Source organism: Streptomyces sp. NBC_01465 (assembly GCF_036227325.1).
Taxonomy (GTDB): domain Bacteria; phylum Actinomycetota; class Actinomycetes; order Streptomycetales; family Streptomycetaceae; genus Streptomyces.
This window is the reverse complement of the sequence record NZ_CP109467.1, coordinates 3,122,364-3,566,425: the sequence shown is the minus strand read 5'-3', so window position 1 is coordinate 3,566,425 and position 444,062 is coordinate 3,122,364. Positions and strand designations below refer to the sequence as shown.

The following is a 444,062-nucleotide window of genomic DNA, read 5'->3' as shown; positions in this document are numbered from 1 at the left end:
TGATCCTTCCCGCCTTCGTACGGGAGGGAATCAGCGAGCCGACGCCGATCTCGGCGATGCCGGGCGTCGTCCAGCACACGCGGGACACCTTGCGGAAGGCGGCAGTCGAAGCTGTCTCGGCCGGTGTCGCGGGGATCATGCTCTTCGGGGTGCCGGAGGACGCGAAGAAGGACGCCGTCGGGTCGGCGGGGACCGATCCGGACGGGATTCTGCAGGTCGCGCTGCGGGACGTGCGGGCCGAGGTGGGCGACGATCTCGTGATCATGTCCGACCTGTGCCTGGACGAGTACACCGACCACGGGCACTGCGGAGTGCTGACGGAGGACGGGCGCGTCGACAACGACGCGACGCTGGAGCGGTACGCCGAGATGGCGCAGGTCCAGGCGGACGCGGGCGCCCATGTGGTGGGGCCGAGCGGGATGATGGACGGTCAAGTCGGTGTCGTGCGCGACGCGTTGGACCAGATCGGGAAGGAGGACGTCTCGATCCTGGCGTACACCGTCAAGTACTCGTCCGCCTTCTACGGTCCGTTCCGGGAGGCTGTTGGTTCGTCGCTGACCGGTGACCGCAAGACGTACCAGCAGGACCCGGCCAATGTGCGCGAGTCGATGCGGGAGCTGGCACTCGACCTGGAGGAGGGCGCGGACATGGTCATGGTGAAGCCGGCCGGGCCCTACCTGGACGTGCTGGCGCGGGTCGCGGACTCGGTGGACGTGCCGGTCGCCGCGTACCAGATCAGCGGGGAGTACTCGATGATCGAGGCCGCCGCCGAGCGCGGGTGGATCGACCGGGACAAGGCGATCATGGAGTCGCTGACGGGGATCAAGCGGGCGGGCGCGAACATGATCCTGACGTACTGGGCGACGGAGGTCGCGCGGCAGTTCTGAGTTCTGAGGTTGCTGATGAGCCCCGCTGTCCGATGGGCAGCGGGGCTCTGTGCTGTCTTCTGGCTGCTCAGGCGAAGGCTTTGAGCTGGTCGTCGACCGGGGCGCCGGTGAGGCGGTTGGCGAGGGTGGAGATCGTGTACGTACCGATGCCGAGGACGACTTCCAGGGCGTTCTGCTGGGTGTAGCCGTGGCTGAGGAAGGCGTCGAGGGCGTCGGGGGAGACGTCGCCGGCGGTGGCGAGGACTTCGAGGGTGAAGGCGCGTACGGCTTCCAACTCGGGGGTGGGCAGGGGCTTTTCGGTGCGGAGGGCTTCTATGAGGGCCGGGTCTGCTTCGAGGGTGGTGAGCGTGCGGGTGTGCATGGCGATGCAGATGTGGCAGTTGTTGCGGGTGGCCATGGTGAGGATGACGGTCTCGCGGGCGAGGGGCGCGAGGGTGGTCGTCTCGAAGAGGGCGCTGAGCTTGAGGAATCCGTCGAGGGTCTGGGGTGAGGTGGCCATGCGGGCGACCGGGGTGGGGAGGTAGCCGAGGTGGTTGACGGTGGCCTGCATGGGGCGGCGGGCGGCTTCGGGGGCGGAGTCGAGGGTGTGGTTGGGGAAGGGGTGGGTGTGCGGCATGGTGGTCCGTCCTTCGATAAACTCGACAACGTGATTGACCAAAAGGTAAACCAGGTTGTCGAGTTCTGCAATGGCTGAGGGCGCGGGAGCGGACGGGCGCGGCTTCGAGCTGCCGCTGTTGCTGTTCGCCGGATTCCGGTCGCTGCTCGACGAGTTGCACGCGGAGCTGGCCCGGGAGGGGCACGCGGGTGTCCGGCCCGCGTACGGGTTCGCGCTGCAGGCGGTCGGGATCGGCGGGGCCACGGCGAGCGAGATGGGGCGGCGGCTCGGGGTGTCGAAGCAGGCCGCGGGCAAGACCGTGGACCGGCTGGAGGCGCTCGGGTATGTGGAGCGGACCGACGACCCCGCCGACGGGCGCCGGAAGGTGGTGCGGCTGACCGGGCGCGGGATCGACGTGCTGGTGAGGTCGGCGGTGATCTTCGACCGGCTGCACGCGGAGTGGGCGCGGAAGCTGGGCGTGGGGCGGCTGGCGGAAGTGGAGGGGGCGCTGCGGGAGGCCGTGCCGGGGGACTTCTTCCGGCTGGACGCGGCGAGCTGGTTCTCGGGTGAGGGGAGGTAGGGGTGAGGGCTGTTCCGGTTCTGTGACGTGGTCGGCACGGGACCGCGAACCGGGCCGGGCTAGCGTCGGGACGCATGATCGTATGGCTGAACGGAACCCATGGGGCGGGCAAGACGACGACCAGTGCGCTGGTGCAGGAACTGATCCCGGATTCGCTGGTGTTCGACGCCGAGAAGGTCGGCGAGACGCTGATGGACATCAAGCCGGGGCTCCCCGCGACGAACAACTTCCAGCACTGGCCGCCGTGGCGGCCGCTGGTGGTCGAGACCGCGCGTCACGTACTGGAGTACACGGGCGGCACGCTGGTGATGCCGATGACGGTCCTGGTCGAGGAGTACTGGCGCGAGATCAGCGCGGGGCTGGCCAAGTACGGCATCCCCGTACGGCACTTCGTGCTCCACGCGGATCAGGAGACCCTGCGGGGGCGCATCGAGGGGGACAGTCCCGAGGGCACCTGGGGGTTCCGCCTCGAATACCTGGAGCCGTACGCGGAGGCGGCCCGCACCTGGCTGCACGAGGAGGCGGAGGTCGTCGACACGACGCACATCACGCCGGCTCAGGCTGCGCGGCAGATCGCGGAGGCGGTCACTGGATGAGCGAGTACTCCGTGCCCGATGACGGGGCCATGGTCGCTGCCAGAGCGCGGTCCGCCTGGGCCGCCACCTGCGAGGCCCTCCCGCCGGGGGTCGAGCACAACCACCAGGTGAAGATCACGCTCACCTAGCGGGTGCTGCCCCCTGTGGCCGCTTCCGCCGCATCCTCGCGGGGCGCCACGACGGTGGGGGACTCCTTTGCGCGGCGCGGCAGCAGCAGCGGGGTCGCGAGGAGCAGGGCACCCGCCGCCCCGATCGCGAAGCGCGGGGTCGTCATCGCGGCCAGTACGCCCCACAGCGCTGTCAGCGCCGCGATCGAGGCGCTCGTGCTGATCGACCAGGCGGAGAGCGTGCGGGCCACGCGGTCGGGGGCGGTGTGCTGCAGGCGGTGGGTGGCCTGCAGGGGGTTGAACACCCCGATGCACGTCACCAGGCCGAACTGCAGGACCCCGATCAGCACCATCCCCAGTACCCCCGACGGCACGAACGCCAGCCCCAGGGGCCAGCACGCCCGCAGCACACCGGAGGTGATGAGCACCCGGTGCTGCCCGAACCGCTCCACCAGCGGCCGCGCGATGCGGGAGCCGAGGAGGCCGCCGATGCAGGGGGCCGCGAAGACGAGTCCGTACTGCCAGGGTGCGTAGCCGAGGTGGCCCAGGAGGAGCACGGCGAGCAGGGGCTCCGTCGCCATGATCAGGCCGCTCACGGAGAGGGTGTTGAGGAAGAGGGCGCGCTGGGTGCGGTCCGCGAGGATGAAGCGCCAGCCGTCCAGCAGGTCGCTCGCGCGCAGCCGGGGCGTCTTCGGGCGCTCGGGGTGCGGCTCGCTGCCGCCGATCGCGCGGATGCCGAGCGCGGAGAGGAGATAGCTGACCGCGTCGGCGATCACGGTCGTCACCGGGCCGAAGAGCGCCATCGCGGCTCCGCCGAGCGGGGGTCCTACGACCGTCGAGGTCCAAGTCGTCGATTCGAAGCGGCTGTTGGCGACGAGCAGGTCCTCCGGGGGGAGGAGGGTCTTGAGGTACGCGCCGCTCGCCGATCTGAAGGCGATGTTGGCCGCGGCGACGAGGATCGAGACGAGGAGGAGTTGCGTGAAGGTGAGGATGCCGAGCGCGAAGGCGACGGGGATGCTCATCATCGCGGCGAAGCGGATCAGGTCCGTTGCGATCATGACGGGCCGCTTGCGGCGGAACTCCACCCACGGTCCGAGCGGCACCGCGACGACGGCCCCCACGGCCCGACCGGCGGCCGCCAGAGCTGCCACCTGGGTCGGCCCCGAGTGCAGGACGAGGATGGCGATCAGGGGGAAGGCGCCGAAGCCGAGCGCGGTGCCGTACGAACTGACCGCGAAGGCCCCCCACAGCCAGCGGAAGCGCCGCCCCAGGGCGCGCCGCTGCCCCCACCCACCTGCCACTTTCCCACCGCACCTCTCGCCCGTCCCGTCCCGACCTGAGGCATCAAAGCGGGGAGGGGGCGGCCGGATCAAACAACCGACACGTCAGGTCCGCACAACGATGGGTTGTGCGGGGTGCGCCGGCCTGCTTTCAGAGTCATCTGTTCCCTTGGTCCGTGCGCTGCAGGAACGCCTCGACGAGGCGGTCGGTGAAAGCCCGGTCGACGGGTTCCGCCGTCACCAGGACGCGGTGGTAGACCGGTCCCACGAGTTGGTCGATCTCCGCCGCCATGTCGAGTCCGGCGGCGAGCTCGCCGCGTTCCACCGCGCGTTCCAGGGGGGCGAGGTCGCGTCGGCGCTGCTCGTCGAGGTATCCGGACCGCAGGGCGGCGGCGAACGCGGGATCGTGCTGGGCGTGCCCGATGAGGGCCTTGAAGACGGCGCCCGCGTCGGACCGGGTGAGGAACAGGGCCAGTTGGTGCAGGTGGGCGCGGAGGTCCTGGGCCAGGTCGCCGTGGTCCGGCGGGGTCAGGGCTTCGGCCGCGTCCTGGAGGAAGGCGTCCAGGAGGACGTCGGTCTTGGTCTTCCACCAGCGGTAGACGGTCTGCTTGGCGACGCCCGCCCGGGCGGCGATGCCTTCGATGGTGACTCCGGTGAAGCCCTTCTCGACCAGGAGGTCGTCGGCCGCCTCGAGCACTGCTTGGCGGGCCTGTTCGCTGCGGCCGTGCCTGTTGCCGCGATGGCGCGCCGCCGCCGGTTCCTGCCCGGCCGCCGTAGCAGCGGCCGTACTTCCTCGCTCCATGTCTGCCTCCCGGGATCAGGGTAGGCCAGAATCTCTAGACGCAACGCAACGGTGCGTCTAGTCTAGATTTATGACAACCACCGGTACTCCCGTGAACACCCTCGAAGACCCCCGCGTCGCCGCCGCCCTCGCCCGGATGTTCCGGCACGCCGAGCAGGACGAGGAGACCAGCAGGCGGATCCGGGCGGCACTGCCCGAGGGCTCCGCGCCCCTCGGCCCGCAGGAGCAGGCCGATGCCAAAGCGGAGGTGTACATGCCGATCTCGGCCCAGGGCGGCCGCCTCCTCTACAACCTGATCCGGGCCGTCCGCCCCGCCACCGTCGTCGAGTTCGGCACGTCCTTCGGCATCTCCACCCTCCATCTCGCCGCCGCGGTGCGCGACAACGGAACAGGGCGGGTGATCAGCACGGAACTGAGCGCCGCCAAGGCCACGGCGGCCCGCCGGACATTCGCCGAGACGGGGCTCGACGACGTGATCACCGTGCTCGAAGGAGACGCCCGCGACACGCTCGCCGCCGTCGCCGGCTCCGCGGACTTCGTCCTCCTCGACGGCTGGAAGGACCTGTGTCTGCCCGTCCTGCGACTCCTCGAACCGCGCCTCGCGCCCGGCACCCTCGTCGTCGCCGACGACGTCGACCTGGAGGACCTCGCGCCCTACCTCGACTACGTCCGCGACCCGTCGAACGGCTACCAGAGCGTCACGTTCCCCGTGGAGGACGGCATGGAGATCAGCTGCCGCCTCTAGATCCGCGTGAGGCTCTAGCGTGGAGGGCGTGGATCTCAATGCTGTACGCACCTTCGTGACCGCTGCGGAAACGGGGCGGTTCCAGGACGCCGCCGCCGAACTGGGGGTCAGTCAGCAGGCCGTCTCCAAGCGCGTCGCGACGCTGGAGAAGGTTCTGGGCGTGAGCCTGTTCACGCGTACCGCGCGGGGCGCGAAGCTCACCGTGGACGGGCAGGCGTTTCTGCCCCACGCTCGTGATCTCCTGCGGGCGGCGGAGCGGGCGATGGCTTCCGTACGGCCCGGGCGTCGTGCGCTGCGGGTGGATGTGATCGGGCGGCGACTCGGTCCGGCCGCGCGGCTGGGGGACTTTCACCGGGCGCACCCGGAGGTCGAGCTCGACGTCGTGACGCTCTTCGACGCGGATGCCGCCGTGGAGGCGATCCGGGCCGGGACGATCGACGCGTCGTTCCGGGCGGTGACGATGCCGGGGCGGGAGCTGCCGGAGGGGATCGAGGCGGTACGGGCCTTCGACGAGCCCATCGAGCTGCTCGCGGGGCCGGCGCATGCGCTGGCCGACGCGGGGTCGGTCACGCCGGCGGAACTGGTCGGACACCGGATCTGGATGCCGGGGATCGTGGCGGGGACGGAGTGGGCCGCGTACTACGACGCCCTGGCCGCCGAGTTCGGGCTCACCATCGAGATCACGGGCCCGGACTTCGGGACCGAGCCCCTGCTGGACACGCTGGCGGCCTCCGGGGCGCTGGCGACGTTCGTGGGGGAGCGGACGCGGCTGGTCTGGCCGGTCGAGCAGGGGCTGCGGCGCATTGCCGTACGGGATCCGATGCCGGTCTATCCGCACTCGCTGGTGTGGCGCGGGGGGAATCCGCACCCGGGGCTCGCGGCGCTGCGGGAGGATCTGGGCGCGGGGCGGACGGGTGCGGGCGAGGCGGGGTTGTGGACGCCGGAGTGGGCGGACGGCGCCGCCTACCTCTCGGGCCAGGGGTAGCCGAGAGCCGCGGCGTACTCGCGGCTGCCGCCCCGGACGTCCGCGTACGTCTTCGGGTCCGTGGTGGCGAGGCGGTCCAGTGCGGCTGCGGCGCGGGTCTCGGGCGGGGTGTCGTCGTCGGGAACCGTCCAGACGAACTGGAGCCAGGGGCCGTCCTTGTCCTTCTGGTCGGCGGAAAGGCCCGGCCAGTACGTGAAGGACACCGCGACCGAGTCCGGATCTGCGAAGTCCGTTCCGGTCCAGCCGCGTTGGGCGTCCCACCTGGTCAGTAGGTCAGGGCGTGCGCGCAGGCCCGCGGAGATCAGACGGGCGGTGGTGCGGGCCGGCCAGGACCAGGAGTCGTCTCGCTCGGCGCGGGTGATCTCGGTGTCGTACGCCGTCGCGTCGAAGCGGTGGGTGGGGGGTGTGCGGTGCCGGGAGGCGGGAGTGTTCGAGAGGCGCCAGTCGCTCCAGACGACGTCGTCGCCGTCGCGGCGGATCGTGACGTACAGCGCGCCGCAGCAGCCCTCCGTGCAGTAGGCCTCGGCGAGTTGGACCTCGTGGGGCTCGGCCGTGGCGCGCAGGGAGCCGTTGTCGAGCAGGCGCTCGGGGGAGCCGGCGGGACCCAGCCCGAAGAACTCCGCGACCAGGGGGCGGCCGTCGATGAGAATGCGGGTTTCGACGGCGCTGGGGTCGATCGGGTCGCTCACGGCCACCTCGATGCGGAGGGTGGGGCCGCCGGGGGTGGGGGAGCGGAGCGGTTGATGGGCTGTCCGACGGATCCAGTGCTGTCGGCGGAGGGTGGCGGAGTCGGCCGGGTCGGCGGGAACGGCCTCGGCGACGGCCGACCATGCCGGGGTGCTCGGTACGGAGTTCAGGGTGTCCAGGAGGGCCTCGCGTCGGCCGGGTTCCCAGTCGAGGAGGGTGCTGGGGCCGCTGTGCAGGTCGACGGCGAGGGAGAGGAGGTTGGCGAAGTCGTCGAGTGACGGCGGGAGTTGGGAGAGGTGGGCGACGACGGTCGTGTAGGCGGTGACGGCGTCGGTGTAGTCGAGGATCTTCACCCGGTAGTCGTGCGGGCTCGTCATCCGGGCGAGGAGGCGGACCGCCTGGGAGAGGAGGCGGGGGTCGACCGGCTCCGCGCGGAGGAGATCGGTGAGGCGGACGGCTTCGGCGATACGGCAGGCGGGCTCGGGGCCTACGGTGCGAGGGTCGAGGGGGTGGGCGAGCAGCCAGTCGCGGATGGCCGGGGCGTCGCGCGCGGTGAGGGCGTCGATCAGGGGGCGCAGGCTTTCGGTGCGGGTGTACTGGCGCAGCCAGGCCAGGCCGGCTGCGGGACGGTCCACGGCGCTGAGCGCCTGAAGGGCCGGGCGGGTGAGGTCGCGGAAGCGGCTGAGGGTGTCCAGGTACGGGATGTCCTCGGGCCCGCCGAGCCGGTCGAGGAGAGCGAGGCCGACGGCGACGGCGGGTGCGCTGGTGCCGGTACGGGTGAGGTGGCGGGCGAGGGCGCGGGCCGCCACCTCGTCGCTCAGCGGAAGTGCGACGACGACGTTGCGTACGGAGCGGGCCTGCACGCCCAACGGGTCGAGGCGGCGGTGGAGTTCGTCGGCGGCTCGGGCCGGGTCCGGGTCCAGGTCCGGGCTCGTCAGGAGGGGGCCGACGATCTCCTGCACGGCTGCTTTGGCCTCGGGCCAGCGCAGGTCCGGGCGGGACGCGGGCTTCTCCGGGAGCGGGTAACCGCGCTGCGGGCGGCCGCCGTTGGGCTCCTCCTGGAGGAGGCGCAGGGCGTGCTCGTACAGGGAGGGCCGGGGAGTGAGCGGGCTGCGCTCTTCCGGGGCGCTCAACGGGCGGGGTGGGACTCGATTCGGTAGGTCATGGGCGGGATCCTGCCAGGGGTGTGGGGGCGGGCGCCAGGGGATATCGCGGTCACCCGGAGTTCAGGTTCTTGTACCGGTCCAGGGTGGCCTGGGCTTTCGCGCGATCTTCGGCAGGGAAGCAGTCGGGGTTCTGCTTGACGAGGTAGCCGTACGTGCGGATGCCGTCGAGCCATTCGTCCTGCTGGTCCTCGAGGCTGGAGAGAGCCTCCGCCTCCCGATGCTTGTCCGAGGCGAGCCGCTGAAGCTTGGAGCAGTCCTCCACGGCTTTGGCGTCTCCATCGGGCGCGGAGGCCCGGCCGGCGAGGAACCCTCCGGCGGCGAGAACGACCGCGGCCAGTACGAAACTGACGATCATCCAGGGATTCGGTCGCCGTCTCGCGGATGGGTCGGGTGTGCGCGCTGTGGTGTCTTCCATGATTCCCCCCAAGGTGATGTGGCGGGGATCCTACAGCGGGAGGGGTTGTTGTAAGGCCTAGTCGTCTTCCCAGGTCAGGGAGGCCATCCGCCAGCCGGAGGGAGTCCGTACGAACTGGGTCGTCTTGCGGCCCGTGCCCTCGAACCGCTCGCCGTTCTGGACGCCGGACTTGCGGTACTCGCTGGTGCGGTGCGCGATCGACTCGAAGATTTCCGTGTGTTCGGAGACCTCCCATTCGGAGAACTCCGTCAGCGATCCGTCGGTGAGCATCTTCTGGCGGGGATTGATGAACGCGTCGAGGTCGTAGACCACGGGGCCCGTCTTCGGGTTGCTGATGATCATGCCCTGCGGGATGAACACCTCGCGGATCACGTCGACTTGGGGCTCGGATCCGCCGGTGTTGTCGAATGCGCCGAGGAAGGCGGTCATCAGGCGGTCGAGTTCGGACTTGTCGGTGGATGCCGGGGTGTTGGATGTGGCCGGCCACTCGTCGGAGAGGACTGACCAGATCTCGATGTCGAGCCGTTCGCCCCGGTACATGGTGGAACTGCGCAGCACGCCGTCCCGCGTCATCCCGAGCCGCCGGGCCGCCTCGATGCTCCGGGTGTTGCGCGAGGAGGCGTGCCACTCGACGCGGCTCATCCCGCGCTCGACGAAGGCCCAGTCGATCAATGCCTGGCTCGCCTGCTTCACCAGGCCCAGCCCCTGTCCGGCCTCCTCGGTCCAGCAGCCGATCTCGCAGGTGCCCGAGGCGGCGTCGAAGTGCGGGAACATCACGCCGCCGACCAGGGTGCCGTCCAGCCAGATCCCGTAGATCCGGCCGGTGTCCGCGGCCTGCCGGTCGGCGTAGCGCTGGAGGGTGGCGGTGGCGGATTCGAGGTCGGGGCTGAAGGTCGCCCAGGGGATCCAGGGGTCGACGTTCGGGCGGGCGCGGTCGATGTGGTCGAGGAACTCTTGCGCGTGCGCGGGCTCCAGGGGGCGGAGTTGGGCGTTTTCGCGGAGCGGGAGTATGAACACGGATGCCTCGGTTCACTGGTGCGTGCGTGCGTACGTAACGAGTGTTCGGTACGTAAGATAACAGCATGCCGCCACCCGCACCCGGAGACCGTGAAGCCCGCCGCAAGGACGTGTCCGAGGCGGTGTGGAGTGTTCTCGCCGAGAAGGGGTTCGGTGGGCTGACGCTGCGCGCCGTCGCGGCCGAGATGGGTGTCTCGACGGGGATGCTCATGCACTACTTCCCGACCAAGCGGGCGCTGATCGCGCACGCGCTGGACCTGCTGGAGGTACGTACGGCGGAACGGCCCCGGCGTGCGCGGCCCGCCGAGGGGCTTCCGGCGGTGCGCGCGATGCTGCTCGACATCCTGCCGCTGACTCCGGACGACACCGCTCGCAACCGGATCTGGGTCAGCTCGTGGGATCTTGCTCTGGCTGATGAGGAGTTGGCTGCTGAGCAGGCCGGGCGTTATGAGCGGTTGCGGGGGGCGATCCGGCCGCACTTCGAGGCTGCGGGGCGGCTGGGGCAGTTGGCGGACTCGGCTGCGGAGGTGGATCAACTTGCCGCGGCTGCTGTGGCGTTCACGCATGGGCTGGTTGTGCAGGCGCTCTTCGATCCTGGTCGCTTTCCTGGTGACGTACAGACCGCGATGATCGATGGGTATCTGGGCTCGCTCGGGAGCGGGTGAGGCGGGCCCGGTTGTCAGTGGTCGCGTCTACCTTTGGCCGATGCGCGCACACCGGATTGATCGCCCAGCCGACCTCGACGCGGTCCGTGAGTCGTACGACCGCGTGGCCGACAACTACGCAGACATGGTGGTGAATACGGGTATCGGCGACATCCGTAAGCATCCCTGGCTCAAGGCGTCGATCGACGCCTTCGCGGAGAGCGTGGGCGGGCTCGGTCCTGTCCTCGACGCCGGCTGCGGGCCCGGGACTGTTACGGCTTACCTCGCCGAGCGGGGCCTTGATGTGTCCGGGGTCGATCTCTCCCCGCGCATGATCGAGAACGCCCGCCGGCTGCACCCTGAGTGCCGCTTCAGCGTCGGCTCGTCCACGGAGCTCGATCTCGCCGAGGAGTCTCTTGGCGGCGTGATGGGGTGGTGGTCGCTGTTCAACCTCCCGCGTGACGTCCTTCCACAGGTGCTCGGGCAGTTCGCCCGGGCCCTCAAGCCGGGCGGGTACTTCATCACCGCGACGCACGTCGGCGACGGGGACGCGCTGCGGACCGAGGCGTACGGGGGTGTGGCCGTGGAGTGGACCACGTACCGGTGGCGGCCGGAACCGCTCGTGGAGCTGGTGGAGGGGGCGGGGTTGCGGGTAGTCGCCGAACTGCGGATTCCTGCCGACGAGCACGTTGGTCCGGGGCTGGTTGTGATGGCGCAGCGGGCTGGGTAGGTGGTGGGCTTCGGGTGCGAGACCGTCTGCGAGTTTCGTCTCGCGCCCTCCGGGCGCACTGAATCTGGCTACGACGAACGGGTGGGGGGCGGGGGTCGGTTGCCGGTCGTGCGGGCCGGCGGGTTGTTGGTGTCGCGGGATGTACGACGCTGCGCGTCGTAGGCCTCGCCCTGGGGGCGAGTCCGTCTGGTTGCTGCCGCGTGGTGGTTGGGGTTTCGTGTGGACCGCGATGCTCGTGCGGGCCGGTTGGGGTGACGGGGTTTGTCTGCGGGGCACTTCGGCGGGGTGGTTGGGGTGAGAGCGTCCGGGGTGGAGCTCCGCTCCCCAGGGTGGGGTGGATGTCGCACCACTTGCATGGGGCTGCGGGTCTGGTCTCGGCGGCGAATGGGCCGTCGGTTGGCGGGTGTTCATGCCCCGCTGGTCGCCGTCCGGTGGGTGGTGGGGTCGGGGGCTGTTACCCCGGGTTACGGTCGGAAACGGACAGGCACAGCGGACACATGGGGCCGCCTGGTGTCCGTTTCCGGCCACAACGGGAAATCGGGGACCCGACAGGAGGGTGCGGGGAGCAAATGCGCGCCGGGGGTGATGTTTGGCTCCCCAGGGCGCGAGCCGGGTAGCGCATAGTGGGGCAAATGGGGTGCGTGAGGGGTGGCGGGCGGCGGCTCGGGCCGCTGCGAGGTGCGGAGGTCCGGTGGGGCCGGACCTCCGCACCTCGCAGTGGCGGCCGCGCCATCCAAGCGGGGCGAACGGGGGCGCGCTAGGGGGTTCGATGGCGTCCCACTGAGTGGTGTAGCCGGTCCCCGTTTCGGAATGCGCGGGTGTCTGCCCGGGGCGTGCGCCCGTTGCTGGTGACTGCTCCCTGACCAAGGGGCAGGCCATCGCGTAAGTCTCCCTGGTGAACGGCCAGTTCAACCGAGGAGGACGCGATGGCCTTGTCCCAGTCTGACCTGATGCGGCTACTGGAGTCACTACGTACGGCCGATGGAATCGAGTCGATCAGGGTGTTGTGCGAGCGGATCCTGCAAGAACTCATCGAAGCCGAAGCGACCGAAGCCATCGGGGCTGCCCCCGGTGAGCACTCGAGCGACCGTGTGGCCTGGCGCAATGGCCATCGCGACCGGCTGCTGACCTCGCAGGCCGGCGACTTGGACCTGAAGATTCCCAAGGTGCGGAGCGGGTCGTTCTTCCCCTCGTTGCTGGAACGCCGACGGCGTATCGACAGGGCTCTGTTCGCCGTGGTGATGGAGGCATACGTGCACGGTGTGTCCACCCGGTCGGTCGATGACCTGGTCAAAGCACTCGGTGCGGACAGCGGGATCTCGAAGTCCGAGGTGTCGCGGATCTGCGGCGAACTCGACGCGGAACTCACCGCGTTCAAGGAACGGCCTCTGGACCACACGGTCTTCCCCTACGTCTTCCTGGACGCGACGTACTGCAAGGCGCGGGTGAACCACCGGATCGTCTCGCAGGCGGTGGTCATCGCGACCGGGATCTCGGCGAGCGGGCACCGCGAGGTCCTTGGACTGATGGTCGGCGACAGCGAGTCAAAGCCGTTCTGGACCACGTTCCTTCGCAGCCTGCGCTCCCGCGGCCTGGACAACGTCCAGCTGGTGATTTCCGATTCGCACAGCGGTCTGGTGGCCGCGATCCGCACCGTGTTCCTCGGATCGGCCTGGCAAAGGTGCCGCGTCCACTTCGTGCGCGACGTCTTCTCGGTGATCGAGAAGGGCTCCGGGGAGATGGTCGCGGCAACGATCCGTACCATCTTCGCGCAGACGACCGCCGAGACCGTCCGCGCCCAGCTCAACGTGGTGGCCGACATGCTCGGACGCCAGTTTCCCAAGGTCAAGGCCATGTTGCTGGAAGCCGCACCGGACATCACCGCGTTCGCGGACTTCCCGCCCGCGCACTGGAAGAAGATCTGGTCCACGAACCCGCTGGAGCGGCTGAACCGAGAGATCAAACGCAGGACCGATGTCGTCCAAGTCTTCCCCAACCCCGCCGCCCTCGACCGCCTCGCCGCCGCGGTCCTGGCCGAACTCCACGACGAGTGGCAGGTCTTCGACCGCCGCTACCTCTCCGAAGGCTCCATGGCCGAACTCTTCACCGACAAGCCCACACCGCAACGAAAGATCCCCACACAACCGGAACCCAACAAGCTCGACTGACTACACCACTCGGCGGGACACGACCGGGGGTTCTGTGGCGCGGGTGTTCGGCGAGGCCGAACACCCGCGCCACACCACCCGGGGCACACCCCGCACACCCGTCGAGCCCCTCGCCCCCCGGCCCATCCCCCACCGGGCGGTGACCAGCGGGGAATGAAGTCCAGCCGAACGAACAGTGGTTGACGCCGAACCCAGACCGGCAGCCCCATGCAAAGGGTGCGCGAACCGGCCGCCCCGCACCCACCCCGCCCCGGACCGCATCCCGGCCGGGGTGCCGTTGCGGGCGCAGCCCGCACCCAGGCACCGGTCCGCCGCCCGCAGCCCCGGGCCCGCCCCGGCCCCCGCCGTTTCCGGTCCGGGCCGGCCCCACCCCAGGTCCCCTCCCCACTGTGGCCAGGCCTCCCTGCCGACCGATAGCCGCCAACCCCAGCGCCGGAAGGGGCGGGGTCAATGGTGGAGCGCAGCGGAATCGGCGCAGCCGACGCGACCGCAGGGAGCGCCCTTGACGCCGGCCCTGGAGGCGCGCACACTCGCGGCGTCGGTTGACAGGGAGACCCACCACACGAAGCCCCCGGCCAGGGGAAACGGGGTGCCTGTAAAGCTCGCTTGACATCGTGTGGGGTGTCAAGCACGCTTTACATATGAGGAACAGGGTCAGAGAGCTGCGGTCCGCGCAGGGGCTCTCTCAGGGGCAGTTGGGTGCTGTGCTGGGGGTCTCGCGTCAGACCGTCAATGCGATTGAGACCGAGCGGTACACGCCGTCCCTTCCGCTCGCCTTGGCCCTTGGGAAGTTTTTCGGGGTCAACGTTGAGGAGATGTTCCATGTCGATGAGGACTGAGCGCGCCGTGAGTCGCCGGTCGATTCCGCTGTTCTTCCTCGGAGTTGGCGCCGTGAGTCTCGTGGCCGCGGTTGTGGGCGGGCGGCTGGGAGTGGGGCTGGTCGTCTTTGGGGTCATGGCGCTCTGCAGCTTCGCGCTGGTGCTGATGGGGCGGCGTAGCGAGACCTATCAGGGACTCACCGAGGACCCCGATGAGCGCTTCGCCTCGATGGGGAAGTCGGCCTGGGCGGTTACGGGCGCCGTGCTGACCCTGGCCAACTTTGGTGGCCTGGTGGGCGAACTGGCCGGCGGGGGCAGCGGATCGCCGTTCTTCTGGCTGGTTGCGCTCGGGGGCGTTGCCTATGTGGGGTCCGTGGGGCTGCTGCGCAACCGGATGTGAGCCGGTCAGGTGCTGTACGGGTAGAGCTCGATCTCGGTGGGCTTGAGCCTGAAGTCGGTCCAGCCGGTGAGCGCCGGGTGGGGCAGTGGCTCGGTTACGTCGAGGTGCACCGAGGTGTCGCCCAGGTTCAGGTAGGCCGTTCCGTCGTTGTTGGGCTGCAGGCGGCCTCGTAGGAGTACGTGGTCCTGCTCGGTGAGGATCACCGGGCCCGGAGCGGGGGACGCGGTCGCGTTCTGGCCCCAGGTGAGTTCGACGTCGATCGTCCACTCGATGACGTAGACGCCCGGGGTGTCGGTCGGGCGTCCGCCCCACTGGGCCGTGAACTCGCCCAGTGCGCAACGGACTTCTGCCGTCCGGGGTTCTGGGAACGACCGGACCTCGATCTCCATGTGGTCAGGAGGCCCAGTTGGCGAAGGCGGACCAGGCGGCTGGGGGGACCGTGAGGGTCGGGCTCGACTGGAGCTTTGAGTCGCGGATGTGGACCGTGTGGGGGCAGGTGGCTACCTCTACGCAATCGCCGCCGTTGGGGCTGCTGTACGAGGACTTGTACCAGGCGTCGAAGGCTTCGAGGGCCTTGAGTCCGGCCACGACATCGCGCAGTGCGGTGTTGACCGTGTCCTTCTTCGTCTTGGTGCCCAGGAGGCGCATCGCGTCGGCCAGCGCTTCGTCGTCGAGATCGATCTGCGTCACGGACATCTGCTGCACACCACCTCTATTGGTTCTGTATGTCATCAGGATGCATCACATACATGCCGTGCGCCCCGGGCTCCTGGGGAGGAGCGCCGGGGCACGGTCCGGGTTGGTTACCAGGCGCTGATCGCGTCCACGTCCGACTGCCAGTACGTGACCGCCGACTGGGAGTCGACCACCGAGAGCGGCTTGGCGAGGTGGGCGTAGGCCGCCGCGCCCACCGAGCCGTTGTCGTTGCGGTTCTGGAAGTTCACGCGGATCTGAGTTGTGGAGTACGGCTTGTCGCCGTTGTCCTCGCCCGCCGTGCGGATCATCGCGTAGCCCGACTGGCCCGGGGAGAGCGTCACCACGGCCTGGGGCTGTGTGTCCTTGTCGACCTGGAGCGGGGACTGGGCGTCGTCGGAGAAGGCGATCGCCGGGGCGTAGTAGAGGTAGCACGTCTTGCTGCCCGTGTTGGTGGCGGTCAGCAGGACGTGGTTGATCGGGCGGGTGATAGGGGACGCCGTCAGCTTGATCGAGGTGGTGGTGCAGGCAGTCGGCTGCTGGGTCCCGGTGGACTTCTTGTTGTCCGCCGGCTTTGCGGTGGGCGTTGTGTCCGCGCTCTCGTTCGTCGGCTTCGACGTCGGCTGCTTCTTGGCCGCAGCGTCCGTCGCCTTGTTGTCCGTGGACGTGGGTACGGACGCGGTGTCGGAGACCTTTGCCGCCGTCGCGTCGTCCGACGAGCTTCCGCAGGCGGTCAGTGCGATCGAGGCGAGCAGGGCGGTGGCGGTGAGGGCGGCGGTACGGATGAGGCGCATGATGGGTGGTACTCCCCGTGTGGATTGCGGTGGTTGGGCGTTCAGTTCTGGCAGATCAACGTGGCAACGATCACGGTTGTCACGATCAGCACGCAGATCGCCAGTGCGTCGGTGACGCTGGGACGAAGGTGATTTCGCATTACTGCTTCCGGTGATGTCCGGCGGTGTGATCACAGCTTGTGGGGCGGGGAATTGCGGCGGCAAGAGATGCTGGGGCATGCGGGATGCTGGAACGCTTTCACCTAGGCTGACCTGCGGAAATGAGCCGTCCCTGGAACGCCTTCCTGGGACGGGTGAAGGGATGTGCACGGGTGGCTGGGCAGGAAATCGCGGAGTTCGCGGCGCTGGTGAAGGAGCTCAAGGAGCGGTCGGGGGCGAGCTACGGGACGCTGGCCGGGAAGCTCCACGTGAGTACGTCCACGCTTCATCGGTACTGCAACGGGGATGCGGTGCCTGCGGACTTCGCCCCCGTGGCGCGGCTTGCCCGGTTGTGCGGGGCGGGGAGTGAGGAGCAGGTCGAGCTGCATCGGCGGTGGATCCTTGCGGATGAGGCTCGGCGGCGGCCCGTTGGAGATGTGGTTGAGCCGGCCGCTGCTGTTGCTGCTCCTCCTGTTTCCGTTCCCGAGACGGTCGTTGAGGACGCTGCTGAGGTCCCGCGCCCCCGGGCAGGTCGGCGGAATCTGCGGATCGCTCTGGCCGCCGCGGCCGTTGTCGCGCTGGGTGTGCCCACCGCCTACGTTGCCGCGCGCAATGCCTCGTCGTCGTCCTCGGATGGCGGGGGTGGGGCTCAGGCCGGCCCTGCGGTGACGCCCTCGGTGAGCGTCACGGGTGGCAGGAGCGCCTCCCCTTCGGTCTCCGCGTCCGCTTCTCCGTCCGCTTCCGCCTCCCGTACGAAGTCGCCTTCCGCCACGGCGTCCCACGCCGGGGGCAAGATCGTGGGCGCGGGCGGTGTGCCGGTGAGCGCCGGGATCAGTTCGTACAACTGGGGCGGGCCCTGCGGTCAGTACTACGTGCTCGACCAGCCGCCGGGGGCCGTGCCCAAGCCGCCGAACAACCCGGAGGAGGACAGCCACAGTTGGGCGAAAGTCCTCGGCGGAGTCGAGGGCGACAAGAACATGCTGCAGCTCACCGTCACCAGCAAGAACACGGAGTCCGTCGTGCTGACCGGGCTGCGCGTGCGGACCGTGGCGCGCAGTGCGCCGCTGGCGTGGACCGCGTACTCCATGGGGGAGGGGTGCGGGAGCGGGATGACGCCCAGGAGTTTTGATGTGGATCTGGATGCCGCGCAGCCGGCGACGAAGCCCGTCGGGGGGATTCAGGGGGACGTGAAGATTCCGGCCGTGGACTTCCCGTACAAGGTCTCGGCGAACGATCCGCAGGTGCTCAACCTTGATGTGCACACCGAAGCGCACGACGTGAGCTGGTACTTGGAGCTCGACTGGAGCAGCGGCGCGCGGAAGGGGACGGTGCGTGTCGACGACGGCGGGCAGCCGTTCCGGACCAGCAGCCTCAAGGGGCGGCCGCTGTATCTGTACAACCTGCAGACGAACGTGTGGGAGCAGAAGTCGGGGGACTGAGTGTCCTGGTCCTGCGGCTTCTGCTCCCTGCGTCGTTGTCTCAGAGGCGCTCGGGGGTCCGGATTCCGAGGAGGGCCATGCCCTGGTGGAGCGTGCGGGCCGTCAGGTCGCACAGGAACAGGCGGTTCTCCATGACCTCCTGCGCCGGGCGCGGCCTGATCACCGGGCACTGGTCGAAGAACGTCGTGTACAGCGACGCCAGCTGGTACAGATACGCGGTCAGCTTGTGCGGCGCGTACTCCGCCGACGCCTCGTAGACCAGATCGCCGAAGCCGTCCAGGTGCAGGCCCAACGCCCGCTCCGCAGGCGCCAGTTCGAGCTCCGGGTGCGCGACCGGGGAGGCTCCCTCCGCCTTGCGCAGGATCGACCTGTTCCGCGCGTACGCGTACTGCAGGTACACGCTCGTGTCGCCGTTGAGCGAGACCATCTGGTCCAGGTCGAACTTGTAGTCCCGGTTCGCCGACGTCGACAGGTCCGCGTACTTCACGGCGCCGATGCCCACGTAACGGCCGTTCTCGAGGATCTCCTCCTCCGTCAGGCCCACCTTCTCGGCCTTCTCGCGCACGACCGCCGTCGCCCGCTCGACGGCCTCGTCGAGGAGGTCCTCGAGCTTCACCGTCTCGCCGTCGCGGGTCTTGAACGGCTTGCCGTCCGCGCCGAGCACCGTGCCGTAGCCCATGTTGTGCGCGGTGACCTCGTCGGTCAGCCAGCCGGCCCGCCGGGCCGTCTCGAAGACCATCTTGAAGTGCAGGGACTGCCGTACGTCCACGACATAGATCAGCGACGTGGCGTCCAGGTCGGTGACGCGGTTGCGGATCGCCGAGAGGTCGGACGCCGCGTAGCCGAAGCCGCCGTCCGCCTTCTGGACGATCAGCGGCACCGGCTTGTCGTCCTTGCCGCGGATCTCGTCGAAGAAGACGACCAGTGCGCCCTCGGAGCGCACGGCGACACCGGACTCCTCCAGGAGCCGAGCCGTCTCCGGCATCAGGTCGTTGTACGCGGACTCGCCGACGATCTCCTCGTCCCTGACCTCCATGTCCAGCTTCTCGAAGACCGAGTAGAAGTAGACCTTCGACTCGTCGACGAACTGCTGCCACAGCTCCAGGGTTTCCTTGTCGCCGGACTGCAGGGCGACGACCCGCTTTCGGGCCCGCTCCTTGAACGCCTCGTCGGAGTCGAAGACGGCGCGCGACGCCTTGTACACCCGGTTCAGGTTCGACATGGCCTGATCGCCGTCGACCTCGCCCGCCGGGGCGAGCTCGCCGGGGTTCTCGATCAGGTACTGGATGAGCATGCCGAACTGGGTGCCCCAGTCGCCGATGTGGTGGCGGCCGATCGTCTTCTCGCCGGTGAAGTCGAGCATGCCGCGCAGGGCGTCGCCGATGACCGCCGAGCGCAGGTGGCCGACGTGCATCTCCTTCGCCACGTTCGGCTGGGCGTAGTCGATGACCGTGACGCCCGGCTTCTCCTTCAGCGGTACGCCGAGCCGGTCACCGTCCGCCGCGCGCGCGGCCAGCGTCTCGGTGATCGCCTTGTCCGTGAGCGTGATGTTCAGGAAGCCGGGGCCCGAGACCTCGATGTCCTTGATCAGGTCGTTGGCCGGGAGCGCGGAGGTGACCTGGGCGGCCAGGTCGCGCGGGTTGGCCTTCGCCTTCTTCGCGAGCGCCAGGATGCCGTTGGCCTGGAAGTCGGCCCGGTCGCTTCGTCGCAGCAGCGGGTCCGCGGCGCCGGCATCCGGCAGGGCTGCCGTCAGGGCGTCCGCGAGGTGCTGCTGGAGCGAGGAAGCGAGGGACTGGACCGAGGCCATGGGCTGGCTGCCGTTTCCGTAGGGGGTCAGGGGGATCGCTTCAGTATCCCATGGGGCGTCTATCCGTTTTCGCTCTGTCGGTGGGACCTGGGAGGATGTGAGGTACGCCCGTACAAGAGAGAAGGACGTACCGACCGTGGCCGAGAGTCAGAGCAGCACCGAGACCGACTGGGTCTCCCGTTTCGCGGACGATGTGATCGCTGAATCGGAGCGTCGTGCGCCTGGCAAACCGGTCGTCGTCGCTTCGGGGCTTTCGCCGTCGGGACCCATTCACCTGGGGAACCTGCGCGAGGTCATGACCCCGCACCTTGTGGCCGATGAGATTCGGCGGCGGGGGTTCGAGGTTCGGCATCTGATTTCGTGGGACGACTACGACCGGTACCGGAAGGTGCCGAACGGTGTCCCCGGGGTCGACGCGTCGTGGGCCGAGCACATCGGGCGTCCGCTGACGGCCGTGCCCGCGCCGGCGGGGTCCGCGTATCCGAACTGGGCCGAGCACTTCAAGGCCGCCATGGTCGAGGCGCTGGGTGAGCTCGGCGTCGAGTACGACGGGATCAGCCAGACCGAGCAGTACCAGGCCGGGACCTATCGGGAGCAGATCCTGCTCGCGATGCGGCGGCGCGGTGACATCGACGCGATCCTGGACCAGTACCGGACCAAGAAGGTCGTCAAGAAGCAGTCGCAGAAGGCTGTGGACGAGGCCGAGCTGGAGGCTGCCGAGGGGTCCGGCGCGGCTGCGGAGGACGACGGCAGTACGGGTGCGGGCGGGTACTTCCCGTACAAGCCCTACTGCGGTGGGTGCAACAAGGACCTCACGACAGTTGTCGCGTACGACGACGAGAGCACGGAGCTCTCTTATCGGTGCGAGGCCTGTGGGTTCACCGAGACAGTGAAGCTGAGCGAGTTCAACCGCGGCAAGCTGGTCTGGAAGGTCGACTGGCCGATGCGGTGGGCTTTCGAGGGCGTCATGTTCGAGCCGAGCGGCGTCGACCACTCGTCGCCCGGGTCCTCGTTCCAGGTGGGCGAGGAGATCGTGCGGATCTTCGGGTTCGAGCGGCCCATTGGGCCCATGTACGCGTTTGTCGGCATCAGCGGGATGGCGAAGATGTCGTCCAGCAAGGGTGGCGTGCCGACGCCCGGCGACGCGCTGAAGATCATGGAGCCGCAGCTGCTGCGGTGGCTGTATGCGCGGCGGCGGCCGAATCAGTCGTTCAAGATCGCCTTCGATCAGGAGATCCAGCGGCTGTACGACGAGTGGGACAAGCTCGAGGGCAAGGTCGCGGACGGCAGCGTGCTGCCGGCGGATGCGGCCGCGCACTCGCGGGCGGTGCGGACCGCTGCGGGTGAACTGGTGCGGACCGAGCGGCCGTTGCCGTACCGGACGCTCGCGTCCGTGGTGGACGTGACGGCGGGGGACGAGGAGCAGACGCTCCGGATCCTGAACGATCTGGACCCGGCCAATCCGCTCGGCTCGCTGGACGAGGCGCGCCCGCGCCTCGACAAGGCGGAGGCCTGGATCACGACGCAGGTGCCGGTCGAGTCGCGGACCGTGGTGCGCGAGGTGGCGGATGCGGAGACGCTGGCCGCGCTCGGGGAGACCGAGCGGGAGTCGCTGCGGCTGCTGCTCGACGGGCTGGACTCGCACTGGTCGCTGGACGGGCTGACGACGCTGGTCTACGGGGTCCCGAAGGTGCAGGCCGGCTTCGAGCCGGACGCGAAGCCGACGGCGGAGATGAAGGTCGCGCAGCGGTCGTTCTTCGCGCTGCTCTACCAGCTGCTGGTCGGGCGGGACACGGGGCCGCGGCTGCCTACGTTGCTGCTGGCTGTGGGGGCTGATCGGGTGCGGAAGTTGCTCGGGGGCTGAGTGGTTGGGTTTGTGGTTGTGCGGAGGGTCGTTGCCCGGGTGGGGTAGCGGCCCTTCGGGCTTTACGCTGCCGTTCCGTATGCCACTCGCAGGTTCGTCGTGGGCTGCGCTGCGGGGGCGAAGACCGACAGTTTGAGGATCAGGAAGCGGGCGATGCCCACCAGGGCGCTTGCCGTGAGGTAGACGGCCTGGGTGAGCAGGGTGCCCGCGTTCGGGTGCAGGTCTTGCAGGGCGGTGACCGCGACTGTCGTGACCAGCCAGCCGCCCGCGATCGTCAGCGCGCTCTGCAGGTGCCTGCGCCAGTCGGGGCGGCCGTGCCGGAAGGTGACACGGCCGTGGAGCTCGGTGGCGGCCGCCGTGGAGGCCACCGTGATCAGGGCGTTGGCCAGGGCCCAGGGCATCCAGAGCGCGACCACCGGGATGACGGCGGAGGCGAGGAGCGTCATGCCGCCGCCGAGGGCGGTGAAGCGTACGAAAGCTGCGACGCTGCCGCCCTTGGCGGTCCTCGCGGTCTTCTCGGCTGCGATGGTGTGCGACATGTCGTCTCCTCGTCCAACTGTGCGGTGCGCGGTGTCTTGGGTATGACCCTCGCAACCGGTACCGACTGAGCGGTGACAGCGCCTACAAATTGGTGACAGCTCACCGACACGCCTCTGTGGGGCGGAGCTCAGAGGCTGCGGGCGGTGATGTCGCCGTAGGCGGTGGTGGCGTGGATCTGCAGGCGGGCGGCGGCGCCGTCGGTGTTCTGGAGTGCGTTGTCGATCCGGCCGTAGCCGGTGCCGGCGTCCAGCGACGCGGAGACGCCGCGGGCGGCGCCGACCGTGATCTCGCCGGACTCCGTGCGCAGGGTGACGGCGCCCTTCACGGCCTCGGTGATGCGGAGGTCGCCCTTCTGGGTGCTGATCTCGGCGGGGCCGCCGAGGCGGCCGACCGAGATGTCGCCGGCCATGACGGTGAGGCGGGCGCTCGCGGTCTCGTCGAGCTTGACCGTGGCCTGGGCGCCCTCGAAGGTGACGTCGCCGAGCCGTCCCACGCCGCGGAGGTCGGCGGCTGCCGCCTTCGCCTCGATGCGGGAGCCGGCGGGGAGCTGGACGGTCACTTCGATCCGGCCGGAGTTGCCGAGGATCTGGTTCTTCGCCTCGGGGCCGGCGATCCGCAGGGTGCCGTTGTCGTACGCGACCGTGGTCTGCTCGGCGGCCTTGATGTCGCGGCTCTTGGAGGCGTCGGCGGGGAGGATCTCGACGGTGGTGTCGGCCCGGTCGGCGGCGATGAAGCGGATGCTTCCGGCGGGGATGTCGAGGATGGCGGTGACGGGGGTGGTGGTGGCGAACTTCTGCATTGTTCTCTCCTTCGACCGGAGGGGGCGCTTTTGCGTCCCGCTGTTTCCGATGAAGGAAAAGCTACGTTGCATTCACGATGTGGGCAACAGTGTCGTTGCGCAGAAATGACATCCGTGCAGGTAGGAGCTTGGAAATCGTTGCAATGGTTTTGCGTTTAATGCAACAGTGGTTGAGTGTGCATTGCAATGGAGAGAGTGTGAACGCGACGGCGGGCTCCGGGGAAACCCCGGAGCCCGCCGTCGGATCGGTCTGCTTGCCCTGTCAGGCGATGTGCTCCTCGGCCAGCTGCATGTCGTAGCGGCGCTTGAAGTCCGGCAGCAGGCGGCGGACCATCGCCACGCTGTGCGGGTGGTTCATGCCGTGCTTGTCCGAGAGGTGTATGTCCAGCTGCTCCGCGCTGGGGTGGTTCGAGTACTCGTGCGTGTACGCGCGGAACGCCTCGTAGGCCGTTTCCGCGAACTCGCCGTCATCCATGAGCAGTTGCTGCGCCTCGGGCTCAGGATCCGGCTCCGGGTGACGCGGGCCCGGGACGCCGCCGTTGGCCAGGGGGCGCGTGCGGCCGGGGGCGCCCGAGGGGATCATCACCGCGGGGACCTGCTCGGGCACGGGGACCGTCGTGTAGTCCGGGTCCGGGCCGTACGGCGGCACGTAGGTGGGGGCGCTCTCGCTGTCGTACGCCGTCGGGTCGTACCCGCCGTTGTACCCGTTCTGCGAGACCTGCTCGGCCGCGAACCACTGGCTCTCATGGTGGGCGGCGGGCGCGGCGACCGGGCCGGAACCCGGGTCCTGCCACTGCTGCACGGGCTGCTGCTGCATCGGCACCTGCTGGACCGGAGCCTGCTGCACCTGGGTCTGCTGCGCCGGCAGCGCGGGCTGCTGCGACGCCGGGACGACCGGCGGCAGGAGCTGCGGGTCGATGCCCGCCGCCGCCAGGCCCGCGGGGGCGGTGTCCGCGAGCGGAACCCCGTACTTCGCCAGGCGCAGCGGCATCAGGGACTCGACCGGGGCCTTGCGGCGCCAGGCGCGGCCATAGCGCGCCTGGAGGCGGGCCTGGTAGATCAGGCGGTCCTGCTCCAGGCGGATGACCTCGTCGTAACGGCGCAGCTCCCACAGCTTCATACGGCGCCAGAGGCGGAACGTGGGGATCGGGGAGAGCAGCCAGCGCGTGAGGCGCACGCCCTCCATGTGCTTGTCCGCGGTGATGTCCGCGATCCGGCCCACCGCGTGGCGCGCGGCCTCGACGGAGACGACGAACAGGATCGGGATCACGGCGTGCATCCCGACGCCGAGCGGGTCGGGCCAGGCGGTCGCGCCGTTGAACGCGATCGTCGCCGCCGTCAGCAGCCACGCCGTCTGGCGCAGCAGCGGGAAGGGGATTCGGATCCAGGTCAGAAGCAGGTCCAGGGCGAGCAGGACACAGATGCCCGCGTCGATCCCGATGGGGAAGACCACCGAGAAGTTCCCGAAGCCCTTCTCCTGGGCGAGCTCGCGAACCGCCGCGTAACTCCCTGCGAAACCGATCCCGGCGATCACTACCGCACCGGCTACGACAACACCGACGAGTATCCGGTGTGTGCGTGTCAGCTGCATCGCGGCCACCCGCGACCCCTCCCGAAGCTTGGACATCTGGCGGGCACAGCCTGGCACATGCGTACGGGTGCTGGTGCGCGGGTACGGCCGGAGCCCGGTCTCCGGGGGAGGACCGGGCTCCGTAAATCGGCGTGTATGGGGGCTTGTTGGCCCCAAATCGCTGACGCGTTCGGCTGGTTGAGGGCCTTCGGCGGTCTACTTGTTCGCGGCGGCGACCGAGGCGACGGCCTCCTTGGCGGCCTTCTGGGCCCCCTTGGTGACGTCGTCCACGGACGGTGCCTTGGCGCCCTCGTAGCCCGCGCCGTTGTAGTCGACCGTCACGATGACGTTCTCCGTGCGCGTCACGACCGTCGCGTACGTGAAGTCCTCGCCGGTCTTGCGCAGGGTGTACGTGACCGTGGTCGCCTGGTTGCCAATACCGGTCGTGGGCGTCGACTTGACGCTCTTGGCGCCCTCCGTCTGCTGTGCCTTGGCGACTTCCTTCGCGTACTGCGCGGTGGCGCGCGCGGAGCCGCTGCCCAGGGACGTGTCGGAGTCGAACCGCACGTAGGAGACGCCCAGCCAGCGGTAGTCGGAACCCTTGGTGCCGTTGCTCTTCAGGCCGTTCCAGCTGCAGCCGCTGCGGACGGAGATGTCGGTCGACTTGTCCGCCGTGCCGGACTTCGTCTTCACGCTCGGGACCAGGTCCTCGACCGTCTTCTCCGAGATCGACTTGCAGGCGTCCGGCAGCTTGGCGAACGCGGCGGCCGCGACCGACGGGGACGCGGACGCGGTCGCGGAGGGCGTGGCCGACTTCGACTTCGTGCTGTCCGAGCCGGAGCCGGAGTCCGACGAGCAACCGGCGACGACGAGCATCACCGGTACGGCTGCGCAGACGAGGAGGCGGGTGGCGAGGCGGTGTCGCGGGGCTGATCGGTGCATGGTTCCTTCACTGGTCGTACGGTCCGGTGCGCCGCCACCGTATCGGCGGGCGGGCGCGCACCGGACTAATCGCTGAACTGCTCGGCGAGTTTGCTCGCCAGGGCCTGGGTGCGGTCCTGCAGTTCCTTGCTGTCGGGCACGACGCCGGCCGCGGTGGGCTGCTCGCTGTACTCGACGGTGACGATGACATTGGCGGTACGGAAGACGACGGTGATCGTGCGCTCCCTGCCCGTCGCGCCCGCCCTGGCGAGCGCGTCGTCCAGGAACGCGGCGTTGCCGAGGCTGGTGAGGGTACGGGGCTGGAGGTCGTCGGTGCCCTCCGACGTGGGGGGCGAGGGGGTGGAGAGGGTGGAGGCGGTGGCCGTGGGGGTGGGGGTCGCCGTGGCGGTCGGGGTGGGCGTCGAACTGTGGGCCGGGGGAAGGTCCGCCGCGGTCTCCTTGTCCCCGTACACCTGCTGGGCGCGGTCCTCGTCGCTCACCGCGGTGTCGTAACTGACGACCCGCTCGAAGTCGACGGAGAGCTGGTGCGCGGCGTCGGCGGAGTCGGCCTTCCAGCGGCAGCCGACGCGCCGGTCGGTGTCGTACGTCACGACCGCGCTGCCCGCGTAGACCTTCTCCTGCTGGTCCTTGGGGAGGGCCTCCACACCGGGGAACATCGCCTTGAGCGCGCTCCCGTCGGCGGCGGCGCAGGCCTCGGGGAGGGTGCGGTACTTGCCGGGGGCGGCGGCGGGGGTGGTTTCGCCGGGCTTGGAATCGCCTGCGGAACTGTCGGTTCCGGAGGCGCTCGAACAGCCTGCGACCAGTGCCGTGACCAGCGCCGAGAGCAGCGCCGCGGTGGGTACGAACGCCCTTCGCTGCACGGTCAGAGGCTCCCTTCGGGACGAAAAACGGTTACCGCCGGATGGTGGTGCCCGGACACAATGTCTATCGCACGCACTGGAGTACTTGCCGGTCCGCTGTCGCTTTCGCGGGCCTTGGCGCTTGATTTGCGTTCTGCGATCTTCACGGGGAATTGAGGGGTTATGTCGTATGTAGAGGTGCCGGGGACGGAGGCCCCGGTCCGGATGTGGGCCGATCCGGCGTCGGTTGACGCGGGCGCGATGCAGCAACTGCGCAACGTCGCCACGCTGCCCTGGGTCAAGGGGCTGGCCGTCATGCCGGACGTCCACTACGGCAGGGGCGCGACGGTCGGTTCGGTGATCGCGATGCAGGGCGCGGTCTGCCCGGCGGCGGTCGGGGTCGACATCGGCTGCGGCATGTCGGCGGTGAAGACGTCCCTCACGGCGAACGACCTGCCCGGCGACCTGTCCCGGCTCCGCACGAAGATCGAGCAGGCGATTCCGGTGGGGCGGGGGATGCACGGCGATCCGGTCGACCCGGGACGGATGTACGGGTTCGCTGCGTCGGGGTGGGACGACTTCTGGGGGCGGTTCGAGGGGGTCGCCGAAGCGGTCAAATTCCATCAAGGTCGGGCCTCAAAGCAGATGGGAACGCTCGGCGGAGGCAACCACTTTGTCGAAGTCTGCACGGATTTGACAGGTTCGGTGTGGCTCATGCTGCACTCCGGGTCCCGCAACATCGGCAAGGAGTTGGCGGAGCACCACATCGGGGTCGCGCAGAGCCTGCCGCACAACAAAGCCCTGGTGGACGGGGACTTGGCCGTCTTCGTCGCGGACACCCCGCAGATGGCGGCGTATCGCAATGACCTCTACTGGGCGCAGGAGTACGCGAAGTTCAACCGCGCCATCATGATGGGGCTCCTGAAGGGCGTGGTCCGCAGGGAGTTCAAGAAGGCGAAGGTCACCTTCGAGCCGGAGATCAGCTGTCACCACAACTATGTGAGCGAGGAGCGCTACGACGGGGTGGACCTGCTCGTCACGCGCAAGGGGGCGATCCGCGCCGGGTCCGGCGACTACGGGATCATCCCGGGTTCCATGGGGGCCGGTTCGTACATCGTGAAGGGACTCGGCAACGAGAAGGCCTTCAACTCGGCCTCGCACGGCGCCGGTCGGAGGATGAGCCGCAGCGAGGCGAAGCGGCGGTTCACGGTGCGGGATCTGGCGGATCAGACCCGTGGTGTGGAGTGCCGGAAGGACTCGGGCGTGGTGGACGAGGCCCCTGGCGCGTACAAGCCGATCGAGAAGGTCATGGAGCAGCAGCGGGACCTGGTGGAGGTCGTCGCGAAGCTGAAGCAGGTCGTCTGCGTGAAGGGCTGAAGCGCCGAATCCCCTGTGTTCCCGCGGCCCCCGGAACTCCTGGTTTCGGGGGCCGCCGTGCGTCACAGCTCGCGGTGGACCTTCGTGTTGGAGGCCTGGGCTCGGGGGCGGACCACCAGGAGGTCGATGTTGACGTGGCTGGGGCGGGTTACCGCCCAGGTGATCGTGTCCGCCACGTCGTCCGCCGTGAGGGGGGCCGCCACTCCTGCGTAGACCTTCGCCGCCTTCTCCTTGTCGCCGTTGAAGCGCGTCGTGGCGAACTCCTCCGTCTTGACCATGCCGGGGGCGATCTCGATCACGCGGACCGGGGTGCCGACGATCTCCAGGCGGAGGGTCTCGGCCAGGACGTGGGCGCCGTGCTTCGCCGCTACGTAGCCGCCGCCGTTCTCGTACGTACCGTGGCCCGCCGTCGAGGAGAGGATCACGACCGTGCCGTCCTCGCTGGCCGTGAGGGCGGGGAGCAGGGCCTGGGTGAGGTTGAGGGTGCCGATGACGTTCGTCTCGTACATCTGGCGCCAGTCCGCGGGGTCGCCCGTGGCGATGGGGTCCGCGCCCAGTGCGCCGCCCGCGTTGTTGATCAGGACGTGGATCGTGCGGAACGCCGTGGCGAACTCGTCCACCGCGGCGCGGTCCGTCACGTCCAAGGGGTGAGCCGTCGCCTGGTGGCCCGCCGTGGTCAGTTCCTCTGCCAGGGCCTCGATGCGGTCCTTGCGGCGGGCGGTGAGCACCACCCGGTAGCCGGCGGCCGCCAGTTGTCGGGCCGTTGCCGCGCCGATTCCGCTGCTGGCCCCGGTGACTACTGCGATGCGGTTGGTGGCTGCGGCGGTCATGGGGCTGCTCCTCGGGCGTCTCTGTATGTGGGTTCTGAATCAGGATAGGCGCGAGGTCAGCGGCCTCGTGGGGCGTACATGATCACTGCCATTCCGGCCAGGCAGATCAGGGCTCCTGTGATGTCCCAGCGGTCCGGGCGGTAGCCGTCGGCGATCGCTCCCCAGGCCAGGGAGCCGGCGACGAAGACACCCCCGTAGGCGGCGAGGATGCGGCCGAAGTCGCCGGTGGGCTGGAGGGTCGCCACGAAGCCGTAGAGCGAGAGGGACAAGGCTCCGGCGATGATCCACAGCCAGCCCTTGTGTTCGCGCACGCCCTGCCAGATCAGCCAGGCGCCGCCGATTTCCAGGAGTGCGGCGAGGAGGAAGAGGGCTGCTGAGCGGGTCGTGAGCATGGGGTTGATCGTGGCACGGGCGGGTGGGGTCAGAGGGGGAGGGCGGGCGACGCGGTGTAGCCGTCGGGGCGGACGAGGAGGGTGTCCTTGCGGGGGGACGACTGCTGCCAGTGGACCTGGAGTGCGGTGGGCATCTTCGGGGGTTCCGTGGAGGTGAGGGGCGTTACCTCTACGAACTTGCCTGCGCGCAGGGCCTCGTAGAGGCGGGTGTTGTTCGCGAGGGCGAGGTCGGGGACTCGGCGGGTGTCCTTGGCGTAGGCGATGCCCGTGCCGCTGATCTGGGCGGCCATCCTGCGGCGGGCCGGGGCGAGGTACTTCAGCGCGGTGGTGGCCAGCGTGCGCAGGGCCCTGCGGGGTGCGGTGTTGGCGGAGGCCAGGCGGACCAGGGCGCCGCTGGTGCGCAGGACCGCGGCGCCCACCGGGTGGCGCTCCGACTGGTAGGTGTCGAGGAGGGCTTCGGGGGACTGGCCGGTCAGGACGCGGGCCAGCTTCCAGGAGAGGTTCGCGGCGTCCTGGAGGCCCGTGTTGAGACCCTGGCCGCCGGCCGGGGAGTGGACGTGGGCGGCGTCTCCGGCGAGGAAGACGCGGCCTTCGCGGTAGCGGGGGGCCTGCCGTTCGTCGCTGTGGAAGCGGGAGAGCCAGCGGGCGTCGTGCGCACCGAGGTCGGTGCCGTGGGTGCGCTGCAGGAGCGTGCGGATCTCGGCGAAGTCGACCGGGTCGGTGTCGGGGACCACATGGTTGCGGTCCCAGCCGATCACTCGGTAGTAGCCGTCGCCGAAGGGGGCGATGAAGGTGAAGGAGTCGCCGTCGGGGGAGGTGGAGAGGAGGGGGACCTCCTTGGGCGGCTCGGTGAGGCGGAGGTCGGCCAGGACGATGGACTTGAGGACGGCCTTGCCCGGGAAGGGGATGCCGAGCGCCTCGCGCACCGCGCTGCGGTGGCCGTCGGCGCCGATCGCGTACCGGGCGGTGGTGGTCTCGGACGTGCCGTCCGGCGTGCGGAGTCGGGCCGTGACGGTGGTGGGCGTCTGGGTGAGGGCCGTCAGCTCCCGTTCGTAGCGGAAGTCGACTCCGGCCTCGACGGCCCGGCGCTCCAGGAGCCGCTCCACCTCGTACTGCGGGGTGGTGAGGAGGAAGGGGAAGCGGGAGCGGAGGGTGCCGAGGTCGACGCTGAGGCGGCCGAAGACGCGCAGCTCGGGGGTGGGGTGGCCCGTCTTGATCAGGTCGTCGGCGAGGCCGCGGGCGTCCAGGGCCTCCAGCGTGCGGGCGTGCACGGCGAACGCGCGGGTCAGATTGCTGATCCGGTGCGGCCGGCGCTCCACGAGCGTGACCTTGAGTCCTGCGGTGGCGAGGTCGCCCGCCAGGAGGAGGCCGGTGGGGCCTGCTCCTACGACGAGGACGTCGGTTTCGGTTGTCGTGGTTTCGGTGGTGCTGGGCTCTGTAGCCATGGCTGCCTCCTGATGCCAACGCTTGTTGGTCAACGCTTGTTGGCAACCGTAGGGCGGAGGAGTATGGATTGTCAACGGGTGTTGGCATACAGTTGTTGGCATGACGGATTCAGCGGCTCCCGCACGACGTTCCTCCGAGGTCACCAAAGGGGTGATCCTGGCCGCCGCCCGCGAGCGGTTCGCCGCGGACGGGTACGAGCGGGCGACGATCCGGGCCATCGCGCGCGACGCGGAGATCGATCCGTCGATGGTGATGCGGTACTTCGGGAACAAGGAGGGGCTTTTCGTCGCCGCCTCCGAATTCCAGCTGCGGCTGCCGGAGTTGGGGGCCCTGCCCGGCAAGCACGTGGGGGCCGTGCTCATCTCGCACTTCGTCGACCGGTGGGACGAGGACGAGGCGCTCACCGCGCTGCTGCGCGTGAGCGTCACCAATGAGGCGACCGCCGAGCGGATGCACGACATCATGAAGCAGCAGATCGTGCCGATCGCGGCAGGCATCTCCGCGGACCCCGAGGAGGCGCAGCGGCGGGCCGTGCTGGTCGCCACGCAGATCCTGGGGATGGCGCTGGCGCGGTACGTACTGAAGTTTCCGGCTGCCGTGGCGATGGGGCGCGAGGAGATCGTGGCCTGGCTCGCGCCGACGGTGCAGCGGTATCTGACCGACGAGGCGCCGTAGCAGGCGGGCTCTTGTCGGGGGTGCGAAAATTGCGGCGTGATTGTCGAACGTGCGTACGCACACGCGAGCTCCTACGACGAGGCCGAGTGGCCCTGGCGGGTGCCCTGCGTGCGCCAGCTGATGGCGGAGGGGCTGCGGTTCACGGCGCCCGTGACCTTCCTCGTGGGGGAGAACGGGTCGGGGAAGTCGACGCTGGTCGAGGCGTTCGCGGAGGGGTTCGGGCTCGACTCGTACGGCGGCTCGCACGACTGGAAGTACGCCTCGCACCGCGAGAAGTCCGTCCTCGGCGAGCGCATCCGGTTCGACGCGGCGGCAGGCGGGCGGCGGATGACGCGGAGCTTCGCGGCCCGCAAGGGGTTCTTCCTGCGGGCCGAGACCGCGCTCGACGCGCTGGGCAGGGAAGGGTTCGAGCCGGACGGGCGCAGCCACGGCGAGGGATTCCTCGAGGCGTTCCGCGGGAAGTTCCAGCAGACCGGGCTCTATGTGATGGACGAGCCCGAGGCCGCGCTCTCGTTCACCTCCTGCCTCGAACTGATCGGGCACATGGCCCGGTTGGCGGAGAACGGCGCCCAGGTCATCTGCGCCACGCACTCCCCGCTGCTGACCGCCCTGCCCGGCGCGGACATCGTGGAGGTCGGGGAGCACGGCATGGAGCGGGTCGAGTGGGGCGAGCTGGCGATCGTCGACCACTGGCGGCGGTATCTCGCCGATCCGCGGGCCTATCTCCGGCACGTACTGGACTGAATCTGCGCCGTACACTTGCTGCATGACGCAGAAGTCGGAGAAGTCGGAGAAGCGTGCGCGGCTGATGGCCGCCCTGGGGGCCGAATCCCGGCGCTACATGGCCTCGTACGCCCTCTTCAACCAGGCCCTCGCCGACCACCTCGGCCTCCATCCGACCGATCTGCAGTGCCTCAATCTCCTCGGTCTGGAGGACGCCCCGGTCACCACCGGGCGCGTCGCCGAGCTCACCGGGCTCACCACCGGCTCGGCCACGCGGCTCGTCGACCGTCTCGAGCGCGCCGGTTACGTCACCCGGCAGCGCGACACCGACGACCGCCGCAAGGTGCTGGTCGTGCTGGAGCCCGCGCGGATGGCCGAGTTCGGGGCGGTCTGGGGGAAGCTCAACGGCGCCTGGTTCGAGATGTTCGACGCGTACGGCGACGACGACCTCGTCCTCATCACCGAACACATGCGGCGGACCGTGGAGTTGAGCGTCGGGCAGATCAGGCGTCTGAGGAGCGGGGAACTGGACGCGTAGGGCCGAAGTCGCGCACCGCCTCCGCCACGATGGCCTCCAGCCGGGCGTGGTGCGCGCCCCGCCAGTAGGCGCGCCCGCAGGCCGTGCACTGCGCGAAGACGTCGTACGAGCGCTCCGTCCCGCCGTGCAGCCGGTCGCTGACCTCGGCCTTCGTGGCCTCCTTCAGCTCGCCGTTGCAGGCGGTGCAGCGCGTCCAGGGGGCGAGGGCCGGGGTGAACCGGCCCAGGATGTCGCGGAGTTGGTCGTCCGGCTGGTCGCTGTAGACGTACGCGCCCGCCCACAGCTCCCGGCGGTGCAGCAGCCCGCGGTCCCGGGAGAGCAGGACGCGCTGTTCGCGGGCGGAGTGCGCGGCCAGGGCGGGGTCGCCGATGTCCTCGCTGAAGTACGCCGCGTCCACGCCGAGGAGGCGCATGCGGCGGGCCAGCGTGCCGAGGTGGACGTCGAGGAGGAAGCGGAGCGGGGCGCCGGGGACGGTCTGGGGGCGCTCGATCGCGTACACGTCGACCGATTCGCCGGAGCGCGGGACGTGCGAGCGCGGGGTCGGGGCGCCGTCGACCGTGATGAGGCCCGCCTCGGTGAGCGGAACGCCCAGCGCCTCGATGACGTGGCCGAGGCTGGAGGAGCCGTCGGTGTCGACGGTCGTACGCCCCTGGCGGCGCTCCGAGGGGACGAAGAGGCGCAGCTCAGGGGCGAATTGGAGGTGGATCTGCGGGCGCGTGGTCACGTCGTCAGGGTGGCACGGGGGGTGTGGTGCGGGCCAGGGGATTGCTGGTGGGGGCTCAGGCGCGGAAGGCTTCCGCGTTCTCCTTGGCCCACTCGGTGAAGGTGCGCGCCGGGTGGCCGGTCAGGGCTTCGGCGTGGTGGGTGAGGGGTGCGGGGGTGCCGTCGGTGGCGGCCCAGTAGTCGAGCAGTGCGTCGGCGAAGTGGGCGGGCATGTAGTCGGCCATGGCGGCCTTCCAGGCCTCGGGGGTCACCTCGGCGACGGGGAAGGGGCGGCCCGTCGCGTCCTCCAGGACGGCGATCTGCTCGGTGAAGGTGAGCGATTCGGGGCCGGTGAGCTGGTACGCCGTGCCGCGCAGAGCCGGGTCGTCGAGAACCGCGAGGGCCGCCTCGGCGATGTCGCGCTCGTGGATCGGATCGCCGTAACTGCCGGGGTAGGGAAGGGAGATGGGGCCGCCGGACTTCAGGGCCCAGGCCCACTGCAGCGCGTTGCCGGCGAAGGCGCCCGGCTGCAGGACGGTCGAGGTGAGGGGGGAGGCGGCCAGGGCCTGCTCGACGGCGAGGTGGCTTGCGGCGATCGCGTTGTCGGCGGCGCCGGGAGCGAGGACGGAGCTGGAGGAGAGCAGCACGAGGTGCTGGACCCCGGCGGCTTCCGCCTGCTGGAGGAAGGCGTCGATGTGGGAGGGCTCGGCGTACAGGAAGACCGAGGTGACGCCGGTGAGGGCGGCCGGGAAGGTCGCCGGGTCCTTGAGGTCGAGCTTCACCGCCTCGACTCCTGCGGGGAGTTCGAGCTTCTCGGGGGCGGCGGACGCGGCCCGGACGGGGGCGCCGCGGTCGTGGAGAAGCTGGATGAGGGCGGCGCCGACTTTGCCGCGGCTGCCGGTGACGAGTGTGGTCATGGTGAGTTCCTTAAAGTGAAGTCAGTGTGATGCAGAATCTGTGTCACGCAGATAAATATCCGTGAAGAAGGCCCGCTCGTCAAGCGGGCCTTCGGATCAGACCGTACGGAAGTGCGTCGTGATGGTGTCGCTGCCGTCCTCGCCGAGTACGTGGAAGGCGATTCCGGGCGGCGCGGTCCGGCTGGCGAAGTGATCGCCCGGCTCCCAGGGGAGGCGGATAGTGGACGTCACGCCGGGCGCCACGAGGAGCGGGCGGCCCGCGAAGGTCGCCGCGGCGGGGGTGTGGGCGTGGCCGGTGAGGACTGCGGGGATGTTGGGGCGGCCCGCGAGGACCTCGGCCAGCCGGTCGGCGTTGGTGAGGCCGATCGAGTCGATGTACGGGTGGTGCAGCGTGGTCGGCGGGTGGTGGAAGACGGGCAGTGCGGGGGTGTCGCCGAGGTCGTCGAGGGTGCGGGTCAGCCAGTCGAGGGTCTCGTCGTCGAGGAGGCCGGGGTCCTCGCCGGGGATGCTGGAGTCGAGGAGCAGGAGTGCGTAACCGGCCGCGTGGTGCAGGTGGTTGATCGCGGCGGCGGTGGGATTCTCCTCGCCCAGCAGGACCTTGCGGTACGCCGTGCGCTCGTCGTGGTTGCCGGGGCAGGTGAAGACCGGGGCGTCGATACGGGCAAGGAGGTCGGCCGCCTCCGCGTACTCGGCGGGGGCGCCGTGGTCGGCGATGTCGCCGGTCACCAGTACGGCGTCGGGCTGCCGCGTCATGGAGCGCAGATAGTCCACGGCGCGGGTGGCGCGCTCGTTGGCGAGGGCGTCTCCGTCGAGGTGCAGATCGCTGATCTGGGCCAGCAGCATGGGGCCTCCCCTTAATGGCTTTAATGAACAAGCCCATTAAAGCCATTAGATGAGGTCGGGTTCAAGAGGCGACGGCCTGGGCGTCATGCTGGGCGCGGGCCGCGAGGACGTCGTCCATGTGCGTCTCCGCCCAGTCCTTCACCGCCGTCATCAGGCAGGCCAGGTTGTAGCCGAGCGGGGTGAGTTCGTAGTCGACGCGCACCGGCACGGAGGCGGTGACCGTGCGGCCGACCAGGCCGTCGCGCTCCAGCGAACGCAGCGTCTGCGTCAGCATCTTCTGGCTCACGCCGGGGATCTTGCGGGTCAGGTCGCTGTAGCGCATGGGGCCGGCGCGCTCGGCGAGAGCGGCGACGATCAGCGAGACCCACTTGTCGCTGATGCGGGCGAGGAGCTGGTTGGTCGGGCACTCCTTGAGGAACGCGTCGTAGGCCACGCGGGCCTCGGTGCGGCGCTGGGTGGCGGTCGTCGTGGGTGCCATGCTGCGGCTCCTACCCCTGGGTGAGTTACGCACTTTCAGGTGCCTACTTACCGAAAGAGAGTACCTCTCCGTAGGTTTCTGTCCAGCGGCAGACGCCGCTCAAGTTGGCTGGTGGAACTGGAGAGTTGTCATGCGTGCAGTCGTTCTTACGTCCTTCGGCGGGCCCGAGGTGCTGGAGACCGCAGAGGTGGAGATCCCGGAACCCGGTCCCGCGCAGGTGCGGATCAAGGTCCGTGCGGCGGCGGTCAATCCGGTCGACGCCGGTGAGCGCGCCGGGGCGTTCGGCGGGGAGGCCGGGGTGCGGGTCGGGCTCGGGTGGGATGTGGCGGGGACGGTCGACGCGGTGGGGGCGGGGGCCGGCTCGTGGAGTGTGGGCGATGAGGTCGTCGGGCTGTTGTACGGGCTGCTGAAGCCCTTTGGCACGCATGCGGAGTTCGTGGTCCTGGACGCCTCCGCGATCGCCGCGGCACCGCGGTCGGTGGATGCGGTGGGCGCGGCGACGCTGCCCCTGAACGGGCTGGCCGCTGCCCGGGCGCTCGCGCTGCTGAAGCTCGACGCCGGGCAGTCGCTGCTGGTCACGGGGGCGGCGGGCGCGGTCGGCGGGTTCGCGGTGCAGCTGGCTCGGCGGGCGGGGCTTGTCGTCAGCGCGCAGGGAGGCGCGGGGGACGAGGAGTTGGTACGGGCGCTGGGTGCGGATCACTTCGTACCGCGCACCGGGCCGCTCGGCAGTGGCTACGACGGGGTGCTGGACGCGGCCGTGCTGGGGGAGGCGGCGCTCGCGGCGGTACGGGACGGGGGTGCGCATGTGGGGGTCATCCCGGGGGCTTCTCCCGCGAGCGAGCGTGGGATCCGGGTCGAGACGCAGGAGGTCGCTGCGGACGGGGAGTTGCTGGCGGAGCTGGTGACGCTGGTCGACGAGGGTGTGCTGACGCTGCGGGTCGCGGAGACGTATGGGTTGGAGGAGGCGGCGAAGGCGCATGTGCGGCTGCAGGAGGGTGGGGTGCGGGGGCGGCTCGTGCTTGTGCCGTGAGTGGGTGCGGGTGGGTCCGGGGCGAGGAGCTGGGCCCGCGTCTCTGGGGGCTCTGCCCCCAGACCCCCGCTCCTCAATCTCCCCCAAGCTCTCGGCTTCGCTCGAGCAGGGGGGACCCCCTGAGGGGCTTGATTTTGCCTCGTACAGTGCACGCATGAAGCTGATCGATCTGGAGCCCGGTGACCCCCGGCTCGTCTCCGACCTCCTGCCCGTTCTGCGTGAGCTCCGGCCGCACCTCACCGAGGAGTTGTTGGGCGAGGTGTACGGCGAAGGGCACGGGCAGGGGCTGCGGTTCACCGTCGCCTACAGCGACGACGGGATAGGTGTGGGCGTTGCCGGGTGGCGCATCGTCGTCAACACCAGTGCCCTGCGCAAGCTCTACGTCGACGACCTCGTCACCGCCGCCACCGCGCGCTCCACCGGCGTCGGGCGGGCGCTGCTCGCGTACCTCGACGGGTGCGCCCGGGAGGCCGGCTGCCATCGGGTCAGCCTGGACTCCGGTACGCAGCGGGTCGACGCGCACCGCTTCTACTTCCGTGAGCGGATGGCCGTCACCGCCTTTCACTTCGACCGGCACCTGGACTGAGGTCCAGGCGCCAGTCGTTCGTCCGGATCCTGTGGCCCGGCGGGTACTCGAAGTCGCACTCCGCCAGCAGCTCGAACCCCGCCCTGCGGCACACCCCGTTGGACCCCGGGTGGTCCGTCTTGGGGAATGCGTGCAGGTAGCGGTTGTGGCCGTGGCGTGCCGCCTCCTCCGCCACCGCCCTCGCCGCGGCGGAGGCGACGCCCTGGCCCTGGAAGGCGGGCAGCACCGCCCACCCCGCCTCGTACACGGTCTCGCCCTCCCACTGGCGCTCCCAGTAACCGATCGTCCCGGCCTCCTCGCCGGGACCCTCGCCGTCCCGGTCCACCACGATCCGGTACATCCGGCCCGCCGCGGCGTCCGTCATCCCCACGTACCGCGCATGCCGGACGGCGAGCTGCTCCTCCGTCTCGGGGCCGCCCAAGTGATCCATCATCTCCGGCGCGTTGGCGCGCCGGAGCAGGTCGAGGTCGCCGCCCGACCACCGTTCGATCCGCACTCTGCTTCCCATGGATCCGACGATAGGCGCAGGGTCTGACAATGGACCTCAGTGCGCCGCGTACGCCGTCGGCGGTACGCCGATCGTGGACGTGAAGTCCCTGGTCAGATGCGCCTGGTCCGCGTACCCCAACTCCGCCGCCAGCCCCGCCCAGTCGATCGCCGCCTCCGTCTCGGCCCGCTCCAGGGCCTCATGGATGCGGTAGCGCAGGATGACCCACTTGGGGCTGACGCCGACGTACGTGGAGAAGAGCCGCTGCAGCGAACGGGCCGACACCCCTTCCTCCGCGGCCAGTTCCTCGACCCGGCGGATCGTCCGGTCCCTGCGGATCCGGTCCGCCAGAGCCATCGCGCGCGTCGCCTGCGGGTCGGGTTCCGGGGCGAGCGCGAGGAGATGGGCGTCCAGGGCGGCGACCCGTTCGTCCTCGTCGGCCGGCGCGAGGACCGGCGTGCAGTCCACCTCCGGGAGGCGGACGCGCTGCCCCGTCCAGTACGAGACCGGGTGCTCCGGCGCGAAGGGACGGAAGCCGCCCGGGCGGAACTGGATGCCGCAGACCCGCCCCGCCCCCTCCAGCTTCTGCGCGAAGAGCCCGAGGCCGATGCCGGAGATCTCGGAGAAGTCCGCCTCGCCGGTGAAGCGCTGGAAGACGATGTTCACCGAGGGGTGCGGGACGAGCTGGGAGACGTACGGCTCGGGGAGGTCCCAGTCGATCAGCCAGTAGTGCTCCAGATACGGCCGCAGCGCGGGCGCCGGCTCGCGGCGCCGGAAGTGGACGCGTCGCATCAGTGAGTGGGCGTCGACGATGCCACGGGTGTCGCGGCGGGGACCTGACATGGGAGCAAGGCTAGAACAGCGCCTGAGCCCGGACCCGTTGGGCAGGGCCCGGGCGTACGGGAAGAGTTACGGCCAGACCAGGCAGTACGCCTGATGCCCCGCATCATGCAGCCGGTGGCTGAAATCCTGCCATTCGTGCAGGAGTTGGTACACATTGAACGCGTCCCGGGGCCCGCCCCGGTCCGGCACCGTCGACCAGATGAAGGCCGCGGCCCCCACCGACTCCTCGCCGACGCCCCGCAGCGGATCCACGACCGTCATCGGAAGCTTGACCACCGCATAGTCGGGGTGGAGCACCACCAGCTCCAGCGGCGGGACCTTGTGCAGGGGTATGCCCTGGATGCCGGTCAGGACCATCGCCGCCATCGTCTCCGGCTTGATCTTGGTGAACATCCCGCCCATGCCGAGCTCGTCACCGCCCAGCTCCTCGGGTCGCATGGTGACGGGCACACGGGCAGCCGTGGCCCCGTCGGGCGCACCGAAGTACTTGTACGTCACCCCCATGGAGCCCGCCCTGCTTCCCGTGTGCGCGGAAGGCTTCGAGGCAGCCTTCTCCCGCGCCCGCCGGTGTTTCCCCCTGGGCGCACGCTCGGGATCGAGGTCGTCGGTCCCCTCGCCCAGTCCGCCACCGCGATGCATATCTCCACCCGACCACTCACGGCCCCCGCCGCGCAACCCGATCATCGTGTCAGTGACCTCCCCCACGTGCGTCCGGTGAAACACCGGTCCGCAAGAGTGCTCGGGGCTCTGACACCATGGCTTGTGTGAGCTATCCGTACGAATACGACGCCCCAGTTTCGCAGACGCTCTTCGACCGTGCGTCCCTCGTGACACCCGGCGGGGTGAACTCGCCCGTCCGCGCCTTCCGCGCGGTGGGTGGTACGCCCCGTTTCATGGTGTCCGGTACCGGTCCGTACCTGACCGATGCCGACGGACGCGAGTACGTCGACCTCGTGTGCTCCTGGGGGCCGATGATCCTCGGCCATTCCCACCCCGAAGTGATCGCCGCCGTCCAGGCCGCGGTCGCCCGCGGCACCTCCTTCGGCACGCCCGGCGAGGGCGAGGTCGCGCTCGCCGAGGAGATCGTCGCGCGCATCGAGCCCGTCGAGCAGGTCCGCCTGGTCTCCTCCGGCACCGAGGCGACCATGTCCGCGATCCGCCTCGCCCGCGGATTCACCGGCCGCGCGAAGGTGGTGAAGTTCGCCGGCTGCTACCACGGCCACGTGGACGCGCTGCTCGCCGCCGCCGGCTCCGGAGTCGCGACCTTCGGCCTCCCGGACACCCCCGGGGTCACGGGCGCGCAGGCGGGGGACACGATCGTCCTTCCGTACAACGACATCGAAGCGGTCCGCGCCGCCTTCGCCGCCCACCCCGGCGAGATCGCCTGCGTCATCACCGAGGCCTCGCCCGGCAACATGGGCGTGGTCCCGCCCGGCGAAGGCTTCAACGCAGGCCTCGCCGAGCTCTGCCGGACGAACGGCGCCCTGTACATCTCCGACGAGGTGATGACCGGCTTCCGTACCTCCAAGGCCGGCTGGTACGGGATCGACGGCGTCAGGCCCGACCTGATGACCTTCGGCAAGGTCATGGGCGGCGGCTTCCCGGCCGCTGCCTTCGGCGGCCGCAAGGACGTCATGGCGCACCTCGCCCCCGCCGGCCCCGTCTACCAGGCGGGCACCCTCTCCGGGAACCCGGTCGCCACGGCCGCCGGTCTCGCGCAGCTGCGGCTCCTCGACGACGCCGCGTACGCGAAGATCGACGCGGTCTCCAAGGAGATCCAGTCCCTGGTCACCTCCGCCCTCTCCAAGGAGGGTGTGGCGCACCGGCTGCAGACCGCGTCCAACATGTTCTCGGTCTTCTTCACCGACAGCGACGTCCGTGACTACGACGGAGCCAAGGCGCAGGAGTCCTTCCGCTTCACCCCGTTCTTCCACTCGATGCTGGCGCAGGGCGTCTACCTCCCGCCGTCCGCCTTCGAGTCCTGGTTCGTCTCGACCGCCCACGACGAGCGCGCGGTCGAGCGCATCGCGGCCGCACTTCCCGCCGCCGCCCGAGCCGCCGCGGAGGCGACCGCATGAGCAGTGACAGCAGCAAGGACATCACCGTCGTCCACCTGATGCGCCACGGCGAGGTGCACAACCCGGACGGCGTGCTCTACGGCCGCCGCCCCGGCTACCACCTCTCCGAGCTCGGCCGGCAGATGGCCGACCGGGTCGCCGAGCACCTGGAGGGCCGCGACATCACGCATGTCGTCGCCTCCCCGCTGGAGCGCGCCCAGGAGACGGCGACGCCGGTCGCCAAGTCGCACGGCCTGGACCTGGCCACGGACGACCAGCTCATCGAGGCGGCCAACGTCTTCGAGGGCAAGACCTTCGGTGTCGGCGACGGGGCCCTGCGCAAGCCCGCCAACTGGAAGTACCTGACCAACCCGTTCCAGCCGTCCTGGGGCGAGCCGTACATCGAGCAGGTCGTACGGATGATGGGCGCCCTCGGTGCGGCGCGCGACGCCGCCCGCGGTCACGAGGCGGTCTGCGTCAGCCACCAGCTGCCGATCTGGATCGTACGGAGCTTCGCCGAGCGGCGGCGGCTGTGGCACGACCCGCGCAAGCGGCAGTGCACGCTCGCATCGCTCACATCCTTCACATACCAGGGCGACAAAATCGTCTCCGTCGGTTACTCGGAACCGGCGAGGGACCTGGTGCCGTCCCATCTGTTGGCAGGCGCGAAGCCTGTGAAGGGTAAAGCAAAAGCCTTTGGTGCATAACGCCAAAATTTGTACTGATTCCCCGGAACCCTCGTGTTCCTCCCCGCATCTCACTCGTTGTCAGCTGTGAATAGGCTGTCAATGAATCGAGCTGGGATGGGTGGCGCAATGCGCAACATGAGCCGAAGGGGTCTGCTGGGACTGGGAGTTGGGGCTGCGGCCGCGGCGGGACTCGCGGGCTGCAGCTCCGGCTCCGGGTCGTCCGACACGACGGACACGTCGGGTCCCGGCCAGGTCGGCAAGAGCAAGGGCAAGGGCTCGACGACGACCAAGACGCCCGCGGGCCGTCCGATCGGTGACGGGTCGACTGCGGACACGGGCAAGCAGCCGCATCAGCCGGCCAGGCCCGTACCGCTGCAGCCGGGCGAGACCCCGCCGCAGTTCGTGATCTTCTCCTGGGACGGGGCGGGCGAGGTCGGCAACGGCCTGTACCCCCGCTTCCTCGAACTCGCCAAGCAGCACGACGCGAAGATGACCTTCTTCCTCTCCGGGCTCTATCTGCTCCCGGAGTCGAAGAAGTCCCTCTACCGTCCGCCGAACAACCCGGTCGGCGCGTCCGACATCGGTTACCTCACCGACGAGCACGTCAAGATGACGCTGACCAACACGCGGCAGGCGTGGCTCGACGGGCACGAGATCGGCACGCACTTCAACGGCCACTTCTGCGGCACCTCCTCCGGCTCGGTGGCGCACTGGACGCCCGGGCAGTGGCAGAGCGAGATCGACCAGGCGGTGTCCTTCGTCACCGAGTGGCGCACCAACACCGGCTGGCACGACGAGGACCCGCTGCCCTTCGACTACCGCAAGGAACTGGTCGGCGGCCGCACCCCGTGCCTGCTCGGCCAGGACAACCTCCTGCCGACGGCGAAGAAGCTGGGCTGGCGGTACGACGCGAGCTCGCCCGGCGGCCGCCAGACCTGGCCTGTCAAGCGCATGGGGCTGTGGGACCTGCCGCTGCAGGGGATGCCGTTCCCGGGCCATTCCTTCGAGGTCCTCTCGATGGACTACAACATCCTCGCCAATCAGTCGGGGAATTCGACCAAGGGCATGACCTCGCGTTACGACGGCTGGCGCAAGCAGGCGGCCGACTCGTATTTCGCGGGATTCAAGAGGGCGTACGAGTCCAATCGCGCCCCCATGTACATCGGCAACCACTTCGAGCAGTGGAACGGCGGCATCTATATGGACGCCGTCGAGGATGTGCTCAAGAGGATCGCCGGCCGTCCCGGTGTGCGTCTCGTCTCCTTCAAGCAGTTCGTGGACTGGCTCGATGTGCAGGACCCGACGGTGCTTGCCAAGCTGCGTACGCTCGATGTCGGCCAGCGCCCCGAGGGCGGCTGGAAGACATTCTTTAAGACGGCCTGACAAGGGGCGTTCCGGGCACCGAGGGGGGCGCCCAAGATCCCCGATTGGGCCATGCGAAACTTTTCACATGGCACTTACGTATGCCCTGCCCCGCCGCGCCGCCCTCCTGGGCGCCGCGGCGGCAGTTGGTGCACTGACGCTGACGGCTTGCAGCTCCGCCACCAACGTGAGCAGCTCCTCGGGCTCGCGGTACGTGACGAGCACCAGCGGGATCGCCACGGTCGCCCTGAGCAAGCGGGAAGCGGCCCCCGACCTGTCGGGCGAGACCCTCGACGGTGCGAAGCTCGACGTCGCGTCCGACTACAAGGGCAAGATCGTCGTGCTGAATGTCTGGGGTTCCTGGTGCCCGCCCTGCCGGGCCGAGGCGCCGAATATGCAGAGGGTCTCCGAGGAGCTCAAGTCCAAGGGCGTGGAGTTCGTCGGGATCAACACCCGTGATGCGTCGAAGAGTCCGGCCAGGGCTTTCGAGAAGGATTTCGGTGTCGAGTACCCGAGTCTGTACGACCCGGCCGGAAAGCTGCTCCTCCGCTTCCCCAAGGGCAGCCTGAACCCGCAGTCCGTGCCGACCACGATCGTTCTCGACAAGAACGGGAAGATCGCGGCGCGAAAGGCGGGCGGCATGGATGTCGAAAACCTGCACAAGATGATCGACCCGCTGATCGCGGAGAAGTGATCGCGTGATCGCCCTCGCTGCCGCGGCAGCATCCGACGGCATTAACCACACGGTCCTCAACGGCGCCTTGCTGGTTGCGCTTCCGATCGCGGTGCTCGGCGGTCTCGTCTCCTTCTTCTCGCCGTGCGTGCTTCCCCTGGTCCCCGGATATCTGAGTTACGTCACCGGGGTCTCCGGGACGGACCTGGCGGATGCCAAGCGGGGGCGGATGGCGGCCGGAGCCTCCCTCTTCGTCCTCGGCTTCACCGCTGTCTTCGTCTCCACCGGGGCGCTCTTCGGCTACTTCGGCAACACGCTCCAGGAGTACAGCTCCACCGTCACCAAGGTGCTCGGCGCCGTGATGATCGTGCTCGGCTTCTTCTTCATGGGGATGATGCCGTGGCTGACCCAGCGCGAATTCCGCATCCACAAGCGGCCGGTGACCGGACTGGCAGGGGCACCGCTGCTCGGAGCGCTCTTCGGGGTCGGCTGGACGCCCTGCCTGGGGCCCACCCTCACCTCCGTGAACAGCCTCGCCCTCGACCAGGCGACGGCAGGGCGCGGGGCCATACTGTCGGTCGCGTACTGCCTCGGTCTCGGGGTGCCGTTCGTGCTGGCGGCCATCGCCTTCCGCAAGGCGCTCGGCGCCTTCGGCTGGGTCAAGCAGCACTACGCGTGGGTGATGCGGATCGGCGGGATCATGATGATCGCGACCGGTCTGCTGCTGGTCACCGGCGTCTGGGACCGCATCATCCAGCAGATGCAGGTCTGGTCCGGCGGCTTCACGGTAGGGATCTAGATTCATGAGCGACACCGAGACCAAGACGACAGAGGACGACCTCGGCGCAGCCGGGTCGCAGCTGTCGACCGCCCCCAAGGAGGAGTCGCCCTCCTCGCTGCCCGCGATGGGCGTCATCGGCTGGATCCGCTGGTTCTGGCGCCAGCTGACCTCGATGCGCGTCGCGCTGCTCCTGCTCCTGCTGCTCTCGCTCGGTGCGATCCCCGGCTCGCTCATCCCGCAGACCAGCATCAACGCGGCCAAGGTCGACACCTTCAAGGCCGATCACACGTTCCTCACGCCGATCTACGAGAAGCTCGGCATGTTCCACGTGTACAGCTCGGTGTGGTTCTCCGCGATCTACATCCTGCTGTTCGTCTCGCTCATCGGCTGCATCGTGCCGCGCACCTGGACCTTCGTCGGCCAGCTCCGCAGCCGCCCGCCGGGCGCCCCCCGCAACCTCAAGCGCCTCCCCGCGTACACGACCTGGCGCACCGAGTCCTCGCCGGAGGACGTCCGTGCGGCCGCGCTCTCGCTGCTGAAGAAGCGGCGCTTCCGGGCGCACGTGGCCGGGGACGCGGTGGCCTCCGAGAAGGGTTTCCTCCGGGAGACCGGGAACCTCATCTTCCACATCGCGCTGATCGTGATGCTGGTCGCCTTCGCCAGCGGCCAGCTGTGGAAGTCCGAGGGCGGCAAGCTGATGGTGGAGGACACTGGTGACGGGTTCTCCAACACGCTCTCGCAGTACGACGACTTCACGCCCGGGAACCTCTTCGACGCCGACGACCTGAAGCCGTTCAGCTTCACGCTGGACCAGTTCGTCGGTACGTACGAGAGGACCGGCCCGAACCGCGGCACCCCGCGCAAGTACGAAGCCCATGTGACGTACTCCAAGGGCGTCGACGGCAAGGACCAGAAGGGTGTCATCAAGGTCAACGAGCCGCTGGTCATCGACGGCACCAAGGTCTATCTGATCTCGCACGGCTACGCGCCCGTCGTCTCCGTCAAGGACGGCAAGGGCAACGAGATCTACCGGGAAGCCGTACCGCTGCTGCCGCTCGACTCCAACGTCACCTCGTCCGGTGCGATCAAGGTGATGGACGGCTACAAGAACCCCCAGGGCAAGAAGGAGCAGCTCGGCTTCAACGCGATGTTCGTGCCGACCTTCAAGGGGCACGGCACGATGATGTCGCAGTACCCGGGCCTGGACTTCCCCGTCCTCGCACTCTCCGGGTACCACGGCAGCCTGGGCGTCGACTCCGGGCTTCCGCAGAGCGTGTACCAGCTCGACTCGTCGAAGATGAAGAAGTTCACGGACAGCAAGGGGCAGCTGTACAAGAAGCTGCTGCTGCCCGGCGAGACGATGAAGCTGCCGAACGGCGCGGGCTCGATCCAGTTCGTGGGCGTCAAGCAGTGGGCCAGCTTCCAGATCTCCCAGCAGCCCGGCAACAACTTCGCGCTGATCGGCGCGATCGCGGCCATCCTGGGCCTCGCCGGTTCGCTGTTCATCCAGCGCCGCCGGGTGTGGGTGCGGGCCGTACGGGGCGAGGACGGGACCACCGTCGTCGAGATGGCGGGGCTGGGGCGGAGCGAGTCCGCGAAGCTCCCCGAGGAGCTGGGCCTGCTGGCCGACAAGCTCCATTCAGTGGCGCCCTCGGCGCCAGAACCTGCAGAGACGACAGTCGAAGGGGCCGGGAAGAAGTGAATCTCGCCGCGGGAACCAATGAGAACCTCGCGCACATGAGCAATGTGCTCATCTACTCCGCGATGGCCGTGTACATGCTGGCCTTCTTCGCGCACATCGCGGAGTGGACCTTCGGGGCGCGCTCCAAGGTGGGCCGTACGGCCGCCGCGCTGACCTCCACCCCTGCTGCCGCCGCTTCTGCCCCGAAGGTGCAGGTCAAGAAGGCGGGCGGCGGGACCGCCGTACTGGAGCGCCCGAAGATCGTCACGCGCTCGGCGGCCGGGTCGCGCGACGTCCCCGACGGCCCGGGTGCGGCCGGCGGCACGGAACAGGGCGACCTGTACGGCCGGATCGCGATCTCGCTGACCGTCGTCGGCTTCCTCTGCGCGGTGGGCGGCGTGGTGGCCCGCGCGGCCTCCGTGGAGCGGGCGCCGTGGGGCAACATGTACGAGTTCTCGATCACCTTCTCCACGGTGGTCGTCGCCGTGTACCTGGTGCTCCTGGCCTTCAAGGTGAAGGTCCGCTGGCTGGGCCTGCCGCTGGTGACCGCGGTCCTCCTCGACCTCGGTATCGCCACCACGGTCCTCTACACCTCCAGCGACCAGCTGGTCCCGGCCCTGCACTCGTACTGGCTGTGGATCCACGTCTCCTGCGCGATCATCTGCGGCGCGACGTTCTTCATCGGGGGCGCGGGCACGCTGCTGTACCTCTTCCGTGACTCGTACGAGGCGAAGGTCGCGGCCGGCAAGGAGCCCAGCCCCTTCATGGCCTCGGTCATGGAGCGGCTCCCCTCGGCGGCCTCGCTCGACAAGTTCTCGTACCGCATCAACGCCGCCGTCTTCCCGCTCTGGACGTTCACGATCATCGCGGGCGCGATCTGGGCCGGCGACGCCTGGGGCCGGTACTGGGGCTGGGACCCCAAGGAGACCTGGTCGTTCATCACCTGGGTCGTCTACGCCTGCTACCTGCACGCCCGCGCCACCGCAGGCTGGAAGGGCCGCAAGGCCGCGTACCTCGCGCTCTTCGCCTTCGGCTGCTGGATCTGGAACTACTACGGCGTGAACATCTTCATCAGCGGCAAGCACTCCTACGCCGGGGTCTGAGTTCCGTATTCTGATCGGCCGAGGCCGGTTCCTGTGACTCAGGTCACGGGAACCGGCCTTTGCCGTACGGACAGTTGGAGTGTGTGGACACACAACTCAGGGCCCGCATCAGAGCCGGCGACCACGACGCCTTCGGCGTGCTCTTCGACGCCTGCTCCCGCTCCGTCTACAACCACGCCTACCGGCTGACGGGCGACTGGGCGCTCGCCGAGGACATCGTCTCGCTGACCTTTCTGGAGGCGTGGCGGCTGCGCGCGAAGGTCGAGGAGGACGGGGGTTCGCTGCGCCCCTGGCTGCTCGGCGTCGCCACCAACGTCACCCGCAACGTCCGCCGCGCCGCGCGCCGCCATGCTGCCGCCGTGGCCCGGCTGCCGCGCGACGAGGGCGTACGGGACTTCGCCGACGCCGTCGCCTCGCGGGTCGACGACACCCGGCAGCTCGCCCTCGTCACCGCCGCGCTGGCCGGTCTGCGCAGGCCGGAGCGCGAGGTGCTGTCCCTGTGCGTGTGGTCCGGGCTCGACTACGCGGCCGCCGCGCTGGCGCTCGGGGTGCCGGTCGGGACGGTCAGGTCCCGGCTCTCCAGGGCCCGTTCAAAACTCGCGCGCGCTCTGGAACCCGAAGGCGGACGCGGACAGATGAGAGGTGACCGCACTGCTGCGGTCGGGCCCATCCAGGAGGGAAACCGATGAACGACGACCTTCCCGAACTCCCCGAGCGGGAGCTCCCGTTGGGCCGCCACCGCGTCCTCAAGGAGCATCTGATGCGTGAGATCCGTACCGAAGGTTCCGATCCCGTACGTGTACGGAAGGGCTGGCTCCGTCCGTCCTTCACCGTCCCCGCGATCGCCGCCGTGGCCGCCGCCGCGACCGTCGTGGGGCTCACGGTGGTGAACCAGGGCGGGGGCGGCGTGCAGGCAGCGCCCCCGCAGGCCGTGGCGCTGCTCGACGACATCGCGCTGGCGGCCGGGAAGACGGGGGTTCCCACGGGGATCCGCGACGACCAGTACGTGTACGTCGACAGCAAGGTGTCGTACATGAGCTCCCCGGCGGACGGCAGCGGACCGCCGTCGTTCCCGCCGGTCCACCGGCGCGAGGTGTGGAAGTCGGTGGACGGCACGCGGCAGGGCCTGCTGAAGGAGCCCGACGTGAACCCGGGATCGAACCAGTCCAAGCTCGAGACCGAGACGCCCGGCGTCGCGAGCAACACCAACTACCGCCACCTCCAGACCCTCCCCACCGACCCCGCCAAGATGCTCGACTGGCTCCACAAGTCGAGTCACGGCGGCAAGAGCGAGAACCAGAACACCTTCGTCCTCGTCGGTGACCTCTCCTACGAGTCCCTCATGCCGCCCGAGGTGGCCGCAGCCCTCTACCGGGCCGCCGCGAAGATCCCCGGTGTGGTCGTCGTCGAGGACGCGGTGGACGCGGCGGGGCGGCACGGGATCGCGGTCGGTCGCGAGGACTCCGGGGTCATGGAGCAGCTCATCTTCGACAAGAAGACGAAGGCGTTCCTGGGGGAGCGGGAGGTCGCGGTGCGCGACGTCGAGAACCTGAAGAAGGGTGATGTGATCGGTGTCAGCGCGATCATGAACCGCACCGTGGTCGACAGGCCCGGCCAGCAGCCGTAACAGCGCCAGGGGTGCGGAACCGCCCCGCCCGGGTGAGGCTGGTGCCATGACGTCCGACGCGATCGCCCATGGCACCAGCACCACCCGCGGCACCACCCACGTGCTCCGTTTCGCCCTGCACCTGCCCCACTCCCTGGAGCAGGTCTGGTCGGCCGTGGCCACCCCGCGCGGGCTGCCCGGCTGGCTGGCGGCGGCCGACGTACTGGAGCCGCGGCTGGGCGGGGCGGTCAGGCTGCGGTGGCTGAACGGCGAGAGCGACAACATCCACGGCGGCACCGTCACCGCCTGGGAGGTCCAGCGCGTCGCCGAGTACACGATCGATCTCCACGGCCGGATCCGCTTCCACCTGGAGCCGGTCGGCTCGCAGGCGGCGGTCGTCCGCTTCACCAATGAGTTCCAGGGCGACGACAGCCTGCGCCTGGACTGCCTGGCCGGGTGGCACAACCACTTCGAGTTCCTCTACGACGCCCTCGAAGGCAGCCCCAAGGACTGGTCCACCTGGAGTCCGGACCGCTGGCAGGCTCTCCGTACCGCCTACGAGACGGCCGGCGGCAAGCACGCCTGAGTCGGCGGCTTCCCCTCCGGCCAGGCGATCTTCACGAAGCGCTGGGTGCCCTGCGGGGTGAGCTCCACGATCGGGACGGCCTTGTTGTACGGGTTGCCGTGGTTGTCCAGGCAGATCCAGCCGCTCGCCCCGAAGACCCGCAGCTGCCCCTTGACCAGCGTCCACTGGGTCCCGACGTCGGCCAGTTCGGGGAGCGTCTTCCCCTTCACCGTGGCCTTGCGGATGCCGTGCACGGCGAGCGTCATCGCGTCGTACGCGACGATCGCCTGGCCGTCCGCGAGCTGCGAAGGGCCGATCGGGCCGACGTCGTCGCCCGCCGCCTTCGCCAGCAGCGCCGCGAACGTCTTGTAGTCCGCCGCGCTGCCACCCGTCTTCGGCGGGGTCCCCGTGGTCCACGCGTCGGGGTGCGCGAGCGAGGCGTACCGGACGGTGATCTTCTTGGCGAGGGCGCTCTTGTCGAGCTTCGTGTCCCGGCCGAGGTACGAGGCCTCGTCGCCGGTGAGGATCGTGAACGCCCGCTCCTGGCAGCCGCGCGCACCCAGCGCGTTGATGAACTGCCGCAGCTGGGTGTGGCGTCCGGCGAAGAAGATCGTGTCGGCCCGGGTGTCGCAGATCAGGAACTTCATCTGGTCGAAGGTGTTCGCGGTGGTGCCGTCCTCGGTCGAGTCGGGCGGCGAGGTGAAGAGGTTCGGTGCGTACGGGGCGCCCTTGAGCAGCGTCGTGAACGCCGCCTTGAGGGTCGAGGTGTAGTAGTCGGTCGTCACGGTGTCCTGGACGAGCAGCGCCCGCTTGGCGTCGACCTTGCCGAACTGGGCCAGCGCGCGCGCCTCGTCGAGGTTGGTCGGCGAGACGCGGGCCAGGCCCGGATAGGGGTCGCCGGAGGGGCTGTTGGCGATGTCGTCGGCGGTGATCGTCGTACCGATGACCGGGATGTGGGATGCGGTCAGCTCCTTCACCGCGGCCTTGGTGCTGGGGCTGCTGATGGCGATCCCCGAGACCGCGCGGAGGTTGTCGGGGGCGTCGGTCATCGACTTGAGCCGGTCGACCGCGTGACTCCACTGCTCGCTGCCGCGGCCCGAGTTGGCGAGGACGAGGCGGATCTTGGGGACCTGGCCGTTGTCGTTGTGGTTGGCCCGGTACTGCTCCAGGAACGCGCCCTGCACCTCGTTGAGGACCTTCGTCGCGGTGCCGCTGTCGGTGGAGGTGAGGGGGAGGAGCAGGGCGACGGTCGCGTACGTACCGCTCTTGAGGGTCTTGTTCTCGCGGGCGACGGCCTGGGCGACGGCGTGCAGCCCGGGGACCCCGAAGTCGTAGCCGTCCCCCGAGACGCCTATGCACTCGGCGCCCTTCTCGGGGCGGTCGACGCCCTTCGCGCAGTGCAGATCGGGCGTGTAGACGACGTACGCGCCGATGCCCGCGGCCGCGAGCAGCACCAGGGCGAGGGCGGAGGTGAGGATGCGCTTGAGCGGGGTGAACCAGAAGATCTCGCGGAATCGGTTCATCACGGCGGTTCAGTCTCCCGTCGTCGGCAGGGTCCGCCACTCGCGGACGGCCTGCGGCCAGCTCCGGGAGGCCTGCCAGAGCTCTTCGTTGCCGGTGGGGTGGAGGGCGGAGAGCTGCTGGAGTTCGTCGCCCATCTTGTCGGTGACGTCGTCGTCGGGGAGCGCGAGCAGATCGGTCAACTGCCATACGGAGTAGAGGAGTCGGCGGATCCGGAGATGGAAGACGCGGTCCGTCCCGTCGGGCACCGACTGCTCGGCGTCGGTCCGCCCGAGCGCGACGGCACGCCGCTCGTCGGCGGTGTCGAAGAGCGGTGCGGAGGCGATGAACCGCAGCTCGCGCAGCCAGGCCCCGGCGTCGGAGGTGCGGAAGGTGTCGCGCAGTCGGGAGACGGCGAACGCCGTCTGGCCCAGGGCGAGTTCATGGTGGATCCGGCGCGGATGGCCGTCCGGGTAGTGGTCGGACATCGCCTGCTGCACGTCGCGCCAGCGCACCCGGTCGGTGTGCAGCCGGTGCAGGAGGAGGGTCCGCAGGAAGGGGTCGGCGATGAAGTGGTCGGCCGAGGTGCCCCAGTACTCGGCGGCGAGCAGATCGCGCATGGGCAGCACCCCGGACGCCCCGCCGTCGTGGTCGAGGCGCTCGGCGGCCAGGAACTCGGCGTCGGCGGTGTCGTGCGCGGCGGCCAGCACAGTGAGCCGCTCCAGGCGGGCCGGGTGGACGAACTGCCCGAGCAGCTCGGTGGCCGTCTCGCGCCCCGGGGTGTCCTCGCGTACGACGACGGGCAGTCCGAGGAGGGAGCGGGGGGTGAGCTCAACAGGCGTCTGCCGTACGGGAATCGAGGGCGCCGCTTGCGGTGTCACGGCCTGCCCCGCGGCCCGGGTCAGCAGAGCGACACCGAGAGGACGCCCGCAGGTCAGCCGGTGGATGGAGCGGGCGAGCTGCGGCGGGGTGTGCAGGGCCGGGTCCTGCTGGTCGAGCATCCGCCGTACGTGCTCGGGCTCCAGCGCGGTCATCTCCACGGCCAGCGCACCGGAGGCGACCTCGGTGGAACGGGTCCAGGGGGTGGAGTTGGTGACCTGGGGGAGGAGACAGCGGACGGCGGCACGCAGCGCCGGGTGGTCGTACCCGCGCAGCGTCCCCATGAAGACGGCCTGGTCGTAAAGGCCGGCGGCCCGGTCCCTGAGGACGGGCTCCAACAGGCGCCGCCCGAGCGGTGCTTGAACGTTGTCGAGGAGTACGAGCGGCCGCCCGACGTGCCGCAGATTGCCCATCCCCGTGTAGGCGGCCTTCAGGTCGGCGCGCAGCGCCCCGACGAGATGGCGCTCGGCGAGGGTGCGGGCGTCGGTGTCGCGCTGGCGGCGGAACTGCAGGGCGAGGAGATTGAGCCCGCGTTTGGCGTTGCCGCCGGCGCCGGGGTAGTTCCCGTACCAGGTGACGGCCTTGCGCTGGCCGCGGTCGAAGAGGTCCTCCAGGAGCGACTCGACGGTCGACTCGATGACGACGTCGAGACCGGGCGGGGCCCCCGCCCACAGTGCGGCGAACTTGGCCGCGACCTTGACGACCCAGCCGCGCCCGGTGTTCCTGAGCCGCGACCCGGACTCCACGAGCATCCCGAGGCGCATGGCCTCGTCGCGTACGCGCTGACCGTTGTTCGGGTCCCAGCCCGTGGAGGCGATGGCGACCAACCCGGCGGCCAGGCGCGGGAATTCGATGTGGCGGGCGCCGCTCACGGCCGGCCCGAGCTGCTGGCCGAGCACGGAGAGCGCCTCGGTCACGGGGGACCAGTAGGGCGCGCGCGGGTCCCCGGAGGGCAGTCCGGCGAAGTCGGGGTGCTCGCAGTCGATCAGGGCGACGGGGGTGCGCTCGCGGTAGTTGTTGCGGAGCTGTTTGAGCAGGACGGTCTTGCCCGTACCGCGGCCGCCGGTGATGACGACGACCGGCAGGTCCTCCGCATGCTCGGGTTTCACCTGCTGGAACCCGCCGGCCGGCAGCCCGACGAGCCGGGGCGCGAGTCCGTCGAGAACGGCCTCGCGGCCGAACAGCTCTCTGTCCAAGCCGCACCTCCCGAGCCGGGTGTAGGCAGCCGTCGCTGCAGGAACACCAGTTTATCGGGGGCGAGTTGGAATCAGTACACGCTTTCGGATCATCCGAATTCGGTGGACAGGGGATGCATGATCAGCAGACTGACCGGATGACCGGAACTGATCCCAAGGCCGACCTGCACCTCTACCTTCAGGACGCACGCGACGTGCTGGTGATGAAGCTGGAGGGCCTGTCCGAGTACGACGTCCGCCGCCCCATGACGCCGACCGGCACCAATCTGCTGGGGCTGGTCAAGCATGTGACGGGCGCGGAGGCGATGTACTTCGGCGCGACGTACGGCCGCCCGGTCGAGGCGCCCCCGCTCTGGATCGCGGGGGCCGCCGAGCCGAACGCGGATCTGTGGGCGCGGGCGGACGAGACGCGCGAGGAGATCGTGGCGGCGTACCGCCGGGTGTGCACGCACTCGGACGAGACGATCGCGTCGCTGCCGCTGGACGCCACGGGCCGGATCGGCTGGGGGGACGGGGTGGAGACGACGCTCCACCGGAGCCTCGTCCACATGATCGCGGAGACGGACCGGCACGCCGGGCACGCCGACATCGTGCGCGAACTCATCGACGGGGCAACGGGGTTGCGGGCCGGGAGCGACAACATGGCGAGCGGGGACGCGGCGTGGTGGGCGGAGCACCGGGCGCGGGTGGAGCGGGCGGCGAAGGAGGCGCAGGGGGCGCAGGGGGCGCAGGGGGCGTAGCTCAGCGGGCGTCGCGCGGGCTTTCGTAGCGGATGACGTGCAGTGGCGCGAAACGGGGGTCGCGGGTGCGGCGGAGGATTTCGGCGCGCCGGTCGTTGTGCTGGCTCATGGCCCACCGCACGGGGTGATCGGGGCGGATCCACTCCACGACCCGCTCCCGGTTGCCCCCGAAGACGCGCTCGCGCAACAGGGTCCGCCGGAGGGAGCGCCGCAGGACCCGCCACAGGACGACGGACCGCCGGTAGTCGAGCCAGACGACGGTGTCGGCGCGCTCCCAGAGCAGATCGCGTACGACGGGCTGACCGATGGAGTCGAAGACCCATCCGTCGGGCCCGTCGACGATCCGGGTGACCTGCGCGAGGAGATCGGGGTTCGCCTGCCAGCCGGGCCCGATGAAGTGGAGGGCGTCCATCTCATGGAATTCCAGGCCGAGTCGGCGGGAGAGCTCGCGGGCGAGGGTGGACTTGCCGGCCCCGGTGCTGCCGACGACGAGGACACGCTTCACCGGAGGTCTCCCAGGTCGCGTACGTACCGGAGCCCGGGCCGGTCGTTGAGGGTGCAGTCGCCGACGGGCGTGAATCCCGTACGGGCCAGGACGGCGCGCGAGGCCGGGTTGTCGAGGGTCGTCCTGGCGCGGAGGGTGGTCAGGCCGTACTCCTGGGCGGCGCGTGCGCACATGTCCCGTACGGCAGCCGAGGCGATCCCCTTTCCGGCGGCGCGTTCGGCCACGCGATAGCCGAGCTCGGCCGAACCGTCCGCCACATCGAAGAGGTTGAACCGCCCGAGGACCTCGCCGTCGTCCGCCACCAGGAGATGGAAGAGGACCGTCCCGGTCTCCTGCTCGGCCAGGAGGTCGCTGTGGCGTGCGTCGAAGTGGGCGAAGTAGTCGTCGCCCCGGTCGGGGATCAGCGCGGCGAAGTAGGCCCGATTCTCCTGCTCGAAGGCGAGAAGGGGTGAGGCGTGGTCGAGGCGGAGGAGTTCGAGGCGGGGCATGCGGGCAGGTTACGCATCCTGGTGCGGGAGGGGTCCGCCATTTTCCGGGAACCGCTCGGGGCGGAAGTCCGCGAGCAGTTCGTGGCGGGTCCCGCTGAGGATCTCGGCGGCGAGCAGCCGGCCGATGACGGGCCCGAGCGTGATGCCGCTGTGGGAGACGGCCTCGTAGTAGCCGGGCACGGCGGAAACGGCGCCCACCGAGGGGAATCCGTCGGCGGGGATGGGCCGGTTGGAGATCCGTGTGCGTGCGATGTGGGAGTTGGCGAATGCGGGGACGACGCGCTCGGCCAATGCGTGGAGCAGCTGGGCGAGTTGGGCTGGATCCGTGTCCGTGTTGATGAGGGCGTCGGTCTCGCGGCTGTGGAGGACTACGGAGGTGTCTCCGTCGGGGCGGATCTCGATGTGGGGTGTGTGCATGGCGCGGTGGATCGGGACCCGGTCGCAGTCGAGGCGGGTGACGGCGCCGGGCTCGTGGCGCATCGGGAGGTGCCGGGCGACGAGGGCGGCGATGTGGGAGGCGCTGGGGCCTGCCGCGTTCACGACGGCGTTGACGTCGAGGCGGCTCCCGTCGGAGAGGGTGACGGACTGGACGCTTCCGTCGGAGCGGGTGCCGATGGCACGGACGGAGGTGCCGGAGCGGAGCTCGGCGCCGCGGCCGACGGCCTCGTCGACGAGGCGCCCGACGAGGTGACGCCCGTGCACCCAGGCTTCGTCGGGGTAGAAGACGACGGGGGTCTCGTCGGGCACGGCGAGGGCGGGTTCAAGGCGGCGGCGCACGTCGGCGCCCGTGGTGACCTCGACGGCGTAGTCCCAACTGCTCAGCAGGTCAGCGGTCTTGAGGAGATCTGCCTCGGCTGCGGGATCGTCGGCCCACCGCAGGTGGCCGGTGGGGTGCCACCACGCGTCGGGCCCGATGGTCCTGGCGAGCTCGCGGTGGGCTTCCATGCCCGCGAGGTTCAGGTCGAAGTAGGACCTGAGCGCGGTCTTGTTGCTGGCGTTGACCCAGGAGAAGGACCAGTCGGTGACGCCTTCGCCGGGTTGCCCCGAGTCGACGAGGATCACGTCGGCGCCGCTCCGGGCGAGGTTCCAGCCGACGCAGGCTCCGAGGATTCCTGCTCCGACGACAGCAATGCGTTCAGGCCGCTTCATGGCGCCGATTCTCACGAACAGTAGCCTCGGGCGCCATGGGGATACAGATCGATGTGGTGGCGGGATACCCGGTCAACGACGAGATGGAGAGGGTGCTCGGCCTGGCCGAGGCGGTGGGCGAGCCCGTCACCGTCACGATCATGTGGGAGGGGGACCGGGAGACGGAGCAGGCCGTGCTCGTGCCCGCGGCGACGCTGGCGCTCAGGGAGCACTGGGCTCCTGCCGCGTATCCGATGCGCGAGGCCGTGGACGGGGAAGAGCAGCCGGAGCTTGCCCACCCGGAGGAGTTCGGGGCGTTCACGTTGTTCCGCCGTCGCGTGGGCGGGCGTACGGCGGTCGTCCGGGGAGGCGTGGTGGTCGCCGAACTGGTGGACCCCGGCGAGGCGCACTGGCTCGAGGAACAGGCCCGCAATGTCCGCCAGGGCTTCATGGATCCGCAGCAGAAGGCGGCGTTCGAGGAGTTCCTCGCCCGGCAGCCGCCCGTCGGTCGCGGACCCGAGGCGTGAAAAACGGCAGGCGTTCGGCGGAGCCGGTGTCGTAGCCTCCCGCCCCATGGAGCCGGAGCAGCCTCTCGTCCGTGATGTCTACCCGGACCTCATCGCCGAACTGGTCGTCGCCCTCGAAGAGGAGGGGGAACGGGACCTGTCCATCGTCGTGCGGGACGTCCGGCTCGTCGGTGAGTGCGGCTGCGGGGACGACTTCTGTCAGAGCATCCGGACCTCGGACCATCCGCAGGGGCAGCCGTATGGCCCGGGCCATCGATGCGTGCCGCTCCTGCCCTCGAACGGGATGCTGATCCTGGACGTCGTGGACGGACGGATCATGTACATCGAAATCCTCGATCGCGCACCCATGGAACGGGCCGTGCCCCCTGCCGCTACGGGGTGAAGGGTTCCACCACCGTCACCCCGGGCCCCGGCGCCGACCCCATGGCTGCCAGCGCCGCACCCGCCTCTCCCAGGCCGATCGTCGACGTCACCAGGAGGTCGGGGCGCAGCACCCCGCTCCGTACCAGGGCCAGCATTCCCGGGTACGTGTGCGCCGCCATGCCCCGGCTGCCGATCAGCTGCAGTTCGTACGCGATCGCCCGGCCCATCGGCATCACGGGGTCGTCGTGCAGCAGCCCCACCTGCACGTGCCGTCCGCGCCGCCGCAGGGAGCCGATCGAGGCCGCGCACGTCACCTGGGCGCCGAGCGCGTCCAGCGACAGGTGCGCGCCTCCGCCCGTCAACTCCCGTACCACTTCCGCCGTGTCGGACACCCCCGTCGCGTCCACGCACTCAACAGCCCCGAATTTACGGGCCAGTTCCAGCGCCCCCGGCGCCACATCCACCGCCACCACCCGCGCCCCGGACGCCGCCGCGATCATCACCGCCGACAGTCCGACCCCGCCGCACCCGTGCACCGCCACCCACTCGCCCGCCGCCACGCGGCCCTGCTGGACCACGGCCCGGAACGCCGTCGCGAAACGGCAGCCGAGGCCCGCCGCCGCGGTGAAGGCCATGTCGTCCGGGAGCGCCACCAGGTTCACGTCGGCGTGGTCGAGCGCGATGTACTCCGCGAACGATCCCCAGTGTGTGAACCCGGGCGTCGCGCCCCGCTCGCACACCTGGTGATTCCCCGACGCACACGTCGGACAGCTCCCGCAGCCGCACGAGAACGGCACGGTCACCCTGTCGCCGACCCGCCAGCCGCGTACCTCCGCGCCCACCTCGGCGACGACCCCCGCGAATTCGTGTCCTGGCACGTGCGGCAGCACGATCTCGGGCTCGTGGCCCATCCACCCGTGCCAGTCGCTGCGGCACACCCCCGTCGCCTCGACCCGCACCACGACCCCGCGCGGCGCCGCAACGGGGTCGGGCACGTCCCGTACCCCGGCCGGCTCGCCGAACCGCTCGAAGACCACCGCACGCATGCGGGTCACCCCACCTTCTTCTGACTTCTGATCGAACTGCCCGTTCCGGGCCACAGGCTCGCACCACCCAAGTGGTCTTCACAATCGGCCAGTTGCGCAGCAGGCTGCCTCCATGGCAGACACTGCACTCCTCGTGATGGACGTCCAGCGGGACGTCGTGGACATCGTCGGCGCCGATTCCGGATATCTGGGACGGCTGCGGGCGGCGATCGATGGGGCCCGCGCTGCCGGCATCCCCGTCATCTACGTGACCATGGGTCTACGGGCAGGGCAGCCTGAAGTCAGCTCCCGCAGCCGGGCGATGGCCACCGTTCTGGAGGCGGGGCTGTTCACCGAGGGCGCTCCCGGCAGTGAGATCCATCCCGACATCACGCCCAGGCCGGACGACATCGTGGTCACCAAGCGGCGGGGCAGTGCCTTCTCGGGCAGCGACCTGGACCTGGTCCTCAGGGCCCGTGGCATCAACCACCTGGTCCTCGCCGGGATCGCCACCAGTGCGGTGGTACTGACCACGCTGGCCCGGGGCGTCGACCTGGACTTCGGGCTCACGGTCCTGGTGGACGGGTGCCTCGACACCGACCAGGAGCTGCACCGGGTCCTCACAGAGCGGCTCTTTCCGTTGTGGGCGGACGTCGTACCGGTCGACGAGTGGCTCAAAGCCCTTACCGCTTCGGCTGGTTGAGCCTCAGGTGCGAAGGGCCGCGTCCAGCTCACGGATCAGTTCTCCCGCGCGGCCGCCTCCGGGCGGGGCCGCGGGCATTCGGGCCAGCACCGCGGTGACCGCCGGGGGAGCGTGGTGGCGCGCCCAGTCCAGAGTCCCCGCAGCGACGCCCGCCAGCTCCTCCGCCCGTGCCGCGTGCGCCGCGGCGCCGAGGATGTGCTTCACCTGGTGGGCGTCCGCCAGGGGGTGGAGATACGCGGCCGCCGCCGCGTGGCTCGCTGCCCGGGCCGCGTCCTCCGCAGCCGGGGCGGTCGTTTCCTGCGCCGCCTTGTACGCCGCCCACGCGATCTGCCGCAGGGCCGCCGTGCGCCGGCCGCCTCCGGCGAAAGCGTCGGCTGCATCGACGGCGTCGCGGGGGCGGGTGTCCGTCGGGCACTGGCGCTCGAAAAGGGGCAGCGCCCTGCGGGCACACGCCGCCGCGTAGCCCGTGATCGCACGGAGTTCTTGCTCGCTCAGCTCGATCTTGGTCGGCACGGGGGCATTCTGCCGTACGGCGCCACGATATTTCGTTGCACCGTACGCCCCGCCTTCGCGATGATCCCCGGATGGTTTCGACTCCCCCCGACGGCCGCGCCGGTATCGACGCCGCCCTCGTGAAGCGTTTGCTCGCCGCGCAGTTCCCGCAGTGGAGCGGGCTGGACGTGACCCCCGTGGAGGTCGACGGCTGGGACAACCGGACCTATCGGCTCGGCGACGACATGACCGTACGGCTGCCCACGGGACCCGGCTACGTACCCGCCGTCGACAAGGAGAACCACTGGCTCCCGCGCCTCGCCCCGCAGTTGCCGGTCGCGGTTCCACCCGTGCTGGCGATGGGTGCGCCGGGCGAGGGGTATCCGTATCCGTGGTCCGTACGCGGCTGGCTCGACGGCGAGACGGCCGCGTGGGAGCGGATCGGGGACCGGGTCCAATTCGCCGTCTCCGTCGCGGAGTTCATCCGCGCGCTCCAGCGTGCCGACGCCACCGGTGGTCCGGTCGGCGGGGAGCACAGCTGGTACCGGGGTGCGTCGCCCGCGTTCTACGACGAGGAGACCCGCTGCTACTTGGCCGCGCTGAAGGGCCGCGTGGACACCGAGAAGGCCGCCGCAGTCTGGGAAGCGGCCCTCGGCGCGGAGTGGCGCGGGGCGCCGGTGTGGTTCCACGGGGACATCGCGCAGGGCAACCTGCTGGTCGCCGACGGAAAGCTGACCGCCGTCATCGACTTCGGTACGTCGGGCATCGGCGACCCCGCCTGCGATCTGGTGATCGCCTGGGGCATGTTCGAGGGCGCGGAACGCGAGGCGTTCCGCGAAGCGGTCGGGCAGGACGCGGGCATGTGGGCGCGGGCCAGGGGCTGGTCGCTGTGGAAGTCGCTGCTCGTGCTGAGCGAGTGCATCGACAGGGACGAGGAGAAGGCCGCGCTCAACCGGCGCGTGATCGACGCGGTGCTGGCCGACCACGAGCAGTTCGGGGGCTAAGCGCAGGCTGTCGTACGCGCCTGGCACGATCGTAATACGCGTCATACGCTGGTGGCGTGGCCAAGACCAGGATCAGCATCAGCCTTGAGCAGGAGCAGGCCGAGCGCATCAGGCTGCACGCGGAACGGGCGGGGATGGACGTCTCCGCGTACCTCGTGCATGCCGCGACGCGGCAGATGGCCGAGACGGACGCCATAGAGGAGCAGTTCGCCAAGGTGGACGCGCTGATCGACGCCGCGGAGAGTGGCGCGCGCGAGCTTGCGGGGGAGCCGGGCGCGGTCGACGGGGAGCTGACGGAGCAGGAGCGCCGCGACGTCGAGGCGGCGCTCGGGCTCGTCTACGGCGCGGACCGGCATGACGTCAGCCCGGAGCGGGTCGCGTGAGCGCACGGGTTCCGGTGTACGACACCGGGATGCTGATCGCGCTCGCCGACCGCAAGGCGAAGGCCGTTCATCTGCATGAGGGGATGAAGGAGAGCCCGCATCGCGCGCTCGTGCTCGGCCCCGTCCTTGCCCAGGTCTGGCGGCCGAGGCCGGCGCTGGTGCATTCGCTGGCAGGGGTGCTCAAGGACTGCACGGTGCCCCAGGCGCGGGCCTCCGCGCCTCCGATGCGTGCGACGAAGGCGGGGCAGCCCGCGTGCATCGCCTGCGCGACGGGTCCCGACGTCATCGACTGGCGACGGTTCGGCACGGCGCTGGGCGGGGCGAAACTGCCGCCCAAGAAGCGGCCCGATGCGGTCGACGCCTGGGTGGCGCTGGCTGCGGTCCGGCACGGCAGCGCAGTGATCTTCACCAGCGACCCGGAGGACGTGAAGGCCTGTCTCGCCGTGCTGGAACCGCCTGACGTGCGTGTCGTTGCTGTGTGAGTGGCCGGCGGCGGTCAGTACGCGCGCCCGTCGAAGCGTTCCGCCACCGCCTCCTCCAGGGTGAGGCCGGTCGCGTCCTCCTCCGGTTCCAGGAAGGCGTGGATCACCGCCAGGGCCACCGTGCCCATCAGGGAGCGGCGGTTGGCGTGGTCCATGACCGTGGCGGTCGGGTCGCCGATCGTGCGCAGGATCGTGCCGTCCGTCGTGGCGGAGAGCGCGTTGGCCAGGTCGTCGAGCGTGAGGCCGGGGCGCAGGCGCAGGTGGCGGTCGTGGAGTACGGCCGCGTAGAGCTCCTTCCAGGAGCCCAAGTAGGCGGCGTACAGGGATGAGATCGCGTCCGTGACCTCGCTGTCGCCCTCCGCCCCCGCCATCAGGGCCAGGCTCAGGCGGACCGACGCGGTGTCGACACCCTCCGCCGTGTGCTCGTACGCCGTCTCGTGGACCGCCGCCACGAAGTCCGGGCCGCTGGTGAGCTGCTGGGCGCGGGCGGTGCGCTGTTCGCGGTGGCCGGGGCGGTAGTTGTCGTGCCAGACCGCGAAGTGGATCAGGTCGGAGACGTAGTCCGCCTGGGCGCTCCAGCGGTCGCGGAGCTGGGCGACGTTGCCCCTGCGGGCGAAGGGGGTGGGGTTGTTGCCCAGCTCCGCCGCCACCGCGCGCTGGGAGAGGAAGCGGAGCAACGGGCGGTCTGTTGGGGGGTGTTCGGCCGGACGGGGGCCCATGTGCCGGCTCAGCAGGCGCATGCCCGCCGCCAGGTAGGAGGCCGTCACCGGGTCGTTGGACAGGCGGGTGCGGAAGGGGCGCGTGCGGCGGTTGAGGTGGCGCAGCACCCCGGACAGGTCCTGGTCGTAGGGGAAAGGGAGGTCCCGTTTCCAGCTCTTGCCGCGGGCGGGTTTTGTGGCGGGCATTTCCGCATGGTTCACCGGTCCCGTGGATCGCGAAAGGGACGCGGCTGCGCGGAAGTTGGGGGAGGGGAGGCACTTCCGCGCGGGTGCGGGGAAGCGGGAGGCCGCGAGCGGGCGGTAGATCTGGGGCTCTCCCGCGAAAGGTGTGGTCGAAGATGATCGGTCATCAACTGGGCGGCGCGGCCTGGGCGTTCGCCGCCGTAGGCATCAGCAGTGCGCTGGTGCGGCTGATCGTCGGCGTGCTCGCCGCGCATGCCGCCCGCAAGGCGCTCAGCCCGTCCGCGGGGGCCGAGGTGGCCGCCCAGCGCCTCGCCGTACTGCGCGTCCTCATGGACGGCCTCGGGCGGCGGCGCCGGCGGCCCCGGTGACGGAGAAGTCAGAACATTCCGTTGGGGTTCGCCGACTCGGCCGGGACCTCCTGGATGACGTCCCAGTGCTCGACGACCTTGCCGTCCTCCAGGCGGAAGAAGTCCGCCAGCGCACGGCCCGGCTCGCCCGGCCTGAGGATCAGGTGGGAGTGCGTGACCACCATGTCGCCCTCGGCGACGACGCGCTTGATGTCCAGGCGCAGCTCCGGGTACGTACCCCGGAGCCACTCCACGAAGCCGATGAACGCCTCGGGGCCGTCCGCCGCATCCGGGTTGTGCTGGATGTAGCGGTCGCCGAAGTGGTCCGCGATGGCCTTCTCCGGGTCGCCGCCGAAGGCCGTCCGGTAGTAGTCGACGACGATCTGCTTGTTGCGTTCGAGCTGCTGCTGAGACATGCGTGTGGTCCGTTCCGGAGGGGGTCCCCGGGGACGTGACGTCGAAGAGCGATTGCGCAGCACCGGGAACCCAGGATTTCTCTACTGGGTCCGCCCTCGCGTCGCATAGGGGCTGCCCGGGCAAGGGCGCCGACGCTGGTACTACTTTCTCTTGCCGCCTCGCAGAGGGAGGCGTACGGAAGGATCTGCCGCCATCCGGCGGTGATGTCCTCTCGCACCGACAACGCTAACGCCGGGCCGGCCGCTCCTCGTACGGCAGAGGGCCCGAGGCCGGAGGGCGAAGGTCCCGGCGGGCTTACGCGTTCACGACACGGTGATCGCGTCCAGCTTCCCCCGCAGATACACATGGCTGTCCACCGGCTCGTACGCCACCCGGCCCGTCGGCGCCGGAACCGGGGCGACCGTCGTACGCGGGTCGCACTCGTAGAAGTAGACCAGCGACATCAGCTCCTCGGCAGGCACGTCCGCCGGCGGCGGCAGCACCCGGTGGCGGCCCGAGCGCCAGCGGTCGCCCGTCCAACGGGCCATCAGATCACCGATGTTGATGGTGAACGCGTCCGGGTCGTACGGCGCGTCCTCCCACCCGCCCTCGTCCGTGAAGACCTGCAGCCCGCCCTTGCCCGCCTGCCGGTCGAGGACCGTCACCGTGCCGAAGTCCGTGTGCGGGCCGATACGGAACTGGCCGGGCTCCGGAGGGCCCGTCACCTCCGTGCCGGGATACCAGTTGATGTTGAAACCCCAGGTCGGGTGGGCCGTGTGCCGCGTGAAGAAGTCGGGCTCCTGGCCGAGCGCCGTGCCGAGGAGTTCGAGGAGCCGGTCGGAGAGCTGCTGCATCTGCGAGAGGTACGCGGTCACCAGCGCCTTCAGCTCCGGGGCCTCCGCCGGCCAGGTGTTGGGGGCGAACCACTCCGCGTCGACCTCCGCGTCGCCCGTCTCCTCCTCCGCCGCGAAGGAGATCGACTCCTTCAGGTCGGGGGGCGTCGGGGTCCCCTCCGAGTAGCCGTTCGCCTCCGCGCCCGGGCCGAGCCAGCCCCGGCCGCCGACCTTGACCGCGTACGGCTCCTTCGTCACGGCCGGGAGGCGGAAGAACTCCCGTGCGGCCTCGCGGATCCGGCCGCGCAGAGCCGGGTCGACCCCGTGCCCCGTCACCAGCAGGAAGCCCGCCGTCTTCAGCGCTTCGTCCACGGTCGCGGCGATCTCGGCCCGCGCCTTCTCGTCGCCGGAGAGCCACGGCTTCAGGTCGATCGTGGGGATACGGGGTGCTGTGGTGTGGATGGCCATGGCTCTCACTCTCCTGGCGGGGAAACACCGGGGCAACGTGCGGAAAGTACTCTCCGGGCAGCCGGAAGCCGGACGAACTGTCGGGAGGCCCTCCATGCCTGCGCTCACCCTCCGCGAGATTCTGTCCCTCGACGCGGTCCGCGACGCCTCGCCGCACCTGCTCGCCGGGGCCGACGCGCTCGACCGGCCCGTCCGGTGGGTGCACTCCAGCGAGGTGTACGAGGGCGCGAACTTCCTCGACGGCGGCGAGCTCCTGCTCACCAACGGCTTCGGGCTCGCGGAGGTCGGCGAGGAGTTCCGGCGGCGGTACGTGCGCGAGCTCGCCGCCCGGGGCGCGGTCGGGCTCGTCGTCGAGGTGGGGCGGGCGCTCGCCGTCATGCCGGAGGAAGTCGTCGACGAGGCAGGGAAGTTGGGGCTGCCGCTCGTCGCGCTGCGGCGCGTCGTCCCCTTTGTGCGGATCACCGAGGCCGCCAACCGGGCCATCGTCGCGCAGGGGCTGACCGGGCCCGCCGTACGGCCCTGGGGCGGTGATCACGGTGCCGCGCTGCTGGCCGATCTGGCGGACGGGCGGGCGCTCAACCAGCCGGAGGTCTCGGCGCGTTCGGCGCTCGCCGGATTCCGTCCGGGGGCCGGTGCGCGGCTCGTCGGGGTGTCCGCGCAGGGCGTCGACGCGGGGCTCGGGGGTGCGGTGCGGCGGCTCGGGGGGCATGCGGCGCTGTGCGCGGCCTTCCCCGGGGACACGCTTGCGCTGATTGCCGTGGACGGTGGGCGGCGCGATCCGGTGCGGGCCGTGCAGGACGCGCTGGGGGGCTGCGGGGCGGGCGTGGTCGCCGCCGTCGGGCACGCGGTGGCGGGGGACGCGGGCTGGCTGCGGTGGAGCGAGACGCTGCGGGCCGCGCGGACCGCGCTGGAACTGGCGCTCACGGTCGCCTCTGCCGAACCCGGCCTCGTACAGGGGGCGTTGATCACCTCGTCGCGGGCCCTCGCACTGGAGCGGGAGCTGACGCGGGGCGGCATCGAGGCCAACCGCGACCGGCTCTCGCATCTGGTGGAGCACACGCTGGGGCCGCTGCTCGCGTGGGAGGCGGCGCACGGTTCGGATCTCGTACGGACGCTGGAAGTGCATCTGCGGCACGGGTGCTCGCCGACGCGCACCGCCGCCCTCCTGCACATCGGGCGGCAGTCGCTCTACCAGCGGCTGGAGCGCATCGAGTCGCTCCTCGGTCTGGAGGTCGGCGACCCCGAGCTGCTGGGGGAGCTCCTGTCGGCGGCGTGTGCCCGGCGGATCGTGCAGGGGGCGGGGCCCGCGGTGGTGCAGGTGAGCGGGGTCAGGTCAGTCGCGTAGGCGGCGCCGGGACAGCGCCGTCAGGCCCGCGTAGACGAGGGCGCTGACCACGAAGCCGACCGCGCAGGTGATGTCGCCCAGCGACGGCCACTGCTCGGCCGCCCAGCCGACGTACTTCTCCTGGTTCGAGAAGAGCGGGACGGAGACGGCGACGCCCGCCAACAGGGCTGCCACACCTGACCAGTTGGCGTACGTGCGGTCCAGAAGGCGGAGAGTCAGCTCCTCGTCGGGCGTCGTGCGCGCCGACAGCCACCGGTCGAGGAGTACGACACCGAGCCACGGGCCGACCCAGTACGCGATGACCAGCAGGAACGCCTCGTACGCATGACCCGCGTCCGACAGCGACGCCCAGGCCGCCGCCGTGCCGGCCACACCGGAGATCGCGACCAGCGTCGAACGGCCCAGCCAGCGCGGGAGGTTGAGGCCCAGCGAGGTGAGCGACATGGAGGACGAGTAGATGTTGAGGGCGTTCGCCGAGATGCCGCCCAGGATGATCGCCAGCAGTGTGAGGTTGCCGAGCCAGTCCGGGAGATGGCCGGTGAAGGCGGCCGTCGGGGTGGCGTCCTTCGGGGCGACGATCGTGGCGGAGGCCGCGCCGATCAGGGCGACGACGGTGATCGAGACGAAGAGGCCGAGCGCCGGGTAGAGGGCGGTCTTCAGGCGCGAGGCGGTGTGCGGGAGGTAGCGGGTGTAGTCGGAGGCGTAGGTGTTCCAGCCGGCTGCGTAGCCGAAGGCGGTGCTGGTCGCGAGGAGGAAGCCGCCGAGGGAGCCGCCGCCGGACGCGGGGGCGGAGAGGTGCGCGTGGTCGAAGGTCCAGATGCCGGCCAGGACGAAGACGACGGCGAGGAGCGGGAGTGCGTACCGCTCGAAGACGTGCACGAAGTTGTGGCCGATGAAACCGATGGCGATCTCGGCGGCGACCACGAGGAGGAGGCTCGGGAGGGGGCGGAGGCCGGTGAGGGTGTTGAGCGCGAAGGCGGCGCTGACGCTGTTCACGGCGAACCAGCCGACGCCCGCGACAAGGGCGTTGACCCCGGCGGGGAGCGCGTTGCCGCGGTGGCCGAAGGAGAGGCGGCCGATCACCATCTGCGGGACGCCGAAGCGGGGGCCGTCCGTGGAGAGGAGGCCCTGGGTGAGCGAGCCGAGCGCCGTACCGAGGACGAGCGCGGCGGCGGCCAGCCAGAAGCTGAGGCCGAAGAAGAGGACCGAGATGACGCCGATGTAGACGGTCGCGAACTCGATGTTGGGCGAGGCCCAGGTCCACAGCAGCTGGCGCGGACGCCCGTGCCGCTCGGAGAGCGGGATGGGGTCGGAGCCCGCCGTCTCGACGGCGATGACCTTGTCGCCGTAGTCGGTGGCGGGGGCGTCGGTGGGCGCCGGGGCGCTGGTGGGAAGGGTCGTCATGCCCCGTAAGTGTCCGGCGGTTGCGCGGGCGCGGGCAGGGGCGCGGTGTCCGCTTCCGGGGGCGCGAGGGCGTACAGGGTGTACGGGGGTACGCCCTCGCGGCGCACGGTCAGCTCTTGTCGTCCTCTTCGCGCCGCCGGAGCTCCTCCTCGCGGCGGCGCAGGTCCGCCTCCCAGTCCTTGAGGAGCGACTCGTCCTTGCGGTTCTCCGCCTTGAGGGACTGCAGGAACTCGGGGTCGTCGTCGGGGGCGGTCATGGTGGGCCGCTGATTGCGGTGCCACTCGGACGGGGTCGAGCCATTGGCGGGGGCGCGGCGGTGACGGCCGGCGACGAGCCAGGCGATGGGGCCGATCAGGACCTCGCCGAAGAGCAGGATGATGATGACCCAGACGACCTTGGGGAGGCCGCGGACCTCTTCCTCCGGGGTGTTCAGACAGTCGATGAAGGCGTAGATCCAGAGCGCGAGGACCAGCAGAAACGGGATGTACCTGAGCATGGCCGAGCGATCCCCCCGGGGACGGTGGCGGGGCACGTACGGACCCCGTTGACGCGGCCAGGGTAGCGGGCGGGGGCGCGGCCCCCGCATCTGCTGGCATCCCGGCCGGGATGACAGACTGGACCCCATGGCTTACGACGATCTCCGCTCGCTGCTCCGCGCCCTGGAGCGCGAGGGCGACCTCAAGCGCATCAAGGCCGAAGTCGACCCGCACCTGGAGGTCGGGGAGATCGTCGACCGCGTGAACAAGGCTGGCGGACCGGCCCTCCTCTTCGAGAACGTCAAGGGCGCCTCGATGCCCCTGGCGATGAACGTCTTCGGCACCGACCGCCGCCTCCTCAAGGCGCTCGGCCTCAAGTCGTACGACGAGATCAGCGGCAAGATCGGCGGCCTCCTCCGCCCCGAGCTGCCCCAGGGCTTCGTCGGCGTCCGCGAAGCCTTCGGCAAGCTCGGCACCATGGCGCACGTGCCGCCGAAGAAGGTGAAGCAGGACAGCGCCCCCGTCCAGGAAGTCGTCCTCACCGGCGACGACGTCGACCTCGACAAGCTCCCCGCGCTCTTCACCTGGCCCGAGGACGGCGGCTCCTTCTTCAACCTCGGCCTCACCCACACCAAGCACCCCGAGACCGGCATCCGCAATCTCGGCCTGTACCGCCTCCAGCGCCACGACAAGCGCACCATCGGCATGCACTGGCAGATCCACAAGGACAGCCGCAACCACTACGCCGTCGCCGCCAAGCGCGGCGAGCGCCTGCCCGTGGCGATCGCCTTCGGGGCCCCGCCCGCCGTGACGTACGCGTCGACCGCGCCGCTCCCCGAGGACATCGACGAGTACCTCTTCGCCGGCTTCGTGCAGGGCAAGCGGATCGAGATGGTCGACTGCAAGACCGTCCCGCTCCAGGTCCCGGCCAACGCCGAAGTCGTCATCGAGGGCTGGCTGGAGCCGGGCGAGACGCTCCCCGAAGGCCCCTTCGGCGACCACACCGGTTTCTACACGCCGCAGGAGCCGTTCCCCGCGCTCACCATCGACTGCATCACGATGCGCAAGCGCCCGCTGATCCAGTCGATCGTCGTAGGCCGGCCGCCCACCGAGGACGGACCCCTCGGCCGCGCGACCGAGCGGTTCTTCCTCCCGCTCCTCAAGATCATCGTCCCGGACATCGTGGACTACCACCTCCCCGAGTCGGGCGGTTTCCACAACTGCGCGATCGTCTCGATCAACAAGAAGTACCCCAAGCACGCCCAGAAGGTGATGCACGCGATCTGGGGTGCCCACATGATGTCCCTGACGAAGCTGATCGTCATCGTGGACGCCGACTGCGACGTCCACAATCTCCACGAGGTCTCCTGGCGGGCCCTCGGCAATACGGACTACTCGCGCGACCTCACCGTCGTCGAAGGTCCGGTCGACCACCTCGACCACGCCTCCTACCAGCAGTTCTGGGGCGGCAAGGCAGGAATCGACGCAACGAAGAAGTGGCCCGAGGAGGGCTACACGCGGGACGGCGGCTGGCCGAACATGGTCGAGTCCGACCCGCAGACGGCGGCGAAGGTCGACCGCCGCTGGAAGGAGTACGGACTCTCGTGAGCAGCGCCGCAGCAGCAGTGCCGCAGCCCGGTCGGACCAAGGCGTTCCTGCGCCTGGTGATGATCGAGCACTCGGTCTTCGCGCTCCCCTTCGCGTACACCGCCACCCTCACCGCGATGTTCCAGCAGGACGGCAACATCCAGTGGGGCACCCTGCTCCTGGTCACCATCGCCATGGTGGGCCTGCGGACCTTCGCGATGGCGTGCAACCGCATCATCGACCGCGAGATCGACGCCCGTAACCCCCGTACCGCCAACCGCGAGATGGTCACCGGCGCCGTCTCCGTACGGTCCGCGTGGACCGGTGCCGCCATCGCGCTGGTGATCTTCCTGGGCGCGGCCGCCGCGCTCAACCCGCTCTGCCTGGCCCTCGCGCCGATCGCCGTCGTCCCGATGGTCGTCTACCCGTACGGCAAGCGGTTCACGAACTTCCCGCAGGCCATCCTCGGCATCGCCCAGGCCATGGGCCCCATCGGCGCCTGGCTCGCGGTCACCGGCACCTGGAACTGGGACGCGGTGCTCCTCGGTCTCGCCGTCGGCATCTGGATCGGCGGCTTCGACCTGATCTACGCCTGCCAGGACGTCGAGGCCGACCGAGGCGAAGGCGTGAAGTCGGTCCCGGCGCGCTTCGGCATCCCGGCCGCGATCTACGGCGCCCGCACCTGCCACGCGATCACCATGACCCTGCTGGTCTGGTACGCCCTGGCCACGGACGGCGGCTTCTTCCTCTGGCTCGGCCTGCTCATCGTCGCGGCGGCTTTCCTGTACGAGCACCAGATCGTCAAGCCCCACGACCTGTCCCGCCTCAACCGGGCGTTCTTCCAGGTCAACGGCTTCATCGGCATCGCGCTCTTCGTGTGCGCGCTGCTGGACCTGCTGGTGCGTGGACTGACGCTCTGACGCCGTTACGGAAACGGAGAAGGGCCCCCACCGGTCGAACCGGTGGGGGCCCTTTCCTCTGCTGCTTACGCCTGCGCCTGGCCCATCGCCAGGAACATCATCGCGCTCATCAGGTCCTGCGGCTTCAGCTCGGTCGCGCCGGACGGGGCCGAGACCGGGTCCGCCTTGCCGTCGATCGCGATCGACAGCGGGAGCTTGCCCTTGGCCTGCTTGTCGAGCTGGGCGACATCCAGGGAGATGCCCGAGAGCATGCCGTCCTTGATCGCGACATCGATCGCGAACTTCTTGTCCGGCACGTCGGACGCCTTGAAGTCCTTCATGGCGTCCTTGAACTGCGGGAAGCCCTTCAGCGCGGACACCAGGTCCGTCGCCGCGTCGCGCCCGGCCACGGTGACCGTCACGTGGTCGACGCCGTCCTTGCTCGGGGCGTCCTTGAACGTGGCGTCCTTGGCGAGCGCCTTCTTGACCGCCGCGATCAGCTTCTTCTGCTCCTTGGCGTCGAGCGTCGCGGAGGCGTCGGGCAGCCCGGCCTCCTTGTCGAGGCCGCTCTCCTTGACGAACTCGGTGAACGACTTCGGGTCGAACTCGATCCACTTGCCCTTGAGGACGTTCTTCACGGAGGCCAGCGAGGACGGCAGCTGGTCCGCCTGCTTCAGCATGTCGTCGAGCTCCTTGGTACCGGAGCCCTTGCTGCTGGTGTCCAGGGCCGTGATGGCCTTGAGGTCCGCGCGGATGTACAGCTTCTTGTCCACGGAACGGAGCTCGAAGAGGTCCGCCTTGCCGTTGCTCAGGGCGAGGCTCATCGAGCCGCCGTCCTTCGTGTCCTTCAGCGGCTTGTCGGACGCGGCGCCGACCTTCACCGTCAGACCCGCCAGCATCTCGGCGTCCGAGCGCTTGAAGTCGTCCTCGTTCTTCATGGCGGCGTAGATGTCGTCGGCGCTGCCGTCGAAGCCCAGTTCGGCGCTGAACGACTTCTGCTCGCTCAGCTTGTCGAAGGCGTTCTGCACCTTCATGCCCGCGCTGATGTTCTCGGCAGTGCCGCAGGCGGCGGACAGAGCGGTGATCAGGGCTATGCAGCCGGCGGCGGCAAGACCCCTGCGCTTCGTGTTGATGACTGGACTCCTTGGCAGACGAAAGACGAAATAAGACTCAAGTGAAAAGTACCTGTGAAGGAACCGCTCAAGAAATGGATAAAAGCGTTAAGGAGCAGTGCCGTTGGTCACGGCCGTTCGACGGGCCGGACTGCGGAACGCGAAGGCCGCGACCACACCTCCGGCCAGGCCGAACAGATGCCCCTGCCAGCTGATGCCGGAGTCGGTCGGCAGCACGCCCCACAGGATCGATCCGTACACCGCGGCCACGACCACGCCCACCACCACGTCCACCGGCGAGCGGTTCACGAAGCCGCGCACCAGGAGGTAGCCGAAGAGGCCGAAGACGACGCCGGATGCGCCCACGGTGACGGAGTTCGCGGGCGAGGTGAGCCAGACGCCCAGGCCGCCGATCACGATCACGGTCAGGACGACGGAGGCGAACCGGCGTATTCCGGAGAGGGCGGCGACGAAGCCGAGTATCAGCAGCGGCAGCGAATTTCCCGCGACATGGCTGAAACTGCCGTGCAGGAACGGCGCCGAGAAGATGTCCGGCAGCTCGGAGAACTCGCGCGGGGTGATGCCACCCGAGTCCAGCGCGTGCCCGCTCGCCACGTCGATCACTTCGAGCAGCCAGAGCAGCGCGACCCAGCCGCCCATGAGCAGGGCGGCGGCTTTCGCCCGGCCGTCCCACCGCTCGTTCAACCCGCTGTTCTCCATCACAGGCCCCCCTACGTTCCCGCTTGTGCCGTAGAACGTACGGCGCACCGTGGTCGGTTCCCGCTCTGGGGTGCCGGATAGGCTCGGGTCATGAGCGACGGTAAGCGCATCCCCTGGGTCGTCGGGGTCTCCGGGGCGTCGGGGACCCCCTATGCGGCGGCCGTCGTACGCGCGTTGCTCGACGCCGGTGAGGCGGTGGACCTGGTGGTGAGCCGGGCCTCGCGGCTGACGCTGCTCGACGAGACCGGGATCGCCTTCCGGGACGCGCACTGGCAGGAGGATCTGCGCCAGTGGCTGGCCCGTGGCGCGGACGGGAAGCCCGGCACCTTCGACGTGGACATCACGGATGTACGGCACTGGGCTGCGGGCGATCTCGCCGCGGGCCCGTCCTCCGGCTCGTACCCCGTCAAGGGGATGATCGTCGCGCCCGCGTCGACGGCCGCCGTGGCCGGGATCGCGCTCGGGCTCTCGAAGGACCTGCTGCAGCGGGCGGCGAGCGTGACGCTCAAGGAGCGGCGGAAGCTGGTCGTCGTCGTGCGCGAGACCCCGCTCAGCGGCCAGACGCTGAAGCAGATGGTGGCGCTGGACGAGGCGGGCGCGGTGGTACTGCCGGCCTCCCCGGCGTTCTACGCGGGCGCGACGCACATCCAGGACCTGGTGGACTTCGTCGCCGGACGCGTACTGGACGCGGCGGGCGTGACGCACACGCTGTACCGCCGCTGGGAGGGCGAGCTGGGCGGGGGCTCCCGGAGGAGCTGACAGCGCGGGCTCCGGATAAGTTACGTAAGCGCTTTACGGGTGGACTTAAGGAAGGCTTCAGGTACATGGACGCGGTGGACAGGCAGCTCATCCAGGCCCTCAGAGAGAACGGCAGGGCCTCCTACGCCGAGCTCGGCCGGCTCGTCGGGCTCTCGGGCCCCAGCGTCACCGACCGCATCAACCGCCTGGAGAGCGCGGGCGTCATCACCGGCTACCGCGCCACCGTCGACGCCAAGTCGCTCGGGCTCGGCGTGACCGCGCTGATCGGCATCTCGCTCTCGGACGCGGCCGACCACGAGGACGTCGCGCACCGGCTGAAGGACCTGGCGGAGATCGAGGACTGCTGGTTCATCGCGGGCGACGACTCGTACATGCTGAAGATCCGCGCCAGTGACGTGGACGGCCTGGAGAAGACGATCCGCCGCCTCAGCGGCACGCGCGGCGTCTCGCGGACCCGTACCACCATCGTTCTCTCCACGAAGTGGGAGAACCGGGTCGGGGAACTGCCCGAAGAGGCTTAGACGTACTGTGGACGAGGCTTGTTTTACGGAGACATAAAGGAAGGCGGCCGACACGTGACTGCATCTATTCAGGATGTGGGCCTCAAGCGCGAGCTGGAGCAGAAGGTCCGTGACGGCGAGCGGCTGTCCCGCGAGGACGGCATCGCCCTCTACGAGTCCGACGACCTGGCCTGGCTGGGCGGCCTCGCCCACGAGGTGCGTACGCGCAAGAACGGCGACGTCGTCCACTTCAACGTCAACCGTCACCTCAACATGACGAACGTGTGCACCGCGTCCTGCGCGTACTGCTCGTTCCAGCGCAAGCCGGGCGAGAAGGACGCGTACACGATGCGCATCGAGGAGGCCGTCCGCCTCGCGAAGGCGATGGAGGGCGAGAACCTCACCGAGCTGCACATCGTCAACGGCCTGCACCCCACGCTGCCCTGGCGCTACTACCCGCGCTCGCTCTCCGCCCTCAAGGAAGCCCTCCCGCAGGTCTCCCTGAAGGCCTTCACCGCCACCGAGATCCACCACTTCGAGACGATCTCCGGGCTCTCCGCCTCCGAGATCCTCGACGAACTGATCGAGGCCGGTCTGGAGTCGCTCACCGGCGGCGGCGCGGAGATCTTCGACTGGGAGGTCCGCGAGCACATCGTCGACCACAACACCCACTGGGAAGACTGGTCGCGCATCCACCGCCTCGCGCACGAGAAGGGTCTCAAGACCCCGGCGACGATGCTGTACGGGCACATCGAGGAGCCCCGTCACCGCGTCGACCACGTGCTGCGCCTGCGCGAGCTGCAGGACGAGACCAACGGCTTCCAGGTCTTCATCCCGCTGCGCTACCAGCACGACTTCGTGGACATGAAGGACGGCAAGGTCCGCAACAAGCTCCAGGCGCGCACCACGATGGCGACGGGCGCCGAGGCGCTGAAGACCTTCGCGGTCTCGCGTCTGCTCTTCGACAACGTCCCGCACGTCAAGGTCTTCTGGGTCATGCACGGCGTCCAGACCGCGCAGCTCGCGCTGCAGCACGGCGCCGACGACATGGACGGCTCGGTCGTCGAGTACAAGATCACGCACGACGCGGACAACTACGGCACGCCCAACAAGCTGACCCGTGACGACATCCTCGAGCTGATCCGCGACGCCGGCTTCCGCCCGGTCGAGCGCAACACCCGCTACGAGATCATCCGCGAGTACGAGGGCCCGGACACGGCCCGGCGCGAGACGCCGCAGCTCATGCGGTTCTGATCGCGGCAGAAGTCGCTTTTCCTACGGGGGCCCGGGCACATCCGGGCCCCCGTAATGGTTACTCTTGCTGTATGAGCCTTACGTTCGAGCTGGACCCGTCCGTCGACCCCGAGCTCCGCGACGGGATCCTCGCGCTCTGGGCCGATGTCTCCAACGCGGGCGGCGCCGTCGGTTTCGTCCCCCCGGTCACGCCCGACGCGATACGCCCCGAGCTCGTCAAGCACTTCGCGGCGATGGCCGAAGGACGCACCCGGCTGCTGGTCGGCCGCGACGAGGACGGGGCCGTGGCGGCCACCGCCTTCCTCACGTACAACACCCACCGCCTCATGGTCCACTGGCTCTGGCTCTACACGGTGATGGTCCATCCCTCCCACCAGGGCAAGGGCTACGGCCGCGACCTGATGGCGGCGGCCGCCGACGCGGCCCGCTCCTTCGACGGCATCGAGGCGGTCCGCCTCACCTGCCGCGGCGGCACCGGCGTCGACAGCTTCTACGCCTCCTGCGGCTACAAGGAGTACGGACGGGTGCCCGCGGCGATCCGGGTCGCCCCCGGTGACGACCGCGACGACATCACCATGCTGCTGCCCCTCTGAACTGATCAATAGCGGGGCGTGCTTCACTAGTCGGGCAGCTTCCGCAGTCGTACGAAGAGAGAGGCCTCAGCCGTGTCTGCAGCCAAGCCGGGCGCCACGATCCAGTACACGATGGCGCGCATCGGCATCTTCATGGGATGCCTCGTCCTCGTCGCGGTCCTCGTCCACTTCGGCATCGTCCCCAAGGGCCTCGGCGGCTCCGACGCGATCTGGACGATCCTGCTGGCGCTCGTCATCTCCGCGCCGCTCAGCTTCGTACTGCTGCGCAAGCAGCGTGACCAGATGTCCGAGCAGATCGTCGCCAAGGTCGACCGCACCAAGGCCAAGCTCGAGGCCAACCGGTCCCAGGAGGACGGCGTCACGCAGTAAGCGCGCCGTAAGGTACGTCACAGGCCGGAGCCCCTGACCAGGGGCTTCGGCTTTTCTGCATCTCAGCCCCCAAGACAACCTTTGAGCTTCTCAAAGTACAAGTGTTAACGTGTTCGACATGAAGACAGCAGCTGCGCACACCCACGCCATGAGCCCCGCGCTCGTGCTCGTGGCGCGCCTGCATGTCGATCTCTGCCGCTGCCTTTCCGCGGTCTGTTGCCGCCGCGTCTGAACCCGGCCCCGTCCCCTCTTTCTTCCCGCTGTCCCCACCGGAGTGCTTACGTGTCGTCCGCGACGTCTTCTTCCCGCGTCCGAATACCCAAGATCCCGTTCTGGGCCCAGATCCTCACCGGTCTCGTCCTGGGTGTTCTCCTCGGCTGGGTCGCCCGCAGCCAGGACATCAGCTGGCTGCACACCACGCTCGGCCAGATCGGCGACATCTTCGTCCAGCTGCTGAAGCTGGCCGTCGCCCCGCTCGTCTTCTTCGCCATCCTGGTGTCGATCACCAACCTGCGTAAGGTCAACAACGCCGCCAGGCTGGCATCCCGCACGCTGCTCTGGTTCATGATCACGTCGCTGATCGCGGTCTCCATCGGCCTCGCGATCGGCCTGATCACCAACCCGGGCGCCGGCACAGGTCTCACCCCCAAGGACGGCAAGCTCCCCGAGCACGCCGGTTCCTGGATCGACTTCCTGACCGGCATCATCCCGACCGACATCATCACGCCGTTCACCGAACTGAACGTGCTGCAGATCGTCTTCATGGCCGCCGTCGCCGGTATCGCCGCCCTTCAGCTCGGCGAAAAGGCCCAGCCGATCCTCACCCTCTCCGAGTCGATCCTGGAGCTGCTGCAGAAGGCCCTGTGGTGGGTCATCCGCCTCGCCCCGCTCGGCACGCTCGGCCTCATCGGCTTCGCCATCGCGGACTACGGCTGGGACCTGATCGGCAAGTACGCGACCTTCACGGCCGACGTCTACATCGGTTGCGCCCTGGTCATGTTCGGCGTCTACCCGCTGCTGCTCGCCACGGTCGCCAAGGTCAACCCGCTCCAGTTCTACAAGGGCGCCTGGCCCGCCATCCAGCTGGCGTTCGTCTCCCGCTCCTCGGTCGGCACGATGCCCGTCACCCAGAAGGTCACCGAGCGCCTCGGCGTCCCGAAGGAGTACGCCTCCTTCGCCGTACCGTTCGGCGCGACGACCAAGATGGACGGCTGCGCCGCGATCTACCCGGCGCTCGCCGCGATCTTCATCGCGCAGATCTTCGACGTGCAGCTCTCCATCGGTGACTACCTGCTGATCGCCTTCGTCTCGGTCATCGGCTCGGCCGCCACCGCCGGTCTGACCGGCGCCACGGTCATGCTGACGCTGACCCTCTCGACGCTGGGTCTGCCGCTCGAGGGCGTGGGTCTGCTGATGGCGATCGACCCGGTCCTCGACATGATGCGTACGGCCACGAACGTCGCGGGCCAGTCGCTGGTCCCGGTGATCGTCTCCGCCCGCGAGAAGATCCTCGACCACGACGCGTACAACTCCGCCTCGTCGTCGCCGATCGACTCCATCGGGTCGACGCCGGTCGAGGACAAGCAGCCGGTCGCGGTCGCCGCGTAACACCTCCTTCGCTCCACCCGCAGTGCCCCCGGTCCCAGGCCGGGGGCACTGCTGTGTTTCCGGCAGCTGGGGAGAAACCCGGACCGGGAGCGGGTGCCGACCCTAAGATCGGCCCCATGGCTGTCATGTTGCGCCCTCTGTCGCGCCGCTGTTGTTGTCGCTGACGCCTGCACTCCCGCGCTTCCACTGAGTTCTTCTCTCGTTCTCTCCCCCTGCCTTCCCTCTGAGGAGTCATGCGATGACCCCTGCCCGTCGTGCTGTCCTGAAGCTGCTGGCGGCCGCTCCCGTCGCCGCCCAACTCGCCTCCGCCGCCCCCGCCCTGGCCGCCGAGGGCCCCGGCATCGTGAAGCCGCTGCCGCCCGAGCTGTTCACGATCCGCGGAACCAACGCCGAGACCAACTTCGCCGCCCTGCGCGGCACGGGGCCGCTCACCCCCGTCGACCGCTTCTTCGTCCGCAACCACACCTCGACCCCCGTCCTCGACGCGAAGACCTGGCGCCTCACCGTCTGGGGCAGCGGACTGCGCGGCGGATCGCCGGTCAGCTTCAGCTACGACCAGCTGCGCGGACTCCCGTCCGTCACGCGCACCGCGGCCATCGAGTGCGCGGGCAACGGCCGCAGCTTCTACACCTCCCAGCAGGGCGACACCGTCTCCGGCACCGCCTGGACGCTGGGCGCCATTGGCGTCGCCCAGTGGCGCGGGGTCCGGCTCTCCGACGTGCTCCGCCGGGCGGGGATCAGCCGACACGCGGTGGACGTCATGCCGCGCGGCCTCGACGCGGAGTACGTCACCGGGGGTGTGAATCTGGGCCGGGTGCGCCGCCCGCTGCCCGTCGACAAGGCGCTGGACGACGTGATCCTCGCGTACGAGATGAACGGCGCGCCCCTGCCGTACGACCACGGCTTCCCGGTCCGTGTGGTCGTGCCCTCCTGGGTCGGGATCGCCTCCACCAAGTGGGTCGGCGACATCGAGGTCAGCACCGAGCCGCTGCACTCGCCGTGGAACACCGACTTCTACCGGCTCTTCGGGCCCGGGTACCCGGCGGAGGGCTCCGCCCCGCTGACCCGGCAGACCGTCAAGTCCGCCTTCGAGCTGGCGCAGGGCGCCGTGCTCGCGGCCGGCGAGACGCACGAGCTGACGGGGAGGTCGTGGTCGGGGGCGGCTCCGGTGCGGCGGGTCGAGGTGAGTACGGACGGGGGTGCGCGGTGGCGGCGGGTGGTGCTGCGGGACGCGCCGCGGCGCGACAGCTGGGTGCGGTGGACGGTGCCGTGGCGGCCGCGTACGGAGGGCGCGACGGAGCTGCTGGCGCGGGCCACCGACGCGGCGGGGCGCACCCAGCCGGAGCGGTCCGTGCCCAACACCCAGGGGTATCTCTTCGACGCGGTGGTGAGGCACCCGGTGACGGTCCGTACCCTTACCGGGGGGTAAGCGGTCGGAAGGGACTGTCACGTGAGCACTGCCAAGGGGAAGCGGATGCCTCGGGCCGTACGGGAGCAGCAGATGATGGACGCTGCCGTGCAGACCTTCGGGCAACGCGGGTACCGGGCCGCGTCGATGGACGAGATCGCCGAGCTGGCGGGGGTTTCGAAGCCGCTGGTGTACCTGTACCTGAACTCCAAGGAAGAGCTCTTCACGGCGTGCATCCGGCGTGAGGCGCAGGCTCTGGTGGCGGCTGTGCAGGCCGGGGTCGAGACGGGGGCGGCCGCGGACCGGCAGCTGTGGTCGGGGCTGGGGGCTTTTTTTGCGCATACGGCGTCGAACCCGGACGGGTGGTCCGTGCTCCACCGGCAGGCCCGTACGCACGGGGAGCCCTTCGCGTCGGAGGTCGCCGTGATGCGGGGCGAGATCGTCGCCTTCGTGACGGGGCTCATCGGGGCCGCCGCGCGTGAGGCCCACGGCGACTCGGACCTGCTGGACCGGGACGTGGCGGGTCTCGCGGAGGCGCTGGTGGGCGCGGCGGAGTCACTGGCGGGCTGGGCGAACGACACGGACGGGGTCTCCGCGAAGGACGCCGCCGCGACGCTGATGAACTTCGCGTGGGCGGGGCTCGGGAACCTTATGCGGGGGGAGCGGTGGGTGCCGTCTCCCCGGTGAGGTGGATGCGGGTGGTTGTGCCGCTCGTGCTCTGCAGTTGGAAGTGGGGCCCCTTCGCCGCGTAGGTGATGGTGGAGGGGAGCAGGACCGGGGACCTGAAGTCCGCCCGTACGTGGGTGGGTTGAGGGTCCTCTTCTGATTCCGCGAGGCAGCGGGCGAAGGTCCACATGCCGTGGGCGATCGCGCGGGGGAAGCCGAAGAGGCGGGCCGTGAGGGGGTGGAGGTGGATCGGGTTGCGGTCGCCGGAGGCGGAGGCGTAGCGGCGGCCGAGGTCGGCGGGGAGCTCCCAGGTGGTGGTGGCGGGGAGGGGCTTCGGGGGGTCTGTGGGGGCGGTTTGTGTGGTGGTCGCGGTGGTGCGGTGGCGGGCGAGGTAGCCGCTGCGGGACTCCCAGACGAGGTCGCCCGCGAGGCGGGCCTCGGTGACCATGGTGACTTCCGTGCCGCGGTGGTGGGGGGTCAACTCGGATGCGTAGACGGTGAGTTCGAGTTCGTGGGTGGGGTGGAGCGGCTGGTGGGCGGTGATCTCGATGCGGGTGTGCACGAGGCCGAGGAGGGGGAGCGGGAAGCCGGGGGAGGCCATCAGCTGCATGGCGAGGGGGAAGGCGAGGACGTGGGGGTACGGGAGGGGGAGCGGGTCGGTGCGGGTGTGGCCGCAGAGGCGGGCGTAGGCGGCGAGGCGGCCGGGGTGGGGGGTGGTCGTGAAGGTGAGGCGGGTGTCGGGGAGTTGGCTGTCGGGGCCGAAGGGGCGGCGTCGGCGGAGGGGCGAGACGAGGGCTGCGCGGATGAGGGTGGCGGGGAGGGGGTGGGGGTTGGGCATGCGGGGCTCCTGGGTGGCGGGGGCATTTCAAGCCCGTCCGGCGATTGAGGACACGCGGCCGAAGGTCGCGTACGGGGCGCAGGGGGCGAAGCCCCCGCAAAGGCGGGGCTCAGGGGGTCAGGGGCGGAGCCCCCCCCACGCGGCGGAGCCGCAAAATGTCACAGCCGGGAAGGGGCGGGGTGGGGGAGTAACCCCTACGCCCCCAGCAAGCTCTGCCCGCACACCCGGACCACCTGACCCGTCACCCCACCCGACCCCGGGTTCGCGAACCACGCCGTCGTCTCCGCCACGTCCACCGGAAGCCCGCCCTGCGCAAGGGAGTTCATCCGGCGCCCCGCCTCCCGGATGAACAGCGGTACCGCCGCCGTCATCTTCGTCTCGATGAAGCCCGGAGCCACCGCGTTCACCGTGATCCCCCGCTCCACCAACTGCGGGGCCAGGCCCCTGACCAGCCCGATGATCCCCGCCTTGCTCGCCGCATAGTTGGTCTGGCCGACATTCCCCGCGATCCCCGCGATCGACGCCGTCGCCACGATCCGCGCGCCGTCCCGCAACGTCCCCGCCTTCAGGAGCGCGTCCGTCGTCCGTACGACGCTGTCCAGGTTGACCTCGATCACCGACGCCCACCGCTCGGCCGGCATGTTCGCCAGCTTCCGGTCGCGCGTGATCCCCGCGTTGTGGATCAGGATGTCCAGGCCGCCCCCGTCCCCCAGCGCCTCCGCGATCCGCTCCGCCGCGTCGGGCGCCGTGATGTCGAGAGGGAGCGCGGTCGCGCCGAGACGGGTGGCCGTAGCCGTCAACTCCTCCTCGGACTGCGGGATGTCGAGGAGGATCACCTCGGCTCCGTCCCGTACGAGCGTCTCCGCGACCGCCGCCCCGATGCCCCGCGCCGAGCCGGTGACCAGTGCCGTACGGCCGGCGAGCGGGCGGTCCCAGGACTCGGGCGCGGACACCTCCGCGTCCGTGATCTCGATGACCTGGCCGCTCACGTACGCCGACTTGGGCGAGAGCAGGAAGCGCAGCGTCGACTCAGCGGCAGCGGCCGACGTCAGTCGGACCAGCTGCGCCGTGCGGCCCCCGCCGAGCTCCTTCCCCAGTGACCGGACGAAACCCTCCAACGCCTGCTGGGCCGCCGCCTGGTGGTGGTCGTCCCCGGCCAGGGGCGCGCCCAGCACCACCACCCGGCCGCACTCGGCCAGCGAGCGGACCACCGGGTGCAGCGCCGCGTGGACCTCCGCGAGCGCGCCCGCCGTCGCGACGCCCGTCGCGTCGACGACCACCGCGGCCGGGCGGGCGGACTCGGCGACCACCTTCAGGCCCGTACGGGAGAGCACGTCCGCGAGGCCGGGGAGCGCCGGATCCGAAGCCGTCAGGTGCAGCAGATCCCCTTCCAGGGAGGGGTGTTCGGGGGTCCATCGCCGCAGCTCCGCCGGGCGCGGCAGCCCCACGCGCTTGGTCAGGAAACGGCCGGGTGCTGTGCGCGCGAAGTGCAGATAGCGATCGGCCATTGTCCGGGCTCCCTGGGTCGTCGTAGATTTACTCTGGAGTAAGGTTACTCAAGGGTCAGGAGCTGGTCGAGATGATCCCCCTCAAAGTTGCGGTGATCGGCGGGAACCGCATCCCGTTCGCGCGTTCCGACGGTCCGTACGCCACCGCCTCGAACCAGGACATGCTCACCGCGGCCCTGGACGGACTCGTCGAGCGGTACGGGCTCGGGGGCGAGCGGGTCGGGGAGTTCGTGGCCGGCGCCGTCCTCAAGCACAGCCGCGACTTCAACCTCGCGCGCGAGGTCGTCCTCGGGTCGAAGCTCGATCCGCGGACTCCGGCGTACGACGTCCAACAGGCCTGCGGGACAGGGCTGCAGGCCGTCATCGCCGCCGCCAACAAGATTGCGGTGGGCGCGATCGACTGCGCGATCGCGGGCGGCGCCGACACCACCAGCGACGCGCCCCTCGGCGTCAACGACCGGCTCCGGAAGATCCTTCTGGAGGCGCGTCGCGCCAAGTCCGCCGGGGCGAGGGTGAAGGCGCTGGCGAAGATCCGGCCCGGCCACCTCGTGCCGGACATTCCGCGCAACTCCGAGCCCCGCACCGGACTTTCGATGGGTGAGCACGCCGCGATCACGGCACGCGAGTGGGGCGTGCGGCGCGAGGACCAGGACGCGCTCGCCGCCGCCAGCCATCAGCGGCTGGCCGCCGCGTACGAGCGCGGGTTCCTCGACGACCTGGTCACCCCCTACCTGGGTCTCGAGCGCGACCAGAACCTCCGGCCCGGCTCGACCGTGGAGAAACTCGCCACGCTGAAGCCGGTGTTCGGCACCGATCACCCCGCCGACGCCACCATGACCGCGGGCAACTCCACCCCGCTGACCGACGGCGCCGCGACCGTCCTGCTCGCGAGCGAGGAGTGGGCGCGCGAACGCGGGCTCGAACCGCTCGCGTATCTGACCGTGTACGAGACCGCTGCAGTCGATTTTGCCGGAGGCGAATCAAACAAACACAGCGTGGGCGGAGAGGACGGGCTGTTGATGGCCCCCGCGTACGCCGTCCCGCGCATGCTGGAGCGCGCCGGCCTCACCGTCGACGACTTCGATCTCTTCGAGATCCACGAGGCCTTCGCCTCCCAGGTCCTGGCCACCCTCGCCGCCTGGGAGAAGCAGGGGCTCGCCCCCGTCGACCGGGCGAAGCTCAACGTCGCGGGGTCGTCGCTCGCGACGGGGCACCCCTTCGCGGCGACCGGTGCCCGCATCGTCGCCACCCTCGCCAAGCTGCTCTCGGAGCGGGACGCTCCGGGACGCGGGCTCATTTCCGTCTGCGCCGCGGGCGGTCAGGGCGTGACGGCGATCCTCGAACGGCCCTGACCCCCCACCCACTGAGGAGCCGCACGTGACCATGTCCCTCTCGCAGGTCGAGCCGCGGAAGCTGACGGTCGACGGCACGGTACGGGAGGTCTCCGTGGCCGCGCTCGTGCCGCCCGTCGCCCACGGCTCGCTCGCCGAGATCCCGTACGACAACGCGCGCGAGGCGCCCGGCGACCCCGTCCTCAGCCGCAAGCAGGTGGACGGGAGCTGGCGCGACATCACCTCCACGGACTTCGCCTCGGAGGTCCAGGCGGTGGCCAAGGGGCTGATCGCGGAGGGGCTGCAGGCCGGCGACCGGATCGCGATCATGGCCCGTACGACGTACGAGTGGACGCTCCTCGACTTCGCCGCCTGGGCCGCGGGCCTGGTCACCGTCCCCATCTACCCGACCTCGTCCGCCTTCCAGGCCCGCTGGATCCTGCAGGACTCGGGCGCGGTCGCCTGCGCCGTCGAGAACAAGGAGCAGGCGCGGATCGTCAGCACCGAGCGGCGGCAGATACCGGGGCTCACGCACCTGTGGGAGTTCGACACGGGCGCGATCGGCCAGCTCAAGCAGGCGGGGCGCGACGTCCCCGACGCGGCCGTGAGCGCACGGCGGGCCGCGCTCACGCCGTCGTCCGTCGCCACCCTCATCTACACCTCGGGGACGACAGGCCGCCCCAAGGGATGCGTCCTCACGCACGCCAACTTCTTTGCCGAAGTGGACAATGCGATCGAGCTGCTGCACCCGGTCTTCAAGTCGGTGAGCAAGGAACCCGCCTCCACCCTCCTCTTCCTGCCGCTGTCGCACGTCTTCGGGCGGATGGTCGCGATCGGCTGTCTGCGGGCGCGGGTGCGGCTCGGTCATGCGCCGAGCATCCAGACGGAGGACCTCCTCACCGACCTGGCGGGATTCAGGCCGACGTTCCTGCTGGCCATCCCGTACGTACTGGAGAAGGTCTACAACACGGGGCGGGCGACGGCCGAGAAGATGGGGCGGGCCTCGTCCTTCGACCGTGCGGCGCGGATCGCGCAGCGGTACGGGGAGGCCGTCGAGGCGCACGAACACGGCACGGGGGAGGGCCCCGGCTTCGGGTTGCGCGCGGCCCGCGCGCTCTACGACCCGCTGGTCTACCGGCGGATCAGGGCGGCGCTCGGCGGCAAGGTCAAGTACGCGATCTGCGGCGGATCCCCGCTCGGCCACCGGCTCGCGGCGTTCTACGCGGGCGCGGGCATCGAGATCTTCGAGGGGTACGGGCTGACGGAGACGACCGCGGCCGCGACCGTCACCCCGCCTCTCAAACCCCGTCTGGGGACGGTCGGTTGGCCGCTTCCCGGCACGGCGGTACGGATCGCGTACGACGGCGAGGTGCTGCTCAGCGGCGGTCAGGTCTTCAGCGGGTACTGGGCGCCGGAGCTCGGCGAGGCGGTGCCGGTGACGGCGGACGAGTGGTTCGCGACGGGGGACGTCGGGGAGCTCGACCAGGACGGCTATCTCACGATCACCGGGCGCAAGAAGGACATCATCATCACCTCGGGCGGCAAGAACGTGGCGCCCGCGCCGCTGGAGGACTGGCTGCGGGCGCATCCGCTGGTCGGGCAGTGCATGGTCGTCGGCGACAACCGCTCGTACATCACCGCGCTGATCACGCTGGAGCCGGACGGGCTCGCGCACTGGCGGCGGATGCGGAAGAAGACGGACGTACCGCTGCGGGAACTGGTGCGGGACGAGGAGCTGCTGTCCGCGCTGCAGCGGGCGGTGGACGAGGCGAACCGGCTTGTGTCCCGGCCGGAGTCGATCCGTAAATTCACGGTGCTGGCAGCCGACTTCACGGAGGAGAGCGGGCATCTGACGCCGTCGCTGAAGCTGAAGCGGGCGGCGATCGCGAAGGACTTCGGGACGGAGATCGAGGCGCTGTACGCGCGCTGAGGGTGGGGAGTCGAGCGCTGAAGGCGGGGCCCGTGCCCGGGTTCGGGTCGTGGGGCTCCGCCGCCAGTGCCGGTCAGGACTGCAACTCCCTGGTCCTGGTCGGGTCGTCGATGGTCGGGACGCCGCCGGTCCGGTGGACGTGGCGCAGGTCCTGGAGGTACGCGCGGGAGAACATCGCCGACAGGAGCGCGATGCCGCCGCGGTGGACGCGGATCTCGCTGTTCGTCGCGGAGCCGGAGAGCCGGATGCGGCGGCCGGCCTTGTCACCGGTGGAAGCGGCCCCGGAGTCCTTGATCCTTCCGCGGGCGGTCCAGCTCAGGTTCCAGTGGTCGATCGCGGTGTTGTCGGCGACGAGCAGCTTCACCATGGCGCGGTCGAGGTCCAGGTGGATGTCGATGTCGTCGGGGAGGTCGGGGGAGCGGAGGTCGAGAACGGTGGAGCCGTGCCGTGCCTTGATCTCGAAGTGGCCGGCGTCGGTCCAGTTACCGAGGTGCTTGATGAGGGTGTGGTCCGAGTGGATGCGCTCTGTGGAGGTCATGGATAAATAGTTGCACTGAAACTAGTTGCTCGTCAACTAGTTTGGATGAGGCTAGTATCAGTTCCATGAACGCGACCCCTCCCCGCAGCTCCCCGCTCGCCCTCACCGTCCTGGCCCTGCTGCACTACAAGCCGCTGCACCCGTACGGGATCCAGCGGCTGATCAAGGACTGGGGCAAGGAGCAGGTCGTCAATGTGAGCCAGCGCGCGAGCCTCTACCGCACGATCGAGCGGCTGCACGGGGCCGGGCTGATCGAGGTCCTGGAGACCGGGCGCGACCAGCTGTACCCCGAGCGCACCGTGTACGAGCTGACGGACGGGGGGCGCGAGACCGCACGCACCTGGCTGGAGGAGATGCTCGCGACGCCCAAGGCGGAGTTCCCGGAGTTCCCGGCCGCCCTGTCGAACCTGCTGCTGCTCTCGCCGGAGGAGATGGCCGACCGGTTGCAGCTCCGGGCGGACGCGCTCGCCCAGAAGCTGGAAGGCATCGAGTCGGGCCTGCTCGCCGAGAAGGCGCAGGGCCTGCCGCGCGTCACCCGCCTGGAGACGGAGTATCTGCGGGCGGTCACCGACGCGGAGCTGGAGTGGGTGCGCGGGGTGGTCAAGGACCTGCGGGCGGGCCGGATCACCTGGACGCCGGAAGTGCTGGACGCGTTCGCCGAAGGGGCGGGGGAGCCCGGACAGCAGTGAGCCCGCCCCGGCGCGATGCCGGGACGGGCCGATGCAGGCTGATACGGGCAGGTCGGGGCGGGTGCTTCAGCGCCCCGCCCGCCACTCCTCGACCGCGGCCTCCACGTCGAACCTCTTCAGGTTCAGCGGCGGCCCCGGCGGCGGCATCCGCGTCGCCGCGTCGATCTTGACGTTCACCTCGGTCAGGATCCGCCGCACCTGGGCCTCGGTCCGCGCCTCCGCGACCGCCTCCACCGCGTCCTCGGCCTCCTTGCGCAGGGCGAGCGCGGGCGGCAGGACCGAGACGCCCTCGCGGTGCATCTTGCCCTTGATCCACCAGAGTTCGTCGTACGGGGCCTTCTCGTCCGGGAGCGGCTTGCCGAAGCCGGGCAGGTCCTTGAAGTCGCCGCGGTCCGACGCATCCCTGACCTGCTTGTCGACCCACGACTCGAAGTTGACGCCCGGGGGCTTGCGGTCGGTCACCTGAAGGCCTTCCGTCGAGAGGAACGGGGCGGGCCGGGTCCCGCCACGGCCGCCCCTTCACCGTACCTCCGTGCGCATCGGCCTTCCGTGGGCAGCCCGCCGTCCCTACCTTCGGGTACATGACCCCCACCGAGAGCCGACGGCCAGAGACCCTTGCGGTGTTCACCGAGTGGACGGGAGAGAGGTACGGCGGCGTCCCCGCGCTCAGCGGCGGCAGGGGCGGGACGTTCCGGATGTCGTATACGGAACTGCGCGACGCGGTACGGGAGATGGGCCGCCGACTGGTCGCCCGCGGCATCGCCCCCGGCGACCGCATCGGCATCCTCTCCGAGACCCGCCCCGAGTGGACACTCCTCCACTTCGCCGTCTTCGCGGCGGGCGCGGTCGTCGTCCCCGTCTATCCGACGGCGGGCGAGGAGGAGGTCGCCTGGGTGCTCGGGGACTCCGGTGCGGTGGCGGTGGTCTGCGAGGACGCGGCGCAGGCGGCGCGGGTGGAGGGCGTACGCGACCGACTGCCCGCCCTGCGCGACGTCCTGCTGATGGCGGACCTCCCGGCGCTCCCCGACGCGGCGCCGCTGCCCGAACTCCTGGGCCGGGCAGCGGCGGTCAAACCCTCCGACCTGTGCTCGATCGTGTACACCTCGGGGACCACGGGCCCGCCCAAGGGCTGCCGGCTCACCCACGCCAACCTCGGCGCGATCCTCGAAGCGAACCTCGACGTGGTCGACGGGGGCCCGGGAGACCGCACCTACCTCTACCTCCCGCTGGCCCATCTCCTCGCCCAGCTCATCGAGTTCACGACGCTGATGTACGGCGGTGAGCTCGCGATCTTCGGGGGCCGCATCGAGGACGTGGTGCAGGAGCTGGCGCAGGTGCAGCCGACGCATCTGCCGTCCGTGCCGCGCCTCTTCGAGAAGATCCACTCGGTGGTGCGGTCGCTCGCGGAGGCCGAGGAGGGCGGGGGAGCGCGCTTCGACGAGGCGGTGCGGGTGGGGGTACTGGCTGCGGACGGTGCCCTTCCGCCCGAACTCGCTGACGCCCACGCCGCGTTCGACCAGTCCCTCTACTCCCTGGTCCGCGCGGCCTTCGGCGGCCGGCTCCGCTCGGCGGTGACGGGGGCGGCGCCCATCGCGCCCGCGACGATGGACTTTCTGCGGGCGTGCGGGATCCCGGTGTACGAGGGGTACGGAATGACGGAGTCCGGCGGAGTGATCGCCCTCAACCACCGGGCGGCGTCGCGCCCCGGCACGGTGGGCCGGGCGATCGCGGGCTGCGAGATCCGGATCGCGGAGGACGGGGAGGTGCTGGCCCGGGGCCCGATGATCTTCCCCGGCTACCACGCCGACTCCGGGGCGACGGCGGCCGCGCTGGACGGGGACGGCTGGCTGCACACGGGCGACCTGGGGGAGCTGGACGCCGACGGCTACCTGACGATCACCGGCCGCAAGAAGGACCTGATCATCACGTCCGCGGGCAAGAACCTCTCCCCGTCCCAGGTGGAACTGGCGATCGCCCGCTCCCCGTACGTCGCGCACGCGGTGATGATCGGCGACCGCCGCCCGTACCCGGTCGCACTGATCACGGTCGACGCGGAGGCGGTGGCGGGCCGGGAGAACGTACGACAGCTGGTCCAGGAGGCGGTGGACGCGGCGAACGAGACGGTCTCACGCCCGTCGAAGATCCGCGCATTCGCGCTCCTGGAGGAGGACTTCACGATCGAGACCGGGGTCCTGACCCCGACGCTGAAGGTGAGGCGGGCAAGGGTCCTGGACCACTACGCGAAGGAGATCGAGGAGCTGTACGGGGGTTCCTCCGGGCCCCAGTAAGCGACCTTCGGCCGCTTGTCCTCAATCGCCGGACGGGCTGATTTTGCCCGCACCTGCGAGCCTGCATCGGGAAAAATCAAGCCCCTCCGGCGATTGAGGAGCGGGGTCCGGGGCGGAGCCCCGGAGGAGGTCCGCCCCGACACGGGCCGGCCCCGCAAAGGCAGGAGCCCCGCAGCCGTACGGAGTTCCGTACGGAGCAGGGCTCCTTGGGTGGTGCTATCCCGACCGCGATCCGATCGGCCCGGGCAACTAGGCCGGGGTGACGTTCTCCGCCTGCGGACCCTTCGGGCCCTGCGTGACGTCGAAGTTCACGACCTGGTTCTCCTCGAGCGAGCGGAAACCAGACGCGTTGATCGCGGAGTAGTGGACGAAGACATCCGGGCCGCCGCCGTCCTGGGCGATGAAGCCGAAGCCCTTTTCAGCGTTGAACCACTTCACGGTTCCGGTAGCCATAAGCCCTCCTTGGGCCACTGGGTTGCCCTGCTCCAGAACCTGCTAAGAAGTCTGAAAACTACAAAAGCCTGCGGGTTACATGCTCCGCAGGCTCTGTACTGCAAGGGAAACCAAACTGCAACTTGCGGCGAGAGTAGCACGCAGAATCGGGGCGGCGGAAGAGGGCAAGATCACCTCTCCGTGAAGTTTGACGAGCCCTTGGCGGACCCTTCCCCTGACCCCCGCCGCCCCCTCCGAGAGGCCCGCCAGACCCCTCCCCGCACGGCAGGTCTAGTCTCGCGATGTGGACATTTCTCGCAGCCGGCCGCGCGTCGGACACATCCAGTTCCTGAACTGTCTGCCCCTTTACTGGGGGCTGGCCCGGACCGGGACCCTGCTCGATCTCGACCTGAGCAAGGACAGTCCCGAGAAGCTCAGCGAGCAGCTGATCCGCGGTGATCTCGACATCGGTCCGGTCACCCTCGTGGAGTTCCTCAAGAACGCGGACGATCTCGTGGCCTTCCCCGACATCGCCGTCGGCTGCGACGGCTCCGTGATGTCGTGCGAGATCGTCTCGCAGGTCCCCCTCGACCGGCTCGACGGCGCGAAGGTGGCGCTCGGCTCGTCGTCCCGTACGTCGGTGCGCCTCGCCCAGCTCCTCCTGGAGGAGCAGTACGGGGTGCGCCCCGACTACTACCAGTGCCCGCCCGACCTGGCGCTGATGATGCGCGAGGCCGAGGCCGGGGTCGTCATCGGCGACGTGGGCCTGCGCGCGTACCTCCGCGATCTGCCCAGCCCCGAGCTGGCCGTGCACGACCTCGGCCAGATGTGGAAGGAGCACACCGGGCTGCCGTTCGTCTTCGCGATCTGGGCGGTCCGCAAGGACTACCTGGCGCGCGAGCCGGAGATGGTGCGCGAGGTGCACCGGGCCTTCCTGGCCTCGCGCGACCTCTCCCTCGAAGAGGTCTCCAAGGTCGCCGAGCAGGCGGCGCGCTGGGAGACCTTCGACGCGGCCACGCTGGAGCGTTACTTCACGACGCTCGACTTCCGCTTCGGTCCCGAACAGATCGAGGGCGTACGGGAGTTCGCGCGCCGCGTCGGCCCGACGACCGGATTCCCGGCCGATGTGAACGTGGAACTGCTGACGCCCTGAACGCGGTCTACGCTCCTGGAGCAGGAGTGTGACTGCCGAGGGGGACGAGGCACAGCATGCAGCCGCTCGAAGCGGGCGAACCAGGGACCATCGGCGCCTACCGGCTGCTCGGCCGGCTCGGCGCGGGCGGGATGGGCCGCGTCTATCTGGGGCGCAGCGCGGGCGGTCGTACGGTCGCGGTGAAGGTGGTGCATCCGCACTACGCGCTGGACGAGGAGTTCCGGGCCAGGTTCCGCCGCGAGGTGGAGGCGGCCCGCCGGGTGGGGGGAGCGTGGACGGCCCCCGTCCTCGATGCGGACCCGGATGCTCCTGTTCCGTGGGTGGCCACGGGATATGTGGCGGGCCCGGCGCTCTCCCAGGCGGTCGCGGCGCACGGCCCGCTGCCCGAGCATTCCGTACGGACGCTGGGCGCGGGCCTGGCGGAGGCGCTTGCCGCCGTCCACCATCTCGGCCTCGTACACCGCGATGTGAAGCCCTCCAACGTCCTGCTGACCGTCGACGGGCCGCGGCTGATCGACTTCGGGATAGCCCGCGCCACGGACGGCACGGCCTCGCTCACCTCGACGGGCGTCTCGATCGGTTCGCCCGGCTACATGTCGCCGGAGCAGATCCTCGGCAAGGGCGTCACAGGGGCGGCGGACGTCTTCTCGCTGGGTGCGGTCCTGGCGTACGCGGCGACCGGCGCACCCCCGTTCCCGGGCGACTCCTCGGCCTCGCTCCTCTACAAGGTGGTGCACGAGCAGCCCGAACTGGACGCGGTTCCGGACGGGTTGAGGGAGCTGGTCGCCGCCTGCCTTTCCAAGGACCCGGCCGGCCGGCCCTCGCCGCGGGCGGTCGCCGAGCAGTTGGCGCCCGACGGGGCGGCCGCCCTGGTCGCGGTCGGGTGGCTGCCGGGGCCCCTGGTCGAGGAGGTGAGCCGTACGGCGGTACGGCTGCTCGACCTGGAGCCCGGCGTGGAGTCGGTGCAGGACTCGGGGCCGATCCCCTTTACCAGCCCGGCGGTTGCGGGCTCCTTCGGCCCGCCGGACCCCTCCTTCGCGGCCGCGCACGCGGTGGCCCCCACCGAACCGCCCGGCCGTCTCTCCCTCTCGGTGAGCGCCGACACGCAGCCGGAGGGCCGACGCGGCCGCAAGGTCAGCTGCACGGTGGTGCTGGCGGTCGCGGGGGCGCTGGCGGTGGCGTCGGTCGGCGGGACGCTGCTCTACAACGGGCTGCGGGACCAGGGGACTTCGCAGAACGACGCGACGGGCAGCAGGCCGACGCCGACGGCCACGACACCGGGCTCGACCTCGGCATCGACGCCCACGCCCAGTGCGACTTCCACGCCCGCCCCCGGTCCGGGGTCGGTCCCGGCCGCGTACGCCGGCAACTGGCAGGGACCGGTCACGGTCACCGTCCTCGACAAGCCGCTCCCGGCCGGCACGCTCACGGTGGCGCTCAAGCAGGGCAGGACGGGCGAGGAGATCGGCACGGCCAGCCAGGTGGACGCCCTGGGCACCTCGGTCTGCGTGGACGTACTCGTACTGAAGAAGACGACGGCCGGCGAGCTGATCGCGGACGGCACCGCCCGCAACAAGCCCGGCGACGCGGACAAGTGCACCAGCGGCACGCACGTGGTGCGCCTGAAGCTCACCGGGGACAAGCTCACGTACACCTCGTCCAACCCCGAGGGCGGCAACCCGTACGGAACGCTGACCCGCCAGGACGGCTGACCGCCGTCAGCCCTCCGCGCGCCGGAGCGCATCGTCGTGGCGGCGGAGCGCGGACATCGCCGTACCGGTGGCGAGGAGGGCCGCGCCCGCCGCGGATATCGGCACGGACAGGACCAGAGCGGTGACGGGCCCGGTCCAGTCGCGGTCGGCGTCGCAGCGCAGGGCGCGGTCGTGGGCGTCGGTGGTGCGGTCGTCGATGTAGAGGTCCCTGCGCTCGGAGAACGCGGGCGCGGAACAGTCCACCTCCCAGACGGTGGAGGTGAACGGCGTGAACATCTCCCAGGCGGCATAGGCCCAGATCACGGCGGCGAGGCAGAGCAGCCCGACACCCCAGCCCCTGAGCCGGTCCGACCTGGCGAGAAAGTCCTGCTCGACGGCGGCTGGGTGCACCGAATCCCCCTGTGGTGAAGGCGAGTTGACGCCGCGACCCTATCCGTGAGCGAAGGGCAGGGTGCCCGGGGGGACCTGGGCGTCCCGCGCCTTGTCGCCGACGGTCAGCTGGTCGCCGTAACCGGCCTCGGACCACACGAGCTTCTTGAACTGCTCGGGCGTCAGCACGCCCTGCCACGGAGCGCCGCCGGGGCAGAACACCGACTCGCAGCCGTAGCAGTAGTGCGCGGGCTGCCACAGCCAGTTCGCGCGGGGTTCGCCCGCCTCCTCGGCGGCCTTCTCGCGGCGGTCGCCGCGGACCACGACGACCGTACCGATGACGAGCAGGATCGCGAGAACCACGCCGCCGAGCACCCACAGCGGCTTCTCCTGCTGCATGCCCGTGTACGCGAGGCCGCCGCCGAGTCCGATCAGGACCAGGCCCTCCAGGCCGTGGACGAAACCGTCGCCGGACTTGTCCGGGCCCTTCGCCAGCCTGCCGAAGAGGTCCTTGCGGGTGGCGCCCTTCCCGGTCCTGGCCTCCTCGACGTTGCGGACCTCGGCCCCGCCGCATCGGGGGCAGCGGACATCAACACGCTGATACGCACTCTCAGTTGACATTTGGGCAACGCTACGGGAAGGGGGCGCACCACGCTCCTCTACTGTGTCGCTGTGCACAGCGCACGCACCACCGCCGACCACACCTGAAGGACTGCCCGACATGGACCAGTTGCAGCCGGATGATCCCCAGACGCTCGGTTCCTACCGGCTGTTGAGCGTGCTGGGCGCCGGCGGCATGGGCAAGGTGTATCTGGCGCGCTCGCCCGGCGGCCGTACCGTCGCGGTGAAGGTCGTACGGCCCGAACTCGCCGCCGACCAGGACTTCCGGCAGAGATTTCGGCACGAGGTCGAGATAGCCAGGGCCGTCTCCGGCCGCTACACCGCGCCCGTCGTGGACGCCGACCCCGAGGCGACGCTGCCCTGGCTGGCGACCGCGTACGTCCTCGGCCCCGACCTCACGGACGTGGTGACCGCCCACGGCGCGCTGCCCGAGCACACCGTCCGGGCGCTGGGCGCGGGTCTCGCCGCAGCGCTCCAGGAGATCCACGCGGCCGGGCTGATCCACCGCGACCTCAAGCCGTCCAATGTGCTGCTCGCTGCCGACGGGCCGCGCGTCATCGACTTCGGCATCGCGCGGGCCGTGGACGGAAACCGGCTGACCCAGACGGGAGTTGTGGTCGGTTCGCCCGGTTACATGCCGCCCGAGCAGGCGCTCGGCCAGGACGTCGGGGTCGCGGGCGACATCTTCTCCCTCGGCGGGGTCCTCGCGTTCGCCGCCACCGGGCGCAATGTCTTCGGCGAGGACCTGGCCCCGGCCGCCATGCTCTACCAGGTGGTCCACGCCGAACCCGACCTCACCGGCGCCCCGCCGATGCTGACCGGGCTGATCCGCGCCTGCCTGGCCAAGGACCCGGCGGCCCGCCCGTCCCCGGCGGAGATCATCAACTCCCTTGCCCCCGGCGGTACCGGGCAGGTCCTGGCCGACTGGCTGCCCTCCTCGGTCTCCTCGACCATCGCCACGCACGCCTCGCGCATCCTCGACCTGGAGACCCCGGCGGCAGGCAACACCCCGATCCCCGTACCGGGCCCCGGTCAGGGCTTCGGCCCTGCGCCCGCCGCCCACACGGTCCTGGACAACTCGGCCCCCGCGCCCGCAGCCCCCGGCCGCCGCCGCTTCCTCGGCATCGCGGCGGGCAGCGTGGCCGGTGTGGCGGTCGTCGGGGCGGGCGCGGTGTGGGCGATGAACCGCAAGGACGGTTCGTCGGACGACGACGCCAAGGACAAGACGGACCGTACGGACAAGAAGAAGCCCTCCGAGAAGCCCGAGGTCTTCAAGACCCCGGCCAACGGTGTCGCCCCCCAGATCCTCTGGCACAAAACCGCAGGTCACGGCGGGCTGAACTACCTCCTCCCGCCGCTCGCCATCGGCCCCACCGTCGTCATCAGCGGCGAGGAGATGCAGGGCTTCGACGTGAAGACCGGCGCCCGCAAGTGGCGGACGAAGGAGATCGAGGCGACCTCCAGTGCGGGGAAGATCGTCGCCTCGGGCGGGATGTTCTTCGTCGGGAGCGGTGACTACGACGGCACGCTCGTCGGCTTCGACGCCCAGACCGGCAAGGAGGTCTGGCGCACCCGCCTCGGCGGCAAGCTGACCGCCAAGGCCCCGATCGGCGCCGACGACAAGAACGTCTACGGCATCGCGGAGGTCGACGACCCCGACATCAAGAAGAACCTCACCGCGATCTACGCCCTCGACATCAAGACCCGCAAGATCGTCTGGCAGGAGCAGCGCGACGAGGGCACCGAGGACTACGGCTTCGAGCTGACGGTCGTCCCCGGCCACCTCGTCTACACGGACGGCCGGAAGAACCTGACCGTGCGCTCCAGCTCCAAGGGCACGCAGCTGTGGAGCAAGAAGGTCGCCGACGGCTCGGTCGCCAACAAGGTCGCGGTGCACGGCAACGTCGTGATCGTCAGCGGCAAGACGATGCGCGGGTACGACCTGAAGAAGGGGACGCTCCTGTGGACCCTGCCGCCGGCCGGGCGCAGGGGCTTCCAGCCGCCGTTCGTCTTCGACGGCGTCGCGTACGCCTTCGACTACGACAGCGGGGTCTGGGCGATCAACCCGAAGAACGGCACGAAGATCTGGATGAGCACGGACCTGGCCAAGGAGCCCTTCTCCTCGTGCCTCGTGAAGGTGGGCGGCAACCTCTACGCCGCGTCGTTCTTCGAGTCCGGCGGTGTGTACGCCATCGACGCCCGCACCGGCGAGCTGCGCTGGACGTACAACGACACCCGCAGCTTCGAGGACAGCTGGCGCGTGGCGGCCGCGGGGAACCGGCTGATGGTCGCCCATGCGGACGAGCTGTACGCGGTCCCGGCCGTCTAGAAGGGCTGGCGTAGGCTGGATCGGACGTTGCAATCCGATACTCCAGCTCCTTACACAGCCCCTTGGGAAGGACCCACCCCGGTGACCACGAAGGCCGACCTTCAGTCCGTCCTCGACCGTGCCGCCGCAGGCGGGCGCATCACCCCCGAGGAGGCGCTCGACCTGTACCGCGACGCGCCGCTGCACGCACTGGGTGCGGCGGCCGACGCGGTGCGCCGCCGCCGGTACGCGGGGACCGAGCACATCGCCACGTACATCATCGAGCGGAACATCAACTACACGAACGTCTGCGTGACGGCGTGCAAGTTCTGCGCGTTCTACGCGGCCCCGAAGGACACCGCCAAGGGCTGGACGCGTGACCTGGACGACATCCTGCGCCGGTGCGCGGAGACGGTCGAGCTGGGCGGGACGCAGATCATGTTCCAGGGCGGGCACCACCCGGACTTCGGTGTCGAGTACTACGAAGAGCACTTCGCGGCGATCAAGAAGGCCTACCCCCAGCTGGTGATCCACTCGCTGGGCGCTTCCGAGGTCGAGCACATGGCGCGGATCTCCAAGGTGTCGGTGGAGGAGGCCATCTCGCGCATCCACACGGCGGGCCTGGACTCGTTCGCCGGCGCCGGCGCCGAGCTGCTCCCGGAGCGGCCGCGCAAGGCGATCGCCCCGCTGAAGGAGTCGGGCGAGCGCTGGCTGGAGATCATGGAGACGGCGCACGGCCTGGGCGTCGAGTCGACGTCGACGATGCTGATGGGCACGGGCGAGACGAACGCCGAGCGCATCGAGCACCTGCGGATGATCCGTGACGTGCAGGACCGGACGGGCGGCTTCCGGGCCTTCATCCCGTACACGTACCAGGCCGAGAACAACCACCTCAAGGGCCGTACACAGGCAACGATCTTCGAGTACCTGCGCATGATCGCGATCGCCCGGATCTTCCTCGACAACGTCGCGCACATCCAGGGCTCGTGGCTCACCACGGGCAAGGAGGCGGGCCAGCTGTCGCTGCACTACGGCGCGGACGACCTGGGCTCGATCATGCTGGAGGAGAACGTGGTCTCCTCGGCGGGCGCCAAGCACCGCTCGAACCGGATGGAGATCATCGATCTGATCCGCAAGGCGGGCCGGGTGCCGGCGCAGCGCGCGACGACGTACGAGCACATCGTCGTGCACGAGGACCCGGCGAACGACCCGGTCGACGACCGGGTGGTCTCGCACATCTCGTCCACGGCGATCGAGGGCGGCACGGCCCACCCCGAGCTGAAGCTCATCTCTACCAACTAGGGCTGTTTTGCTGACACTTCACACCGCCGAGGCCTCTCCGGAGGCCGCGGTGCTGGTCGACGGGGCGTCCGTCGCCGCGATCGGTACGTACGAGGACCTGGCCGCCGCACACCCCGACGCACGGGTGCGCCGGTGGCCGGGCATCCTCGTGCCCGGCCTGCTGAACCCGTACGGGCTCGAGATCCTCGAAGGCACCTACCACCCGGATCCGCGCGAGGCGGACGAGTTCGGCACGGTGCCGCTCGGCGGGGAGCGGGCGCGGGAGATCTTCCGCGCCGACCCGTCCCGGCTCGGCGCCAGCGCCCGCCGGGGCGTCCAGCGGCTGCTCGCCCACGGCACGGTCGCGGTCGCCGGCGAACTGCGCGCGCGCCCCGTGGTGGACGCGGTGCGCCGGGCGGGCCTGGGCATCGCCCGCAGACCCGACCGCCTGACGGGCCCGGTCTCCTTCTCGCCGACACCGCTGATCCTGCTGCCGCAGCTGGCGGTGGACGGCCCGGCACGCTTCGCGGTCTTCGACGTACCCGACCGTGCGGGGCTGGTGCGGCTGGGGGCGGGCACGTGCGTGGCGACGGTGATCGGCGGCCGGCTGGTGTACCGGCGGGTCTGACACCCCGATGCTGGCCGCCCGCCGCGCCCCGGACCCCGTACGACACAATGGCGACGTGACCCGCGCATCTCTGGACAAGCAGCCGCACGAAGTCGCCTCGATGTTCGACGACGTGGCGGCGAACTACGACCTCACCAACGACGTGCTCTCCCTCGGGCAGGACCGCGTCTGGCGCAAGGCGGTCGCCAAGGCCGTCGACGCGCGCCCGGCGCAGAAGATCCTCGACCTCGCCGCCGGGACCGCCACCTCGTCGCTCCCCTTCGCGCAGGCCGGTGCGTACGTCGTCCCCTGCGACTTCTCCATCGGCATGCTCAAGGTCGGCAAGGAGCGCAGCCCCTGGCTCCCGATGACGGGCGGCGACGCGACGAAACTCCCGTTCCGCGACGACGTGTTCGACGCCGTCACGATCTCCTTCGGCCTGCGCAACGTCCAGGACACGGACGCCGCGCTGCGCGAGCTGTACCGGGTGACGAAGCCGGGCGGCCGGGTCGTGATCTGCGAGTTCTCGCAGCCGGTCTGGAAGCCTTTCCGTACGGTCTACACCGAGTACCTGATGCGCGCCCTGCCCCCCGTGGCGACCGCGGTGTCGTCCAACCCGGACGCGTACGTCTACCTCGCCGAGTCCATCCGCGCCTGGCCGAACCAGCCGGAGCTGGCGGCGAAGCTGCAGCGGGCCGGCTGGTCGAGCGTCGCGTGGCGCAACCTGACGGGCGGGATCGTCGCGCTGCACCGCGGCACGAAGCCCCAGCCCTAGAACCGCAGCCCTAGAACCGCGGCCCTAGAGATCCAGCCGGTACCGGTTCCCCTGCTCCATCGACCGGGGCAGGGTGAACGTCTCCGCGAGCTCCATGCCGAGGCGCCGCGTCACCGCGATCGAGCGCTCGTTACGGGCGTTGACCATCGCGTGCACCACCCCGACCCCCGAGGCCCGCACCCGCTCCAGGGTGGTGCGGGCCGCGGCGGTGACGTAACCCTTCCCCCAGTACTGCCGTCCGAGCCGCCAGCCGATCTCTATCTCGCCGACCGGACCGAAGTCCTCGCGCGGCCACGGCTGGGCGCCCGTGAAGCCCATCACCTGGCCGTCCGCGTCGACCAACGTCCAGAGACAGAAGCCGTGTTCGGCGTCGTGCCGGCGCTGGCGGGCGGTCAACTCCTCGTAGACGGACAGCTCGGCGGCCCTCCCGCCGTGGAACTCCATCACCTCCGGGTCGGCGAAGACGCGGTGCCAGGCGACGGCGTCCTCGTCCGTCGGCACACGCAGCGCAACGGCAGGCAGAGCAGCAGGCTCGGTCACTTCGCACTCACCCTTCGGAATTCCGATCACGGGACCCCCATAGACTGCCCCTGACCGGTGCCGATCGGCACGCGAATTCGAGTCTTCGGGAGAACCCGCCGTGACCGAGCCCCTCTCCGAACACACCGCAGATGTGATCGTCGTCGGGGCAGGCCCAGCCGGCTCCACGACCGCGTACTACCTGGCGAAGGCCGGCCTCGACGTCCTTCTCCTGGAGAAGACCGCGTTCCCGCGCGAGAAGGTCTGCGGCGACGGCCTCACACCGCGCGCCACCAAGCAGCTCGTCGCGATGGGGATCGACATCTCCGAGGAAGCGGGCTGGCTGCGCAACAAGGGCCTGCGCATCATCGGCGGGGGAGTGCGCCTCCAGCTGGACTGGCCGGATCTCGCCTCGTTCCCCGACTACGGACTCGTGCGCAAGCGCGACGACTTCGACGAGCAGCTGGCCCGCCAGGCGCAGAAGGCCGGCGCCCGCCTGCACGAGCGCTGCAACGTCGGCGCCCCGATCATCGACGACCGCACGGGCCGCATCATCGGCGTGAACGCCAAGCTCGGCGAGGAGAAGACCCCGGTCACCTTCCACGCCCCGCTCGTGGTCGCCGCGGACGGCAACTCCACGCGCCTGTCGGTCGCGATGGGGCTGCACCGGCGCGAGGACCGGCCGATGGGCGTCGCGGTCCGTACGTACTTCACCTCGCCCCGCCACGACGACGACTACCTGGAGTCCTGGCTGGAGCTGTGGGACCGGCGCGGTGCGCAGGACCGGCTGCTGCCCGGCTACGGCTGGATCTTCGGCATGGGCGACGGCACGTCCAACGTCGGGCTCGGCATCCTCGACTCCTCGTCCGCCTTCAAGGAGCTGGACTGGCGCGAGGTGCTGAAGGCGTGGTGCGCGTCGATGCCGGAGGACTGGGGTTACGTACCCGAGAACATGACGATGCCGATCCGCGGCGCCGCCCTCCCGATGGCCTTCAACCGCCAGCCGCACTACACGAAGGGCCTGCTCCTCGTCGGTGACGCGGGTGGCCTGGTGAACCCCTTCAACGGCGAAGGCATCGCGTACGCCATGGAGTCCGGCCAGATCGCGGCCGACGTCATCGTCCAGGCGCACGCCCGCGCGACGGACGCCCAGCGCGAACTGGCCCTGCAGAACTACCCGAAGGTCCTCAAGGAGACCTACGGCGGGTACTACACGCTGGGCCGCGCCTTCGTGAAGCTGATCGGCAACCCGAAGGTCATGAAGATCGCGGCACAGCGCGGTCTGACGCACCCGGTGTTGATGAAGTTCACGCTGAAGATGCTGGCGAACCTGACGGACCCGACGGGCGGCGACGCGGCGGACCGGATCATCAACGGCCTCTCGCGGGTGGCCCCGAAGGCCTGACCCCAGGTCCGGCGAAGCCCGAAGGGCCCGTATCCCGAGCGGGGGATACGGGCCCTTCGGGCATTTCCGTACAGATCAGTCGATAAGTGACTGCTCAGAGAACGCGGACCGCGCCGGTGGGCTGGTCGTAGTCCAGCGGGCGCTCGACCACACCGGTGCTGGAGTTCTGCGCACCGACGAAGTTGCCGCCGCCGACGTAGATCGCGACGTGGTAGGCGCTGCCGGCCGAACCCCAGTAGAGGATGTCGCCGGGCTGCAGGTTGGACAGCGAGACCTGGGTGCCCGAGGTCGACTGGTCCTGCGAAACGCGCGGCAGGTCGACGCCGATGGAGGCGTACGCGGCCTGGACGAGGCCCGAGCAGTCCCAGGAGCTGGAGCCGGTGGCGCCCATGACGTACGCGTCGCCGATGTGCGACTTCACGAAGCTGACGATGGTGGCCGCGGAGCCGGTCGCCGTCGAGGAGCTGCTGGAGGACGCGGAGGAGGACGACGAGGACGAGCTGGAGGCGGAGAGCGTGGTGCGCGCCGTGGAGCGCGAGGCGCGCTCCTCGGCCTCCGCCTTCGCCTTGGCCTCGGCTTCGGCCTTCTTCTTGGCCGCGGCCTTTGCCTTGGCGTCTGCGACGTCCTTGGCCTTCTTGGCGTCCTTGGCCGCGCTCTGGGCTGCCGCATCCTGCTGGGCCTGCTGCTGGAGCTCCTCGGCGGCCTGCTGGGTGGCGTCGGCGGTCAGCGCGCTGGCGGTGGAGCCGGTGGCGGCGAGACCGGTGGTGATGACGGGCATCGTGGCGGTGGTCTCGTTCGCCGTCTCCGCCGCGTTCGCGGGGATGGCGGCGCCGGCTACGGCGATGGCACTGAGGACGCCACCGGTAACTCCGGCGCGGACCGCTGCCTTCGCTGCGTTTCGGCGGGGCTTCCGGTGGCTGGGTATGTGAGCGGTGTGGGACATGAGAACTACGGCTATCAGGGGTTTGCGGTTGCCATCAAGAAACGTGTGTTGCGCCACAGTTACGTTCGGAACCGCCCAATCCGCTTCCTGGCGGCCCTTATTGACGCCGTAACGGGCAATTCGGGCATGCATGATCACCGCCATGAGCAGGGGTTTCTGCAATACGCCCGAATTGCCCGGTGCTTACCATCCGTTCACACGGTTGGCCAAGCCCCGTTTCGGGACGGTCGATTCCGTGTGGCGCAGGTCACTCCCTGACCGTCCGTCAGCCTCTCGGGAGCTCGTGAACGCACTCACGCGTCCACCTCCGGCACGCGAACTCCCCCGCGCGAGTGAGCCCCGGGCTTCTATCACCCGTCGCGGTCCATCGCCAATTTGCCTGTAGCCGCCATCGCTTGATAGTGCCGCGCGCCCCCGACCAGCGGTAACGCGTCCAGATGTCACAACTGGTGATCACTCAGGCGCTTCGCGTATGAAGATCACCGCTCATCCGACTTCATGATCCTTCGTCAGGTGGTGGAGATCACAAAGGCGTTGTTGTAACCCGTGTCGCAGATCACAGACCGGCAGGCATAGGATGCGGGGCAGCCGGGCTTGTGACCTGCTTCACATATTCGCGATCTTCGTCGAACAGGCGGAGCGCGAGAGCCCGTTGCGGTCCAACGGTCAAGGACGACTGGAAGGAGCGAGGAGCGTGAACGCCTATGCGCCCATCCTCGTGCTCGGCGCCCTCGGGGCAGGGTTTGCGATCTTCTCCGTGGTCATGGCCACGCTAATCGGCCCCAAGCGGTACAACCGGGCAAAGCTCGAGGCGTACGAGTGCGGCATCGAGCCGACGCCAACACCGGCCGGAGGCGGCCGCTTTCCCATCAAGTACTACCTGACGGCGATGCTCTTCATCGTCTTCGACATCGAGATCGTCTTCCTCTACCCCTGGGCGGTCACCTTCGACTCCCTGGGGATTTTCGGGCTCGTGGAGATGCTGCTCTTCGTGCTCACCGTCTTCGTCGCCTATGCGTATGTATGGCGGCGCGGCGGTCTGGAATGGGACTGAGGGGCTGAGGGGCACACCTATGGGACTCGAAGAGAAGCTGCCGAGCGGTTTCCTGCTGACCACTGTCGAACAGGCCGCCGGCTGGGTACGGAAGTCCTCCGTCTTCCCCGCCACCTTCGGCCTGGCCTGCTGCGCCATCGAGATGATGACGACGGGCGCCGGGCGGTACGACCTCGCCCGCTTCGGCATGGAGGTCTTCCGGGGATCGCCGCGACAGGCGGACCTGATGATCGTGGCAGGGCGGGTCAGCCAGAAGATGGCGCCCGTCCTGCGGCAGGTCTACGACCAGATGCCGAATCCCAAGTGGGTTATCTCCATGGGGGTTTGTGCATCTTCGGGCGGTATGTTCAACAATTACGCAATTGTTCAGGGTGTTGACCACATTGTCCCAGTAGATATCTATTTGCCCGGTTGCCCGCCGCGTCCCGAGATGCTGATCGACGCGATCCTCAAGCTCCACCAGAAGATCCAGGGCTCCAAGCTCGGGGTCAATCAGGTGGAGGCGGCCCGCGAGGCGGAGGAAGCGGCCCTCAAGGCGCTCCCGACGATCGAGATGAAGGGGCTGCTGCGATGACCGACGCACCTGAGCAGAACGCCAACGGCGTCCCGGCCCAGCGCGAGGACACCCGCGAGGTCATCCGCGTACGGAAGGGGATGTTCGGCGCCAACAACGGCGGCGACACCTCCGGCTACGGCGGCCTCGTCCGGACCGTGACCCTGCCCGGGGCCACCTCCCGGCCCTACGGCTCCTACTTCGACGAGGTCGCCGACGAACTCGAAGGCGCCCTCGAAGAACAGGGACTCGTCCCCGAGAACGCCATCGAGAAGACGGTCGTCGACCGCGGCGAGCTCACCTTCCACATCGCGCGCGAGCACCTGTTGACCGTGGCACGGACCCTGCGCGACGACCCGGCCCTGCGCTTCGAGCTCTGTACGGGCGTCTCCGGCGTCCACTTCCTCGAGGACAAGGGCCGCGAGCTGCACGCGGTCTACCACCTGCGCTCGATCACCCACGGCCGGCTGATCCGTATCGAGGTCTCCGCCCCGGACACGGACCCGCACGTCCCGTCCCTCGTCGCGGTCTACCCGACCAACGACTGGCACGAGCGCGAGACCTACGACTTCTTCGGTCTGGTCTTCGACGGACACCCCGCCCTCACCCGGATCATGATGCCGGACGACTGGCAGGGCCACCCGCAGCGCAAGGACTACCCCCTGGGCGGTATCGCCGTCGAGTACAAGGGCGCCCAGATCCCGGCTCCGGACCAGCGGAGGTCGTACAGCTGATGACCACTTCACACGCCTCCGAGGCTTCCGCCCGCGAGACGACCGAGGGGACTGTATATACAGTCACCGGCGGCGACTGGGACGAGGTCGTCCAGTCCGCCGCCAAGGCCGACGACGAGCGCATCGTCGTCAACATGGGCCCCCAGCACCCGTCCACGCACGGCGTGCTCCGCCTGATCCTGGAGATCGACGGCGAGACCGTCACCGAGGCCCGCTGCGGCATCGGCTACCTCCACACCGGCATCGAGAAGAACCTCGAATTCCGGAACTGGACTCAGGGCACCACGTTCGTCACGCGCATGGACTATCTGACGCCCTTCTTCAACGAGACGGCCTACTGTCTCGGCGTCGAGAAGCTCCTCGGCATCACCGACGACATCCCCGACCGGGCGTCGATCATCCGAGTGCTCCTCATGGAGCTCAACCGGCTCTCCTCCCATCTGGTGTGCATCGCCACCGGCGGCATGGAGCTCGGCGCGACGACGATCATGATCTACGGGTTCAGGGACCGGGAACTGATCCTCGACATCTTCGAGCTGATCACCGGCCTGCGCATGAACCACGCCTTCGTCCGTCCCGGCGGACTGGCCCAGGACCTGCCCCCGGGCGCCGTGGACCAGCTGCGCGAGTTCGTGAAGACGATGCGCAAGAACCTCCCGGAGTACGACAAGCTCGCCACCGGGAACCCGATCTTCAAGGCCCGTATGCAGGACGTCGGCTATCTCGACCTGGCCGGCGCGATGGCGCTGGGCGCGACCGGACCCGTCCTGCGCTCGGCGGGGCTCCCGCACGACCTGCGCAAGACGGACCCGTACTGCGGATACGAGACCTACGACTTCGAGGTCCCGACCGCCGACACCTGCGACTCCTACGGCCGCTTCCTCATCCGTCTCGAGGAGATGCGCCAGTCGCTGGGCATCGTCGAGCAGTGCCTGGACCGGCTCGAGCCCGGCCCGGTCATGGTCGCCGACAAGAAGATCGCCTGGCCCGCGCAGCTCGCGCTCGGCCCCGACGGGCTCGGCAACTCCCTCGATCACATCAAGCAGATCATGGGCACCTCCATGGAGTCCCTGATCCATCACTTCAAGCTGGTGACCGAGGGCTTCCGGGTCCCCGCCGGACAGGCCTACGCAGCGGTCGAGTCGCCCAAGGGCGAACTCGGCGTGCATGTCGTCTCCGACGGCGGCACCCGCCCCTACCGGGTCCACTTCCGCGACCCGTCCTTCACCAATCTGCAGGCCATGGCGGCGATGTGCGAGGGCGGCCAGGTCGCCGACGTCATCGTCGCCGTCGCCTCCATCGACCCTGTGATGGGAGGCGTCGACCGGTAATGACGGATGTCTCACTGGGCATGCCCCAACTTCCCGCCCCCGCCTATCCGGCCGAGGTCCAGGCCCGCCTGGAGGCGGACGCCAAGGAAGTCGTCGCCCGCTATCCCGACAGCCGCAGTGCCCTGCTGCCGTTGCTGCACCTCGTGCAGTCGGAGGAGGGGTACGTCACCCGGACCGGTGTCCGGTTCTGTGCCGAGCAGCTCGGCCTGACCACCGCAGAGGTCACCGCCGTCTCCACCTTCTACTCCATGTACCGCCGGAAGCCCTCCGGGGACTACCAGGTGGGGGTCTGCACCAACACCCTCTGTGCGGTCATGGGCGGCGACGCGATCTTCGAGGAGCTCAAGGAGCACCTCGGCGTCGGCAACAACGAGACGACAGAGGACGGCAAGGTCACGCTGGAGCACATCGAGTGCAACGCGGCCTGCGACTTCGCGCCGGTGGTGATGGTCAACTGGGAGTTCTTCGACAACCAGACCCCCGACTCGGCCAAGCAGCTCGTCGACGACCTGCAGGCGGGCCGTCCGGTCGCACCCACCCGCGGTGCTCCCCTCTGTACGTACAAGGAGACCGCCCGCATCCTGGCCGGCTTCCCCGACGAGCGCCCCGGCGCCGTCGAGGCGACCGGCGGCGCGGGCCCCGCCTCGCTCATCGGGCTGCGCCTGGCCAAGGGCGAGGCTCCGGTTCCGCGCGTGGTGCACCCGCGCGACGAGACACCGGGCGCCGCAGCCACCGAGGAGGGGGAGTGATGTCCGTGGCCACCGAGATCGAAGGAAACGGGAACGGGAGCAGCCCGGAGAAGCTGCTCGCACCCGTCCTCTCCGCCTTCTGGGACCAGCCCAACTCCTGGACCCTGGAGACCTACAAGCGGCACGACGGGTACGAGGGCCTGAAGAAGGCCCTCGCCATGGCGCCCGACGACCTCATCGCGTACGTGAAGGACGCGGGCCTGCGCGGCCGCGGCGGCGCAGGCTTCCCCACCGGAATGAAATGGCAGTTCATTCCGCAGGGTGATGGAAAGCCGCACTATCTAGTTGTCAACGCCGACGAATCGGAACCCGGGACCTGCAAGGACATCCCGCTCCTCTTCGCCAATCCTCATAGCCTCATCGAGGGCATGATCATTGCGTGTTACGCGATCCGATCGAGTCACGCATTCATTTATCTCCGCGGTGAAGTCGTCCCCGTGCTGCGGAGGTTGCACGAGGCCGTCCGTGAGGCGTACGAGGCGGGCTACCTGGGCGAGAACATCCTGGGCAGCGGGCTCAACCTGGACATCACCGTGCACGCGGGCGCCGGCGCGTACATCTGTGGTGAAGAGACCGCACTGCTCGACTCGCTCGAAGGCCGCCGTGGCCAGCCGCGACTCCGTCCCCCTTTCCCTGCCGTCGCGGGTCTTTATGCATGCCCCACTGTTGTCAATAACGTGGAATCCATCGCATCGGTTCCCGCAATCCTCACCAGGGGCAAGGACTGGTTCAAAGCGATGGGAAGCGAGAAGTCCCCGGGCTTCACGCTCTATTCGCTGAGCGGCCACGTCACCAGCCCCGGCCAGTACGAGGCGCCCCTCGGCATCACCCTGCGCCAGCTCCTCGACATGAGCGGCGGGATCCGCGAGGGCCACCGCCTCAAGTTCTGGACGCCGGGCGGCTCTTCGACCCCGATGTTCACCGAGGAGCACCTCGACGTACCCCTCGACTACGAGGGTGTCGGCGCCGCCGGATCGATGCTCGGCACCAAGGCCCTGCAGTGCTTCGACGAGACGACGTGCGTGGTCCGGGCCGTCACCCGCTGGACCGAGTTCTACGCGCACGAGTCCTGTGGAAAGTGCACGCCCTGCCGCGAAGGCACGTACTGGCTCGTCCAGTTGCTCCGCGACATCGAGGCCGGCAAGGGACAGCTCTCCGACCTCGACAAGCTCAACGACATCGCCGACAACATCAACGGCAAGTCGTTCTGCGCGCTCGGCGACGGTGCCGCCTCGCCGATCTTCTCCTCGCTCAAGTACTTCCGCGAGGAGTACGAGCAGCACATCACCGGCAAGGGCTGCCCCTTCGACCCGGCCAAGTCGACCGTCTGGGCCGACCGGCCCGCCCGCACCACGGAGGTGAATGCATGACCGTCACGACAAACAGTGCTCCCTCCGGGGGCGGTGAGGCGGCGGTTCCGCCGGAAGATCTCGTCTCGCTGACGATCGACGGCATCGAAATCTCCGTCCCCAAGGGGACGTTGGTCATCCGAGCCGCCGAACTCCTCGGCATCGAGATCCCGCGCTTCTGCGACCACCCCCTCCTCGACCCGGCCGGCGCCTGCCGCCAGTGCATCGTCGAGGTCGAGGGCCAGCGCAAGCCGATGGCCTCGTGCACCATCACCTGCACCGACGGCATGGTCGTCAAGTCGCAGATCACCTCGCCGGTCGCCGACAAGGCCCAGCGCGGTGTGATGGAGCTCCTCCTCATCAACCACCCGCTGGACTGTCCGGTCTGCGACAAGGGCGGCGAGTGCCCCCTGCAGAACCAGGCGATGTCCCACGGCGACGCCGACTCCCGCTTCGACGGCAAGAAGCGGACGTACGAGAAGCCCGTCCCGATCTCCACCCAGGTCCTCCTCGACCGCGAGCGCTGCGTCCTGTGCGCCCGCTGCACCCGCTTCTCCAACCAGGTCGCGGGCGACCCGATGATCGAGCTGATCGAGCGCGGTGCGCTCCAGCAGGTCGGCACGGGCGAGGGCGACCCCTTCGAGTCGTACTTCTCCGGAAACACCATCCAGATCTGCCCCGTTGGTGCGCTGACCTCGGCGGCGTACCGATTCCGCTCCCGCCCCTTCGACCTGGTCTCCTCGCCGTCGGTCTGCGAGCACTGCGCGGGCGGCTGCGCGACCCGCACCGACCACCGGCGCGGCAAGGTCCTGCGGCGCCTCGCCTCCAACGACCCGGAGGTCAACGAGGAGTGGATGTGCGACAAGGGGCGCTTCGGCTTCCGTTACGGACAGCGTCCCGACCGGCTGACCACTCCTCTCGTACGCAATGAGGACGGCGTCCTGGAGCCGGCCAGCTGGCCCGAGGCACTGGAGGCCGCAGCCCGCGGGCTCTCCGCCGCGAAGGGCCGCACCGGCGTCCTGACCGGGGGCCGGCTCACCGTCGAAGACGCGTACGCCTACGCCAAGTTCGCGCGCATCGCCCTCGACACCAACGACGTCGACTTCCGCGCCCGCGCCCACTCCGCCGAGGAGGCCGACTTCCTGGCCGCCAGGGTCGCGGGCCGCGGACGGGACCTGGACGGCAGCGGTCTGACGTACACGACGCTGGAGAAGGCCCCCGCGGTCCTCCTCGTCGGGTTCGAGTCCGAGGAGGAGGCGCCCGGCGTCTTCCTGCGGCTGCGCAAGGCGCACCGCAAGCACGGGCAGCGCACCTTCTCGCTCGCCTCGCACGCGACGCGCGGTCTGGAGAAGGCGGGTGGCGTCCTGCTCCCCGCCGCACCCGGCACCGAGACCGAGTGGCTGGACGCGTTGTCCGGCGGCGTCGGTCTGGACGACGGGGGCCAGACGGCGGCGGAGGCCCTCCGTACCGAGGGCGCGGTCATCGTCGTCGGCGAGCGGCTTGCCGCCGTCCCCGGGGCGCTGACCGCGGCAGTACGTACTGCCACCGCGACCGGCGCCACGCTGGTGTGGATCCCGCGGCGGGCCGGCGAGCGCGGCGCGGTGGAGGCGGGCGCGATCCCCTCCCTGCTGCCCGGCGGCCGCCCGGCCACCGACCCGCGGGCCCGCGAAGAGGTCGCCGCGGCCTGGGGCGTACGCGAACTGCCGCACCGCTACGGGCGCGACACCGGCCAGATCGTCGAGGCCGCCGCGACCGGCGAGCTCAGCGCACTGCTGGTCGCGGGCGTCGAGACGGCGGACCTGCCCGACCCGAAGCGGGCGCTCCACGCGCTCGACGAGGTCGGCTTCCTGGTCTCGCTGGAGCTGCGGCCGAGCGAGGTCACCGACCGCGCCGACGTCGTCTTCCCGGTGGCCGCGGTCGCCGAGAAGCCCGGCACCTTCCTCAACTGGGAGGGCAGGGCGCGGATGTTCGAGGCCGCGCTGAAGCCGGAGCAGATGACGCGCCGGCTGGCCCCTGCGGACTCGCGTGTCCTGCACATGCTGGCCGACGCGCTCGACGTCCACTTCGCCCTGCCGGACCTCAAGTCCGTACGGACCGAGATGGACCGCCTGGGTGCGTGGGAAGGCCGGCACGCGGACGACCCGATCGAGTCGGCCCTGCAGCTGCCCCGCCCCTCCGAGGGCGAGGCCGTTCTCGCAGGTCACCGCCTCCTCCTGGACCAGGGACGGCTCCAGGACGGCGACGAGGCGCTCGCCGGAACCCGTCACGCGGCGGTCGCCAGGCTCTCCGCCACGACGGCGGCCGAGACCGGCGTCAAGGACGGCGACGTCCTCGCGGTCACCGGTCCCGCAGGCGCTCTCCAACTCCCGCTCCAGGTCACGGACATGCCCGACCGCGTGGTCTGGGTCCCGCTGAACTCGGTGGGAGCGGGCGTGCCCGCCGACGTCGGTGCCCGCCCGGGTGACCTGGTGAAGATCACCGCCGCACCTGCCGCACCCGCGACCGCCACAGAGGTGGAGGCATGATCAACAACTACCTCGCCGCGAACGCCGAAGACCTCTCGATGTTCGGCCGCGACCCCTGGTGGCTCGTCGTCATCAAGGCCGTCTTCTGCTTCGCCTTCCTGATGATCACCGTGCTCTTCTCCATCGTGTGGGAGCGCAAGGTCGTCGCCTGGATGCAGCTGCGCATCGGCCCCAACCGGCACGGCCCCTGGGGCATGCTCCAGTCGCTCGCCGACGGCGTGAAGCTGATGCTGAAGGAAGACCTGATCGTCAAGCGGGCGGACAAGGTCGTCTACGTCCTGGCGCCGATCATCGCCGCGATCCCGGCCTTCATGGCGATCGCGGTGATCCCCTTCGGACCGCCCGGCAACGAAGTCTCGATCTTCGGCCAGCGCACGACGATGCAGCTCACCGACCTGCCGATCGCGATGCTCTACATCCTCGCGGTCGCCTCGGTCGGCATCTACGGCATCGTGCTCGCGGGCTGGTCGTCCGGCTCCACGTACCCGCTGCTCGGCGGTCTCCGCTCCTGCGCGCAGATGATCTCGTACGAGATCGCGATGGGCGCCGCCTTCGCCTCGGTCTTCCTCTACTCGGGGTCGATGTCGACGTCGGCGATCGTCGATGCGCAGAAGGACCGCTGGTTCATCATCCTGCTGCCGGTCTCCTTCATCATCTACATCGTCACGATGATCGGTGAGACGAACCGGGCGCCGTTCGACATGCCCGAGTCCGAGGGCGACCTGGTCGGCGGCTTCAACACCGAGTACTCGTCGATCAAGTTCGCGCTGTTCATGCTCGCCGAGTACGTCAACATGGTCACCGTCTCCGCAGTCTCGGCCACCCTCTTCCTGGGCGGCTGGCGGGCGCCGGCGCCGATCTCCACGTACTGGGAGGGTGCGAACCACGGCTGGTGGCCGATGCTCTGGTTCGTGATCAAGGTGCAGCTGCTGCTCTTCTTCTTCATCTGGCTGCGCGGCACGCTCCCGCGTGTGCGCTACGACCAGTTGATGAAGCTGGGCTGGAAGGTGCTCATCCCGGTCTCGGTGGTCTGGCTGATGCTGGTCGCCACCGTGCGCGCGCTGCGCAACGAGAACTACGACTTCAACCAGATCGTGCTGTACGTCGGCGGGGCGGTCGTGGCGATCCTCCTTCTCTCCTTCGTCGTGGACATCTTCCGCGACAAGAGCGAGAAGGCGGAGGCGGCCGAACAGGCCGACGCAGACGCCGCGTTCGACCCGATGGCGGGCGGATTCCCCGTACCGCCGCTGCCCGGCCAGAGTCTTCCGCCGGTGCCCAGGCGACGCCCGCGCAGGGAGCGGGAGTTGATTGTCAGTGGTGGGGGCGACACTGTGAGTGACGGAAAGGAGGCTGACGATGCCTGACGAATCTTCTTCCTCTTGGCAGAATCCTGTGGCCGGCTTCGGCGTGACCTTCAAGGCCATGTTCAAGAAGCGGCTGACCGAGCAGTACCCGGAGCAGGAGAAGACGACGGCGCCGCGCTTCCACGGGCGGCACCAGCTCAACCGGCATCCGGACGGACTGGAGAAGTGCATCGGGTGCGAGCTCTGCGCCTGGGCCTGTCCGGCGGACGCGATCTATGTGGAGGGCGCGGACAACTCCGAAGAGGAGCGCTACTCCCCGGGCGAGCGGTACGGCCGCGTCTACCAGATCAATTACGCCCGCTGCATCCTGTGCGGACTCTGCATCGAGGCCTGCCCGACCAGGGCGCTCACGATGACGAACGAGTTCGAACTGGCCGACAGCAGCCGCGAGAACCTGATCTACACCAAGGAGCAGCTGCTCGCCGGTCTGGACGAGGGCATGGTCGAGTCGCCGCACTCGATCTTCCCCGGCACGGACGAGCAGGACTACTACCGGGGTCTGGTGACGGAAGCGGCGCCGGGCACGGTGCGCCAAGTCGCCGTGTCCAAGGGCGAGTCGGCGTCCGAGCCCTCGGAAGAGGGGGTGGGGGCATGACCGGCCTGGCTGCGGCTGCCACCACGACCTCCACTGGTGAGGCCTTCCAGTTCTGGGTGCTCGGTACGGTCGCCGTGATCGGCGCGCTCTCCACCATCCTGATGAAGAGGGCCGTCCACAGCGCGCTCTCGCTCGCCGGGACCATGATCATCCTGGCGGTCTTCTACCTCGCCAACGGGGCGTACTTCCTGGGCATCGTCCAGATCGTCGTCTACACCGGCGCGATCATGATGCTCTTCCTCTTCGTCGTCATGCTGGTCGGTGTCACGGCCGCGGACTCGCTGAAGGAGACCATCAAGGGGCAGCGCTGGCTCGCCGTCGCCTGCGGTCTGGGCTTCGGAGTGCTGCTGATCGCGGGGATCGGGAACGCCTCGCTGAAGCACTTCAACGGTCTGGGCACCGCCAACGCGGGCGGGAACGTACAGGGCCTGGCGGCCCTCATCTTCACCAAGTACGTCTTCGCCTTCGAGATCACCGGCGCCCTGCTGATCACGGCCGCCGTCGGCGCGATGGTGCTCACGCACCGCGAGCGCACGGAGCGGGCCAAGACCCAGCGGGAGATGTCCGAGGAGCGCACCCGCTCCAGCCATGTGCCGCCGCTGCCCGCCCCCGGCGTGTACGCCCGGCACAACGCGGTGGACGTCGCGGGTCTGCTCCCCGACGGCACACCGTCCGAACTCACCGTCATGCAGACGCTCCGCCAGCGCGGCCAGATCCGCGATGTGTCGAGCGAGGCGCTCGCCGACCTCAAGGCGCTGGAGCAGCGTTCGGAGGAGCGGCTCGGCCGTGAAAGCGCCCTTGACGGTGCCAGGGAAGAAGAGGAGGCAGCGAAGTGAATCCGGTCAACTATCTCTATCTCGCCTCGCTGTTGTTCACCATCGGTGCGGCCGGGGTGCTGATCCGGCGGAACGCGATCGTGGTCTTCATGTGCGTCGAGCTGATGCTCAACGCCTGCAACCTCGCGTTCGTCACCTTCTCCCGGATGCACGGCAACCTCGACGGGCAGATCATCGCGTTCTTCACGATGGTCGTCGCCGCCGCCGAGGTCGTGGTCGGGCTCGCGATCATCGTGTCGCTCTTCCGTTCCCGCCACTCGGCCTCGGTCGACGACGCCAGCCTGATGAAGCTGTAAGGGGTCGCTGAACAGTGGAGAACTTGATTGCGCTGCTGATTGCGGCGCCTTTGCTCGGAGCGGCGGTACTGCTGTGCGCCGGCCGGCGGCTCGACCGCGTCGGCCATCTGCTCGGTACGGTGCTCGCGGCCGCGTCCTTCGTGATCGCGGCCATCCTCTTCACGGACATGCTGGGGAAGGGGGCCGACGACCGCACCTTCACGCAGCACCTGTTCAGCTGGGTGCCGGTGGAGGGCTTCCAGGCCGATGTCGGCTTCCAGCTCGACCAGTTGTCGATGACGTTCGTCCTGCTGATCTCCGGTGTGGGCACGCTGATCCACATCTACTCGATCGGGTACATGGAGCACGACGAACGCCGTCGCCGCTTCTTCGGCTATCTGAATCTGTTCGTCGCGGCCATGCTGCTGCTGGTCCTCGCCGACAACTACCTTCTGCTGTACGTCGGTTGGGAGGGTGTGGGCCTCGCCTCGTACCTGCTCATCGGCTTCTGGCAGCACAAGCCCAGCGCGGCGACCGCGGCCAAGAAGGCGTTCCTGGTCAACCGTGTCGGCGACATGGGCCTGTCGATCGCGATCATGCTGATGTTCACCACCTTCGGCACCTTCGCCTTCCAGCCGGTGCTGCAGGCGGCGACCGACATGCCCAAGGGCGATGCGACGATCACGGGCATCGGTCTGATGTTGCTGCTCGCGGCCTGCGGCAAGTCGGCCCAGGTGCCGCTGCAGTCCTGGCTCGGTGACGCGATGGAGGGCCCGACCCCGGTCTCGGCCCTGATCCACGCGGCGACGATGGTGACCGCCGGTGTCTATCTGATCGTCCGTTCCGGCGCGATCTTCAACGCGGCGCCGGACGCGCAGATGGCCGTGACCGTGGTGGGTGCGGTGACGCTCCTCTTCGGTGCGATCGTCGGTTGCGCGAAGGACGACATCAAGAAGGCCCTGGCCGGATCGACGATGTCGCAGATCGGCTACATGATCCTCGCGGCGGGCCTCGGCCCGATCGGCTACGTCTTCGCGATCATGCACCTCGTTACGCACGGCTTCTTCAAGGCCGGGCTCTTCCTCGGCGCCGGATCGGTCATGCACGGCATGAACGACGAGGTGGACATGAGGAAGTACGGGGGTCTGCGGAAGCACATGCCGATCACCTTCGTCACCTTCGGGCTCGGCTACCTCGCCATCATCGGCTTCCCCTACCTGTCCGGGTTCTTCTCCAAGGACAAGATCATCGAGGCGGCCTTCGCCAAGGGCGGTACGGAGGGCTGGATCCTGGGCGGTGCCGCTCTGCTGGGCGCCGCGATCACGGCCTTCTACATGACCCGTGTCATGCTGATGACCTTCTTCGGCGAGAAGCGCTGGGAGGCGGACGCGGACGGCAACCAGCCGCACCCGCACGAGTCGCCCAAGTCGATGACCTTCCCGATGATCATCCTCGCCTTCGGTTCGGTCTTCCTCGGCGGCATCCTCGGGCTCGGCGACCGCTTCCTGAAGTGGCTGGAGCCGGTCACCGGCCACGAGCACGGCAACCCGCCGGTCAGCGAACTGACGGTCACCCTCTCCACCTTCGCCGTACTGGTCGTCGGGGTCGGGATCGCCTGGGCGATGTACGGACGGCGTCCCGTCCCCGCCGTCGCCCCGCGCGGTTCGCTGCTCACCCGGGCGGCCCGGCGGGATCTCCTCCAGGACGACTTCAACCATGTGGTCCTGGTCCGCGGCGGCGAGCACCTGACGCGCTCGCTCGTCTACGTCGACCACACGCTGGTCGACGGAGTCGTCAACGGTACGGCCGCCTCGGTCGGCGGGCTCTCGGGCCGGCTGCGCAAGCTGCAGAACGGCTACGCCCGTACGTACGCGGTCTCGATGTTCGGCGGTGCGGCGGTCATCATCGCCGCGACCCTGCTGATGAGGGCGGTCTGATCACGATGTCCTTTCCCCTTCTGACCGCAACGGCCGCGCTCCCGGCGGTGGGCGCCATCGCCACCGCCGCGGTCCCGGCCGCCCGGCGCACCGCCGCCAAGTGGCTGGCGCTGCTCGTCTCGCTCGGCACGCTGGTGCTCGGCGCGATCCAGCTCGTACGGTTCGAGCCGGGCGGCGCCCGCTACCAACTGGTCGAATCCCACTCCTGGATCAAGGACTTCGGGGTCCGGTACGAGCTGGGCGTGGACGGGATCGGGGTCGCGCTGATCGCGCTGACCGCACTGCTGATCCCGTTCGTGATCCTGGCCGGCTGGCACGACGCCGACCCGCTGGAGACCCACAGCTCACGCTGGCGGCCGACCCAGGGCTTCTTCGCCCTGATCCTGGCCGTCGAGGCGATGGTGATCCTCTCCTTCGAGGCCACCGACGTCTTCCTCTTCTACATCCTCTTCGAAGCCATGCTCATCCCGATGTACTTCCTCATCGGCGGCTTCGGGGACCGGGCGCACGCAGGCGGCGACGAGGCGGCGGCGACCCAACGCTCGTACGCGGCCGTCAAGTTCCTCCTCTACAACCTGGTCGGCGGCCTCATCATGCTGGCCGCCGTGATCGGCCTGTACGTGGTCGCGGGCACCTTCTCGCTCAGCGAGATCGCGGCCGCCCGCGCCGGCGGCTCGCTCGACATGGCGACCAACACCGAGCGGCTGCTCTTCCTCGGCTTCTTCTTCGCCTTCGCGGTGAAGGCGCCGCTGTGGCCGCTGCACACCTGGCTGCCGAACGCGATGGGTGAGGCGACCGCCCCGGTCGCCGTACTGATCACGGCAGTTGTGGACAAGGTCGGCACGTTCGCGATGCTGCGCTTCTGTCTCCAGCTCTTCCCGGAGGCCAGCAAGTGGGCCACCCCGGTGATCCTGGTGCTCGCGCTGATCAGCATCATCTACGGCGCACTGCTCGCGGTGGGCCAGCGCGACATCAAGCGCCTGGTCGCGTACGCCTCGATCTCGCACTTCGGCTTCATCGTCCTGGGCATCTTCGCGATGACCAGCCAGGGCCAGTCGGGCGCGACGCTCTACATGGTCAACCACGGCATCTCGACCGCCGCGCTGATGCTGGTCGCCGGGTTCCTGATCTCGCGGCGCGGATCGCGGCTCATCTCCGACTACGGGGGTGTGCAGAAGGTGGCCCCGGTGCTCGCCGGGACCTTCCTGATCGGCGGGCTCGCCACGCTGTCCCTGCCGGGGCTCGCACCGTTCGTGAGTGAATTCCTTGTCCTGGTCGGGGCGTTCGCCGCGTACCCGGTGGTCGGGATCATTGCGACGGTCGGCATCGTCCTGGCCGCGCTGTACGTCCTCGTCCTCTACCAGCGGACGATGACGGGCCCGGTCAAGGAGTCGGTGCAGGGCATGCCGGACCTCAAGGTCCGTGAGCTGGCCGTCGTGGTGCCGCTGATCGCGTTGCTCGTCTTCCTCGGCGTCTACCCCAAGCCGCTGACGGAGATCATCAACCCCGCGGTCCAGCACACGATGTCGGACGTACAGAAGCACGACCCGAAGCCCCAGGTGGAGGCCGTCAAGTGAGCGCAGCATCCGTCCACAGCCTGTGGACAATGGGAGCGGATTCCACCGCCAAGATCCCCACGCCCCATATCGAGTACGCACAGCTCTCACCCGTGCTGATCGTGCTCGGGGCGGCCTGCCTGGGCGTGCTGGTCGAGGCATTCGTACCGCGCAAGGGCCGCTACTACGCGCAGGTGTTCCTCGCCGTGGTCGCGATCGCCGCTGCCTTTGCGGCAATTGTCGCGCTCGCGGCCGGCGGGTACGCATCGACCAAGGCGCACATCGCGGCCGAGGGCGCCATCGCGGTCGACGGACCGGCACTGTTCCTGCAGGGCACCATCCTGCTGGCCTCGCTGGTCGCGATCTTCACCTTCGCCGAGCGGCGCCTCGACCCCGAGACGCACGGCAACCGGGTCGACTCCTTCGCGGCGCAGGCCGCGTCCGTACCGGGCAGTGAGAGCGAACAGGCCGCGGTCAAGGCCGGGTTCACCACCACCGAGGTGTTCCCGCTCGCGCTGTTCGCGGTCGGCGGCATGCTGGTCTTCCCGGCGGCCAACGACCTCCTGACGCTCTTCATCGCCCTGGAAGTCTTCTCGCTCCCGCTCTACCTCCTGTGCGCCGTCGCCCGCCGCAAGCGGCTGATGTCGCAGGAGGCGGCCGTGAAGTACTTCCTGCTCGGCGCGTTCTCCTCGGCGTTCCTGCTCTTCGGGATCGCCCTGCTCTACGGCTACGCGGGCTCCGTCTCGTACGCCAAGATCGCGGCGGTCGTCGACGGCAGCGTCGCGACGATCGACCCGGCGCTCGCCGACACCATGGGCAACGACGCACTGCTGCTCATCGGCGGCGCGATGATCCTGGTCGGCCTGCTCTTCAAGGTCGGCGCTGTCCCCTTCCACATGTGGACCCCGGACGTCTACCAGGGCGCCCCGACCCCGGTCACCGGCTTCATGGCGGCGGCGACGAAGGTGGCCGCCTTCGGCGCGCTGCTCCGTCTGCTCTACGTCGTCCTGCCGGGCCTGCGCTGGGACTGGCGGCCTGTGATGTGGGCGGTGGCGATCGTCACCATGCTGGGCGGCGCGATCGTCGCGATCACCCAGACCGACATCAAGCGGCTCCTCGCGTACTCCTCGATCGCGCACGCCGGCTTCATCCTGGCCGGTGTCATCGCGACCACTCCGGACGGTGTCTCCTCCGTCCTCTTCTACCTCGGCGCCTACTCCTTCGTGACGATCGGCGCCTTCGCCGTCGTCACGCTGGTGCGCGACGCGGGCGGCGAGGCGACGCACCTGTCCAAGTGGGCGGGGCTCGGGCGGCGTTCACCGCTGGTCGCCGCGGTCTTCGCGGTCTTCCTGCTGTCCTTCGCGGGCATCCCGCTGACCGCGGGATTCACGGGGAAGTTCGCGGTCTTCAGTGCGGCGGCGGAGGGTGGCGCGGGACCGCTGGTCGTGGTCGGTGTGCTCTCGTCCGCGGTCGCCGCGTTCTTCTACATCCGGGTCATCGTGCTGATGTTCTTCAGCGAGCCGAAGGCGGACGGCCCGACGGTCGCCGTCCCGTCGCCGCTGACGATGACGACGATCGGGGTGGGCGTGGCCGTGACCCTGGTCCTCGGTGTCGCGCCGCAGTACTTCCTGGATCTGGCGAACCAGGCGAGCGTCTTCGTGCGCTGACCTGCTGCGTCACCGTCCGTCACGGGCCGCCCGGCTTCCGCTTCCGCGGAAGGCGGGCGGCTTTGTCAGTGCGGGGCCCTATCGTGGCTGGAGTGATGGGCACGGCGGGTACGACGGGGGACAGAGTGATGGGTGCGGCGATGGACACGCAGAGCGAGGCGCTGCAGACCCTGCACCGCGTCTTCGGGTACGACGCCTTCCGGGGCGAGCAGGAAGCGGTCATCGAGCAGGTGATCGGGGGCGGTGACGCCGTCGTCCTGATGCCGACCGGTGGCGGAAAGTCCCTCTGCTATCAGATCCCGGCACTGGTCAGACCCGGTACGGGCGTCGTCGTCTCGCCGCTGATCGCGCTGATGCAGGACCAGGTGGACGCGCTGCGGGCGCTCGGAGTGCGCGCCGGGTTCATCAACTCCACGCTCGACTTCGACCAGCGGCGGACCGTGGAGGCCGAGCTGCTCGCCGGGGAGCTCGACCTGCTGTATCTGGCGCCGGAGCGGCTGCGCGTCGAGTCGACGCTGGACCTGCTGTCGCGGGCCAAGATCTCGCTCTTCGCGATCGACGAGGCGCACTGTGTGGCCCAGTGGGGCCACGACTTCCGGCCCGACTATCTGGCGCTCTCTCTGCTGGGCGAGCGGTGGCCCGACGTACCGCGGATCGCGCTCACGGCCACCGCGACGCGGGCCACGCACCAGGAGATCACCCAGCGGCTCGGGATGCCGGACGCCCGGCACTTCGAGGCGGGCTTCGACCGGCCGAACATCCAGTACCGCATCGTGCCGAAGGCCGAGCCCAAGAAGCAGCTGCTCTCCTTCCTGAAGGAGGAGCACGCGGGCGACGCGGGCATCGTGTACTGCCTGTCGAGGGCCTCGGTGGAGAAGACCGCCGAGTTCCTCTGCAAGAACGGGATCGAGGCGGTGCCGTACCACGCGGGGCTCGACGCGGGCACGCGCGCGATCCACCAGTCGCGCTTCCTGCGCGAGGAGGGCCTCGTCGTCGTCGCGACCATCGCCTTCGGGATGGGCATCGACAAGCCCGATGTGCGCTTCGTGGCCCACCTGGACCTGCCGAAGTCGGTCGAGGGGTACTACCAGGAGACGGGGCGTGCGGGGCGCGACGGGCTGCCGTCCACGGCGTGGATGGCGTACGGACTCCAGGACGTCGTCCAGCAGCGGAAGATGATCCAGAGCGGGGAGGGCGACGAGACCTTCCGGCGGCGGGCCGCGTCCCATCTGGAGTCGATGCTGGCGCTCTGCGAGACGGCCGGGTGCCGGCGGGCGCAACTGCTCGGGTACTTCGGCCAGGAGGCGGTCGCGCCGTCCTGCGGGAACTGCGACACCTGCCTGACGCCGCCCGAGACGTGGGACGGGACGGTCCCGGCGCAGAAGCTGCTCTCCACGGTGGTGCGGCTGGAGCGGGAGCGGCGCCAGAAGTTCGGTGCGGGCCAGATCATCGACATCCTGACGGGGAAGAAGACCGCGAAGGTCATCCAGTTCGATCATGATCAGCTGTCGGTCTTCGGGATCGGGGAAGACCTCAGCGACACCCAATGGCGGGGTGTGGTCCGCCAGTTGCTCGCCATGGGGCTGCTCGCGGTCGAGGGGGAGTACGGCACGCTGGTGCTCACCGAGACCAGTGGGCAGGTGCTGGGCCGGGAGCGGGAAGTGCGGCTGCGCAAGGAGGCCGAGCGGCCCGTGCGGGTGCGGGGCGATCGGTCGGAGAAGAAGGCGAAGGCGGCTGTCGATCTGCCGGAGGCGGCGGTGCCGGTCTTCGAGGCGCTGCGGGCCTGGCGCGGGGCGCAGGCCAAGGAGCTGGGCGTGCCCGCGTATGTGATCTTCCACGATGCGACGCTGCGGGAGATCGCCACGTTGCGGCCAGGATCGCTGGAGACGCTCGGCACGATCGGCGGGCTCGGCGAGAAGAAGCTGGCGACGTACGGGGAAGGGGTGCTGGGGGTGGTCGGAGAGTTCACGGGGGCCGTGCCCGATACCAGTGGCGGCGCGACGGGGGACTTCGAGCCCCCGGAGGACTTCGGGGACTTCGAGCCCCCGGAGGACTACGAGGGCTGACCGGCAGGGCGCGGGATCAGCTGCTGCTGCTCTCGCTGGACTTGTCCTGGCGTACGTTGCGCAGGACCGCGTCCGGCGCCCACTCGTGGCGCAGGCGCGAGCGCAGCGACGAGCGGGCGCGCCAGCCGCTGCCGGGGAACGCGCCGGTCAGGTCGACGGCCAGCGCGAACGCGGCCAGGAGGCTGCTGCGGCGGTCCGGGAAGCCCGCCGCCTCCGCCTGCGCGAAGCGCGTCCTGACCAGCGCCGACCACCCGGCGGGGCCTGCCGGGTGGCGGACGTACGGGAAGATCCCCAGGGCGCGGCGGCGCTCCCTGCGCAGGACGCCGCGCTGCACCAGGTCGTCGAGGTACAGGCCCTCGACGCTGCGGCCCTCGCGGCGCACCCAGCGCCGGGCGTTCGCCGCACCCGAGAAGCGGCTCTTGCCGGGCGGTGGCAGCGTGTTGAGGACCACCGCCAGCCGCCGGTCCTCGGGCGGGATCGGCTCCACCACCGCCACCCGCCCCCGGTCCTCCGCGATCCGGCCCTGGAGCTCCAGCTCCGCGAGGGCCGCGCCCGCCATCCCGTACTCCAGGAAGCGGTTGCGGCAGGCCGGCTTGCCCCGGACCGGGTCCAGGGCGAGCAGTAGCAGCTCCTCGGGGAGCGTGAGGTCCGGGGCCGGGTTCATGACGTGACGGGAGCGATCCGGCCGGTGACCTCGCCCAGGCCGACCCTGGTGCCGTCCGGGCCCGGGGCCCAGGCGGTCATGGTGACCACGTCGCCGTCCTCCAGGAACGTCCGCTTGCCCGTGGGGAGTTCGAGGGGCTCGGTGCCGTTCCAGGTGAGCTCCAGGAGCGAGCCGCGCTGCTCCTGGGCCGGGCCGCTGACCGTGCCGGAGCCGTAGAGGTCGCCCGTACGGAGCGAGGCGCCGTTCACCGTCATGTGCGCCAGCATCTGGGCCGCGGTCCAGTACATGGTGGAGAAGGGCGGGGAGGAGACCGTTTCGCCGTTCAGCGTGACCGTGATGTGGAGGTCCAGGCCGCCGGGCTCCTCCTCCTCGGCGTCGTCCAGGTAGGGGAGGAGCGCGAACTCCCGTGCGGGGGGCGCCACTCGCGCCGCGTCCAGGGCCTCCAGTGGTGTCACCCAGGCCGAGACCGACGTGGCGAAGGACTTGCCGAGGAAGGGGCCGAGCGGCACGTACTCCCAGGCCTGGAGGTCGCGCGCCGACCAGTCGTTGAGCAGCTGCACGCCGAAGACATGGTCGCGGAAGGCGGCGAGCGGAACCGGTCGCCCCTGCTCCGACGGTACGCCGACGACGAAGCCGACCTCCGCCTCGATGTCCAGCTTCACCGAAGGGCCGAAGACCGGCGCCGGGTCGGACGGGGCCTTGCGCTGGCCCGACGGGCGCACCACGTCCGCGCCGGAGGCCACGACAGTGCCTGAGCGGCCGTGGTAACCGATCGGCAGATGCTTCCAGTTGGGGGTGAGCGCGTCGCCGTCCGGCCGGAAGATCCTGCCGACGTTGGTGGCGTGGTGCTCGCTCGCGTAGAAGTCGACGTAGTCGGCGACCTCGTACGGAAGGTGCAGCGTGACCGCGGACAGCGGGTGCAGCAGCGGCTCGATGTCGGGGCGGTGCGCCGGCACCGTGACCCAGGCGGTCAGCGCGCGCCGCACGTCGCGCCAGGCCGTACGGCCCGCCGCCAGCAGGGGGTTGAGCGAAGGCCGGTCAAGGAGCTTCGCGTACGGAGAGCCCAGCACGAGGGCTGCCGCTCCCGCGTCCAGTACGTGGTCGCCTATGCGGACTCCGACCCGTCGGCGGTCGGGAGAATCGGCGGTGGAGAAGACTCCGTACGGGAGGTTGTGCGGACCGAAGGGGTCGCCCTCGGGGAGGTCGAGCGGGCTCTGCTCGGGCATGGGGTACTGCCTCGCTTTCCGGATCTCGTTGTCAGACACGTTACGTGGGCAATGGTTGCGGCGACAGGCGCTAAAGAGTTCGTAATGTCCGGAAAATACGCGCCGGAATGGACGATTCCCCCCGTAGCGTCCACTTCGGGGAGCGACCGGGGTGGGGCCCGGGGCCATAGGGGGGACACGTGGCGAGCCGTAGCACTCTGTTCACGCCGGACCGTGACGTACCAGGCCTGATCGTGAAAATAGGGAACTATCCGCTGCACCATGGAGGAGTCGGGGCGATCCGCAGTCTCGGGCGACTCGGCGTACCGATGTACGCGGTGACCGAGGACCGGTGGACACCGGCGGCCCAATCCCGGTATCTGGAACGGGCGTTCGTCTGGCCGACGACCGGCAAGGAGGAGCCCGGGCAGTTGGTCGACGGGCTGCTGAGGATCGGACGCCGTATCGGCAGACCGACCGTCCTGATACCGACCGACGAGGAAGCGGCGGTCCTCGTCGCCGAGCACCAGGACGTACTGGCGGGACCCTTTCTCTTCCCGCGCGTGGAGGCCGCGCTTCCGCGCCGGCTCGCCAGCAAGCAGGGCCTGCACGAGCTGTGCATCGAGCACGGGGTGGCCTCTCCGGCGTCCGCGTTCCCTGATTCGTACGCCGACATAGAGGAGTTCGCGGCGCACGCCCGCTTCCCGGTCGTCGCCAAGAACCGCGAGGCGTTCGTCCGCCGACGGCAGCCCGCCGTCATCGGCACCACCCGGATCCCGGACGCGGAGCATCTGCTGACCCTCGCCGCGCGCTGGGGGGAGCACCCCGGGGTGATCCTCCAGGAGTACCTGCCGCGCGAGGACGCCGAGGACTGGATCGTGCACGCCTACTTCGGCGCGGACGCCGAGCCCCTCGCCCTGTTCACCGGGGTCAAGGTGCGGTCCTGGCCGCCGCATGCGGGAATGACGGCCCTTGCTTATGTGGTCGACAATCCGGAACTTTCCGCCCTGGCCGCGCAGTTCATCAAGCAGATCGGTTTCAGCGGGGTGGTCGACCTGGACCTCCGCTTCGACCGGCGCGACGGGCAGTACAAGCTGCTGGACTTCAATCCGAGGATGGGGGCGCAGTTCCGCCTCTTCGAGAACGAGTCGGGGGTGGATGTCGTACGGGCGCAGCATCTGCATCTGACCGGCCGCAAGGTGCCCGAGGGGGAGCAACGGGCCGGTCACCGCTATCTGGTGGAGAACATCGACCTGCCCGCGCTGGCGGCCTACCGGCGCAGCGGATACACCACCCCGCACGCGCCGGAGCGGGCGAGCGGGACGGAGCTGGCCTGGTTCGCGGCGGACGACGTCCGGCCGCTGTTCGCCATGGCCGCGCGGCTCGTCGGGCCGGGCCTCAAACATCTGTACCAGCTGTGGCGCTCGACCACGCGCCGCGGCGCCGTCGTCAAATAACGCAGGTGCAACAGCAGTTGAGCGCCGGCCGAGGGGTCGGCACCCTGGGGAGGGGACTGCACGTGATTCGTCCGGTAGCTGTCATCGGGGCGGGGCCCTACGGTCTGTCGACCGCCGCCCATCTGCGGGCGCGGGGCATCCCGGTCCGCGTCTTCGGATCGACCATGGTGAGCTGGCGCGAGAAGATGCCCGCCGGGATGCTCCTCAAGTCGACCCCCGTCGCATCGAACATCGACGCACCCCAGCCGGGGCACGGCCTGGTCGACTTCTGTGCCGACACGGGCATCACCCGGTACGAGTCGGACTGGGACCTCATCCCGGTCGAGGACTTCGCGGCGTACGGGCAGTGGTTCGCCGACAGGCTTCTTCCGGATCTGGAGGCGGTCAGGGTCGTCTCCGTGGAGCGGGCGCCGGGCTCCGCCCCCGGGTTCACCCTCAAGCTCGACTCCGGCGAGACCTTCGATGCACGGGCGGTCGTCGTCGCCACCGGCCTTTCGGGCCTGGCCAGGATGCCGCGCGAACTCGAACCCCTCGCGGACACCGGCCTCGTCTCGCACGCCTCGCACCACCGCGACCTCACCCGCTTCGCCGGCCAGGACGTGGTCGTCGTCGGCGCCGGCCAGTCGGCCCTGGAGAACGCGGTCCTGATGGCGGAGGCGGGCGCCCGGGTGCGGATCATCGCCCGCCGCCGCGGCGCGGTGGCCTTCGGCGACGCCCCGGACCGCCAGCCGCGGCTGACCCCGGTCACCCCGTTCGGCAACGCCTGGTCCCTGTACGCCTTCTCGTACCACGCCACGCACTTCCGCCACCTGCCCGCACCAGCCCGCCACTACCTCGTCCGCCGGGTGCTCGGCCCGCTCGGCGCCTGGTGGCTGCGCGACCGCTTCACGGGCAGCGTCCAGGTCACCGACGGCCGCCGCCCGGTCCGCGCGCGGGTCGAGGACGGCCGCCCGGTCCTGACCCTCAGCGGCGGCGGCCCCTCGTCCCGCCTCGCCGCCGACCACGTCATGGCCGCCACCGGCTACCGCATGGACGCCACGTCCCTGGACTTCCTGGGCCACGGCCTGCGCGCCGCGCTCTCCACCACCCGGGGCGCCCCGGTCCTGGACGCCGGGTACGGATCGTCCGTCCCCGGCCTGTACTTCACGGGGCTGCCGGCGGCGGCGTCCTTCGGCCCGGTGATGCGGTTCGTGGTGGGCACCGAGTACGCGTCGCCGCGCCTCGCGCATTCCGTTGCGAAGCTGGAGCGGTGAAACCCCTTCCCCGAGCGGGCCCGCTTCGAAAGCGGCGACACGTAGGGTCCCTCCATGTCCGCACCGAAGATGCACGCCGACGAGGCCGACATCGACTCCGCTCTCGTACGGCGCCTGCTCGCCGCCCAGTTCCCGCAGTGGTCCGGGCTGCCCGTGACGCGTTTCCCCTCCTCCGGGACGGTCAACGCGGTCTACCGGCTCGGTGACGAGCTGGCCGTACGGCTGCCCCGCATCGCCTCCGGCGTCGACGGTGTCGCGGTCGAGCAGCGGTGGCTGCCGTCCCTCGCCCCGCAGTTGCCGGTCGGCATTCCCGACGTCCTCGGCAAGGGTGTGCCCGGCGAGGGCTATCCCTGGCTGTGGTCCGTCTGCACCTGGCTGGACGGCGGCAATCCGGATCCGGACGATCTCTCGGACCCGGTCCAACTCGCCAAGGATCTGGCCGAGTTCATCGTCGCCCTCCAGCGGATCGACCCCGCCGAAGGCCCGCCCGCCTACCGCGGCGGTCGGCTCGGAGAGGTCGACGCCGAGACCCGCGCCGCGATCGCCGAGCTGGACGAACTGAACATGATCGACGCGCAGGCCGCCACCGCCGCCTGGGAGGAGTCGCTGCACGCCCCCGCGTGGACGGGACCGCCGGTCTGGCTCCACTCCGACCTGATGCCCGGCAATCTCCTGACCGCCGACGGCCGGCTGACCGGTGTCATCGACTTCGGCACCCTGGGCATCGGCGACCCGGCCGCCGATCTGCTCCCCGCCTGGAACCTGCTCCCGCCCCAGGCCCGCACCGCCTTCCGCGACGCGCTCGCGCCCGACGACGCGACCTGGCTGCGAGGGCGCGGCTGGGCCCTGTCGATGTCGCTGGTCATGCTGCCGTACTACCGCGACACCAACCCGGCGATGGCGGACAACGCCCGCCACGTCATCGCCCAAGTCCTGCCGGACTAGAGCCCCTTGGCCCCGTCGATCCGCTCCCTGAGCAGATCGGCGTGGCCGTTGTGGCGCGCGTACTCCTCGATCATGTGGATCAGGACCCAGCGCAGCGACACCGTCCCGAGCCACGGGTTCTGCCCCTCGACGTCCAGGTCGGGCGCCTCCTCGACATACCGCTCGGCGAAGGCCACCTCCGCACGCCACGCCTCCCACGCCTCCGCGACGACGGCCGCATCGGCCACGGCGCCGTCGAAGTCCTCGTCGGGGTTCTCCTCCGTGAAGAAGAGCCGCGGCACGTCCTGCCCGGCCAGCGCCTGCCGGAACCACCGCCGCTCCACGCCCGCCAGGTGCCGTACGAGACCGAGCAGCGACAGCGTGGACGGCTCCACGGAGCGCCGGGCCAGCTCCTTCTCCAGGCCGGAGCACTTCGTCACCAGCGTCGCGCGCTGCGCGGCCAGGAAGTCGGCGAGCATGCGCCGCTCGTCACCGGTCGTCCGCGGATAGAGGCTGAGGTACTGGGCTTCGTCGACGAAGAACTCGGCTCGTCTGCTGGGACTCGTCATGCCCGCCATCATCGGTGCGGCCTGCCGGAACCCTCAACTCCCTTTCCCCATGGACGTCAGCGCCCGCAGTCCGTTCTCGATCTCCTCGATCGGCGCCTCGCCGAACAGCGCGACCTGGGCGACGAATCCCTGTGCCAGCGCGATCATCGTGCGGGCCACGTGCTCGGCGGGGATGTCGTCCCGCATGAGCCCCTGCTCCTGGTACCTCTCGACGATTTTCACCCAGAGCGTCCGCATCTCCACGAAGGTCGAGCGCAGGACGTCGGACAGCTCCTGGTTGCGCAGTGTCTCCGTCCAGACCTGGATGACCAGGTGGGCGTGGGTGTCCGTGTCGAGCACGCGCCGCATCACGGTGCCGATCAGATCGGCCGGAAGAGGGGCCGGGTCCAGCGCCGCCGCCGTTTCGTACCCTTCGAAAACCGTGCGCATCACGTCCGTGGCGATGGCGACGATGATCTCGTCCTTGCCGCGGAAGTAGCGGTAGACGGCCCCGGCCGAGAGCCCGACCTCCTGGAGGACGTCCTGCATGGACGTGGCGTGGAAGCCGTTACGGGCAAAGCAGCGGGCCGCGCCGTCGAGGATCTGGCTGCGGCGGGCGTCGAGGTGTTCCTGGGATACGCGGGCCATGGTCCCAAAGTAAAGCGAACGTTCGTTCTTGACAAGAATCCAGCCCCCGGTGCAGGGTTCTGTCATCTAAAACGAACGATCCTTCGCTTTGAAATGAGACCGGTATGGCTGCCACGCCGCCCTCCCTCACTCGCCGAAAGACGATCACCGCCGTCGTCCTGATCCCGGTGATCGCCGCCGTCGTGCTCTGCCTCTTCGCCTGGCCCACCGCTCGCACCGCCCCCCGCGACCTGCCGCTCGGCGTCGCCGGAGCCCCGGCCGCCACCGCGCAGCTCCAGCAGGAGCTGGCCGGGCAGGGGAGCGCCTTCGAGGTGCACCGTTACGCCGACGAGGCTGCGGCCCGCACCGCGATCGAGGACCGGGACGTGTACGGCGCACTGGTCGTCACCCCGCAGGGCCCGCGCCTGCTCACCGCGTCGGCCGCGAGCCCCGTGGTCGCCCAGCTCCTCCAGAAGGCCGCCGCCGAGATGTCGCCCTCCGGCGCCGCGATACCCGTCACCGACGTGGTCGCCCCGCCCGCCGCCGACCCGCGCGGAACCGCCCTGACCTCCAGCGTCCTGCCGCTGGCCATGGCCGGCATGGCGGCCGGCGTGATCGTCACGCTCTTCGGGCTGCGCGGGATCCGGGCCGTGGCCGCCCTCGTGGTCGCATCCGCCCTGGTGGGCGGGGCCGCCGCGGCCGTCACCGACAGCTGGCTCGGGGTGTTCGCGGGTTCGTGGTGGCGCGAGGCCGGTGCGCTCGGTCTGGCCGTCCTGGCGATCGGCGGGATCGTGGCGGGTCTGGCCGCGCTCCTCGGATCGCGGGGCATCGGGCTCGGAGCCGTGCTGACCATGCTCGTCGGCAATGCCTTCTCCGGCGCGGGCAGCGCACCCCAGCTGCTGCCCGAACCGGCAGGCGTGATCGGCCAGTTGCTGCCCCCGGGCGCGGCCGCGACCCTGCTGCGGTCGGTCGCGTACTTCGACGGCCGGGCCGCCCTGGTCCCGGCCCTGACCCTCGGCGCCTGGGCCGTGCTCGGCATCGTAGGGATCATGATCGGCGGCAGGCGGGGACGTACGGCCGAGACCGCCGAAGTCCCCGCCCCCGCACCGGTGTTGCAGCCTGTCGCCTGACCCCGCTCACCCCGCCTCGCGCGGGATGCGCTTCTCCCAGGTCCGGTGGAAGACCACCTCGTCGCCCTCCTTGCAGGTCACCTCGTTGGAGGTGATGAAGTCGGTCTCGTCGCAGGTGATTTCGGAGCGGGTCTCCACCCGTACGTCCCACGACAGTTCGGGCCGCCGCAGCCCGATCTTCCACTCGGACTTCGTACGGGCCGACAGCGGGTCCGCCTCGTTGATCTCGTACGTCTCCAGGGCGTCCTCGGTGAACTCCAGGCCGTCCGGGTAGATCCGCGTCCCGCCGTAGCGCGGGTCCACCTCCAGGCGCCAGTTGCCCGCCGCCACGTCGCGGATCACCAGGCGCTCGGGCCGCTGGTCGGGGTTGTCCGGGAACACCACGCCCAGCGGCGCCGACTCCTCCGCCTCGCCGAACACGATGGCGTCGTCCGTCGTCGGGGTCCGCACCGGCAGCTCCACGGAGCTCGCCGCCGGGTCCAGCGTGAAGCCCTCCGCGTCCGGCTGCGGCCAGATCCAGGGCCAGTACGCGGACGAGACCGCGAGCCGGATCCGGTGGCCCGGCGGGAAGGTGTGCCCGATGCCGTTGAGCTCGAAGGTGACCTCCTCCGTGGCACCCGGGGTCCACGGGACCGCCTTGTCGCGGCCGTGGCGCGCCGAGAGGTTCAGGGCGCCGCGCGTGACCAGCGTCGAGGAGCCGTCCGTCGCCACGTCGCACAGGCGCGCGATGACCTGCCCGCGCGGTACGTCGGAGCGCAGCGTGAGCGTCACCTTCGGGCGGCCCAGGATCTCGATCGGCGCGTACCGGACGGGGAACTCGAAGCACACCGACTTGGCGTCCTCGTCGCGCTGGTCGGGCGGCAGGTCGGAGTCGTTGCCGAAGGGGAAGAAGCGGCCGGCGTCCAGGCCGGTGTTCTGGGGGGAGCGCACGCGCACCGGATCGCCCTGGAAGCCGTACGTCTCGGGCGTGACGTGCGGCGAGGGCCACGAGTTGTCGCCGACCCAGCGGCCGGGCAGTTCGGGGTACGTCGTCGCCGGGGGGTGCGACTTGCTGATCCAGGAGCGGAGGAGGGGCTCCGTCATGACGCCGGAGTCCTCGTCCTTCAGCCAGTGGTCCCACCAGCGCAGGGTCTCCTGGAGGAAGCCGATCGCAGGCCCCGGGGGCAGCCCGCGGTCCGGGTACTGGTGCGACCAGGGGCCGATGATCCCGCGTACCCGCGAGGGATCCAGATGCTGCACCAGACGCAGCACGGTGTCCCGGTACGGGTCGTGCCAGCCGCCCACCGCGAGCACCGACGCCTTGATCGCCGAGTAGTCCTCGCAGACGCTGCCGTGTTTCCAGTACGCGTCACGGGTCTGGTGCGCCAGCCACGTATGGATGAACGGGTCAACCGCCTCAAGCCGCTTCAGCCACATGTCCCGCCAGGCGTCGCCCACTTGGGCCGGGTCCGGCGGGCGCGAGACGAAGGCGAGCATGGTGGCCGCCCAGGCGTGCATGTCGACGGCGAGGACGGAGCCGCCCATGTAGTGCACGTCGTTGTCGTAGCGGTCGTCCGCCGAGCAGACCGTGACGATCGCCTTCAGCGGCTCGGGGGCGAGAGCCGCGATCTGGAGCGAGTTGAAGCCGCCCCAGGAGATCCCGAACATGCCCACTTTCCCCGAGCACCAGGGCTGCTCCGCAAGCCAGTTGACGACCGCGACACCGTCCGCGAGCTCCTGCGCGTCGTACTCGTCGCCCGGCATCCCGAGCGAGTTCCCGTGCCCGCGCACATCGACGCGCACCGAGGCGTATCCGTGGCCCGCGTACCAGGGGTGGCGCTGCCAGTCGCGCGGCGCGGTCCAGTCGCTGAGGCGGTACGGGAGGTATTCGAGCAGCGCCGGTACGGGTTCGGGGCCGGTGGGCCGCCAGATCCTCGCGTAGAGGTGCGTGCCGTCGGGGAGCGGGATCCAGACGTCGTCGCGCCGGGTCTGTGACGGGAACTCCGTGCGTATCTGCATCAGTTACCACCTAGTGGACGGGGTGCATGGTGCGCTTGAGCCAGGGGGCGGCCGCGATCACGGCGAGACCGGCTGCCACGGCGATCGCGCCGTTGACGCCGAAGTAGGCGGGGTTCGAGACATGGCCGTAGAGCTTCACGACCTGGGCCTGGATGCCGTTGGCGAGGGCCAGGGAGAGGAACCAGAGCGCCATCGTCTGGCTGGCGAAGGCCTTGGGGGCGAGCTTCGTGGTGGCCGACATGCCCGAGGTCTCCAGGAGGATGTCACCGAGCCCGAGCAGGAAGTACGAGCCGACGATCCACCAGACCGACATCATCCAGTCGTCGCCGGTGCGTCCGATCGTGGCCGGGACCATGATCAGGAAGGAGAGACCACCGAGGATCGTGCCGAAGGCGATCTTGTTGGACGCGTGCGGCTGGCGCTTGCCCATCCTGACCCAGAGGGCCGCGACGACGGGGGCGAGGGCGACCTCGAAGGCGCCGAGCGCGGAGGCGTACCAGCTGGCCGGGAAGTGGAAGCCGAAGATCTCCGTCTGGGCGTTGGACGCCGCGATCAGCATCATCGTCGAGTACGCCTGGAAGAGGATGAAGTTGAAGACGACCGAGGCCAGGAACAGGACGATGTAGGGGCGCAGGCGCCCGCGCTCCTCGCTGGTGACCCTGGGGCTCTTGAACATCACCGTGAAGTACACGACCGGCGCGATCACCGAGATGATGGTGAGCATGTCCACGGTGCGGTCGATCGTCAGGACGCCGACCAGCGCGAGGACCGTGCAGAGCACGGCCACCGCGAGCAGCCCGCCGATGAGCAGACGGACTGTCCTGCGCATCTTCTCCGGCGGCAGGGCCTGCTCGGCGTGGCCCGTGCGGCCGGCGATGGTCCTCCGGCCGAGTACGTACTGGATCAGGCCGAAGGTCATCCCGATCGCGGCCGCCGAGAAGCCCCAGTGCCAGCCCTTGTGGTCGCCCAGCCAGCCGGTGACCAGCGGCCCGAGGAAGGCGCCGATGTTGATGCACATGTAGTAGAGGGCGAAACCGGCGTCGCGGCGCTCGTCGGCGGTGCGGTAGAGCTTGCCGACCAGGGTGGCGACGTTGGGCTTGAGGAGGCCGGTGCCGAAGGAGATCAGGCCGAGGCCGACCCAGGTCATGGTGTTGGTCGGGACGGCCATGGCGTAGTGGCCGCAGGCGATGAGGATGCCGCCGTAGAGGACCGCGCGGTACGAGCCGAGGATCCGGTCGGCGAGCCAGCCGCCCGCCACGGAGACCAGATAGACCATGGTTCCGTACGCTGCGGAGATCGAGGCGGCGGTCCCCGGGTCCATCCCCATGCCGTCGTCGGCGACCGAGGCGGAGAAGTAGAGGACAAGAATGGCCTGCATCCCGAGGAACGAGAAACGTTCCCAGATTTCGAGACCCGAGAGGGTCATCAGGCCGCGGGGCTGACCGAAGAAGGAGTGGTCGTCACCTGGCTGAGGTGTTGGCGGCGTCGGGGACACCGTTTCCGTTCCGGACAAAAGCCCCACTCCTTGCGGTAGCAGCTTTTCCAGAACATACCGGGCACGATCCGAGTGCGCTCGGGCAGCGCGGGCAGGTGCCCTCTGTGATCGAACAGCGACCGGATACGCTGACTTGAGTGATGGCAGCGACACATCGACAATCCGTGTGATCGTCAGCAGACAGGAGAGCCCCTCGTGACCGTCGTCGGGTCGTTCGGACTGAGCGTGCGGGACCAGGCACTTGAGGCCGATGTCCAGGCCGGATTGGCGGCAGTCGAGGCGGGACTGCTCGAGGCCACCAAAAGCGAGGTCCCCTTCATCACGGAGGCCGCCCAACACCTTCTGATGGCCGGGGGCAAGCGCTTTCGCCCGCTGCTGGTGATGCTGGCCTCGCAGTTCGGCGACCCCTATGCGCCGGGTGTGGTGCCCTCGGCCGTTGTCGTCGAGCTGACGCATCTGGCGACGCTGTACCACGACGACGTGATGGACGAGGCGGACGTGCGCCGCGGGGTGGACAGCGCCAATTCGCGCTGGGGCAACTCCCTCGCCGTCCTCACGGGTGATTTCCTCTTCGCGCGCGCCTCCCACATCCTGGCCGACCTCGGCCCCGAGGCCGTACGGATCCAGGCCGAGGCCTTCGAGCGGCTCGTCACCGGGCAGATCCTGGAGACCGCGGGGCCGCGCGACGGCCGCGACCCGGTCGACCACTACATGGACGTCCTGTCCGGCAAGACCGGCTCACTGATCGCCGTCTCCGGGCGCTTCGGGGCCATGATGGCCGGCGCCGACGAGGGCGTCGTCGACATCCTCACCCAGTACGGGGAGCGGCTCGGTATCGCCTTCCAGCTCGCCGACGACGTCCTGGACATCGCCAGCGACACCCAGGAGTCGGGCAAGACGCCAGGCACCGACCTGCGCGAGGGCATCCCGACGCTGCCGGTGCTCTACCTGCGCGCCCAGGCCGAGGCGTACGGCCGCCCCGACGACCTGGCGCTGATCGAGCTGATCGACGGGGACCTGAGCGACGACGTACGGCTGCGCGAGGCGGTGCTGCGGCTGCGGGCCCACCCGGCGCTGGAGCGGGCCCGTCAGGACGCCGTGCGGTACGCGGAGGAGGCGCGGGCGACGCTCGGGCCGCTGCCCGAGGGGTACGCCAAGACCTCCCTCGCCGAGCTGTGCGGTGTCGTGGTGCACCGCGTCGGCTGACCCTGCCCGGCTCTCAGTACCCTCCGCCGCTGCTGGAACTGTCGCCGCCGCCCTGGGCCTTCGCGCCCGTCGGGGTCGCGGCGAACCAGGTGCCGCCCACGCCCTGTCCGTACGCCTCGCGCGGCTCGTCGTCCTTCGCGTACGTGTAGAGCGGCCAGCCCGCGAGGGTCAGCTGCTTGGTGCCGTCCGCGCGGGTGACCGTACCGACGAGGGACTTGTCGATGCCCTGGATCGAGACCGAGGAGCCGGTGGCGACGGCGGGCGGCCACAGGGCCGCGCAGTCGCCGGTGCAGTTGGATGCCGGGGGCTTCGCGGTGTCCTTGTCGAAGCGGTAGAGCACGAATCCCTTGGCGTTGGTGACGACCGTGCCGACCTTGTCCACCTTGGCGGTGGAGAGGTCCGCGGCGGCCGTAGTCGAGGTGGCGGTCGGCGTTTTTGTGCTGGAACCGGAGCTTGATCCGCTGCCGCAGCCGGTGGCCGCGAGGGCGAATCCGGCGACTGCGGTGGCGGCGTAGATGCCGATGCGGTGGCTGTTCCTGCTGGTGAGCATGGCGTTCCCCCTAAGTGGTGCCGTTCTTGCTCTCACCCGGGGGTACGGATTCCGGAGCCTGTGCACTCACTGTGAGCCAGGTCACATTATTGGATTGAGTCCAGGGTGAGATTCGATCCGTACCCATGCCCAGAAGCTGACGCAGGGGGCGTCGGCGCCGGTACGGGGAGAATCTGTCATGAAGCGCACCAAGGCCATCGTTGTCGGTACGACCGCCGTCGCCGCGGCGGCGGGCATCACCTTCGCGGTACTGCCGGCCTCGGCGGACAGCGGGAACGCGCAGCACGAGGGGCACGGCACCGGGGTCGCCGTACAGAGCGGGACCACCACCGACCACAGCAGCGGCGGCGACCTCTTCGTCGCGTCGATGCGGGGCGCCAACGAGGTGCCGGTGCAGGGGAAGCCCGCCGTCGGGGACCCCGACGGAGTCGCTCTGGAGTTCGTCAAGGTCAAGGGCGACCGGGTCTCCGTCACCGTCAAGTGGCGGGCCACGGGGAAGCCCACCATGCTCCACATCCACCAGGGCGTACGCGGCACCAACGGCGACGTCAGGATCGACTTCGGCGGTCTGCTCGGGCGCTCGCACGACCAGCGCGTCACCGGCACGGTCCGGGTGAAGGACAAGGCGCTGCTGACCGCGCTGAAGAGCGACCCGACGAGCTTCTACGCCAACCTGCACACCGAGCAGTTCCCCGGCGGCGCCGTGCGCGGCCAGCTCCACAAGGTCACCCGGACCGACGACTTCTCGGACGCCGCGGCCAACTTCCAGGCCTCGGTGGTCCAGGGCCGGCAGATCTACGAATGCAAGAAGGGCGACGACGGGAAGTTCGCGTTCCTCCAGCGCGATGTAAGGGCCACGCTCGGCGGGAACATCCAGCACTTCTTCACCGCCCCCAACTCCGGCACCCCGGCCTGGCGCGCCCAGGACCGCAGCGCCGTCACGGGCGCGGTGATCACCAAGACGCCCAACGGGGACCGCAACATCCCCGAACTGGATCTGCGGGCGACGCAGGCAGGACGCGGTGGCGGGCTGCTCTCCCGTACGGGCGAGATCTTCCGGCTGAACACCGTGGGCGGCGTCGCACCGGCCGGGGCGTGCAGCCCGGGGGCGGTCGTGGGGGTCCCGTACTTCGCGGACTACGTCTTCGTCCGGCGCTGACCGGTCCGGGGCAGGTGCCGGCGCGACCCCTACTGGACGGGGGAGCGCCGGCGCCTCCGTGTCATCCCATAGCAGTACGCGGAGTTGCTCCCGCGGTCTGACGCTTTCCCGTGGCCGATTTGGTCGGATAGAGAGCACCACACCACACCAATTCGGGTGAGAATGGCGGCGAGGGGTGGACGAGTGCAACCGGACGGAGCGCCGCCGACCACGGAGGGCACACATGGCACCGAACGACAGCGCAGAGGCCACCGAAGAGGCCACGGACCTGGCCGCGGGGCGCCGGAAGGCGGCACGCTATCTCGTCCCGGTCGCGATTGCCGGCGTGGCGGCGGCGACCATCGGCCTCGTGCCGGCGCTCGCCAGCTCGGGTGACCCCAATCTGCCGAAGATCACCGCAGAAGAACTCATCGCCAAGATCGCCGCTTCGGACACCGAGCAGCTGTCCGGCAACGTCAAGGTCAGCACGGACCTCGGCCTGCCGTCGCTGGGCGGCCTCGGGGGCGGCTCCTTCGCACCCGGCGGAGCATCCGGCGGGGACAAGGGCGGATCGGCCTCGCCCACGTCGAAACTGACCGAACTCGCCGCCGGTACGCACACGTTGCGCATCGCCGCCGACGGTCCTGACCGGCAGAAGGTCTCCATCCTGGAGAACGCGGCCGAGTACAGCCTGATCCACAACGGCAAGGACATCTGGGGCTACGACTCCAAGTCCAACGAGGCGTTCCACGCGACGACGGAGAAGTCCGCCGCGAGCCCCGAGAAGAGCGCGGGCGCCGACATGACCCCGAAGGCCCTCGCCGACGAGGCGCTGAAGGCCGCGGACCCGACGACGTCGGTCACGGTCGACGGCACGGCGCAGGTGGCCGGCCGGGACGCGTACCAACTCCTCATCACGCCCAAGCAGTCGGGTACGACGGTGGGTGCGATCCGGATCGCGGTCGACGCGAAGACCGGCACCCCGCTGAAGTTCACGCTGACCCCGAGCGGGGGCGGCAAGGCGGTGGTGGACGCGGGCTTCACGAGGGTGGACTTCTCGAAGCCTTCGGCCTCCACGTTCGACTTCACCCCGCCGAAGGGCGCGAAGGTGACGGAGGGCGACGAGCAGAAGGCGCCCGAGGGCCTGGACCGGGCGAAGGGCTCCGACCTCGGCAAGGGCTTCGACAAGGGCGACGGGATGAAGGTGATCGGCAAGGGCTGGACGTCGATCGCGTCCTTCGACACGGGCGGCCAGGGCCTGAACGCCCCGGACCAGGGCAAGGGGAGCGGCAAGGGCTCCGGCGACGCGCAGAGGTTCCTGGACTCGCTCGGCGACAAGGTGACGGGCAAGTTCGGCTCGGGCACGGTGTTCCACACGCGCCTGATCAACGCGCTGATGACGGACGACGGCAAGATCTACGTCGGCGCGGTCGACAAGGCATCGCTGGTGGCAGCGGCCAACGCAAATTGAGCCCCTCCGGCGATTGAGGAGCGGGGTCCGGGGCGGAGCCCCGGTGGGGGTCTGCGCTGGCGGGGTCGCACCCTGTCGCGCGGACCCCGCTAGCCTGGGCCGCACCGGGCGACGCTCACGAGGGGGACACGCGATGACCGACTCCGTCATAGAGACCCGCGGCCTCACCAAGCGTTTCCGCGGCGGCCAACTCGCCGTGAACCAGCTCGACTTGACCGTCCCCCGCGCCAGCGTCTTCGGCTTCCTCGGGCCCAACGGCTCCGGCAAGACCACCACCATCCGCATGCTGATGGGCCTCATCGCGCCAACTTCCGGCACCGCGAGCCTCCTCGGCCGCCCCATGCCCGCCGCATCCCGCGCCGTCCTGCCCCGCGTCGGCGCGCTCATCGAGGGTCCCGCCCTCTACGGCTTCCTCTCCGGCCGCGACAACCTGATCCGCTACGACGCGGCCGACCCCGACGCCGACCCCCGTACGCGCCGCACCCGCGTCGAGACCGCCCTCGACCGGGTCGGGCTCACCGCCGCCGCGGGCAAGAAGTCCAAGGCGTACTCCCTCGGCATGAAGCAGCGCCTCGGTCTCGCCGCCGCCCTCCTCCAGCCCCGCGAGCTCCTCGTCCTGGACGAGCCGACCAACGGCCTCGACCCGCAGGGCATGCGCGAAATCCGGGCCCTCATCAGGGAGTTGGCCGCCGACGGCACCACCGTCTTCCTCTCCTCGCACCTCCTCGACGAGATCGAGCAGGTCTGCACCCACGCCGCCGTCATGGCCCAGGGCCGCCTCATCACCCAGGGCCCGGTCGCCGAGCTCGCGGCACGCAGCCGCCTCGCCGTCACCACGCCCGACCCCGCCGACGCGGCCCGCGTCCTCAAGGAGCTCGGTGCGACGGACGTCACCGTCACCGAGCATCGCATCACCGCCGAACCGCCGCCCGGAGACGGCGACTTGGCGGACCTGAACGCCGCACTCGTCCGCGCAGGCGTCCGCGTCCGCTCCTTCGGCATGGAGCGCGCGAGCCTGGAGGACGCCTTCGTGGCACTCACCGGAGAGGGTTTTGATGTCGCAGGCTGAGCTCAGAGCAACGCCCCGCGCGCTGCGTTCCCTGGGGCTGTTCCGTTCCGAGATCGTCACCACGCTCCGCCGCTGGCGCACGCTCGCGCTGCTCGCCTGCCTGGCCGCCGTACCGATCCTCATCGGCGTGGCCGTCAAGATCGAGACCGGCAGTGGCGGCACCGCCGGCAGTCCGAACAACGGCGAAGGCCCCGCCTTCATCGCCCAGATCACCAACAACGGCCTGTTCCTGGTCTTCGCCGCCCTGGCCGCGACCCTCCCGGTCTTCCTCCCGATGGCGATCGGCGTCATCGCGGGCGACGCGATCGCGGGCGAGGCCAACTCCGGAACCCTGCGCTATCTCCTGGTCGCGCCGGCCGGCCGCACCCGGCTGCTGTTCGCCAAGTACGTCTCCACGCTCACGTTCTGCCTGATCGCGACGCTCGTCGTGGCCCTGGCCGCGCTCTCCACGGGTGCCGTGCTCTTCCCGCTCGACGACGTCACCACACTCTCCGGCACCCAGATCTCGCTCTCGCAGGGGCTCGGCCGCGCCTTCCTCATCGCGCTCGTCGTCGCCGCGTCACTCATCGGAGTGGCAGCGCTCGGGCTCTTCATCTCGACGCTCACGAACAGCGGCATCGCGGCGATGGCGGCCACCGTCGGCCTGCTGATCACGGTGCAGATCGTGGACCAGATCCCGCAGCTGCACGCGGTCCACCCGTATCTCTTCCCGCACTACTGGCTGTCCTTCGCGGACCTGCTGCGCGACCCGGTCTACTGGGATCAGATCCTCAAGAACCTGGGGCTGCAGGGGCTGTACGCGGCCGTCTTCGGCTCCGCGGCCTGGGCGCGCTTCTCGGCGAAGGACATCGCCGCCTGAAGTTCTGAGGCCACGAAGCGCCGGATACGAGGGTCCGAGGCGGTACGTGCCGTGGCGGAGAAGCCGTCCCCCGACGCGGCCCGACACGACACGTACCGTTTCCTCGGACGCTCATTCTCGGATTTTGACCTTCCGCTGTCAACACGCTACGTATCGTTCTCCCCAGTACCTCCCCATAGACTCCAGTAGTGAGCAACGTGGTTCCGCCCAACCCCGCACGCCGCAGCGAGCGATCACGGCAGGCGATCCTGGCTGCCGCCACCGAGCTCTGCACGGAGAAGGGGTACGCCCGCACCACGGTCGAGGCCATCGCCGCCCGTGCCGGTGTGAGCAAGAAGACGATCTACCGCTGGTGGGCGTCCAAGGGCGCGATCCTGCTCGAAGCGATCACCGACGCGGTGGTCCTGACGACCCCGTTCCCCGACACCGGCGATCTCGCCGCCGACCTCCGCGCCCAGATGAACGGGATCGTGCGCCAGCTCGCCAACCCGCCGCTGGGACCCGCGTACGCCGGCATCCTCACCGAGATCCAGTACGACGACGAGCTGTGCCGCGCCGTCCAGGAGGAGTTCGTCGACGTCCGCGTACGGGCCGCCAAGATCCGCCTGCTCAGCGCCGTCGACCAGGGCGAACTCCCGACCGACGCCGACCTGGACCTGGCCGTGGAGCTCTTCTACGGACCCCTCTACTACCGCCACACACTCCGCAGGCCGAACCACGACCCGGAGCGCATCGCCCAGCTCATCGACCATGTGCTGCGGGCCCTGGGCGCCCGTACGGTCAAGCCCTAGGCGGCCGTTTCTGCCGCGGCCGCCTCGCGCACGTCGTAGTCGGCGCGGGCCTCCGCGATCTCGCTCTGGTGGCTCTCGGTCCAGGTGACCAGCGAGCGGATGGTGGTGTGCAACGTCCGCCCCAGCGCGGTCAGTTCGTACTCCACGCGCGGCGGGACGACCGGATGCACGGTCCGCTTCACCAGCCCGTCGCGCTCCAGCTGGCGCAGGGTCACGGTCAGCATCCGCTGGCTGATGCCGTCGATCTCGCGGCGCAGCTCGCTGAAGCGCCAGACGCGGCGGTCGAGCAGGGCGATCACGAGCAGTGACCACTTGTCGGCGATCCGGTCGAGGATCTGGCGCACCTCGCAGTCCTCGCGGGTGTCCCACTGATAGGGGTCGGTGTCGCCGTACTCGTCGGCCTGGCCGATGGTCACTTCGCAGTGACTCGGTGACTTCAAAGTGCCTTCTTCCATGTCTGCCGATGCTGCCGCAGGATCGGAGTGGTTACAAGAGGGAACCGACCCCCCGATCAGTAACTGCCCATCCCTGAACAGCACTTCAGCAGGAGACAGTCATGCCAAAAACCATGTCCACCCGCGCCTGGGCACTCCTCCTCGTCCTCAGCGGCACGATCTTCCTGGAGGGCATCGACATCGCGATGCTCGCCGTCGCGATCCCCTCCATCAGATCCGATCTGGAGCTGCCGACGGACACGGCGGCCTGGGTGATGAGCGCGTACGTCCTCGGCTACGCGGGCTTCACCCTCCTCGGCGGGCGGGCCGCCGATCTGCTCGGGCGCCGCCGGATGTTCCTGGCCTGGCTCGCGGTCTTCCTCGTCTTCTCCAGCCTGGGCGGCTTCGCCACCGAGGGCTGGATGCTGATCGTCGCCCGCTTCGTGACCGGGGTCGCCGCGGCCTTCATGACGCCCGCCGCGATGTCGATCATCACCACCTCGTACGCCGAGGGGCCCCAGCGCAACAAGGCGCTCCTCGTCTTCGCGGGGACGGCCGCCGGGGGCTTCTCGCTCGGCCTGGTCATCGGCGGGGTGCTCACCGCGATCGGCTGGCGGTGGGTCTTCTTCGCGCCGGTCGTGCTCGCGGGGGCGCTCCTGGCGGCCGCCGTACGCATCGTGCCCGCCGAGGGGCCCCGGCCCGTACGCACCAAGAAGGACTTCGACCTGCTGGGGGCGGCCGCCGCCGCAGGGGCCATGCTGCTGCTGGCGTACGGGATCGTACGGCTCGAACACGGCACCCGGGGCTGGGAGTTGACCCTGGCAGCCGTCCTTGCGGGGCTCGCGCTGATCGGCGGGTTCGTCGCCGTCGAGCGGCGCACGGTGGTGCCGCTGGTCCGGCTCGGGATCTTCCGTACGGGCTCGGTCGTCAGGGCCGGGCTCGGCGCGATGCTCTTCGTCGGGGCCTTCTTCGGCTTCCAGTTCGTGGCGACGCTCTATCTGCAGGAGCTGCGCGGCTGGTCGTCGACGCAGACGGCCTTCGCGCTCTTCGTCCTGGGCCTCGACGCCGTACTGGCGCCGACGCTCACCCCGCGCCTGGTGGCCAGGTACGGCAACACCCGGGTGATCCTGGGCGGATTCGTCGCCGCGGTCCTCGCGTACGGGGCCTTCCTCCAGGTCGGCCTGGAGTGGTCGTACGCCGCGATGTTCCCTGTGTTCGCCCTGGTCGGCACGGCCTTCGCCCTGGCGTACGGGCCGCTGACGATCGCCGCGACCGACGGGGTCGCGGAGGAGGAGCAGGGGCTTGCGGGCGGGCTGTTGAACACCGCCACGCAGTTCGGTTCGGCCGTCGGCATCTCGGCGGTGACCGCCGTGTACGGGCTGGCGCTGCCGGCCGGGGACGCGAGTCCGGGGGAGACCCTCGACGCCTTCCGCGCGGCGCTGGCCGTGCCGCTGACCATGGTGGTCCTGGGCGCGGCGGTGACCGCGTACGGGCTGCGCGGGCGGCGTACGGAGGAGGCGCCCGCCGCGGAGATCAGGCAGCCGGTTCGCGGCTGACGGTGGCAGGGTCGGTGGCGGAGGCCAGCGCCGAGAGGCGTGCGGCCTCCGCCCTGTTGCGGTGCGCGTTGCGCAGGGCGTCCCAGGTCAGGATCGACAGCGCCAGCCAGACCAGGGCGAACCCGGCCCAGCGCTCGGGCGGCATCGCCTCGTGGAAGTACAGGATGCCGAGCCCGAACTGGAAGACGGGCGCCAGGTACTGGAGCAGCCCGAGCGTGGAGAGCGGCACCCGGATCGCGGCCGCGCCGAAGCAGACCAGCGGGATGGCGGTGACGATGCCCGTCGAGGCGAGGAGCGCGCCGTGCGCGGGGGTGCCGAAGGTGGCGTCGCTGCTCGCGCCGAGGAAGAGCAGATAGGCGAGGGCGGGGAGGAACTGGATCGCGGTCTCGGCGGCGAGGGATTCGATGCCGCCGAGGTTGACCTTCTTCTTCACCAGGCCGTACGTGGCGAACGAGAAGGCCAGCATCAGCGAGATCCAGGGCGGCTGCCCGTACCCGATGGCCAGGACGAGGACGGCGGACGCGCCGGTGGCGACGGCGATCCACTGGGCGGGGCGGAGGCGCTCGCCGAGGATCAGGACGCCCATCGCGATGGTGACCAGCGGGTTGATGAAGTAGCCGAGGGAGGCCTCGACGACCCGGCCGTTGTTGACGGCCCAGATGTAGCCGCCCCAGTTGACGCTGATGACGGCGGCCGCGATCGCGATCAGACCCACGCGCTTCGGCTGGCGTATCAGCTCGCCGATCCAGGCCCAGCGCCGCATCACGAGCAGCGCGATGGCGACGACTCCGAGGGACCAGACCATCCGGTGGGCGAGGATCTCCATCGCGCCGGACGGCTTGAGCAGGGGCCAGAAGAGGGGGACGAGGCCCCACATCACGTACGCGGCAACGCCGTTCAGGAAACCTGCGCGCTCGCCGGTGATCCCCTTCACGGGCCCTCCCCTTGTTCTGCTGTGTCGCCAACCCGTCGAAGGTAGCGGGAGGAGGGCCCGGCTGTCATACCCGTATCGCTATACGGTCATTACAGGGCGGCGGCGATCGTCTCGGAGATCGGGGTGGTGGGGCGGCCGATGAGACGGGCCAGGTCACCGCTCGTACCGGCGAGACGGCCGCGCTCGATGGCCTCGTCGACATCGACGAGGATGGCGGCGAAGCCCTCCGGGAGACCGGCGCCGACGAGGATCTCCTGGTGCACGGAGGCGGGGACGTTGTTGTACGCGATCTCCTTGCCGGTGGCCTTCGCGACCTCGGCTGCGTACTCGGCGAGCGACCAGGCGGTGTCGCCGCTCAGCTCGTACACGGCGCCGATGTGGCCGTCGGAGACGAGGACGGCAGCCGCGGCGGCGGCGTAGTCGGCACGGGCGGCGGAGGCGACGCGGCCCTCGCCGGCGTTGGCGACGACGGCGCCGTGGGCCAGGACCGGGGCGAGGTTGGCGGTGTAGTTCTCGGTGTACCAGCCGTTGCGCAGGAAGGTGTGGGGGAGCCCGGAGTCGAGGATCAGCTGCTCGGTGGCCTTGTGCTCGTCGGCCAGGTCGAAGTCGGCGTCGGGGCCGCCGAGGATCCCGGTGTACGCGAGCTGGGCCACGCCGGCCGCCTTCGCGGCGTCGATCACGGCGGTGTGCTGCGGGACGCGGCGGCCGACCTCGCTGCCGGAGATGAGGAGGACGCGGTCGCCGGAGCGGAAGGCGCCCGCGAGGGTCTCGGGGGCGTTGTAGTCGGCGATACGGAGCTCGACGCCGCGGTCGGCGAGGTCGGCGGCCTTGTCCTTGTCGCGTACGACGGCGGCGACCTGGTCGGCGGGGACCCGGGCGAGGAGCTCGTCGATGACGAGACGGCCGAGGGCTCCGGTGGCTCCGGTGACAACGATGCTCATGGTTGTTTTGCTCCTCTTTGCGGGGGTCCGTTGCGTTCTGGAGCTAACCCTACGGCTGGCACTTTCTTTTGGAAAGTACCCACTTTGAAGTAAGGTACTGGCATGACCGTTAGTGACTTCCGTGCGCGGATGACCGCCGCCGAGGACATGTGCCCGCAGCGCCTGGTCCTGGAGCACGTCACCAGCCGCTGGGGCGTGCTGGTCCTGATCGCGCTGCAGGAGCGCTCGTACCGCTTCAGCGAGCTGCGCCGCCACGTGGGGCGCGTCAGCGAGAAGATGCTCGCCCAGACCCTGCAGACGCTGGAACGGGACGGCTTCGTGCACCGCGACGCGAAGCCCGTGATCCCGCCGCGCGTGGACTACTCGCTGACGCCGCTGGGCGAGGAGGCGGCCGAGCAGGTCGCGTCGCTGTCGAAGTGGACCGACCGGCGGATGGAGGCGGTCGTCGCGGCGCGCGATGCGTACGACGAGGCCAGGGCGGACGCATCGTCCGCCTGACGTAACTCGTAGGCCTTGGAGGCTTGTTGGGCACGGAGTGCCGCGGCGCGGGACATATGTACGAACAAATGGGGCATGCATTCGGTTGGGCGCCGATTCGTACGACTCGCTCCGTCCCTCGATGCGCCCCCTGTCCGCCTCCCGCGCCACCTGGACCCGGTCGGCATTCTGGAGGTGGGCGCTCCGCCCGTTCCGCCGACCCGGGGGGTTGCGGTTGACATGGCCGTCATGAAGCCGAGCGTGGGACGAATCGGCTCCCAGTTGTGGGCGGGCTTCGGTCGCCGCCGACGTCAGGCCGACGAACTGACCGGGGCGCTCGTGCGTGAGCTGGCGGACCTCAAGCTCGAGATCCGGCATGCGAATCAGATCCAGTACCACCGCCTGCTCGTGGAGCAGTCGAGTCAGGCGATGGGCGATCCCATGCTCGCGGCGGCGCTCAGCACGCTGTCGGACGTGCCCGAGCGGCGGCAGCGCCAACTCCTGTTCGCCAACCGGGAGTACGTGACGATCCTGCTGGCCCATCGGATCGGAGTCGTGGACTGGGACGAGCTGATCGGCCACCTCAGAATCCTGTGCCGCAATGCCGTGTTCGCCGACTACTGGCAGCGCACGGGGGAGCACCGGATGAGCCTCCCGGCGCACACGCTGGAAGGACGCGCCGGGCTTGCGGTCGACGCGATCATGGATGAGCTGGCGGACGACCCGGACGACTGGTGGGTGGTCGGTCCTGACCGGGCGGACACGTAGTGCGTGGGTCGCTCCGGCGTCCGCCCGGGGCGCGCGATGTCGGTGCGCGCTACCGGTTGCGGGGTTAGGGCGTAACGAAAGTGGCGATCCATCGTTAAGGCGCCTCCTGGTGCCCCGCTCTGACGGTGATCGGCCGGCGGGCGGTGTCGGCAGCGAGGGGATCCTTTTGATGCGTCGCGAATCGCCATCCGTCCGTATCGTCCGCCGTATTGGTGATTCGCCGCGTCTGAGGGGGAGCCTCACTGGGGAAACCTGCCCAGACATCTTCGAACTCAGTGACGGCACCTTCGCCGTCATCGGCACCGAGGCGACTGAAGCGCTGGACGGCTCGTTGCCGCCGGACGCAGCCCGAGCCGACTACGAGCGCATCGTCGTGATCACGCGCGAGACGCTGATCCGCGCCAAGAAGGACATCCCCGACCTGTAATGCCGAGGGCCCGGGCGAGTTTGCCCGGGCCCTCGCACATCTGCTGAACGTCAGCCGACGACGGTCCAGGTGTCGTTGCCGGCGAGGAGGGTGGCGAGGTCGCCCTTGCCCTTCTGCTCGATGGCGGTTTCGAGTTGGTCGGACATCTGGGTGTCGTAGACCGGGCGGTCGACCGAGCGGAACACCCCGATGGGGGTGTGGTGCAGGGTGTCGGGGTCGGCCAGGCGGGACAGTGCGAACGCCGTGGTCGGGGACGTGGTGTGGGCGTCGTGGATGAGGATCTGCGACTCGTTCTCGGGGGTGACTGCGATGACCTTGAGGTCGCCGGTGGCCTGGTCGCGGACGACGCCCTTGGAGCCGTCGGCGCCGAAGCGGATCGGCTGGCCGTGCTCGAGGCGGATGACGGCTTCCTCGGCCTGTTGCTTGTCCTTGAGGACCTCGAAGGCGCCGTCGTTGAAGATGTTGCAGTTCTGGTAGATCTCGACCAGGGCGGTGCCGGGGTGTTCGGCGGCGGCGCGCAGCACGCTGGTGAGGTGCTTGCGGTCGGAGTCCACCGTCCGTGCCACGAAGCTGGCTTCCGCGCCGATCGCGAGGGAGACGGGGTTGAAGGGGGCGTCGAGGGACCCCATCGGGGTGGACTTGGTGATCTTCCCGACCTCGGAGGTCGGGGAGTACTGGCCCTTGGTGAGTCCGTAGATCCGGTTGTTGAACAGCAGGATCTTCAGGTTCACGTTGCGGCGCAGCGCGTGGATGAGGTGGTTGCCGCCGATCGACAGGGCGTCGCCGTCGCCGGTGACGACCCAGACGGACAGGTCGCGGCGGGAAGACGCCAGTCCGGTGGCGATCGCGGGGGCGCGGCCGTGGATGGAGTGCATCCCGTAGGTGTTCATGTAGTACGGGAAGCGGGAGGAGCAGCCGATCCCGGAGACGAAGACGATGTTCTCCTTCGCCAGGCCGAGTTCGGGCATGAAGCCCTGGACGGCGGCCAGCACGGCGTAGTCACCGCAGCCCGGGCACCAGCGCACTTCCTGATCGGACTTGAAGTCCTTCATGGACTGCTGGGCCTCGGCCTTGGGCACCAGCGACAGCGCCTCAATCACCTCAGTCATCGATGGCCTCCTTGAGAGCCGTGGCGAGCTGCTCGGCCTTGAACGGCATGCCGTTGACCTGGTTGTAACTGATCGCGTCCACGAGGTACTTGGCGCGCAGGAGCGTGGCCAGCTGGCCGAGGTTCATCTCGGGGACGACCACGTTGTCGTAACGCTTCAGGACCTCGCCGAGATTCCTCGGGAAGGGGTTGAGGTGGCGCAGATGGGCCTGCGCGATGGGTACGTTCTCCGCGCGGAGGCGGCGGACGGCCGCGGTGATGGGGCCGAATGTCGAACCCCAGCCAAGGACCAGGGTCCTGGCCTCGTTGGGGTCGTCGACCTCCAGGTCGGGGACCTCGATCCCGTCGATCTTCGCCTGGCGGGTACGGACCATGAAGTCGTGGTTGGCCGGATCGTAGCTGATGTTGCCGGTGCCGTCCTGCTTCTCGATCCCGCCGATCCGGTGCTCCAACCCCGGCGTGCCCGGCACCGCCCACGGACGCGCCAGCGTCTGCGGATCGCGCTTGTAGGGCCAGAAGACCTCGGTGCCATCGGCCAGCTCATGATTGGGACCGGCCGCGAACTGCACCCGCAGATCGGGCAGTTCATCCACCTCGGGCACCCGCCACGGCTCCGAGCCGTTCGCCAGATACCCGTCGCTCAGCAGGAAGACGGGGGTGCGGTAGGTCAGCGCGATCCGTGCCGCATCCAGCGCCGCATCGAAACAGTCACCCGGCGTCTTCGGCGCGACGATCGGGACCGGGGCCTCACCGTTGCGCCCGTACATCGCCTGCAGCAGATCCGCCTGCTCCGTCTTCGTCGGCAGACCGGTCGAGGGCCCGCCGCGCTGAATGTCGATGATCAGCAACGGCAGTTCGAGAGACACGGCCAGGCCGATCGCCTCGGACTTCAGCGCCACCCCGGGACCCGACGTGGTGGTGATGGCGAGGGAGCCGCCGAACGCCGCCCCCAGCGCCGCACCGATGCCGGCGATCTCGTCCTCCGCCTGGAAGGTCCGCACTCCGAAGTTCTTGTGCTTGGAGAGCTCGTGCAGGATGTCGGAAGCCGGGGTGATGGGGTAGGAGCCGAGGTAGAGCGGGAGGTCCGCCTGCCGGGCGGCCGCGATCAGCCCGTACGACAACGCCAGATTCCCCGACATGTTCCGGTAGGTGCCCGTCGGGAACGCGGACGTCGCCGGAGCCACCTCATAAGACACCGCGAAGTCCTCGGTCGTCTCACCGAAGTTCCAACCCGCCCTGAACGCGGCGACGTTGGCCTCGGCGATCTCGGGCTTCTTCGCGAACTTCGTCCGCAGGAACTTCTCCGTGCCCTCGGTCGGCCGGTGGTACATCCACGACAGCAGCCCCAGCGCGAACATGTTCTTCGACCGCTCGGCCTCCTTGCGGGAGAGCCCGAACTCCTTCAGCGCCTCGATCGTCATCGACGTCAGCGGCACCGGATGCACCCGGAAGGCCTCCAGCGAACCGTCCTCCAGCGGAGAGGTCGCATACCCGACCTTCGCCATCGGCCGCTTCGTGAACTCATCGGTGTTCACGATGATTTCGGCCCCGCGCGGCAGGTCCCCGATGTTGGCCTTCAGCGCCGCCGGGTTCATCGCGACCAGCACGTTCGGGGCATCGCCCGGCGTGAGGATGTCGTGATCCGCGAAGTGCAGCTGGAAGCTGGAGACACCCGGCAGCGTCCCGGCAGGCGCCCGGATCTCGGCCGGGAAGTTCGGCAGCGTCGACAGGTCGTTGCCGAACGACGCCGTCTCCGAGGTGAACCGGTCGCCCGTGAGCTGCATACCGTCACCGGAGTCCCCCGCGAACCGGATGATCACCCGGTCGAGTTGGCGCACCTCTTTGGTACCTGAAGGCTTGCGCTGTTCCCCGACAACGGCCTCATCGGCTCCGTCGGCCTGCTCGGCTGGGCTACTGACCTGGCTGGTCACTGAACTGGACCTCCCTCGAGGCGGCGGCTCGGACGTGCCGGAGAACCGGCGACGCCTGGGCCCACCCTACGTCGGTAAGGGTCGCCTTCCCCGGAAGGCTCATATAATGGACGCACTTTTGAGACGCCCTCTTGCCCTGGTCTGTCACGATTCGACCGCCCCCCGGCCTCTCAATTAAGACGCTGTGCGTTCATCCTTTGGTTCTAGGTCCCCGGTCCCGACCTGGATATCTGACAGGTTGTCAGTTCCTCACGAGTTCAGGTAGGTCAGCACCGCGAGTACCCGCCGGTGATCCCCGTCACTGGGCGAGAGCCCGAGCTTCAGGAAAATGTTGCTCACATGCTTCTCGACGGCCCCGTCGCTCACCACGAGCTGCTTCGCCACGGCCGAGTTCGTACGCCCCTCGGCCATCAGCCCCAGCACCTCGCGCTCGCGCGGCGTCAGATTGGCCAGCACGTCCTGCTTGCGGCTGCGGCCGAGCAGCTGCGCCACGACCTCGGGGTCGAGCGCGGTCCCGCCCTGCGCGACGCGCACCACCGCGTCCACGAACTCGCGCACCTCGGCGACGCGGTCCTTCAGCAGATAGCCGACGCCCCGGCTCGACCCGGCGAGCAGCTCGGTGGCGTACTGCTCCTCGACGTACTGCGACAGCACGAGCACCCCGATCCCGGGGTAGTCCTTGCGCAGCTTCACCGCTGCCCGCACACCCTCGTCGGTGTGCGTCGGCGGCATCCGTACGTCCGCGACCACCACGTCCGGCAGCGCACCCTGGTCCGCGAACTCGCCGATCGTCTTGATCAGCGCCTCCGCGTCCCCGACGCCCGCGACGACGTCGTGACCGAGGTCCGTCAGCAGTCGGGTCAGTCCCTCCCGAAGCAGTACCGAATCCTCGGCGATGACGACCCGCACCCTGTCCTCCACGACGCTTCTGCCCCCAGCTGTTGTCTGTTCCCGCCCCGCCCCTGTGGGTACAGCATCCCAGCATCCGGACCCGAGTGCGCCGAAGCGCCTGCAATCAGGCCAGGAATAGGGGGCGCGGGCCGGGGGTTGGCGCACGGAAACGACCGGAGAAACGGCAGTTGGGGGCAGCATGCGCGCGATCGGATTCCAGGAGACCGGCGGACCCGAGGTCCTGCACCTCGTCGACGTCCCCCGGCCCGTGCCGGGACCGGGCGAGGTGCTGATCGAGGTCGCGTACGCCGGTGTGAACTACGGCGAGGTCCAGCACCGCCTCGGCGACTTCGGCGCGCCCGACACCCTGACCGTCACCGGCCTGGAGGCCTCCGGCCGGGTGGCCGCGCTCGGTGAGGGCGTCGGCGGACTCGCCGTCGGCGACCCGGTCGCCGCGTACCTCCCCGACGGCGGCGGATACGCCGAATTCGCCCTCGCCCCGGCCGAGTTCACCTTCCCCGTCGGCACCCTCGACCTGCGCACCGCGGGCGGCGCCGCGCTGGTCCTCACGACGGCGTACGGCGTGCTGGACGGCGCGGTACGGGTGCGCCCCGGCGACACCGTGCTCATCCACGCCGCGGCCGGCGGTGTCGGCTCCGCGGCCGCCCAGATCGCCCGCGCCCTCGGCGTCAAGGCCGTCTACGGCACCGTCTCCACGCCGGAGAAGGCGGAGTACGCCCTGCGCTTCGGCTACGACGAGGTCTTCCTGCGCGAGGGCTTCGCCGAGGCGGTCCGTACGGCCACCGGAGGCCGGGGCGTCGACGCCGTACTCGACCCCGTCGGCGGCCCCACCCGCCTGGAGAGCTTCGAGGCGCTGGCCCCCTTCGGCCGCGTCGCGGTCTACGGAGAGGCCGGCCGCCACCCCGACCTGACGCTCCCCGTCCTCCCCGTGTGGAAGAACAACCGCACCCTGACCGGCTACAACATCGGCGACCTCTCCCGCCGCGACCCGCACCTGCTGCGCACTCACGCACGCGCCGCCCTGGAGCTGGCGGCCGCGGGCAGCGTGAGCATCGACATCAGCGCGGTGCACCCGCTGCACGACGCGGCCGAGGCGCACCGCGCGATGCAGGCGGGTGAAGTCCGCGGCAAGTCCCTGCTGGAGATCGGGGGCTGACCGGTACGACACTGAAGCCCGTAACTGCCTAGTCGCGCCAGGGGAGTTGGGCGGTGATCGTGGTCGGTCCGCCGACCGGGGAGTCGACCACCAGCAGGCCGTCCACCGAGTCCAGCCGCTCGGCGAGCCCGGCCAGGCCGCTGCCCGCCGTCGTGTCCGCGCCGCCCCGGCCGTCGTCGGTGACCACGACCAGGATCCGGTCCTCCGACCGCCAGACGTCCACGGTCGCCCGGGTCGCCTGCGCGTGCTTGGAGATGTTCTGGAGGAGCTCGGAGACGGTGAAGTACGCGATGCCCTCGATGGCGGCGGCCGGACGGTACGGCAGATCCACCTCGACGTTCACCGGCACCGTGCACCGCGAGGCCACCGCGGAGAGCGCCGCGTCCAGTCCGCGGTCGGTGAGGACCGCCGGGTGGATGCCGCGGGCCAGGTCGCGCAGCTCCTGCAGCGCGATCTTCACCTCGCCGTGCGCCTCGTCGACCATCTTGGCCGCGGCCTCGGGGTCCGCGGTCAGCTTCTCCTTGGCGAGCCCCAGGTCCATCGCGAGGGCGACGAGGCGGGCCTGGGCGCCGTCGTGCAGATCGCGCTCGATGCGGCGGAGGTCGGCGGCGGCCGTGTCGACGACAACACCGCGGTCCGACTCCAGCTCGGTGACCCGGCTGTCGAGACGGGACGGGCCGAGCAGCCCGGTCACCATCAGCCGGTCGACGGTGGTCAGGCCCCGGACGATCCAGGGGGTGGCGAGGACGAAGAGGAAGCCGATCAGGCTGGTGAGGCCGATCTCGAAGGGGTTGTTGAGGTAGACGTTGTGGGTGTCGTCGCCGTACAGCTGCAGACCGGCCTGGCCCGCGTACATCGGGAAGACCCACTGCCAGAGCGGGTACGTGAAGAGGGTCCAGCCCCACGTCATGAACGCCACCGAGACGGAGAAGGCGAACGTCGCCCACGGGAAGTGCAGCAGCGTGTAGAGCAGATGACGCCAGGACGCCCCGCTCTTGAGGGCCGCGCCCATCCAGGACATCGGGCCGCGGCCGGCCCGCTCGCTCAGCGGCTTCGGGTCGCCGACCTCCAGCTTCAGCAGCCCGCGGGCCCGCGCCCGCTCCATCGCGCCGAAGCCGCGGCACATCGCGAGGACGCCGGCCAGGATCGGGATGCCGATGAAGGTGACGACCAACCCGACGCCGGTGCTGAAGAGGCTGATGGAGAGGGTGAAGAGCACGATGCTGATCGGGAAGGAGAGGACGAGGTAGGAGAACTCGCGCCAGGTGCGGGCCTCGAACGGTGCGCGGAGCGCCGTGGGCAGACGGTGCGCCGTCTGTCGCTGGGTGACGTAATCCGTAGCCATGGCGTCGTCCGTTTCTGCTCGTCGTGCTCGTCCGCTGTCTTTATCCATCGTGCTGGGCCCTCCCGCCGCAGACCATGAGGTGCAGCACCGTCTTCGACCGGGGGTTTTCCCTACCTCTGTCGGTCATGCCTTGCCGCGGTCGCGCCACGGCAGCTCGGCGGTGACCGTGGTGGGCCCGCCGACGGGGGAGTCCAGGACGAAGAGCCCGTCGACCGCCCCGAGCCGGTCCGCGAGCCCCGCCATGCCGGTGCCGCCGTCGAGGCTGGCGCCGCCCTGGCCGTCGTCCTGGACCTGGATCAGCAGCCGGTCGTCGTTCCGCCAGACGTCGACGGACGCGGTGCGTGCGCGGGCGTGCTTGGAGACGTTCTGGAGGAGCTCGGAGACGGTGAAGTACGCAATGCCCTCGATCGCCTCCGCAGGCCGCTCGGCCAGATCGACCGTGACCTTCACCGGGGCCGTGCAGCGCGAGGCGATGGAGGAGAGCGCCGCGTCCAGCCCGCGGTCGGTGAGGACCGCCGGGTGGATGCCGCGGGCCAGATCGCGCAGCTCCTGCAGCGCCAGTTTCACCTCGCCGTGCGCCTCGCCGACCATGACGGCCGCGGCCTCCGGGTCCTCCAGGAGCTTCTCCTTTGCCAGACCGAGGCCCATGGCGAGGGCGACGAGCCGGGCCTGGGCGCCGTCGTGCAAATCGCGCTCGATGCGGCGGAGGTCGGCGGCGGCCGTGTCCACGACGACCCCGCGGTCCGACTCCAGCTCGGCGATCCTGCGCTCCAGCTCGTCGGAGGGCGAGAGCAGTCCGCGCACCATCGCGCGGTCGGCGTTGGTCAGTCCGCGCGCGATGAAGGGAAGGACGGGCCAGAGAACGAAGAGGCTCACCAGAGTGAGGCTGAAGGTCAGCACGCTCCAGGGCAGCCGGATGAACTCGTACAGCACCGTCCGCCAGCCCACCGGGTCCTTCAGACTCGCCCACAGCCAGGGGAAGAAACCGTTGCCGCGGCGGATCGGGAGGGGGCTCGGCTCGTCGATGCGTACGCCCAGAAGCTTGCGTGCCCGGGCCCTCTCCATCTTGCCGAGCTGGCGTGCGCCGAGCAGCCCGAAGGCGAGCAGCGGCAGGCCGATGACCGTGACCGACAGGCCGCCACCTGTGGCAACCATGAACACGACGTAAACAAACCCGATCAGGGACGCCGGCAGATTGATCAGGAGATGCGCGATCTCCTTCCAGGTGTGCCGGTCGAAGGCGAAGCGTGCAGGCGGGGGCCGCTCGGAGTCGTACGGGCGGAAGTTGTCCACGGTCATGGTCCCAAGACTGCCGGTACGGACAGGCGGATGCCATGGGGCAGCTGGGTGGGCCGGAAGTAGGGATAACCCCACCCCCGCTGTGACGCGACTGCTTACCAAGTCTTTAGCAGGGCCTAGACTCCCGTGCGTACTGATCGTCGAACACAGGGAGCGAGGGGCGGACAGTGGCGGAACGAGCCGTTCTCGCGGCGGGGAACGAAGGCTATTTCCACAGCTACTCGGTCGTCGGCCTGCTCGCCGTCCTCGGGGTGCTGTTCGTCGCCGTGGCCTTCGGGGCCGGACGGCTGCTGCGGCCTGTCGTACCGACGCCCGAGAAACTCCTGACGTACGAGTGCGGAGTCGACCCGGTCGGCGAGGGCTGGGCACACACCCAGGTCCGCTACTACGTGTACGCCTTCCTGTACGTCATCTTCGCCGTCGACTCGATCTTCCTCTTCCCGTGGGCGACGGTCTTCGCGGCGCCCGGATACGGGGCGGCCACGCTCGTCGAGATGTTCATCTTCCTCGGCTTCCTGGCCGTCGGCCTGCTCTACGCATACAAGAAGGGCGTCCTCGAATGGACGTGACCCCGGTCGACCTGCCGGCACCCCAGCGCTTGGGAGTCCTGTCCCGCCTGGCCCCCGAGCCGATGAAGGTGGTCCTCAACTGGGGCCGCCGGTACTCGCTCTGGGTCTTCAACTTCGGACTCGCCTGCTGCGCGATCGAGTTCATCGCGGCCTCGATGGCCCGCCACGACTTCATCCGCCTGGGCGTGATCCCCTTCGCGCCGGGGCCGCGCCAGGCGGACCTGATGATCGTGTCCGGCACGGTGACGGACAAGATGGCGCCGGCGGTGAAGCGCCTGTACGAGCAGATGCCGGAACCGAAGTACGTGATCTCCTTCGGCGCCTGCTCCAACTGCGGCGGCCCGTACTGGGATTCGTACTCGGTGACCAAGGGCGTCGACCAGATCATCCCGGTCGACGTGTACGTCCCCGGCTGCCCGCCCCGCCCTGAAGCGCTGCTCCAGGGCATCCTCAAGCTCCAGGAGAAGATCGCCCGCGAATCGCTGGGCGAGCGCTACGCCACCCCCTCGACGGCCCAGCTGACGAGCGGCCTGGTCACCCCGCCCCCCGCCCCGGGGGCGTCCGAGTGAGCGCGTACGACAACCTCCCCGAGGCAGCGGCCGAGATCTTCGGCGAGGAGGCGACGGCGGAGTACGCGTACGACCTCCTGACGGTCGACGTCCCGACGGGCTCCTGGATCGCCGCTCTCGAAATCGCCCGCGACAAGCTGGCCTGCACCTACTTCGACTGGCTGAGCGCGGTGGACGAGCCGGGCACGGGCTTCCGGATCTGCGCGCACGTGGTGGCCCTGGAGGGCCACCGGGTCCGCCGCCTCCTGCTCCGTACGACGGTCCCGCACACGTCCCCGTCCCTCCCGTCCGCTGTCGACATCTACGCGGGCGCGAGCTGGCACGAGCGCGAGACGCACGAGATGTTCGGCGTGACGTTCACCGACCACCCGAACCTGATCCCCCTGCTCCTCCCCGAGTCCTTCGAGGGCCACCCCCTGCGCAAGGACTTCGTCCTGGCGGCACGGGTGGCGAAGGCCTGGCCGGGAGCGAAGGAGCCGGGCGAGTCGCACGACGGCGGCCCGAAGCGCCGCCAGATGCTCCCCCCGGGCGTCCCGGACCCGAACGAATGGGGCCCCCAGAAGGGCCAGCTCCCCCCGGCCCCCGCACGCCCGGCGCGCACCCCGCGAGCGGCGGGCGACCGCCCGGTACGCAGGGCGCGCAGCGTGACGGAGGGCTCCACGAGCCAGGCACCCGAGACGCCTACGACGCCGGAGACGCCCGCGCCCCCGGAAGCGTCGGCACGCCCGCCCCGCCGGACCCGCAGCGTGTCCGAAGGCTCGGCAAGCCAGACCCCGGAGACGCCTGCGTCCGCGGCTCCGCCGCGCCGTTCCCGCAGCGTGACGGAGGGCTCGGCAAGCCAGACGCCCGCACCCGAGACGCCCGCCGCGCAGCCGGCGGAAGACGCCCCCTGGCACAACGCCCGCCCGGCCTTCGACCCCGCGTCGGAAACCCCCGGGCCGCCGACCGCCACGGGCGAGGGCCACTCCGTCGCCCCGGAACCCACCTCGGCCGAGGTCCCTGGCCCGGCAGCACCCAAGGCCACCGCCCCGGATCCCGGGTCGGCCAAGGGCCCGGGCCCCAAGGCCGCGGCACCCGTCAAGCCCTCCGGGGACGCGGGGTCGGACGCTGCCCCGCATCCCGCCGCTGCCGCTGAGCCCGCCGCAGGCCAGGGCCCCGTGGCCCCCGCGCCCGCCGAGCCCTCCGGGGACGCGGAGCCCGCTCCGGCTCCCGATTCGGGCGCGGTCCCGAGTCCCGCAGACGCCAACGGCGACGAGCCCGCCACGGCTGGGGACCGCCCTGTCGACCCGGAGAAACGGGCGGGCGGGGTGGGCCAACCCCCCACCCCCCGACCCGAGGACGACCACGACCCCCACCCCGACACCCCCGCCGGAGGCGATACCGCGTGAACGACGTACTCGACGTCGCCCTCCGGCTGATCATCGTCTTCGCCGTCTTCCTCGTGCTGCCCCTGGTCGTCGGCCAGACCGAGCACAAGGTCATGGCACACATGCAGGGCCGCCTCGGCCCCATGTACGCGGGCGGCTTCCACGGCTGGGCCCAACTCGTCGCCGACGGCGTCAAGTTCGCGCAGAAGGAAGACATCGTCCCGGCCGACGCCGACCGCCGCATCTTCCAGCTCGCCCCCGCCGTCGCCCTCCTCCCGTACCTCCTGGTCCTCGTCGCGATCCCGATCGGCCCCGGCGAGGGCGCGGTCGGGCAGGTCGTCGACGCGGGCATCTTCTTCGTCCTCGCGGTCATGGGCGTCGGAGTGCTCGGCTCGCTCATGGCGGGCTGGGCGTCCGCCAACAAGTTCAGCCTCCTCGGCGGACTCCGCACCGCCGCCCAGCTCCTCGCGTACGAACTCCCGATGCTGCTCACCGCCGCCTCGGTCGCGATGGCGGCGGGCACGGTCTCCCTCCCCGGCATCCTCGACGCCTTCGCCTGGTGGTGGATCCCGTGGCAGATCGTCGGCGGCCTGGTCTTCTTCACCGCGGGCCTCGCCGAACTCCAGCGCCCGCCCTTCGACATGCCGGTGGCCGACTCGGAGATCATCTTCGGCGCGTACACCGAGTACACAGGCCTCCGCTTCGCGCTCTTCCTCCTCGCCGAGTACGCGGGGATCGTCGTCCTCTGCGGCCTCACCGCCGTCCTCTTCCTCGGCGGCTGGCACGGCCCGTGGGGGAGTGACGGACTCGGCTGGGTCTGGATGCTGCTCAAGACCGCCGTCCTCGCCTTCGGCGTGATCTGGCTCCGGGTCACCTACCCCCGCCTGCGCGAGGACCAGCTCCAGAAGCTCGCCTGGACCGTACTCATCCCGCTCGCGCTCGCCCAGATCGCGCTCACCGGCATCGTGAAGGTGGCGATCAGCTAAATGGCACCCATCCCGGGCAGCGGCCTCGCCAAGGGCCTCGCCGTCACCCTCCGCACGATGACGAAGAAGACCGTCACCGCGCAGTACCCCGAAGTGCAGCCCGAACTCCCGCCCCGCACCCGCGGCGTGATCGGCCTCTTCGAGGAGAACTGCACGGTCTGCATGCTCTGCGCCCGCGAGTGCCCCGACTGGTGCATCTACATCGACTCCCACAAGGAGACGACCCCCGCCGCCGCCCCCGGCGGCCGCGAGCGCAGCCGCAACGTCCTCGACCGCTTCGCGATCGACTTCTCGCTCTGCATGTACTGCGGGATCTGCATCGAGGTCTGCCCCTTCGACGCCCTCTTCTGGTCGCCGGAGTTCGAGTACGCGGAGACCGACATCCACGAACTGACCCACGAGCGCGACAAGCTCCGCGAGTGGATGTGGACCGTCCCGGCCCCGCCCGCACTCGACCCGGGAGCCGAGGAACCGAAGGAGATCGCCGCGGCCCGCAAGGCGGCGGAGAAGCTGGCAGCCCAGCAGGAACAGCAGGAGCAGGGGGAAGAGGCGTGACCCTCGCAGCAGCGGCCCACCCCGGCTTCCTCTCGCCCTCCGGCGTGGAGATCGCCTTCCTCCTCATCGGCCTCGTCACCTTCGGCGCAGCCGTCATGACGGTCACCACCAAGCAGCTCGTCCACGCCGCCCTCTGGCTGGTCGTGACGCTCGGCGGTCTGGCCGGCACCTACCTCCTCCTCACGGCGGAGTTCATCGCCTGGGTCCAGGTCCTGATCTACGTCGGCTCGGTCGTCGTCCTCCTCCTCTTCGGGCTGATGCTCACGAAGGCCCCCATCGGCCGCTCCCCGGACGCCGATTCGGGCAACCGCTGGGTCGCCCTCGCCGTGGCCCTCGCCGCGGCGGCAGCCCTCGTCTGGGTCGTGGTCGACGCCTTCCGTACGACCTGGATCAACCTCAACGGCACCGCGGCCCAGGGCTCCACGAAGATCACCGGCGAAGTCCTCTTCCGCCACTGGGTGCTCCCCTTCGAAGCGCTCTCGGTGCTCCTCCTGGCAGCCCTGATCGGCGCGATCGTGCTCTCCCGCAAGACCACGCCCAGCGAAACGGAGGAGCAGAGCTGATGCACCTCGTCTACCCCGCCGTGCTCTCCGCCCTCCTCTTCTGTACGGGCCTGTACGGAGTCCTCGCCCGCCGCAACGTGATCCTGGTCCTGATGGCCGTCGAGCTGATGCTCAACGCCGTCAACCTCAACCTGGTCGCCTTCGACGTCTGGCTGCGCGACAAGCTCCACTCCGGCCAGGCCCTCACCCTCTTCACGATCGCCATCGCCGCAGCGGAGATCGGCATCGGCATGGCGATCGTCCTGGCGGTCTACCGCAACCGCTCCACCTCGGCGATCGACGCCCTGCGCGACACAGCCGAGAGCAGCGAACCTGCCGAATCCGCCAGCCCCGACGAGAAGGCCGAGGCCGCCGCGTGACCACCACGACCCTCGCCGTACTCGTCCCCCTCCTCCCGTTCCTCGGCGCCGCAGCCGGCCTGCTCCTCGGCCGCACGGCCCCCGGCTTCGTACGCCCCCTGGCCGTCCTCCCGACCCTGGCCGCGGCCGCCTTCGCGATCACCCTCGCCGTCCGCCAGGGCAGCGGGAAGACGCTCGACGCGGCGACCCGCCTCACCCCGACCGGCTCGGTCCCCATCGACCTGTCCCTGCACATCGACGGCTTCGCGGCCCTGGTCGCGATCCTCGTGACGGTGGTCGCCACCTGCGTGCAGATCTACTCGACGGGCTACCTCCGCGACGACCCCCGCTACCCCTCCTACGCGGCCCTGGTCTCCCTCTTCACCTCCGCGATGCTCCTGGTCGTCTACTCCGGCGACCTGATGGTGCTGCTGGTCGGCTGGGAAATCATGGGCATCTGCTCGTACTTCCTCGTCGGCCACTACTGGGAGACGCCCGAAGCCCGCGCCGCCTCCCTCAAGGCCTTCCTGGTCACCAAGCTCGGCGACGTCCCCTTCCTGATCGGCCTGTTCGCGCTCGCCCACGACGCCGGCACGTTCCGGATCACCGGCATCCTGCAGACGGTCGCCGACGGCGAACTGACCCACCCCACCCTCATCGCGCTCCTCCTCCTCGCGGGCGTCGCGGGCAAGTCGGCCCAGTTCCCGCTCCACACCTGGCTGCCCGACGCGATGGCCGGCCCCACCCCCGTCTCCGCGCTGATCCACGCCGCGACGATGGTCGCCGCCGGCATCTACTTCGTGGCCCGCCTCCTCCCCGTCTTCGCCGCCTCCCAGGCAGCCCTCACCGTCCTCGCCGTGATGGCCGCGATCACGATGGTCGGCTCGGCGCTCGCCGCCCTCGCCCAGGACGACATCAAGCGCGTCCTCGCGTACTCGACGATCGGGCAGCTCGGCTACATGTCCGGTGCCCTGGCCGTCGGCGACCGCTCCGCCGCCGTCTTCCACCTCCTCTCCCACGGCGCGTTCAAGGCGCTCCTCTTCCTCGGCGCCGGCGTGATCATCCACGCCGCCGGCACCAACTCCCTCTCGGCGATGTCCCGTACGGGCAACCTCGCCAAGCGCATCCCCGACGCGTTCTGGACGATGTCGATCGCCCTGCTCGCACTCGCCGCGATCCCGCCCTTCGCCGGCTTCTTCTCCAAGGAAGCCGTCCTGGTCGCCGCCGAGCACACCGCCTTCGGCGACAGCCACATCGCGCCCACGGGCGCGGGCTGGACGGTCCTCCTCGCAGGCCTCGCCACCGCCCTCCTCACCGGCGCCTACGCCACCCGCCTCTGGCTGATGGCCTTCCGCGGCAACGGCCCCGAAGCCGCCGACCACGGCAAGCAGCCCGCCGTGATGAACGCCGTGCTCTGGGTCCTGGCCATCCCCTCCATCGGCTTCGGCCTCACCGCGGGCGCGATCACCAAGTGGTTCGACGGCCACACGCTCTCCCCGTCCCTCACCACCTCCGTCCTCGGTACGGGAGTCGCCCTCGTCGGCGGCCTCCTCACCTACGGCGCCTGGCGCGCGGTCCACTTCAAGGAAGGCGCGGCCACCCCCCTCGGCGCGGTCGCCGCCCACCCCGAAGCCGACCCGGCAACCTCCGAGATCGAAGCGATCGCCACCCACACCCAGGCGTACGGCGACATCGCATCGGCCCCGGACCCCACCGACCCCGGCCGCATACTGCTGGGCCCGCTCCACCGCCACGCGGCCACCGGCTTCCACCTCGACGCGGTCTACGACGTCCTGTTCGTACGCCCCGTCCTGGCCGCCGCCAAGCTGGTCCGCTTCCTCGACCGCGAGGTCATCGACACCTACGTACGAGGAGCAGGCGCCGTCCCCCGCTGGCTGGGATACCTGGTCCGCCGCGCCCAGACCGGCAACCTGCAGACCTACCTCAGCGCCCTGCTCGCCGGCTCCGTCGTCCTGGCGATCGCCGCCGTCACCCTCGCCAACGTCTACGCCGGATCGTGAGCCGTGATCGATATCAATGCATCAGTGATGCAGTTCCTTCTCGCGTTCACCGTCGCCGGCCCGCTCATCGGCGCCGTCGCGGCCCTTCTCCCCGCCCCGCCCGGGCTGAAGGGGAAGTCGCCCGACCAGGCCGTCCTGCGCCACGGCGTCGTCGTCACCGGCGTCATCCTCATCGCGGCGATCGTCCTCGCGCTGGGCTTCGACCGTGACCACCCGTCGAAGATGCAGGCCACCACCGACATCACCTGGATCAAGGCGCTCGGCGTCCACATCCACCTCGGCATCGACGGCATCTCGCTCCCCCTCCTGCTCCTGACCGCGCTCCTGACCTTCCTCTGCGCGCTCTACAGCTACTTCAAGCTCCCCCAGGGCCCGTCCCCGAAGGCCTTCGTGGCCCTCCTCCTGGTCCTCGAGTCCGGCACCCTCGCCACCTTCGCCGTACTCGACCTGATGCTGTTCTTCCTCGCCTTCGAGATGGTCCTCATCCCGATGTACTTCCTCATCGCCCGGTGGGGCGGTGCTCAACGGCAGGCCGCCGCCTGGAAGTTCATCCTCTACACGCTCCTCGGCTCCGTCGTCATGCTGCTCGGCCTGCTCCTCATCGGCCTCAAAAGCGGCACATTCGACATGGTGGCACTCGCCACTGACAACGGCCGCGGCCTCACCCACACCACCGAGGTCATCGCGGTCCTCGCCATCGCGATCGGCCTCGCGATCAAGACCCCGATGTGGCCGCTCCACAGCTGGCTCCCCGACGCCCACACCGCGGCCCCCACCGTCGGCTCGGTCCTCCTCGCCGGCGTCATGCTGAAGATGGGCACGTACGGGTTCGTCCGCATCGCGCTCCCCATCGCCCCCGACGGCATGCACACCTTCGCCCCGTACCTGGCCGCCTTCGCCGTCGCCGGCATCGTCTACGGATCCCTCGCCTGCCTCGCCCTGGTCCGCCCCGGCGCCAAGGGCGACCTCAAGCGCCTCATCGCGTACTCCTCCGTCGGCCACATGGGCTTCGTACTCCTCGGCATCGCCTCGATGACCCCCACCGGCGTCAACGGCGCGCTCTTCGCCAACATCGCCCACGGCCTCATCACCGGCCTCCTCTTCTTCCTGGTCGGAGCGCTGAAGGACCGATACGGCACCGCCGACCTCGACACCCTGGCCGGCACCGCGGGAGCAGCCCTCTACGGCCGCGCCCCCCGCCTCGGCGGCCTCCTCGCCTTCGCCGCCGTCGCCTCCCTCGGCCTCCCGGGCCTGGCCGGATTCTGGGGCGAGATGCTGACCCTGTTCGGCGCCTTCGACCCCGCCGCAGGCCTCAGCCGCCCCGCCTTCCTCACCTTCATGGCGATCGGCGCGGTCGGCACGCTGCTCACAGCCGCGTACATGCTCCAAGTGGTCCGCCGCGTCTGCATGGGCGCGCACCCCACCGAAACCGAGACCGGCACCATCCCCGACCTCCAGGGCTACGAGTTCGCCGCCTGGACCCCCCTCGCCGCCCTCACCGTCCTCGCCGGCCTCTGGCCCGCGGCCCTCCTCGGCCTCTCCGACCCGGCCGTCCAGAAGCTTCTCGCAGGAGGCAAGGCATGAGCTCCCTCGTCCAGTCCGTCGACTGGGTAGCCATCGCGCCCCCCACGATCGCCGCCGCGACCGCCCTGATCGTGCTGGTCACGGATCTCTTCGTACGCGAGGACCGCAAGCCCCTCCTCGGCGCGATCTCGGTCACCGGCCTGATCGCAGCACTTGCTTCCCTCATCCCTCTTTACGAGGACAAGCGCAGCACCTTCTGCCTCACCACCGACCACGCCGCCTGCAGCTACACCGTCGACCGTTTCGCCTTCGCCATCCAGCTCCTGGTCCTCGGCGGCGCGCTCCTCACGGCCCTCCTCTCCCTCACGCCCACAGCCGAGAAGAAGCTCCCCGCGGGCGAGTTCTGGTTCCTGCTGCTCTCCTCGGCCTCCGGCGCGGCCCTGCTCCCGGCCTCCCGCGACCTGGCCACCCTGGTCGTAGCCCTGGAAGTCGCCTCGCTCCCCGCCTTCGCCCTCGTCGGCCTCAAGCGTGGCGACGCACGCTCCTCCGAAGCAGCACTGAAGTTCTTCCTGTCCTCGGTCACCGCGACCGCCGTGATGCTCCTGGGCGTCAGCTTCGTCTACGCAGCGACCGGCACCCTCTACCTCAACCGCATCGCCGACGCCCAGGTCGACCCGCAGCTCGGCACCCTCGTCCAGGCCGGTGTCGTCCTCACCCTGGTCGGCTTCGCCTTCAAGACGGCGGCGGTCCCCTTCCACTTCTGGGTCCCCGACACCTACGTCGGCGCGCCCCTCCCCATCGCCGCGTACCTCTCCGTGGTCGGCAAGGCGGTCGGCTTCTCCGGCCTGATCCTCGTCACGGTCATGGCGTTCCCGTCGTACGCCGACGTCTGGGGCCCGGCGATCGCGGTCCTCGCCGCCCTCACGATGACCGTCGGAAACGTCGCTGCCCTGCGCCAGGTCGCCACCCGCGCCCACAGCGCCGTACGCCTCCTCGCCTGGTCCTCCGTGGCCCAGGCCGGCTATCTCCTGGTGCCGATCGCGGCCGCCGCGTACACCTCGGACGACGAGGTGGGCGCCACCGTCGCGTACGCCCTGATGTACGCCGTGGTGAACCTCGGCGCCTTCGCGGTCGCAGCCCTCGTGGCCCGTACGAACCCGGCCCACCGCATCTCCGACTACCGCGGCCTCTACGCCACCCGCCCCCTCGCCGCCCTCGCGATGGCCTTCTTCCTGCTCTGCCTGGCGGGCCTGCCCCCGGGCATCATCGGCCTCTTCGCCAAGGTCACGGTCTTCCAGGCGGCGGTCGACGCCCGCCTGGGCTGGCTCGCGGTCGTCATGGCGGCCAACGTCGTCATCGCCCTCTACTACTACCTCCAGTGGACGGCGACGCTCTTCCGCTCCCCGGAGGGCGAGCCGACCAAGCACCGCACCCCCGCGGCCATCACCACAGCAATCGCCCTCGCGGCAGTCGCGGCAGTCGTCCTCTCCGGCGTCCCGGAGCTGGCCCTGCACTACGCGGCAGTCACTCTCTTCTGAGATTTGCTACGGTCGCGGGCTGAAAGTCCCCCACCCCCACGCACATCGAGGAGCAGGCACAGTGCTGAGCGGCTTCAAGGAATTCATCCTCCGCGGAAACGTCATATCGATGGCGGTCGGCCTCGCGGTCGGCTCCGCCTTCACCGCCGTGGTCACCGCATTCAGCACGGCCTTCATCACCCCACTGATCGGCCTGGCGACCAGCTCCACGATGGGCGACTTCAGCACGGCGACGTTCACGGTCGACGGAGCGCACTTCAAGTACGGCGTCGTCATCAACGCCACCGTCGCCTTCTTCATCACAGCAGCGGTGCTCTACTTCGCCGTCATAGCCCCCCTCGCCAAGATCCAGTCCCGGTTCACCACCGACAAGCCGGTCGACATCAAGGCCGCCCTGCGCGACTGCCCCCGCTGCTACACGGAGATCCCCGCCATCGCCTCCCGCTGCGCCCACTGCACCAGCGAAATCAAGCCGGACCCCGAGGCCCTGGCCCTGGCGGACCTCCCCACCCCCCGCTGATCTCGCTCCGACACCCGTACGGCGGACACGGCCGCCCGCGCGCACAAGGGAACTAGGACCCTCTGCCTGGCGTTGACCAGTACAGAAGGGTCCACTGGAGACAACCGCAAAGGGTTCCCCTGCCGCACCACTTGGAGGGCTACCGTGCACCGCCGGCACAACGGACTGAGGACAGCTGTACTTCTCGGGGGCCTCTCGGCCCTCATCCTCGTCATCGGAAGCTTCTTCGGCCGTACGGGCCTGATCGTCGCGCTCCTCATCGCGCTCGGCACCAACGCCTACGCCTACTGGAACAGCGACAAGCTCGCCCTGCGCGCCATGCGCGCGCGCCCCGTGAGCGAGTTCGAGGCGCCCGAGCTCTATCGCATGGTGCGCGAGCTCTCCACGGCCGCCCGCCAGCCCATGCCGCGTCTCTACATCTCCCCGACCCAGGCCCCGAACGCCTTCGCGACCGGCCGCAACCCGCGCAACGCGGCGGTCTGCTGCACCGAGGGCATCCTCCAGATCCTGGACGAGCGCGAGCTCCGCGGGGTCATCGGCCATGAATTGAGCCACGTCTACAACCGGGACATCCTGATCTCTTCGGTGGCCGGCGCCCTGGCCTCGGTCATCATGTTCCTGGTCAACTTCGCCTGGCTGATCCCCATCGGGCGCTCGAACGACGACGACGGCCCGGGCATCCTGGGCATGCTCATGATCATGATTCTGGGTCCTCTGGCGGCCAGCGTGATCCAGCTCGCGATCAGCCGCTCCCGCGAGTACGAAGCGGACGCCTCAGGAGCCCAGCTCACCGGCGACCCGCTGGCCCTGGCCAGCGCCCTGCGCAAACTCGACGCCGGTACGAAACAGCTGCCGCTCCCGCCCGAGCCCCGGATCGAGACGGCGAGCCACATGATGATCGCGAACCCCTTCCGTCCGGGCCAGGGGCTCTCCAAGATGTTCTCGACGCACCCGCCCATGGCAGAACGCATCGCCCGACTCGAGAAGATGGCAGGCCGCCCGTGAAGACCATCCTGAACATCATCTGGCTGATCCTCTGCGGTTTCTGGATGTTCCTCGGCTACATGCTGGCCGGAGTCCTGCTCTGCATCACGATCATCGGCATCCCCTTCGGCCTGGCCGCGTTCCGTATCGGCATCTACGCCCTCTGGCCCTTCGGCTACACGGCGGTGGACCGCCACGACGCGGGCGCCCCGTCCTGCATCGGCAACGTCCTGTGGCTGATCCTGGCGGGCTGGTGGCTGGCACTGGGCCACATCTTCACGGGCATCGCCCTGTGCATCACGATCATCGGCATCCCGCTGGGCATCGCCAACTTCAAGATGGTCCCGCTCTCCCTGCTCCCCCTGGGCAAAGAAATCGTCCCCACGGACCAGCCCTTCGCCACGCGCTGACCCCACTCCTCAGAGCTCGCGCCGCCAGATCGCTTTCCAGCGAGCCCCGACTTCGATTCGCGAGGAGCGGTCCGTCGGAGCCCGGATCCCGGACCGTTCCACGCCGCACCCCGCGCACAGGTCGTGCATCCCGTACCCGCTGTTCCACGCCACCCCCGGCGGCCCCAGCCCGCAGGCGCGACACAGGCCGACGCGCGTTGTAGTCGCGCTCGTCGGCCAGCCAGAGCTCCCGCGCCGCGTGCAGCTCCTCGACGGTGCGCACCAACGCGTCCGCATCGTCGCCCAGCACCCGAGGGATCCCCGCGCTCCGCACCAAGTGGTGGTAGGTCGCCCGCAGCCCGTACGGCGCGAAGCGCTCCAGGCACGTCCGCAGATTGCTCAACCTCCGGTACGGGGGCAGCGCTTCGTCGTGCACCCGCAGCCGGTGCGTGCCAAAACTGCTCACGCGCCGATCACCCCCTCCCACGCCGCGCAACCACGCCCACGCCCCCCGACGTCCTTTGTTTACAAGACCGTACGGAAGGCAGGCTCCCCCCATGGGAATTCTCAGCTGGATCATCCTCGGCCTGCTCGCAGGCGCCATAGCCAAGATCCTGCTCCCCGGACGCGACCCGGGCGGCGTCATCGGCACCATCCTGATCGGTATCGCGGGAGCCTTCGTCGGCGGCTGGATGGCCTCCCACTTCTGGCACCACCCGGTGGCCAAGCACTTCTACGACGGCGCCACCTGGGTCTCCGCCATCGGCGGCGCACTGGTCCTGCTCATCGCGTACCGCCTGCTCTTCGGCAACTCCCGCGAACGGCACTGACGTACGGAAACCTCAGTCGAGGCCCGTCTGCCGCAAGGTGATGTTCAGCCGGCCGGTGACCCCCACCGCCGGATCCCCGGTCCCGGGCATCACCTTCGGCACACCGTGGTACGCGAACCGCGAAGCCCCGCCGAAGACGAACAGGTCCCCGGACTCCAACTCCACGTCCGTATAAGGCTGCCCGCGCCCCTCCACGTTCCCGAAGCGGAACACGCACGTGTCGCCCAGGCTCAACGACACCACCGGAGCCCACCCCGCCCGCTCCTCCTTGTCCTGGTGCATCCCCATCCGGGCGTCGCCGTCATAGAAATTCACCAGCGCCGCATCAGGCGCATAGGCCCCCGCGTCCCCATAAGCCTCAACAGCAGCGGCCCGCCCCAACTCCACCAGCCACCCCGGCAGTTCGGCGACCCGGGCCCCATTCACATCCCCGGCGACCCGCACATACCGGTACGGCTGCCAGTGCCACCCCAGACACACCGTCTGTACGGACATGACCCCACCGCCCGGCAGCACCGTGTGCCGCATCGGCACGGGCCCCCGCGCCCACTCCCGGCACGCAGCCACCAACTCCCGCTGCCGCTCCACCGAAAGCCACCCGGGGACATGCACCGCCCCCGGCGCGACCTCCGTACGCTCCCGGGGGAACAGCGCGCCGCTCACGCCACCAGCGCCCCTTCGAGCTCCAACAGCGCCTGCTTCCGCTCGACCCCGCCCGCGTACCCGCGCAGCGCCCCGTCCGCCCCGATCACCCGGTGGCACGGCCGCACGACCAGCAGCGGATTGCGCCCGATCGCCGTCCCCACGGCCCGCACCCCGGCCCCGGCCGACATCCCGATCCGGGTCGCGATCTCCCCGTACGAGACGGTCTCCCCATAAGCGAGCCCCTCCAGCGCACCCCACACCCGCCGCTGGAAATCGCTCCCGGCCCCCGCCGCGAACTCAAGATCGAACCGGGTCGACTCCCCGGCGAAATAAGCCTTCAGCTGCTCCTCGACAGCCCCGAAGGCCTCCGGCGCGAGCAGCCACCCGTCCTCGACGACCGCCCCGCCCTTCTGCCCGGGCATGGACAGCGACACCAGCGCCACCCCGCCCGGCGCCGTGGCCGACTCCTCGCCGACCAGCAGCAGTTCACCCAGCGGACTGCCGACCGTTCCGTAGAGAGTCATCGCACCCGCCTCCTTCCCTCGCAGCGTCCCGGCAGCGATTCCGCCGGGACATCTACGAGTCTGCGACCTCCGCACCACCACAGCTGGCGGTTTTCGGACGTCACATCCATCCACCCATCCGCACTCAGCGGTAGTTCACGAACTGGATCGCGAACTCGAAGTCCTTGCCCTTGAGCAGCGCCTGTACGGCCTGCAGATCGTCGCGGCTCTTGGAGGAAACCCGCAGCTCATCGCCCTGCACCTGCGCCTTGACACCCTTGGGGCCCTCGTCGCGGATGGTCTTGGCGACCTTCTTGGCGTTGTCCTGGGAGATGCCCTCCTCGATCGTCGAGAAGAGCTTGTACTCCTTGCCGGAGAGCTGCGGCTCACCCGAGTCCAGCGACTTCAGCGAGATCCCGCGCTTGATCAGCTTGGTCTGGAAGATGTCGAGGATCGCAAGGACGCGCTCCTCGCCGCTGGCCTGCATCAGGATCTTCTCGCCGGACCATTCGATCGTGGCGCCGGTGCCCTTGAAGTCGTAACGCTGCGAGATCTCCTTGGCGGCCTGGTTGAGGGCGTTGTCGACCTCCTGCCGCTCGACCTTCGAGACGATGTCGAAACTGGAGTCGGCCATGTCCTGTGGCTCCTTGTATCGGGGTACGTAGTCGGGTGCACAAGCCTAGTGGGGTACAGCGCTGATCAATCGGGTGGCGGACCACCCCCACCCATCAGGTATCGTTTACGTCGTTGCACCGGAGCGCCGCGAGGCGGACCGGGACGACAACCCTTGGCGATGTGCCCGAGTGGCCAAAGGGAGCAGACTGTAAATCTGCCGGCTCAGCCTACCCAGGTTCGAACCCTGGCGTCGCCACAGGAAAACAGCCCCTGACCAGCAATGGTCAGGGGCTGTTCTTGTTTCCGGGCTCAGTTCCCCGCCACGTCCTTCACCGCCACCGACACCGGCACGGACCCGCTCACGAGCTCCAGCGTCAGCCCCGCCGTGGCCGGACTCTCCACGAGCTCCGCGAGCACCGCCGCGACGTCGTCCCGGGACACCGAGCCCCGCCCCGTCGAGACCTCAAGACGTACGAGACCGGTCCCCGCGTCGTTGATCAGCGCCCCGGGCCGCAGAATCGTCCACTCCAGGCCGGCCCGGCCGCGTACCTCCTCGTCGGCCGCGCCCTTCGCCCGCAGATATGCGTCGAAGACCTCGTCGCCCTCACGCTCCGTGTCCGCCCCCATCGACGAAACGACCACATAGCGCCGCACCCCGGCACGCTCCGCCGCGTCCGCGAAGAGCACCGCCGCGTCGCGGTCCACGGTGTCCTTGCGCTCCACGCTGCTGCCGGGCCCCGCGCCCGCCGCGAAGACCGCCGCGTCGGCGCCCTTCAGCACCTCGGCGACCTGCTCCACGGAAGCGGATTCCAGATCGAGTACGACCGGTTCGGCGCCCGCCGACCGCAGGTCCTCGCTCTGCCCTTCCGCGCGGATGATGCCCGCGACCTCGTCACCGCGCGCGGCGAGCAAACGCTCCAGCCGCAGCGCGATCTGACCATGTCCACCTGCGATGACAATGCGCATGTTTCCGACCGTACGCCCGCGAAGCGCCCCGCGCTCAGGGACCCGCGTCCGACCGCCCCTGACGCGGCAGTTCGAGGGCGACGGCGACCGCCGAATCGCAGTACTCGCGCACCGCGCTCGTCCGCGCGACGACCCTCCCGCGATGGACGACGATCCTGCTGTACGCCAGCGAGAGCACGGCGTCCAGCCGCTCTCCCCGTACGGCGAGAAGCTCCGCCGGGAACCCCGCCTCGACCCGCACCTCCGGCAGCCCCATCGCCTCGCGCGCCGCCGAACTCACCGTCGCGTACGCCTCGTTGGCGCGCATCCCCGTCTGCGAGGCCAGCAGGTACGCGGCTTCGAGCGGATCCCCGCGCCCCACCGGGTTGGCCGCGTCCCGCAGCGCCCCGCTGCCCGCGGCGACCTGCACCCCGGCCGCCCGCAGCAGCCGTACGGGAGCCGTCCCGCGCACCTCCCCGCACCCGCCCTGCGGCAGGCACACGACGCGTACCCCGGCCGCGGCGAGCTGGTCGGCGGCCCGGGTCGCCACGTCCAGCGGCAGCCGCGCAAGACCGGTGCAGGGCCCGAGCGTGACGCCGCCGCGCAGCCCTCCGGCCATCGCCGCGAGCCGCGCGAGCCGGGCCGGATCGTCACCCTCCGTATGCAGATCGACGGAGACCCCGTGTTCGGCGGCGACGGTGAGGACGGCCTCCGCGTACCCCGTCGGATCGGGGTCCAGATCGGGGCAGCCGCCCACCGCGGCGGCGCCCATCTTCACCGCGTCCCGCAGCATCGCGAGCCCGTCGGCCCCCGCGACCCCGGTGAGCAGCCGGGGCACGGCGACGGCCGTCAGGTCCGCGAGCCCGCGCAGCGAGCGCCGGGTCTTCAGTACGGCCTCCAGCGCCGCGAGCCCCTGGACGTCCCCGATCCGTACGTGCGAGCGCTGCGCGGTGGCCCCGTGCCCGAGCTGCAGCAGCGCGGCCTCGGTGGCGCGCCGCTGGATGTCCTCGGGCGTGCAGGAGGCCGGCTGGTCGGCGGTGAGGGCGGTGTCGCTGTGGGCGTGCGGTTCGGCGGGGGCGGGGAGCAGCAGATAGCCGCCGAGGTCGACGCGCGATCCCTGCGAGGGGAGGCTGCCCGCGGTGCCGACGGCTTCGATGCGCCCGGAGCCGACCTGGACGTCGACGGTGCGTCCGTCGGTGAGGCGGGCTCCGGCGAGCAGCAGTGCGGTGGTGCCGGCGGTGGCGCCCTCGGGAGGCTGCGGCTGACTGTCGGGCATCGCGCTCCTCCTGGGGAACAGGCTCGTGGATCAAGATCACGCAGCGGTGGAGCGAGCCTAGGGCGAGGCCGGGCGCGCTTCGAGGAGGAGCGGAATAGTCGTACCGGTGTGGCCTCGTGGGGCCGGTGTGAGTGGTGGGGGAGCGGGCCGACTTAAGGATTTGGTCGATCGGCGAGGGAGCGGGTAATGTCTTCCTCGCTCGCCCCAATAGCTCAGTCGGTAGAGCGTCTCCATGGTAAGGAGAAGGTCTGCGGTTCGATTCCGCATTGGGGCTCTGGTGCGGTAGCCCTCACCTTCGGGTGAGGGATTCCGTATCAAAGCGGTGTAGCTCAGTCGGTAGAGCAAGCGGCTCATAATCGCTGTGTCACCGGTTCAAGTCCGGTCACCGCTACACACAGTAGCCGATTGTGGGGTCGGTCCTTCGATCGGCTACTCTTTTTTGCGTTCATCCGTCCAACGACCGTCTCAGGAGCACTCACGTGGCTGCCACCGACGTCCGCCCGAAGATCACGCTGGCCTGCGTGGAGTGCAAGGAGCGGAACTACATCACCAAGAAGAACCGGCGTAACAACCCGGACCGTCTTGAGATGAAGAAGCACTGCCCGCGCTGCAACTCGCACACAGCTCACCGCGAGACGCGCTGACACTCAGGCTCGTATGGCAAGGCCGTCCCCCTCGGGGGGCGGCCTTGCGTCGTTTGCAGGTTCAGGCACTTTCACATCAGGAGGTAGCGAGTCATGGCGCTCGACCAGTCCTTCGTGGGGCGGACCTATCCGCCCACCGCTCCGTACGAGGTCGGCCGGGAGAAGATCCGCGAGTTCGCGGTGGCTGTGGGTGACGCCAATCCCGCGTACACGGATCCGGATGCCGCCAAGGCGCTCGGTCATTCCGATGTGATCGCTCCGCCGACTTTTGTGTTTGCGATCACTTTCAAGGCCGCAGGTGCGGTGATCGAAGATCCGCAACTGGGTCTGGATTACAGCCGGGTGGTGCACGGCGATCAGAAGTTCGCTTACAAGCGTCCGGTGCGGGCGGGGGACCGGCTGACGGTCACCTCGACCATCGAGGCGATCAAGTCGATGGCGGGCAACGACATCCTGGACATCCGCGGCGAGGTCCACGACGAGTCCGGCGAGCACGTCGTGACCGCCTGGACCAAGCTCGTGTCCCGCGCGGCAGAGGGAGTGTGACGCGATGACGGCGAAGATCTCTTACGCGGACGTCGAGGTCGGCAGCGAGCTGCCGGCGGCGTCCTTCCCGGTGACGCGCGCCACGCTGGTGCAGTACGCGGGCGCCTCCGGCGACTTCAACCCGATCCACTGGAACGAGAAGTTCGCGGTCGGCGTCGGGCTGCCCGACGTGATCGCACACGGCATGTTCACCATGGCCGAGGCGATCCGTGTGGTCACCGACTGGGCGGGCGACCCGGCGGCGGTCGTGGAGTACGGCGTGCGCTTCACGAAGCCCGTCGTGGTCCCCAACGACGAGACGGGTGCGCTGATCGAGGTCAGCGCCAAGGTCGCGGCCAAGCTGGACGACGACGCCCGTACGGTGCGCGTCGACCTGACGGCGATGAGTGCAGGTCAGAAGGTGCTCGGCATGTCCCGCGCCGTCGTCCGCCTCGCCTGAGAAGCGTCATGGGTAAGGGGCGTCCGCAATGGCGGACGCCCCTTACCCGTTTCACCCCTTGACTTAGATAGTGATTGGCCACTAACTTACTCGCATGGTCAGGATGAGCGCAGACGAGAGGCGCGAGAGCGTCATCCGCGCGGCGGTGACGGAATTCGCCCGCGGCGGCTACCACGGCACCTCCACGGAGGCGATCGCCAAGCGGGTCGGTGTCTCGCAGCCGTATCTCTTCCGGCTCTTCCCGAACAAGCAGGCCATCTTCCTTGCCGCGTCGGTCCGTTGCTGTCAGGAGATCGCCGAGCTGTTCAGCAAGGCGGCCGAGGGGGTCGAGGTCGAGGACGCCAGGCACGTCATGGGCGAGGCGTACGAAACCCTCATCGCCAAGGACCCGGACAAGCTGCTCATGCAGATGCAGATGTACGTCGCCGTGGCCTCGGCCGAGGTCGCCGGCGACCACGAGTTCGGTGAGTCGATCAGGGCGGCCTGGTCGGAGCTGTACGACACGGTCCATCTCGCGCTCGGCGCCGATCCCGCCGAGACCACGCAGTTCTTCGGGGGCGGCATGCTCATCAACACCCTGGTGTCCTTGGGCTTCGGGCCCGGACACCGCACCTGGATCTGCTTCCACGAGTCGGTGCGGCTCGGCCGCGAATGAGTTCCGTGTTCCACCTGCGCGTCCCGTTTCATGCCCGGCAAAGTTAGTCATTGATAACTAATCCCGAGGGGGAGCAATGAACGAGCAAGCAGCAGGAGGGCGCGGGGGCGCCACCTGGGCCCTGATCATCACCAGCGTCGCAGGCTTCATGGCGGCACTCGACAACCTCGTCGTCACGACCGCCCTGCCCTCCATCCGCGAGGACCTGGGCGGCAAACTCTCCGACCTGCAGTGGACGGTGAACGCGTACACGCTCACCTTCGCGGTCCTGCTGATGTTCGGCGCGGCCCTCGGCGACCGGTTCGGCCGCCGCAAGCTCTTCATCACCGGTCTCACGGTCTTCACCCTCGCCTCCGCCGCGGCGGCCATGGCCCCCGGCATCAACTCCCTGGTCGCCGCCCGCGCCGTCCAGGGCGTAGGCGCCGCGATCATGATGCCGCTGACTCTCACCCTGCTCACCGCAGCCGTCCCGGCCGCCAAGCGGGGCGCCGCGCTCGGCATCTTCTCCGCCGTCACCGGCCTCGCGGTCGCCAGCGGCCCGCTGATCGGCGGCAGCCTCACCGAGCACTTCTCCTGGGAGTGGATCTTCTGGCTGAACGTCCCGGTCGGCCTGGCTCTGCTGCCCCTCGCCCGCCTCCGCCTCGCGGAGTCGTTCGCACCCAACGCCCGCCTCGACATCCCCGGCACGCTCCTCGTCAGCGGCGGTCTCTTCGGCATCGTCTACGGACTGGTCAACGGCCAGACCGACGGCTGGACTTCACCCACCATCCTCATCAGCCTCTTCGCGGGTGCCGCACTCCTGGCCGGCTTCGTCCACCACGGCTTCACCCACAAGAACCCCATGCTCCCCATGCGGCTCTTCCGTAACCGCGCCTTCTTCGGGATCAACATCGCCGCCATGCTGATGTTCCTGGGGATGTTCGGCTCGATCTTCCTGCTCAGCCAGTTCTTCCAGGGCGTCTCCGGCTACTCGCCCACCGAGGCCGGTCTGCGGATGCTCCCCTGGACCGGAATGCCGCTGATCGTCGCGCCGTTCGCCGGGATCCTCTCGGACCGCATCGGCGGCCGCCCGGTCGTCGTCGCCGGTCTCGCCCTCCAGGCGATCGGCCTCGGCCTCTTCGCGGCGGTCCTGAGCCCCGACGTCTCGTACGCCGCCCAGCTCCCGGCCCTGATCCTCAGCGGCATCGGCATGGCGCTCTACTTCGCCCCCGCGGCCAGCGTGGTCATGTCCAGCGTCCGCCCCGCCGAGCAGGGCATCGCCTCCGGCGCCAACAACGCCCTGCGCGAGGTCGGCGGATCGCTCGGAGTCGCCATCCTGGGCGCGGTCTTCGCCTCCCAGGGCGGCTACGGGCCCCCGCAGCTGTTCACCGACGGCACCGTCCCCGCCCTGTGGATCGGCGCCGCAACGGTCGCCCTCGCGGCCCTCGTCGCCCTGATGATCCCGCGCCGCACGAAGTCCGTGACCGAGGAGACGCCTGTCCAGGAGCGCGAGCTCGCCACGGTCTGATCCGGAACCCCAGCCGACGGCCCCGCCCACACAGGCGGGGCCGTCCGCATGCGGTCTCGTAGGCTGAACCCGTGCAGGAACTCCACGAAGCCCCCCTCGCCCCCCTGACCACCTTCCGCCTGGGCGGCCCCGCCACCCGGCTGATCACGGCGGAGACCGACGCCGAGGTGATCGAAGCGGTCCGCGCCGCCGACGCCGCAGGCACGCCCCTCCTCGTCATCGGCGGTGGCTCCAACCTGGTCATCGGCGACGGGGGGTTCAGTGGTACGGCGCTGCGCATCGCGACCCGGGGCTTCGAACTCTCCGGTACGAAGCTCGAGTTGGCGGCCGGCGAGATCTGGTCGGACGCCGTCGCCCGCACGGTCGAGGCAGGCCTGGCCGGTATCGAGTGCCTCGCCGGAATCCCCGGCTCCGCCGGAGCGACCCCGATCCAGAACGTCGGCGCGTACGGCCAGGAGGTCTCCTCCACGATCACCGAGGTCGTCGCGTACGACCGCGAGGCCGCCGAGACGGTCACCGTCCCCGCCGCCGACTGCCACTTCTCGTACCGCCACAGCCGCTTCAAGCAGGACCCGGACCGCTACGTCGTCCTGCGCGTCCGCTTCGAGCTGGAGGACGCGGACGGCCTCTCGGCGCCCATCAAGTACCCGGAAACCGCCCGCGCCCTCGGCGTCGAGGCCGGCGACCGCGTCCCGGCGGCACAGGCCCGCGAGACGGTGCTGAAGCTGCGCGCGGGCAAGGGCATGGTGCTGGACCCCGAGGACCACGACACCTGGTCCGCAGGCTCCTTCTTCACCAACCCGATCCTCACGGCGCAGGAGTACGAGACCTTCCTGACCAGGGCGCATGCGCGGCTCGGCTCCGATGTCGTCCCGCCCGCGTACCCGGCGGGGGAGGGCCTGACCAAGACATCGGCGGCCTGGCTGATCGACAAGGCGGGCTTCACCAAGGGGTACGGGACGGGCCCGGCCCGGATCTCCACCAAGCACACCCTCGCCCTCACCAACCGGGGGAGTGCCACGACCGAAGACCTCCTCGCGCTCGCCCGCGAGGTCGTCGCGGGCGTCCAGGAGGCCTTCGGAGTCACTCTCGTCAACGAACCGGTGACGGTCGGCGTCAGCCTCTGAAACCCGGTGGAACCCACCGGGCACCCCCGGTTGTCGAGTGAGTGACAGGGTGCTCGTCGAGGGGGGACACAGGTGGAGACAGGCCCGCCCGCGCGCGATGCCGATTTCACGGAGTTCACCGCGTCCGCGTACCCCTCGCTGCTGCGCACGGCCCGCCTGCTGACGGGGGACCGGCACACCGCCGAGGACCTGGTCCAGGCCGCTCTGGTCCGCGTCTATCTGCACTGGGGGCGCTCGGCGGCCTGGGAGTCCCCACAGGCGTACGCGCGCAAGGTGGTCGTCAATCTGTACGCCACCTGGCGCCGCCGCAGCTGGCACCGCGAGGTGCCGCACGCGCTCCAGGGGGAGCGGCCCGACGGAGCCGACGACGCGACGGGCGGCACGGACACCCGCATCGAGCTCCGGCGCGCCCTCACCTCCCTGCCCCGCGCCCAACGGGCGGTGCTGGTGCTCCGCTTCTACGAGGACCTGTCGGTGGAACAGACGGCCGAGCTGCTCGGCTGTTCGCCCGGGACGGTCAAGAGCCGTACCAACCGGGCCCTGGAACGACTGCGCGCCACAGGTGCGCTGACCGGCTACGCGGGAAGGGGCGCGCGGTGAGCGACAGGGACCACGCGGAAGAGGACGAGGAACTGCTGCGCCAGGCGCTGCACGATCTGGCCGCGTCGGACGGCCCCGCACCACCGGTGGCCGCCCCGGCCCTGATGGCCCGCGGCCGCCGTACGCGCGGACGGCGACGGGCGACAGTGGCGGCCTGTGCGACGGCGCTGGTTGCGCTCGGCGGGTCGGCACTGGGGCTGAACCTTGCGGGAGGGGAGGGCGGGGACGGATCCTCGCGAGCCTCGACCGCAGCCGTACGGACACCTTCCGGCGCGGTGATCGGCGAGAAGTACACGTATGCGCTGCCCGGGGTCTGTGATCTGCGGGTCGCCCTCTTCGACGGGCGCCTGTGGACCGCCCCGCCCCACTCCACCTGGGCGATTCAGCTCGCCGGGCCCTATCTGACGCGGCCCATGACGCTCCGGTCGAAGGACACCCTGCGCTTCGGGGGAGTCTCCGGTGTCCCCTGGATGACGTTCCACCCGGCGGATCAGGCCGATGTTGATGCCGTAGCCCCGGGCTGTCTGGACCGGCTGGAATCGGATGTGGAGAAACCGAAGGCAGGCGTGCTGTACCCGCTGCAGCTGGGCGGCGGCCCTTCGTGCGGCAAGGGCCCGGACGTCGTCCGCCTCGGCGGCCGCTGGTGGGCCTCCGACGAGAAGACACCGAAGGACGCCTGGAAACCGTCCCCGCCCGGCACGGTCCAGCTGCTCGCCCCCGACATCGCCGAGGTCTCCTACCTCGGAGGCCGCACGGCCACCTTCCGCCCGCTGGACGACGGGCCGGGACCGTGCGCCTGACTAGTTGCTCCGCAACTAGTACGCGACGCCCACGCCCTGCTTCACGGTCGCCGGGTCGTCGATCATCGCCAGCATCGCGTGCGCGACATCGGCGCGCGCGACGGTCCTGCCACGGCTCGGATTTCCGCCGACCACCGTCCGGTAGACGCCGCTCACCGGCTTGTTCGTGAGCCTCGGGGGCCGTACGGACGTCCAGTCGGTGGCCGACTGGGCCAGTGCGTCCTCCATCGCGCGCAGGTCGGCGTAGACCGGGCGCAGAGCCGAGTTGACCACCGACAGCATCGCGCGGTCGACGAGCGGCTGACCCTGGGGGGCCGGACCCAGCGGCCCCGCGCTCACCACGAGCAGCCGCCGTGTGCCCTCCGCCTCCATGGCCTGCAGCACCGGCCGGGTCAGCCGGGCCGCCACCCCCGCGTCCGACCGCTTGCGCGCTCCCAGCCCCGAGAGCACCGCATCGCGCCCGGCCACGGCGGCCCGCAGCTCCTCGGCGTCGTCGAGGTCGGACGTGACGACCTGCACCTCCGACAGTGGGACCGGGAGCCGGGCCGGATCCCTCACCACCGCCGTGACCTGGTGACCTGCCGCCAGCGCCTGCTTGACGATCTCCTGGCCGATGCCGCCGGTCGCTCCGAAAACGGTGAGCTTCATGGCACGTCCTCTCGGGTGGGTAAGTGTTCACTCACCCCTATAGTGAGTAAACGCTCACCCACTCGTCAACCTTGGTTGGTCACTCCATGCAGCAGAAGCCGGCCCGCGTCCGCATCGTCGACGCCGCTCACGAACTCATGCGCACCGCCGGCCTCGCCCGCACCACCACCAAGGAGATCGCCAAGGCGGCGGGCTGCTCCGAGGCGGCGCTCTACAAGTACTTCCCGAGTAAGGAAGACCTCTTCGTCACGGTCCTCAGCGAACGCCTGCCCAAACTGGCCCCCCTCCTGAACACCCTGGTCGAGAGCCCCGGCGGGCACAGCGTCGAGGAGAACCTCGTCACCATCGCCCGCCAGGCGGCCCTCTTCTACGCGGAAAGCTTCCCGATCGCCGCCTCGCTCTACGCCGAACCCCGCCTCAAACAGCGCCACGACGACGCCATGCGCGCGATCGGCGCCGGCCCGCACATGCCCATCCGCCGCCTCGACGCCTACCTCCGCGCCGAACAGCAGGCAGGCCGCCTCACCCCCGAAGCCGACACCTACGCAGCCGCCTCCCTCCTCCTGGGAGCCTGCGCCCAGCGCGCCTTCGCCTACGAGATGTCCGAGGGCGGAGTCCCCCCGCAGCCCCTCGACGAGTTCGCGGCGGGAATTGCCCGCACCCTCCTCACAGGGATCGCATAGGGTCCTCCCCGTACCCAGGGGAGGGGAAGATCAATGCAGTTCAGAAGGGCTGCGGCAGGCATAGCTCTGACCGCGGCACTGGCGACGGGATGCACCGGCAGCCCGATCGAGGAAAGCAAGGCGGGCACGAGTTCCGCGCAGCTCCCGGAGCGGCTCGGCAAGGACGGCACCACGATCGTCGTCGGCCGGACCGGCAGCACGCCCGTGCAGGTGTACGAGGACATGCGCTGCCCGGTCTGCAAGGACTTCGAGGACCCCGAGAGCGGCGCACCGGTGCTGCGCAGGCTCACGAAGAAGGGCCTGTACCGCACCGAGTACACGCTCGCCTCGTTCCTCGACGACCGCCTGGGCGGCCAGGGCTCCAAGCGCGCGGCCAACGCCCTGCGCGCGGCGCTGGAGAAGCGGAAGTTCGCGGAGTACCACGATGTGCTCTTCGCCCATCAGCCCGAGGAGTCGGTCGACGGCTACACGGACGACTTCCTTCTCCGCATGGCGTCCCTGGTCCCGGGCCTGCGCGACGCGGAGTTCGACGCGGCGGTCAAGAACATGAAGTACCGGGCCTTCGTGACGGCCTCGGAGAAGGCGTACGAGAAGTCGAAGGCGTCCGGCACACCGGGCTTCGCCGTCAGTGGCGTGCTGGTGCCCGACGAGGTCCGCGGAGCGATGTTCGACCCGCAGTTCCTGCCGACGGCGCTCCAGTACACGGCACTGTCCCCGGCGGACCGCGCGAAGCTCACCTAACAATCCCCGTGTCCGGGGTCAGGCGGCCAGCCAGTCGTCCACCCCGGACAGCAGCTTCTCCCGTACGTCGGCCGGCGCCGCCGACCCCCTGACCGACTGCCGCGCCAGCTCGGCCAGCTCCTCGTCGGTGAACCCCTGGTGCTTGCGCGCCAGTTCGTACTGCGCCGCAAGACGCGACCCGAACAGCAGCGGATCGTCGGCTCCCAGCGCCATCGGCACCCCCGCGTCGAACAGCCGCCGCAACGGCACGTCCTCGGGCTTCTCGTAGACCCCCAGCGCCACATTGGACGCCGGACACACCTCGCACGTCACGCCGCGCTCCGCCAGCTTCCGCAGCAGCCGCGGATCCTCGGCCGCCCGCACCCCGTGCCCGATCCGGGTCGCGTGCAGGTCGTCCAGGCAGTCCCGTACGGAAGAAGGCCCGCTGAGCTCCCCACCGTGGGGCGCGGCCAGCAGCCCGCCCTCCCGTGCGATGGCGAAGGCCCGGTCGAAGTCCCTTGCCATGCCCCGGCGTTCGTCGTTGGAGAGCCCGAACCCGACCACCCCGCGGTCGGCGTACCGCACCGCGAGCCGCGCCAGTGTCCGCGCGTCCAGCGGATGCTTCATCCGGTTCGCCGCGACGACCACCCGCATCCCGAGCCCGGTCTCCCGCGACGCGGAGTCGACCGCGTCCAGGATGATCTCCATCGCCGGGAGCAGCCCGCCGAGCAGGGGCGCGTACGACGTCGGATCGACCTGGATCTCCAGCCACCCGGACCCGTCCCGCACATCCTCCTGGGCAGCCTCGCGCACCAGCCGCTGGATGTCCTCAGGGGCGCGCAGGCAAGACCGCGCGATGTCGTAGAGCCGCTGGAAGCGGAACCAGCCCCGCTCGTCGGTGGCCCGCAGCTTCGGCGGCTCCCCGCCGGTCAGCGCCTCGGGCAGGTGGACGCCGTACTTGTCGGCCAGCTCCAGCAGGGTCGAGGGCCGCATCGACCCGGTGAAGTGCAGATGCAGATGGGCCTTCGGCAACAGCGTGACATCACGTACGTGCTCCATCCCAAGATCCTGCCGTACGGACCTGTCCTCCCGGTAGCGGCTTTCCCCTTATGAGTAGTTGCCCGAACGAAGAAACGGGCCCCCGGCCGAAGCCGGAAGCCCGCATCCGTACTAGTCGCAGAGAAACTAGTCCCGCGCCTCGCCCAGCAGCTTCTGCAGCCGCGAGACGCCCTCGATCAGGTCCTCGTCGCCCAGCGCGTACGAGAGCCGCAGGTAGCCCGGGGTCCCGAAGGCCTCGCCGGGCACCACGGCGACCTCGACCTCGTCCAGGATCAGCGCGGCGAGCTCGACCGAGGTCTGCGGCCGCTTGCCCCGGATCTCCTTGCCGAGCAGCCCCTTCACCGAGGGGTACGCGTAGAAGGCGCCCTCGGGCGTCGGGCAGACGACCCCGTCGATCTCGCTGAGCATCCGCACGATGGTCTGCCGGCGCCGGTCGAAAGCGGTCCGCATCTCGGCGACCGCGTCCAGGCTCCCGGAGACGGCGGCGAGCGCGGCGACCTGCGCCACGTTGCTGACGTTCGACGTGGCGTGCGACTGCAGGTTGGTCGCGGCCTTGACGACGTCCTTCGGGCCGATGATCCACCCCACGCGCCAGCCGGTCATCGCGTACGTCTTGGCGACGCCGTTGACGACGATGCACTTGTCGCGCAGCTCGGGCACGATCGCGGGCAGCGACGTGAACGTCGCATCTCCGTACACAAGGTGCTCGTAGATCTCGTCCGTGAGCACCCACAGACCGTGCTCGACGGCCCAGCGCCCGATCGCCTCGGCGTCGGCCTCGCTGTATACGGCGCCGGTCGGGTTGGACGGCGAGACGAAGAGGACGACCTTGGTCCGCTCCGTACGGGCAGCCTCGAGCTGCTCCACGGAGACCCGGTAGCCGGTGGTCTCGTCGGCCACGACGTCGACCGGGACACCGCCGGCGAGACGGATCGACTCGGGGTACGTCGTCCAGTACGGAGCCGGGACGATGACCTCGTCGCCCGGGTCGAGGATCGCGGCGAAGGCCTCGTAGATCGCCTGCTTGCCACCGTTGGTGACCAGCACCTGGGAGGCGTCCACCTCGTAACCGGAGTCGCGGAGCGTCTTGGCGGCGATGGCGGCCTTGAGCTCGGGGAGCCCGCCGGCCGGGGTGTAGCGGTGGTACTTCGGGTTGCGGCAGGCCTCGATCGCGGCCTCGACGATGTAGTCGGGCGTCGGGAAGTCGGGCTCACCGGCCCCGAAGCCGATCACCGGGCGTCCGGCGGCCTTGAGGGCCTTGGCCTTCGCGTCGACGGCGAGGGTCGCGGACTCGGAGATAGCACCGATGCGGGCGGAGACCCTGCGCTCGGTAGGAGGAGTTGCAGCGCTCATACGGCCCATCGTCCCAGACCTGAAACGCGCTCGGCACACGGGTTTCACGGACTGGTCAGGAATGATCTGTTCGACGTCAGCCCCGTGAGCACGTACACTCACTCACCGTTGGCCCACACCGACCACATCCCCGGATGCGGTAGGTTGGGGGAACAACAAAGGGTCGTAGCTCAATTGGTAGAGCACTGGTCTCCAAAACCAGCGGTTGGGGGTTCAAGTCCCTCCGGCCCTGCTACACACACCTTCGCCGGTTGTGTGCGCATGTAAGTACTTCATTGATTGCCATGCGGCTCCACCGGGCGCGGCATGGTCACGACCCGGAATCAGGTGAGAGATCGTGACGGACGCCGTCGGCTCCATCGACATGCCTGATGCGCAGGATGAGGCGCCGGAGTCGAGCAAGAAGGCGCGCAAGGGTGGAAAGCGCGGCAAGAAGGGCCCCCTGGGCCGTCTCGCGCTCTTCTACCGCCAGATCGTCGCGGAGCTCCGCAAGGTCGTCTGGCCGACGCGCAACCAGCTGTCGACGTACACGACAGTGGTCATTGTCTTTGTTGTCATCATGATCGGCATCGTGACCGTGATTGACTTTGGGTTCAACCACGCCGTCAAGTACGTCTTTGGCTGATCCCGCGAAGGGCGCCCGGAGCGGCGCCCCTTTCGCATGTTCCACACCTTTGTATCCAGGAAGAAGCAGCCACCGTGTCTGACCCGAACCTGAACGAGTCCGCCGAGGCCGAACTCGACATCGTCGAGGCGGCAGACGCTGTGGACCCCGACCAGGCAGAAGCTGCTGACGCCGCTGCTGGCGAGCCGGCCGAAGAGGCCGCTGTTCACATCGAGGACGAGGCCGAAGCGGTCGCCGAGAGCGATGAGGACGAGGCCGCAGTCGAGGCAGAGGCCGACGACGCCGAGGGCGACGAGGAGCCTGCCGAGGCAGAGGCCGAAGCCGAGCCCGCCGAGGTTCTCGACCCGGTCGAGGCCCTGCGCCAGGAGCTCCGCGGTCTCCCCGGCGAGTGGTACGTCATCCACACGTACGCCGGCTACGAGAAGCGCGTGAAGGCCAACCTGGAGCAGCGCGCCGTCTCGCTGAACGTGGAGGAGTTCATCTATCAGGCCGAGGTGCCTGAAGAGGAAATCGTCCAGATCAAGAACGGCGAGCGCAAGAACGTCCGCCAGAACAAGCTTCCCGGTTACGTGCTGGTCCGCATGGACCTCACCAACGAGTCGTGGGGCGTTGTCCGCAACACCCCCGGTGTCACCGGCTTCGTCGGCAACGCCTACGACCCGTACCCGCTGACGCTGGACGAGATCGTCAAGATGCTCGCTCCGGAGGCCGAGGAGAAGGCCGCGAAGGCCGCAGCGGAAGAGGCCGGTCTGCCGGCGCCGCAGCGCAAGGTCGAGGTCCAGGTGCTGGACTTCGAGGTCGGCGACTCGGTCACGGTCACCGACGGCCCGTTCGCGACGCTCCAGGCCACGATCAACGAGATCAACGCCGACTCGAAGAAGGTCAAGGGCCTCGTCGAGATCTTCGGCCGCGAGACTCCGGTCGAGCTCAGCTTCGACCAGATCCAGAAGAACTAGTTCTCTCTGGACACACGCCTACCGACCAGGTCAGACAGGCTCTCGCAGCCGGTCTGACCTGCTTGGTTTTTGGTCGCGCAGCTATACCCGTTATCGTTGTGCGGTATGCCTCCGTCCGGATGACCGGATGTGGGCGAAAAACTCTCACTAGGACCCGGAGAGAGCAATGCCTCCCAAGAAGAAGAAGGTCACGGGGCTTATCAAGCTCCAGATCAACGCGGGCGCCGCTAACCCGGCGCCGCCGGTCGGTCCCGCACTGGGCCAGCACGGCGTCAACATCATGGAGTTCTGCAAGGCCTACAACGCCGCGACCGAGTCGCAGCGTGGCATGGTCGTGCCGGTGGAGATCACGGTCTACGAAGACCGTTCCTTCACCTTCATCACCAAGACTCCGCCGGCCGCGAAGCTGATCCTCAAGGCCGCAGGTGTGGACAAGGGCTCCGGCGAGCCGCACAAGACCAAGGTCGCCAAGCTCACGGCTGCCCAGGTCCGCGACATCGCCACGGTCAAGCTCCCCGACCTGAACGCCAACGACCTCGACGCCGCGTCGAAGATCATCGCTGGCACCGCCCGTTCCATGGGCATCACGGTCGAGGGCTGATCCAGCCCCCCGTCTGACCTTCCAGTGGTAGGACCAGCGCTGGTCCGCACCACGACTCCACACCTGACACCACAGGAGCAGCAGTGAAGCGCAGCAAGACTCTCCGCGCTGCGGACGCCAAGATCGACGCGGGGCGCATCTACCCCCCGCTCGAGGCCGTCCGTCTCGCCAAGGAGACCTCCGCCACGAAGTTCGACGGCACCGTCGAGGTCGCCATGCGTCTGGGCGTCGACCCGCGCAAGGCCGACCAGATGGTCCGTGGCACCGTGAACCTCCCGCACGGCACCGGTAAGACCGCCCGGGTCCTGGTCTTCGCGACCGGCGACCGTGCTGAGGCCGCGCTCGCCGCGGGCGCCGACATCGTCGGCTCCGACGAGCTCATCGACGAGGTCGCGAAGGGCCGTCTGGACTTCGACGCCGTCGTCGCCACCCCGGACCTCATGGGCAAGGTCGGCCGCCTCGGCCGCGTGCTCGGTCCGCGTGGTCTGATGCCGAACCCGAAGACCGGCACCGTCACCCCCGACGTCGTGAAGGCTGTCAACGACATCAAGGGCGGCAAGATCGAGTTCCGCGTCGACAAGCACTCGAACCTGCACTTCATCATCGGCAAGGTTTCCTTCGACGAGACGAAGCTGGTCGAGAACTACGCCGCGGCGCTGGAGGAGATCCTCCGTCTGAAGCCGTCCGCCGCGAAGGGCCGCTACATCAAGAAGGCCACCCTGGCCACCACGATGGGCCCCGGCATCGCGCTGGACGCCAACCGCACGCGCAACCTCCTCGTCGAGGAGGACCCGGCCTCCGTCTGAGCCCTCGGGTCTCAGCAGTAGCCGGACCGACCGGGCCCCGCATCTCTTCGGAGATGCGGGGCCCGGTTTCTTTTGCGCGGCTTTGAGGAACCCGTGACGCGGAAGCGGCAGAATGCATGGGTCCCAACAGCACCAGAGGGGTGGACGGTTCCATGGAGACCAGCACAATGCGCCGTATCAGTACGGCAGTTGTCGCAGGAGTGGCATTGACCGCGGTCGCGGCCTGCGGAAGCAGCGGCGGTACGGCCAAGAAGACGGGCGGGGACACTGGAGGGGGAGCGGTCAAGGAGGTCAGCCCGATCGCAGCACTGCAGCTGGCCCAGCAGAAGACCGGCGAGACCAAGTCCGCCAAGGTCGAGGGCACGACGGTCATGGGCTCCACGATGTCCATGAAGCAGAGCGGCGTGATGGCCTGGTCGAACGGTGTCACGGGCACCATGGACATCACCTACACCGCCGGCACCATGGCCAACACCATGAAGCAGATGGGCACCGACGGCACCGTCAAGGCCCGCTACCTGCACGACGGTTACTACGTGAACATGGGCGACGTGTTCGCCAAGCAGTCGGGCGGCAAGCACTGGATCCAGTACCGCTACGCCGACATGGCCCGCCTCATGGGCGCCTCCGGCGATGCGATGAAGGACCAGATGCAGAACACCACTCCCGACCAGGGGGTGAAGTCCCTGCTCGCCTCGGGCGATGTGAAGAAGGTGGGCACTGAGGATGTGCGCGGGGTCTCCGCGACGCACTACTCGGGCACGGTCGACGTGGCCAAGCTGACGGAGCGGAACACCGCGCTGTCCGCCGAGAAGATGGCCGCACTCAAGGCCCAGTTGGAGAAGGCCGGCATCACCACCGAGCAGGTGGACATCTGGATCAACAAGGACAATCTTCTGGTGAAGAAGATCGAACGCGGCCAGATGAAGACGGGCGAGCTCAACTCGACGGTCTACTACTCCGACTACGGCGTCGCGGCCCCCGCGGAGGCGCCTCCGGCCGGGGACACCATCGACTTCACCAAGATGATCAACAAGCAGTAATCGCGAGTCCAAACCTCGCCACGGGGGCGGATTTGCTTGACGCCGCCCCTTTCGCGTAATCTTCCACAGAAGCCAAAGACCGCTGGTCGTTGCCGTGTTCTCAGCTGAGAGTGCGGTGGCCGAAGGATCCGTTGATTACGGACGACCTGCGCAGGTGACTGTGGAAGTGCTCCCGGATTCGTCCGGTCGAGCTCACGCCCCGTGCACCTGTGCCGGGGCGTTTTCGTTTTCCGCGGTTCCTTCTGAGCGGTCCTCATCACCCGGAAGGAGGCCGACGCTCTATGGCAAGGCCCGACAAGGCTGCCGCGGTAGCCGAGCTCGCGGACCAGTTCCGCAGCTCGAACGCCGCCGTGCTGACCGAGTACCGGGGTCTCACCGTGGCGCAGCTCAAGACGCTGCGTCGTTCGCTCGGTGAGAACGCCCAGTACGCCGTGGTGAAGAACACGCTGACCAAGATTGCGGCCAACGAGGCCGGGATCACTTCGCTGGACGACCACTTCAGTGGTCCGACGGCGGTTGCCTTCATCACCGGTGACCCGGTGGAGTCGGCGAAGGGTCTTCGTGACTTCGCCAAGGAGAACCCGAACCTGATCATCAAGGGCGGTGTCCTTGACGGTAAGGCGCTGTCCGCCGATGAGATCAAGAAGCTTGCGGACCTCGAGTCCCGCGAGGTTCTGCTCGCCAAGCTGGCCGGCGCCATGAAGGGCAAGCAGACTCAGGCTGCGCAGCTCTTCCAGGCTCTGCCGTCGAAGTTCGTCCGCACCGCGGAAGCGCTTCGCGTCAAGCTTGCCGACGAGCAGGGCGGTGCCGAGTAATTCGGCTCGCGCAATGACCGACGCCACTCGGCGTAGGTCGCAGCGGGCCTGTACGCCCGCCGACATGTACATACGGCACCTGCCGAATTAGTGGAAGGACCCGCCATCATGGCGAAGCTCAGCCAGGAAGACCTGCTCGCCCAGTTCGAGGAGCTCACCCTCATCGAGCTCTCCGAGTTCGTTAAGGCGTTCGAGGAGAAGTTCGACGTCACCGCCGCCGCGGCCGTCGCCGTTGCCGGTCCGGGCGCCCCGGCCGCCGCCGAGGCCGCTGAGGAGCAGGACGAGTTCGACGTCATCCTCACCGGTGCCGGCGACAAGAAGATCCAGGTCATCAAGGTCGTGCGTGAGCTGACCTCCCTGGGTCTCAAGGAGGCCAAGGACCTCGTGGACGGCGCCCCGAAGCCCGTCCTCGAGAAGGTCGCCAAGGAGGCCGCCGAGAAGGCTGCCGAGTCCCTCAAGGGCGCCGGCGCTTCCGTCGAGGTCAAGTGACTCCGAGAGTCTTCTGACTCTCTGAACTGAAGGGCGATCACCCGTAAGGGTGGTCGCCCTTTGGCGTACGGTGACGCCCCCGCCGCCTGCCTTGCTCTTCCGGCTGTGACGAGTATGGTGATCTTCGTTGTGCGCAGGACTGCAACGCAGCGGGCACCAAGGGGCCTTGACGAACCGCACGCAGCGCGCAATTCTCAGGACGCGTCGTCACTTCGATCCGCATCCGAGGCATGGATCGACGACGAAGAGGGCAGGATCGTTGTGCGCCTCTGGCGCATGGTTCTTCCGCAGGTCAGCAGCGCAGGGCAGCAGAACAGTGAAAGATCTGAGGGTGACAGAAAACCCGCACTGGACATCGGTGTGCCTCTTGGCTACACTGACCCTTTGCGCTGCCTGTTAGCTGCCCCCTGCCCGTCACCAGGGGCATGCCCTTGCTTGAGCATCGATGACTGACCTTTTCCGACCTGGCCTTTTGGCCGAATCGGGAATGGCCTGTCTCTGTGCCCCGCTGGGACCGGTACGCGCGTAGTGAGTCCGAGCCCTCGGAAGGACCCCCTCTTGGCCGCCTCGCGCAACGCCTCGACCGCCAATACGAACAACGGCGCCAGCACCGCCCCGCTGCGCATCTCCTTTGCAAAGATCAAGGAGCCCCTCGAGGTTCCGAACCTTCTTGCGCTGCAGACCGAAAGCTTTGACTGGCTTCTCGGCAACGCCGCATGGAAGGGTCGCGTCGAGGCCGCTCTCGAGAGTGGACAGGACGTCCCCACGAAGTCCGGTCTGGAAGAGATCTTCGAGGAGATCTCTCCGATCGAAGACTTCTCCGGGTCGATGTCGCTGACCTTCCGCGACCACCGCTTCGAGCCCCCGAAGAACTCGATCGACGAGTGCAAGGAGCGCGACTTCACGTTCGCGGCCCCGCTCTTCGTCACCGCCGAGTTCACCAACAACGAGACCGGCGAGATCAAGTCCCAGACGGTCTTCATGGGCGACTTCCCGCTCATGACCAACAAGGGCACCTTCGTCATCAACGGCACCGAGCGTGTCGTTGTGTCGCAGCTGGTCCGCTCGCCGGGTGTCTACTTCGACTCCTCCATCGACAAGACGTCCGACAAGGACATCTTCTCCGCCAAGATCATCCCTTCCCGGGGTGCCTGGCTGGAGATGGAGATCGACAAGCGCGACATGGTCGGTGTCCGCATCGACCGCAAGCGCAAGCAGTCCGTCACCGTCCTCCTCAAGGCTCTCGGTTGGACCACCGAGCAGATCCTTGAGGAGTTCGGCGAGTACGAGTCGATGCGCGCCACCCTGGAGAAGGACCACACCCAGGGCCAGGACGACGCACTGCTCGACATCTACCGCAAGCTGCGCCCGGGCGAGCCGCCCACGCGTGAGGCTGCTCAGACGCTGCTCGAGAACCTCTACTTCAACCCGAAGCGCTACGACCTCGCGAAGGTCGGCCGCTACAAGGTGAACAAGAAGCTCGGCGCCGACGAGCCGCTGAACGCCGGTGTGCTGACCAGTGACGACATCATCGCCACGATCAAGTACCTGGTGAAGCTGCACGCCGGTGAGGTCGAGACCGTCGGCGAGTCCGGCCGGTCCATCGTCGTCGAGACCGACGACATCGACCACTTCGGCAACCGTCGTCTGCGTAACGTCGGCGAGCTCATCCAGAACCAGGTCCGCACGGGTCTGGCTCGTATGGAGCGCGTCGTGCGTGAGCGCATGACGACCCAGGACGTCGAGGCGATCACGCCGCAGACCCTGATCAACATCCGGCCGGTCGTCGCCTCCATCAAGGAGTTCTTCGGCACCAGCCAGCTGTCGCAGTTCATGGACCAGAACAACCCGCTGTCGGGTCTCACCCACAAGCGCCGTCTGTCGGCGCTTGGCCCGGGTGGTCTCTCCCGTGAGCGGGCCGGCTTCGAAGTCCGTGACGTGCACCCCTCGCACTACGGCCGCATGTGCCCGATCGAGACGCCTGAAGGCCCGAACATCGGTCTGATCGGTTCGCTCGCCTCGTACGGCCGCGTCAACGCGTTCGGCTTCGTCGAGACCCCGTACCGCAAGGTCGTCGAGGGCGTCGTCACCGACGACGTCGACTACCTGACCGCGGACGAGGAAGACCGCTTCGTGATCGCCCAGGCGAACGCGACGCTGTCCGAGGAGATGCGCTTCACCGAGGCGCGCGTCCTGGTCCGCCGTCGTGGCGGGGAGATCGACTACATCCCCGGTGACGACGTCGACTACATGGACGTCTCGCCGCGCCAGATGGTGTCGGTCGCGACCGCGATGATCCCGTTCCTCGAGCACGACGACGCCAACCGTGCCCTCATGGGCGCGAACATGATGCGTCAGGCCGTGCCGCTCATCACGTCCGAGGCTCCCCTCGTCGGCACCGGCATGGAGTACCGCTGTGCGGTCGACGCCGGTGACGTACTCAAGGCGGAGAAGTCGGGTGTCGTCCAGGAAGTCTCCGCGGACTACATCACCGTCACCAACGACGACGGCACGTACACCACGTACCGCATCGCCAAGTTCTCCCGCTCGAACCAGGGCACTTCGGTCAACCAGAAGGTTGTCGTCAACGAGGGCGACCGCGTGATCGAGAGCCAGGTTCTGGCCGACGGTCCCGCGACCGAGATGGGCGAGATGGCGCTCGGCAAGAACCTCCTCGTGGCGTTCATGCCGTGGGAGGGCCACAACTACGAAGACGCGATCATCCTCAGCCAGCGTCTGGTGCAGGACGACGTCCTCTCCTCGATTCACATCGAGGAGCACGAGGTCGACGCCCGTGACACCAAGCTCGGCCCGGAGGAGATCACCCGGGACATCCCGAACGTCTCCGAAGAGGTCCTCGCCGACCTCGACGAGCGCGGCATCATCCGTATCGGTGCCGAGGTCGTCGCCGGCGACATCCTCGTCGGCAAGGTCACGCCCAAGGGCGAGACCGAGCTGACGCCGGAAGAGCGCCTGCTCCGCGCGATCTTCGGTGAGAAGGCGCGCGAAGTGCGCGACACCTCGCTGAAGGTGCCGCACGGTGAGATCGGCAAGGTCATCGGCGTCCGCGTCTTCGACCGTGAAGAGGGCGACGAGCTGCCGCCGGGCGTGAACCAGCTGGTTCGTGTCTACGTGGCGCAGAAGCGCAAGATCACGGACGGTGACAAGCTCGCCGGCCGTCACGGCAACAAGGGTGTTATCTCGAAGATCCTTCCGATCGAGGACATGCCGTTCCTCGAGGACGGAACTCCGGTCGACATCATCCTGAACCCGCTGGGTGTGCCGTCCCGAATGAACCCGGGACAGGTCCTGGAGATCCACCTCGGCTGGCTCGCCAGCCGCGGCTGGGACGTCTCCGGTCTGGCGGACGACTGGGCGCAGCGCCTGCAGGCCATCGGCGCCGACCAGGTCGCCCCGGGCACCAACGTCGCCACCCCGGTGTTCGACGGTGCGCGCGAGGACGAGATCTCCGGTCTCTTCGAGTCCACGATCCCGAACCGCGACGGTGTCCGGCTGGTCCAGCCCACGGGCAAGGCCAACCTGTTCGACGGCCGCTCGGGTGAGCCGTTCCCGGACCCGATCTCGGTCGGGTACATGTACATCCTCAAGCTGCACCACCTGGTCGACGACAAGCTCCACGCTCGTTCGACCGGTCCGTACTCGATGATCACCCAGCAGCCGCTGGGTGGTAAGGCGCAGTTCGGTGGTCAGCGCTTCGGTGAGATGGAGGTGTGGGCGCTGGAGGCTTATGGCGCCGCGTACGCACTCCAGGAACTCCTCACCATCAAGTCCGACGACGTGACCGGCCGCGTGAAGGTCTACGAGGCCATCGTCAAGGGCGAAAACATCCCCGAGCCCGGCATTCCCGAGTCCTTCAAGGTGCTCATCAAGGAAATGCAGTCGCTCTGCCTCAACGTGGAGGTGCTGTCCTCGGACGGCATGTCCATCGAGATGCGCGACACGGACGAGGATGTCTTCCGCGCTGCGGAAGAGCTCGGAATCGACCTGTCCCGGCGCGAGCCGAGCAGCGTCGAAGAGGTCTGACGGGCCTGGCCGGGACTCCCGCAACGGAGTCCCGGCCGCCCCGGACCGTTCAGACCATGTTTGACACTCGACCCTGAAAGAGGGATTGACGACAAGTGCTCGACGTCAACTTCTTCGACGAGCTGCGGATCGGCCTTGCCACCGCGGACGACATCCGGACCTGGTCGCACGGCGAAGTAAAGAAGCCGGAGACCATCAACTACCGCACGCTCAAGCCGGAAAAGGACGGGCTCTTCTGCGAGAAGATCTTCGGTCCGACCCGGGACTGGGAGTGCTACTGCGGTAAGTACAAGCGTGTCCGCTTCAAGGGCATCATCTGCGAGCGCTGCGGCGTCGAGGTCACTCGCGCCAAGGTGCGTCGTGAGCGGATGGGCCACATTGAGCTGGCCGCCCCTGTCACGCACATCTGGTACTTCAAGGGCGTCCCGTCGCGTCTGGGATACCTGCTCGACCTCGCGCCGAAGGACCTCGAGAAGGTCATCTACTTCGCCGCGTACATGATCACCTTCGTGGACGAGGAGCGCCGGACGCGCGACCTGCCCTCGCTGGAGGCTCACGTCTCCGTCGAGCGTCAGCAGGTCGAGAACCGTCGTGACTCCGACCTGGAGGCCCGCGCCAAGAAGCTCGAGACCGACCTGGCCGAGCTCGAGGCCGAGGGCGCCAAGGCCGACGTGCGCCGCAAGGTGCGCGAAGGTGCCGAGCGCGAGATGAAGCAGCTGCGCGACCGTGCGCAGCGCGAGATCGACCGTCTGGACGAGGTCTGGTCGCGCTTCAAGAACCTCAAGGTCCAGGACCTGGAGGGCGACGAGCTCCTCTACCGCGAGCTGCGTGACCGTTTCGGCACGTACTTCGACGGTTCGATGGGTGCTGCTGCACTGCAGAAGCGCCTGGAGTCCTTCGACCTCGAGGAGGAGGCCGAGCGCCTCCGCGAGATCATCCGTACCGGCAAGGGCCAGAAGAAGACCCGTGCGCTCAAGCGCCTCAAGGTCGTCTCCGCGTTCCTGCAGACCGCGAACAGCCCCAAGGGCATGGTTCTCGACTGCGTGCCGGTCATCCCGCCGGACCTCCGCCCGATGGTGCAGCTGGACGGTGGCCGCTTCGCGACCTCCGACCTGAACGACCTGTACCGCCGTGTGATCAACCGCAACAACCGCCTGAAGCGCCTTCTCGACCTCGGTGCCCCCGAGATCATCGTGAACAACGAGAAGCGCATGCTCCAGGAGGCCGTGGACGCCCTCTTCGACAACGGTCGTCGTGGTCGCCCGGTCACCGGTCCCGGTAACCGCCCGCTCAAGTCCCTCAGCGACATGCTGAAGGGCAAGCAGGGTCGTTTCCGCCAGAACCTCCTCGGCAAGCGTGTGGACTACTCCGCGCGTTCCGTGATCGTCGTCGGTCCGCAGCTCAAGCTGCACCAGTGCGGTCTGCCGAAGGCCATGGCTCTGGAGCTCTTCAAGCCGTTCGTGATGAAGCGTCTGGTTGACCTCAACCACGCGCAGAACATCAAGTCGGCCAAGCGCATGGTCGAGCGTGGCCGCACCGTCGTGTACGACGTCCTCGAAGAGGTCATCGCCGAGCACCCGGTGCTGCTGAACCGTGCACCCACCCTGCACCGCCTCGGCATCCAGGCCTTCGAGCCCCAGCTGGTCGAGGGCAAGGCCATCCAGATCCACCCGCTCGTCTGCACCGCGTTCAACGCGGACTTCGACGGTGACCAGATGGCCGTGCACCTGCCGCTGTCGGCAGAGGCGCAGGCCGAGGCCCGCATCCTGATGCTGTCCTCGAACAACATCCTCAAGCCGGCCGACGGCCGTCCGGTCACGATGCCGACCCAGGACATGGTCCTCGGTCTGTTCTTCCTGACCACCGACGGCGAGCTCCGTGACACCAAGGGCGAGGGCCGTGCATTCGGCTCGACGGCCGAGGCGATCATGGCGTTCGACAATGGTGAGCTCGCTCTCCAGTCGCAGGTCGACATCCGCTTCCCGGTGGGCACCATGCCGCCGCGTGGCTGGGTGCCGCCGGTCGCCGAGGAGGGCGAGCCCGAGTACCAGCCGGGTGACACCTTCCGGCTGCGTACGTCGCTGGGCCGCGCGCTCTTCAACGAGCTGCTGCCCGAGGACTACCCGTTCGTCGACTACTCGGTGGGCAAGAAGCAGCTCTCCGAGATCGTCAACGACCTGGCCGAGCGCTACCCCAAGGTCATCGTGGCGGCGACGCTCGACAACCTGAAGGCGGCGGGCTTCCACTGGGCGACCCGTTCCGGCGTCACCGTCGCCGTTTCGGACATCGTCGTCCCGGAGGCCAAGAAGGCCATCGTCCAGGGCTACGAGGCTCAGGACGAGAAGGTCCAGAAGCAGTACGAGCGCGGTCTGATCACCAAGGACGAGCGCACGCAGGAGCTCATCGCGATCTGGACCAAGGCGACCAACGAGGTTGCCGAGGCGATGAACGCGAACTTCCCCAAGACGAACCCCATCTTCATGATGGTTGACTCGGGTGCCCGAGGAAACATGATGCAGATGCGTCAGATCGCCGGTATGCGTGGTCTGGTGTCGAACGCGAAGAACGAGACGATCCCGCGTCCCATCAAGGCGTCGTTCCGTGAGGGCCTGACCGTCCTCGAGTACTTCATCTCCACGCACGGTGCCCGTAAGGGTCTGGCTGACACCGCCCTGCGTACCGCCGACTCGGGTTACCTGACCCGTCGTCTGGTGGACGTCTCGCAGGACGTCATCATCCGCGAGGAGGACTGTGGCACCGAGCGCGGTCTGAAGCTGAAGATCGCGGTCAAGGACGAGGCCGGTGTGCTCCGCAAGACGGAGGACGTCGAGACCTCGGTCTACGCCCGCATGCTCGCCGAGGACGTCGTCATCGACGGCAAGGTCATCGCGCCGGCCAACGTGGACCTGGGCGACGTGCTCATCGACGCGCTGGTCAACGCGGGCGTCGAGGAGGTCAAGACCCGCTCGGTCCTGACCTGTGAGTCCGCGGTCGGCACCTGTGCCTTCTGCTACGGCCGCTCGCTGGCCACCGGCAAGCTGGTCGACATCGGTGAGGCGGTCGGCATCATCGCCGCCCAGTCCATCGGTGAGCCCGGTACCCAGCTGACGATGCGTACCTTCCACACCGGTGGTGTGGCCGGTGACGACATCACCCAGGGTCTGCCCCGTGTTGTCGAGCTCTTCGAGGCCCGTCAGCCCAAGGGTGTCGCCCCGATCTCGGAGGCGGCAGGCCGCGTCCGTATCGAGGAGACCGAGAAGACCAAGAAGCTCGTGGTCACGCCGGACGACGGCTCGGAGGAGACTCCGTTCCCGATCTCCAAGCGTGCCCGTCTGCTGGTGGGCGAGGGCGATCACGTCGAGGTGGGCCAGAAGCTCACCGTGGGTGCCACCAACCCGCACGACGTGCTGCGCATCCTCGGCCAGCGTGCGGTCCAGGTCCACCTGGTCGGTGAAGTCCAGAAGGTCTACAACTCGCAGGGCGTGTCGATCCACGACAAGCACATCGAGATCATCATCCGGCAGATGCTGCGCCGCGTGACGATCATCGAGTCCGGCGACGCGGAGCTCCTGCCGGGCGAGCTCGTCGAGCGCTCGAAGTTCGAGACCGAGAACCGTCGTGTGGTCACCGAGGGCGGTCACCCCGCCTCCGGCCGTCCGCAGCTGATGGGTATCACCAAGGCCTCGCTGGCGACGGAATCCTGGCTGTCGGCCGCCTCCTTCCAGGAGACGACCCGAGTCCTGACGGATGCGGCGATCAACGCCAAGTCCGACAGCCTCATCGGCCTCAAGGAGAACGTCATCATCGGTAAGCTCATCCCGGCCGGTACGGGTCTCTCCCGTTACCGCAACATCCGGGTGGAGCCCACCGAGGAGGCCAAGGCCGCGATGTACTCGGCCGTCGGCTACGACGACATCGACTACTCGCCGTTCGGCACCGGCTCCGGCCAGGCCGTCCCGCTGGAGGACTACGACTACGGTCCGTACAACCAGTAGGAGCGAATATCTCGTCCACTGGGCGGTCACCCCTCGCGGGTGGCCGCCCAGTGGCGTATCTTGCACCCCCTCTGTCCTGCGCGTGGGCATTTGTTTTGACCGCAGCCGATGCGGTAGGTACGATCTGACCTTGTGCCTGGGGTGTGCCCTGGCTCCTGTGTGTGTCCTCAACCGCACGGCGAGCCTGTATACGGCCACCGCAATCTGCGCCCCTCCGCCTCGCGGCGGGGATCTGCATGATTCGACACACCCGACCGCGTGGGTCGGGAGATGTTCCAGGTTAGTTTCACCGACGGCACACAGAAACCGGAGACGTAGTGCCTACGATTCAGCAGCTGGTCCGGAAGGGCCGGCAGGACAAGGTCGAGAAGAACAAGACCCCCGCGCTCGAGGGTTCGCCCCAGCGTCGTGGCGTCTGCACCCGTGTCTTCACGACCACCCCGAAGAAGCCCAACTCGGCCCTCCGTAAGGTCGCGCGTGTTCGCCTGACCTCCGGCATCGAGGTCACGGCCTACATCCCGGGTGAGGGACACAACCTGCAGGAGCACTCGATCGTGCTCGTGCGAGGCGGCCGTGTGAAGGACCTGCCTGGTGTTCGTTACAAGATCATCCGCGGTTCGCTCGACACCCAGGGTGTCAAGAACCGCAAGCAGGCCCGCAGCCGCTACGGCGCCAAGAAGGAGAAGTAAGAATGCCTCGTAAGGGCCCCGCCCCGAAGCGCCCGGTCATCATTGACCCGGTCTATGGTTCTCCTCTTGTCACCTCGCTGATCAACAAGATCCTGCTGGACGGCAAGCGCTCCACCGCTGAGCGCATCGTCTACGGCGCGATGGAAGGCCTCCGCGAGAAGACCGGCAACGACCCGGTCATCACGCTGAAGCGCGCGCTTGAGAACGTCAAGCCCGCCCTTGAGGTCAAGTCCCGCCGTGTCGGTGGCGCCACCTACCAGGTGCCGATCGAGGTCAAGCCCGGTCGCGCGTCCACCCTGGCGCTGCGCTGGCTCGTCGGTTACTCCCGCGCCCGTCGCGAGAAGACCATGACCGAGCGCCTCATGAACGAGCTCCTCGACGCCTCGAACGGCCTCGGTGCGGCCGTCAAGAAGCGTGAGGACACCCACAAGATGGCCGAGTCCAACAAGGCCTTCGCGCACTACCGCTGGTAGTCGCTACCCACATCGAGACCGAGAGAAGACTGAGCCATATGGCCACCACTTCGCTTGACCTGGCCAAGGTCCGCAACATCGGGATCATGGCCCACATCGACGCGGGCAAGACGACCACCACTGAGCGGATCCTCTTCTACACCGGTGTGAGCTACAAGATCGGTGAAGTCCACGACGGCGCTGCCACGATGGACTGGATGGAGCAGGAGCAGGAGCGCGGCATCACGATCACGTCTGCCGCGACGACCTGCCACTGGCCGCTCAACGATGTCGATCACACGATCAACATCATCGACACCCCGGGTCACGTCGACTTCACCGTCGAGGTGGAGCGTTCGCTCCGCGTCCTCGACGGCGCTGTCACCGTGTTCGACGGTGTCGCGGGCGTCGAGCCCCAGTCCGAGACTGTCTGGCGTCAGGCGGACCGCTACGGCGTTCCGCGTATCTGCTTCGTCAACAAGCTCGACCGTACGGGCGCCGAGTTCCACCGCTGCGTCGACATGATCGTGGACCGCCTCGGCGCCGTCCCGCTCGTCATGCAGCTCCCGATCGGTTCCGAGGGCGACTTCAAGGGTGTCGTCGACCTCGTGACGATGAAGGCCTTCGTCTGGTCCGCCGAGGCGGCCAAGGGCGAGGCGTACGACATCGTCGACATCCCGGACACGCACACCGAGGCTGCCGACGAGTGGCGCGGGAAGCTGCTCGAGGCCGTGTCGGAGCACGACGACGAGATGATGGAGCTGTACCTCGAGGGCCAGGAGCCCACCGAGGACCAGCTGTACGCCGCCATCCGTCGCATCACGCTGGCCTCCAAGGGCAGCGCCGACTCGGTCACCGTTTCCCCGGTGTTCTGCGGTACGGCGTTCAAGAACAAGGGCGTCCAGCCCCTGCTCGACGCCGTTGTGCGCTACCTGCCTTCCCCCCTGGACGTCGAGGCCATCGAGGGCCACGACGTCAAGGACCCGGAGAAGGTCGTCAAGCGCAAGCCTTCGGACGACGAGCCCTTCTCGGGCCTGGCGTTCAAGATCGCGAGCGACCCGCACCTCGGCAAGCTCACCTTCGTCCGGGTCTACTCCGGTCGCCTGGAGGCCGGCACCTCGGTGCTGAACTCCGTCAAGGGCAAGAAGGAGCGCATCGGCAAGATCTACCGCATGCACGCGAACAAGCGTGAGGAGATCGCATCGGTGGGCGCCGGCGACATCATCGCCGTCATGGGCCTGAAGCAGACCACCACCGGTGAGACGCTCTGCGACGAGAAGAACCCGGTCATCCTGGAGTCCATGGACTTCCCGGCGCCGGTTATTCAGGTCGCGATCGAGCCCAAGTCCAAGGGTGACCAGGAGCGTCTGGGCGTCGCCATTCAGCGTCTCGCTGAAGAGGACCCCTCGTTCCAGGTGCACTCCGACGAGGAGACCGGCCAGACCATCATCGGTGGTATGGGCGAGCTTCACCTCGAGGTGCTCGTCGACCGCATGAAGCGCGAGTTCCGCGTCGAGGCGAACGTCGGCAAGCCCCAGGTCGCGTACCGCGAGACGATCCGCAAGGCCGTCGAGCGTATCGACTACACGCACAAGAAGCAGACTGGTGGTACCGGCCAGTTCGCGAAGGTGCAGATCGCCCTTGAGCCCATCGAGGGTGGCGACGCCTCTTACGAGTTCGTCAACAAGGTCACCGGTGGCCGCATCCCCCGTGAGTACATCCCCTCGGTGGACGCGGGTGCTCAGGAAGCCATGCAGTTCGGCATCCTGGCCGGTTACGAGATGGTCGGCGTCCGCGTCACCCTTCTCGACGGTGGTTACCACGAGGTCGACTCCTCCGAGCTCGCCTTCAAGATCGCCGGTTCGCAGGCGTTCAAGGAGGGTGCTCGCAAGGCCTCTCCCGTGCTCCTCGAGCCGATGATGGCCGTCGAGGTCACCACGCCCGAGGACTACATGGGCGATGTGATCGGCGACCTCAACTCCCGCCGTGGCCAGATCCAGGCCATGGAGGAGCGCAGCGGCGCCCGCGTCGTGAAGGGCCTCGTGCCCCTCTCGGAGATGTTCGGCTACGTCGGCGACCTCCGCAGCAAGACCTCGGGTCGCGCAAGCTACTCGATGCAGTTCGACTCCTACGCCGAGGTTCCGCGGAACGTCGCCGAGGAGATCATCGCGAAGGCCAAGGGCGAGTAACTCTCCCGAGTACACGCTTTAGGCTTATCACCGGAGCCACTGGGTCATTCCGTACGGATCGTGCGGAATGCCCCGGGCCCCGGCATCCCAGCAAAGATCACCTGGCGCCGATGAAGCAAGGCGTACAGAACCACTCCGCAGGAGGACCCAGTGGCGAAGGCAAAGTTCGAGCGGACTAAGCCGCACGTCAACATCGGCACCATCGGTCACATTGACCACGGTAAGACGACCCTCACGGCCGCCATTACCAAGGTGCTGCACGACGCGTACCCCGACCTGAACGAGGCCTCGGCCTTCGACCAGATCGACAAGGCTCCCGAGGAGCGTCAGCGCGGTATCACGATCTCGATCGCGCACGTCGAGTACCAGACGGAGTCGCGTCACTACGCGCACGTCGACTGCCCGGGTCACGCTGACTACATCAAGAACATGATCACGGGTGCCGCGCAGATGGACGGCGCGATCCTCGTGGTTGCCGCCACCGACGGCCCGATGCCGCAGACCAAGGAGCACGTGCTCCTGGCCCGCCAGGTCGGCGTTCCGTACATCGTCGTCGCCCTGAACAAGGCCGACATGGTGGACGACGAGGAGATCCTGGAGCTCGTCGAGCTCGAGGTTCGTGAGCTCCTCTCCGAGTACGAGTTCCCGGGCGACGACCTTCCGGTCGTCAAGGTCTCGGCGCTCAAGGCGCTCGAGGGCGACAAGGAGTGGGGCCAGTCGGTCCTGAACCTGATGGCCGCCGTCGACGAGTCGATCCCGCAGCCCGAGCGCGACGTCGACAAGCCGTTCCTGATGCCGATCGAGGACGTCTTCACGATCACCGGTCGTGGCACCGTCGTCACCGGCCGCATCGAGCGTGGTGTCCTCAAGGTCAACGAGACCGTTGACATCGTGGGCATCAAGCAGGAGAAGACCACCACCACGGTCACCGGCATCGAGATGTTCCGCAAGCTGCTCGACGAGGGCCAGGCCGGTGAGAACGTCGGTCTGCTCCTCCGTGGCATCAAGCGCGAGGACGTCGAGCGCGGCCAGGTCATCATCAAGCCCGGTTCGGTCACGCCGCACACCGAGTTCGAGGCCCAGGCCTACATCCTGTCGAAGGACGAGGGTGGCCGTCACACCCCCTTCTTCAACAACTACCGTCCGCAGTTCTACTTCCGCACGACGGACGTGACCGGCGTTGTGACCCTCCCCGAGGGCACCGAGATGGTCATGCCGGGCGACAACACCGAGATGAACGTTGCGCTCATCCAGCCCGTCGCCATGGAAGAGGGCCTGAAGTTCGCCATCCGTGAGGGTGGCCGGACCGTCGGCGCCGGCCAGGTCATCAAGATCACCAAGTAATCACTTGGTTGTCTGACCTGGTAGCTCGACACTGAGCACCAAGCAAGGGCCCCGCACCGAGAGGTGCGGGGCCCTTTGCGTTGTCATATCGAGCGGGCCGGCCGCCACAGCCAGGGGCGTGCGTCCGGACCCAGGCCCACCACGCTCACGCCCTTCGGGCCGGTGTGCAGGGCCGGCCCTTCGAGCGCGACGGCCCCACCGGGGCGGGTCAACACTCGTCCGTTCAGGAGGAGTTGGTCTCGGCCGCGGTTGTCCTTGCCGAGGAGCGCGGGGCCCGTGGGGCGGCCCATGACCGTCAGCTTCGAGGTGGCGGGCCTGCGCATGATCAGGTCGACGGTGCCGTCCGGGGCGGGCAGCGCGACGGGGGAGTCCCCGGGCACCGGCAGGCCGGTGAGGCTGGGCGTCAGCGGCTGACCGGGCGCGCTCTGCGTCCACTCGTGCACGGTGTCGCGCCCGGCCGCGTAGACGTGCACCCGGCCCGCCGTGTCGACCGTCGCGCTCAGCCCGTCCTGGATCTCGCCGCCGCCCAGGCTGCGCCAGGGGCTCCACTGGCCGGCCGCGCTGCGGATGCGCGTGCTGATGCCCTGGTCGGCGTTCCGTACGAAGAGATGGACCTGCCCGTCGGGTGCCGTCACCGCCACCGGCACGCCCAGGCGGCGGCCGCGGTCGGGGGTCGGCTCCGGGTTGCCGAGACCGGTCCAGGGGGTGAACTCCCCGCCGGGCGTGCGCTGTTGGAGTACGACGATCTCCCGCGTGTTGCGCGATCCGTGCCCCGCGAGGGCGTCGAAGCGCAGCCCGAAGAGCAGCTGTCTGCCGTCCGCGAGGGCGGTGGCGCCGAGGACCGGTGCGAGCGGTCCGCCGCCGAGGTCGTCGGGGGCCGACCACTGGCCGCTGCCGGGGGAGGTCTCGCGCCAGCGGACCGCGCGCAGGCCGAGGACGCCGTACGCGACGAGCCTGCCGTCGGGGTCGGCGGCGAGGGCGGGCCGCGGCCCCGGGTAGCGGTAGTGGGTGGAGCGGACCCAGCCCTTCTTGTTCCGGACGGGGGCGGTCCCGCCGACCGCGTAGTCGCCGCAGCCGCCGGGATTGCCGCACTGCCAGCTGGGGCTGCCGCCGTACGGGACGAGGTGCGCGGCCTTCTGCAGCATGACCGGCCGGGGGAGGTTCTTGGGCCAGTGCCGGTTGTAGTAGCCGCGGAAGGCGGTGGTGACGAAGGCGGGCACGTCGCCGCCGTCGCGGGTGGCCTCGGCGACCCAGCGGATCATCGCCGCCCAGCTGAAGGAGGCGGTCGCGGTGTGGTCGGCGTGGTCGGAGTAGCCGATCTGCTCGCTGTCCCTGATCCGTACGGCCTCGGGGCTGTGCTGGATGTCCGGGTCGGGGTCGAGGGTGTGGATCACGGTGGGGCGGTACGCGGCCATGAGCCCGGTCAGGGCGTCGACCAGCTCGTCGTAGTCGTACGCCTGCGCCTTCTGCAGCGGTGAGCCCTCGGCGACGACGGTGCGCAGATTGAGGCCCCTGGACTGCCAGAGCGTGGGGAGCCCCAGACGGCCGAAGGAGAGGTGCATGGCTGTGTTGAGGAAGATCAGCTCGACCTTGCGGCCGCCCTTGGCAAGGGTGTTGATCTCCGCCCGGTGACCGCCGCGGAGTGTGGTCACGCCCTTCTGCCACGGGGCGAAGCGGTCCAGGCCGAGCAGCGTCGCGTAGGCCTGGCGGAGTCCCTGGTGGCGGGCGGAGGAGTACGCGCCCTTGTCCGGTGGGGGTGTGGGGCCGCCGGGCGGGCGGTTGACGCCGGTGTGCTCGCCGCCGGTGGTGTAGACGCAGACCAGCGAGGTGCCGTCGTCGAGCATCCGCTGGGTGTCCGGGTTCATGAAGTACAGGTCGTCGTCCGGATGGGCCAGGATCTGCATCACCAGCCGGCCGTGACCGGTGGAGATCGGCTTGCCGGGCAGCGGATCGGCCTGCGGGGCCTTGCGGCGCGGGGCCTCGGGGACGGAGCAGGCGGAGAGCGCGAGGCCGGTGCCGGCCGCCCCGAGACCCGTCAGGATCCGTCGCCTGGGCAGCCCGGCCCCCTGGGATGTCGTACGCAAGAGAGCCGCCCCGTCCCGTCCCCCGCACGGGCCGTCCCGTGCGATTGCTCAACCTGAGGGATGGAGTTACGGGCCCATGGGTTGCCCGAGCAGGTGCAATGCGGGCTTCGGGCGGGCTGCGGTTTGACCTGGGGCGCGCGAGGGGTACTCTCTACGGCTCGATTGGCCAGGGCCATGCCCCATATGGCAGACTGTCGGGGTTGCTCGGTTGAGTGCCGATGCTGCGCGTCTCCCGTCGGGAGAACCGGAAGCGAGTCCCACAGTACTCGTCGACCCCATCGCCTTCGGGTGGTACCGGTCGGACGTACGGGAATCTTTCGGGAAGTGCAGTGGGGTGTGCAGACCAGGCGCCCGGTGGGTCGCATCGAAGGCAGATGCAGGATCCCCGGCCTGCGGTCATTGGGCCCGCGAACCCTTGGTTGGGAAATCCTTCGGGATTTCTGCGTAGAGGGAACGCGACACGCCCGACCGCGTGGGTCGGAGGTCGATCGCATGACCGACCGGGTACCAGAGCGTTTCCAAGAGACAGGACTACGAAGTAGCCATGGCGGGACAGAAGATCCGCATCCGGCTCAAGGCCTACGACCACGAGGTCATCGACTCCTCGGCGAAGAAGATCGTCGAGACGGTGACCCGCACTGGTGCGTCGGTCGCAGGCCCGGTGCCGCTGCCCACTGAGAAGAACGTGTACTGCGTCATCAAGTCGCCGCACAAGTACAAGGACGCGCGCGAGCACTTTGAGATGCGCACGCACAAGCGCCTCATCGACATTCTCGACCCCACGCCGAAGACGGTTGACTCGCTGATGCGTCTCGACCTGCCGGCCGGTGTCGACATCGAGATCAAGCTCTGAAGGGACGGGCCGAGATGAGCAAGAACATCAAGGGCGTCCTGGGCGAGAAGCTCGGCATGACCCAGGTCTGGGACGAGAACAACCGGGTTGTCCCGGTGACCGTCGTCAAGGCCGGTCCGTGCGTCGTGACGCAGGTCCGTACGAACGACAACGACGGCTACGAGTCGGTCCAGATCGCCTTCGGCGAGATTGACCCGCGCAAGGTGAACAAGCCCCTCAAGGGTCACTTCGCCAAGGCCGACGTGACCCCCCGCCGCCACCTGGTGGAGCTCCGCACCCCTGACGCCAGCGAGTACACGCTGGGCCAGGAGATCACTGCTGAGGTCTTCGAGTCGGGCATCAAGGTCGACGTGACCGCGAAGTCCAAGGGCAAGGGCTTCGCCGGTGTCATGAAGCGTCACAACTTCAAGGGCGGCAAGGCATCTCACGGTGCCCACCGCGTGCACCGCAAGCCTGGTTCCATCGGTGGCTGTGCCACCCCCGGCCGTGTCTTCAAGGGCATGCGCATGGCGGGTCGCATGGGCAACGAGCGGGTCACCACCCAGAACCTGACCGTCCACGCCGTTGACGCCGAGAAGGGTCTGCTGCTCATCAAGGGCGCCGTCCCCGGCCCCAACGGTGGCCTCGTCCTGGTCCGCACCGCGGCCAAGGGGGTTTGAGGAACCGATGAGCACCATTGACATCCTTTCGCCGGCAGGCGACAAGACCGGTACCGTCGAGCTCCCCGCGGAGATCTTCGACGCCAAGGTCAGCATTCCGCTGATCCACCAGGTCGTCGTCGCGCAGCTGGCCGCGGCCCGTCAGGGCACGCACAAGACCAAGACTCGTGGCGAGGTCCGTGGTGGCGGTAAGAAGCCTTACCGCCAGAAGGGCACCGGCCGCGCGCGTCAGGGTTCGACCCGTGCGCCGCAGTTCGCCGGCGGTGGCGTCGTCCACGGCCCGCAGCCGCGTGACTACTCGCAGCGGACCCCCAAGAAGATGAAGGCTGCCGCCCTGCGCGGTGCCCTCACCGACCGGGCCCGCAACGCTCGCATCCACGTCGTCTCCGACGTGGTCGAGGGCGCGGTTTCCACGAAGGCCGCCAAGTCCCTGCTGGGCAAGGTCAGCGAGCGCAAGCACGTGCTCCTGATTGCCGAGCGTTCGGACGAGGCCGCGTGGCTGTCCGCCCGCAACCTGCCCCAGGTGCACCTCCTGGAGCCGGGCCAGCTGAACACGTACGACGTGCTCGTCTCCGACGACGTGGTCTTCACCAAGGCCGCCTTCGAGTCCTTCGTGTCTGGCCCCAAGGCCACCACTGAGACCGAAGGGAGTGACGTCTGATGGCTGAGACCGTCACCAGCAAGACCTTCACGGACCCGCGCGACGTTCTCGTCAAGCCGGTTGTTTCCGAGAAGAGCTACGCGCTGCTCGACGAGAACAAGTACACGTTCATCGTCGCGCCCGGCTCCAACAAGACCCAGATCAAGCAGGCCGTGGAAGCGGTCTTCTCGGTCAAGGTCACCGGGGTCAACACGATCAACCGGCAGGGCAAGCGCAAGCGCACCCGCACCGGTTTCGGCAAGCGCGCTGACACCAAGCGCGCCATCGTGACCCTTGCCGAGGGCGACCGTATCGACATCTTCGGCGGTCCGACCGCCTAACGGTGGTCTGGATCGTCCGGAATCGGACGAGGACTGAGAAATGGGAATCCGCAAGTACAAGCCGACTACGCCGGGCCGTCGTGGCTCTTCCGTAGCCGACTTTGTCGAGATCACGCGGTCCACGCCGGAGAAGTCGCTGGTTCGCCCTCTGCACAGCAAGGGCGGCCGTAACAACACCGGCCGGATCACGGTTCGTCACCAGGGTGGTGGCCACAAGCGCGCCTACCGAGTGATCGACTTCCGTCGTCACGACAAGGACGGCGTGCCGGCGAAGGTCGCTCACATCGAGTACGACCCGAACCGCACCGCCCGCATCGCGCTGCTGCACTACGCAGACGGCGAGAAGCGCTACATCCTCGCCCCGGCCAAGCTCGGCCAGGGTGACCGGATTGAGAACGGCCCTGGCGCCGACATCAAGCCGGGCAACAACCTGCCGCTGCGCAACATCCCGGTGGGTACGACCATCCACGCCATCGAGATGCGCCCCGGCGGCGGAGCGAAGATTGCCCGTTCCGCGGGTTCTTCGGTCCAGCTCCTGGCGAAGGAGGGCGCTTACGCCCACCTTCGTATGCCCTCCGGCGAGGTTCGCCTGGTCGACGTCCGCTGCCGCGCCACCATTGGCGAGGTCGGCAACGCCGAGCAGTCGAACATCAACTGGGGCAAGGCCGGCCGTATGCGCTGGAAGGGCGTTCGCCCGACCGTTCGCGGTGTCGCGATGAACCCGGTCGACCACCCGCACGGTGGTGGTGAGGGTAAGACCTCCGGTGGTCGCCACCCGGTCTCCCCGTGGGGTCAGAAGGAGGGTCGTACTCGCTCGCCGAAGAAGGCATCGAGCAAGTACATCGTCCGCCGCCGCAAGTCGAACAAGAAGCGCTAGGAGCGGGTTTAGATGCCGCGCAGTCTCAAGAAGGGGCCTTTCGTCGACGGACACCTTGTCAAGAAGGTGGACGTACAGAACGAGGCAGGCTCCAAGAACGTCATCAAGACCTGGTCCCGGCGCTCGATGATCATCCCCAGCATGCTGGGGCACACCATCGCGGTGCACAACGGCAAGATCCACGTCCCGGTGTTCGTCACCGAGTCGATGGTCGGCCACAAGCTCGGCGAGTTTGCGCCGACCCGCACCTTCCGCGGCCACGTCAAGGACGACCGCAAGTCGAAGCGCCGCTAAGGCGGGGTGCGAAGACTATGAACGACACCGAAGGGACAACCATGGAAGCCAGGGCCCAGGCGCGGTACATCCGCGTCACGCCCATGAAGGCCCGCCGAGTGGTGGACCTTATCCGTGGCATGGATGCCACGGAGGCTCAGGCGGTCCTGCGTTTCGCCCCGCAGGCCGCGAGCGTGCCGGTTGGCAAGGTGCTTGACAGCGCCATTGCCAACGCTGCACACAACTACGACCACCCGGACGCTTCTTCGCTGGTCATCAGCGAGGCGTACGTGGACGAGGGCCCGACCCTGAAGCGGTTCCGTCCGCGTGCTCAGGGCCGTGCCTACCGGATCCGTAAGCGGACCAGCCACATCACCGTGGTCGTCAGCAGCAAGGAAGGAACCCGGTAATGGGCCAGAAGGTAAACCCGCACGGGTTCCGACTCGGCATTACCACCGACTTCAAGTCGCGTTGGTACGCCGACAAGCTGTACAAGGACTACGTCAAGGAAGACGTCGCCATCCGCAGGATGATGACGTCCGGCATGGAGCGCGCCGGCATCTCGAAGGTTGAGATCGAGCGCACCCGTGACCGCGTGCGTGTGGACATCCACACCGCTCGTCCGGGCATCGTCATCGGCCGCCGTGGCGCCGAGGCCGACCGCATCCGCGGTGACCTCGAGAAGCTCACGGGCAAGCAGGTCCAGCTGAACATCCTCGAGGTCAAGAACCCCGAGATGGACGCTCAGCTGGTTGCCCAGGCCGTTGCCGAGCAGCTCTCCTCCCGCGTCTCCTTCCGTCGCGCCATGCGTAAGAGCATGCAGGGCACGATGAAGGCCGGCGCCAAGGGCATCAAGATCCAGTGCGGCGGTCGCCTCGGCGGCGCCGAGATGTCCCGCTCGGAGTTCTACCGCGAGGGTCGTGTGCCGCTGCACACGCTCCGCGCGAACGTGGACTACGGGTTCTTCGAGGCCAAGACGACCTTCGGTCGCATTGGTGTCAAGGTCTGGATCTACAAGGGCGACGTCAAGAACATCGCCGAGGTCCGCGCCGAGAACGCTGCAGCCCGTGCGGGTAACCGCCCGGCCCGTGGCGCCGGCGCTGGCGGCGACCGTCCCGCCGGCCGTGGTGGCCGTGGTGGCGAGCGCGGCGGCCGTGGTGGCCGCAAGCCGCAGCAGTCCGCGCCGGCAGCCGAGGCCCCCAAGGCCGACGCTCCCGCCGCCGCTGCTCCGGCCGAGAGCACCGGAACGGAGGCCTGACCGACATGCTGATCCCTCGTAGGGTCAAGCACCGCAAGCAGCACCACCCCAAGCGCAGTGGTATGGCCAAGGGTGGTACTGAGGTCGCATTCGGCGAGTACGGCATCCAGGCGCTCACGCCCGCGTATGTCACGAACCGCCAGATCGAGGCCGCTCGTATCGCGATGACCCGCCACATCAAGCGTGGCGGCAAGGTCTGGATCAACATTTACCCGGACCGTCCGCTCACCAAGAAGCCTGCTGAGACCCGCATGGGTTCCGGTAAGGGTTCTCCCGAGTGGTGGATCGCGAACGTCAAGCCCGGTCGGGTGATGTTCGAGCTGTCCTACCCGAATGAGAAGGTCGCTAAGGAGGCGCTCACCCGCGCCGCCCACAAGCTTCCGATGAAGTGCCGCATTGTGCGGCGCGAGGCAGGTGAGTCGTGATGGCGGCCGGTACCAAGGCGACCGAGCTGCGTGAGCTGAACGACGAGGACCTCGTCGCCAAGCTCCGTGAGGCCAAGGAAGAGCTGTTCAACCTCCGCTTTCAGGCGGCGACCGGGCAGCTCGAGAACCACGGTCGGCTCAAGTCCGTCCGTAAGGACATCGCCCGGGTCTACACCCTGATGCGTGAGCGCGAGCTCGGTATCGAGACGGTGGAGAGCGTCTGATGAGCGAGAAGACTGTGACTGAGACGACTGAGAACTCTGCTGCGGGCGACCGCGGTTTCCGCAAGACCCGTGAGGGTCTGGTCGTCAGCGACAAGATGGACAAGACCGTCGTCGTCGCTGTCGAGGACCGTGTCAAGCACGCGCTGTACGGCAAGGTCATCCGCCGTACGAACAAGCTCAAGGCACACGATGAGGCCAACGCTGCCGGCATCGGTGACCGCGTTCTCCTGATGGAGACGCGGCCGCTGTCCGCCACGAAGCGCTGGCGCGTCATCGAGATCCTCGAGAAGGCCAAGTAATTCATTCCTGAGCTTCCCGCTCAGGTCAGTTCCGCCAGGCTCGGCGGGGGCTTCTTCACCGAAGCCCCCGCCGGGAACCGGCAGACGATCAGGAGATAGACGTGATCCAGCAGGAGTCGCGACTGCGTGTCGCCGACAACACGGGTGCGAAGGAAATTCTCACCATCCGTGTTCTCGGTGGTTCGGGTCGCCGCTACGCGGGCATCGGTGACGTCATCGTCGCCACCGTCAAGGACGCGATCCCCGGCGGCAACGTGAAGAAGGGTGACGTCGTCAAGGCTGTCATCGTTCGCACCGTCAAGGAGCGTCGTCGTCAGGACGGCTCGTACATCCGCTTCGACGAGAACGCCGCCGTCATTCTGAAGAACGACGGCGACCCTCGCGGCACCCGTATCTTCGGCCCGGTGGGCCGTGAGCTGCGCGAGAAGAAGTTCATGAAGATCATCTCGCTCGCGCCGGAGGTGCTGTAAGCATGAAGATCAAGAAGGGCGACCTGGTTCAGGTCATCACCGGTAAGGACAAGGGCAAGCAGGGCAAGGTCATCATGGCCATCCCTACTGAGAACCGTGTCCTGGTCGAGGGTGTCAACCGGGTCAAGAAGCACACCAAGGCCGGTCAGACCGCTCGCGGTTCGCAGACCGGCGGCATCGTGACGACCGAGGCTCCGGTCCACGTCAGCAACGTGCAGCTGGTTGTTGAGAAGGACGGCAAGAAGGTCGTTACTCGCGTCGGCTTCCGTTTCGACGACGAGGGCAACAAGATCCGCGTTGCCAAGCGCACCGGTGAGGACATCTGATGACTACCACCACCGCGCCGCGTCTGAAGCTGCGCTACCGCGAGGAGATCGCCGGCAAGCTGCGTGAGGAGTTCTCCTACGAGAACGTCATGCAGATCCCCGGTCTCGTCAAGATCGTGGTCAACATGGGTGTGGGCGACGCCGCCCGCGACTCCAAGCTGATCGACGGCGCTATCCGCGACCTCACCACGATCACTGGCCAGAAGCCGGCCGTCACCAAGGCCCGCAAGTCGATCGCGCAGTTCAAGCTGCGCGAGGGGCAGCCGATCGGCTGCCACGTCACCCTCCGTGGTGACCGCATGTGGGAGTTCCTGGACCGTACGCTGTCGCTCGCGCTGCCGCGTATCCGTGACTTCCGTGGTCTGTCGCCGAAGCAGTTCGACGGCCGTGGCAACTACACCTTCGGTCTCACCGAGCAGGTCATGTTCCACGAGATCGACCAGGACAAGATCGACCGTACCCGGGGCATGGACATCACCGTGGTCACCACGGCGACCAACGACGACGAGGGCCGCGCCCTCCTTCGTCACCTCGGCTTCCCGTTCAAGGAGGCGTAAGCGAGATGGCGAAGAAGTCCCTTATCGCGAAGGCTGCTCGTAAGCCCAAGTTCGGTGTGCGCGCCTACACCCGCTGCCAGCGTTGTGGCCGCCCGCACTCCGTGTACCGCAAGTTCGGCCTGTGCCGCGTGTGCCTTCGTGAGATGGCTCACCGTGGCGAGCTGCCGGGCGTGACCAAGAGCTCCTGGTAAATCCCTGCCCCTAGGGGCACAAGGATTTCCGGAGACTCTCGGTAAGTATCTGGTCGGCAGAAGCCCTCCCCCGAATGCCGTAGGCTAGGGGGGTTGGGCGTCTGCCGCCCTGACCGACTTACTACGCCGTAGGTCCCCGCGCCGCACCCGTCCCGCCTCTGAGTGGGGAGAGGGATGGCGCATACAGGAAACCCCGGCGAGAGAGGCCGAAGGCCAATTCATGACCATGACTGACCCCATCGCGGACATGCTCACGCGTCTGCGTAACGCTAACTCGGCGTACCACGACACCGTCGTGATGCCGCACAGCAAGATCAAGTCGCACATCGCGGAGATCCTCCAGCAGGAGGGCTTCATCACCGGCTGGAAGGTCGAGGACGCCGAGGTCGGCAAGTCCCTCGTGCTCGACCTGAAGTTCGGCCCGAACCGCGAGCGTTCGATCGCCGGCATCAAGCGCATCTCGAAGCCGGGTCTGCGTGTGTACGCGAAGTCCACCAGCCTGCCGAAGGTTCTCGGCGGCCTGGGCGTGGCGATCATCTCCACGTCCCACGGTCTCCTGACCGGCCAGCAGGCCAGCAAGAAGGGCGTAGGTGGGGAAGTCCTCGCCTACGTCTGGTAGTCGGGAAAGGAAGGAAAGCTCATGTCGCGTATCGGCAAGCTCCCCATCCCGGTTCCCGCTGGTGTGGACGTCACCATCGACGGCCGCACGGTTGCGGTGAAGGGCCCCAAGGGTTCCCTCACGCACACCGTTGCCGCGCCGATCGAGATTGTTAAGGGCGAGGACGGCGTTCTCAACGTCACCCGTCCCAACGACGAGCGTCAGAACAAGGCCCTCCACGGCCTGTCCCGCACGCTGGTGGCGAACATGATCACCGGCGTGACCACGGGTTACACCAAGGCGCTCGAGATCAGCGGTGTCGGTTACCGCGTCCAGGCGAAGGGCTCCAACCTGGAGTTCGCGCTCGGATACAGCCACCCCATCGTGATCGAGGCCCCCGAAGGCATCACCTTCAAGGTCGAGTCGCCCACGAAGCTCAGCGTCGAGGGCATCGACAAGCAGAAGGTCGGCGAGGTCGCCGCTAACATCCGCAAGCTGCGGAAGCCCGACCCGTACAAGGCCAAGGGCGTCAAGTACGCCGGCGAGGTCATCCGCCGCAAGGTCGGAAAGGCGGGTAAGTAAGCCATGGCATACGGTGTAAAGATCGCCAAGGGTGACGCGTACAAGCGCGCTGCCATCAAGCGTCGCCACATCCGCGTCCGCAAGCACGTCTCCGGTACGCCGGAGCGTCCTCGTCTGGTCGTGACGCGCTCCAACCGCAACATCGTTGCTCAGGTCATCGACGACATCGCGGGCCACACGCTCGCTTCGGCGTCGACCCTGGACACTTCGATCCGTGGTGGCGAGGCCGACAAGAGCGCCCAGGCACAGAAGGTCGGCGCACTTGTCGCCGAGCGTGCCAAGGCTGCTGGTGTCGAGGCCGTCGTGTTCGACCGTGGTGGCAACAGGTACGCCGGGCGCATTGCCGCTCTGGCTGACGCCGCCCGCGAAGCCGGGCTGAAGTTCTAAGCCCCGGTTCCGGGACTAACGGACGTAACAGAGAGAGGTAAATCCAATGGCTGGACCCCAGCGCCGCGGAAGCGGTGCCGGTGGCGGCGAGCGGCGGGACCGGAAGGGTCGCGACGGTGGCGCTGCCGCCGAGAAGACCGCTTACGTTGAGCGCGTTGTCGCGATCAACCGCGTTGCCAAGGTTGTCAAGGGTGGTCGTCGCTTCAGCTTCACCGCGCTCGTCGTGGTCGGAGACGGTGACGGCACCGTAGGTGTCGGTTACGGCAAGGCCAAGGAAGTTCCCGCGGCCATCGCCAAGGGTGTCGAGGAAGCGAAGAAGAACTTCTTCAAGGTTCCGCGCATCCAGGGCACCATCCCTCACCCGATCACGGGCGAGAAGGCTGCGGGCGTCGTCCTGCTCAAGCCGGCTTCCCCCGGTACCGGCGTTATCGCCGGTGGCCCGGTGCGTGCCGTGCTCGAGTGCGCCGGCGTTCACGACATCCTGTCGAAGTCGCTCGGTTCGTCGAACGCGATCAACATCGTGCACGCGACCGTGGCGGCCCTGCAGGGTCTGCAGCGTCCCGAGGAGATCGCGGCTCGCCGTGGTCTGCCCCTCGAGGACGTCGCGCCTGCGGCTCTGCTCCGTGCGCGTGCCGGGGCTGGTGCGTAATGGCACAGCTCAAGATCACGCAGACGAAGTCGTACATCGGTAGCAAGCAGAACCACCGCGACACCCTTCGTTCGCTCGGGCTCAAGCGCCTGCACGACGTGGTTGTCAAGGAGGACCGCCCCGAGTTCCGCGGAATGGTTCACACCGTCCGCCACCTCGTGACGGTTGAGGAGGTCGACTGACATGGCGGAGAACAACCCGCTGAAGGTCCACAACCTCCGGCCCGCCCCGGGCGCCAAGACCGCCAAGACCCGTGTGGGTCGTGGTGAGGCGTCCAAGGGTAAGACCGCAGGTCGTGGTACCAAGGGCACCAAGGCCCGTTACCAGGTTCCGCAGCGCTTCGAGGGTGGGCAGATGCCCCTCCACATGCGTCTGCCGAAGCTCAAGGGCTTCAAGAACCCGTTCCGCACCGAGTTCCAGGTCGTGAACCTGGACAAGCTGGCCGAGCTCTACCCGCAGGGTGGAGAGGTCACGGTGGCCGACCTGGTCGCCAAGGGTGCTGTGCGCAAGAACAGCCTCGTCAAGGTCCTCGGATCGGGCGAGATCTCCGTGGCGCTGACGGTTTCGGTTGACGCCGTTTCCGGCTCCGCCAAGGAGAAGATCGCCGCCGCGGGCGGCACGGTCAACGAGCTCGTCTGAGACGGTTTGATGGCTTGAACATCGAACGGGGATGCCCCCCAAAAGGGGCATCCCCGTTTGGTCGTTCCTAGGGGGGCAGAGCGGCCGGTATGGTGGCGTGCACTGTCTAAATTTCCGTGTGGTGGGTCCGTATGGCACACCACGCGTTTTTTGGCTGATACATCGACCTGTCATCCATCGAATCTCAATACCGTCACCTCTGACGCAGAAGCGCGGGGGTCGCAGGAGGCACCGTGCTCACCGCGTTCGCCCAGGCGTTCAAGACGCCTGACCTGCGCAAGAAACTGCTCTTCACGCTCGGCATCATCGTGGTGTACCGGCTCGGGGCCCACATCCCGATCCCTGGTGTCAGCTACACGAACGTCCAGATCTGCATGGACCAGACGAAGTCCAACACAGGACTCTTCGGTCTGGTCAACATGTTCAGTGGCGGCGCGCTGCTCCAGATCACGATCTTTGCCCTCGGGATCATGCCGTACATCACGGCGAGCATCATCTTGCAGCTGCTGACCGTGGTGATTCCGCGGCTCGAGGCCCTCAAGAAGGAGGGGCAGTCGGGGCAGACGAAGATCACGCAGTACACGCGTTATCTGACCGTCGCCCTCGCCATCCTTCAGGGCACCGGCCTGGTGGCCACGGCCCGCACCGGTGCGCTCTTCGGGAGCTGCACCGTTGCCAACCAGATCGTGCCCAACCAGTCGATCTTCACCACCGTCGTCATGGTCATCACGATGACCGCCGGCACCTGTGCGGTCATGTGGCTCGGTGAGCTCGTGACCGACAAGGGCATCGGCAACGGCATGTCGATCCTGATGTTCGTCTCGATCGCCGCCGGTTTCCCGAGCGCCCTCTGGGCCATCAAGTCGGCCGGCAAGCTCGCGGGCGGCTGGATCGAGTTCGGTGCGGTGATCCTGGTGGGCTTCGCGATGGTGGGCCTGGTGGTCTTCGTCGAACAGGCCCAGCGCCGGATCCCGGTGCAGTACGCGAAGCGGATGGTCGGACGGAGGTCGTACGGCGGTACGTCGACGTACATCCCGCTCAAGGTCAACCAGGCGGGTGTGATTCCCGTCATCTTCGCGTCGTCGCTGCTCTACATTCCGGCGCTGATCGTTCAGTTCAGCGGCTCGAAGTCGGGCTGGGCGCTGTGGATCAACGACAACCTGACCAAGGGCGATCACCCGTATTACCTGGTCACGTACTTCCTGCTGATCGTTTTCTTCGCGTTCTTCTACGTGGCGATCTCGTTCAACCCCGAGGAAGTCGCCGACAACATGAAGAAGTATGGTGGCTTCATCCCGGGCATCCGGGCTGGCCGACCGACCGCGGAGTACCTGAGCTACGTACTCAACCGGATCACCTGGCCGGGGTCGCTGTACCTGGGTCTGATTGCTCTTGTGCCAACGATGGCGTTGGTGGGCTTCGGCGCGAACCAGAACTTCCCGTTCGGCGGGACGAGCATCCTGATCATCGTGGGTGTGGGTCTGGAGACCGTGAAGCAGATCGAGAGCCAGCTCCAGCAGCGTAATTACGAAGGGTTCCTCCGCTGATGCGTATCGTCCTCGTCGGACCGCCCGGTGCAGGCAAGGGGACGCAGGCCGCGTACCTTGCCAAGAACCTGTCGATCCCGCACATCTCCACGGGCGACCTCTTCCGTGCCAACATCAGTCAGGGCACGGAGCTGGGCAAGGCTGCCAAGGCGTTCATGGACGCCGGCAACCTGGTGCCCGACGAGGTCACCATCGGGATGGCGAAGGACCGCATGGCCCAGCCCGACGCCGAGGGTGGTTTCCTCCTCGACGGCTTCCCGCGCAACGTCTCGCAGGCTCTGGCCCTCGACGAGTCGCTGAAGACCGACGGGCAGAAGCTCGACGCGGTGCTGGACCTTGAGGTTCCCGAGGACGAGGTCGTGAAGCGGATCGCCGGCCGGCGGATCTGCCGTAACGATTCGAGCCACGTCTTCCACGTGGTGTACAGCGCCCCTCAGCAGGAGGGCGTGTGCGACACCTGTGGGGGCGAGCTGTACCAGCGCGGTGACGACAGCGAGGAGACGGTCCGCCGTCGCCTGGAGGTCTACCACGCCGAGACCGAGCCGATCATCGACCACTACAAGGCCCAGGGCCTGGTGGTCACGATCTCCGCGCTCGGCAAGGTCACCGAGGTGACCTCGCGCGCCATGGAGGCGCTGGGCCGCGACGCGGCGTAGCGGTTCCGTACGAGCCATACTGGCCGTGTCGCCCTTTGCGGGCGGCACGGCCAGAGTCTTGTCAGCAGACAGCAGAGCAGTAGCGATTCCGAAGGTGGCGTCAGGCGCAATGGTGGAGATCAAGACCCCGGAGCAGATCGCGAAGATGCGCGAGGCGGGGCTGGTGGTCGCCGCCATCCACGCGGCGACGCGTGAGGCCGCCGTGCCGGGCGCCACGACGAACGATCTGGACCAGGTCGCGCGGAAGGTGCTCGCGGAGCACGGGGCGAAGCCGAACTTCCTCGGGTACGGGGGCTTCCCGGCGACGATCTGCACCTCGGTGAACGAGGTCGTGGTCCACGGGATCCCCGACGAGAAGACCGTCCTGAAGGACGGCGACATCATCTCCATCGACTGCGGCGCCATCATCGACGGCTGGCACGGGGACGCGGCGTACACGGCGTTCGTCGGCACCGGGCACGCGCCGGAGCTCATCGAGCTCTCGCGGGTGACCGAGGAGTCGATGTGGGCGGGTATCGCCGCGATGAAGAAGGGTGGCCGGCTCGCGGAGGTCTCGAAGGCGATCGAGGGCTACATCCGCCGCCAGCCGCGGCCCGCGTCGGGCAAGTACGGGATCATCGAGGACTACGGCGGCCACGGCATCGGCTCCGAGATGCACATGGACCCGCACCTGCTGAACTACGTCGACCGCCGCCGCCTCATCGGCCGCCACAACCCGAAGCTCGTCCCCGGCTTCTGCCTGGCGATCGAGCCGATGGTCTCGCTGGGCACGCCCAGGACCGAGGTCCTGGAGGATGACTGGACCGTCATCACGACGGACGGGACCTGGTCCTCGCACTGGGAGCACTCGGTGGCGCTGACTGAGGAGGGTCTGCTGGTGCTGACGGCTCCTGATGGTGGCAAGGCGAAGCTGGCGGAGTACGGGATCACGACGGCTCCGGATCCGTCGGCCTGAGCGGGGTCTCGGCGGCCGGAGGCCGGCGCAGCCGGTCGAAGCTTGTGAGGCGCCCTGGCGCCGAGCCCGCGAGAGCGGCGTGGGGAAGCGGCGCACTCGGTGGCGCTGACTGAGGAGGGTCTGCTGGTGCTGACGGCTCCTGATGGTGGCAAGGCGAAGCTGGCGGAGTACGGGATTACGACGGCTCCGGATCCGTCGGCCTGAGCGGGGTCTCGGCGGCCGGAGGCCGGCGCAGCCGGTCGAAGCTTGTGAGGCGCCCTGGCGCCGAGCCCGCGAGAGCGGCGTGGGGAAGCGGAGCACTCGGTGGCGCTGACGGAGGAGGGTCTGCTGGTGCTGACGGCTCCTGATGGTGGCAAGGCGAAGCTGGCGGAGTACGGGATTACGACTGCGCCGGATCCGTCGGCCTGAGCGGGGTCTCGACGGCCGGAGGCCGGCGCAGCCGGTCGAAGCTTGTGAGGCGCCCCGGCGCCGAGCCCGCGAGAGCGGCGTGGGGGAATGGGTACGGGATCACGACTGCGCCGGATCCGTCGGCCTGAGCCTGCTTGAAGTTGCTTAACGATCTTGATAGTGGGGCATTCATTCCCGATTCGTCTTTCCGGGTGCCCTGACGTAGACTGACTCGTCGGCTCTCGTGCACCCGCATGCCTGCATGCCCGCACAGAGCTGATCAAGGTAGCCGATTCGAAGGGCGAAGCGTGGCCAAGAAGCAAGGTGCCATCGAAATCGAGGGCACCGTGATCGAGTCCCTCCCGAACGCAATGTTCAAGGTGGAACTTCAGAACGGTCACAAGGTCCTCGCGCACATCAGCGGCAAGATGCGGATGCACTACATCCGCATCCTCCCGGATGACCGGGTCGTCGTGGAGCTTTCTCCGTACGACCTGACGCGTGGCCGGATCGTCTACCGATACAAGTAGATCTTGCCCGCACTTCCGCTTCGGCGTGAGTGATGGCACTGACCCGGAGAACCTGACATCCCATGAAGGTCAAGCCGAGCGTCAAGAAGATCTGCGACAAGTGCAAGGTGATCCGCCGTCACGGTCGGGTCATGGTCATCTGCGACAACCTGCGCCACAAGCAGCGCCAGGGCTGACGCACACCGATCTGCACCTCGCAGTTCTTCGCGCGACGCAAGCGAAATGTACATACGCAGGACCCGCCTAGCCGCTGAGCGGCTGGCGACACCCCCGGTGGAGGCCGGGGACCCGGACTGTACCTAGTACGGCGGTCGGGATCGGTTCTGTGGAAGACCTCCGAATAACAACTGGAGCCATTGAATGGCACGCGTTTCAGGTGTTGACATCCCGCGCGAAAAGCGCGTGGAGGTTGCCCTCACCTACGTCTTCGGCGTTGGCCGTACCCGGTCGAAGGAGATCCTCGCCTCGACCGGCGTGAACCCCAACACCCGAGTTCGTGACCTGGCCGAAGAGGACCTGGTCAAGATCCGCGAGTACGTGGACGCCAACCTGCGCACCGAGGGTGACCTCCGTCGCGAGATCGCCGCCGACATCCGCCGCAAGGTCGAGATCGGTTGCTACCAGGGTCTGCGTCACCGTCGCGGTCTGCCGGTTCACGGTCAGCGCACCAGCACGAACGCTCGTACCCGCAAGGGCCCGCGTCGCGCGATCGCCGGTAAGAAGAAGCCGGGCAAGAAGTAGTCCACAGCGGACGCTCATCAGCGGTCTTCGCTGTAGGACCGACCACCTCCCTCTCCATCTGGAGTTAAGACATGCCCCCCAAGGGTCGTCAGGGCGCAGCCAAGAAGGTGCGTCGCAAGGAAAAGAAGAACGTCGCTCACGGCCACGCGCACATCAAGAGCACGTTCAACAACACCATCGTCTCGATCACGGACCCCTCGGGCAACGTGATCTCCTGGGCCTCCGCCGGCCACGTCGGCTTCAAGGGCTCGCGCAAGTCCACTCCGTTCGCCGCGCAGATGGCCGCCGAGTCGGCTGCCCGTCGCGCGCAGGAGCACGGCATGCGCAAGGTTGACGTCTTCGTCAAGGGTCCGGGTTCCGGTCGCGAGACCGCCATCCGTTCGCTGCAGGCGACGGGTCTTGAGGTTGGCTCCATCCAGGACGTCACCCCCACCCCGCACAACGGCTGCCGTCCGCCCAAGCGCCGCCGCGTCTGATTTTCTGACGCTGTAGCAGGGCTGGTTTTACGGGTTCGGGCGGTACGGCCTCTATGGGTCGTATCGCCCGTACCCTTGTAGTGACTGGGGGCGTCAAATAGTGGGCGCCCACGACTGAAGGATCACCGCATGCTTATCGCTCAGCGTCCGTCGCTGACCGAAGAGGTCGTCGACGAGTACCGCTCGCGCTTCGTCATCGAGCCGCTGGAGCCGGGTTTCGGCTACACGCTCGGTAACTCCCTGCGTCGCACGCTCCTTTCGTCCATCCCGGGTGCCGCTGTCACCAGCATCCGGATCGACGGTGTCCTGCACGAGTTCACCACCGTGCCGGGCGTCAAGGAAGACGTCACCGACCTCATCCTGAACATCAAGCAGCTCGTCGTCTCGAGCGAGCACGACGAGCCCGTCGTGATGTACCTGCGCAAGCAGGGTCCGGGTCTGGTCACCGCCGCGGACATCGCTCCGCCGGCCGGTGTCGAGGTCCACAACCCCGACCTCGTCCTCGCCACGCTCAACGGCAAGGGCAAGCTGGAGATGGAGCTGACCGTCGAGCGCGGTCGCGGCTACGTCTCCGCCGTGCAGAACAAGCAGCTGGGCCAGGAGATCGGCCGTATCCCGGTCGACTCCATCTACTCCCCGGTGCTCAAGGTCACGTACAAGGTCGAGGCGACCCGTGTCGAGCAGCGCACCGACTTCGACAAGCTGATCGTCGACGTCGAGACCAAGCAGGCCATGCGTCCGCGTGACGCCATGGCGTCTGCCGGTAAGACGCTTGTTGAGCTCTTCGGGCTGGCCCGTGAGCTGAACATCGACGCCGAGGGCATCGACATGGGCCCGTCCCCGACGGACGCCGCTCTTGCCGCTGATCTCGCCCTGCCGATCGAGGAGCTCGAGCTCACCGTTCGGTCGTACAACTGCCTCAAGCGCGAGGGCATCCACTCCGTGGGTGAGCTCGTCGCCCGCTCCGAGGCCGACCTGCTCGACATCCGCAACTTCGGTGCGAAGTCGATCGACGAGGTCAAGGCGAAGCTGGCCGGTATGGGCCTCGCGCTCAAGGACTCGCCTCCCGGCTTCGACCCGACCGCCGCTGCCGACGCCTTCGGCGCCGACGACGACGCGGACGCCGGTTTCGTGGAGACCGAGCAGTACTGATCCACCTCCGGTGGGGGTCCTGGTTCCGGCCGGGGCCCCCATCGGGCTCAGACTTCCGGGCCTTCGGGTTCGGGTTCCGGCGGGCAGACGCTCGTCGGGCACTGACATCGGTACCTCGTACGGCCGGTGCAGATCACAAGGAGAAAGACCATGCCCCGTCCCGCAAAGGGTGCCCGTCTGGGCGGCAGCGCTGCGCACGAGAAGCTTCTTCTCATCAACCTTGCGAAGTCGCTGTTCGAGCACGGCCGCATCACCACGACCGAGGCCAAGGCTCGCCGCCTGCGCCCCGTCGCTGAGCGTTTCATCACCAAGGCCAAGAAGGGCGACATCCACAACCGTCGCCTGGTGCTGCAGTCGATCACGGACAAGAGCATCGTGCACACGCTCTTCACCGAGATCGCCCCGCGGTACGAGAACCGCCCCGGTGGTTACACCCGCATCACGAAGATCGGCAACCGTCGTGGCGACAACGCCCCGATGGCCGTCATCGAGCTGGTCGAGGCCCTGACCGTGGCCCAGCAGGCCACTGGTGAGGCCGAGGCTGCGACCAAGCGTGCGGCCAAGGACGCCGAGGCCGCTCCGGCCGAGGTCGTCGAGGACGCCAAGCCGGTCGAGGCTGCTGACGAGGAGTCGAAGGACGCCTAAGCGTTCTGGGACTGCTTTTCCTTCGGGCCCGCATCTCCCTTCGGGGCGGTGCGGGCCCGTTCTCGTTTGAGAGGATTTGCGTGTGAGCGATGACGTGGAGCCCGGCTTCGTACGGGTGCGGTTCGATCTGAGTTACGACGGGACCGACTTCTCCGGGTGGGCCCGGCAGCCCAACGGGCGGCGGACCGTGCAGGGGGAGATCGAGGACGCGCTGAAGACCGTCACGCGGTCGGGCGTGATGTTCCCGCTGACCGTGGCCGGGCGTACTGATGCCGGGGTGCATGCGCGGGGGCAGGTGGCGACGGCCGATCTGCCGGAGGCGGTGTGGGCCGAGCACCAGGAGAAGCTGCTGAAGCGGCTGGCCGGGCGGCTTCCGCGCGATGTGCGGGTGTGGAGCGCTGTTGAGGCTCCTGCCGGGTTCAATGCGCGGTTCGCCGCGATCTGGCGGCGGTATGCGTATCGGGTGACGGATCGCGCGTGTGGGGTTGATCCGCTGATGCGGGGTCATGTCCTGTGGCACGACTGGCCGTTGGACGTCGACGCGATGAATGCCGCTGCCGCCGGGCTGGTCGGGGAGCACGACTTCGCCGCGTACTGCAAGAAGCGCGAGGGCGCCACGACCATTCGTACGCTGCAGGAACTGAGCCTGGTGCGGGGCGACGACGGGATCATCACCGCCACCGTGCGCGCCGATGCCTTCTGCCACAACATGGTGCGGTCGCTGATCGGGGCCATGCTCTTCGTGGGCGACGGGCACCGGCCGGTGGAGTGGCCCGCGAAGGTGCTGGCCGCGGGGGTGCGGGATTCGTCCGTGCACGTCGTGAAGCCGCACGGGCTGACGCTGGAGGAAGTCGGTTATCCCGCCGATGAGTTGCTGGCCGCGCGCAGCAAGGAGGCGCGGAACGTACGGACGCTGCCGGGGGCCGCTTGTTGCTGACCCCCGGGCTGTCCGGCGTCAGCTCGCGGGGGCGTTGGCTGCGGCCGAGGCCTGGGTGCGGCCGCGGGCGGCGATCTGGTTGAAGACGAACTGGTCGAGGTCGTCGGCGGTCTGGAAGACCGCCTTTTCGGCCGTCGTCACCTTCTTGCCGCTGGTGAAGCCGGTCTGGGTGAAGTAGGCATAGCGGCCTACGGAGTTGGTGCGGCGCAGGCAGACCGTGTTGTGCATGCAGAAGGCGGAGACTCCGGATCCTGCGAGCGGGGTGATGCCGCCCGATGCCTGGGCCTTGGCCTTGAGGGCCGAGGCCTCGGTGTCGAAGACCGCGACGCCGACCGTGATCGCGATGCCGTTCCTGACGTAGGTGGCGCGGATGACCTGGCGGCAGCCGTTCTTCTTCAGTACGGAGCCGAGGCTGCCCTGCGTGACCGCGGCGCAGTTGGTGGTGCGGTTCGTGGCGCCCTTGGTGTACGGGCGGGTGCCCATCGTCAGCTTCTTGCCGGGGAAGAGAGTGCCGGCGTTCAGCGGCGCCTTGTCGAGCTTGGCGCTGTTGATGAAGTCCTTCGGGTTGAGGACCGGTTTGGGAGCGACCGACGAGAACGTCGGCTGCGGGCCGTCGCTCTCGCTGGGGAGGGTCTCGGGCGCCGGCAGCTGGCTGGCGTTCTTGTCGCTCGACGTGGAGTTCTTGTTGGAGGAGACCACTGCCGTCGCCACGATCCCGGCGATCGCGGCGGTGGCGAGTACCCCACCGCCGATGAACAGCAGTTTCCTGCGGCGGCCGCGCGCCTCGGACTCCTCGGCGAGTGCCGCCCAGTCCGGTGTCTGTGTGTCCCCCGGGCCCCAGGAGGGCCCCCCTTGCCCAAAGCTCATGGCGGCATCTTAAGGGTTCACGCGTCGCGGTACTTCAGGAGTGTCCAGCCGATCGCGAGGGAGACGGCCGTGTAGGCCGCCAGTACGGCCAGGCCCGTCCAGGGGGCGAGGGGTGCGGTCCCCGTGCCCGTGGTGGTCTGGATGGCGAGGCCCGCCGTCATGGGGGAGAACTTCTGGACCAGGTGCAGGGTGTGCGTCGACATCTTGAGCAGCTGGGTGGCCAGGTACGGACCGTAGAGGAGCGCCAGGACAAGGCCGGTGGCCGCCGCTTGGTGGCGTACGGCCAGGGCGATGCCCACGCTCAGCAGCGCCACCAGGAGGAGGTAGAGGACCGTGCCCAGCGCTGCCCTCGCCAACGGCTCGGACAGCAGCGGGAGTTGGTGGGTGCCGTGCTGGGTGGCGCGGCCCGCCAGGAGGGCGCCCAGGGTCCCGGGGAGGGCCGCCAGGAGTACCGCCGCGGTCACGGTGAGGGCCTTGGCCGCCAGGACCGTCGTACGGCGGGGACTGGCGGCCAGCGTGAGGAGGATCAGGCGCGGGTGGTACTCGGAGGAGACCACCGCGACCGCGAGCGCCACGGCGGCGAGCTGCGCGAAGTAGACGCCGGAGAGTGCGAGGGCGGTGGGGTCGGGATGGACCTCGTGGGGGTTGTTGCCCGACGCGATGAGGGCCGTGAGGGCCGTCATGGTGGCGGGCAGCGCGAGGAGCGTCCAGAGGTTCGCCGGGACCGTACGGAGCTTCGTCCACTCTCCGTGCAGGGCGCCTGTCATGCGTCGCGCCGGGTGAGCCGCCAGTGTGCGGCGCCGAGTGCGGCGGCCGCGTACGCGCACAGGACCGCGAAGCCCGCCCAGGGGCTGGTCGAGGTCTCGGTGAGCGTCACGGTCTGGGTGAGGGCCCGGCCTGCGATCGGGGTGGCGCGCTCCACCCAGGTGTTGACGGTGACGGAGGTGATCTGGGAGACGATCGGGACGACGACGAGGAGCGCGAAGATCGTGACGATCGCGGGGACGGTACGGCGGAACAGCGCGCCGACGCCCAGGCAGAACACGGCCAGTACGGCGAGGAAGGCGGCGCCGCCGACCACTGCGCGCAGCGTGGTCGGGTCGGTGAGGGACGTGGTGGGGAAGATCGGCGGTTTGTAGCCGTTCTTCGTCATGATCGGGCGTGCGATGAGGTACGCGGCGATGGTGGTCGGCAGGGCGACCGCGAAGACCGTGGCGCCCAGGATCGCGGCCTTGGCCACGAGGACACGGCCGCGCTTGGGGCTGGCGGTGAAGGTGGTGCGGATGGTGCGGGTCTTGTACTCGGACGTCATGAACAGCACGCCGAGTGCGACCACGGTGATCAGGCTGAGCTGGACGGCGGACAGGGTCTGTTTCACCTGGTCCGACTTGTCGAGGTCGGAGCCGACCCCGCCGATGCCGATGTAGCCGAGGTCGCCGCTGCCGGTGAGGGTGACGACGGAGGCGGTCTGCTGGAGGGTGCCGGCGGGCCGCCTGGAGTCGACGGGGTCCTGGCCGGGGGCGGAGGTGCGGGTGAGGTCGGTGTGGGTCCAGGCGGTGGCGGGGGCCGGGGAGATGTGGTCGAAGACCGCGCGTCCCGTGGTGAGCTCGATATGGGCCGTGACCTGGCCCGGGCTGACCTGCTTGTCGACGGCGACGCCCGGTGAGGTGACGAAGAGGCCTGCTTCGGTACGGGTCGGGAGGCCGCGGACCGGGAGGGTGCCGACCTTGTGCCAGCTCTGGCCGTCGGCGGATTCGTACCCTGTGACGCTCCGTCCTGTGCGGGTCAGGCGGAGCCAACGGGGCTGATTCTTCGGGGTGTTGGCGGTGAGCTCCGTCTTGGCGTTCGCCTGCATGCGGACGCCGTGCTCCGGGGTGAGCATCAGGGAGGCGGAGGGGGAGCCGACCGTGGTGCCGTCCTTGATCATCAGGCCGGCCTTCGCCCAGGGCGACTTGGAGGTGAGGGCCGCGACGTGGACGGTGAGTGTGGTGTCTCCGGTGACCGGGGCGTGGGCGAAGCTGAATTCGTCGCGGGTCAGAGGGCCGCCGTAGTCGGTGACGGAGCCCTTGGCGGTGACGACCGTGAGCAGGAGGGTCACGGCGACCAGGGCGAAGAGGGCGAACGCGGTGGAGCGTACGGAGCGGATCTTGGTCCACTCGGCGCGCAGGGCGCGGATCATGACGCCTCCTGTCCTGCTGCTCCGGCTGCGGTGGTGGTGAACTCGGTCTCGCCCCGGGTGAGTTCGAGGTAGGCCTCTTCGAGGGACGCCCGGTGTGCGGAGATCTCCGAGAAGGGGATGCGGGCCTCGGTGAGCAGCGCCACGACGCGCTCGGCGGGCACGTCGGAGACGGTCAGGGTGCCGGGGGCGTTCGCGGAGACCGTGGCGCCTTCGCGCGCCAGTACGGTCATGGCCTCCGGGAGCCGGGTCGTCCGCAGGGTGACGCGGTCGCCCGAGGTGGTGGTCAGGAGCGTCGCCACGTCGGTGTCGGCCAGCAGCCGGCCGCGGCCTATCACCAGGAGGTGGTCGGCGGTGTCCTGGAGCTCGCTCATCAGATGGCTGGAGATCAGGACCGTACGGCCTTCCGCGGCAAGGGACTTGAGGAATCCGCGGATCCACTGGATGCCCTCGGGGTCGAGGCCGTTGACCGGCTCGTCGAGGATCAGGACCTGCGGGTCGCCGAGGAGGGCCGCTGCGATGCCCAGGCGCTGGCGCATGCCGAGCGAGAAGCCGCCCGCGCGCTTCTTGGCGACGGAGGTCAGGCCGACCTGTTCGAGGACTTCGGTGACGCGGCGGCGCGGGAGGCCGTTGTAGTGCGCCATCCACAGGAGGTGGTCGCGGGCGCGGCGGCCCGGGTGGACGGCCTCCGCGTCGAGGAGCGCGCCGACGACGGTGAGCGGGTCGCGCAGCGAGTGGTACGGGCGGCCGCCGATGTGCGCGGTCCCGCCGTCAGGGGCGTCCAGGCCCAGGATCATGCGGAGGGTGGTGGACTTGCCGGCTCCGTTGGGGCCGACGAACCCGGTGACCTTGCCGGGGGCGACGGTGAAAGTGAGGTCGTCGACGGCGGTGGTCGGACCGTAGTGCTTGCGCAGGGCGCTGACTTCGATGGCTGTGTCCGGTGGCATGGGTACGAAGGTAGGGAGCGGGGCGGGTGCCGCTCATCCCGTCGGGGTGGTGTCTTCGGCGCCGCCACCTCCCCCGCGAGGGGGAGGACAAAGCGGGTGGCGCCGCCGACAATGACCGGGTGAGCTGGACCGGAGCAGTGCTCAGGAAGGCCGCGGGCGCGCCCGATCTGCCGCTCGCGGCCGCCGCCGTGCTGTGTTTCGCCGGGGTGATCGAGGTGTCCGCGCCGGCCGGGCGGCTGCCGGCCGATCTCTTCACCGCGCTGGTGCTCGTGGTGGGTTCGACGGCGCCGCTCGCCTTTCTGCGCGGGCAGCTGCTGCTCTCCGCCGCTGCCGTCTCGGCGTCGGTGCTGCTCGCGGTGCCCGCGGTCGGGCGGCCCACGGGGGCCGGGATCCTGACGCTGCTGGTGATGCTGGGGGCGGTCGGGCTGCGCTGTTCGACGCGTACGGCCGTCGCCTTCGCCGTCCCCTTCGTGGGGTACGCGCTCTGGGCGGGCGGCCGGGGCCTCGCGCTCGGGCTGTGCTGCGCGGCGGTGGCGGCGCTGGGTGCGGGCAACTGGCGGCGGGCGGGGCGCGAGGCGCGGCGGCGTACGGCGGCGGACTGGGCGTACGCGGACACCGTGCTGGAACATGCCGCGCGGGGTGAACGGGCCCGTATCGCACGGGAGTTGCACGACATCGTCGCGCATCACATCTCGACGCTGTCGGTGCAGGCCGAGACCGCCCGCCTGACCACGCGCGGGCTGCCGCCCGAGGGGGCCGAGCGCTTCCTCGCCATCGGGGAGACCGCCCGGCTTGCGCTGACCGAGATGCGGCGGCTGCTGGGGGTGCTGCGCGAGGACGCGCAGCCGGTGGGGGACGCGGTGGTCGAGCGGGCGCCGCAACCCGGGCTGCACCAGCTGGTCGCGCTGGTCGACGAGGCGCGGGCGACGGCGGGCGGCGCGGTGCGGCTGACCGTACGGGGGCGGGTGGTGGTGCTCGACCCGGGCGTCGAGCTCACCGCGTACCGGATCGTGCAGGAGGCGCTGACCAATGCGCGGCGGCATGCGCCGGGGGTGGGCGTCGATGTGGAACTGGTCTACGGGGAGGGCGAGTTGAGGGTGGTCGTACGGGACGGCGGGCCGGGGGCCGGAGACGGTTCGGACGGCCACGGGCTGGTCGGGATGCGGGAGCGGGCCGCGATGGCCGGGGGCACGCTGCGTACGGGGGCCGGGCCCGCGGGCGGCTTCGTCGTGGAGGCCGTGCTGCCGGCGCGGGAGGCCGTGCGATGACGACGCGGATCGTGGTCGTCGACGACCAGGACGTCGTACGCGCCGGATTCGGAGCCTTGCTGGACACACAGGACGACTTCGAGGTCGTCGGCAGCGCGTCCGACGGGGCGGCCGCGGTGCGGGTCTGCCGCGAGGTGCGCCCGGACATCGTGCTCATGGACGTACGGATGCCGGAGATGGACGGCATCGAGGCGACGCGGCGGATCGTGGCGGAGCGGGCGGAGACCCGGATCGTCATGCTGACCACTTTTGATCTGGATGAGCACGTGTATGACGCGCTGGCCGCGGGGGCCAGCGGCTTCCTGCTCAAGGACATGGTCGCCGAGCGGCTTTTCGAGGCGGTCCGGGTGGTCGCGGCGGGCGAGGCGCTGCTCGCGCCGACGGTCACGCGGCGGCTCATCGGCGAGTTCGTACGGCTGAGACCGCGCAGTGAGGGTGTACCGCTGGAGGGGCTGACGCCGCGCGAGCGCGAGGTGCTGACGCTGATCGCGGAGGGGCTGTCGAACCAGGAGATCGCGGGGCGGCTCGTGGTGAGCGGGGAGACCGTGAAGTCCCATGTGAGCCGGGTGCTGACCAAGCTGGGGGTGCGCGACCGGGCGCAGGCGGTGGTCGCGGCGTACGAATCGGGTCTGGTCGTCCCGCGCTCCCCTTAAAGCGGTTGTGGTGGGGCGGGCGGTGTGGGCGACAATCCGTTCCATGGGACATCTTGAGGCGGGACATCTTGAGTACTACTTGCCGGACGGGCGGGTGCTGCTCGGTGACGCCTCGTTCCGGGTCGGCGAGGGCTCGGTCGTGGCGCTCGTCGGCGCCAACGGCGCGGGCAAGACGACGCTGCTGCGGATCATCTCCGGAGAGCTGAAGCCGCACGGCGGGAGTGTGTCCGTCACCGGCGGGCTCGGTGTGATGTCGCAGTTCGTGGGCTCGGTGCGCGACGAGCGGACCGTGCGCGACCTGCTGGTCTCGGTGGCCCAGCCGCAGATCAAGACGGCCGCGCTGGCCGTCGACGCGGCGGAGGAGCTGATCCTCACGCGCGACGACGAGGCCGCGCAGATGAAGTACGCGCAGGCGCTGAGCGACTGGGCGGAGGTGCGCGGGTACGAGGCGGAGACGCTCTGGGACATGTGCACCATGGCCGCGCTCGGCGTCCCGTACGAGAAGGCGCAGTGGCGCGAGGTGCGCACGCTCAGCGGCGGCGAGCAGAAGCGGCTCGTCCTCGAAGCGCTGCTGCGGGGGCCCGACGAGGTGCTGCTCCTCGACGAGCCGGACAACTATCTGGACGTGCCGGGCAAGCGGTGGCTGGAGGAGCAGCTGAAGGAGACCCGCAAGACGGTGCTCTTCGTCTCCCACGACCGGGAGCTGCTCTCCCGCTCCGCGGAGAAGATCGTGAGCGTCGAGGCGGGGGCCGCCGGGTCCGACGTATGGGTCCACGGGCAGGGCTTCGACACGTACCACGAGGCGCGGCGCGAGCGGTTCGCGCGCTTCGAGGAGCTCAAGCGGCGTTGGGACGAGGAGCACGCACGGCTGAAGGCGCTGGTGCTGCGGCTGCGGAACCAGGCGGCGATCAGCCCGGACATGGCCTCGCGCTACCACGCGATGCAGACCCGCTTCAAGAAGTTCGAGGACGCGGGCCCGCCGCCGGAGCCGCCGCGCGAGCAGGACATCAAGATGCGGCTGCGCGGCGGGCGGACCGGGGTGCGGGCCGTGACGGTCGAGAACCTGGAGCTGACCGGGCTGATGAAGCCCTTCTCCCTGGAGATCTTCTACGGGGAGCGGGTGGCCGTGCTGGGGTCCAACGGTTCCGGCAAGTCGCACTTCCTGCGGCTGCTCGCCGGGGAGGACGTGTCGCACACCGGGATGTGGAAGCTGGGCGCGCGCGTCGTGCCGGGCCACTTCGCGCAGACGCACGCGCACCCCGAGCTGGCGGGCAAGACGCTGGTCGACATCCTGTGGGCCGCGCATGCGAAGGACCGCGGCGCGGCGATGGGGGTGCTGCGCCGGTACGAGATGGAGCGCCAGGGAGACCAGCCCTTCGAGAAGCTGTCGGGCGGACAGCAGGCGCGCTTCCAGATCCTGCTCCTGGAGCTGGCGGGCACGACGGCGCTGCTGCTCGACGAGCCGACGGACAACCTGGACCTGGAGTCGGCGGAGGCGCTGCAGGAGGGCCTCGAGTCGTACGACGGGACGGTGCTGGCCGTCACGCACGACCGCTGGTTCGCGAAGACCTTCGACCGGTATCTGGTCTTCGGGTCGGACGGTGTGGTGCGGGAGACGGCGGAGCCGGTGTGGGACGAGCGGCGGGTCGAGCGCGCGCGGTAGGCGGTGTGGCGCGCCGATCTCCGGCGGACGGAGTCCGGCGCAGCCGCGCGAAGCCCGGGAGGCCCCCTGGGGCCGAGCGGTGCGAGTGCGGCGTCGGGAGGGGTGTCGGCGGAGCCGGTGTGGGACGAGCGGCGGGTCGAGCGCGCAAGGTAGGTGTTGGCGGCGCGGCGGTCTCCGGCGGACGGAGTCCGGCGCAGCCGCGCGAAGCCCGGGAGGCCCCCTGGGGCCGAGCGGTGCGAGGGCGGCGTTGGGAAATGGTCGAGCGGCGGGTTGAGCGGGCCCGTTAGCTTGGGCGGGCGCGTTTTGACCCGAACGGGGCTGGCCGGGTAGTCTCGACGATTGTTATACGTATTGGCTTCGTCGTTCTCACGCGAAGGGCCCTTACGTAGGTTCCCTGGAGCAGTTACCAGTGGCTCGCATACGGGCATCGTCCCGGCGGTTGTGAGCCCCAGCTGCATGATCGCTTCAGAGGATTCGTGTGTCTGGAACCCATCCACTGAAGAAGCGAAGGCTACGAAGTGCGTACGTACAGCCCCAAGCCCGGCGATGTCACTCGCCAGTGGCACATCATTGACGCGCAGGACATCGTCCTGGGTCGTCTCGCGACGACGGCAGCGAACCTCCTCCGGGGCAAGCACAAGCCGACCTATGCGCCGCACATGGACATGGGTGACTTCGTCATCATCATCAACGCCGAGAAGATCCACCTCTCCGGCAACAAGAAGACCCAGAAGATGGCGTACCGCCACTCCGGTTTCCCGGGCGGTCTTCGTTCGATGCGCTACGACGAGCTCATGGAGAAGAGCCCGGAGAAGGCCGTCGAGAAGGCCATCAAGGGCATGATCCCCAAGAACACCCTCGGCCGTCAGATGATCTCGAAGCTCAAGATCTACTCGGGCGACCAGCACCCCCACGCTGCCCAGCAGCCGGTGCCGTTCGAGATCACCCAGGTCGCGCAGTAGTTCCGGCCACCCCCAAAGACGTAAAGAAAGATCTGAGGAGAATCGTGGCCGAGACCACTGTTGAGACGCCCATCGAGGGCACCGAAGGCGAAGAGACCTTTGCCGAGGTGACCACCTTCGAGTCCGAGGTTCCCGTCGAGGGCGAGTACACCAGCGAGTCCCTCGCGGGCCGCTTCGGTGACCCGCAGCCCGCCGCCGGCCTGGGTCGTCGCAAGAACGCCATCGCCCGCGTCCGGATCGTTCCGGGCACCGGCAAGTGGAAGATCAACGGGCGTACGCTCGAGGACTACTTCCCGAACAAGGTCCACCAGCAGGAAGTCAACGAGCCCTTCAAGGTGCTCGAGCTCGACAACCGCTACGACGTCATCGCCCGCATCTCGGGTGGCGGCGTCTCCGGTCAGGCCGGTGCGCTCCGTCTCGGTGTCGCCCGTTCCCTGAACGAGGCCGACGTGGACAACAACCGCGCCATCCTGAAGAAGAACGGCTTCCTCTCCCGCGACGACCGTGCGGTCGAGCGCAAGAAGGCCGGTCTCAAGAAGGCCCGCAAGGCCCCGCAGTACAGCAAGCGCTAATCACCGCCTGCTCGTCTGTACTTCGTTCGCCCCGGCGGCACTCTCTGTGCCGCCGGGGCGTTCGTTTATCGGTACCTCGGGCGTATAACGGCATGAGGCGCCCAGAAGCTTGCTTTTTCTGAGCATTTTCGGAGGACATCAGTGGGACGACTCTTCGGCACTGACGGTGTACGCGGTGTCGCCAACGCGGATCTGACAGCCGAGCTCGCGCTCGGGCTCTCGGTCGCTGCGGCGCACGTACTCGGCGAGGCGGGGACTTTCGCGGGCCACCGGCCCACCGCGGTGGTCGGGCGCGACCCGCGTGCCTCGGGTGAGTTCCTGGAGGCGGCCGTCGTCGCCGGACTCGCGAGTGCGGGCGTGGATGTGCTGAGAGTCGGCGTACTGCCGACGCCCGCGGTCGCGTACCTCACGGGTGTGCTCGGCGCCGATCTCGGCGTGATGCTCTCCGCCAGCCACAACGCCATGCCGGACAACGGTGTCAAGTTCTTCGCACGGGGCGGGCAGAAGCTCGAGGACGAGCTCGAGGACGCCATCGAGCGCGTCTACGAGCAGCACCGCAGCGGGGAGCCGTGGGAGCGGCCCACCGGGGCCGGGGTCGGGCGGATTCGTTCGTACGACGAGGGCTTCGACCAGTACGTCGCCCATCTCATCGGGGTCCTGCCGAACCGCCTCGAAGGGCTGAAGATCGTCCTCGACGAGGCGCACGGGGCTGCCGCCCGCGTCTCCCCGGAGGCCTTCACGCGTGCCGGGGCCGAGGTCGTCACCATCGGGGCCTCTCCCGACGGGCTCAACATCAACGACGGGTGCGGCTCCACGCACCTCGGTCTGCTGAAGGCCGCCGTCGTCGAGCACGGCGCCGACCTCGGCATCGCGCACGACGGTGACGCGGACCGCTGCCTGGCCGTCGACGCCGCGGGTGCGGAGGTGGACGGGGACCAGATCCTGGCCGTGCTCGCGCTCGCCATGCGCGAGGCGGGGACGCTGCGCGGGAACGCGGTGGTCGGGACCGTCATGTCGAACCTCGGCTTCAAGATCGCCATGGAGCGGGAGGGCATCGAGCTCGTCCAGACCGCCGTCGGCGACCGGTACGTACTGGAGTCGATGAAGGAGCACGGGTACGCGCTGGGCGGTGAGCAGTCCGGGCACGTGATCGTCCTGGACCACGCGACCACCGGCGACGGCACCCTGACCGGGCTGATGCTGGCCGCGCGCCTGGCCGCGACGGGCCGTTCGCTGGCCGACCTCGCGGGGGTCATGGAGCGGCTGCCGCAGGTCCTGGTGAACGTGCCGGACGTGGACAAGGCGCGGGTCGCCACCTCGGAGGAGCTGACGGCCGCCGTCGTCGAGGCGGAGCGCGAGCTGGGGTCGACCGGGCGGGTGCTGCTGCGGTCCTCGGGCACCGAGCCGCTGGTACGGGTCATGGTCGAGGCCGCGGACATCGACCAGGCCCGGTCTGTGGCCGGGCGGCTGGCCGATGTCGTGAAGTCCGCGCTGGGCTAGGAGAGTTGGGCGGTGCGCTTGCGCTGCAGGGACCAGAAGTACTTCTGGGCGAGCAGCGTGAGCGTGCCGGCCACCACGATGCCGAGCAGGTTGAGCAGGAGCTGGTTCGTCGAGCCCTGGGCCTGGCCGTAGTCGCCGTAGCTCAGGGCCACCGCTGCGTTCGCCGCCGCCGGGACTGTGGTCACCGAGATGGCCACGCCCACCAGGGCGCCCGACTTGGCCGAGGTCAGCGAGAGCATTCCGGCCGCGCCCGCCAGGACCGCCACCACGAACGAGAACCAGTCGGGGGCGAAGACGAAGCTCGTGTTGGGGCGGTCGGCGAGGAGTTGTTCCTCGCTGAAGAGGTTCACCGCGTCCATGAAGTAGCTGAAGCCGACCGTGACGGCCATGGCGACCGCGAAGCCGACGACGAGCGCGAGCAGCGAGCGCCACGCCAGGCGCGGGGCGCGCTGGACGAGGGCCGTGCAGAACCCTGCGAGGGGGCCGAACTCCGGGCCCACCGCCATCGCGCCGACGATCAGGATCGCGTTGTCGAGGACCACACCGCAGGCGGCGATCATCGTGGCGATTGCGAGGAACGCGATGTAGGTGACGGAGAGCGTCGACTCCTCGCTGGTCGCTTCGGCCAGGTGCTCCCAGACGACCGCGTCCGCACCCTCGCCCGGGGCGTCGTCCTCCGCCTTGTCCGCGCGGGACGAGAGGGAGAGATCGATGTTCTCGACCGCGATGGACCCGGTGTCGGGGATGCCCAACTCCCGTAGTGCGGTGAGGAGTTCGTCTGCCGCCTCGCGTGCCACGTCACAGAGGACGAGGTCGCCCGCGGGGGTGCGGGCCGCGCCCGGCAGGACCGCGAGGTGGGTGGTGCCGACCGTGGACTCGATCGTGCGGACCACCTCGTCGGTGCGGTCCGCGGGGACGATCAGGCGGAGGTGCAGCACGGCTTCGTACTCCTGGAGCTAGAGCTTGCGGAGGGAGAGGCGCTGGACCTTGTGGTCCGGTCCCTTGCGTACGACGAGATTCGCACGTCCGCGGGTGGGGGCCACGTTTTCGATGAGATTGGGCTTGTTGATCGTGCGCCAGGTGGTGCGGGCGTAGTCGAGGGCCTCTTCCTCGGAGACCTGGGTGTACTTCCTGAAGTACGAGAAGGGGTTCTGGAAGGCCGTCTCGCGGAGCTTGCGGAAGCGGTTCAGGTACCAGGCCTCGATGTCCTCGGGGCGGGCGTCGACGTAGACCGAGAAGTCGAAGTAGTCGGCGAGGCCCACGCGCGTCTTGCCGTCGCTGCCGGGGAGGGCCGGCTGGAGGACGTTGAGCCCTTCGACGATGAGGATGTCGGGGCGGCGGACGGTGAGGCGTTCGCCGGGGACGATGTCGTAGATCAAGTGGGAGTAGACGGGGGCGCTGACCTCGTCCTTTCCGGCCTTGATGTCCGCGACGAAACGGGTGAGGGCGCGGCGGTCGTACGACTCGGGGAAGCCCTTGCGGGAGACCAGGCCGCGCTTCTTCAGCTCGGCCAGGGGGTAGAGGAAGCCGTCCGTGGTGACCAGCTCGACACGGGGGTGCTCCGGCCAGCGGGCGAGCATCGCCTGGAGGAGGCGGGCGACCGTCGACTTCCCTACGGCTACCGAGCCGGCGACTCCTATGACGAAGGGGGTGCCGTGCTGGGTGCCGTGGCCGTTGCCCGCGTCGCCGAGAAAGGTGTTCAGGGAGCCTCGGAGGGAGTCCGAGGCCTGGACGTAGAGGTTGAGGAGGCGCGAGAGCGGGAGATAGATGTCGCGGACCTCGTCGAGGTCGATGACATCACCCAGGCCGCGCAGCCGCTCCAGCTCCTCGGCGGTGAGGGGGAGCGGGGTCTTTTCGCGCAGGGCGCTCCACTCGCTGCGGGTGAGGTCCAGGTAGGGGGACGGCTCTGCCCTGCGATGGGTGCTCCGTGGCGGCGAAGTGATCACCTGGCCATTGTCGGGGGTGCCGGGGCTTTGTGGGGGGTGGGGTCGGTCACGTGGGTGGCGGGGGGCGGGTCGTCGGCGTCGTAATGTGCCGGGCATGAGCGGAGAAAAGGGGTGCGGCCGGTGATCATCGGGGTCGGGATCGACGTTGCTGAGATCGCGCGGTTCGGGGCGGCGCTGGAGCGGACGCCTCAGCTGGCCGAACGGCTCTTTGTGGAGCGGGAGTTGGTGCTGGACAGCGGGGAGCGGCGGGGTGTCGCCTCGCTGGCCGCCCGGTTCGCGGCCAAGGAGGCGCTGGCCAAGGCTCTGGGGGCGCCCGGGGATCTGTTGTGGACCGACGCCGAAGTGTGGGTCGAGGAGAGTGGGCAGCCTCGGTTGCGGGTGAAGGGTGGAGTGGCTGCCCGCGCTGCTGAGCTGGGGGTTCGGGCCTGGCATGTGTCGTTGAGTCACGACGCGGGGGTGGCGTCTGCGGTGGTGATCGCGGAGGGTTGATGCCATGCGGAGTGCGTATGGCGTGGAGCAGGTGCGGGCGGCTGAGGCTGCGGCCATGGAGCGGGCGGCCGACGGGGCCCTGATGCAGCGGGCTGCGGCGGGGCTGGCTGCTGCTTGTGCGGATGTGCTGAATGGGGTCTCCCCTGCTCGAGCGAAGCCGAGAGCTCGGGGAAGGGTTTACGGGGCTCGGGTTGTGCTGCTCGTGGGCAGTGGGGCCAATGGGGGCGACGCGCTGTACGCGGGGGCGCGGCTTGCCCGGCGGGGGGCGGGGGTCAGCGCCGTACTGCTGGATCCTGCTCGGGCCCATGCGGGTGGGCTGGCCGCGTTGGTGCGGGCCGGTGGGCGGGTGGCGGATTCTGCCGGGGATGTCGTCCGGCGTGCCGATCTTGTGGTCGACGGGATCACGGGGATCGGGGGGCGGGGTGGGCTGCGGGGCGATGCGGTTGACGTGGTTGCGCTGGTCGCCGAGTCGCGGGCCTTTGTGGTGGCCGTGGATCTGCCCAGTGGGGTCGAGGCGGACAGCGGGGAGGTGCGGGGGGATGCGGTGCGGGCGGACGCGACTGTTGTTTTTGGGGCTTACAAGGTCGGGCTGATGGTTGATCCTGCGCGGGAGTACGCGGGGGCTCTGAGGCTTGTTGACATTGGGCTTGAGGTGGGGGGTTTCTCGGCCGAGGTCGAGGCTCTGCAGCATGCGGATGTCGCCGGGCTGCTGCCTGTGCCGGGGGTCGAGAGCGACAAGTACCGGCGGGGGGTTGTGGGGGTTGTTGCTGGGTCCTCTACGTATCCGGGGGCCGGTGTCTTGGCTGTGGCGGGGGCGCTTCGGGGTGGGGCGGGGGCCGTGCGGTACGTGGGGAGTGCGGGGGATCAGGTGATCGCTCGCTTCCCTGAGGCGCTGGTTTCCGCGGGGTCCGTGGGGGATGCGGGGCGGGTGCAGGCGTGGGTCGTCGGGCCGGGGATCGGGGAGGACCGGTCGGTGGTGGCGGATGTGCTGGCCACGGATGTGCCGGTGCTGGTCGATGCGGACGGGTTGCGGGGGCTGGACGCGGGGGCTGTTCGGGGGCGCAGTGCGGAGACTCTGCTGACGCCTCATGCGGGGGAGGCGGCGCGGCTGTTGGGGGTCGAGCGGGAGGTTGTCGAGGGGGCCCGGCTGGAGTCCGTACGGGAGTTGGCGCGGCGGTACGGGGCGACTGTGCTGTTGAAGGGGTCGACCACGCTGGTCGCCTCGGAGGGGGAGGGCGTTCCTGTGCGGGTGAATCCGACGGGGACTTCGTGGCTGGCCACTGCGGGGAGCGGGGATGTGCTTTCGGGGGTGGCGGGGGCGTTGCTCGCGGGGGGTCTTGGCGCGCGGGATGCGGGGGCTGTGGGGGCGTACCTGCATGGGTTGGCGGGGCGGAGGGCGGCTGGGGCGGGGGTCGGGGCGCCTGTTTCTGCTTGGGGGGTGGCGGAGGAGCTGGGTGGGGCTTGGCGGGACGTTTGCGGGTAGCGGGGGTGGGGTGGGCCTGGGGTCGCCGCTGCGCGGAGCGGTTCCCCAATCCCGCCCCTTCCCGAAACCGGGGCTGTGCCCCGGACCCCTTGAGCCCCGCCTTTTCGGGGGCTCCGCCCCCGGACCCCCGCTCCTCAATCGCCGGAGGGGCTTGAATTTGCCCCGCCGCCAGCGGGGCGCCCGTCGTAACGCACCCCTGTCCGCTTGTCTTGGCCGGTGATCAAGAACATTGCGCTGCTCGCCGCAGCTGCTCTGCTGCCCCTCGGGGGCACCGCCCACGCCGATCCCGTTCCACCCCCCGCCCCCGCCCCGATGCGCCTCTTCGCCCTCCCCAAGCTGTTCGACACCCCCGACGAGGCGCTGCCTCCCCGCGTCTACACGCCCAGCCCCGCCGAGAACGCGCTCACCCCCGCCGCGCCCCCCGCTCAGGCCGACGCGCTCGTCGAAGCCGTGCCGCAGAGCGCCGCCGTCGTTGCCGCCGCGTGCACCTCCCGCACCGGGCCCCATCAGCGGCAGGTCGAGAAGTGGCTCAAGCTGCGCGTGGACGGGCGGCAGTCCGCCAAGGACTGTGCCGCCATCCGTAAGTTCCAGACCCAGCAGGGGATCCGGCCCAACATCGGCTACGCAGGTCCCGTCACCTGGGGCCGTATGCAGGCCATTTCCGCGCGGCTGCATCCCAACGCCGCCGGCAAGTGTCCCGTACGCACGTACAAGGTCGCCTGCGTCGATCTGCCGCGCCAGCTGATGTGGGTCCAGAAGGGGTCGAAAGTCGTCTTCGGGCCCGTCCCCGTGCGGACCGGGCGGCCCGTGCACCCCACCCGCACCGGGTGGTTCAAGGTCTACTGGAAGCACAAGAACCACTGGTCGTCGATCTACAACAGCCCCATGCCGTACAGCCAGTTCTTCAGCGGCGGGCAGGCCTTCCACGGCATCTACTCCAGCGTCTACAACAACCCGCCCGGCAGCCACGGCTGCGTCAACATGCGCTATCGCGACGCCCAGCGCCTCTGGTCCGCGCTCGGCCGGGGTGACGCGGTCTACATCTGGGGTCGCAAGCCTCTGAGCTGAGCTCTGAGACACTGGGCCCGATGACTGAGACACCGCCCTCCCTGCGCGCGCACGCCGCGATCGACCTCGGCGCGCTCCGTGCCAACGTCCGTGCCCTGCGCGCCCGCGCACCCCACGCCCAGTTCATGGCCGTGGTGAAGGCGGACGCGTACGGGCACGGAATGGTGCCGTGCGCCGAGGCCGCCCGCGCGGCCGGCGCGCAGTGGCTGGGGACCGCCACCCCCGAGGAGGCGCTCGCGCTGCGCGCCGCCGGGGTCGGCGGGCGGATCCTGTGCTGGCTGTGGACGCCGGGCGGCCCCTGGCGGGCCGCCATCGAGGCCGATGTGGACGTGTCCGTGAGCGGGATGTGGGCGCTGGCGGAGGTACGGGAAGCCGCCGCGGCCGCCGGGCAGCCGGCCCGCGTCCAGCTCAAGATCGACACCGGCCTCGGCCGCAACGGCTGCCAGCCCGCCGACTGGGCCGAGCTCGTCGGCGCGGCCCTGGAGGCCGAGCGCGAAGGGCTGCTCAAGGTCACCGGGCTCTGGTCGCACTACGCCTGTGCCGACGAGCCGGGCCATCCGTCGATCGCCGCGCAGACCGCGTGCTTCGACGAGGCACTGGAGTACGCGGAGAAGGCCGGCGTCCGCCCCGAGGTACGGCACATCGCCAACTCGCCCGCCGTACTGACCCTCCCCGACACCCAGTACGACCTGGTGCGCACCGGCGTCGCCATGTACGGCATCTCGCCCATCCCCGAGCTGGGCAGCGCCGCCGACTTCGGGCTGCGGCCCGTGATGACGCTCAGTGCGCGGCTCGCGCTGGTGAAGCACGTTCCGAAGGGTCAGGGCGTCAGTTACGGGCATCACTACACCACCCCCGCCGACACCACCCTCGGTCTGGTGCCCGTCGGGTACGCGGACGGCATCCCGCGCCATGCCTCGGGCAGGGCGCCGGTGCTGGTCGCGGGGAAGTGGCGGCGCGTTGCGGGACGGGTCGCCATGGACCAGTTCGTCGTCGACCTCGACGGGGACGAGCCGCAGGCGGGCGACGAGGCCGTGCTGTTCGGGCCCGGCGACCGCGGTGAGCCGACCGCCGAGGAGTGGGCGGTGGCGGCCGACACGATTGCGTACGAGATTGTCACCCGCATCGGTGCGCGCGTCCCGCGCGTCTATGTGAACGAGTTGGGCGACGACTCGGACGACTGACTAGTCACTAGGAGCGCGGCACGGTGAGCGAGACCAGCGGGGATGTGAGTGCCACCTGGCGTCGGGCCGGCGGGATCGCGGGCGCGGCCGTGGGGGTGCTGGCTGCCGGTGCGGCCGCGGGCGTCGCCGTCGAGCGGCTGACCGTCGGGCGCGGCATCCGGAAGAAGGCGCGGCTCGCGCTGGACGCCTCGGGTCCGTACGGATCGCTGCGCGGGATGCCGGGGCGCGCCGTCGCCGACGACGGGACCGAGATCTACTACGAGGCCGACGAGGTCGAGCCGGACGGCAACGCGCCGCGCAGGCGGCGGCTCTTCGGGCGCAAGACGCCCGCGCCGGTGACGGTCGTCTTCAGCCACGGGTACTGCCTCAACCAGGACTCCTGGCACTTCCAGCGGGCCGCGCTGCGGGGTGTCGTACGGACCGTGCACTGGGACCAGCGCAGCCATGGCCGCTCCGAGCGGGGGCGGGCTCAGGCGGCCGGGCAGCCGGTTTCGATCGATCAGTTGGGGCGGGATCTGAAGGCCGTCATCGACGCGGCCGCGCCCGAGGGGCCGCTGGTGCTGGTGGGGCACTCGATGGGCGGGATGACCGTGATGGCCCTGGGGGAGCTGTTTCCCGAGGTCGTACGGGAGCGGGTGGTCGGCGTCGCCTTCGTGGGGACGTCGTGCGGGAAGCTCGGCGAGGTGAACTTCGGGCTGCCGGTGGCGGGCGTCAACGCGGTGCGGCGGGTGCTGCCCGGGGTGCTGAAGGCGCTCGGTTCGCAGGCGGAGCTGGTGGAGAAGGGGCGGCGGGCCACGGCTGATCTTTTCGCCGGGCTGATCAAGCGGTACTCGTTCGGGTCGCGGGACGTGGATCCGGCGGTGGCGCGGTTCGCGGAGCGGCTGATCGAGGGGACTCCGATCGATGTCGTCGCGGAGTTCTATCCGGCGTTCACCGAGCACGACAAGGCGGAGGCGCTGCAGGTCTTCGCGGAGGTGCCGGTGCTGGTGCTGGCCGGGGACCGGGATCTGGTGACGCCCAGCACGCACAGCGAGGAGATCGCGGAGCTGCTGCCGGAGGCGGAGCTGGTGATCGTGCCGGACGGGGGGCATCTGGTGATGCTGGAGCACCCGGAGGCGGTCATGGACCGGCTCGCGGACCTGCTGGCGCGGGTGGGGGCGGTTCCGGCGACGGTTCCCTCGGTGGGGAGTTAGCCGGGACGGTCGGTAACGTTGGGGCGCATGGAAGCAGCGCAGCCCTCGGCCGCCGAGGTCGTCACCCGTCTTGATGTCAACTCGCCTGAAGAGATGCGGGAGTTGGGGCTGCGGCTCGCTGCCGTCGTCCGCCCCGGGGATCTTGTCATGCTCACCGGTGAGCTCGGTGCGGGGAAAACGACCCTGACGCGCGGGCTCGGGGAAGGGCTCGGGGTGCGCGGTGCCGTGACCTCGCCGACCTTTGTCATCGCCCGGGTCCATCCGCCGCTGGGCGACGGGCCCGCGCTGGTGCACGTCGACGCGTACCGGCTGGGCGGCGGGCTCGACGAGATGGAGGATCTTGACCTCGACGTCTCGCTGCCCGAGTCCGTCGTGGTCGTGGAGTGGGGCGACGGCAAGGTCGAGGAGCTCTCGGACGACCGGCTGCGCGTCGTCATCGACCGGGCCGTCGGCGACACCGACGACGAGCGGCGCGTGGTCACCGTGACCGGGGTCGGGGAGCGGTGGGCCGAGGCGGGGCTGGCCGCGCTGGCCGGGTGAGGGGCGCGGCGAGAGGCGTACTTATTCCGACAGAGCGTCGGCAAGGTGTTGCACAGGTCCGGGCGGGCATGGTCCCATGGGAGCACAGACCTGGTTAGGTCTGCCTTACTACGCCCGGGCCGGGAGGCAGCCATGGAGACGACGTCGGGAGCCGTACCGCAGCCGCCGCAGTCGCCGTCCGCCCTGTCGATGCGCGAGCTGCTGGCCTCGTGCGCTGCGGCCGCCGCGGTGTCCACGCCGCCGCAGGACGACGAAGAGCGCACCGTGGAGGATGACGAGCGGCGCGACGCCGCTTAATCCGTAAGAGTTACGGGACGACTACGACCTTCGTGCCGATCGTCGCGAACGGCCACAGCACGTCCCCGTCCGCCCGCTTCATCCGGATCCCGCCCGTCTTGCGGCTCGGGTCCGGGCTCGACATCGAGCCGTCCACCGCCGCGCTGAAGCCGACCGTCACGCCGTCGATGGTGGCGAAGCGTACGACGTGCTCGATCTCCACCCCGTCGGAGCCCGCGATGGACCCCGAGCGGGAGCCGACCTCGTACGTTCCGGTCGGCGGGTTCACCGTGCTCGGCATGACCGCGAAGCTCCGGGTCACCCTGCCGGCGCTGTTCGTCAGCCATACGTGCTTGGAGGCGAGGGCGTAGACGACGCGCATCCCGCGGCCCGAACCGGCCGGGAGCGGGAGTGCCGTCGGGGTGCCCGGCTTCTTCGTCGTGCCCGACGGGGCGATCGAGGGGGAGACGCTTCCGGTGGGGGCCGCCAGGTCGTCGGGGGCGTTCGCCGAGGCCTGGTAGGCGAGGAAGGCGACCACGGCGACGGCTGCCGCGGTGAGCCCGGCCACGATTCCCGAGCTGCTCCTGGCCACCTGGGGTGCTCCTCTGCCGTACGTACGATTTTGGGTTGGTCGTCGCCGACGGTAGCAGCCGGGGGAGGACCGGGCTCGGAGCCGTGCCACCGTCGCAGGAGCCGTAGGCTGTTCGTGTGCTTCTGCTCGCCGTTGATACCGCCACCCCCGCCGTCACCGCCGCCCTCCACGACGGCACGTCCGTCGTCGCCGAGTCCTCGCAGGTCGACGCGCGCCGCCACGGGGAGCTGCTGCTGCCCGCCGTCGACCGAGTGCTGGACGAGGCGGGGGTGAAGCTCGACGCCGTCACGGGGATCGTCGTCGGGGTCGGCCCCGGCCCGTACACCGGGCTGCGGGTCGGGCTCGTGACCGCCGCGACCTTCGGGTCGGTGCTCGGGGTGCCGGTGCACGGGCTGTGCACGCTGGACGGTCTCGCGTACGCGTCCGGGATCGAGGGGCCCTTCGTCGTGGCCACCGACGCGCGGCGCAAAGAGGTCTACTGGGCGCGCTACGACGACTCCCGTACGCGCGTGACCGAGCCCGCTGTCGACCGGCCCGCCGACGTCGCCACCGAGCTGCCGGTCGTGGGCGCGGGGGCTGTTCTTTATCCGGAGGCCTTTCCCGACGGGCGCGGGCCCGAGCACGTGTCGGCGGGGGCGCTGGCCGGGCTGGCCGCCGAGCGGCTGGCCGCGGGCGGGGAGTTCCTGCCTGTAACGCCTCTCTATCTGCGGCGGCCCGACGCTCAGGTGCCCAAGAACTACAAGGTGGTCACCCCCAAGTGACCGCCGTGCTGCGCGAGATGCGCTGGTGGGACATAGACGGCGTTTTTGAGCTGGAGCGCGATCTCTTCCCCGACGACGCCTGGTCCAACGGGATGTTCTGGTCCGAGCTCGCCCATGCGCGCGGTCCCGGTGCGACCCGGCGGTACGTGGTCGCCGAGGACGGCGGCAAGGTCGTCGGGTACGCGGGGCTCGCCGCGGCCGGCGGGCTCGGCGACGTACAGACCATCGCGGTCAGCAGGGACGCGTGGGGGAGCGGGCTCGGGTCCGAGCTGCTGACCGAGCTCATCCGGCACGCCACCGCCTTCGAGTGCGAAGAGATCCTCCTCGAGGTGCGGGTCGACAACACCCGGGCGCAGAAGCTGTACGAGCGCTTCGGCTTCGAGCCCATCGGCTTTCGGCGCGGCTACTACCAGCCCGGGAACGTGGACGCGCTCGTGATGCGTCTCGTGGTCCAAGGAACAGAGAACAGAGAACTGAACTGATGGCTGACGAACCTCTGGTACTCGGTATCGAGACCTCCTGCGACGAGACGGGCGTCGGCATCGTGCGTGGCACGACGCTGCTCGCCGATGCCGTCGCGTCGAGCGTCGACACGCATGCGCGCTTCGGCGGCGTCGTCCCGGAGATCGCCTCGCGTGCGCATCTGGAGGCGATGGTCCCCACGATCGAGCGCGCCCTGAAGGACGCGGGCGTCAAGGGCAGCGACCTCGACGGGATCGCCGTCACCGCAGGTCCCGGGCTCGCGGGGGCGCTCCTTGTGGGCGTCTCGGCGGCGAAGGCGTATGCGTACGCGCTGAACAAGCCGCTGTACGGGGTCAATCACCTGGCCTCCCACATCTGCGTCGACCAGCTGGAGCACGGGCCGCTGCCCGAGCCGACGATGGCGCTCCTGGTGAGCGGCGGGCACTCCTCGCTGCTGCTCGCTCCCGACATCACGAGCGACGTACGGCCCCTGGGCGCGACGATCGACGACGCGGCGGGCGAGGCGTTCGACAAGATCGCGCGTGTGCTGCATCTGGGTTTCCCGGGCGGTCCGGTCATCGACCGGCTCGCGAAGGAGGGCGACCCGAAGGCGATCGCGTTCCCGCGCGGGCTGACCGGGTCGAAGGACCCCGCGTACGACTTCTCCTTCTCCGGGCTGAAGACGTCGGTGGCGCGCTGGATCGAGGCCAAGCGGGCGGCCGGTGAGGACGTGCCGGTACGTGATGTGGCGGCGTCCTTCCAGGAGGCGGTCGTGGACGTGCTGACGCGCAAGGCCGTACGGGCCTGCCGCGACGAGGGCGTCGACCACCTGATGATCGGCGGCGGTGTCGCCGCCAACTCCCGTCTGCGGGCGCTCGCGCAGGAGCGGTGCGAGAAGGCGGGCATCCGGCTGCGGGTGCCGCGGCCCGGGCTGTGCACGGACAACGGGGCGATGGTGGCCGCACTGGGCGCGGAGATGGTGGCCAGGAACCGGCCGGCCTCCGACTGGGAGCTGTCGGCGGACTCGTCGTTGCCGGTGACGGAGCCGCACGTTCCCGGGCACACGCACGACCACGACCATGTGCACGAGGTCAGCAAGGACAACCTGTACTCATGAGCGTCGCGCTGATGTGGGAGGCCCGGGCGGCGGAGGGCCGGGGCGCGGAGCTGCTGGAGTGGGCGCGCGCGCAGGTGCTGGCCGCTGAGCCGGTGCGGCGGGAGTTCCTTCGGGCGCCGCAGGACCGGGTGCTCGTCATCACCTGGTGGGACGCGGAGTTCGGTGCGGAACTGCCCGAACTCCCGGAGCCCGACGCGGAGTTGGTGACACGCGCCGTGCACCGCTGGCGCTTCGAGACGGCCTGACCCCTCGCCCGGTCCGGTGCGATCCTGATCCCATGACGACTCCGGATCAACTCGAGCTCCAGCACACCCTGTTGACCGCGACGGCCCGCTACGACGCCCTGCGCGTACGCGAGATGCTCGGCGACGCCGCGGATCTGCCGCTGACCCGCGAGGAGACGCTGGAACTGCTGGCGCTGAGCGAGGTGATCGTACGGAAGGCCGCCTACGGGCGTCACCTGTCCGTACGGTCCGCCCGCGAGTCCGGGGCCTCCTGGGCGCAGATCGGGGCCTCGCTCGGGACGAGCCGGCAGGCCGCGCAGGAGGCGCACGACCGGTGGCTCGACGAGCGCAGGGACAGCGGCGGAATATGAGTTTTTCCCTGGAATTAACGGCTACCTGTAGGGCGTGAACCGATTCGGACGTATGTTCCTGCGCATGACGGACGAACAGCCAGGTCAGCGGCCGCGCCGCAGACGCGTGATCAGAGTCGTGGGCGTGGTCCTCGGCTGCACCCTCGTGGTGGGTGCGGGCGGAGTCGGTTGGGCGTACTGGCACTTCGACCGGAACATCAAGGGCGTCGACATCAACAGCGCCCTCGGCACCGACCGGCCGCAGCGGCCCTCGGCCACGCCCTCCGCCTCCGCGTCCGCCTCGGCCCTGCCTGACGTGCCGAGCGGCACGATGAACATCCTCGTGCTGGGCTCGGACTCCCGTACCGGCAAGGAGAACCAGGCACTGGGCGGCGGCGAGAGCGGTGGCGCGCGCTCCGACACCGCGATGGTCGTCCACATCAACGACGACCACTCCGCCGCCACCGTGGTCTCCATCCCCCGCGACACCCTCGTCACCCGGCCGTCCTGCCCGACCTCCTCCGGGGGCTCCACGTCGGTGGCGTACAACGTCATGTTCAACAGCGCCTACTCCCTGGGCGGTCCCGTCTGCGCCGTGAAGACCGTCGAGAAGATGACCGGCGTACGGATGGACCACTACATGGAGATCGACTTCGCCGGGTTCGCGGATCTGATCGACGCCCTCGGCGGGGTCACCGTGACCACCACCCAGGACATCGACGACAAGCAGAGCCATCTGCACCTGGAGGCCGGCACCCACCGGCTCGACGGGAAGCAGGCGCTCGCCTTCGCCCGTACGCGCCACGCGATAGGCGACGGCAGCGACCTGGGCCGGATAGCGCTCCAGCAGCAGCTGGTGAAGGCGATGCTCAAGGAGATGACGGCGGGGAACCTGCTCTCCGACCCGCTGAAGCTCTACAAGGTCGCCGACGCCGTCACCGGAAGCCTGACGACCGACACGGGGCTCGACTCGCTCGGCGAGCTGACCGATCTGGCCCAGGGGCTGCGGCAGATCGAGCCGGACGCGCTGAAGACCGTGATGATGCCGGTGCTGCCCGCGCCGTCCGACCACAACCGGGTCGTCGCCGACGAGCCCAAGGCGAGCGAACTCTGGGCGTCACTGCGCTGAAAAACTTTTTCGCGGTGTGTGTCGATTGCGGTCTCCGCCGTTCGACGCATTAGTGAGAGGACGGGGAAACGCCCCGCCGACCATGACCGAGGAGACCGTCATGCCGCGCTTTCTGTCGATGATCCGTGTGAACGAGAGCAACTCGCCCACCGAGCCCAGCCCCGAGCTGATGGAGCGCATGGGCGTGCTCATGGAGGAGATGACCAAGGCCGGCGTCATGCTCGACACCGGTGGTCTCGGGCCGATCGACACCGGCCGCAGGGTGCACTGGAACGGCGGCAAGGCGACCGTCATCGACGGCCCCTTCACCGAGGCCAAGGAGGTCGTCGGCGGGTACGCGATGCTGCAGACCAAGGACCTCGACGAGGCCGTCGAGTGGACCAAGCGCTTCCTGGCCGTGCACGAGCCCGAGTGGGACGTCACCTGCGAGGTGCGCCAGGTCTTCGGCCCCGGCGACGAGTAGCGGTTGCCGGTCTGCCGCGAGGCTGCTCTGATGGGTGGCCGTGACGGCAGGAAACGCGGTCGAGACCGTATTCAGGATCGAATCGGCGCGGATCATCGCCGGTGTCACCCGGATCGTGCGGGACGTGGGCATCGCCGAGGAGATCGCGCAAGACGCACTGGTCGCCGCGCTGGAACAGTGGCCGGAGGCAGGCGTACCGGACAATCCGGGCGCCTGGCTCATGGCCACGGCCAAGCACCGGGCGATCGATCTCGTACGGCGGCGGGAGACGTACGCCCGCAAGCTCGCGGAGGTCGGGCGGACGCTGGACGAGACCTCCCCGCCGCCGCCCGAACCCTCGGGGCCCGGTGACATCGACGACGATCTGCTGCGGCTGATCTTCACCGCCTGCCACCCCGTGCTCTCCGCGGAGGCGCGCATCGCGCTCACGCTGCGGCTGCTCGGCGGGCTGACGACGGACGAGATCGCGCGGGCCTATCTGGTGCCCGAGGCGACGGTCGCGCAGCGGATCGTGCGGGCGAAGCGGAAGCTGGCGGCCTCCGGGGTTCCCTTCGAAGTTCCGTACGGGGACGAGCGGGAGCAGCGGCTCGCTTCCGTGCTGGAGGTCATCTACCTGGTCTTCAACGAGGGGTACTCGGCCACCGCAGGGGACGACTGGATACGGCCCGCGCTCTGCGAGGACGCGGTGCGCCTCGCGCGGGTGCTGGCCGGGCTGATGCCCAAGGAGGGTGAAGTCCTGGGCCTGGTCGCCCTGTTGGAGCTCCAGTCCTCGCGGATGGGTGCCCGTACGGGGGCGGACGGGCGCCCCGTGCTGCTCGCCGACCAGAACCGGGGGCGGTGGAACCAGCTGCTGGTGCGGCGCGGGTTCGCCGCGCTGCTGCGGGCGGGGGAGCTGGGCGGGGCGTCGGGTCCTTACGCGGTCCAGGCCGCCATCGCCGCCTGCCATGCGCGGGCCGCGAGCTGGGAGGAGACGGACTGGGAGCGGATCGCCGCCCTGTACGCGATGCTCCCGCCGTCGCCCGTGGTCGAGCTCAACCGGGCCGTCGCCGTGTCCATGGCGCACGGGCCCGAGGCGGGGCTCGCGATCGTCGACGTACTGGCGGAGGAGTCCGCGCTGGCCGGGTACCACCTGCTGCCGAGCGTGCGCGGGGATCTGCTGGCGAAGCTGGGGCGGACGGCGGAGGCGCGGGCGGAGTTCGAGCGGGCGGCCGCGCTGACGCGCAACGAGGCGGAGAAGGAGCTGCTGCTGCGGAGGGCCGCCGGTGGAGCGTGAGGAGCTCGCGGCCGGGTGCGGGAGGTCGTTTCCGTACGGAGTGATCCGGAGCTGGGGCGGTCGCGGGGGCGGCGACTGCTGTTCGTGACGTTCGAGGGGGTGCCGCTGTTCTGGCGGCTCGACCTGGAGGTGTGGGCGGCAGCGGGAGTTGGGGGAGCGGGTGGTGCGGCTCGCCGAGGAGCTGCTGCCCGGCTGAGCTGGGCTCGGACAGTGAACCCGGTGGTCGTTTTCTGCATCTTGCACGGCGCAAGTCGCAGATGACGGTGAGACCGGACAAGAGGTTCGAGCGTGCGCAAGAGGGTCGCGGGGCTGGTCCTGAGCAGTGTTCTGGGCGGTGCCCTGCTCGCGGGGTGTACGTCGTCGGGATCGGGGTCCGGGGGCGCTCATACGCCGACTGCCTCCACCCCCGCTCCGGCGAAGACCTCCTCCGACGCGCAGCCCGACGCCCGCGCAGCCGCGTACCGGAAGTGGCGGCTCAAGCCCTTCGCCGCCGTCCCCGCGCCTCCCGCGGTGAAGCCGGTGAAGACCGGGACCGGCGGGCCCGTCCCGGTGATCAGCGAGATCCCCACCAAGGAGAAGATTGTCTTCGTCACCTTCGACGACGGGGCCGAGAAGGACCCCAAGTTCGTCGCGATGATGAAGGAGCTGAAGATCCCCTTCACGATGTTCCTGATGAACGACGCGATACGCAGCGACTACGGCTACTTCAAGCCGCTCCAGGCGCTGGGGAACCGGGTGGAGAACCACACCCTCCACCACCCCAACATGCGCACGCTGGGCGCGGCCGCGCAGAAGAACGAGATCTGCGGCCAGCAGTCGAAGCTGACGAAGGAGTACGGCAGCGCCCCCCGGCTCTTCCGGCCGCCGTACGGGAACTGGAACACCAACACCCGTACGGCGGTGAGGGATTGCGGCCTGAAGGCCATCGTCCTGTGGCGCGAGTCGATGCAGATCAAGAACATGCAGTACCAGCGCCCCGACAAGAAGCTCCACCCCGGCGACATCATCCTCGCCCACTTCCGCGGGCCCTCCGAGCTCAAGGGGCACTCGATGACCGAGATGACGGCGAACATGCTCCGGCACATCCAGCAGCAGCGGTTCACCGTCGCCCGGCTCGAGGACTACATCCAGTAGGCGGTCGGTCAGGGGCAGTTGGTGCCGTACGCCGGGATCTTGCCGTTCAGCAGATAGTCGTTGATCTTGCCGTCGATGCAGGCGCTGCCCTTGCCGTAACTGCAGTGCCCCTGCCCGCCGGTCCAGCTGAGCAGCACGCCCACGCCCTTCCCGAGCCGGCGCGCCATCACCTCGGCGCCGCCGTACGGGGTCGCCGGGTCGCCCGCGTTGCCGACGACCAGCATCGGCGGGGCGTCCTTCGCGCTCACCTCCATGTGGTCCATGGCGCCCTTGACCGGCCAGTACGTGCACTGGTTGAGGGCCCAGGCGAACTGCTCGCCGAAGAGCGGGGACGCCTTGCGGTAGGCGGGGAGCGCCTGCTCGATCTGGGCGGTGGTCTGCGGGACGCCGTAGTCGGCGCAGCTGGTGGCCGAGAAGATGTTGTTGCCGTTGTCGAACCGGCCCTTGTCGTCGCGGCCGGTAGCGGAGTCGGCGAGCGCCATCAGGCCGGTCGGGTCGCCCCAGTTGGTGTACGTGGAGACCGCGCGTGCCAGCGACGGCCAGCCGGAGCTCGCGCTGTACAGGGTCTGGGTGATGGCGGAGAGGGCGAGCGAGTCGTTCAGCATGCGGCCGTCGGCGGTGCGGGCCGGGTGCTGGTCGAGGTGGGCGACCACGTCGGTGAGGACCTGTTCGACCTGCTCGGGGGTTGACCGGTGGATCGGGCAGACGTAGGTGCCGGCGACGCAGGCCTTCGCGAAGTTGTCGAGGGCGAGCTGGAAGCCCTTGAGCTGGTAGAGGGCGCCGTCGGTGTAGTTCTCGTCGGGGTTCATGACGCCGTCGAGGACCGCGCGGTTGATCTTCTTCGGGAAGAGGTGGGCGTAGGTGCCGCCGAGCTCGGTGCCGTAGGAGAAGCCGTAGTAGTTCAGCTTCTTGTCGCCGACCGCCGCGCGGATGCGGTCCAGGTCGCGGGCGACGTTGGTGGTCGTCAGGTACGGGAGGAGCGCGCCGGACTTCTTCTCGCAGGCGGCCGCGAAGGCCTGCGTGACGTCCATGAACTGCTCGACCTCGGCCGGGGTGTCGGGCGTCGAGTCGACCTGGAGGTACGCATCGGTCTGCGGGCCCGTGAAGCAGCGGACCGGGGCGGAGCCTCCGACCCCGCGCGGGTCGAAACTCACCAGGTCGTAGCGGGTGTTGAGCTCCGAGAAGGTGGAGCCGAAGCCGGGCAGGGTCCCGACGCCCGTGCCGCCGGGGCCGCCGAAGTTGTAGATCAGCGAGCCGATGCGCTTGCCGGGTCCTGTGGCGGCGTGCCGGATCAGGGCGAGGCCGATCTTCTTGCCGCCCGGGTGCGCGTAGTCGAGCGGGACGGGGAGCGTCGCACACTCCCAGCCGACGCCGGGGGCGTCACCGCCGCCCTGGGTCGCGGTGGGCGGCGGGCAGGGGGCCCAGACGGGGCGGTCGGCGGCGCGGGCCGTGCCGGACACGGCTCCGGCCAGCAGCAGGGAGGTGGCGGCGGCGACGGCGGCCCCGCGTACGACTGTCTTACGGTGCGTCATGTCGATCATGCTGCGGCGCTGCGCTCCGTCGCGCCCGGCGCGAGGTCCGTCCGGGTGGCGCGGGGGCCGCGTAACCTTGAGGGGAGCGTTTGCGCCGGGCAGGGGAAGGGGCGGTCAAATGCAGTGGTTCTGGTGGGTGTTCATCTTCTTCATGGTGGGCGGATTCGGCTGGATCGCCGATACGGGCCGCACCGCCCTGCGTACGCGGCACGAGCGGCGGATGGAGCGGGTCGAGGCGGCCGAGCGGGAGCGCCGGGAGATCGAGGCGGCGCACAAACCGCCGGAGCCGGTCTGCGGGTGCACGCACCATCTCGCCAAACATGACAAGCAGGGCAAATGTCATGAGTCGGTGGAGGTGCCGACGGCCTGGGACGCGGACAAGAAGCCGGTGAGCTACGAGCGCGGGACCTGCAACTGCCAGCAGTACGTGGGGCCGCAGCCGCTGTCACAGGTGTACGCGGACGAGCTCACGGACCTGGCGTAGGCGCCTGTGCGGGGTGCCCGATCAGCATCGTGGGCGCGCCCGCGACGCGGGTCAGGAAGACCGTGGCCGCGTTCCTGCCCTGGGGCTTGACCTTGCGCCGTACCTCTTCGGGCTCGACGGCGGAGCCGCGCTTCTTGACGGTGAGGTTGCCGACCTCGCGCTCGCGGAGGATCGCCTTCAACTTCTTCATGCCGAAGGGGAGTTCGTCGGTGATCTCGTACGCGGTGGCGTAGGGGGTCGGGCGCAGTTCGTCGGCGGTGATGTACGCGATGGTCTCGTCGATCAGGCCGCCGTCGAGGTCTTCGGCCGCCTCGGCGACCAGGTGGGCGCGGATGACGGCGCCGTCGGGTTCGTAGAGGTAGCGGCCGAGCTTGCGTACGGGGGGATTCGGCAGGCCGCGGCCCGTGAGGGTGGCTCCGGAGGGGAGCAGGGTGGCGCGGCGGAGGCCGGGGGTCGTGGCGAACCAGAGGACTGCTTCTTTCACGTCTCCGCTGTCGGAGATCCACTCCGCCTCCGCCTCGGGCGGGATCATCTCGTGCGGGATGCCGGGGGCGATCTTGAGGGCGGCCCTGGGTGCGCTTCGGGCGGTCGCGGTGGCCCAGGAGAGCGGCGGCGAGTACGCCTCGGGGTCGAAGATGCGGCCGCGGCCGCCGCGGCGGGCGGGGTCGACGAAGACGGCGTCGTACGGGGTCGTGTCGATGTCCGTGACATCCGCGCAGACGACCTCGATGAGGTCGGAGAGGCCGAGGGCGTCGGCGTTGGCCTCGGTGACCTGGGCGGTGAAGGGGTCGCGGTCCACCGCGAGGACCTTGATGCCGGCCCGGGCGAGCGCGATCGCGTCGCCGCCGATGCCGCAGCAGAGGTCGGCGAGGCTGCGTACGCCCTGGTCCGCGAGGCGGTGGGCGCGGTACTCGGCGACGGTGGTGCGGGTGGCCTGCTCGACCCCGTTGGGCGTGAAGAACATCCGGTAGGCGTCCGCTTCGCCGAACTTGGGGACGGCCCGCTGGCGGAGTCTCGCCTGCGCGAGCGCGGCGGAGACGAGCTCGGGGGCGTGCGTGCGGCGCAGGCGGGTCGCGTGGGCGAGCTCCTGGGCGGGGTCGTACGCCTTGAGCTCGGCGAGGAGGGTGCGGCCCTCGGGGGTGAGCAGCGCGGAGAAGGTGTCGGGGTCGGTCACCGTCCCATTGTCCGCCAGGACGGGGGCGGCTTGATTTGTTAAGGGGGTTGACGAATTAGAGCGGCGCGCTGTGGACTGTGGGCATGGGTGAGACGATCGATCCGGCCTGGCTGCCCGACGAGGCGCTGCGCGCCGTAGGGGCGCGAACCGTGCGGGTGGACGGCGACGGGGTGCTCGTCGGGACCGTACGGGACGAGGTCGCCCGTGCGTGCGGGATGTTCGGCGAGAGCGTGGTCGGCGGGAGTGAGCCGGCCGATCTGACGCTGCGGCTTGCCGAGGGCGGGAGCGGTGAGGGGTTCACGCTGGAGCGGGCCGGCCGGCGCGCCGTCGTCACCGCCTCCACCGGCGCCGGCCTGCTGTACGGCTACTTCCACGTCGTGCGGCTGGGGAAAGCCGCCTTCGCAGACGCTCCGGCCGAGACGCATCGCCCCGCACTCGCCCTGCGCATGCTCGACCACTGGGACAACGTCGACGTCCACCCCGTGATGGGCCAGGTCGAGCGAGGGTACGCGGGCGGCTCGCTCTTCTGGCAGAACGGGCGGGCGCGCGGCGAACTGGACCGTGTACGGGTGTACGGTCGGCTGCTCGCCGCCTGTGGCATCAACGCGATCAGCGTGAACAACGTCAATGTGCATGCCTCCGAGGCCCGGCTGCTGACGGGCCGGATCGGTGAAGTGGCGGACATCGCAAGGGAGTTGCGTGTCCACGGGATCCGGACGCACCTCGCCGTCAGCTTTGCCGCGCCCGTCGTCCTCGGCGGGCTCGACACCGCGGATCCGCTCGACGGCCGCGTGCGCGAATGGTGGCGGCAGGCCGCCGCGCGCGTGTACGCCGCCATCCCCGACTTCGGCGGCTTCGTCGTCAAAGCCGACTCGGAGGGGCAGCCGGGGCCCTTCGCGTACGGGCGCAGCCACGCCGACGGCGCCAACGCGCTCGCCGGGGCCCTCGCCCCGTACGGCGGCACCGTCCACTGGCGGGCCTTCGTCTACGACCACCGGCAGGACTGGCGGGACCGGACCACGGACCGGGCGCGCGCCGCGCACGACCAATTCGCCCCTCTGGACGGGCAGTTCGCGGACAATGTGGTGTTGCAGGTCAAGCACGGGCCGATCGACTTCCAGACCCGCGAGCCCGTCTCGCCGGTCATCGGCGCGCTGCCCCGCACCCGCGTCGCCGTCGAGCTGCAGGCCACCCAGGAGTACACCGGGCAGCAGCGCCATGCGTGCGCACTCGCGCCGATGTGGAGCGAGGTGCTGCGGTTCAGGCCCGGAGGGGAGGGGGCGCCGTCGGTCGGCGAGATCGCCGGGGGCGGCGGGCTCGTCGCTGTGTCGAATGCGGGCGACGACCCGTTCTGGACCGGGCATCCGCTCGCGCAGTTCAATCTGTACGCCTTCGGGCGGCTGGCCTGGGACCCGGATGCCGACTTCGGTCAACTCCTGGCGGAATGGATCGAGTTGACGTTCCAGCCGGAGGCGAGCAGTGACCCCGAGCGGCTGCGGTCCGGACTGCGGGCCGTGCTGGGCGGGTCCTGGGCGACGTACGAGAAATACACCGCCCCGCTCGGCGTCGGCTTCATGGTGCAGCCGGGACACCACTACGGGCCGAGCGTCGAGGGGTACGAGTACAGCCCCTGGGGGACCTACCACTTCGCCGACCGTGACGGCATCGGTGTCGACCGCAGCCGGGCCACCGGGACCGGATACGCGGCGCAGTACGAGAAGGCATGGGCCGAGACCTACGAGAGCGTCGACACCTGCCCCGACGAGCTGCTGCTCTTCTTCCACCATGTGCCGTACGGCCATGTGCTGCACAGCGGCAGGACAGTGATCCAGCACATCTACGACACCCACTTCGAGGGCGTGGAAGAAGTCGAGGCGGCGCAGCAGGTGTGGGCCTCGCTCGGCGGACTCGTGCGGCCCGGGGTGCACGCACGCGTCAGCGAAAGGTACGAGGAGCAGCTGCGCTGCGCCCGCGAGTGGCGCGACCAGATCAACAGCTACTTCCTGAGGGCTTCCGGCGTTCCGGACGCCCACGGACGCACGATCCACTGACGGGCGGACCTCACCCGGCGAGGAGCACAGCGACCCCGTACGGATCGAGGGTCAGGGGGTCGCCCTGCTTGAGGTGCTCTCCGGTGAGCAGCGAGGTCGCAGGCTCCTGGACCTCCAACTCGGCCTGCTGCCCGGTGTGGTTGAGGAGGAAGAGGAGGCGGCGGCCGTCCGGGGTCAGCCGGTTCGCCGTCTCGATCGTGGTGTGCGCCGCGTACGGCCCGATCAGGCCGTGGCGGGCCAGGACCTGCCGCACCACCCAGTCGGTGCCCGCCTGGTCCAGGTGGGTGGCCACGTACCAGCCCTCGCCACCGTTGCGGCCGCGCCGGTGACGGGTGATCGCGGGGGTGCCCGCGTAGAAGTCGGCCTCGTACGCGGCGAGGGGCACGGCGCCCTGGGGAACGACGATCTCGAAGACCAGGCTGCCCTCGGCGCGCGTGCCGTCCGGCAGCAGCACCCCGTTCGTGACGCCGGCGGGGCGGGAGTCCCATTCGTCCACGCGTATGCCCAGGAGCGGTGCGAGCGGCCCCGGTACGTCGGTGAGGAAGGCCCGGTCGTGGGTGTCGCCCCGGCCGGAGAGGAAGGTCGTCAGGACCGTGCCGCCGCGCGCGGCCACCGCCTCCAGGCGGTCCGCCAGGTCCCCCTTGACCAGGTGCAGGACGGGGGCCATGACCACGTCGTACGCCGACAGATCGGCTGTCACCGGCACGACGTCCACATCGGCGCCCGCCGCACGCGCCGCCCGGTAGTAGCGGTGCACGACGTCCGTGTACTTCACGAGGCGCGACGGGCCGTCCGAGATCTCCAGGGCCCACCAGCTGTCCCAGTCGAAGAGCAGCGCGGTACGGGACGGGGTGCGCGCGCCCAGCGTCAGTGCCCCGGCTCCCGTCAACTCCGCACCCAGCGCGGCCACTTCGCCGAAGACGCGGGTGTCCGCGCGTCCGGCGTGACCGATCACCGCACCGTGGTACTTCTCCGACGCACCGCGCGAGGCCCGCATCTGGAAGTACAGGACCGCGTCCGCTCCGTGCGCCACCGCCTGCCAGCTCGCCAGCCTCAACTCCCCAGGACGGCGAAGAGGGTTCACGTCACGGCAGGCCGTGGTCGACGGGGTCTGCTCCATCAGCCAGAACGGTGCGCCGTCCTTGAGCCCGCGCATCAGGTCGTGCGCGAGCGCCGCCACGGTCGGCGGTGCGTCGAGGGGCGGGTAGCTGTCCCAGGACGCGAAGTCGAGGTGCGGTGCCCAGCGGTGGTAGTCCAGCGGGCGGAACAGGCCCATGAAGTTGGTGGTCACCGGGGTGTCCGCGCTGTGCTCCCTGATCGCCGCCTTTTCGGCGAGGAAGCAGCCGAGCAGGGCGTCCGTCATGAAGCGGTGGTAGTCGAGCGTGATGCCCTGGAAGGCTGTGTGGTCGGGGCCGCGCCAGTGTTCGGTGAGGGCGCTCGGCGGTTCGATCTCGGCCCAGTCCGTGTAGCGGTGCGACCAGAAGGTCGTCCACCAGGCGTCGTTGAGGGCGTCGAGTGTGCCGTGGTGCGCGCGGAGCCAGTCACGGAAGGCCTCCGCGCACAGCTCGCAGTAACAGGCGCCGCCGTACTCGTTGTTGATGTGCCAGGCGATGAGCGCAGGGCAGCCCGCGTAGCGCTCGGCCAGGCGGCGGGCGAGCGCCGTCGACAGCTCGCGGTACACAGGTGAGCTCGGGCAGAAGTTGTGCCGCGAGCCGTAACGGTGCCTTCGGCCCTCGAAGTCGGTGCGGTTGACCTCGGGGTACGCCTTCGCCAGCCAGGGCGGCAGAGCGGCCGTGCCAGTGGCGAGGACGACCTGCCGGCCCTCGGCGACCGCGCGGTCCAGGATCCGGTCCAGCGGTGTGAAGTCATAGGTGTCCAGGGCGCTTTGGAGGAGCGACCAGGCGAAGACACCCACGGTCAGGGTGTCGATCCCGGCCTGCGTGAACAGCCGGTGGTCCGCGTCCCAGACCTCCTCGGGCCACTGCTCGGGGTTGTAGTCCCCGCCGTAGGGGATCTTGGAGGTGCGGGGTGCGGAGCTCATACGGTGAAGTCCTCCTCGGTTTCGGCGATCACCGTGCGCAGGCCGTGCAGCAGCGACATCAGCAGGGGCGCGGCGAGCAGGACCGCCGCTGCCTCGGTGGCCAGCAGGGTGAGGCCCGCGGTCAGGACGAGCAGGGAGAGAACGGCCAGGGACGCTCCCGGGCGGCGCAGGACGAAGTACGCGGCCAGCCGGGCGGTGTCGGCCGTACGGAACGCGAACAGCGCGCTGATCACCAGCGCATGGCCGCCCCACACCAGCGACGCCCCGCCGATCAGCGCGAGCAGCCCCGCCCACCAGCCGGGCACCCCGGCCGCCGGGAAGTGGGTGAGGGAGAAGCCGATGACCGTCAGCCAGGCCAGCAGGGGCGCCCACAGGCGCAGCGCGGGCAGCGCGTTCAGCCGCCACGCCCGCCGGTAGGCCCGCGCCGGGTGCAGCTCGGTCAGATCCCGGGTGCGGCGGTGCAGCACATGTACGGCGGCGGACACGGCGGGGCCGAGCGGCACCAGACACACCGCCGCCAGGGGAAGGTTCGACGGGGCACGGCCCAGCAGGAGCAGCGCGGCGAGACCGGGAGAGGCCGCCGCGAGGAGCATGACCTCGACGACGAGCAGCGTGTGGATCAGGGCGGAGGCGCGCGACAGCGGTCCCGTACCGAAACCGGAAGCCGCCGCACCCCCGCTCATGCGGCCTCGCCTCCGAGGAGCCGCCGCTCGTCCCACCACGCGGGAGCCTCGTCGTCGACCAACTCCAGCTCCACCAGGGTCACTTCATGGCGGGTCAGGGTGAGGGCGAGGTCGACGCGGCCGCCCTCGGCGGTGTGCCGGCTGTGGCTGCGGGCGGGTTCGGCCGCTTCGTACAGCACATCGAGCAGCCGGATGCCGGGGGAGCGGGGGCTGCCCATGTGGCGCCAGGCCGCGTACGCGTTGCCCCGCTCCTCGTCCACCGTCGACCGCACGGCGAACACCTCACCGTCGCCCACCGGCACGGACAGGCGCAGCGCGTGCGTGGCCGAGGGGCCGGCGGTGGCCCCGCCCGGATCCACGGGCGACCAGGCGAGCACCGTCACCCGTCCGTCGGCGGCACTCCGGGTGACCAGATGGTCGGCGCCGCGTGCCAGCAGTTCCTCGCCCATGCGCGCCATGAAGGCGTAGAGGTGGAACGTCGGCTTCTTCACCTGGCGGTGCGTCAGCAGCCCGAAACCGCCGTGGAAGAGCGCGGTGGGTACCCCCATCTCCTCGAACGTGTCACTGAACGTCCAGTACGAGAAGGAGTCGGCGAAGTCTCCGCCGGAGGCCAGCACCGGTGCCAGATAAGCGGCGTTGAAGGCGGTGTCGTGGATGTGGTTGTCGGGCCGGTAGGAGGAGTTGAACTCCGTGATGTGCACCGGGAGCCCCTCCAGCGCCGTCCCCTTCAGGGCCCGGCGCGGCTGCCCGAACTGTTCGAGGAGCCCGTCCGCCGGTGCCATCGGCTGGTACGCACCGAACGGCACCGGCTGCGCCTCCCCCGAGGTGTACGCGTGCCGGGACACGAAGTCCACCGGCGCCCCGTTCTTCTCCGCGAACTCCGCGAACCGTGCCATCCAGTCGTCCGAACCGGGTGAGATCGCGGGTCCGCCCACCTGGAGCGAGGCATCGACTTCCTTGACGGCGTGCGCGGTCGCCTCGTACAGGCGGTGGTAGGCGGCCTCGTCCGCGCCCAGCCAGAAGTCGGGGAGATTTGGCTCGTTCCAGACCTCGATCGGCCAGGTGCGGACCTCCTCCAGGCCGTACCGCCGCACCAGATGGGTCAGCAGCGCCCGCACCATGTCCGCCCACTCGCGGTGCGAGGACGGCGGGGTGACATTGCCCTGCCACCAGAAGACGGTCCGGTCGCCGGACGCCAACTCCCTGGGCATGAAGCCGAGTTCGATGAAGGGGCGGATGCCGAGTTCCAGATAGGCGTCCATGACCTGGTCGACGTAGGTGAACGAGTGGAGGACGCGCCGCTCGCCCTGCCACTCGTACGGCCGGTAGACCCCCATGCCGTCGCTGAGCAGCCCGTGCCCGCGGATGTGCCGGAATCCGATCTCCTGCTGGATCAGGGCGAGGGAGTCCTGGTAGTCGCGGCGCAGCGCGAGTTCGATCCTGCCCGTGCCCACGCAGGCACGCCAGGCGTCGGAGAAGGGTCCGATCGGCTCGTCGGGTACGCGGATGCTCACCCGTGCTCCTTCCGGAAACGCTCGTAGGCCTTGTTGTGGAGAGCGATGTAGCGGTCCATGTTCTTGGCCTTGAGCTCGCTGACGTACGCGTCCCACTCCGAGAGCGGCCGCTTGCCGAGCGCGAACTTCAGGGTGTTCTGCGTGACGTGGTCCTTCAGCGAGGTCTCCCACAGCGTCGCCTGCTCCTGCTCCATCGACTCCAGCGGGTGCGCCGGGTCGATGGGCAGCAGGGTGCGTGTGCCCATGGCGTCCTGGAACTTCTTCTCGTCGGGGGTGAAGGAGGAGGAGACCAGGGACCAGTTGCCGCCATAGGTGAACTCGCCGTTGGTGAAGCCGTAGTCCTTCTGGATGTCCTTGGCCGCGCCCGGGTCGGAACCCTGGAAATTGATGCCGTCCTTGACCTTGTACTGGCCGGGAGCCGGCTTGGTGTACGTGACGCCCTCGACTCCGTACTTGGCGAACTCCTGGCCCGCGTCCGAGTACCACAGCCAGTCGATGAACTGCATCATGGCCACGAAGTCCTCGCGCTTGGTGGCCTTGGTGCTGATCATCAGGCCGTTCTCCAGGCGGGTGCCATCGATCGCCGATCCCGCCGGGCCGGTCGGGGTCGGGATCATCTGGATGTCGGAACCCTTGATCTGCCGCTGCAGGTTGTAGCGGTAGTTCGCGGCCAGCTCCTGCGGGTTGGCGCTGATCGCGAAGGACTTCCCGGCGAGCAGCTTCTGCGTCGCCTGGTCGTCGGTCTGGGTGAAGCCCTCGGGATCGAGCAGCTTCTCCGACACCAGCTTGTGGAGGAACTCCACCATCTGCCGGTAGCCGTCCGATGCGCCCGGGAAGATGAACTTCTTCGCCTTGAAGTCGAAGTCGGCATTGCTGTACGCCCAGCCGCCGACCGTGCCGAACGCCGGCGCCATGTACTGCAGCAGGGCGCCGGCCGGCTGCACCGAGCCCCATCGGTCGGAGAAGGGGATGACATCCGGGTACGCCGCGCGGAGCGCCTTCAGGACCTCGTACACCTCGTCCCAGCTGGTGGGCAGGGCGAGGTTGTGACGGGCGAGGATGTCGGTGCGGAAGGAGAGGGAGTAGCCGGGCTTCACCCGCTCATGCAGGCCGGGGAGGATGTAGTACTTGCCGTCGGACTGGCGGATGGCATCGAGCTCCGCCTCCAGCTTCCACTTCTTCACCTTGTCCTGGAAGTTCGGCAGCAGGTCCACGTACTCGCTGAGCGGCAGAATCGCCCCTGACGCGACGAACGGGACCTCGCCGGGGTGGTACGTCTTGGGGAGGATGAGCGGTGCGTCGCCCGCCCCGATGAGCAGGCTCTTCTTCTTCTCGAAGTCGGCCAGCGGCACGGAGGTCACCGTGATGGTGACTCCGGTGCGCTTAGTCAGCTCCTGCCAGAACAGCCAGTTCTTCTTCAGCGGATACGCCGGCATGTCGTTGTGCAGCATGGTGAAGCTCAGCGCCTTGGTCGCCTTGAACTGATCGCCCACGCCGTACTTCTCCATGGCGCCGGCCCGTTTCTTCGACAGGTCCTTGGCGTCGGTGGAGCCGTCGTCGCCGCTGCCGCATCCGGTGAGGGCGGCGAGGCCGGCGAACCCGGCGGCGGCGAGCAGGCTTCTGCGGGACAGCTGTCCGGTGTTGTTCACGGGGACTCCCTGGGTTCCGTACGTGAAAGAAGGGGGGAAGGGGGCAAAGGCGAGGGGGGCGGGGGAAGGGGCTCAGCCCTTGACCGCGCCGAGCATCACGCCCGACACGAAGTACCGCTGCACGAAGGGGTACACACAGAGGATCGGCAGCGCGGTGAGCACGATCGTCACCGACTGGATGTTGGCCGCCACCTGGCTCAGCTGCTCCGTGTCGGCTCCCGCGCTGACACCGCCCGAGGCGCCCGCGATCAGGTTGCGCAAGTACACGGTGACCGGCAGGAGTTCGGCCTTGTCGAGGTAGAGGAATGCGCTGAACCACGAGTTCCAGAACGACACCGCGTAGAAGAGGGTCATCGTCGCGATCACCGCCTTCGACAGCGGCAGCACGATGCGGAAGAGGATGCCGTACGTGGACAGACCGTCGATCTGCGCGGCTTCCTCGAGTTCGCTGGGCAGAGACTCGAAGAACGCCTTCATGACGAGGAGGTTGAAGACGCTGATCGCGTTCGGGACGACGATCGCCCACAAGGAGTTCTTCATGCCGAGGCTGCTGATCAGTACGTAGTTGGGGATCAGGCCGCCGGAGAAGAACATGGTGAAGACGGCGATGCCGATCAGCACCCCGCGCCCTTTGAGGTCCTTCTTCGACAGGACGTAGGCGTAGACCGTCGTCAGCGCCATGGCGACGGCGGTGCCGACCACCGTGTACAGGACGGTGTTTCCGTAGTTGCGCCAGAACATCCCGTCCGTGGCGATGATCTTGTACGTGGTGAGGTTGAAGCCCTTGGGCCACAGGTTCACCTCGCCCGCCCGGATCTGGGACTCGGCGCTGAACGAGCGGGCGATGATGTTGATGAACGGATAGAGCGTCACGACCACGACGCCCGTGAGGATGACGGCGTTGACCGTCTGGAAGACGCGGTAGCCGCGCGAGACCGCGTGCACGGAGCGCCCGGATCGCCCGGGGCGCCGGGGACGCTCGGCCGGCGCGGGCCTGGTCAGGGTCACCACAGGCTCGTCCCCACTGTGCGGCGCGACAGCCGGTTGGCGGTCGTGATCAGGACCAGGCCGATGACCGCCTCGAAGAGGCCGATGGCGGCCGCGTAGCTGAAGCTGTTGGACTCGATGCCGGTCCGGTAGAGGTACGTGGAGACCACGTCGCCCGTCGAGTACGTCAGCGGGTTGTAGAGCAGCATGATCTTCTCGAAGCCGACCGCCATGAACGCGCCGATGTTGAGGATCAGCAGCGTGATCATGGTCGGGCGGATGCCGGGCAGCGTGACGTGCCACATCTGCTGCCAGCGGTTGGCACCGTCGATGCGCGCCGCCTCGTACAGATCCTGGTCGATGGTGGTCAGTGCGGCGAGATAGAGGATCGTGCCCCAGCCCGCGGTCTGCCAGATCTCCGAAGAGACGTAGACCGTGCGGAACCAGCCGGCCTCCTGGAGGAACGAGATCTTGTCGTGCCCGAGATACGTCAGGGCGTGGTTGACCGGACCGTCCCCGGAGAGCATCTGCATCGTCATGCCCGCGACGATCACGACGGAGAGGAAGTGCGGCAGGTACGACACCGACTGCACGAAGCGCTTCAGGGCCCGGGTGCGGACCTCGTTGAGCAGCAGCGCGAGCACGATCGGGATCGGGAAGCAGAAGGCCAGCGTCAGCAGACCGATCCAGAGCGTGTTGCGGAACACCTGCCAGAACGTGGGGTCTTCGAGAAACATCTGCACATAGCGAAGGCCCACCCAGTGCTCGCCGAGGACGGACCCGCCCGGCTGGAAGCGGCGGAACGCGATGACGTTGCCGATCATCGGCAGATAGCGGAAGACCAGGAAGAACGTCACGGGCAGCACGGCCAGCGAGTACAACTGCCAGTCGCGGCGCAGTGACTGGCGCCAGGTGCGGCGGCCGGAGGGGTGCTTCCCGGCAGGGGGCGGGGGGCGATCGGGCCGGGCGGGTGAGCTGTGCTTCACCTCGCCGGTCACGGTCGGGGAACTCATGGAGGGCCTTTCATCGCACGGGGGGCAGTACGGCAGGCATAGATGTGACCGAGAACTTTCGTGACCTTTCCGGTAACGTCGCCGCAACTTATGACCGCTCCCGACCTCTGTCAATGGGTCCTGCACCAGCGGGAGTTGGTCGGTCTGTTGAACTCCATTCACGTCCGTGACCTTCAGTGAGGTGCCCATGCCCGCCTTCGACCTGCCCCTGAGCGAACTGGAGCACTACCGTCCGCCGCTCGACGAACCAGCCGATTTCGATGCCTTCTGGCAGACCACGCTCACGTCCGCGGCGCACTCCGAACCACTGATCGAAGTCCGCCGGACCGACAACGGCCTCGCGCTCGTGGAGAGTTGGGACATCACCTTCCGAGGCTTCGGCGGCGACCCGGTGCGGGCCTGGTACACCCGGCCGGCAGGAGCCACCGAACTCCTGCCGGGGATCGTCGAGTTCGCCGGATATGGACGCGGACGGGGCCTCCCGCACGAGCGCCTCGTCTGGGCGAACGCCGGCCATGCGCACCTGCTCATGGACAACCGCGGCCAGGGCGACCAGTACGGCAACGGCGGTGCGACCCCCGACCCGCACGCGAGCGCCCCCGGCGGCCCCGGTGCCGTCGTGCGCGGCCTGCTCGACCCGTACGACTACCACTACCGGCGCCTGATCACCGATGCGGTGTGCGCGGTCGCCGCACTGCGCGCGCTGGAGGGGGTGGACCCGGCGCGGGTCGCGGTCTGCGGCAACAGTCAGGGCGGAGGTGTGGCCCTCGCCGTCGCGGGCCTCGTCCCCGATCTCGCGGCAGCACTGGTCACCGCGCCGCTGCTGTGCGGGATCAGGCGTGCGCTCGACCTCACGGACGCCGCGCCGTACGGGGAGATCTCCGCGTATCTCGCCGTGCACCGGGGGGCGGAGGAGGCCGCGTACCGCACGCTCGGTTACGTCGAAGGGATCTCCTTCGCCCGCCGCGCGCAGGCCCCCGCCCACTTCGGGGTCGGTCTGCGCGACACGGTCTGCCCGCCCAGCGGCGCCTATGCGGCGTACCACCGCTACGGCGAACTGGCGGGGGGCGGTGCGGTGGCGCACGAGATCCACGCCTACCCGTTCAACGGCCACGAAGGCGGCGACGCGGTTCACGTACGCCGACAGCTGGAGTGGCTGCGCGGGGTGTGGCGCGGCTGAGATTCAGGTGGGGGTCGTGAACAGCCCTTTCTGCCAGGGCCGTTGACACCAGCGTCCTGTTTCCGTAACTTCCGAGGCCGTCCACCGATAGCTTTCGGAGAATTTCCGGAAGGCGTGCCGAACCGGGAGTCGAGATACCCAGGTGGGGCGGACACCGGCGACCGCGCCGGCACCGAAGTCGTGCAGCTCTATCTCCACGACCCCGCCGGCCGTCGCGTCGTCGAGCCCGGAGCTGGACAAGCTGCTCAGCCCCTCCGGGGGCTGCCTCCTGCGCCGGACACCCACCCCCGCGCCCCCGGGACGGATTGGCACTCCGCTTGACCGAGTGCTAACCGTCGTCCTAGTCTCGGATCTGGCACTCCCCACTGGAGAGTGCCAACAGTGCGACTGGTCAGGTCCGGCACCCGCGACGACGGGCCCATGCCTGTCGCCACCCCAGACTGTTAACCCCGTAGATCTCCGAAGGGGGAGACCGGATCGTGTCGACCGCAAGCTCCAAGGTTGCCATCAAGCCGCTCGAGGACCGCATTGTGGTCCAGCCGCTCGACGCCGAGCAGACCACGGCCTCCGGCCTGGTCATCCCGGACACCGCCAAGGAGAAGCCCCAGGAGGGCGTCGTCCTGGCCGTGGGCCCGGGCCGCTTCGAGAACGGCGAGCGTCTTCCGCTCGACGTCCAGACCGGCGATGTCGTGCTGTACAGCAAGTACGGCGGCACCGAGGTGAAGTACAACGGCGAGGAGTACCTCGTCCTCTCGGCTCGCGACGTTCTCGCGATCGTCGAGAAGTAATTCACCCCAGATTGCTTTGATCTGCGCCCCTGGCCCCAGCTATTGCAGCCGGGTGGCAGGGGCGCAGTTCGTTTTTTTTCGAGAGGACTGACTCAGCTCCATGGCGAAGATCCTGAAGTTCGACGAGGACGCCCGTCGCGCCCTCGAGCGCGGCGTCAACAAGCTTGCCGACACGGTCAAGGTGACGATCGGCCCCAAGGGCCGCAACGTCGTCATCGACAAGAAGTTCGGCGCCCCGACCATCACCAACGACGGCGTCACCATCGCGCGTGAGGTCGAGCTCGACGACCCGTACGAGAACCTCGGTGCCCAGCTGGTGAAGGAGGTGGCGACCAAGACCAACGACATCGCGGGTGACGGTACGACCACCGCCACCGTGCTGGCCCAGGCGCTGGTCCGCGAGGGTCTGCGCAACGTGGCCGCGGGTGCCTCCCCGGCCTCCCTGAAGAAGGGCATCGACGCCGCGGTCAAGGCCGTGTCGGAGGAGCTCCTCAAGACCGCCCGTCCGATCGAGGACAAGTCCGACATCGCCGCTGTCGCCGCGCTCTCCGCGCAGGACAAGCAGGTCGGCGAGCTCATCGCCGAGGCGATGGACAAGGTCGGCAAGGACGGTGTCATCACCGTCGAGGAGTCCAACACCTTCGGCCTGGAGCTGGACTTCACCGAGGGCATGGCCTTCGACAAGGGCTACCTCTCGCCGTACATGGTCACCGACCAGGAGCGTATGGAGGCCGTCCTCGAGGACCCGTACATCCTGATCAATCAGGGCAAGATCTCGTCCATCCAGGACCTGCTCCCCCTGCTCGAGAAGGTCATCCAGGCGGGTGGCTCCAAGCCGCTGCTGATCATCGCCGAGGACATCGAGGGCGAGGCGCTCTCCACCCTCGTCGTCAACAAGATCCGCGGCACGTTCAACGCGGTGGCCGTCAAGGCCCCCGGCTTCGGCGACCGCCGCAAGGCGATGCTCGGCGACATGGCCACCCTCACCGGTGCCACGGTCATCGCCGAGGAGGTCGGCCTCAAGCTCGACCAGGCCGGTCTTGACGTGCTGGGCACCGCCCGCCGCGTCACGATCACCAAGGACGACACGGTCATCGTCGACGGTGGCGGCAAGTCCGACGAGGTCGCCGGCCGCGTCAACCAGATCAAGGCCGAGATCGAGTCCACGGACTCGGACTGGGACCGCGAGAAGCTGCAGGAGCGCCTGGCGAAGCTCGCCGGCGGTGTCTGCGTGATCAAGGTCGGCGCTGCGACCGAGGTCGAGCTCAAGGAGAAGAAGCACCGTCTGGAGGACGCCATCTCCGCGACCCGCGCCGCGGTCGAGGAGGGCATCGTCTCCGGTGGTGGCTCCGCGCTCGTCCACGCCGTCAAGGTGCTGGAAGGCAACCTGGGCAAGACCGGCGACGAGGCCACGGGTGTCGCGGTCGTCCGCCGCGCCGCTGTCGAGCCGCTGCGCTGGATCGCCGAGAACGCCGGTCTCGAGGGTTACGTCATCACCTCGAAGGTCGCCGAGCTCGAGGCGGGCCAGGGCTTCAACGCCGCCACCGGTGAGTACGGCGACCTGGTGAAGGCCGGCGTCATCGACCCGGTCAAGGTCACGCGCTCCGCGCTGGAGAACGCTGCCTCCATCGCCTCCCTGCTGCTCACGACCGAGACCCTGGTCGTCGAGAAGCCGGCCGAGGAAGAGGCGGACGCCGGTCACGGCGGCCACGGTCACTCGCACTGACGCTGATTCCGTACGCAGCCGAGGCCCGGCGCCCCTTCGGGGGTGCCGGGCCTCGGTGTTTTCTGCTTCTGGTGCTACGCGGAGTGGCTCAGCTCCGCCGGGTGCACCGGGTCCGCGAACGGGCGGCCCGCGGCGTAGCGCTCGAGCTCGTCCAGCGCCTGGTCCGTCATGCGGTGCAGTTCGTTGCCGAGTGAGCCTGCCACGTGCGGGGTGAGGAGCACGTTCGGCAGGTCGTACAACGGGGATGCGGTGGGCGGGTGTTCGGGGTCCGTCACATCCAGTACGGCGTGCAGGCGGCCCGGGACCAGCTCCCGCAGGAGCGCGGCCTCGTCGATCAGCGAGCCGCGGGCCGTGTTGATCAGGGTCGCCCCGGTGCGCATCAGCGACAGCTGGCGGGTGCCGATCATGTGGTGGGTCGCGGGGAGCTGCGGGGCGTGCACCGAGACGACGTCGCTGCGGGAGCAGAGGTCGTCCAACGGGACCGATTCGACGCCCAGTCGCGCTGCTTCGGCGGCGGTCACGTAGGGGTCGTACAGGAGGACCTGCAGGTCGAAGGGGCGGAGCAGCTCGATGACGCGGCGGCCGATGCGGGAGGCGCCGACGATGCCCACCGTACGGAGGTAGTTGCCGGCGCCGTCCATCTCGTCGCGCCAGTCGTGGGCGCCGCGGACCTCGCGGTAGACGTGGGCGGAGCGCAGGACGCGCTTGTTGGCGAGGAGGATCGTGGCGAGGGTGTACTCGGCCACGGGCAGGGCGTTGGCGCCGGCCGCCGAGGAGACCGTGATGCCGCGTTCCCAGCAGGCGTCGGTGATGTGGTGCTTGACCGAGCCCGCCGCGTGGACGACCGCCTTCAACCGGGGTGCTGCCGCCAGGACTTGAGGCGTGAGGGGCGTCGCGCCCCAGCAGGTGAAGAGGACGTCGGCCTCGGCCAGGGCGGCCGCGACGCGCGGGGTGGGGTTCGCCAGGTCGTGGGCGACGAGGGTGGAGTCCGTACGGGCGAGGGCTTCGAGCCGGGTGTGGTGGCGCGGTTCGAGGAGGCGGTCGGAGATGCCGGGACCCATCGCGAGCAGGACTGACGGCCGATTGTCAGTGGTGGGGTGCATGGTGGTGAGTGGCTCCCTTGGGGGCGCTGTGGGGCTACTTGACGCTGCCGGCGGTGAGTCCGGCCTTCCAGTGCCGCTGCAGGGAGACGAAGGCGACGATCAGGGGGATGACGGCGAGGAGGGAACCGGTGACCACGAGCGGGTAGAAGCTGGGCTCGCTGTGGGTGTTGGTGTTCCAGGAGTACAGGCCGAGGCTCAGCGGGAAGAGCTTGCGGTCCGAGAGCATCACCAGGGGGAGGAAGAAGTTGTTCCAGATCGCGGTGAACTGGAAGAGGAAGACGGTCACGAAGCCCGGCATCATCATCGGCAGACCGATGGAGAAGAAGGTGCGCAGCTCGCCCGCTCCGTCGATACGGGCGGCTTCGAGGGCCTCGTTGGGGATGTAGCCGGAGGCGAAGACCCGGGAGAGATAGACGCCGAAGGGGTTGACCAGGACCGGGATCAGCACCGACCAGTAGGTGTTGACGATCCCGATCTTGCTGGCCAGCAGGTACATGGGCAGGGCCAGGGCCGTGGTGGGGACGAGCACGCCCAGCAGGACCAGGCCGAAGAGCTTCTCCTTGCCCCGGAACTCGTACTTGTCGAAGGCGTATCCGGCGGCGACGCAGATGAGGGAGCAGACGGCGGCGCCGACTCCCGCGTACAGCAGGCTGTTTCCGTACCAGCGGAAGTAGACGCCGTCCCCGTAGGAGGCGATGTCGGAGAGGTTCTTCGAGAGGTCGAAGCCCTTGAAGGAGAAGGTGTCCCCGGAGAGGAGGGATCCGGTGTCCTTGGTGGCGGCGGTGACCAGCCAGATGAGCGGGAAGAGCATGTAGAGGACGGCCAGGAGCAGGGCTCCGTTGACGGCGGTCTTCGACAGCCAGGGGCTCTTGCGGGACGCGGGGAGGCTCATGCGTTCTTGCCCTTCCGGCCGGTGAGGCGGGTGACGACGAAGGAGAGCAGGGCGGCGGCGAGCGCGAGGAGTACGGAGGCCGCGGCGGCGAGCCCGAAGTCGTTGCGCTGGAAGGCCGCGGTGTAGGCGTACATGTTCGGTGTCCAGGAGGAGGAGACGGCGGACCCGGAGCCGGAGTTGAGGATCAGCGGCTCGGTGAACAGCTGCAGCGAGCCGATGATCGTGAAGAGCACGACCATCAGGACCGAGGCGCGGATCAGCGGGAGTTTGATGCTGAACGCGGTGCGCCAGCCGCCCGCCCCGTCCACTGTGGCCGCTTCGAGCACGGAGCGGTCGATGGCCTGCAGGGCGGCGTAGAAGATCACCATGTTGTAGCCGAGCCACTCCCACAGCGCGATGTTCACGACGGAGGGCAGCGCGCCGGAGGGGGAGAAGAAGTCGAAGCCGATGCCGCCGGAGTGCATCGCGGAGACGACGGGGCTGAGACCGGGCGTGTAGAGGTACAGCCAGATCATCGCGGCGATGATGCCGGGCACGGCGTGCGGCAGGAAGAGCGCGAGCTGGAAGAAGCGCTTGGCGCGGGCGAGCGCCGAGTCGAGCAGCAGGGCGAGCGCGAGGGCTCCGCCGACCATCAGCGGGATGTAGATGACGCAGTAGCCGAGGAGGACGAGGAAGCCGTCGCGGAAGACCCGGTCACCCAGCGCCGCCGTGTAGTTGCCGAGTCCGGTGAAGACCGTCTCGGATCCGCCGAATCCGAGCCCCGACTGCTGCTCGGTGAAGAGGCTGAGCCAGATCGCGTATCCGATCGGGATCAGCATCACCGCGGTGAACAGGACGAAGAACGGGGTCAGCAGGGTCGCGGCGGCGCGGGTGCGGGCTTTCATCTGGGTCAGTCCTCGACCTTCAGGCCGCGCTTGGTCAGCTCCGCGACGGTCGCGTCATGGGCGGCCTTGACCGCGCCGGGGATGGTGGCGCCGCCACTGGCGACCTTGCCGAACTGGTCCTTCAGCGTGGTGTTGGTGGTGCCCATCGACGGGCCCCACGTCCAGCCCTGCTTGATGGACGAGCCGCCGTCCTCGAAGATCTGGTAGATGTCCTGGCCGCCGTAGAACTTGGTGTCGAAGGCTGCCTTGGCGGCGGGGCGCAGGGCGAGTGCGGCCGGGAAGGCGCTCGAAGTGCCGGAGGAGATACGGGCCTTGATGCCGTCCTCCGTGGTGGTCATCCACTTGGCGAACTCGGTGGCCGCCTCGGCCTTCTCGCTGTTCTTCGGCACGGCGAAGGTGGTGCCGCCGAGCATGCCGCTGGCCGGCTTGCCGTCCCACGTCGGGATCGGGGCGACGGCCCACTTGCCGCTCTGCTCGGGCAGCGTCCCGCCGAGGACGCCACCGCCCCAGGAGGCGCCGAGGTAGCCGATGGTGCCGCCGGTCTTCAGGGAGTTGGTCCAGGCGGGGGAGAAGGAGGCGTCCGAGCGGACCAGACCGTCCTTGACCAGGCCCTGCCAGTAGTCGGCGACCTTGGTGGTGGCGGCGTCCGTGGTGTTGATCTTCCAGGTGTCGCCGTCGGCCTTGAACCACTGGGCGCCGGCCTGCCAGACCATGGCCTGGAAGGTGGTCGGGTCGTCGGGGAAGAAGGTGCCGATGCGGGCCTTGGAGTCGGCCTTCTTGATCTTCTCGGCGGCGGCCTTGAACTCGTCCCAGGTCTTGGGGACCGCGACGTCGTACTTGGTGAACAGGTCTTTGCGGTAGAAGAAGGCCTGCGGTGCGGCGTCGAAGGGGACGGCCCAGTTCTTGCCGCCGAGCGTCGTCTGCTCGATCGCCTGCGGGAGGACCTTCTTCTTGACGTCGTCGGTCAGGTACTTGCTGATGTCCTGGAACCCGCCCTGGCTGACGTACTCCGGGAGCTGCGGGTACTCGACGGAGACCAGGTCGGGGGCGTTGCCCGCCTTGATCGCGTTGGAGATCTTGGCGTAGCCGCCGGCGTTGCCGGACGGGGTCTCCTCGAACTTCACCTTGATGTTCTTGTGCGAGGCGTTGAACGCGTCCACGACCTCCTTGGTGCCCTTGGCCCAGCCCCAGAAGGTGATGGTCACGGGCTTGGCGGCGCTGCCCGTGCCGCCACCGTCGGAGGAGTCGTCGCCGCTGCCGCCGCAGGCCGTGAGGACGGCGAGGGCGGTGGCGGCACCGGCTATGGAAAGAGTCGTTCTGCTCCAACTGCGGTTCACAGCGAGGCTCCTGAATCAGCGGCGACATTGACGTTGGGCGTGATCCTTGGCCCAGCCATGTCCGAAGTCAAGAGCGAAAGATTGATTGATCGAAAAAAGATCAGAACGTTATCGAGTGGTCGATGCACGCACCCGCAGTCGCGGCAGCAGCGCCAGATGCTGTCCCGGCTCGTCGTCGTCCTGTACGGAACCGAGGCGGCTGACCAGCAACTCCGTTGCGTAGCGCCCGATTTGGCGCTTGGGCGGGGCGACCGCGGTGAGCGGGGTGTCGCCCAGGGCGGCCACCTCGTCGTCGTACGCGATCACGGCCAGGTCCTCGGGAACGCGCACGCCCAGTTCCGACAGGCGCTGGACCAGGTGGATCGCGTCGACGTCGTTGTGCACCAGCGCGGCCGTGACCCCGCCCTCGGTCACCGCCGTACGCACTTCCTGCATCGCCTCTTCGAAGCGGGCCGGGTCGACCTCGGGCCCTGACGTCCCGATCATCGCCGGTGCATCGGCGAGACCCAGCGTGACCAGGGCTTCCTCGTACCCGGACCGCACCGCGAGCGCGGTCGGGCTGTCCGCGCGGGCGACGAGCAGCGGCGTCCCGTGGCCAAGGCCGACCAGGTGGCGGACGGCGAGGAGCACCCCGTGCCGGTGGTCGGAGCAGACCCGGTCCAGGTCGTCGAGGGGCGAGCCCGGTGCGGGCGTGCGCTCAAGCAGCACGGCGGGCACCGGCAGCTGGGCCATCCAGTCCCCGTACGCGGCCTGGTCCTCGGCGCCCCGCCAGGCCGGGGCGATGAGCAGCCCGTCGGCCCCGGCGGCGAGCAGCCCCTCGGCGCGCGCCTTGTCCTCCTCGGGGCGGTAGTCCGAGATCCGCAGGACGAGACGGGCCCCGGCGCGGGCCGCGGCCTCGTGCGCACCGCGGATGACCTCGGCGAAGTAGTACGTCGCCGAGGGCGCGATCAGCCCGATCACCGGGCCCCCGCCGGGGGCGGACGCGGTGGCGGCGGGCCCGTTCTCCGGCCAGGAGACCGACCCGTGGACCCGGTCGAGCAGCCCGCGCTCGGCCAGGGTCTCGACGTCGCGGCGCACCGTGACGGGGGAGACCCCCAGCTGGCCGGCGAGATCCGAGACGCGGGCCGAGCCGCGTTCCCGTACCAGGGCCAGAAGTCGGTCGTGACGTTCAGCAGCACTCTCGCGCACGGCGGCAGTCCCCTTGCAAATCGCGATGTGGTGGCTCGGCTGGCCAGACCCTAGTGCAGTTTGATCGATTGACGGAAGTTTCGATCATTCGTTACTTCCCCATTGACGTTCGATCAATCTGCGGTTCAAGATTCCGGGCGACGCCGAAGTCCGCCTCCAGGGGAGCATCATGCCCACGCCGAGTCCGTACACGGGCCGTACCCGTGCCCATTGGGAGCAGGCGGCCGATCAACTGCTGCTCGCGGTGCGCCCCTACGCCTCGCCCCGCCACGGCCGCATCGACCTCCCCGGCTCGCGCCCCAGCTCGTCCGGACCCCGCTCCGACGGCCTCGAAGGCTACGCCCGCACCTGGCTGCTCGCCGCGCTGCGGGTCGCCGGAGCGCAGGGCGAGGACCCGCACGGCTACCTCAGCCGGTACGCCGAAGGCCTCGCCGCCGGTACGTCGGGCCCGCCCGAAGGCCCCGACACCTGGCCGCAGATGGCCGACACCCGCCAGGCCGTCGTCGAATCCGCCTCCGTCGCCCTCGGTCTGCGCCTCACCCGCCCCTGGCTCTGGGACACCCTCGACGACAGCACGCAGCAGCGCGCCGTCGACTGGCTGCTCCCCGCACTCGGCCCGTCCCCGGTGGACAACAACTGGTGGCTCTTCGGGCTCACCGTCGCGGGCTTCCTGCAGGACGCGGGCATCGAGACCGACCGTGCCCGCCGGACCATCGACCGCGCGCTGGAACGCATCGAGGACTGGTACCTGGGCGACGGCTGGTACAGCGACGGCCCGAACCGCTCCTTCGACCACTACAACGCGTGGGCGATGCATTTCTATCCCGTCCTGCACGCCCATCTCGCAGGCGACCAGGACCTCCTCGCCGTCTACGGCCCCCGCCTGCACCGCCAACTCGACGACGTCTCCCGCATGTTCGGCGCGGACGGCGCCCCTTGCCGTACGGCCGCTCCCTCACCTACCGCTTCGCCGCCGCGGCCGCTCCCTGGCTCGGCGCGATGACCGGCCACACCCCGCTCACCCCCGGCGCCACCCGCCGCCTCGCCTCGGGAACGCTCCGCTACTTCCTCGACCACGGCGCCACCGACCAGGACGGCCTCCTCACCCTCGGCTGGCACGGCCGCTACGAGCCGATGATCCAGACGTACTCGGGCCCGGCCTCCCCGTACTGGGCCTCGAAGGGCTTCCTCGGTCTGCTGATGCCCCCGGACCACCCGGTCTGGACGGCCGACGAAGAACCGCTCCCCGCCGAGACGCACGACGCCGCAACCGCCCTCGGCCCGACCGGAATGCTCCTCCAGTCCACCGCCGCCGACGGCCTCGTCCGCCTCCACAACCACGGCTCGAACCACGTCGGCGACAACGAGGACCCCGGCTACGCCCGCTTCGCGTACTCCACCCGCACCGGCCCCACCAGCGGCGACTCCGAGCGCGACAACCACTTCGCCCTGATCCTCGACGGCGTGCCCACCCGCCGCCTCACCGCCGACCCCCTGGGCTCGGCCCCCGACCGCGCCGTCTCCGCGCACACCCCGCACCCCGGCATCCGTATCGTCTCCGCCACCCTCGTCCACGGCCGCGCGGAGGTCCGCGCGCACCTGGTCACCGGCGCCCCCGAACCCACCCCCGTACGCCAGACGGGCTGGGCCCGGCACACCGAGGCGGTCACCACCCAGCTCCACCCGGTCCACGGCTACGCGCCCGAGGTCCGCCAACTCCCCGGCGGCTCCACCCTGTTCGGCAACACCTCCGAAATCCTCGCCGTCGAAGGCGCCACCACAGGACCCGCCTCCCTCTTCGTGGCCCTCGCCTCGCTCACCGGCGAAGCGGACCCGGCCCCCGTCGCCACCCTCGCGGACATCCGCGTCCAGAGCCCCCACGTGATCCATGTGACCTGGCAGGACGGCACCGCAGCCGTGCTCCACATCCCGGAGGAATCAGAGGAATCATGAGACGCCAACGCACCGCCCTCGCGACCGCCGCCCTCACCGCCCTCGCGGCCACCGCACTGGCCACCCCCGCCCAGGCCGCCCACCGCCAGCAGGGCACCGCCTTCTACGTCGACTGCGCGGCCACCGCCCCCGGCGACGGCTCCCGCCACCACCCCTGGACCACCCTCGCGGACGCCAACGCCCTCACGTACGGCCCCGGCGACCGGCTCCTGTTCCACCGCGGATCGACCTGTACGGGCACGCTCACACCCCAGGGCGCGGGCTCGGCCGAGGCCCCCGTGACGATCTCGGACTACGGCAGCCGCACCGCACCCCGCGCCGTCCTCGACGGCGCCGGCGCGCACGACGTCGTACTCCTCTCCAACACCGAGCACTACCGCGTCTCGAACCTGGAGATCACCAACGCCGCCGCCCCCGGCACCGAGCGCAACGGCATCCGCCTGCGCCTCACCGACTACGGCACGGCCCACGGCTTCGAGCTCGACCACCTCTACATCCACGACGTACGCGGCGGCGACTACAAGACCGTCACCGGCTCCAGCGCCATCCACATCGCCGTCCAGGGCACGACCACGGCCAGCAGCTACGACGGCCTGGACATCCACCACAACCTCATCGAGGACGTCGACCGCGAGGGCATCTACTTCAAGTCGACGTTCTCCAAGCGCGATCTGGTCGGCAACCAGCAGGACCCCAACGTCTACCCCGGCGCCTGGACCCCCTCGACGCACATCCGCGTCTCGTACAACACCCTGAAGTCCATCGGCGGCGACGGCATGAAGCTGGACACCACCGCCGGAGCGCGCATCGACCACAACCGGGTCGACGGCTTCCAACTGCGCTCGCCCTCCGCCAACGCGGGCATCTGGACCTTCAACACCGATGACACGACCATCGAGTACAACGAGGTCTCGGGCGGCGGGAACACCCACGACGGGATGTCCTTCGACGCCGACGGCGCCTCGCAGCGCACGGTCTTCCAGTACAACTACAGCCACGACAACAAGGGCGGCTTCCTGCTGGTCTGCCCGTACAGCGGCGCCAAGACCGTCGACACGGTCGCCCGCTACAACGTCAGCCGCAACGACGGCGCCCGCCTCGTCCAGAACTGCTGGGGCCCGATCCTCAACACCCAGATCTACAACAACAGCTTCTACAACAAGGAGCAGGTCCCCACGAAGCTCGTCGAGGACGACGCGGCGGCCACCACCCAGCACGAACTGACCTTCCGCAACAACCTCTTCGTCAGCGAGGGCACGGGCGGCTACGCGTACAAGGTGACCATCCCGAAGATCACCTTCGACCACAACGCCTTCTACGGCATCGGCTCCCCGGTCGCCAACCCCGACGGAATCACCACCGACCCGCTGCTGCGCAGCGACTTCAGGCTCGGCGCGGGCTCACCGGCCCTCGCCGCGGGCGCCGTCGTCGAGAACAACGGCGGCAGGGACTACTTCGGCCACCCGCTGAAGCCCGGCACGCCCAACATCGGCGCCTACGCGGGCCGCGGCATCAAGTAGGTCCCCAACACCCCTAAACACCCCTACTGCGGCCCGTACTTGCGGCCTGTCTTGGAGGTGATCCCTCCGAGCAGGCCGCGAGGCGCCAGCTTCACCGCGCCCATCAGGACCTTGTAGCGCGGGTCCGGGATCGACAGCGACTTCCCGCGCGCCAGATCGGCGAGCGCGGCGTTCACCAGCTTGTCGGCGTCCAGCCACATCCACCCCGGGATGTTGTCCGTGCCCATCCCGGCGCGCTCATGGAATTCGGTCCGTACGAACCCGGGGCAGAGCGCCATCAGTCGCACCCCGCTGCCCACCAGATCCCGGGCGGCGCCCTGAGTGAACTGCACGACCCACGCCTTGGACGCCCCATAGGTCCCACGCGGCACAAAGGCGGCAACGGACGCCACGTTCACCACACCGCCGCGCCCGCGCTCCTTCATGCCGGCGACGGCCGCCGAGGTGAGCCGCAGCACCGCCTCGCAGTGCACCTTCAGCATGGTCAGCTCGTCGGCCATCGACACTTCGAGGAAGCGCCCCTTGTTGCCGAACCCGGCGTTGTTGACCAGCAGGTCGACCGGGTTCCGGCGTTCGCCGAGCCGCCGCTCGACGGACGCGATCCCCTTCTCCTCGGAGAGATCGGCGGCCAGCACCTCGACCTCGACCCCGTGCCGGTCGTGGAGTTCGGTGGCGGCGGCCTGCAGCCGCTCGGAGTCCCGGGCCACGAGCACCAGGTCGTGCCCGTCCTTCGCCAGCCGCCGCGCGAAGGCGGCACCGATGCCGGCGGTAGCGCCGGTGATCAAAGCAGTCGTCATGTACGGAACGTTAGTGCCCGCCGTGCCCGCCCGGCGTCCCCGCCTGCTGCCCCTTCTCGACCACCACGAACTGCCCCATCATCCCCTCGTCCTCATGGGCGAGCAGATGGCAGTGGTACATGTACGGATGGTCCGGATCGGCCGGCCCGTCGAACCGCACCGCGATCTTCGCCGTCGACCCGATCGGCATGGCGAGGGTGTCCTTGGGCCCGCGCAGAGCGGCCCCCGGCGGTTTCCCGTCGAACTCCACCACCCTGAACTGCACATCGTGGACATGGAAGTTGTGCGTCATATCGCCCCCGTTCCGTACGGTCCACACCTCCGTCGCCCCCTGGGTGACGGTCTCGTCGACCCGCCCCATGTCCATCTTCTTGCCATTGATCCCGGACAGCTTCAGCTCGAAGTACCGCCCGCGCACCGCATCTTTCGCCTCGGGCAGCTCGCTCTCCACGAGCCGCTGCGGCAGCGTGGGCGAGTCCCGCAGCGTCTTCGCCGCCCTCAACTGCAGTACGTCGAAAGAGTCGTCGCCCCCGCTGAACCGCTTCTCCCACGCATCGCCCTTCTCCCACGGGTAACTCCGCAGCACCGTCCGCTCCCCGGCCCGCATCTCCACCACGATCTCGGCGCGCTCCCCGGGCGACAGCTGGACCCGCTTCATCCCCGCAGGCCGCTCCAGCAGCCCGCCGTCAGTCCCCACCAGCGAGAACTCCCGGCTGTCGTCGAAGCCGAACGTATAGATGCGGGCGGTCGACGCATTGAGCAGCCGCAGCCGCACCAGCCGGTCGCCCACCTCCTTGTACGGATCGAGCGTGCCGTTGACCATCGTCCGCCCGCCCAGGAACCCGGTGTTCCGCAGGATCTTGTGCCCGTGGTCCAGCTTGTTCCCGTCGAACTCCACGTCCTGCACGATCACCGGCAGATCGTCGACCCCGTACGTCTTCGGGAGCGCGAGCGCACCGCTCTTCGCGTCGTCCACCAGGAACATCCCGGCCAGACCGCGCGCCACGTGCTGCTCCGTCGCGCCGTGCGGATGGGGGTGGTACCAGAGCGTCGCGGCCGGCTGGTCGATCTTCCAGTACGGATTCCAGCGCGCCCCCGCCGCCACCTCCTGGTGCGGTCCGCCGTCCATCGCGGCGGGCAGATGCATGCCGTGCCAGTGCACGCTCGACGCCTCGTCGAGCGTGTTTTCGACCCGCACCTCGACCTTCTCGCCGCGCGCGGCCCGCAGCGTCGGCCCGAGGTAACTTCCGTTGAACCCCCAGGTCGGGGTCTTCTTCCCCGCCTTGAACTCCGTCTCCCCGGCCTGCATCCGCAGATCGAAGACCCGCGTTCCGTCTTTCGTCACGGTCGATTCCGCCAGCGGCGGCACCTTCATCTCCTGACTGAAGGACACCTTGCCGACCGTGCTGATGTCGGCCCCGGTCCACAGCCAGGCGAACCCGCCGCCGATCACGACGGCGAGCACCCCCACCACGGACCCCAGCACGATCAGTACCCGCTTGAGGCGGCTCCGCCCCCTGGTCTTCTCCATACGGGCCACACTCCCGCCGGAGCCCCGCACCCCACATCGGGCAAGCCCCCGACCCGCCCCGGAGCCGTCCCCCACCCGCCCCTGAGACCGCGTCTACGACCCTTGCCCGGACCCGTACTTGGCGGTGTACTCCCGCGCGGTCTCCAGGAACCCCGACTCCATCCACTCGGCGGCCACCAGCGTGCGCGGCAGCAGCGAACGCTCCACGGTCGCCGCCCGGAACAGCAGCTCGACGGTGATGTCGTGATCCGGCCGCCGTACGACCTCGATCGCGTCCCCGGCCCTCACCTCACCCGGCTCGATCACCCGCAGCAGCGCCCCAGGCGCCCCCGCCTGCGTGAACCTCTTCACCCACGCCTTCTCCCCGACATGCCCCTGGAAGGTCCGGCAGGGAATCCGCCCGCCGGTCACCTCCAGCACCACGTCGGACCCGACGCGCCACCGCTCACCGATCAGAGCACCGCTCACATCGACGCCCGCCGTCGTGAGGTTCTCCGCGAAGGAGCCGTTGGGCAGCGCGCGCCCCAACTCCCGCTCCCAGCCGTCGAGATCCTCGCGCGCGAAGGCGTACGCGGCCCGGGCCTCACCCCCGTGGAACCGCAGATCGCAGACGTCGTCCCCCTCGACCCCGCTCGCGCCCACCCCGGTGGGCCCGGGGGAGAACAACCGCACGGGCCCCTCCATGGGCCGCTTGTCGACGCCGCTCTTCCCGTCCTGGTGATCGGTGTACTCGACGGCGGTGGCCCGCCCCACATTCACAGTCAGCAGCTTCATATCCGCAGGCTAGACGCCCGCACTCAAAGCCACCACGCAAAATTGAGCGCAGACCCCAAGCATCCCTTATGCTCGAAGTCATGATCGAGGCCCGCCATCTCCGCGTCCTGCGCGCCGTCGCCGCCACGGGGTCCTTCTCCGCCGCCGCGCGCGAACTGGGCTGTACGCAGCCGGCCGTCAGCCAGCAGATGAAGGCCCTCGAAGCCTCCACGGGCACCCCGCTCCTCATCCGTACGAGCCGTGAGATGCGCCTCACCCAGGCCGGCGAGGCCCTCGTGCGCCACGCCGCCGGAATCCTCGCGGGCCTCACCGCCGCCGAGGAGGAGGTCGCCGCGATCGCGGGCCTGCGCGCGGGCCGGGTCCGCCTGGTCTCGTTCCCCAGCGGCAGCTCCACGCTGGTCCCCACCGCCCTCGCCGCACTGCGCGCCGCCCACCCAGGCACCAGGGTCTCCCTGGTCGAGGCGGAGCCGCCGCGCTCGGTGGAGATGCTCCGCGAGGGCGACTGCGACGTGGCGCTGGCCTTCCGCTACGGGGCGCCGACCGACGAGTGGGACGACCTCGTCGTACGCCCCCTGCTCGCCGACCGCCTGGTGGGCCTGGTCCCCGAGGGGCACCGGCTGGCCTCCTCCGACGCGGTCACCATCTCCGACCTGGCCGACGAATCGTGGATCGCGGGCTGCCCGCGCTGCCGCCGCCAACTGGTCGAGGTCTGCGAGAGCGCCGGCTTCCAGCCCCGTATCGACTTCGCCACCGACGACTACCCGGCCGTGATCGGACTCGTCGGCGCGGGCCTGGGCGTCGCGGTCCTGCCGGAGCTCGCGATCGAGTCCGTACGCCCCAAGGGTGCACGCACAGTGACCGTGGAGCCCGCGGTGCGCCGCGAGATCGTCGCCCTGACGCTGCCCGATCTGGCGCACGTCCCCGCGGTGGCGGCGACCCTCGACCAGCTCGCCAGGGCCGCCGCCCGCTGAGCCCGCGGCGGGCGGCAGGAACGTTTCTGCGCCGGTCTTCCGTGCCGGCCTTCTACGCCTGGCCGGGGCCGGTGGCGCCCGCGGCCGAGATCAGCCGGTTCCGTGCGCGGCCCATGAGCTCCTCGCGCTCGTCCTCGGTGAGGCCGCCCCATACGCCGTACGGCTCGCGCACCTGAAGCGCGTGCGCGGCGCACTCTGCCCTGACCGGGCACCGCATGCAGACCTCTTTCGCCGAGTTCTCACGGGCGCTGCGCGCAGCACCGCGTTCGCCCTCCGGGTGGAAGAAGAGGGAGCTGTCGACCCCTCGGCAGGCCGCGAGGAGCTGCCAGTCCCAGAGGTCGGCGTTGGGTCCGGGAAGGCGGGAAAAATCTGCCATTGCTTGTCCCCTTGAGGTCCGCTGAGATCCGTGAGGTACATCTACGGTGTTAGTAGATGTAAATATGACTCATTGCGAATCTAGTCACAGACACCAGCAAAATGGAAGAAAAGCCGCCAAATAGGGCATAGCTCAACCCTGGATGTGGACGACTTGTGATGCTGCCTTCCGCAATCGCCCACTCACGTAGAGTGCCGAAGGCGGCCGTCCGACCCGTAACTCTTTCGAGTGACCGTCGTTGAGTGTGTGTGGCGGTTGAAACAACAAGCGCTCGGGCAGGTGTCCGAGGGTGTCGACCGCACAGGTGACGATTTGTATTCAGCCTGGAGGCTCAAGGTGACGCGCAGTAGCTGTGAGAGCCGCGGAGGACGAGAGTCATGACATCCGTCCTCGTCTGCGACGACTCCCCGCTTGCCCGAGAGGCGCTCCGCCGCGCGGTCGCGACCGTGCCCGGCGTCGAGCGTGTGACGACGGCCGCCAACGGTGAGGAAGTCCTCCGCCGCTGGGGTGCCGACCGTTCGGACCTGATTCTGATGGACGTACGCATGCCCGGTCTGGGCGGCGTCGAGACCGTGCGGCGGCTGCTCTCGGCAGACCCGGGCGCCCGGATCATCATGCTGACCGTCGCGGAGGACCTCGACGGGGTCGCGCTCGCGGTCGCCGCCGGTGCCCGCGGCTATCTGCACAAGGACGCCTCGCGCGCCGAACTGCGCGCGACGGTCACCCAGGCGCTCGCCGACCCGACCTGGCGGCTCGCCCCGCGGCGGCTGCGCTCGGCCGAGATGGGTGCCGCGCCCACGCTCACCGCGCGCGAGATCCAGGTGCTCGAAGGCATGAGCCACGGCCGCTCGAACGCCGAGATCGGCCGCGAGCTGTTCCTCTCCGAGGACACGGTCAAGACCCACGCGCGCAGGCTCTTCAAGAAGCTGGGCGCCTCGGACCGCGCGCACGCCGTCGCGCTCGGTTTCCGCTGGGGTCTGGTGCGCTGAATGCGCTGGTGCGGGCGGTCGGCGTCCCTCTCCGGAGGAACGGCGGACGCCCGCACACCACGTTTCCCGCGCGATGCCGCATCCTTGAGGGTGTGGAGTTCCTCGGGGACGAGTCGAGCGAGCAGGGCCAGCGAGAGGGGAGGGCGCAGGAGATGAGTTCCGGCGCACCTGCTCATAACGCTTCAGTGCACAACTACGGACGCGGTGCAGCGGATGGTTCCGCGCCCGTGCACCATGATCCGATGCGCGACGACGAGGCTGCGGGTGCCCAGGGGCCGATCGGTGCCCTTGTCCACCTCGCCGTCGAGGGCGACGAGCGGGCCACCCATGATCTTCTCGCCCATGTCCACCCCCTCGCGCTGCGCTACTGCCGCACCCGGCTCAGCCGGCTGCCCGGTGATGCTCGTCACTTCGTGGAGGACCTGGCGCAGGAGGTCTGCGTCGCCGTGCTGATGGCGCTGCCGCGCTACAAGGACACCGGTCGGCCCTTCGAGGCGTTCGTCTTCGCGATCGCCACGCACAAGGTCGCCGACCTGCAGCGCGCGGCCATGCGCCACCCGGGATCGACCGCGGTGCCCTCGGACGAGATGCCCGAGCGGCCCGACGATTCCCTGGGACCCGAGGAGCGGGCGCTGCTCAGCAGCGACGCGGAGTGGGCCAAGAAGCTCCTCGCCAACCTTCCCGACAACCAGCGCGAACTGCTGGTACTGCGGGTCGCTGTCGGTCTGACCGCGGAGGAGACCGGACAGATGCTGGGCATGTCCCCGGGCGCGGTGCGGGTCGCACAGCACCGGGCCCTCAGCCGGCTGAGGGCCCTGGCGGAGCAGTAGGAAGCTCCAGAATCCGTCCGTGATCTTGATCGTGGAATGTGACACCCCCGGAGCCCGTTAGCATGGACATCCGCACCGATCAAGGCCATTTGGGGAAGGTGTCATGACTGCAAACGTCGACGGAGTGCCCGAGAAATTCGCGACGCTCGGGCTGACATACGACGACGTGCTGCTGCTGCCGGGCGCATCTGAAGTGCTGCCCAACGCGGTCGACACCTCGTCGCTCATCTCGCGGAACGTACGCGTGAACATCCCGCTGCTCTCCGCCGCGATGGACAAGGTGACCGAGGCCCGCATGGCCATCGCCATGGCCCGTCAGGGCGGCGTCGGCGTACTGCACCGCAACCTGTCTGTCGAGGACCAGGTCAACCAGGTCGACCTCGTGAAGCGCTCCGAGTCCGGCATGGTCACCGACCCGATCACGGTCAGCCCCGACGCCACGCTCGGCGAGGCCGACGCGCTGTGCGCCAAGTTCCGTATCAGCGGCGTCCCGGTCACCGACCCGTCCGGCAAGCTGCTGGGCATCGTCACCAACCGCGACATGGCCTTCGAGTCGGACCGTACGCGCCAGGTGCGCGAGGTCATGACGCCGATGCCGCTGGTCACCGGCCGGGTCGGCATCTCCGGCGTGGACGCCATGGAGCTGCTGCGCCGCCACAAGATCGAGAAGCTTCCGCTGCTCGACGAGGCGGGCATCCTCAAGGGCCTCATCACGGTCAAGGACTTCAAGAAGGCCGAGCAGTACCCGAACGCGGCCAAGGACGCCAAGGGCCGGCTGCTCGTCGGTGCCGCCGTCGGCGCGAGCCCCGAGGCGCTCGACCGCGCCCAGGCGCTGGCCGGTGCCGGGGTCGACTTCCTGATCGTCGACACCTCGCACGGCCACAACAGCAACGCCCTCAACTGGATGGCGAAGATCAAGTCCGCCGTGAACGTGGACGTCATCGGCGGCAACGTCGCGACCCGCGACGGCGCCCAGGCCCTGATCGACGCCGGCGTCGACGGCGTCAAGGTCGGTGTCGGCCCCGGCTCGATCTGTACGACGCGTGTGGTCGCCGGCATCGGCGTCCCGCAGGTCACCGCGATCTACGAGGCCGCGCTGGCCGCCCGTGCGGCGGGCGTCCCGGTCATCGGCGACGGCGGCCTGCAGTACTCGGGCGACATCGGCAAGGCGCTGGCCGCCGGTGCGGACAGCGTGATGCTGGGGTCGCTGCTCGCGGGCTGCGAGGAGTCCCCGGGCGAGCTGCTGTTCATCAACGGCAAGCAGTTCAAGTCGTACCGCGGCATGGGCTCGCTCGGCGCCATGCAGTCGCGCGGGCAGGGTCGCTCGTACTCGAAGGACCGTTACTTCCAGGCCGAGGTGTCCTCCGACGACAAGCTCGTCCCCGAGGGCATCGAGGGCCAGGTCCCGTACCGCGGCCCGCTCGCCAACGTGCTGCACCAGCTCGTCGGCGGACTGCGCCAGACGATGGGGTATGTGGGCGCCGCCTCGGTCGACGAGATGGAGTCCAAGGGCCGATTCGTACGGATCACCTCGGCGGGGCTCAAGGAGAGCCACCCGCACGACATCCAGATGACGGTCGAAGCGCCGAACTACACCAGGCGCTGACAGCAGGCAGTGACGTAGCAGGACGTATGCGGAAGCCCGCAGGCCGGACGGCCCGCGGGCTTCCGCGCGCGTGTCGGGGATACTGGAACGGCAGACGTAGAGGGAAAGGCCACACATCGTGACTGAGATCGAGATCGGGCGCGGCAAGCGCGGCCGCAGGGCGTACGCGTTCGACGACATCGCCATCGTGCCGAGCCGGCGCACCCGGGACCCGAAGGAGGTCTCGATCGCCTGGCAGATCGACGCCTACCGCTTCGAGCTTCCGTTCCTGGCGGCCCCGATGGACTCGGTCGTCTCACCGCAGACGGCGATCCGCATCGGCGAGATGGGCGGCCTCGGCGTACTGAACCTCGAGGGCCTGTGGACCCGGTACGAGGACCCGCAGCCGCTGCTCGACGAGATCGCCGACGAGCTCGACGAGGCGAACGCGACCCGTCGCCTCCAGGAGCTCTACGCCGCCCCGATCAAGGAAGAGCTGATCGGGCAGCGCATCAAGGAGGTGCGCGACTCGGGTGTGGTCACCGCCGCCGCGCTCTCCCCGCAGCGCACCGCGCAGTTCTCCAAGGCCGTCGTGGACGCCGGCGTGGACATTTTTGTGATCCGTGGGACCACTGTTTCGGCCGAGCACGTCTCGGGTGCTGCCGAGCCGCTGAATCTGAAGCAGTTCATCTACGAGCTGGACGTTCCGGTCATCGTGGGCGGGTGCGCGACCTACACCGCCGCCCTGCACCTGATGCGTACGGGCGCGGCCGGTGTGCTGGTCGGCTTCGGCGGCGGGGCCGCGCACACGACGCGTAACGTGCTCGGTATCCAGGTCCCGATGGCGACCGCCGTGGCCGATGTGGCCGCCGCGCGCCGTGACTACATGGACGAGTCCGGCGGCCGGTACGTGCACGTCATCGCGGACGGTGGCGTCGGCTGGTCCGGCGACCTGCCGAAGGCGATCGCCTGCGGTGCCGACTCGGTGATGATCGGCTCCCCGCTGGCCCGTGCCACGGATGCGCCCGGCAAGGGTCACCACTGGGGCATGGAGGCCGTGCACGAGGACGTACCGCGCGGAAAGCTCGTGGACCTGGGCATCGTCGGCACGACCGAGGAGATCCTGACCGGTCCCTCGCACACGCCGGACGGGTCGATGAACTTCTTCGGCGCGCTGCGGCGCTCGATGGCGACGACGGGCTACAGCGAGCTCAAGGAGTTCCAGCGCGTCGAGGTGACGGTGGCGGACGCGCAGCACAAGCGCTGATGTTTCAGGGGTAGACGAAGGGCCCGCACCTTGTGGTGCGGGCCCTTCGTCGTGCGATCAGCGGCGACGGCCCACGGCGGCGGCCAGGCCCCAGGCGATTCCTCCGGCGAGCAGGACACCGAGGACGGAGAGCAGGTGGTCGCTGACCTCTCCGCCGGTCGCCCACCAGGCCTTGGCCGGGAGGAGGGGGGTGTGTTTGAGGATGAAGTCCCCGTTGGGCTGGTCGAACAAGATGCACACGTACCCGTTGGCGAAGCCGAAGAAGGCACCGAGCGCGGCGATGATCCCGGCGCCGACGTGGGCGCCGTTGCTCCGGCCTGCCACCATGCCGACGATCAGGCCGGTGAGTGCGCCGTTGATGACGGCGTGCCCGAAGTAGAGGCCCCGGACGGCGCTGTCCGAATCCATGTCCTTGTACGTGGCGAACCAGATGCCCGCGTAGATCGCCGCGAGGACGAAGGAGACCAGCAGGCCGAGGAAGACGGCGCCCACGGGGCTGCCGGAGCGGGGCTGCTGGGGGCCTCCGGGGTACGGCAGCTGCTGGGGGAAGCCGCCGGGGTAGGGCTGCTGTTGCTGGGGGAAGCCCGGCTGCATCGGCTGCTGCGGGTAGCCCTGCGGCGGGGCCGGGGGCATCTGGGGCGGTGCGGACGGCTGGGCGGGGGCCTGGAGGTAGGGGTTGTTGGGGTTGGGCTGGGGCGGCTGCTGCGGCTGCTGCCAGGGCTGGCTCATGGCGTATCCCCCGAGGACAGGTAGTGGTGAGGAGCCAAGCTATCAACGGGGGCTGTGGGGGCGGCAGTCCGCGGGCACGGCGAAGGGCCCGCGACGCGGGTGCGTTGCGGGCCCTGTGTGGTGGTGCGGGTCAGCCGTTGGCCTTCTTGGCGCCGGCGTACGCGCCGACCGCGCCGAGGGCGATGAAGACGAAGCGCATCGCGCTCAGGACCTCGCCCCAGGCGTCGTTGAGGACGCCGAAGTGAGAGAGGAAGATGTCCGTCACCGACGGGGCGCCCGTGATGTCGGAGAGGGCCAGTGCGACGGCCACGAGCTGTCCGAAGTACGTGCCGGCCAGGGAGAACACGGCGGCCCAGACGAACAGCCAGACGCTGCGTCCGCCGACCTTGCAGGCGGTGAGGCCGACGAGGAAGCCGAGGCCGACGGCCGCGTAGCCGATTTCGCGGTCGATGGCGTTCGCGATGATGCCGTACAGGATCGCGCCGAACACCGCCACGGCGAACGCGGCGAGGACACCGCCCGCGAAGTTGGTGGGGCGGGGTGCCGGGGCAGGTGCGGGGACCGGGGCGGCAGGGAAGCCGAAGGCGCCCTGCTGCGGCTCGGACGGTTGGGACGGTGGCGGCGTCGGCTGGCTCATGGAGATCCCCCTGGGACGTAAACGCACGTGTGTGCGAGATGTGAACGCCGCAGAGTAGCAGGGGTCAGAGCCGGTGCGCTGCCCCGGCCGGGGAGGCTCCTCTGGTGTCCAGGAGGAGCTGGGCCTTGACCGAGAGGCCCTGCAGGTCGTACGTGCGGTGGTTCTGCAGCAGGACGGTCAGGTCGGCCGCCGCCGCGGCCTCGTAGAGGGAGTCCGCGCGGGGGACCGGGACGGTGTGGACGCGCCAGTCGGGGACGTGCGGGTCGTGGTAGCTGACGGAGGCGCCGAGGTCCATCAGGCGGCGGGCGATCTCGGGGGCGGCGGAGCCCTCCTGGTCGGCGAGGTCCGGCTTGTAGGTGACGCCGAGGAGCAGGACGCGGGCGCCGCGGGCGGATTTGCCGTGCTCGTTGAGGAGGGTGGCGCAGCGCTGGACGGCGTACTGCGGCATGCGGTTGTTGATGTCCTGGGCCAGGCCGACCATGCGCAGTGCGCCGCCGCCGGTGGGCGGGCGGTACGAGGGGTCCATGGGGACGCCGTGGCCGCCGACGCCGGGGCCGGGGCGGAACGGCTGGAAGCCGAAGGGCTTGGTCTCGGCGCAGCGGATGACGTCCCAGAGGTCGACGCCCATCTCGTGGCAGAGGACGGCCATCTCGTTGACCAGGGCGATGTTGACGTGGCGGTAGTTCGATTCGAGGAGCTTGGTCATCTCGGCCTCGCGCAGACCGCGGGCGCGGACGACCTTGTCGGTCAGGCGGCCGTAGAAGGCGGCGGCCGACTCGGTGCAGGCGGGGGTGAGGCCGCCGATGACCTTGGGTGTCGATGCGTACGTGTGCGCGCGGCTGCCGGGGTCCTGGCGGGTGGGGGAGTAGGCCAGGTGGAAGTCGCGGCCGGCGCGCAGGCCCGAGCCCTCTTCGAGGAGGGGGCGGAGGAATTCCTCGGTGGTGCCCGGGTAGACGGGGGATTCGAGGATGACGGTGGTGTGCGGGCGCAGCCGGGCGGCCAGCGCGCGGGCGGCGTCGGCGACATCGGTCAGGTCGAGGGCGCGGTCGGCGCCCAGGGGGGTGGGGGCGCAGATGACGGCGGTACGCACTCGGCCCAGTTCGGCCGGATCGGTGATGGGGCGGAAGCCGCCGGAGAGGAGGCGGCGGATGTCCGCGTGGTGGGTGCGGTCGGCGGCGAGCCCCGCGAGGCGGTGTGGATCGGTGTCGTAGCCGATGGTGTCGATGCCGGTCGCTACGGCGGCCTGGGCGAGGGGGAGACCGAGGTGACCGAGTCCGATGACGGCGAGATCTGCGGGCATGGCGGTGGGCCGTCCTTCCCAATAGCCGGAGCGGGGTCGTCGCGCAACCCCTGTGGACATCGCTATGTCAGGTTAGGAGTAAATATGACCGATATGCGGGATTGGGCCGGTCTGGGGTGTCCGAGTGTTATCCACAGGCGGTGGCCGATGTCGGTGGGTACGGACAGAATCGTGGATGTACGGAAGCGCGATGCACTCGCGATGCACTGAGAAGTGACCTGAGCCGGACCACCCCGATCTACGGGAGGCAGCAGTGAGGACAGCGACACTGGGACCCGAGGAGCGCGCGGCTGCGCTCGCCGGGATGGCCGAGCGGGAACTGGACGTGCTGGTCGTCGGCGCGGGAGTGGTGGGCGCGGGGACGGCGCTGGATGCGGTGACCCGGGGGCTCTCGACGGGGCTCGTGGAGGCGCGGGACTGGGCGTCGGGGACGTCCAGCCGGTCGAGCAAGCTGATCCACGGCGGGCTGCGCTATCTGGAGATGCTGGACTTCGCGCTCGTACGGGAGGCGCTGAAGGAGCGGGGGCTGCTGCTCGAGCGGCTGGCCCCGCATCTGGTGAAGCCGGTGGCGTTCCTCTATCCGCTCCAGCACAAGGGCTGGGAGCGGTGGTATGCGGGGAGCGGGGTGGCGCTGTACGACGCCATGTCGGTCTCCTCGGGGCACGGGCGCGGACTTCCCGCGCACCGGCATCTGACGCGCAAGCACGCGCTGCGGGTGGCTCCCGCGCTGAAGAAGGACGCCCTGGTCGGGGCGTTGCAGTACTACGACGCGCAGATGGACGACGCGCGCTATGTGGCGACGCTGGTGCGGACGGCGGCGAGCTACGGGGCCCATGTGGCGAACCGGGCGCGGGTGATCGGGTTCCTGCGGGAGGGCGAGCGGGTCGTGGGGGCCCGGGTGAAGGACGTGGAGGCGGGCGGGGAGTACGAGATCCGGGCCAAGCAGGTCGTGAACGCGACCGGGGTGTGGACGGACGACACTCAGGCGCTGATCGGGGAGCGCGGGCAGTTCCATGTGCGGGCGTCCAAGGGCATTCATCTGGTGGTGCCGAAGGACCGGATCCACTCGACGACCGGGCTGATCCTGCGGACGGAGAAGTCCGTTCTGTTCGTGATCCCCTGGGGCCGGCACTGGATCGTGGGGACGACCGACACGGACTGGGACCTGGACAAGGCGCATCCGGCGGCGTCGAGTGCGGACATCGACTATCTGCTTGAGCATGTGAACTCGGTGCTTGCGGTGCCGCTGACGCGGGACGACGTGCAGGGGGTGTACGCGGGGCTGCGGCCGCTGCTGGCCGGGGAGTCCGATGCCACGAGCAAGCTCTCGCGGGAGCACACGGTGGCGCATCCCGTGCCGGGGCTCGTGGTGGTGGCGGGCGGCAAGTACACGACGTACCGGGTGATGGCGAAGGACGCGGTGGACGAGGCCGTGCACGCGCTGGACCAGCGGGTCGCCGAGTGCGTCACGGAGAACGTGCCGCTGATGGGAGCCGAGGGATACAACGCCCTGTGGAACGCGCGGGCGCGGATCGCGGTGCGGACGGGGCTCCATGTGGCGCGCGTCGAGCACCTGTTGAATCGGTACGGGTCGATGGTCGAGGAGGTCTTCGAGCTGATCGCGGGGGATCCGTCGCTGGCGGATCCGCTGGGCGGCGCCGACGACTATCTGCGGGCCGAGGTCGTGTACGCGGCCTCGCACGAAGGGGCCCGGCACCTCGACGACGTACTCACCCGGCGCACGAGGATCTCGATCGAGACCTTCGACCGGGGGACGCGCAGTGCGCGGGAGGCGGCCGAGTTGATGGCGAAGGTGCTCGGCTGGGACAAGGAGCAGATCGAGAAGGAGGTCGAGCACTACGAGAAGCGGGTCGAGGCGGAGCGGGAGTCGCAGCGGCAGCCGGACGATCTCACGGCGGACGCGGCGCGGCTCGGGGCTCCGGACATCGTGCCGCTGGACACCCCTTGAGGCTTCAGGGGCAGAACTCGGCTTCCAGGACGGCTCGTTCGAGCGAGGGGGCCGGTTCGGTGTCCGAGTTGAGGCGGAACGTGACGGTGTGGCGGCCGTCCCCGGTGGTGGCGGTGCGGACGTAACTGCCGGTGATGCGGCCGTTGTGCCCCCAGACGGTGCGGCCGCAGCTGAGCCGCTGGGGAAAGACGCCGAGTCCGTAGCGGCCCTGGGCGGGCGTGGTGTTGAGGAGGTCGGCCAGGGCCGGGGCGGGGAGGAGGCGGCCGCCGAGGAGGGCTGAGTAGAAGTGGTTCAGGTCGGCGAGGGTCGATATGAGCTCGCCGGCGGCGCCCGCGGTGCGGGGGTCGACCAGGGTGGTGGCGTCCCGGCCGGGGGCGCTGAGGGAGTAGGAGCGGCCGTACGGGGAGGGGAGGGTGCGGCGGGCGCCGGGGAACGAAGTGCCCGTGAGATGCAGGGGGGTGAGGATGCGGCGGGTGACCTCGGCCGCATAGGAGCGACCGGTGACCTGGTGGACGACCAGCCCGAGGAGCACGTAGTCGGTGTTGGAGTACGCGTAGGAGCCGATACGGGTCGGGGAGTGCGCCAGGGCGGTGTGGAGGGCGGCAAGGGGGGTACGCGGAGCCGAAGCACGGGCGGCGGTGGAGTGGGTGTAGTCGTACAGGCCCGCTGTGTGGGAGAGCAGGGCGCGCAGTGTGATCCGGCGGCCGTCGTTGCCGTGGCCGCGGACGAGGTTCGGGAGGTGGCTCTCGACGGTGTCGGAGAGGCGGAGCTTGTGCTCGGCGGCGAGTTGGAGGACGACCGTCGCGACGAAGGTCTTGGTGATGCTGCCGGCCCGGAAGTGGTCGGTGCGGCGGACGGCGGGACCCGTGGTGACGAAGCGGGAGCCGGTGGAGGGGCTCTGGGAGAGGAGCGCCGCCGCCGGGGCGGTCCCCGCGGAGACCAGGCGCGAGAGGGCGGTGGTGCTGGGGGAGGGGCCCGGCTCGGGGGACGTGGCCGAGGCGGCCGCACCCAGGAGCGAGGCAGCGAGCAGGGCGGGGACGAGCAGGCGGGGAAGCAGTGAGGAGCAGGGAGATGGCGTGGGGACGGGCACGGTGGGGATCCCTTCGGCAGGGTCATGATGGACCACGGGGCGAGTGCGTGGGGAGTTGGGGCACGGGGCGCCTGCGGGCCGTGAGCGCGGTGGGGGTTCCCCTGGTGGGGGCATGGTGGGCCTCTTGTGTGCCGGTTGTGCGGGTGGGCGTGGACCCGGGGCCGTCATCGGTCGCGGAGTGAGAGACAATGGACGCTCTGCCAGGGCGGGTTGATCGCAGAGGGGACGCATGTCGGAGGCGGAGCAGGCGAAGGACACCGAGGGGCGTCTCCTGGCTGGGCGGTACCGGCTCGGAGAGGTGCTCGGCAAGGGCGGCATGGGCACGGTCTGGCGGGCCGTGGACGAGACGCTGGGCCGCACCGTCGCCGTGAAGGAACTGCGGTTCCCCTCGGCCATCGACGACGACGAGAAGCGCCGTCTCATCACGCGGACGCTGCGTGAGGCGAAGGCGATCGCCCGGATCCGTAACAGCGGGGCCGTCACGGTCTACGACGTCGTGGACGAGGACGACCGGCCGTGGATCGTCATGGAGCTCGTCGAGGGCGGATCGCTCGCCGAACGGGTCCGCGAGGACGGCGTGCTGACGCCCCGGCGTGCGGCCGAGGTCGGCCTCGCGATCCTGGACGTGCTGCGCGCCGCGCACCGCGAGGGGATCCTGCACCGTGACGTGAAGCCGTCCAACGTGCTGATCGCGGAGGACGGCCGGGTCGTCCTGACCGACTTCGGGATCGCGCAGGTCGAGGGCGACCCGTCGGTCACCTCGACCGGAATGCTCGTGGGAGCCCCCTCGTACATCTCGCCCGAGCGGGCCCGCGGGCACAAGCCGGGGCCCCCTGCGGACCTGTGGTCGCTGGGCGGGCTGCTGTACGCGAGCGTCGAAGGCGTGCCGCCGTACGACAAGGGCTCGGCGATCGCGACCCTGACCGCGGTGATGACCGAGCCGCTCGATCCGCCGAAGAACGCGGGCCCGTTGGAAGAGGTCATCTACGGCCTGCTCGCCAAGGACCCGGACCAGCGGCTCGACGACGCCGGTGCGCGGGCGCTCCTGACCGAGATCGTCAACGCGCCCGAGGTGGCGGCGAAGACGGCGGAGGTGCCGGCGGACGCGACGCGGGTCGTTCCGCTGCCGCCGGTGCCGGAGGAGAAGAAGAAGCCCGTACGGCCTGCGAAGACCGGCAAGTCGGCCAAGGAGACCGCCGATGCGGCCGCCGAGCGGCTGCGCAGTGCGCTGAAGTCCGTACGGAACGAGAAGGCGGTCCCGGCTGCGGCTGCGGCTCCGGGCGCGGGTGCTGTTGTTCCTCCCGCGCGGACCACGCCGGTGCGGGCCTCGCTCACCGACGTCGTACCGCGGCGCACCCTGGTGATCGCCGCGGTCGTCGTCGCGCTGGCGGTGCTGGGGACGATATTGGCGTTCACGCTCGGCGGGGACGACAAGGGCGACAAGGGGAAGTCGCCTGCCGTCACGGCCTCTTCGTCCGCCGGTGCGTCGTCCGGGAAGGGCGAAGGCAAGGGCAAGGGCAAGGACGAGGAGAAGGACAACTCGGGGAAGGGCGGCGGTCAGGGGACCGGCGAGACTCCGTCCGCCCCGGAGAGCTCCGGCGCGAGCTCCGACCCCGGCGGCGAGAACGCGGGCGGCGGGGATGCCGCCGTCACCACGTACCACCACGACCAGGGGTTCTCCATCGGGCTGCCGAAGGGCTGGAAGTACCAGTCCACCGGATCCGCCGGTGCACGCTTCACCGGCCCGGGCGGGCAGAAGCTGCTGGTGGGGTGGACGACGACCCCGAAGAGCGACCCGGTGGCCGACTGGAAGTCCCAGGAGTCGTACATGGTCCGGGACAGGTACGAGCGGGTGCGAATAGAGAAGGTGGATTACCGCGGCTGGAACACGGCCGACTGGGAGTTCACCTATCAGGACAACGGGACGAAGTTCCGGTCCGTGGACCGCGGGTTCGTCGTCAACAGCAAGCTCGGTTACGGGCTGATGTACACCGCGCGGGCCGCCGACTGGGGCAGCTCCGAGCGCAGCGAGACCTGGAAGACCTTCGCCACGACCTTCGAGCCGAAGTCCTGAGCGGAGCAGTTTCACCGGCAGATTCGTAGTCCGGGCCCGGAGCGGGGGGAAACACGTATCGTGAGTGCCCACGGCCCTTAAGTAACGACAACGGGTCGCAGAGCGACTGGATTTGACCGCACGAGACCTCAGGGGGAGGCGTCGTGGACGAGTATGCGGGTCGGGTGCTCGCTGACCGGTACCGGCTTCCGCTGCCGCCCTCCGACGCCTTCGAACTGGTCGAGACCCGCGGCTTCGACACCTACAGCGGGCAGGAAGTGCTGGTCCGCCAGCTGCCGTTGCCCGAGGTCGTCGAGGCGGAGATGCTCGACGGGGGCGGGGTGCCAGGACCCCGGCAGGGCGTCGGCCAGGGGCGCACGACCCTGCGGGCCGCCGATCCTGTCGTACGGCGTGCCATCGAGGCCGCCGAGGCGGCCGCCCGGATTCCCGATCATCCGCGCCTCGACCAGGTCTTCGACGTCTTCGCCGAGGGCGGTTCGCTGTGGATCGTCAGTGAGCTCGTCGCCGCACGACCGCTGGCCGCACTGCTGGCCGAGCGGCCGCTGAACCCGTACCGGGCCGCCGAGATCGCTTCCGATGTGCTGACTGCCTTACGGGCCCTGCATGTTCATGGCTGGACCCACCGGAACATCACCGCCCGCACGGTGCTGATCTGCGACGACGGACGTGTCGTGCTGACCGGACTCGCGTCGGGCGCGGCCGAGGAGGCGCTGTGCGGGTACGACCCCGTACCGCCCGAAGAGGATGACGGCGAGGCGGAGGAGGAGGCCGGTGCCGCCGCGCGGCAGGCCGCGCTGGCCCCGCCCGTCGAGCAGCAGGCGGCCGAGGATCCGCGCGCCGCGCGCGCCGGGGCCATAGCCGCGTACCGCGCGGGCGCCCGGGCCGCCGCCCGCGCCGCGGAGCTGCCCCCGGCTCTGCCGCCCGGATACGGACCCGCGGCGGGCAGCCCCTACGGCCCCGTCGAGCAGGTGCCCCCGGCCGCGCCCCCCGGGCCGCCGCCCCCGCGCCGTGCCGAACTGGCCGGCACCTGGAGCGACGAGGCGCGCGGTGGCGGCAGCGGCGCGGGCAGTTGGCACGGGGCCGCACCCCGCTCCGGCCGCTCCGGAGTCGGCGAGGGGATGCACGCCGACGAGTTGCGGCAGGCAGCAGGGCCCGGGCCCGGGACCCCGGCCGTGCCGGAGCCCCCCGCGCACACCGGACGCTGGGACGAGGCGCCCGCAGCCCCCGGCAGCACCCGCCCCCGCAGCGGCCCGGCCACACCGCTGGCCGCCGAGCGCGCCCGGCAGGCGCGGATCACCGTGGTGGGGGCCGTCACCGAGCGGTGGGCGCCCGAGCAGGCGGGCCCCGTGCACGAGAACTGGCAGCTGGCCGCCCCCGTCGGGCCCGCCACCGACCTCTGGGCGCTCGGCGCGCTGCTGTTCCGGGCCGTGCAGGGCCATGCCCCCTATCCCGAGGAGAGCGCCGCCGAACTCGTACAGCTGGTCTGTGCCGAGCCGCCCGCCTTCGCCGAGGAGTGCGGCCCGCTCCGGCCCGTCGTCGAGTCCCTGCTGCGCCAGGACCCCACCGAACGTCCGGACGTCGAGGAGCTCCGCGGCTGGCTGCGTTCGCTCGTCAGGTCGGCTCCCGAGCCGGAGGCCGGACAGCAGGTCGTGCCGCTGCCTGCCGCCGACGCGACGAAACTCCCGGTGATCCGGCGCAGGGGCGAGCTCGTACGGAGGAAGAAGCGCGGGTCCCGCCAGCCGGTGGCCACCGCGCACGGACGCCACCGCCAGCAGCACGGCAGGCAGCGGCTGCCGAAGGCGGAGAAGGCGCAGAGGGCACAGCGGGCACCGAAGGCGCAGCGGACGCAGCGCAAGCCCCGTTCGCTGGGGCGGATGCTGCTCGTCGTGATCCTCGTCGTCCTGATCGCCGCCCTCGTGTACGCGATGAAGTTCATGCCCAAGGCATCCGACGACGACGGGCAGCAGAAGGTCGGCAGCGCACCCGCGCCCAAACCCACGCCGACCGCGTCCGCCACCCCCAGTTCCGCGCCGGAGAGCAGCTCACCGCCGCAGAACACCCCGTCCACCGAGAGCGACTCCCGTCTCCCCGCCGGATACGGCCTGCGCAACGACCCCGCCGGCTTCCGGATAGCCGTCGACAAGTCGTGGACGCGCCGCGCCGCCAACTCCAACGGGCAAATCCGTTACCTCGGCGGGGACTTCGAGCTGGTCGTCGTGCCGGGCCGGGACACCGTCAAGGCCGACGGCAGCGACCCGATGGCGTACCAGAACAACAAGGAGCGCGAGCTGCAGCCCTTCCGCGACTCCTCCTGGTCCCAGGCGAGCGGCCTGCGCCGGATCGACGTGGGCCAGCAGGCCATGGCGGAGGGGCAGTTCAGCTGGCAGGACAGCAGCGGACGCCAGGTGTACGTCCGCAACCTCGCCATGATCATCGGCGGCAAGTACCACATCGTGCAGGTCATCGGCCCCGATGCCCAGCGGGACAAGGTCACCGAGATCTACCAGCAGGCGAGCGCGACTTACCGCGTCGGCACCTGAACACCCCGTAGTCGCAAGCGTCACAGTGCGGTATCACAGACCGACCCGAGGTTCCATGCCCGAACGCCCCTCCGTAACCTGGCCTTCGAGGAACGGGGCAAGGGCGCGTGGAACACACTCGGAACACCGGACACACCGAAAGCGCGGATCTGCTGCTCGCCGGGCGTTACCGGCTGGGCGAGCTGATCGGCCGCGGGGGCATGGGCAAGGTCTGGCGCGCCCACGACGAGGTGCTGCACCGCACCGTCGCCGTAAAGGAGCTGACGGCGGGTCTGTTCGTCTCGGAGGCCGACCGCACCGTGCTGCACGCGCGGACGCAGAAGGAGGCGCGCGCCGCCGCCCGGATCAACCACCCGGGTGTCGTCACCGTCCATGACGTCATTCCGTACGACGACCGGCCGTGGATCGTCATGGAGTACGTCGACGGACCCTCCCTCGCCGACGCCGCGAAGGAGAGCGGAGCCCTCGCCCCGCGCGAGGCCGCCCGCATCGGCCTCCACGTCCTCGGCGCGCTCCGGGCCGCGCACGCCGCGGGTGTGCTGCACCGTGACGTCAAGCCCGGCAACATCCTGCTCGCGCGCGACGGTCGCGTCCTGATCACCGACTTCGGGATCGCCGCGATCGAGGGCGACTCGGAGATCACCCGGACCGGCGAGATCGTCGGCTCCATCGACTACCTCGCCCCCGAACGCGTCCAGGGCGAGGCCCCGGGGCCGGCCTCCGACCTCTTCTCGCTCGGCGCCACGCTCTACACGGCCGTCGAGGAGCGCTCGCCCTTCCGCCGTACGTCACCGATCTCCACCCTCCAGGCGGTCGTCAACGAGGAACCGCCGCCGCCCCAGCAGGCCGGCCCCCTCGCCCCCGTCATCACCGCCCTCCTGCGCAAGGACCCGGCGGAGCGGCCGAGCGCCGCCGAGGCCGAGCGCATGCTGCTCGACGCGATGGAGGGCCGGACGCCCAAGCAGGCGCAGGCGTTTGTACCGACGCAGAACGTGCCCAGGGAGATGCTGGAAGGGGCTACGTCCCAACTGGTGCAGACCGTCCCCGAGTCCGCCGCTCCCGCGCGGGCCGGCGACCGCAAGCGCCACCCCTGGCGTACGGCTGTGATCGGTGCGGTCCTGGCCGCGGTGATCGGCGGCGGGGTGGGCCTCGGCATCATGAAGTACCAGAACGACAAGGGCTCGGGCGGCGGCGGCACAGGCGGTGTGACGCAGGGTGCGCCCTCCGCCCCGGGGACGGGGACGGAGACCACTCCGAAGAAGGACCCGCCGAAGAAGAACCCCGACGGGCTTCCGGCGGGATGGGTGAAGGTCAAGGACCCGGCCGGCGTCTCGCTCGCCGTGCCGAAGGGCTGGATCCGGCAGATGGACGGCCAGCAGATCGACTACACCCCCGACGGCGGGGACCACCGGATACGGATCAGTGTCGACAACGCGCCGGACTTTCCCAACTCCTACATGCACGCGGTGAACAGCATCGAACCGCAGCTCGGCCGGCTGCCGAAGTACCACCGGGTCACGCTGCACGAGAACACCTTCCGCGACAACCCGGGTGTGCTCTGGGAGTTCACCTGGACCGAGACCAAGGACCATCCGGGCAAGCGCCGCGCGATCGACCAGCTGTACACGGTCAACGGCGGGAGCGTGGAGTACGCGATCTACATGTCGGGCCCGGTGCGGGACTGGCAGAAGACGCGCGCGCAGTTCGACATCGTCCTGCGGTACTGGCAGCCGAACTAGGCGGTCGAGGCGGTCCAGGCGTGCGGCATGATGGCCGGAAGGTGACCTTGGGGGAGAAGTCATGTCACAGGAGACGCACAACGGACGTCTGATCGCGGGGCGCTACCGGCTCGGCGGCCGGATCGGCCGGGGCGGCATGGGCAGTGTCTGGCGTGCCACCGACGAGCTGCTCGGTCGCGAGGTCGCGGTCAAGGAGCTGCACCTGGGTGCGAACGAACCTGCCGCGGCCGCGCTGCGCGAGGCGCGGGCGGTTGCCCAGATCAAGCACCCGCAGGTGATCGTCTTGCATGACGTGGTGGTCGATGCGGACGAAGTCCCTTATATCGTGATGGAGTTGGTCGTCGGCGGTTCGCTCGCCGACCGGCTCACCGCGCAGGGTCCCGTCGGTGTCGGCGAGGCGGCGCGGATCGGTCTCGCGCTGCTCGGCGCGCTCGGAGCGGCCCATGCGCGCGGGGTTCTGCACCGCGACATCAAGCCCGCCAACATCCTCCTGGAGGAAGGCGGCCGGGTTGTCCTCACCGATTTCGGGATCGCACAGCTCGCCGGGTCGACGACGATCACCGAGACCGGGGCGTTCGTCGGCTCGCCCGAATACACCGCGCCGGAACGCATGCAGGGCGCGAAGGCGGGTCCCGAGGCCGACCTCTGGTCGCTGGGCGCGCTGCTGTGCGCGGCGCTGAGCGGCCGCACCCCGTTCCACCGCGACTCCCTGGGCGGTGTGCTGCACGCGGTCGTCGCCGACGAGATCCGGCCGCCGGCCGAGGCGGGGCCGCTGCTCCCTGTCGTACGGGGGCTGCTGGAGCGTGATCCGGCGCGCAGGCTCAATGTGGCCGACGCCGAGCGGCTGTTGCGCCCGTACGCGGGCATGGGTGCGGCCCCGGTGACCCCTGTGCCGGCCCCGGACACGGCGACGCAAAGACTGGCCGTGTCAGTGGCTCCGGCGCCGTCCCCGTCACCGCCGACACCGTCGCAGCCGCGGTCCCGCCGGTCGGTCCGTATCGCGGTCGTCGCCGTAGCGGTGCTGGTGCTGGCAGGGGCCGGCATCGCCCTGACCGTCCTGCGCAACGGCGACAGCACCGGCAAGGACGGCGGTACGGACAACCGTGCGGGCCAGAGCTCCACTTCGGCCCCGTCCGTGACCCGGTCCGCCTCGGCCTCCCCCACTCCCACTCCCACGCCCACCCCCAAGCCCTCCCAGAAAACCACCCCGTCCTCGGACCCCTCGAACACCGGCTATCGCACCGCCGCCGACCCCGCTGGTTTCAGTGTCACAGTCCCCACTGACAGTGCCCGGTCCACCGACGGCAAGCGCGTCTACTACACGACCCCCGACAAGGCGTTCTATCTCGGCGTCCTCAAGGACGCATCCACGGGTACCAGCCCCCTCGACACGGCGACCTTCGCCAACTCCGGCGGCCCCGACCTCAACCCCGGATACCGCGACGGAAAGGTCGTCGCGACCAAGCACAACGGGCACGCGGCCGCCCTCCGGGACTACACCTGGGACGGCGAAGCCAGGACGGACGGTCCGGTCCACGTCTACGAACTCAGCTGGGACGAGGGCGGCCAGTCGTACAGCGTCTGGTTTCAGGGCCCACTCAGCAAAGTCACCGACACCAAGCGGTACTTCGACACCGCCGTCGACTCCTTCACGGTCTCGCACTGAGTTGTCACGGGTTTGCATCCCCTCACCGACCACAGTGGTATCGGCCACCGCCTTTCGGTCAGGATGTGCCCATGACCAACGATGGGGGACGGGCCAACGAGCCCACGAGCTACGGCCTTCACCCGCCGGAGCCGAACGGCGCGCAGGTCCCGCCGCAGAACAGCACACCGTACGAGCCGACCCAAGTGGCACAAACGCCCCAGGATCCTGACGCCGGACGCCTCATCGGCGGCCGCTACCGGCTCCTGTCCCGCCTCGGCCACGGCGGCATGGGCACGGTCTGGCGTGCGCACGACGAGGTCGTCGACCGCGATGTGGCGATCAAGGAGCCGAAGGTTCCCGAGAACCTTCCCGCCCGCGAACGCGACAACGTCTATCTGCGCATGCAGCGCGAGGCCCGTGCCGCCGCCCGGATCGACCACCCCTCCGTTGTGACGATGCACGACGTGGTCATCGAGGACGCCAAGCCCTGGATTGTCATGGAGCTGGTCCGCGGCCAGTCCCTCGGCGACCGCCTCCAGGAAGGCACCCTGGACGTACGGGAAGCCGCCCGCATCGGCGTCGCCGTCCTCGGCGCGCTCACCGCCGCGCACGAGGCCGGCGTACTGCACCGCGACGTGAAGCCCGACAACGTGCTGCTCGGCCGCGGCGGCCGCGTCGTCCTCACCGACTTCGGCATCGCGCAGGTCGAGGGCGAGCAGGGCCTCACCGAGACGGGCGCGTTCGTCGGTTCGCCCGAATACATCGCCCCCGAGCGGGTGTTGGGGCAGCGCCCTGGCCCCGAGTCGGACCTCTGGTCGCTCGGCGTCGTCCTGTACGCGGCCGTCGAGGGCATGTCCCCGTACCGCCGCTCGCACACCCCCTCCACCCTCCAGGCCGTCCTCTCGGCCGAGCCGCAGATGCCCGCCCGCGGTTCGGGGGCCTTCGGCACGCTGGTCATGCAGCTGCTCCGCAAGAACCCGGCCGAGCGCCCGAGTGCGGCCGAGATCCGCGAGACCCTCGAATCGGTGGCGCGCCCGCCGGCCGCGGCCGCCCTCGCCGCGACACAGGTGTACGGGGCTGCCGGCGCGACCGGCATGACAGGGACCAGCGTCTGGGTCCCGCCTGTACTGCACCGCAACCGCAAGGCCCAGTACGGCCTGGGTGCGGGCGTGCTGGCCGTCGCCGTCGCGCTCGTCCTGATCTTCGCCAACCCCTTCGGCGGCGGCGGAACCCCCGCGGGCTTCCTGGTGCGCCCCGAGAGCGAGGTGCTCAAGGCGGACATAGCGGTGCCCAAGGACTATCTGCGGGTGCAGGACACCGGCAGCTCGGCCACCTACATCACGTACTACGACCCCAGTGACGTCTTCTCCATCTACGTCGAGCGGATCGACCTGGCGACGGCCGACAAGGACACGCTCGACGCCAAGGGCGAGACCTGGAAGTCCCACTACGAAAAGGGCGGCAACAACGGCACCGAGCTCGGCAAGGCCACGGTGACCCTGAAGTCGGTCGACCACCAGGGCGCGAAGGCATCCGAGCTGATCACCGACTACCAGGACACGTCACCCTCCTCCACCAACCCGATCACCCACCGTTTCCACGAGCTGATCGTCCCCGGCAAGGACGACGGCAAGGTCTACTGGCGGCTGAGAGTCGCGGGACCGGCCAAGGGGTGGGCGGCGAAGGAGGGCGACAAGCTCTTCACCGAGATTGCCGACAACTTCGAGATCAACGAACTGTGAGGACCGATGGCGGGACAAGCCCCTGATCAGGGCTTATTCCGCCATCGATCACTGGCGCGGTTTGTGGGGACCCTGAAAAGCTATTACCAGTGGGTACCCAAAGCGCCCGCTCAGGCATAACCTCGCCCCATGACGGACTCGCAGGCTGCCCTCGGCACCAATCCGATAGCCCCCGCACCCGCAGGCGCACGCACCGCGGCGGACGTGGTCACCCCCGAGGTGATCGCGCACCTCACGCGTGGTGTTGTCGGCAGCGGCCGTACGGCCAACCACACCCCCTTCACCGGGGAGAAGCTGGCCGACCTGCCCGAGTCCACCCCCGAGGACGTCGCGACCGCCTTCGACCGCGCCCGCGCGGCGCAGTCCGCCTGGGCGGCGACCCCGGTCCGCGCCCGCGCCGCCGTCCTCCTCCGCTTCCACGACCTGGTGCTCGCCCGCCAGTCGGAGGTCCTCGACCTCATCCAGCTGGAGACCGGCAAGGCCCGCCTCCACGCGCACGAAGAGGTCCAGGCCGTCGTCGTCGCCGCGCGCCACTACGGCCGCAAGGCCCCCTCGTACCTGAAGCCCAAGGGCCACACCGGCGCCGTCCCGACCCTCACCAAGGTCACCGAACTGCGCCAGCCGCGCGGCGTCGTCGGCCAGATCGCCCCCTGGAACTACCCCTTCGAGCTGTCCGTCGGCGACGCGCTCCCGGCCTTCGTCTCCGGCAACGCGGTCGTGATGAAGCCCGACACCGAGACGGCGCTGACCGCGCTCTGGGCGCGCGACCTGCTCATCGAGGCCGGTCTTCCGTCCGAGGTCTTCCAGATCGTCCTCGGCGAAGGCCCGGTCGTGGGCCCGGAGTTGGTCAAGCACGCGGACTACGTCTCCTTCACCGGCTCCACCCGCACCGGCCGCGAGGTCGCGCAGGGCGCCGCCGCCCGCCTGGTCGGCGTATCGCTGGAGCTCGGCGGCAAGAACGCCATGCTGGTCCTCGCCGACGCCGACATCGAGAAGGCGGCGGCCGGCGCGGTCCGCGCCTGCTACTCCTCGGCCGGCCAGCTCTGCATCTCCATCGAGCGGCTGTACGTCCACGAGTCGATCGCCGACGAGTTCGTCGACCGGTTCGCCGCGCGCACCAAGGCGATGCGGCTCGGCACCTCGCTCGCGTACGGCGCCGACATGGGATCCCTCGTCGGCGAGCGCCAGCTGGAGACGGTCAAGCGCCACGTCGAGGAGGCCGTCGAGAAGGGCGCGAAGCTCGTCGCGGGCGGTGTGCACCGCACGGACATCGGCCCGCTCTTCTACGAGCCGACGATCCTCGACGGTGTCGAGGCGCCGATGTCGGTGTGCGCCGAGGAAACGTTCGGCCCCGTCGTCTCGATCTACCGCTTCTCCGACGAGGACAAGGCGATCGCCGAGGCCAACGCGACGCCGTACGGCCTGAATTCGAGTGTCTGGACCAAGGACGCCAAGCGCGGCCACGCGGTCGCCGCCCGCCTCCAGACCGGCACGGTCAACATCAACGAGGGCTACGCGCCCGCGTACGGCAGCGTGCAGTCCCCGATGGGCGGCATGAAGCAGTCGGGGCTCGGCCGCCGGCACGGCTCCGAGGGCATCCTCAAGTACACCGAGGCGCAGACGGTCGCCCATCAGCGGATCATGCCGATGGCCCCGTCCTTCGGGATGACGGACGAGAAGTACGCGGCGTTCATGACCCGCAGCCTGAAGGCAATGAAGGCCCTGCGCCTCCGCTAATTCTGAACGAGGAGAGTCAATGTCCCAGGAGAACTCTGCCCAAATACCGTCGGACGACGCCGAGTTCGACTACGACGTCCTGATCGTCGGCTCCGGCTTCGGCGGCTCGGTCTCCGCCCTGCGCCTGACGGAGAAGGGCTACCGGGTCGGCGTCCTGGAGGCGGGCCGCCGCTTCACCCCCGGCACGCTCCCCAAGAACTCCTGGGACATCAAGAACTACCTCTGGGCGCCTGCGCTCGGCCTGTACGGCATCCAGCGCGTGCACCTCCTCGGCAATGTCATGGTGCTGGCGGGCGCGGGCGTGGGCGGCGGATCCCTCAACTACGCCAACACCCTCTACGTCCCGCCGGAGCCCTTCTTCAAGGACCGCCAGTGGGCGTCGATCACCGACTGGCAGGCGGAGCTCTCCCCGTACTACGACCAGGCCAAGCGGATGCTGGGCGTACGGCTGAACCCGACCATGACCCCCTCGGACGTGCACCTGAAGGCCACGGCGCAGGCGATGGGCGTCGGCGACAGCTTCCACATGGCGCCGGTCGGTGTCTTCTTCGGCGACGGCAAGGACTCTGACGGTACGTCAAAGGTCAAGCCGGGTACGGCAGTCGAGGACCCGTACTTCGGCGGCGCGGGCCCCTCCCGCAAGTCCTGCACCGAGTGCGGCGAATGCATGACGGGCTGCCGCCACGGCGCCAAGAACACCCTCAACGAGAACTACCTCTACCTCGCCGAGAAGGCGGGCGCGGTGGTCCACCCGCTCACCTCCGTCACCGCGATAACCGACCACGCGGACGGCGGCTACGCGGTCACGACGGTCCCCACGGACAAGAAGAAGTCCGCGCCGCGCGTGCTCCGCTCCCGCCACGTCGTCGTAGCGGCAGGCACCTACGGCACCCAGACCCTCCTCCACACGATGAAGGACAGCGGAAAACTCCCGCGCATCTCCGCGAAGCTCGGCGAACTGACCCGCACCAACTCCGAGGCGCTGGTCGGCTCCCAGACGACGGACCGCCGCTACGCCAAGAAGCACGGCGGGTCGAAGGCCGACTTCACACGAGGCGTGGCGATCACCTCCTCCATCCACCCGGACGAGGACACCCACATCGAGCCGGTCCGCTACGGCAAGGGCTCCAACGCGATGGGCTCCATGTCCATCCTCCAGGTCCCCTACAGCGCCCACCGGGTGCGCGGCTGGCTGGGCAATGTCGCCAAACACCCTTCCCTGGCGCTCCGTTCGCTCTCCAACCGCCGCTGGTCCGAGCGCACGATCATCGGCCTCGTGATGCAGTCCCTGGACAACTCCCTGACGACGTACCGCAAGCCGGGCGGCATAGGAAAGGGCCTGCTGACGGCCAAACAGGGCCACGGCGCCCCGAACCCGACGCAGATCGAGGCGGCCGGCCGTGCGGCCTCGCTGATGGCGGAGGAGATCAACGGCTTCGCGGGGTCCAACATCGGCGAACTGATGGGCACCCCGCTCACCGCCCACTTCCTCGGCGGCTGCCCGATCGGCGCCTCGCCGGAGGAGGGCGTGATCGACCCGTACCACCGCCTCTACGGCCACCCCGGGATCTCCGTCGTCGACGGCTCGGCGGTCTCGGCGAACCTGGGCGTGAACCCGTCGCTGACGATCACCGCCCAGGCGGAGCGCGCGATGTCGTTCTGGCCGAACAAGGGCGAGGCCGACAAGCGCCCTGCCCAGGGCGAGGCGTACGAACGCCTCGCGGCGGTCGAGCCGGTGTCCCCGGCGGTCCCGAAGGACGCCTTCGGAGCCCTGAAGCTCCCGTTCGTCGCGATCCCCCCGATCCCGCCGAAGAAGTAACTCCGGGCACACGAAGGGCGCTGCACCCCCCTCCGAGTGCAGCGCCCTTCGTGAGCTTGTGTGTGCCGTCTAGGCGGCGGAACCGTCCTTACGACGGCGGACGGCGACCAGCGTCCCGGCGCCGAGTGCGACGGCGATGCCGGCGGCGATCCCGATCGTCGGGACCATGGACGACGAGCCCGTCGAGGCGAGGCTGCCGGTCGCGGGGACCTCGGACGTGATGCCGCCCTGCGGGGTCTTGCCCTCGCCGGTGCCCTTGCCGGGCTTGGCCTGGCCCGGGTTCTCATTGCCGCTGCCGGGGGCGAGGACCGTGAAGTCCCACTCTGCGTAGGCGTCGTGGAAGCAGTTCTCGGTGCTGTCGAGGTAGCCGCCGAAGCCGACCGAGAAGCCGTCGCCCTTCGGGGCCTTCGCGCCGATGTTCAGGCGCAGCTTGAGGTCGACGTACTGCTTCGGGCCGAGTTCGGTCTCGCCGAAGGCCGCGCCGCCGCCGAGCACGTCGTCGTCCATCGACGTCCACTTCTTGGCGGCCGCGTCCCAGTACTGGACCTGGGTGAAGGTGCTCAGCCAGGCGTTCTTGTCCTCGCTCAGCGAGTCGTTGTCCACGAACAGCGCCCACTCGACGTAGCCGAGCGCCTGGTCCGACGTGTTCGTCGCGCGCAGCGAGAACGTGTGCCAGCCGCTGCCCGCGACGATCTTGCCCGGGAGGCCGTGGATGCCCAGTTCCAGCTTCGAGCCGAGGTCGATGCCGTCCTCGTCGAGGGGGCATTCCGACGGTTCGGCGGAGGGCGTGCTGCTCGCGGAGGCCGACGGGGACGGCGCTACGGCCGGTCCGGAAGCCGAATCGGACGGACTGGCCGAGGCCGAGGCCGAGCCGCTGGGCGTTGCGTCGGCCGGTGCGGTCGGGGTCGCGCTCTCCGTCGTGGCCGGGCCCGACTCGGTCGCGGACGGCGTCGGGGTGACCGGCTCGTCGGCGTACGCGAGCGGGGCACTCATGACTGCGGTCGCGGCGGCGACGGCCATGACGTGGCGGAGCTTCATGCAGACCTCTGGTGGTGCGACGGAACAGGAGGCCTTGCCGAAGTGCGGGACACGAGGGTGGGGCCGTTGGTTTCGCAAAGGAGACCGCCCGCCGAGAGGAATGGTTGCGTCCGTTCTCACAGAATTCTTATGTGACGCCGGTCACATCGGATCCGTACAACTTTCGCCGCCGCCTCCCGGTCGAACCGGTGCCGCCGCTGTCACAGCTGCCGCACAGGTCCCGCCGATCCCAGAGAGACGTGATGAGACGCCGTTCCCTCGTAGTTGCCGCAGCAGGGTTGATAGCCGTCGGTCTGGGCGGTGCTCCCGCATTCGCCGATACGACGGTCCCGGGCGCCCCGGCCTCCGCCGCCGCCCCCGCCGCGAACCCCGTTTTCACGCTGTCCGGTGAGGACACGGTCGCCGTGCACCCGTACCCCGCCGGCGGGAAGCCGAAGGCGGCCAGTTTCGACGTCACCCTCGAAAACCCCAGCCAGGACGAGGAGAACGGCGCCTTCGACGGCGACGTCACCGTCACCTTCGATCTGCGCGGACTGGCCGGAGTCGCCGACATCGCCTTCGACAGCGAGGGGTCGGTCTCCGACTGCAGCGTCACCGGCGCGACCGCCGTCTGCACGCACCACGGCCTCTGGCCGGGCCTCTCCACCGCCGCCCGCGTCGACGTCACCGCCGCCAAGGACAGCAAGCTCGGCGCCACCGGCAGCATGAAGGTGACCGCCAAGGCGGACGGCGCGACCTTCACCTCCTTCTCCACCAAGGTGACGGTCGGCGGTCCCGACCTCGTCATGAACAAGCTGCCGCTGAAGCAGAAGATCAAGCCGGGGCAGGTCCAGGGCGGCAAGCTCTCCTTCGCCAACACCGGCACCACGGATGCCGACGGTGTGCTGCTCACGCTCAAGGCCTCGCACGGCCTCGAGTTCGCGCAGAAGTACGGCAACTGCGAGTACACCGACGTCAGCGACCAGCACTTCGGCGACAGCACCGATGTGCAGTGCCACTTCTCCGGTACGTACAAGGCGGGCACGGTCTACGAGCTGGACGAGCCGCTGGGCATCAGGGCCACCGACCACGCGTACATCGAGTCCTTCATCTACCGGATCGAGGAGGACCCGAAGGCGACGTTCCACTCCGCCGGGCCGCTCCTCACCGCCACGCCGAAGAAGATCTCCACGCAGTCCTCGGACCTCGACCCCTGGGACAACCAGCAGGAGTTCGACTTCCAGGCCGTCAACAAGGCCGACTTCCGCGCGTACGGCGATGCCGTCACCGGCAAGGCGGGCGAGACCGTCAAGGCCAAGGTCGGCTTCCGCAATAAGGGTCCGGCCTGGATCGCGTACCTGCGCTCCGGCGAGAACGTCGCGGTCGTCGACTTCACCGTGCCCGCGGGCGCCGAGGTCACCAAGAAGCCCGCGTCGTGCGAACCGAAGACGATCGACGGCGAGTACCGCGAGAAGCAGCTGGGCGCGCCCCGCTACGTCTGCCCCACGTCGCACATCGTGAGGGAGGACGCGGACCTCGCGCTGCCCTTCGAGCTGAAGATCAACAAGGTGGTGAAGGACGCGAAGGGCGCGGTCACCGTACGGAACACGCACCAGCAGGAGCCGAAGCTCCCCTTCGACCCCACCGCGTCGAACAACACCGCCCAGCTGATCCTCAACGGCACCCCGAAGCCCGCCCCGAGCGCCTCGGCCACCCCGTCCCCGACGCCCACCGCCACCGGCGGTTCGTCCACGTCGGGCGGCAACTCCAACACCACGACCGACGGCGGCGGCTCCCTCGCCTCCACCGGCTCCTCGTCGCTGCTCCCGATGGGTGCCGCCGCGGCCGCGCTCGCCGCGGGCGGTGCGCTGTACGTCGTGGCGCGCAGGCGCAGGGCGTAGCACCTCAAGTACGGGAACAGAGCGAAGGGCCCCGCGGAGTCGCCTCTGCGGGGCCCTTGGCGTTCAGCACCGACGTCAGGGCAGCGCCGGTGCCGATGCGCGGCGCCGGGGGGTCGCGCCGCTGGTCTGTGCGCGTCCTGTGCGCCGGGGCGGACACGGGGCGCGCGGGGGGCGCGCGGATGGTCTCGACCTTTGGCAACTGGGGTGCGCAGTACGGGGGTTGTCTCTGCATCGTGCGGGATCGACGGCGGCTCGCGCAACCGTTTGGACCGGATCCCGCCTGCGGACGGCCGGCTCCGGGCGTCCCCGGAGCCGACCGTCTTTTTTCTGAGTGACCGGGCTGCTGTCCCCTGCCGTCCGGTCACGGGCACTGGGGCGAGGTCCCACGACGCACGTGCAGTACGTCTCACGCCCCAGCGAAGCCACGCGTGGTGTTGCCCGGACCAACGAAGGGGCGGTGGGGCGGTCACGCGCCATACGGGTGGGGGTGGTGCCCGAACTCAGATACGGCTCGGACGCGGCTCAGATCCGGCCCCGGCACAGCTCCAGCATCGTCATCGCCAGCGACGTCCCCGGCTTGCCCAGCGCGTCGCTGTAGTGGCTGAGGACCTCCATCTCGCGCGAGAGGTTCACCCGGCGTCCGCCCGACGTCATCCGGGCCTCCTGGATGACGGCGGACACGGCCATCCGCTCCTGGATCAGGCCGATGATCCGGTCGTCCATCGCGTCGATACGGGCGCGGGAGTCGCTGATGAGGTTCTCGGTGCTGGTGGTGGCAGTCATGTCCGTAGCTCCTGGTGGGAAGGGCGGCCCCCCTGATCGACCAGGTCCGGAAAGCAACAGGCGCCCCGGGCCTTGTCGGCCCGGGGCGCCTGGGAAGTTGCTGGCTAGTTGCTCAAGCAGCACGACCATGGCAGCCGGTGGGCCCGGTGCCATAGGTAAAGACGTACGTGAGGTGCTTGTGCATGGGGTCAGTATGGCCGGGCTTCGGAGGGAGAGACAAGTCCGATGTTCGCGGGCCGTTAGAATCGACAAAACAGACCCCCTTTGCATCGCCGGAAGGCCGCCCTCGTGCCAGCTGCACCCTCCGCCGCCCCCGACAGCAGCCCGGACGTAGTCCTCGTTGTCGACTTCGGCGCCCAGTACGCCCAGCTCATCGCCCGTCGCGTCCGTGAGGCGCGGGTCTACAGCGAGATCGTGCCCAGCACGATGCCCGTGGCCGAGATGCTGGCCAAGAACCCGAAGGCGATCATCCTCTCCGGCGGCCCCTCGTCGGTGTACGCGGAAGGCGCCCCGACCGTCGACCGCGCGCTCTTCGAGGCCGGGGTCCCGGTCTTCGGCATGTGCTACGGATTCCAGCTGATGGCGACCACCCTGGGCGGCACCGTCGACGACAACGGGGCGCGTGAGTACGGCCGCACCCCGCTGGTCGTCTCGCAGGCCGGCTCCACCCTCTTCGAGGGCACCCCGGTCGACCAGTCGGTGTGGATGTCGCACGGCGACGCGTGCAGCGCGGCCCCCGAGGGATTCATCGTCTCGGCGTCCACGGACGTCGTGCCGGTCGCCGCCTTCGAGAACGACGAGAAGCGTCTCTACGGCGTCCAGTACCACCCCGAGGTCATGCACTCCACGCACGGCCAGCAGGTCCTGGAGCACTTCCTCTACCGGGGCGCGGGCATCGAGCCGACCTGGACGACGGGCAACGTCATCGAGGAGCAGGTCGCCCTCATCCGCGAGCAGGTCGGCACCAAGCGCGCCATCTGCGGGCTCTCGGGCGGCGTGGACTCCGCGGTCGCGGCGGCCCTCGTACAGAAGGCCATCGGTGACCAGCTGACCTGCGTGTACGTCGACCACGGGCTGATGCGCAAGGGCGAGACCGAGCAGGTCGAGAAGGACTTCGTCGCGGCGACCGGCGCCCGCCTCGTGGTCGTCGACGCCGAGAAGCGCTTCCTGGACGCGCTCGCCGGGGTCTCGGACCCCGAGGCGAAGCGGAAGATCATCGGGCGCGAGTTCATTCGCGTCTTCGAGCAGGCGCAGGCCGAGATCATCGCCGAGGGCGGCGAGGATGTGGCCTTCCTGGTGCAGGGCACCCTGTACCCGGACGTCGTGGAGTCGGGCGGCGGCACCGGCACCGCCAACATCAAGTCCCACCACAACGTGGGCGGGCTCCCCGACGACATCGAGTTCGAGCTCGTCGAGCCGCTGCGCCAGCTCTTCAAGGACGAGGTCCGGATGGTCGGCCAGCAGCTGGGGCTGCCGGAGGAGATCGTCCAGCGCCAGCCGTTCCCGGGCCCCGGCCTCGGTATCCGTATCGTCGGCGAGGTCACCAAGGAGCGGCTCGACCTGCTGCGCGATGCCGACGCGATCGCCCGCGAGGAGCTGTCCGCGGCCGGTCTCGACCGTTCCATCTGGCAGTGCCCGGTCGTGCTGCTCGCGGACGTGCGGTCCGTGGGTGTGCAGGGCGACGGGCGGACGTACGGGCACCCGATCGTGCTCCGGCCCGTCTCGTCCGAGGACGCCATGACGGCGGACTGGACGCGGATGCCGTACGACGTGCTCGCGAAGATCTCGACGCGGATCACCAACGAGGTGGCCGATGTGAACCGCGTCGTCCTCGACGTGACGAGCAAGCCGCCGGGCACCATCGAGTGGGAGTAGTCCCTCTGCGCTTCACCGCGACGCCGCCGTTCACCTTGTGTGAGCGGCGGCGTCGTCGCGTCAGGGCTCCATCGTGAAGTCCTCGAAGTCGAAGCCCGGGGCCACGATGCAGCTCACCAGGGTCGGCTCGTCGCCCGCGGGTTCCGCCGACTGCAACGCGCCCGCCGGGACGAGGAGTTGGGGGCGCTCGCCCTTGGCCACGTCCGGGCCCAGGACATGCTCCTCGCCCGCGATGGTCAGCCGCAGCGGGCCGCCCCGGTGCCAGAGCCACATCTCGTCCGAGCGGACGGTGTGCGGGCGCGAGACCTCGCCCGGGTGGAGCAGGAAGTAGATGCCGGTGGCGTACGCGCGCGGGCCCGGATAGCCGTCCGGGGTTCCGGTGGCGGACGTCTTCCAGGTCTCCCGGTACCAGCCGCCTTCGACGTGGGGCTGCAGGCCGAGAAGTTCGATCAGTTCGGAAAGGTCGGATGCCATGCATTCCATGCTGCCGTAACCGCAGGTAGCTTGCGCCCATGACAGAGACGCCCGCGCCCGGCCCCGCGCCGATACCCGTAGAGCAGCTGGAATTCGCGCTGCCGCCCGTCCACGAGTCCGTCGAGGACGAGCGGGCGTACCGGAAGCGACGGCTCGCGGGGGCGCTGAGAATCTTCGCCGAGTACGGGTACGAAGAGGGCGTCTCGGGTCATATCACCGCCCGCGACCCGGAGTTCGACGACTGCTACTGGGTCAACCCCTTCGGGATCCCCTTCGCGCAGGTGCAGGTCGACGACCTCGTCCTCGCCAACGGGGACGGGCAGGTCGTCCAGGGCACCCGCCACGTCAACCAGGCCGCCTTCGCGGTCCACGCCCAGGTGCACCGGGCGCGCCCCGACGTCGTGGCCGTCGCGCACAGCCACTCGCTGTACGGGCGGGCGCTCGCCGCGCTGGGCGGGCTGATCGAGCCGTACACGCAGGAGGCCTGCGCCTTCTTCGAGGACCACGCGCTGTACGACGCGTACACGGGCGTCGTCGTGGACGAGGAGGAAGGGCGGCGGATCGCGGCCGCGCTCGGTCCGTACAAGGCCGTCGTCCTGCGCAATCACGGGCTGCTGACGGTCGGGGACTCGGTCGACGCGGCCGCCTGGTGGTTCATCACCATGGAGCGGTGCGCGCAGGTGCAGCTGGCGGCGCGGGCGGCGGGGCGGCCCGTGCTCATCGAGCAGAAGAAGGCCCTCGCCACGCGCGATCAGCTGGGGAGCGATCTGGTGGCGTGGATCAACTATCAGCCGCTCTGGCGCAGGTGGGTGGAGCCCTTGAACTCCTGAGTCAACCTGATGGAACGTCAATCACCCCGGCTGAGCTGACCTGCTGCATGGGGCGTGCCTTCCGTACGGCACAATTCGCCTGCAGCAGGCGGTTGTTGGAGCCTGCGCGGGTTTCAACGGGGTGGGAAAGGCGGCGTTCTTCGTGGCGGTGCAGGAAGCAAGGCAGAGCGGCGGCGCACAGCACGGTGGTGGCTGTACGTGCGGCGACTGCCCGCATGGCGCGCGCGAGGGACATCGCAGGGCGGTCGCGGCATTCCTGGCCAAGCGGGACGAACTGGCCGCGGGGCAGGGGCTGCCGGGCGGTGTCGCGCACTCGGCCGGGGCGTCGCGGCAGTGGGTGTCGGACGAACTGACGGAGTCCGCGCGCGCGGTGGCCGACCGGAGCCGCGAGGCGGGCGAGGCGTGGCCCCAACTGGTGTGGCGGCACACGGTGTTCGTGGTGTGGGGCGCGGTCCTCGCGCTCGTCCTCGTACAGACCGCGACGGCGATCGGGGCCGGCTGGTCGGCGGCGCGCACCGCAGGTCTGGTCGCGGCCGTGGTCGTCGGCGGGCTCCTGACGGGCGCCGCGCGGGTGCACCGGGCGCGGGGCGGGCTGCTCGCCCCCGTGATCGGCGAGGACAACCGTCTTTCGACGTCGCGCGCGGTGGCGGGATTGTGGGTGCTGCTGGTCGTCTTCGCGGTGCTGGTGCTCGCGCTGGAGCTGGCGCAGGCGTCCGAGCACGGGAAGCGCGATGCGCTGATCGACGGGCTCGAGCTCGCGCGGGGCGCGGGTGTGGTGACGGTGCTCGCGCTGGTGTGCGCGGTCGCGGTGGTCGTGCGCAGGGTCGTGGGCGTACGGGTGCATGCGCAGAAGCTGCAGAAGGTACGGGCGGACCGGCCGCGCGCCGCCGATCTGCTGACGGACGACGCGGGGCGCGGGTCCTTCGCGGACGTGCAGTACGTGCTGATCAGCACGGTGGCCGTGGTCTTCGCGGGCGTACGTCTGGCCCGGCGGCCCGAGCAGCTGCCCGACCTGCCGTGGGGGCTCGCGCTGCTGGTGGCGGTGTCGGCGCTGACGTACTTCGCGGGCAAGTACGCGGAGGGCGGCCGGCCGGTGGTGCTCTCGGTGGTGCGGGCGCGGGAGGCCGGGGACCTGGACGCGCCGATCCGGACGGGCGACGACATCGAGATCCGCGGCGCGGGCTTCGTACCGCCGGGGGCGCAGACGCCGGAGCGCCTGGCGCGGATGGTGGTGCGGATCGGGGCGGTGCACGTGCACGTCCCGCTGGTCCCGGTGATGGGCGGCTTCGCGAACCCCACGGACACGGTGCTGACGGTGCCGGTACCGGTGGAGGTCGAGCCGGGGATGGTGGACGTACGGGTGGTGACGGCGGCGGGGGTCGAGACACCCCCGGTAGCGATCGACGTGACCGACTGAGCCGCAGGCAAATCAAGCCCGTCCGGCGATTGAGGACAGGCGGCCGAAGGTCGCCTACGGGTGGGGGCGAGCCCCCGTTGAGCCCGAACGCCGCACCATGCGTATCTCTATTCGAGACCCGCAGGGAGAATCGTGCCTGCGCACTGGGCGAGCGGAGAGGCGGGACCTGTCATGGTTCACGGATATCGGATGGACGGCGGCACCACCACACCCCTCGGAGGGATCCAGGAGGCCGCCGGGTGGCGGGCGACCGCCCGCCGGTACTCGCTCCTGCCGCTCCGCCTCTTCCTCGGCATCACCTTCGTCTACGCCGGCATCGACAAGCTCACCGACAGCGCCTTCTTCCACGCCACGGGCACCGGATCCGTCGGCGAGCTGATGACCTCCGTAAGAGATAGCGCCGCGATCCCCGCGCTCGTCGACCTCGCCCTGAAGAGCCCCGCCGGCTTCGGTTACGCCATCGCCTTCGGTGAACTCGCCGTCGGCATCGGCATCCTGCTCGGGCTCTTCGGGCGGATCGCCGCCCTCGGCGGGGCGCTGATCTCGCTCTCGCTCTGGCTGACCGTGAGCTGGCAGACGACCCCGTACTACTACGGCAACGACCTCGCCTACTTGATGGCCTGGCTCCCGCTCGTGCTCGCCGGGACCCCGCTCTTCTCGCTCGACGCGATCCTGGCCGTACGCCGGCGCCGCACCCTGTAGGCGACCCAGTTCACCGCGCCGGCCACCAGCAGGCCGGCGACGACCGCCGGTCCCGCGGCCTCCGACGGGGTGTTCCACGCGCCGCCCGCGTCGCCCAGATAGGCGATGGACACCCCGATCAGGACCAGGCCCGCCAGCAGCTTGCCGGGCCTGAACTCGTGGCGGTACTCACCGCGGTAGTCACTGTGCGGCACGGGCCACCTCCGCCTGTCCGACGCCGACCTTCAGGTCGAGCTCGATGGTGCCGCCCGCGGTGGTCCCGTTGGGCGGGCTGAGGGTCATGGTCTTGTGCTGGCCGGGCGAGACGTTGACGTCGTTCTCGTTCTCGCCGGGGACCCGGATGTCTCCCAGCGCGACGTCGACGGTCAGGTGCACGGTCGCGTTCTTCGGTACGACCACCTTCATGAGGCCCGCGCCCACCTCCGCCCGGGTCGTCACGGACTGGCCCGCCGGGATCGTGAGGGTGCTCAGGTCGAGGGTGCCGTGGCCCGAGCCGATGCGGTACTTGGGCTCCACCGAGGTGATCGAGGCCGGTTTCCACTCCGTGGGCGACCAGTCCGTGCTGATGTCCTTGGGCAGCGCGGAGGCGCCCGCGAGGAGCCCCGCCGTGACCAGCGCGAGGAAGATCGTGCCGACGCCCGTACGTCCCGCGAACGCGCTGATCACGAAGCCGATGCCGAAGACGGCGAGCGCGCACGCGAAGCCGATCTGCAGCGCGGTGCCGAGCGGCTGGTGGTCCCAGGCGAGACCCGTGCCCAGGCCGCCCCAGATCAGCGCGTTGAGGAAGATCCTGCCGCCGATACCGCGCGGGCCGCGCACCGCGGCGGAGGCGGTACGGGGCGACTTCCTGCGCGAGGCGGGCGCCACGTCCTCGGGGGTGTCGGCGGGGCCCCAGAGGTAGCCGGAGCCGACCGGGCCCGTCGTGCCGTCCTTGACGATCGGGTCCCGCCACCACGAGGGGCCGCCCGGGGCGGGTGGCGCCTTCGTCTCCGGCGGGGCGTCCGCGACCGTCTGAGCGGTCAGCGGGTCGAGCGTCTCGTCGTCCGCGAGCCGGCGGCGCTGGGACCAGACGGAGGCGCCCGCGACGCCCAGGCACAGCAGGGCGGCGAAGACCAGTACGGACACGTAGCTCAGCATCGAGAGGAACAGCCCGCAGCCGACCAGGGCGAAGAGCACCGCCATCATCGACGTGCCCTCGACGCGGCCGGTCAGCAGTCGGCGGGCCTCGTTCTCGTCCTCGCCGTCGAGCGGGACGAGCAGCCAGGCGAAACCGTAGAAGATCAGGCCGACGCCGCCGGTCACGGCGAGCACGCCGAGCACGACCCGGAAGATCACCGGGTCGAGGTCGAAGTGCCGGCCGAGCCCGCCGCACACCCCGGCGACCACCTTGTTGCTGCGGTGGCGGCGGAGCTGGGGGCGGTCTTCGGCCGGGGCTTCCGCTACGGCTTCGGCTTGCTGGTCCGTCATACGTACATGGTGACGGGCGGCAGTGACGGATGGGAGCCGGGGCGACCCTGGCCGTTCCCTGATTTCCGTACGCACGACTAGGGGGTCATCCCTGATGCCACGGCCTGCCCGTACGTGTGACGATCGGAGCATGCCGCCAGTTGCCCCGCCACGCGCCGAACGCGCCGCTGCCGCCGAAGCCCCGGAGGACCCTCCGCTGCGCAAGCTGTACCGCAGCGCCGAGGGCCGGATGCTCGGCGGTGTCGCGCGCGGACTCGCCGGTCACCTCGGGGTGCCCGTCGCCTGGGTGCGGGCCGCCTTCATCGTGCTGTTCACGCTGGAGGGGCTCGGCGCGCTGCTGTACGTCGCCTTCTGGTTCGTGGTGCCGCTGGGGCTCGGCGGGGTGGACGCGCCGCGGGCCGCGTACGCGGAGGTGCGGACGCCCGACGGGCGCCGCAGGCTGCTCCGTAAACCCGACAAGGGCCAGATCGTCGCGCTCATCGCGCTGATCGTCGGCGGGGTGATCTTCGGCCAGAACGTCTCGGTAGGCGGCGACGCCAGCCCCTACATCTGGCCCGCACTGCTCATCGGCGCGGGCGTCGTCCTGGTCTGGCGCCAGGTCGACAACTCGCGCCGCGCGCACTGGACCGCGGTGGGCAAGAGCAGCCGCCTGCTGCCGCTGGCGCGCGGGCTGGCGGGCGTGGCGCTGGTGGGCACGGGCTTCACCGCCTTCATCGTCATCCAGGGCTCGGCCGCCCAGCTCGGCAACCTGCTCACCGCGACGCTGGCGGTGCTCGCGGGCATCGCGCTGCTGGCCGGCCCGTGGATCGTACGGATGACGCAAGACCTTTCCCAGGAACGGCTGATGCGTATCCGCGCGCAGGAGCGGGCGGAGGTGGCGGCGCATGTGCACGACTCGGTGCTGCACACGCTGACCCTGATCCAGCGCAACGCGGACGACGGCGGCGAGGTGCGGCGCCTGGCGCGCGCCCAGGAGCGCGAGCTGCGGGCGTGGCTGTACAAGCCGGAGGGGACGGGCAAGGACGAGGAGCCCCAGACCCTGGCGGAGGCGGTGAAGAAGTCCGCGGCCGAGGTCGAGGACAAGCACGGCGTCCCCCTCGAAGTCGTGGTCGTCGGCGACTGCCCGCTCGACGAGAAACTGACCGCACAGATGCAGGCCGCGAGGGAAGCGATGGTCAACGCCGCCAAGTACGGTGGCGAGGGCGGGGCGGTGCAGGTCTTCGCGGAGGTCGAGGGCCGTACGGTCTTCGTGTCGGTACGGGACAGGGGGCCCGGCTTCGATCTGGATTCCGTACCGGACGACCGCATGGGCGTACGAGAATCCATCATCGGCCGGATGCAGCGCCACGGCGGTACGGCGAGTCTGCGATCCGCGCCCGAGGGCGGCACCGTAGTGGAACTGGAGATGGAGCGAGCATGACCGAGACCAGCACCGAAGCAGCCGTAGAGCGCAGGGTCAGGGTCGTCCTCGTCGACGACCACCGGATGTTCCGCACGGGCGTCCAGGCCGAGATCGGCCAGACCGAGACCACGGGCGTCGAGGTGGTGGGCGAGGCGGCCGACGTCGACCAGGCGGTCACCGTCATCACGGCGACGCGGCCGGAGGTCGTCCTGCTGGACGTGCACCTGCCGGGCGGCGGTGGCGTTGAGGTGCTGCGCCGGTCGGCGGCGATGATGTCGGACGCCGAAAACCCGGTGCGCTTCCTGGCGTTGTCGGTGTCGGACGCGGCGGAGGACGTCATCGGGGTCATCCGGGGCGGGGCGCGCGGCTACGTCACGAAGACGATCACGGGGACGGACCTGGTCGACTCGATCTTCCGGGTGCAGGACGGCGATGCGGTGTTCTCGCCGCGACTGGCGGGCTTCGTGCTCGACGCGTTCGCGTCGACGGACGCACCGCCGGTGGACGAGGACATGGACCGACTGACGCAGCGGGAGAGGGAGGTGCTGCGGCTGATCGCGCGCGGATATGCGTACAAGGAGATCGCGAAGCAGCTCTTCATCTCGGTGAAGACGGTGGAGTCGCACGTCTCGGCGGTACTGAGGAAGCTGCAGCTCTCCAACCGGCATGAGCTGACCCGGTGGGCGACGGCGCGACGCCTCGTCTGACTAAGCGCCGGCCGCCGCGCGCAGTACGTCCGCGGTCTCCGGGTGGGGCCCTGCCTCCGCCCACTCCAGGGCCGTCATCCCCGTGCCCTCGTCCTCGCGCAGGTTCGGGTCCGCGCCGCCTGCGAGGAGTTCCCGTACGACCGCGGTCTCGCCCCAGCACGCGGCCGCGCACAGCGGGGTGCCGTCCGAGCCCGGTCCTGAACTCTGGGCGTCGGGGGAGGCGCCGGCGGCCAGGAGCAGGCGGACGTTCTCCGCGGCGCCCTGGACCGAGGCCGCGTAGAGAGGGGTCTCGCCGTCGACGTCGGGGGCGTCCGGGTCCGCGCCGGAGCGGAGGAGGGCCCTGACCTGCTTGACGTCGTGGGACATGGCGGCCCAGACGAGCTTGTCGGCGAGCTTCTTCTGTTTTCTGCGGTTCATGGGAGTGACGCTAGCCCGGTCCGCAGGGATCGGCCCGCGGAGACTTCCTGGTACCGATACCACCAGTACAAAGGCTGTCTGGTTGGTCAGGGGCCGTGCGACCAGCATGAGTCGGGCAAGCAACGACGAGTGATGGGGAAGCGCACATGCGTGTTGTGATCATGGGTGGGACGTCCGGTATCGGTCTGGCCGCCGCCGAGCTACTGGCCGCCGACGGCGCCGAGGTGATCGTCACCGGGCGCGATGCGGAGAGGCTGGCCGCGGTCAAGGACCGGGTCGGATCCGCGGAGCAGGTCGACGGCACCGACGAGAGTGCGGTGACCGGGTTCTTCGAGCGGGTCGGGGTGTTCGACCACCTGGTGCTCGCCTTCAGTCCGGGCGCGCTGGGGTTGGGGCCGCTGGCCGATGTGAGCCTCGCCGACATCAAGGGGGCCTTCGACGGCAAGCTCTTCCCCTACCTCTTCGCCGTACAGAAGGCCCAGGTCACCGGCTCCGTCACGGTGGTGTCCGCCGCCACCGCGCGGGCGGCGGTCCCCGGCACGGTGACGCTGGCCGCGGTCAACGGCGCCGTCGAGCGGATCGTGCCGCCGCTGGCCGTCGAGCTGGCGCCGGTACGGGTCAACGCCGTCGCGCCGGGGGCCATCGATACGCCCTGGTGGTCGTTCCTGCCGGAGGAGACGAGGGAGGCGCAGTTCGCGGCGGCCGCGGAAGGGCTGCCGGCGAAGCGGGTCGGGGCGCCCGAGGACGTGGCGGAGGCGATCCGCTATCTGATCGGGTCGACGTACGTCACTGGGACGATCCTGCCCGTCGACGGCGGCTTCACGGTGTCCTGACCGCGACCTCGGCCTCCAGCTGCTTCGCCAGCTCGGACCCCGGTACGGAGAGGTAGGCGACCACCGTCTTGTCGTCGCCGGCGATGTGCATCTTGACGTAGTCCAGTGCGATCTCGCCGAGCCGGGGGTGGCGTATCGTCCGCTGTTTTGGCACGAACGGCGCCACCTCCTTGCGCTGCCACAGCCGGGCGAAGTCCTCGCTGGCCGCTTCGAGTTCGGAGATCAGGGCGGCGATCTCGGGTGCCATCACCCCCTCGCCCACCTGGGTCCGGAAGAGCGCGAGGGTGTGGGACGCCTCTTCCTCCCAGTCGATCGACATGGCCCTCGCCTCGGGCGAGGTGAACGTGAGCCACAGGACGTTGCGCTGTGCCTCGGGGAGGGCGGCCAGGTCTCCGTAGAGGACTTCGCAGCCCCGGTTCCACGCCACGATGTCGAAGCGCGGGTTGACGACGAAGGCGGGGTTCGGGTCCAGGTGGGTCAGCAACAGCTCGTACTGCTGGGGCAGTTGGGCCCGTACGGGAGAGGCCGTCGCGTCGGGCGGCACCTCGCCCGCGAGCCGGAAGAGGTGCCTGGTCTCGACGGTGTCGAGGCCGAGGGCGCGGGCGAGGCTGCCGAGGACCTGACGCGAGACGCGGATCTCGCGCGCCTGCTCCAACCAGGTGTACCAGGTGACGCTGACACCGGCGACGATCGCCACCTCCTCGCGCCGGAGGCCGGGAGTGCGCCGGTACCCGACGGACGGCATCCCCACGTCCTCGGGCCTGCGCCGCTCGCGTCGGCTGCGTATGAACTGGGCGAGTTCGAGGCGCTGTTGGTCGGAGGTCACCGCATTTACGTTACGCGGCGCCCTTCGCCTTCGGCGGGTCGGGCAGCGGGCGGTCGGTGACGACGTCCTTCATGACGAGGGTCGAGGTCAGGCGCTGGACGCCGGGCAGGATGGCCAACTGCTCGTCGTACAACTGCTGGAAGGCGGCCAGGTCGGTGGTGGCCACGCGCAGGAGGTAGTCGGGTTCGCCGAACAGACGCTGTGCCTGGATCACATGGGGGACCGCGGCCACGGCCTTCTCGAACGCGGGGACGGTGTCGCGGTCCTCCCAGCGCAGAGTGGCGAAGACCAGGGCCTCGAAGTTCAGGCCGACGGCCGCCGCGTCCACGACGGCGCGGTAGCCGCGGATCGCGCCCTCGCGTTCGAGGTCGCGTACGCGGCGGTGGCAGGGGGACACGCTCAGCTTCACGCGGGCGGCCAGTTCGGTCACCGTGAGGCGGCCGTCCAGCTGCAGCTCGGTCAGAATCTTCCGGTCCAGGGCGTCCATGGAGAAGATTCTCCCTCGGGTGGAGGCTTCCAGGGGTAAAGACGGAAACATATTCGGGCGAAACGGTCGTAATCTTCCCTCTCGGATGGATGGGTGGAGAGGGATCGAACCATGGACATGACCACGTTGGCGGCCTTCCTGGCCGTGGATCTGCTGCTGGTGTTCACACCCGGCGCGGACTGGGCGTACGCGATCGGGGCGGGTCTGCGGGACCGGTCGGTGGTTCCGGCGGTGGCCGGGCTGATAGCCGGATACGCCGGGTACACCCTGCTGGCCGTGGCAGGTCTGGTGGTGGTCGTCGCGAGCTCGCCGAGTCTGCTGACGGCGCTGACCGTCCTCGGGGCCGCGTATCTGATGTGGCTCGGGTGGAGCGTGCTGGTGCGACCGGCCGCGGTGAGCGCGTCGGCGGAGGCGGTGGGTTCCTCGCGGTGGCAGGTCATGGTGAGGGGCGCGGGGATCAGCGGTCTGAACCCCAAGGCGCTGCTGCTGTACTTCTCGCTGTTCCCGCAGTTCATCGACGCGGGGGCGGGCTGGCCCGTCGCTGCCCAGACGGGTCTGCTGGGCGTGCTCCACATGGTGAGTTGCGCGGTCGTCTATCTGGCGGTGGGCGTCCTCGCCCGTACGGTGCTGAAGGCGCGGCCGTCGGCGGCCCGGGCGGTGACCCGTGTCTCCGGGGGCATGATGATCGCCATCGGCGGGTTCCTGCTGGCGGAACGCCTGATCGGCTGAAGGGGAGCAGATGGATGGCGAGGCAGGTGCAAGTCCCGGGCCGGGTGGGTGGTGGGCTTCGGGTGGGTAGGGCGGGTTGCGCGGCGTCTCGCGCCTTCGGCGCACGGAATCTGGTTACAGCGAACAGGTGGGGGGCGGGCGCCGGACGCCGGTCGCGCGGGTTGGTTCGGTGCTGGGGTTGCGGGATGTACGACGCTGCGCGTCGTAGGCCTCGCCCTGGGGGCGAGTCCGTCTGGCTGCTGCCGCGCTGTGGCGGGGGTTTCGTGTACACCGCGATGCTCGTGCGGACCGGTTGTGCTGATCGGTTCATCTGCGGGGCACTTCGGCGGGGGGTGAGCGTTACAGCGTCCGGGATGGAGCTCCGCTCCCCGCGCCGGTGGCGGATGTCGCACCACTTGCATGGGGCTGCCGGTCTGGTCTCGGCGTCAACGGGCGGTCGGTTGGCAGGTGTTCATGCCCCGCTGGTCGCCGCCCGGTGGGTGGGTTGGTGGGACGGAAAGCCTGTTACCCCGGGTTACTGTCGGAAACGGACAGGCATAGCGGACATACGGGTGCGCCTGGTGTCCGCTTCCGGCCGCAACGGGGCAACTGGCGTCGACTCCGGCCACTGCGAGATGCGTAGGTCCGGTCCCACCGGACCTACGCATCTCGCAGTGGCAGCCACACCGCCCAAACCGGGCAAATGGTGCATGGTGGGTGTTGTGGCCACTCAACCCACCGGGCGGTGACCAGCGGGGCATGAAGTCCAGTCAAGCGGCGGCCGGTTGACGCCAAGCCGGGAGCGGCTACCCCATACAAAGGGTGCGCGAACCAGCCCGCCCGCACCTTCCGCGCCCCGGACCGCATCCCGGCCGGGGTGCCGTGGCGGGCGCAGCCCGCACCCGGGCACCGGCCAACCGCCCGCAGCCCCGGGCCCGCACCCAACCCCCGCCGTTTCCGGTCCGGGCCAACCCACGACCCTGATCCCCTCCCCACTGTGGCCAGGCCTCCCTGCCGACCGATAGCCGCCAACCCCAGCGCTGGAGGGTGCGGAGTCAAGGGTGGAGCGAAGCGGAATCGGCGCAGCCGACGGCCGAAGGCCGCCCTTTACTCCGGACCCGCAAGCGCGCACACTCCCGGCGTCGGTTGACAGGGAGACCCACCACACGAAGCCCCCGACCAGGGGAAACGGGTAGGGGGTCAGGGTGTTGGCGCGAGCTCGAACCAGACCGTTTTGCCGATGCCGTACGGGCGGGGGCCGGTGTCCCAGGCGGTGGCTAGCGCTGCGACCAGAGTGAGGCCCCGGCCCGACTCGGCGTCCGGGGTGGGGTGTTGGGGTTCGGGGCGTGCGGTGTTCGCGTCCGAGACCTCGATGCGGAGGGTTCCGCAGGCGCGGAGGATTGCGCGGGCCGAGACCTCGCGGCCGGGGGGTGTGGTCGCGTGCCGTACCGCATTCGTGAGGAGTTCGCTGAGGAGCAGTACGGCTGTGGCTGCCGTCTCGTCGGGCACCTTCCAGTAGTGGAGTTGCTCGCCGAGGAGCGTGCGGGCGCGGCCGACGCTTCGGGGGCGGTGGGGGAGACGCCACTCGATGTCCTGGGGGATTGCGCTGGTCATGGGGCAAGCGTGGTGGAGTTGGGGTTAGCGTGTGGAGTAACAGGCTGTGTACAGAGGGTGGTTGTACACATGGCCCGGCTCCGGGGAGGCGCGCGTGACCGAGGCGTGGCGGTACTGCGGGAATCAGTGCAAGTTGTGGCGCGAGCGGGCGGGCGTGTCTCGTGCGGAGTTGGGTGCGGAGGCGGGGTACGAGTACGACACCGTGCGCTCCATGGAGGTTGGTCGGCGCCGGCCGACGTTGCGGTTGCTGGAGACGGCGGATCGGTTGTGCGGGGCGAAGGGGTTGCTGGTTGCGGCTCATCAGTTCCTCAAGCCGGAGAAGTTCCTCTCGTACTCGCAGGACTTCATCCGGTACGAGTCAGAGGCGATCGTCCTCAACGCGTACCAGCCGCTGCTCGTTCCGGGGCTGCTGCAGACCAGGGCAACGGCACGGGGGCTACTCAACGCGCACTGGCCGCCGTTGGACGACGAGACGATTGAGGTCCGACTCGAGGCTCGACTGGACCGGCAGTCATTGCTGAGGAAACAGACCAGATCCTGCAGCTTCGTCATCGGGGAAGCAGCTTTGCGCCACGCGGTCGGCAGCGTTGATGAGCATCGATGTCAACTGCTCCATCTGCTCGAGGTGGGCGAGCGGCGCAACGTGACCATCCAGGTTATGCCGTTCGGCGGTGCGCATCCGGGGCTCAACGGTCCGTTCGTCCTGCTGGAGACGCCTGAGCATGAGCAGCTCGCCTATGAGGAAGGGCAGCGCATGGGGGTGCTGTATTCGGACCCGGATGAGGTCAGTGTTGTTGCGCAGCGCCATGCAATGATCCTCCGAAGGGCGCTCGGCCCCGAGGAATCGGCGCGCTTCATAGGGAAGTTGGCGGAGGAGCAATGAGTACCGAGCTCAATTGGTTCAAGTCCACGTACAGCGGTACTGGTGGCGGGGACTGCGTCGAAGTCGCCCTGTCCTGGCGCAAGTCCAGCCACAGCAACACAGAGGGCGGCGAGTGCGTCGAGGTAGCCACGTCCCCCACCGCCATCCACCTCCGCGACTCAAAGCTCACCAGCAGCCCCCAGTTCGCCGTCCCCGCCGCCTCCTGGACCGCGTTCATCGCGTACGCGACCGCCGACTAGGCGGGCCTCCGTCAGAGCACGGGGAGCCGGTCCACCAGCAGCTCCACCCTCCGCTCGGTGTACTCCGGCGGCAGCCGGCCCGCCCGCGTCAGGGTCGCCACCCCGTGCAGTGACGCCCAGAACACCTCGGTGAACAGGCCCCCGCCGACGCCGTCCCCGGCCACCTCGCCCAGGCTCTCCTCCAGCGCGGCGAAGGCGTCCTTCAAGGGCTCCGGGGTGTCCTCCTGTGCGTACGCCAGGCCGCCGTCGAGCTGGAAGATCGCGTCGTAGGCCGCCGGGTTGCGCTCGGCGAAGTCCAGGTAGGCGCGGGCCAGGGCGGTGACCCGGGCGCGCGGGCCGTCCGCGGCGGCGGTCGCCGCCCGTACTGCCACGGCCATCTCGGTGGCGCCCTCCAGGGCGACCGCGCCGATGATCTCCCGTTTGCCGCGGAAGTGGCTGTAGAGGACGGGCTGGCTGTACTCGATGCGCTCGGCGAGCTTGCGCGTGGTGACCGCGCCCCAGCCCTGCTGCTCGGCGAGTTCGCGGGCGGTCGCCACGATGAGGCGCTCGCGTTCCGACCGTTCGCGTTCCTTGCGTTCTTGAACCGACATGATTCGATCCTAGCACCGCTAGACAATCGAGCGGCAGTAGTACTAGCGTTGCCTCATCACCTAGCAACGCTAGATATTCGGAGGGGTCGTCATGCTCAACGCACTTGAGGTGTTCACCACCGTGGTTGTCGGACTGATGGTGGGGGTGGAGTTCGCCGTCGCCTTCGTCATGAACCCGATCCTCAACGCACTCCCCGAGGACAGCGGCCAGCTCGGCCATGCCCACGGGGGCCGGATGCTCGGCGCCGTGATGCCGTTCTGGTACATCGGCTCGCTCGTCCTCGCCGCGATCTGGGCGGTCGCCGGCTGGGACCACCACGGCACCGGCCTCGTCGTCATCGCCGGCGCGCTGCTGATCGTCAGCGTGCTGATGTCGGTCCTGCTGCTCGTCCCGATCAACAACCGCGGCAAGACATGGACCCCCGAGAACCGGCCCGCCGACTGGAAGGACCAGTTGAACCGCTGGCTCTTCTTCCACTACATCCGCGTCGCCGTCATCGTCGCCGCCTTCACCCTGCTGGTCACCGCCCTCGTCTGAGTCCGACGCACGACAGAAGGAGTCGCCATGCCCGTGGAGCTGAATCACACCATCGTCCCCGCCCGTGACCCGCAGGTCTCGGCGCAGTTCCTGGCCGGGATCCTCGGCCTGAGCGTCGATCCGCCGCTGACGCACTTCACGCCGGTCAGGATGGCCAATCAAGTCACCCTGGACTACGACCAGTTGGACGACTTCGAGCCGCACCACTACGCGTTCACGGTCGGCGAGGAGGAGTTCGAGGCCGCCCTCGCCCGCATCCAGGGCGGCGGAATCACCCACTACGGCGACCCTGCGTGCCAGGAGATCGGCCAGGTCTACCGGAGCGAGCGCACCGAGGGTCTCAGGGGCACGTACTTCCGTGACCCCGACGGGCATCTGATGGAAATCCTCACTCTGGGCGGTCCGCAGACTCGATGAGTCCCTGGATGCCGTCCAGTACGCAGGTGAGGCCGAAGGTGAGGGGGTCGTCGTCCGTAGGGGCGAAGGCCCCCTCCGTCACGGCCCGGGTCAGCGCGGGGAACCGGTCCGCGTGCACGGTGAGTTGGTGGGTGGTGAGGCGGTTCCACTCCGCGTCGCCCGCCTCCGTGCTGTCGAGCGCCTCCTGGGTGAGATTGCGTACGAGGCTCAGTACGAGGATGGCGGCGTCGTGGCGGCGGCGGGCGCTGAGCCCGGTCGGTTCGAAGGCGGCCAGGGCCGTGTCCAGCCAGGCCACCTGGTGGGGGCCCATCGCGTGGCGTCGTAGGCCCGTCGCGGTCAGGATCCAGGGGTGGGCGCGGTAGACGTCCCGGCAAGCGCGGGCCCAGGTCTCGATGCGGGGGCGCCAGCCGCCCGGGACGGCGCCGAGGTCGGGCGGGTCGCTGAGGACCGTGTCGACCATCAGGTCGATGAGGTCGGGCTTGCCGGGAACGTAGCGGTAGAGGGCCATCGTGGTGACCCCGAGCATCTCCGCCACCCGCTGCATGGAGAGGGACTCCAGTCCCTCCGCGTCGGCGATCGCGACGCCGCTGCGGGCCACTTGAGCAGCGGTGAACTTCGGCTTCGGGCCCCGTCGCGGACGGCCGTCTCCCTCGCCCCACAGCAGCGCGAGGCTGACGCCCGGATCCCGGTTCTTCTCCTTGTTCGCCGGCACCGTAACGGCCTCCTTCGCTCAGGGTGTTGCCATCCGCCCAGCAACTGCGTATAACATACACAACAACGAACAGCGTATGGCGTACACAGTTATTGGATCCGCAGCTTCTGGAGGTCTCCATGTTCGCCACCGTCATCACCGCCGCAGCCGCCACCACCGTCGCCGCACCTGTCGCCGGTCTCCTCGCGCGCCGGGCGATCGTCCGCTCCGGCAACGCTCGTCGGCTACGCATCACCGGCAGCCAGGGCATCGACGATCAGTACTTCACCCGGATCGGTGGGCTCGACCAGTGGATCTCCGTCCGGGGCGAGGACCGCGCCAACCCGGTCGTGGTCGAACTGCACGGCGGTCCCGGCTCGTCCAACTCGATCCTGGCCAACGTCTCCCGCGACTGGGAGCGACACGTCACCCTGGTGCGCTGGGACATGCGCGGTACCGGCAAGACCCTGCGCCGCTCCGGCGCAAAGGGGCAGGGCGAGGTGACGTTCGACCGGATGCTGCAGGACGCGGTCGAGGTCGTGGAGCACATACGGGAGCGCCTCGGTGTGCAGCGCGTCGTCCTGCTGGGCTGCTCCTTCGGCAGCGCGATAGCCATGCGCATCGCGCGCAGCCGCCCCGAACTGGTCGACGCGTACATCGGGACCGACCAGAAGATCTTCGACGGCGGCCGGGACACTGCCGACTACTACGCCGCACTGGACCGGCTCGAGACGGCCGGGAAGAAGAAGGAACTGGCCGGCGTGCGGGAGATGGGGCCCGACCAACGCACCTGGAGCGCCGAGCAGTTCAGCCACTTCAGCCGCTTCGCCTCCGCCACCGACCCGCACACCTTCGCCGCGATGAAGTCCGTGGTGATGAAGTCGCTCTGGTACTCGCCGCTGCACTCGCTGCGCGAGATCGGCACCTTCTTCAAGAGCTTCATGGTCTCCGCGGCCGTGCTGCCTTCCACCGCCGCCTTCGACGACTGGGCGGACGGCACCCGGTTCGACGTCCCGTTCTTCATGGTCCAGGGAGCCTGCGACCTGGTCAACACGCCGGCACGCGCCCGCGCCTTCTTCGACGAAGTCCAGGCTCCGGTCAAGGAGTTCACACTCATCGAGGACGCCGGTCACTTCGCCGTCTACAAGCGGCCCGAGCTCTTCCTCGACCTCCTCCTGACCCGCGTCCTGCCGACCCTTCCCCGGACCCGGCAGGGTGCGTGAGAGGGGGAGGGGATCAGCCCTCGACGATCACCAGTTTGTTCCCGTCGGGGTCCCGTACGTAGAACATCGGCGGGACCCCGCCGCCCCAGCGCATGATCTCCGCGTCCACGTCCGCCCCGTGGGTGACCAGCGCCGCATGTGCGGCCTCCGCGTCGGGGGTCAGGAGGCGGATGCCCGTTTCGATGCCCACGGGGGCGTCCTCGCGGGTGGGGACCAGGGCGATGGACGTGGTGGCCTCCGGTGGGGCGATCTCCAGCCAGCGCCAGCCGTTGCCCGTGTCGGCGTCGCGGCGTTTCTCCAGGCCGAGGAGGCCCGCGTAGAACTCCAGGGCGCGGTCCTGGTTCGTCACCGGGACGCCGATCGAGCCGAGTCGGGTGATCGTGACGGGGGACTTCTTCTCGTCTGTCATGGAAAGGTGACTCCTTGGGGGCGCGGAACTCATCGGCGGCCTGCGGCGACCGCCCGGGTGTAGAGGGCCAGGGCACGGCCGCCGTAGACCGGGGCGTACGAGATCCAGTGGACGTTGCCGCCCGCCTCGTAGCCGCCCGTGTTGCCGATGACGCTGCCGGTGCGGGTCGCCGGGTTGTAGGACGTGATCCAGGGGCCGCCCGAGGTGCCGCCGTAGTAGCCGCCGCAGGCCATTCTGAGCTGGTGGTGGCCGGTGAGGCGGGTGGTGGAGGTGGTGCAGGAGAGGGGCTGGTGGTGTCTGTTCACCTTGGGGTCCGAGGGGTAGCCGATGACCGTGACCCGGTGGGTGTAGGTCGCGGTCGGGGTGAGCGTGAGGGCGCCGGTCCTCGCCTCCACGGGGGTGGCGACGCGGGCGAACGCGATGTCCAGGTCCGTGTCGCGCGGGTACGCGGGGTCCGTGAACAGCGCCGTGACGCGGTGCACGCCGTACGGCTGGGCGGATGCCGGGGCGCCGTAGCGGTACTGGGGGACGAAGAGCCGGGGGCGGCCGCAGTGCGCCGCGGTGAGGACCAGATCGCGGGTCGGGCTGTGGACGACCGTGCCCGTGCAGGCCGTCGCGCCGGTGCGGATCGATGCGGTGTCGGCAAAGAACGTGCCAACCATGGGGATGCCTTTGAAGTACGTCCCGTTGACGGCAGGAGCGGCGGCCGCCGCCTGCTGGGGCAGGGTGAAGGCGGCGAAAAGGGTCAGAGTCGTCAACCAGAGTTTCCACACGCGCCGTACGGTACGACGTAAAAAGGGGGCAAAGCGGGTAACCCCGCGGTGCGTCAGGGCATCTTCTCCGGCGTGATGAGCCTGACGGGGACGCCCTTTTTCCTGACCACCATCGTGCTGACCGTGGTGGCCGTCGTGCTGCCGCTGGTCCTGTGGAGCCGGGTCCGCGGCCCCTCCGCCGTGCGGGGCGCGACGCGGCTGGTGATGGTCGTCTTCGCGCAGGCCGCGGCTGTGCTGACGGTTTTCGTGGCGGTGAACAACAGCAATGGGCTGTACGACAGCTGGTCCGACCTCCTCGGCACCGGCAACCACATCGTGGCCGCGCCGGACCTGGGACAGGACGGCCTCGGCGGGAAGAACCTCGCCAACGAGCCCGCGTCGCACGAGGTGTTCAGCGACGTGCACGATGCGCGGATGGGTCACGGGGTGAAGGTCGCGCAGGTCACGGGCCCGGTGTCGAAGGTGAAGGGCGAGGTGTACGTATGGCTGCCGCCGCAGTACGGCCGGCCCGCGTACCGGCACCACAAGTTCCCGGTGGTCGAGCTGCTCGGCGGTTTCCCCGGGTCCGCCAAGGCCTGGTTCGGCAGCCTGAACGTCAACGCGCAGCTGGCGCCGCGCATGAAGCGCGGGGAGATCGCGCCGTTCATCCTCGTGGAGCCGCGGACCAATCTGCTCAACCGGCAGGACACCGGGTGCGCCAATGTGCCGGGCGTCGTCAACGCCGAGTCCTGGCTGAGTGTGGACGTACGGAAGGCGGTGACCGACAACTTCCGGGCGGCGAGCGGCGCCAAGGGGTGGGCGGTGGCCGGGTATTCGGCCGGTGCCCACTGCGCGGTGAAGCTGGCGCTGGCGCACCCCGACCGGTACCACGCGGGGGTCGGGCTCTCCGGCTACAACGATCCGGGGGCGGAGCATGTATCCATCACGGCCAAGGACCCGCACCTGCGGCAGGTGAACAACCCGCTGTGGATCATGAAGCACGCCAAGACCCCGCCGCGCGTCGCCCTGTTCCTCTCGGGCGGACGGCACGACGGGTATCTGGACGGGCTCGCACTGCAGCGGGCGGCCAAGTCCCCGACGAGCGTGCAGGTGGTCGCCGTCACCGGACCGCACACCACCGGGCTGTGGAGGCGGCAGGTGGTCGGGGTCTTCGAGTGGCTGACCTCGGAACTCGCGCCCTACCCGGGGCGGACCGCGCCCGCGAAGGGCATCTGATCGATGGGGGCGAGGCGGACCGGGGCGCCGGGGTGCGGGGCGTGGATCATCTGGCCGCCGCCCACGTACAGGCCAACGTGGCTGATGCCCGAGTAGAAGAACACCAGGTCGCCGGGGGCCAGTTCGGACTGGCTGACGCGCTGCCCGGCGTTGATCTGCGTGTACGTGGTGCGGGGGAGCGAGACGCCCGCCGAGCGGTACGCGGCCTGCGTGAGCCCCGAGCAGTCGAAGGCGTTGGGGCCTGTCGCGCCCCAGACGTAGGGGCTGCCGAGAGCTGAGTACGCGAACGAAACCGCCTGCGCCGCACGGGAGTTGGGGGCCACGGCCGAGGAGCGGGCCACCGAGCGGCTGGCGGCCGCGGCGGGGGCAGCGGCCGTGTCGCCGCTCTCGTAGCTGGCGCGCTCGGGGGCGCTGAGGCGGGCGAGGAGCGCCTGGGCGTCGCGGATCTTGGCCTGGACCTCTGCCTTGTTCTTCTTCAACTCGGCCTGGTCGGCGCGGAGTTGTGTGAGCCGGTCGTCGGCCGTGGAGCGCAGCTGGTCGATCTGGCCGATCTGGTGCTGGATGTCGTCGATGTCGGCGGACTGGCGTGCGCCCACCTGGTCGACCAGCGAGGCCCGGTCGAGGAACTGCGAGGGGTCCGAGGAGAGCAGCACCTGCACGGTCGGGTCGATGCCCCCGGTGCGGTACTGGGCGGCCGCGCTCTGCCCGATCTGGCGCCGGGCGGCGTTGAGGGTCTCGGTCTTGCGGGCGGCCTCGTCCTGCAGCGCGGAGATGGCCTTGCGGGTGGTCTGCGTCTTCTGCTTGGCGCCGTTGTACGCCTCGGTGGCGACCTCCGCCTCCTGGTAGAGCTTGTCGACCTTGGCCTTGACCTGCGCGGGGGTGAGGTTCGGCTCCGCGTGCCCGATGCCTTCGAAGGCGGTGGCGGAGGCCGCGGTGGCGATCGCGAGGGTGGCCGCCGTTCGGGCGGCGGGGCCGGAGAGCGGGCGCTGCTTGGGCTTTCGGTGAGCGGCCACGGGGGCGGGTCACGTCCTTCCGTATGACGTCCGTTACGTGCGTCCGGCGGCGGCCCGCACAGGGGGAGCGGGCCGCCGCCGGTTCTTTCGGCGGTGGTGACCGACAGTCGTCCGATCCAGCGGACGGGACGGCGGTGGGGAGCCGGTCACCTGGAGAAGGACGCTAAACCTGATGGTTGCGCGAAAGTGATGGAGTGACTGGAAGTGGTTCATTTTGGTCAGTGCGTGAGCGTCTGTGACCGGTGGGGTGGGGGCGTCTCTTTGGATTCCGGGGCTCTGTGACCGAAGCGGTGGATGTGCACGACCTGAGTGAAAGGTGGTGCTAAGGGGTGGCTAGGGTCGGGGCCATGGACGTACTGATCAATGTCTTCGTGGGCCTGCACATCATCGGCATCGCCTCGCTGCTCGGCGGATTCCTGACCCAGATGAAGGCGATGGGCGCGGGCACGGCGCGCTTCGTGCCCGCGATGCTGCACGGTGCGCTGACGATGCTGGTCACGGGGGTCGCGCTGGTCGGGCTCAACCAGGCCGACGACCACACCGTCAACAACATCAAGATCGGCGTCAAGCTGGCGATCCTGATCGTCATTCTCGGCCTGGTCTACGTCAAGCGTGACGAGGAGAAGGTCGAGAAGGGGCTGTTCGGTGCGGTCGGCGGCCTGACCGTGGCCAACATCTTCATCGCGGTGCTGTGGACCTGAGGAGCTTGAGCTACGCGGGGCGCACCGAGCCGTAGATCGGCATGTAGTAGATCGACTCCTCGCGGACGTTCGCGCCCGTGTGCGGCGCGTGGATCATCTTGCCGCCGCCGATGTAGATCCCGACATGGCTGATGTCGTCGTAGAAGAAGACCAGGTCACCGGGTTGCAGATCCGCCGTCGCGACGCGCGTGCCGACCTTCACCTGGTCCCAGGTGGTGCGCGGCAGGTCGATGCCGGCGGCCTTCCAGGCGGCCTGGGTGAGGCCCGAGCAGTCGTAGGAGCTGGGGCCCGTCGCGCCCCAGACGTACGGCTTGCCCATCTGCGCGCGGGCGAAATCGAGGACCTTGGCGGCCTTCGCCGCGTACGAGCTGGAGGACGAGGAAGAGGAGGACGAGCCCGAACTGGCTTCCTTCTTCGCGGCCTCCGCCTTCGCCGCCTTCTCCGCCGCGGCCTGCTTGGCCGCCAGGTCGGCGGCCTTCTTCGCCGCCGCCTCCTGTCGCGCCTTCTCCAGTGCCGCCAGCCGCGCCTTCTCCTCGGCCGTCAGCTTCGAGAGCAGCTCGCGCGTCTCGGCGAGCTTCGACTGCACCTGCTGTTTGGTCGCCTTCAGATCGGCCTGCGACGTGGTGAGCGTCTCCAACTGCTCGGTCGCCTCGGCCCGTTCCTTCGCCGCCGCCTTCTGCTGCTTGGTGTAGTCGTCGACCGCGTGCGTCTGCTGCGCCGACAACTGCTTCATCAGCTGGTTCTGGTCGAAGTACGACTGCGGGTCGCTGGCCAGGAGCATCGTCGCGGTGGAGGCGAGATTGCCGCCCCGGTACTGCGCGGCCGCGTACTGCCCCAGCTCGCGCCGCGAGTCGTTCAGCTGCTGGGTGCGCTGGGCGACGGCGTCCAGGAGCCGGTCGACCTTCTTGCGCTGCTGAGCGGTGGACTCCTTCGCGGCGTCGTACCTCTGCGTCTCGGTGCCGGCCTGCCGGTACAGGTCGTCGACCTTCTTCTGTACGTCCTCGATGCTCGGCTTCGGCTGCACGGGCGCGGCCTGCGCGCTCTGTGCGAGCAGCGAGACGGAGGCGAGGGCGGCGGTGGTGATGCCGACTGCGGGAGCCGTGGCCCGTATTCGGGTACGCGGCTTGCGGTGGTCTGCCAAGGCAGGCGTGTTCCTTCCGTGGACCGCCTACCGGGTTAGCTGTCGGGTTCGGGCTGTCGGAAGGCCGCCCTACGGTCCTGGGGGGTACGGACCGATTCACCCCGGTGGTGCTTGGTGGGTCCCCGGCTCCAACTGCCGTACGGCAGAGCGGACTCGGCGCGGCGGCGCGCTCCGGCGCGGGTCGCCGGTGGGGGCACGGCCACCTGACGGAGCACGGTAGCCAACCCCTGGGGCGGGTGGGAAGCCTGATGTTCGATATGCCCGATACATTTTCGTGACCTCTCGGGACCGGACGTAAAGGCACGCGTCAGGTGTACGCACCGGTGCGGTCGGTAACGGAACGTGATGGGGGTGGTGCGGTTCCCGTCTACGGGGCCCTCGCTGCCGATCCCTGCCCGGACTGTCAGTCGTGCGGCCTAGACTCGGTAGACGATGAGCAGCCTCTTTGACGACAGCTTCCTGGCGAACCTCCAGCCCACCGAGGACGCGCCCCCGCCCCCCGAGGAGCACGCTCCGGAGGAGGAGGTCCCCGCCGACCTCTTCGGCGGAGCCTTCGACGGGCCGCCCCGCGACGCGTACTACCGCGACGGCGCCCCCCGCCCCGCCGTGGACCCCGCCGCGCTCCTGGACGGCCTGAACACCGAGCAGCGCGCCGCCGTCGTGCACTCGGGGTCCCCGCTGCTCATCGTGGCCGGCGCCGGCTCCGGCAAGACCCGCGTGCTGACGCACCGCATCGGGCATCTGCTGGGCGCCCGTGGCGTCCACCCCGGCCAGATCCTCGCGATCACCTTCACCAACAAGGCCGCTGGTGAGATGAAGGAGCGCGTGGAAGGGCTCATCGGCCCGCGCGCAGGCGCCATGTGGGTGCTGACCTTCCACAGCGCCTGCGTCCGCATCCTGCGCCGCGAGTCGAAGAAGCTCGGTTTCACGTCGTCCTTCTCGATCTACGATGCCGCCGACTCCAAGCGGCTGATGGCCCTGGTCTGCCGCGATCTGGACCTGGACCCCAAGCGGTTCCCGCCCAAGTCCTTCAGCGCCAAGATCTCCAACCTCAAGAACGAGCTCATCGACGAGGAGACCTTCGCGGGGACGGCCGCCGACGGCTTCGAGAAGACGCTCGCCGAGGCGTACCGGATGTACCAGGCGCGGCTGCGCGAGGCCAACGCCCTGGACTTCGACGACATCATCATGACCACGGTGCACCTGCTCCAGGCGTTCCCGGATGTCGCCGAGCACTACCGGCTGCGGTTCAGGCACGTACTCGTCGACGAGTACCAGGACACCAACCACGCCCAGTACACGCTGGTCAAGGAGCTGGTGGGGTCCGGTCCCGCCCCCGCCGAGCTGTGCGTCGTCGGTGACGCGGACCAGTCGATCTACGCCTTCCGGGGCGCGACGATCCGCAACATCCTCCAGTTCGAGGAGGACTACCCGAACGCGACCACGATCCTGCTCGAGCAGAACTACCGGTCCACGCAGACCATCCTCTCCGCCGCCAACGCCGTCATCGAGCGGAACGAGAGCCGCAGGCCCAAGAACCTGTGGACCGACGCGGGCGAGGGCGCGAAGATCGTCGGCTACGTCGCCGACACCGAGCACGACGAGGCGCAGTACATCGCCGAGGAGATCGACCGCCTCACGGACGCGGGCGACGCCAAGGCCGGAGACGTCGCCGTCTTCTACCGTACGAACGCCCAGTCCCGTGTCTTCGAAGAGATCTTCATCCGGGTCGGGCTGCCGTACAAGGTCGTCGGCGGAGTGCGCTTCTACGAGCGCAAGGAGGTCAGGGATGTGCTGGCCTATCTGCGCGTCCTCGCCAACCCCGAGGACACCGTCCCGCTGCGCCGCATCCTGAACGTGCCCAAGCGCGGGATCGGCGAGCGCGCCGAGGCGATGATCGACGCGCTCGGACTGCGGGAGAAGATCAGCTTCCCGCAGGCACTGCGCCGGGTCGACGAGGCGTACGGCATGGCGGCTCGCTCCTCCAACGCCGTGAAGCGGTTCAACGTCCTGATGGAGGAGCTCCGGACGATCGTCGAGTCGGGGGCCGGGCCGGCTGTCGTACTCGAAGCGGTGCTCGAACGGACCGGCTATCTCGCCGAGTTGCAGGCATCGACCGACCCGCAGGACGAGACGCGCATCGAGAACCTTCAGGAACTCGCCGCCGTGGCCCTGGAGTTCGAGCAGGAGCGGTCGGCCGCGGGCGAGGAGAGCGCGGGGACGCTCGCCGAGTTCCTGGAGAAGGTCGCGCTCGTCGCCGACTCGGACCAGATCCCGGACGAGGACGAGGACGGGGCCGGCGTCATAACGCTGATGACGCTCCACACGGCCAAGGGCCTTGAGTTCCCTGTGGTGTTCCTGACGGGCATGGAGGACGGGGTCTTCCCGCACATGCGCGCGCTGGGACAGGTCAAGGAGCTGGAGGAGGAGCGGCGGCTCGCGTACGTGGGGATCACGCGCGCCCGTGAGCGGCTGTATCTGACGCGCTCCACGATGCGCAGTGCGTGGGGCCAGCCCTCGTACAACCCGGCCTCGCGCTTCCTGGAGGAGATCCCGGTCCAGCACCTGGAGTGGAAGCGGACGGGTGCCATGGCGGCTCCTGCGGGGCCGACGTCGGGGATCGCCGCGTCGCTGTCGTCCTCGCTGTCCTCGTCGCGCTCGCGCGGCGGCCGCGGCGGTGCGACGGGCTTCGCCACGGGGCGGGCCGGAGACAAGCCTGTGATCACTCTGAACGTGGGGGACCGGGTCACCCACGACCAGTTCGGTCTGGGCACGGTCATGCAGGTGACCGGGACGGGCGCGGACGCCCAGGTGACGGTGGACTTCGGGGACGAGCGCCCGAAGAAGCTGCTGCTGCGGTACGCGCCGGTCGAGAAGCTGTAGTTACGGCTTACGTCGGGTCGAGGCCGTGGCTGCGGAGCCACGGCAGCGGGTCGATCGCCGAGCCGCCGCCGGGCCGTACCTCGAAGTGCATGTGCGGCCCGGTGGAGTTCCCGGAGTTTCCGGAGTACGCGATGACGTCGCCGGCCTTCACCTCACCGGAGCGGATCTTCGTGCTGGAGAGGTGGCAGTACCAGGTCTCGGTACCGTCGGCGCCCGTCACTATGGCCATGTTGCCGTAGGCGTTGTTCCACTGCGTGCGGATCGTGCCGTCGATCGCGGACATCACGGGCGTGCCGTACGAGACGGGGAAGTCGATGCCGGTGTGGACGGACATCCAGTTGACGCCGGCCTGGCCGAAGTAGGCGCTGAGGCCCCTCTGCTTCACCGGCAGGACGAACTTGGGGCGGGCCGCTTCCTTGGCCGCGGCCTCGTCCTCCGCCTTCTTCTTCGCTGCCGCCTGGCGCTCCTTGAGGTCGAGGCGCTCCTGCGTACGGCTGGCGCGGTCGGCGAAGTCGTCCGCCTCGTGGCTGAGGTTGGCGAGCTGCGTGTCGACCTTGTTGTTGGCGGCGACCGGCTTCACGGACGAGGGATCGGCCGCGGCCTGGGTCGTCTTGCCGTCGCCGGAGTCCGAGCCGAGTCCGGTGACGGAGGCGGCGGCGATACCGGCGACGCCCATCACACACGCGGAGGGCACGGCGATGGTGAGGAGCGCGGACCGCTTGGCGGGGGTGCGGCGCCTGCCGCGGCTGCCGCCGCCGGAGGAGCGGCGGGGGGAGGGGGCGGCCGGTACGGCCTCCGGCTCCGTGGTCAGCTCGACCGGGGCCTCGGTCAGATCCTCGGGCTCGGTGTGGACCGGCTCGGTGTAGACCTGCTGCGAGTGCTCCTGGTGCTCCGGCTCCGCGTACGCGGCGAAGTCGGCGGTGCTGAACTGGCCCGTCTCCGCGGTGATGTCCTGCTGCACGGAAGCGCCGGCGTCGTTCCAGGCGGTGGCGTCGTACACACCGGTGTCGTAGACCTGCTGCTGCGTGGTGGTGTCCCACTGCTGCTGGTACTGCGGCTGCTGCATCTGCTGCTGGCCGGCCTGGTTCCAGGCCGATGCGTCCCACTGTCCCGTGGTGTCGTAGCTGTCGTACGCGACGGCCTGGGCGGGGACCTGCGTCGGCCACTGGCCGGTGGAGTCGTAGCCGTATTGCTGCTGCGCGCCGGTGTCCCACTGAGTGGTGTCGTACTGCCCGGTGTCGTACGTGCCGGGGAGGGTGCCGAACAGGGGGTCGGTGTCGTAACTGCCCGTGGAGTAGGCGTCGTACCCGACGTACCCGGCGTGGGTTTGCTGGTCGTTCACCAACGTCTCTCTCGCCTCGGCAGCAGGACCCTGCGTCCAGTGGGTCTGTAGGTAACTCACAGGAAAGCAGTGGCGTGACTGTACCCGGCGGTATGCGGCGGCGACAATCTTCAACAGGTTTTGAGCCGTCGGGAAACGGGCATTCGGCCGTCTTTCGGCGGTCTCTGGGCAGAGCTTTGGCCCGGCGTTCGAGGTGCGTTCGGATATTCCGGGCTCTCAGGCCACGGAAACGGCCCCCGTTGCGCCGGCCTCCGTCTCCGCTGATTCGAGGGCCTGGCGGATGCCGGCGGCGACGGCCGGGTGGACGGGCAGGGCGAGATGCCCGATTCCGCTGACCCGGACGTTCTGCACGATCAGATCGGGGTGCTGGACGCAGGCCGACTCGACCGGCGCCATCAGATGGTCGAGATCGCTCCAGAAGCTGACGAACCGGGTGCAGCAGCCCTCCGCCGGCTTGCGCAGCTCCTCGATCACGGAGGAGCCGGGGAGCATCTGGCGCACGATCGGATGGGCGCTCATGAGCTGGGCGACGTGCGTGCCGGAGTGCGGGGTGCCGAGCGTGACCAGGGTGCGGACGCGCGTGTCGCCGCCGAGGCGCTGTACGTAATAACGGGCGATGAGGCCGCCGAGGCTGTGCCCGACGACATCGACCTGCTGGTGTCCGGTGCGGGCGCAGATCTCCTCGACATGGCGGGCGAGCAGTTCGGCGGCGACGCGGATGTCGCAGGTCAGCGGCGAGTAGTTGAGCGCCTCGATCCGGCGCCAGCCGTGCCGGGCCAGGGAGCGGCGCAGCAGGACGAAGACGGAGCGGTTGTCCACGAAGCCGTGGAGCAGGACGACGGGCGGCCGGTCGGGGCCCGTGATCGTGGCGGTCTCCGCCGGATCCCGGTCGTCCTCGGCCCGGCGCTCGGGAGTGAGGCCGGAGGGATAGAGGAGCAGATGTCCGGCGAGGATCGTGAGCTCCAGGGCGGTGGATCTCAGGAGGGCGGAGGAGAAACGCATCCGGCGCAGCAGACACTGCGGAAAGAGAAAGAAGGGTAAGACCCTCATGGGCCGACCTCCCTAACGGCACGCGGGGAGACGACCCTGTCCCCCGTGTGCCCTCGTGGGAAGCCGGTGACGGCCCGCACCACCATGCTGCGCGGCTGACGGCACGGTGGTGCGGCGACCTCGTCCGCGGCTCCCCGATACATGTCCCAGGTGTGATTTCCCCCTCCCCATCCACCGTGAAACGGCGGGTTGCGGGATGCTGTCGCTAACGTTCGTTCACATCGTGGTGCATGGAGGCAGTGATGGGTGTCGACGGTCCGATCCGCGTGGTGGTCGCCAAGCCGGGGCTCGACGGGCACGATCGCGGGGCCAAGGTGATCGCGCGGGCGCTGCGCGACGCCGGCATGGAGGTCATCTACACGGGGCTGCACCAGACCCCCGAGCAGATCGTGGACACGGCGATCCAGGAGGACGCGGACGCGATCGGCCTCTCCATCCTCTCGGGCGCCCACAACACGCTCTTCGCCAAGGTGATCGACCTTCTGAAGGACCGGGACGCGGAGGACATCAAGGTCTTCGGCGGCGGCATCATCCCCGAGGCGGACATCGCGCCGCTGAAGGAGAAGGGCGTCGCGGAGATCTTCACGCCGGGCGCGACGACGGCCTCCATCGTCGACTGGGTCAACGCGAACGTGCGGCTGGAGCAGGTCTGAGTCACGCCGGCGCCTCCAGTTCCTGGAGCATCGCCGCGCGCAGCCGCAGCGTGGAGACGAGGCGTTGGAACGCCTCCGACCAGTACCCCCCTGCCCCCGGGGCCGCACCCTCCGCCTCGTCCGGCATCGCGGCCAGTGCCTCGAAGCGGCTCGCCTCGGTGGGGTCCATGCAGCGTTCCGCCAGGCCCATCACCCCGCTGAAGCTCCAGGGGTAGCTGCCCGCGTCCCGGGCGATCTCCAGGGAGTCCACCACCGCCCGCCCGAGCGGACCGGCCCACGGAACGGCGCACACGCCCAGCAGCTGGAACGCCTCGGAGAGGCCGTGCGCGGCGATGAACTCGGCGACCCAGTCGGCCCGTTCGTCCTCGGGTAGTGTGGCCAGCAGTTTGGCGCGCTCGGCGAGCGATGCCGTACCGGGGCCGCCGAGCAGGGCCCGTGCCCACTCGGCGTCCCGCTGCCGCACGGCCGCCCGGCACCACGCCGCGTGCAGCTCCTCGCCCCAGTCGTCCGACACCGCGAGGTCGGTGATCTGCTGCGGCGTACGGCCCCCGAACCGTCCCGGCCAGACCGACAGCGGGGCCGCCTCGACCAACTGACCCAGCCACCACGACCGTTCGCCTCGGCCTGCCGGAGGCGTCGGCACCACGCCGTCCCTCTGCATGGCCGCATCGCATTCGTGCGGCGCCTCCACCACGATGCCCGCGCCCTCTCCCGTGCGGTCCGGGCTGACGCAGGTCGCCGCCCGCACCGCCATCCGTCCGGCCAGCGCGGATCCCGGCAGTGCGGAGAGCAGTTCGGCCGCCGTGGAGCGGACGTTGCGGCTGCGGTCGGAGAGTGTCTGCTCCAGGAACGGCTCGTCCGCCTCCGAGAGGCCTGTGCGGAGCGAGTCCAGGAACATCAGCCGGTCCTCGGCCCGCTCCGTGGACCAGGTGGAGGCCAGGAGGGTGCGCCCGGTCTCCGGTGCGGCCGCTCGTACGGAGGCGAGCAGAGCGACCCGTTCCGCGAACAGCCCCTCCTCCCACAGGTGTTGTACGGCTCCGGTGTCCGACGGCGGTGGCAGTACGGCGCCGCCCGCCGCGCCCCGCAGGGCGAACTTCCACTCCGGGTTGAGGCCCGCCAGCCACAGTCCGCGCGGCCCGGCGAAGGCGAGGGCCTGCGGACGCAGATCCGTACGCGCCCTCGCCGCATCCAGGAGCGCCGGCAGCAGCGAGGCCGGGGCACGGTAGCCGTGCAGGCCTGCGGCGGCGAGCCACTGCGGCAGCAGCTCGGTCAGATCGGGGGTCGTGCCCCTGCGCCCGCCCGCCCCCGAGGGCCCGCTGCGGTCGGCGAGGAGCTGGGCCAGGCGGCGCCGTGCGGGTGCGGGCAGCGCGGGCCGCGGGTCGTGCGCCGCGGGCTCGGGCGGTACGGCGGCGGGCGCAGCGAGGAGGCCCGCCCGGCGTCGTACGGTGTGCAGGGCCGCGGTGTCGAGCAGGGACGCGACCCCTTCGGGTGCGGGCCTGCGGTCGGTGCCGAGCAGCGCCGACGTGACGAGCTCTTCCCAGGCCGATGTGGCAACGGTCGTGGTCATGCAACCCCCTTCAGGTCAGCGGGACCCCGTCGGTCCCGTCCGGCGTCCAGGCCGTGAGCGGTGTGAATCCCCGGTGTCCGCACTCGCCGAACACGGTGACCGGGCCGCCCCCGGACAGCGCGGCCAGCGTCCACAGCCCGGGGCGCGACAGTGCGTCCGGCGCGACGGGCAGCGCCAATACCCCGTCGCTGTCGGCCAGTTGCCAGGTGTCCCCGGCGTCTCCGGCAGGGGTGGGTACGACGGAGTCCAGCGTCACCGGCCAGGCCTCCGCCCACGGGTCGTCCCGCAGCACGCGCCCGTACGCGGCGACGGCGTCGGCGGCCCGCATCCCGGCCGGCGGTCCGCCCGACCCGCCCAGAACCCCGAACTGCTCGCCCAGCGCCGCCCGCAGCTGTCCCGCCCCCGGATACGGCGTCAACTCGGCGTCCAGCTCCAGGCCGACCGGAAGCGCCACCCCGGGAGCGCGCCCCGCCGCACCGAAGTCGAGGACCAGCGCCGTGCGCCCCGACTCCCGCCCGTGGAGCCAGATCCGTCGGGTGGTGAGCTTGCCGTCCGAGGTGTCGTACTGGGCGAGGACCAGCCAGCGGTCCCGGACCGCAGGCCCCTCGGCCGCCACCGGCACCCCCACCCGCGTGCGCACCGTGGCGGCCAGCGGCTCCGGCAGTCCCTCCCGCCCGAGCCAGGCGCGGTCGAGCAGATGCAGCAGCGCACACTCTTCGAGCAGCCGCACCGGCCACCCCGCGCCGGAGGCCGGAATCGCCCCCAACTCCCTTACTCTCCCCGCCAGTCCGGGCGCCTGGGCGTCGACCATCCGGGCCGCGGTCTCCTCCCAGAGCCCGTACCCCGACTGCTCGGCGGCGGCGAGACCGCCCCGCAGCAGGTCTTCGAGACGCTGCTCCAGCTCCACCGCCCCCGCGGTGACCCGCTCGGCCCGCCGCTCGACCCGGCGTCTCGCCGCCTCCGGATCGGCCGTTCTCGTGACGCCCTCCGGCGCGGACTGCGCCTCCTCCGCCTTCTTCCGGCGCCCCTCCAGCCACTCGCCGGCCCACTCCGGCGGCGACTGCGTCTCCTGCACCGCCTCCTCGTCCGAGGCCCAGAGCAGCAGCAGCCCCAGTGCGTGCTTGCACGGGAACTTCCGGCTGGGGCAACTGCACTTGTACGCGACGCCCGCCGTGTCCACGACGGTGCGGTACGGCGTGCTCCCGCTTCCCTTGCACTCTCCCCACACGGCTCCCGAGCCGCCCCCGCACCCCGTCTCCGACCACGGCCCGGCAGAACCGAGCCTGCTTCCCGCCTTACGTGACGCGGCATCAGGAGCCAGTGCCAGCACCTGATCCGCAGTCCAGCGCACCCCCTGCTGATTCATGTCCACGACGCTACGTGCCGCCACTGACAATCGGTCGTTGTCGCAGGTCAGAGCGATTGTCAGTGGCATGGTGCACGGTTGTTGTCGTAGCCGGTTCAGTGATCTGGAGGGGGATCCACCGTGACCGAGAATGAAGTTCTCCGCGAGCACGCCGAGGACGCTTTCGCCCATGAGATCAAGGCACTTGCCGCAGCCGACGACCGGCCGCGCCCGGCCCGCTGGCAGCTGTCGCCGTGGGCCGTGGCCACCTATCTGCTCGGCGGCACGCTCCCCGACGGGACCGTGATCACACCCAAGTACGTGGGCCCGCGCCGCATCGTCGAGGTCGCCGTCACCACACTCGCCACCGACCGCGCGCTGCTGCTGCTCGGGGTCCCCGGCACCGCGAAGACCTGGGTCTCCGAACATCTCGCGGCCGCCGTCAGCGGCGACTCGACCCTGCTGGTGCAGGGCACGGCCGGCACACCCGAAGAGGCCATCAGATACGGGTGGAACTACGCCCAGTTGCTGGCCCACGGCCCCAGCCGCGACGCGCTCGTCCCCAGCCCCGTCATGCGGGCCATGTCCGAGGGGATGACGGCGCGGGTCGAGGAGCTCACGCGTATCCCGGCCGACGTCCAGGACACGCTCATCACGATCCTGTCCGAGAAGACCCTGCCCATCCCGGAGTTGGGGCAGGAGGTGCAGGCCGTCCGCGGCTTCAACCTCATCGCCACCGCGAACGACCGCGACCGCGGCGTCAACGAGCTGTCGAGCGCACTGAGGCGGCGCTTCAACACGGTCGTCCTGCCGCTGCCCGCCACCGCCGAGGCCGAGGTGGACATCGTGTCGCGGCGCGTCGACCAGATCGGGCGCTCGCTCGAACTCCCCGCGGCGCCCGAGGGACTTGAGGAGATCCGCCGCGTCGTCACGGTCTTCCGCGAGCTGCGCGGCGGGGTCACGGCCGACGGGCGTACGAAGGTGAAGTCCCCGTCCGGGACGCTCTCCACGGCCGAGGCGATCTCCGTCGTCACCAACGGCCTCGCCCTGGCCGCCCACTTCGGCGACGGCGTGCTGCGGCCGGGCGATGTCGCCGCGGGGCTTCTGGGTGCGGTCGTACGGGACCCGGCGGCGGACCGGGTGATCTGGCAGGAGTACCTGGAGACGGTCGTCAGGGAGCGGGACGGCTGGAAGGACTTCTACCGCGCCTGCCGGGAGGTGTCGGTATGACGCTGCTCCTCGGCGTCCGGCACCACGGGCCGGGCTCGGCCCGCGCCGTGCGGGACGCACTGGACGCCGCGGTCCCGGCGGCCGTGCTGATCGAGGGGCCGCCCGAGGGCGACGCGCTGCTCGCGCTCGCCGCCGACGAGGAGATGCGGCCACCGGTGGCGCTGCTCGCCCATGTCACGGACGACCCGGGCCGGGCGGCGTTCTGGCCGATGGCCGAGTTCTCGCCGGAGTGGGTCGCGATCCGCTGGGCGCTGGCGCACGAGGTGCCGGTGCGGTTCATCGACCTTCCGGCGGCGCACTCGCTGGCGATGGAGGCGGAGGAGAAGGAAGAAGAGGAGAAGGCGGAGGGCGCCGGGTCCGTCCGTATCGACCCCATCGGGGTGCTCGCGGAGACCGCCGGATACGACGACGCCGAGCGGTGGTGGGAGGACGTCGTCGAGCATCGCGGTCCCGGCGGAGGGGACGCACTCGCCCCTTTCGAGGCGCTCGCCGAGGCGATGGGGGCGCTCCGGGAGGAGTACGGGGACGGTGGATACGCGCGCGACCTCGCCCGCGAGGCGTACATGCGGATCCAACTCCGCACCGCGGTGAAGGAGTTCGGGGATGATCGCGTCGCCGTGGTCTGCGGGGCCTGGCATGTGCCCGCGCTCGCCGAGAAGACCACCCTGGCCGCCGACCGTGCCCTCCTCAAGGGGCTGCCCCGGGTCAAGGCCGAACTGACCTGGGTGCCCTGGACGCACCGCAGGCTCGCGCGGCACAGCGGTTACGGCGCGGGAATCGACTCGCCCGGCTGGTACGGGCACCTCTTCGGCGCCCCCGACCGGCCCGTCGAGCGCTGGATGACCAAGGTGGCCGGGCTGCTGAGGGAGGAGGACCGGATCGTCTCTCCCGCCCATGTCATCGAGGCGGTCCGGCTCGCGGAGACCCTCGCCGCGATGCGCGGGCGGCCGCTCGCCGGCCTGGGCGAGACGACCGACGCGATCCGGGCGGTGATGTGCGAGGGCTCCGACGTCCCGCTCTCGCTCGTACAGGACCGGCTCGTCGTCGGCGATGTGCTCGGGGAGGTCCCGGACGCGGCTCCCGCCGTGCCGCTGCAACGCGATCTGACGCGGACGCAGCGCACCCTGCGGCTCAAGGCTGAGGCGGTGACAAGGGAGTTGGAGCTGGATCTGCGAAAGGAGACCGACGCCTCGCGTTCCCGGCTGCTGCACCGGCTGCGGCTGCTCGGCGTCGGCTGGGGCGAGCCGACCGGCGGGCGGGGGAGCACCGGCACCTTCCGGGAGAGCTGGCGGCTGCGCTGGGAGCCGGAGCTCTCGGTACGGGTCGCCGAGGCCGGGGTGTGGGGGACGACCGTGCTCTCCGCTGCGACGGCGAAGGCGGAGACCCGGGCCGTCTCGGCGACCGCGCTCGCCGACGTCACCGCGCTGGCCGAGCAGTGCCTCCTGGCCGAACTGCCGGATGCGCTCCCCGTGGTGATGCAGGCGCTCGCCGACCGGGCGGCGCTCGACGCGGACGTCGGCCACCTCGCCCAGGCCCTGCCCGCTCTGGCCCGCTCGCTGCGGTACGGCGATGTGCGCTCCACGGACACGGCCGCGCTGGGAAAGGTGGCGGCGGGTCTCGCCGAGCGGATCTGCGTGGGCCTGCCGCCCGCCTGCACCGGCCTCGACGCGGACGGCGCGGACCAGATGCGCGGCCACCTCGACGGCGTACAGACCGCGATAGGCCTGCTCACGGACGGCTCGGAGGGTCCGGACAACTCCGGCGGCCTGCGCGGCCGTTGGGCGCAGGTGCTGCTCAAACTCACGGAGCGGGACTCCGTCGCCGGGGTGCTGCGCGGCCGCGCAGCCCGCCTGCTGCTCGACGACGGCCGGCTCGCGGAGGACGAGGCGGCGCGACTCATGGGGCTCGCGCTCTCGCCCGGCACGGAGCCCGTCGACGCGGCCGCGTGGATCGAGGGGTTCGTCGGCGGGGCCTCGGGCGGCGGGATGCTCCTGGTCCACGACGAGCGGCTGCTCGGGCTGGTGGACGCATGGCTGAGCGGGGTGTCGGGGGATGCGTTCACGGACGTACTGCCGCTGCTGCGGCGGACGTTCGCCGCCTATGAGCCGGGCGTACGGCGGACCCTCGGCGAGCTGGTCCGGCGCGGGCCCGCAGCGGAAGGGCAGGGGCGGCCGGCCGAGTCCGGGGCGCCGGGGTTCGGGGCGGGGATCGACCAGGTGCGGGCGGACGCGGTGGAGCCGGTGGTGCGGCTGTTGCTGGGACTGGGATCGGGGGAGCGATGAACGGTACGACGGGCGAGCGGCTGCGGCGCTGGCGGATGGTGCTGGGCGGAGGAGCGGCCGACGGTACGGGGTGCGAACTCGCGGGCAGGGACGCCGTGATGGACGGGGCGCTGGGCGCGCTCTACGGCAACGGCAAGGGGAAGGGCGGCCGCAGCAGCGAGCGTTCGGCGGGGCTCGGAGCGTCGGCGCCGTCCGTCGCGCGCTGGCTCGGGGACATCCGTACGTACTTCCCCAGCTCCGTCGTGCAGGTCATGCAGCGCGACGCGATCGAGCGGCTCGGGCTCTCCGCGCTGCTCCTGGAGCCGGAGATGCTGGAGGCCGTCGAGGCGGACGTCCATCTCGTCGGGACGCTGCTCTCCCTCAACAAGGCCATGCCGGAGACGACCAAGGAGACGGCCCGCATGGTCGTCCGCAAGGTGGTCGACGACCTGGAGAAGCGCCTGGCGACGCGGACGAAGGCGACGCTGACGGGGGCGCTGGACCGTTCGGCGAGGATCAGCAGACCACGGCACCGGGACATCGACTGGGACCGGACGATCCGCGCCAACCTGAAGAACTACCTCCCTGAGTACCGGACGGTCGTGCCGGAGCGGCTCATCGGATACGGGCGGGCCTCGCAGTCGGTGAAGAAGGACGTCGTCCTCTGTATCGACCAGTCGGGTTCGATGGCCGCCTCGGTGGTCTACGCGTCCGTCTTCGGAGCGGTCCTCGCCTCCATGCGGTCGATCGCGACCCGGCTCGTCGTCTTCGACACGGCGGTCGTCGATCTGACCGACCAGCTCGACGACCCGGTCGACGTCCTCTTCGGTACGCAGCTCGGCGGCGGCACGGACATCAACCGGGCGCTCGCGTACTGCCAGTCGCAGATCACCCGGCCCGCCGACACGGTGGTCGTGCTGATCAGCGACCTGTACGAGGGCGGAATCCGGGACGAGATGCTCAAGCGGGTCGCGGCGATGAAGGCGTCGGGCGTGCAGTTCGTGGCGCTGCTCGCACTGTCGGACGAGGGGGCTCCGGCGTACGACCGCGACCATGCGGCAGCCCTGGCGGCACTGGGCGCACCGGCGTTCGCCTGTACCCCCGATCTGTTCCCTGACGTCATGGCGGCGGCGATCGAGAAGCGGGAACTTCCCATACCGGACATGGAGACGCATCAGTAACAGGGGGCTTGCGTAACCCCCTGCGTCTCGTGCAAGCATCGGTGCGTTGCCCGCGGAGGGCTCCGTTCCGTCGTACCCCGGAAGGCCACCTGCCACCGTGACTGTCCCTGCAGTTCCGCCCGTTGCGGCATCACGCGCCCTGCGCGTGGTGCTGTTCCTGGGCGGGCTGCTGGCGCTCGGGTTCTTCTTCGGCGGCCAGGCGCACGCGGCCGAGCCCAAGGTTCCCGCGCTGCCCGAGGCCGGGCTGACCAAGGTCCAGCCCGTGCGCGAGGTGCGGCATCTGGTGCAGCCGGTCACGGACACGGTGCGCGAAGTGGCCAAACCCGTACGGCAGTTGACGGACGGCATCACCGCCGCGCTGCCCGTGCCTGTACCCGTGCCCGTGCCGCAGGAGAAGCCGCCGGTCGTCACGTCCGTGACGCCCGCGCCGCAAAGCACCCCCCAGTCGCCCAAGCGCACCGCCGCCAAGGTGAACACCCCTGTGCGTACGGCGGATCCGGTCGCACCGCGGCCGGACGTGCGCCCGGTCACGTACCGGCACGGACCCGTCGACGCCGCACCGCAGCAGCATCACGGGCAGCTCCGTACTCCCGTACGGCATCTGCCCGTCGACCCCTGCGGCACCGACGGCAAGTGGTCCGCCGACGGGCACACGCCTCGCGCCGGCGAACCCCACGCCGTCCCCGTGTCCGGCGGCACCCGCTTCGTCCTCGCGCCCGCCGCCGGGCGCCCGGACACCGACGAACCGGTCTGCGACAGACCGCACGACATCCTCGAATTCCCCGGCTAGGGCAGCCCGTTCCCCCGTCCCGACCTGTCGCGCGGGGGCGGAACAGGTCTGCCCGTCAGCCGGAAGCCTCCGGACTGGCCATGCCGAATTCGAAGGATCTGAAGCACGTCATGAACAAGAACATCCGTCGTTCCATAGCTGTCGCCGCCACCGTCTCCGGAGTGTGGGGCGTGGGCGCTGCGGCGTCCGCCAGCGCTGCCGAGCTGCCCGTCGCCGTACCGCACACCGCCCTCGACAAGGTCGTGGACGGCACGGACGCGCAGGGCACGGTCGCCAAGGTGACGCATGCGGCCCAGGGCAAGGGTGTCGGCGACGTCCGCGCCAAGGCCGCCGAGGCCGCCGCCGCGGTGAAGGCCGCCAGGGGCCAGCTGCCCACCCAGACGCCCCAGACCCCCGAGCTCCCCTCGGTCGCCCAGGCCGACGAGATCGACTACCTCTTCGGCCCCCTGGACCAGATCCCGGGCTACGCCCAGAGCGCCGCCCAGGGCACCGTCCAGAACACCGCGGGCCCGGCCGTCGCCCAGACCGCCGACTCCGTCCTGCCGCCCGTCGCCGGAACCGCCGTCGACGGCGTGCTTCCGGTCGTCGGCCAGGCCGTCGGCGACGTCACCACCCTCGCCCAGGGCGTGACCACCCAGGTCCAGCCCTTCGCCCAGGGCGTCGTCTCCGGGGTCGCCCGCGACGCGCAGCCGACCGTCGCGCACGCCGCGACGGGCGCCACGGCCACTGTGGCTTCGGTCACTCCGTCAATCGTGACGGATGCCCTCCCCGCGTACGCCGGGCACGTCCTGTAACCGACCGCAGGGCTTAGCAGCCCTGCTCACCGGGCGGTTCCCGAGCCCCAGGGGACCGCCCGGTTCCGGCACACCGTCTGTGACAGTAATCACCGCCCATGTGTGATCTGCGATTTAGGGACCCAGGTCCCACGGGGATAACCTGCGAGACGGACATGCCGCGTACCGGACACCGTGTACGCACTCCCTTGTGACAGTGCAGTCACGTTGCCCTTGCGGCACGCCCACGCAGACTAAAAACCGCGATCACCAAGGACGGAACGCGCGTGGACCTGTTCGAGTACCAGGCGAGGGACCTCTTCGCCAAGCACGGTGTACCGGTGCTGGCCGGTGAAGTCATTGACACGCCTGAGGCAGCCCGCGAGGCGACCGAGCGTCTTGGCGGCAAGTCCGTCGTCAAGGCCCAGGTGAAGGTCGGAGGCCGAGGCAAGGCCGGCGGCGTCAAGCTCGCCGCCAACGCCGACGAGGCAGTGGCCCGGGCCACCGACATTCTCGGCATGGACATCAAGGGCCACACGGTCCACAAGGTGATGATCGCCGAGCTGTCCCCCGAGATCGAGGCCGAGTACTACGTCTCGTACCTCCTCGACCGCACCAACCGCACCTTCCTCGCCATGGCGTCGGTCCAGGGCGGCATGGACATCGAGGAGGTCGCGGAGAAGACCCCGGAGGCCCTCGCGAAGGTCCCGGTCAACGCCGTTGACGGTGTGGACCTCGCCAAGGCCCGCGAGATCGTCGCCCTGGCGAAGTTCCCGGCCGACGTGGCCGAGGGCGTCGCCGAGGCCATGGTCACCCTGTGGGACACCTTCGTCGCCGAGGACGCCCTCCTCGTCGAGGTGAACCCCCTGGTCAAGACCAAGGACGGCCGCATCCTGGCCCTGGACGGCAAGGTCTCGCTCGACGAGAACGCCGACTTCCGCCAGGCCGACCACGAGGCGCTCGAGGACAAGGACGCAGCCAACCCGCTCGAGGCTGCTGCCAAGGCCAAGGGCCTCAACTACGTCAAGCTCGAGGGCGAGGTCGGCATCATCGGTAACGGTGCCGGTCTGGTCATGTCGACCCTGGACGTCGTCGCCTACGCCGGCGAGAACCACGGTGGGGTCAAGCCCGCCAACTTCCTCGACATCGGTGGCGGCGCCTCCGCCGAGGTCATGGCCAACGGTCTCGAGATCATCCTCGGCGACCCGGACGTCAAGTCCGTCTTCGTCAACGTCTTCGGCGGCATCACCGCCTGTGACGAGGTTGCCAACGGCATCGTCCAGGCCCTCGAACTGCTCGCCTCCAAGGGCGAGAAGGTCGAGAAGCCGCTGGTCGTGCGCCTCGACGGCAACAACGCGGAGCTGGGTCGCAAGATCCTGTCGGACGCCAACCACCCGCTCGTACAGCGCGTGGACACCATGGACGGCGCGGCCGACAAGGCCGCCGAGCTCGCGGCTGCGAAGTAAGGGACGAGGTCAGAACACCATGGCTATCTTCCTGACCAAGGAATCCAAGGTCATCGTCCAGGGCATGACCGGTGCCACGGGCATGAAGCACACCAAGCTCATGCTGGGCGACGGCACCAACATCGTCGGTGGCGTGAACCCCCGCAAGGCCGGCACGTCCGTCGACTTCGACGGCACCGAGGTCCCGGTCTTCGGCTCCGTCGCCGAGGCGATGGAGAAGACGGGCGCCAACGTCTCCGTCCTCTTCGTGCCGCCGGCCTTCTCGAAGGCCGCCGTCATCGAGGCGATCGACGCCGAGATCCCCCTCGCCGTGATCATCACCGAGGGCATCGCCGTGCACGACTCGGCCGCCTTCTGGGCGTACGCGCAGGCCAAGGGCAACAAGACCCGCCTGATCGGCCCGAACTGCCCCGGTCTCATCACCCCGGGCCAGTCCAACGCCGGCATCATCCCGGGCGACATCACGAAGCCGGGCCGCATCGGCCTGGTCTCGAAGTCCGGCACGCTGACGTACCAGATGATGTACGAGCTCCGTGACCTCGGCTTCTCCTCCGCCGTCGGCATCGGTGGCGACCCGGTCATCGGCACCACGCACATCGACGCCCTCGCGGCGTTCGAGGCGGACCCCGACACCGACCTGATCGTCATGATCGGCGAGATCGGCGGCGACGCCGAGGAGCGTGCGGCGGACTTCATCGCGAAGAACGTCACCAAGCCGGTCGTCGGTTACGTCGCGGGCTTCACCGCCCCCGAGGGCAAGACCATGGGCCACGCCGGCGCCATCGTCTCCGGCTCCTCCGGCACGGCTGCCGCGAAGAAGGAGGCCCTTGAGGCCGCGGGCGTCAAGGTCGGCAAGACGCCGACCGAGACGGCCAAGCTGGCGCGCGAGATCTTGAACGCCGCCTAGTAGTTCCGTACGTACGACGCGGGCCCGTACCCCTGGCTTCCAGGGGTACGGGCCCGCGTCGCGTGCTGCGTGCGTTCAGCGCGTGTCGGGCACCAAGTGCCCCGGCCCGTTTGCCGGTTCGTCGCGCAGCTTCTCGTGGAGCTTCTTGTCCGCGGTGGTCAGCCGCTCGGGGCCGCCGTGGGGGACGGGCACCCCGGTGACGTACGCCCCGGTCGGCGTCGGCTTGTGGTACGACGTCGGCGCCGTGGCCAGCGTGAAGATCGTCGCGCAGGTGATCGTGACGACGAAGCCGATGGACGCCCGCGTCCAGAACTGCGTCTTGCGCTCGCTTCCCGTACGCGCGGTACGGGCCGCCGGCAGCTTCGCGGCCGGGTCCGCCTCGGCCAGCGCGCCGAGCCGCTCGCGCAGCTCCGCCTCGTCGACCGGCTCGGGCAGCCGCTCGGCCAGCGCGGCCCGCGCGTGCAGCAGCCGGTTGGCGGCGGCCGCCGTGGAGGCCTCCGTCTCGGCCGCGGTGTCCGCGACACCGAGGCCGACGCCGTCGCAGAGCAGCAGCGTGCGGCGGTAGACCGCGGGCAGCCCAAGGAGCGCGTCGAAGAGCGCGCGGCGCTCGGGGTCGGTGGGCGGCTGGTCGGGGTGGCGTGGGGCGCGGCGGGGCCGGTGCCAGGGGGACATGGCGTACTCGTACGCCGCCGCGCGCACCCAGCCCTCCGGGTCCCGGTCGGTCGCGACCTCGGGCCAGCGCTGCCAGGCGAGGTGGAAGGCGTGCGCGACGGAGTCCTCGGCGAGCCTGCGGCGGCCGGTGAAGAGATAGGTCTGGCGTACGAGGCCGGGGGCGGTCCGGGCGTAGAGCGCGTCGTAGGCCTGGGCGGGGGTGAGACCCCCCGGGCCGTCGGAACCTTCGGGGCCCTGCTCGGCTTCGGCCTGCGTCTCGGGGACCTGCTGGACCTGCTCGGCCCTCTCCGGCTCGGGTGCCGGTGCCGGTGCCTGCGGCGCCGCCGAGGCCCGTACGACGGGCTTGGAGGGCTGCGCGGCGGCGGTCGCCATGACGCGGACCACCTGCTGATGCTGTGCGTGGCGCGACGGACTGGTCTCCGGCGGCTTGGCGGCGCGCTTGGCCGCGGGCCGGGGGCGGGTGTGCTGCGAGAGGGACTGATGAGGGCGGGCGGGGGAGGGCGCGGGCGCGGTCTCCACGGCTTTGACCTGCGGCTCCTCCGCCTCCACCTCCGCCTGCAGCAGCTTCGCGTACTGCTCCAGCCTGCGGCCGCGCGGCGAGGTCCGGCCGGTCTCCCAGGACCGTACGGTCGCCCGGGTGACGCCGACAGCCGTCGCGACCTGCTCCTCGGTCAGGGACTTCGCCTCGCGCAGCCTGCGCCGCTCCTTGGGGGAGGGCAGTTCAGTCATGAGGACTCTCCGTGATCGAACGACGGACAGAAAAGTACATAAACGTATATTGAGTGACACGACGGCTCTTTGCCTGTTGCGCCGCGAATGTGTCGGACATTGGGAGCATGGCTCCGTGACCCAAGTGACCGATCGCAGCCCGTTGTTGCCGCCGTCCGCCCCCGTACGGAGTCGTCGTGCCGCCGCGCTTGTCGACTGCGCGTTGCGCGGGGCCGTCGCCGCGGGGGTCGGGCTCGGTGCGCTCGCCGTGCTGGTGATGGTGGAGTGGATCAGCTCCCCGTACCCCGACAGCGGCCCCGACGGGGCCCTGCACGTCGCCGCGGGGATCTGGTTGCTCGCCCACGGCACCGAGCTGACCAGGCCGGACACCCTCTCCGGGGTGCCGGCGCCGGTCGGTGTCGTACCGCTGCTGCTGTCGGTGGGGCCGATCTGGCTGCTGTACCGGGCCGCGCGCGACTGCATGGACCAGGAGGAGGGCCGGCCCGTCGCGTCCGTGCGGGGCGCCTTCTGGGCGGTGTCGGGCGGATATCTGCTGGTCGCGGGCGTGGTGGCGCTGTACGACCTCGGCGGGCCGCTGGCGGCGGGACCGCTGAGCGCGGCGTTCCATCTGCCGGTGGTCGTGGCGGGGACGGTCGGGCTCGGGGTGTGGACGGCGGCGGGGCGGCCCCCGGTGCCGCTGCCGGAGTGGGTGCCGGACGACGCGGGCGACGCGGTACGGGCGGCGGCCGCCGGGGTCGCGGTCCTGGTGGGCGGTGGCGCGCTGCTGCTCGGGGGCGCGCTGGTGTGGCACGCGGGGGCCGCGCAGAGTGCGTTTCTGCAGCTCACGGGGGTGTGGTCGGGCCGTTTCGCGGTGCTGCTGCTGGCGCTGGCCCTCGTACCGAACGCGGCGGTGTGGGCGGCGGCCTACGCGCTCGGGCCCGGTTTTGCGCTCGGCGCCGGGGCGACCGCCTCGCCCCTGGGGGTGACCACGAACCCCGCGCTGCCGCACTTCCCGCTGCTGGCGGCGGTCCCGGCGGAGGGGCGCGGGTCCTGGTTGGGCTGGGGTGTGGCGCTGGTTCCGGTGGCGGCCGGGGTGGTGGTGGGCTGGTTCTCCGTACGTACGGAAGCCGACCGCGGCCTGCGCGACACGGCGTCCGTGGCAGCGCTGGCGGCTGCTGGCTGCGCGGCGGGTGCGGCGCTGCTGGCGGCGCTGGCGGGCGGCCCGCTCGGCACGGGGAACCTGGCGGAGTTCGGCCCGGTGTGGTGGCGCACGGGCGCGGCGGCACTGGTGTGGACGGCGGGCGTGGGGGTCCCGTTGGCGCTGGGCCTGCGCTGGTGGCGCTTCCGCCGTGGCCTGAAGGCTGAGGCGGCGGAGGGCGAGACCCAGGAGCGCGAGCGCCGCTGGACGGCGCTGAAGGAGGCCTCGGGCGGTCTGATGGCCCTGTTCCCGCCGCAACAGCCGACGGTGGTCGCAGAGCCTGTCGTGGAGTCCGTACCGACGCCGGATCCGGAGCCCGAACCCGAGCCCGTACCTGTGGCGGAGGTGCCCGCCCCTGAGCCTGCCGAGGCCGAGGCCGAGGTGGATGCGGCGACGGAGACGGCGACGGAGACGGCGTCGGAGACGGCGTCGGATGCGGCGTCGGAGACGGACGAGGAGAAGCCGCCCACCTCGTGAGCGGCTCTGCCCCCTGTTACGACTGCGTGCCGAAGATGTTCACCAGGGACTTGGGGAGCTTGTCGTTGCAGGCGATCTTGCCCGACTGGGTCAGGGCGTCGTCCACGCACGAGTAGTAGTCGCGGTACACGATCTGCACCGTGAACGTCGCCGCGATGATCGCCAGCGCGAGCCCCGCCGTCACCACGCCCGCCACCGCCGCCGTCGTCTGCGGCTTCGGCGTGCCCGGCGGCGGGGTCGAGCCGTCCTCGCGCGGCTTCGGCTTGGCGCGCAGCGAGCTGATGCCCCAGTACAGGGCCAGCGAGCCGAGCAGCAGCCCGATCTGCCAGAAGTTGAACGCGCAGAAGAAGGCCCAGATCCCGGCCAGCAGCGCATAGCGGGCCCGCCGCTGGGCGGGGTCGGTCACGTCCCAGCGCAGGCCGGGGCCGCGCTGACCGCCCGGGCCGCCGGAGCCGCCCTGGTCGGGGCGCTGGGGGCGGGGGCCGCCGCCGAAGCCGCCGTCCTGGCGGCCGGGCTGCTGGTTGCTCCACTGGCCGCCCCAGGGGTTCGGCGGGGGCGGAGGGGTGTCTTCCGGCGGGGTGTCGCCGCTCTCGGGGCGGCGCGGGCGCCAGGGCTGCTCGGGCTTGTCCTCGGGCGGCGGCGCGAAGGGGTTGTTGTTGTCGTCGGACCCGTCCGGCGAAGGGGCAGATGAGGACGGCGAGCGACGCTCCCGCGGCAGCAACAGGGGGAGGCGGTCGGTCACGCTCTGGCGTCGGTCCTGCATCTGGTGAACGTCTTCCCCTCAGTCGGTTCCCGTCCGGGAGACGGTGCCTGCCCCAGACGCTACCTTCCGGCCGGGCCCCCGTCCCGTGGGGGCCGTCCGGTGTGCCGGTATCGTTGCCGACGGTCGGCGCGTTCGTAGGGTTCCCCGTATCGGGGCGTGCGATGCGTTCGTAGGACCGTACAAAGCCGCATTCCAGAAAGGGCCCCCTCGTGGCCGCAGCCCGTCTTGTCGTCCTGGTGTCCGGGTCCGGAACCAATCTGCAGGCCCTGCTCGATGCGATCGCCGCCGATCCTGAGGGGTACGGCGCCGAGGTCGTCGCCGTCGGAGCCGACCGCGAGTCCATCGTCGGGCTGGAGCGCGCCCGCGCCGCGGGGCTGCCCACCTTCGTCTGCAAGGTCAAGGACTTCGAGGACCGCGCGGCCTGGGATCTGGCGCTGGCCGAGGCCACGGCCGCGTACGAGCCCGATCTGGTCGTGTCGGCCGGCTTCATGAAGATCGTGGGGAAGGAATTCCTCGCCCGGTTCGGCGGCCGGTTCGTCAACACGCACCCCGCCCTGCTGCCCAGTTTCCCCGGGGCCCACGGCGTGCGCGACGCACTCGCGTACGGCGCGAAGGTCACCGGCTGCACCGTCCACTTCGTCGACGACGGCGTCGACACCGGGCCGATCATCGCGCAGGGCGTGGTCGAGGTCCGGGCAGCGGACGACGAAGTCGCTCTCCATGAGCGCATCAAGGAAGTCGAGCGCTCGCTGCTCGTCGAGGTCGTGGGGCGTCTGGCCCGTAACGGCTACCGCATTGAGGGACGAAAGGTTCATGTCGGTGAATAAGCCCATCCGTCGCGCGCTGATCAGTGTCTACGACAAGACGGGGCTCGAGGAGCTCGCCCAGGGGCTGCACGCGGCCGGTGTCACGCTCGTTTCGACGGGGTCGACCGCTGCGAAGATCGCTGCCGCGGGCGTGCCCGTCACCAAGGTCGAGGAGCTGACCGGTTTCCCGGAGTGCCTCGACGGCCGCGTCAAGACGCTGCACCCCAAGGTCCACGCGGGCATCCTCGCCGACCTGCGCCTGGAGGACCACCAGCGCCAGCTCGCCGAGCTGGGCGTCGAGCCCTTCGACCTGGTCGTCGTGAACCTCTACCCCTTCACGCAGACCGTCGCCTCGGGCGCATCCGACGACGAGTGCGTCGAGCAGATCGACATCGGCGGGCCTTCCATGGTCCGCGCCGCCGCCAAGAACCACCCGTCGGTCGCGGTCGTCACCAGCCCCGAGCGGTACGCGGACGTCCTGGCCGCGGTCCAGGCCGGCGGCTTCGACCTCGCCGCCCGCAAGCGGCTCGCGGCGGAGGCGTTCCAGCACACCGCCGCCTATGACGTGGCGGTCGCCAACTGGTTCGTGGACGGCTACGCGCCGGCCGACGACAGCGGCTTCCCGGAGTTCCTCGGGACGACGTACGAGCGCTCCAACGTCCTGCGCTACGGCGAGAACCCGCACCAGGGCGCCGCCCTCTACATCTCCGGCACGGGCGGTCTCGCGGAGGCCGAGCAGCTGCACGGCAAGGAGATGTCGTACAACAACTACACGGACACCGACGCCGCGCGCCGGGCCGCGTACGACCACGCCGAGCCGTGCGTCGCGATCATCAAGCACGCCAACCCGTGCGGCATCGCGATCGCCGACGACGTCGCCGAGGCGCACCGCAAGGCGCACGCCTGCGACCCGGTCTCCGCGTACGGCGGCGTGATCGCGGTCAACCGTCCGGTCACCGTGGCACTCGCCGAACAGGTCGCCGAGATCTTCACCGAGGTCATCGTCGCGCCGTCGTACGAGGACGGCGCGGTCGAGGTCCTGGCCCGCAAGAAGAACATCCGCGTGCTGCGCGCCCCCGAGGCGCCGTCCGCACCGGTGGAGGTCAAGCAGATCGACGGCGGTGCGCTGCTCCAGGTCACCGACCGTCTGCAGGCCGACGGCGACGACCCGGCCAACTGGACGCTCGCGTCCGGCGACGCACTGTCCGCCGAGGAGCTGGCCGAGCTGGCGTTCTCCTGGAAGGCGTGCCGCGCGGTCAAGTCCAACGCGATCCTGCTCTCCAAGGACCGCGCCTCGGTCGGCGTCGGCATGGGCCAGGTCAACCGCGTCGACTCCGCGAAGCTCGCGGTGGAGCGCGCGGGCGAGGAGCGCGCGCGGGGGTCGTACGCCTCCTCGGACGCGTTCTTCCCGTTCCCCGACGGCTTCGAGATCCTGGCGAACGCCGGGGTCAAGGCCGTGGTGCAGCCGGGCGGTTCGGTCCGTGACGAGCTGGTCGTCGAGGCCGCGAAGAAGGCGGGCGTGACGATGTACTTCACCGGGACGCGCCACTTCTTCCACTGATCGCAAGTACGGAAAAGGCCGCAACCCCCGTCCGCCGAACGGGGGTTGCGGCCTTCTCGCGTGCGAGGGGCGTCAGATCACTGGGACTTGATGACGATCGACGAGATGATCTTGTCGGCGAAGGTCTGCTTCTTGGCGTCCCACGCCGGCCACAGCCAGCCCAGGTAGCAGGCGAGGCTGTCCACGAAGTGGGCCAGGTAGCGGACGAACGCCATGCCGAAGCCGAGCGGCTGGCCGTCGGCCTCGCGCACCAGGCGGATGCCGAGGGCCTTCTTGCCGATCCACGCGCCCTCGGTGCCCTCCTTGTAGAGCTTGAAGAGCCCGAGGCCGAAGCCGACGAGGATGCCGAGGATCGCGAGAGCGGAGCCCGCACCGCCGCCGATGCCGGCGCCGATGCCGAGGAGGATGCCGTACGGGACGGCGATGATCAGGCCGTCCAGCAGCACGGCGGCGAACCGGCTCCACCAGCCCGCGTACTGGGGCGGGTAGCCGTAGCCCTGCTGGCCCTGCGGCGGGTAGCCGTAGCCGGGCTGCTGCTGCGGGTAGCCGTAACCGGCCTGCGCCGCGTCCTGCTGGGGGTAGCCGTAGCCGGGCTGGCCCTGCGGCGGGACGCCCTGGGGGGCCTGCTGCGGGTAGCCGTAGCCGGGCTGCTGCGGCTGCTGGCCCGGCTGCTGGGGCTGCTGGCCGTAGGGGTTGTTCGGGTCGCCGAAGCTCATGGGGGAATTCCTCCGTAGTTCTGGGGACGACGCGGTCCGAGCGGAGGAAATGCATGGAACTGAGCGGTTTCGCCCCCCGGTACTGCCCGCGACACACTGCGCCGATCATCGTTCTAAACGAGCCATAAGTTTGTCCAGTCGCATTCCCTATGAGTTGTGCAAGTGCAACTTGGGCGATCACGCCGGGCCCTGGAAGAATGGCCGTATGACAGCCCAGATTCTCGACGGCAAGGCCACCGCGGCCGCGATCAAGTCCGATCTGACCGCCCGTGTGGCGGCCCTCAAGACGCAGGGCATCACCCCTGGTCTCGGCACGCTGCTGGTCGGTGACGACCCGGGCAGCCGCTGGTACGTCAACGGCAAGCACCGGGACTGCGCCGAGGTCGGCATCGGCTCGATCCAGCGCGAACTGCCCGACACCGCGACGCAGGAGGAGATCGAGGCCGTCGTACGGGAGCTCAACGAGAACCCGGAGTGCACGGGCTACATCGTCCAGCTTCCGCTTCCCAAGGGCATCGACACCAACCGCGTCCTGGAACTGATGGATCCGGCCAAGGACGCCGACGGTCTGCACCCGATGAGCCTCGGCAAGCTGGTGCTCGGGGTCGACGGGCCGCTGCCCTGCACCCCGTACGGCATCATCCAGCTGCTCCGTCACCACGGCGTCGAGATCAACGGGGCGCATGTGGTCGTGGTCGGCCGCGGCATCACCGTCGGCCGCTCGATCGGGCTGCTGCTCACCCGTAAGTCCGAGAACGCGACCGTGACGCTCTGCCACACCGGCACGCGTGACCTCGCGTCGCTCCTCAAGCAGGCGGACATCGTGGTCGCGGCGGCCGGTGTTCCGCACCTGGTCAAGCCCGAGGACATCAAGCCGGGCGCGGCCGTGCTCGACGTCGGCGTGAGCCGTGACGAGAACGGCAAGATCGTCGGGGACGTCCACCCCGGTGTCGCCGAGGTGGCCGGCTGGATCTCGCCGAACCCGGGCGGCGTCGGCCCGATGACCCGCGCGCAGCTGCTGGTCAACGTGGTCGAGGCGGCCGAGCGCCATGACGGCTGAGGACGCGGGGAAGCAGGGGACCGCGGAGGCGGACGCGGCCGAGGAGGCGGCGGAAGCCGTCAACGCGGCCGACGAGACCGTCGACGCCGTCAGCGCCCCCGGTCCCGACGGCGCTCCCGTACGGACCTCGCGCCGTTTCCCCGCCGTGACGACGGACACCGCGCGCCCCGAGGGCGGCGGCCGGGCGGCCGGTGCGGACGTGCCGCCGCCCTTCCGTCAGTGGCCGCTGCTGACCGTGCTCTCCGCGACCGGGGCCGGGCTGCTGCTCGTCGCGTTCGACGTGACCCGCGTCGGGCTGCTGCTCATCGGTGTCGCGATGCTCGCGGGCGGAGTGATGCGCTGGTGCCTGCCGTCGGTGGGCATGCTGGCGGTCCGCTCCCGCTTCACGGACATGGTCACGTACGCGATTCTCGGTCTGGCCATCGTGCTGCTCGCGCTGATGGCGCAGCCGGAGCCGTGGCTGAAGATCCCGTTCCTGAACGACATCGTCCACTTCACGGTGCGCACCTAGAACTCCGTTGCCCCTGTGGCTGGTTGGCCCGTACGCCTCTTGTGAGGTGTGCGGGCCGCTGTCGTTTCCGTGACGGTTGGGGCGGGGGCGCGCGATGTGCGTCCTGCCGCCCTGAATGCACCCGTGCGCTCCCACCCGGGGAACTGACATCCTGACTTTGTGCATCCCTTGGGGTAGCCAGAACGGGGGATGTGCCGGGGGGTGCATCAGCCGGACACGTACGGACGTACATCAGCGCATACGGGGGGACTAGGGGGAAGCAATGCCTCGTTGGAAGGCTCTGCCGGAGGAACTCGACCCGCAGGTACGGGAGTTTGCCAGCCAGCTGCGCAGACTCGTCGACCGGAGCGGGCTGAGCATCGCTGCGGTGGCCGACCGGACCGGCTACAGCAAGACGTCGTGGGAGCGCTATCTGAACGGGCGGCTGCTCGCGCCGAAGGGCGCGATCGTCGCACTGGCCGAGGTGACCGGGACCAACCCGGTGCATCTGACCACCATGTGGGAGCTGGCGGAGCGGGCGTGGAGCCGTTCCGAGGCGCGGCACGACATGACCATGGAAGCCATACGGATTTCCCAGGCGCGCGCCGCGCTGGGGGAGTTCGGGTCCGCGCCGGTGGCTCCGGCGCGTACGAAGAACGGGAGCGCACGCCCGCAGAGCGCGTCCGCCGCGCCCGCCCAGGCTGCTCCGGTCGCCGACGCCGTGCCGGTGGCGCCCGTACCGCCGCAGAGCGGGCAGTTCGGTCCGCCCCCTGCGGCGTTGCACCAGCCCCAGGCGCCGTCGCAGCCGCCGCGCAGCCGGCCGCCGTCCTCGTCACCGTCCTCGCCCTCCGACCAGAGGCCCGGGCGGAAGAAGCTGACGATGTTCCTGGCCGGGGTGGTCGGTGCGCTGCTGGTGATAGCGGCCGCGGTGCTCCTGACCGACCTGGGCGGCAAGGGCGACAACAACAACGGCGGGAAGAAGACCACGCCCAGCCCGACCGTCTCCACCAACCCCAATCTGCCCCCCGGGGTGAAGTGCAGCGGCAAGGACTGCACCGGCAAGGACCCGGAAGCGATGGGCTGCGGCGGCGAGCTGGCCAGGTCGCTGACCAATGTGACGGTCGGCGGCGCGCTCGTCGAAGTCCGGTACAGCAAGACGTGCGGGGCGGCGTGGGCGCGGATCAACCAGGCGGCCACGGGCGACGTCGTGCAGGTCAGCGCGGCGGGAGCGGTCACGCAGAAGGGGACGGTGGCCGCCGATCCCGATGCGTACACCCCGATGATCGCGGTCACCGACCCGGCGCTGGTGAAGGCCTGCGCGACGCTGAAGACCGGTGCGCAGGGCTGCACGAAGAATTAGTGGCGGATCCGGGGGAATGGTCGGCGCGGTACGGGGCAACCGACCTTCATCCCCCCACGGGTGCTCGCACCCGACGGTGGCCGCCCGCGCCTCACTCCCCCCCCTTGGCGCGGGCGGCCACCGTCTTTTACGGGGTGTGTGTGCGCCGTGCCACATGGGGGCGGGGGTTCAGCGTCCGCCAGGTCCGATAGCCTGATCGCCGGAAGTCTCTTCACATCAAGATTCAAGGATCAGGCTTCCTGCACGAGGGGCAGGGACCCCCACCGCCAGCTGTCTTACGGAGATCGCCATGACCCGCACTCCCGTCAACGTCACTGTGACCGGCGCGGCCGGCCAGATCGGCTACGCGCTGCTCTTCCGCATCGCCTCCGGTCACCTGCTCGGCTCGGATGTGCCGGTCAAGCTGCGACTCCTCGAGATCCCCCAGGGCCTCAAGGCCGCCGAGGGCACCGCCATGGAGCTCGACGACTGCGCCTTCCCGCTGCTCCAGGGCATCGAGATCACCGACAACCCGAACGTCGCCTTCGACGGCGCGAACGTCGCCCTCCTGGTCGGCGCCCGCCCGCGTACGAAGGGCATGGAGCGCGGCGACCTGCTCGCCGCCAACGGTGGCATCTTCGGCCCGCAGGGCAAGGCCATCAACGACAACGCCGCGGACGACATCAAGGTCCTCGTCGTCGGCAACCCGGCCAACACGAACGCGCTCATCGCGCAGGCGTCGGCCCCGGACGTACCGGCGGAGCGCTTCACCGCGATGACGCGCCTCGACCACAACCGCGCGATCTCGCAGCTCGCGCAGAAGACCGGCGTCCCGGTCTCCGAGATCAAGCGCCTCACCATCTGGGGCAACCACTCGGCGACGCAGTACCCGGACATCTTCCACGCCGAGGTCGCCGGCAAGAACGCCGCCGAGACCGTCAACGACGAGCAGTGGCTGGCCGACACCTTCATCCCGACCGTCGCCAAGCGCGGCGCGGCGATCATCGAGGCCCGCGGCGCGTCCTCGGCGGCCTCGGCCGCCAACGCCGCCATCGACCACGTGCACACGTGGGTCAACGGCACCGCGGACGGCGACTGGACGTCGATGGGCATCGTGTCGGACGGTTCGTACGGCGTCCCCGAGGGCCTCATCTCCTCCTTCCCGGTCACCACGAAGGACGGCAAGTTCGAGATCGTCCAGGGCCTGGAGATCAACGACTTCTCGCGCGCGCGGATCGACGCGTCGGTGCAGGAGCTGGTCGAGGAGCGCGACGCGGTGCGCGAGCTCGGCCTGATCTGAGTTCTCTGACTCTGTACGTCACGCAGGCCCCGCCTTCCCGGCGGGGCCTGCGTGCCTTGAGGATCGGCCGCGGTGCGCGAGCTCGGCCTGATCTGAGTTCTCTGACTCTGTACGTGACGCAGGCCCCGCCCTCACCGGCGGGGCCTGCGTGCGTTCAGAACGTGCCGTGGAGTGCGTCACTCCTCTATGCTGCTCTCCCTGTAGCAGCCAACTAGCCCAATGACATGGGCAGTTCGTGTTTCGGGGGAAACGTGACGCAGACATTCCTGCCACCTCAGCAGCCCGGCCCGCAGACTCCGCCGCCCGTGCCCCGCACGGTGCCCGCCACCAGCGAGGCGACGCGGCTGCTCTGTGCCGGTGCGTATCTCGACGACTCCTACCGCGACGCGGTGATCGACGAGCTCTACGTCCACGAGGAGCGCATCGTCGCCCCCTCGCTCGGGTTCGATGCGGGCCGCGTCCTGGCCCACGCCCTGCGCGCCCGGCGCATCGAACTCGGCTGGTCCGCCGGGATACTGCTGCTCTGGATCGTCGCCGCCCCGCTCACCGGCTGGCTGGTCGTCCTCTACGTCGCGCCCGTCCTGCTCCTCACCCTCGCGCCCCGGGTCCGCGGCACCGCCACCTGGGCCTCCACCACCTCGTGGCTCGGCACCTACCGGATCATCGCCGGGTGGATCCTGCGCTGGTACGGGCGCGTGCTGATGCTCGTCGTCCTGGTGTCCCTGATCTCGATGGCCTTCGCCGACGAGGACGCGTACAACGACAGCGACTCCCTCGGCTACATGGACATCTTCGGCATCGCCGGGATCCTCGGCCGCGAGGGCGCAGGCGTCGACAAGTTCCAGGTCTGGATCGCGCTCGCCCTTCCGCTGGTCGTCGCCTGGGCGGTGGCCACCCAGCGCGGACAGTTCGCCCGCGCGCTCACCGGTGAGCTCTCGCGGGAGCGGTTCGCCGACACCGCGAACGACCCCGCCGAGGGGGCCGAGGGCGCCCGTTTCACGCGGCTGCGCCAGCGGATCCGTATCGAGCAGCACTCGCCGCTGATCATGTACCACTCGGCGGACCCCTTCTGCGGCGCCGGAGCCCCGTACGCCACCTGGTCGCTCTCCCTCGAACTGGTCCCGCGCGACGGCGAGTCGGAGAAGGGAGCCCAGATGCAGCCGCTCGACAACAGCGCGATCCTGCGCCGCATCGTTCCCCTCCTCGAAGGGCTCCGCGTCCCTTCCCCGCACAGCGATCCGCACACCGTGGTCCGCGACCGGCTGCGCGAGCTGGAGATCGACGAGGTCGTCTTCCTCCCGGCGGAGGGGCTGCCCAACCGCACGCACGCCCCGTACGCCCTCGAAGCGTTCCAGCAGCACCGGGCCAACTCCGTTGAGGAGGGCGGCGAGACGCGCCGCCACTTCCTGCGGATCCGGGTCGGCGGCTGGGGCGAGGAGATCGTGGCGACCGTGTTCGTACGGGTGCACACGCAGGGCGGGATGCTGATGCTGGAGGTCGCCCCGCACGTGCTGCGGCCGGTGCGCCCGCTCTTCCAGTACGCCGACCGGATCGCCCACCGCTACCGCCACAACAACCGCTTCGGCAAGGCGGTCTGGGCGCTGGGCCGCTTCCCCTCCTCGGCGGGCAGCGCACTGATCACGCTCGTACGCGGGGCTGCCGCGGTCTGGCGTACCGCCACCAGCGGCAATGCCAAGGCGCTCGCCGAGGGCCCGGGGCTCTCCGTGCGCGAACTCGGCTCGGACGACGAGGCGTCGCTCTTCCAGGACATGGACCTCAGCCGCTATCTGAAGTCCATCCAGGACCGGGTGACCAGCGGGGTGCAGGCGGCGCTGAAGGACGCGGGGTACCGGACCACCGAGTTCGAGCAGAAGATCGTGAACGTCGCCGAAGGCGGCACCTTCATCGATTCGATCAAGGGCGCCGTGGGCATCGGCAACAACAACACCATCACCAACAAGGCGCAGACGGGGGGCGGAGAACGTGGCAAGTCCTGACGACGGGCAGAACCGGGGGATCCACATCGGGAGCGTGCAGGGCGCGTTCGCGATCGGCGACCAGAACACGGTCACCAACTACGAGGCAGGGGCCGGGGACCGCGACGCGGGCCAGGAGGAGCTGCTCGCGGCTCTGCGCGAGCTGCGCGCGGACCTGGGACGGCTCGTCGCGAGCGACCAGACGGCTGCGCTCGATGCCGAACTGGCCGGTGCGCAGGACGAGATCGAGGGCGAGGGCGCCGCGAGTCCGGGCAGGCTCGGGCGGCTGCGGCAGGCGCTGACGGACGCGGGCTCGCTGACGGCGATGTTCGCTTCCGGTGCGGCGACCGCCCAGGCGGTTGCCGCGCTGCTGGGAGGGTGACGTGGGCGGTAGCGGGGGCGGGGTCCGCTGGAACGACGAGACCCAGAGCTGGGAGACGGTCGGGGCAGGGCAGGGCGCGGGGGCGTATCCGCAGCCGCCCGTGACACAGCCGCCCGTGGCACCGCCGCCGGTGATGCAACCGCCGGTCGTGCCGCCCCAGGGGCCGCCGCCCGTCGGCCCGCCGTCGGCCCCGGTCTACGACCCTTATCCACCCAACGGTTACCCGACCGCCCCGGTTCCCACCGGCCCCGATCCCGTCCCGCGTGGTATCCGCAGGACCCGCCTGATCGCCCTGTGCGTGGCGGCCGCCCTCGTCGGCGGCGGGGCCGCGGCCGCCTGGGTCACCTGGGGAGGTGACGGCGGCGGCAAGCCGGACGCGAAGTCCGGGGCGAGCGTGAGCGCTTCGGCGTCCAGTACGGAGTCGCAGGCAGTCGACTCCGTGTCCGAGAGCCCGACACCCTCGTCGACGGAGACCGCGACGGACTCCCCGTCGCCCACCGCGTCCGGCGAACTCCCCGTGGGCTACACGCTGCAGCACGACACCAAGGGCTTCACGATCGCCGTACCGACGGGCTGGACGCGTTCGGAACGTACGAACGGCGTCTTCTACGCGACCTCCGGCGACGGCAGCCTGATGCAGATCTACAGCATCACCGAGCCCGACACGACGCCGCGCCAGTCCATGGAAGCGACCTCGGCAGGCCTCGCCAAGGAGAAGACCAACTACCAGGAGATCAGCCTGGAGGACGTCCCCGGCGAGGATGCCGCCCAGCTGGTCTACGCGTACGACAAGGACGGCACCGGCGAACGCCGCCAGGTCGCCGACCGCGCCTTCACGGGGACGGACGGCCGCCAGTACGCGGTTCTCGTCGCCGGTCCCGCCACGGACTGGCCCCAACAGGAAGAGCACCTCAAGGTCGCGCTGGACTCCTTCGTGGCAGGTCGGTGAGGTCCCTCAGTACGTCCCGAGCGCCAGCGCGTCGGCGATCTCCCGCACCTTGGCCGACGCCTTGCGCTGCAGGCCCGGGCCGAAGGTGATGCGCGTGGCGCCGAGCCGGCCGAGCTCGGCGAGCGAGGGGCCGCCGGGAGGGGCGCCGACGTTGATCGGGGCGTCGATCTCGGCTGCCAGGCGCGGGAGTTGGTCCGGCGGGGCGCCGATCGGGTAGACGCAGTCCGCGCCGGCCGCGAGATAGCGGTGGGCGCGGGCCACGGCCTCGGCGGTGTCCTTGACGCCACGGATGTACGTGTCCACGCGGGCGTTGACGAAGAGGGCGTCGCCCGCCTCGGCGATGACCTCCGCGAGCCAGTCCGCGTGCTGCGCCGGGTCCTTGAGGGTGCCGTCGTGGGCCGAGTCCTCCAGGTTGCAGCCGACGGCCCCGGTCTCCAGGAGGCGGGCGACGAGCTCCTTGGGCGGCAGTCCGTACCCGCCCTCGATGTCCGCGGAGACGGGGATGTCGACCGAGCGGACGATACGGGCGACGGCGGCGAACATCTCGGCGGCGGGCGTCGACCCGTCCTCGTAACCGAGCGAAGCGGCGACCCCCGCACTCGGCGTGGCGAGCGCGGGGAACCCGGCGTCCGCGAAGACGCGGGCGGCCGCGGCGTCCCAGGGGCCGGGGATGACGAGGGCGTCGCCGGGCGCGCGGTCGTGGTGCAGCGCGCGGAAGGTGGCGGTCAGCTGTGCCATGCGGTCTCTCCCGGGGTGGTGCGGCGGGCGACCATCAGCCGGTTCCAGCTGTTGATCGTCGTGATGGCGGCGACGAGATGGGCCAGTTCGGTCTCAGTGAACTCCTCGGCGGCCTCCGCGTACACCGTGTCCGGGACGAAGCCGTCGGTCAGTACGGTGATCGCCTCGGTCAGCGCCAGGGCCGCGCGCTCCTTGGCGGAGAAGCGGTCGCCCGCCTCCTCCCAGGCCGCGAGCAGGTCGAGGCGGGCCTGCGACTCGCCCTTCTTCAGGGCCAGTTCGAGGTGCATGTCCAGGCAGAACGCGCAGTGGTTGAGCTGCGACGCACGGATCATGACCAGCTCCGCGAGGAGCGGATCGAGGTTTCGTTTGGCCGCCGCGCTCAGCCCGGACAGCGCCTTCGCGAACTCGGCCGGGATCAGCCAGTTGCGGGGTCCGGTCACTTGAACTGGCCCGGGGTGTAGTGGCCCGGGACCATGCGGGTGGAGACGCCGAAGCGGTTCCAGGCGTTGATCGCGACGATCGCGGCGATCAGGTGGGCCAGCTCGGTCTCGTCGAACTGCTTGGCGGCCTTGGCGTAGACCTCGTCGGGGACGAAGCCTTCGGTCAGTACGGTGATCGCCTCGGTCAGCTCGATCGCCGCCAGCTCCTTCTCCGTGTAGAAGTGCTGCGACTCCTCCCAGGCGCTGAGCTGGATGATCCGCTCGACGCTCTCGCCCGCGGCGAGCGCGTCCTTGGTGTGCATGTCGAGGCAGAAGGCGCAGTGGTTGATCTGCGAGGCGCGGATCTTCACGAGCTCGAAGACGACGGGGTCGACGCCCTTCCTGGCCGCCACCTCCAGCTTGAACATCGCCTTGTAGACCTCGGGGGCGTGCTCGGCCCACTGGAGGCGGGGGGTGTGCTCGGGGACGTAGTGCGTGTGCTGCTCGTTCGTGGTCATGAGGACGACATTACGGGGGGAGTGGCGCAGGAGTATGGTCCATTTCTGTGACAGATTCCTGGGCCACTTTCGGTGCCGACCTCCATCTGGAGCTACGGGGGTCCGGGCTGCGGGCCGGGCTGACCGAGGCGCTGCGCGAGGCGGTGCGCGGCGGGCGGCTCGCGCCCGGGGTGCGGCTGCCGTCGTCGCGCTCGCTCGCCGCCGACCTGGGGATCGCCCGTAATACGGTCGCCGACGCGTACGCCGAGCTGGTCGCCGAAGGGTGGCTCACCGCGCGGCAAGGGTCGGGGACGCGGGTCGCCCAGAGGTCATCGGCGCGGGCCACAAAGCGGGCCGCGACGCAGCCGCAGGCCCGGCGGACCTCCGTGCACAGCCTCAAGCCCGGCAGCCCGGACGTGGGCTCCTTCCCGCGCGCCCAGTGGCTCAAGGCGGCGCGGCGCGCGCTGGCGGACGCACCGAACGACGCCTTCGGGTACGGCGACCCGCGCGGCCGCATCGAACTGCGGACCGTGCTCGCCGACTATCTGGCGAGGGCGCGCGGGGTGCACGCCGACCCGTCCCGGATCGTCATCTGCGCGGGCTTCGTGCACGGGCTGAGGCTGATGGGGACGGTGTTGCGGAAGAGGCGGGTGCGGGAGGTGGCGGTCGAGTCGTACGGGCTCGATCTGCACTGGGACCTGTTGTCCGACGCCGGGCTGAGGCTGCCCGCGCTGCCCTTCGACCGCCGGCTCGGTACGGACACCCGGGCGCTGGGGCGGGAGGGCGCGGTGCTGATGACGCCCGCGCACCAGTTCCCGATGGGGACCCCGCTCCATCCGGCCCGGCGCGCGGCGGCCGTCGACTGGGCGCGCTCCACGGGCGGCGTGATCCTGGAGGACGACTACGACGGGGAGTTCCGCTACGACCGGCAGCCGGTCGGGGCGCTCCAGGGGCTCGACCCGGAGCATGTCGTGTACTTCGGCACGACGAGCAAGTCCCTTGCTCCGGCGCTGCGGTTGGGGTGGATGGTGCTGCCCGAGGCGCTGGTGGGGGAGGTCACGGCGGCGAAGGGCTACTCGGAGTGGTCGACGAGCGCGCTGGACCAGCTGACGCTGGCGGAGTTCATCTCGTCGGGTGCGTACGACCGGCATGTGCGCGGGATGCGGGCGAGCTACCGCAGGCGGCGGGACGAGCTGGTGGCGGCGCTGGCCGAGCGGGCGCCCTCGGTACGGGTCACCGGGATCGCGGCGGGGCTGCACGCGGTGCTGGAACTTCCGGAGGGGACGGAGCGTTCTGTGGTGCAAGCGGCGGCCTGGCAGGGCCTCGCCCTGCAGGGCCTCTCGCGTTTCCGGCACGCGGAGGTGGGGGCGGGGCGTGATGCGCTGGTCGTGGGGTACGGGACGCCGTCGGACAGTGCGTGGGCGGGGGCGCTGGAGGCGTTGTGTCGGGTGTTGCCGTAACGACGAAGCCCGTCCGGAACTACGGAGTTGATTCCGGCGCCTCCCCGAACCGCGCCAGCGCAAGCGCCCCTGCCACCGCCACCGCGAAGCCCAGCACCGCCAGCCAGCCCAGGCCCTCCCTCGTACGGTCGCCCAGCCAGACGACCCCCACCAGCGCCGGGCCGATCGTCTCGCCGATGACCATGCCCGCCGTGGCCGTCGTCACGGAGCCCCGCTGCAGCGCCGACGTCAGCAGCAGGAAGGCCGAACCGCCGCCGATGAGCAGGGCGTAGAGCGCCGGGTTCGTGAAGTCGGTGACCGAGTCGATGAGCCGTACGGCGACCTCGACCACGCCGAACCCCACACCCGCGCCGAGCCCGAGCACCAGCGCACGCGATCGCCCCGGCAGACGCCCCGCGACCGTGCCCAGGAGAAGGATCGCGACCGCGACGCCCAACATCGACCAGCGCAGGGCCGTCGAGCCCGCCGTGTGCCCCTCCTCGCCCGACGAAAGTCCGAGCATGGCCAGACCCGATACGACCACACCCACCGCGGCCCACTCGGTGCGGTCGAGGCGGACGTCGAGCACGCGGGCCGCGACCACCGCCGTCACCGCCAGGCTGGCGGCCAGGGCGGCGCCGACCGCGTAGATGGGCAGCGAGCGCAGGGCCACGATCTGCAGGACGAAACCGACCGCGTCGAGCCCGAGTCCGAGGATGTAGCGCCACTGGCGCAGCGCCCGCAGCAGCAGCGCCGCGTCCACTCCCGAGCCGGTGCCGGGCTCGGCCGCCCGCGCGGCGGCGGCCTGGAACACGGAGGCCGTACCGAAGCAGACCGATGAGGCGAGAGCACAGATCATCCCAAGGAGCACAGAACGGGACTCTAGTTGGGCCGACGGAATCGGCCGCGGGACGGGGCCTACGCTGGGGGCCGCAATCAGGTTCCGTACGGACAGACGGGGGAAGCAGCGCATGCGCAGGATGAGGTCGGGTGCCGTGGTGCTCGGTGGGGTCGGGATACTCGCGGCGACGCTCACCGCCTGTGGGTCGGACGAGCCGGACCGGCGCTGCGTGGACAAGGTGACGCAGGAGAAGCTGCCGGACTACGAGTGCAAGGACAGCACCGGTCACGGCCACTACTACTACGGCGGCAGCGTCAAGAACGGCAAGGTCTCCGGCGGCAGCTACGACAAGGCGTCGGTCTCCCGCGGCGGCTTCGGCGGCGGCCACGGCTCCAGCGGCGGCTGACGGTGCAGCGCCACACCATCGACCCGCGCCCCGGCTGGCAGCAGACCGTCGAGGAGCAGGGCCTCATCTACCCACTCACCCGCTACCCGGACGATTCGCTGCGCCCGTACTGGGACGAGAGCGCGTACTACGAGTTCTCGCTGCCCGAGGTCGAGGCGCTCGAGGACGTCGTGGAGGAACTGCACGCCATGTGCCTGGCCGCGGCCGCGCACATCGTCGAGCAGAACCGGTTCGCCGACCTGGGGATCACCGACCCGCATCTGGTGCACCTCATTGCCGAGTCCTGGCGCCGCAGGGCCGAACAGCCCTCCCTCTACGGCCGGTTCGACCTGCGCTACGACGGCACGGGCCCGGCCAAGATGCTGGAGTACAACGCAGACACCCCGACCTCACTGGTGGAGGCGGCGAGCCCGCAGTGGTTCTGGATGGAGGAGCGCTTCCCCGGCGCCGACCAGTGGAACTCCCTCCACGAGCGGCTGATCGCCGCCTGGAAGAAGCAGGCGCACCTGCTGCCGCCGGGCCCGCTGCACTTCGCGCACTCGGACGCCGACGAGCTCGGCGAGGACCTGATGACCGTCGCGTACCTCCGCGAAACCGCCGAACAGGCCGGTCTGGACACCGAGATGCTGTCCGTGGAGCGCATCGGCTGGGACGGTCTGACGGGCCGCTTCGTCGACGAGAAGCTCCGCTTCATCCGCAGCTGTTTCAAGCTCTACCCGTGGGAGTGGCTGGCCACCGACGCCTTCGGCCCGCACGTGCTCGCGACCCTCGATAACGGCGGCTCCACCGGCTCCACCTGCTGGATCGAACCGATCTGGAAGATGCTCCTCTCCAACAAGGCGCTGCTCGCGATCCTCTGGGAGCTCTACCCGGGCCACCCGAACCTCCTCGCCGCCTACCTGGACGGCCCGCGCGAACTCGCCACCACCCAGGGGTACGTGGCGAAACCGCTGCTCGGCCGCGAGGGCGCCGGCGTGACCCTCCACGAGCCGGGCGGCGCCGCGCCCGTCCTGCGCACCGACGAACCGTGCTGCTACCAGGAGCTGGCCCCGCTGCCGGACTTCGACGGCAACCGTACGGTGCTGGGTGCCTGGGTCGTCGAGGACGAGGCGGCGGGGCTCGGCATCCGCGAATCGGCGGGGCCGGTCACGGACGAGTACGCCCGCTTCCTGCCCCACGTGATCCTCTAGGTCTCGGGCGTCTCAGTCGGCGAGCACGTCGCGCAGCTGGTCGAGACCCCAGTCCAGGTCCTCCTTGCTGATGACCAGCGGGGGTGCGATGCGGATGGTCGAGCCGTGGGTGTCCTTCACCAGGACCCCGCGGTCCATCAGCCGCTCGGAGATCTGCCGTCCGGTGCCCCGGCTCGGCGTGATGTCGATCCCGGCCCACAGGCCGCGCCCGCGGACCGCCTCGACCGCTCCGCCGCCGACCAGCAGGCCCAGTTCGTGGTGGAGGTGGTCGCCCAACTCCGTTGCGCGCTGCTGGTATTCACCGGAGCGGAGCATTGCGATGACCTCCAGCGCCACCGCGCAGGCGAGCGGGTTTCCGCCGAAGGTGGAGCCGTGTTCGCCGGGCCGGAAGACGCCGAGGACCTCGGCCGAGGAGACGACGGCCGACACCGGGACGACGCCGCCGCCCAGGGCCTTCCCCAGGACGTACATGTCGGGCACGACGTCCTCGTGCTCGCAGGCGAAGGTCTTCCCGGTCCGGCCGAGCCCCGACTGGATCTCGTCGGCGATGAACAGCACATTCCGCACCCGCGTCAGTTCCCGGACGAACGACAGATAGCCGGGCGGCGGCACCAGCACCCCCGCCTCGCCCTGGATCGGCTCCAGCAGCACGGCGACGGTGTTCTCGTCGACGGCCGCGTCCAGTGCGTCGACGTCCCCGTACGGGACGACCTGGAAGCCCGGGGTGTACGGACCGAAGTCCGCCCGCGCCTCCGGGTCCGTCGAGAAGCTGACGATCGTGGTCGTACGGCCGTGGAAGTTGTCGGCGGCGACCACGATCTTCGCCTGTCCGTCCGGCACGCCCTTGATCTTGTACCCCCACTTCCGGGCGGTCTTCACGGCCGTCTCGACCGCCTCCGCCCCGGTGTTCATCGGCAGCACCATCTCCATCCCGCAGAGCTCGGCGAGCTGCGTACAGAAGTCGGCGAACCGGTCGTGGTGGAACGCCCGGGAGGTCAGCGTCACTCTCTCCAGCTGCGCCTTGGCGGCGTCGATCAGACGGCGGTTGCCGTGGCCGAAGTTGAGCGCCGAGTATCCGGCGAGCATGTCGAGGTAGCGACGCCCCTCGACGTCGGTCATCCAGGCGCCGTCCGCCGAGGCGACGACGACGGGCAGCGGATGGTAGTTGTGCGCACTGTGGGTTTCCGCGGTGGCGATGGCGGCTGCGGTGTTCGACACGGGGTCTCCGTTTCGTACGGCTTCAAACGGCCTGCGGGCAGGGATGGCGCCCCCTGTCTATCGTCGCTCGCATGCCGCACGAGTGAACCCGCCCGTCCGACGCGCCCGCTAGTCTGTACGGCACGTGCGGCGACTGGCGAGCGGGGAATCGACCCCGAGGGAGCCGCACGCGGCCCGACGCACGAGGTGCCGCCCGCCTGGGCACCCCGGGAACGTGATCCTGACACCGACCCGGAGGACGCCATGAGCCTTCCCCTTTCGCACCCCTCTCTCTCCGCCACGGACCCCGAACTGGCCGCCCTCGTCGGCGCCGAGGAACAGCTCCAGTCCGAGACGCTGCGCCTGATCCCCAGCGAGAACTACGTCTCGCAGGCCGTCCTGGAGGCCTCCGGCACGGTCCTGCAGAACAAGTACAGCGAGGGCTACCCCGGCCGCCGCTACTACGAGGGCCAGCAGGTCATCGACCAGGTCGAGACTCTGGCCGTCGCCCGCGCCAAGGCCCTGTTCGGCGTCGAGCACGCCAACGTCCAGCCCTACTCGGGCTCCCCGGCCAACCTCGCCGTCTACCTCGCCTTCGCCGAGCCCGGCGACACCGTGATGGGCATGGCCCTCCCGATGGGCGGCCACCTCACCCACGGCTGGGGCGTCTCCGCCACCGGCAAGTGGTTCCGCGGTGTCCAGTACGGCGTCCGCGCCGACACGGGCCTCATCGACTTCGACGAGGTACGCGAACTCGCCCTCAAGGAACGCCCCAAGGTCATCTTCTGCGGCGGCACCGCCCTCCCTCGCACCATCGACTTCGCCGCGTTCGCGGAGATCGCCCGCGAGTCCGGCGCCGTGCTGGCCGCGGACGTCGCCCATATCGCCGGCCTGATCGCAGGCGGCGCCCACCCCTCTCCCGTCCCGCACGCGGACGTGATCTCCACGACCACCCACAAGACCCTGCGCGGCCCGCGCGGCGCGATGCTCTTCTCCCGCGAGGAACACGCCAAGGCCATCGACAAGGCGGTCTTCCCCGGCCTCCAGGGCGGCCCGCACAACCAGACCACCGCCGCCATCGCCGTCGCCCTGCACGAGGCGTCCCAGCCCTCCTTCCGCGACTACTCCCACGCCGTGGTCGCCAACGCCCGCGCCCTGGCCGACGAGTTGCTCGTACGCGGCTTCGACCTGGTCTCCGGCGGCACCGACAACCACCTGGTCCTGATCGACCTCACCCCCAAGGACGTCCCCGGCAAGGTGGCGGCGAAGGCCCTCGACCGGGCCGGGATCGTCGTCAACTACAACACCGTCCCCTACGACCAGCGGAAGCCCTTCGACCCCTCCGGCATCCGCATCGGCACCCCCTCCCTCACCTCCCGCGGTCTCACCACCGCGCACATGGCCGCCGTCGCCGACTGGATCGACCGCGGTGTCACCGCCGCCCGCACCGGTGACGAGGACCAGCTGGCCAAGATCCGTGCGGAGGTGGCGGACCTGATGGCCGCCTTCCCGGCCCCGGGCCTGCCGATCGACTGAGCGCCCGGCAGCTAGGCATCCAGGTCGATCAACTGGTGCTGCGGTTCCTCCGGTTGAGCCAGCTGCCGTCGTACGAGCACGGACGCGCCGTATCCGGCAGCGAGCCCGGGTATCAGCCACCACCAGCCGTCCGTCCCGCCCCGGTCAGGGTGGGCGGGCGGCCGGTCCGGGCCCAGCAGATGGTGCTTGGCCAGCAGGTCGAGCACCCCGGCCGGGACCTGGTGCCAGCGGATGTCGTCGTCGTCGACGTCCACCGAGAGGTCCGAGCGCACCCAGACCGTCGTGTCCGCGGGGTCGTCGGCCGCCATCACCTGGTCCTGTCCCTCGAACGCGGCGTCCCCGCCCGGCGGCCGCTCGGTCTGCGGCCAGCCGCCGACCCCGGACAGACCCCACACCACGGTCGCCCGCACCGTGGGCGAGAAGCCCTCCGGAAGGCGCTCCGTACGGGCGTACCGCGGCTGCATCATCCTCGACAGTGCGGCGAAATCGGGGTCCCTGGTCGTCAGCGTCAGCGGCCGGCCGCCGCCCTCGGGGACGACCAGGGCCAGATCCGGCGCTCGCTGGGCCGCCGTCGCCGCCCCCGGCGCGAACACCACAACTGCCGCACACACCAAGGCGGTCAGCGTCGCCGCCCTCATACGTCCCTCAGCTCCTGCCGGGTCCCGCCCCGAGGCCGCGCCAGCAGCCGTACGACGAAGGGGCGCAGCCCCAGCGCCAGCCCCGCCCCGACCGCCAGGCCCGGTATCGCCCACCACCAGTCCGTGGTGTCCCCGGAGCCCTTGTCGGGAGTGGAGACGGACACGGTGGCGGTCCTTGTAGTGGGTGACGTCGGATCGTCGGCCGGAGGCACCGGTCCTGATCCCTTGTCGGAGACCGGGCCCATCATCCCCAGTTTCTTCAACAGCGCCTTCAGCCGGGCCGGTTGGTCCGCCCTGTGCCAGGCGCCGGTCGTGAACCCCGGCGCGCTCTCCGAGGTGTGGATCCAGACGGTCTTGCTCTCCACCGGGGCGTACACCCGGTCCAGCCGCCAGGGGGTCACATCGTGGACCATCCACGTCACATTGATCTGGCGTGCCTCCATCGTCGCGTCCAGATTCGGCTCCTTCGGCTCCGTCGCCCCGCCGGGGTCCGGTGCATTGAGCAGATCCGTCAGCGTCCCGTACTCCTCGTCCGAGTAGTACAGGGAAGCCGTCATCGCGCTCGACGGCGCGACGAGCAGCACGCTCGTCGGTCCACCGGCCGTCGCGGCCGGCGCAAAGGCCCAGCTCAGTGCCAACACCGTTGACAGTGCGGCAAGTCGTCGTAGCAGTCGCATGCGTCCCCCAGCCGACTCCGGTACGGCCCGTCCGTACCGCGTCACTTCTGGTACACCGCTCGAACCCCGCAGGTTCCCCTTTCAGCGCACCGAGTTGGCGATGTCCACGGCGCGCGACGAGGAGCCGGACCCCTCCAGGCGCAGCGTCATCGAACTGCCCCGCGTCCACAGCAGCGTCGGACCCGCGAGGCGGGCGGCCGGGAGCCAGTTCCCCTGTGCGTCGGTCAGTCGCAGCCGCAGGACATGCGTCTTGGCGAACCACAGCCCGGTGGAGCCGTCCGCCAGCAGCGGCCACTCGGGCATCTGCTGGACCTCCTTGACGAACCCCATGTCCAGTTGCGACGGGAACTCGTCCAGCCGCACCGTCCGCCCGTCCGCCCCGCGCCAGCAGAGGCTGATCACGGACCGTCCCGCCGGGGCCGACGCCACCGACAGCACGTCCGGAGCGCCCAGCTCCGCCGGTATCAGCGGCCGGAACCCGGCCCGCCGCGCCGCCTCGGCCGCACTCACCGCGGACCCGCACCACGGCGGCACGGCAGCGGGACCGGGGACCGGAGCAGGGGACGCGGTGTGCGTCGGCGCGGGGGAGTACCGCACCTCGACCCCGCCGAAGTCGAAGTCGAACCAGTCGACCACCGCGGCCCGCACCGGGGGCGTGAGCACCAGCACCACCAGCAGTCCGGAGAGCGCCGCGGCCAGCACCCTCCACCGCCGCCGCGCCCACCTCCGCACCCGCGCGGCCCGGCCCAGCGCCTCGGGCTCCGGCTCCGCCTCCAGGACCGGCACAGGCACCGCCTCCGCGATGATCCGCGCCAGCACCCGCTCGGCCACCGAATCCCCGTCCACGTCCGGCACGGGCAGCCCCCGCCCCAGCGCCCGCAGCTCCTCCCCGAGCCCTTCCCGCATCTCTTTCTCACTCATGCTCCTCACCCCCTTCCCTCGCGTCCGGGGACGGCATCAGCCGCCCCAGCTTCTTCAGCCCCCGGTTCAGCCGCGATTTCACCGTCCCCCGAGGCCAGCCCAGCGCCTCGGCCGTCTCCGCCTCGTCCATGTCCAGCAGATAGCGGTACGTGACGACCAGCCGCTGCTCCTCGCTCAGCTGCCCCAGCGCGGCCCGCAGCAGCACCCTGCGCTCCGCATCCAGCGCCGCCACCGCCGGGTCCGCCGCGTCCGGTATCAGCGGCTCCGCCTCCAGCAGCGCCGCCTCGCGCCCCGTCGCCGACCGCAGCCGGACCGCCGAGCGCACTGTGTTCCTCGTCTCATTCACCACGATCCGCAGCAGCCACGGCCGGAAGGCCGCCCCCTCCCGGAAGCTCCCCAGCGACTGGTACGCCTTGAAGAAGGCCGACTGCACCACGTCCTCGGCGTCCGACCCCGCCCCGAAGGCCACCGCCGCCCGTATCGCCATCCCCGTATGGGCGCGCACCAGCTCCGCGTACGCCTCAGCCTCCCCGGCCCGTACGCGTGCGATCACTGCGGCCTCGTCGACAGCGCCGATCAGGCCCCCCTCCCGGGTCCCCTCCCGCGTCCTCACACCTTTCATACACCGGCCGACGGGGATCGGTTCCACACCTGAGAGAATGATGTGCATGGCCTCTGATCGTCCCCGCGTGCTCTCCGGAATCCAGCCCACCGCAGGCTCGTTCCACCTCGGCAACTACCTCGGCGCCGTGCGCCAGTGGGTGGCCCTGCAGGACTCGCACGACGCCTTCTACATGGTCGTCGACCTGCATGCGATCACCGTTCCGCAGGACCCGGCCGAGCTGCGCGCCAATACGCGCCTCGCCGCCGCCCAGCTCCTGGCCGCCGGCCTCGACCCCGAGCGCTGCACGCTCTTCGTCCAGAGCCACGTTCCCGAGCACGCCCAGCTCGCCTGGGTCATGAACTGCCTCACCGGCTTCGGCGAGGCCTCGCGCATGACCCAGTTCAAGGACAAGTCGGCCAAGCAGGGCGCGGGCAACGCCTCCGTGGGCCTCTTCACGTACCCGATCCTCCAGGTCGCCGACATCCTCCTCTACCAGGCCGACCAGGTCCCGGTCGGCGAGGACCAGCGCCAGCACGTCGAGCTGACCCGTGACATCGGGACGCGCTTCAACAGCCGGTTCGGCGAGACCTTCAGGCTCCCGGCGCCGTACATCCTCAAGGAGACGGCGAAGATCTACGACCTGCAGGACCCGACGGCCAAGATGAGCAAGTCGACGGCCAACCCCAAGGGCCTGATCAACCTCCTCGACGAGCCGAAGGTCTCCGCGAAGAAGGTCAAGAGCGCGGTCACCGACACCGACACCGTGATCGCCTTCGACCAGGCGAACAAGCCCGGCGTCTCCAACCTCCTCACCATCCTCTCCACCCTCACGGACACCTCCGTCGAGGATCTCGTGACCGGATACGAGGGGAAGATGTACGGTGCATTGAAGGGCGACGTGGCCGAGGCCGTGACCGACTTCGCCACCCCCTTCCGCACCCGCACCCAGGAATATCTGGACGACCCCGAGACGCTGGACTCAATCCTGGCGAAGGGTGCCGAGAAGGCCCGTGCGGTGGCCGCGGAGACCCTCGCGCAGGCGTACGAGCGAGTGGGTTTCCTGCCCGCCAAGCACTGACCGAACCAACAGGACCAATGCCCTGACCAAGGACTCTGGCCACAGGGCCCGCCTGCGCGCCACACTGCACCCAGAGGGCATGCACCCGACAGCACCAGAGCCCGTCCATCGACAGCGGAGGAGAACGACGTGGGGACCGTAACGCTCGGCGTTTCGATCGCGGTCCCGGAGCCGTACGGCAGCCTGCTCCAGGAGCGCCGCGCCGGCTTCGGCGACCCTGCCGCGCACGGCATCCCCACGCACGTCACGCTCCTCCCGCCCACCGAGGTGGACGCCGCCGCACTCCCCGCGATCGAACTGCACCTCGCGGGGGTCGCGGCGGCGGGCCGCTCCTTCCCGATGCGGCTGTACGGGACCGGGACCTTCCGCCCCCTGTCCCCGGTCGTCTTCGTCCAGGTCGTCGAGGGCGGCTCGGCCTGTTCCTGGCTCCAGCAGCAGGTCAGGGACGTCTCGGGCCCGCTGACCCGCGAGCTCCACTTCCCGTACCACCCGCATGTGACGGTCGCGCACGGCATCGCGGAGGAGGCGATGGACCGGGCGTACGCGGCCCTCGCCGACTTCGAGGCGGCCTGGACCTGCGGTTCCTTCGCCCTGTACGAACAGGGCGCGGACGGCGTCTGGCGCAAGCTGCGCGAGTTCGTCTTCGGCGGAGGCGGCGGCGTGGTCCCCCCGCGGAGCGCCGCGCACGGGGTCCCCGCGATCTCCTAGCCGCTAAGACTGCGCCCGCTTGGCCGCCTGTATCTGCTCGTACACATGGGTCCGCAGCTCCGCGAAGCGCGGCGCGACCCGCGTGTGCAGCTGGTCCCGCTCCTCCGGCAGATCGATCTTCAGCTGCTCCTGTACGACGGTCGGCGACGCGGACAGCACCAGCACCCGCTCGCCGAGATACACGGCCTCGTCGATGTCATGGGTGACGAACAGAATCGTCATCCCGCGCTCCCGCCACAGCCGCCGCACCAGGTCCTCCAGATCGGCACGCGTCTGGGCGTCGACCGCCGCGAACGGCTCGTCCATCAGCAGCACCTCCGGTTCGTACGCGAGCGCCCGCGCGATGGCGACGCGCTGCTGCATCCCGCCGGACAGCTGCCACGGATAGGCCCCCGAGGCATCGCTCAGCCCCACCGACTCCAGCGCGTCCGCGACGAGCTCGCGCCGCCGCGCCTTCCCCAACGCCTTCTGTTTCAAAGGCAGTTCGACGTTCTCGCCCACCCGCATCCAGGGAAAGAGACTGCGCCCGTACTCCTGGAAGACAAAAGCCATCCCCGGCGGCGGCCCGTCGACCCGCCGCCCGTCGAGCCGCACCTCACCCCCCGTCGGCGCGAGCAGCCCGCCCACGCACTTCAGCAGCGTGGTCTTGCCGCAGCCCGACGGGCCGACCAGGCAGACGAGTTCGCCGGCGTCCACGGTGAACGTGAGGTCCCGCAGCGCCTCGACGCGCCGCCCGGACCCCTCGTAGACCTTCCGCAGACCCGATACGTCAAGAAGCGCGTGCATGGACCGCCCTTTCAGGAGCCGAGGATCACGGAGACCGCCGGGCGGCCGCGCGCAGCCCGTGGTACCAGCCGAGCACCCGCCGCTCGACCGCCTGGAACAGAACCGAGAGCAGAAAACCGAGCAGCCCGAGCAGCAGGATCCCGGTCCACATGTCGGGGATCGCGAACCCGCGCTGGAACTGCACGATGGCGAACCCGAGCCCGTTGCTCGCCGCGAACATCTCGCTGATGACCATCAGGATGATCCCGATCGACAGCGCCTGCCGCAGCCCCGCGAAGATCTGCGGACCGGCCGCGGGCAGCACGAGTCTGCGCAGCCGGGCGACGCCGGTGATGCCGTACGAGCGTGCCGTCTCGGACATCACGGAGTCCAACGCCCGTACGCCTTCAACGGTGTTGAGCAGTACGGGCCACACGCACCCGCTCGCGATCACGACGACCTTCATGGTGTCGCCGATGCCCGCGAAGAGCATGATGACGGGGATCAGGACGGGCGGCGGCAGCGCGCGCAGAAACTCGAGGACCGGCTCGCAGACGGCCCGCACGCGCCGGTACGAACCGATGACCGTGCCCAGTGCAACGCCGACGACGGCCGCCGTCGCGTACCCGCCGAGCAGCCGCAGCACACTCGGCACCACATCGGCGCGCAGCCGCTCACCGGTCCACACATCGGGAAACGTCTTCAGAATGGTCCGCAGGGAGGGCCAGTACACATTCGTGCTCCCCTCCGACGCGACCCACCACACTACGAAGAGCACCGCGGGCAGCCCGAGTACGAAAGCGACCCGCACCAGCGCCCGCCTCACACCGCCACCTCCCCGCGCACCGACTGGTGCCAGACCAGGGCCCGCCGCTCCACGGTCCGCGCCCCCACGTTGATCAGCAGCCCGAGCAGCCCGGTGACGACGACCAGCGCGTACATGTCCGGTACGGCCTGCGAGGTCTGGGCCACGGCGATCCGTGCCCCCAACCCCGGTGCGCCGATGACCAGTTCAGCGGTGACGGCGAGAATTAGCGCGACGGCGGCGGCCAGCCGCACGCCCGTCATGACGTACGGAAGCGCCGTCGGCCAGAGCACATGGCGGACCCGCGCCCACGTCCCGAGCCCGTACGAGCGCGCGGTCTCCTCCGCGACGGGGTCCACGTCCTGCACCCCGTAGAGCACCTGGACCAGGACCTGCCAGAAGGAGGCGTAGACGACGAGCAGCAGGACGGAGCGCAGCTCGGTGCCGTACAGCAGAACGGCCAGCGGGATCAGGGCGACAGAGGGAATCGGCCGCAGGAATTCGACGGTCGACGCGGTGGCCCGCCGCAGATACGGAACGACCGACACGACCACCCCCGCCACGATGCCCGCGCCGACCGCGATCGCCAGCCCGATGGCCCACCCGGTGAGCGTGTCGCCGAGCGCGCTCCAGAAGGCGCGGTCGCCGAGCTCGGCCCCAAGTGCCTTGGCTATTCGGCTGGTTGGCGGGAAGTAGTCCTCGGAAACAAGACCGAGCCGCGGGACCGCCTCACCCAGGGCGAGGAATCCCGCGAGCCCGGCGGCGCCGAGTGCCGCATTCGTCAGGCGAGGGCTCACGGCAGCAGCTTGTCGAGATCGGGCGTCTTCTTGAAGAGCCCGTCCTGTTCGCCCAGCTTCTCCAGGACCTCGATCGCGGGGCGGTTCGCCTCGGCGGGCCAGTGCGGGAGCGTCAGCTCGGAGAGCAGATTCGCCGGGATCTTGGTGTACGTGGTGAGGACCTTGCGGACCTCGTCGGGGTGGGTGTTGGCGTAGGCGAGCGACTCGGCCACCGCCTTCTGGAAGGCCTTCGCCACGGCCGGGTTGGCCTGTGCGTACTGCGTCGAGGTGAAGTACATCGCGATGGTGAGACCCTCGGCGACGTCGACGAACGGCCAGGCGATCTCGGTCCCGCCCTGGCTCTTGATGGTGGTGAGCGCGGGCTCCACGGCCATGGCGGCGTCGATCTGCCCCTTGGCGAGCGCGGCGGGCATCTGGTCGAAGGCGAGTTCGACGAACTTCACCTTGGAGGAGTCGCCGCCGGCCTTGCGCACGGCCTCGCGGACCGCGGTGTCGTTGATGTTCTTGAGGGTGTTGACGGCGACGGTCTTGCCCGCGAGATCCTTGGCGGACTTGATCGCGCTGCCCTTCTTGACCGTCAACCCGCCGAAGTCGGCGCCGGGTTCGCCGGTGGACGCGACCCCGTTGGCCACGGCCTTCACGGGAACGCCGTTGGTCTGGGCGACCATCAGTGAGGTGACGTTGGAGAACCCGAACTGGAACTGACCGCTCACCACACCCGGCACGATCGCGGCGCCGCCCTGCGCCGGGGTGAGGGACAGCTTGAGTCCGTTCCGCTTGAAGAAGCCCTTCTCCTCGCCCAGATAGAGGGGGGCGACGTCGAGGATGGGGATGATTCCGACCTTGACCGTGGTGGGATTCGCGGACGTCGGGCTCTTGCCCGACGACCCGGACCCACCGGACGAGCCACAGGCCGACGCGGCGACCAGTAAGGCTCCGACCGCGAGACCGGCGAACAGACGACGCATGGCTCCTCCTGTGCAGACGGCAGTGTTGCGACAGGTTGTGCGCTTCAAGTGCGTGCGTTGCTGCGTGCGTTGGCGCTCAGCGGACGGTAGAGCGTGCCGTCCGGCGCGGTCAATGCCTTTGGCTGACAATATTGTTGACACTTGCCGCGCCGGCGGCCGATGGACTCAGACCGGAAGCTTGCGGAACAGCGGCCGCGGTACGTGCCGCAGCGCCGACATCACCACCCGCAGCGTCCCCGGCACCCACACCGTCTCCGAGCGCCGCCGCAGCCCCGCCTCGATCGCCTCCGCGACCGCCTCCGGCGTCGTGGCCAGCGGGGCCTCCTCCATCCCTGCCGTCATCTTCGACCGTACGAAGCCGGGGCGGACGACCATCACGTGCACCCCCGTCCCGTGCATCGCATCACCCAGGCCCTGCGCGAACGCGTCGAGGCCCGCCTTGCTGGAGCCGTAGATGAAGTTGGCGCGCCGGGCCCGCTCGCCCGCCACCGACGACAGCACGACCAGCGAGCCGTGTCCCTGGCCCTGCAGTGCCTTCGCGCAGATCAGGCCCGCCGAGACCGCGCCCGTGTAGTTGGTCTGCGCGACCCGGACCGCCGACAGCGGCTCGCTCTCGTCCCTGGACTGGTCGCCGAGGATCCCGAAGGCCAGCAGCACCATGTCGATGTCGCCCTCGGCGAAGACCTTCCCCAGGGCCTCCTCGTGTGACGCGGAGTCGAGCGCGTCGAAGGCGACCGTGCGCACGTCCGCGCCCAGCGAGCGCAGCTGCACCGCCGCCTCGTCGAGCGCGGGGGAAGGGCGGCCGGCCAGCCAGACCGTACGGGTCCTGCGGGCGACGAGGCGGCGGGCGGTGGCCAGGGCGATCTCGGACGTACCGCCGAGGACGAGCAGGGACTGGGGGGTGCCGAAGGCGTCCTTCATGGCGTGGCTCCTAAAGAGAGAGGCGGCGCGAGAGGTCTGAGGTGAAGACGGAGGTGGGGTCCAACTCGGCCCGCAGGGAACGGAAATGGGCCAGCTTCGGGTACATCGCGGCCAGCGACTGCGGGCGCAGCCGCGAGTCCTTCGCCAGGTAGACGCGGCCGCCCGCCGACGCGACCTCCTCGTCCAGTTCGTCGAGGAAGGCGCCGAGTCCGGAGAGGTTCGCGGGGATGTCCAGGGCCAGCGTCCAGCCGGGCATGGGGAAGGAGAGCCAGCCCGGGTCGCCCTCGCCGAAGCGCTTGAGCACGGCGAGGAAGGACGGGCAGCCGCGGCGGGAGATCCGCTGGACGATGCGGCGCAGGGTCTCCTCCTGCCCGTAGCCGACCACGAACTGGTACTGGACGAAGCCGCTGCGGCCGTAGATCCGGTTCCAGTGCGGGACGCCGTCCAGGGGGTGGAAGAAGGTGGAGATCTTCTGCAGCTCGCCGGTGCGTGACCGGGGCGCCTTGCGGTACCAGAGCTCGTTGAAGAGGGAGACCGAGGTGCGGCCGAGGAGGCCCTCGGGGAAGAAGGAGGGGGCGGAGGGGAGCTGTCCCGGGCGGAAGGCGAGCGGGGTGCGACGGGCCCGTACGGGCAGCGCGTCCAGCGGGGCGTGGTCGCCTCGCGTCAGGACCGAGCGGCCCATCGCGGCGCCCTTGGCGAGGAGGTCGATCCACGCGACCGAGTAGCGGTACTGGTCGTCGGTGGCCGTCAGGCGGGACATCAAGTCGTCCAGATCCGTGGCCCGTTCGGTGTCCACCGACATCAACGACGTCTCCACACCGTGGAGTTGGATGGTTGCCGACAGGATGACCCCGGTCAGTCCCATCCCGCCCGCCGTCGCGTCGAAGAGGTCGGAGCCGGGGAGCGCGGTGTGCACCGTACCGTCCGCGATCAGTACGTCCATCGACAGCACATGGCGCGAGAACGAGCCCGACACATGGTGGTTCTTGCCGTGGATGTCCGCGCCGATCGCCCCGCCCACCGTCACGTATCGGGTCCCCGGCGTCACCGGCACGAACCAGCCCAGCGGCAGCAGCACCTCCATCAGCCGGTGCAGGCTCACCCCCGCGTCGCACACCACGATCCCGGCGTCCGCGTCGATGCTGCGGATCCGGTCGAGGCCCGTCATGTCGAGCACTGCACCGCCCGCGTTCTGGGCGGCGTCCCCGTAGGCGCGCCCGAGGCCGCGTGCGATGCCGCCGCGCTCCCCGCACTCACGGACCGCGGTCGCCGCTTCTTCGTACGTACGCGGGCGGACCAGCAGCGAAGTCGTCGGGGCGGTGCGGCCCCAACCGGTCACGGACGCCACGGATGTGGTGGTTTCGGCAGGCATACACGTGACCGTATCGCTACCGCACGCACCGAAACGGGTGATTAAGGGAGTGTCACCCGAGATGGCCGTGATAATCGGGCTTTGTCCTAGAAGAGTCACTCCGGCGTGCGGCCAACTGGCCGGACGCCCTGTACGGAGAAGGGGTGACAGCAGTGCGAACCCTCGGCATTGACAGCACCATCGACGCCGACCACAGACTCCTGGCGGCGATGCGCGACTGTGGCGGCGATCCGCGCATCGCGTCCGCCGCCCGCGCGCTCTCCTGGAGCGGCGAGCACGGCGCGCTGTGGCTGGCCGTCGGAGTGACCGGTGCGGCGCTCGACCGCGAGCGGCGCGGGGCCTGGATCCGGGGCACCGTGCTCATCGGGGCCGCGCATCTCGCGAGCATGGGGATCAAGCGGCTCGTACGGCGCCCCCGCCCCCAACTCCCCGCCCAGCAGCCCCTGGTGAAGACCGCGGGCCGGCACTCCTTCCCGTCCTCGCACGCCACCTCCGCCGCCGCTGCCGCGGTCGCCTTCGGTGCGCTGCGCCCCGCAGGCCGCCATGTCGTGCCGCCGCTCGCCGCGATGATGTGCGTCTCCCGGCTGGTCGTCGGCGTCCACTACCCCTCGGACGTGGCCGCCGGGGCGCTGCTCGGCGGGCTGACCGCAGGCGTCGGCGCCCAGTGGATGAAGGGCGCGGTCCGTGTCTGAGCAAGGTGCCGCACTCCTCGAAACACCCCAACTCCCGCCCCCTGGGCCGCAGTTCCGTCCCAGCGCGCTCGGTCTGCCGCTCGGGCTGCTGAAGACCGCCCGCCCCCGCCAGTGGATCAAGAACATCCTGGTCGTGGCCGCGCCCGCAGCGGCCGGCGAACTGATGACCAGAGGGACGGTTCTCCAACTCGCCCTCGTCTTCGTCCTGTTCACGGCCGCCGCCTCCGCCGTCTACCTCATCAACGACGCCCGCGACGCCGACGCCGACCGCGCCCACCCCACCAAGTGCCGCCGCCCGGTCGCCGCGGGCCAGGTCCCCGTCCCCGTCGCGTACGCCGCCGGAGCCGTCCTCGCCGTCCTCACCACCGCGGCCGCCGTCGCCTGGTGCAACGAGCTCACCGCAGCGCTCCTCTCCGGCTACGTCGCCATGCAACTCGCCTACTGCGTCTGGCTCAAGCACGTCCTGGTCGTCGACCTCACCGTCGTCACCACCGGCTTCCTGATGCGCGCGATGATTGGCGGAGTCGCCCTCGGCATCCCGCTCTCCCGCTGGTTCCTGATCACCGCGGGCTTCGGCGCGCTCTTCATGGTCTCCGCCAAGCGCTACTCCGAAGCCGTCCAGATGGAGGGCAAGGGCGGGGCGACCCGGGCCCTGCTCGACCAGTACACGACCGGATACCTGCGCTTCGTCTGGCAGTTGGCGGCGGGCGTCGCCGTCCTCGCGTACTGCCTCTGGGCGATGGAGAGCGGCGGCGTCTCCAACGGCAGCCTGCTGCCCTGGCGCCAGCTCTCCATGGCCGCCTTCATCCTCGCCATCCTCCGCTACGCGGTCTTCGCCGACCGCGGCACCGCCGGAGCCCCCGAGGACGTCGTCCTGCACGACCGCGCGCTCGCTGTCATCGGCCTCGTCTGGATCGCCCTGTACGCGCTCGCGGTGGCCGACCTGTGAGCATCAGCGGCAAGGAGGTGGCGGGCTTCGCACTGGCCGGGATCTGTGCGTACGCCGCCGATCTCGGTCTCTTCGTCTGGCTGCGGGCCTCCCTCGGCTGGGACCCGCTGGCCGCCAAGTCGGTCTCGTTCCTTGCGGGTTGCACGGTCGCCTACCTCGGCAACGCCTTCGGTACGTACCGGGGGCGCAAGGTGGGGCTGCGCGAGTACGCCGTCTTCTTCGGCGTGAACATCGCCGGCGCGCTCCTCCAGCTCCTCTGCCTCGCCGTCTCGCACTACGGCCTCGGTCTCACATCCCCGCGCGCCGACACCCTCTCCGGCGCGGTCATCGGCATGGCGCTCGCCACCTGCCTGCGGTTCTGGGGCACGCGCACTCTCGTATTCCCAGCTGCGGAGGGTACCCGGACCTCATGGACTGGCTGAAAAACCTCCCCGTCGTCGGGCCGTTGATGACCCGGCTGATGGCCACGCACGCCTGGCGGAGTTACGAGACCCTCGACCGGGTCCACTGGTCGAGGCTGGCCGCGGCCATCACTTTCATCTCGTTCCTGGCGCTCTTCCCGCTGATCACGGTTGCCGCGGCAATCGGTGCGGCACTCCTCTCGGACGAGCGTCTGCATTCCATGGAGAACAAGCTCGCCGAACAAGTCCCGGGAATTTCAGATCAGTTGGATCTTGGAGCCCTGGTCGACAATGCGGGCACCATCGGACTTGTCGCGGGAGCCCTGCTGCTCTTCACAGGAATCGGCTGGGTCGGCTCGATAAGGGAATGCCTGCGCGCCGTATGGGAGCTGGAGGACGAGGAAGGCAATCCCTTCCTGCGCAAACTGAAGGACGGCGGAGTGCTGCTCGGCCTCGGCGGCGCGGTCCTCGCCTCCTTCGCCGCCTCCGCGATCGGCTCCACCGCCATCGGCTGGACCGCCGACGCGACAGGGATCGACCGGCAGGGCTGGGGCAGCGTCGTCCTGCAGATCGCCGCCCTCGCGGTCGCGGCCTGCGCCGACTTCCTGGTCCTGCTGTACGTACTGACCCTGCTGCCCGGGGTGAACCCGCCGCGCCGCCGTCTGCTGACCGCCGCGGTGATCGGCGCGGTCGGCTTCGAGCTGCTGAAACTCCTGCTCAGCAGCTATATGAAGGGCGTCGCCGCCAAGTCCATGTACGGCGCGTTCGGGGTCCCCATCGCGCTGCTGCTGTGGATCAACTTCAGCGTGAAACTGATGCTGTTCTGCGCCGCCTGGACGGCGACGCAGAGCAAGCAGGACCCACGGGAAGAGACACGGGAGGAAATCAGCGACGCGGGAGACGACGTACCAGATCAGGCAGCGGCCACTTCCGGTTGACCAGGAACACCCCGGCCGCCAGCACGATCAGCAGCCCGCCCGTGATGGCGAGCGCGATGCCGATGCCGCTGGAGCTGTCGTCGCCCGTGACGGCTGCCGTCGTCGCGGGCCCCTTCTTGCCCTTGCCGTCCTGCGGTGCCGGCGTGGAACTGGGGCCCGTCTGCGCCGACTTCGGTGCGACGAGCTCACCGACGGGGGTGACCTTGCCCGTCGAGGCGAAGCCCCAGTCGAGGAGCCGGGCGGCCTCCTTGTAGACGGCGTGGGACTCGTGCGAGCTCGGGTTCATGACGGTCACCAGGAGGACGTGGCCGTTGCGCTCGGCGACGCCCGTGAAGGTCGCACCGGCGTGCGTGGTGTTGCCGTTCTTCACACCTGCGATGCCCGGGTACTGGGTGACGCCGTCGGCCCCCGTCAGCAGACGGTTGGTGTTCTGGATGCCGAAGGTCTCGCGCTTCTTGCCCTTCTTCTGGACGCCCGGGAACTGGGCGTCCGCCGTCGCCGCGTACTCCCGGAAGTCCTTCTTCTGCATGCCGTTGCGGGCGAAGAGCGTGAGGTCGTACGCGCTCGAGACCTGACCGGGGGCGTCGTAGCCGTCCGGCGACATGACGTGCGTGTCCAGGGCCTGCAGCTCATCGGCGTGCTGCTGCATGTCGGTGACCGTCTTGGCGACGCCGCCGTTCATCGCGGACAGCACGTGCACCGCGTCGTTGCCGGAGCGGAGGAAGACCCCGAGCCACAGATCGTGCACCGAGTAGGTCAGCTTCTCCTTGATGCCGACGAGGCTGGAGCCGTCGCCCATGCCGGCCAGGTCGGAGTCGGCGACCTTGTGCGTCTGGGTCTTCGGGAACTTCGGCAGGACCGTGTCCGCGAAGAGCATCTTCAACGTCGACGCGGGGGCGAGACGCCAGTGCGCGTTGTGCGAGGCGAGGATGTCGCCGGTCTCGGCGTCCGCGACGATCCACGACCGCCCGGAGAGGTCCTTCGGCAGGACGGGCGCACCGGCGCCCAGCTTCACCTGCGTACCCGGCAGACCGAGTGCGGCACCGCCGATGCGGGACATGTTTGCTGGTGGCTTCGGGTCGTCCGCCGCTGGGGCCGCGGCGGCGGGCGCGGCGGAGAGGGCGGGCAGCAACGCGGCGGCGAGGACCGTCAGAGCGGTTTTTTTCACGGCGGACACGGACGAGAACGTACAGGGCGCCGCGCCGTCGGCCCACACCACGGGGGCGAACCGCCGGAGGGGGCCCACCGCCGGACGACCCCGGCGCGGCCGCCCGGAGTACGGGGGCAATACTGGACGTATGAAGCTCAGTCGCCCCGTCTCCTGGTTCCTGCTCGCCTTCGGGGTGTGGTCCTGGTTCATCTGGATCACTTTCGTGAAGAACTTGGTGAAGGACGGCAGCGGGCTCGCCTTCGACGACGCGGGGGACCCGACCGCGTACTTCTGGGTCCATCTGCTGCTCGCCATTACGTCCTTTCTTCTGGGGACGGCGGTGGGCGTGATCGGGTTCCGCGGAGTGCGCGCTCTGCGCACCGAACAGGCCTCGTCGGAGACCGTCAGCTAACGACTTGGCGTCACCGGTCAAAAGCCTCTTCCGGTGGTGAAACCCGTGTGATTGGGTGAGCGCCAATATGCGGGTGGGGTTTTTGAGGAGAGCGCGGGAATGCGGTCGATCCGTCTTCGGATTCTGGTGGTTTGCGTTGTACTGGCGATAGCCGGTGTGGGTGCCTGGCAACTGCTGCCCGACAGTGGCGTGAAAAAGACGCCGATCAGGCTCGGAACGACGGACGTCGTCTCCTCCCTCGACCCGGCCGTCGCGTACGACGCGGGTTCCTGGGCGCTCTACAGCGGCTTGTACCAGTCGCTGATGACTTTCAACCGGGGCTCGTCGGTGCCGGTGCCCGACGCGGCGAAGACCTGCGGTTTCACCGACACCGGGCTGCGCACGTTCACCTGCGAGATGCGTGACGACCTGCACTTCTCGAACGGGCACGAGCTCACGGCCGAGGACGTCAAGTTCTCGCTGGACCGGGTCCTGGACATCAAGAACGGCAGCGGCCCCTCGCCTCTGCTCACGACCATCAAGACGATCGACGTGTCCGGGGACAAGGTGATCATCCACCTGAAGACCCGTGACGCGACCTTCGCCTCGAAGATCGCCACCGGAGCGGGTGCGATCGTCGACCACACCGAGTACCCCGCGAAGAAGGCCCGCACGGGCGACACGGTCGTCGGCTCGGGTCCGTACGTCCTCAAGGAGTACAAGAAGGGCGTCACCGCCAAGCTGGAGCCCAACCCGCAGTACAAGGGCGCGATCGCCAAGACCGGTGTGCCGATCGAGATCCACTACTTCAAGCAGCCCGACCAGCTGAACGCGGCCTGGAAGAGCGGCCGGCTCGACGCCACGCACCGCGAGCTGCCGCCCGAGGTCCTCTCCCAGCTCTCGCCCGGCGCCACCGAGGAGCACGTCAACGAGGTCGCGGGCAACGAGATCCGCAACCTCGTCTTCAACGTGCACCCGTCCGCGCCGATGGCCAAGGTCGGGCTGCGGCGTGCCGCGGCCAATCTGATCGACCGGCCGCGACTGGCCGCCGACGTCTACGAGGGCACGGTCGAGCCGCTCTATTCGACGATCCCGCAGGGCGTCACCGGACACAGCACGGCGTTCTTCGACGCCTACCCGAAGGTCGACGTGGCCAAGGCCAAGTCCCTCGCGGCCGACGCCGGCGCCACCACGCCGGTCTCGATCACCCTCGGCTACTCCAGGACGAGCGTGACCGACAAGGAAGCCGCCGTACTGAAGAAGCAGCTGGAGAACGGCGGCGTCTTCAAGGTGACGCTCGCCGGGGCGTCGGACTGGACGAAGTTTCAGGACAACTACACCAAGGGCAAGTACGACGCGTACGCCCTCGGCTGGATCGCGGACTTCCCGGACGCGGACAACTACGCCCAGCCGCTCGTCGGCACGGACAACAGCTACTCCAACGGCTTCAGCGACTCCAGGATCAACGGGCTGATCAGCCAGACGCAGCAGTTCAGCGACCGCGGCCGCACCACCCAGCTCTTCCGCCAGATCCAGGACCAGGTCGCCGACGAGGTGCCGCTGATCCCGCTCTGGCAGCGTACGGACTACGTCGTGACCAGCAAGGACATCTCCGGCGGCCAGTACCTCTCGGACGGCACCGGCGTGTGGCGCATCTGGGAGCTGGGCTGGCTGTAGCAGCCCGTCCGTTACGCATTGACAGCAGCCGGCGCCCGGACCGGCAGGCTCACGGTCACCGCGAGCCCTGCCCCGGGCGCCGTCTCCACGTCCACGCCGCCCCCGTGCGCGTCGGTGACCGCCAGCACGATTGCCATGCCGAGACCGCTGCCCGCGCCGCCGCCCGCCCGGAAGAAGCGGTCGAAGATGCGGTCCGCGTCGCCGGGGCCCATTCCGGGGCCCTGGTCGGCGACCCGTAGCCGTACGACGCCGTCCGCGCGCTCCAGCTCGACGCGTACCGCCGCCTGCGGGGGTGTGTGGGCGCGGATGTTGGCCAGGAGGTTGCCGACCAGTTGGCGCAGGCCCGACTCGTCGGCGTGCACGAACATCGACCCGTCCGCCGCCACCTCCACGGGGCGCTCCGGCTGCTGGGCCCGCAGGTCCTCGGCGGCGTCCCGTACCAGCAGGCTCAAGTCGACCTGGCGCAGGCGGAGTTCGGGGCGCTGGTCGAGGCGTGCCAGGGTGAGGAGTTCGTCGACGAGGCGGCCCATCCGGTCGGCCTCGGCGTTCATGCGCTGGAGCGCGCGGGTGCGGTCGGCGGGCTCGCGGAGCATCCCCTTGTCGTACAGCTGCAGATAGCCGCGGATCGCCGAGAGCGGGGTGCGCAGCTCGTGCGAGGCGTCCGCGACGAAGCGGCGCAGCTGGGCGGCGGAGCGCTCCCGGGTGCCGTACGCCTTCTCGACCTGCTGGAGCATGGTGTTGAGCGCGACCCGCAGCTGGTCGACCTCGGTGACCATGCCGGCGCGGGGCGGTACGCGGCGGGTCAGATCGCCGTCCGCGATGGCGGACGCGGTCTCGACCATGTCCTCCAGGGGGCGCAGGCGCTGTCGTGCGCCCCACATGGTGAAGAAGGCGAGCATCACCAACAGGCCGGTCCCGACGGCGAGATCGAGCTTGAGCGCCTTCTTGATGCTGTCGTGGACGGCCTTGGTGGAGGTCGCCAGGATCACGACGGTGCCGTCCTTGAGGCGCACTCCCGTCATCCGGTACGGGTCGCCGTCCAGGCTGATGTCGTGGATCGAGTCGGATGCGGCGACGGCCGCCGGGTCGTGCACCGCGCGGGCGAGGCTCTGCTGGCGGGCGGTGGGGGTGACGGTGCCGACGGAGAGGGCGCGGCCGTCCTTGTCCAGGGGTACGAAGAGGGATTCGGGGCGCGGCAGGATGCCGGCCTTGCTGTTGGCGCCGGTGAACTGGTCGCGTACGACGGCGAGCGCGGTCAGATTCTCGATCTGCTGCAGGGAGAGGTTCATGCTCCGCAGGCTGTTGCGGGAGTTGCGCAGATTCGTGTCGGAGGCGTCGATGAGGTAGTGGCGCATCCCCATGAGGCTGATGGCGGTCGCGGTGACGATGCCGATCGCGAGGAGCAGGACCGTGGCGAGGGTCAACTTGCCGCGCAGGGAGTGCAGATGGCGCCTTCGGGGCGCGCCTGGGCTCATGGAGGTGGCCCGGATCACCGCGACGGCCCGCTTGTCCGGCCGGGGGTCCGGGGGTTGTCCCCCGGGAAATCGCAGTATGCCAGTCCGTATCCGACGCCGCGCCGGGTGGTGATGAGGGGCGGCCCGAGCGGGTCGAGTTTGCGGCGCAGATAGCTGATGTAGGTCTCGACGACGGTCGACTCCGCGGCGTGTTCGTAGCGCCAGACGTGGCGCAGGAGCTGGTCCTTGGTGACGACCGTGCCCGCGTTGCGCACGAGGAAGCGCAGCAGCGCGTACTCGGTGGGAGTGAGCTCCACCGCCCCGCCCGCCCTGCGCACCGTGTACGTCGACTCGTCGAGCTCCAGGTCGCCGTGGCGCAGGGGCGGGCGCGCGGGCAGGACGTCCGCCGGTTTCGTACGGCGCAGGACGGCCCTCACGCGGGCGACCACCTCGTCGATGTTGAACGGCTTGGTGATGTAGTCGTCGCCGAGCGCGAGGCCGCCGACGATGTCTGCGGGGGCGTCGCGGGCGGTGAGGAAGACGATCGCCGTCTCCGGGTGCAGCTCCCTCAACTCCCGGCCGAGGAGCCGCCCGTCGCCGTCCGGGAGCATGACGTCGAGGAGCGCCGCGTCGGGGCGCAGCTCGCGCAGCAGGGCGGCCGCTTCGTGGACGGAGCCCGCGGTGACCACCTCGAAGCGGTGGTAGCGCAAGGCGATGGTGAGGACGTCCGCGATGCTCGGCTCGTCCTCCACGATCAGCACGGTCGCCGGGGCGGTCGCCGGGGATTGGCTCATGTCCCCAGTATCCGCCGGGTCGTTGTACTGAACAGCGGTCGCTGTCTTGGAGTTCCTTGAGAGTCATGGCCGCCGACCGTGCTGGGGCGCATCCGGACCCGATGCTGGGTGGACGGCCCGGGGGAGACCGACAAAGGAGCATGAATCGTGGCGGCATTGGCAAGGTGGTGCTACCGGCACCGGCTGGTGGTCCTGTTGCTCTGGGTGGGGGCGCTGGTCGGACTGGGCGCGGGGGGCACGGCCCTGGGCGCCAATTACTCGAACGTCTTCAGCCTGCCCGACACGGACTCCACGCGGGCGTACGACCTGATGAACAAGGCGTTCCCGCAGGCGTCCGGCGACACGGACACGGTGGTCTGGCGTACGACGTCGGGCACGGTGTCCGACGCGACGGTACGGAGCAGGATCGATCCCGCACTGAAGTCCATCGCGGGCATGGAGGGCGTCGGCCAGGTGAGCGCGCCCGTGGCCAGCGCGGACGGGCGTACGGCGTATGCGCAGATCACCTTCGCCGAGCGCGCCGACTCCGTACCGAAGGACCTGGTCCAGGACGTCGTCGACACCGCGCACGACGCGGCGGGCGCCGGGCTGAAGGTGGAGCTCGGCGGGCAGGCGATCACCCGGATCCAGGAGTCGCCGCAGGGACTGTCGGAGGGCGTGGGGATCCTCGCGGCCGCGGTCGTGCTCTTCCTCGCGTTCGGCGCGTTCTTCTCGATGCTGCTGCCGATCACGATCGCGATCTTCGGCGTGGGCATGGGCGCGATGTCGACGACGCTCCTCAGCCATGCCACCGACATCCCCGAATTCGCCCCGCTGCTCGGCTCGTTGATCGGTCTGGGCGTCGGGATCGACTACGCGCTCTTCATCGTCACCCGCCACCGCAAGGGCATCCTGCGCGGCCAGAACCCGGAGGAGTCGGCGGTCACGGCCCTCAACACCTCGGGCCGGGCGGTGCTGTTCGCGGGCGGCACGGTGGTCATCGCGCTGGCCGGCATGCTGGTGATGCGCCTGTCGTTCCTCAACGGGGTCGTCATCGCGACGTCGGTGACGGTGATCATCTCGGTCCTGGCCGCGACGACGCTGCTGCCCGCGCTCTTCGGACTGCTGGGCCCGCGCGTCCTGAGCCGCAGGCAGCGCAGGCGGCTGGCGGCCGACGGACCGCTGAAGGGGGACGCGCAGGGGGCGGCGGCGCGCTGGTCGGGTTACGTACAGAAGCGCCCGCGCTCCGTGGCGCTGCTGGCCCTGGTGGTCATGGGGATCCTCGCGATCCCCGTCTTCTCGCTCCGCCTCGGCGCCTCCGACCAGGGCAACCAGCCCCAGTCGACGACGACCCGCCAGGCGTACGACATGCTCGCCGAGGGCTTCGGCCCCGGCTTCAACGGCCCGCTCCTGGTGGTCTCCCCGCAGGCCTCCACGGGCGACCTCGCCCAGCGGATCAAGGCGACCGAGGGCGTGGCGCAGGTGTCGGCGGCCCCGCCGTCGCACGGTGTCTCGGTGATCCAGGTGGTCCCGACGACCTCACCCCAGTCGAAGGAGACGGCCGATCTGATCGACCGGATCCGCGACGACGTGATCCCCGCGTCGCACGTCCCCGCCCATGTGGGCGGTGTGACGGCCACGTTCAAGGACTTCGCGGCGGTGACGGGCTCACGCCTGCCGTACTTCGTGGCCACGATCATCGGCCTGGGCTTCCTGCTCCTCCTGGTCGCCTTCCGCTCCCTGGTGGTGCCGCTCATGGCGGCGATCATGAACCTGGTGGCGGCGGCCGCGTCCTTCGGAGTGCTGGTCGCGATCTTCCAATGGGGCTGGGGAGCGAACCTCCTCGACGCGAAGGCCGGACCCATCACGGCCTTCCTCCCCGTCATCATGCTCTCGCTCCTCTTCGGCCTCTCGATGGACTACCAGGTCTTCCTGGTGAGCCGGATGCACGAGGAATGGGTGCACACCCGCGACAACGCCCGCGCGGTCCGCATCGGCCTCGCCGAGACGAGCCGCGTCATCAACTGCGCGGCCCTGATCATGATCTGCGTCTTCAGCGCGTTCGTGCTCAGCGGCGACGTGGAGGGTGCGATGGCGGGCATCGGCCTGGCGGCGGCGGTGGCACTGGACGCCTTCATCCTCCGTACGGCCCTGGTGCCGGCGGCGATGCACCTGCTCGGCCGCTCCAACTGGTGGCTCCCGGCAGGCCTGGAGAAGCGCCTGCCGCACCTGGCGGTCGAACCCCACGAAGACCCCACCCCCACGAAGGAGGAGACTCCGGTGCAGGTCATACACGGTTTCGTACGGACCCCCGAGGGCGACCCGGTCGCCGAGGCGGTACTGACCCTGCTCTCCCCGGGCGGCCGCCAACTGGACCGCGTCACCACCCTCGCGGACGGCTCGTACATCCTGGCCGTACCGTCCCCGGGCCCCTACCTCCTCGCGGCGACGACAGGCCTGTACGAACCGCTGGCCCGCCATGTCCATGTGGGGGACGAGCCGTTGGTGCACGACCTGGTGCTCAGCGGCGCAGCTGTGCAGTGAGCGTACTGGCTCACCACTGACAACAGCCCCTGTCGGAGGCGTTGTCAGTGGTGAGCCCTACTCTCCGTGACATGGGAATGGTGACGTTCGTCGAGGAGACGACATCAGGGGTGGGCGGCGGTGCGGGCGCCTGGGCGCTGGACATTGCCGAGGCGCGGCTGACGTTGCGCGAGGTGATACGGCGGCGGGTCTTCCATGAGGTTGCCCAGGACAAGGAAGGGGCCGACCCGGAGCGGCAGTTCGAGCGGGCCCTGACCGCCTTCGGGCGGAACGGGTTCGTCGTGCTGGTGGGGGAGCGGCAGGTCGAGGAGCTGGATGAGGAGATCGAGCTGCCGGCCGGTACCGAGGTCACCTTCCTGAAGCTCGTACCGCTGGTGGGTGGCTGATGACGACCCGCTACCCGAACCGGGTCAGAAATGCGGAACTGTACGCGGCTGACGGGAACATGAGCAGGCTCGCCCGTGAGCTGCTGAAGATCGCGACCACGAACGGCAACCACTGGGGCGGCGACGGCGTGTCCGTCCTCGCGACCGTGCGCGCCCTCCCCGAGGAGGCGCGTCTGCGGCTGGCCAACGAGCTGATACGCATCAGCGAGCCGTACGACACCGAATCCGGCGCCGGGGCCGACACGCTGACCCTGGTGGGGATCCTCGCCAGGGACTTGCCCGTTGACCTCCTCTCCGTCGAGCGGCTGCGACGGCTGGAAGAGTACGGGCGGATGCACTCCGCCTGGTCCACGGGTGAGCTGACCGCGCTGGTCGCGACCGAACTCGCCGTGGGGCGTGTGGTGCCGGGACCCGTCGTCGCGACGATGCGGCGCTCCGTCGCCCAGGCCTACTACCCGGACCCGGAGCTCAACGATCTGCTCTCCGCCCTGCCCGATCCGGTGGTGAACCCGGGCGAGGCATGGGCGGACCGGGTGCTTGTCGAGCTCGGCGAGCGTGATGACTCCTGGGGCGCGGTCGTCCGTCACGCGGTCGCCGCCACCGCCGCCAGACCGACAGCCAAGTGGGAGAGGACGGCCCGGACGCTGATCGAGGCGGAGGGTATGGACGGCGACGCGCTGCGGTCGGCGGTCGAGAGCTGGCTGGGCCTGGTGGGTCGCCCTCGTACCTGGCTCTTCGACACCACAGGCTATTCCACCTCGCCCAACGAGGAGTTCGACCCGTACAACGCCAACGTCCTGCGCGGACTGACCTGGTTGCTGGCCCTCCTGCCCGCACATCCGGGCTCCGCCAGAGCACTGGGCCTGCTCGTGGAGACCTCCCTGCGCAAGACCCCTGGCATCGGACCGCGCAGCCCGAAGGTCGCCAACGCCGGTGTCGTCGCGCTGTCCCGGATGGACGGGGACGCTGCCCTGGCCGAGCTGGCGCGGCTCGCTTCCCGGGTGACGTACAAGGGGACCCTCAAGCTGATCAGTACGGCGCTGGATGTGCGGTCGGCGGCGCTGGGGATGAGTCGTGAGGAGGTCGAGGAGCTGGCCGTGCCGGCCTACGGGCTCACGGAGGTCGGTGGGTCGACTCATCAACTGGGGGAGTGTGCCGCCGAGTTGACGGTTGTCGGCAGCAGGGTCCAGATCGCCTGGCGCAATGCCTCCGGCAAGCAGGTCAAGGCTGTGCCCGCCGCTGTCCGGGGCGAGCACGCCGAGGAGCTGAAGGAGCTCAAGGCCGCCGTCAAGGACATCGACAAGATGCTGTCCGCCCAGGTCGAGCGGCTGGACCGGCAGTTCCTGGCCCGGCGGACCTGGACGTACGGCGCCTGGCGTGCGCGCTATCTCGACCATCCGCTCGTCGGGACGCTCGCCCGGCGGCTGCTGTGGTCGGTCGACGGTACGGCTGTCGGCTTCGCGGACGGGGAGCTGCGTACGGTCGACGACGCGCCCGTGACCGAGGGGTCCTCCGTCGAGCTGTGGCACCCCGTCGGGCGCGCACCCAAGGAGGTCGTCGCCTGGCGGGAGTGGCTGGAGCGGCATCGCATCACCCAGCCGTTCAAGCAGGCCCATCGCGAGGTGTATCTGCTCACCGACGCCGAGCGCACGACGCGGACCTACTCCAACCGGTTCGCCGCGCACGTCCTGCGCCAGCACCAGTTCAACTCCCTCGCTGCTGTACGCGGCTGGCACAACAAGCTGCGGCTCTGCGTGGACGACCACTTCCCGCCCGCGACGCGCGCCCTGGAAGCATGGGGGCTGCGTGCTGAGTTCTGGATCGACGGCGTCGAGGAGGGCGACGGGCATCCGGCGCTGACCGATTCCGGCAGCTACCTCTGGCTGAGGACCGACCAGGTCCGCTTCTATACGGCCGATACGCCCACCAACTCCGCCCATGCGGGCAGTGGGGAGTACCGGCGGGGCTGGCACCAGGAGCCGGTGGAAGGCGTGCCGCTGGAGGAGATCCCGCCCCTGGTGCTCAGCGAGATCCTGCGCGACGTCGACCTGTTCGTGGGGGTGGCGAGCGTCGGCAATGACCCCACCTGGCAGGACGGCGGCCCCGGCGGCCGTTTCCGTGCCTACTGGAACTCCTACGGCTTCGGTGAGCTGGGCCAGAGCGCCGAGACCCGGCGCGAGCTGCTCGCCGGGTTGATACCCCGGCTCGCGATCGCCGACCGCTGCACGCTCGAAGGGCGGTTCCTGGAGGTCAAGGGCGAGCTCCACACGTACAAGATCCATCTGGGCTCGGGGAACATCCTGATGAGCCCGCACGACCAGTACCTGTGCATCGTCCCCAAGGGGGTCACGCCGGCCGATCCCGGCTATCTCCCCTTCGAGGGCGACCGCACGCTCGCCGTCATCCTCAGCAAGGCGATGATGCTCGCCAAGGACAAGGAGATCACCGACCGGACGATCCTCAGCCAGCTCTAGCCCGGGGCTACCGCTTCCGTGCGCTCACCGTCTGCGCCATGCCCGGGAGGAAGTCCGTGAAGAGCTCGTGGACTTCGAGCACCAGTGGGCGCAGCACGCGGAAGCGGGCCAGGGCCACGCCCCGGGTGGTCAGGCGGGCGCCGCGCTCCGCCAGGCGGTGGCTGCGTTCGCGGCCCTCGGAGCGGTCGAAGACCCAGTAGAGGACCAGGCCCATCTGGGAGAGCCACATCAACTCGGGGAGTATGTCGACCAGTTCGGGCGCGACCTTCGACTTCGAGCCGGCCAGGACCTCCCGGTGGACGTCGATCGCCGCCTCGCGGGCGTGCTCCGACTCCGGGGAGAAGGGGCTGAGGGGGCTCTCGGGGTCGGCGGCGTTCTTGAAGAACTGCGCGGCGAACTCGTGGTACGGGGCGGCGATCTCCAGCCAGGCGTTCAGTACGCCGGCCAGTCGCGCCTGGAGGTCGGTCTCCTTGTCCAGTACGGGGCGGACCGCCGCCTGGTGCTCGGCGGCGATCCGGTCGTAGAACCCCTGGACCAGGTGTTCCTTGGAGGAGAAGTAGTAGTACGCGTTGCCGGTGGAGACCCCGGCCTCCTGGGCGATGGCCCGCATGGTCGTCTTGTCGTAACCGCGCTCCTGGAAGAGCCGGAGCGCGGTCTCGAGGATGAGCGTGCGGGTCTGCTCGCTCTTGGGGGCCTTTGCGTCAGTCACGAAACCCGAGCCTAACCGGGGATCTCGCACTGGTCGCCGCAGGGCCTCGCTGTGACGTCCCGGTACTTGGCCGCGGAGAGCATCGCGGCCCGTACGAAGGGCGCCCCGGCGGGGGTGGCCAGCCAGTGCGACTTGGCCCTGTGGTCGGCGAGCGCCCAGAGGCAGACGATCCAGGCGGCGGGGCCGCGGTAGATCTGGCCCTGGTCACCGATCACCGTGATCTCGGTGAGCGTGCTGCGGTGGTCGAGTCCCGGGTAGCGCTTGCGGGCCGCCTCCGACCCTGCGGGGAGCAGGGTCAGCGGGACGAGTTGGCGCTGCCTCGTCAGCCACTGGCGCAGGTGGACGCAGAGGTTGCACTGGGCGTCGTAGAGGACGGTGAGTCCCTTGACCGGTGTGCCCATCGCCCCGTCACCTACCGGGGGTGGGTGCGACCCAGCCCTGCGGGCCCACCGGCGGGGTCTGCTCGCGCTCCATCATTCCGCGGCGGCGGAACTTGTTGAGTGCGTAGACGTTGCCGAGGTGCATCACCCCGAGGACGAGGAGGACGACGCCGAGCTTCTTCGAGAGGGCCTCGAAGACCCCGCGGGCGTCGGTGATCGTGGTGTCGTCCTGGAGGTAGAGGGCGACGAAGCCCAGGTTGACCAGGTAGAAGCCGACCACCAGCAGGTGGTTGACGGCGTCGGCGAGCTTCTCGTTCCCGTGCAGTACGTCGGCGAGGAAGACCCGGCCGTTGCGGCTGAGCGTGCGGGCGACCCAGACCGTGAGCGCGACGCTGATGACCAGATAGACGACGTACGAAACCACTGTGAGGTCCATGCCCCACCTTCCCCTGAACGTGTTCAAAACGCTGTCGTCAGTGACTGTAGACCTCCTTTTGAACAGGTTCAAGTTGCCGGAGCCCGCGGACACCCGGAACGGCCGCCGTACCCAGGCAGCTCACGAGGACCGCCAAGGCGGCGAAGGTGAGCGGCACTTCGGGGCCCCAGGCGTCGGCGGCCAGCGGGGCGAGCGCGTAGCCGAGGGGCATCGCGGCGAGGGAGAGCAGCCAGTCGTACGAGGTGACGCGCGCCAGGGTGTGGGGCGGGATCGCCGACTGGACGGCGGTCTCCCAGACGGGGCTGAGGAAGCCGAGCCCGGCCTGGGCGATTCCGTATGCGGCGATGATCAGCGGTACGGGGGCGTGCGCGGCCAGCAGGGCGAGCGGGGCGGCGTACAGCGCGAGGCCCATGTTGGCGACCAGGACGGGGCGCCGGGGCTTGGCGCGGCCGGCCAGGAGCGAGCCGAGGAGGAGGCCGACGGCGCCGGTCTGCAGGGTCCAGACCCACACCCACTCGCCGCCGAGTTCATGGACGGCGAGGCCGGGGCCCAGGGTCATCAGGACGGCGGCGGCGCCGTTCCAGCAGGAGTGGCCGATGAGGCTGGTCCAGTACCAGTCCCGCGACCGCACCTCCTGCCAGCCCTCCTTGAGGTCGGCGAGGACGGAACGGCGCTCGATCGGGACGCGCTTGACGCGGATGACGGACAGGAGAGCGGCGCTCACCGCGAAACTGATCCCGTCCAGGACGAAGGCCCAGCCGGGTCCTGCGGTGCTGATGAGCAGTGCGGCGACGGCGGGGCCGCCGAGGCGGGTGGAGCTGGAGGCGACGCCCATGAGGGCGTTGGCGCGGAGCAGGCCGTCGCCCTCGACGGTGCCGCGCACCAGGGGCGAGACGGTCGGCATGGCGAAGGCGCCGGCCGCTCCGCCGATGGCGGATGCGACGGCCAGCACCGCCAGGTTCGGGTTGCTGCCGAGGAGTTGCGCCCCGACGAGGAGCTGGGTGGCGCACCGTACGACGTCCATGGCGAGCGCGACGGTCCGCGCGTTGAAGCGGTCGCCCGCGACGCCGCCGAGCGGCAGGAGGAGGAGTTTGGGGATCATCGCGCAGGCCAGTACGAGCGCGAGGGCGCCGGGCGAATCGGTGGCCATAGTGATCGCGAGGCCGAGCGCGACGGGGATGACGGCGTCGCCGGTCATGGAGAGGGTGCGGCCGATGAAGAGCAGCCGGAAGGAGCGCATGCGCAAGGGGTGCGGAGGTGGTGTGGGCATGCGCGTAAAACTATTTCGTCACCGAACTATTCGTCAACGAAATATCTCCCTCCGAAGGAACCAGGCCTACCATCGACATATGGAGCGACAGGACTGGACCGACGAACACGTGGAGCGCTGGAAGCCCGTGCTCCCCGACCTCGACCCCGAGATCGAGGGTGCGGTGACCAGGATGAAGAAGCTCTCGGTCCATCTGCGCCGCGTACGCGAACAGTCCCTGGTCGACTTCGCCCTGGACCGCCCGGAGTTCGACACCCTCCACAAACTGGCAGGCCGCGGCGGCAAGGCGGCCCCCTCCGACCTGGCCGCCGACCTCGACCTCGCCCCGGCGTCGGTCACCGGCCGCCTGGACGCCCTGGAACGCCGAGGCTTCGTCCGCCGCACGCCGTCGACGAAGGACCGCCGCAGGGTCGACGTGGAGCTGACGGACTCGGGCCGCGAGACGTGGCTCGGCGCGATGGACGTACTGGGCCACGAGGAGTACCGCCTGTTGGGCGTCCTCTCGGAGGCGGAGCGCACGCAGCTCAACGACATGCTCCGCCGCATCATGCTGACCGCGGAGGCGGACGGCGGCGCGGAATGGCATTAGAGATCGTCTACGAGACGGCTGGGAGTTCGAAGTCCCTTGACCTCAACCGACGTTGAGGTACGAGGCTGGATGCATGAGCCACACGGACAACACCCACGGACAGATGCACGACCCGCGAATCGACGCGATCAAGGAGGTCGTGGCCACCGTCGAGCACGCGCAACGCAACGAACTGGTCGAGGAGTTCGTCGGCCTCTTCCGGGCCGACGCGATCTGGACGACCGCCACCGGCAAGGTACTGATCGGGCGCGACGAGATCGCCGACTTCACGCGGAAGGTGCTGCCGGGTGCGATGCGCGAGATCAGCGCCTCGTACGAGGTCGTGCACGTGCTCTTCCTCCGCCCCGACGTCGCCGCCGTGAAGGTGCGCCAGCGCTATCTGACCCTCGACGGCGCACCCCTCGCGGTCGCGGACGGCGGGGGCGAGGGCAGCCCGCTCTACGTCATGACGGAGGAGGACGGGCGGTGGCTGCTGACCGCCAACCAGAACACGGGGGTGGCCGACCACTGACCCGGACCGCCCGCTCAGCGGCGGATCCTCGGCGCGCCCGTCACCGCCATCACCAGTGAGTAGAGCGAGGAGTTCGCCGTGATGAACAGGCGGTTGTTCTTGGGGCCGCCGAAGGCGACGTTCGAGACCGTCTCCGGCATCACGATCCGGCCGATCAGGGTCCCGTCCGGGTCGTAGCAGTGCACGCCGTCGTCGAGCGCTGCCACCCACAGCCTGCCGCCGTCATCGAAGCGGATGTTGTCGAAACGGGCGCCGGGGCGGGCCTCCGTGAAGACCTTGCCGTCCGAGAGCGTGCCGTTCTCGCGGACGTCGAAGACGCGGATGTGGCCGGCGCGGGTGTCGGAGACGTACAACTGGCTCTCGTCCGCCGAGAAGACGAGTCCGTTGGGCCCGCCGAAGCCGTCCGCGACGATCCGGACCTCGCCGGTCGCCGGGTCGACCCGGTAGACGTTGCAGCCGCCGATCTCCGGCTCGGCGCGGTGGCCCTCGTAGTCGCTGGTGATGCCGAAGTCCGGGTCGGAGAACCAGATCGAGCCGTCGGAGTGCACGGTCGAGTCGTTCGGGCTGTTGAGTCGCTTCCCCTCGAACCGGTCGGCGACGACGGTGACCGATCCGTCGTGCTCGGTGCGGGAGACGCGGCGGTTGCCCTGCTCGCAGCTGATCAACCGCCCTTCCAGATCAAGGGTGTTGCCGTTGCTGTGTCCTGCCGGTGATCGGAAGAGGGAGACGGCGCCGGTCTGCTCGTCCCACCTGAGCATCCGGTCGTTGGGGATGTCGCTCCAGATCAGTTGGCGCCAGGCGGGCAGGTAGACCGGCCCCTCGGCCCAGCGGCAGCCGTCGGCCAGCTTCTCCAGCTGCTGGTCCCCGTTGGCGCACCGTCCGGTACGGAAGCGGTCGTCCAGGATCTCGTATATCGCGGGGCGAGGAGGAAGAGACATGACGAGCTCCTTCAGTCGATGAGCTGAACTGCGTTCGCTAGATCATGAATATCGCAGAATCAGATATGGTGGCAACCATGGATGACATCGACCGCGAACTCGTAGCTCTCCTCCAGCAGGACGCCACCCAGGCGTACGCCGCCCTCGGCAAGGCGGTCGGCCTCTCGGCGGGCGCCGCGCACGAGCGCGTACGGAAGCTGCGCGAACGCGGCGTCATCCGCCGCACCACGGTGGAGGTGGACCCGGCGGCGCTCGGGCGCGGGGTGCTGGCGTTCGTGATGGTCGAGTCGTCGGCCTGGATGGGGGACTCGGCGGAGTCCTTCGCCGCGATCGAGGAGATCGTGGAGGCGCATGTGATCGCGGGCAGCGCGTCGGTGCTGGTGAAGGTGCGCACCGCCACGACGGAGCAACTCCAGGACGTACTGCGGAGGTTGTACGCGATCGAGGGCGTCAGCGGCACGCAGGCAACGGTCTCCCTGGAGACCTTCTTCGAACGCCCGGTCTCACCGCTCAGCGGCGCAGGCCGCCGCCTTGACGGGTCCGACGCCTGACGTCGTTCCAGGTCTCGTGCGCGTGGAGGAGGGTGGGCTGCCCGAACGGGCTTGTTCCACGCGGCCAGGGAGGCCGAGCCGATCGCCGCGATATCAGGGCATCCCAAGTCCTTTTGCGGCATGGTGAGTTGGTTTCGCAAGTTCATTCGAAAGAGTGAACTGTCGGGTGTTGATGCGACCGTTGAGGTGTGTCACAACGCGGCAGTAGGCATGGCATGTGCGCAGGTCGGCGCGGGTGTGGTGCCCGGTGTCCGCATTGCGGAACCGGCGGTCACTGTGCGGAAGTTGGGGCTTGCGCTCATCACGGAGCGTGGTTGTACAGTCGCCGACACCACAACAGACATAGTTAGCCCCCGCGGTGTGCAACCACCCGGGGGCCCGACACCAGGAGCCACACTCCCGATGCGCATTCACCGTACCGCGCCCACGCGCGCTTTCTCCACCTTCGCCAACGCCCTCCTCCGCGACCGCCGGATCTCGTGGTGCGCGTCAGGGCTGCTGATGTACCTCCTCTCCCTCCCCGAGGGCGCCCACGCCTCGATCCGCTCCCTGGCGCAGATGCGCAAGGAAGGCCGAGGTCGGATCGCCAACTCCCTGCGTGAGCTGGAGAAAGCGGGCTACTTGCGGCGCGTGCCGGCGAAGGACGCGGAGACCGGGCGGCTCACCACCGAGTACGAGCTGTGCGCCGCCCCGCGCAGCGAAACTCCACCCTCCGAACCGGAGTTCGTCACCGAGCCGCCCCCGACGTCGCCCGCGATGATCCTGCTGCTCGACCTGCACCGCACCGACCCCCGCCTCGCCCTCGGCCTCGCCGATGCGGCCCGGCTGGCGCCGCTCGTGGAGGAGTGGCGGGTGGCGGGTGCGAGTGACGCGCTGCTGCGCGGGGCGCTGACCAGCGGGCTGCCGTCGCCGGTCTACTCCGCGCCCGCGCTCGTCGAGGACCGGCTCCGGCGCAAGATGCCGGTCGCGGTGACTCCCCGGGTGCGGCCTGCGCTCGTCGCTGCCTGAGTTTTCCGGCCCGGACCAGGGCCGGATCCACTGAAAGAGGGGAACTTCGTGACGCTACAACTCGAGAGGCCCATGACGGTATACCGTAGGTATACTGTCGTCATGGCCGACACCACGATCAAGGTTGACCCTGCCGTCCGCGACCGCCTCATGGTGCTCGCCCAAGAGCGTGGGATGACCATGCGTGACCTGCTTGGCGAGCTTGCCGGGGCGACCCCGACCCGGGAAGAGCTCAATGCCCGATACGAGGCCACCAAGGCGTACTGCGAAAAGACCTTCGGCGTGAAGCTCACGCAGGAGGACCACGATCAGGCCGAAAAGGCCTGGCAGGACCTGGAGGCGGACCGGCCGGTGGACAGCCTGTGAGCGGCAGCAGGGCGGTCGTCTACGACAAGTCCGCGCTCCTCGCGCTCGGTTCCGGCAACCGTCTGGCGTCGCAGTTCATCGCGAACACGGAACACAGCGCGACCCGCCATGTGTACGTGCCCTCGCTGTGCCTCGCGGCGGCCGACGCCGAACGGAAGGGGGTGGCGGCCCACGTAGGGGCGCTGGAGTCCGCCGACATCGTCGGACTGGACTTCGCGGCGGCGTCCACGGTCGGAGAACTGGTTCGCGCCGGTCACAGCTGGCGGATCGCGCACGCCGTGCACCTGGCCCGTCCGTCGCTGGAGTGGCCGGACGGCTGCCCCGTGGTGACCGCGTTGCCTGATCTGTACGAGGCGATGCCTCTCGTTCGTACGATCAGGCTGCCGTAGCCGGCGCCTCGACGGTCCGTTCCTTCCTGCCGGGGAGCGGACCGCCTCAACCCACCGTCCATATCGCGCAGATGAACTCGTCGTCCTCGCCGTAGCAGTCGTACATCTCACCCGCAGGCTCGTCGACCGGCAGCGCGATCACATTCACCCCCGTCACCGGGCTGAGCTCCGCGACCACCACGTTCGGTACGACGCCCGCGCGGTCCGCGTCGCGCAGGGCGCGGGTGGTGCGTTCGGTGAGGGCGTTGAGTTCGGGGTGCGGGCCCGGACCGCCCGAGGCGAGCAGGCCGCCGGCCGAGTCGTCCCAGACGAAGGCCACTTCGGGGCCGAAGTACGTCACGTCGGGGAAGCGGTCGAAGGAGAGCGAGGGGAGGGCGGAGGGGTCCGTCCCCGGGGCGAGGAGGGCGATCGCCGCGACGGGGGAGCGCCAGGGCTCGTCCTCGCCGCCGTCGTGCGCGTAGTCGTACGGGTAGTCGAGCGGCCCGCAGTCCACGCGATACCCCGCCCACACCGGGTAACGCCCCGGCGGGAGACGGTCCGCGGAGACCCACTCGGGGCAGTGCGGTCCGGTGCACCGCACCATGTCGCTCACCACCACGACCTCGCCCACCTGGTGGTACGTCAACCCGGTCGGACCGCCCAGCAGCAGCTTGGGGACGACATCGGCCAGCGCCTGCGCGGGTGTTGCGTTCTCGCTCATGCTCACGGGGGAAAGCCTTGCATTCGCCGCTAATGGGGCGCTTACGTCCGGCTAAGCGTCCGCCCGGGGCAGACCTCGGAACCATTCTGATGTATCTGTATGGGGTGTCTGGGGAGGGCGGGATTCGTGCGGCGGCTGGTGACGGTGAGCTTTGTGCCGGGAGCTCTCTTTGTCACATGCGTGTGGGTGCTGGTGCGGGCCGGGAGCTTCGGTGGGCGGAGCGACTGGGGTGCGGTCCCTCCGCGAACTCCCCTTCAGGGTGCCGGAGTTGTGGCGGGCATCGTCGGATGCGCCGGCGTGCTGGGGATGTTGTTGCTGCCGTTGCAGGTGCGCGCGGTGCGGGTTCTGGAGGGGTACTGGGACCGGTGGCCGGTTACGGCCGGCCCGGCGAGTGTGCTCGTCGAACTTCAGCGCCGAAAGTGGCAGTCGCTGTACGAGGCGGGTGAGCGCGCGGGCGAGTGGTCCGCACCCGACGCCGGGAAGTCCCTTCCGGAGCAGCTGCGGGCCCGCCGGCACTCCGCCGGGGTGAACGCGGCGGGCCACGGGGCGCTGAGGAGACTGGCCGGGCTCCCCGAGAGGGAGGCGCTGCTGCCCACCGCACTCGGCAACGCCCTGCGCGCGGGCGAGCTCAGCGCGGGCGAACGCTACGGACTGGCGACGCTGGCTTCGTGGCCGCGCATCTATCCCCAGGTGACCGCACCGCTGGCCGCGGCGCTGAGTTCGGCCCGGGACATGCTGGATGCGGCGGTCAACCTGTGCCACGCCTTCCTGGCCGGAGCGGTCGTCATGGTGGTCGCGTTCTACGACGAACCGGGGGCGTGGTGGCTGGTCGCCCTCGCGCTGCTGGTGGCCGCGCTGGCGTACAAGGGGGCGGTGGTCGCGGCACAGTCGTACGCCGGACTCATGCACGTCGTGTACGACCTGCACCGCTTCGACCTGGTGAGCGCCCTGCACCACCCCCTGCCGGACCGCGACGGCGAGTGGGGGCTCTTCCAGCGGCTCTCGGACGGGCTGGCCGGTCGGCGCATCAATCTGCCGTACGACCACGGGAGTTCACGCCCGGACGAGACTCACGGCTCCGCACAGCCCGAGGAGATGTAGCCCGACGTCGCCGCCGGCCGCCTTGCCCGCGGCGTCGCGTGGTCCGGTGTCGGTGACGCGAGTGAGGACGGTGCCCGCGGTACGTACGGTCACGGGCCAGCCCCGGGGCACGGTGAGATGCACGTGCCCGGCGACTGCCGTCACCTGCACGGTCAGACTGCCGTCGAGGAACGAACCGGTGAGGTCGGCACGCAACTCCCCGGCTATGGCGCGGAGTACGACGTGCGGATGCTCCGTGCCACTGCCGACCGGGTGTGTGGTCCGGACCCGTCCGGTCGCCAGCACACGGGTCCAGCGGTGGCGGTCCGCGGGCCGGGAGGAGAGCAGCAGCGCGAACCCGCCGAGGATGAGCGCGGCGGGTACGACGAGGTCGGCGAGGGTACGGCCGCTGACGCCGTGCGCCGCGACGAGCCCGCCCAGGGCGACGGCGGCGAGGAGGCCCGGGGCGATGAGCGAGCCGACGGTGATGACCGAACGCAGCAGGTTGAGCAGGGCGAGGGCCAGCAGCAGCCAGGGCCACCAGGCGGCGGCCCAGTCTGCGGCGGCCCGGACGCGGTGGAGACCGTCACCGATGGCGAAGCTCCCCGCCGCGAGGGCGGCCACCCCGACCCAGATCCGGGCGCGGTGCTCCCGTATGCCCCCTGTGCCCGCCACGGCGTCATCGTAGTCGGGCAGGTGTACGGGGCTTACGGCGCAGGGCGGCTATGACCCGTAACGGGCTTCGTCCAGCCGTTGGCGCTCGGACTTGAGTGCCTCAGGGCTCGTGCAGTGCAAGTGAACGGAGGGCGGAAGATCCTGGAACTCACAGTCCGGCGTGTGCACGGGTGGCATGTTGAAGCGGTCGAGGTAGACCTTCAGCGCAGGTGCCCTTCCGTCCAGAGCGACCTCCCAGGCGCTGATCGTGTCACCGTCCCGGGGCGGGCCCACGACCCCTTCGCACAATGCCGACCAGCACTCGACCTGGCCTTTAGGCAGGCCGACCCGTGCGTGCCCCGGAAGAGTCCAGTCAGCCGTTGTCATGAGATCCCCCTCGGTTTGGACAGGATTTCGTTGAGTTCCTTCTTGCGGTCGATGCGCAGTCGCCCGTTCTCAGGCTGGATGGACAGAGTCCAGAACACGTCGACGAGGGTGCAGGCCAGAACCAGTCCCATGGCCGACCATCGCCACCAGTCATCGGAGCTGCCGGGCGGCGGTACGAGGACGGCGGCGACGCCACAACCCAGCAGAATCGTCCCGGCGTTGAAACACCGGACGGCCCGGTCGGTGAAGCGGACCCACGTGTTGTAGTCCTCGCCCTGGAACTCGTACAGCTTGCTGAAGTAATCCTCCGTCTGCGGTCCGACCGTTTCCGGGTACCAGTCGTGGATGTCCTGGCGTGAGTACAGGTACTGGCGGGCGTAGGCGCGTAGCTGGATGCTCGCCACGAGGAGCAGAGCGGTGCCGACGAGAAGGAGAAGCGTCGCGCCGGGCCAACGGAAGAACGGGCCGCTCGCGGCGGCGACGACCCCCGCCAGAGACAGGGCCGCAGCCGCGAGAAGCGGCGCCGCGATGGACTGGACCTCGGTTGCCGAATTGCCGTATCCCAGAGGCACGGGTGCCCGCAACGTGGCCATGATTCCCCCCGGAGAAGCACAGTGTCCGGTTCGGAGTGTGCCTGAGGAATGTGCCCTACGGACCTGCGAAAACGAGCCAGAACTGCTGAGGGCCCTGCTCCCGCTGGTGCGGGAGCAGGGCCCTGTGACAGGCAGGCGTTCTACGGAATCAGAAGCGACGTGTGATCAGTGCGCGCTTCACTTCCTGGATCGCCTTAGTGACCTCGATGCCACGCGGGCAGGCGTCCGTGCAGTTGAACGTCGTGCGGCAACGCCACACGCCGTCCTTGTCGTTGAGGATCTCGAGGCGCTGCTCGCCGCCCTCGTCACGCGAGTCGAAGATGAAGCGGTGCGCGTTGACGATCGCCGCCGGGCCGAAGTACTGGCCGTCGTTCCAGAACACCGGGCACGACGACGTGCACGCCGCGCACAGGATGCACTTCGTCGTGTCGTCGAACCGCTCGCGGTCCTCCGCCGACTGCAGACGCTCGCGCGTCGGCTCGTTGCCCTTGGTGATGAGGAAGGGCATCACGTCGCGGTACGCCTGGAAGAACGGGTCCATGTCGACCACGAGGTCCTTGAGGACCGTGAGGCCCTTGATGGCCTCGATCGTGATCGGCTTGTCCGGGTTGATGTCCTTGATCAGCGTCTTGCACGCCAGGCGGTTCTTGCCGTTGATCCGCATCGCGTCCGAGCCGCAGACGCCGTGGGCGCACGAGCGGCGGAAGGTCAGCGTGCCGTCGATCTCCCACTTGATCTTGTGGAGAGCGTCGAGCACACGCTCCTTCGGGTCGATGAGGACCTCGAAGTCCTGCCACTCGGACTGGTCGGAGACCTCCGGGTTGAACCGGCGGATCCGGAAGGTGGCCGTGATGTACGGGGTGTCGGCGAAGCCGGGCTCGGCAGCGCCTGCCGCTTCGGCCTTGTCCATCGTCGGGGTAGCCATCAGTACTTACGCTCCATCGGCTGGTAGCGGGTCTGGACGACCGGCTTGTAGTCGAGCCGGATCGACTCCGTGCCGTCGTCCGCCACCTCGCGGTACGCCATGGTGTGGCGCATGAAGTTGACGTCGTCGCGGTTCGGGTAGTCCTCGCGGTAGTGACCGCCGCGGGACTCCTTGCGCGCCAGGGCGGAGGTCGCCATGACCTCGGCGAGGTCGAGCAGGTTGCCCAGCTCGACGGCCTCGAGGAGGTCGGTGTTGAAGCGCTTGCCCTTGTCCTGGATCGAGACGTTGAGGTAGCGCTCGCGCAGTTCGGCGATCTTCTCCACGGCCGTCTTGATCGTCTGCTCGGTACGGAACACCATCACGTTGGCGTCCATGCACTCCTGCAGCTCCAGGCGCAGTGCGGCGACCCGCTCCGTGCCCGTGGAGTTACGGAGACGCTCGATCTGGGCCTCGACGAGCGCGGCCGGGTTCTCCGGCAGCTCGACGTACTCGGTCTTCGCCGAGTACTCGGCTGCGGCGATGCCCGAGCGGCGGCCGAAGACGTTGATGTCCAGGAGCGAGTTGGTGCCCAGGCGGTTGGCGCCGTGGACCGACACGCAGGCGACCTCGCCGGCGGCGTACAGGCCGGGGACGACCGTGGTGTTGTCCGAGAGGACCTCGCCCTGGACGTTCGTCGGGATGCCGCCCATGGCGTAGTGCGCGGTCGGCTGGATCGGGATCGGGTCCGTGTAGGGCTCGATGCCGAGGTACGTACGCGCGAACTCCGTGATGTCCGGGAGCTTGGCGTCCAGCTGCTCCGGCGGGAGGTGCGTGAGGTCGAGGTAGACGTGGTCGCCCTCGGGACCGCAGCCGCGGCCCTCACGGATCTCCGTGTAGATGGAGCGGGACACGACGTCACGGGACGCGAGGTCCTTCATGACCGGCGCGTACTTCTCCATGAAGCGCTCGCCGTCCTTGTTGCGGAGGATGCCGCCCTCACCGCGGGCGCCCTCCGTCAGCAGGATGCCCATGCGCCAGATGCCCGTCGGGTGGAACTGGAAGAACTCCATGTCCTCCAGGGGCAGTCCGCGGCGGTAGCACGCGGCCTGGCCGTCGCCCGTCAGGGTGTGCGCGTTCGACGTCACCTTGAAGAACTTGCCGGTGCCGCCCGAGGCGTAGATGACCGACTTCGACTGGAAGACGTGGATCTCGCCGGTCGCCAGTTCGTAGGCGACCACGCCTGCGGACTTCTTGACGCCGTCCTCCTCCACCAGCAGCTGGTCGAGGACGTAGAACTCGTTGAAGAACTCCACACCCTCCTTGACGCAGTTCTGGTAGAGGGTCTGGAGGATCATGTGGCCGGTGCGGTCCGCGGCGTAGCACGCACGGCGGACCGGGGCCTCGCCGTGGTTACGGCTGTGACCGCCGAAGCGGCGCTGGTCGATCTCGCCGGCGGGCGTGCGGTTGAACGGCAGGCCCATCTTCTCGAGGTCGAGGACCGCGTCGATGGCCTCCTTCGCCAGGATCTCGGCGGCGTCCTGGTCGACCAGGTAGTCGCCGCCCTTGATCGTGTCGAAGGTGTGCCACTCCCAGTTGTCCTCCTCGACGTTGGCGAGGGCGGCGGCCATGCCGCCCTGCGCCGCGCCGGTGTGGGAGCGGGTCGGGTAGAGCTTCGTCAGCACGGCGGTACGGCTGCGCTTGGTCGACTCGATGGCCGCGCGCATGCCGGCGCCGCCGGCGCCGACGATGACGGTGTCGTACTTGTGGATCTTCATAAGTCTCTTTGCCCCGGGCTCTAGCGGATGTTCGGGTCGAAGGTGAAGATCACCAGCGTGCCGAGAAGGATGGTGAACACCGTGGCGGTGTACAGCAGGCCCTTGAGCCACAGGCGCGTGTTGGCGCGCTCCGCGTAGTCGTTGATGACCGTGCGGAGGCCGTTGGCGCCGTGGAGCATGGCGAGCCACAGCATCAGCAGGTCCCAGACCTGCCAGAACGGCGAGGCCCAGCGGCCGGCCACGAAGGCGAAGCCGATCTTGCTCACGCCGCCGTCGAGGACCAGCTGGATCAGCAGGTGGCCCAGGACCAGGACGACCAGGACGACGCCCGACAGACGCATGAAGAGCCATGCGTACATCTCGAAGTTGCCACGGGTGGACTTCGGGGTCTTCTTGGTGCGCGCGCGGGGGGCCTCGATGAGGGGCGCGGGGTTCTCGGCGTCGTAGAGCGAACCGCCCTCGACCGGACCGATGGCCGCGGAAGTGTCAGTCGACATCTCGTTCCTCAGCTCCCGAACAGTTCGCGTACGGCGTGGCCGAGCACGGGGTAGAGCGCCCCGACCATCAGCACGACCCAGATGCCCACGACGGACCAGAGCATCTGCTTCTGGTAGCGCGGGCCCTTGGACCAGAAGTCCACGGCGATGATGCGCAGGCCGTTGAGCGCGTGGAAAAGAATTGCGGCGACGAGGCCGTACTCAAGGAGCGCCACGATGGGCGTCTTGTACGTGGCCACGACCTTGTCGTAGTCCTCGGGGGAGACACGCACGAGAGCGGTGTCCAGGACGTGTACGAACAGGAAGAAGAAGATGAGGACGCCGGTGACTCGATGAGCCACCCAGGACCACATTCCTTCCCGGCCGCGGTACAGCGTTCCAGCCGGCACGGAAGAACCCTCCGGGAGCGGGGATTGGAGCCTGCCGGCGGGATGTCGGTCTGGCCCGGCCGGGTACGGTCCACCGGCCCCGGCCATCGTAGCGACGCTTTGTCGGTTCCTTCGCCCGGGGTCCTCCGGTGTGATCAAACAGGCACGGATGGGCTATCTGTATGGCCCACATGTCCGGCGTCCGACACAAGATGGGCGATTCGCCCCCGGGCGAGGCGGCGCAGCTCGTCGGCGGCGGCCGCGCGCTCCTCGTCGGGTTCGTGCGCGAGGCGTGAGCGGATGCCGGCGAGGAAGTGGTCGAGGTGCTCGGCGGGGCGGACGTGGTCGAGGCAGATCACGAAGGCGTGGCCGAAGCGGCTCTCGTACGCGGCATGGGCGGCCCGCAGCGCGGTGTGGGCGGCGGCGGGCGCGTCGGGGTGGAGGCCGGGGGACGATTCGTCGGCCAGGGCCTCGGCGAGCTCGGCGGGGGAGAGGTCGTAACTTGCCTCGTCGGCCGCGGCGAGCAGGGCGTCGAGATCGGGGTAGGGGCGGTGTGCGGCGACACGCCGGGCCCAGACCCGGCTGCCGCAGCAGGCGAGCAGGGCGGCTTCGGCGGAGCCCTCGGGTACGGAGTTGAAGTGCTCCAGACCCGGTGAGGGGTGACGCTGTGCCGGAACGGCCGCATGGGTGTGGTGAAGTGTCGACGGCCGCACCGTGGGGCCTGCGGGGGACTCGCTGGACAGCGTGGACTCCTCGGACACGACAGGATGACGGCAGAGTGGGCGCAGAGTGGGAAGTGGCGGGTGTGGCGCAACGCTATCGATGCGTGGCGGGAAGCGTCCGACGGATGCGCGAATTTCACCCGGAAGGGAGAGTTTCGGCGCACGTGATGGACGTTTTTGCCGCTCTTTCGTCCTATCTTCACCGTGAATGGGAGGTTTCATGCCGATGAGGCAGGTTCGCAGAAGTTCCGCCCGCGAAGGCGGCCCGGATCGCCGCACCGGCCTGTTTCGTCTGCTGGGGGTCCGGGGGTCGTCCCCCGGGAAGGCACAGTACGGTGCTCTGACCGCGGCGGTGGTGCTGGTCGCCGGTGCGGCGGTGACGGCCGCCGTTCTGGTCTGGCCCGAGGACGACACCTGGGGAGGCCACGGCCCCACCGGCAACGACGACCGGACGCCGTCCTCCGCGACGTACTCCCCGTCCCCCTCGCCGTCCCCTTCTCCCACCCGGTCCTATCCGCTCTCGCGGGCGCCGCGCACGATTCCTTCCGTACGCGAACACGACGCGGCCCGCGGTCCCGGCTGGCAGCCGGCCGCGGGCAGCCGTGTGCTCGTCGCGGCCGGCAGCAAGGGGCTCGCGGACGAAGGGCAGCTCCTGGCCAAGGAGTTGAAGCTTCCTTACGCGTACGGGGCGCAGGCGCAGCCCGGCGACGTGGAGCTGGCGCTCGCGCCGGCGAAGGGGGCGGCCCCCGAGTCGTACACGCTCACCGCCAGCGACCGGCAGGTGAAGATCACCGGGCCCGACGAGGCCGGGGTCTTCTACGGCACCCGTACGCTCAAGCAGTCGCTGAGCGCGGACAAGGTGGTGCCCGAGGGCGTCGTACGCGACCGGCCCGACCGGCCGCAGCGCGGGCTCAACCTGGACATCGCGCGCAAGAACTTCACGGCGCCGTGGATCGAGGCGCGGCTGCGCGAGATGGCCGACCTCAAGCTCAACCAGCTGGGGCTGCACTTCTCCGACGACCAGGGGTTCCGGATCGCTTCGGACTCGCACCCGGAGGCGGTCTCGCGCCAGCACCTCACGAAGCCGCAGGTGCGGTCGATCGTGGCGCTCGCGGAGAAGCTTCACATCGAGGTCGTTCCGGAGATCGACTCGCCCGGACACCTGGGCGCGGTGCTGCGGAACCATCCGGAGCTGGAGCTGCGGAATGCTCAGGGTGTCGTCGCGCGCGGGGCCGTGGACATCTCGAAGCCGCGGGCCGCGCAGATCGTCGATGAGTTGCTGCGGGAGTACGCGGGGCTCTTTCCCGGGACCTACTGGCATCTGGGCGGCGACGAGTACCGCGCGCTGATGGCCGACGATCCGGAGGCCTCGTATCCGCAGTTGGCCGACCTCGCGCACCGGAAGTACGGGGCCGGGGGGAGGATCCAGGACCTTGCGACGGACTGGCTCAATGCGCGGGGCGCGACGCTCAAGCCGTACGGGAAGACGCTGAAGGCCTGGAACGACGGGTACTTCCGGGGCGGGAAGGTGGCCCCCGACCCGAAGCGCGAGGTCGAGTACTGGACGGGCAAGGAGTACGGGGCGCGGCCGCCGCTGGAGTATCTGAAGGAGGGGCGGCAGGTGGTGAACCTCAACGACGAGTACCTGTACTACGTTCTGGGGCAGCCGAACGACTTCCGCTACCCGACCGGGCAGCGCATCTACGAGCAGTGGACGCCGCGGGTACTGCGGGGGACCAGTGCGGTGCCGGCGCGGTACTCGGGGCAGATCCTGGGCGGGCGGTTCGCGGTCTGGTGCGACTTCGCGAACGCGCAGACCCAGGACCAGATCGCCGCGGGGATCCGGATGCCGCTGCGGGCGACCGCGCAGAAGCTCTGGGATCCGCGGCAACCGGCGCTGAATTGGGGACAGTTCGGGGCGCTGGCGAAGCGGCTGGGGTGACCCGGTATCTTCCGCTGGCGGCCACTGAGGGGTGGCCGGACCTGTGGGGGGTTGGCTCGGCATGCTGTGTACGCGTTGTGGGATGCAGACGGCGGTCACCAAGGACGGCTTCTGCGAGGAGTGTGCGGCGCTCGACAGCGACCCACTCGTGCGGATAGCCCCGCCCACGTGGACCGCGCCGCCCGGTTCTCCGCCCCGGCTGAAGTCGCCGGTCGGGCTGTCGTACGCCGTGCTGGCACTTCTCGGCGTGTGGACCGCGGACGACCTCGTCCTGTTCGTCTCGTACCGCCTGGGTTCGGTGGCCGTCCACGACCTCGCCATCATGTTCGGGGGCTTGGTCTGGTTCGCCTGCGCGGTCACCTTCATGGTCTGGTTCCACCGGGTGCGGGTGAACGCCGAGGTCTTCGCACCCTTCGGGCATCGAAAGAGCCGTGGCTGGGCCTACTGGGGCTGGATTGTTCCGGTCGTGAACCTCTGGTACCCGCGACGCATCGCCGTCGACACCTGGGTGGCGAGCACCCAGAGACGGCCGGACGGGTCGGCGCTCCCGGCGTCGTACCGGCTCGTCAATGTCTGGTGGGCCTGCTGGCTGCTGTCTTCGTGCACGGCCTACTACCCCGACACCAAGGTCCAGGACGTGGTGCTGGCCCTGGGCACTGTCGCGGATGTCGCAGCCGCGGTGGCCGCGGGCTGCTTCGTGCGCCAGCTGACGTGCAAGCAGGACGTGCTGGTGCGGTGGGGGCCCATCGCTGCTGCGGCTTGATCGTCAACCGCGTGGACGGGGGCCCGGGGTGCGGCTTACGCTGCGCGCCTTGATCTTTGTGTACCCGTGGGGGGTCCAGTACTTCATGTCCAACACTCCTGCCTTCATACCGCCGGCCGGGCTCAGACCGGTGGTCCCTGTGCTCAAGTCACCCCAGGGGCTCGCGACCGGTGTCACCGTGCTGCTGGCGCTGTGCGCCGTGGCCGATCTCGTCGCGATTGCCTCCCATGCCTACACGTACAGCCTGCTGGGCGATTGGGAGAGCCTCACCCTGGACGAGGCGAGGCGGTCGGACCGCTGGGCGGGGCAGTCCGCCTCGTACCAGTTCACCGCGCTCTTTGTGACAGCCGTCGTCTTCGTCATCTGGTTCCACCGGGTGCGGGTGAACGCAGAGGTCTTCGCCCAGGACAGTCAGACCAAGCGCGCGGGCTGGGCGGTCGGCGGCTGGTTCATCCCGTTCGGTTGCCTGTGGATTCCGCGGCAGATCGCCGGTGAGGTGTGGGACGCCAGCACGCAGGCGGCCCCCGACGGGTCCCGGCGCAAGGTCTCGCAGGCGCCGGTGACGATCTGGTGGACGGCGTGGGTGCTGGCGATGGCCCTTCGTGCGCTTGCCTCGGTGACTGACAGGGCGGAGATCGCCGGTCCGTCCCAGGACTCGGTGGGTGTCCTGCTGGTCGCCGATTCCGTCCACTTCGTGGCGGCCGTCCTCGCCATCCTCTTCGTACGGAAACTGACCCGCATGCAGAACATCAAGGCGACCCAAGGCCCGCGCGCAGCCGCCTAGTTGACGCACAGGTGTGGCATTTGCGGGCGGCGTACGCAGAATGGGGCATGGGGTTCTGGGGGTACTACGTCGTGGGCCGGAGCGACGGGCCGCTCGATGCGCTCGGTGCGCTGGCCGACGTGCGCGACGGGCTCGCGCTGCACGAGGAGCGCGACGGCGGGTGGCAGGTGTGGCGGCGGCCCAGTGAGCCCGAGGTCGGGGACATGGGGGCGCTCGCGCGCGGGGTCGCCAAGGAGACCGGGCTGCCGGCGCTCTTCGCCTTTGTGATGGGCGGGGAGTGCGTGGTCGTCGAGGCCGCCGCGCCCGTCGGCGGGTCGTGGTTCGCGTGTCTGGGGCGTGAGGCGATGGCCCGGTATCTGGGGGCCGACGGGCTGGTGTTGGAGGACCTGTTCCTGGGGGCGCGCGAGGCCACCGCGCGGGCTGTGGAGTGGGCCGGTGAGGCCGGGCTCGTCGCGCAGGAGAGGGCGCTCGCCGACGTACTGCATGCGCAACAGGGGCCGTCGGCCGAGGAGTTGCTCGACCGGTTCCTGGACCGGCTTGGGCTTGCCAGGCTTTGACGGTACGGGGCCTCGCCAACCGCGGGGTCAGGCGGAAGGATGGCGGGGGACCAGGGGGGTCCTCATGGATGTAACGCCACCCGACCCACGCCGCTGGTGGGGGCTTGTCGTCATCGGTGTCGCGCAGCTGATGGTCGTCCTCGACATGACCATCGTGAACATCGCACTCCCGTCCGCCCAGGCCGACTTGGGCATGTCCGACGGCAACCGGCAGTGGGTCATCACCGCGTACACGCTCGCCTTCGGCGGACTGCTGCTGCTCGGCGGGCGCATCGCCGACCTGGTGGGGCGCAAACGCACCTTCATCATCGGGCTCATCGGCTTCGCCGCCGTGTCCGGGCTCGGGGGCGCCGCCCAGAGTCCGGGGCTGCTCTTCGCCGCGCGCGCCCTTCAGGGTGTCTTCGCAGCCCTGCTCGCGCCGTCGGCGCTGTCGCTGCTGACCACGACGTTCTCCGACCCCAAGGAGCGCGGGAAGGCCTTCGGGGTCTTCGGGGCGATCGCGGGCGGCGGGGCGGCGATCGGGCTGATCCTGGGCGGGGTGCTGACCTCGTATCTGAACTGGCGCTGGTGCCTGTACGTCAACATCCCGATCGCCGCCCTCGCGGTCGCCGGGGCCGTCGTCCTGCTGCACGACCAGACGCGTCACCCGGAGGCGCACCTGGATGTGCCGGGCGCGATCCTCGGCTCGGGCGGGCTGCTCGCGATCGTCTACGGATTCAGCGAGGCGGAGTCCCGGGGTTGGGCGGACGCGCGCGTACTGACCTGTCTGGGCGCGGGAGTTGTGCTGCTCGTGGTCTTCGCGTACTGGCAGAGCAGGGCGCGGGTGCCGCTGCTACCGCTGCATGTGGTGCGCGACCGGCAGCGGGCCGGGGCGATGCTGACGATGATGATGGCCACCATCGGGATGTTCGGGATGTTCCTGTTCCTGACGTACTACCTGCAGCGCGTGCAGGGGTACTCGCCGGTGCGCACCGGGCTCTCGTACCTCCCGCTCACCGCCGCGATGATCACGGGGTCGACGCAGATCGCGGCCCGGCTGCTGGGGCGGGTCAGCCCGCGGGCGCTGCTGGTGCCGGGGATGGTGACCGCGGCGTGCGGGCTGCTGTGGATGGCGCGGCTCGATGTGCGGCCGCAGTACCTCAGCCATGTCCTGCCGGGGATCGTCCTGCTGGGTCTGGGGATGGGCGTGGTGTTCATGACGACGATCTCGACGGCGACGGCGGGGGTGGCGCCGCAGGACGCGGGCGCGGCGTCGGCCTCGCTCAACACGGCCCAGCAGGTGGGTGGTTCGATCGGTACGGCGCTCCTCAACACGATCGCGGCGAGCGTGACGGCACGCTATCTGCTCCATCGGCCCGGCCCTCGTACGAAGCCTCTGATCGACGAGGCGTCGGTGCACGGATTCAATGTGGCGAGCTACTGGGCGGTGGCCGTCGTGCTGCTCGGGGCGTTGATCGCGGCGGTCGTGGTCAACGCGCCGGCGTCGGCGGTACGGGCGATGGGTGCGCCGGTCGATCCGCCCGCCGAGCGCGACGCGGTGGAGCTCAAGAAGGGGTAGGCGTACGGCAGTTCAGGCTGCGATGCCCAAATCCCTGTTCGCCCGGCGGGTGAAGTCACGTACCAGCGGCTCCCGTTGCCAAGGGGTCAGGGCCGTCGTGAACTCCGTGACGTAGTCCTTCGCCCGGCTGGACCGGACCCGGGCCAGGATGTCCACCGAGCGGTTGCCCAGTGCCAGGCCCTGGTCCAGGTCCCCGGACTGGAGGTGCGCCGTGCCCACGATCGCCAGCCTCATGCCGACCGAGCGCGTGAACACCCCTGTGGGCATGGCCGTTGCGCGCTGGTTCCAGGCCAGGGCCGCCTTCGGGTTCTTCAGGTCGCGGAAGATCTCGGCTGCGTCCGCGGAGAGGCGGGCGTGGTGGAAGAAGTCGATCCAGGACGGTTCCTCCCTGCTGTCCTCCGCCGCTCTGCCGAGCAGCGTCTCCGACTCCGCGAGCGCGCGCGACGAGGACTTCGCGTCGCCCTCTCGGGCGTGTGCGCGGGCCTCGATGAGCTTGGTGAACGCCAGGACGCGCGGCGCCGCGTCGCGCCCCGCCCGCGCGTAGGCGCCCTGCGCCATGTCGACGGCCTCGCTCGCGAATCCGCGCAGGAGCGACTGCATGGCCATCGTGGTCAGTACGTAGCAGCCCAGCTGGACGTCCCCGCCCGCGCGCGCCAGCCGCAGCGCCTGGATGAAGTGGCGCTGCGCCGCCTCGTGACGGCCGACGTCGAACGCCGTCCACCCGGCCAGCCGCGACAGCTCCGCCGTCACGGAGTACAGCTCGCGGCCCACCCCGTCGGAGAACGAGCCCTGGAGGAGTGGAGCCGCCCGCTCCTGCAGGCACGTGGTGACCGAGTTCGCCCGCCAACTCCCGCCGCCGTACTTGGAGTCCCAGCGCCTGGCGTCGTCCGCGGCCGCGCGCAGTTCGTCGAGGTCACTGCGGCCCACCCGGCGGCCGCCCGCATGGTCGGCCGTCTCGTCGGCGGGTGTGACCAGCCAGCGCGTGACGGGTGTCGCGAACGCGGACACGGCGAAGCCGGAGACGCCTGTGGTGAGGAAGTCGCGGCGGTTCACGGTGCTCCAGAACGAGGTGGCGACGCGTACGGCGTCGGCGGGATCCCTGGGGAAATCCAGCCCCGCGTCGGCGTCCGGGGTCCCGGCGGCCTCGCCCATACCGATCTCGGCGAGCCCGACGGGCCGTCCCAGTCTCTCGCCGATGGCCTGCGCGAGCAGCTCGGGGACCGGCCATCTCGGGACCATGCCGCGCCGGCACCAGTTGGCGAGGGAGGTGTGCGAGTAGCCCGTCTCCGTTCCCGACTGGCGGGCGAGCTGGTTGATGCGCAGGGCCAGGGACTTGCGGCTCGCGCCGCAGTGCTCGATGAGCCGGGCCAGCTGGGTGTTGGGCGGACGGGTACGGCGGGCGGTCGATGCCACGGTGTCCTCCCCTCTGTTGGCAGTTGGCTGTTGGCGAAGCCACCGAGGGTAGGCCCTTGTGCTGTCCGGTGGGCCGTGTGCGCGAGGCGTGAGCCCCCTTGCGAGCCCTCCCGGACGTGCGGTCGGAGCCGCTGTGATGAAGATCCACCCGAAGGAAGGACGCTCGTGAAGCTCACTGTCATCGGTTGCGGTTACCTCGGCGCGACCCACGCCGCGTGCATGGCCGAACTCGGCCACGAAGTGCTCGGAGTCGACGCCGACCCGGACAAGGTCGCCGTCCTCAACTCGGGCAGAGCACCCTTCTTCGAGCACGGTCTGGACGAGCTGCTGGCCCGGCACACCGCGTCGGGGCGTCTGCGGTTCACCGGCTCCGTCGCCGAGGCGGCCGCCTTCGGAGACCTCCACTTCGTCGGCGTAGGGACTCCGCAGCGGGCGGGGGAGCAGGCGTACGACCTCACGCATCTGTTCACCGCTGTCCGCCAACTCGCCTCCCACGTACGGGGAAAGGCCGTGGTCGCGGTCAAGTCCACCGTCCCGGTCGGGACCGCGGCGCGGCTGGCGGAGACGCTCGGCGAGGGGGTCGAGCTCGCGTGGAATCCGGAGTTCCTGCGGGAGTCGAACGCCGTCGAGGACTCCCTGCGCCCCGACCGACTCGTCCTCGGCTTCGGCTCCGGGGGCTCGCGGGCAGAGACCGTCCTGCGGCAGTGCTACGCGAAGATCATCGACGCCGGGACGCCCACGATCGTCACCGACTGGGCCACCGCCGAACTGGCCAAGTCCGCCGCCAACGCCTTCCTCGCCACGAAGATCTCCTTCATCAACGCGATGGCGGAGATCTGTGAGGCGTCGGGCGCCGACGTCCGGCAGCTCGCCGACGTCCTGGGCCACGACGCCCGGATCGGCCACCGCGGCATGGCACCCGGTCTCGGCTACGGCGGCGGCTGCCTCCCCAAGGACCTCCGCGGCTTCAGGGCCCGGGCGGACGAACTCGGCGCGGACCGGGCGGTGGCGCTGCTGGGGGAGGTCGACGCGGTCAATCAGGCGCGGCGGGAGCGGGTCGTCTCTCTCGTACGGGAGGAGTGCGGCGGGTCGCTCGAAGGGCGGCGGATCACGGTGTGGGGCGCGGCGTTCAAGCCGGACACGGACGACATCCGGGATGCGCCCGCGCTGGCTGTGGCGCGGCGGCTGCACGAGCTGGGCGCCACGGTCACGGTGACGGACCCGCAGGCGCTCGACAAGGCCCGCAAGGCTCACCCTCAACTGGTCTGTGTGGACAGCCCTGTTGAGGCGGCGGAGGGTGCGGATGTGCTGCTGCATCTGACCGAGTGGCCGGAGTACGGGCGCATCGACCCGCGCGTGGTGCGCGAGCGGGTCGGGCGGGCCTGCGTCGTCGACGGGCGGGGCACGCTGGACGCGGGGCGGTGGCGGGAGGCCGGCTGGACGGTCCGGGGGCTGGGCCGACGGTGAACTGTTACTGGTCGTCTGCCGTCTGTGCGTACGGATGCAGGGCGCCGGTGTCGATGACCCAGTCCCCGACCTGGATCTTGTCCCCGAACCGGTAATGGACCTTGTTCTCGTACTCCCCGGCCTTGGGCTCCCAGAGGTGGAGGCAGGTCGAGTCGCGCGGGTCGACGATCACGTAGTGGGGGATGCCCATCACGGGGTAGTCGCGGACCTTGTCCACGTAGTCGTTCTCGGGGTTGGAGGGGGAGACGACCTCGACGACCAGGGCCACGGCTTCGGCGGCGATCGCTCCCGAGGTCTTCATGGCGGCCTCTTCGACGACGATCACGTCCGGGCGGCGCATCTTCTGGGCCAAGGGGTGTTCGATATCGCCGGTGTAGGCGAAGAGGCCCTCGGCCACCTGGTCCGAGAGCTGCCGAGTGATGCGCCCGGCGTTGAGGTCATGCGCGCCCGACGGGCTCATCATCATGACGATCTGGCCGTTGCTGATCTCGACATGAGGGCTGAACGGCGCAGGCGGTTCGAAGTGCTCGGCGAAGTCCTGCAAGTGCTGGAAGATCGTCTGCTCGGTCACATACCCCAGCGTAGGGGACCGTGGGAACTCCGCTGGGCAAAATGTGACGACCGGGGCCGCCACCCCCCACAGGAGAGGCCCCGGTCGTCTCACACCGTTCAGCGTCAAGAGTGCGTTTTCTGTCACACCCCGCTCTGTCAGTGACTTGTCGCGGATTGTTGCAAGTTGTACAAGTCATGGACTTGGGGCGGTCCGGCGTCGTAGCGTGACCATTCGAATGCGCGCAGGGCAGCGCGGAAGTGAAGCAGGACAGGTAGAGGTAGTGCTGGGGGACGACGCGGAGCTGACCGCCGCGGTGCTCGCGGCGCAGGGCGGGGGCGAGGACGCTTTCCGGACTGTGTACCGCGCTGTGCACCCGCGGCTGCTCGGGTACGTCCGGACGCTGGTCGGCGAGGCCGATGCGGAGGACGTGACCTCCGAGGCCTGGCTGCAGATAGCGCGCGACCTCCAGCGGTTCAGCGGGGACGCGGACCGGTTCAGGGGATGGGCCGCGCGGATAGCCCGTAATCGCGCGCTCGACCACATACGGATGCGGGGCCGGCGCCCGGCCATAGGAGGCGACGAGTCCGAGCTCGCCGCCGAGCCGGGGGAGTCGGACACCGCGAGCGAGGCGCTGGAGGCGCTGGGCACCGGGCGGACCATGCGGTTGATAGCGCAGCTCCCGCAGGACCAGGCCGAGGCCGTCGTGCTGAGGGTGGTCGTCGGGCTCGACGCGAAGAGCGCGGCGCAGACGCTGGGGAAGCGTCCCGGAGCCGTACGGACCGCCGCGCACCGGGGGCTCAAGAGGCTCGCCGAACTGCTCGGGGCCGAGGGCCCCGACCCCCGTGAACTCGATGCCGTACCTGCGCAGCGGACCCCGCGCCGGGATGCGGTGGCGTCCGGCGGTGTGACGCATTCACGCGCTTGGACGCAGAAGGACATGTGATGGCCGACGAGCAGTACGAGTGGCTTGACAAGGACGCGGCGGAACGGATGCTCCGCGGTGAACCGGTCGGGCCCGTCGACGATCACGCCCGCGCACAGGCCGCGCGGCTGCGCGCCGCGCTGGGCGACGTGTCGGCGCAGCACGGTGTGAGCAGCTGGGACGCAGGCCGAATGCCGGGCGAGGAAGCCGCGCTGGCCGCCTTCAGGGACAGTGCCGGCGACCGGGCCGTACGCATCGGGCGCGATGCGGCCGGAGTACGCCCTGTGCGCTGGGCCAGGCCCGTGCGCTTCGGGGTCGCGCTCGCCGTCGCCGGATGCGCGCTCGGGGGCGTGGCCGTCGCCGCGGGTACGGGCGCGCTGCCGCTGCCCTTCCGGGGCGACGACCCGATGCCCGCCTCCTCGGTGTCCGCCGCCGCGACGCCGGGGCCCATCGCCTCGGAGTCGCCCATGGGCGGGAACGAGGCACCCTCGCCCTCGGCTCCTCCGGAGACGCACACCCCCAAATCCCCGGCCGCCCCGAAGACGGACGAGGCCGCGCCCGGCCGCACCCGGGTGCCGACGCCCGACGCCACCGGGCGGAGCGGCGGCACGGACGGGAACAAGGTCTACGGCAAGGACGGCGACGGCAAGGGCACCGCTTGGTACCGCACGGCGGTGGCGGCCTGCCGTGACTACCGGTCCGGGCGGCTCGACCCCGTGCGCCGGCACCGGCTCGCGTCGATGGCCGACGGTGCGCGGAAGGTCGCGAGGTTCTGCGACCGGATCCTGGGCGCGAGCGGGGACGGCAAGAGCGACGGGAAGAACGACACCGGCGACGGGACCGGCAGCGGCGACGGGGACGGCGAAGGGCGCGGGATAACCCCTCAAGCGCCGCCCGTCTCCTTCGTACCGGAGCCGTCTCCCACCCCTGTGACCAGTGCTTCTTCCGCCTCCGCGGCCCCTTCGCCGAGCCCGTCGGGACTGACCGACCAGTAGGTGTGACACTTTTCGGCTCCGTGACGCAGTACTGAGTGAGCCGACTGGTCATCGGCCGCGCGTGAGCCGGGGTTCCCCCCGTACCTACGGCTCCGCGCAACAGGCGCGGGTGGGTTACGTTCCCCCGATAACCCACCCGCGCTGTATTTTGCGCCTAAACCGGCGCCGCTCTCGCGGACCAAATTGCTCGCCGTTGGGGTTGCTCAATTGATGGTTGCTGAGTCCCTCACCAATAGACGACCACCTTGTCGCCTACGCGTACTTGGTCGAACAGGGCGCTGATCTTGGCCCGGTCCCTGACGTTCACGCAGCCGTGCGAGGCGCCGTTGTAGCCGCGGGCCGCGAAGTCCGCCGAGTAGTGGACCGCCTGGCCTCCGCTGAAGAACATCGCGAACGGCATGGCCGTGTGGTAGATCGTCGAGACGTGGTCGCGGCTCTTGAAGTCCACGCTGAACGTGCCCTCGCGGGTCGGCGTGTACTGCGAGCCGAAGCGCACGTCCATCGTCGAGAGCACCTTGCCGTCGTTCACCCAGGACAGGGTGCGGCTGGTCTTGCTGATGCAGATCACCCGGCCGTGCAGACAGCGCGCGTCGAGCTTGCCCGCCGGTCGGCCCGCGACGGTCCCGTTCAGCTCGTCCGCCGTCGGCTTGTGGGTCATCCCGAGGAGCTTCTGCCAGGTCACGGTGTCCGTCGTCCCCGTGACGGCAAGCCCCCGCTTGCCCTGGAAGCCCTTGACGGCGGCCGCTGTCACAGTCCCGTACGTCCCCGTCGGGACGCCGTCGAACCAGGCGATCTGCCGCAGCCTGGCCTGCAGTTCACGGACCTGCGCGCCCTTGGCCCCGACCGCCATGACCACCTTGGGTGCGGGGGTGGGGGTGGTCTTCGTCGGAGTGGGTGTCGGTGTGGCCTTCGGAGTGGCGGACGCCGTCTTGCCCGGGGTGGCCGTCGGTGTGCTGCTCCCCGACTCCACCGCCGAGGGCTTCGCCTCCGGCGTGCCCGTCGTCGCCGCCTGTGCCGTACAGCCCGCCGCCAGGGCGACGACCGCTGCCGCCGCCAGTCCTCTGCGTATCCGGATCCTCTTCATCTGAGCCCCCTGCTGTCCCCTGTAGCCCCGTGATGTTCTTTGTGTCCCCAGGGACTGATTCCCCTTGCGCGCGGTTGCGAAAGCCAGGACACGATTCGGGTAAGGAGTCCCTGTGAGGAAGCTCCCAGCGCGCGGCTCTCCATCCGTCGCACGCCCGCCGCTACAGTCCGTCGCGAGGGCCGGGGGCTACCGTTCAGTAACTCCAGTGGGAGAGGCACAGCAGATGGCGCGCGAGACAGAGTCGGGACTGCCGATCGAGCCGGTGTACGGACCGGAGGCCCTGGACGGCTGGGACCCGGCGGAGAAGCTGGGCGAGCCCGGCGCGTACCCCTTCACCCGGGGCGTCTACCCCTCGATGTACACCGGCCGCCCCTGGACGATGCGCCAGTACGCCGGATTCGGTACGGCCACCGAGTCCAACGCCCGCTACCAGCAGCTCATCGCCAACGGCACCATGGGTCTGTCCGTCGCCTTCGACCTGCCGACCCAGATGGGGCACGACAGCGACGCGGCGATCGCGAGCGGCGAGGTCGGCAAGGTCGGCGTCGCCATCGACTCGGTCGACGACATGCGCGTCCTCTTCGGCGGGATCCCGCTCGACAAGGTCTCGACGTCGATGACGATCAACGCGCCCGCCGCTCTCCTGCTGCTGATGTACCAACTGGTCGGCGAGGAGCAGGGCGTCCCGGCCGACAAGCTCACCGGCACGATCCAGAACGACGTGCTGAAGGAGTACATCGCGCGCGGCACGTACATCTTCCCGCCCAAGCCCTCGCTGCGGCTGATCGCGGACATCTTCAAGTACTGCAAGGCCGAGATCCCCAAGTGGAACACCATCTCGATCTCCGGGTACCACATGGCCGAGGCGGGGGCCTCGCCCGCGCAGGAGATCGCCTTCACGCTCGCCGACGGCATCGAGTACGTGCGGACGGCGGTCGCGGCCGGCATGGACGTCGACGACTTCGCGCCGCGGCTCTCCTTCTTCTTCGTCTCGCGTACGACGATCCTGGAGGAGGTCGCCAAGTTCCGTGCGGCGCGCAGGATTTGGGCGCGCGTGATGCGCGAGGAGTTCGGCGCGAAGAACCCCAAGTCGCTGATGCTGCGCTTCCACACGCAGACCGCGGGCGTCCAGCTCACCGCCCAGCAGCCCGAGGTGAACCTGGTGCGCGTCGCGGTGCAGGGCCTGGCTGCGGTCCTCGGCGGCACGCAGTCGCTCCACACGAACTCCTTCGACGAGGCCATCGCACTGCCGACGGACAAGTCGGCCCGCCTGGCGCTGCGGACGCAGCAGGTCCTCGCGTACGAGACCGATGTGACGGCGACCGTCGACCCCTTCGCGGGTTCGTACGTCGTCGAGAAGATGACCGACGAGGTGGAGGCGGCCGCGGTCGCGCTGATGGAGCGGGTCGAGGACATGGGCGGCGCGGTCAACGCGATCGAGCGCGGCTTCCAGAAGTCGGAGATCGAGCGCAGCGCGTACCGCATCGCGCAGGAGACGGACGCGGGCGAGCGGGTCGTGGTCGGCGTCAACCGCTTCCAGCTCGACGCGGAGGAGCCGTACGAACCGCTGCGCGTCGACCCCGCGATCGAGGCCCAGCAGGCGGACCGGCTGGCGAAACTCCGCGCGGACCGCGACCAGTCGGCGGTGGACGCTGCGCTGTCCGCGCTGCGGAAGGCGGCGGAGGGCACGGAGAACGTGCTCTATCCGATGAAGGACGCGCTGCGGGCGCGGGCGACCGTGGGCGAGGTGTGCAACGCGCTGCGGGAGATCTGGGGGACGTACGTCCCGACGGACGCTTTCTGAGGAACATGGGCGGGCGGTAGCCGTTTGAATACTCTGCGTGTGCGCAGAATGGTGCGTGAACAGCACATTCCCGACAAGGAGTTGCCCCCATGCGCACCCGTCGCTCACTGTCCGCTCTCTTCGGAGCCGCCACCCTCGTCCTTGGGCTGACCGCGGCGGCGTCCGCGGCCCCGTCCGCCGTGGCGGACGGCAAGCCCTGTGGGTACTTCGCCACGTCCAAGGACTCGTTCTACAACCACTGCACGGGCGACGGTTCGAACGTCGTGATCAAGGTGGACGCGGTGCTCGCGCCGGACTACGACACGTGCGTCACGCCGGGCACGAGCTGGCTCGGGCCGCGGAGCAAGGTCCGTAACGCCTGGTACGCCGGGCGTACCTGCTGACCTGGCCTTACTGCCCACGGGGTGGAACCCGGAGCCGAGTGTCGTACCTGCGTGCGACACTCGGCTCATGTTTGGCGTCATCGACCTTCCGACCTATCTCGCCGGCCTTGTGCTGATCGTGCTGCTGCCCGGCCCCAACTCGCTGTACGTGCTCTCCGTCGCGGCCCGCAGTGGTGTCCGTACGGGATACAAGGCGGCAGCCGGAGTCTTCTGCGGGGACACCGTCCTGATGACGCTGTCCGCGGCCGGGGTGGCATCCCTCCTCCAGGCCAACGCGCTGCTCTTCGGGATCGTGAAGTACGCGGGCGCCGGGTATCTGACCTGGCTGGCGGTCGGGATGATGCGGGCCGCCTGGTCGATGTGGAAGTCGCGCAAGGAGCGGGCGGCCGAGGCGGCGGGCGAGGAGCCGGAGGCGGCCATCGAGCGGCCGTACCGCCGTGCCCTGGTGATCAGCCTCTTCAACCCGAAGGCGATCCTCTTCTTCATCTCCTTCTTCGTGCAGTTCGTCGACCCGCACTACGCCTACCCCGCGCTCTCCTTCGTGGTGCTCGGAGCCTTCGCGCAGGTGGCGAGCTTCCTCTATCTGACGCTGCTCATATTCAGCGGCACGCACCTGGCTGCCGCCTTCCGCCGCCGCAAGCGGCTGTCGGCGGGGGCGACGACGGTGGCGGGGGCGCTGTTCCTGGGGTTCGCGCTGAAGCTGTCGCTCAGCAGCGCGTGAGGTAGTCGGCGAGGCCGGTCGCGTCTTCGCCCGCCCAGCCGACGTAGCCGTCGGGGCGGATGAGGAAGAGGCCCTTGCCGTACGGGTCGTAGGGCCCGGGGGTGCGGTGGATGTGGACCGACTCCGGGTCCAGGGGTGGGAGTTCGGCGTCGGTGGCGACGGCGAGCAGGGTGAAGTGGGGGCCGCGCAGGGCGTCGAAGATGCGCCCCTCGGCGAGGGGTCCGTCGGGGGCCCGGTCGCCCGCCTGCAGTGCGCCCGCGCTCCCGGTCGAGAGGGTGCTGTCGCGGTATCCGATGCCCAGCTGCTGGGTGGCCGCACCGCGCTGCTGCTCGCCCCGGTGGACCCGGGTCGAGAGGCCGAGCATCTCGGCGGCGTTGGGGCGGCGTTCGGCCTCGTACGTGTCGAGGAGGGCGGCGGGGGCGGTGCCCTTCAGTACGCGGGCGAGCTTCCAGCCCAGGTTGTAGGCGTCCTGGATGCTGGTGTTGAGGCCCTGCCCGCCGGCCGGGGAGTGGACGTGCGCGGCGTCGCCTGCGAGGAAGATCCGGCCTTCGCGGAAGCGGTCGGCGAGTCCCGTACGGGGGCGGAAGTCGGAGGACCAGAGGAGCTCGGTCACGTCGTCGGCGGCCAGATGGGACCGCTCGGCGACGACACGGCGCACTGCGTCGAGTGAGAGCTCGGGCCGCTCGCCGTCGGGGAACTGGGCGACCAGCTGGAAGTCGTCGACGTGGGGGAGCGGGCAGATGGCGAGGAAGCCGGCCTCGGCGACGAAGACGTGCCAGTTGTCGCGGTCGAGGGCGGGGATGCGGACGTCGGCGACGAGCATTGAGGACGGGTCGACGGTCTCGCCGGTCATGGGGATGGAGAGTGCGCTGCGGACGGTGGAGCGGCCTCCGTCGGCGGCGACCAGGTAGGCGGCGCGGACGGTGGTGCCGTCGGTGAGGGTGGCGGTGACGGCGGAGCCGTCCTGGGTGAAGGAGTTGAGCGCCGTGCCGAAGACGACGTCGCCGCCCAGCTCCCGCAGCCGGGCGAGCAGGATCTCCTGGGTCCGCCACTGGGGGATGATCACGGGCCGCCCGGCGTAGGGCTCGGCCTCCGTCGTCGCGACGGTCCCGAACATGTCCTTCTCGCCCTGCCGCTGCCCGCCCGACCAAAACATCTGCCGCGGCGCGGGCCCGCCCGACGCGAGGATTTCGTCCACCACGCCGAGGTCGTCGAGGACTTCGAGCGTGCGGGGCTGGATGCCCTTGCCGCGGGACCCGGGGAAGAGCCCTTCGGCCTTCTCGACGACGAGGGCGCGGACGCCGCGGCGGGCCAGGTCGACGGCGAGCGCGAGCCCGGTGGGACCGGCGCCGACGACGAGGACCTCAGTTTCCTTAACGCTGTTAAGTTCCATGGTTGGGAGGATGCGCTTAACGCTGTTAAGTTGTCAAGGTGGGAACGCAGAAGATCGACCGCGCCGCCGTAGCCGAAACGGCCCTGAGGCTCCTGAACGAGGTGGGCCTCGACGGCCTCTCCCTCCGCGCCATCGCCAAGGAACTGGACGTCAAGGCCCCTGCTCTGTACTGGCACTTCAAGGACAAGCAGGAGCTGCTGGACGAGATGGCGACGCTCATCTACCGACGGCTGGTGGCGGAGTTCGACATGAGCCCGTACACGCGCTGGCAGGACGGCCTGGTCGCGTACAACACGGCGCTGCGCACGACCCTGCTCGGCTACCGCGACGGCGCGAAGGTCTACAGCGGCGCCCGCTTCACGGGCACGGACCACGCGGCCTCGATGGAACAGCACCTGCGGATGATGACGGCGGCAGGCTTCGACCTGCGCCGGGCGGTGCTGGCGGGGATGACGTCGTACGCGTTCACGATCGGCTACGTCACGGAGGAGCAGGGCGTACGCCCGATGCCGGACGAACAGCGTGAGGGGTACGACATCGGGGAGCGGGCCCGCCGCCTCGCGGAGTATCCGTTGACGGCGGCGGCGGGCGCGGAGATCTTCGCGGACTTCGACCGGCGCTTCGAGGAGGGGCTGCGGGTGATCGTCGCGGGGATCGAGGCCGCGACGACGCCCGGCAGCGCGTGAGGACCGGCTACTTCATGAGGGCCGGCTACTTCATGAGGCGGCGGGCCGCCTTGGTGATGAAGGGCGGCAGGACGTTCACGGCGAGGCGGCGCAGCGGGGAGCGGCGGCGCGGAGCCGGGGCGGCCTTGGGCGCCTGCGCGGCGGGCCGTACGGGAGCGGCGGCCGAGGGCTGGGCCGGGACGGCCGGGGTCTTCTTGGTGTGGCGGGAGCGGGGCTGGGCCGGGGCGACGGCCTTCTTGCCGCTCGTGCGGATCAGCGGGGCGCCCGCCACCGACTGCACCTCGTGCCAGATGTCCTCGCGCCCGGCCAGGAAGGCCAGCAGCTCCTCGCGGACCGCGGTGGGGTCGCCCCAAGTGCCGTAGAACTTCGTGCCGGTGATGCAGATCGCGTGCAGTCCGCCGGAGGTCACGGCCTCCCAGGTGGCGGCGGCGACACCGGGGCAGTGCTCGGCGCGGAAGTCGTCCAGCGCCACGATGCCGTGAGGGAGGAGGAGTTCGCGCGCGTCCTGTATGTCGCCGTGGACGTGCTCGTAGAGGTGCGAGGCGTCGACGTGCACGAAGCGGCAGCTGCCGGCCTTCACATGGTCGGGCACCATGGAGGACAGGCCCTGCAGCACGACGGGCAACTCGTCGTGGAAAGAAAGGTAGTTGGCCTCGAAGGTGCGCTGCGTCAGGGTGGAGTAGGACCGCTGCATCTCCGCCGCGTTGGCGTCGTCCTCGCCTGGAGAGTCGAAGAGGTCGCAGACGGTGAACGTCTCGCCCTCGCGGCGGTAACTCCCGGTGAAAATGGCGCTCTTGCCCATGTAGGCGCCGACTTCGAGCAGGTCCCCGGGCTCGTCGCGGTCGGTCTGCCGGGTCAGGAACCAGTCGAAGAGGACCTGGTCGACCGGGAAGAACCAGCCTTTGACCTCGGAGAGTTCGGACGGAGTCGGGAGCTGCTCGACAGTTTCCGGGGATGCGTCGGGCATGACGGTCATAGCGGTTCCGTTCGGGTTCGGTGCGCCTGGGTTGATCCGTACGGGCAGCGAACACCTCATGGGTGACGAGCAGATGGCTGTCGAAAAGCTATGGGTGAACTGTGGGTCGAGTGAGGGCCTTGCGGATGCGGGGGGTCAGCAGGTTCTCCACGTAGCGGTTCAGCAGCCAGGCCAGCAGGAGCATGCCTGCGACCGTGAGCGCGAACGTCGCGGGGGCCGGAATGCCCAGGGTGCGGTGCAGGGCCCCGATCACCACCCAGCCGAGGTGTTCGTGGACGAGGTAGAAGGGGTACGTCAGCGCGCCCGCAACCGTCAGCCAGCGCCAGTTCGCCCAGTTGAGGTGGCCCAGGGCGATCGCGCCGACCGCGACGAAGCCGAAGGTGACGATCGCGATGATCACCGAGGTGTGGCGGAAGGAGAAGAATGCCGGGTTGGGCTTGTGCCAGGCGGAGAGGACCGCGTAGTGCTGGCCGATCGCCCAGCTGACCGCGACGATGCCCCACGCCGTGATGTCGCGGCGGTTGCGGTGCAGGAGGTAGAGGCCGACGCCGCCGATGAAGAAGGATGCGTACTCCGGCATGAACACCGTGGTGAGGAACGGCTCGTCGACCGCCGAGGTGATCGCCGCCAGCAGCGTCCAGCCCGCGCAGAACATCACCACGCGGTGGCGGGTCGCACCGGGCAGGACGACGCAGACCGCGAACAGGACGTAGAAGCGCAGCTCCGCCCAGAGCGTCCAGCAGACGCCCAACACCCGGTGCACGCCGATGGGTTGCTGCAGCATTGTGAAGTTCACGATGAGCTCGCTCGGCGCGACCGTCTTGTACGCCACCCAGGGCAGCGCGAACGTCAGGGTGACGAGGAGGAGCGCCGCCCAGTACGCCGGGTAGAGGCGTGCCACGCGCGACGCGAAGAAGGAGCGCAGCGGGCGCCCCCAGCCGCTCATGCAGATCACGAAGCCGCTGATCACGAAGAAGATCTGCACGCCCAGGCAGCCGTACGCGAACCACTCGGAGAGCGTGGGGAAAAGGTGGCGCGGCGAGGTGCCCCAGGCCTTCGTGATGTCGCCGCCCCGGCCGCCGTAGTGGTACGCGGCGACCATCAGGGCGGCGAGCAGGCGCAGTCCGTCCAGGGCGCGCAGCCGGGAGACCGGGGCGGCGGCCGGCCGGGCGACCGGCAGTGCCTCGGGGCGCGGTGGCGCTATCGTCATGATTTCCCTTGGGCGGTGCGGCGCAGTGCGCGGACCTGGCGCACCACGCGCCGGGCCGTGGCATTGCGCGGCAGGAAGGCGAGTTGGGCGGGGAGTCCGCCGGGCAGACCGAGCGAGGTGAGCCTGCGTCGCTTGAAGTAGCGCTGGGTGCGCGGTGCGAGGTGGGCGGTGAGGTACGCCTCGGCCTCCGGGCGGCGCTCGGGGTAGATCTGCGGCTGCATCATGAAGCCGATGGTGGTGACCAGGCCGGGGACGCCGTCCCGGTCGCCGGCGAGCTGTCCCGGCTCCAGGTCGGGCAGGAGCGCGTCCGCGAGCGTGACCGGGATGCGGTTGCTGTTCTGGTACGGGGTGAGCCGCTCCAGGAGCAGGTCCGTGCCGGTGCGGGCGGCCCGCAGTCCGTAGAACTCGGTGGCCGTGAACAGGGCCGTGGAGAAGCAGCCGACGACCAGCGCGGGGCGGAGGCGCTCGAACAGCACCTCGGCGAGCAACGGGGCCTCGATGACGGCCAGTTGGACACCCAGCCGGTCCGCTTCCTCCTCCAGGGCGCGGCTGTACCGGGCCGGGGCGGTGGGGTGCGGCTTGAAGACGATCTCCTGGTGGCCCTCGGCGACCGCGCCGCGCAGCATCCGTACGTGCAGCTGCTCCTCCTCGTCCGCGGTGAGGATGGAGAGCGCGGACAGGTACTGGCCGAGCAGCATCGCGCCGCCCGACGGCAGGCCCCTGAGCTCCGGCAGGTCGGGCGTTCCCGCACCGATCTCGCCGAGCACCTTCAGGAAGACGTCGGTCGGCACGATCTCCGGGGCGACACCGAACTCGGTGAGCAGGAGAGGCGTGAGCCCGGGCACCAGGTCCAGATGCAGCAGCCGCCGGATCCGCGAACCGACCAGCGGGTCGATCTTCGAGCGGGTGGGGCCGTAACTCATCAGCCCGTCCGCGTAGATGTCGACGGGCACACCCGTGAAGATCTGCGCGATCGCGAGCGCCGGATTGACCTGGATGGACTCCAGCGCGAGCTCGATGTCGTCGTCGCCCAGCTCCCAGAGGAGGCGGAGGTGGCGCTCCCAGAGGTGGCAGTCGTCGGCGCGCGGTGACCAGCCGCCCGGGTGGAAGGGGGAGATGGTCTCGTTCCAGGAGAGTACGGAGTCGAAACGGCCGCGCAGCTTTTCGAAGCCGGGCATTTCATCCACGGAGGGGGTGATTTCGGGCACGCCCGCATTGTTCGAAACGAGCAGAATCCGCCTGTCCGCATCGGCAAAGGCGCCGGCGTCGAGAGCGGCGGCCAGTGTGGCGGCGCCGTACAGCGTGGAGGCGCAGAAAATCTGGGTGGTGCTCATGCGGCAGCCCCCGCAACCGCGACGGGACGGCGGCGCAACCGCCTGAGCCGGGTGGCGCGTTGGACATCCATCGAGTCGAGCGTTTCGTCCAGCATCGCCTGCGGCATCTTCTTCAGCGCCGCGGCGGCCATGGTCTTGAGGCGCCGCAGTACGGCGGGCTCGAACCGGTCGGCGTTGCTCAGGTGGTGGGCGATGATCGCGCAGTACGTACGGACCGCCTTGGGCAGCATCGTTTCCGCGTCGCGGTCCTGCGCCGTCTCCTGGATCACCTGGTCGAAGGCGCGGATGAAGTCGAGCTGCCGTACGTCGCCGATCTGCGTCAGCGACGAGGCGACTCCGCGCCGGTAGAAGACCCCGAGGAGGGAAACGGCCGCGAAGGACTCGGCCTCCCGGTGTAGCCGCCAGATCCACGGCCGGTCCTCCGCCGTGCGCAGACCGTCCGTGAAGTGCAGCAAGCCCGCGTCGACGAGCCGCCGGTGGTAGATCCCGGCCCAGGCGTACGCGTAGTCGACGGAGGTCGAGCGGTTCGCCGGGAGGATCGCCTCGCGCGGGGAGAGGACGACTCCGCGCCGGCCGACCGGGACGCGGTTCACCGTGCGGGCGCGGTCCGTGCACTGGACGTGGTCGGTCCGCAGGAAGTCGCAGCCGAGCTGTTCGATCCGGTCCACCAGCTGGGTGTAGTAGCCGGGGGCGAGCCAGTCGTCGCCGTCCAGGAAGGTCAGATACGTGCCGCGGGCCGCGTCGATGCCGGTGTTGCGTGCCGTGGCCAGGCCGCCGTTCTTCTCGTGTCTGAGGAAGCGCGCGCCGGGGAGCTCGTCCGCCGCCCGCTCCAGCAGAGCCGGGGTCCCATCGGTCGAGCAGTCGTCGACGAGAATGAATTCGAAATCGTCCCTGGCATTCGCCTGCAGACTTTTGAGGGTGTCTGGTGCGAATTGCTGGACGTTGTAGAACGGCACAATGACGGAGAGCTTAGGCACCCGCGTGACGCTATGAGTTCGCTCGATATTTGCTCTGACCGACAGGCTGACACCAGATGAACGACACGCGTCGGAACGGTTAATCGGCCCTCTCCCGGGGCTGATTCGCCATTCGTAGACGCGCTGTTAACCCGCTGTTGCTGTCGCGTTGGGCCGCCAAACGGAATGCCTTTCTAGTTTCGTCGTCGTGCCAGTAAGCAAGAACGACGTCCCCTCCTCCCCTCTTCGCGTCGCTGTGATCGCCGACTCCGACACCCGCTGGAAGTGGGGTGCGCTCACCGCCCGCCGTCTCTCCGCCGATCCGGTCGCCGTCCCGGTCGACCTCAGCGGATTTCTGCTGCGCGGCCGGGCCACGCCCACCGCCCGGCAGCTCGCCGAGGTGGGCGTCGGGGATGTGGACGTACGGGAGTTGACCGGGGCCGAGTTCCTGCGCGAGGTCGAGCGCGAGGCGTACGACGTGGTCGTCCTCGCGCTCGTCGGCGGGGCGGTGCAGGCCGTGCTGCACGGGCTCGCGGGGCTGGACGTGGCTCCCCGGCCCGTCGTCGTCACCGGTTACGTCGGTGTTGTCTACGAGAAGCTCGCCGACGGGCTGCTGCTGCGCCACGGCGCGGACGTCGTCCTCGCCAACTCCCGCCACGACGCGGACCGTTTCCGCGCCGTGTACGAGGGGGTCGGCGCCGACGCGGACGCCGTGACCGAGGCCGCGCTGCCCTTCCTGGGCGGGGCGCCGTACGAGGGCGAGTCGGTGAAGACCGTCACCTTCGCCGCCCAGCCCTCCGTCCCCGAGTCCCGCGCCGACCGCACCTACCTCCTGCGCCGCCTCGTCGAGCACGCCCGCCTCCACCCCGACCGCGAGGTGCTGCTCAAGCTCCGCTCCAAGCCGGGCGAGCACACCACGCACCTGGAGGAGCTGCCGTACCAGAAGCTGGTCGCGGGCATGGACGTCCCCGCCAACTTCCGCCTCGTGTACGGGCACATGGGCGAAGTCCTCGACCGTACGGACCTCCTGGTCACGGTGTCGTCGACCGCCGCCCTCGAATCCCTGCACCGCCGCATCCCCACCGCCATCCTCACCGACCTCGGCGTCCGCGAGGCCCTCGGCAACCACCACTTCCTCGGCTCGGGCTGCCTCGCATCGTGGGAGCAACTCGACGCAGGAGAGCGGCCGTTGGCCGACGAGGAGTGGCTCGCGGCGCAGGGGGTCGCGGCGGACGGTTCGTACGAGACGGCCTTCGACGCCGTACGCAAACGGGTCGCCCAGCTCCTCGCCGAGCCCCGGCTCCCGCCCCTCGCCCCCTACTACACCCCCGCCACCGCGCCCGGGTACCTCCCCGGCATCCTCGCCCGCTACCGCCTCGACGCCGCCCCGGCCCCCGAGGCCACCGGCCTGCGCCGCGTCGTGCGCGACGCGATGCGGGACGCGGCGCGCGGTGCGTACCGCCACGGCGTCCAGCGCGTGGCCCCCGTCATCCGCCGTATGGGAGAACTCTGATGCCCAAGAAGGTCCTGGCCGTGATCCCCGCAAGGGGCGGCTCCAAGGGCGTACCCGCCAAGAACCTCGCCCCGGTGGGCGGCGTCCCGCTGGTGGCCCGCGCGGTGCGCGCCTGCCTGGGTGCGCGCCTGGTCACCGACGTCGTCGTCTCGACGGACGACGCGGCGATCGCGGAGGCGGCGCGGGCAGCGGGGGCCGAAGTGGTGGCCCGCCCAGCGGAGTTGTCGGGCGACACGGCCACCAGCGAGGCGGCCGTCCTGCACGCACTGGAGTCGTACGAGGGCACGGACGTGGTCCTGCTCGTCCAGGCGACCAGCCCCTTCATCACCAGCGAGGAGATCGACGGAGTCGCGGCAGCGGTTGCCGAGAACGGCGCCGACAGCGCGCTCACGGTGGCCCCGTCGCACGGCTTCATCTGGCGCGAGGGGGCGGAAGCCCACGGCGTCAACCACGACAAGGCGTACCGCCCCCGCCGCCAGGACCGGCCCCAGGACTACCTCGAAACCGGTGCCGCCTACGCCATGGACGCCGAAGGCTTCCGGACCGCCGGCCACCGCTTCTTCGGTCGCACCGATCTCGTACGCACCGACCCCGCCCGCGTCCTGGAGATCGACGACCCCCACGACCTCGCCCGCGCCCGCGCCCTCGCACCCCACTTCGACTCGGCCGCGCTCCCGACCCTCGCTGACATCGACGCCGTCGTCCTCGACTTCGACGGCACCCAGACCGACGACCGCGTCCTCATCGACTCCGAAGGCCGCGAACTCGTCGCCGTCCACCGCGGCGACGGCCTCGGCGTCGCCGCCCTCCGCGACCGGACGCCCCTGCGCCTCCTCATCCTCTCCACCGAGCAGAACCCGGTGGTGGCGGCCCGCGCCCGCAAGCTCCGTATCCCCGTCCTGCACGGCATCGACCGCAAGGACATCGCGCTCAAGCAGTGGTGCGACGAGCAGTCCATCGCCCCCGAGCGCGTGCTCTACGTCGGCAACGACGTCAATGACCTCCCGTGCTTCGCCCTCGCCGGCTGGCCGGTAGCGGTCGCCGACGCGCACGACGTCGTACGCGGCGCCGCGCGCGCCGTCACCACCACCCCCGGCGGCGAGGGAGCGATCCGCGAGATCGCCGCCTGGCTGCTCGGCCCCACCCTCAACACGCCCCACACCCTCAACACCCCCACTCAGTAAGGAAACCGAAGACCATGAGCACCACCCGCCTCCGCACCCTCGGCACCAAGACCGCCGGACCGAACCAGCCCGTCTACATCACCGGCGAGATCGGCATCAACCACAACGGCGACCTCAACAACGCCCTCGCCCTCATCGACGTGGCCGCCGACGCGGGCTGCGACGCGGTCAAGTTCCAGAAGCGCACGCCCGAGATCTGCACCCCGCGCGACCAGTGGGACATCGAGCGCGACACCCCCTGGGGCCGGATGACGTACATCGACTACCGCCACCGCGTCGAGTTCGACGAGGCCGACTACCGGGCGATCTCCGACCACTGCGCCAAGCGCGGCATCGACTGGTTCGCCTCCCCGTGGGACACCGAGGCCGTCGCGTTCCTGGAGAAGTTCGACGTCCCCGCCCACAAGGTCGCCTCGGCGTCCCTCACCGACGACGAGCTGCTGCGCTCGCTCCGCGCGACCGGCCGCACGATCATCCTCTCCACCGGCATGTCGACCCCGCGCCAGATCCGCCACGCCGTCGAGGTCCTCGGCAGCGACAACATCCTTCTCTGCCACGCCACTTCGACGTACCCGGCGAAGGCCGAAGAGCTCAACCTGCGCGTGATCAACACCCTCCAGCAGGAGTACCCGAACGTCCCGATCGGCTACAGCGGCCACGAGACCGGCCTGCAGACCACCCTCGCCGCCGTCGCGCTGGGCGCCGCGTTCGTCGAGCGCCACATCACCCTCGACCGCGCCATGTGGGGCTCCGACCAGGCCGCCTCCGTCGAGCCGCAGGGCCTGCAGCGCCTCGTCCGCGACATCCGCACCATCGAGGACGCGCTCGGCGACGGCATCAAGAAGGTCTACGACTCCGAGCTCGCCCCCATGAAGAAGCTCCGCCGCGTCGCCGGCGTCGTCGCCGAGGGCGCCGACCGTGAGCCCGCAGGAGTCTGATCCACCTCATGAAACGAGCTGCTGCCCCCACCACGCTCGCCTTCGTCGAAAGCCCCGTCCAGCTGCTCAACCTCCTGGAATGGGCGCACACGAACACCACGCACGCAGAAGATCTGACCGTGGTCGTCCTCTCACCGCTCGACCCCATGTCGCGCGGCCAGCTGCGCCGGATGGCGGAACTGGCCCGCGGCGAGGGCCTGTCGGTGCGCTGGGAGGAGGCGCGTGGCGGGGCGGCGGCACCGTTCCACACAATCGCTTCGCTCACCCCGCTGCTGCGCAGGGCCCGCCGGATCGTGATCGGCGACCCGTTCTCGCGCTACGTACAGCTCCTCCTCGCCATCACGCGGGCCCGTGACCTGGTCGTGGTCGACGACGGTACGGCGACGATGGAGTTCCTGGCCCAACTGGCCGCCAAGCAGCCCCTGACGCGCTGGCACCGCAAGGGCCGCCGCGGCCCTCGCGACCTCCTGTTCGCCCCCACCGCGTCCGCCGCCCGCCGCCGTCTCACCCCGTCCGCGCGCCGCAGCGTCGAGGTGTTCAGCTCGATGCCGTTGTCGGACGCGCCGCCCCAACTCCGCACCACCCACAATGACTTCGCGTGGACGCGCGCCCGCTTCGGCCCGCCGCGCATCACGCGCACCGCGGACCTGGTCGGCACGTCACTCGTCGAGACGGGGGTGGTGGACGTGGAGAGTTACATCGCGGCGGTCCGCACCCTGGCGCGCACCCACAACGCGACGCGCTATTTCGCGCACCGCCGCGAGTCCACGGAGAAACTCCACCGGTTGCACGCGGAGACGGGCCTGGAGATCGTCCGCCCCGATCTGCCTCTGGAGCTGATCGCCCGCCGGGGCCCGATCGGCCACACGGTCCTGAGCTTCCCCTCGACGGTGGTCCACACGCTCCCGCTGGCGCTCGCCGGGACGCGGGTGAAGATCGCGGTCTGCGGCATCGACCCCAGCTGGCTGACGGAGACCGCGTCCCCGCGGGCGCAGGGGTTCCTGTCGGGGGTCACGGGCACGGCGCGCGACGTACAGCACCTGGCGCCGATGACTCCCTAGCGGGCGACGGCCGGCCTGAGCACCTCCTCGCACCACTGGCGGAATCCGGTGGGCGCGACGTCGGGTGTGCTCGGGGCGACGGCTCCGTAGAAGCCCTGTTCGTCGAGGGCGTCCACCATGTCGGCCAGCCCCTGCGCCCAGGCCTCGCTCGCGCCGTAGCGCAGCATCATCGCCTTGTCCTCGGCGCTGGTGGACCGCTGCATGCGCACCGTACGGCCGAGCACCTCGCCGATGACCGCCGCCATGCCCGCGGGGGACAGGTCGTCGGGCCCGACCGTCGGGACGTCGGCCTGCCCGGTCCAGGTGGCGTCGAGCAGCAGCCGGGCCGCCTCGGCGCCGATGTCGCGGGTGGCGCAGGTGCGCAGGACGCGGTCCTCCTCGGCCGACAGGGAGATCACTCCTGCGGTACGGATGGGCTCGGTCTGGCGCAGCAGGTTCTCCATCAGGAACGGCGGGCACAGCGCGCGGTAGTGCACGCCCGTCGCCATGATCCCTTCGTCCATGGCGAGCGACGCCGAGATGAGCCCGGCATTCTTGGCGACGCCCCGCCCGAGGGTGGAGACGCTGACGACGCGCGCGATGCCCTGGTCGGCGATCACCTCGCGGAGGGGGTCGGTGAAGGCGCGGAAGTGGCCCTCGATGCTGGGGACTTGGTTGGAGGGAGGCACGAGCCAGAACACGCGGTCCGCGCCTTCGCAGGCCTCCTTCAGGGTGGCGGGATCGGCGTGCGATCCCCGTACGACCTCGACGCGTTCGCGTACGCGGGCGGGCAGCCGGTCGGGGTCGCGGGCGATGACGCGGATGCCTCCGGTGTGGTCCGGGGCGGCGAGGAGGCCGTTGAGAACCTCGCGGCCGATCTGACCGGTGGGCGTGGTGACGACGATCATGAAGAACTCCAGAGAGAGGGAGGCCGGGATGACATGACCGAGCCTGCGACCGCGCGGACCGGAACTGAAGGTCCGATTCGCTCCGGCTTGTTACCCTCAGAGCAATACCGAGGGGGCATCGTGATGGAATCCCGCCCGCTGCGCTACTTCGTAGCGGTAGCAGAGGAACTCAACTTCACCCGCGCCGCCGAACGCCTCGGCATCTCCTCGCCGCCGCTCTCCCGGGCGATCCGCCAGCTGGAGACGGAACTCGGCGTCTCCCTCTTCGAGCGGACGACGCACAGCGTGACACTGACCCCGGCCGGCGCAGTGCTCCTCGCGGAGGCGCGGATCGCACTGGACGCCCTCCAGGCGGCGGGCCGCCGGGCCCAGCGCGCCGCCGCCACGGAGCCGAAGCTGGTGCTGGCGGTCAAGGCCGACGGCGACGCGGGGCTCCTGGAGCCGATGCTGGCGCGGTACGCGAAGGAGCCCGATGCCCTGCCGGTCGCGATCCGGCTCTGCGCCTGGCACGAACAGGCCCGCCTCCTGCGCGAGGGCGAGGCGGACGCGGCGCTGGTCCACGAACCGTTCGACCGTACGAGCCTGGACTGCGAGCCCCTGGTCGCCGAGTCACGCGTGGTGGCCCTCGCGGCAGACCACCCCCTGTCCCTCAGGGACGAGGTGACGGTCACCGACCTGGGCCTGACGCACGACACCGTGTCCCAGTTCATCGAGGGGACACGCCGCCAGGGCCGCGACCTGTCCCAACTGCTCACTCTGGTGGGCCTGGGCGACGTCACGGCCCTGCTCCCCGCCTCGGTGGCCACGCGCTACCCGCGCCCGGGCGTGGTCTACCGCCCGGTCACGGACGCCCCGCCGGCGGTCCTGTCGATCGCCTGGCCGCAGCAGTCGCGCTCGACGGCGACGGCGGCGCTGGTGCGCGTCGCGGAGGCCGTGGCGAAGGAGGCCGTGGCGAAGGAGGCCTAGGGGGTGTCCGGCGGATCATGCCGCGGTCGCGCCGGTCTGGCACGCACATCTGCCGCGTTGTCGTCGGTCAACAACGCTCCGCGTTGCTTCCCTCCTCCGCCTTGCAGCTGCACGCACCAGACCACCGCTCACCCGCAGCGAGAGCTCAACGCCCAGCAAGGGCGACCTGATCCGCCGGACACCCCCTAGCCGGGTCTAGCGGTCGAAGGTCCACCGGGTCTGGGAGTACGTCCCCTTCCCGAAGCCGAAGGCGGTGGTGGGGGCGACGCGGTAGACCACGCAGCGGTTCTCCTGGTTGAAGAAGGTTCCGTCGCGCACGTCGAAGGTCCACGCGTCCCCGTACTTGTCCACGTACGCGGCGGCCAGCCGCCGCAGCTCCGCGTCGTCGCCCAGCACCGTGGCCGCACCCTCGACGACCAGGTCGAGCCCCTCGCCGAGGGCGTTGCTCCCGGTGGTGAGCACGCAGTGCGGATTGCCGGTCAGATGGACGGTCTTGCGCTCCTCCACCCCGGTGCAGAAGTGCAGCGCGCCGTCGAGCCAGACGGCGATGAGCGGGGTGACGTGGGGCCGCCCGTCGGGCCGTACGGTCGTCAGCCAGTAGAGCTCGGCCGCGGCGAGGCGGGCGAGGGCCTCCGGCCAGGGGGTGGGTGCGGCTTTCTCGTCGCTGTAGCGGGGGTCGAGTTCGGTGGTGGGAATCATGGCGTCCGTCTTCCACTCGCGGTCGGTACGCAGTGGGGACCGCGAGCCCGCCCGGAACTCATCGGGCAGGTTGAGCCGCTACTCGTCACGGGGCTCGGTGCGCCAGGAGCGCGCCAGCCCGGCGACGCTCTCCGCCTGGGCGGCGGACAGGCTGCGGGCCGCCCAGAGCAGGGCTGCGGCGTCCACAGCCTTCGGGGTAGGGGGCGGGGGTGGCTCCGGCATCAAGACACCGGACAGCACGGCCAGTTCGGCGGCGTCGAACCCCAGCAGGGCGGCGAAGTCCGTCACCAGGCGGGGCGTGAGCTCCTGGCGGTCCGCGCCGATCCCGCCGTAGGTCGAGGTCGACAGGTACGTGGGTGTCACGATCCCCATGGCGTGCGCCAGGCCGGACCTGCGCAGATTGCGGTACCAGGCCATGCGGATGATCCGAGCCCCCGGACTGTCGGAGAAGGGTTGGTACTGGTCCGGGGCGAAGGGTGCAGGGCGGTCCTCCTGCGGTAGCGACCGGACGAATCGGAGGAGTTCGTGCCGCCCTGCCGTCGGGAGGCGGACCCCGTCCATCACGATGTCCGAGGCCCACTGGTTGGCTCCGGCATCCAACGGCGCAAGGTCGTCTGGGACATCCAACCCCGCGAGAATGAAGAGATCGGCGGTGTGGAACCCGAGGGCGGGCGCGAGCCGCCGCAGGATCTCCTCGCCGGGGTGTGCGCCCGCGAGCACGGCCCGGAGGCCGTCCGCGGCCACCCCCGCACGCTCGGCCAACTCCCCTGCACCGAGGGCCCTGTGGGCCAGCAGCCGCGCAAGTACCGTGCCGAATTCAGAAGGTTCGGTCATACGCGGAGACTAGCCAACTGCCGTTCTTCGGACGCCTTTTGGCCCGCCCCTTGCCTGTCGGAGTTGCGTTCCTGATGTTCTTCATGCGACCGGCAACGTACGGGTCCGGAAGTCTGCCGGGTTCGGGCACTGAGGTGGAGAGTGATCCTTGGGAAGATCGCCGGAGCGGGGGGCTGCTGGGTTTCTTGAGGCTGTCCGCGTGCACGCATGACAGCCGACTTCCCGACCCGAGGCAGGTTCCCCATGAGATTGACCCGCGCGGCGCTGGCCGTGTCCGCAGGAGCGCTGGCGCCGGCCCTGCTGCTCGCCACACCGTCCTTCGCGGCCGGTACGGCATCGGCGGCCACGTCCGTCGCCGCGACCGCGACCGTGGCCTCGGACGACGACCCGGGATCGCCGTACGACTCGATGTCGGACGAGGACCTCAGTGTGGCGATCGCCCGGGTCCTGGCAGACCCGAAGACAGGCAGGGGAGTGACCGAGGCGGCGTCCGCGGCGCTGGATGCCGGCACGCGTGAGGCTGCCCTCTACTTCCTGAAGACGGGCCGCGCGATAGCCCAGTTCGAGGACGACCAGGTCGAGATCGCCCGGATCATCGGGGATCCCAAGACGGGCAGGGCGGTGTTCGAGAAGGCGCAGGAGGCGCTGGATGCCGGTACGCCCGAGGCGGTTCGGTACTTCTTCGACACGGCTCTGCCCGCAGCCCAGTTCGAGGACGACAAGGTTGCGATCGCCCGGATCATCGGGGATCCGAAGACGGGCAGGGCGGTGTTCGAGAAGGCGCAGGAGGCGCTGGACGCCGGTACGCCCGAGGCGGTCCGGTACTTCTTCGACACGGCCTTGCCGATCGCCCAGGCCGAGGACGACCGCGTTGCGGTCGGCAAGATCCTGGCCAGGCCCGGCATCAGCGACGCCCTGCGCGCCGCAGCCAGCAAGGCCCTGGACGGCACCGCAGCCGATGTGCGCTACTTCCTCGAGGTCGGCCAGTACGAGGTCGACGCCTAGGCTCTACGCCTGGAGCGGCCAGTCCAGCAGCCGCGCCCCTATCACCGCGGTCTGCAGCGTGTAGCGGTGCACCGGGTCCGAGGGATCGGCCCCGGTGAGCTGCCCGATGCGCTCCAGGCGGTACGTGAACGCCCGTACGCTCAGGGCCAGTCGGCGGGCAGCCTCCGCGGCGACGCACCCCGTGTTGAAGTACGCGGCGAGCGTGTCGAGGAAGGGCTGCGCCCCGCCACGCGCCTCCTGCAGCGGCCCGAGCGTTTTTTCCACGAGGTCGGCGAGCGCGTCGCGGTCACGGGCGAGCACGGGGTAGACCAGCAGGTCGGCCGCCCGGAGCACCGGGCCCGGCAGGTCCAGGCGTTCGGCGAGGTGGAGGGCGTTGAGCGCTTCCTCGTAGCTGTGGGCGATGCCGCCCGCGCCGGGGTGGGGCCGCCCGACGGCGACCTTCGTACCGTCGGCGACGGCGTCTGCGTCGCACGCGTGCTGGGCGAAGTACGCAAGAACGTCGTCCTGATCCCCGGGCGCGATGCAGACCAGCCGGCCGTCCTTGGCGGTGAGCAGAATGCCGCGCGCGTCGAAACGGCCGAGGACGGCGAGTTCGACACTGCGGGCGACCGGGGAGTGCTCGTCGAGCGCGCCGGCGCCCTGGACGACCGCGACCGCGTGGTCGTGCGACAGGCGCAGCCCGAACCGCTCGGCCCGCTCGGCGAGGTGCCCCACGTCGCTGCCCCGGTGCAGGAGATCCGCGATGAACTGCCGCCGCGCGGCCTCGTCCTGGCGTACGGCGACGTACTGCGCCTGCTCGAACCCTTCGGCCAGCGCGTCGACGGCGTGCTCCATAGCGGCCAGCACCCGGTCGGCGGACCCCGAGGAGGCGGGCCAGGTGGTCCGGGCGGCGGCGAGACACCCACCGACCAGGGTGCGGAGCGAGTACCCCGCCCCGGCGGCCTCCGCGCCGAGCGTGCGCAGGGCGGTGAGTTCGGCCCGGGTGGGCCGGCGTCCGGTGGCGGAGACTTCGGCCAGCATGGGGGCGAACCCCTCCAGATATCGCGCGGGTATCCCGCGTCCCGTGGCCGTCACGCCGGGATCATGCCACACGGCAGAACCGGCCCCGCCGCCCCGGGCGTCCTCGCCTTCACCGGGCGCATCAACAGCCTCTATTCTCAACGGCGTTGCATTGATGACCATGCAGGACCAGCACGGGGGAGCCATACCGGCATGAGCAGTACGAACGGGGACGGGCGCGGCGAGCAGGAGGATTACGTCGACGGGGGGATAAAGCCCCTCACCGCCTTCGACCCGGCGCGCATCGGCCCGTATCTGCTCCTCGGCCGGCTCGGAGCCGGCGGCATGGGGCGCGTGTATCTCGCCCGGTCCGACAGCGGCCGCACCGTCGCCGTGAAGGTGGTCCACGAAGAGCACGTGTCCGACGAGCGGTTCCGGGCGCGGTTCCGCCGGGAGATCGAGGCGGCGGGGCGGGTCGCCGACCGCTACACCGCGCCCGTGCTCGACTCCGGGCCCGGCGAGGAGCGTCCGTGGGTGGCGACGGGCTATGTGCCCGGGCTCTCGCTGGAGCAAGTCGTACGGCGGCACGGGCCGTTGCCCGTCGACTCGCTGCACACCCTCGCCGACGGCCTGCTGCACGCGCTGAAGGACATCCACGACGCGGGGATCGTGCACCGCGACCTGAAGCCGTCGAACGTCATGCTGACCGTGGACGGCACGAAGGTCATCGACTTCGGGATCGCGCGGGCCCTGGAGACTTCGGTCCAGTCGCTGCTGACCAGCACGGGGATGGTCGTCGGGTCGCCCGGCTTCATGTCGCCGGAGCAGGTGCGCGGGAAGAGCGCCGGGATCGAGAGCGACGTCTTCACGGTCGGGTGTGTGCTCGCGTACGCGGCGACGGGGCGGATGCCGTTCGGGCACGGGGCGAGCAATCAGCACTCCGTGATGTACCAGATCGTGCACGAGGAGCCGGATCTGGAGGGGGTCGGTGACGCCGCGCTCCGATCGCTCATCACGCGGTGTCTGACGAAGGAGCCTGAGCAACGCCCCACTGTGGCCGAGCTGTTGGCGGATCCCGAGCGGGTCGTGCCGGCACCGAACGGCCGGGCGTGGCTGCCCGCCGACGTGGTCACGCACATCGCGCAACAGTCCGCCCGACTGCTCGACGCCGAGGTGCAGCCGCTGCGGGAAGCGGCCGCGGACCGGGCAACGGTCGGCCTGCGTACGGAAGGTGCCGAGCCGCCCGTGGTGGTCGGGGCGGTGGCCGCAGGGTCCGTGACGGAGGAACAGCATGGCAAGCGCCCGCGCCGACGCCGGACGATCGTCGCGCTGCCGTTCGTCCTCGTGCTGACCGTCGGCGGAGGGACGATGGCCGTGCTCCAGCCCTGGAGCGACGGCGGTGGGGGAGTGCAGGCCCAGACGCCACCGGGCAGCATGGGCCAGAGCCCCGACGTGAGCAACTCCCCGAGCAGGCTGGTCAGTTCACCGTCCAAGACGGCGAAGGCCAAGCCCAAGCCGAAGGAGAAGGCGGACGGAGGGAGTTCGAAGGCCCCCACGGGGAGCTCGGGCACCACCACGACCGGCGGCGGTACGGTCGGCGGGTCGTCCTCCACCGGCTCCTCGGGCTCGTCCAGCTCCGGCGGCTCGACCTCCGGCTCCACGGGTACGACCAGCGGCGGCTCCTCCAGTTCGGGCGGCAGCACGTCCACAGGCTCCGCGCCGCCCGCCTTGAAGAGCTACGGGTTTCAATACGTGCACGGCTGCATGGGTTCGTGCGACATGCCGATCCAGGCGACCTGGACGTCGGTGGCCCGCGCGACCCGCTACGACATCCACTACACCAACAAAGGGAGCCAATTCACCAAGAAGAGCGTCAACACCACCTACTCCAGCAGTGGCAACAGCTACACGATCAACGGCCCGTTCTCCGGCGACCAGATCTGCATCTCGCTGCGTGCGGTCAACAAGTACGGCGCCTCCGCCTGGACGCCGCCCTTCTGCGACGAGGTTGCCTACTAGGCAGGTGCCGACCACGTACGGTCCTGGCAGCGGACCCTGCAGCAAGATCGGAGCCCATGATGAAGGCAGCCAGTTTCCACCGGTTCGGCGGCCCTGAGGTCCTCGAAATCGTGGACCTCCCCGACCCGCACCCGGGCCCCGGCCAGATCCGGATTGCGGTGCGAGCGGCCGGGGTGAACCCGAGCGACTGGAAGAAGCGCCAGGGCGAGATGGACCAGGAGCTGCCGCAGACGATGGGGTACGAGGCGGCGGGCGTCGTCGACGAGCTCGGCGAGGGCGTCACGGACGTGTCCGTCGGCGACCGCGTCTTCGGCTTCAACACGGAGGGGACGGCCCAGGCCGAGCTCACGGTGCTCTCCTTCTACGCCCCGATCCCGCCGTCGCTCGACTTCCCCGACGCCGCCGCGCTCCCGGCCGCCATCGAGACGGCGACGCGCGCGCTCGACCAACTGGGCGTCAAGGCGGGCAGCGCGCTGCTGGTGAACGGAGCCTCGGGAAGCATTGGCAGCGCGGCGGTCCAGCTCGCGGCGGCGCGTGGAGCCCGCGTGATCGGCACGGCGAGCCCCGCGAACCACGAGTACCTCCGCACCCTGGGCGCGGAGCCCGTCGCGTACGGCGAGGGCATGGCCGACCGGGTCCGCGCGACGGCCCCCGAAGGCATCGACCTGGCACTGGACGTGGCCGGCAGCGGCGTACTGCCCGAACTCATCGGCCTGACGGGCGGCCCCGAGCACGTGGTGACGCTGGCCGACTTCGCGGGGGCGCAGGAACACGGGGTGCTGTTCAGCCGGGGCGACTCAGGCCGTGCGGTCCATGTGCTGGGCGAAATCGGCGAGTTGATCGAGTCGGCGGGCTTCTCGCTCCCGGTCGCCCAGACGTTCCCGCTGGCCGCGGTCGCGGAGGCGCACCGCGCGGGCGAGAGCGGCCGGGTGCGCGGCAAGCTGGTGCTGACGGTCGACTGACCCTACGGAGCCGGTAGGGCGAGATACCTGGCCGCCGACTCCGCCAGTGCGCGCACCGCCGTATGCCAGGGGCGCTCCCGCGGACCCGACAGCACGAGGCGGCGCGAGGTCTGCGGCTCCAAGGGCAGCAGGACCAGATCGGGTGGGACCAGCGAGCGGGAGACCTCCGACAGGACGGTGACGCCGATCCCGGCCTGGACCATGCTGATCAGGGTCGCCAAGTCCCGTACGCGGTGCGTGGGTTCGAAGCGGATCCCGGCCAGGGTGTGGATCGTACGGACGCGGGATTCGCAGCCGTTGGGCGAGATCAGGAACGGGTCGTCCTCCAGGTCGCGGATGTCGACGCGGTCCTCGCCGGCGAGCGGGTGGTCGCGGGGGAGGAGGGCCCGGTAGCCGTCGTCGGCGAGCTGGATTCCGGGACCGGGCGGCGGATCGATCAGTACGGCTGCGTCGGCGGTCCCGTCCTCGAGCCAGCCCGCAACCTCGGAGGAGTCACCCTCGAAGACCCTTACGGTGACGCGGGGTTGGTCCTCGCGCCAGTGCTTGAGCAGTCGCGGCACCAGCCCCTGGCAGACCGTCGGGGTGGATGCGAGTCGCACGGTCCCGGTCATGGACTCCGCCGCCTCGGCCGCGATGTGTTCCACGGAACGGGCCGCCGAGAGCGCGACGCGGGCATGCGGCAGGACCTGCTGTCCGAGCACGGTGGTGCGTACGGGCGTGGCGCGTATGAGGAGGGGGGCGGCCAACTCCCGCTCCAGGGACGCGACGGCGTGCGACACGGCGGACTGGGTCATGCCGAGCTCGACGGCGGCCGCGCTGAAGCCGCCCGCGTCGACGACCGCGAGGAAGGCGCGCAGCTGGGGCAGGTTCAGGGGCATGAGGTGGCCTCATATCGCTATGACATGTATGCGTTGGATCCATGGTGCCAGGTCGGGCGAGGCTGGGTCCGGGCCGCGGACCGCGGCCGGACATACACCTCATACGTACCGAGGAGAGCCATGCCCTACCTGCGCGTCACCGTGACCGACCCGGACCTGCCCGCCGAGACGCAGCGGACCCTGGCGGAGGGCCTGACCGAACTGGCGGTGTCGGCCCTGGGCAAGGCGCGGGCGCGGACGATCGTCCAGATCTGCCTTGTCCAGGGCGGGAGTTACTACGTCGACGGCAAGCCCCTGACCGGGGCGCTCGACGCGCACGTCGAGGTCAGCATCACGCTGGGCTCGAACAGCGCGGCGGAGAAGGCGGCGTTCATCGCGCAGGCGGGCGAGCTCCTGACGGACGTGCTGGGTCCGCTGGCGAGGGGCGGGGTGGCGCTGCACGAACTGCACCCGGAGAGCTACGGCTACCACGGGGTGACGCAGTTCGACTTCTACCGCGGGGCGGAGGTCACTGCGCCCTGAGCCTGGCGCCGAACAGGACAACGCTGATCCCGATCACCGCGAGGACGGCCTCGGTCACGGCGACGCCGATCAGGTTCGTGCGGTCGACCACGGCCCAGTCGCGGCCGGCGTAGATGGGGATGTTGGTGATCAGCTCTTCGTCGGCTTCGAAGTTCAGGCCGTCGATCTCGCCTTGCCCCAGCTCCGTACCGGGAAGCTGCCACGTGCCTCGGCACGGCCCGTCCGACTCGCAGTGGACGTAGCCCAGCGTCTTGGTCGGATGCCCTTCGAGATACCGCTGGCCGTTGACCTTGGCGAACCACAGCGGCACGGCCAGCGCGCAGAGGAGCACGACCACGATGACGCGCTCGCGGGGACGCAGTCCGCGGAGCGGTGAGCCGAGATTCAGAGCCGCACCGAGACGTTGCCCACGGTCGCCAGTATCGTCAGCTCGCCTCCGATGGCCTGCAGGTATGCAGCCATGGTGGAAGTGTCCAGCCGTACGCCGCCGCGCTCGATCTGGCTGATGCGCCCCTGGGTCACCCCCATCGCTGCCGCTACCTGAACCTGCGTCATCCCTTGAGCCTTGCGCAGTGCCGCGAGTTCATGGCCGCGCTCGGCGTCGACCATCTCCTGCTTGATCGCGTCGATACGGGCACGCTTCTCCGGTGTGATGTCGCCGGTGAGGTCTGACATGCTTCCGAGCTTCATCCTTGGTTCTCCTCCTCCAGCGCTTCCAGGTACGCGGTGTACTTGGCGTCGGCTTCCCTGATCGCCTTGGGGTACCACGCAGTCCACTGTCGCCCACTCGCCTTGTTCCCGGCGACGAGGAAGACGGCGCGGCGTACGGGATCGAAGACGAACAACATGCGGATGCTGACCGTGCTCCCGCTGCGCGGACGTAATTCCCGCATATTGCGGAACCGGCTGTCCTCGATGGCGCCCACCGTGGGGCGCCGCAGTGCGGGACCTGATTCCTGTAGGCGTTCGAGCGCGGCGATGACGTGATCGTGACTGTCAGGGTCCTCCTTGGCCAGGGTCTGGATCCATTCAAGGACATCGGAGAAGAACCTCAGCTCGTACGGTCCGTCCATCGCCCCATATTAGTACTAGCTAATGTCGAACGGCAAGGGCGGAAGCGTCGCGATCGAAGCCCTGGTCTACTCGGAGGCGGCGAACGCGCCGTCTGTGAGGACGGGGACGACTGTGCAGGCGTCCAGCTCCGTCGCGATGGCGACGTCGTCGGCGTGGCCCCACTCGATGAGTTCGCGTCCCGAGGCGCAGTCCGCGACGGTGGCGGCGATGTTGTCGACCCCGCCATAGGCGGCGGCCGCCATGGCTGCCTCCGGCGAGAGCTGGTCCCGACCGTATCGGCGCAGGGCAGCGATCACGGCTCCGGCGCCGAGCAGGTCTTCAAGTGCCGGACGGAGACTGCCGTCCGGCCAGCGCTCGCCCGAGGCGATCACCGCGACGGGCTGCTCGGCCCTTCCGTAGTCCCGATCGGCCAGCCACTTGCCAACCGTGGACGCGTTCCGCAGCGATGCGGCGACCACCATCGATTCGCCGGCCGCTGCGGCGATGGTGGATCCGTTGGGGGAGGGGAGCACCAGCCGAGGGGTGAAGGGGGCGCGTCGCAGTGCCGCCGGTGACAACGACCACGGCGAAGCCTCGGTGGCCTTGCTCCGGCCCACGGCCAGGTCGGCGCCCACCTTGTCGGCGAACACCGCTGCGGTCTCATCACGCCAGCGATAGGGGAACACCCGGCTCCCCGACTCGACCGCGACAGTCACCGACGTGGTGAACGACAGCACGTCGACGACGACCAGACATGCGGCGTCCTTCGCGAGCAGGGCGGCGCCGGCCGGACCCCAGTCGAACCGCACCCCGTGGCCCGCCTGTATGAACCAATCTCCCATGACCGGAGATCATGCCAGCGCCGAGCGAGCAGCCTCCGAACTTTCCAAAATTTTCTCTGCAAAAATACTTTTGGAAAGTGCGAGAGGCGATCTACTCTCCCGTCATGGCCGACGACGAGCAGAATCGCGTACTCGATCCCGAGCAGGACGCCGCAGCCCTGAAAGCCCTCACCCACCCGCTGCGGATCCGGCTCCTGGGGATGCTGCGACAGGACGGCCCGGCCACCGCGAGTGAACTCGCCGTCAGGACAGGGGAGTCGTCCGCCTCCACCAGCTATCACCTGCGGGTGCTGGCGAAGTACGCGTTCGTCGCCGAGGCCGAGCACCGTGACGGCCGGGAGCGCCGCTGGCGGGCCGTGCACGCCGTGACCTCCTGGAGCAACCAAGCCATGGCGGCCACCGCCGGCAGCCGCGCCTACGCCAGCTTGTTGCGCAGGGCTCAGATCCAGCATCTGGAGGACTCTGTCGTACGGCATGAGGCCGACATCGCCGAGGGGCGGCTGGGCGAGGAGTGGGTGCAGCCGTCCGGGATCACCGACCTGGTGCCGCGTCTGACCCCCGAGTCGCTCACCGAGCTCTGGGAGGTGATCGACCGGAAACTGGAGGAGCTGACCACGCGCGACGCAGAAGATCCGCGCGCCGCACAGGTCGTACTGCTCACCGCCGGGCTGCCCCTGGCGCCACACAACCCCACCGCTGAAGCGGACCCGTCGTGACCGAGCCGCTGGACATACGCACCGTACGACGCCGCTACGTCACGGTCAGCGTTCTGTTCTGGCTGCCAGTGGGACTGAGCGTCGCACCCCTGATCCTGCTGTTCACCGAGCGCGGCATGGCGATGGCGGCCATCTCGGGTTTCTTCGCCGCACACTCCCTCACCGCCGCCGCACTGGAACTCCCCACCGGAGGACTCTCCGACGTCCTGGGGCGCCGCACAGTTCTGGCCGCCGCGGGGGTGCTGAACCTCACCGCCCTGACCCTCGTAGGCCTGGGTACCGACCCTGGATGCTCGGACTCGGCATGGCCCTGATGGGCGCGGGCCGCGCCCTGTCCAGCGGCCCGGCCGAAGCCTGGTACGTCGACGCTGTCCAGGCACACTCAGGCCCCGACGCAGAACTGCGCACGGGACTGGCGCGCGGTTCCTCCGCGACCTCTGCCGCGCTCGCCATCGGCAACCTGCTCGGCGGTGCCCTTCCCTGGCTGCTCGGGCTCGGCCCGGACCTCGGCGCCCGACTCAGCGAGGCAACCAACGATCTGGTGCTGCCCCTTTCCGTTCCCATGTTGCTGGGCGCGGCAGTTGAGGTCGCCTTCGTCTTGTACGTACTGACCGCTCTGCGCGAGCCGCCCCGGCCGCGAGCCACCCTCTCCGACGTACTCCGGGGTGTCCCGGCCACCGTCATGGACGGGCTGCGCCTGGGGGGCCGCGACGCGCTGATCCGGCAGGTGCTCCTCAGCGCGGCGGCTGCCGGCAGTGCCCTGGCCGCGATCGAACTGCTCACGCCGGGCCGTGCCGCGACCCTCACGGGCGCACCGGAGTCGGGGGCGGTGCTCTTCGCGGCACTCGCCTGCGCCGGTTTCGTCTGCGCGGGTGTCGGCAGCCACTTCGCACCGTTGACCGCCCGGTTTGCCGGCAGCGGCGAGCGAGCGGTCATGGCGAGTCTCGCCGTGAGCGCGAGTGGCCTGCTCCTGCTCGGCGCGACCGCAGCGTTCGAAGGCGTCGGCTCGGCGGTCCTCGCGGCTGTTGGCTACGGCCTGGTCTACCTCGGGTTCGGTGCGTCGGGGCCGAACGAGAACGACCTCTTGCACCGTCGCGTCGCAAGTTCGGGCCGGGCCACCGCGCTGTCCGTCCAGTCCCTCGCACTACAACTGGTAGCAGCGCTCACTGGTTTGATCATTGGCGTGCTTCCCATCGGGCCGCTGCCCTGGCTGCTGGGAGGCGCGGTGATGCTGGCAGGCGCTCTCTTGTGGATCCGGCGAAGCGGGACCACGGTGCCGCCCTCACCCGGCGCCGTCGACTCCGGCCTCCTCGGACCAGCGGATCGGGTGACCGGATGAGGCGGTGGTGAGCCAGGTTCTGTCTCCAAGGGGCCGGATGTCGTAGGGATGTTCAGAGCGCGCGTCGAACTCGGCGCCGACCTGTCCCGTACGCGCATCGACCCGGTAGTGACGGAACCATTCCTGCTCGTCCTCGGTTTCGCCGACGAGGGTGACGACGACCGTGTCCGGGCCGAGGTATCCGCCGCTCCATTCCACGCAAATCTCCTCCGGGTCGTGTCCGAAGGCGTCGACGGTGAGGGCGAACGTCACTTCCCCGTCGGGGTAGGTGTGGATGGCCATGTCGGACTGCTCGTGGTGGACGGTCATGAAGTGGTGGCCGTCGGGTGCCAGAGCGATGAGGCAACGGTCGTCCCAGGGATAGCAGTTGAGATCCATCCGGCCCTCGGCCAGCGACGCACGGTAGATGACCGAGCCGTCCTGCCCTTCGCCCACATTGAGGAGGACCTGATCGCTCGCCGGGTGTCGCAGCTGCTGTCCGCCGTGCCCGACGGTCTGCAGATCCGCCTGCGCGACGACTGCTCCGGTCGCAGCGTCCAAGGCGACCCACTGGTCGGGTCGGTTGCGTTCGGCCATGGCGTCGGGCCGATAGACCCACACCACACGTTCGTCCCACGACAACGCACAGCTGGGCCAGTGTCCGTATTGCTGGGCCGACTGCGGCTCGAACGGCGAGCGCCAGACCTCGGTCCCGACCACCGTTACGCAGACTGCCGCGTTGAGGGTCGTGTAGTACGCGCGCTGAAGGCCGACGGAAACGCCGTGGTCAACGACATCGTCCTCGGGAGACGGCTCGAAGACCACGGCGGGCGTGAGCACGCCCCGGGCTTCGGCAGCCAGGTCGTAGGCGCAGATACGGCCGTCGACGAGGCGCGTGATGAGCTGCGGGGAGCGTGGGGATTGGGCCATGCGTGGGAGGTTAGCGCCCGAGTGGATCTTCGTTGTCGAGGGCATCGGCCCGTCTCACCAGGTCTGCTGCGATGTCGTCCCAATCCGGGCCGTGCAGCCACAGGTTCTCGGCGGCCTCGCGCATCAGAGTCGGATCGTCCGGGCGCTGCAGGAGCACGAGCCGGTAGGACAGGTTCCGGACCCAGACCGGCAGCTGGCCGTCGACCCTGTGCGGGCTGAGCTCACGCAGCATGGCGAGGATCGCGTCCGCGTCGGCGAAGGTGAGTTCCTCGGTGAAGTAGTGCTCCTGATGCTCCTGGTCGCACTCCGGGGTGGGCCGGTACTCGTCGCCGTAGATACACCGGGCGTGCTCGGTCAGGGTGTTGTGCATGTCGCCAGGAAGGCGAACCAGGGGGCGCTGGTGAAGGTGAGTTGGGGGCCCGTGGTGTTCTTGGAGTCGCGGACGTGGATGGTGCGGGGGGTGGTCGCGACCTCGACGCAATCGTTGCCGTCACCGCTGCTGCTGTAGCTGCTTTTGACCCAGGCGACCTCGACGCAGTCGTTGCCGTTGCTGCTGCTGCTGTAGCTGCTCTTGACCCACTCCAGCTCTGAAGTGTCCTCGGCAGAGCGCTCGTTGATCATGTCTCTCCCAACACCTGCTCGATGAATTCCAGCGACTCCCGTGGCGTGAGCGCCTGGGCCCGGATCATCCCATAGCGCAGTTCAAGGATCCGGAGCTGCTTCGGGTCCGAGACCGGACGGCTGCTGAACATCCCGTCGGAACGCCCTACCGCAGTCCCGTCCGGGAACTTCAGCACCTCGATCAGGCCGGCTGTCCCCGGATGGTCTGCGCGGCTGGTCGGCATGACCTGGATCGCCACGTTCCTCAACTGGCCCACCTCTAGTAGGTGTTCGAGTTGCCGCCGCAGAACCATTGTGCCTCCGACCGGACGGCGGAGGGTCACCTCCTCCTGCACGAAGCTGAACATGGGGGCGGGTGTCCGTGTGAAGACGGACTGTCGACCCAGTCGTGCGGTCACCATGCGGTCCATCTCGTCAGCAGAGTAGGCGGGCAGCCAGGTTTCGAAGAGCGCTCGCATGTAGCCCTCCTCCTGCAGGAGGCCGTTGATGTTGTGGTTGTGATACGCCGCGAACTCGACTGCTCGGGCCTCCAGCTTCGCCAGTTCCCGCACCCGTTTCGGGTATCGGACCTGTGCGACGTCCTCCTTCATTGCGGAGATCCTGCCGCCCGCGCGCAGGAGTGCATCCGCCCCGTCCAGGTACTCGGGCCTGGGGATCCGTCGCCCGCCCTCCACCTTGAAGACGAGGTCCTCCCCGTACCCGAGCGCCGCCCCGAACTCCGCCGCCCGCATCCCCGCCGCCTCGCGCCAGAGCTTGAGTTGGCGGCCCACCGCCGCGACCACCGCCGCCCCCGACTCGTCGTCGGGGTCGACCTCCCAGCCGGGTTCGTCGTTGTTGCTCATGCGCACCCACCTCCAACCGGCTCCGTACCCGTTGCGTCACCCGGGACAGCCGGGACAGCGCTGGACAAGCTCGGGACAGTCACCGTACGTAGAGATGAAGTTGCTGTCCGGCGTACGGGCGCCCCGGCAGCCTGAGTGACATGAGTCACGAAGTCGTCGAAATGCCCGCGCCCGTACGCCAGTTCAGCATTCAGCTGTCGTCCACCCGTCGCGGCGCGCGGCTTGGCAGATTGCTGGCTGTCCAGCAACTCTCAGAGTGGGGGCTGCCGTTCGCCGCCGCCGCCCAGGTCGTCGCCGAGCTCGCGGCCAACGCCATCACGCACGGCCGCGTCCCCGGTCGCGACTTCCGGCTGAGCCTCGCGCTCTCCGGTGTGGGCACGCTCCGTATCGAGGTTTACG

General features: G+C 69.8%; 452 protein-coding genes, 4 tRNA genes, 3 pseudogenes and 2 riboswitches (2 of these 461 cut by a window edge). Of the genes and pseudogenes, 285 read left to right on the top strand and 174 right to left on the bottom strand.

The window, feature by feature from the left end; all coding sequences use genetic code 11:
- Positions 1-887, top strand: partial view of a porphobilinogen synthase gene (gene hemB, locus OG707_RS16815; RefSeq protein WP_329119011.1) — the 3' portion only. The gene continues 97 nt to the left of window position 1, outside the view; only the last 887 of its 984 coding nucleotides appear in the window; its start codon lies beyond the left edge, outside the window; the stop codon is at positions 885-887.
- Positions 888-954: 67 nt separating this feature from the next.
- Here hemB and OG707_RS16810 read toward each other — a convergent pair whose 3' ends face one another.
- Complete coding sequence (locus OG707_RS16810; RefSeq protein ID WP_329119009.1) at positions 955-1,503, bottom strand: carboxymuconolactone decarboxylase family protein; 549 nt, start codon at positions 1,501-1,503, stop codon at positions 955-957.
- Between the two features lie 70 nt (positions 1,504-1,573).
- Here OG707_RS16810 and OG707_RS16805 point away from each other — a divergent pair, with 70 nt between their 5' ends.
- From OG707_RS16805 to OG707_RS16795, 3 genes are all read left to right on the top strand, one after another.
- On the top strand, positions 1,574-2,062 hold the full coding sequence (locus OG707_RS16805) for a MarR family winged helix-turn-helix transcriptional regulator (RefSeq protein ID WP_329119007.1): 489 nt from the start codon (positions 1,574-1,576) through the stop codon (positions 2,060-2,062).
- 74 nt (positions 2,063-2,136) lie between these two features.
- On the top strand, positions 2,137-2,658 hold the full coding sequence (locus OG707_RS16800) for an AAA family ATPase (protein WP_329119005.1): 522 nt from the start codon (positions 2,137-2,139) through the stop codon (positions 2,656-2,658).
- A complete protein-coding gene (locus OG707_RS16795; protein WP_329119003.1) occupies positions 2,655-2,786 on the top strand; it encodes a hypothetical protein in 132 nt (43 codons plus the stop codon). The genes OG707_RS16800 and OG707_RS16795 overlap by 4 nt, the downstream gene beginning before the upstream one ends.
- Here the strand turns inward: OG707_RS16795 and OG707_RS16790 are convergent.
- Positions 2,783-4,066, bottom strand: coding sequence for an MFS transporter (locus OG707_RS16790; protein ID WP_329119001.1), 1,284 nt, complete (start codon positions 4,064-4,066; stop codon positions 2,783-2,785). The two genes, OG707_RS16795 and OG707_RS16790, sit on opposite strands and share 4 nt — an antisense overlap.
- A 136-nt stretch (positions 4,067-4,202) precedes the next feature.
- On the bottom strand, positions 4,203-4,847 hold the full coding sequence (locus OG707_RS16785; RefSeq protein ID WP_329118999.1) for a TetR/AcrR family transcriptional regulator: 645 nt from the start codon (positions 4,845-4,847) through the stop codon (positions 4,203-4,205).
- 70 nt (positions 4,848-4,917) lie between these two features.
- On the opposite strand from OG707_RS16785, the gene OG707_RS16780 reads away from it, so the two are divergent.
- Entirely contained in the window at positions 4,918-5,592 is a 675-nt protein-coding gene (locus OG707_RS16780) for an O-methyltransferase (protein WP_329118996.1), read from the top strand.
- A 28-nt stretch (positions 5,593-5,620) separates the two neighbouring features.
- On the top strand, positions 5,621-6,577 hold the full coding sequence (locus OG707_RS16775; RefSeq protein ID WP_329118994.1) for a LysR family transcriptional regulator: 957 nt from the start codon (positions 5,621-5,623) through the stop codon (positions 6,575-6,577).
- Here the strand turns inward: OG707_RS16775 and OG707_RS16770 are convergent.
- The 3 genes from OG707_RS16770 to OG707_RS16760 form a co-directional block, all read right to left on the bottom strand.
- Positions 6,556-8,397 carry a hypothetical protein gene (locus OG707_RS16770; RefSeq protein WP_329118992.1) on the bottom strand — a complete coding sequence of 614 codons (1,842 nt, stop codon included), beginning with the start codon at positions 8,395-8,397 and terminating at the stop codon, positions 6,556-6,558. The genes OG707_RS16775 and OG707_RS16770 overlap by 22 nt on opposite strands.
- A gap of 82 nt (positions 8,398-8,479) precedes the next feature.
- A complete protein-coding gene (locus tag OG707_RS16765) occupies positions 8,480-8,785 on the bottom strand; it encodes a hypothetical protein (RefSeq protein WP_329118990.1) in 306 nt (101 codons plus the stop codon).
- A 117-nt stretch (positions 8,786-8,902) separates the two neighbouring features.
- Positions 8,903-9,862, bottom strand: coding sequence for a GNAT family N-acetyltransferase (locus OG707_RS16760; protein ID WP_329118988.1), 960 nt, complete (start codon positions 9,860-9,862; stop codon positions 8,903-8,905).
- Positions 9,863-9,927: 65 nt separating this feature from the next.
- Here OG707_RS16760 and OG707_RS16755 point away from each other — a divergent pair, with 65 nt between their 5' ends.
- From OG707_RS16755 to OG707_RS16735, 5 genes are all read left to right on the top strand, one after another.
- Positions 9,928-10,527, top strand: coding sequence for a TetR/AcrR family transcriptional regulator (locus tag OG707_RS16755; RefSeq protein ID WP_329118986.1), 600 nt, complete (start codon positions 9,928-9,930; stop codon positions 10,525-10,527).
- Positions 10,528-10,567: 40 nt separating this feature from the next.
- Positions 10,568-11,236, top strand: coding sequence for a class I SAM-dependent methyltransferase (locus OG707_RS16750; RefSeq protein WP_329118984.1), 669 nt, complete (start codon positions 10,568-10,570; stop codon positions 11,234-11,236).
- A 926-nt stretch (positions 11,237-12,162) separates the two neighbouring features.
- Positions 12,163-13,404: an IS256 family transposase gene (locus OG707_RS16745; protein ID WP_329116362.1), complete on the top strand. Its 1,242-nt coding sequence runs from the start codon at positions 12,163-12,165 to the stop codon at positions 13,402-13,404.
- Between the two features lie 641 nt (positions 13,405-14,045).
- Positions 14,046-14,243 (top strand): helix-turn-helix transcriptional regulator, encoded by a 198-nt coding sequence (locus OG707_RS16740; protein ID WP_329118982.1) that lies wholly within the window; start codon positions 14,046-14,048, stop codon positions 14,241-14,243.
- Complete coding sequence (locus OG707_RS16735) at positions 14,227-14,622, top strand: hypothetical protein (protein ID WP_329118980.1); 396 nt, start codon at positions 14,227-14,229, stop codon at positions 14,620-14,622. Before OG707_RS16740 ends, OG707_RS16735 begins: the two co-directional genes overlap by 17 nt.
- A gap of 5 nt (positions 14,623-14,627) precedes the next feature.
- Here OG707_RS16735 and OG707_RS16730 read toward each other — a convergent pair whose 3' ends face one another.
- From OG707_RS16730 to OG707_RS16720, 3 genes are all read right to left on the bottom strand, one after another.
- The gene (locus tag OG707_RS16730; RefSeq protein WP_329118978.1) at positions 14,628-15,011 is read right to left on the bottom strand and encodes a hypothetical protein; all 384 of its coding nucleotides are present in this window, start codon (positions 15,009-15,011) and stop codon (positions 14,628-14,630) included.
- 4 nt (positions 15,012-15,015) lie between these two features.
- On the bottom strand, positions 15,016-15,318 hold the full coding sequence (locus OG707_RS16725; protein WP_329118977.1) for a DUF397 domain-containing protein: 303 nt from the start codon (positions 15,316-15,318) through the stop codon (positions 15,016-15,018).
- Between the two features lie 107 nt (positions 15,319-15,425).
- Positions 15,426-16,109 carry a DUF4232 domain-containing protein gene (locus OG707_RS16720; RefSeq protein WP_329118975.1) on the bottom strand — a complete coding sequence of 228 codons (684 nt, stop codon included), beginning with the start codon at positions 16,107-16,109 and terminating at the stop codon, positions 15,426-15,428.
- Between the two features lie 311 nt (positions 16,110-16,420).
- On the opposite strand from OG707_RS16720, the gene OG707_RS16715 reads away from it, so the two are divergent.
- Complete coding sequence (locus tag OG707_RS16715; protein ID WP_329118974.1) at positions 16,421-17,686, top strand: helix-turn-helix domain-containing protein; 1,266 nt, start codon at positions 16,421-16,423, stop codon at positions 17,684-17,686.
- Positions 17,687-17,726: 40 nt separating this feature from the next.
- On the opposite strand, the gene argS is transcribed toward OG707_RS16715, so the two are convergent.
- Positions 17,727-19,493, bottom strand: a complete 1,767-nt coding sequence (gene argS / locus OG707_RS16710; RefSeq protein ID WP_329118972.1) for an arginine--tRNA ligase — start codon at positions 19,491-19,493, stop codon at positions 17,727-17,729.
- A gap of 136 nt (positions 19,494-19,629) precedes the next feature.
- Here argS and lysS point away from each other — a divergent pair, with 136 nt between their 5' ends.
- Positions 19,630-21,357 (top strand): lysine--tRNA ligase, encoded by a 1,728-nt coding sequence (gene lysS, locus OG707_RS16705; protein ID WP_329118970.1) that lies wholly within the window; start codon positions 19,630-19,632, stop codon positions 21,355-21,357.
- A 62-nt stretch (positions 21,358-21,419) separates the two neighbouring features.
- Here lysS and OG707_RS16700 read toward each other — a convergent pair whose 3' ends face one another.
- The 5 genes from OG707_RS16700 to OG707_RS16680 form a co-directional block, all read right to left on the bottom strand.
- A complete protein-coding gene (locus OG707_RS16700; protein WP_329118968.1) occupies positions 21,420-21,896 on the bottom strand; it encodes a GtrA family protein in 477 nt (158 codons plus the stop codon).
- Positions 21,897-22,024: 128 nt separating this feature from the next.
- On the bottom strand, positions 22,025-22,696 hold the full coding sequence (locus tag OG707_RS16695; protein WP_329118966.1) for a DUF4097 family beta strand repeat-containing protein: 672 nt from the start codon (positions 22,694-22,696) through the stop codon (positions 22,025-22,027).
- A 262-nt stretch (positions 22,697-22,958) separates the two neighbouring features.
- Positions 22,959-24,287, bottom strand: a complete 1,329-nt coding sequence (locus OG707_RS16690) for a DUF2637 domain-containing protein (protein ID WP_443071341.1) — start codon at positions 24,285-24,287, stop codon at positions 22,959-22,961.
- Positions 24,288-24,482: 195 nt separating this feature from the next.
- The gene (locus OG707_RS16685) at positions 24,483-25,208 is read right to left on the bottom strand and encodes a DUF3558 domain-containing protein (RefSeq protein ID WP_329118964.1); all 726 of its coding nucleotides are present in this window, start codon (positions 25,206-25,208) and stop codon (positions 24,483-24,485) included.
- Between the two features lie 65 nt (positions 25,209-25,273).
- Complete coding sequence (locus OG707_RS16680; protein WP_329118962.1) at positions 25,274-26,068, bottom strand: DUF3558 domain-containing protein; 795 nt, start codon at positions 26,066-26,068, stop codon at positions 25,274-25,276.
- A 162-nt stretch (positions 26,069-26,230) separates the two neighbouring features.
- On the opposite strand from OG707_RS16680, the gene OG707_RS16675 reads away from it, so the two are divergent.
- Positions 26,231-27,424: an RtcB family protein gene (locus tag OG707_RS16675; RefSeq protein ID WP_329118960.1), complete on the top strand. Its 1,194-nt coding sequence runs from the start codon at positions 26,231-26,233 to the stop codon at positions 27,422-27,424.
- Positions 27,425-27,486: 62 nt separating this feature from the next.
- Here OG707_RS16675 and OG707_RS16670 read toward each other — a convergent pair whose 3' ends face one another.
- Genes OG707_RS16670 through OG707_RS16660 form a run of 3 tightly spaced genes read right to left on the bottom strand, consistent with a single transcriptional unit; the run spans position 27,487 to position 30,091 of the window.
- Positions 27,487-28,254, bottom strand: coding sequence for an SDR family NAD(P)-dependent oxidoreductase (locus OG707_RS16670; RefSeq protein WP_329118958.1), 768 nt, complete (start codon positions 28,252-28,254; stop codon positions 27,487-27,489).
- A 56-nt stretch (positions 28,255-28,310) separates the two neighbouring features.
- On the bottom strand, positions 28,311-28,646 hold the full coding sequence (locus OG707_RS16665) for a YnfA family protein (protein ID WP_329118955.1): 336 nt from the start codon (positions 28,644-28,646) through the stop codon (positions 28,311-28,313).
- Positions 28,647-28,675: 29 nt separating this feature from the next.
- Entirely contained in the window at positions 28,676-30,091 is a 1,416-nt protein-coding gene (locus OG707_RS16660) for an FAD-dependent monooxygenase (RefSeq protein ID WP_329118953.1), read from the bottom strand.
- A 100-nt stretch (positions 30,092-30,191) separates the two neighbouring features.
- On the opposite strand from OG707_RS16660, the gene OG707_RS16655 reads away from it, so the two are divergent.
- The 3 genes from OG707_RS16655 to OG707_RS16645 are packed head-to-tail and all read left to right on the top strand — an operon-like array spanning position 30,192 to position 32,028.
- Complete coding sequence (locus OG707_RS16655) at positions 30,192-30,767, top strand: TetR/AcrR family transcriptional regulator (RefSeq protein WP_329118951.1); 576 nt, start codon at positions 30,192-30,194, stop codon at positions 30,765-30,767.
- Positions 30,768-30,803: 36 nt separating this feature from the next.
- A complete protein-coding gene (locus OG707_RS16650) occupies positions 30,804-31,511 on the top strand; it encodes an AAA family ATPase (protein ID WP_329118949.1) in 708 nt (235 codons plus the stop codon).
- 22 nt (positions 31,512-31,533) lie between these two features.
- Positions 31,534-32,028, top strand: a complete 495-nt coding sequence (locus tag OG707_RS16645) for a MarR family winged helix-turn-helix transcriptional regulator (protein ID WP_329118947.1) — start codon at positions 31,534-31,536, stop codon at positions 32,026-32,028.
- Here OG707_RS16645 and OG707_RS16640 read toward each other — a convergent pair.
- The 4 genes from OG707_RS16640 to OG707_RS16625 all read right to left on the bottom strand — a co-directional run bounded on the left by OG707_RS16640 (position 31,994) and on the right by OG707_RS16625 (position 34,968).
- Entirely contained in the window at positions 31,994-32,752 is a 759-nt protein-coding gene (locus OG707_RS16640) for a Mut7-C RNAse domain-containing protein (protein ID WP_329118945.1), read from the bottom strand. The genes OG707_RS16645 and OG707_RS16640 overlap by 35 nt on opposite strands.
- 55 nt (positions 32,753-32,807) lie before the next feature.
- Positions 32,808-33,647 (bottom strand): NAD(P)H-binding protein, encoded by an 840-nt coding sequence (locus OG707_RS16635; RefSeq protein ID WP_329118943.1) that lies wholly within the window; start codon positions 33,645-33,647, stop codon positions 32,808-32,810.
- A gap of 96 nt (positions 33,648-33,743) precedes the next feature.
- Positions 33,744-34,490 carry a phosphodiesterase gene (locus OG707_RS16630; RefSeq protein WP_329118941.1) on the bottom strand — a complete coding sequence of 249 codons (747 nt, stop codon included), beginning with the start codon at positions 34,488-34,490 and terminating at the stop codon, positions 33,744-33,746.
- Between the two features lie 61 nt (positions 34,491-34,551).
- Positions 34,552-34,968: a winged helix-turn-helix transcriptional regulator gene (locus OG707_RS16625; protein WP_329118938.1), complete on the bottom strand. Its 417-nt coding sequence runs from the start codon at positions 34,966-34,968 to the stop codon at positions 34,552-34,554.
- Between the two features lie 130 nt (positions 34,969-35,098).
- Between OG707_RS16625 and OG707_RS16620 the strand changes: the two genes are divergently transcribed.
- Positions 35,099-35,998 carry an NADP-dependent oxidoreductase gene (locus OG707_RS16620; protein WP_329118936.1) on the top strand — a complete coding sequence of 300 codons (900 nt, stop codon included), beginning with the start codon at positions 35,099-35,101 and terminating at the stop codon, positions 35,996-35,998.
- 154 nt (positions 35,999-36,152) lie between these two features.
- Positions 36,153-36,584: a GNAT family N-acetyltransferase gene (locus OG707_RS16615; protein WP_329118934.1), complete on the top strand. Its 432-nt coding sequence runs from the start codon at positions 36,153-36,155 to the stop codon at positions 36,582-36,584.
- On the opposite strand, the gene OG707_RS16610 is transcribed toward OG707_RS16615, so the two are convergent.
- The 3 genes from OG707_RS16610 to OG707_RS16600 form a co-directional block, all read right to left on the bottom strand.
- Complete coding sequence (locus OG707_RS16610; protein ID WP_329118932.1) at positions 36,550-37,092, bottom strand: GNAT family N-acetyltransferase; 543 nt, start codon at positions 37,090-37,092, stop codon at positions 36,550-36,552. The two genes, OG707_RS16615 and OG707_RS16610, sit on opposite strands and share 35 nt — an antisense overlap.
- 36 nt (positions 37,093-37,128) lie before the next feature.
- A complete protein-coding gene (locus tag OG707_RS16605) occupies positions 37,129-37,914 on the bottom strand; it encodes a helix-turn-helix domain-containing protein (RefSeq protein ID WP_329118930.1) in 786 nt (261 codons plus the stop codon).
- Between the two features lie 66 nt (positions 37,915-37,980).
- Positions 37,981-38,418: a hypothetical protein gene (locus tag OG707_RS16600; RefSeq protein ID WP_206960113.1), complete on the bottom strand. Its 438-nt coding sequence runs from the start codon at positions 38,416-38,418 to the stop codon at positions 37,981-37,983.
- 251 nt (positions 38,419-38,669) lie between these two features.
- Here OG707_RS16600 and hemL point away from each other — a divergent pair, with 251 nt between their 5' ends.
- The 10 genes from hemL (at position 38,670) to OG707_RS16550 (ending at position 48,452) form a co-directional block, all read left to right on the top strand.
- Positions 38,670-39,992 (top strand): glutamate-1-semialdehyde 2,1-aminomutase, encoded by a 1,323-nt coding sequence (hemL, locus tag OG707_RS16595; protein WP_329118928.1) that lies wholly within the window; start codon positions 38,670-38,672, stop codon positions 39,990-39,992.
- Positions 39,989-40,678: a histidine phosphatase family protein gene (locus tag OG707_RS16590; protein WP_329118926.1), complete on the top strand. Its 690-nt coding sequence runs from the start codon at positions 39,989-39,991 to the stop codon at positions 40,676-40,678. Before hemL ends, OG707_RS16590 begins: the two co-directional genes overlap by 4 nt.
- 108 nt (positions 40,679-40,786) lie before the next feature.
- Entirely contained in the window at positions 40,787-42,043 is a 1,257-nt protein-coding gene (locus OG707_RS16585) for a hypothetical protein (RefSeq protein ID WP_329118923.1), read from the top strand.
- A gap of 67 nt (positions 42,044-42,110) precedes the next feature.
- On the top strand, positions 42,111-42,716 hold the full coding sequence (locus tag OG707_RS16580) for a TlpA family protein disulfide reductase (RefSeq protein WP_329118921.1): 606 nt from the start codon (positions 42,111-42,113) through the stop codon (positions 42,714-42,716).
- A gap of 4 nt (positions 42,717-42,720) precedes the next feature.
- Positions 42,721-43,494, top strand: coding sequence for a cytochrome c biogenesis CcdA family protein (locus OG707_RS16575; RefSeq protein WP_329118919.1), 774 nt, complete (start codon positions 42,721-42,723; stop codon positions 43,492-43,494).
- Between the two features lie 4 nt (positions 43,495-43,498).
- A complete protein-coding gene (gene resB / locus OG707_RS16570) occupies positions 43,499-45,178 on the top strand; it encodes a cytochrome c biogenesis protein ResB (protein WP_329118917.1) in 1,680 nt (559 codons plus the stop codon).
- Entirely contained in the window at positions 45,175-46,260 is a 1,086-nt protein-coding gene (gene ccsB, locus OG707_RS16565; RefSeq protein ID WP_329118915.1) for a c-type cytochrome biogenesis protein CcsB, read from the top strand. The genes resB and ccsB overlap by 4 nt, the downstream gene beginning before the upstream one ends.
- An 83-nt stretch (positions 46,261-46,343) precedes the next feature.
- Positions 46,344-46,949: an RNA polymerase sigma factor gene (locus OG707_RS16560; RefSeq protein WP_329118913.1), complete on the top strand. Its 606-nt coding sequence runs from the start codon at positions 46,344-46,346 to the stop codon at positions 46,947-46,949.
- Entirely contained in the window at positions 46,946-47,887 is a 942-nt protein-coding gene (locus tag OG707_RS16555; RefSeq protein WP_329118911.1) for a CU044_5270 family protein, read from the top strand. Before OG707_RS16560 ends, OG707_RS16555 begins: the two co-directional genes overlap by 4 nt.
- A gap of 46 nt (positions 47,888-47,933) precedes the next feature.
- The gene (locus tag OG707_RS16550; protein WP_329118909.1) at positions 47,934-48,452 is read left to right on the top strand and encodes an SRPBCC domain-containing protein; all 519 of its coding nucleotides are present in this window, start codon (positions 47,934-47,936) and stop codon (positions 48,450-48,452) included.
- Here OG707_RS16550 and OG707_RS16545 read toward each other — a convergent pair.
- On the bottom strand, positions 48,422-49,954 hold the full coding sequence (locus OG707_RS16545; protein ID WP_329127834.1) for an ABC transporter substrate-binding protein: 1,533 nt from the start codon (positions 49,952-49,954) through the stop codon (positions 48,422-48,424). The genes OG707_RS16550 and OG707_RS16545 overlap by 31 nt on opposite strands.
- Before the next feature lie 9 nt (positions 49,955-49,963).
- Positions 49,964-52,006, bottom strand: coding sequence for a hypothetical protein (locus OG707_RS16540; RefSeq protein WP_329118907.1), 2,043 nt, complete (start codon positions 52,004-52,006; stop codon positions 49,964-49,966).
- Between the two features lie 137 nt (positions 52,007-52,143).
- On the opposite strand from OG707_RS16540, the gene OG707_RS16535 reads away from it, so the two are divergent.
- Positions 52,144-52,746 (top strand): DinB family protein, encoded by a 603-nt coding sequence (locus OG707_RS16535; RefSeq protein ID WP_329118905.1) that lies wholly within the window; start codon positions 52,144-52,146, stop codon positions 52,744-52,746.
- A 1-nt stretch (position 52,747) separates the two neighbouring features.
- Here the strand turns inward: OG707_RS16535 and OG707_RS16530 are convergent, their stop codons facing one another.
- From OG707_RS16530 to OG707_RS16520, 3 genes are read right to left on the bottom strand one after another with little or no spacing between them, the layout of a single operon-like run.
- Positions 52,748-53,251 carry an AAA family ATPase gene (locus OG707_RS16530; RefSeq protein ID WP_329118903.1) on the bottom strand — a complete coding sequence of 168 codons (504 nt, stop codon included), beginning with the start codon at positions 53,249-53,251 and terminating at the stop codon, positions 52,748-52,750.
- Positions 53,248-53,739, bottom strand: a complete 492-nt coding sequence (locus tag OG707_RS16525; RefSeq protein WP_329118901.1) for a GNAT family N-acetyltransferase — start codon at positions 53,737-53,739, stop codon at positions 53,248-53,250. The genes OG707_RS16530 and OG707_RS16525 overlap by 4 nt, the downstream gene beginning before the upstream one ends.
- Before the next feature lie 9 nt (positions 53,740-53,748).
- Positions 53,749-54,888, bottom strand: a complete 1,140-nt coding sequence (locus OG707_RS16520; RefSeq protein WP_329118900.1) for an NAD(P)/FAD-dependent oxidoreductase — start codon at positions 54,886-54,888, stop codon at positions 53,749-53,751.
- Positions 54,889-54,923: 35 nt separating this feature from the next.
- On the opposite strand from OG707_RS16520, the gene OG707_RS16515 reads away from it, so the two are divergent.
- Positions 54,924-55,394 carry a hypothetical protein gene (locus OG707_RS16515; protein ID WP_329118898.1) on the top strand — a complete coding sequence of 157 codons (471 nt, stop codon included), beginning with the start codon at positions 54,924-54,926 and terminating at the stop codon, positions 55,392-55,394.
- Positions 55,395-55,440: 46 nt separating this feature from the next.
- On the top strand, positions 55,441-55,776 hold the full coding sequence (locus OG707_RS16510) for a hypothetical protein (protein WP_329118896.1): 336 nt from the start codon (positions 55,441-55,443) through the stop codon (positions 55,774-55,776).
- On the opposite strand, the gene OG707_RS16505 is transcribed toward OG707_RS16510, so the two are convergent.
- Positions 55,766-56,803 (bottom strand): zinc-dependent alcohol dehydrogenase family protein, encoded by a 1,038-nt coding sequence (locus OG707_RS16505; RefSeq protein WP_329127833.1) that lies wholly within the window; start codon positions 56,801-56,803, stop codon positions 55,766-55,768. The two genes, OG707_RS16510 and OG707_RS16505, sit on opposite strands and share 11 nt — an antisense overlap.
- A gap of 112 nt (positions 56,804-56,915) precedes the next feature.
- Here OG707_RS16505 and OG707_RS16500 point away from each other — a divergent pair, with 112 nt between their 5' ends.
- On the top strand, positions 56,916-57,485 hold the full coding sequence (locus OG707_RS16500) for a cysteine hydrolase family protein (RefSeq protein ID WP_329118894.1): 570 nt from the start codon (positions 56,916-56,918) through the stop codon (positions 57,483-57,485).
- A gap of 3 nt (positions 57,486-57,488) precedes the next feature.
- On the opposite strand, the gene OG707_RS16495 is transcribed toward OG707_RS16500, so the two are convergent.
- Positions 57,489-57,998 carry a putative immunity protein gene (locus OG707_RS16495; protein ID WP_329118892.1) on the bottom strand — a complete coding sequence of 170 codons (510 nt, stop codon included), beginning with the start codon at positions 57,996-57,998 and terminating at the stop codon, positions 57,489-57,491.
- A gap of 71 nt (positions 57,999-58,069) precedes the next feature.
- Here OG707_RS16495 and OG707_RS16490 point away from each other — a divergent pair, with 71 nt between their 5' ends.
- From OG707_RS16490 to OG707_RS16480, 3 genes are read left to right on the top strand one after another with little or no spacing between them, the layout of a single operon-like run.
- Positions 58,070-58,981, top strand: a complete 912-nt coding sequence (locus tag OG707_RS16490; protein ID WP_329118890.1) for an aminoglycoside phosphotransferase family protein — start codon at positions 58,070-58,072, stop codon at positions 58,979-58,981.
- Between the two features lie 56 nt (positions 58,982-59,037).
- On the top strand, positions 59,038-59,364 hold the full coding sequence (locus tag OG707_RS16485) for a hypothetical protein (protein WP_329118888.1): 327 nt from the start codon (positions 59,038-59,040) through the stop codon (positions 59,362-59,364).
- The gene (locus OG707_RS16480) at positions 59,361-59,846 is read left to right on the top strand and encodes a hypothetical protein (protein ID WP_329118886.1); all 486 of its coding nucleotides are present in this window, start codon (positions 59,361-59,363) and stop codon (positions 59,844-59,846) included. The genes OG707_RS16485 and OG707_RS16480 overlap by 4 nt, the downstream gene beginning before the upstream one ends.
- A gap of 14 nt (positions 59,847-59,860) precedes the next feature.
- On the opposite strand, the gene OG707_RS16475 is transcribed toward OG707_RS16480, so the two are convergent.
- Positions 59,861-60,751 (bottom strand): hypothetical protein, encoded by an 891-nt coding sequence (locus OG707_RS16475; protein ID WP_329118884.1) that lies wholly within the window; start codon positions 60,749-60,751, stop codon positions 59,861-59,863.
- A gap of 152 nt (positions 60,752-60,903) precedes the next feature.
- On the opposite strand from OG707_RS16475, the gene OG707_RS16470 reads away from it, so the two are divergent.
- Positions 60,904-61,116 carry a hypothetical protein gene (locus OG707_RS16470; RefSeq protein ID WP_329118882.1) on the top strand — a complete coding sequence of 71 codons (213 nt, stop codon included), beginning with the start codon at positions 60,904-60,906 and terminating at the stop codon, positions 61,114-61,116.
- Positions 61,117-61,124: 8 nt separating this feature from the next.
- On the opposite strand, the gene OG707_RS16465 is transcribed toward OG707_RS16470, so the two are convergent.
- A complete protein-coding gene (locus OG707_RS16465) occupies positions 61,125-61,511 on the bottom strand; it encodes a nuclear transport factor 2 family protein (protein WP_329118880.1) in 387 nt (128 codons plus the stop codon).
- A 303-nt stretch (positions 61,512-61,814) separates the two neighbouring features.
- Positions 61,815-62,792 (bottom strand): isopenicillin N synthase family dioxygenase, encoded by a 978-nt coding sequence (locus tag OG707_RS16460; RefSeq protein ID WP_329118878.1) that lies wholly within the window; start codon positions 62,790-62,792, stop codon positions 61,815-61,817.
- Positions 62,793-62,886: 94 nt separating this feature from the next.
- Here OG707_RS16460 and OG707_RS16455 point away from each other — a divergent pair, with 94 nt between their 5' ends.
- Positions 62,887-64,137: a PucR family transcriptional regulator gene (locus OG707_RS16455; protein WP_329118876.1), complete on the top strand. Its 1,251-nt coding sequence runs from the start codon at positions 62,887-62,889 to the stop codon at positions 64,135-64,137.
- Here OG707_RS16455 and OG707_RS16450 read toward each other — a convergent pair.
- Positions 64,126-65,541 (bottom strand): purine-cytosine permease family protein, encoded by a 1,416-nt coding sequence (locus OG707_RS16450; RefSeq protein WP_329118874.1) that lies wholly within the window; start codon positions 65,539-65,541, stop codon positions 64,126-64,128. The genes OG707_RS16455 and OG707_RS16450 overlap by 12 nt on opposite strands.
- A gap of 109 nt (positions 65,542-65,650) precedes the next feature.
- On the bottom strand, positions 65,651-66,037 hold the full coding sequence (locus OG707_RS16445; protein WP_329118872.1) for a PLD nuclease N-terminal domain-containing protein: 387 nt from the start codon (positions 66,035-66,037) through the stop codon (positions 65,651-65,653).
- Positions 66,038-66,164: 127 nt separating this feature from the next.
- Between OG707_RS16445 and OG707_RS16440 the strand changes: the two genes are divergently transcribed.
- Both OG707_RS16440 and mqnP read left to right on the top strand, forming a co-directional pair.
- Complete coding sequence (locus OG707_RS16440; protein WP_329118870.1) at positions 66,165-67,625, top strand: menaquinone biosynthesis decarboxylase; 1,461 nt, start codon at positions 66,165-66,167, stop codon at positions 67,623-67,625.
- Positions 67,622-68,524, top strand: a complete 903-nt coding sequence (mqnP, locus tag OG707_RS16435; RefSeq protein ID WP_329118868.1) for a menaquinone biosynthesis prenyltransferase MqnP — start codon at positions 67,622-67,624, stop codon at positions 68,522-68,524. Before OG707_RS16440 ends, mqnP begins: the two co-directional genes overlap by 4 nt.
- Before the next feature lie 65 nt (positions 68,525-68,589).
- Here the strand turns inward: mqnP and OG707_RS16430 are convergent, their stop codons facing one another.
- Both OG707_RS16430 and OG707_RS16425 read right to left on the bottom strand, forming a co-directional pair.
- The gene (locus OG707_RS16430; RefSeq protein WP_329118866.1) at positions 68,590-69,537 is read right to left on the bottom strand and encodes a hypothetical protein; all 948 of its coding nucleotides are present in this window, start codon (positions 69,535-69,537) and stop codon (positions 68,590-68,592) included.
- A gap of 186 nt (positions 69,538-69,723) precedes the next feature.
- Positions 69,724-70,335, bottom strand: coding sequence for a rhomboid family intramembrane serine protease (locus OG707_RS16425; protein WP_329118864.1), 612 nt, complete (start codon positions 70,333-70,335; stop codon positions 69,724-69,726).
- 90 nt (positions 70,336-70,425) lie between these two features.
- Here OG707_RS16425 and OG707_RS16420 point away from each other — a divergent pair, with 90 nt between their 5' ends.
- The 8 genes from OG707_RS16420 to OG707_RS16385 all read left to right on the top strand — a co-directional run bounded on the left by OG707_RS16420 (position 70,426) and on the right by OG707_RS16385 (position 77,513).
- Positions 70,426-71,094, top strand: coding sequence for a UbiX family flavin prenyltransferase (locus tag OG707_RS16420; RefSeq protein ID WP_329118862.1), 669 nt, complete (start codon positions 70,426-70,428; stop codon positions 71,092-71,094).
- Between the two features lie 65 nt (positions 71,095-71,159).
- Positions 71,160-71,615, top strand: a complete 456-nt coding sequence (locus OG707_RS16415; protein ID WP_329118860.1) for an Lrp/AsnC family transcriptional regulator — start codon at positions 71,160-71,162, stop codon at positions 71,613-71,615.
- 54 nt (positions 71,616-71,669) lie between these two features.
- On the top strand, positions 71,670-72,848 hold the full coding sequence (gene mqnE / locus OG707_RS16410; protein WP_329118858.1) for an aminofutalosine synthase MqnE: 1,179 nt from the start codon (positions 71,670-71,672) through the stop codon (positions 72,846-72,848).
- Positions 72,849-72,919: 71 nt separating this feature from the next.
- Positions 72,920-73,441, top strand: a complete 522-nt coding sequence (locus tag OG707_RS16405) for a GNAT family N-acetyltransferase (RefSeq protein WP_329118856.1) — start codon at positions 72,920-72,922, stop codon at positions 73,439-73,441.
- Positions 73,442-73,513: 72 nt separating this feature from the next.
- Positions 73,514-73,810, top strand: coding sequence for a DUF4229 domain-containing protein (locus OG707_RS16400; RefSeq protein ID WP_329118854.1), 297 nt, complete (start codon positions 73,514-73,516; stop codon positions 73,808-73,810).
- A 282-nt stretch (positions 73,811-74,092) separates the two neighbouring features.
- Entirely contained in the window at positions 74,093-75,418 is a 1,326-nt protein-coding gene (locus tag OG707_RS16395) for a dicarboxylate/amino acid:cation symporter (RefSeq protein WP_329118852.1), read from the top strand.
- Positions 75,419-75,656: 238 nt separating this feature from the next.
- On the top strand, positions 75,657-76,847 hold the full coding sequence (locus OG707_RS16390) for a sulfite oxidase (RefSeq protein ID WP_329118850.1): 1,191 nt from the start codon (positions 75,657-75,659) through the stop codon (positions 76,845-76,847).
- Between the two features lie 45 nt (positions 76,848-76,892).
- Entirely contained in the window at positions 76,893-77,513 is a 621-nt protein-coding gene (locus tag OG707_RS16385) for a TetR/AcrR family transcriptional regulator (protein WP_329127831.1), read from the top strand.
- Here OG707_RS16385 and OG707_RS16380 read toward each other — a convergent pair.
- A complete protein-coding gene (locus OG707_RS16380; protein ID WP_329118848.1) occupies positions 77,476-78,330 on the bottom strand; it encodes a MaoC family dehydratase in 855 nt (284 codons plus the stop codon). The genes OG707_RS16385 and OG707_RS16380 overlap by 38 nt on opposite strands.
- Before the next feature lie 194 nt (positions 78,331-78,524).
- Entirely contained in the window at positions 78,525-79,838 is a 1,314-nt protein-coding gene (locus OG707_RS16375) for a 3-oxoacyl-ACP reductase (protein WP_329118846.1), read from the bottom strand.
- Between the two features lie 71 nt (positions 79,839-79,909).
- Here OG707_RS16375 and OG707_RS16370 point away from each other — a divergent pair, with 71 nt between their 5' ends.
- Positions 79,910-81,190, top strand: a complete 1,281-nt coding sequence (locus OG707_RS16370; RefSeq protein ID WP_329118845.1) for an acetyl-CoA C-acetyltransferase — start codon at positions 79,910-79,912, stop codon at positions 81,188-81,190.
- Positions 81,191-81,221: 31 nt separating this feature from the next.
- Positions 81,222-83,099 (top strand): AMP-dependent synthetase/ligase, encoded by a 1,878-nt coding sequence (locus tag OG707_RS16365; RefSeq protein WP_329127829.1) that lies wholly within the window; start codon positions 81,222-81,224, stop codon positions 83,097-83,099.
- 73 nt (positions 83,100-83,172) lie between these two features.
- On the opposite strand, the gene OG707_RS16360 is transcribed toward OG707_RS16365, so the two are convergent.
- Positions 83,173-83,637 carry a hypothetical protein gene (locus OG707_RS16360; RefSeq protein WP_329118843.1) on the bottom strand — a complete coding sequence of 155 codons (465 nt, stop codon included), beginning with the start codon at positions 83,635-83,637 and terminating at the stop codon, positions 83,173-83,175.
- Positions 83,638-83,702: 65 nt separating this feature from the next.
- On the opposite strand from OG707_RS16360, the gene OG707_RS16355 reads away from it, so the two are divergent.
- Entirely contained in the window at positions 83,703-84,326 is a 624-nt protein-coding gene (locus tag OG707_RS16355; protein ID WP_329118840.1) for a PadR family transcriptional regulator, read from the top strand.
- A gap of 66 nt (positions 84,327-84,392) precedes the next feature.
- On the opposite strand, the gene OG707_RS16350 is transcribed toward OG707_RS16355, so the two are convergent.
- Positions 84,393-84,788 carry a J-domain-containing protein gene (locus OG707_RS16350; RefSeq protein ID WP_329118838.1) on the bottom strand — a complete coding sequence of 132 codons (396 nt, stop codon included), beginning with the start codon at positions 84,786-84,788 and terminating at the stop codon, positions 84,393-84,395.
- 119 nt (positions 84,789-84,907) lie between these two features.
- On the opposite strand from OG707_RS16350, the gene OG707_RS16345 reads away from it, so the two are divergent.
- Entirely contained in the window at positions 84,908-86,614 is a 1,707-nt protein-coding gene (locus OG707_RS16345) for an AMP-dependent synthetase/ligase (protein WP_329118836.1), read from the top strand.
- A gap of 249 nt (positions 86,615-86,863) precedes the next feature.
- Here the strand turns inward: OG707_RS16345 and OG707_RS16340 are convergent, their stop codons facing one another.
- Positions 86,864-87,067, bottom strand: coding sequence for a cold-shock protein (locus OG707_RS16340; protein ID WP_003967102.1), 204 nt, complete (start codon positions 87,065-87,067; stop codon positions 86,864-86,866).
- 283 nt (positions 87,068-87,350) lie between these two features.
- Between OG707_RS16340 and OG707_RS16335 the strand changes: the two genes are divergently transcribed.
- Both OG707_RS16335 and OG707_RS16330 read left to right on the top strand, forming a co-directional pair.
- The gene (locus OG707_RS16335; RefSeq protein ID WP_329118834.1) at positions 87,351-88,199 is read left to right on the top strand and encodes a menaquinone biosynthetic enzyme MqnA/MqnD family protein; all 849 of its coding nucleotides are present in this window, start codon (positions 87,351-87,353) and stop codon (positions 88,197-88,199) included.
- 56 nt (positions 88,200-88,255) lie between these two features.
- Entirely contained in the window at positions 88,256-89,911 is a 1,656-nt protein-coding gene (locus tag OG707_RS16330; RefSeq protein ID WP_329118832.1) for a protein kinase domain-containing protein, read from the top strand.
- A 6-nt stretch (positions 89,912-89,917) separates the two neighbouring features.
- Here OG707_RS16330 and OG707_RS16325 read toward each other — a convergent pair whose 3' ends face one another.
- Together OG707_RS16325 and OG707_RS16320 are read right to left on the bottom strand one after the other, a co-directional pair.
- The gene (locus OG707_RS16325; RefSeq protein ID WP_329118830.1) at positions 89,918-90,301 is read right to left on the bottom strand and encodes a hypothetical protein; all 384 of its coding nucleotides are present in this window, start codon (positions 90,299-90,301) and stop codon (positions 89,918-89,920) included.
- A 39-nt stretch (positions 90,302-90,340) separates the two neighbouring features.
- Complete coding sequence (locus OG707_RS16320) at positions 90,341-90,901, bottom strand: hypothetical protein (RefSeq protein ID WP_329118827.1); 561 nt, start codon at positions 90,899-90,901, stop codon at positions 90,341-90,343.
- Positions 90,902-91,001: 100 nt separating this feature from the next.
- On the opposite strand from OG707_RS16320, the gene OG707_RS16315 reads away from it, so the two are divergent.
- The 4 genes from OG707_RS16315 (at position 91,002) to OG707_RS16300 (ending at position 95,872) form a co-directional block, all read left to right on the top strand.
- Positions 91,002-93,230: an outer membrane protein assembly factor BamB family protein gene (locus OG707_RS16315; RefSeq protein ID WP_329118825.1), complete on the top strand. Its 2,229-nt coding sequence runs from the start codon at positions 91,002-91,004 to the stop codon at positions 93,228-93,230.
- Positions 93,231-93,311: 81 nt separating this feature from the next.
- Complete coding sequence (gene mqnC, locus OG707_RS16310; protein ID WP_329118823.1) at positions 93,312-94,511, top strand: cyclic dehypoxanthinyl futalosine synthase; 1,200 nt, start codon at positions 93,312-93,314, stop codon at positions 94,509-94,511.
- Positions 94,512-94,518: 7 nt separating this feature from the next.
- A complete protein-coding gene (locus OG707_RS16305) occupies positions 94,519-95,118 on the top strand; it encodes an imidazolonepropionase-like domain-containing protein (protein WP_329118820.1) in 600 nt (199 codons plus the stop codon).
- Between the two features lie 55 nt (positions 95,119-95,173).
- Positions 95,174-95,872 carry a demethylmenaquinone methyltransferase gene (locus OG707_RS16300; protein WP_329118818.1) on the top strand — a complete coding sequence of 233 codons (699 nt, stop codon included), beginning with the start codon at positions 95,174-95,176 and terminating at the stop codon, positions 95,870-95,872.
- A gap of 24 nt (positions 95,873-95,896) precedes the next feature.
- Here the strand turns inward: OG707_RS16300 and OG707_RS16295 are convergent, their stop codons facing one another.
- Positions 95,897-96,412, bottom strand: coding sequence for a GNAT family N-acetyltransferase (locus OG707_RS16295; protein ID WP_329118816.1), 516 nt, complete (start codon positions 96,410-96,412; stop codon positions 95,897-95,899).
- Positions 96,413-96,512: 100 nt separating this feature from the next.
- Between OG707_RS16295 and OG707_RS16290 the strand changes: the two genes are divergently transcribed.
- Complete coding sequence (locus OG707_RS16290) at positions 96,513-97,796, top strand: geranylgeranyl reductase family protein (protein ID WP_329118814.1); 1,284 nt, start codon at positions 96,513-96,515, stop codon at positions 97,794-97,796.
- Between the two features lie 94 nt (positions 97,797-97,890).
- Here the strand turns inward: OG707_RS16290 and OG707_RS16285 are convergent, their stop codons facing one another.
- Positions 97,891-98,739, bottom strand: coding sequence for a C40 family peptidase (locus OG707_RS16285; RefSeq protein WP_329118812.1), 849 nt, complete (start codon positions 98,737-98,739; stop codon positions 97,891-97,893).
- 694 nt (positions 98,740-99,433) lie between these two features.
- Here OG707_RS16285 and OG707_RS16280 point away from each other — a divergent pair.
- The 15 genes from OG707_RS16280 to recQ all read left to right on the top strand — a co-directional run bounded on the left by OG707_RS16280 (position 99,434) and on the right by recQ (position 117,330).
- On the top strand, positions 99,434-99,793 hold the full coding sequence (locus OG707_RS16280) for an NADH-quinone oxidoreductase subunit A (protein ID WP_030379754.1): 360 nt from the start codon (positions 99,434-99,436) through the stop codon (positions 99,791-99,793).
- A gap of 19 nt (positions 99,794-99,812) precedes the next feature.
- Positions 99,813-100,367 (top strand): NuoB/complex I 20 kDa subunit family protein, encoded by a 555-nt coding sequence (locus tag OG707_RS16275; RefSeq protein WP_328537291.1) that lies wholly within the window; start codon positions 99,813-99,815, stop codon positions 100,365-100,367.
- On the top strand, positions 100,364-101,080 hold the full coding sequence (locus OG707_RS16270) for an NADH-quinone oxidoreductase subunit C (protein WP_329118810.1): 717 nt from the start codon (positions 100,364-100,366) through the stop codon (positions 101,078-101,080). Before OG707_RS16275 ends, OG707_RS16270 begins: the two co-directional genes overlap by 4 nt.
- Positions 101,080-102,411, top strand: coding sequence for an NADH-quinone oxidoreductase subunit D (locus OG707_RS16265; protein ID WP_329118808.1), 1,332 nt, complete (start codon positions 101,080-101,082; stop codon positions 102,409-102,411). Before OG707_RS16270 ends, OG707_RS16265 begins: the two co-directional genes overlap by 1 nt.
- Positions 102,411-103,160 carry an NADH-quinone oxidoreductase subunit NuoE gene (nuoE, locus tag OG707_RS16260; protein WP_329118806.1) on the top strand — a complete coding sequence of 250 codons (750 nt, stop codon included), beginning with the start codon at positions 102,411-102,413 and terminating at the stop codon, positions 103,158-103,160. Before OG707_RS16265 ends, nuoE begins: the two co-directional genes overlap by 1 nt.
- Positions 103,160-104,530, top strand: coding sequence for an NADH-quinone oxidoreductase subunit NuoF (gene nuoF / locus OG707_RS16255; protein WP_329118804.1), 1,371 nt, complete (start codon positions 103,160-103,162; stop codon positions 104,528-104,530). Before nuoE ends, nuoF begins: the two co-directional genes overlap by 1 nt.
- Positions 104,527-107,034 carry an NADH-quinone oxidoreductase subunit G gene (locus OG707_RS16250; protein ID WP_329118802.1) on the top strand — a complete coding sequence of 836 codons (2,508 nt, stop codon included), beginning with the start codon at positions 104,527-104,529 and terminating at the stop codon, positions 107,032-107,034. The genes nuoF and OG707_RS16250 overlap by 4 nt, the downstream gene beginning before the upstream one ends.
- Positions 107,031-108,398, top strand: a complete 1,368-nt coding sequence (nuoH, locus tag OG707_RS16245) for an NADH-quinone oxidoreductase subunit NuoH (RefSeq protein WP_329118800.1) — start codon at positions 107,031-107,033, stop codon at positions 108,396-108,398. Before OG707_RS16250 ends, nuoH begins: the two co-directional genes overlap by 4 nt.
- Positions 108,391-108,993: an NADH-quinone oxidoreductase subunit NuoI gene (gene nuoI / locus OG707_RS16240; protein ID WP_329118798.1), complete on the top strand. Its 603-nt coding sequence runs from the start codon at positions 108,391-108,393 to the stop codon at positions 108,991-108,993. The genes nuoH and nuoI overlap by 8 nt, the downstream gene beginning before the upstream one ends.
- Positions 108,990-109,829 carry an NADH-quinone oxidoreductase subunit J gene (locus OG707_RS16235; protein WP_329118796.1) on the top strand — a complete coding sequence of 280 codons (840 nt, stop codon included), beginning with the start codon at positions 108,990-108,992 and terminating at the stop codon, positions 109,827-109,829. Before nuoI ends, OG707_RS16235 begins: the two co-directional genes overlap by 4 nt.
- The gene (nuoK, locus tag OG707_RS16230) at positions 109,826-110,125 is read left to right on the top strand and encodes an NADH-quinone oxidoreductase subunit NuoK (protein ID WP_329118794.1); all 300 of its coding nucleotides are present in this window, start codon (positions 109,826-109,828) and stop codon (positions 110,123-110,125) included. The genes OG707_RS16235 and nuoK (OG707_RS16230) overlap by 4 nt, the downstream gene beginning before the upstream one ends.
- Before the next feature lie 14 nt (positions 110,126-110,139).
- Positions 110,140-112,041: an NADH-quinone oxidoreductase subunit L gene (gene nuoL, locus OG707_RS16225; RefSeq protein WP_329118792.1), complete on the top strand. Its 1,902-nt coding sequence runs from the start codon at positions 110,140-110,142 to the stop codon at positions 112,039-112,041.
- Between the two features lie 5 nt (positions 112,042-112,046).
- Positions 112,047-113,618 (top strand): NADH-quinone oxidoreductase subunit M, encoded by a 1,572-nt coding sequence (locus OG707_RS16220; RefSeq protein ID WP_329118790.1) that lies wholly within the window; start codon positions 112,047-112,049, stop codon positions 113,616-113,618.
- Positions 113,615-115,264 carry an NADH-quinone oxidoreductase subunit NuoN gene (gene nuoN / locus OG707_RS16215; RefSeq protein WP_329118788.1) on the top strand — a complete coding sequence of 550 codons (1,650 nt, stop codon included), beginning with the start codon at positions 113,615-113,617 and terminating at the stop codon, positions 115,262-115,264. The genes OG707_RS16220 and nuoN overlap by 4 nt, the downstream gene beginning before the upstream one ends.
- A gap of 140 nt (positions 115,265-115,404) precedes the next feature.
- Entirely contained in the window at positions 115,405-117,330 is a 1,926-nt protein-coding gene (recQ, locus tag OG707_RS16210) for a DNA helicase RecQ (RefSeq protein WP_329118786.1), read from the top strand.
- Positions 117,331-117,346: 16 nt separating this feature from the next.
- Here the strand turns inward: recQ and OG707_RS16205 are convergent, their stop codons facing one another.
- Positions 117,347-117,994, bottom strand: coding sequence for a GOLPH3/VPS74 family protein (locus OG707_RS16205; protein WP_329118784.1), 648 nt, complete (start codon positions 117,992-117,994; stop codon positions 117,347-117,349).
- Positions 117,991-119,220, bottom strand: coding sequence for a fumarylacetoacetase (gene fahA / locus OG707_RS16200; protein ID WP_329118782.1), 1,230 nt, complete (start codon positions 119,218-119,220; stop codon positions 117,991-117,993). The genes OG707_RS16205 and fahA overlap by 4 nt, the downstream gene beginning before the upstream one ends.
- Positions 119,221-119,399: 179 nt before the next feature.
- On the opposite strand from fahA, the gene OG707_RS16195 reads away from it, so the two are divergent.
- The 3 genes from OG707_RS16195 to OG707_RS16185 all read left to right on the top strand — a co-directional run bounded on the left by OG707_RS16195 (position 119,400) and on the right by OG707_RS16185 (position 122,854).
- Positions 119,400-120,656 carry a carboxylate--amine ligase gene (locus OG707_RS16195; RefSeq protein WP_329118779.1) on the top strand — a complete coding sequence of 419 codons (1,257 nt, stop codon included), beginning with the start codon at positions 119,400-119,402 and terminating at the stop codon, positions 120,654-120,656.
- A 62-nt stretch (positions 120,657-120,718) separates the two neighbouring features.
- On the top strand, positions 120,719-121,909 hold the full coding sequence (locus OG707_RS16190; protein WP_329118778.1) for an NAD(P)-binding domain-containing protein: 1,191 nt from the start codon (positions 120,719-120,721) through the stop codon (positions 121,907-121,909).
- A gap of 54 nt (positions 121,910-121,963) precedes the next feature.
- A complete protein-coding gene (locus OG707_RS16185; protein WP_329118776.1) occupies positions 121,964-122,854 on the top strand; it encodes an aminoglycoside phosphotransferase family protein in 891 nt (296 codons plus the stop codon).
- On the opposite strand, the gene OG707_RS16180 is transcribed toward OG707_RS16185, so the two are convergent.
- Both OG707_RS16180 and OG707_RS16175 read right to left on the bottom strand, forming a co-directional pair.
- On the bottom strand, positions 122,851-123,402 hold the full coding sequence (locus OG707_RS16180) for a DinB family protein (RefSeq protein WP_329118774.1): 552 nt from the start codon (positions 123,400-123,402) through the stop codon (positions 122,851-122,853). The genes OG707_RS16185 and OG707_RS16180 overlap by 4 nt on opposite strands.
- Before the next feature lie 33 nt (positions 123,403-123,435).
- Complete coding sequence (locus OG707_RS16175; RefSeq protein ID WP_329118772.1) at positions 123,436-124,029, bottom strand: TetR/AcrR family transcriptional regulator; 594 nt, start codon at positions 124,027-124,029, stop codon at positions 123,436-123,438.
- 104 nt (positions 124,030-124,133) lie between these two features.
- Here OG707_RS16175 and OG707_RS16170 point away from each other — a divergent pair, with 104 nt between their 5' ends.
- Positions 124,134-125,138: an ABC transporter permease gene (locus tag OG707_RS16170; protein WP_329118771.1), complete on the top strand. Its 1,005-nt coding sequence runs from the start codon at positions 124,134-124,136 to the stop codon at positions 125,136-125,138.
- 6 nt (positions 125,139-125,144) lie between these two features.
- On the opposite strand, the gene OG707_RS16165 is transcribed toward OG707_RS16170, so the two are convergent.
- Both OG707_RS16165 and OG707_RS16160 read right to left on the bottom strand, forming a co-directional pair.
- Positions 125,145-127,136 (bottom strand): CocE/NonD family hydrolase, encoded by a 1,992-nt coding sequence (locus OG707_RS16165; protein ID WP_329118770.1) that lies wholly within the window; start codon positions 127,134-127,136, stop codon positions 125,145-125,147.
- Positions 127,137-127,146: 10 nt separating this feature from the next.
- Positions 127,147-128,649 (bottom strand): peptide MFS transporter, encoded by a 1,503-nt coding sequence (locus tag OG707_RS16160; RefSeq protein ID WP_443071339.1) that lies wholly within the window; start codon positions 128,647-128,649, stop codon positions 127,147-127,149.
- Positions 128,650-128,826: 177 nt separating this feature from the next.
- On the opposite strand from OG707_RS16160, the gene OG707_RS16155 reads away from it, so the two are divergent.
- Positions 128,827-129,837, top strand: coding sequence for a polyprenyl synthetase family protein (locus OG707_RS16155; protein ID WP_329118769.1), 1,011 nt, complete (start codon positions 128,827-128,829; stop codon positions 129,835-129,837).
- A 13-nt stretch (positions 129,838-129,850) separates the two neighbouring features.
- Here OG707_RS16155 and OG707_RS16150 read toward each other — a convergent pair whose 3' ends face one another.
- Entirely contained in the window at positions 129,851-130,387 is a 537-nt protein-coding gene (locus tag OG707_RS16150; RefSeq protein WP_329118767.1) for a hypothetical protein, read from the bottom strand.
- 178 nt (positions 130,388-130,565) lie between these two features.
- On the opposite strand from OG707_RS16150, the gene OG707_RS16145 reads away from it, so the two are divergent.
- The 5 genes from OG707_RS16145 to OG707_RS16125 all read left to right on the top strand — a co-directional run bounded on the left by OG707_RS16145 (position 130,566) and on the right by OG707_RS16125 (position 135,715).
- Positions 130,566-131,546, top strand: coding sequence for a CHRD domain-containing protein (locus OG707_RS16145; RefSeq protein ID WP_329118765.1), 981 nt, complete (start codon positions 130,566-130,568; stop codon positions 131,544-131,546).
- A 223-nt stretch (positions 131,547-131,769) separates the two neighbouring features.
- Positions 131,770-132,996 (top strand): LolA family protein, encoded by a 1,227-nt coding sequence (locus tag OG707_RS16140; RefSeq protein WP_329118763.1) that lies wholly within the window; start codon positions 131,770-131,772, stop codon positions 132,994-132,996.
- A 133-nt stretch (positions 132,997-133,129) separates the two neighbouring features.
- Positions 133,130-134,065, top strand: coding sequence for an ABC transporter ATP-binding protein (locus tag OG707_RS16135; RefSeq protein WP_329118761.1), 936 nt, complete (start codon positions 133,130-133,132; stop codon positions 134,063-134,065).
- Positions 134,052-134,924, top strand: a complete 873-nt coding sequence (locus tag OG707_RS16130; protein WP_329118759.1) for an ABC transporter permease — start codon at positions 134,052-134,054, stop codon at positions 134,922-134,924. Before OG707_RS16135 ends, OG707_RS16130 begins: the two co-directional genes overlap by 14 nt.
- Positions 134,925-135,112: 188 nt before the next feature.
- A complete protein-coding gene (locus OG707_RS16125) occupies positions 135,113-135,715 on the top strand; it encodes a TetR/AcrR family transcriptional regulator (protein WP_329118757.1) in 603 nt (200 codons plus the stop codon).
- Here OG707_RS16125 and OG707_RS16120 read toward each other — a convergent pair.
- Positions 135,712-136,170 carry a winged helix-turn-helix transcriptional regulator gene (locus tag OG707_RS16120; protein ID WP_329118755.1) on the bottom strand — a complete coding sequence of 153 codons (459 nt, stop codon included), beginning with the start codon at positions 136,168-136,170 and terminating at the stop codon, positions 135,712-135,714. The two genes, OG707_RS16125 and OG707_RS16120, sit on opposite strands and share 4 nt — an antisense overlap.
- A 101-nt stretch (positions 136,171-136,271) precedes the next feature.
- On the opposite strand from OG707_RS16120, the gene OG707_RS16115 reads away from it, so the two are divergent.
- Complete coding sequence (locus OG707_RS16115; RefSeq protein ID WP_329118753.1) at positions 136,272-137,705, top strand: MFS transporter; 1,434 nt, start codon at positions 136,272-136,274, stop codon at positions 137,703-137,705.
- Here OG707_RS16115 and rarD read toward each other — a convergent pair.
- Entirely contained in the window at positions 137,683-138,639 is a 957-nt protein-coding gene (gene rarD / locus OG707_RS16110; RefSeq protein WP_329118751.1) for an EamA family transporter RarD, read from the bottom strand. The two genes, OG707_RS16115 and rarD, sit on opposite strands and share 23 nt — an antisense overlap.
- 89 nt (positions 138,640-138,728) lie before the next feature.
- The gene (locus tag OG707_RS16105) at positions 138,729-139,580 is read right to left on the bottom strand and encodes an SDR family oxidoreductase (RefSeq protein ID WP_329118749.1); all 852 of its coding nucleotides are present in this window, start codon (positions 139,578-139,580) and stop codon (positions 138,729-138,731) included.
- A 102-nt stretch (positions 139,581-139,682) separates the two neighbouring features.
- Here OG707_RS16105 and OG707_RS16100 point away from each other — a divergent pair, with 102 nt between their 5' ends.
- From OG707_RS16100 to OG707_RS16090, 3 genes are all read left to right on the top strand, one after another.
- On the top strand, positions 139,683-140,078 hold the full coding sequence (locus OG707_RS16100) for a winged helix-turn-helix transcriptional regulator (RefSeq protein WP_329118747.1): 396 nt from the start codon (positions 139,683-139,685) through the stop codon (positions 140,076-140,078).
- A gap of 219 nt (positions 140,079-140,297) precedes the next feature.
- Positions 140,298-140,825: a DUF6082 family protein gene (locus tag OG707_RS16095; RefSeq protein WP_329118745.1), complete on the top strand. Its 528-nt coding sequence runs from the start codon at positions 140,298-140,300 to the stop codon at positions 140,823-140,825.
- A 169-nt stretch (positions 140,826-140,994) separates the two neighbouring features.
- Positions 140,995-141,252, top strand: coding sequence for a hypothetical protein (locus OG707_RS16090; protein WP_329127825.1), 258 nt, complete (start codon positions 140,995-140,997; stop codon positions 141,250-141,252).
- A gap of 50 nt (positions 141,253-141,302) precedes the next feature.
- Here OG707_RS16090 and OG707_RS16085 read toward each other — a convergent pair whose 3' ends face one another.
- The 3 genes from OG707_RS16085 to OG707_RS16075 form a co-directional block, all read right to left on the bottom strand.
- Complete coding sequence (locus OG707_RS16085) at positions 141,303-142,361, bottom strand: 2-oxoacid:ferredoxin oxidoreductase subunit beta (RefSeq protein WP_329118742.1); 1,059 nt, start codon at positions 142,359-142,361, stop codon at positions 141,303-141,305.
- Positions 142,354-144,291 carry a 2-oxoacid:acceptor oxidoreductase subunit alpha gene (locus tag OG707_RS16080; RefSeq protein WP_329118740.1) on the bottom strand — a complete coding sequence of 646 codons (1,938 nt, stop codon included), beginning with the start codon at positions 144,289-144,291 and terminating at the stop codon, positions 142,354-142,356. Before OG707_RS16080 ends, OG707_RS16085 begins: the two co-directional genes overlap by 8 nt.
- A 249-nt stretch (positions 144,292-144,540) precedes the next feature.
- Positions 144,541-145,200 (bottom strand): response regulator transcription factor, encoded by a 660-nt coding sequence (locus tag OG707_RS16075; protein WP_329127824.1) that lies wholly within the window; start codon positions 145,198-145,200, stop codon positions 144,541-144,543.
- Positions 145,201-145,381: 181 nt separating this feature from the next.
- Between OG707_RS16075 and OG707_RS16070 the strand changes: the two genes are divergently transcribed.
- On the top strand, positions 145,382-146,359 hold the full coding sequence (locus tag OG707_RS16070) for a quinone oxidoreductase family protein (RefSeq protein WP_329118738.1): 978 nt from the start codon (positions 145,382-145,384) through the stop codon (positions 146,357-146,359).
- A 28-nt stretch (positions 146,360-146,387) separates the two neighbouring features.
- On the opposite strand, the gene OG707_RS16065 is transcribed toward OG707_RS16070, so the two are convergent.
- Together OG707_RS16065 and OG707_RS16060 are read right to left on the bottom strand one after the other, a co-directional pair.
- A complete protein-coding gene (locus OG707_RS16065; protein ID WP_329118736.1) occupies positions 146,388-147,704 on the bottom strand; it encodes a sensor histidine kinase in 1,317 nt (438 codons plus the stop codon).
- 123 nt (positions 147,705-147,827) lie between these two features.
- Positions 147,828-149,003, bottom strand: coding sequence for a sensor histidine kinase (locus OG707_RS16060; RefSeq protein ID WP_329118734.1), 1,176 nt, complete (start codon positions 149,001-149,003; stop codon positions 147,828-147,830).
- 167 nt (positions 149,004-149,170) lie between these two features.
- On the opposite strand from OG707_RS16060, the gene OG707_RS16055 reads away from it, so the two are divergent.
- From OG707_RS16055 to OG707_RS15990, 14 genes are all read left to right on the top strand, one after another.
- Positions 149,171-149,572 (top strand): NADH-quinone oxidoreductase subunit A, encoded by a 402-nt coding sequence (locus tag OG707_RS16055; RefSeq protein WP_329118733.1) that lies wholly within the window; start codon positions 149,171-149,173, stop codon positions 149,570-149,572.
- Entirely contained in the window at positions 149,563-150,141 is a 579-nt protein-coding gene (locus OG707_RS16050) for an NADH-quinone oxidoreductase subunit B (protein ID WP_329118731.1), read from the top strand. Before OG707_RS16055 ends, OG707_RS16050 begins: the two co-directional genes overlap by 10 nt.
- Entirely contained in the window at positions 150,138-151,529 is a 1,392-nt protein-coding gene (locus OG707_RS16045; protein WP_329118728.1) for an NADH-quinone oxidoreductase subunit C, read from the top strand. The genes OG707_RS16050 and OG707_RS16045 overlap by 4 nt, the downstream gene beginning before the upstream one ends.
- Positions 151,526-152,494, top strand: coding sequence for a complex I subunit 1/NuoH family protein (locus OG707_RS16040; protein WP_329118726.1), 969 nt, complete (start codon positions 151,526-151,528; stop codon positions 152,492-152,494). Before OG707_RS16045 ends, OG707_RS16040 begins: the two co-directional genes overlap by 4 nt.
- On the top strand, positions 152,495-153,049 hold the full coding sequence (locus tag OG707_RS16035; RefSeq protein ID WP_329118724.1) for a NuoI/complex I 23 kDa subunit family protein: 555 nt from the start codon (positions 152,495-152,497) through the stop codon (positions 153,047-153,049).
- A complete protein-coding gene (locus tag OG707_RS16030) occupies positions 153,046-153,612 on the top strand; it encodes an NADH-quinone oxidoreductase subunit J family protein (RefSeq protein WP_329118722.1) in 567 nt (188 codons plus the stop codon). Before OG707_RS16035 ends, OG707_RS16030 begins: the two co-directional genes overlap by 4 nt.
- A complete protein-coding gene (gene nuoK / locus OG707_RS16025) occupies positions 153,612-153,971 on the top strand; it encodes an NADH-quinone oxidoreductase subunit NuoK (RefSeq protein WP_329118720.1) in 360 nt (119 codons plus the stop codon). The genes OG707_RS16030 and nuoK (OG707_RS16025) overlap by 1 nt, the downstream gene beginning before the upstream one ends.
- Complete coding sequence (locus tag OG707_RS16020; protein ID WP_329118718.1) at positions 153,968-155,971, top strand: NADH-quinone oxidoreductase subunit 5 family protein; 2,004 nt, start codon at positions 153,968-153,970, stop codon at positions 155,969-155,971. The genes nuoK (OG707_RS16025) and OG707_RS16020 overlap by 4 nt, the downstream gene beginning before the upstream one ends.
- 3 nt (positions 155,972-155,974) lie before the next feature.
- Positions 155,975-157,555 (top strand): complex I subunit 4 family protein, encoded by a 1,581-nt coding sequence (locus OG707_RS16015; protein WP_329118717.1) that lies wholly within the window; start codon positions 155,975-155,977, stop codon positions 157,553-157,555.
- On the top strand, positions 157,552-159,033 hold the full coding sequence (locus OG707_RS16010) for an NADH-quinone oxidoreductase subunit N (RefSeq protein ID WP_329118715.1): 1,482 nt from the start codon (positions 157,552-157,554) through the stop codon (positions 159,031-159,033). Before OG707_RS16015 ends, OG707_RS16010 begins: the two co-directional genes overlap by 4 nt.
- 61 nt (positions 159,034-159,094) lie before the next feature.
- Complete coding sequence (locus tag OG707_RS16005) at positions 159,095-159,553, top strand: MscL family protein (protein WP_329118713.1); 459 nt, start codon at positions 159,095-159,097, stop codon at positions 159,551-159,553.
- Between the two features lie 144 nt (positions 159,554-159,697).
- Positions 159,698-160,558 (top strand): zinc metalloprotease HtpX, encoded by an 861-nt coding sequence (gene htpX / locus OG707_RS16000; RefSeq protein ID WP_329118711.1) that lies wholly within the window; start codon positions 159,698-159,700, stop codon positions 160,556-160,558.
- Complete coding sequence (locus tag OG707_RS15995) at positions 160,555-160,947, top strand: YccF domain-containing protein (protein WP_329118709.1); 393 nt, start codon at positions 160,555-160,557, stop codon at positions 160,945-160,947. The genes htpX and OG707_RS15995 overlap by 4 nt, the downstream gene beginning before the upstream one ends.
- Before the next feature lie 536 nt (positions 160,948-161,483).
- Positions 161,484-161,756 (top strand): GlsB/YeaQ/YmgE family stress response membrane protein, encoded by a 273-nt coding sequence (locus OG707_RS15990; RefSeq protein WP_329118707.1) that lies wholly within the window; start codon positions 161,484-161,486, stop codon positions 161,754-161,756.
- Positions 161,757-161,768: 12 nt separating this feature from the next.
- On the opposite strand, the gene OG707_RS15985 is transcribed toward OG707_RS15990, so the two are convergent.
- The 3 genes from OG707_RS15985 to OG707_RS15975 all read right to left on the bottom strand — a co-directional run bounded on the left by OG707_RS15985 (position 161,769) and on the right by OG707_RS15975 (position 163,538).
- The gene (locus tag OG707_RS15985; RefSeq protein ID WP_329118705.1) at positions 161,769-162,419 is read right to left on the bottom strand and encodes an alpha-ketoglutarate-dependent dioxygenase AlkB family protein; all 651 of its coding nucleotides are present in this window, start codon (positions 162,417-162,419) and stop codon (positions 161,769-161,771) included.
- On the bottom strand, positions 162,416-162,925 hold the full coding sequence (locus OG707_RS15980) for a methylated-DNA--[protein]-cysteine S-methyltransferase (protein ID WP_329118703.1): 510 nt from the start codon (positions 162,923-162,925) through the stop codon (positions 162,416-162,418). The genes OG707_RS15985 and OG707_RS15980 overlap by 4 nt, the downstream gene beginning before the upstream one ends.
- 124 nt (positions 162,926-163,049) lie before the next feature.
- Positions 163,050-163,538, bottom strand: a complete 489-nt coding sequence (locus OG707_RS15975; protein ID WP_329118701.1) for a YajQ family cyclic di-GMP-binding protein — start codon at positions 163,536-163,538, stop codon at positions 163,050-163,052.
- Between the two features lie 155 nt (positions 163,539-163,693).
- On the opposite strand from OG707_RS15975, the gene OG707_RS15970 reads away from it, so the two are divergent.
- Positions 163,694-163,775, top strand: a tRNA-Tyr gene (locus tag OG707_RS15970).
- 53 nt (positions 163,776-163,828) lie between these two features.
- Here the strand turns inward: OG707_RS15970 and OG707_RS15965 are convergent.
- Both OG707_RS15965 and OG707_RS15960 read right to left on the bottom strand, forming a co-directional pair.
- On the bottom strand, positions 163,829-164,485 hold the full coding sequence (locus OG707_RS15965) for an SDR family oxidoreductase (protein ID WP_329118699.1): 657 nt from the start codon (positions 164,483-164,485) through the stop codon (positions 163,829-163,831).
- Between the two features lie 34 nt (positions 164,486-164,519).
- Positions 164,520-165,740, bottom strand: a complete 1,221-nt coding sequence (locus tag OG707_RS15960; RefSeq protein WP_329118697.1) for an amidohydrolase family protein — start codon at positions 165,738-165,740, stop codon at positions 164,520-164,522.
- Positions 165,741-165,941: 201 nt separating this feature from the next.
- On the opposite strand from OG707_RS15960, the gene OG707_RS15955 reads away from it, so the two are divergent.
- The 10 genes from OG707_RS15955 (at position 165,942) to OG707_RS15910 (ending at position 172,058) form a co-directional block, all read left to right on the top strand.
- Positions 165,942-166,014 (top strand) — tRNA-Thr (locus tag OG707_RS15955).
- A gap of 44 nt (positions 166,015-166,058) precedes the next feature.
- Positions 166,059-166,131, top strand: a tRNA-Met gene (locus OG707_RS15950).
- An 88-nt stretch (positions 166,132-166,219) separates the two neighbouring features.
- A complete protein-coding gene (gene rpmG, locus OG707_RS15945; RefSeq protein WP_003956487.1) occupies positions 166,220-166,384 on the top strand; it encodes a 50S ribosomal protein L33 in 165 nt (54 codons plus the stop codon).
- 93 nt (positions 166,385-166,477) lie between these two features.
- Positions 166,478-166,930 (top strand): MaoC family dehydratase N-terminal domain-containing protein, encoded by a 453-nt coding sequence (locus OG707_RS15940; protein ID WP_329118696.1) that lies wholly within the window; start codon positions 166,478-166,480, stop codon positions 166,928-166,930.
- Positions 166,931-166,934: 4 nt separating this feature from the next.
- A complete protein-coding gene (locus OG707_RS15935) occupies positions 166,935-167,369 on the top strand; it encodes a MaoC family dehydratase (protein ID WP_329118694.1) in 435 nt (144 codons plus the stop codon).
- Between the two features lie 94 nt (positions 167,370-167,463).
- Positions 167,464-168,024 (top strand): TetR/AcrR family transcriptional regulator, encoded by a 561-nt coding sequence (locus OG707_RS15930; RefSeq protein ID WP_329118692.1) that lies wholly within the window; start codon positions 167,464-167,466, stop codon positions 168,022-168,024.
- 76 nt (positions 168,025-168,100) lie between these two features.
- A complete protein-coding gene (locus tag OG707_RS15925; RefSeq protein WP_329118690.1) occupies positions 168,101-169,531 on the top strand; it encodes an MFS transporter in 1,431 nt (476 codons plus the stop codon).
- A 71-nt stretch (positions 169,532-169,602) separates the two neighbouring features.
- Positions 169,603-170,658 (top strand): UDP-N-acetylmuramate dehydrogenase, encoded by a 1,056-nt coding sequence (locus OG707_RS15920; RefSeq protein ID WP_329118688.1) that lies wholly within the window; start codon positions 169,603-169,605, stop codon positions 170,656-170,658.
- 72 nt (positions 170,659-170,730) lie between these two features.
- Positions 170,731-171,258, top strand: a complete 528-nt coding sequence (locus tag OG707_RS15915; RefSeq protein WP_329118687.1) for a SigE family RNA polymerase sigma factor — start codon at positions 170,731-170,733, stop codon at positions 171,256-171,258.
- Positions 171,255-172,058 (top strand): hypothetical protein, encoded by an 804-nt coding sequence (locus OG707_RS15910; protein ID WP_329118685.1) that lies wholly within the window; start codon positions 171,255-171,257, stop codon positions 172,056-172,058. The genes OG707_RS15915 and OG707_RS15910 overlap by 4 nt, the downstream gene beginning before the upstream one ends.
- Before the next feature lie 15 nt (positions 172,059-172,073).
- Here the strand turns inward: OG707_RS15910 and OG707_RS15905 are convergent, their stop codons facing one another.
- On the bottom strand, positions 172,074-172,706 hold the full coding sequence (locus OG707_RS15905) for an NAD(P)-dependent oxidoreductase (protein ID WP_329118683.1): 633 nt from the start codon (positions 172,704-172,706) through the stop codon (positions 172,074-172,076).
- 86 nt (positions 172,707-172,792) lie between these two features.
- Here OG707_RS15905 and OG707_RS15900 point away from each other — a divergent pair, with 86 nt between their 5' ends.
- Together OG707_RS15900 and OG707_RS15895 are read left to right on the top strand one after the other, a co-directional pair.
- Positions 172,793-173,389, top strand: a complete 597-nt coding sequence (locus OG707_RS15900; RefSeq protein WP_329118681.1) for a TetR/AcrR family transcriptional regulator — start codon at positions 172,793-172,795, stop codon at positions 173,387-173,389.
- A gap of 33 nt (positions 173,390-173,422) precedes the next feature.
- Positions 173,423-174,130 (top strand): DsbA family protein, encoded by a 708-nt coding sequence (locus tag OG707_RS15895; RefSeq protein ID WP_329118679.1) that lies wholly within the window; start codon positions 173,423-173,425, stop codon positions 174,128-174,130.
- Positions 174,131-174,148: 18 nt separating this feature from the next.
- On the opposite strand, the gene OG707_RS15890 is transcribed toward OG707_RS15895, so the two are convergent.
- The gene (locus tag OG707_RS15890) at positions 174,149-175,168 is read right to left on the bottom strand and encodes an adenosine deaminase (RefSeq protein ID WP_329118677.1); all 1,020 of its coding nucleotides are present in this window, start codon (positions 175,166-175,168) and stop codon (positions 174,149-174,151) included.
- A 126-nt stretch (positions 175,169-175,294) separates the two neighbouring features.
- The gene (locus tag OG707_RS15885; RefSeq protein ID WP_329118675.1) at positions 175,295-176,521 is read right to left on the bottom strand and encodes a pyridoxal phosphate-dependent aminotransferase; all 1,227 of its coding nucleotides are present in this window, start codon (positions 176,519-176,521) and stop codon (positions 175,295-175,297) included.
- Positions 176,522-176,680: 159 nt separating this feature from the next.
- On the opposite strand from OG707_RS15885, the gene OG707_RS15880 reads away from it, so the two are divergent.
- The 14 genes from OG707_RS15880 (at position 176,681) to tuf (ending at position 194,569) form a co-directional block, all read left to right on the top strand.
- A tRNA-Trp gene (locus tag OG707_RS15880) sits at positions 176,681-176,753 on the top strand.
- A 105-nt stretch (positions 176,754-176,858) separates the two neighbouring features.
- Complete coding sequence (secE, locus tag OG707_RS15875; protein ID WP_329118673.1) at positions 176,859-177,146, top strand: preprotein translocase subunit SecE; 288 nt, start codon at positions 176,859-176,861, stop codon at positions 177,144-177,146.
- Positions 177,147-177,220: 74 nt separating this feature from the next.
- On the top strand, positions 177,221-178,102 hold the full coding sequence (nusG, locus tag OG707_RS15870; RefSeq protein WP_329118671.1) for a transcription termination/antitermination protein NusG: 882 nt from the start codon (positions 177,221-177,223) through the stop codon (positions 178,100-178,102).
- A 166-nt stretch (positions 178,103-178,268) separates the two neighbouring features.
- Entirely contained in the window at positions 178,269-178,703 is a 435-nt protein-coding gene (gene rplK / locus OG707_RS15865; RefSeq protein WP_329118668.1) for a 50S ribosomal protein L11, read from the top strand.
- An 83-nt stretch (positions 178,704-178,786) separates the two neighbouring features.
- Positions 178,787-179,509, top strand: a complete 723-nt coding sequence (gene rplA, locus OG707_RS15860) for a 50S ribosomal protein L1 (protein ID WP_329118666.1) — start codon at positions 178,787-178,789, stop codon at positions 179,507-179,509.
- Between the two features lie 152 nt (positions 179,510-179,661).
- Positions 179,662-180,552 carry a hypothetical protein gene (locus tag OG707_RS15855; RefSeq protein ID WP_329118664.1) on the top strand — a complete coding sequence of 297 codons (891 nt, stop codon included), beginning with the start codon at positions 179,662-179,664 and terminating at the stop codon, positions 180,550-180,552.
- 281 nt (positions 180,553-180,833) lie between these two features.
- A complete protein-coding gene (gene rplJ / locus OG707_RS15850; protein WP_329118662.1) occupies positions 180,834-181,367 on the top strand; it encodes a 50S ribosomal protein L10 in 534 nt (177 codons plus the stop codon).
- A gap of 108 nt (positions 181,368-181,475) precedes the next feature.
- A complete protein-coding gene (rplL, locus tag OG707_RS15845) occupies positions 181,476-181,856 on the top strand; it encodes a 50S ribosomal protein L7/L12 (RefSeq protein ID WP_329118661.1) in 381 nt (126 codons plus the stop codon).
- 558 nt (positions 181,857-182,414) lie between these two features.
- A complete protein-coding gene (gene rpoB / locus OG707_RS15840) occupies positions 182,415-185,900 on the top strand; it encodes a DNA-directed RNA polymerase subunit beta (protein WP_329118658.1) in 3,486 nt (1,161 codons plus the stop codon).
- A 95-nt stretch (positions 185,901-185,995) separates the two neighbouring features.
- The gene (locus OG707_RS15835) at positions 185,996-189,895 is read left to right on the top strand and encodes a DNA-directed RNA polymerase subunit beta' (protein WP_329118656.1); all 3,900 of its coding nucleotides are present in this window, start codon (positions 185,996-185,998) and stop codon (positions 189,893-189,895) included.
- Between the two features lie 317 nt (positions 189,896-190,212).
- The gene (rpsL, locus tag OG707_RS15830) at positions 190,213-190,584 is read left to right on the top strand and encodes a 30S ribosomal protein S12 (protein WP_003948652.1); all 372 of its coding nucleotides are present in this window, start codon (positions 190,213-190,215) and stop codon (positions 190,582-190,584) included.
- A 2-nt stretch (positions 190,585-190,586) separates the two neighbouring features.
- Entirely contained in the window at positions 190,587-191,057 is a 471-nt protein-coding gene (gene rpsG, locus OG707_RS15825; RefSeq protein WP_329118654.1) for a 30S ribosomal protein S7, read from the top strand.
- Between the two features lie 38 nt (positions 191,058-191,095).
- Positions 191,096-193,225: an elongation factor G gene (gene fusA / locus OG707_RS15820; protein WP_329118652.1), complete on the top strand. Its 2,130-nt coding sequence runs from the start codon at positions 191,096-191,098 to the stop codon at positions 193,223-193,225.
- 150 nt (positions 193,226-193,375) lie between these two features.
- Positions 193,376-194,569, top strand: a complete 1,194-nt coding sequence (tuf, locus tag OG707_RS15815; protein ID WP_329118650.1) for an elongation factor Tu — start codon at positions 193,376-193,378, stop codon at positions 194,567-194,569.
- An 83-nt stretch (positions 194,570-194,652) separates the two neighbouring features.
- Here tuf and OG707_RS15810 read toward each other — a convergent pair whose 3' ends face one another.
- Positions 194,653-196,653, bottom strand: a complete 2,001-nt coding sequence (locus OG707_RS15810) for a PIG-L family deacetylase (protein WP_443071338.1) — start codon at positions 196,651-196,653, stop codon at positions 194,653-194,655.
- Between the two features lie 544 nt (positions 196,654-197,197).
- Here OG707_RS15810 and rpsJ point away from each other — a divergent pair.
- The 32 genes and pseudogenes from rpsJ (at position 197,198) to truA (ending at position 214,927) form a co-directional block, all read left to right on the top strand.
- Positions 197,198-197,506 carry a 30S ribosomal protein S10 gene (rpsJ, locus tag OG707_RS15805; protein ID WP_014054162.1) on the top strand — a complete coding sequence of 103 codons (309 nt, stop codon included), beginning with the start codon at positions 197,198-197,200 and terminating at the stop codon, positions 197,504-197,506.
- Between the two features lie 14 nt (positions 197,507-197,520).
- Positions 197,521-198,165, top strand: a complete 645-nt coding sequence (rplC, locus tag OG707_RS15800) for a 50S ribosomal protein L3 (RefSeq protein WP_329118643.1) — start codon at positions 197,521-197,523, stop codon at positions 198,163-198,165.
- Positions 198,166-198,172: 7 nt separating this feature from the next.
- The gene (gene rplD, locus OG707_RS15795) at positions 198,173-198,826 is read left to right on the top strand and encodes a 50S ribosomal protein L4 (RefSeq protein ID WP_329118641.1); all 654 of its coding nucleotides are present in this window, start codon (positions 198,173-198,175) and stop codon (positions 198,824-198,826) included.
- A complete protein-coding gene (gene rplW, locus OG707_RS15790; RefSeq protein ID WP_329118639.1) occupies positions 198,826-199,146 on the top strand; it encodes a 50S ribosomal protein L23 in 321 nt (106 codons plus the stop codon). Before rplD ends, rplW begins: the two co-directional genes overlap by 1 nt.
- 40 nt (positions 199,147-199,186) lie before the next feature.
- The gene (gene rplB / locus OG707_RS15785) at positions 199,187-200,023 is read left to right on the top strand and encodes a 50S ribosomal protein L2 (RefSeq protein WP_329118637.1); all 837 of its coding nucleotides are present in this window, start codon (positions 199,187-199,189) and stop codon (positions 200,021-200,023) included.
- Positions 200,024-200,035: 12 nt separating this feature from the next.
- On the top strand, positions 200,036-200,317 hold the full coding sequence (gene rpsS, locus OG707_RS15780; protein ID WP_329118635.1) for a 30S ribosomal protein S19: 282 nt from the start codon (positions 200,036-200,038) through the stop codon (positions 200,315-200,317).
- Between the two features lie 41 nt (positions 200,318-200,358).
- The gene (gene rplV / locus OG707_RS15775; protein WP_026290933.1) at positions 200,359-200,706 is read left to right on the top strand and encodes a 50S ribosomal protein L22; all 348 of its coding nucleotides are present in this window, start codon (positions 200,359-200,361) and stop codon (positions 200,704-200,706) included.
- On the top strand, positions 200,706-201,554 hold the full coding sequence (gene rpsC / locus OG707_RS15770; protein WP_329118634.1) for a 30S ribosomal protein S3: 849 nt from the start codon (positions 200,706-200,708) through the stop codon (positions 201,552-201,554). The genes rplV and rpsC overlap by 1 nt, the downstream gene beginning before the upstream one ends.
- A gap of 5 nt (positions 201,555-201,559) precedes the next feature.
- On the top strand, positions 201,560-201,979 hold the full coding sequence (gene rplP, locus OG707_RS15765) for a 50S ribosomal protein L16 (protein ID WP_164264448.1): 420 nt from the start codon (positions 201,560-201,562) through the stop codon (positions 201,977-201,979).
- Positions 201,979-202,203 (top strand): 50S ribosomal protein L29, encoded by a 225-nt coding sequence (gene rpmC / locus OG707_RS15760; protein WP_329118630.1) that lies wholly within the window; start codon positions 201,979-201,981, stop codon positions 202,201-202,203. The genes rplP and rpmC overlap by 1 nt, the downstream gene beginning before the upstream one ends.
- Positions 202,203-202,502, top strand: a complete 300-nt coding sequence (rpsQ, locus tag OG707_RS15755) for a 30S ribosomal protein S17 (RefSeq protein WP_329118628.1) — start codon at positions 202,203-202,205, stop codon at positions 202,500-202,502. Before rpmC ends, rpsQ begins: the two co-directional genes overlap by 1 nt.
- Before the next feature lie 101 nt (positions 202,503-202,603).
- Positions 202,604-202,972, top strand: coding sequence for a 50S ribosomal protein L14 (gene rplN, locus OG707_RS15750; RefSeq protein WP_003966950.1), 369 nt, complete (start codon positions 202,604-202,606; stop codon positions 202,970-202,972).
- Between the two features lie 2 nt (positions 202,973-202,974).
- Positions 202,975-203,298, top strand: a complete 324-nt coding sequence (rplX, locus tag OG707_RS15745; protein WP_329118625.1) for a 50S ribosomal protein L24 — start codon at positions 202,975-202,977, stop codon at positions 203,296-203,298.
- Positions 203,298-203,855, top strand: a complete 558-nt coding sequence (gene rplE / locus OG707_RS15740; protein WP_329118623.1) for a 50S ribosomal protein L5 — start codon at positions 203,298-203,300, stop codon at positions 203,853-203,855. The genes rplX and rplE overlap by 1 nt, the downstream gene beginning before the upstream one ends.
- A 5-nt stretch (positions 203,856-203,860) precedes the next feature.
- The gene (locus OG707_RS15735) at positions 203,861-204,046 is read left to right on the top strand and encodes a type Z 30S ribosomal protein S14 (protein ID WP_030368403.1); all 186 of its coding nucleotides are present in this window, start codon (positions 203,861-203,863) and stop codon (positions 204,044-204,046) included.
- Between the two features lie 220 nt (positions 204,047-204,266).
- Positions 204,267-204,665: a 30S ribosomal protein S8 gene (rpsH, locus tag OG707_RS15730; protein ID WP_329118620.1), complete on the top strand. Its 399-nt coding sequence runs from the start codon at positions 204,267-204,269 to the stop codon at positions 204,663-204,665.
- Between the two features lie 21 nt (positions 204,666-204,686).
- The gene (gene rplF, locus OG707_RS15725) at positions 204,687-205,226 is read left to right on the top strand and encodes a 50S ribosomal protein L6 (RefSeq protein WP_329118618.1); all 540 of its coding nucleotides are present in this window, start codon (positions 204,687-204,689) and stop codon (positions 205,224-205,226) included.
- A gap of 3 nt (positions 205,227-205,229) precedes the next feature.
- Positions 205,230-205,613, top strand: a complete 384-nt coding sequence (gene rplR, locus OG707_RS15720; protein WP_329118617.1) for a 50S ribosomal protein L18 — start codon at positions 205,230-205,232, stop codon at positions 205,611-205,613.
- A 46-nt stretch (positions 205,614-205,659) separates the two neighbouring features.
- Entirely contained in the window at positions 205,660-206,262 is a 603-nt protein-coding gene (rpsE, locus tag OG707_RS15715; protein WP_030084329.1) for a 30S ribosomal protein S5, read from the top strand.
- A complete protein-coding gene (rpmD, locus tag OG707_RS15710; protein WP_328537213.1) occupies positions 206,262-206,444 on the top strand; it encodes a 50S ribosomal protein L30 in 183 nt (60 codons plus the stop codon). Before rpsE ends, rpmD begins: the two co-directional genes overlap by 1 nt.
- 1 nt (position 206,445) lies before the next feature.
- Positions 206,446-206,901 carry a 50S ribosomal protein L15 gene (rplO, locus tag OG707_RS15705; protein ID WP_329118611.1) on the top strand — a complete coding sequence of 152 codons (456 nt, stop codon included), beginning with the start codon at positions 206,446-206,448 and terminating at the stop codon, positions 206,899-206,901.
- 233 nt (positions 206,902-207,134) lie between these two features.
- Positions 207,135-208,448 (top strand): preprotein translocase subunit SecY, encoded by a 1,314-nt coding sequence (gene secY / locus OG707_RS15700; protein WP_329118608.1) that lies wholly within the window; start codon positions 207,135-207,137, stop codon positions 208,446-208,448.
- Positions 208,448-209,104 (top strand): adenylate kinase, encoded by a 657-nt coding sequence (locus tag OG707_RS15695; protein WP_329118607.1) that lies wholly within the window; start codon positions 208,448-208,450, stop codon positions 209,102-209,104. The genes secY and OG707_RS15695 overlap by 1 nt, the downstream gene beginning before the upstream one ends.
- Positions 209,105-209,213: 109 nt before the next feature.
- Positions 209,214-210,059, top strand: coding sequence for a type I methionyl aminopeptidase (gene map / locus OG707_RS15690; protein ID WP_329118604.1), 846 nt, complete (start codon positions 209,214-209,216; stop codon positions 210,057-210,059).
- Between the two features lie 294 nt (positions 210,060-210,353).
- Positions 210,354-210,467 (top strand): annotated as a pseudogene (locus tag OG707_RS15680) (type I methionyl aminopeptidase); the annotation flags it as partial.
- A gap of 287 nt (positions 210,468-210,754) precedes the next feature.
- Positions 210,755-210,976: a translation initiation factor IF-1 gene (infA, locus tag OG707_RS15675; protein ID WP_003956442.1), complete on the top strand. Its 222-nt coding sequence runs from the start codon at positions 210,755-210,757 to the stop codon at positions 210,974-210,976.
- A 62-nt stretch (positions 210,977-211,038) separates the two neighbouring features.
- Entirely contained in the window at positions 211,039-211,152 is a 114-nt protein-coding gene (gene rpmJ, locus OG707_RS15670; protein ID WP_003956441.1) for a 50S ribosomal protein L36, read from the top strand.
- A 184-nt stretch (positions 211,153-211,336) separates the two neighbouring features.
- Positions 211,337-211,717 (top strand): 30S ribosomal protein S13, encoded by a 381-nt coding sequence (rpsM, locus tag OG707_RS15665; protein ID WP_329118603.1) that lies wholly within the window; start codon positions 211,337-211,339, stop codon positions 211,715-211,717.
- A gap of 71 nt (positions 211,718-211,788) precedes the next feature.
- Complete coding sequence (gene rpsK / locus OG707_RS15660) at positions 211,789-212,193, top strand: 30S ribosomal protein S11 (RefSeq protein WP_003956432.1); 405 nt, start codon at positions 211,789-211,791, stop codon at positions 212,191-212,193.
- 129 nt (positions 212,194-212,322) lie between these two features.
- Entirely contained in the window at positions 212,323-213,345 is a 1,023-nt protein-coding gene (locus tag OG707_RS15655; protein ID WP_010473911.1) for a DNA-directed RNA polymerase subunit alpha, read from the top strand.
- Between the two features lie 150 nt (positions 213,346-213,495).
- Positions 213,496-213,990: a 50S ribosomal protein L17 gene (rplQ, locus tag OG707_RS15650; RefSeq protein WP_329118598.1), complete on the top strand. Its 495-nt coding sequence runs from the start codon at positions 213,496-213,498 to the stop codon at positions 213,988-213,990.
- 82 nt (positions 213,991-214,072) lie between these two features.
- Positions 214,073-214,927 (top strand): tRNA pseudouridine(38-40) synthase TruA, encoded by an 855-nt coding sequence (gene truA / locus OG707_RS15645; protein WP_329118595.1) that lies wholly within the window; start codon positions 214,073-214,075, stop codon positions 214,925-214,927.
- An 18-nt stretch (positions 214,928-214,945) separates the two neighbouring features.
- Here truA and OG707_RS15640 read toward each other — a convergent pair whose 3' ends face one another.
- The 4 genes from OG707_RS15640 to OG707_RS15625 are packed head-to-tail and all read right to left on the bottom strand — an operon-like array spanning position 214,946 to position 218,917.
- Positions 214,946-215,794, bottom strand: coding sequence for a hypothetical protein (locus OG707_RS15640; protein WP_329118593.1), 849 nt, complete (start codon positions 215,792-215,794; stop codon positions 214,946-214,948).
- 17 nt (positions 215,795-215,811) lie between these two features.
- The gene (locus tag OG707_RS15635) at positions 215,812-216,561 is read right to left on the bottom strand and encodes a hypothetical protein (RefSeq protein ID WP_329118591.1); all 750 of its coding nucleotides are present in this window, start codon (positions 216,559-216,561) and stop codon (positions 215,812-215,814) included.
- Positions 216,558-217,973, bottom strand: coding sequence for a hypothetical protein (locus tag OG707_RS15630; RefSeq protein ID WP_329118589.1), 1,416 nt, complete (start codon positions 217,971-217,973; stop codon positions 216,558-216,560). The genes OG707_RS15635 and OG707_RS15630 overlap by 4 nt, the downstream gene beginning before the upstream one ends.
- The gene (locus tag OG707_RS15625; protein WP_329118587.1) at positions 217,970-218,917 is read right to left on the bottom strand and encodes an ABC transporter ATP-binding protein; all 948 of its coding nucleotides are present in this window, start codon (positions 218,915-218,917) and stop codon (positions 217,970-217,972) included. Before OG707_RS15625 ends, OG707_RS15630 begins: the two co-directional genes overlap by 4 nt.
- A gap of 119 nt (positions 218,918-219,036) precedes the next feature.
- Here OG707_RS15625 and OG707_RS15620 point away from each other — a divergent pair, with 119 nt between their 5' ends.
- From OG707_RS15620 to glmM, 6 genes are all read left to right on the top strand, one after another.
- Positions 219,037-220,185, top strand: coding sequence for a sensor histidine kinase (locus tag OG707_RS15620; RefSeq protein ID WP_329118585.1), 1,149 nt, complete (start codon positions 219,037-219,039; stop codon positions 220,183-220,185).
- Complete coding sequence (locus OG707_RS15615) at positions 220,182-220,838, top strand: response regulator transcription factor (protein ID WP_329118583.1); 657 nt, start codon at positions 220,182-220,184, stop codon at positions 220,836-220,838. The genes OG707_RS15620 and OG707_RS15615 overlap by 4 nt, the downstream gene beginning before the upstream one ends.
- Before the next feature lie 43 nt (positions 220,839-220,881).
- Positions 220,882-222,501: an ABC-F family ATP-binding cassette domain-containing protein gene (locus OG707_RS15610; RefSeq protein ID WP_329118582.1), complete on the top strand. Its 1,620-nt coding sequence runs from the start codon at positions 220,882-220,884 to the stop codon at positions 222,499-222,501.
- A gap of 518 nt (positions 222,502-223,019) precedes the next feature.
- Positions 223,020-223,463, top strand: coding sequence for a 50S ribosomal protein L13 (gene rplM / locus OG707_RS15605; RefSeq protein WP_329118579.1), 444 nt, complete (start codon positions 223,020-223,022; stop codon positions 223,461-223,463).
- Positions 223,464-223,507: 44 nt separating this feature from the next.
- Positions 223,508-224,035, top strand: coding sequence for a 30S ribosomal protein S9 (gene rpsI / locus OG707_RS15600; RefSeq protein WP_329118577.1), 528 nt, complete (start codon positions 223,508-223,510; stop codon positions 224,033-224,035).
- A gap of 141 nt (positions 224,036-224,176) precedes the next feature.
- Positions 224,177-225,535, top strand: coding sequence for a phosphoglucosamine mutase (gene glmM / locus OG707_RS15595; protein WP_329118575.1), 1,359 nt, complete (start codon positions 224,177-224,179; stop codon positions 225,533-225,535).
- Here glmM and OG707_RS15590 read toward each other — a convergent pair.
- Together OG707_RS15590 and coaA are read right to left on the bottom strand one after the other, a co-directional pair.
- Positions 225,532-226,473 carry a DUF389 domain-containing protein gene (locus OG707_RS15590; RefSeq protein WP_329118573.1) on the bottom strand — a complete coding sequence of 314 codons (942 nt, stop codon included), beginning with the start codon at positions 226,471-226,473 and terminating at the stop codon, positions 225,532-225,534. The genes glmM and OG707_RS15590 overlap by 4 nt on opposite strands.
- Before the next feature lie 18 nt (positions 226,474-226,491).
- The gene (coaA, locus tag OG707_RS15585; protein WP_329118571.1) at positions 226,492-227,481 is read right to left on the bottom strand and encodes a type I pantothenate kinase; all 990 of its coding nucleotides are present in this window, start codon (positions 227,479-227,481) and stop codon (positions 226,492-226,494) included.
- Positions 227,482-227,601: 120 nt separating this feature from the next.
- On the opposite strand from coaA, the gene OG707_RS15580 reads away from it, so the two are divergent.
- The 7 genes from OG707_RS15580 to OG707_RS15550 all read left to right on the top strand — a co-directional run bounded on the left by OG707_RS15580 (position 227,602) and on the right by OG707_RS15550 (position 233,735).
- Complete coding sequence (locus tag OG707_RS15580; protein WP_329118569.1) at positions 227,602-227,970, top strand: holo-ACP synthase; 369 nt, start codon at positions 227,602-227,604, stop codon at positions 227,968-227,970.
- 4 nt (positions 227,971-227,974) lie between these two features.
- Complete coding sequence (locus OG707_RS15575) at positions 227,975-229,453, top strand: NAD(P)H-hydrate dehydratase (RefSeq protein WP_329118567.1); 1,479 nt, start codon at positions 227,975-227,977, stop codon at positions 229,451-229,453.
- Between the two features lie 216 nt (positions 229,454-229,669).
- A complete protein-coding gene (locus OG707_RS15570; protein WP_329118565.1) occupies positions 229,670-230,521 on the top strand; it encodes a L,D-transpeptidase family protein in 852 nt (283 codons plus the stop codon).
- 20 nt (positions 230,522-230,541) lie between these two features.
- Entirely contained in the window at positions 230,542-231,705 is a 1,164-nt protein-coding gene (alr, locus tag OG707_RS15565) for an alanine racemase (protein WP_329118563.1), read from the top strand.
- A 23-nt stretch (positions 231,706-231,728) separates the two neighbouring features.
- Positions 231,729-232,898, top strand: a complete 1,170-nt coding sequence (locus tag OG707_RS15560; RefSeq protein WP_329118560.1) for an alpha/beta fold hydrolase — start codon at positions 231,729-231,731, stop codon at positions 232,896-232,898.
- A gap of 27 nt (positions 232,899-232,925) precedes the next feature.
- Entirely contained in the window at positions 232,926-233,438 is a 513-nt protein-coding gene (tsaE, locus tag OG707_RS15555; protein ID WP_329118558.1) for a tRNA (adenosine(37)-N6)-threonylcarbamoyltransferase complex ATPase subunit type 1 TsaE, read from the top strand.
- A 132-nt stretch (positions 233,439-233,570) separates the two neighbouring features.
- Positions 233,571-233,735 carry a hypothetical protein gene (locus OG707_RS15550; protein ID WP_329118556.1) on the top strand — a complete coding sequence of 55 codons (165 nt, stop codon included), beginning with the start codon at positions 233,571-233,573 and terminating at the stop codon, positions 233,733-233,735.
- A 10-nt stretch (positions 233,736-233,745) separates the two neighbouring features.
- Here the strand turns inward: OG707_RS15550 and OG707_RS15545 are convergent, their stop codons facing one another.
- Positions 233,746-234,306, bottom strand: a complete 561-nt coding sequence (locus OG707_RS15545; RefSeq protein ID WP_329118554.1) for a hypothetical protein — start codon at positions 234,304-234,306, stop codon at positions 233,746-233,748.
- Positions 234,307-234,422: 116 nt separating this feature from the next.
- Here OG707_RS15545 and tsaB point away from each other — a divergent pair, with 116 nt between their 5' ends.
- The 9 genes from tsaB to OG707_RS15500 all read left to right on the top strand — a co-directional run bounded on the left by tsaB (position 234,423) and on the right by OG707_RS15500 (position 241,219).
- Positions 234,423-235,067 carry a tRNA (adenosine(37)-N6)-threonylcarbamoyltransferase complex dimerization subunit type 1 TsaB gene (gene tsaB / locus OG707_RS15540; protein WP_329118552.1) on the top strand — a complete coding sequence of 215 codons (645 nt, stop codon included), beginning with the start codon at positions 234,423-234,425 and terminating at the stop codon, positions 235,065-235,067.
- Positions 235,068-235,084: 17 nt separating this feature from the next.
- Entirely contained in the window at positions 235,085-235,549 is a 465-nt protein-coding gene (gene rimI, locus OG707_RS15535; protein WP_329127822.1) for a ribosomal protein S18-alanine N-acetyltransferase, read from the top strand.
- Positions 235,549-236,646, top strand: coding sequence for a tRNA (adenosine(37)-N6)-threonylcarbamoyltransferase complex transferase subunit TsaD (gene tsaD / locus OG707_RS15530; protein WP_329118550.1), 1,098 nt, complete (start codon positions 235,549-235,551; stop codon positions 236,644-236,646). The genes rimI and tsaD overlap by 1 nt, the downstream gene beginning before the upstream one ends.
- Positions 236,643-236,891 carry a hypothetical protein gene (locus OG707_RS15525; protein ID WP_329118549.1) on the top strand — a complete coding sequence of 83 codons (249 nt, stop codon included), beginning with the start codon at positions 236,643-236,645 and terminating at the stop codon, positions 236,889-236,891. The genes tsaD and OG707_RS15525 overlap by 4 nt, the downstream gene beginning before the upstream one ends.
- 32 nt (positions 236,892-236,923) lie before the next feature.
- Positions 236,924-237,241, top strand: coding sequence for a hypothetical protein (locus tag OG707_RS15520; protein WP_329118547.1), 318 nt, complete (start codon positions 236,924-236,926; stop codon positions 237,239-237,241).
- A 64-nt stretch (positions 237,242-237,305) separates the two neighbouring features.
- The gene (locus OG707_RS15515; RefSeq protein WP_329118545.1) at positions 237,306-238,349 is read left to right on the top strand and encodes an LCP family protein; all 1,044 of its coding nucleotides are present in this window, start codon (positions 237,306-237,308) and stop codon (positions 238,347-238,349) included.
- 100 nt (positions 238,350-238,449) lie between these two features.
- The gene (locus OG707_RS15510) at positions 238,450-238,812 is read left to right on the top strand and encodes a YciI family protein (protein ID WP_329118543.1); all 363 of its coding nucleotides are present in this window, start codon (positions 238,450-238,452) and stop codon (positions 238,810-238,812) included.
- 40 nt (positions 238,813-238,852) lie between these two features.
- Positions 238,853-240,085 (top strand): RNA polymerase sigma factor, encoded by a 1,233-nt coding sequence (locus OG707_RS15505; RefSeq protein WP_329118542.1) that lies wholly within the window; start codon positions 238,853-238,855, stop codon positions 240,083-240,085.
- A 288-nt stretch (positions 240,086-240,373) separates the two neighbouring features.
- Complete coding sequence (locus OG707_RS15500) at positions 240,374-241,219, top strand: polysaccharide deacetylase family protein (RefSeq protein WP_329118540.1); 846 nt, start codon at positions 240,374-240,376, stop codon at positions 241,217-241,219.
- Positions 241,220-241,227: 8 nt separating this feature from the next.
- Here the strand turns inward: OG707_RS15500 and OG707_RS15495 are convergent, their stop codons facing one another.
- Positions 241,228-242,751, bottom strand: coding sequence for an alpha/beta hydrolase (locus OG707_RS15495; RefSeq protein WP_329118538.1), 1,524 nt, complete (start codon positions 242,749-242,751; stop codon positions 241,228-241,230).
- A gap of 118 nt (positions 242,752-242,869) precedes the next feature.
- On the opposite strand from OG707_RS15495, the gene OG707_RS15490 reads away from it, so the two are divergent.
- Positions 242,870-243,235: a hypothetical protein gene (locus tag OG707_RS15490; RefSeq protein ID WP_329118536.1), complete on the top strand. Its 366-nt coding sequence runs from the start codon at positions 242,870-242,872 to the stop codon at positions 243,233-243,235.
- On the opposite strand, the gene OG707_RS15485 is transcribed toward OG707_RS15490, so the two are convergent.
- Positions 243,219-244,409 carry a class I SAM-dependent methyltransferase gene (locus OG707_RS15485; protein ID WP_329118534.1) on the bottom strand — a complete coding sequence of 397 codons (1,191 nt, stop codon included), beginning with the start codon at positions 244,407-244,409 and terminating at the stop codon, positions 243,219-243,221. The genes OG707_RS15490 and OG707_RS15485 overlap by 17 nt on opposite strands.
- A gap of 83 nt (positions 244,410-244,492) precedes the next feature.
- On the opposite strand from OG707_RS15485, the gene OG707_RS15480 reads away from it, so the two are divergent.
- Positions 244,493-246,460 (top strand): alpha-glucuronidase, encoded by a 1,968-nt coding sequence (locus OG707_RS15480; protein ID WP_329118532.1) that lies wholly within the window; start codon positions 244,493-244,495, stop codon positions 246,458-246,460.
- Between the two features lie 10 nt (positions 246,461-246,470).
- Here the strand turns inward: OG707_RS15480 and OG707_RS15475 are convergent, their stop codons facing one another.
- From OG707_RS15475 to OG707_RS15450, 6 genes are all read right to left on the bottom strand, one after another.
- Complete coding sequence (locus OG707_RS15475; RefSeq protein ID WP_329118530.1) at positions 246,471-248,501, bottom strand: beta-galactosidase; 2,031 nt, start codon at positions 248,499-248,501, stop codon at positions 246,471-246,473.
- Entirely contained in the window at positions 248,498-249,184 is a 687-nt protein-coding gene (locus tag OG707_RS15470) for a hypothetical protein (RefSeq protein ID WP_329118528.1), read from the bottom strand. The genes OG707_RS15475 and OG707_RS15470 overlap by 4 nt, the downstream gene beginning before the upstream one ends.
- Positions 249,181-250,698, bottom strand: coding sequence for a GH39 family glycosyl hydrolase (locus OG707_RS15465; RefSeq protein WP_329118526.1), 1,518 nt, complete (start codon positions 250,696-250,698; stop codon positions 249,181-249,183). Before OG707_RS15465 ends, OG707_RS15470 begins: the two co-directional genes overlap by 4 nt.
- Positions 250,695-252,347: an ABC transporter substrate-binding protein gene (locus OG707_RS15460; RefSeq protein WP_329118524.1), complete on the bottom strand. Its 1,653-nt coding sequence runs from the start codon at positions 252,345-252,347 to the stop codon at positions 250,695-250,697. The genes OG707_RS15465 and OG707_RS15460 overlap by 4 nt, the downstream gene beginning before the upstream one ends.
- Before the next feature lie 72 nt (positions 252,348-252,419).
- Positions 252,420-253,292 carry a carbohydrate ABC transporter permease gene (locus OG707_RS15455; protein ID WP_329127821.1) on the bottom strand — a complete coding sequence of 291 codons (873 nt, stop codon included), beginning with the start codon at positions 253,290-253,292 and terminating at the stop codon, positions 252,420-252,422.
- 59 nt (positions 253,293-253,351) lie between these two features.
- Complete coding sequence (locus OG707_RS15450) at positions 253,352-254,332, bottom strand: ABC transporter permease (RefSeq protein WP_443071486.1); 981 nt, start codon at positions 254,330-254,332, stop codon at positions 253,352-253,354.
- A 202-nt stretch (positions 254,333-254,534) separates the two neighbouring features.
- Here OG707_RS15450 and OG707_RS15445 point away from each other — a divergent pair, with 202 nt between their 5' ends.
- From OG707_RS15445 to groL, 3 genes are all read left to right on the top strand, one after another.
- Positions 254,535-255,527: an acetylxylan esterase gene (locus OG707_RS15445; protein WP_329127820.1), complete on the top strand. Its 993-nt coding sequence runs from the start codon at positions 254,535-254,537 to the stop codon at positions 255,525-255,527.
- 479 nt (positions 255,528-256,006) lie between these two features.
- Positions 256,007-256,315, top strand: coding sequence for a co-chaperone GroES (gene groES, locus OG707_RS15440; protein ID WP_329118520.1), 309 nt, complete (start codon positions 256,007-256,009; stop codon positions 256,313-256,315).
- A 100-nt stretch (positions 256,316-256,415) separates the two neighbouring features.
- The gene (groL, locus tag OG707_RS15435; RefSeq protein WP_329118518.1) at positions 256,416-258,041 is read left to right on the top strand and encodes a chaperonin GroEL; all 1,626 of its coding nucleotides are present in this window, start codon (positions 256,416-256,418) and stop codon (positions 258,039-258,041) included.
- A 74-nt stretch (positions 258,042-258,115) separates the two neighbouring features.
- Here the strand turns inward: groL and OG707_RS15430 are convergent, their stop codons facing one another.
- The 5 genes from OG707_RS15430 to OG707_RS15410 form a co-directional block, all read right to left on the bottom strand.
- Positions 258,116-259,144 carry a hydroxyacid dehydrogenase gene (locus tag OG707_RS15430; protein WP_329118516.1) on the bottom strand — a complete coding sequence of 343 codons (1,029 nt, stop codon included), beginning with the start codon at positions 259,142-259,144 and terminating at the stop codon, positions 258,116-258,118.
- 34 nt (positions 259,145-259,178) lie between these two features.
- Complete coding sequence (locus OG707_RS15425) at positions 259,179-260,036, bottom strand: carbohydrate ABC transporter permease (RefSeq protein WP_329118514.1); 858 nt, start codon at positions 260,034-260,036, stop codon at positions 259,179-259,181.
- Entirely contained in the window at positions 260,033-260,920 is an 888-nt protein-coding gene (locus OG707_RS15420; RefSeq protein WP_329118511.1) for a carbohydrate ABC transporter permease, read from the bottom strand. Before OG707_RS15420 ends, OG707_RS15425 begins: the two co-directional genes overlap by 4 nt.
- 5 nt (positions 260,921-260,925) lie before the next feature.
- The gene (locus OG707_RS15415) at positions 260,926-262,257 is read right to left on the bottom strand and encodes an ABC transporter substrate-binding protein (protein WP_329118509.1); all 1,332 of its coding nucleotides are present in this window, start codon (positions 262,255-262,257) and stop codon (positions 260,926-260,928) included.
- 108 nt (positions 262,258-262,365) lie between these two features.
- Entirely contained in the window at positions 262,366-263,445 is a 1,080-nt protein-coding gene (locus OG707_RS15410; RefSeq protein WP_329118506.1) for a substrate-binding domain-containing protein, read from the bottom strand.
- Positions 263,446-263,614: 169 nt separating this feature from the next.
- Here OG707_RS15410 and OG707_RS15405 point away from each other — a divergent pair.
- Positions 263,615-265,398: pseudogene (locus OG707_RS15405) on the top strand (DUF2264 domain-containing protein).
- Positions 265,395-266,918 carry a right-handed parallel beta-helix repeat-containing protein gene (locus OG707_RS15400; RefSeq protein ID WP_329118503.1) on the top strand — a complete coding sequence of 508 codons (1,524 nt, stop codon included), beginning with the start codon at positions 265,395-265,397 and terminating at the stop codon, positions 266,916-266,918. Before OG707_RS15405 ends, OG707_RS15400 begins: the two are co-directional and overlap by 4 nt.
- Before the next feature lie 23 nt (positions 266,919-266,941).
- Here OG707_RS15400 and OG707_RS15395 read toward each other — a convergent pair whose 3' ends face one another.
- The 3 genes from OG707_RS15395 to OG707_RS15385 all read right to left on the bottom strand — a co-directional run bounded on the left by OG707_RS15395 (position 266,942) and on the right by OG707_RS15385 (position 270,020).
- The gene (locus OG707_RS15395) at positions 266,942-267,715 is read right to left on the bottom strand and encodes an SDR family NAD(P)-dependent oxidoreductase (protein WP_329118501.1); all 774 of its coding nucleotides are present in this window, start codon (positions 267,713-267,715) and stop codon (positions 266,942-266,944) included.
- Between the two features lie 10 nt (positions 267,716-267,725).
- Complete coding sequence (locus OG707_RS15390; protein WP_329118499.1) at positions 267,726-269,246, bottom strand: multicopper oxidase family protein; 1,521 nt, start codon at positions 269,244-269,246, stop codon at positions 267,726-267,728.
- 93 nt (positions 269,247-269,339) lie between these two features.
- Positions 269,340-270,020, bottom strand: coding sequence for an MOSC domain-containing protein (locus tag OG707_RS15385; RefSeq protein ID WP_329118497.1), 681 nt, complete (start codon positions 270,018-270,020; stop codon positions 269,340-269,342).
- An 80-nt stretch (positions 270,021-270,100) separates the two neighbouring features.
- Between OG707_RS15385 and OG707_RS15380 the strand changes: the two genes are divergently transcribed.
- Positions 270,101-270,991: a LysR family transcriptional regulator gene (locus OG707_RS15380; protein WP_329118495.1), complete on the top strand. Its 891-nt coding sequence runs from the start codon at positions 270,101-270,103 to the stop codon at positions 270,989-270,991.
- Between the two features lie 52 nt (positions 270,992-271,043).
- On the opposite strand, the gene OG707_RS15375 is transcribed toward OG707_RS15380, so the two are convergent.
- Positions 271,044-271,367, bottom strand: coding sequence for a WhiB family transcriptional regulator (locus tag OG707_RS15375; protein ID WP_329118493.1), 324 nt, complete (start codon positions 271,365-271,367; stop codon positions 271,044-271,046).
- 377 nt (positions 271,368-271,744) lie between these two features.
- Between OG707_RS15375 and OG707_RS15370 the strand changes: the two genes are divergently transcribed.
- From OG707_RS15370 to OG707_RS15355, 4 genes are all read left to right on the top strand, one after another.
- Positions 271,745-272,356: a response regulator transcription factor gene (locus OG707_RS15370; protein ID WP_003948568.1), complete on the top strand. Its 612-nt coding sequence runs from the start codon at positions 271,745-271,747 to the stop codon at positions 272,354-272,356.
- A 242-nt stretch (positions 272,357-272,598) separates the two neighbouring features.
- The gene (locus OG707_RS15365) at positions 272,599-273,186 is read left to right on the top strand and encodes a sigma-70 family RNA polymerase sigma factor (protein WP_329118491.1); all 588 of its coding nucleotides are present in this window, start codon (positions 272,599-272,601) and stop codon (positions 273,184-273,186) included.
- A 103-nt stretch (positions 273,187-273,289) separates the two neighbouring features.
- Positions 273,290-274,792 carry an IMP dehydrogenase gene (gene guaB, locus OG707_RS15360; protein WP_329118489.1) on the top strand — a complete coding sequence of 501 codons (1,503 nt, stop codon included), beginning with the start codon at positions 273,290-273,292 and terminating at the stop codon, positions 274,790-274,792.
- A 118-nt stretch (positions 274,793-274,910) separates the two neighbouring features.
- Positions 274,911-276,038 (top strand): GuaB3 family IMP dehydrogenase-related protein, encoded by a 1,128-nt coding sequence (locus OG707_RS15355; RefSeq protein ID WP_329118487.1) that lies wholly within the window; start codon positions 274,911-274,913, stop codon positions 276,036-276,038.
- A gap of 57 nt (positions 276,039-276,095) precedes the next feature.
- Here OG707_RS15355 and OG707_RS15350 read toward each other — a convergent pair whose 3' ends face one another.
- From OG707_RS15350 to OG707_RS15340, 3 genes are all read right to left on the bottom strand, one after another.
- On the bottom strand, positions 276,096-276,767 hold the full coding sequence (locus tag OG707_RS15350; RefSeq protein ID WP_329118485.1) for a hypothetical protein: 672 nt from the start codon (positions 276,765-276,767) through the stop codon (positions 276,096-276,098).
- Positions 276,768-276,897: 130 nt separating this feature from the next.
- Positions 276,898-277,404 carry a hypothetical protein gene (locus OG707_RS15345; protein WP_329118482.1) on the bottom strand — a complete coding sequence of 169 codons (507 nt, stop codon included), beginning with the start codon at positions 277,402-277,404 and terminating at the stop codon, positions 276,898-276,900.
- Positions 277,405-277,468: 64 nt separating this feature from the next.
- Positions 277,469-278,704 (bottom strand): nucleotide sugar dehydrogenase, encoded by a 1,236-nt coding sequence (locus tag OG707_RS15340; protein WP_329118480.1) that lies wholly within the window; start codon positions 278,702-278,704, stop codon positions 277,469-277,471.
- A 253-nt stretch (positions 278,705-278,957) separates the two neighbouring features.
- On the opposite strand from OG707_RS15340, the gene OG707_RS15335 reads away from it, so the two are divergent.
- A complete protein-coding gene (locus tag OG707_RS15335; RefSeq protein WP_329118478.1) occupies positions 278,958-280,673 on the top strand; it encodes a glycerol-3-phosphate dehydrogenase/oxidase in 1,716 nt (571 codons plus the stop codon).
- A 4-nt stretch (positions 280,674-280,677) separates the two neighbouring features.
- Here the strand turns inward: OG707_RS15335 and OG707_RS15330 are convergent, their stop codons facing one another.
- The gene (locus OG707_RS15330) at positions 280,678-281,763 is read right to left on the bottom strand and encodes a serine hydrolase domain-containing protein (protein ID WP_443071337.1); all 1,086 of its coding nucleotides are present in this window, start codon (positions 281,761-281,763) and stop codon (positions 280,678-280,680) included.
- Between the two features lie 229 nt (positions 281,764-281,992).
- On the opposite strand from OG707_RS15330, the gene OG707_RS15325 reads away from it, so the two are divergent.
- The 7 genes from OG707_RS15325 to OG707_RS15295 all read left to right on the top strand — a co-directional run bounded on the left by OG707_RS15325 (position 281,993) and on the right by OG707_RS15295 (position 295,062).
- Positions 281,993-283,837, top strand: coding sequence for a serine/threonine-protein kinase (locus OG707_RS15325; protein WP_329118477.1), 1,845 nt, complete (start codon positions 281,993-281,995; stop codon positions 283,835-283,837).
- A gap of 143 nt (positions 283,838-283,980) precedes the next feature.
- Complete coding sequence (locus OG707_RS15320; RefSeq protein ID WP_329118476.1) at positions 283,981-286,377, top strand: protein kinase; 2,397 nt, start codon at positions 283,981-283,983, stop codon at positions 286,375-286,377.
- Between the two features lie 107 nt (positions 286,378-286,484).
- The gene (locus OG707_RS15315; RefSeq protein ID WP_329118474.1) at positions 286,485-288,116 is read left to right on the top strand and encodes a serine/threonine-protein kinase; all 1,632 of its coding nucleotides are present in this window, start codon (positions 286,485-286,487) and stop codon (positions 288,114-288,116) included.
- 61 nt (positions 288,117-288,177) lie between these two features.
- Complete coding sequence (locus OG707_RS15310; RefSeq protein ID WP_329118472.1) at positions 288,178-289,782, top strand: serine/threonine-protein kinase; 1,605 nt, start codon at positions 288,178-288,180, stop codon at positions 289,780-289,782.
- Between the two features lie 71 nt (positions 289,783-289,853).
- Entirely contained in the window at positions 289,854-291,506 is a 1,653-nt protein-coding gene (locus OG707_RS15305) for a serine/threonine-protein kinase (protein ID WP_329118471.1), read from the top strand.
- Positions 291,507-291,635: 129 nt separating this feature from the next.
- A complete protein-coding gene (locus OG707_RS15300; RefSeq protein WP_329118470.1) occupies positions 291,636-293,243 on the top strand; it encodes a succinic semialdehyde dehydrogenase in 1,608 nt (535 codons plus the stop codon).
- A gap of 19 nt (positions 293,244-293,262) precedes the next feature.
- Positions 293,263-295,062 (top strand): GMC family oxidoreductase, encoded by a 1,800-nt coding sequence (locus OG707_RS15295; protein ID WP_329118468.1) that lies wholly within the window; start codon positions 293,263-293,265, stop codon positions 295,060-295,062.
- A gap of 69 nt (positions 295,063-295,131) precedes the next feature.
- Here the strand turns inward: OG707_RS15295 and OG707_RS15290 are convergent, their stop codons facing one another.
- On the bottom strand, positions 295,132-296,100 hold the full coding sequence (locus OG707_RS15290) for an LPXTG cell wall anchor domain-containing protein (RefSeq protein ID WP_329118466.1): 969 nt from the start codon (positions 296,098-296,100) through the stop codon (positions 295,132-295,134).
- Positions 296,101-296,342: 242 nt separating this feature from the next.
- Here OG707_RS15290 and OG707_RS15285 point away from each other — a divergent pair, with 242 nt between their 5' ends.
- On the top strand, positions 296,343-297,980 hold the full coding sequence (locus OG707_RS15285) for an LPXTG cell wall anchor domain-containing protein (RefSeq protein ID WP_329118464.1): 1,638 nt from the start codon (positions 296,343-296,345) through the stop codon (positions 297,978-297,980).
- 522 nt (positions 297,981-298,502) lie between these two features.
- Here the strand turns inward: OG707_RS15285 and OG707_RS15280 are convergent.
- Complete coding sequence (locus tag OG707_RS15280; protein ID WP_329118462.1) at positions 298,503-298,763, bottom strand: chorismate mutase; 261 nt, start codon at positions 298,761-298,763, stop codon at positions 298,503-298,505.
- A gap of 288 nt (positions 298,764-299,051) precedes the next feature.
- Between OG707_RS15280 and guaA the strand changes: the two genes are divergently transcribed.
- Positions 299,052-300,638, top strand: coding sequence for a glutamine-hydrolyzing GMP synthase (gene guaA / locus OG707_RS15275; RefSeq protein ID WP_329118460.1), 1,587 nt, complete (start codon positions 299,052-299,054; stop codon positions 300,636-300,638).
- Between the two features lie 60 nt (positions 300,639-300,698).
- Here the strand turns inward: guaA and OG707_RS15270 are convergent, their stop codons facing one another.
- Entirely contained in the window at positions 300,699-301,112 is a 414-nt protein-coding gene (locus tag OG707_RS15270; protein WP_329118458.1) for a cupin domain-containing protein, read from the bottom strand.
- A 38-nt stretch (positions 301,113-301,150) separates the two neighbouring features.
- Between OG707_RS15270 and OG707_RS15265 the strand changes: the two genes are divergently transcribed.
- The 3 genes from OG707_RS15265 to OG707_RS15255 all read left to right on the top strand — a co-directional run bounded on the left by OG707_RS15265 (position 301,151) and on the right by OG707_RS15255 (position 304,061).
- On the top strand, positions 301,151-301,942 hold the full coding sequence (locus tag OG707_RS15265; RefSeq protein WP_329118456.1) for a class II aldolase/adducin family protein: 792 nt from the start codon (positions 301,151-301,153) through the stop codon (positions 301,940-301,942).
- A 142-nt stretch (positions 301,943-302,084) separates the two neighbouring features.
- Entirely contained in the window at positions 302,085-303,359 is a 1,275-nt protein-coding gene (locus tag OG707_RS15260; RefSeq protein ID WP_329118455.1) for a hypothetical protein, read from the top strand.
- A 171-nt stretch (positions 303,360-303,530) separates the two neighbouring features.
- On the top strand, positions 303,531-304,061 hold the full coding sequence (locus OG707_RS15255) for a DoxX family protein (protein ID WP_443071336.1): 531 nt from the start codon (positions 303,531-303,533) through the stop codon (positions 304,059-304,061).
- Here the strand turns inward: OG707_RS15255 and OG707_RS15250 are convergent.
- Positions 303,968-304,255 (bottom strand): hypothetical protein, encoded by a 288-nt coding sequence (locus OG707_RS15250; RefSeq protein ID WP_329118453.1) that lies wholly within the window; start codon positions 304,253-304,255, stop codon positions 303,968-303,970. The two genes, OG707_RS15255 and OG707_RS15250, sit on opposite strands and share 94 nt — an antisense overlap.
- Complete coding sequence (locus tag OG707_RS15245) at positions 304,242-305,528, bottom strand: PspC domain-containing protein (protein WP_329118451.1); 1,287 nt, start codon at positions 305,526-305,528, stop codon at positions 304,242-304,244. The genes OG707_RS15250 and OG707_RS15245 overlap by 14 nt, the downstream gene beginning before the upstream one ends.
- Positions 305,529-305,658: 130 nt before the next feature.
- Here OG707_RS15245 and OG707_RS15240 point away from each other — a divergent pair, with 130 nt between their 5' ends.
- Together OG707_RS15240 and OG707_RS15235 are read left to right on the top strand one after the other, a co-directional pair.
- A complete protein-coding gene (locus tag OG707_RS15240; RefSeq protein WP_329118449.1) occupies positions 305,659-306,948 on the top strand; it encodes a PspC domain-containing protein in 1,290 nt (429 codons plus the stop codon).
- Positions 306,945-307,637, top strand: a complete 693-nt coding sequence (locus OG707_RS15235; RefSeq protein WP_329118447.1) for a response regulator transcription factor — start codon at positions 306,945-306,947, stop codon at positions 307,635-307,637. The genes OG707_RS15240 and OG707_RS15235 overlap by 4 nt, the downstream gene beginning before the upstream one ends.
- On the opposite strand, the gene OG707_RS15230 is transcribed toward OG707_RS15235, so the two are convergent.
- On the bottom strand, positions 307,638-308,054 hold the full coding sequence (locus OG707_RS15230) for an ankyrin repeat domain-containing protein (RefSeq protein ID WP_329118445.1): 417 nt from the start codon (positions 308,052-308,054) through the stop codon (positions 307,638-307,640).
- A gap of 146 nt (positions 308,055-308,200) precedes the next feature.
- Between OG707_RS15230 and OG707_RS15225 the strand changes: the two genes are divergently transcribed.
- Positions 308,201-308,887, top strand: a complete 687-nt coding sequence (locus tag OG707_RS15225; RefSeq protein WP_329118443.1) for an SDR family oxidoreductase — start codon at positions 308,201-308,203, stop codon at positions 308,885-308,887.
- Here the strand turns inward: OG707_RS15225 and OG707_RS15220 are convergent.
- A complete protein-coding gene (locus OG707_RS15220) occupies positions 308,874-309,713 on the bottom strand; it encodes a helix-turn-helix transcriptional regulator (RefSeq protein WP_329118440.1) in 840 nt (279 codons plus the stop codon). The genes OG707_RS15225 and OG707_RS15220 overlap by 14 nt on opposite strands.
- 10 nt (positions 309,714-309,723) lie before the next feature.
- A complete protein-coding gene (locus tag OG707_RS15215; protein WP_329118438.1) occupies positions 309,724-310,200 on the bottom strand; it encodes an Lrp/AsnC family transcriptional regulator in 477 nt (158 codons plus the stop codon).
- 111 nt (positions 310,201-310,311) lie between these two features.
- On the opposite strand from OG707_RS15215, the gene OG707_RS15210 reads away from it, so the two are divergent.
- Entirely contained in the window at positions 310,312-310,929 is a 618-nt protein-coding gene (locus tag OG707_RS15210) for a LysE family translocator (RefSeq protein WP_329118436.1), read from the top strand.
- A 1,179-nt stretch (positions 310,930-312,108) separates the two neighbouring features.
- On the opposite strand, the gene OG707_RS15205 is transcribed toward OG707_RS15210, so the two are convergent.
- Positions 312,109-312,522 carry an ATP-binding protein gene (locus OG707_RS15205; protein WP_329118434.1) on the bottom strand — a complete coding sequence of 138 codons (414 nt, stop codon included), beginning with the start codon at positions 312,520-312,522 and terminating at the stop codon, positions 312,109-312,111.
- A 94-nt stretch (positions 312,523-312,616) separates the two neighbouring features.
- Here OG707_RS15205 and OG707_RS15200 point away from each other — a divergent pair, with 94 nt between their 5' ends.
- Positions 312,617-313,405 (top strand): helix-turn-helix domain-containing protein, encoded by a 789-nt coding sequence (locus OG707_RS15200; RefSeq protein WP_329118432.1) that lies wholly within the window; start codon positions 312,617-312,619, stop codon positions 313,403-313,405.
- A complete protein-coding gene (locus tag OG707_RS15195; protein ID WP_329118430.1) occupies positions 313,402-313,644 on the top strand; it encodes a DUF397 domain-containing protein in 243 nt (80 codons plus the stop codon). The genes OG707_RS15200 and OG707_RS15195 overlap by 4 nt, the downstream gene beginning before the upstream one ends.
- A gap of 11 nt (positions 313,645-313,655) precedes the next feature.
- Here OG707_RS15195 and OG707_RS15190 read toward each other — a convergent pair whose 3' ends face one another.
- Positions 313,656-314,234 carry a TetR/AcrR family transcriptional regulator gene (locus tag OG707_RS15190; protein WP_329118427.1) on the bottom strand — a complete coding sequence of 193 codons (579 nt, stop codon included), beginning with the start codon at positions 314,232-314,234 and terminating at the stop codon, positions 313,656-313,658.
- Positions 314,235-314,325: 91 nt separating this feature from the next.
- Here OG707_RS15190 and OG707_RS15185 point away from each other — a divergent pair, with 91 nt between their 5' ends.
- Positions 314,326-314,772: a DUF1772 domain-containing protein gene (locus OG707_RS15185; RefSeq protein ID WP_329118425.1), complete on the top strand. Its 447-nt coding sequence runs from the start codon at positions 314,326-314,328 to the stop codon at positions 314,770-314,772.
- A gap of 27 nt (positions 314,773-314,799) precedes the next feature.
- Positions 314,800-315,189 (top strand): VOC family protein, encoded by a 390-nt coding sequence (locus tag OG707_RS15180; RefSeq protein ID WP_329118424.1) that lies wholly within the window; start codon positions 314,800-314,802, stop codon positions 315,187-315,189.
- Here the strand turns inward: OG707_RS15180 and OG707_RS15175 are convergent.
- On the bottom strand, positions 315,161-315,901 hold the full coding sequence (locus OG707_RS15175; protein WP_329118423.1) for a TetR/AcrR family transcriptional regulator: 741 nt from the start codon (positions 315,899-315,901) through the stop codon (positions 315,161-315,163). The genes OG707_RS15180 and OG707_RS15175 overlap by 29 nt on opposite strands.
- A gap of 119 nt (positions 315,902-316,020) precedes the next feature.
- Here OG707_RS15175 and OG707_RS15170 point away from each other — a divergent pair, with 119 nt between their 5' ends.
- Positions 316,021-317,103 (top strand): alpha/beta fold hydrolase, encoded by a 1,083-nt coding sequence (locus tag OG707_RS15170; protein ID WP_329118422.1) that lies wholly within the window; start codon positions 316,021-316,023, stop codon positions 317,101-317,103.
- A 13-nt stretch (positions 317,104-317,116) separates the two neighbouring features.
- Here OG707_RS15170 and OG707_RS15165 read toward each other — a convergent pair whose 3' ends face one another.
- Positions 317,117-317,512 (bottom strand): VOC family protein, encoded by a 396-nt coding sequence (locus OG707_RS15165; protein ID WP_329118420.1) that lies wholly within the window; start codon positions 317,510-317,512, stop codon positions 317,117-317,119.
- Positions 317,513-317,541: 29 nt separating this feature from the next.
- Entirely contained in the window at positions 317,542-318,270 is a 729-nt protein-coding gene (locus OG707_RS15160) for a trypsin-like serine peptidase (protein WP_329118418.1), read from the bottom strand.
- Positions 318,271-318,333: 63 nt separating this feature from the next.
- Here OG707_RS15160 and OG707_RS15155 point away from each other — a divergent pair, with 63 nt between their 5' ends.
- Positions 318,334-319,500 (top strand): alpha/beta hydrolase, encoded by a 1,167-nt coding sequence (locus tag OG707_RS15155; protein ID WP_443071335.1) that lies wholly within the window; start codon positions 318,334-318,336, stop codon positions 319,498-319,500.
- Here OG707_RS15155 and OG707_RS15150 read toward each other — a convergent pair.
- Positions 319,464-320,513, bottom strand: coding sequence for a C40 family peptidase (locus tag OG707_RS15150; protein ID WP_329118417.1), 1,050 nt, complete (start codon positions 320,511-320,513; stop codon positions 319,464-319,466). The two genes, OG707_RS15155 and OG707_RS15150, sit on opposite strands and share 37 nt — an antisense overlap.
- A gap of 347 nt (positions 320,514-320,860) precedes the next feature.
- Between OG707_RS15150 and OG707_RS15145 the strand changes: the two genes are divergently transcribed.
- Positions 320,861-321,214, top strand: coding sequence for a hypothetical protein (locus tag OG707_RS15145; protein WP_329118415.1), 354 nt, complete (start codon positions 320,861-320,863; stop codon positions 321,212-321,214).
- Between the two features lie 10 nt (positions 321,215-321,224).
- On the opposite strand, the gene OG707_RS15140 is transcribed toward OG707_RS15145, so the two are convergent.
- A complete protein-coding gene (locus OG707_RS15140; protein WP_329118413.1) occupies positions 321,225-322,355 on the bottom strand; it encodes a C40 family peptidase in 1,131 nt (376 codons plus the stop codon).
- 8 nt (positions 322,356-322,363) lie between these two features.
- Positions 322,364-322,510, bottom strand: a riboswitch (cyclic di-AMP (ydaO/yuaA leader).
- Between the two features lie 277 nt (positions 322,511-322,787).
- Here OG707_RS15140 and pcrA point away from each other — a divergent pair.
- Positions 322,788-325,238, top strand: a complete 2,451-nt coding sequence (gene pcrA / locus OG707_RS15135; RefSeq protein WP_329118411.1) for a DNA helicase PcrA — start codon at positions 322,788-322,790, stop codon at positions 325,236-325,238.
- Positions 325,239-325,245: 7 nt separating this feature from the next.
- On the opposite strand, the gene OG707_RS15130 is transcribed toward pcrA, so the two are convergent.
- Positions 325,246-326,580 carry a M23 family metallopeptidase gene (locus OG707_RS15130; RefSeq protein WP_329118409.1) on the bottom strand — a complete coding sequence of 445 codons (1,335 nt, stop codon included), beginning with the start codon at positions 326,578-326,580 and terminating at the stop codon, positions 325,246-325,248.
- Positions 326,581-326,796: 216 nt separating this feature from the next.
- Positions 326,797-327,630, bottom strand: coding sequence for an esterase/lipase family protein (locus OG707_RS15125; RefSeq protein WP_329118407.1), 834 nt, complete (start codon positions 327,628-327,630; stop codon positions 326,797-326,799).
- A gap of 242 nt (positions 327,631-327,872) precedes the next feature.
- On the opposite strand from OG707_RS15125, the gene OG707_RS15120 reads away from it, so the two are divergent.
- Entirely contained in the window at positions 327,873-328,283 is a 411-nt protein-coding gene (locus OG707_RS15120) for a cobalamin B12-binding domain-containing protein (protein ID WP_329118405.1), read from the top strand.
- A 1-nt stretch (position 328,284) separates the two neighbouring features.
- Here the strand turns inward: OG707_RS15120 and OG707_RS15115 are convergent, their stop codons facing one another.
- Both OG707_RS15115 and OG707_RS15110 read right to left on the bottom strand, forming a co-directional pair.
- On the bottom strand, positions 328,285-329,850 hold the full coding sequence (locus tag OG707_RS15115) for a DUF5691 domain-containing protein (protein WP_329118403.1): 1,566 nt from the start codon (positions 329,848-329,850) through the stop codon (positions 328,285-328,287).
- 10 nt (positions 329,851-329,860) lie between these two features.
- Positions 329,861-331,216 carry an SWIM zinc finger family protein gene (locus tag OG707_RS15110; protein WP_329118401.1) on the bottom strand — a complete coding sequence of 452 codons (1,356 nt, stop codon included), beginning with the start codon at positions 331,214-331,216 and terminating at the stop codon, positions 329,861-329,863.
- Between the two features lie 120 nt (positions 331,217-331,336).
- Between OG707_RS15110 and OG707_RS15105 the strand changes: the two genes are divergently transcribed.
- The 7 genes from OG707_RS15105 (at position 331,337) to sucD (ending at position 339,803) form a co-directional block, all read left to right on the top strand.
- On the top strand, positions 331,337-332,425 hold the full coding sequence (locus OG707_RS15105; RefSeq protein ID WP_329118399.1) for an ATP-binding protein: 1,089 nt from the start codon (positions 331,337-331,339) through the stop codon (positions 332,423-332,425).
- Positions 332,422-334,707 carry a DUF5682 family protein gene (locus OG707_RS15100; protein ID WP_329118397.1) on the top strand — a complete coding sequence of 762 codons (2,286 nt, stop codon included), beginning with the start codon at positions 332,422-332,424 and terminating at the stop codon, positions 334,705-334,707. The genes OG707_RS15105 and OG707_RS15100 overlap by 4 nt, the downstream gene beginning before the upstream one ends.
- On the top strand, positions 334,704-335,867 hold the full coding sequence (locus OG707_RS15095) for a VWA domain-containing protein (protein ID WP_329118395.1): 1,164 nt from the start codon (positions 334,704-334,706) through the stop codon (positions 335,865-335,867). The genes OG707_RS15100 and OG707_RS15095 overlap by 4 nt, the downstream gene beginning before the upstream one ends.
- A 97-nt stretch (positions 335,868-335,964) precedes the next feature.
- Entirely contained in the window at positions 335,965-336,657 is a 693-nt protein-coding gene (locus tag OG707_RS15090) for a hypothetical protein (RefSeq protein ID WP_329118393.1), read from the top strand.
- A 110-nt stretch (positions 336,658-336,767) separates the two neighbouring features.
- Positions 336,768-337,451: a hypothetical protein gene (locus OG707_RS15085; protein ID WP_329118391.1), complete on the top strand. Its 684-nt coding sequence runs from the start codon at positions 336,768-336,770 to the stop codon at positions 337,449-337,451.
- 266 nt (positions 337,452-337,717) lie between these two features.
- Positions 337,718-338,896: an ADP-forming succinate--CoA ligase subunit beta gene (sucC, locus tag OG707_RS15080; protein ID WP_329118389.1), complete on the top strand. Its 1,179-nt coding sequence runs from the start codon at positions 337,718-337,720 to the stop codon at positions 338,894-338,896.
- Between the two features lie 19 nt (positions 338,897-338,915).
- Positions 338,916-339,803, top strand: a complete 888-nt coding sequence (sucD, locus tag OG707_RS15075; RefSeq protein WP_329118387.1) for a succinate--CoA ligase subunit alpha — start codon at positions 338,916-338,918, stop codon at positions 339,801-339,803.
- A 75-nt stretch (positions 339,804-339,878) separates the two neighbouring features.
- Here the strand turns inward: sucD and OG707_RS15070 are convergent, their stop codons facing one another.
- The gene (locus OG707_RS15070; protein WP_329118385.1) at positions 339,879-341,204 is read right to left on the bottom strand and encodes a helix-turn-helix domain-containing protein; all 1,326 of its coding nucleotides are present in this window, start codon (positions 341,202-341,204) and stop codon (positions 339,879-339,881) included.
- A 115-nt stretch (positions 341,205-341,319) separates the two neighbouring features.
- Here OG707_RS15070 and OG707_RS15065 point away from each other — a divergent pair, with 115 nt between their 5' ends.
- The gene (locus OG707_RS15065) at positions 341,320-342,858 is read left to right on the top strand and encodes a cell division protein PerM (protein WP_443071334.1); all 1,539 of its coding nucleotides are present in this window, start codon (positions 341,320-341,322) and stop codon (positions 342,856-342,858) included.
- Positions 342,859-342,874: 16 nt separating this feature from the next.
- Here the strand turns inward: OG707_RS15065 and OG707_RS15060 are convergent, their stop codons facing one another.
- A complete protein-coding gene (locus tag OG707_RS15060) occupies positions 342,875-343,621 on the bottom strand; it encodes a hypothetical protein (protein ID WP_329118383.1) in 747 nt (248 codons plus the stop codon).
- Between the two features lie 209 nt (positions 343,622-343,830).
- On the opposite strand from OG707_RS15060, the gene purN reads away from it, so the two are divergent.
- Together purN and purH are read left to right on the top strand one after the other, a co-directional pair.
- Positions 343,831-344,448: a phosphoribosylglycinamide formyltransferase gene (purN, locus tag OG707_RS15055; protein WP_329118382.1), complete on the top strand. Its 618-nt coding sequence runs from the start codon at positions 343,831-343,833 to the stop codon at positions 344,446-344,448.
- The gene (gene purH / locus OG707_RS15050; RefSeq protein ID WP_329118379.1) at positions 344,435-345,988 is read left to right on the top strand and encodes a bifunctional phosphoribosylaminoimidazolecarboxamide formyltransferase/IMP cyclohydrolase; all 1,554 of its coding nucleotides are present in this window, start codon (positions 344,435-344,437) and stop codon (positions 345,986-345,988) included. Before purN ends, purH begins: the two co-directional genes overlap by 14 nt.
- Positions 345,989-346,065: 77 nt before the next feature.
- On the opposite strand, the gene OG707_RS15045 is transcribed toward purH, so the two are convergent.
- Entirely contained in the window at positions 346,066-346,704 is a 639-nt protein-coding gene (locus OG707_RS15045) for an RDD family protein (RefSeq protein ID WP_329118377.1), read from the bottom strand.
- Positions 346,705-346,909: 205 nt separating this feature from the next.
- Between OG707_RS15045 and OG707_RS15040 the strand changes: the two genes are divergently transcribed.
- The 7 genes from OG707_RS15040 to OG707_RS15010 all read left to right on the top strand — a co-directional run bounded on the left by OG707_RS15040 (position 346,910) and on the right by OG707_RS15010 (position 354,200).
- Entirely contained in the window at positions 346,910-347,764 is an 855-nt protein-coding gene (locus OG707_RS15040) for a bifunctional methylenetetrahydrofolate dehydrogenase/methenyltetrahydrofolate cyclohydrolase (RefSeq protein ID WP_329118375.1), read from the top strand.
- Positions 347,754-348,275, top strand: coding sequence for a DUF3017 domain-containing protein (locus OG707_RS15035; RefSeq protein ID WP_329118373.1), 522 nt, complete (start codon positions 347,754-347,756; stop codon positions 348,273-348,275). Before OG707_RS15040 ends, OG707_RS15035 begins: the two co-directional genes overlap by 11 nt.
- A gap of 262 nt (positions 348,276-348,537) precedes the next feature.
- Complete coding sequence (locus tag OG707_RS15030) at positions 348,538-349,614, top strand: XRE family transcriptional regulator (RefSeq protein WP_329118371.1); 1,077 nt, start codon at positions 348,538-348,540, stop codon at positions 349,612-349,614.
- Positions 349,615-349,903: 289 nt separating this feature from the next.
- Positions 349,904-350,893 carry a malate dehydrogenase gene (locus OG707_RS15025; RefSeq protein WP_329118369.1) on the top strand — a complete coding sequence of 330 codons (990 nt, stop codon included), beginning with the start codon at positions 349,904-349,906 and terminating at the stop codon, positions 350,891-350,893.
- A gap of 305 nt (positions 350,894-351,198) precedes the next feature.
- The gene (locus tag OG707_RS15020) at positions 351,199-352,890 is read left to right on the top strand and encodes a hypothetical protein (protein ID WP_329118367.1); all 1,692 of its coding nucleotides are present in this window, start codon (positions 351,199-351,201) and stop codon (positions 352,888-352,890) included.
- A complete protein-coding gene (locus OG707_RS15015) occupies positions 352,877-353,251 on the top strand; it encodes a hypothetical protein (protein ID WP_329118365.1) in 375 nt (124 codons plus the stop codon). Before OG707_RS15020 ends, OG707_RS15015 begins: the two co-directional genes overlap by 14 nt.
- 1 nt (position 353,252) lies before the next feature.
- Complete coding sequence (locus OG707_RS15010; protein ID WP_329118363.1) at positions 353,253-354,200, top strand: hypothetical protein; 948 nt, start codon at positions 353,253-353,255, stop codon at positions 354,198-354,200.
- A gap of 6 nt (positions 354,201-354,206) precedes the next feature.
- On the opposite strand, the gene OG707_RS15005 is transcribed toward OG707_RS15010, so the two are convergent.
- The 3 genes from OG707_RS15005 to OG707_RS14995 are packed head-to-tail and all read right to left on the bottom strand — an operon-like array spanning position 354,207 to position 355,875.
- Entirely contained in the window at positions 354,207-354,938 is a 732-nt protein-coding gene (locus OG707_RS15005; RefSeq protein WP_329118359.1) for an isocitrate lyase/PEP mutase family protein, read from the bottom strand.
- Positions 354,926-355,378, bottom strand: a complete 453-nt coding sequence (locus tag OG707_RS15000; RefSeq protein WP_329118356.1) for a carboxymuconolactone decarboxylase family protein — start codon at positions 355,376-355,378, stop codon at positions 354,926-354,928. Before OG707_RS15000 ends, OG707_RS15005 begins: the two co-directional genes overlap by 13 nt.
- Complete coding sequence (locus OG707_RS14995; RefSeq protein WP_329118354.1) at positions 355,375-355,875, bottom strand: carboxymuconolactone decarboxylase family protein; 501 nt, start codon at positions 355,873-355,875, stop codon at positions 355,375-355,377. Before OG707_RS14995 ends, OG707_RS15000 begins: the two co-directional genes overlap by 4 nt.
- Before the next feature lie 47 nt (positions 355,876-355,922).
- Here OG707_RS14995 and pdxR point away from each other — a divergent pair, with 47 nt between their 5' ends.
- Positions 355,923-357,314 (top strand): MocR-like pyridoxine biosynthesis transcription factor PdxR, encoded by a 1,392-nt coding sequence (pdxR, locus tag OG707_RS14990; protein ID WP_329118352.1) that lies wholly within the window; start codon positions 355,923-355,925, stop codon positions 357,312-357,314.
- Between the two features lie 19 nt (positions 357,315-357,333).
- Here the strand turns inward: pdxR and OG707_RS14985 are convergent, their stop codons facing one another.
- On the bottom strand, positions 357,334-358,152 hold the full coding sequence (locus OG707_RS14985; RefSeq protein WP_329118350.1) for a hypothetical protein: 819 nt from the start codon (positions 358,150-358,152) through the stop codon (positions 357,334-357,336).
- A gap of 112 nt (positions 358,153-358,264) precedes the next feature.
- On the opposite strand from OG707_RS14985, the gene OG707_RS14980 reads away from it, so the two are divergent.
- Both OG707_RS14980 and OG707_RS14975 read left to right on the top strand, forming a co-directional pair.
- Entirely contained in the window at positions 358,265-358,540 is a 276-nt protein-coding gene (locus OG707_RS14980) for a hypothetical protein (RefSeq protein ID WP_329118348.1), read from the top strand.
- 2 nt (positions 358,541-358,542) lie between these two features.
- Positions 358,543-359,730, top strand: coding sequence for a glutathionylspermidine synthase family protein (locus tag OG707_RS14975; protein WP_329118346.1), 1,188 nt, complete (start codon positions 358,543-358,545; stop codon positions 359,728-359,730).
- Positions 359,731-359,742: 12 nt separating this feature from the next.
- Here the strand turns inward: OG707_RS14975 and rocD are convergent, their stop codons facing one another.
- A complete protein-coding gene (gene rocD / locus OG707_RS14970) occupies positions 359,743-360,948 on the bottom strand; it encodes an ornithine--oxo-acid transaminase (protein ID WP_329118344.1) in 1,206 nt (401 codons plus the stop codon).
- Positions 360,949-361,067: 119 nt separating this feature from the next.
- A riboswitch (ZMP/ZTP riboswitch) is annotated at positions 361,068-361,158 on the top strand.
- Positions 361,159-361,191: 33 nt separating this feature from the next.
- Between rocD and glyA the strand changes: the two genes are divergently transcribed.
- On the top strand, positions 361,192-362,463 hold the full coding sequence (glyA, locus tag OG707_RS14965) for a serine hydroxymethyltransferase (RefSeq protein WP_329118342.1): 1,272 nt from the start codon (positions 361,192-361,194) through the stop codon (positions 362,461-362,463).
- 11 nt (positions 362,464-362,474) lie between these two features.
- On the opposite strand, the gene OG707_RS14960 is transcribed toward glyA, so the two are convergent.
- The 4 genes from OG707_RS14960 to OG707_RS14945 all read right to left on the bottom strand — a co-directional run bounded on the left by OG707_RS14960 (position 362,475) and on the right by OG707_RS14945 (position 365,321).
- Positions 362,475-363,101: a hypothetical protein gene (locus tag OG707_RS14960; RefSeq protein ID WP_329118340.1), complete on the bottom strand. Its 627-nt coding sequence runs from the start codon at positions 363,099-363,101 to the stop codon at positions 362,475-362,477.
- Positions 363,098-363,742 carry a hypothetical protein gene (locus tag OG707_RS14955; RefSeq protein WP_329118339.1) on the bottom strand — a complete coding sequence of 215 codons (645 nt, stop codon included), beginning with the start codon at positions 363,740-363,742 and terminating at the stop codon, positions 363,098-363,100. Before OG707_RS14955 ends, OG707_RS14960 begins: the two co-directional genes overlap by 4 nt.
- A gap of 117 nt (positions 363,743-363,859) precedes the next feature.
- Positions 363,860-364,699 (bottom strand): hypothetical protein, encoded by an 840-nt coding sequence (locus OG707_RS14950; protein WP_329118336.1) that lies wholly within the window; start codon positions 364,697-364,699, stop codon positions 363,860-363,862.
- A complete protein-coding gene (locus OG707_RS14945) occupies positions 364,692-365,321 on the bottom strand; it encodes an RNA polymerase sigma factor (protein ID WP_329118334.1) in 630 nt (209 codons plus the stop codon). Before OG707_RS14945 ends, OG707_RS14950 begins: the two co-directional genes overlap by 8 nt.
- A 46-nt stretch (positions 365,322-365,367) precedes the next feature.
- On the opposite strand from OG707_RS14945, the gene trpS reads away from it, so the two are divergent.
- Positions 365,368-366,381, top strand: coding sequence for a tryptophan--tRNA ligase (gene trpS, locus OG707_RS14940; RefSeq protein WP_329118332.1), 1,014 nt, complete (start codon positions 365,368-365,370; stop codon positions 366,379-366,381).
- A gap of 129 nt (positions 366,382-366,510) precedes the next feature.
- Positions 366,511-367,089 carry a 2'-5' RNA ligase family protein gene (locus OG707_RS14935; protein ID WP_329118330.1) on the top strand — a complete coding sequence of 193 codons (579 nt, stop codon included), beginning with the start codon at positions 366,511-366,513 and terminating at the stop codon, positions 367,087-367,089.
- A gap of 3 nt (positions 367,090-367,092) precedes the next feature.
- Here the strand turns inward: OG707_RS14935 and OG707_RS14930 are convergent, their stop codons facing one another.
- The 6 genes from OG707_RS14930 to OG707_RS14905 form a co-directional block, all read right to left on the bottom strand.
- A complete protein-coding gene (locus OG707_RS14930; RefSeq protein WP_329118328.1) occupies positions 367,093-367,875 on the bottom strand; it encodes an ABC transporter ATP-binding protein in 783 nt (260 codons plus the stop codon).
- A gap of 25 nt (positions 367,876-367,900) precedes the next feature.
- On the bottom strand, positions 367,901-368,680 hold the full coding sequence (locus tag OG707_RS14925; protein WP_329118326.1) for an ABC transporter permease: 780 nt from the start codon (positions 368,678-368,680) through the stop codon (positions 367,901-367,903).
- Positions 368,677-369,456 (bottom strand): ABC transporter permease, encoded by a 780-nt coding sequence (locus OG707_RS14920; RefSeq protein ID WP_329118324.1) that lies wholly within the window; start codon positions 369,454-369,456, stop codon positions 368,677-368,679. The genes OG707_RS14925 and OG707_RS14920 overlap by 4 nt, the downstream gene beginning before the upstream one ends.
- Complete coding sequence (locus OG707_RS14915) at positions 369,453-370,424, bottom strand: ABC transporter substrate-binding protein (protein ID WP_329118322.1); 972 nt, start codon at positions 370,422-370,424, stop codon at positions 369,453-369,455. Before OG707_RS14915 ends, OG707_RS14920 begins: the two co-directional genes overlap by 4 nt.
- 165 nt (positions 370,425-370,589) lie before the next feature.
- Positions 370,590-371,345 carry a decaprenylphospho-beta-D-erythro-pentofuranosid-2-ulose 2-reductase gene (locus OG707_RS14910; protein WP_329118320.1) on the bottom strand — a complete coding sequence of 252 codons (756 nt, stop codon included), beginning with the start codon at positions 371,343-371,345 and terminating at the stop codon, positions 370,590-370,592.
- A 10-nt stretch (positions 371,346-371,355) separates the two neighbouring features.
- On the bottom strand, positions 371,356-372,717 hold the full coding sequence (locus OG707_RS14905; protein ID WP_329118318.1) for an FAD-binding oxidoreductase: 1,362 nt from the start codon (positions 372,715-372,717) through the stop codon (positions 371,356-371,358).
- Positions 372,718-372,926: 209 nt separating this feature from the next.
- On the opposite strand from OG707_RS14905, the gene OG707_RS14900 reads away from it, so the two are divergent.
- From OG707_RS14900 to OG707_RS14885, 4 genes are read left to right on the top strand one after another with little or no spacing between them, the layout of a single operon-like run.
- Positions 372,927-373,409 (top strand): phosphatase PAP2 family protein, encoded by a 483-nt coding sequence (locus tag OG707_RS14900; RefSeq protein ID WP_329127811.1) that lies wholly within the window; start codon positions 372,927-372,929, stop codon positions 373,407-373,409.
- Complete coding sequence (locus OG707_RS14895) at positions 373,402-374,358, top strand: decaprenyl-phosphate phosphoribosyltransferase (RefSeq protein ID WP_443071333.1); 957 nt, start codon at positions 373,402-373,404, stop codon at positions 374,356-374,358. The genes OG707_RS14900 and OG707_RS14895 overlap by 8 nt, the downstream gene beginning before the upstream one ends.
- Positions 374,355-374,780, top strand: a complete 426-nt coding sequence (locus OG707_RS14890) for a GtrA family protein (protein WP_329118316.1) — start codon at positions 374,355-374,357, stop codon at positions 374,778-374,780. The genes OG707_RS14895 and OG707_RS14890 overlap by 4 nt, the downstream gene beginning before the upstream one ends.
- Entirely contained in the window at positions 374,768-375,697 is a 930-nt protein-coding gene (locus OG707_RS14885) for a YihY/virulence factor BrkB family protein (RefSeq protein WP_329118314.1), read from the top strand. The genes OG707_RS14890 and OG707_RS14885 overlap by 13 nt, the downstream gene beginning before the upstream one ends.
- Here OG707_RS14885 and OG707_RS14880 read toward each other — a convergent pair.
- Positions 375,645-376,874, bottom strand: a complete 1,230-nt coding sequence (locus OG707_RS14880; RefSeq protein ID WP_329118312.1) for a D-alanyl-D-alanine carboxypeptidase family protein — start codon at positions 376,872-376,874, stop codon at positions 375,645-375,647. The two genes, OG707_RS14885 and OG707_RS14880, sit on opposite strands and share 53 nt — an antisense overlap.
- Positions 376,875-376,995: 121 nt before the next feature.
- On the opposite strand from OG707_RS14880, the gene OG707_RS14875 reads away from it, so the two are divergent.
- A complete protein-coding gene (locus tag OG707_RS14875) occupies positions 376,996-377,259 on the top strand; it encodes an SCO4848 family membrane protein (protein WP_329118310.1) in 264 nt (87 codons plus the stop codon).
- A 99-nt stretch (positions 377,260-377,358) separates the two neighbouring features.
- Positions 377,359-378,915 (top strand): ABC transporter substrate-binding protein, encoded by a 1,557-nt coding sequence (locus OG707_RS14870; protein ID WP_329118308.1) that lies wholly within the window; start codon positions 377,359-377,361, stop codon positions 378,913-378,915.
- An 11-nt stretch (positions 378,916-378,926) separates the two neighbouring features.
- Here OG707_RS14870 and OG707_RS14865 read toward each other — a convergent pair whose 3' ends face one another.
- Complete coding sequence (locus OG707_RS14865) at positions 378,927-380,390, bottom strand: sensor histidine kinase (RefSeq protein WP_329118306.1); 1,464 nt, start codon at positions 380,388-380,390, stop codon at positions 378,927-378,929.
- Between the two features lie 14 nt (positions 380,391-380,404).
- A complete protein-coding gene (locus OG707_RS14860) occupies positions 380,405-381,163 on the bottom strand; it encodes a response regulator transcription factor (protein ID WP_329118304.1) in 759 nt (252 codons plus the stop codon).
- Between the two features lie 156 nt (positions 381,164-381,319).
- On the opposite strand from OG707_RS14860, the gene OG707_RS14855 reads away from it, so the two are divergent.
- From OG707_RS14855 to OG707_RS14845, 3 genes are all read left to right on the top strand, one after another.
- Positions 381,320-383,686 (top strand): MMPL family transporter, encoded by a 2,367-nt coding sequence (locus tag OG707_RS14855; protein ID WP_329127807.1) that lies wholly within the window; start codon positions 381,320-381,322, stop codon positions 383,684-383,686.
- A 71-nt stretch (positions 383,687-383,757) separates the two neighbouring features.
- Positions 383,758-384,072, top strand: a complete 315-nt coding sequence (locus OG707_RS14850; RefSeq protein WP_329118302.1) for a hypothetical protein — start codon at positions 383,758-383,760, stop codon at positions 384,070-384,072.
- 59 nt (positions 384,073-384,131) lie between these two features.
- On the top strand, positions 384,132-386,546 hold the full coding sequence (locus OG707_RS14845; RefSeq protein ID WP_329118301.1) for a DUF4132 domain-containing protein: 2,415 nt from the start codon (positions 384,132-384,134) through the stop codon (positions 386,544-386,546).
- Positions 386,547-386,553: 7 nt separating this feature from the next.
- Here the strand turns inward: OG707_RS14845 and OG707_RS14840 are convergent, their stop codons facing one another.
- From OG707_RS14840 to OG707_RS14825, 4 genes are read right to left on the bottom strand one after another with little or no spacing between them, the layout of a single operon-like run.
- On the bottom strand, positions 386,554-387,255 hold the full coding sequence (locus OG707_RS14840) for a TetR/AcrR family transcriptional regulator (RefSeq protein WP_329118299.1): 702 nt from the start codon (positions 387,253-387,255) through the stop codon (positions 386,554-386,556).
- Positions 387,256-387,266: 11 nt separating this feature from the next.
- Positions 387,267-387,656, bottom strand: coding sequence for a thiol-disulfide oxidoreductase DCC family protein (locus tag OG707_RS14835; protein WP_329118297.1), 390 nt, complete (start codon positions 387,654-387,656; stop codon positions 387,267-387,269).
- A gap of 7 nt (positions 387,657-387,663) precedes the next feature.
- Complete coding sequence (locus tag OG707_RS14830) at positions 387,664-388,071, bottom strand: hypothetical protein (protein WP_329118295.1); 408 nt, start codon at positions 388,069-388,071, stop codon at positions 387,664-387,666.
- Between the two features lie 37 nt (positions 388,072-388,108).
- Complete coding sequence (locus tag OG707_RS14825; RefSeq protein WP_329118293.1) at positions 388,109-389,341, bottom strand: MFS transporter; 1,233 nt, start codon at positions 389,339-389,341, stop codon at positions 388,109-388,111.
- 79 nt (positions 389,342-389,420) lie between these two features.
- Here OG707_RS14825 and OG707_RS14820 point away from each other — a divergent pair, with 79 nt between their 5' ends.
- Positions 389,421-389,930 (top strand): MarR family winged helix-turn-helix transcriptional regulator, encoded by a 510-nt coding sequence (locus tag OG707_RS14820; RefSeq protein WP_329118291.1) that lies wholly within the window; start codon positions 389,421-389,423, stop codon positions 389,928-389,930.
- A gap of 73 nt (positions 389,931-390,003) precedes the next feature.
- A complete protein-coding gene (locus OG707_RS14815) occupies positions 390,004-390,441 on the top strand; it encodes an SgcJ/EcaC family oxidoreductase (RefSeq protein WP_329118289.1) in 438 nt (145 codons plus the stop codon).
- A 14-nt stretch (positions 390,442-390,455) separates the two neighbouring features.
- Here the strand turns inward: OG707_RS14815 and OG707_RS14810 are convergent, their stop codons facing one another.
- Positions 390,456-391,379, bottom strand: coding sequence for an SMP-30/gluconolactonase/LRE family protein (locus OG707_RS14810; protein ID WP_329118286.1), 924 nt, complete (start codon positions 391,377-391,379; stop codon positions 390,456-390,458).
- Between the two features lie 77 nt (positions 391,380-391,456).
- On the opposite strand from OG707_RS14810, the gene OG707_RS14805 reads away from it, so the two are divergent.
- From OG707_RS14805 to OG707_RS14790, 4 genes are all read left to right on the top strand, one after another.
- Positions 391,457-391,930, top strand: a complete 474-nt coding sequence (locus tag OG707_RS14805; protein WP_329118284.1) for an Lrp/AsnC family transcriptional regulator — start codon at positions 391,457-391,459, stop codon at positions 391,928-391,930.
- Between the two features lie 402 nt (positions 391,931-392,332).
- Positions 392,333-392,938 carry a hypothetical protein gene (locus tag OG707_RS14800; protein WP_329118282.1) on the top strand — a complete coding sequence of 202 codons (606 nt, stop codon included), beginning with the start codon at positions 392,333-392,335 and terminating at the stop codon, positions 392,936-392,938.
- A gap of 102 nt (positions 392,939-393,040) precedes the next feature.
- Entirely contained in the window at positions 393,041-393,304 is a 264-nt protein-coding gene (locus tag OG707_RS14795; protein WP_329118280.1) for a hypothetical protein, read from the top strand.
- Positions 393,301-393,693, top strand: a complete 393-nt coding sequence (locus OG707_RS14790; RefSeq protein ID WP_329118278.1) for a hypothetical protein — start codon at positions 393,301-393,303, stop codon at positions 393,691-393,693. The genes OG707_RS14795 and OG707_RS14790 overlap by 4 nt, the downstream gene beginning before the upstream one ends.
- A 46-nt stretch (positions 393,694-393,739) precedes the next feature.
- Here the strand turns inward: OG707_RS14790 and OG707_RS14785 are convergent, their stop codons facing one another.
- Positions 393,740-394,393 carry a hypothetical protein gene (locus OG707_RS14785; protein ID WP_329118276.1) on the bottom strand — a complete coding sequence of 218 codons (654 nt, stop codon included), beginning with the start codon at positions 394,391-394,393 and terminating at the stop codon, positions 393,740-393,742.
- Positions 394,394-394,663: 270 nt separating this feature from the next.
- On the opposite strand from OG707_RS14785, the gene OG707_RS14780 reads away from it, so the two are divergent.
- Positions 394,664-395,494, top strand: a complete 831-nt coding sequence (locus OG707_RS14780) for a hypothetical protein (protein WP_329118274.1) — start codon at positions 394,664-394,666, stop codon at positions 395,492-395,494.
- On the opposite strand, the gene OG707_RS14775 is transcribed toward OG707_RS14780, so the two are convergent.
- The 7 genes from OG707_RS14775 to OG707_RS14745 form a co-directional block, all read right to left on the bottom strand.
- Positions 395,447-396,148, bottom strand: coding sequence for a hypothetical protein (locus OG707_RS14775; protein ID WP_329118272.1), 702 nt, complete (start codon positions 396,146-396,148; stop codon positions 395,447-395,449). The genes OG707_RS14780 and OG707_RS14775 overlap by 48 nt on opposite strands.
- A 362-nt stretch (positions 396,149-396,510) precedes the next feature.
- Positions 396,511-397,107 (bottom strand): hypothetical protein, encoded by a 597-nt coding sequence (locus OG707_RS14770; protein ID WP_329118270.1) that lies wholly within the window; start codon positions 397,105-397,107, stop codon positions 396,511-396,513.
- A gap of 148 nt (positions 397,108-397,255) precedes the next feature.
- The gene (locus OG707_RS14765; RefSeq protein ID WP_329118268.1) at positions 397,256-398,032 is read right to left on the bottom strand and encodes a succinate dehydrogenase iron-sulfur subunit; all 777 of its coding nucleotides are present in this window, start codon (positions 398,030-398,032) and stop codon (positions 397,256-397,258) included.
- The gene (gene sdhA, locus OG707_RS14760; protein ID WP_329118266.1) at positions 398,032-399,786 is read right to left on the bottom strand and encodes a succinate dehydrogenase flavoprotein subunit; all 1,755 of its coding nucleotides are present in this window, start codon (positions 399,784-399,786) and stop codon (positions 398,032-398,034) included. Before sdhA ends, OG707_RS14765 begins: the two co-directional genes overlap by 1 nt.
- A gap of 20 nt (positions 399,787-399,806) precedes the next feature.
- The gene (locus tag OG707_RS14755) at positions 399,807-400,283 is read right to left on the bottom strand and encodes a succinate dehydrogenase hydrophobic membrane anchor subunit (RefSeq protein ID WP_329118264.1); all 477 of its coding nucleotides are present in this window, start codon (positions 400,281-400,283) and stop codon (positions 399,807-399,809) included.
- A gap of 8 nt (positions 400,284-400,291) precedes the next feature.
- Entirely contained in the window at positions 400,292-400,672 is a 381-nt protein-coding gene (gene sdhC / locus OG707_RS14750; RefSeq protein ID WP_329118262.1) for a succinate dehydrogenase, cytochrome b556 subunit, read from the bottom strand.
- A gap of 134 nt (positions 400,673-400,806) precedes the next feature.
- Entirely contained in the window at positions 400,807-401,412 is a 606-nt protein-coding gene (locus OG707_RS14745) for a 2-oxo-4-hydroxy-4-carboxy-5-ureidoimidazoline decarboxylase (protein ID WP_443071332.1), read from the bottom strand.
- A gap of 181 nt (positions 401,413-401,593) precedes the next feature.
- On the opposite strand from OG707_RS14745, the gene OG707_RS14740 reads away from it, so the two are divergent.
- The 5 genes from OG707_RS14740 (at position 401,594) to OG707_RS14720 (ending at position 406,977) form a co-directional block, all read left to right on the top strand.
- Entirely contained in the window at positions 401,594-403,315 is a 1,722-nt protein-coding gene (locus tag OG707_RS14740; RefSeq protein WP_329118260.1) for a beta-N-acetylhexosaminidase, read from the top strand.
- A gap of 82 nt (positions 403,316-403,397) precedes the next feature.
- Positions 403,398-404,078: a DUF4328 domain-containing protein gene (locus tag OG707_RS14735; RefSeq protein ID WP_329118257.1), complete on the top strand. Its 681-nt coding sequence runs from the start codon at positions 403,398-403,400 to the stop codon at positions 404,076-404,078.
- Between the two features lie 85 nt (positions 404,079-404,163).
- Positions 404,164-404,862 carry a DUF4328 domain-containing protein gene (locus tag OG707_RS14730; RefSeq protein ID WP_329118256.1) on the top strand — a complete coding sequence of 233 codons (699 nt, stop codon included), beginning with the start codon at positions 404,164-404,166 and terminating at the stop codon, positions 404,860-404,862.
- Between the two features lie 47 nt (positions 404,863-404,909).
- Positions 404,910-405,419: a hypothetical protein gene (locus tag OG707_RS14725; RefSeq protein ID WP_329118254.1), complete on the top strand. Its 510-nt coding sequence runs from the start codon at positions 404,910-404,912 to the stop codon at positions 405,417-405,419.
- Between the two features lie 64 nt (positions 405,420-405,483).
- On the top strand, positions 405,484-406,977 hold the full coding sequence (locus OG707_RS14720; RefSeq protein WP_329118252.1) for an MFS transporter: 1,494 nt from the start codon (positions 405,484-405,486) through the stop codon (positions 406,975-406,977).
- Positions 406,978-406,989: 12 nt separating this feature from the next.
- On the opposite strand, the gene OG707_RS14715 is transcribed toward OG707_RS14720, so the two are convergent.
- A complete protein-coding gene (locus OG707_RS14715) occupies positions 406,990-408,390 on the bottom strand; it encodes a sporulation protein (RefSeq protein WP_329118250.1) in 1,401 nt (466 codons plus the stop codon).
- Positions 408,391-408,555: 165 nt separating this feature from the next.
- Between OG707_RS14715 and OG707_RS14710 the strand changes: the two genes are divergently transcribed.
- Entirely contained in the window at positions 408,556-409,857 is a 1,302-nt protein-coding gene (locus OG707_RS14710) for a UDP-glucose dehydrogenase family protein (protein ID WP_329118248.1), read from the top strand.
- Between the two features lie 4 nt (positions 409,858-409,861).
- Here the strand turns inward: OG707_RS14710 and OG707_RS14705 are convergent, their stop codons facing one another.
- Positions 409,862-410,428 carry a Uma2 family endonuclease gene (locus OG707_RS14705; RefSeq protein ID WP_329118246.1) on the bottom strand — a complete coding sequence of 189 codons (567 nt, stop codon included), beginning with the start codon at positions 410,426-410,428 and terminating at the stop codon, positions 409,862-409,864.
- 262 nt (positions 410,429-410,690) lie between these two features.
- Here OG707_RS14705 and OG707_RS14700 point away from each other — a divergent pair, with 262 nt between their 5' ends.
- Positions 410,691-411,353 (top strand): RNA polymerase sigma factor, encoded by a 663-nt coding sequence (locus tag OG707_RS14700; RefSeq protein ID WP_329118245.1) that lies wholly within the window; start codon positions 410,691-410,693, stop codon positions 411,351-411,353.
- On the top strand, positions 411,353-412,327 hold the full coding sequence (locus tag OG707_RS14695) for a hypothetical protein (RefSeq protein WP_329118242.1): 975 nt from the start codon (positions 411,353-411,355) through the stop codon (positions 412,325-412,327). Before OG707_RS14700 ends, OG707_RS14695 begins: the two co-directional genes overlap by 1 nt.
- Before the next feature lie 226 nt (positions 412,328-412,553).
- Here the strand turns inward: OG707_RS14695 and OG707_RS14690 are convergent, their stop codons facing one another.
- A complete protein-coding gene (locus OG707_RS14690; RefSeq protein WP_329118241.1) occupies positions 412,554-413,411 on the bottom strand; it encodes a L,D-transpeptidase family protein in 858 nt (285 codons plus the stop codon).
- Between the two features lie 223 nt (positions 413,412-413,634).
- On the opposite strand from OG707_RS14690, the gene OG707_RS14685 reads away from it, so the two are divergent.
- From OG707_RS14685 to leuE, 3 genes are all read left to right on the top strand, one after another.
- Positions 413,635-415,215, top strand: a complete 1,581-nt coding sequence (locus OG707_RS14685) for an acyl-CoA mutase large subunit family protein (protein ID WP_329118240.1) — start codon at positions 413,635-413,637, stop codon at positions 415,213-415,215.
- 89 nt (positions 415,216-415,304) lie between these two features.
- Positions 415,305-415,598 (top strand): DUF6355 family natural product biosynthesis protein, encoded by a 294-nt coding sequence (locus OG707_RS14680; RefSeq protein ID WP_329118238.1) that lies wholly within the window; start codon positions 415,305-415,307, stop codon positions 415,596-415,598.
- A 67-nt stretch (positions 415,599-415,665) separates the two neighbouring features.
- The gene (gene leuE / locus OG707_RS14675) at positions 415,666-416,319 is read left to right on the top strand and encodes a leucine efflux protein LeuE (protein WP_329118236.1); all 654 of its coding nucleotides are present in this window, start codon (positions 415,666-415,668) and stop codon (positions 416,317-416,319) included.
- Here the strand turns inward: leuE and OG707_RS14670 are convergent.
- Positions 416,306-417,712, bottom strand: a complete 1,407-nt coding sequence (locus OG707_RS14670; RefSeq protein WP_329118234.1) for an FAD-dependent monooxygenase — start codon at positions 417,710-417,712, stop codon at positions 416,306-416,308. The genes leuE and OG707_RS14670 overlap by 14 nt on opposite strands.
- A gap of 38 nt (positions 417,713-417,750) precedes the next feature.
- On the opposite strand from OG707_RS14670, the gene OG707_RS14665 reads away from it, so the two are divergent.
- Complete coding sequence (locus OG707_RS14665; RefSeq protein ID WP_329118232.1) at positions 417,751-418,398, top strand: TetR/AcrR family transcriptional regulator C-terminal domain-containing protein; 648 nt, start codon at positions 417,751-417,753, stop codon at positions 418,396-418,398.
- Between the two features lie 25 nt (positions 418,399-418,423).
- On the opposite strand, the gene OG707_RS14660 is transcribed toward OG707_RS14665, so the two are convergent.
- The 4 genes from OG707_RS14660 to OG707_RS14645 all read right to left on the bottom strand — a co-directional run bounded on the left by OG707_RS14660 (position 418,424) and on the right by OG707_RS14645 (position 422,895).
- Positions 418,424-419,365, bottom strand: a complete 942-nt coding sequence (locus OG707_RS14660; protein ID WP_329127802.1) for a class I SAM-dependent methyltransferase — start codon at positions 419,363-419,365, stop codon at positions 418,424-418,426.
- Between the two features lie 97 nt (positions 419,366-419,462).
- Positions 419,463-420,584: an acyltransferase family protein gene (locus tag OG707_RS14655; RefSeq protein WP_329118231.1), complete on the bottom strand. Its 1,122-nt coding sequence runs from the start codon at positions 420,582-420,584 to the stop codon at positions 419,463-419,465.
- The gene (locus tag OG707_RS14650; RefSeq protein ID WP_329118230.1) at positions 420,581-421,918 is read right to left on the bottom strand and encodes a polysialyltransferase family glycosyltransferase; all 1,338 of its coding nucleotides are present in this window, start codon (positions 421,916-421,918) and stop codon (positions 420,581-420,583) included. The genes OG707_RS14655 and OG707_RS14650 overlap by 4 nt, the downstream gene beginning before the upstream one ends.
- On the bottom strand, positions 421,915-422,895 hold the full coding sequence (locus tag OG707_RS14645) for a glycosyltransferase family 2 protein (RefSeq protein ID WP_329118229.1): 981 nt from the start codon (positions 422,893-422,895) through the stop codon (positions 421,915-421,917). Before OG707_RS14645 ends, OG707_RS14650 begins: the two co-directional genes overlap by 4 nt.
- Positions 422,896-423,082: 187 nt before the next feature.
- Between OG707_RS14645 and OG707_RS14640 the strand changes: the two genes are divergently transcribed.
- The 4 genes from OG707_RS14640 to OG707_RS14625 are packed head-to-tail and all read left to right on the top strand — an operon-like array spanning position 423,083 to position 427,570.
- The gene (locus tag OG707_RS14640; protein ID WP_329118228.1) at positions 423,083-424,387 is read left to right on the top strand and encodes a DUF6716 putative glycosyltransferase; all 1,305 of its coding nucleotides are present in this window, start codon (positions 423,083-423,085) and stop codon (positions 424,385-424,387) included.
- Positions 424,387-425,571 carry an acylneuraminate cytidylyltransferase gene (locus tag OG707_RS14635; RefSeq protein WP_329118227.1) on the top strand — a complete coding sequence of 395 codons (1,185 nt, stop codon included), beginning with the start codon at positions 424,387-424,389 and terminating at the stop codon, positions 425,569-425,571. The genes OG707_RS14640 and OG707_RS14635 overlap by 1 nt, the downstream gene beginning before the upstream one ends.
- 14 nt (positions 425,572-425,585) lie before the next feature.
- The gene (locus OG707_RS14630; protein ID WP_329118226.1) at positions 425,586-426,509 is read left to right on the top strand and encodes an N-acetylneuraminate synthase family protein; all 924 of its coding nucleotides are present in this window, start codon (positions 425,586-425,588) and stop codon (positions 426,507-426,509) included.
- A gap of 8 nt (positions 426,510-426,517) precedes the next feature.
- Positions 426,518-427,570 (top strand): hypothetical protein, encoded by a 1,053-nt coding sequence (locus tag OG707_RS14625; RefSeq protein WP_329118225.1) that lies wholly within the window; start codon positions 426,518-426,520, stop codon positions 427,568-427,570.
- Here the strand turns inward: OG707_RS14625 and OG707_RS14620 are convergent.
- A complete protein-coding gene (locus OG707_RS14620) occupies positions 427,567-428,457 on the bottom strand; it encodes an NAD(P)H-binding protein (RefSeq protein ID WP_329118223.1) in 891 nt (296 codons plus the stop codon). The two genes, OG707_RS14625 and OG707_RS14620, sit on opposite strands and share 4 nt — an antisense overlap.
- A 123-nt stretch (positions 428,458-428,580) precedes the next feature.
- Between OG707_RS14620 and OG707_RS14615 the strand changes: the two genes are divergently transcribed.
- Entirely contained in the window at positions 428,581-429,423 is an 843-nt protein-coding gene (locus tag OG707_RS14615; RefSeq protein ID WP_329118221.1) for a LysR family transcriptional regulator, read from the top strand.
- A gap of 195 nt (positions 429,424-429,618) precedes the next feature.
- On the opposite strand, the gene OG707_RS14610 is transcribed toward OG707_RS14615, so the two are convergent.
- Together OG707_RS14610 and OG707_RS14605 are read right to left on the bottom strand one after the other, a co-directional pair.
- On the bottom strand, positions 429,619-430,122 hold the full coding sequence (locus tag OG707_RS14610) for a pyridoxamine 5'-phosphate oxidase family protein (RefSeq protein ID WP_329118220.1): 504 nt from the start codon (positions 430,120-430,122) through the stop codon (positions 429,619-429,621).
- A 78-nt stretch (positions 430,123-430,200) separates the two neighbouring features.
- Complete coding sequence (locus OG707_RS14605; RefSeq protein WP_329118218.1) at positions 430,201-430,956, bottom strand: hypothetical protein; 756 nt, start codon at positions 430,954-430,956, stop codon at positions 430,201-430,203.
- Between the two features lie 243 nt (positions 430,957-431,199).
- On the opposite strand from OG707_RS14605, the gene OG707_RS14600 reads away from it, so the two are divergent.
- Entirely contained in the window at positions 431,200-431,961 is a 762-nt protein-coding gene (locus OG707_RS14600; RefSeq protein ID WP_329118216.1) for an ALF repeat-containing protein, read from the top strand.
- Positions 431,962-431,964: 3 nt separating this feature from the next.
- Here OG707_RS14600 and OG707_RS14595 read toward each other — a convergent pair whose 3' ends face one another.
- The gene (locus OG707_RS14595) at positions 431,965-432,981 is read right to left on the bottom strand and encodes a PucR family transcriptional regulator (RefSeq protein WP_329127800.1); all 1,017 of its coding nucleotides are present in this window, start codon (positions 432,979-432,981) and stop codon (positions 431,965-431,967) included.
- Positions 432,982-433,173: 192 nt separating this feature from the next.
- Here OG707_RS14595 and OG707_RS14590 point away from each other — a divergent pair, with 192 nt between their 5' ends.
- Both OG707_RS14590 and OG707_RS14585 read left to right on the top strand, forming a co-directional pair.
- Entirely contained in the window at positions 433,174-434,979 is a 1,806-nt protein-coding gene (locus OG707_RS14590) for a serine/threonine protein kinase (protein ID WP_329118214.1), read from the top strand.
- Positions 434,980-435,038: 59 nt separating this feature from the next.
- Entirely contained in the window at positions 435,039-435,941 is a 903-nt protein-coding gene (locus tag OG707_RS14585) for an NADP-dependent oxidoreductase (RefSeq protein ID WP_329127798.1), read from the top strand.
- A gap of 2 nt (positions 435,942-435,943) precedes the next feature.
- Here OG707_RS14585 and OG707_RS14580 read toward each other — a convergent pair whose 3' ends face one another.
- Positions 435,944-436,819 carry a LysR family transcriptional regulator gene (locus tag OG707_RS14580; protein ID WP_329118212.1) on the bottom strand — a complete coding sequence of 292 codons (876 nt, stop codon included), beginning with the start codon at positions 436,817-436,819 and terminating at the stop codon, positions 435,944-435,946.
- A 120-nt stretch (positions 436,820-436,939) separates the two neighbouring features.
- Here OG707_RS14580 and OG707_RS14575 point away from each other — a divergent pair, with 120 nt between their 5' ends.
- On the top strand, positions 436,940-437,341 hold the full coding sequence (locus tag OG707_RS14575; RefSeq protein ID WP_329118210.1) for a tautomerase family protein: 402 nt from the start codon (positions 436,940-436,942) through the stop codon (positions 437,339-437,341).
- Here OG707_RS14575 and OG707_RS14570 read toward each other — a convergent pair.
- The 4 genes from OG707_RS14570 to OG707_RS14555 form a co-directional block, all read right to left on the bottom strand.
- Positions 437,328-437,678: a hypothetical protein gene (locus OG707_RS14570; RefSeq protein ID WP_329118208.1), complete on the bottom strand. Its 351-nt coding sequence runs from the start codon at positions 437,676-437,678 to the stop codon at positions 437,328-437,330. The two genes, OG707_RS14575 and OG707_RS14570, sit on opposite strands and share 14 nt — an antisense overlap.
- Positions 437,679-437,725: 47 nt before the next feature.
- Positions 437,726-438,031 (bottom strand): helix-turn-helix domain-containing protein, encoded by a 306-nt coding sequence (locus tag OG707_RS14565; protein WP_329118206.1) that lies wholly within the window; start codon positions 438,029-438,031, stop codon positions 437,726-437,728.
- Positions 438,028-438,414 (bottom strand): type II toxin-antitoxin system RelE/ParE family toxin, encoded by a 387-nt coding sequence (locus OG707_RS14560; RefSeq protein WP_329118204.1) that lies wholly within the window; start codon positions 438,412-438,414, stop codon positions 438,028-438,030. The genes OG707_RS14565 and OG707_RS14560 overlap by 4 nt, the downstream gene beginning before the upstream one ends.
- 66 nt (positions 438,415-438,480) lie before the next feature.
- The gene (locus tag OG707_RS14555; RefSeq protein WP_329118202.1) at positions 438,481-439,236 is read right to left on the bottom strand and encodes a 2-phosphosulfolactate phosphatase; all 756 of its coding nucleotides are present in this window, start codon (positions 439,234-439,236) and stop codon (positions 438,481-438,483) included.
- A 104-nt stretch (positions 439,237-439,340) separates the two neighbouring features.
- On the opposite strand from OG707_RS14555, the gene OG707_RS14550 reads away from it, so the two are divergent.
- The gene (locus OG707_RS14550) at positions 439,341-439,952 is read left to right on the top strand and encodes an ArsR/SmtB family transcription factor (RefSeq protein WP_329118200.1); all 612 of its coding nucleotides are present in this window, start codon (positions 439,341-439,343) and stop codon (positions 439,950-439,952) included.
- A pseudogene (locus OG707_RS14545) lies at positions 439,949-441,291 on the top strand (MFS transporter). The gene OG707_RS14550 and the pseudogene OG707_RS14545 overlap by 4 nt, the downstream one beginning before the upstream one ends.
- Here the strand turns inward: OG707_RS14545 and OG707_RS14540 are convergent.
- Genes OG707_RS14540 through OG707_RS14525 form a run of 4 tightly spaced genes read right to left on the bottom strand, consistent with a single transcriptional unit; the run spans position 441,235 to position 443,663 of the window.
- The gene (locus OG707_RS14540) at positions 441,235-442,200 is read right to left on the bottom strand and encodes a hypothetical protein (RefSeq protein ID WP_329118197.1); all 966 of its coding nucleotides are present in this window, start codon (positions 442,198-442,200) and stop codon (positions 441,235-441,237) included. The pseudogene OG707_RS14545 and the gene OG707_RS14540 sit on opposite strands and share 57 nt — an antisense overlap.
- Before the next feature lie 10 nt (positions 442,201-442,210).
- Entirely contained in the window at positions 442,211-442,570 is a 360-nt protein-coding gene (locus tag OG707_RS14535) for a hypothetical protein (RefSeq protein ID WP_329118195.1), read from the bottom strand.
- On the bottom strand, positions 442,555-442,821 hold the full coding sequence (locus OG707_RS14530) for a DUF397 domain-containing protein (protein ID WP_329118194.1): 267 nt from the start codon (positions 442,819-442,821) through the stop codon (positions 442,555-442,557). The genes OG707_RS14535 and OG707_RS14530 overlap by 16 nt, the downstream gene beginning before the upstream one ends.
- The gene (locus tag OG707_RS14525) at positions 442,818-443,663 is read right to left on the bottom strand and encodes a helix-turn-helix domain-containing protein (RefSeq protein ID WP_329118192.1); all 846 of its coding nucleotides are present in this window, start codon (positions 443,661-443,663) and stop codon (positions 442,818-442,820) included. Before OG707_RS14525 ends, OG707_RS14530 begins: the two co-directional genes overlap by 4 nt.
- Positions 443,664-443,803: 140 nt before the next feature.
- Between OG707_RS14525 and OG707_RS14520 the strand changes: the two genes are divergently transcribed.
- A protein-coding gene (locus OG707_RS14520; RefSeq protein WP_329118190.1) for an ATP-binding protein crosses the window boundary here: on the top strand, positions 443,804-444,062 show its 5' portion. The gene runs 170 nt beyond the window's last position; only the first 259 of its 429 coding nucleotides appear in the window; it begins with the start codon at positions 443,804-443,806; its stop codon lies beyond the right edge, outside the window.

Bases quoted from the DNA above. Each gene is read 5' to 3' on its own strand.
- OG707_RS16810 (WP_329119009.1), bottom strand. From the start codon at position 1,503: ATGCCGCACACCCACCCCTTCCCCAACCACACCCTCGACTCCGCCCCC.
- OG707_RS16805 (WP_329119007.1), top strand. From the start codon at position 1,574: ATGGCTGAGGGCGCGGGAGCGGACGGGCGCGGCTTCGAGCTGCCGCTG.
- OG707_RS16800 (WP_329119005.1), top strand. From the start codon at position 2,137: ATGATCGTATGGCTGAACGGAACCCATGGGGCGGGCAAGACGACGACC.
- OG707_RS16795 (WP_329119003.1), top strand. From the start codon at position 2,655: ATGAGCGAGTACTCCGTGCCCGATGACGGGGCCATGGTCGCTGCCAGA.
- OG707_RS16785 (WP_329118999.1), bottom strand. From the start codon at position 4,847: ATGGAGCGAGGAAGTACGGCCGCTGCTACGGCGGCCGGGCAGGAACCG.
- OG707_RS16780 (WP_329118996.1), top strand. From the start codon at position 4,918: ATGACAACCACCGGTACTCCCGTGAACACCCTCGAAGACCCCCGCGTC.
- OG707_RS16765 (WP_329118990.1), bottom strand. From the start codon at position 8,785: ATGATCGTCAGTTTCGTACTGGCCGCGGTCGTTCTCGCCGCCGGAGGG.
- OG707_RS16755 (WP_329118986.1), top strand. From the start codon at position 9,928: ATGCCGCCACCCGCACCCGGAGACCGTGAAGCCCGCCGCAAGGACGTG.
- OG707_RS16750 (WP_329118984.1), top strand. From the start codon at position 10,568: ATGCGCGCACACCGGATTGATCGCCCAGCCGACCTCGACGCGGTCCGT.
- OG707_RS16745 (WP_329116362.1), top strand. From the start codon at position 12,163: ATGGCCTTGTCCCAGTCTGACCTGATGCGGCTACTGGAGTCACTACGT.
- OG707_RS16740 (WP_329118982.1), top strand. From the start codon at position 14,046: ATGAGGAACAGGGTCAGAGAGCTGCGGTCCGCGCAGGGGCTCTCTCAG.
- OG707_RS16735 (WP_329118980.1), top strand. From the start codon at position 14,227: ATGTCGATGAGGACTGAGCGCGCCGTGAGTCGCCGGTCGATTCCGCTG.
- OG707_RS16730 (WP_329118978.1), bottom strand. From the start codon at position 15,011: ATGGAGATCGAGGTCCGGTCGTTCCCAGAACCCCGGACGGCAGAAGTC.
- OG707_RS16725 (WP_329118977.1), bottom strand. From the start codon at position 15,318: ATGTCCGTGACGCAGATCGATCTCGACGACGAAGCGCTGGCCGACGCG.
- OG707_RS16720 (WP_329118975.1), bottom strand. From the start codon at position 16,109: ATGCGCCTCATCCGTACCGCCGCCCTCACCGCCACCGCCCTGCTCGCC.
- argS (WP_329118972.1), bottom strand. From the start codon at position 19,493: ATGGCCTCGGTCCAGTCCCTCGCTTCCTCGCTCCAGCAGCACCTCGCG.
- OG707_RS16700 (WP_329118968.1), bottom strand. From the start codon at position 21,896: ATGTCGCACACCATCGCAGCCGAGAAGACCGCGAGGACCGCCAAGGGC.
- OG707_RS16695 (WP_329118966.1), bottom strand. From the start codon at position 22,696: ATGCAGAAGTTCGCCACCACCACCCCCGTCACCGCCATCCTCGACATC.
- OG707_RS16690 (WP_443071341.1), bottom strand. From the start codon at position 24,287: ATGCAGCTGACACGCACACACCGGATACTCGTCGGTGTTGTCGTAGCC.
- OG707_RS16685 (WP_329118964.1), bottom strand. From the start codon at position 25,208: ATGCACCGATCAGCCCCGCGACACCGCCTCGCCACCCGCCTCCTCGTC.
- OG707_RS16675 (WP_329118960.1), top strand. From the start codon at position 26,231: ATGTCGTATGTAGAGGTGCCGGGGACGGAGGCCCCGGTCCGGATGTGG.
- OG707_RS16670 (WP_329118958.1), bottom strand. From the start codon at position 28,254: ATGACCGCCGCAGCCACCAACCGCATCGCAGTAGTCACCGGGGCCAGC.
- OG707_RS16665 (WP_329118955.1), bottom strand. From the start codon at position 28,646: ATGCTCACGACCCGCTCAGCAGCCCTCTTCCTCCTCGCCGCACTCCTG.
- OG707_RS16660 (WP_329118953.1), bottom strand. From the start codon at position 30,091: ATGGCTACAGAGCCCAGCACCACCGAAACCACGACAACCGAAACCGAC.
- OG707_RS16655 (WP_329118951.1), top strand. From the start codon at position 30,192: ATGACGGATTCAGCGGCTCCCGCACGACGTTCCTCCGAGGTCACCAAA.
- OG707_RS16645 (WP_329118947.1), top strand. From the start codon at position 31,534: ATGACGCAGAAGTCGGAGAAGTCGGAGAAGCGTGCGCGGCTGATGGCC.
- OG707_RS16635 (WP_329118943.1), bottom strand. From the start codon at position 33,647: ATGACCACACTCGTCACCGGCAGCCGCGGCAAAGTCGGCGCCGCCCTC.
- OG707_RS16630 (WP_329118941.1), bottom strand. From the start codon at position 34,490: ATGCTGCTGGCCCAGATCAGCGATCTGCACCTCGACGGAGACGCCCTC.
- OG707_RS16625 (WP_329118938.1), bottom strand. From the start codon at position 34,968: ATGGCACCCACGACGACCGCCACCCAGCGCCGCACCGAGGCCCGCGTG.
- OG707_RS16620 (WP_329118936.1), top strand. From the start codon at position 35,099: ATGCGTGCAGTCGTTCTTACGTCCTTCGGCGGGCCCGAGGTGCTGGAG.
- OG707_RS16615 (WP_329118934.1), top strand. From the start codon at position 36,153: ATGAAGCTGATCGATCTGGAGCCCGGTGACCCCCGGCTCGTCTCCGAC.
- OG707_RS16610 (WP_329118932.1), bottom strand. From the start codon at position 37,092: ATGGGAAGCAGAGTGCGGATCGAACGGTGGTCGGGCGGCGACCTCGAC.
- OG707_RS16605 (WP_329118930.1), bottom strand. From the start codon at position 37,914: ATGTCAGGTCCCCGCCGCGACACCCGTGGCATCGTCGACGCCCACTCA.
- OG707_RS16600 (WP_206960113.1), bottom strand. From the start codon at position 38,418: ATGGGGGTGACGTACAAGTACTTCGGTGCGCCCGACGGGGCCACGGCT.
- hemL (WP_329118928.1), top strand. From the start codon at position 38,670: ATGGCTTGTGTGAGCTATCCGTACGAATACGACGCCCCAGTTTCGCAG.
- OG707_RS16590 (WP_329118926.1), top strand. From the start codon at position 39,989: ATGAGCAGTGACAGCAGCAAGGACATCACCGTCGTCCACCTGATGCGC.
- OG707_RS16585 (WP_329118923.1), top strand. From the start codon at position 40,787: ATGCGCAACATGAGCCGAAGGGGTCTGCTGGGACTGGGAGTTGGGGCT.
- OG707_RS16580 (WP_329118921.1), top strand. From the start codon at position 42,111: ATGGCACTTACGTATGCCCTGCCCCGCCGCGCCGCCCTCCTGGGCGCC.
- resB (WP_329118917.1), top strand. From the start codon at position 43,499: ATGAGCGACACCGAGACCAAGACGACAGAGGACGACCTCGGCGCAGCC.
- OG707_RS16555 (WP_329118911.1), top strand. From the start codon at position 46,946: ATGAACGACGACCTTCCCGAACTCCCCGAGCGGGAGCTCCCGTTGGGC.
- OG707_RS16550 (WP_329118909.1), top strand. From the start codon at position 47,934: ATGACGTCCGACGCGATCGCCCATGGCACCAGCACCACCCGCGGCACC.
- OG707_RS16545 (WP_329127834.1), bottom strand. From the start codon at position 49,954: ATGAACCGATTCCGCGAGATCTTCTGGTTCACCCCGCTCAAGCGCATC.
- OG707_RS16535 (WP_329118905.1), top strand. From the start codon at position 52,144: ATGACCGGAACTGATCCCAAGGCCGACCTGCACCTCTACCTTCAGGAC.
- OG707_RS16525 (WP_329118901.1), bottom strand. From the start codon at position 53,739: ATGCCCCGCCTCGAACTCCTCCGCCTCGACCACGCCTCACCCCTTCTC.
- OG707_RS16520 (WP_329118900.1), bottom strand. From the start codon at position 54,888: ATGAAGCGGCCTGAACGCATTGCTGTCGTCGGAGCAGGAATCCTCGGA.
- OG707_RS16515 (WP_329118898.1), top strand. From the start codon at position 54,924: ATGGGGATACAGATCGATGTGGTGGCGGGATACCCGGTCAACGACGAG.
- OG707_RS16510 (WP_329118896.1), top strand. From the start codon at position 55,441: ATGGAGCCGGAGCAGCCTCTCGTCCGTGATGTCTACCCGGACCTCATC.
- OG707_RS16505 (WP_329127833.1), bottom strand. From the start codon at position 56,803: ATGCGTGCGGTGGTCTTCGAGCGGTTCGGCGAGCCGGCCGGGGTACGG.
- OG707_RS16500 (WP_329118894.1), top strand. From the start codon at position 56,916: ATGGCAGACACTGCACTCCTCGTGATGGACGTCCAGCGGGACGTCGTG.
- OG707_RS16490 (WP_329118890.1), top strand. From the start codon at position 58,070: ATGGTTTCGACTCCCCCCGACGGCCGCGCCGGTATCGACGCCGCCCTC.
- OG707_RS16475 (WP_329118884.1), bottom strand. From the start codon at position 60,751: ATGCCCGCCACAAAACCCGCCCGCGGCAAGAGCTGGAAACGGGACCTC.
- OG707_RS16470 (WP_329118882.1), top strand. From the start codon at position 60,904: ATGATCGGTCATCAACTGGGCGGCGCGGCCTGGGCGTTCGCCGCCGTA.
- OG707_RS16465 (WP_329118880.1), bottom strand. From the start codon at position 61,511: ATGTCTCAGCAGCAGCTCGAACGCAACAAGCAGATCGTCGTCGACTAC.
- OG707_RS16460 (WP_329118878.1), bottom strand. From the start codon at position 62,792: ATGGCCATCCACACCACAGCACCCCGTATCCCCACGATCGACCTGAAG.
- OG707_RS16455 (WP_329118876.1), top strand. From the start codon at position 62,887: ATGCCTGCGCTCACCCTCCGCGAGATTCTGTCCCTCGACGCGGTCCGC.
- OG707_RS16450 (WP_329118874.1), bottom strand. From the start codon at position 65,541: ATGACGACCCTTCCCACCAGCGCCCCGGCGCCCACCGACGCCCCCGCC.
- OG707_RS16445 (WP_329118872.1), bottom strand. From the start codon at position 66,037: ATGCTCAGGTACATCCCGTTTCTGCTGGTCCTCGCGCTCTGGATCTAC.
- OG707_RS16440 (WP_329118870.1), top strand. From the start codon at position 66,165: ATGGCTTACGACGATCTCCGCTCGCTGCTCCGCGCCCTGGAGCGCGAG.
- OG707_RS16430 (WP_329118866.1), bottom strand. From the start codon at position 69,537: ATGAAGGTGCAGAACGCCTTCGACAAGCTGAGCGAGCAGAAGTCGTTC.
- OG707_RS16425 (WP_329118864.1), bottom strand. From the start codon at position 70,335: ATGGAGAACAGCGGGTTGAACGAGCGGTGGGACGGCCGGGCGAAAGCC.
- OG707_RS16420 (WP_329118862.1), top strand. From the start codon at position 70,426: ATGAGCGACGGTAAGCGCATCCCCTGGGTCGTCGGGGTCTCCGGGGCG.
- OG707_RS16415 (WP_329118860.1), top strand. From the start codon at position 71,160: ATGGACGCGGTGGACAGGCAGCTCATCCAGGCCCTCAGAGAGAACGGC.
- OG707_RS16405 (WP_329118856.1), top strand. From the start codon at position 72,920: ATGAGCCTTACGTTCGAGCTGGACCCGTCCGTCGACCCCGAGCTCCGC.
- OG707_RS16390 (WP_329118850.1), top strand. From the start codon at position 75,657: ATGACCCCTGCCCGTCGTGCTGTCCTGAAGCTGCTGGCGGCCGCTCCC.
- OG707_RS16385 (WP_329127831.1), top strand. From the start codon at position 76,893: ATGCCTCGGGCCGTACGGGAGCAGCAGATGATGGACGCTGCCGTGCAG.
- OG707_RS16380 (WP_329118848.1), bottom strand. From the start codon at position 78,330: ATGCCCAACCCCCACCCCCTCCCCGCCACCCTCATCCGCGCAGCCCTC.
- OG707_RS16375 (WP_329118846.1), bottom strand. From the start codon at position 79,838: ATGGCCGATCGCTATCTGCACTTCGCGCGCACAGCACCCGGCCGTTTC.
- OG707_RS16370 (WP_329118845.1), top strand. From the start codon at position 79,910: ATGATCCCCCTCAAAGTTGCGGTGATCGGCGGGAACCGCATCCCGTTC.
- OG707_RS16365 (WP_329127829.1), top strand. From the start codon at position 81,222: ATGTCCCTCTCGCAGGTCGAGCCGCGGAAGCTGACGGTCGACGGCACG.
- OG707_RS16360 (WP_329118843.1), bottom strand. From the start codon at position 83,637: ATGACCTCCACAGAGCGCATCCACTCGGACCACACCCTCATCAAGCAC.
- OG707_RS16355 (WP_329118840.1), top strand. From the start codon at position 83,703: ATGAACGCGACCCCTCCCCGCAGCTCCCCGCTCGCCCTCACCGTCCTG.
- OG707_RS16345 (WP_329118836.1), top strand. From the start codon at position 84,908: ATGACCCCCACCGAGAGCCGACGGCCAGAGACCCTTGCGGTGTTCACC.
- OG707_RS16340 (WP_003967102.1), bottom strand. From the start codon at position 87,067: ATGGCTACCGGAACCGTGAAGTGGTTCAACGCTGAAAAGGGCTTCGGC.
- OG707_RS16330 (WP_329118832.1), top strand. From the start codon at position 88,256: ATGCAGCCGCTCGAAGCGGGCGAACCAGGGACCATCGGCGCCTACCGG.
- OG707_RS16320 (WP_329118827.1), bottom strand. From the start codon at position 90,901: ATGTCAACTGAGAGTGCGTATCAGCGTGTTGATGTCCGCTGCCCCCGA.
- OG707_RS16315 (WP_329118825.1), top strand. From the start codon at position 91,002: ATGGACCAGTTGCAGCCGGATGATCCCCAGACGCTCGGTTCCTACCGG.
- OG707_RS16285 (WP_329118812.1), bottom strand. From the start codon at position 98,739: ATGTCCCACACCGCTCACATACCCAGCCACCGGAAGCCCCGCCGAAAC.
- OG707_RS16275 (WP_328537291.1), top strand. From the start codon at position 99,813: ATGGGACTCGAAGAGAAGCTGCCGAGCGGTTTCCTGCTGACCACTGTC.
- OG707_RS16270 (WP_329118810.1), top strand. From the start codon at position 100,364: ATGACCGACGCACCTGAGCAGAACGCCAACGGCGTCCCGGCCCAGCGC.
- OG707_RS16265 (WP_329118808.1), top strand. From the start codon at position 101,080: ATGACCACTTCACACGCCTCCGAGGCTTCCGCCCGCGAGACGACCGAG.
- nuoE (WP_329118806.1), top strand. From the start codon at position 102,411: ATGACGGATGTCTCACTGGGCATGCCCCAACTTCCCGCCCCCGCCTAT.
- nuoF (WP_329118804.1), top strand. From the start codon at position 103,160: ATGTCCGTGGCCACCGAGATCGAAGGAAACGGGAACGGGAGCAGCCCG.
- OG707_RS16250 (WP_329118802.1), top strand. From the start codon at position 104,527: ATGACCGTCACGACAAACAGTGCTCCCTCCGGGGGCGGTGAGGCGGCG.
- nuoH (WP_329118800.1), top strand. From the start codon at position 107,031: ATGATCAACAACTACCTCGCCGCGAACGCCGAAGACCTCTCGATGTTC.
- nuoI (WP_329118798.1), top strand. From the start codon at position 108,391: ATGCCTGACGAATCTTCTTCCTCTTGGCAGAATCCTGTGGCCGGCTTC.
- OG707_RS16235 (WP_329118796.1), top strand. From the start codon at position 108,990: ATGACCGGCCTGGCTGCGGCTGCCACCACGACCTCCACTGGTGAGGCC.
- OG707_RS16220 (WP_329118790.1), top strand. From the start codon at position 112,047: ATGTCCTTTCCCCTTCTGACCGCAACGGCCGCGCTCCCGGCGGTGGGC.
- recQ (WP_329118786.1), top strand. From the start codon at position 115,405: ATGGACACGCAGAGCGAGGCGCTGCAGACCCTGCACCGCGTCTTCGGG.
- OG707_RS16205 (WP_329118784.1), bottom strand. From the start codon at position 117,994: ATGAACCCGGCCCCGGACCTCACGCTCCCCGAGGAGCTGCTACTGCTC.
- fahA (WP_329118782.1), bottom strand. From the start codon at position 119,220: ATGCCCGAGCAGAGCCCGCTCGACCTCCCCGAGGGCGACCCCTTCGGT.
- OG707_RS16185 (WP_329118776.1), top strand. From the start codon at position 121,964: ATGTCCGCACCGAAGATGCACGCCGACGAGGCCGACATCGACTCCGCT.
- OG707_RS16180 (WP_329118774.1), bottom strand. From the start codon at position 123,402: ATGACGAGTCCCAGCAGACGAGCCGAGTTCTTCGTCGACGAAGCCCAG.
- OG707_RS16175 (WP_329118772.1), bottom strand. From the start codon at position 124,029: ATGGCCCGCGTATCCCAGGAACACCTCGACGCCCGCCGCAGCCAGATC.
- OG707_RS16170 (WP_329118771.1), top strand. From the start codon at position 124,134: ATGGCTGCCACGCCGCCCTCCCTCACTCGCCGAAAGACGATCACCGCC.
- OG707_RS16165 (WP_329118770.1), bottom strand. From the start codon at position 127,136: ATGCAGATACGCACGGAGTTCCCGTCACAGACCCGGCGCGACGACGTC.
- OG707_RS16150 (WP_329118767.1), bottom strand. From the start codon at position 130,387: ATGCTCACCAGCAGGAACAGCCACCGCATCGGCATCTACGCCGCCACC.
- OG707_RS16145 (WP_329118765.1), top strand. From the start codon at position 130,566: ATGAAGCGCACCAAGGCCATCGTTGTCGGTACGACCGCCGTCGCCGCG.
- OG707_RS16140 (WP_329118763.1), top strand. From the start codon at position 131,770: ATGGCACCGAACGACAGCGCAGAGGCCACCGAAGAGGCCACGGACCTG.
- OG707_RS16135 (WP_329118761.1), top strand. From the start codon at position 133,130: ATGACCGACTCCGTCATAGAGACCCGCGGCCTCACCAAGCGTTTCCGC.
- OG707_RS16130 (WP_329118759.1), top strand. From the start codon at position 134,052: ATGTCGCAGGCTGAGCTCAGAGCAACGCCCCGCGCGCTGCGTTCCCTG.
- OG707_RS16120 (WP_329118755.1), bottom strand. From the start codon at position 136,170: ATGGAAGAAGGCACTTTGAAGTCACCGAGTCACTGCGAAGTGACCATC.
- OG707_RS16115 (WP_329118753.1), top strand. From the start codon at position 136,272: ATGCCAAAAACCATGTCCACCCGCGCCTGGGCACTCCTCCTCGTCCTC.
- OG707_RS16105 (WP_329118749.1), bottom strand. From the start codon at position 139,580: ATGAGCATCGTTGTCACCGGAGCCACCGGAGCCCTCGGCCGTCTCGTC.
- OG707_RS16100 (WP_329118747.1), top strand. From the start codon at position 139,683: ATGACCGTTAGTGACTTCCGTGCGCGGATGACCGCCGCCGAGGACATG.
- OG707_RS16095 (WP_329118745.1), top strand. From the start codon at position 140,298: ATGGCCGTCATGAAGCCGAGCGTGGGACGAATCGGCTCCCAGTTGTGG.
- OG707_RS16090 (WP_329127825.1), top strand. From the start codon at position 140,995: ATGCGTCGCGAATCGCCATCCGTCCGTATCGTCCGCCGTATTGGTGAT.
- OG707_RS16085 (WP_329118742.1), bottom strand. From the start codon at position 142,361: ATGACTGAGGTGATTGAGGCGCTGTCGCTGGTGCCCAAGGCCGAGGCC.
- OG707_RS16070 (WP_329118738.1), top strand. From the start codon at position 145,382: ATGCGCGCGATCGGATTCCAGGAGACCGGCGGACCCGAGGTCCTGCAC.
- OG707_RS16065 (WP_329118736.1), bottom strand. From the start codon at position 147,704: ATGGCTACGGATTACGTCACCCAGCGACAGACGGCGCACCGTCTGCCC.
- OG707_RS16060 (WP_329118734.1), bottom strand. From the start codon at position 149,003: ATGACCGTGGACAACTTCCGCCCGTACGACTCCGAGCGGCCCCCGCCT.
- OG707_RS16050 (WP_329118731.1), top strand. From the start codon at position 149,563: ATGGACGTGACCCCGGTCGACCTGCCGGCACCCCAGCGCTTGGGAGTC.
- OG707_RS16035 (WP_329118724.1), top strand. From the start codon at position 152,495: ATGGCACCCATCCCGGGCAGCGGCCTCGCCAAGGGCCTCGCCGTCACC.
- nuoK (WP_329118720.1), top strand. From the start codon at position 153,612: ATGCACCTCGTCTACCCCGCCGTGCTCTCCGCCCTCCTCTTCTGTACG.
- OG707_RS16010 (WP_329118715.1), top strand. From the start codon at position 157,552: ATGAGCTCCCTCGTCCAGTCCGTCGACTGGGTAGCCATCGCGCCCCCC.
- OG707_RS15990 (WP_329118707.1), top strand. From the start codon at position 161,484: ATGGGAATTCTCAGCTGGATCATCCTCGGCCTGCTCGCAGGCGCCATA.
- OG707_RS15980 (WP_329118703.1), bottom strand. From the start codon at position 162,925: ATGACTCTCTACGGAACGGTCGGCAGTCCGCTGGGTGAACTGCTGCTG.
- OG707_RS15975 (WP_329118701.1), bottom strand. From the start codon at position 163,538: ATGGCCGACTCCAGTTTCGACATCGTCTCGAAGGTCGAGCGGCAGGAG.
- OG707_RS15965 (WP_329118699.1), bottom strand. From the start codon at position 164,485: ATGCGCATTGTCATCGCAGGTGGACATGGTCAGATCGCGCTGCGGCTG.
- OG707_RS15960 (WP_329118697.1), bottom strand. From the start codon at position 165,740: ATGCCCGACAGTCAGCCGCAGCCTCCCGAGGGCGCCACCGCCGGCACC.
- OG707_RS15940 (WP_329118696.1), top strand. From the start codon at position 166,478: ATGGCGCTCGACCAGTCCTTCGTGGGGCGGACCTATCCGCCCACCGCT.
- OG707_RS15935 (WP_329118694.1), top strand. From the start codon at position 166,935: ATGACGGCGAAGATCTCTTACGCGGACGTCGAGGTCGGCAGCGAGCTG.
- OG707_RS15930 (WP_329118692.1), top strand. From the start codon at position 167,464: ATGGTCAGGATGAGCGCAGACGAGAGGCGCGAGAGCGTCATCCGCGCG.
- OG707_RS15925 (WP_329118690.1), top strand. From the start codon at position 168,101: ATGAACGAGCAAGCAGCAGGAGGGCGCGGGGGCGCCACCTGGGCCCTG.
- OG707_RS15905 (WP_329118683.1), bottom strand. From the start codon at position 172,706: ATGAAGCTCACCGTTTTCGGAGCGACCGGCGGCATCGGCCAGGAGATC.
- OG707_RS15900 (WP_329118681.1), top strand. From the start codon at position 172,793: ATGCAGCAGAAGCCGGCCCGCGTCCGCATCGTCGACGCCGCTCACGAA.
- OG707_RS15895 (WP_329118679.1), top strand. From the start codon at position 173,423: ATGCAGTTCAGAAGGGCTGCGGCAGGCATAGCTCTGACCGCGGCACTG.
- OG707_RS15890 (WP_329118677.1), bottom strand. From the start codon at position 175,168: ATGGAGCACGTACGTGATGTCACGCTGTTGCCGAAGGCCCATCTGCAT.
- OG707_RS15885 (WP_329118675.1), bottom strand. From the start codon at position 176,521: ATGAGCGCTGCAACTCCTCCTACCGAGCGCAGGGTCTCCGCCCGCATC.
- rplK (WP_329118668.1), top strand. From the start codon at position 178,269: ATGCCTCCCAAGAAGAAGAAGGTCACGGGGCTTATCAAGCTCCAGATC.
- OG707_RS15855 (WP_329118664.1), top strand. From the start codon at position 179,662: ATGGAGACCAGCACAATGCGCCGTATCAGTACGGCAGTTGTCGCAGGA.
- rplJ (WP_329118662.1), top strand. From the start codon at position 180,834: ATGGCAAGGCCCGACAAGGCTGCCGCGGTAGCCGAGCTCGCGGACCAG.
- rplL (WP_329118661.1), top strand. From the start codon at position 181,476: ATGGCGAAGCTCAGCCAGGAAGACCTGCTCGCCCAGTTCGAGGAGCTC.
- rpsG (WP_329118654.1), top strand. From the start codon at position 190,587: ATGCCTCGTAAGGGCCCCGCCCCGAAGCGCCCGGTCATCATTGACCCG.
- fusA (WP_329118652.1), top strand. From the start codon at position 191,096: ATGGCCACCACTTCGCTTGACCTGGCCAAGGTCCGCAACATCGGGATC.
- rpsJ (WP_014054162.1), top strand. From the start codon at position 197,198: ATGGCGGGACAGAAGATCCGCATCCGGCTCAAGGCCTACGACCACGAG.
- rplC (WP_329118643.1), top strand. From the start codon at position 197,521: ATGAGCAAGAACATCAAGGGCGTCCTGGGCGAGAAGCTCGGCATGACC.
- rplD (WP_329118641.1), top strand. From the start codon at position 198,173: ATGAGCACCATTGACATCCTTTCGCCGGCAGGCGACAAGACCGGTACC.
- rplW (WP_329118639.1), top strand. From the start codon at position 198,826: ATGGCTGAGACCGTCACCAGCAAGACCTTCACGGACCCGCGCGACGTT.
- rplB (WP_329118637.1), top strand. From the start codon at position 199,187: ATGGGAATCCGCAAGTACAAGCCGACTACGCCGGGCCGTCGTGGCTCT.
- rpsS (WP_329118635.1), top strand. From the start codon at position 200,036: ATGCCGCGCAGTCTCAAGAAGGGGCCTTTCGTCGACGGACACCTTGTC.
- rplV (WP_026290933.1), top strand. From the start codon at position 200,359: ATGGAAGCCAGGGCCCAGGCGCGGTACATCCGCGTCACGCCCATGAAG.
- rpsC (WP_329118634.1), top strand. From the start codon at position 200,706: ATGGGCCAGAAGGTAAACCCGCACGGGTTCCGACTCGGCATTACCACC.
- rplP (WP_164264448.1), top strand. From the start codon at position 201,560: ATGCTGATCCCTCGTAGGGTCAAGCACCGCAAGCAGCACCACCCCAAG.
- rpmC (WP_329118630.1), top strand. From the start codon at position 201,979: ATGGCGGCCGGTACCAAGGCGACCGAGCTGCGTGAGCTGAACGACGAG.
- rpsQ (WP_329118628.1), top strand. From the start codon at position 202,203: ATGAGCGAGAAGACTGTGACTGAGACGACTGAGAACTCTGCTGCGGGC.
- rplX (WP_329118625.1), top strand. From the start codon at position 202,975: ATGAAGATCAAGAAGGGCGACCTGGTTCAGGTCATCACCGGTAAGGAC.
- rplE (WP_329118623.1), top strand. From the start codon at position 203,298: ATGACTACCACCACCGCGCCGCGTCTGAAGCTGCGCTACCGCGAGGAG.
- OG707_RS15735 (WP_030368403.1), top strand. From the start codon at position 203,861: ATGGCGAAGAAGTCCCTTATCGCGAAGGCTGCTCGTAAGCCCAAGTTC.
- rpsH (WP_329118620.1), top strand. From the start codon at position 204,267: ATGACCATGACTGACCCCATCGCGGACATGCTCACGCGTCTGCGTAAC.
- rplF (WP_329118618.1), top strand. From the start codon at position 204,687: ATGTCGCGTATCGGCAAGCTCCCCATCCCGGTTCCCGCTGGTGTGGAC.
- rplR (WP_329118617.1), top strand. From the start codon at position 205,230: ATGGCATACGGTGTAAAGATCGCCAAGGGTGACGCGTACAAGCGCGCT.
- rpsE (WP_030084329.1), top strand. From the start codon at position 205,660: ATGGCTGGACCCCAGCGCCGCGGAAGCGGTGCCGGTGGCGGCGAGCGG.
- rpmD (WP_328537213.1), top strand. From the start codon at position 206,262: ATGGCACAGCTCAAGATCACGCAGACGAAGTCGTACATCGGTAGCAAG.
- rplO (WP_329118611.1), top strand. From the start codon at position 206,446: ATGGCGGAGAACAACCCGCTGAAGGTCCACAACCTCCGGCCCGCCCCG.
- OG707_RS15695 (WP_329118607.1), top strand. From the start codon at position 208,448: ATGCGTATCGTCCTCGTCGGACCGCCCGGTGCAGGCAAGGGGACGCAG.
- map (WP_329118604.1), top strand. From the start codon at position 209,214: ATGGTGGAGATCAAGACCCCGGAGCAGATCGCGAAGATGCGCGAGGCG.
- rpmJ (WP_003956441.1), top strand. From the start codon at position 211,039: ATGAAGGTCAAGCCGAGCGTCAAGAAGATCTGCGACAAGTGCAAGGTG.
- rpsM (WP_329118603.1), top strand. From the start codon at position 211,337: ATGGCACGCGTTTCAGGTGTTGACATCCCGCGCGAAAAGCGCGTGGAG.
- rpsK (WP_003956432.1), top strand. From the start codon at position 211,789: ATGCCCCCCAAGGGTCGTCAGGGCGCAGCCAAGAAGGTGCGTCGCAAG.
- OG707_RS15655 (WP_010473911.1), top strand. From the start codon at position 212,323: ATGCTTATCGCTCAGCGTCCGTCGCTGACCGAAGAGGTCGTCGACGAG.
- rplQ (WP_329118598.1), top strand. From the start codon at position 213,496: ATGCCCCGTCCCGCAAAGGGTGCCCGTCTGGGCGGCAGCGCTGCGCAC.
- OG707_RS15640 (WP_329118593.1), bottom strand. From the start codon at position 215,794: ATGAGCTTTGGGCAAGGGGGGCCCTCCTGGGGCCCGGGGGACACACAG.
- OG707_RS15635 (WP_329118591.1), bottom strand. From the start codon at position 216,561: ATGACAGGCGCCCTGCACGGAGAGTGGACGAAGCTCCGTACGGTCCCG.
- OG707_RS15630 (WP_329118589.1), bottom strand. From the start codon at position 217,973: ATGATCCGCGCCCTGCGCGCCGAGTGGACCAAGATCCGCTCCGTACGC.
- OG707_RS15625 (WP_329118587.1), bottom strand. From the start codon at position 218,917: ATGCCACCGGACACAGCCATCGAAGTCAGCGCCCTGCGCAAGCACTAC.
- OG707_RS15615 (WP_329118583.1), top strand. From the start codon at position 220,182: ATGACGACGCGGATCGTGGTCGTCGACGACCAGGACGTCGTACGCGCC.
- OG707_RS15610 (WP_329118582.1), top strand. From the start codon at position 220,882: ATGGGACATCTTGAGGCGGGACATCTTGAGTACTACTTGCCGGACGGG.
- OG707_RS15575 (WP_329118567.1), top strand. From the start codon at position 227,975: ATGCGGAGTGCGTATGGCGTGGAGCAGGTGCGGGCGGCTGAGGCTGCG.
- alr (WP_329118563.1), top strand. From the start codon at position 230,542: ATGACTGAGACACCGCCCTCCCTGCGCGCGCACGCCGCGATCGACCTC.
- tsaE (WP_329118558.1), top strand. From the start codon at position 232,926: ATGGAAGCAGCGCAGCCCTCGGCCGCCGAGGTCGTCACCCGTCTTGAT.
- OG707_RS15550 (WP_329118556.1), top strand. From the start codon at position 233,571: ATGGAGACGACGTCGGGAGCCGTACCGCAGCCGCCGCAGTCGCCGTCC.
- rimI (WP_329127822.1), top strand. From the start codon at position 235,085: ATGCGCTGGTGGGACATAGACGGCGTTTTTGAGCTGGAGCGCGATCTC.
- tsaD (WP_329118550.1), top strand. From the start codon at position 235,549: ATGGCTGACGAACCTCTGGTACTCGGTATCGAGACCTCCTGCGACGAG.
- OG707_RS15525 (WP_329118549.1), top strand. From the start codon at position 236,643: ATGAGCGTCGCGCTGATGTGGGAGGCCCGGGCGGCGGAGGGCCGGGGC.
- OG707_RS15520 (WP_329118547.1), top strand. From the start codon at position 236,924: ATGACGACTCCGGATCAACTCGAGCTCCAGCACACCCTGTTGACCGCG.
- OG707_RS15515 (WP_329118545.1), top strand. From the start codon at position 237,306: ATGACGGACGAACAGCCAGGTCAGCGGCCGCGCCGCAGACGCGTGATC.
- OG707_RS15510 (WP_329118543.1), top strand. From the start codon at position 238,450: ATGCCGCGCTTTCTGTCGATGATCCGTGTGAACGAGAGCAACTCGCCC.
- OG707_RS15495 (WP_329118538.1), bottom strand. From the start codon at position 242,751: ATGACGCACCGTAAGACAGTCGTACGCGGGGCCGCCGTCGCCGCCGCC.
- OG707_RS15490 (WP_329118536.1), top strand. From the start codon at position 242,870: ATGCAGTGGTTCTGGTGGGTGTTCATCTTCTTCATGGTGGGCGGATTC.
- OG707_RS15480 (WP_329118532.1), top strand. From the start codon at position 244,493: ATGGGTGAGACGATCGATCCGGCCTGGCTGCCCGACGAGGCGCTGCGC.
- OG707_RS15475 (WP_329118530.1), bottom strand. From the start codon at position 248,501: ATGAGCTCCGCACCCCGCACCTCCAAGATCCCCTACGGCGGGGACTAC.
- OG707_RS15470 (WP_329118528.1), bottom strand. From the start codon at position 249,184: ATGAGCGGGGGTGCGGCGGCTTCCGGTTTCGGTACGGGACCGCTGTCG.
- OG707_RS15445 (WP_329127820.1), top strand. From the start codon at position 254,535: ATGCCCGCCTTCGACCTGCCCCTGAGCGAACTGGAGCACTACCGTCCG.
- groL (WP_329118518.1), top strand. From the start codon at position 256,416: ATGGCGAAGATCCTGAAGTTCGACGAGGACGCCCGTCGCGCCCTCGAG.
- OG707_RS15430 (WP_329118516.1), bottom strand. From the start codon at position 259,144: ATGCACCCCACCACTGACAATCGGCCGTCAGTCCTGCTCGCGATGGGT.
- OG707_RS15425 (WP_329118514.1), bottom strand. From the start codon at position 260,036: ATGAGCCTCCCCGCGTCCCGCAAGAGCCCCTGGCTGTCGAAGACCGCC.
- OG707_RS15420 (WP_329118511.1), bottom strand. From the start codon at position 260,920: ATGAAAGCCCGCACCCGCGCCGCCGCGACCCTGCTGACCCCGTTCTTC.
- OG707_RS15400 (WP_329118503.1), top strand. From the start codon at position 265,395: ATGAGACGCCAACGCACCGCCCTCGCGACCGCCGCCCTCACCGCCCTC.
- OG707_RS15395 (WP_329118501.1), bottom strand. From the start codon at position 267,715: ATGACGACTGCTTTGATCACCGGCGCTACCGCCGGCATCGGTGCCGCC.
- OG707_RS15390 (WP_329118499.1), bottom strand. From the start codon at position 269,246: ATGGAGAAGACCAGGGGGCGGAGCCGCCTCAAGCGGGTACTGATCGTG.
- OG707_RS15385 (WP_329118497.1), bottom strand. From the start codon at position 270,020: ATGAAGCTGCTGACTGTGAATGTGGGGCGGGCCACCGCCGTCGAGTAC.
- OG707_RS15380 (WP_329118495.1), top strand. From the start codon at position 270,101: ATGATCGAGGCCCGCCATCTCCGCGTCCTGCGCGCCGTCGCCGCCACG.
- OG707_RS15375 (WP_329118493.1), bottom strand. From the start codon at position 271,367: ATGGCAGATTTTTCCCGCCTTCCCGGACCCAACGCCGACCTCTGGGAC.
- OG707_RS15370 (WP_003948568.1), top strand. From the start codon at position 271,745: ATGACATCCGTCCTCGTCTGCGACGACTCCCCGCTTGCCCGAGAGGCG.
- OG707_RS15365 (WP_329118491.1), top strand. From the start codon at position 272,599: ATGCGCGACGACGAGGCTGCGGGTGCCCAGGGGCCGATCGGTGCCCTT.
- guaB (WP_329118489.1), top strand. From the start codon at position 273,290: ATGACTGCAAACGTCGACGGAGTGCCCGAGAAATTCGCGACGCTCGGG.
- OG707_RS15350 (WP_329118485.1), bottom strand. From the start codon at position 276,767: ATGAGCCAGCCCTGGCAGCAGCCGCAGCAGCCGCCCCAGCCCAACCCC.
- OG707_RS15345 (WP_329118482.1), bottom strand. From the start codon at position 277,404: ATGAGCCAGCCGACGCCGCCACCGTCCCAACCGTCCGAGCCGCAGCAG.
- OG707_RS15340 (WP_329118480.1), bottom strand. From the start codon at position 278,704: ATGCCCGCAGATCTCGCCGTCATCGGACTCGGTCACCTCGGTCTCCCC.
- OG707_RS15325 (WP_329118477.1), top strand. From the start codon at position 281,993: ATGTCGGAGGCGGAGCAGGCGAAGGACACCGAGGGGCGTCTCCTGGCT.
- OG707_RS15310 (WP_329118472.1), top strand. From the start codon at position 288,178: ATGTCACAGGAGACGCACAACGGACGTCTGATCGCGGGGCGCTACCGG.
- OG707_RS15305 (WP_329118471.1), top strand. From the start codon at position 289,854: ATGACCAACGATGGGGGACGGGCCAACGAGCCCACGAGCTACGGCCTT.
- OG707_RS15300 (WP_329118470.1), top strand. From the start codon at position 291,636: ATGACGGACTCGCAGGCTGCCCTCGGCACCAATCCGATAGCCCCCGCA.
- OG707_RS15295 (WP_329118468.1), top strand. From the start codon at position 293,263: ATGTCCCAGGAGAACTCTGCCCAAATACCGTCGGACGACGCCGAGTTC.
- OG707_RS15290 (WP_329118466.1), bottom strand. From the start codon at position 296,100: ATGAAGCTCCGCCACGTCATGGCCGTCGCCGCCGCGACCGCAGTCATG.
- OG707_RS15285 (WP_329118464.1), top strand. From the start codon at position 296,343: ATGAGACGCCGTTCCCTCGTAGTTGCCGCAGCAGGGTTGATAGCCGTC.
- OG707_RS15280 (WP_329118462.1), bottom strand. From the start codon at position 298,763: ATGACTGCCACCACCAGCACCGAGAACCTCATCAGCGACTCCCGCGCC.
- OG707_RS15270 (WP_329118458.1), bottom strand. From the start codon at position 301,112: ATGGCATCCGACCTTTCCGAACTGATCGAACTTCTCGGCCTGCAGCCC.
- OG707_RS15265 (WP_329118456.1), top strand. From the start codon at position 301,151: ATGACAGAGACGCCCGCGCCCGGCCCCGCGCCGATACCCGTAGAGCAG.
- OG707_RS15255 (WP_443071336.1), top strand. From the start codon at position 303,531: ATGGTTCACGGATATCGGATGGACGGCGGCACCACCACACCCCTCGGA.
- OG707_RS15245 (WP_329118451.1), bottom strand. From the start codon at position 305,528: ATGACGGACCAGCAAGCCGAAGCCGTAGCGGAAGCCCCGGCCGAAGAC.
- OG707_RS15240 (WP_329118449.1), top strand. From the start codon at position 305,659: ATGCCGCCAGTTGCCCCGCCACGCGCCGAACGCGCCGCTGCCGCCGAA.
- OG707_RS15235 (WP_329118447.1), top strand. From the start codon at position 306,945: ATGACCGAGACCAGCACCGAAGCAGCCGTAGAGCGCAGGGTCAGGGTC.
- OG707_RS15230 (WP_329118445.1), bottom strand. From the start codon at position 308,054: ATGAACCGCAGAAAACAGAAGAAGCTCGCCGACAAGCTCGTCTGGGCC.
- OG707_RS15225 (WP_329118443.1), top strand. From the start codon at position 308,201: ATGCGTGTTGTGATCATGGGTGGGACGTCCGGTATCGGTCTGGCCGCC.
- OG707_RS15215 (WP_329118438.1), bottom strand. From the start codon at position 310,200: ATGGACGCCCTGGACCGGAAGATTCTGACCGAGCTGCAGCTGGACGGC.
- OG707_RS15210 (WP_329118436.1), top strand. From the start codon at position 310,312: ATGGACATGACCACGTTGGCGGCCTTCCTGGCCGTGGATCTGCTGCTG.
- OG707_RS15205 (WP_329118434.1), bottom strand. From the start codon at position 312,522: ATGACCAGCGCAATCCCCCAGGACATCGAGTGGCGTCTCCCCCACCGC.
- OG707_RS15195 (WP_329118430.1), top strand. From the start codon at position 313,402: ATGAGTACCGAGCTCAATTGGTTCAAGTCCACGTACAGCGGTACTGGT.
- OG707_RS15190 (WP_329118427.1), bottom strand. From the start codon at position 314,234: ATGTCGGTTCAAGAACGCAAGGAACGCGAACGGTCGGAACGCGAGCGC.
- OG707_RS15185 (WP_329118425.1), top strand. From the start codon at position 314,326: ATGCTCAACGCACTTGAGGTGTTCACCACCGTGGTTGTCGGACTGATG.
- OG707_RS15180 (WP_329118424.1), top strand. From the start codon at position 314,800: ATGCCCGTGGAGCTGAATCACACCATCGTCCCCGCCCGTGACCCGCAG.
- OG707_RS15170 (WP_329118422.1), top strand. From the start codon at position 316,021: ATGTTCGCCACCGTCATCACCGCCGCAGCCGCCACCACCGTCGCCGCA.
- OG707_RS15165 (WP_329118420.1), bottom strand. From the start codon at position 317,512: ATGACAGACGAGAAGAAGTCCCCCGTCACGATCACCCGACTCGGCTCG.
- OG707_RS15145 (WP_329118415.1), top strand. From the start codon at position 320,861: ATGGACGTACTGATCAATGTCTTCGTGGGCCTGCACATCATCGGCATC.
- pcrA (WP_329118411.1), top strand. From the start codon at position 322,788: ATGAGCAGCCTCTTTGACGACAGCTTCCTGGCGAACCTCCAGCCCACC.
- OG707_RS15125 (WP_329118407.1), bottom strand. From the start codon at position 327,630: ATGAGGGTCTTACCCTTCTTTCTCTTTCCGCAGTGTCTGCTGCGCCGG.
- OG707_RS15120 (WP_329118405.1), top strand. From the start codon at position 327,873: ATGGGTGTCGACGGTCCGATCCGCGTGGTGGTCGCCAAGCCGGGGCTC.
- OG707_RS15115 (WP_329118403.1), bottom strand. From the start codon at position 329,850: ATGACCACGACCGTTGCCACATCGGCCTGGGAAGAGCTCGTCACGTCG.
- OG707_RS15110 (WP_329118401.1), bottom strand. From the start codon at position 331,216: ATGAATCAGCAGGGGGTGCGCTGGACTGCGGATCAGGTGCTGGCACTG.
- OG707_RS15100 (WP_329118397.1), top strand. From the start codon at position 332,422: ATGACGCTGCTCCTCGGCGTCCGGCACCACGGGCCGGGCTCGGCCCGC.
- OG707_RS15095 (WP_329118395.1), top strand. From the start codon at position 334,704: ATGAACGGTACGACGGGCGAGCGGCTGCGGCGCTGGCGGATGGTGCTG.
- OG707_RS15085 (WP_329118391.1), top strand. From the start codon at position 336,768: ATGAACAAGAACATCCGTCGTTCCATAGCTGTCGCCGCCACCGTCTCC.
- sucD (WP_329118387.1), top strand. From the start codon at position 338,916: ATGGCTATCTTCCTGACCAAGGAATCCAAGGTCATCGTCCAGGGCATG.
- OG707_RS15070 (WP_329118385.1), bottom strand. From the start codon at position 341,204: ATGACTGAACTGCCCTCCCCCAAGGAGCGGCGCAGGCTGCGCGAGGCG.
- OG707_RS15060 (WP_329118383.1), bottom strand. From the start codon at position 343,621: ATGCAGGACCGACGCCAGAGCGTGACCGACCGCCTCCCCCTGTTGCTG.
- purH (WP_329118379.1), top strand. From the start codon at position 344,435: ATGTCGGTGAATAAGCCCATCCGTCGCGCGCTGATCAGTGTCTACGAC.
- OG707_RS15045 (WP_329118377.1), bottom strand. From the start codon at position 346,704: ATGAGCTTCGGCGACCCGAACAACCCCTACGGCCAGCAGCCCCAGCAG.
- OG707_RS15040 (WP_329118375.1), top strand. From the start codon at position 346,910: ATGACAGCCCAGATTCTCGACGGCAAGGCCACCGCGGCCGCGATCAAG.
- OG707_RS15035 (WP_329118373.1), top strand. From the start codon at position 347,754: ATGACGGCTGAGGACGCGGGGAAGCAGGGGACCGCGGAGGCGGACGCG.
- OG707_RS15030 (WP_329118371.1), top strand. From the start codon at position 348,538: ATGCCTCGTTGGAAGGCTCTGCCGGAGGAACTCGACCCGCAGGTACGG.
- OG707_RS15025 (WP_329118369.1), top strand. From the start codon at position 349,904: ATGACCCGCACTCCCGTCAACGTCACTGTGACCGGCGCGGCCGGCCAG.
- OG707_RS15005 (WP_329118359.1), bottom strand. From the start codon at position 354,938: ATGGCACAGCTGACCGCCACCTTCCGCGCGCTGCACCACGACCGCGCG.
- OG707_RS14995 (WP_329118354.1), bottom strand. From the start codon at position 355,875: ATGACCACGAACGAGCAGCACACGCACTACGTCCCCGAGCACACCCCC.
- OG707_RS14985 (WP_329118350.1), bottom strand. From the start codon at position 358,152: ATGATCTGTGCTCTCGCCTCATCGGTCTGCTTCGGTACGGCCTCCGTG.
- OG707_RS14980 (WP_329118348.1), top strand. From the start codon at position 358,265: ATGCGCAGGATGAGGTCGGGTGCCGTGGTGCTCGGTGGGGTCGGGATA.
- glyA (WP_329118342.1), top strand. From the start codon at position 361,192: ATGAGCCTTCCCCTTTCGCACCCCTCTCTCTCCGCCACGGACCCCGAA.
- OG707_RS14960 (WP_329118340.1), bottom strand. From the start codon at position 363,101: ATGAGGGCGGCGACGCTGACCGCCTTGGTGTGTGCGGCAGTTGTGGTG.
- OG707_RS14950 (WP_329118336.1), bottom strand. From the start codon at position 364,699: ATGAGTGAGAAAGAGATGCGGGAAGGGCTCGGGGAGGAGCTGCGGGCG.
- OG707_RS14945 (WP_329118334.1), bottom strand. From the start codon at position 365,321: ATGAAAGGTGTGAGGACGCGGGAGGGGACCCGGGAGGGGGGCCTGATC.
- trpS (WP_329118332.1), top strand. From the start codon at position 365,368: ATGGCCTCTGATCGTCCCCGCGTGCTCTCCGGAATCCAGCCCACCGCA.
- OG707_RS14930 (WP_329118328.1), bottom strand. From the start codon at position 367,875: ATGCACGCGCTTCTTGACGTATCGGGTCTGCGGAAGGTCTACGAGGGG.
- OG707_RS14915 (WP_329118322.1), bottom strand. From the start codon at position 370,424: ATGCGTCGTCTGTTCGCCGGTCTCGCGGTCGGAGCCTTACTGGTCGCC.
- OG707_RS14910 (WP_329118320.1), bottom strand. From the start codon at position 371,345: ATGAAGGACGCCTTCGGCACCCCCCAGTCCCTGCTCGTCCTCGGCGGT.
- OG707_RS14905 (WP_329118318.1), bottom strand. From the start codon at position 372,717: ATGCCTGCCGAAACCACCACATCCGTGGCGTCCGTGACCGGTTGGGGC.
- OG707_RS14900 (WP_329127811.1), top strand. From the start codon at position 372,927: ATGCGCGACTGTGGCGGCGATCCGCGCATCGCGTCCGCCGCCCGCGCG.
- OG707_RS14885 (WP_329118314.1), top strand. From the start codon at position 374,768: ATGGACTGGCTGAAAAACCTCCCCGTCGTCGGGCCGTTGATGACCCGG.
- OG707_RS14875 (WP_329118310.1), top strand. From the start codon at position 376,996: ATGAAGCTCAGTCGCCCCGTCTCCTGGTTCCTGCTCGCCTTCGGGGTG.
- OG707_RS14870 (WP_329118308.1), top strand. From the start codon at position 377,359: ATGCGGTCGATCCGTCTTCGGATTCTGGTGGTTTGCGTTGTACTGGCG.
- OG707_RS14865 (WP_329118306.1), bottom strand. From the start codon at position 380,390: ATGAGCCCAGGCGCGCCCCGAAGGCGCCATCTGCACTCCCTGCGCGGC.
- OG707_RS14860 (WP_329118304.1), bottom strand. From the start codon at position 381,163: ATGAGCCAATCCCCGGCGACCGCCCCGGCGACCGTGCTGATCGTGGAG.
- OG707_RS14850 (WP_329118302.1), top strand. From the start codon at position 383,758: ATGGGAATGGTGACGTTCGTCGAGGAGACGACATCAGGGGTGGGCGGC.
- OG707_RS14845 (WP_329118301.1), top strand. From the start codon at position 384,132: ATGAGCAGGCTCGCCCGTGAGCTGCTGAAGATCGCGACCACGAACGGC.
- OG707_RS14835 (WP_329118297.1), bottom strand. From the start codon at position 387,656: ATGGGCACACCGGTCAAGGGACTCACCGTCCTCTACGACGCCCAGTGC.
- OG707_RS14830 (WP_329118295.1), bottom strand. From the start codon at position 388,071: ATGGACCTCACAGTGGTTTCGTACGTCGTCTATCTGGTCATCAGCGTC.
- OG707_RS14825 (WP_329118293.1), bottom strand. From the start codon at position 389,341: ATGCCCACACCACCTCCGCACCCCTTGCGCATGCGCTCCTTCCGGCTG.
- OG707_RS14820 (WP_329118291.1), top strand. From the start codon at position 389,421: ATGGAGCGACAGGACTGGACCGACGAACACGTGGAGCGCTGGAAGCCC.
- OG707_RS14815 (WP_329118289.1), top strand. From the start codon at position 390,004: ATGAGCCACACGGACAACACCCACGGACAGATGCACGACCCGCGAATC.
- OG707_RS14810 (WP_329118286.1), bottom strand. From the start codon at position 391,379: ATGTCTCTTCCTCCTCGCCCCGCGATATACGAGATCCTGGACGACCGC.
- OG707_RS14805 (WP_329118284.1), top strand. From the start codon at position 391,457: ATGGATGACATCGACCGCGAACTCGTAGCTCTCCTCCAGCAGGACGCC.
- OG707_RS14800 (WP_329118282.1), top strand. From the start codon at position 392,333: ATGCGCATTCACCGTACCGCGCCCACGCGCGCTTTCTCCACCTTCGCC.
- OG707_RS14795 (WP_329118280.1), top strand. From the start codon at position 393,041: ATGGCCGACACCACGATCAAGGTTGACCCTGCCGTCCGCGACCGCCTC.
- OG707_RS14785 (WP_329118276.1), bottom strand. From the start codon at position 394,393: ATGAGCGAGAACGCAACACCCGCGCAGGCGCTGGCCGATGTCGTCCCC.
- OG707_RS14770 (WP_329118270.1), bottom strand. From the start codon at position 397,107: ATGGCCACGTTGCGGGCACCCGTGCCTCTGGGATACGGCAATTCGGCA.
- OG707_RS14765 (WP_329118268.1), bottom strand. From the start codon at position 398,032: ATGGCTACCCCGACGATGGACAAGGCCGAAGCGGCAGGCGCTGCCGAG.
- sdhA (WP_329118266.1), bottom strand. From the start codon at position 399,786: ATGAAGATCCACAAGTACGACACCGTCATCGTCGGCGCCGGCGGCGCC.
- OG707_RS14755 (WP_329118264.1), bottom strand. From the start codon at position 400,283: ATGTCGACTGACACTTCCGCGGCCATCGGTCCGGTCGAGGGCGGTTCG.
- OG707_RS14740 (WP_329118260.1), top strand. From the start codon at position 401,594: ATGCCGATGAGGCAGGTTCGCAGAAGTTCCGCCCGCGAAGGCGGCCCG.
- OG707_RS14735 (WP_329118257.1), top strand. From the start codon at position 403,398: ATGCAGACGGCGGTCACCAAGGACGGCTTCTGCGAGGAGTGTGCGGCG.
- OG707_RS14730 (WP_329118256.1), top strand. From the start codon at position 404,164: ATGTCCAACACTCCTGCCTTCATACCGCCGGCCGGGCTCAGACCGGTG.
- OG707_RS14725 (WP_329118254.1), top strand. From the start codon at position 404,910: ATGGGGTTCTGGGGGTACTACGTCGTGGGCCGGAGCGACGGGCCGCTC.
- OG707_RS14720 (WP_329118252.1), top strand. From the start codon at position 405,484: ATGGATGTAACGCCACCCGACCCACGCCGCTGGTGGGGGCTTGTCGTC.
- OG707_RS14695 (WP_329118242.1), top strand. From the start codon at position 411,353: ATGGCCGACGAGCAGTACGAGTGGCTTGACAAGGACGCGGCGGAACGG.
- OG707_RS14690 (WP_329118241.1), bottom strand. From the start codon at position 413,411: ATGAAGAGGATCCGGATACGCAGAGGACTGGCGGCGGCAGCGGTCGTC.
- OG707_RS14685 (WP_329118240.1), top strand. From the start codon at position 413,635: ATGGCGCGCGAGACAGAGTCGGGACTGCCGATCGAGCCGGTGTACGGA.
- OG707_RS14680 (WP_329118238.1), top strand. From the start codon at position 415,305: ATGCGCACCCGTCGCTCACTGTCCGCTCTCTTCGGAGCCGCCACCCTC.
- leuE (WP_329118236.1), top strand. From the start codon at position 415,666: ATGTTTGGCGTCATCGACCTTCCGACCTATCTCGCCGGCCTTGTGCTG.
- OG707_RS14670 (WP_329118234.1), bottom strand. From the start codon at position 417,712: ATGGAACTTAACAGCGTTAAGGAAACTGAGGTCCTCGTCGTCGGCGCC.
- OG707_RS14660 (WP_329127802.1), bottom strand. From the start codon at position 419,365: ATGCCCGACGCATCCCCGGAAACTGTCGAGCAGCTCCCGACTCCGTCC.
- OG707_RS14655 (WP_329118231.1), bottom strand. From the start codon at position 420,584: ATGACGATAGCGCCACCGCGCCCCGAGGCACTGCCGGTCGCCCGGCCG.
- OG707_RS14650 (WP_329118230.1), bottom strand. From the start codon at position 421,918: ATGAGCACCACCCAGATTTTCTGCGCCTCCACGCTGTACGGCGCCGCC.
- OG707_RS14635 (WP_329118227.1), top strand. From the start codon at position 424,387: ATGCCCAAGAAGGTCCTGGCCGTGATCCCCGCAAGGGGCGGCTCCAAG.
- OG707_RS14630 (WP_329118226.1), top strand. From the start codon at position 425,586: ATGAGCACCACCCGCCTCCGCACCCTCGGCACCAAGACCGCCGGACCG.
- OG707_RS14625 (WP_329118225.1), top strand. From the start codon at position 426,518: ATGAAACGAGCTGCTGCCCCCACCACGCTCGCCTTCGTCGAAAGCCCC.
- OG707_RS14620 (WP_329118223.1), bottom strand. From the start codon at position 428,457: ATGATCGTCGTCACCACGCCCACCGGTCAGATCGGCCGCGAGGTTCTC.
- OG707_RS14615 (WP_329118221.1), top strand. From the start codon at position 428,581: ATGGAATCCCGCCCGCTGCGCTACTTCGTAGCGGTAGCAGAGGAACTC.
- OG707_RS14610 (WP_329118220.1), bottom strand. From the start codon at position 430,122: ATGATTCCCACCACCGAACTCGACCCCCGCTACAGCGACGAGAAAGCC.
- OG707_RS14605 (WP_329118218.1), bottom strand. From the start codon at position 430,956: ATGACCGAACCTTCTGAATTCGGCACGGTACTTGCGCGGCTGCTGGCC.
- OG707_RS14600 (WP_329118216.1), top strand. From the start codon at position 431,200: ATGAGATTGACCCGCGCGGCGCTGGCCGTGTCCGCAGGAGCGCTGGCG.
- OG707_RS14595 (WP_329127800.1), bottom strand. From the start codon at position 432,981: ATGCTGGCCGAAGTCTCCGCCACCGGACGCCGGCCCACCCGGGCCGAA.
- OG707_RS14590 (WP_329118214.1), top strand. From the start codon at position 433,174: ATGAGCAGTACGAACGGGGACGGGCGCGGCGAGCAGGAGGATTACGTC.
- OG707_RS14585 (WP_329127798.1), top strand. From the start codon at position 435,039: ATGAAGGCAGCCAGTTTCCACCGGTTCGGCGGCCCTGAGGTCCTCGAA.
- OG707_RS14580 (WP_329118212.1), bottom strand. From the start codon at position 436,819: ATGCCCCTGAACCTGCCCCAGCTGCGCGCCTTCCTCGCGGTCGTCGAC.
- OG707_RS14575 (WP_329118210.1), top strand. From the start codon at position 436,940: ATGCCCTACCTGCGCGTCACCGTGACCGACCCGGACCTGCCCGCCGAG.
- OG707_RS14565 (WP_329118206.1), bottom strand. From the start codon at position 438,031: ATGAAGCTCGGAAGCATGTCAGACCTCACCGGCGACATCACACCGGAG.
- OG707_RS14560 (WP_329118204.1), bottom strand. From the start codon at position 438,414: ATGGACGGACCGTACGAGCTGAGGTTCTTCTCCGATGTCCTTGAATGG.
- OG707_RS14555 (WP_329118202.1), bottom strand. From the start codon at position 439,236: ATGGGAGATTGGTTCATACAGGCGGGCCACGGGGTGCGGTTCGACTGG.
- OG707_RS14550 (WP_329118200.1), top strand. From the start codon at position 439,341: ATGGCCGACGACGAGCAGAATCGCGTACTCGATCCCGAGCAGGACGCC.
- OG707_RS14540 (WP_329118197.1), bottom strand. From the start codon at position 442,200: ATGGCCCAATCCCCACGCTCCCCGCAGCTCATCACGCGCCTCGTCGAC.
- OG707_RS14535 (WP_329118195.1), bottom strand. From the start codon at position 442,570: ATGCACAACACCCTGACCGAGCACGCCCGGTGTATCTACGGCGACGAG.
- OG707_RS14530 (WP_329118194.1), bottom strand. From the start codon at position 442,821: ATGATCAACGAGCGCTCTGCCGAGGACACTTCAGAGCTGGAGTGGGTC.
- OG707_RS14525 (WP_329118192.1), bottom strand. From the start codon at position 443,663: ATGAGCAACAACGACGAACCCGGCTGGGAGGTCGACCCCGACGACGAG.